This window comes from Kibdelosporangium aridum, assembly GCF_900176515.1.
Classification (GTDB): domain Bacteria; phylum Actinomycetota; class Actinomycetes; order Mycobacteriales; family Pseudonocardiaceae; genus Kibdelosporangium; species Kibdelosporangium aridum.
In genome coordinates this window covers 1025825-1487197 of sequence record NZ_FWXV01000002.1, presented here as the reverse complement: position 1 = coordinate 1487197, position 461373 = coordinate 1025825, and the positions used below count along the sequence as shown (strand labels likewise).

The 461373-nt window shown below is 66.3% G+C and carries 436 protein-coding genes, 5 tRNA genes, 1 pseudogene and 1 riboswitch (1 of these 443 running past the window's edge); of the genes and pseudogenes, 235 read left to right on the top strand and 207 right to left on the bottom strand.

The genetic code is table 11. From position 1 onward, the window contains the following. Nucleotides 1-719 carry the 5' portion of a glycerophosphodiester phosphodiesterase family protein gene (locus B9C43_RS16575; protein ID WP_235038646.1) on the bottom strand. 10 nt of this gene lie to the left of the window's left edge, so only the first 719 of its 729 coding nucleotides appear in the window; it begins with the start codon at nt 717-719; the stop codon falls past the left edge of the window. A 61-nt stretch (nt 720-780) separates the two neighbouring features. Here B9C43_RS16575 and B9C43_RS16570 point away from each other — a divergent pair, with 61 nt between their 5' ends. The 7 genes from B9C43_RS16570 (at nt 781) to B9C43_RS16540 (ending at nt 8954) form a co-directional block, all read left to right on the top strand. Beyond that, a complete protein-coding gene (locus B9C43_RS16570; protein ID WP_084427342.1) occupies nt 781-1935 on the top strand; it encodes a cytochrome P450 in 1155 nt (384 codons plus the stop codon). A gap of 130 nt (nt 1936-2065) precedes the next feature. Further along, nucleotides 2066-2848: an ABC transporter ATP-binding protein gene (locus B9C43_RS16565; RefSeq protein ID WP_033381213.1), complete on the top strand. Its 783-nt coding sequence runs from the start codon at nt 2066-2068 to the stop codon at nt 2846-2848. Then, nucleotides 2836-3612: an ABC transporter ATP-binding protein gene (locus B9C43_RS16560; RefSeq protein ID WP_084427340.1), complete on the top strand. Its 777-nt coding sequence runs from the start codon at nt 2836-2838 to the stop codon at nt 3610-3612. Before B9C43_RS16565 ends, B9C43_RS16560 begins: the two co-directional genes overlap by 13 nt. Then, nucleotides 3609-5411, top strand: a complete 1803-nt coding sequence (locus B9C43_RS16555; protein WP_033381215.1) for an AMP-dependent synthetase/ligase — start codon at nt 3609-3611, stop codon at nt 5409-5411. Before B9C43_RS16560 ends, B9C43_RS16555 begins: the two co-directional genes overlap by 4 nt. Nucleotides 5412-5682: 271 nt before the next feature. Further along, the gene (locus B9C43_RS16550; protein ID WP_084427338.1) at nt 5683-6579 is read left to right on the top strand and encodes a branched-chain amino acid ABC transporter permease; all 897 of its coding nucleotides are present in this window, start codon (nt 5683-5685) and stop codon (nt 6577-6579) included. Beyond that, nucleotides 6579-7670 carry a branched-chain amino acid ABC transporter permease gene (locus B9C43_RS16545; RefSeq protein WP_084427336.1) on the top strand — a complete coding sequence of 364 codons (1092 nt, stop codon included), beginning with the start codon at nt 6579-6581 and terminating at the stop codon, nt 7668-7670. The genes B9C43_RS16550 and B9C43_RS16545 overlap by 1 nt, the downstream gene beginning before the upstream one ends. Before the next feature lie 12 nt (nt 7671-7682). Next, on the top strand, nt 7683-8954 hold the full coding sequence (locus B9C43_RS16540) for an ABC transporter substrate-binding protein (protein ID WP_033381218.1): 1272 nt from the start codon (nt 7683-7685) through the stop codon (nt 8952-8954). Here the strand turns inward: B9C43_RS16540 and B9C43_RS16535 are convergent. Next, complete coding sequence (locus B9C43_RS16535) at nt 8913-9485, bottom strand: TetR/AcrR family transcriptional regulator (RefSeq protein ID WP_084427334.1); 573 nt, start codon at nt 9483-9485, stop codon at nt 8913-8915. The genes B9C43_RS16540 and B9C43_RS16535 overlap by 42 nt on opposite strands. A gap of 38 nt (nt 9486-9523) precedes the next feature. Here B9C43_RS16535 and B9C43_RS16530 point away from each other — a divergent pair, with 38 nt between their 5' ends. Further along, on the top strand, nt 9524-10699 hold the full coding sequence (locus B9C43_RS16530; RefSeq protein ID WP_143446361.1) for a M14 family metallopeptidase: 1176 nt from the start codon (nt 9524-9526) through the stop codon (nt 10697-10699). Here B9C43_RS16530 and B9C43_RS16525 read toward each other — a convergent pair. From B9C43_RS16525 to B9C43_RS16460, 14 genes are all read right to left on the bottom strand, one after another. Further along, a complete protein-coding gene (locus tag B9C43_RS16525; RefSeq protein WP_143446360.1) occupies nt 10663-12006 on the bottom strand; it encodes a carboxylesterase/lipase family protein in 1344 nt (447 codons plus the stop codon). The two genes, B9C43_RS16530 and B9C43_RS16525, sit on opposite strands and share 37 nt — an antisense overlap. A gap of 51 nt (nt 12007-12057) precedes the next feature. Then, nucleotides 12058-12714 carry a response regulator gene (locus B9C43_RS16520; RefSeq protein ID WP_143446359.1) on the bottom strand — a complete coding sequence of 219 codons (657 nt, stop codon included), beginning with the start codon at nt 12712-12714 and terminating at the stop codon, nt 12058-12060. Beyond that, nucleotides 12714-13685 (bottom strand): sensor histidine kinase, encoded by a 972-nt coding sequence (locus tag B9C43_RS16515; protein WP_084427330.1) that lies wholly within the window; start codon nt 13683-13685, stop codon nt 12714-12716. The genes B9C43_RS16520 and B9C43_RS16515 overlap by 1 nt, the downstream gene beginning before the upstream one ends. 59 nt (nt 13686-13744) lie before the next feature. Then, nucleotides 13745-14659 carry a hypothetical protein gene (locus B9C43_RS16510; protein WP_084427328.1) on the bottom strand — a complete coding sequence of 305 codons (915 nt, stop codon included), beginning with the start codon at nt 14657-14659 and terminating at the stop codon, nt 13745-13747. Continuing rightward, the gene (locus B9C43_RS16505; protein ID WP_033381223.1) at nt 14659-15162 is read right to left on the bottom strand and encodes a SigE family RNA polymerase sigma factor; all 504 of its coding nucleotides are present in this window, start codon (nt 15160-15162) and stop codon (nt 14659-14661) included. The genes B9C43_RS16510 and B9C43_RS16505 overlap by 1 nt, the downstream gene beginning before the upstream one ends. Before the next feature lie 35 nt (nt 15163-15197). Then, nucleotides 15198-16130, bottom strand: coding sequence for a DUF4328 domain-containing protein (locus B9C43_RS16500; protein ID WP_084427326.1), 933 nt, complete (start codon nt 16128-16130; stop codon nt 15198-15200). Between the two features lie 2 nt (nt 16131-16132). Continuing rightward, complete coding sequence (locus tag B9C43_RS16495) at nt 16133-16459, bottom strand: rhodanese-like domain-containing protein (protein ID WP_084427324.1); 327 nt, start codon at nt 16457-16459, stop codon at nt 16133-16135. 42 nt (nt 16460-16501) lie between these two features. Then, nucleotides 16502-18100, bottom strand: a complete 1599-nt coding sequence (locus B9C43_RS16490) for a solute symporter family protein (protein WP_084427322.1) — start codon at nt 18098-18100, stop codon at nt 16502-16504. Then, complete coding sequence (locus B9C43_RS16485; protein WP_033381238.1) at nt 18097-18417, bottom strand: DUF485 domain-containing protein; 321 nt, start codon at nt 18415-18417, stop codon at nt 18097-18099. The genes B9C43_RS16490 and B9C43_RS16485 overlap by 4 nt, the downstream gene beginning before the upstream one ends. 313 nt (nt 18418-18730) lie before the next feature. Then, the gene (locus B9C43_RS16480) at nt 18731-20476 is read right to left on the bottom strand and encodes a sodium/solute symporter (protein ID WP_084428239.1); all 1746 of its coding nucleotides are present in this window, start codon (nt 20474-20476) and stop codon (nt 18731-18733) included. Between the two features lie 79 nt (nt 20477-20555). Then, nucleotides 20556-20987 (bottom strand): hypothetical protein, encoded by a 432-nt coding sequence (locus tag B9C43_RS16475; RefSeq protein WP_235038645.1) that lies wholly within the window; start codon nt 20985-20987, stop codon nt 20556-20558. A gap of 268 nt (nt 20988-21255) precedes the next feature. Beyond that, a complete protein-coding gene (locus tag B9C43_RS16470) occupies nt 21256-22110 on the bottom strand; it encodes a LytR/AlgR family response regulator transcription factor (RefSeq protein ID WP_033381240.1) in 855 nt (284 codons plus the stop codon). Nucleotides 22111-22189: 79 nt separating this feature from the next. Next, nucleotides 22190-23065 carry a S49 family peptidase gene (locus B9C43_RS16465; RefSeq protein WP_033381241.1) on the bottom strand — a complete coding sequence of 292 codons (876 nt, stop codon included), beginning with the start codon at nt 23063-23065 and terminating at the stop codon, nt 22190-22192. A 10-nt stretch (nt 23066-23075) separates the two neighbouring features. Continuing rightward, nucleotides 23076-24362: a histidine kinase gene (locus tag B9C43_RS16460; RefSeq protein ID WP_051795558.1), complete on the bottom strand. Its 1287-nt coding sequence runs from the start codon at nt 24360-24362 to the stop codon at nt 23076-23078. Between the two features lie 91 nt (nt 24363-24453). Here B9C43_RS16460 and B9C43_RS16455 point away from each other — a divergent pair, with 91 nt between their 5' ends. The 3 genes from B9C43_RS16455 to B9C43_RS16445 are packed head-to-tail and all read left to right on the top strand — an operon-like array spanning nt 24454 to nt 27183. Continuing rightward, nucleotides 24454-25188 carry a (Fe-S)-binding protein gene (locus B9C43_RS16455; RefSeq protein WP_235038644.1) on the top strand — a complete coding sequence of 245 codons (735 nt, stop codon included), beginning with the start codon at nt 24454-24456 and terminating at the stop codon, nt 25186-25188. Next, a complete protein-coding gene (locus tag B9C43_RS16450; protein WP_084427316.1) occupies nt 25170-26597 on the top strand; it encodes a LutB/LldF family L-lactate oxidation iron-sulfur protein in 1428 nt (475 codons plus the stop codon). The genes B9C43_RS16455 and B9C43_RS16450 overlap by 19 nt, the downstream gene beginning before the upstream one ends. Then, nucleotides 26590-27183, top strand: a complete 594-nt coding sequence (locus tag B9C43_RS16445) for a LutC/YkgG family protein (RefSeq protein WP_084427314.1) — start codon at nt 26590-26592, stop codon at nt 27181-27183. The genes B9C43_RS16450 and B9C43_RS16445 overlap by 8 nt, the downstream gene beginning before the upstream one ends. Nucleotides 27184-27195: 12 nt before the next feature. On the opposite strand, the gene B9C43_RS55595 is transcribed toward B9C43_RS16445, so the two are convergent. From B9C43_RS55595 to B9C43_RS16425, 5 genes are all read right to left on the bottom strand, one after another. Next, a complete protein-coding gene (locus tag B9C43_RS55595; protein WP_143446358.1) occupies nt 27196-27465 on the bottom strand; it encodes a hypothetical protein in 270 nt (89 codons plus the stop codon). Between the two features lie 41 nt (nt 27466-27506). Then, the gene (locus B9C43_RS16440; RefSeq protein ID WP_143446357.1) at nt 27507-29027 is read right to left on the bottom strand and encodes a hypothetical protein; all 1521 of its coding nucleotides are present in this window, start codon (nt 29025-29027) and stop codon (nt 27507-27509) included. 364 nt (nt 29028-29391) lie between these two features. After that, a complete protein-coding gene (locus B9C43_RS16435) occupies nt 29392-30255 on the bottom strand; it encodes an Fpg/Nei family DNA glycosylase (protein WP_033381245.1) in 864 nt (287 codons plus the stop codon). Nucleotides 30256-30286: 31 nt separating this feature from the next. Beyond that, nucleotides 30287-30727: a hypothetical protein gene (locus B9C43_RS16430; protein WP_033381246.1), complete on the bottom strand. Its 441-nt coding sequence runs from the start codon at nt 30725-30727 to the stop codon at nt 30287-30289. Nucleotides 30728-30844: 117 nt separating this feature from the next. Further along, complete coding sequence (locus B9C43_RS16425; RefSeq protein WP_084427310.1) at nt 30845-32302, bottom strand: sigma-70 family RNA polymerase sigma factor; 1458 nt, start codon at nt 32300-32302, stop codon at nt 30845-30847. A 262-nt stretch (nt 32303-32564) separates the two neighbouring features. Here B9C43_RS16425 and B9C43_RS16420 point away from each other — a divergent pair. Continuing rightward, nucleotides 32565-32637, top strand: a tRNA-Gly gene (locus B9C43_RS16420). A 95-nt stretch (nt 32638-32732) separates the two neighbouring features. Here B9C43_RS16420 and B9C43_RS56685 read toward each other — a convergent pair. The 3 genes from B9C43_RS56685 to B9C43_RS16405 all read right to left on the bottom strand — a co-directional run bounded on the left by B9C43_RS56685 (nt 32733) and on the right by B9C43_RS16405 (nt 35290). Next, nucleotides 32733-33167 carry a hypothetical protein gene (locus B9C43_RS56685; RefSeq protein ID WP_084427308.1) on the bottom strand — a complete coding sequence of 145 codons (435 nt, stop codon included), beginning with the start codon at nt 33165-33167 and terminating at the stop codon, nt 32733-32735. A gap of 12 nt (nt 33168-33179) precedes the next feature. After that, nucleotides 33180-33449 (bottom strand): YiaA/YiaB family inner membrane protein, encoded by a 270-nt coding sequence (locus tag B9C43_RS16410; protein ID WP_084427306.1) that lies wholly within the window; start codon nt 33447-33449, stop codon nt 33180-33182. A 101-nt stretch (nt 33450-33550) separates the two neighbouring features. Then, nucleotides 33551-35290 (bottom strand): hypothetical protein, encoded by a 1740-nt coding sequence (locus tag B9C43_RS16405; RefSeq protein ID WP_143446355.1) that lies wholly within the window; start codon nt 35288-35290, stop codon nt 33551-33553. A 388-nt stretch (nt 35291-35678) separates the two neighbouring features. Here B9C43_RS16405 and B9C43_RS16400 point away from each other — a divergent pair, with 388 nt between their 5' ends. From B9C43_RS16400 to B9C43_RS16380, 5 genes are all read left to right on the top strand, one after another. After that, nucleotides 35679-36701, top strand: a complete 1023-nt coding sequence (locus B9C43_RS16400; protein WP_084427304.1) for a hypothetical protein — start codon at nt 35679-35681, stop codon at nt 36699-36701. 127 nt (nt 36702-36828) lie between these two features. Further along, nucleotides 36829-38076: a hypothetical protein gene (locus tag B9C43_RS16395; protein WP_084427302.1), complete on the top strand. Its 1248-nt coding sequence runs from the start codon at nt 36829-36831 to the stop codon at nt 38074-38076. Then, the gene (locus tag B9C43_RS16390; RefSeq protein WP_084427300.1) at nt 38069-40858 is read left to right on the top strand and encodes a glycosyltransferase family 4 protein; all 2790 of its coding nucleotides are present in this window, start codon (nt 38069-38071) and stop codon (nt 40856-40858) included. Before B9C43_RS16395 ends, B9C43_RS16390 begins: the two co-directional genes overlap by 8 nt. Further along, nucleotides 40842-41969, top strand: coding sequence for a class I SAM-dependent methyltransferase (locus B9C43_RS16385; RefSeq protein ID WP_084427298.1), 1128 nt, complete (start codon nt 40842-40844; stop codon nt 41967-41969). The genes B9C43_RS16390 and B9C43_RS16385 overlap by 17 nt, the downstream gene beginning before the upstream one ends. Before the next feature lie 27 nt (nt 41970-41996). Then, complete coding sequence (locus B9C43_RS16380; protein ID WP_084427296.1) at nt 41997-43286, top strand: alginate O-acetyltransferase AlgX-related protein; 1290 nt, start codon at nt 41997-41999, stop codon at nt 43284-43286. Nucleotides 43287-43633: 347 nt separating this feature from the next. Here B9C43_RS16380 and B9C43_RS16375 read toward each other — a convergent pair whose 3' ends face one another. Continuing rightward, a complete protein-coding gene (locus tag B9C43_RS16375; RefSeq protein WP_084427294.1) occupies nt 43634-45424 on the bottom strand; it encodes a gamma-glutamyltransferase family protein in 1791 nt (596 codons plus the stop codon). A 33-nt stretch (nt 45425-45457) separates the two neighbouring features. Then, nucleotides 45458-46729 (bottom strand): UDP-glucose dehydrogenase family protein, encoded by a 1272-nt coding sequence (locus B9C43_RS16370; protein WP_235038643.1) that lies wholly within the window; start codon nt 46727-46729, stop codon nt 45458-45460. Nucleotides 46730-46868: 139 nt separating this feature from the next. Here B9C43_RS16370 and B9C43_RS16365 point away from each other — a divergent pair, with 139 nt between their 5' ends. After that, complete coding sequence (locus B9C43_RS16365; RefSeq protein ID WP_033381258.1) at nt 46869-47831, top strand: aldo/keto reductase; 963 nt, start codon at nt 46869-46871, stop codon at nt 47829-47831. Here B9C43_RS16365 and B9C43_RS16360 read toward each other — a convergent pair. After that, the gene (locus B9C43_RS16360; RefSeq protein ID WP_084427292.1) at nt 47778-48635 is read right to left on the bottom strand and encodes a bifunctional 5,10-methylenetetrahydrofolate dehydrogenase/5,10-methenyltetrahydrofolate cyclohydrolase; all 858 of its coding nucleotides are present in this window, start codon (nt 48633-48635) and stop codon (nt 47778-47780) included. The genes B9C43_RS16365 and B9C43_RS16360 overlap by 54 nt on opposite strands. A 20-nt stretch (nt 48636-48655) precedes the next feature. Then, nucleotides 48656-48737, bottom strand: a riboswitch (ZMP/ZTP riboswitch). A 144-nt stretch (nt 48738-48881) separates the two neighbouring features. Between B9C43_RS16360 and B9C43_RS59590 the strand changes: the two genes are divergently transcribed. Next, complete coding sequence (locus B9C43_RS59590) at nt 48882-49016, top strand: hypothetical protein (protein ID WP_268811564.1); 135 nt, start codon at nt 48882-48884, stop codon at nt 49014-49016. A gap of 48 nt (nt 49017-49064) precedes the next feature. After that, nucleotides 49065-49820 carry an SDR family NAD(P)-dependent oxidoreductase gene (locus tag B9C43_RS16355; protein ID WP_084427290.1) on the top strand — a complete coding sequence of 252 codons (756 nt, stop codon included), beginning with the start codon at nt 49065-49067 and terminating at the stop codon, nt 49818-49820. Nucleotides 49821-50030: 210 nt separating this feature from the next. On the opposite strand, the gene B9C43_RS16350 is transcribed toward B9C43_RS16355, so the two are convergent. Genes B9C43_RS16350 through B9C43_RS16340 form a run of 3 tightly spaced genes read right to left on the bottom strand, consistent with a single transcriptional unit; the run spans nt 50031 to nt 52621 of the window. Beyond that, nucleotides 50031-51146, bottom strand: a complete 1116-nt coding sequence (locus tag B9C43_RS16350) for an aromatic ring-hydroxylating oxygenase subunit alpha (protein WP_084427288.1) — start codon at nt 51144-51146, stop codon at nt 50031-50033. A 15-nt stretch (nt 51147-51161) separates the two neighbouring features. After that, nucleotides 51162-52304 (bottom strand): NAD(P)/FAD-dependent oxidoreductase, encoded by a 1143-nt coding sequence (locus B9C43_RS16345; protein WP_084427286.1) that lies wholly within the window; start codon nt 52302-52304, stop codon nt 51162-51164. Continuing rightward, nucleotides 52304-52621, bottom strand: a complete 318-nt coding sequence (locus B9C43_RS16340) for a bifunctional 3-phenylpropionate/cinnamic acid dioxygenase ferredoxin subunit (protein WP_033381263.1) — start codon at nt 52619-52621, stop codon at nt 52304-52306. The genes B9C43_RS16345 and B9C43_RS16340 overlap by 1 nt, the downstream gene beginning before the upstream one ends. A gap of 121 nt (nt 52622-52742) precedes the next feature. Here B9C43_RS16340 and B9C43_RS16335 point away from each other — a divergent pair, with 121 nt between their 5' ends. Beyond that, the gene (locus tag B9C43_RS16335) at nt 52743-53516 is read left to right on the top strand and encodes an IclR family transcriptional regulator (protein ID WP_084427284.1); all 774 of its coding nucleotides are present in this window, start codon (nt 52743-52745) and stop codon (nt 53514-53516) included. Nucleotides 53517-54176: 660 nt separating this feature from the next. Here B9C43_RS16335 and purU read toward each other — a convergent pair. Then, nucleotides 54177-55022: a formyltetrahydrofolate deformylase gene (gene purU / locus B9C43_RS16330; RefSeq protein ID WP_235038642.1), complete on the bottom strand. Its 846-nt coding sequence runs from the start codon at nt 55020-55022 to the stop codon at nt 54177-54179. A gap of 146 nt (nt 55023-55168) precedes the next feature. On the opposite strand from purU, the gene betA reads away from it, so the two are divergent. The 6 genes from betA to B9C43_RS16300 all read left to right on the top strand — a co-directional run bounded on the left by betA (nt 55169) and on the right by B9C43_RS16300 (nt 61842). After that, nucleotides 55169-56809 (top strand): choline dehydrogenase, encoded by a 1641-nt coding sequence (gene betA, locus B9C43_RS16325; RefSeq protein ID WP_084427280.1) that lies wholly within the window; start codon nt 55169-55171, stop codon nt 56807-56809. Continuing rightward, nucleotides 56806-57582, top strand: a complete 777-nt coding sequence (locus B9C43_RS16320) for an IclR family transcriptional regulator (RefSeq protein ID WP_084427278.1) — start codon at nt 56806-56808, stop codon at nt 57580-57582. The genes betA and B9C43_RS16320 overlap by 4 nt, the downstream gene beginning before the upstream one ends. Before the next feature lie 63 nt (nt 57583-57645). Further along, nucleotides 57646-58701, top strand: a complete 1056-nt coding sequence (locus tag B9C43_RS16315; protein ID WP_084427276.1) for a quaternary amine ABC transporter ATP-binding protein — start codon at nt 57646-57648, stop codon at nt 58699-58701. Nucleotides 58702-58739: 38 nt separating this feature from the next. Then, a complete protein-coding gene (locus B9C43_RS16310) occupies nt 58740-60665 on the top strand; it encodes an ABC transporter permease (protein WP_200825555.1) in 1926 nt (641 codons plus the stop codon). Continuing rightward, nucleotides 60662-61618, top strand: coding sequence for an ABC transporter substrate-binding protein (locus B9C43_RS16305; RefSeq protein WP_033381270.1), 957 nt, complete (start codon nt 60662-60664; stop codon nt 61616-61618). Before B9C43_RS16310 ends, B9C43_RS16305 begins: the two co-directional genes overlap by 4 nt. 35 nt (nt 61619-61653) lie before the next feature. After that, nucleotides 61654-61842, top strand: coding sequence for a hypothetical protein (locus tag B9C43_RS16300; RefSeq protein WP_084427272.1), 189 nt, complete (start codon nt 61654-61656; stop codon nt 61840-61842). On the opposite strand, the gene B9C43_RS16295 is transcribed toward B9C43_RS16300, so the two are convergent. After that, on the bottom strand, nt 61839-62351 hold the full coding sequence (locus B9C43_RS16295) for a PadR family transcriptional regulator (RefSeq protein ID WP_033381272.1): 513 nt from the start codon (nt 62349-62351) through the stop codon (nt 61839-61841). The genes B9C43_RS16300 and B9C43_RS16295 overlap by 4 nt on opposite strands. 83 nt (nt 62352-62434) lie before the next feature. Here B9C43_RS16295 and B9C43_RS16290 point away from each other — a divergent pair, with 83 nt between their 5' ends. The 6 genes from B9C43_RS16290 (at nt 62435) to B9C43_RS16265 (ending at nt 70835) form a co-directional block, all read left to right on the top strand. Next, complete coding sequence (locus B9C43_RS16290; RefSeq protein ID WP_235038641.1) at nt 62435-63724, top strand: carotenoid oxygenase family protein; 1290 nt, start codon at nt 62435-62437, stop codon at nt 63722-63724. Nucleotides 63725-63799: 75 nt separating this feature from the next. Beyond that, nucleotides 63800-66193, top strand: coding sequence for a GcvT family protein (locus B9C43_RS16285; RefSeq protein WP_084427268.1), 2394 nt, complete (start codon nt 63800-63802; stop codon nt 66191-66193). A 2-nt stretch (nt 66194-66195) separates the two neighbouring features. Continuing rightward, nucleotides 66196-67398, top strand: a complete 1203-nt coding sequence (locus B9C43_RS16280) for a sarcosine oxidase subunit beta family protein (RefSeq protein ID WP_033381278.1) — start codon at nt 66196-66198, stop codon at nt 67396-67398. Between the two features lie 8 nt (nt 67399-67406). Continuing rightward, nucleotides 67407-67649: a sarcosine oxidase subunit delta gene (locus tag B9C43_RS16275; protein ID WP_037275655.1), complete on the top strand. Its 243-nt coding sequence runs from the start codon at nt 67407-67409 to the stop codon at nt 67647-67649. Further along, nucleotides 67646-70333 carry a 2Fe-2S iron-sulfur cluster-binding protein gene (locus B9C43_RS16270; RefSeq protein ID WP_084427266.1) on the top strand — a complete coding sequence of 896 codons (2688 nt, stop codon included), beginning with the start codon at nt 67646-67648 and terminating at the stop codon, nt 70331-70333. Before B9C43_RS16275 ends, B9C43_RS16270 begins: the two co-directional genes overlap by 4 nt. After that, nucleotides 70323-70835: a sarcosine oxidase subunit gamma gene (locus B9C43_RS16265; RefSeq protein ID WP_235038640.1), complete on the top strand. Its 513-nt coding sequence runs from the start codon at nt 70323-70325 to the stop codon at nt 70833-70835. The genes B9C43_RS16270 and B9C43_RS16265 overlap by 11 nt, the downstream gene beginning before the upstream one ends. On the opposite strand, the gene B9C43_RS16260 is transcribed toward B9C43_RS16265, so the two are convergent. Next, entirely contained in the window at nt 70802-71629 is an 828-nt protein-coding gene (locus B9C43_RS16260) for a hypothetical protein (protein WP_084427264.1), read from the bottom strand. The two genes, B9C43_RS16265 and B9C43_RS16260, sit on opposite strands and share 34 nt — an antisense overlap. Continuing rightward, a complete protein-coding gene (locus B9C43_RS16255; RefSeq protein ID WP_200825554.1) occupies nt 71626-73263 on the bottom strand; it encodes a TM0106 family RecB-like putative nuclease in 1638 nt (545 codons plus the stop codon). Before B9C43_RS16255 ends, B9C43_RS16260 begins: the two co-directional genes overlap by 4 nt. A 71-nt stretch (nt 73264-73334) precedes the next feature. On the opposite strand from B9C43_RS16255, the gene B9C43_RS16250 reads away from it, so the two are divergent. The 5 genes from B9C43_RS16250 to B9C43_RS16230 all read left to right on the top strand — a co-directional run bounded on the left by B9C43_RS16250 (nt 73335) and on the right by B9C43_RS16230 (nt 76775). Further along, nucleotides 73335-73775: a DUF6474 family protein gene (locus B9C43_RS16250; RefSeq protein ID WP_033381281.1), complete on the top strand. Its 441-nt coding sequence runs from the start codon at nt 73335-73337 to the stop codon at nt 73773-73775. Between the two features lie 63 nt (nt 73776-73838). Then, nucleotides 73839-74378: a hypothetical protein gene (locus tag B9C43_RS16245; protein WP_235038639.1), complete on the top strand. Its 540-nt coding sequence runs from the start codon at nt 73839-73841 to the stop codon at nt 74376-74378. Nucleotides 74379-74425: 47 nt separating this feature from the next. Then, on the top strand, nt 74426-75199 hold the full coding sequence (locus B9C43_RS16240; RefSeq protein WP_084427260.1) for a YcnI family copper-binding membrane protein: 774 nt from the start codon (nt 74426-74428) through the stop codon (nt 75197-75199). Next, complete coding sequence (locus B9C43_RS16235) at nt 75196-75756, top strand: copper resistance CopC family protein (RefSeq protein WP_084427258.1); 561 nt, start codon at nt 75196-75198, stop codon at nt 75754-75756. Before B9C43_RS16240 ends, B9C43_RS16235 begins: the two co-directional genes overlap by 4 nt. Beyond that, on the top strand, nt 75756-76775 hold the full coding sequence (locus B9C43_RS16230) for a copper resistance D family protein (RefSeq protein ID WP_084427256.1): 1020 nt from the start codon (nt 75756-75758) through the stop codon (nt 76773-76775). The genes B9C43_RS16235 and B9C43_RS16230 overlap by 1 nt, the downstream gene beginning before the upstream one ends. Nucleotides 76776-76862: 87 nt before the next feature. Here the strand turns inward: B9C43_RS16230 and B9C43_RS16225 are convergent, their stop codons facing one another. The 3 genes from B9C43_RS16225 to B9C43_RS16215 all read right to left on the bottom strand — a co-directional run bounded on the left by B9C43_RS16225 (nt 76863) and on the right by B9C43_RS16215 (nt 79546). After that, nucleotides 76863-77168, bottom strand: coding sequence for a hypothetical protein (locus B9C43_RS16225; RefSeq protein WP_235038709.1), 306 nt, complete (start codon nt 77166-77168; stop codon nt 76863-76865). Between the two features lie 133 nt (nt 77169-77301). Next, entirely contained in the window at nt 77302-78201 is a 900-nt protein-coding gene (locus B9C43_RS16220) for an aminoglycoside phosphotransferase family protein (protein WP_084427254.1), read from the bottom strand. A 28-nt stretch (nt 78202-78229) separates the two neighbouring features. After that, the gene (locus tag B9C43_RS16215) at nt 78230-79546 is read right to left on the bottom strand and encodes a helix-turn-helix domain-containing protein (RefSeq protein ID WP_084428233.1); all 1317 of its coding nucleotides are present in this window, start codon (nt 79544-79546) and stop codon (nt 78230-78232) included. 278 nt (nt 79547-79824) lie between these two features. On the opposite strand from B9C43_RS16215, the gene B9C43_RS16210 reads away from it, so the two are divergent. Both B9C43_RS16210 and B9C43_RS16205 read left to right on the top strand, forming a co-directional pair. Further along, entirely contained in the window at nt 79825-80124 is a 300-nt protein-coding gene (locus tag B9C43_RS16210) for a hypothetical protein (RefSeq protein WP_033381291.1), read from the top strand. Between the two features lie 13 nt (nt 80125-80137). Next, entirely contained in the window at nt 80138-80482 is a 345-nt protein-coding gene (locus tag B9C43_RS16205; protein WP_084427252.1) for a hypothetical protein, read from the top strand. 141 nt (nt 80483-80623) lie between these two features. On the opposite strand, the gene B9C43_RS16200 is transcribed toward B9C43_RS16205, so the two are convergent. Beyond that, nucleotides 80624-81838, bottom strand: coding sequence for an MFS transporter (locus B9C43_RS16200; protein WP_084427250.1), 1215 nt, complete (start codon nt 81836-81838; stop codon nt 80624-80626). Next, on the bottom strand, nt 81835-83130 hold the full coding sequence (locus B9C43_RS16195) for a GH1 family beta-glucosidase (protein ID WP_084428231.1): 1296 nt from the start codon (nt 83128-83130) through the stop codon (nt 81835-81837). The genes B9C43_RS16200 and B9C43_RS16195 overlap by 4 nt, the downstream gene beginning before the upstream one ends. Before the next feature lie 112 nt (nt 83131-83242). Between B9C43_RS16195 and B9C43_RS16190 the strand changes: the two genes are divergently transcribed. Then, nucleotides 83243-83863: a TetR/AcrR family transcriptional regulator gene (locus tag B9C43_RS16190; RefSeq protein WP_033381294.1), complete on the top strand. Its 621-nt coding sequence runs from the start codon at nt 83243-83245 to the stop codon at nt 83861-83863. A 459-nt stretch (nt 83864-84322) separates the two neighbouring features. Here B9C43_RS16190 and B9C43_RS16185 read toward each other — a convergent pair whose 3' ends face one another. Continuing rightward, on the bottom strand, nt 84323-85525 hold the full coding sequence (locus tag B9C43_RS16185) for an amino acid deaminase/aldolase (RefSeq protein WP_084427248.1): 1203 nt from the start codon (nt 85523-85525) through the stop codon (nt 84323-84325). An 88-nt stretch (nt 85526-85613) separates the two neighbouring features. On the opposite strand from B9C43_RS16185, the gene B9C43_RS16180 reads away from it, so the two are divergent. Further along, nucleotides 85614-86951 (top strand): D-arabinono-1,4-lactone oxidase, encoded by a 1338-nt coding sequence (locus B9C43_RS16180; RefSeq protein ID WP_084427246.1) that lies wholly within the window; start codon nt 85614-85616, stop codon nt 86949-86951. On the opposite strand, the gene B9C43_RS16175 is transcribed toward B9C43_RS16180, so the two are convergent. The 3 genes from B9C43_RS16175 to B9C43_RS16165 form a co-directional block, all read right to left on the bottom strand. Beyond that, the gene (locus B9C43_RS16175; protein WP_084427244.1) at nt 86921-87592 is read right to left on the bottom strand and encodes an NAD(P)H-binding protein; all 672 of its coding nucleotides are present in this window, start codon (nt 87590-87592) and stop codon (nt 86921-86923) included. The genes B9C43_RS16180 and B9C43_RS16175 overlap by 31 nt on opposite strands. A 24-nt stretch (nt 87593-87616) precedes the next feature. Further along, a complete protein-coding gene (locus B9C43_RS16170; protein ID WP_084427242.1) occupies nt 87617-88222 on the bottom strand; it encodes a hypothetical protein in 606 nt (201 codons plus the stop codon). A gap of 884 nt (nt 88223-89106) precedes the next feature. Next, a tRNA-Leu gene (locus tag B9C43_RS16165) sits at nt 89107-89189 on the bottom strand. 126 nt (nt 89190-89315) lie between these two features. Between B9C43_RS16165 and B9C43_RS16160 the strand changes: the two genes are divergently transcribed. The 8 genes from B9C43_RS16160 to B9C43_RS16125 all read left to right on the top strand — a co-directional run bounded on the left by B9C43_RS16160 (nt 89316) and on the right by B9C43_RS16125 (nt 100452). Then, complete coding sequence (locus B9C43_RS16160) at nt 89316-90530, top strand: DUF3662 and FHA domain-containing protein (RefSeq protein ID WP_033380099.1); 1215 nt, start codon at nt 89316-89318, stop codon at nt 90528-90530. 82 nt (nt 90531-90612) lie between these two features. Then, nucleotides 90613-91071: an FHA domain-containing protein FhaB/FipA gene (locus B9C43_RS16155; protein ID WP_033380100.1), complete on the top strand. Its 459-nt coding sequence runs from the start codon at nt 90613-90615 to the stop codon at nt 91069-91071. Then, the gene (locus B9C43_RS16150) at nt 91068-92477 is read left to right on the top strand and encodes a PP2C family protein-serine/threonine phosphatase (RefSeq protein WP_033380101.1); all 1410 of its coding nucleotides are present in this window, start codon (nt 91068-91070) and stop codon (nt 92475-92477) included. Before B9C43_RS16155 ends, B9C43_RS16150 begins: the two co-directional genes overlap by 4 nt. Then, entirely contained in the window at nt 92477-93964 is a 1488-nt protein-coding gene (locus B9C43_RS16145; protein ID WP_033380102.1) for an FtsW/RodA/SpoVE family cell cycle protein, read from the top strand. Before B9C43_RS16150 ends, B9C43_RS16145 begins: the two co-directional genes overlap by 1 nt. After that, on the top strand, nt 93961-95445 hold the full coding sequence (locus B9C43_RS16140; protein ID WP_084427240.1) for a peptidoglycan D,D-transpeptidase FtsI family protein: 1485 nt from the start codon (nt 93961-93963) through the stop codon (nt 95443-95445). Before B9C43_RS16145 ends, B9C43_RS16140 begins: the two co-directional genes overlap by 4 nt. A gap of 2 nt (nt 95446-95447) precedes the next feature. Beyond that, nucleotides 95448-96890: a serine/threonine-protein kinase gene (locus tag B9C43_RS16135; protein ID WP_084427238.1), complete on the top strand. Its 1443-nt coding sequence runs from the start codon at nt 95448-95450 to the stop codon at nt 96888-96890. Between the two features lie 73 nt (nt 96891-96963). Beyond that, entirely contained in the window at nt 96964-98943 is a 1980-nt protein-coding gene (pknB, locus tag B9C43_RS16130) for a Stk1 family PASTA domain-containing Ser/Thr kinase (RefSeq protein ID WP_033380105.1), read from the top strand. Between the two features lie 153 nt (nt 98944-99096). Further along, nucleotides 99097-100452: a PP2C family protein-serine/threonine phosphatase gene (locus B9C43_RS16125; protein ID WP_084427236.1), complete on the top strand. Its 1356-nt coding sequence runs from the start codon at nt 99097-99099 to the stop codon at nt 100450-100452. On the opposite strand, the gene B9C43_RS16120 is transcribed toward B9C43_RS16125, so the two are convergent. Then, a complete protein-coding gene (locus B9C43_RS16120) occupies nt 100449-101090 on the bottom strand; it encodes an aminodeoxychorismate/anthranilate synthase component II (RefSeq protein WP_084427234.1) in 642 nt (213 codons plus the stop codon). The genes B9C43_RS16125 and B9C43_RS16120 overlap by 4 nt on opposite strands. 90 nt (nt 101091-101180) lie before the next feature. Between B9C43_RS16120 and B9C43_RS16115 the strand changes: the two genes are divergently transcribed. Then, entirely contained in the window at nt 101181-101864 is a 684-nt protein-coding gene (locus B9C43_RS16115) for an HAD family hydrolase (protein WP_235038638.1), read from the top strand. A gap of 24 nt (nt 101865-101888) precedes the next feature. On the opposite strand, the gene B9C43_RS57535 is transcribed toward B9C43_RS16115, so the two are convergent. After that, nucleotides 101889-102047 (bottom strand): hypothetical protein, encoded by a 159-nt coding sequence (locus tag B9C43_RS57535; protein WP_200825553.1) that lies wholly within the window; start codon nt 102045-102047, stop codon nt 101889-101891. Next, nucleotides 102047-102919: a class E sortase gene (locus tag B9C43_RS16110; protein ID WP_235038637.1), complete on the bottom strand. Its 873-nt coding sequence runs from the start codon at nt 102917-102919 to the stop codon at nt 102047-102049. The genes B9C43_RS57535 and B9C43_RS16110 overlap by 1 nt, the downstream gene beginning before the upstream one ends. A gap of 117 nt (nt 102920-103036) precedes the next feature. Here B9C43_RS16110 and crgA point away from each other — a divergent pair, with 117 nt between their 5' ends. Continuing rightward, nucleotides 103037-103306 carry a cell division protein CrgA gene (gene crgA, locus B9C43_RS16105; RefSeq protein WP_033380107.1) on the top strand — a complete coding sequence of 90 codons (270 nt, stop codon included), beginning with the start codon at nt 103037-103039 and terminating at the stop codon, nt 103304-103306. A 127-nt stretch (nt 103307-103433) separates the two neighbouring features. Next, nucleotides 103434-103844, top strand: coding sequence for a PH domain-containing protein (locus tag B9C43_RS16100; protein WP_033380108.1), 411 nt, complete (start codon nt 103434-103436; stop codon nt 103842-103844). Here the strand turns inward: B9C43_RS16100 and B9C43_RS16095 are convergent. Both B9C43_RS16095 and B9C43_RS16090 read right to left on the bottom strand, forming a co-directional pair. Then, entirely contained in the window at nt 103833-104765 is a 933-nt protein-coding gene (locus tag B9C43_RS16095) for a rhomboid family intramembrane serine protease (RefSeq protein WP_084427230.1), read from the bottom strand. The genes B9C43_RS16100 and B9C43_RS16095 overlap by 12 nt on opposite strands. Then, a complete protein-coding gene (locus B9C43_RS16090; RefSeq protein WP_084427228.1) occupies nt 104758-105309 on the bottom strand; it encodes a peptidylprolyl isomerase in 552 nt (183 codons plus the stop codon). Before B9C43_RS16090 ends, B9C43_RS16095 begins: the two co-directional genes overlap by 8 nt. A gap of 103 nt (nt 105310-105412) precedes the next feature. Between B9C43_RS16090 and B9C43_RS16085 the strand changes: the two genes are divergently transcribed. After that, nucleotides 105413-105838, top strand: a complete 426-nt coding sequence (locus tag B9C43_RS16085; RefSeq protein ID WP_143446353.1) for a hypothetical protein — start codon at nt 105413-105415, stop codon at nt 105836-105838. 377 nt (nt 105839-106215) lie between these two features. Here the strand turns inward: B9C43_RS16085 and B9C43_RS16080 are convergent, their stop codons facing one another. Further along, on the bottom strand, nt 106216-106755 hold the full coding sequence (locus B9C43_RS16080; protein ID WP_084427226.1) for a DUF2020 domain-containing protein: 540 nt from the start codon (nt 106753-106755) through the stop codon (nt 106216-106218). A 119-nt stretch (nt 106756-106874) separates the two neighbouring features. Here B9C43_RS16080 and B9C43_RS16075 point away from each other — a divergent pair, with 119 nt between their 5' ends. Further along, entirely contained in the window at nt 106875-107288 is a 414-nt protein-coding gene (locus B9C43_RS16075; RefSeq protein ID WP_033380112.1) for a DoxX family protein, read from the top strand. A gap of 35 nt (nt 107289-107323) precedes the next feature. Here B9C43_RS16075 and B9C43_RS16070 read toward each other — a convergent pair whose 3' ends face one another. From B9C43_RS16070 to B9C43_RS16060, 3 genes are read right to left on the bottom strand one after another with little or no spacing between them, the layout of a single operon-like run. Further along, on the bottom strand, nt 107324-108013 hold the full coding sequence (locus tag B9C43_RS16070; protein WP_033380113.1) for a FadR/GntR family transcriptional regulator: 690 nt from the start codon (nt 108011-108013) through the stop codon (nt 107324-107326). Beyond that, nucleotides 108010-108690, bottom strand: a complete 681-nt coding sequence (locus tag B9C43_RS16065; RefSeq protein WP_235038636.1) for an IspD/TarI family cytidylyltransferase — start codon at nt 108688-108690, stop codon at nt 108010-108012. Before B9C43_RS16065 ends, B9C43_RS16070 begins: the two co-directional genes overlap by 4 nt. A 23-nt stretch (nt 108691-108713) precedes the next feature. Further along, complete coding sequence (locus B9C43_RS16060; RefSeq protein WP_084427222.1) at nt 108714-109559, bottom strand: LysR family transcriptional regulator; 846 nt, start codon at nt 109557-109559, stop codon at nt 108714-108716. Nucleotides 109560-109627: 68 nt separating this feature from the next. Here B9C43_RS16060 and B9C43_RS16055 point away from each other — a divergent pair, with 68 nt between their 5' ends. Next, entirely contained in the window at nt 109628-110194 is a 567-nt protein-coding gene (locus tag B9C43_RS16055) for a hypothetical protein (protein WP_200825552.1), read from the top strand. Here B9C43_RS16055 and B9C43_RS16050 read toward each other — a convergent pair. Together B9C43_RS16050 and B9C43_RS16045 are read right to left on the bottom strand one after the other, a co-directional pair. Beyond that, a complete protein-coding gene (locus B9C43_RS16050; protein WP_084427218.1) occupies nt 110109-110633 on the bottom strand; it encodes an RNA 2'-phosphotransferase in 525 nt (174 codons plus the stop codon). The two genes, B9C43_RS16055 and B9C43_RS16050, sit on opposite strands and share 86 nt — an antisense overlap. Beyond that, on the bottom strand, nt 110630-111292 hold the full coding sequence (locus tag B9C43_RS16045) for a lysophospholipid acyltransferase family protein (protein ID WP_235038635.1): 663 nt from the start codon (nt 111290-111292) through the stop codon (nt 110630-110632). Before B9C43_RS16045 ends, B9C43_RS16050 begins: the two co-directional genes overlap by 4 nt. A 299-nt stretch (nt 111293-111591) precedes the next feature. Between B9C43_RS16045 and B9C43_RS16040 the strand changes: the two genes are divergently transcribed. Next, nucleotides 111592-113832 carry an N-6 DNA methylase gene (locus tag B9C43_RS16040; protein WP_084427216.1) on the top strand — a complete coding sequence of 747 codons (2241 nt, stop codon included), beginning with the start codon at nt 111592-111594 and terminating at the stop codon, nt 113830-113832. Nucleotides 113833-113863: 31 nt separating this feature from the next. Next, nucleotides 113864-114052, top strand: coding sequence for a hypothetical protein (locus B9C43_RS16035; RefSeq protein WP_084427214.1), 189 nt, complete (start codon nt 113864-113866; stop codon nt 114050-114052). 240 nt (nt 114053-114292) lie between these two features. Here B9C43_RS16035 and B9C43_RS16030 read toward each other — a convergent pair. The 11 genes from B9C43_RS16030 to dnaA all read right to left on the bottom strand — a co-directional run bounded on the left by B9C43_RS16030 (nt 114293) and on the right by dnaA (nt 127841). Next, nucleotides 114293-114365, bottom strand: a tRNA-Ala gene (locus B9C43_RS16030). Between the two features lie 57 nt (nt 114366-114422). Further along, complete coding sequence (locus B9C43_RS57530) at nt 114423-114560, bottom strand: DLW-39 family protein (RefSeq protein ID WP_185845660.1); 138 nt, start codon at nt 114558-114560, stop codon at nt 114423-114425. Nucleotides 114561-114748: 188 nt separating this feature from the next. Continuing rightward, a tRNA-Ile gene (locus B9C43_RS16025) sits at nt 114749-114822 on the bottom strand. A 62-nt stretch (nt 114823-114884) separates the two neighbouring features. After that, the gene (locus tag B9C43_RS16020) at nt 114885-115646 is read right to left on the bottom strand and encodes a DUF3566 domain-containing protein (RefSeq protein WP_084428220.1); all 762 of its coding nucleotides are present in this window, start codon (nt 115644-115646) and stop codon (nt 114885-114887) included. A gap of 198 nt (nt 115647-115844) precedes the next feature. Then, the gene (gene gyrA, locus B9C43_RS16015; RefSeq protein WP_084427212.1) at nt 115845-118397 is read right to left on the bottom strand and encodes a DNA gyrase subunit A; all 2553 of its coding nucleotides are present in this window, start codon (nt 118395-118397) and stop codon (nt 115845-115847) included. Between the two features lie 46 nt (nt 118398-118443). Then, on the bottom strand, nt 118444-120423 hold the full coding sequence (gene gyrB / locus B9C43_RS16010; RefSeq protein WP_033380118.1) for a DNA topoisomerase (ATP-hydrolyzing) subunit B: 1980 nt from the start codon (nt 120421-120423) through the stop codon (nt 118444-118446). Nucleotides 120424-120600: 177 nt separating this feature from the next. Next, the gene (locus tag B9C43_RS16005; RefSeq protein ID WP_407657095.1) at nt 120601-121194 is read right to left on the bottom strand and encodes a DciA family protein; all 594 of its coding nucleotides are present in this window, start codon (nt 121192-121194) and stop codon (nt 120601-120603) included. Nucleotides 121195-121276: 82 nt separating this feature from the next. Continuing rightward, entirely contained in the window at nt 121277-122437 is a 1161-nt protein-coding gene (gene recF / locus B9C43_RS16000; RefSeq protein ID WP_084427208.1) for a DNA replication/repair protein RecF, read from the bottom strand. Next, complete coding sequence (gnd, locus tag B9C43_RS15995) at nt 122438-123352, bottom strand: phosphogluconate dehydrogenase (NAD(+)-dependent, decarboxylating) (RefSeq protein WP_084427206.1); 915 nt, start codon at nt 123350-123352, stop codon at nt 122438-122440. Nucleotides 123353-123368: 16 nt separating this feature from the next. Then, on the bottom strand, nt 123369-124505 hold the full coding sequence (gene dnaN, locus B9C43_RS15990) for a DNA polymerase III subunit beta (protein WP_033380121.1): 1137 nt from the start codon (nt 124503-124505) through the stop codon (nt 123369-123371). Between the two features lie 1794 nt (nt 124506-126299). Further along, nucleotides 126300-127841 (bottom strand): chromosomal replication initiator protein DnaA, encoded by a 1542-nt coding sequence (gene dnaA, locus B9C43_RS15985; protein WP_033380123.1) that lies wholly within the window; start codon nt 127839-127841, stop codon nt 126300-126302. Nucleotides 127842-128320: 479 nt separating this feature from the next. Between dnaA and rpmH the strand changes: the two genes are divergently transcribed. The 8 genes from rpmH to B9C43_RS15945 all read left to right on the top strand — a co-directional run bounded on the left by rpmH (nt 128321) and on the right by B9C43_RS15945 (nt 133682). Then, complete coding sequence (gene rpmH / locus B9C43_RS15980) at nt 128321-128464, top strand: 50S ribosomal protein L34 (protein WP_033380124.1); 144 nt, start codon at nt 128321-128323, stop codon at nt 128462-128464. Nucleotides 128465-128480: 16 nt separating this feature from the next. Further along, entirely contained in the window at nt 128481-128858 is a 378-nt protein-coding gene (gene rnpA / locus B9C43_RS15975) for a ribonuclease P protein component (RefSeq protein WP_033380125.1), read from the top strand. Beyond that, nucleotides 128855-129175: a membrane protein insertion efficiency factor YidD gene (gene yidD / locus B9C43_RS15970; RefSeq protein WP_084427204.1), complete on the top strand. Its 321-nt coding sequence runs from the start codon at nt 128855-128857 to the stop codon at nt 129173-129175. The genes rnpA and yidD overlap by 4 nt, the downstream gene beginning before the upstream one ends. Before the next feature lie 4 nt (nt 129176-129179). Next, on the top strand, nt 129180-130280 hold the full coding sequence (yidC, locus tag B9C43_RS15965) for a membrane protein insertase YidC (protein WP_033380126.1): 1101 nt from the start codon (nt 129180-129182) through the stop codon (nt 130278-130280). Nucleotides 130281-130309: 29 nt separating this feature from the next. Beyond that, nucleotides 130310-130867, top strand: coding sequence for a Jag family protein (locus tag B9C43_RS15960; protein ID WP_084427202.1), 558 nt, complete (start codon nt 130310-130312; stop codon nt 130865-130867). 201 nt (nt 130868-131068) lie between these two features. Next, entirely contained in the window at nt 131069-131728 is a 660-nt protein-coding gene (gene rsmG, locus B9C43_RS15955) for a 16S rRNA (guanine(527)-N(7))-methyltransferase RsmG (protein WP_084427199.1), read from the top strand. 62 nt (nt 131729-131790) lie between these two features. Then, nucleotides 131791-132693: a ParA family protein gene (locus tag B9C43_RS15950; protein ID WP_033380140.1), complete on the top strand. Its 903-nt coding sequence runs from the start codon at nt 131791-131793 to the stop codon at nt 132691-132693. Continuing rightward, nucleotides 132690-133682 carry a ParB/RepB/Spo0J family partition protein gene (locus B9C43_RS15945; RefSeq protein WP_084427197.1) on the top strand — a complete coding sequence of 331 codons (993 nt, stop codon included), beginning with the start codon at nt 132690-132692 and terminating at the stop codon, nt 133680-133682. Before B9C43_RS15950 ends, B9C43_RS15945 begins: the two co-directional genes overlap by 4 nt. 105 nt (nt 133683-133787) lie before the next feature. Here the strand turns inward: B9C43_RS15945 and B9C43_RS15940 are convergent, their stop codons facing one another. Beyond that, entirely contained in the window at nt 133788-134735 is a 948-nt protein-coding gene (locus B9C43_RS15940) for a D-alanine--D-alanine ligase family protein (RefSeq protein WP_084427195.1), read from the bottom strand. A gap of 7 nt (nt 134736-134742) precedes the next feature. Beyond that, nucleotides 134743-136038, bottom strand: a complete 1296-nt coding sequence (locus tag B9C43_RS15935; RefSeq protein WP_235038634.1) for an aminotransferase-like domain-containing protein — start codon at nt 136036-136038, stop codon at nt 134743-134745. 190 nt (nt 136039-136228) lie between these two features. Here B9C43_RS15935 and B9C43_RS15930 point away from each other — a divergent pair, with 190 nt between their 5' ends. After that, nucleotides 136229-136858, top strand: a complete 630-nt coding sequence (locus tag B9C43_RS15930; protein WP_033380131.1) for a GNAT family N-acetyltransferase — start codon at nt 136229-136231, stop codon at nt 136856-136858. A gap of 12 nt (nt 136859-136870) precedes the next feature. On the opposite strand, the gene B9C43_RS15925 is transcribed toward B9C43_RS15930, so the two are convergent. The 9 genes from B9C43_RS15925 to B9C43_RS15885 form a co-directional block, all read right to left on the bottom strand. Continuing rightward, nucleotides 136871-138013, bottom strand: coding sequence for an N-acetylmuramoyl-L-alanine amidase (locus B9C43_RS15925; RefSeq protein ID WP_084427191.1), 1143 nt, complete (start codon nt 138011-138013; stop codon nt 136871-136873). Between the two features lie 222 nt (nt 138014-138235). Next, nucleotides 138236-138565: a thioredoxin gene (gene trxA, locus B9C43_RS15920; RefSeq protein ID WP_033380142.1), complete on the bottom strand. Its 330-nt coding sequence runs from the start codon at nt 138563-138565 to the stop codon at nt 138236-138238. A 14-nt stretch (nt 138566-138579) separates the two neighbouring features. Next, nucleotides 138580-139578: a thioredoxin-disulfide reductase gene (gene trxB, locus B9C43_RS15915; protein WP_033380143.1), complete on the bottom strand. Its 999-nt coding sequence runs from the start codon at nt 139576-139578 to the stop codon at nt 138580-138582. A 107-nt stretch (nt 139579-139685) separates the two neighbouring features. Then, nucleotides 139686-140438 (bottom strand): anti-sigma factor, encoded by a 753-nt coding sequence (locus B9C43_RS15910; RefSeq protein WP_033380144.1) that lies wholly within the window; start codon nt 140436-140438, stop codon nt 139686-139688. After that, nucleotides 140435-141061, bottom strand: a complete 627-nt coding sequence (sigM, locus tag B9C43_RS15905) for an RNA polymerase sigma factor SigM (protein WP_033380145.1) — start codon at nt 141059-141061, stop codon at nt 140435-140437. The genes B9C43_RS15910 and sigM overlap by 4 nt, the downstream gene beginning before the upstream one ends. A gap of 35 nt (nt 141062-141096) precedes the next feature. Next, on the bottom strand, nt 141097-142704 hold the full coding sequence (locus B9C43_RS15900; protein WP_084427187.1) for a protein kinase family protein: 1608 nt from the start codon (nt 142702-142704) through the stop codon (nt 141097-141099). 94 nt (nt 142705-142798) lie between these two features. Continuing rightward, nucleotides 142799-144364, bottom strand: coding sequence for a murein biosynthesis integral membrane protein MurJ (gene murJ, locus B9C43_RS15895; protein WP_143446351.1), 1566 nt, complete (start codon nt 144362-144364; stop codon nt 142799-142801). 149 nt (nt 144365-144513) lie between these two features. Further along, nucleotides 144514-146694 (bottom strand): DUF6049 family protein, encoded by a 2181-nt coding sequence (locus B9C43_RS15890; protein WP_084427183.1) that lies wholly within the window; start codon nt 146692-146694, stop codon nt 144514-144516. Continuing rightward, complete coding sequence (locus B9C43_RS15885) at nt 146691-147254, bottom strand: NUDIX hydrolase (protein WP_033380152.1); 564 nt, start codon at nt 147252-147254, stop codon at nt 146691-146693. Before B9C43_RS15885 ends, B9C43_RS15890 begins: the two co-directional genes overlap by 4 nt. Nucleotides 147255-147309: 55 nt before the next feature. Here B9C43_RS15885 and B9C43_RS15880 point away from each other — a divergent pair, with 55 nt between their 5' ends. Next, nucleotides 147310-148809: a CCA tRNA nucleotidyltransferase gene (locus B9C43_RS15880; RefSeq protein ID WP_084428216.1), complete on the top strand. Its 1500-nt coding sequence runs from the start codon at nt 147310-147312 to the stop codon at nt 148807-148809. Here the strand turns inward: B9C43_RS15880 and B9C43_RS15875 are convergent. Then, nucleotides 148720-150021: an MFS transporter gene (locus tag B9C43_RS15875; protein WP_235038633.1), complete on the bottom strand. Its 1302-nt coding sequence runs from the start codon at nt 150019-150021 to the stop codon at nt 148720-148722. The genes B9C43_RS15880 and B9C43_RS15875 overlap by 90 nt on opposite strands. Nucleotides 150022-150470: 449 nt before the next feature. Between B9C43_RS15875 and B9C43_RS15870 the strand changes: the two genes are divergently transcribed. Next, nucleotides 150471-151055 (top strand): YqgE/AlgH family protein, encoded by a 585-nt coding sequence (locus B9C43_RS15870; protein WP_033380155.1) that lies wholly within the window; start codon nt 150471-150473, stop codon nt 151053-151055. Here B9C43_RS15870 and B9C43_RS15865 read toward each other — a convergent pair. Continuing rightward, nucleotides 151052-151465, bottom strand: a complete 414-nt coding sequence (locus B9C43_RS15865) for an SdpI family protein (RefSeq protein ID WP_084428214.1) — start codon at nt 151463-151465, stop codon at nt 151052-151054. The genes B9C43_RS15870 and B9C43_RS15865 overlap by 4 nt on opposite strands. A 69-nt stretch (nt 151466-151534) precedes the next feature. On the opposite strand from B9C43_RS15865, the gene B9C43_RS15860 reads away from it, so the two are divergent. Then, a complete protein-coding gene (locus tag B9C43_RS15860; RefSeq protein ID WP_084427181.1) occupies nt 151535-152623 on the top strand; it encodes an esterase-like activity of phytase family protein in 1089 nt (362 codons plus the stop codon). Nucleotides 152624-152760: 137 nt separating this feature from the next. Continuing rightward, nucleotides 152761-155586 carry a leucine--tRNA ligase gene (leuS, locus tag B9C43_RS15855; protein ID WP_084427179.1) on the top strand — a complete coding sequence of 942 codons (2826 nt, stop codon included), beginning with the start codon at nt 152761-152763 and terminating at the stop codon, nt 155584-155586. Between the two features lies 1 nt (nt 155587). Here the strand turns inward: leuS and B9C43_RS15850 are convergent, their stop codons facing one another. Both B9C43_RS15850 and B9C43_RS15845 read right to left on the bottom strand, forming a co-directional pair. Next, nucleotides 155588-158713 carry a hypothetical protein gene (locus B9C43_RS15850; protein ID WP_143446349.1) on the bottom strand — a complete coding sequence of 1042 codons (3126 nt, stop codon included), beginning with the start codon at nt 158711-158713 and terminating at the stop codon, nt 155588-155590. Nucleotides 158714-158724: 11 nt separating this feature from the next. Continuing rightward, nucleotides 158725-159444, bottom strand: coding sequence for a TetR/AcrR family transcriptional regulator (locus tag B9C43_RS15845; RefSeq protein ID WP_033380161.1), 720 nt, complete (start codon nt 159442-159444; stop codon nt 158725-158727). Nucleotides 159445-159497: 53 nt separating this feature from the next. Between B9C43_RS15845 and B9C43_RS15840 the strand changes: the two genes are divergently transcribed. From B9C43_RS15840 to ptsP, 3 genes are all read left to right on the top strand, one after another. After that, entirely contained in the window at nt 159498-161726 is a 2229-nt protein-coding gene (locus tag B9C43_RS15840) for an MMPL family transporter (protein WP_235038632.1), read from the top strand. A gap of 393 nt (nt 161727-162119) precedes the next feature. Further along, complete coding sequence (locus B9C43_RS15835) at nt 162120-162995, top strand: ribokinase (protein WP_235038631.1); 876 nt, start codon at nt 162120-162122, stop codon at nt 162993-162995. Nucleotides 162996-163005: 10 nt separating this feature from the next. After that, on the top strand, nt 163006-164634 hold the full coding sequence (gene ptsP, locus B9C43_RS15830) for a phosphoenolpyruvate--protein phosphotransferase (protein WP_084427175.1): 1629 nt from the start codon (nt 163006-163008) through the stop codon (nt 164632-164634). On the opposite strand, the gene B9C43_RS15825 is transcribed toward ptsP, so the two are convergent. The 4 genes from B9C43_RS15825 to B9C43_RS15810 are packed head-to-tail and all read right to left on the bottom strand — an operon-like array spanning nt 164631 to nt 168203. Then, entirely contained in the window at nt 164631-165236 is a 606-nt protein-coding gene (locus B9C43_RS15825; protein ID WP_084427173.1) for a DUF1707 SHOCT-like domain-containing protein, read from the bottom strand. The genes ptsP and B9C43_RS15825 overlap by 4 nt on opposite strands. A 15-nt stretch (nt 165237-165251) precedes the next feature. Beyond that, a complete protein-coding gene (locus B9C43_RS15820; RefSeq protein ID WP_084427171.1) occupies nt 165252-165908 on the bottom strand; it encodes a response regulator in 657 nt (218 codons plus the stop codon). Next, nucleotides 165905-167059, bottom strand: coding sequence for a MacS family sensor histidine kinase (gene macS / locus B9C43_RS15815; RefSeq protein WP_327222583.1), 1155 nt, complete (start codon nt 167057-167059; stop codon nt 165905-165907). Before macS ends, B9C43_RS15820 begins: the two co-directional genes overlap by 4 nt. Further along, a complete protein-coding gene (locus B9C43_RS15810) occupies nt 167046-168203 on the bottom strand; it encodes an AI-2E family transporter (protein ID WP_235038630.1) in 1158 nt (385 codons plus the stop codon). The genes macS and B9C43_RS15810 overlap by 14 nt, the downstream gene beginning before the upstream one ends. Before the next feature lie 72 nt (nt 168204-168275). On the opposite strand from B9C43_RS15810, the gene B9C43_RS15805 reads away from it, so the two are divergent. The 4 genes from B9C43_RS15805 to B9C43_RS15790 all read left to right on the top strand — a co-directional run bounded on the left by B9C43_RS15805 (nt 168276) and on the right by B9C43_RS15790 (nt 176034). Beyond that, a complete protein-coding gene (locus tag B9C43_RS15805) occupies nt 168276-170366 on the top strand; it encodes a translocation/assembly module TamB domain-containing protein (protein WP_084427167.1) in 2091 nt (696 codons plus the stop codon). A gap of 181 nt (nt 170367-170547) precedes the next feature. Then, nucleotides 170548-171288, top strand: coding sequence for a hypothetical protein (locus tag B9C43_RS15800; RefSeq protein WP_084427165.1), 741 nt, complete (start codon nt 170548-170550; stop codon nt 171286-171288). 167 nt (nt 171289-171455) lie between these two features. Beyond that, the gene (locus B9C43_RS15795) at nt 171456-175154 is read left to right on the top strand and encodes a beta strand repeat-containing protein (protein ID WP_084427163.1); all 3699 of its coding nucleotides are present in this window, start codon (nt 171456-171458) and stop codon (nt 175152-175154) included. A gap of 79 nt (nt 175155-175233) precedes the next feature. Next, on the top strand, nt 175234-176034 hold the full coding sequence (locus B9C43_RS15790; RefSeq protein WP_084427161.1) for a hypothetical protein: 801 nt from the start codon (nt 175234-175236) through the stop codon (nt 176032-176034). Nucleotides 176035-176105: 71 nt separating this feature from the next. Here B9C43_RS15790 and B9C43_RS15785 read toward each other — a convergent pair whose 3' ends face one another. The 3 genes from B9C43_RS15785 to B9C43_RS15775 all read right to left on the bottom strand — a co-directional run bounded on the left by B9C43_RS15785 (nt 176106) and on the right by B9C43_RS15775 (nt 177761). Continuing rightward, on the bottom strand, nt 176106-176495 hold the full coding sequence (locus B9C43_RS15785; RefSeq protein WP_084427160.1) for a nucleotidyl cyclase domain-containing protein: 390 nt from the start codon (nt 176493-176495) through the stop codon (nt 176106-176108). A 63-nt stretch (nt 176496-176558) separates the two neighbouring features. Next, complete coding sequence (locus B9C43_RS15780; RefSeq protein WP_084428206.1) at nt 176559-177338, bottom strand: dioxygenase family protein; 780 nt, start codon at nt 177336-177338, stop codon at nt 176559-176561. Between the two features lie 36 nt (nt 177339-177374). Then, a complete protein-coding gene (locus tag B9C43_RS15775) occupies nt 177375-177761 on the bottom strand; it encodes a MarR family winged helix-turn-helix transcriptional regulator (protein ID WP_084427158.1) in 387 nt (128 codons plus the stop codon). Nucleotides 177762-177804: 43 nt separating this feature from the next. Here B9C43_RS15775 and B9C43_RS15770 point away from each other — a divergent pair, with 43 nt between their 5' ends. From B9C43_RS15770 to B9C43_RS15750, 5 genes are read left to right on the top strand one after another with little or no spacing between them, the layout of a single operon-like run. After that, nucleotides 177805-178239, top strand: a complete 435-nt coding sequence (locus B9C43_RS15770; protein WP_084427156.1) for a MarR family winged helix-turn-helix transcriptional regulator — start codon at nt 177805-177807, stop codon at nt 178237-178239. 30 nt (nt 178240-178269) lie between these two features. Beyond that, nucleotides 178270-178605, top strand: coding sequence for an ArsR/SmtB family transcription factor (locus B9C43_RS15765; RefSeq protein ID WP_084427154.1), 336 nt, complete (start codon nt 178270-178272; stop codon nt 178603-178605). After that, on the top strand, nt 178598-179029 hold the full coding sequence (locus B9C43_RS15760; protein WP_084427153.1) for an SRPBCC family protein: 432 nt from the start codon (nt 178598-178600) through the stop codon (nt 179027-179029). Before B9C43_RS15765 ends, B9C43_RS15760 begins: the two co-directional genes overlap by 8 nt. Beyond that, nucleotides 179026-179739 (top strand): DUF899 domain-containing protein, encoded by a 714-nt coding sequence (locus tag B9C43_RS15755; protein WP_033380178.1) that lies wholly within the window; start codon nt 179026-179028, stop codon nt 179737-179739. Before B9C43_RS15760 ends, B9C43_RS15755 begins: the two co-directional genes overlap by 4 nt. Before the next feature lie 37 nt (nt 179740-179776). Further along, nucleotides 179777-180592, top strand: coding sequence for a class I SAM-dependent methyltransferase (locus tag B9C43_RS15750; protein WP_084427151.1), 816 nt, complete (start codon nt 179777-179779; stop codon nt 180590-180592). Here the strand turns inward: B9C43_RS15750 and B9C43_RS15745 are convergent. Further along, nucleotides 180582-181766 (bottom strand): MFS transporter, encoded by a 1185-nt coding sequence (locus B9C43_RS15745; protein ID WP_084427149.1) that lies wholly within the window; start codon nt 181764-181766, stop codon nt 180582-180584. The genes B9C43_RS15750 and B9C43_RS15745 overlap by 11 nt on opposite strands. 116 nt (nt 181767-181882) lie before the next feature. On the opposite strand from B9C43_RS15745, the gene B9C43_RS15740 reads away from it, so the two are divergent. Further along, the gene (locus B9C43_RS15740; RefSeq protein ID WP_084427147.1) at nt 181883-182356 is read left to right on the top strand and encodes a hypothetical protein; all 474 of its coding nucleotides are present in this window, start codon (nt 181883-181885) and stop codon (nt 182354-182356) included. 32 nt (nt 182357-182388) lie between these two features. On the opposite strand, the gene B9C43_RS15735 is transcribed toward B9C43_RS15740, so the two are convergent. After that, the gene (locus tag B9C43_RS15735; RefSeq protein WP_084427145.1) at nt 182389-182904 is read right to left on the bottom strand and encodes a VOC family protein; all 516 of its coding nucleotides are present in this window, start codon (nt 182902-182904) and stop codon (nt 182389-182391) included. Nucleotides 182905-182988: 84 nt separating this feature from the next. Between B9C43_RS15735 and B9C43_RS15730 the strand changes: the two genes are divergently transcribed. After that, a complete protein-coding gene (locus B9C43_RS15730; protein WP_084427143.1) occupies nt 182989-183948 on the top strand; it encodes a helix-turn-helix transcriptional regulator in 960 nt (319 codons plus the stop codon). Between the two features lie 75 nt (nt 183949-184023). Then, the gene (locus tag B9C43_RS15725) at nt 184024-184587 is read left to right on the top strand and encodes a dihydrofolate reductase family protein (RefSeq protein WP_084427141.1); all 564 of its coding nucleotides are present in this window, start codon (nt 184024-184026) and stop codon (nt 184585-184587) included. A gap of 33 nt (nt 184588-184620) precedes the next feature. Here B9C43_RS15725 and dnaB read toward each other — a convergent pair whose 3' ends face one another. The 6 genes from dnaB to B9C43_RS15695 all read right to left on the bottom strand — a co-directional run bounded on the left by dnaB (nt 184621) and on the right by B9C43_RS15695 (nt 189099). After that, a complete protein-coding gene (dnaB, locus tag B9C43_RS15720) occupies nt 184621-186003 on the bottom strand; it encodes a replicative DNA helicase (protein WP_084427139.1) in 1383 nt (460 codons plus the stop codon). 411 nt (nt 186004-186414) lie between these two features. After that, entirely contained in the window at nt 186415-186870 is a 456-nt protein-coding gene (gene rplI, locus B9C43_RS15715; RefSeq protein ID WP_033380197.1) for a 50S ribosomal protein L9, read from the bottom strand. Nucleotides 186871-186886: 16 nt separating this feature from the next. Continuing rightward, the gene (gene rpsR, locus B9C43_RS15710) at nt 186887-187129 is read right to left on the bottom strand and encodes a 30S ribosomal protein S18 (protein WP_033380198.1); all 243 of its coding nucleotides are present in this window, start codon (nt 187127-187129) and stop codon (nt 186887-186889) included. 27 nt (nt 187130-187156) lie between these two features. Next, entirely contained in the window at nt 187157-187678 is a 522-nt protein-coding gene (locus tag B9C43_RS15705) for a single-stranded DNA-binding protein (protein ID WP_033380199.1), read from the bottom strand. A gap of 29 nt (nt 187679-187707) precedes the next feature. After that, nucleotides 187708-188016: a 30S ribosomal protein S6 gene (gene rpsF, locus B9C43_RS15700; protein ID WP_084428204.1), complete on the bottom strand. Its 309-nt coding sequence runs from the start codon at nt 188014-188016 to the stop codon at nt 187708-187710. A gap of 81 nt (nt 188017-188097) precedes the next feature. Next, a complete protein-coding gene (locus B9C43_RS15695) occupies nt 188098-189099 on the bottom strand; it encodes a hypothetical protein (protein ID WP_235038629.1) in 1002 nt (333 codons plus the stop codon). Between the two features lie 200 nt (nt 189100-189299). Here B9C43_RS15695 and B9C43_RS15690 point away from each other — a divergent pair, with 200 nt between their 5' ends. From B9C43_RS15690 to B9C43_RS15680, 3 genes are read left to right on the top strand one after another with little or no spacing between them, the layout of a single operon-like run. Further along, the gene (locus B9C43_RS15690; protein WP_033380204.1) at nt 189300-190070 is read left to right on the top strand and encodes a deoxyribonuclease IV; all 771 of its coding nucleotides are present in this window, start codon (nt 189300-189302) and stop codon (nt 190068-190070) included. Nucleotides 190071-190115: 45 nt separating this feature from the next. Further along, nucleotides 190116-191540, top strand: coding sequence for a glycosyltransferase family 87 protein (locus B9C43_RS15685; protein WP_407657094.1), 1425 nt, complete (start codon nt 190116-190118; stop codon nt 191538-191540). Between the two features lie 57 nt (nt 191541-191597). Continuing rightward, nucleotides 191598-192797 (top strand): SGNH/GDSL hydrolase family protein, encoded by a 1200-nt coding sequence (locus B9C43_RS15680; protein WP_084427137.1) that lies wholly within the window; start codon nt 191598-191600, stop codon nt 192795-192797. On the opposite strand, the gene B9C43_RS15675 is transcribed toward B9C43_RS15680, so the two are convergent. The 3 genes from B9C43_RS15675 to B9C43_RS15665 all read right to left on the bottom strand — a co-directional run bounded on the left by B9C43_RS15675 (nt 192757) and on the right by B9C43_RS15665 (nt 197505). Next, nucleotides 192757-194283, bottom strand: a complete 1527-nt coding sequence (locus B9C43_RS15675; protein ID WP_033380205.1) for a glycosyltransferase family 87 protein — start codon at nt 194281-194283, stop codon at nt 192757-192759. The two genes, B9C43_RS15680 and B9C43_RS15675, sit on opposite strands and share 41 nt — an antisense overlap. A 38-nt stretch (nt 194284-194321) precedes the next feature. Beyond that, nucleotides 194322-197027 (bottom strand): transglycosylase domain-containing protein, encoded by a 2706-nt coding sequence (locus tag B9C43_RS15670; protein ID WP_084427135.1) that lies wholly within the window; start codon nt 197025-197027, stop codon nt 194322-194324. A gap of 73 nt (nt 197028-197100) precedes the next feature. Continuing rightward, a complete protein-coding gene (locus B9C43_RS15665) occupies nt 197101-197505 on the bottom strand; it encodes a DUF5318 domain-containing protein (protein WP_160096531.1) in 405 nt (134 codons plus the stop codon). 191 nt (nt 197506-197696) lie between these two features. Between B9C43_RS15665 and B9C43_RS15660 the strand changes: the two genes are divergently transcribed. Then, entirely contained in the window at nt 197697-198239 is a 543-nt protein-coding gene (locus tag B9C43_RS15660; RefSeq protein WP_033380211.1) for a PadR family transcriptional regulator, read from the top strand. Nucleotides 198240-198305: 66 nt separating this feature from the next. After that, entirely contained in the window at nt 198306-199388 is a 1083-nt protein-coding gene (locus B9C43_RS15655; protein ID WP_033380206.1) for an inositol-3-phosphate synthase, read from the top strand. 43 nt (nt 199389-199431) lie between these two features. Here the strand turns inward: B9C43_RS15655 and B9C43_RS15650 are convergent, their stop codons facing one another. The 4 genes from B9C43_RS15650 to B9C43_RS15635 form a co-directional block, all read right to left on the bottom strand. Further along, nucleotides 199432-201471 (bottom strand): PhoX family protein, encoded by a 2040-nt coding sequence (locus B9C43_RS15650; RefSeq protein ID WP_084427133.1) that lies wholly within the window; start codon nt 201469-201471, stop codon nt 199432-199434. Nucleotides 201472-201634: 163 nt separating this feature from the next. After that, nucleotides 201635-203668, bottom strand: a complete 2034-nt coding sequence (locus B9C43_RS15645; RefSeq protein ID WP_084427131.1) for a PhoX family protein — start codon at nt 203666-203668, stop codon at nt 201635-201637. A 94-nt stretch (nt 203669-203762) separates the two neighbouring features. Further along, entirely contained in the window at nt 203763-204548 is a 786-nt protein-coding gene (locus B9C43_RS15640) for a hypothetical protein (RefSeq protein ID WP_084427129.1), read from the bottom strand. Then, nucleotides 204548-205021 (bottom strand): RNA polymerase sigma factor, encoded by a 474-nt coding sequence (locus tag B9C43_RS15635; RefSeq protein WP_235038628.1) that lies wholly within the window; start codon nt 205019-205021, stop codon nt 204548-204550. The genes B9C43_RS15640 and B9C43_RS15635 overlap by 1 nt, the downstream gene beginning before the upstream one ends. A 145-nt stretch (nt 205022-205166) precedes the next feature. On the opposite strand from B9C43_RS15635, the gene B9C43_RS15630 reads away from it, so the two are divergent. The 3 genes from B9C43_RS15630 to B9C43_RS15620 are packed head-to-tail and all read left to right on the top strand — an operon-like array spanning nt 205167 to nt 207477. After that, entirely contained in the window at nt 205167-206057 is an 891-nt protein-coding gene (locus B9C43_RS15630) for a DNA-processing protein DprA (protein WP_200825550.1), read from the top strand. Beyond that, nucleotides 206054-206800 carry a ComF family protein gene (locus B9C43_RS15625; protein ID WP_051894774.1) on the top strand — a complete coding sequence of 249 codons (747 nt, stop codon included), beginning with the start codon at nt 206054-206056 and terminating at the stop codon, nt 206798-206800. Before B9C43_RS15630 ends, B9C43_RS15625 begins: the two co-directional genes overlap by 4 nt. A gap of 17 nt (nt 206801-206817) precedes the next feature. Further along, nucleotides 206818-207477, top strand: a complete 660-nt coding sequence (locus B9C43_RS15620; RefSeq protein WP_084427123.1) for an SDR family oxidoreductase — start codon at nt 206818-206820, stop codon at nt 207475-207477. Here B9C43_RS15620 and B9C43_RS15615 read toward each other — a convergent pair. The 6 genes from B9C43_RS15615 to B9C43_RS15590 all read right to left on the bottom strand — a co-directional run bounded on the left by B9C43_RS15615 (nt 207449) and on the right by B9C43_RS15590 (nt 213075). Beyond that, the gene (locus B9C43_RS15615) at nt 207449-208759 is read right to left on the bottom strand and encodes an amidohydrolase family protein (protein WP_084428199.1); all 1311 of its coding nucleotides are present in this window, start codon (nt 208757-208759) and stop codon (nt 207449-207451) included. The two genes, B9C43_RS15620 and B9C43_RS15615, sit on opposite strands and share 29 nt — an antisense overlap. Before the next feature lie 10 nt (nt 208760-208769). Continuing rightward, nucleotides 208770-209717, bottom strand: coding sequence for a nitric oxide synthase oxygenase (locus tag B9C43_RS15610; protein WP_051894775.1), 948 nt, complete (start codon nt 209715-209717; stop codon nt 208770-208772). A 32-nt stretch (nt 209718-209749) separates the two neighbouring features. Then, complete coding sequence (gene trmB / locus B9C43_RS15605) at nt 209750-210427, bottom strand: tRNA (guanosine(46)-N7)-methyltransferase TrmB (protein ID WP_235038703.1); 678 nt, start codon at nt 210425-210427, stop codon at nt 209750-209752. Between the two features lie 67 nt (nt 210428-210494). Continuing rightward, on the bottom strand, nt 210495-211046 hold the full coding sequence (locus B9C43_RS15600) for a hypothetical protein (RefSeq protein ID WP_084427117.1): 552 nt from the start codon (nt 211044-211046) through the stop codon (nt 210495-210497). A 335-nt stretch (nt 211047-211381) separates the two neighbouring features. After that, complete coding sequence (locus B9C43_RS15595; RefSeq protein ID WP_084427115.1) at nt 211382-212140, bottom strand: ABC transporter permease; 759 nt, start codon at nt 212138-212140, stop codon at nt 211382-211384. Continuing rightward, the gene (locus tag B9C43_RS15590; protein ID WP_033380224.1) at nt 212137-213075 is read right to left on the bottom strand and encodes an ABC transporter ATP-binding protein; all 939 of its coding nucleotides are present in this window, start codon (nt 213073-213075) and stop codon (nt 212137-212139) included. The genes B9C43_RS15595 and B9C43_RS15590 overlap by 4 nt, the downstream gene beginning before the upstream one ends. Nucleotides 213076-213291: 216 nt before the next feature. Here B9C43_RS15590 and B9C43_RS15585 point away from each other — a divergent pair, with 216 nt between their 5' ends. Further along, nucleotides 213292-213831: a TetR/AcrR family transcriptional regulator gene (locus tag B9C43_RS15585; protein WP_084427113.1), complete on the top strand. Its 540-nt coding sequence runs from the start codon at nt 213292-213294 to the stop codon at nt 213829-213831. After that, nucleotides 213824-214714 carry an SDR family oxidoreductase gene (locus tag B9C43_RS15580; RefSeq protein WP_084427111.1) on the top strand — a complete coding sequence of 297 codons (891 nt, stop codon included), beginning with the start codon at nt 213824-213826 and terminating at the stop codon, nt 214712-214714. Before B9C43_RS15585 ends, B9C43_RS15580 begins: the two co-directional genes overlap by 8 nt. 194 nt (nt 214715-214908) lie before the next feature. Here the strand turns inward: B9C43_RS15580 and B9C43_RS15575 are convergent, their stop codons facing one another. From B9C43_RS15575 to B9C43_RS15565, 3 genes are all read right to left on the bottom strand, one after another. Beyond that, nucleotides 214909-215565, bottom strand: a complete 657-nt coding sequence (locus tag B9C43_RS15575) for a response regulator (RefSeq protein WP_033380226.1) — start codon at nt 215563-215565, stop codon at nt 214909-214911. A 5-nt stretch (nt 215566-215570) separates the two neighbouring features. After that, on the bottom strand, nt 215571-216737 hold the full coding sequence (locus B9C43_RS15570) for a sensor histidine kinase (RefSeq protein ID WP_084428197.1): 1167 nt from the start codon (nt 216735-216737) through the stop codon (nt 215571-215573). Between the two features lie 94 nt (nt 216738-216831). Continuing rightward, nucleotides 216832-217284, bottom strand: coding sequence for a hypothetical protein (locus B9C43_RS15565; RefSeq protein ID WP_084427109.1), 453 nt, complete (start codon nt 217282-217284; stop codon nt 216832-216834). A 59-nt stretch (nt 217285-217343) separates the two neighbouring features. Between B9C43_RS15565 and B9C43_RS15560 the strand changes: the two genes are divergently transcribed. From B9C43_RS15560 to B9C43_RS15545, 4 genes are all read left to right on the top strand, one after another. Further along, nucleotides 217344-218903 carry a dynamin family protein gene (locus tag B9C43_RS15560; RefSeq protein WP_200825598.1) on the top strand — a complete coding sequence of 520 codons (1560 nt, stop codon included), beginning with the start codon at nt 217344-217346 and terminating at the stop codon, nt 218901-218903. 102 nt (nt 218904-219005) lie between these two features. Continuing rightward, the gene (grpE, locus tag B9C43_RS15555; protein WP_084428195.1) at nt 219006-219356 is read left to right on the top strand and encodes a nucleotide exchange factor GrpE; all 351 of its coding nucleotides are present in this window, start codon (nt 219006-219008) and stop codon (nt 219354-219356) included. Next, a complete protein-coding gene (locus B9C43_RS15550) occupies nt 219353-221212 on the top strand; it encodes a dynamin family protein (protein WP_084427105.1) in 1860 nt (619 codons plus the stop codon). The genes grpE (B9C43_RS15555) and B9C43_RS15550 overlap by 4 nt, the downstream gene beginning before the upstream one ends. A 1388-nt stretch (nt 221213-222600) precedes the next feature. Next, nucleotides 222601-223833, top strand: coding sequence for an NsdA family TPR-like regulatory protein (locus B9C43_RS15545; RefSeq protein ID WP_143446347.1), 1233 nt, complete (start codon nt 222601-222603; stop codon nt 223831-223833). A gap of 27 nt (nt 223834-223860) precedes the next feature. On the opposite strand, the gene B9C43_RS15540 is transcribed toward B9C43_RS15545, so the two are convergent. The 3 genes from B9C43_RS15540 to B9C43_RS15530 form a co-directional block, all read right to left on the bottom strand. Beyond that, entirely contained in the window at nt 223861-225675 is a 1815-nt protein-coding gene (locus tag B9C43_RS15540) for a phosphoenolpyruvate carboxykinase (GTP) (protein ID WP_084427101.1), read from the bottom strand. A gap of 503 nt (nt 225676-226178) precedes the next feature. Then, nucleotides 226179-226883, bottom strand: a complete 705-nt coding sequence (locus tag B9C43_RS15535) for a DUF6802 family protein (RefSeq protein WP_051898000.1) — start codon at nt 226881-226883, stop codon at nt 226179-226181. Nucleotides 226884-227265: 382 nt separating this feature from the next. Further along, nucleotides 227266-228108, bottom strand: coding sequence for a septum formation family protein (locus B9C43_RS15530; RefSeq protein WP_084427099.1), 843 nt, complete (start codon nt 228106-228108; stop codon nt 227266-227268). A gap of 175 nt (nt 228109-228283) precedes the next feature. Here B9C43_RS15530 and B9C43_RS15525 point away from each other — a divergent pair, with 175 nt between their 5' ends. Both B9C43_RS15525 and mctP read left to right on the top strand, forming a co-directional pair. Further along, nucleotides 228284-228559, top strand: coding sequence for a DUF3311 domain-containing protein (locus B9C43_RS15525; RefSeq protein WP_033393563.1), 276 nt, complete (start codon nt 228284-228286; stop codon nt 228557-228559). After that, nucleotides 228556-230199 (top strand): monocarboxylate uptake permease MctP, encoded by a 1644-nt coding sequence (mctP, locus tag B9C43_RS15520; protein ID WP_033393562.1) that lies wholly within the window; start codon nt 228556-228558, stop codon nt 230197-230199. The genes B9C43_RS15525 and mctP overlap by 4 nt, the downstream gene beginning before the upstream one ends. 53 nt (nt 230200-230252) lie before the next feature. Here the strand turns inward: mctP and B9C43_RS15515 are convergent, their stop codons facing one another. The 6 genes from B9C43_RS15515 to B9C43_RS15495 all read right to left on the bottom strand — a co-directional run bounded on the left by B9C43_RS15515 (nt 230253) and on the right by B9C43_RS15495 (nt 235959). Further along, nucleotides 230253-230657 (bottom strand): DUF3558 domain-containing protein, encoded by a 405-nt coding sequence (locus tag B9C43_RS15515; RefSeq protein WP_143446346.1) that lies wholly within the window; start codon nt 230655-230657, stop codon nt 230253-230255. A gap of 226 nt (nt 230658-230883) precedes the next feature. Continuing rightward, nucleotides 230884-231807, bottom strand: a complete 924-nt coding sequence (locus B9C43_RS15510) for a bifunctional helix-turn-helix transcriptional regulator/GNAT family N-acetyltransferase (protein ID WP_235038627.1) — start codon at nt 231805-231807, stop codon at nt 230884-230886. 52 nt (nt 231808-231859) lie between these two features. Next, on the bottom strand, nt 231860-232756 hold the full coding sequence (locus B9C43_RS15505) for an ROK family protein (RefSeq protein ID WP_084427095.1): 897 nt from the start codon (nt 232754-232756) through the stop codon (nt 231860-231862). Between the two features lie 276 nt (nt 232757-233032). Continuing rightward, nucleotides 233033-233176 (bottom strand): hypothetical protein, encoded by a 144-nt coding sequence (locus tag B9C43_RS57525; RefSeq protein ID WP_185845663.1) that lies wholly within the window; start codon nt 233174-233176, stop codon nt 233033-233035. A gap of 187 nt (nt 233177-233363) precedes the next feature. Then, nucleotides 233364-234557: an ATP-binding protein gene (locus tag B9C43_RS15500; protein WP_033393559.1), complete on the bottom strand. Its 1194-nt coding sequence runs from the start codon at nt 234555-234557 to the stop codon at nt 233364-233366. A gap of 121 nt (nt 234558-234678) precedes the next feature. Then, nucleotides 234679-235959, bottom strand: coding sequence for an acetyl-CoA C-acetyltransferase (locus tag B9C43_RS15495; protein WP_084427093.1), 1281 nt, complete (start codon nt 235957-235959; stop codon nt 234679-234681). 78 nt (nt 235960-236037) lie between these two features. On the opposite strand from B9C43_RS15495, the gene B9C43_RS15490 reads away from it, so the two are divergent. Together B9C43_RS15490 and B9C43_RS15485 are read left to right on the top strand one after the other, a co-directional pair. Continuing rightward, nucleotides 236038-237348 (top strand): 3-oxoacyl-ACP reductase, encoded by a 1311-nt coding sequence (locus B9C43_RS15490; protein WP_084427091.1) that lies wholly within the window; start codon nt 236038-236040, stop codon nt 237346-237348. A 7-nt stretch (nt 237349-237355) separates the two neighbouring features. Further along, nucleotides 237356-238192, top strand: coding sequence for a MaoC/PaaZ C-terminal domain-containing protein (locus tag B9C43_RS15485; protein WP_084428191.1), 837 nt, complete (start codon nt 237356-237358; stop codon nt 238190-238192). A 751-nt stretch (nt 238193-238943) separates the two neighbouring features. Here the strand turns inward: B9C43_RS15485 and B9C43_RS15480 are convergent. Next, entirely contained in the window at nt 238944-239591 is a 648-nt protein-coding gene (locus B9C43_RS15480; protein ID WP_084427089.1) for a TetR/AcrR family transcriptional regulator, read from the bottom strand. 85 nt (nt 239592-239676) lie between these two features. Here B9C43_RS15480 and B9C43_RS15475 point away from each other — a divergent pair, with 85 nt between their 5' ends. Together B9C43_RS15475 and B9C43_RS15470 are read left to right on the top strand one after the other, a co-directional pair. Then, a complete protein-coding gene (locus B9C43_RS15475; RefSeq protein ID WP_084427087.1) occupies nt 239677-240318 on the top strand; it encodes an SCP2 sterol-binding domain-containing protein in 642 nt (213 codons plus the stop codon). Further along, nucleotides 240315-240884 (top strand): SCP2 sterol-binding domain-containing protein, encoded by a 570-nt coding sequence (locus B9C43_RS15470; protein WP_235038625.1) that lies wholly within the window; start codon nt 240315-240317, stop codon nt 240882-240884. Before B9C43_RS15475 ends, B9C43_RS15470 begins: the two co-directional genes overlap by 4 nt. On the opposite strand, the gene pdxR is transcribed toward B9C43_RS15470, so the two are convergent. Then, a complete protein-coding gene (pdxR, locus tag B9C43_RS15465) occupies nt 240841-242199 on the bottom strand; it encodes a MocR-like pyridoxine biosynthesis transcription factor PdxR (RefSeq protein ID WP_235038624.1) in 1359 nt (452 codons plus the stop codon). The genes B9C43_RS15470 and pdxR overlap by 44 nt on opposite strands. A 45-nt stretch (nt 242200-242244) precedes the next feature. Here pdxR and B9C43_RS15460 point away from each other — a divergent pair, with 45 nt between their 5' ends. Then, nucleotides 242245-243198 (top strand): aldo/keto reductase, encoded by a 954-nt coding sequence (locus tag B9C43_RS15460; protein ID WP_033382389.1) that lies wholly within the window; start codon nt 242245-242247, stop codon nt 243196-243198. Here B9C43_RS15460 and B9C43_RS15455 read toward each other — a convergent pair. Then, on the bottom strand, nt 243192-243926 hold the full coding sequence (locus B9C43_RS15455) for an AraC family transcriptional regulator (RefSeq protein ID WP_084427085.1): 735 nt from the start codon (nt 243924-243926) through the stop codon (nt 243192-243194). The two genes, B9C43_RS15460 and B9C43_RS15455, sit on opposite strands and share 7 nt — an antisense overlap. 52 nt (nt 243927-243978) lie before the next feature. Here B9C43_RS15455 and B9C43_RS15450 point away from each other — a divergent pair, with 52 nt between their 5' ends. Next, nucleotides 243979-244551 carry a TIGR03086 family metal-binding protein gene (locus tag B9C43_RS15450; RefSeq protein WP_084427083.1) on the top strand — a complete coding sequence of 191 codons (573 nt, stop codon included), beginning with the start codon at nt 243979-243981 and terminating at the stop codon, nt 244549-244551. Here B9C43_RS15450 and B9C43_RS15445 read toward each other — a convergent pair. From B9C43_RS15445 to pdhA, 3 genes are read right to left on the bottom strand one after another with little or no spacing between them, the layout of a single operon-like run. Next, nucleotides 244548-245870: a dihydrolipoamide acetyltransferase family protein gene (locus B9C43_RS15445; RefSeq protein WP_084427081.1), complete on the bottom strand. Its 1323-nt coding sequence runs from the start codon at nt 245868-245870 to the stop codon at nt 244548-244550. The two genes, B9C43_RS15450 and B9C43_RS15445, sit on opposite strands and share 4 nt — an antisense overlap. A 3-nt stretch (nt 245871-245873) precedes the next feature. Continuing rightward, nucleotides 245874-246893, bottom strand: coding sequence for an alpha-ketoacid dehydrogenase subunit beta (locus B9C43_RS15440; protein WP_033382387.1), 1020 nt, complete (start codon nt 246891-246893; stop codon nt 245874-245876). A 1-nt stretch (nt 246894) separates the two neighbouring features. Further along, nucleotides 246895-248103 (bottom strand): pyruvate dehydrogenase (acetyl-transferring) E1 component subunit alpha, encoded by a 1209-nt coding sequence (gene pdhA / locus B9C43_RS15435; protein ID WP_084427079.1) that lies wholly within the window; start codon nt 248101-248103, stop codon nt 246895-246897. Between the two features lie 363 nt (nt 248104-248466). Here pdhA and B9C43_RS15430 point away from each other — a divergent pair, with 363 nt between their 5' ends. Further along, nucleotides 248467-249885: a M20/M25/M40 family metallo-hydrolase gene (locus B9C43_RS15430; RefSeq protein WP_084427077.1), complete on the top strand. Its 1419-nt coding sequence runs from the start codon at nt 248467-248469 to the stop codon at nt 249883-249885. Here the strand turns inward: B9C43_RS15430 and B9C43_RS15425 are convergent. The 3 genes from B9C43_RS15425 to B9C43_RS15415 form a co-directional block, all read right to left on the bottom strand. Beyond that, on the bottom strand, nt 249847-250527 hold the full coding sequence (locus B9C43_RS15425) for an endonuclease V (protein WP_327222582.1): 681 nt from the start codon (nt 250525-250527) through the stop codon (nt 249847-249849). The two genes, B9C43_RS15430 and B9C43_RS15425, sit on opposite strands and share 39 nt — an antisense overlap. After that, nucleotides 250505-250693, bottom strand: coding sequence for a hypothetical protein (locus tag B9C43_RS15420; RefSeq protein ID WP_084427074.1), 189 nt, complete (start codon nt 250691-250693; stop codon nt 250505-250507). The genes B9C43_RS15425 and B9C43_RS15420 overlap by 23 nt, the downstream gene beginning before the upstream one ends. Before the next feature lie 168 nt (nt 250694-250861). Beyond that, nucleotides 250862-251959, bottom strand: coding sequence for an ADP-ribosylglycohydrolase family protein (locus tag B9C43_RS15415; RefSeq protein ID WP_235038623.1), 1098 nt, complete (start codon nt 251957-251959; stop codon nt 250862-250864). Nucleotides 251960-252104: 145 nt separating this feature from the next. On the opposite strand from B9C43_RS15415, the gene B9C43_RS15410 reads away from it, so the two are divergent. From B9C43_RS15410 to B9C43_RS15385, 6 genes are read left to right on the top strand one after another with little or no spacing between them, the layout of a single operon-like run. Continuing rightward, nucleotides 252105-253037 carry an ABC transporter substrate-binding protein gene (locus B9C43_RS15410; protein WP_235038622.1) on the top strand — a complete coding sequence of 311 codons (933 nt, stop codon included), beginning with the start codon at nt 252105-252107 and terminating at the stop codon, nt 253035-253037. A 13-nt stretch (nt 253038-253050) separates the two neighbouring features. Continuing rightward, the gene (locus B9C43_RS15405; RefSeq protein ID WP_033382372.1) at nt 253051-253965 is read left to right on the top strand and encodes an amino acid ABC transporter permease; all 915 of its coding nucleotides are present in this window, start codon (nt 253051-253053) and stop codon (nt 253963-253965) included. A 5-nt stretch (nt 253966-253970) separates the two neighbouring features. After that, a complete protein-coding gene (locus B9C43_RS15400) occupies nt 253971-254732 on the top strand; it encodes an amino acid ABC transporter ATP-binding protein (protein ID WP_084428183.1) in 762 nt (253 codons plus the stop codon). Between the two features lie 12 nt (nt 254733-254744). Continuing rightward, entirely contained in the window at nt 254745-256919 is a 2175-nt protein-coding gene (locus tag B9C43_RS15395) for a translocation/assembly module TamB domain-containing protein (RefSeq protein ID WP_084427072.1), read from the top strand. A 10-nt stretch (nt 256920-256929) separates the two neighbouring features. Next, nucleotides 256930-257388, top strand: coding sequence for an SRPBCC family protein (locus B9C43_RS15390; RefSeq protein ID WP_033382371.1), 459 nt, complete (start codon nt 256930-256932; stop codon nt 257386-257388). Further along, nucleotides 257385-257762 (top strand): PIN domain-containing protein, encoded by a 378-nt coding sequence (locus tag B9C43_RS15385; RefSeq protein ID WP_084427070.1) that lies wholly within the window; start codon nt 257385-257387, stop codon nt 257760-257762. The genes B9C43_RS15390 and B9C43_RS15385 overlap by 4 nt, the downstream gene beginning before the upstream one ends. Here B9C43_RS15385 and B9C43_RS15380 read toward each other — a convergent pair. Continuing rightward, nucleotides 257724-258437: an SCO4402 family protein gene (locus B9C43_RS15380; RefSeq protein ID WP_084427068.1), complete on the bottom strand. Its 714-nt coding sequence runs from the start codon at nt 258435-258437 to the stop codon at nt 257724-257726. The two genes, B9C43_RS15385 and B9C43_RS15380, sit on opposite strands and share 39 nt — an antisense overlap. 154 nt (nt 258438-258591) lie before the next feature. On the opposite strand from B9C43_RS15380, the gene B9C43_RS15375 reads away from it, so the two are divergent. The 3 genes from B9C43_RS15375 to B9C43_RS15365 all read left to right on the top strand — a co-directional run bounded on the left by B9C43_RS15375 (nt 258592) and on the right by B9C43_RS15365 (nt 262671). Next, nucleotides 258592-260391 (top strand): NHL domain-containing thioredoxin family protein, encoded by a 1800-nt coding sequence (locus tag B9C43_RS15375; protein ID WP_084428181.1) that lies wholly within the window; start codon nt 258592-258594, stop codon nt 260389-260391. An 80-nt stretch (nt 260392-260471) separates the two neighbouring features. Continuing rightward, complete coding sequence (locus B9C43_RS15370; RefSeq protein ID WP_051793916.1) at nt 260472-260765, top strand: GroES family chaperonin; 294 nt, start codon at nt 260472-260474, stop codon at nt 260763-260765. A 19-nt stretch (nt 260766-260784) separates the two neighbouring features. Further along, a complete protein-coding gene (locus B9C43_RS15365) occupies nt 260785-262671 on the top strand; it encodes a VanW family protein (RefSeq protein ID WP_084427066.1) in 1887 nt (628 codons plus the stop codon). 993 nt (nt 262672-263664) lie between these two features. Here B9C43_RS15365 and B9C43_RS15360 read toward each other — a convergent pair. Together B9C43_RS15360 and B9C43_RS15355 are read right to left on the bottom strand one after the other, a co-directional pair. Further along, a complete protein-coding gene (locus tag B9C43_RS15360) occupies nt 263665-265497 on the bottom strand; it encodes an acyl-CoA dehydrogenase (RefSeq protein ID WP_084427064.1) in 1833 nt (610 codons plus the stop codon). Nucleotides 265498-265632: 135 nt separating this feature from the next. Then, on the bottom strand, nt 265633-266373 hold the full coding sequence (locus B9C43_RS15355; protein ID WP_143446343.1) for a response regulator transcription factor: 741 nt from the start codon (nt 266371-266373) through the stop codon (nt 265633-265635). 196 nt (nt 266374-266569) lie between these two features. Between B9C43_RS15355 and B9C43_RS15350 the strand changes: the two genes are divergently transcribed. The 8 genes from B9C43_RS15350 to B9C43_RS15315 all read left to right on the top strand — a co-directional run bounded on the left by B9C43_RS15350 (nt 266570) and on the right by B9C43_RS15315 (nt 273954). After that, nucleotides 266570-266851: a DUF6191 domain-containing protein gene (locus B9C43_RS15350; RefSeq protein WP_380145255.1), complete on the top strand. Its 282-nt coding sequence runs from the start codon at nt 266570-266572 to the stop codon at nt 266849-266851. Nucleotides 266852-266901: 50 nt separating this feature from the next. After that, complete coding sequence (locus B9C43_RS15345; RefSeq protein WP_033382366.1) at nt 266902-267771, top strand: TIGR03619 family F420-dependent LLM class oxidoreductase; 870 nt, start codon at nt 266902-266904, stop codon at nt 267769-267771. A 10-nt stretch (nt 267772-267781) separates the two neighbouring features. After that, nucleotides 267782-268234 (top strand): nuclear transport factor 2 family protein, encoded by a 453-nt coding sequence (locus B9C43_RS15340; RefSeq protein ID WP_033382363.1) that lies wholly within the window; start codon nt 267782-267784, stop codon nt 268232-268234. Between the two features lie 109 nt (nt 268235-268343). Then, entirely contained in the window at nt 268344-269849 is a 1506-nt protein-coding gene (locus tag B9C43_RS15335) for a sodium:solute symporter family protein (protein ID WP_084427062.1), read from the top strand. A 175-nt stretch (nt 269850-270024) separates the two neighbouring features. After that, the gene (locus B9C43_RS58470) at nt 270025-270282 is read left to right on the top strand and encodes a DUF1707 SHOCT-like domain-containing protein (RefSeq protein ID WP_380145252.1); all 258 of its coding nucleotides are present in this window, start codon (nt 270025-270027) and stop codon (nt 270280-270282) included. Between the two features lie 178 nt (nt 270283-270460). Next, nucleotides 270461-271720, top strand: a complete 1260-nt coding sequence (locus B9C43_RS15325) for an MFS transporter (protein ID WP_084427060.1) — start codon at nt 270461-270463, stop codon at nt 271718-271720. 215 nt (nt 271721-271935) lie between these two features. Beyond that, complete coding sequence (locus B9C43_RS15320; protein ID WP_084427058.1) at nt 271936-273249, top strand: GGDEF domain-containing protein; 1314 nt, start codon at nt 271936-271938, stop codon at nt 273247-273249. A gap of 207 nt (nt 273250-273456) precedes the next feature. Continuing rightward, nucleotides 273457-273954, top strand: coding sequence for a phosphoribosyltransferase family protein (locus B9C43_RS15315; RefSeq protein ID WP_235038621.1), 498 nt, complete (start codon nt 273457-273459; stop codon nt 273952-273954). Here the strand turns inward: B9C43_RS15315 and B9C43_RS15310 are convergent. Then, nucleotides 273951-276149, bottom strand: a complete 2199-nt coding sequence (locus B9C43_RS15310) for a DUF7507 domain-containing protein (RefSeq protein ID WP_084427056.1) — start codon at nt 276147-276149, stop codon at nt 273951-273953. The two genes, B9C43_RS15315 and B9C43_RS15310, sit on opposite strands and share 4 nt — an antisense overlap. A gap of 53 nt (nt 276150-276202) precedes the next feature. Then, nucleotides 276203-276796, bottom strand: a complete 594-nt coding sequence (dcd, locus tag B9C43_RS15305; protein WP_033382358.1) for a dCTP deaminase — start codon at nt 276794-276796, stop codon at nt 276203-276205. Nucleotides 276797-276852: 56 nt separating this feature from the next. Between dcd and B9C43_RS15300 the strand changes: the two genes are divergently transcribed. Then, nucleotides 276853-276926, top strand: a tRNA-Gly gene (locus B9C43_RS15300). A gap of 141 nt (nt 276927-277067) precedes the next feature. On the opposite strand, the gene B9C43_RS15295 is transcribed toward B9C43_RS15300, so the two are convergent. Genes B9C43_RS15295 through B9C43_RS15275 form a run of 5 tightly spaced genes read right to left on the bottom strand, consistent with a single transcriptional unit; the run spans nt 277068 to nt 282290 of the window. Beyond that, the gene (locus B9C43_RS15295; RefSeq protein ID WP_033382351.1) at nt 277068-277757 is read right to left on the bottom strand and encodes an alpha/beta fold hydrolase; all 690 of its coding nucleotides are present in this window, start codon (nt 277755-277757) and stop codon (nt 277068-277070) included. 10 nt (nt 277758-277767) lie between these two features. After that, complete coding sequence (locus B9C43_RS15290; RefSeq protein WP_084427054.1) at nt 277768-278406, bottom strand: SRPBCC family protein; 639 nt, start codon at nt 278404-278406, stop codon at nt 277768-277770. Beyond that, nucleotides 278406-279203, bottom strand: coding sequence for an SDR family oxidoreductase (locus tag B9C43_RS15285; RefSeq protein ID WP_033382350.1), 798 nt, complete (start codon nt 279201-279203; stop codon nt 278406-278408). The genes B9C43_RS15290 and B9C43_RS15285 overlap by 1 nt, the downstream gene beginning before the upstream one ends. Before the next feature lie 10 nt (nt 279204-279213). After that, nucleotides 279214-281628 (bottom strand): AMP-binding protein, encoded by a 2415-nt coding sequence (locus B9C43_RS15280; RefSeq protein ID WP_084427052.1) that lies wholly within the window; start codon nt 281626-281628, stop codon nt 279214-279216. Further along, entirely contained in the window at nt 281625-282290 is a 666-nt protein-coding gene (locus B9C43_RS15275) for an enoyl-CoA hydratase/isomerase family protein (RefSeq protein ID WP_084427050.1), read from the bottom strand. The genes B9C43_RS15280 and B9C43_RS15275 overlap by 4 nt, the downstream gene beginning before the upstream one ends. Nucleotides 282291-282329: 39 nt before the next feature. On the opposite strand from B9C43_RS15275, the gene B9C43_RS15270 reads away from it, so the two are divergent. The 5 genes and pseudogenes from B9C43_RS15270 to B9C43_RS15250 all read left to right on the top strand — a co-directional run bounded on the left by B9C43_RS15270 (nt 282330) and on the right by B9C43_RS15250 (nt 288829). Continuing rightward, complete coding sequence (locus B9C43_RS15270; RefSeq protein WP_084427048.1) at nt 282330-283163, top strand: FAD binding domain-containing protein; 834 nt, start codon at nt 282330-282332, stop codon at nt 283161-283163. Next, a pseudogene (locus tag B9C43_RS15265) lies at nt 283160-285274 on the top strand (xanthine dehydrogenase family protein molybdopterin-binding subunit); the annotation flags it as partial. The gene B9C43_RS15270 and the pseudogene B9C43_RS15265, both read left to right, overlap by 4 nt. A 194-nt stretch (nt 285275-285468) precedes the next feature. Then, nucleotides 285469-285948 carry a (2Fe-2S)-binding protein gene (locus B9C43_RS15260; protein ID WP_084427044.1) on the top strand — a complete coding sequence of 160 codons (480 nt, stop codon included), beginning with the start codon at nt 285469-285471 and terminating at the stop codon, nt 285946-285948. Continuing rightward, complete coding sequence (locus tag B9C43_RS15255; protein ID WP_084427042.1) at nt 285945-288197, top strand: xanthine dehydrogenase family protein molybdopterin-binding subunit; 2253 nt, start codon at nt 285945-285947, stop codon at nt 288195-288197. Before B9C43_RS15260 ends, B9C43_RS15255 begins: the two co-directional genes overlap by 4 nt. Beyond that, a complete protein-coding gene (locus B9C43_RS15250) occupies nt 288194-288829 on the top strand; it encodes a GntR family transcriptional regulator (protein ID WP_033382344.1) in 636 nt (211 codons plus the stop codon). Before B9C43_RS15255 ends, B9C43_RS15250 begins: the two co-directional genes overlap by 4 nt. On the opposite strand, the gene B9C43_RS15245 is transcribed toward B9C43_RS15250, so the two are convergent. Further along, nucleotides 288804-290156 carry an MFS transporter gene (locus tag B9C43_RS15245; protein ID WP_084427040.1) on the bottom strand — a complete coding sequence of 451 codons (1353 nt, stop codon included), beginning with the start codon at nt 290154-290156 and terminating at the stop codon, nt 288804-288806. The two genes, B9C43_RS15250 and B9C43_RS15245, sit on opposite strands and share 26 nt — an antisense overlap. A gap of 133 nt (nt 290157-290289) precedes the next feature. Here B9C43_RS15245 and B9C43_RS15240 point away from each other — a divergent pair, with 133 nt between their 5' ends. Then, nucleotides 290290-291162 carry an alpha/beta fold hydrolase gene (locus B9C43_RS15240; RefSeq protein WP_033382343.1) on the top strand — a complete coding sequence of 291 codons (873 nt, stop codon included), beginning with the start codon at nt 290290-290292 and terminating at the stop codon, nt 291160-291162. On the opposite strand, the gene B9C43_RS15235 is transcribed toward B9C43_RS15240, so the two are convergent. The 3 genes from B9C43_RS15235 to B9C43_RS15225 all read right to left on the bottom strand — a co-directional run bounded on the left by B9C43_RS15235 (nt 291139) and on the right by B9C43_RS15225 (nt 295198). Further along, on the bottom strand, nt 291139-292143 hold the full coding sequence (locus B9C43_RS15235; protein WP_084427038.1) for a cation diffusion facilitator family transporter: 1005 nt from the start codon (nt 292141-292143) through the stop codon (nt 291139-291141). The two genes, B9C43_RS15240 and B9C43_RS15235, sit on opposite strands and share 24 nt — an antisense overlap. A 137-nt stretch (nt 292144-292280) precedes the next feature. Further along, nucleotides 292281-293021: a class I SAM-dependent methyltransferase gene (locus B9C43_RS15230; protein ID WP_084427036.1), complete on the bottom strand. Its 741-nt coding sequence runs from the start codon at nt 293019-293021 to the stop codon at nt 292281-292283. Then, nucleotides 293021-295198: a (Fe-S)-binding protein gene (locus tag B9C43_RS15225; RefSeq protein ID WP_084427034.1), complete on the bottom strand. Its 2178-nt coding sequence runs from the start codon at nt 295196-295198 to the stop codon at nt 293021-293023. The genes B9C43_RS15230 and B9C43_RS15225 overlap by 1 nt, the downstream gene beginning before the upstream one ends. 104 nt (nt 295199-295302) lie before the next feature. On the opposite strand from B9C43_RS15225, the gene B9C43_RS15220 reads away from it, so the two are divergent. The 10 genes from B9C43_RS15220 to B9C43_RS15175 all read left to right on the top strand — a co-directional run bounded on the left by B9C43_RS15220 (nt 295303) and on the right by B9C43_RS15175 (nt 305930). After that, on the top strand, nt 295303-295629 hold the full coding sequence (locus B9C43_RS15220; protein WP_033382339.1) for a DMT family transporter: 327 nt from the start codon (nt 295303-295305) through the stop codon (nt 295627-295629). Continuing rightward, nucleotides 295626-296192, top strand: coding sequence for a TetR/AcrR family transcriptional regulator (locus tag B9C43_RS15215; protein WP_033382338.1), 567 nt, complete (start codon nt 295626-295628; stop codon nt 296190-296192). Before B9C43_RS15220 ends, B9C43_RS15215 begins: the two co-directional genes overlap by 4 nt. A gap of 61 nt (nt 296193-296253) precedes the next feature. Continuing rightward, nucleotides 296254-297369 carry a serine hydrolase domain-containing protein gene (locus B9C43_RS15210; protein WP_084427032.1) on the top strand — a complete coding sequence of 372 codons (1116 nt, stop codon included), beginning with the start codon at nt 296254-296256 and terminating at the stop codon, nt 297367-297369. Between the two features lie 30 nt (nt 297370-297399). After that, nucleotides 297400-298137 carry an HAD family hydrolase gene (locus B9C43_RS15205; protein WP_033382336.1) on the top strand — a complete coding sequence of 246 codons (738 nt, stop codon included), beginning with the start codon at nt 297400-297402 and terminating at the stop codon, nt 298135-298137. Continuing rightward, nucleotides 298124-300472 carry a glycoside hydrolase family 65 protein gene (locus B9C43_RS15200; RefSeq protein ID WP_084427029.1) on the top strand — a complete coding sequence of 783 codons (2349 nt, stop codon included), beginning with the start codon at nt 298124-298126 and terminating at the stop codon, nt 300470-300472. The genes B9C43_RS15205 and B9C43_RS15200 overlap by 14 nt, the downstream gene beginning before the upstream one ends. A gap of 250 nt (nt 300473-300722) precedes the next feature. Beyond that, nucleotides 300723-301565 carry a DUF4097 family beta strand repeat-containing protein gene (locus tag B9C43_RS15195; protein ID WP_084427027.1) on the top strand — a complete coding sequence of 281 codons (843 nt, stop codon included), beginning with the start codon at nt 300723-300725 and terminating at the stop codon, nt 301563-301565. Nucleotides 301566-301716: 151 nt separating this feature from the next. Then, nucleotides 301717-303570 (top strand): molecular chaperone DnaK, encoded by a 1854-nt coding sequence (dnaK, locus tag B9C43_RS15190; protein ID WP_084427025.1) that lies wholly within the window; start codon nt 301717-301719, stop codon nt 303568-303570. After that, complete coding sequence (gene grpE, locus B9C43_RS15185) at nt 303567-304283, top strand: nucleotide exchange factor GrpE (RefSeq protein ID WP_051895222.1); 717 nt, start codon at nt 303567-303569, stop codon at nt 304281-304283. The genes dnaK and grpE (B9C43_RS15185) overlap by 4 nt, the downstream gene beginning before the upstream one ends. 24 nt (nt 304284-304307) lie before the next feature. Then, nucleotides 304308-305477, top strand: coding sequence for a molecular chaperone DnaJ (gene dnaJ, locus B9C43_RS15180; RefSeq protein ID WP_033382331.1), 1170 nt, complete (start codon nt 304308-304310; stop codon nt 305475-305477). Further along, nucleotides 305478-305930, top strand: a complete 453-nt coding sequence (locus tag B9C43_RS15175; protein ID WP_037259734.1) for a heat shock protein transcriptional repressor HspR — start codon at nt 305478-305480, stop codon at nt 305928-305930. A 149-nt stretch (nt 305931-306079) separates the two neighbouring features. On the opposite strand, the gene B9C43_RS15170 is transcribed toward B9C43_RS15175, so the two are convergent. Then, nucleotides 306080-307183 (bottom strand): FAD-binding oxidoreductase, encoded by a 1104-nt coding sequence (locus B9C43_RS15170; RefSeq protein WP_084428171.1) that lies wholly within the window; start codon nt 307181-307183, stop codon nt 306080-306082. A gap of 331 nt (nt 307184-307514) precedes the next feature. On the opposite strand from B9C43_RS15170, the gene B9C43_RS15165 reads away from it, so the two are divergent. The 12 genes from B9C43_RS15165 (at nt 307515) to B9C43_RS15110 (ending at nt 318415) form a co-directional block, all read left to right on the top strand. Next, a complete protein-coding gene (locus B9C43_RS15165) occupies nt 307515-308288 on the top strand; it encodes a pyridoxamine 5'-phosphate oxidase family protein (RefSeq protein WP_084427023.1) in 774 nt (257 codons plus the stop codon). A gap of 151 nt (nt 308289-308439) precedes the next feature. Continuing rightward, entirely contained in the window at nt 308440-308907 is a 468-nt protein-coding gene (locus tag B9C43_RS15160; protein ID WP_033382321.1) for a MarR family winged helix-turn-helix transcriptional regulator, read from the top strand. A gap of 42 nt (nt 308908-308949) precedes the next feature. Continuing rightward, nucleotides 308950-309396 (top strand): MarR family winged helix-turn-helix transcriptional regulator, encoded by a 447-nt coding sequence (locus tag B9C43_RS15155; protein ID WP_084427021.1) that lies wholly within the window; start codon nt 308950-308952, stop codon nt 309394-309396. Nucleotides 309397-309637: 241 nt separating this feature from the next. After that, on the top strand, nt 309638-312223 hold the full coding sequence (gene clpB / locus B9C43_RS15150) for an ATP-dependent chaperone ClpB (RefSeq protein WP_084427019.1): 2586 nt from the start codon (nt 309638-309640) through the stop codon (nt 312221-312223). A gap of 154 nt (nt 312224-312377) precedes the next feature. Continuing rightward, nucleotides 312378-313073: a type III secretion system chaperone family protein gene (locus B9C43_RS15145; RefSeq protein ID WP_051895221.1), complete on the top strand. Its 696-nt coding sequence runs from the start codon at nt 312378-312380 to the stop codon at nt 313071-313073. 9 nt (nt 313074-313082) lie between these two features. Then, nucleotides 313083-313859 carry an SDR family NAD(P)-dependent oxidoreductase gene (locus B9C43_RS15140; RefSeq protein ID WP_033382318.1) on the top strand — a complete coding sequence of 259 codons (777 nt, stop codon included), beginning with the start codon at nt 313083-313085 and terminating at the stop codon, nt 313857-313859. A 13-nt stretch (nt 313860-313872) separates the two neighbouring features. Then, complete coding sequence (locus B9C43_RS15135; RefSeq protein ID WP_033382317.1) at nt 313873-314676, top strand: LURP-one-related family protein; 804 nt, start codon at nt 313873-313875, stop codon at nt 314674-314676. A 136-nt stretch (nt 314677-314812) separates the two neighbouring features. Then, nucleotides 314813-315364, top strand: coding sequence for an orotate phosphoribosyltransferase (gene pyrE, locus B9C43_RS15130; protein WP_084427016.1), 552 nt, complete (start codon nt 314813-314815; stop codon nt 315362-315364). A gap of 113 nt (nt 315365-315477) precedes the next feature. Continuing rightward, nucleotides 315478-315849 carry a DUF2784 domain-containing protein gene (locus B9C43_RS15125; RefSeq protein ID WP_033382316.1) on the top strand — a complete coding sequence of 124 codons (372 nt, stop codon included), beginning with the start codon at nt 315478-315480 and terminating at the stop codon, nt 315847-315849. Then, on the top strand, nt 315846-316487 hold the full coding sequence (locus tag B9C43_RS15120; RefSeq protein ID WP_200825596.1) for a TrmH family RNA methyltransferase: 642 nt from the start codon (nt 315846-315848) through the stop codon (nt 316485-316487). Before B9C43_RS15125 ends, B9C43_RS15120 begins: the two co-directional genes overlap by 4 nt. Nucleotides 316488-316564: 77 nt before the next feature. Further along, nucleotides 316565-317677: a glycoside hydrolase family 76 protein gene (locus B9C43_RS15115; RefSeq protein WP_033382314.1), complete on the top strand. Its 1113-nt coding sequence runs from the start codon at nt 316565-316567 to the stop codon at nt 317675-317677. Between the two features lie 9 nt (nt 317678-317686). Then, nucleotides 317687-318415 (top strand): SDR family oxidoreductase, encoded by a 729-nt coding sequence (locus B9C43_RS15110; protein WP_033382313.1) that lies wholly within the window; start codon nt 317687-317689, stop codon nt 318413-318415. Between the two features lie 264 nt (nt 318416-318679). On the opposite strand, the gene B9C43_RS15105 is transcribed toward B9C43_RS15110, so the two are convergent. The 3 genes from B9C43_RS15105 to B9C43_RS15095 form a co-directional block, all read right to left on the bottom strand. After that, nucleotides 318680-318949 carry a hypothetical protein gene (locus tag B9C43_RS15105; protein ID WP_084427014.1) on the bottom strand — a complete coding sequence of 90 codons (270 nt, stop codon included), beginning with the start codon at nt 318947-318949 and terminating at the stop codon, nt 318680-318682. A 27-nt stretch (nt 318950-318976) separates the two neighbouring features. Beyond that, the gene (locus tag B9C43_RS56680; RefSeq protein WP_160096527.1) at nt 318977-319312 is read right to left on the bottom strand and encodes a protein kinase domain-containing protein; all 336 of its coding nucleotides are present in this window, start codon (nt 319310-319312) and stop codon (nt 318977-318979) included. Between the two features lie 479 nt (nt 319313-319791). Next, entirely contained in the window at nt 319792-320784 is a 993-nt protein-coding gene (locus B9C43_RS15095; RefSeq protein ID WP_033382305.1) for a LacI family DNA-binding transcriptional regulator, read from the bottom strand. Between the two features lie 116 nt (nt 320785-320900). On the opposite strand from B9C43_RS15095, the gene B9C43_RS15090 reads away from it, so the two are divergent. The 6 genes from B9C43_RS15090 to B9C43_RS15065 all read left to right on the top strand — a co-directional run bounded on the left by B9C43_RS15090 (nt 320901) and on the right by B9C43_RS15065 (nt 325619). Next, nucleotides 320901-321905, top strand: coding sequence for a substrate-binding domain-containing protein (locus B9C43_RS15090; protein ID WP_084427008.1), 1005 nt, complete (start codon nt 320901-320903; stop codon nt 321903-321905). Nucleotides 321906-321909: 4 nt separating this feature from the next. After that, complete coding sequence (locus B9C43_RS15085) at nt 321910-322881, top strand: ABC transporter permease (protein WP_084427006.1); 972 nt, start codon at nt 321910-321912, stop codon at nt 322879-322881. After that, nucleotides 322878-323681 carry an ATP-binding cassette domain-containing protein gene (locus B9C43_RS15080; RefSeq protein ID WP_033382302.1) on the top strand — a complete coding sequence of 268 codons (804 nt, stop codon included), beginning with the start codon at nt 322878-322880 and terminating at the stop codon, nt 323679-323681. The genes B9C43_RS15085 and B9C43_RS15080 overlap by 4 nt, the downstream gene beginning before the upstream one ends. Beyond that, nucleotides 323681-324484, top strand: coding sequence for a PfkB family carbohydrate kinase (locus B9C43_RS15075; RefSeq protein WP_084428167.1), 804 nt, complete (start codon nt 323681-323683; stop codon nt 324482-324484). The genes B9C43_RS15080 and B9C43_RS15075 overlap by 1 nt, the downstream gene beginning before the upstream one ends. Beyond that, on the top strand, nt 324471-325079 hold the full coding sequence (locus B9C43_RS15070; RefSeq protein WP_084427004.1) for a nucleoside/nucleotide kinase family protein: 609 nt from the start codon (nt 324471-324473) through the stop codon (nt 325077-325079). Before B9C43_RS15075 ends, B9C43_RS15070 begins: the two co-directional genes overlap by 14 nt. A 132-nt stretch (nt 325080-325211) precedes the next feature. Further along, entirely contained in the window at nt 325212-325619 is a 408-nt protein-coding gene (locus B9C43_RS15065; protein ID WP_033382300.1) for a VOC family protein, read from the top strand. Between the two features lie 160 nt (nt 325620-325779). Here B9C43_RS15065 and B9C43_RS15060 read toward each other — a convergent pair whose 3' ends face one another. The 3 genes from B9C43_RS15060 to B9C43_RS15050 all read right to left on the bottom strand — a co-directional run bounded on the left by B9C43_RS15060 (nt 325780) and on the right by B9C43_RS15050 (nt 328349). Beyond that, the gene (locus B9C43_RS15060; protein ID WP_084428165.1) at nt 325780-326370 is read right to left on the bottom strand and encodes a DedA family protein; all 591 of its coding nucleotides are present in this window, start codon (nt 326368-326370) and stop codon (nt 325780-325782) included. A gap of 70 nt (nt 326371-326440) precedes the next feature. Continuing rightward, nucleotides 326441-327358 carry an alpha/beta hydrolase gene (locus tag B9C43_RS15055; protein ID WP_084427002.1) on the bottom strand — a complete coding sequence of 306 codons (918 nt, stop codon included), beginning with the start codon at nt 327356-327358 and terminating at the stop codon, nt 326441-326443. 46 nt (nt 327359-327404) lie between these two features. Next, complete coding sequence (locus tag B9C43_RS15050; RefSeq protein WP_084427000.1) at nt 327405-328349, bottom strand: alpha/beta hydrolase; 945 nt, start codon at nt 328347-328349, stop codon at nt 327405-327407. A 131-nt stretch (nt 328350-328480) separates the two neighbouring features. Between B9C43_RS15050 and B9C43_RS15045 the strand changes: the two genes are divergently transcribed. Then, nucleotides 328481-329854 carry an FAD-binding oxidoreductase gene (locus B9C43_RS15045; protein WP_235038619.1) on the top strand — a complete coding sequence of 458 codons (1374 nt, stop codon included), beginning with the start codon at nt 328481-328483 and terminating at the stop codon, nt 329852-329854. Here the strand turns inward: B9C43_RS15045 and B9C43_RS15040 are convergent. The 4 genes from B9C43_RS15040 to B9C43_RS15025 all read right to left on the bottom strand — a co-directional run bounded on the left by B9C43_RS15040 (nt 329851) and on the right by B9C43_RS15025 (nt 332685). Further along, entirely contained in the window at nt 329851-330528 is a 678-nt protein-coding gene (locus B9C43_RS15040; protein WP_084428162.1) for a VTT domain-containing protein, read from the bottom strand. The two genes, B9C43_RS15045 and B9C43_RS15040, sit on opposite strands and share 4 nt — an antisense overlap. Nucleotides 330529-330568: 40 nt before the next feature. Then, entirely contained in the window at nt 330569-330844 is a 276-nt protein-coding gene (locus tag B9C43_RS15035; protein WP_143446342.1) for a hypothetical protein, read from the bottom strand. A 10-nt stretch (nt 330845-330854) separates the two neighbouring features. Continuing rightward, complete coding sequence (nagA, locus tag B9C43_RS15030; protein ID WP_143446341.1) at nt 330855-331997, bottom strand: N-acetylglucosamine-6-phosphate deacetylase; 1143 nt, start codon at nt 331995-331997, stop codon at nt 330855-330857. A 103-nt stretch (nt 331998-332100) separates the two neighbouring features. After that, nucleotides 332101-332685 carry a SigE family RNA polymerase sigma factor gene (locus B9C43_RS15025; RefSeq protein ID WP_033382293.1) on the bottom strand — a complete coding sequence of 195 codons (585 nt, stop codon included), beginning with the start codon at nt 332683-332685 and terminating at the stop codon, nt 332101-332103. A gap of 142 nt (nt 332686-332827) precedes the next feature. Between B9C43_RS15025 and B9C43_RS15020 the strand changes: the two genes are divergently transcribed. Then, nucleotides 332828-333112: a YciI family protein gene (locus B9C43_RS15020; protein ID WP_033382290.1), complete on the top strand. Its 285-nt coding sequence runs from the start codon at nt 332828-332830 to the stop codon at nt 333110-333112. Nucleotides 333113-333144: 32 nt separating this feature from the next. Here B9C43_RS15020 and B9C43_RS15015 read toward each other — a convergent pair whose 3' ends face one another. The 3 genes from B9C43_RS15015 to B9C43_RS15005 form a co-directional block, all read right to left on the bottom strand. After that, nucleotides 333145-333627, bottom strand: coding sequence for a pyridoxamine 5'-phosphate oxidase family protein (locus tag B9C43_RS15015; protein ID WP_084426996.1), 483 nt, complete (start codon nt 333625-333627; stop codon nt 333145-333147). A gap of 9 nt (nt 333628-333636) precedes the next feature. Next, nucleotides 333637-334533: an SDR family oxidoreductase gene (locus tag B9C43_RS15010; protein ID WP_143446340.1), complete on the bottom strand. Its 897-nt coding sequence runs from the start codon at nt 334531-334533 to the stop codon at nt 333637-333639. A gap of 69 nt (nt 334534-334602) precedes the next feature. Further along, nucleotides 334603-335541: an aldo/keto reductase gene (locus B9C43_RS15005; RefSeq protein WP_084426993.1), complete on the bottom strand. Its 939-nt coding sequence runs from the start codon at nt 335539-335541 to the stop codon at nt 334603-334605. A 57-nt stretch (nt 335542-335598) separates the two neighbouring features. On the opposite strand from B9C43_RS15005, the gene B9C43_RS15000 reads away from it, so the two are divergent. Then, complete coding sequence (locus B9C43_RS15000) at nt 335599-336426, top strand: LLM class F420-dependent oxidoreductase (protein WP_084426990.1); 828 nt, start codon at nt 335599-335601, stop codon at nt 336424-336426. Here B9C43_RS15000 and B9C43_RS14995 read toward each other — a convergent pair. Both B9C43_RS14995 and B9C43_RS14990 read right to left on the bottom strand, forming a co-directional pair. Beyond that, nucleotides 336418-337428: a nitric oxide synthase oxygenase gene (locus B9C43_RS14995; RefSeq protein ID WP_235038618.1), complete on the bottom strand. Its 1011-nt coding sequence runs from the start codon at nt 337426-337428 to the stop codon at nt 336418-336420. The genes B9C43_RS15000 and B9C43_RS14995 overlap by 9 nt on opposite strands. 133 nt (nt 337429-337561) lie before the next feature. Continuing rightward, complete coding sequence (locus B9C43_RS14990; protein ID WP_084426988.1) at nt 337562-337846, bottom strand: DUF427 domain-containing protein; 285 nt, start codon at nt 337844-337846, stop codon at nt 337562-337564. 65 nt (nt 337847-337911) lie between these two features. Between B9C43_RS14990 and fbaA the strand changes: the two genes are divergently transcribed. Beyond that, the gene (fbaA, locus tag B9C43_RS14985) at nt 337912-338946 is read left to right on the top strand and encodes a class II fructose-bisphosphate aldolase (protein ID WP_084426986.1); all 1035 of its coding nucleotides are present in this window, start codon (nt 337912-337914) and stop codon (nt 338944-338946) included. A gap of 564 nt (nt 338947-339510) precedes the next feature. Next, on the top strand, nt 339511-339909 hold the full coding sequence (locus B9C43_RS14980) for a DUF3151 domain-containing protein (RefSeq protein WP_033382277.1): 399 nt from the start codon (nt 339511-339513) through the stop codon (nt 339907-339909). On the opposite strand, the gene B9C43_RS14975 is transcribed toward B9C43_RS14980, so the two are convergent. Both B9C43_RS14975 and B9C43_RS14970 read right to left on the bottom strand, forming a co-directional pair. Further along, a complete protein-coding gene (locus tag B9C43_RS14975) occupies nt 339906-340532 on the bottom strand; it encodes an HNH endonuclease family protein (RefSeq protein ID WP_033382276.1) in 627 nt (208 codons plus the stop codon). The two genes, B9C43_RS14980 and B9C43_RS14975, sit on opposite strands and share 4 nt — an antisense overlap. Nucleotides 340533-340683: 151 nt before the next feature. Then, nucleotides 340684-341364, bottom strand: a complete 681-nt coding sequence (locus B9C43_RS14970) for a hypothetical protein (RefSeq protein WP_084426984.1) — start codon at nt 341362-341364, stop codon at nt 340684-340686. A gap of 66 nt (nt 341365-341430) precedes the next feature. On the opposite strand from B9C43_RS14970, the gene B9C43_RS14965 reads away from it, so the two are divergent. Next, nucleotides 341431-342720, top strand: coding sequence for an adenylosuccinate synthase (locus tag B9C43_RS14965; RefSeq protein WP_033382274.1), 1290 nt, complete (start codon nt 341431-341433; stop codon nt 342718-342720). Between the two features lie 38 nt (nt 342721-342758). On the opposite strand, the gene B9C43_RS14960 is transcribed toward B9C43_RS14965, so the two are convergent. Then, nucleotides 342759-344312 (bottom strand): Na+/H+ antiporter, encoded by a 1554-nt coding sequence (locus tag B9C43_RS14960; RefSeq protein WP_235038616.1) that lies wholly within the window; start codon nt 344310-344312, stop codon nt 342759-342761. A gap of 49 nt (nt 344313-344361) precedes the next feature. On the opposite strand from B9C43_RS14960, the gene B9C43_RS14955 reads away from it, so the two are divergent. Both B9C43_RS14955 and B9C43_RS14950 read left to right on the top strand, forming a co-directional pair. Beyond that, nucleotides 344362-344622, top strand: coding sequence for a UBP-type zinc finger domain-containing protein (locus B9C43_RS14955; RefSeq protein WP_033382273.1), 261 nt, complete (start codon nt 344362-344364; stop codon nt 344620-344622). Nucleotides 344623-344709: 87 nt separating this feature from the next. Next, complete coding sequence (locus B9C43_RS14950; RefSeq protein WP_143446339.1) at nt 344710-345717, top strand: hypothetical protein; 1008 nt, start codon at nt 344710-344712, stop codon at nt 345715-345717. Nucleotides 345718-345764: 47 nt separating this feature from the next. Here B9C43_RS14950 and B9C43_RS14945 read toward each other — a convergent pair whose 3' ends face one another. Further along, on the bottom strand, nt 345765-346865 hold the full coding sequence (locus tag B9C43_RS14945) for a glycerophosphodiester phosphodiesterase (RefSeq protein WP_084426978.1): 1101 nt from the start codon (nt 346863-346865) through the stop codon (nt 345765-345767). Nucleotides 346866-346984: 119 nt separating this feature from the next. On the opposite strand from B9C43_RS14945, the gene B9C43_RS14940 reads away from it, so the two are divergent. The 12 genes from B9C43_RS14940 to B9C43_RS14885 all read left to right on the top strand — a co-directional run bounded on the left by B9C43_RS14940 (nt 346985) and on the right by B9C43_RS14885 (nt 359303). After that, nucleotides 346985-349021: a TRAP transporter permease gene (locus B9C43_RS14940; RefSeq protein ID WP_084428158.1), complete on the top strand. Its 2037-nt coding sequence runs from the start codon at nt 346985-346987 to the stop codon at nt 349019-349021. Continuing rightward, the gene (locus tag B9C43_RS14935; RefSeq protein WP_084426976.1) at nt 349014-350000 is read left to right on the top strand and encodes a TAXI family TRAP transporter solute-binding subunit; all 987 of its coding nucleotides are present in this window, start codon (nt 349014-349016) and stop codon (nt 349998-350000) included. Before B9C43_RS14940 ends, B9C43_RS14935 begins: the two co-directional genes overlap by 8 nt. A 29-nt stretch (nt 350001-350029) precedes the next feature. Then, the gene (purD, locus tag B9C43_RS14930; protein ID WP_084426974.1) at nt 350030-351292 is read left to right on the top strand and encodes a phosphoribosylamine--glycine ligase; all 1263 of its coding nucleotides are present in this window, start codon (nt 350030-350032) and stop codon (nt 351290-351292) included. Between the two features lie 111 nt (nt 351293-351403). Beyond that, a complete protein-coding gene (locus B9C43_RS14925; protein ID WP_084426972.1) occupies nt 351404-351799 on the top strand; it encodes a hypothetical protein in 396 nt (131 codons plus the stop codon). Then, complete coding sequence (locus B9C43_RS14920; RefSeq protein ID WP_084426970.1) at nt 351744-352400, top strand: DUF3558 domain-containing protein; 657 nt, start codon at nt 351744-351746, stop codon at nt 352398-352400. The genes B9C43_RS14925 and B9C43_RS14920 overlap by 56 nt, the downstream gene beginning before the upstream one ends. Nucleotides 352401-352409: 9 nt before the next feature. Next, a complete protein-coding gene (locus B9C43_RS14915) occupies nt 352410-353627 on the top strand; it encodes a hypothetical protein (protein ID WP_033382269.1) in 1218 nt (405 codons plus the stop codon). Next, nucleotides 353624-354382 carry an ESX secretion-associated protein EspG gene (locus tag B9C43_RS14910; protein WP_235038614.1) on the top strand — a complete coding sequence of 253 codons (759 nt, stop codon included), beginning with the start codon at nt 353624-353626 and terminating at the stop codon, nt 354380-354382. The genes B9C43_RS14915 and B9C43_RS14910 overlap by 4 nt, the downstream gene beginning before the upstream one ends. Before the next feature lie 71 nt (nt 354383-354453). Further along, the gene (locus tag B9C43_RS14905; protein ID WP_033382267.1) at nt 354454-354750 is read left to right on the top strand and encodes a hypothetical protein; all 297 of its coding nucleotides are present in this window, start codon (nt 354454-354456) and stop codon (nt 354748-354750) included. 19 nt (nt 354751-354769) lie between these two features. After that, complete coding sequence (locus tag B9C43_RS14900; RefSeq protein WP_084426968.1) at nt 354770-355930, top strand: transglycosylase SLT domain-containing protein; 1161 nt, start codon at nt 354770-354772, stop codon at nt 355928-355930. A 270-nt stretch (nt 355931-356200) separates the two neighbouring features. After that, nucleotides 356201-357856 carry an alpha/beta fold hydrolase gene (locus B9C43_RS14895; RefSeq protein WP_235038613.1) on the top strand — a complete coding sequence of 552 codons (1656 nt, stop codon included), beginning with the start codon at nt 356201-356203 and terminating at the stop codon, nt 357854-357856. Nucleotides 357857-357878: 22 nt separating this feature from the next. Continuing rightward, entirely contained in the window at nt 357879-359027 is a 1149-nt protein-coding gene (locus tag B9C43_RS14890; protein WP_084426964.1) for an aminotransferase class I/II-fold pyridoxal phosphate-dependent enzyme, read from the top strand. Nucleotides 359028-359114: 87 nt separating this feature from the next. Continuing rightward, on the top strand, nt 359115-359303 hold the full coding sequence (locus B9C43_RS14885; protein ID WP_051895212.1) for a hypothetical protein: 189 nt from the start codon (nt 359115-359117) through the stop codon (nt 359301-359303). Nucleotides 359304-359307: 4 nt separating this feature from the next. Here the strand turns inward: B9C43_RS14885 and B9C43_RS14880 are convergent, their stop codons facing one another. After that, nucleotides 359308-359892 carry an HAD-IA family hydrolase gene (locus B9C43_RS14880; RefSeq protein WP_084426962.1) on the bottom strand — a complete coding sequence of 195 codons (585 nt, stop codon included), beginning with the start codon at nt 359890-359892 and terminating at the stop codon, nt 359308-359310. 2 nt (nt 359893-359894) lie between these two features. Beyond that, nucleotides 359895-360896, bottom strand: coding sequence for a threonine aldolase family protein (locus B9C43_RS14875; RefSeq protein WP_084428154.1), 1002 nt, complete (start codon nt 360894-360896; stop codon nt 359895-359897). A gap of 150 nt (nt 360897-361046) precedes the next feature. On the opposite strand from B9C43_RS14875, the gene B9C43_RS14870 reads away from it, so the two are divergent. From B9C43_RS14870 to B9C43_RS14840, 7 genes are all read left to right on the top strand, one after another. After that, nucleotides 361047-361565 carry a SigE family RNA polymerase sigma factor gene (locus tag B9C43_RS14870; RefSeq protein ID WP_033382263.1) on the top strand — a complete coding sequence of 173 codons (519 nt, stop codon included), beginning with the start codon at nt 361047-361049 and terminating at the stop codon, nt 361563-361565. 14 nt (nt 361566-361579) lie between these two features. After that, nucleotides 361580-362338, top strand: a complete 759-nt coding sequence (locus B9C43_RS57520) for a hypothetical protein (RefSeq protein ID WP_084426960.1) — start codon at nt 361580-361582, stop codon at nt 362336-362338. Between the two features lie 117 nt (nt 362339-362455). After that, a complete protein-coding gene (locus tag B9C43_RS14860) occupies nt 362456-363040 on the top strand; it encodes a TetR/AcrR family transcriptional regulator (protein ID WP_084426958.1) in 585 nt (194 codons plus the stop codon). A gap of 57 nt (nt 363041-363097) precedes the next feature. Continuing rightward, nucleotides 363098-363637, top strand: a complete 540-nt coding sequence (locus tag B9C43_RS14855) for an RNA polymerase sigma factor (protein ID WP_084426956.1) — start codon at nt 363098-363100, stop codon at nt 363635-363637. Continuing rightward, complete coding sequence (locus B9C43_RS14850; RefSeq protein ID WP_033382259.1) at nt 363634-364389, top strand: hypothetical protein; 756 nt, start codon at nt 363634-363636, stop codon at nt 364387-364389. Before B9C43_RS14855 ends, B9C43_RS14850 begins: the two co-directional genes overlap by 4 nt. 5 nt (nt 364390-364394) lie before the next feature. Beyond that, nucleotides 364395-365837 carry an adenylosuccinate lyase gene (purB, locus tag B9C43_RS14845; protein ID WP_084426952.1) on the top strand — a complete coding sequence of 481 codons (1443 nt, stop codon included), beginning with the start codon at nt 364395-364397 and terminating at the stop codon, nt 365835-365837. 17 nt (nt 365838-365854) lie between these two features. Next, nucleotides 365855-366667 (top strand): MOSC domain-containing protein, encoded by an 813-nt coding sequence (locus B9C43_RS14840; RefSeq protein ID WP_084426950.1) that lies wholly within the window; start codon nt 365855-365857, stop codon nt 366665-366667. A gap of 314 nt (nt 366668-366981) precedes the next feature. Here the strand turns inward: B9C43_RS14840 and B9C43_RS14835 are convergent, their stop codons facing one another. Next, nucleotides 366982-368253, bottom strand: coding sequence for a M14 family metallopeptidase (locus B9C43_RS14835; RefSeq protein ID WP_084426948.1), 1272 nt, complete (start codon nt 368251-368253; stop codon nt 366982-366984). A gap of 155 nt (nt 368254-368408) precedes the next feature. Here B9C43_RS14835 and B9C43_RS14830 point away from each other — a divergent pair, with 155 nt between their 5' ends. Next, a complete protein-coding gene (locus B9C43_RS14830; RefSeq protein ID WP_160096523.1) occupies nt 368409-369191 on the top strand; it encodes an ATP-binding cassette domain-containing protein in 783 nt (260 codons plus the stop codon). Further along, entirely contained in the window at nt 369188-369826 is a 639-nt protein-coding gene (locus B9C43_RS14825) for a hypothetical protein (protein ID WP_084426944.1), read from the top strand. Before B9C43_RS14830 ends, B9C43_RS14825 begins: the two co-directional genes overlap by 4 nt. Here the strand turns inward: B9C43_RS14825 and B9C43_RS14820 are convergent. Genes B9C43_RS14820 through B9C43_RS14810 form a run of 3 tightly spaced genes read right to left on the bottom strand, consistent with a single transcriptional unit; the run spans nt 369823 to nt 373882 of the window. Next, nucleotides 369823-370632, bottom strand: a complete 810-nt coding sequence (locus B9C43_RS14820; RefSeq protein ID WP_084426942.1) for an SAM hydrolase/SAM-dependent halogenase family protein — start codon at nt 370630-370632, stop codon at nt 369823-369825. The genes B9C43_RS14825 and B9C43_RS14820 overlap by 4 nt on opposite strands. 29 nt (nt 370633-370661) lie before the next feature. After that, complete coding sequence (locus tag B9C43_RS14815) at nt 370662-372416, bottom strand: ABC transporter ATP-binding protein (protein ID WP_084426941.1); 1755 nt, start codon at nt 372414-372416, stop codon at nt 370662-370664. Then, nucleotides 372413-373882 carry an ABC transporter ATP-binding protein gene (locus tag B9C43_RS14810; protein WP_235038612.1) on the bottom strand — a complete coding sequence of 490 codons (1470 nt, stop codon included), beginning with the start codon at nt 373880-373882 and terminating at the stop codon, nt 372413-372415. The genes B9C43_RS14815 and B9C43_RS14810 overlap by 4 nt, the downstream gene beginning before the upstream one ends. Nucleotides 373883-374054: 172 nt before the next feature. Between B9C43_RS14810 and B9C43_RS14805 the strand changes: the two genes are divergently transcribed. Together B9C43_RS14805 and B9C43_RS14800 are read left to right on the top strand one after the other, a co-directional pair. After that, nucleotides 374055-374930: a phosphoribosylaminoimidazolesuccinocarboxamide synthase gene (locus B9C43_RS14805; protein WP_084428152.1), complete on the top strand. Its 876-nt coding sequence runs from the start codon at nt 374055-374057 to the stop codon at nt 374928-374930. Between the two features lie 173 nt (nt 374931-375103). After that, the gene (locus B9C43_RS14800) at nt 375104-375838 is read left to right on the top strand and encodes a DUF2334 domain-containing protein (RefSeq protein WP_084426937.1); all 735 of its coding nucleotides are present in this window, start codon (nt 375104-375106) and stop codon (nt 375836-375838) included. On the opposite strand, the gene B9C43_RS14795 is transcribed toward B9C43_RS14800, so the two are convergent. Then, nucleotides 375760-376395, bottom strand: a complete 636-nt coding sequence (locus B9C43_RS14795) for an MBL fold metallo-hydrolase (protein ID WP_084426935.1) — start codon at nt 376393-376395, stop codon at nt 375760-375762. The two genes, B9C43_RS14800 and B9C43_RS14795, sit on opposite strands and share 79 nt — an antisense overlap. A 12-nt stretch (nt 376396-376407) precedes the next feature. Beyond that, on the bottom strand, nt 376408-377373 hold the full coding sequence (locus tag B9C43_RS14790) for a DUF5937 family protein (RefSeq protein ID WP_033382245.1): 966 nt from the start codon (nt 377371-377373) through the stop codon (nt 376408-376410). A gap of 67 nt (nt 377374-377440) precedes the next feature. Here B9C43_RS14790 and B9C43_RS14785 point away from each other — a divergent pair, with 67 nt between their 5' ends. From B9C43_RS14785 to B9C43_RS14775, 3 genes are read left to right on the top strand one after another with little or no spacing between them, the layout of a single operon-like run. Further along, nucleotides 377441-378580 carry an MFS transporter gene (locus B9C43_RS14785; RefSeq protein WP_160096521.1) on the top strand — a complete coding sequence of 380 codons (1140 nt, stop codon included), beginning with the start codon at nt 377441-377443 and terminating at the stop codon, nt 378578-378580. A gap of 3 nt (nt 378581-378583) precedes the next feature. Further along, on the top strand, nt 378584-380071 hold the full coding sequence (locus B9C43_RS14780) for an aldehyde dehydrogenase family protein (protein ID WP_033382243.1): 1488 nt from the start codon (nt 378584-378586) through the stop codon (nt 380069-380071). Between the two features lie 57 nt (nt 380072-380128). Beyond that, nucleotides 380129-381343, top strand: coding sequence for a WD40 repeat domain-containing protein (locus B9C43_RS14775; protein ID WP_200825548.1), 1215 nt, complete (start codon nt 380129-380131; stop codon nt 381341-381343). Between the two features lie 38 nt (nt 381344-381381). On the opposite strand, the gene purL is transcribed toward B9C43_RS14775, so the two are convergent. From purL to purS, 3 genes are read right to left on the bottom strand one after another with little or no spacing between them, the layout of a single operon-like run. Further along, on the bottom strand, nt 381382-383667 hold the full coding sequence (purL, locus tag B9C43_RS14770; RefSeq protein ID WP_084426931.1) for a phosphoribosylformylglycinamidine synthase subunit PurL: 2286 nt from the start codon (nt 383665-383667) through the stop codon (nt 381382-381384). Beyond that, complete coding sequence (gene purQ / locus B9C43_RS14765; RefSeq protein WP_033382241.1) at nt 383664-384365, bottom strand: phosphoribosylformylglycinamidine synthase subunit PurQ; 702 nt, start codon at nt 384363-384365, stop codon at nt 383664-383666. The genes purL and purQ overlap by 4 nt, the downstream gene beginning before the upstream one ends. Next, a complete protein-coding gene (purS, locus tag B9C43_RS14760; RefSeq protein WP_033382250.1) occupies nt 384362-384601 on the bottom strand; it encodes a phosphoribosylformylglycinamidine synthase subunit PurS in 240 nt (79 codons plus the stop codon). Before purS ends, purQ begins: the two co-directional genes overlap by 4 nt. Nucleotides 384602-384731: 130 nt before the next feature. Here purS and B9C43_RS14755 point away from each other — a divergent pair, with 130 nt between their 5' ends. Both B9C43_RS14755 and B9C43_RS14750 read left to right on the top strand, forming a co-directional pair. Next, the gene (locus tag B9C43_RS14755; protein WP_084426928.1) at nt 384732-385697 is read left to right on the top strand and encodes an NAD-dependent epimerase/dehydratase family protein; all 966 of its coding nucleotides are present in this window, start codon (nt 384732-384734) and stop codon (nt 385695-385697) included. Between the two features lie 17 nt (nt 385698-385714). Continuing rightward, on the top strand, nt 385715-387283 hold the full coding sequence (locus B9C43_RS14750; RefSeq protein WP_084426925.1) for a GMC family oxidoreductase: 1569 nt from the start codon (nt 385715-385717) through the stop codon (nt 387281-387283). A gap of 117 nt (nt 387284-387400) precedes the next feature. Here B9C43_RS14750 and B9C43_RS14745 read toward each other — a convergent pair whose 3' ends face one another. Beyond that, nucleotides 387401-388555, bottom strand: a complete 1155-nt coding sequence (locus B9C43_RS14745; RefSeq protein WP_084426922.1) for a pentapeptide repeat-containing protein — start codon at nt 388553-388555, stop codon at nt 387401-387403. A gap of 55 nt (nt 388556-388610) precedes the next feature. Then, entirely contained in the window at nt 388611-389471 is an 861-nt protein-coding gene (locus B9C43_RS14740; protein ID WP_084426919.1) for an aldo/keto reductase, read from the bottom strand. Nucleotides 389472-389580: 109 nt separating this feature from the next. On the opposite strand from B9C43_RS14740, the gene B9C43_RS14735 reads away from it, so the two are divergent. Then, entirely contained in the window at nt 389581-390450 is an 870-nt protein-coding gene (locus B9C43_RS14735) for a LysR family transcriptional regulator (RefSeq protein ID WP_033382229.1), read from the top strand. Here B9C43_RS14735 and B9C43_RS14730 read toward each other — a convergent pair. Beyond that, nucleotides 390447-391277 (bottom strand): lysozyme, encoded by an 831-nt coding sequence (locus tag B9C43_RS14730; protein ID WP_033382228.1) that lies wholly within the window; start codon nt 391275-391277, stop codon nt 390447-390449. The two genes, B9C43_RS14735 and B9C43_RS14730, sit on opposite strands and share 4 nt — an antisense overlap. Nucleotides 391278-391501: 224 nt before the next feature. Here B9C43_RS14730 and B9C43_RS14725 point away from each other — a divergent pair, with 224 nt between their 5' ends. Next, on the top strand, nt 391502-393646 hold the full coding sequence (locus B9C43_RS14725) for a putative bifunctional diguanylate cyclase/phosphodiesterase (protein WP_084428148.1): 2145 nt from the start codon (nt 391502-391504) through the stop codon (nt 393644-393646). A 10-nt stretch (nt 393647-393656) separates the two neighbouring features. Here the strand turns inward: B9C43_RS14725 and B9C43_RS14720 are convergent, their stop codons facing one another. After that, nucleotides 393657-394196, bottom strand: coding sequence for a type VII secretion system-associated protein (locus B9C43_RS14720; protein ID WP_051895207.1), 540 nt, complete (start codon nt 394194-394196; stop codon nt 393657-393659). A gap of 62 nt (nt 394197-394258) precedes the next feature. Here B9C43_RS14720 and B9C43_RS14715 point away from each other — a divergent pair, with 62 nt between their 5' ends. The 7 genes from B9C43_RS14715 to purM all read left to right on the top strand — a co-directional run bounded on the left by B9C43_RS14715 (nt 394259) and on the right by purM (nt 400623). Continuing rightward, nucleotides 394259-394870 (top strand): DUF3558 family protein, encoded by a 612-nt coding sequence (locus B9C43_RS14715; protein ID WP_084426916.1) that lies wholly within the window; start codon nt 394259-394261, stop codon nt 394868-394870. A 177-nt stretch (nt 394871-395047) separates the two neighbouring features. Beyond that, a complete protein-coding gene (locus B9C43_RS14710) occupies nt 395048-395368 on the top strand; it encodes a hypothetical protein (protein WP_033382225.1) in 321 nt (106 codons plus the stop codon). Nucleotides 395369-395382: 14 nt separating this feature from the next. Continuing rightward, nucleotides 395383-396705, top strand: coding sequence for a PPE domain-containing protein (locus B9C43_RS59585; RefSeq protein WP_160096519.1), 1323 nt, complete (start codon nt 395383-395385; stop codon nt 396703-396705). Nucleotides 396706-396722: 17 nt separating this feature from the next. Next, nucleotides 396723-397508, top strand: a complete 786-nt coding sequence (locus tag B9C43_RS14700) for an ESX secretion-associated protein EspG (protein WP_235038611.1) — start codon at nt 396723-396725, stop codon at nt 397506-397508. Between the two features lie 53 nt (nt 397509-397561). Then, nucleotides 397562-397891, top strand: coding sequence for a sterol carrier family protein (locus B9C43_RS14695; RefSeq protein ID WP_084428146.1), 330 nt, complete (start codon nt 397562-397564; stop codon nt 397889-397891). Nucleotides 397892-398017: 126 nt separating this feature from the next. Continuing rightward, entirely contained in the window at nt 398018-399541 is a 1524-nt protein-coding gene (gene purF, locus B9C43_RS14690; protein ID WP_084426913.1) for an amidophosphoribosyltransferase, read from the top strand. A 35-nt stretch (nt 399542-399576) separates the two neighbouring features. Next, nucleotides 399577-400623 carry a phosphoribosylformylglycinamidine cyclo-ligase gene (gene purM / locus B9C43_RS14685; protein WP_051895205.1) on the top strand — a complete coding sequence of 349 codons (1047 nt, stop codon included), beginning with the start codon at nt 399577-399579 and terminating at the stop codon, nt 400621-400623. A 9-nt stretch (nt 400624-400632) separates the two neighbouring features. Here purM and B9C43_RS14680 read toward each other — a convergent pair whose 3' ends face one another. Beyond that, nucleotides 400633-402138: a serine protease gene (locus tag B9C43_RS14680; RefSeq protein WP_084426910.1), complete on the bottom strand. Its 1506-nt coding sequence runs from the start codon at nt 402136-402138 to the stop codon at nt 400633-400635. 109 nt (nt 402139-402247) lie between these two features. Here B9C43_RS14680 and arfB point away from each other — a divergent pair, with 109 nt between their 5' ends. Next, the gene (gene arfB, locus B9C43_RS14675; protein ID WP_084426908.1) at nt 402248-402676 is read left to right on the top strand and encodes an alternative ribosome rescue aminoacyl-tRNA hydrolase ArfB; all 429 of its coding nucleotides are present in this window, start codon (nt 402248-402250) and stop codon (nt 402674-402676) included. On the opposite strand, the gene B9C43_RS14670 is transcribed toward arfB, so the two are convergent. Next, a complete protein-coding gene (locus B9C43_RS14670; protein ID WP_084426905.1) occupies nt 402666-403691 on the bottom strand; it encodes a pyridoxal-phosphate dependent enzyme in 1026 nt (341 codons plus the stop codon). The two genes, arfB and B9C43_RS14670, sit on opposite strands and share 11 nt — an antisense overlap. A 95-nt stretch (nt 403692-403786) precedes the next feature. Between B9C43_RS14670 and B9C43_RS14665 the strand changes: the two genes are divergently transcribed. Further along, nucleotides 403787-404431 carry a GntR family transcriptional regulator gene (locus tag B9C43_RS14665; protein WP_143446338.1) on the top strand — a complete coding sequence of 215 codons (645 nt, stop codon included), beginning with the start codon at nt 403787-403789 and terminating at the stop codon, nt 404429-404431. A 207-nt stretch (nt 404432-404638) separates the two neighbouring features. Here B9C43_RS14665 and B9C43_RS14660 read toward each other — a convergent pair whose 3' ends face one another. Further along, nucleotides 404639-405310: a response regulator gene (locus tag B9C43_RS14660; protein WP_033382218.1), complete on the bottom strand. Its 672-nt coding sequence runs from the start codon at nt 405308-405310 to the stop codon at nt 404639-404641. Then, entirely contained in the window at nt 405307-406899 is a 1593-nt protein-coding gene (locus tag B9C43_RS14655; protein ID WP_084426899.1) for a sensor histidine kinase, read from the bottom strand. Before B9C43_RS14655 ends, B9C43_RS14660 begins: the two co-directional genes overlap by 4 nt. A 144-nt stretch (nt 406900-407043) precedes the next feature. On the opposite strand from B9C43_RS14655, the gene B9C43_RS14650 reads away from it, so the two are divergent. From B9C43_RS14650 to B9C43_RS14635, 4 genes are read left to right on the top strand one after another with little or no spacing between them, the layout of a single operon-like run. Further along, nucleotides 407044-408012, top strand: a complete 969-nt coding sequence (locus tag B9C43_RS14650; RefSeq protein WP_084428144.1) for a Bug family tripartite tricarboxylate transporter substrate binding protein — start codon at nt 407044-407046, stop codon at nt 408010-408012. Beyond that, nucleotides 408009-408506 (top strand): tripartite tricarboxylate transporter TctB family protein, encoded by a 498-nt coding sequence (locus B9C43_RS14645; protein WP_084426896.1) that lies wholly within the window; start codon nt 408009-408011, stop codon nt 408504-408506. The genes B9C43_RS14650 and B9C43_RS14645 overlap by 4 nt, the downstream gene beginning before the upstream one ends. Continuing rightward, nucleotides 408506-410023, top strand: coding sequence for a tripartite tricarboxylate transporter permease (locus tag B9C43_RS14640; protein ID WP_033382214.1), 1518 nt, complete (start codon nt 408506-408508; stop codon nt 410021-410023). The genes B9C43_RS14645 and B9C43_RS14640 overlap by 1 nt, the downstream gene beginning before the upstream one ends. Nucleotides 410024-410040: 17 nt before the next feature. Further along, nucleotides 410041-410910: a Vgb family protein gene (locus B9C43_RS14635; protein WP_084426893.1), complete on the top strand. Its 870-nt coding sequence runs from the start codon at nt 410041-410043 to the stop codon at nt 410908-410910. Between the two features lie 3 nt (nt 410911-410913). Here the strand turns inward: B9C43_RS14635 and B9C43_RS14630 are convergent, their stop codons facing one another. Beyond that, nucleotides 410914-411672 (bottom strand): GntR family transcriptional regulator, encoded by a 759-nt coding sequence (locus B9C43_RS14630; RefSeq protein WP_084428142.1) that lies wholly within the window; start codon nt 411670-411672, stop codon nt 410914-410916. A 585-nt stretch (nt 411673-412257) separates the two neighbouring features. Between B9C43_RS14630 and B9C43_RS14625 the strand changes: the two genes are divergently transcribed. Then, the gene (locus tag B9C43_RS14625) at nt 412258-412524 is read left to right on the top strand and encodes a hypothetical protein (protein WP_084426890.1); all 267 of its coding nucleotides are present in this window, start codon (nt 412258-412260) and stop codon (nt 412522-412524) included. Here the strand turns inward: B9C43_RS14625 and B9C43_RS14620 are convergent. Next, nucleotides 412507-414066, bottom strand: a complete 1560-nt coding sequence (locus B9C43_RS14620) for an alpha/beta hydrolase (protein ID WP_327222511.1) — start codon at nt 414064-414066, stop codon at nt 412507-412509. The two genes, B9C43_RS14625 and B9C43_RS14620, sit on opposite strands and share 18 nt — an antisense overlap. 140 nt (nt 414067-414206) lie before the next feature. On the opposite strand from B9C43_RS14620, the gene B9C43_RS14615 reads away from it, so the two are divergent. Continuing rightward, nucleotides 414207-414929 carry a helix-turn-helix domain-containing protein gene (locus B9C43_RS14615; protein ID WP_084426884.1) on the top strand — a complete coding sequence of 241 codons (723 nt, stop codon included), beginning with the start codon at nt 414207-414209 and terminating at the stop codon, nt 414927-414929. Here the strand turns inward: B9C43_RS14615 and B9C43_RS14610 are convergent. Together B9C43_RS14610 and B9C43_RS14605 are read right to left on the bottom strand one after the other, a co-directional pair. After that, entirely contained in the window at nt 414920-416410 is a 1491-nt protein-coding gene (locus tag B9C43_RS14610) for a CoA-acylating methylmalonate-semialdehyde dehydrogenase (RefSeq protein ID WP_084426881.1), read from the bottom strand. The two genes, B9C43_RS14615 and B9C43_RS14610, sit on opposite strands and share 10 nt — an antisense overlap. 1 nt (nt 416411) lies before the next feature. Beyond that, nucleotides 416412-417404 carry a LacI family DNA-binding transcriptional regulator gene (locus B9C43_RS14605; protein WP_033382209.1) on the bottom strand — a complete coding sequence of 331 codons (993 nt, stop codon included), beginning with the start codon at nt 417402-417404 and terminating at the stop codon, nt 416412-416414. A 133-nt stretch (nt 417405-417537) separates the two neighbouring features. Here B9C43_RS14605 and B9C43_RS14600 point away from each other — a divergent pair, with 133 nt between their 5' ends. From B9C43_RS14600 to iolD, 9 genes are all read left to right on the top strand, one after another. After that, entirely contained in the window at nt 417538-418524 is a 987-nt protein-coding gene (locus B9C43_RS14600; RefSeq protein WP_033382208.1) for a Gfo/Idh/MocA family protein, read from the top strand. 53 nt (nt 418525-418577) lie between these two features. Continuing rightward, nucleotides 418578-419381: a sugar phosphate isomerase/epimerase family protein gene (locus tag B9C43_RS14595; RefSeq protein ID WP_084428139.1), complete on the top strand. Its 804-nt coding sequence runs from the start codon at nt 418578-418580 to the stop codon at nt 419379-419381. 28 nt (nt 419382-419409) lie between these two features. Then, nucleotides 419410-420420 carry a sugar ABC transporter substrate-binding protein gene (locus B9C43_RS14590; RefSeq protein ID WP_033382206.1) on the top strand — a complete coding sequence of 337 codons (1011 nt, stop codon included), beginning with the start codon at nt 419410-419412 and terminating at the stop codon, nt 420418-420420. A gap of 325 nt (nt 420421-420745) precedes the next feature. Continuing rightward, nucleotides 420746-421789 (top strand): ABC transporter permease, encoded by a 1044-nt coding sequence (locus tag B9C43_RS14585; RefSeq protein ID WP_084426879.1) that lies wholly within the window; start codon nt 420746-420748, stop codon nt 421787-421789. Beyond that, entirely contained in the window at nt 421786-422565 is a 780-nt protein-coding gene (locus B9C43_RS14580; RefSeq protein WP_084426876.1) for an ATP-binding cassette domain-containing protein, read from the top strand. The genes B9C43_RS14585 and B9C43_RS14580 overlap by 4 nt, the downstream gene beginning before the upstream one ends. Further along, nucleotides 422562-423500 carry a 5-dehydro-2-deoxygluconokinase gene (gene iolC, locus B9C43_RS14575; RefSeq protein ID WP_084426873.1) on the top strand — a complete coding sequence of 313 codons (939 nt, stop codon included), beginning with the start codon at nt 422562-422564 and terminating at the stop codon, nt 423498-423500. Before B9C43_RS14580 ends, iolC begins: the two co-directional genes overlap by 4 nt. Before the next feature lie 109 nt (nt 423501-423609). Next, a complete protein-coding gene (locus tag B9C43_RS14570) occupies nt 423610-424386 on the top strand; it encodes a Cgl0159 family (beta/alpha)8-fold protein (protein WP_235038608.1) in 777 nt (258 codons plus the stop codon). Then, nucleotides 424383-425273, top strand: a complete 891-nt coding sequence (iolB, locus tag B9C43_RS14565; protein WP_084426867.1) for a 5-deoxy-glucuronate isomerase — start codon at nt 424383-424385, stop codon at nt 425271-425273. Before B9C43_RS14570 ends, iolB begins: the two co-directional genes overlap by 4 nt. Continuing rightward, nucleotides 425270-427117: a 3D-(3,5/4)-trihydroxycyclohexane-1,2-dione acylhydrolase (decyclizing) gene (gene iolD / locus B9C43_RS14560; protein WP_084426864.1), complete on the top strand. Its 1848-nt coding sequence runs from the start codon at nt 425270-425272 to the stop codon at nt 427115-427117. The genes iolB and iolD overlap by 4 nt, the downstream gene beginning before the upstream one ends. Before the next feature lie 135 nt (nt 427118-427252). On the opposite strand, the gene B9C43_RS14555 is transcribed toward iolD, so the two are convergent. Continuing rightward, complete coding sequence (locus tag B9C43_RS14555; protein ID WP_084426861.1) at nt 427253-427675, bottom strand: MarR family winged helix-turn-helix transcriptional regulator; 423 nt, start codon at nt 427673-427675, stop codon at nt 427253-427255. A gap of 102 nt (nt 427676-427777) precedes the next feature. Here B9C43_RS14555 and B9C43_RS14550 point away from each other — a divergent pair, with 102 nt between their 5' ends. Then, nucleotides 427778-428332 carry a flavodoxin family protein gene (locus B9C43_RS14550; protein ID WP_033382195.1) on the top strand — a complete coding sequence of 185 codons (555 nt, stop codon included), beginning with the start codon at nt 427778-427780 and terminating at the stop codon, nt 428330-428332. Nucleotides 428333-428408: 76 nt separating this feature from the next. Here the strand turns inward: B9C43_RS14550 and B9C43_RS14545 are convergent, their stop codons facing one another. Continuing rightward, on the bottom strand, nt 428409-428585 hold the full coding sequence (locus B9C43_RS14545; protein WP_084426858.1) for a DUF3073 domain-containing protein: 177 nt from the start codon (nt 428583-428585) through the stop codon (nt 428409-428411). 194 nt (nt 428586-428779) lie between these two features. On the opposite strand from B9C43_RS14545, the gene B9C43_RS14540 reads away from it, so the two are divergent. Next, nucleotides 428780-429664 carry a DUF8083 family protein gene (locus tag B9C43_RS14540; protein ID WP_033382194.1) on the top strand — a complete coding sequence of 295 codons (885 nt, stop codon included), beginning with the start codon at nt 428780-428782 and terminating at the stop codon, nt 429662-429664. Here B9C43_RS14540 and B9C43_RS14535 read toward each other — a convergent pair whose 3' ends face one another. Together B9C43_RS14535 and B9C43_RS14530 are read right to left on the bottom strand one after the other, a co-directional pair. Next, a complete protein-coding gene (locus tag B9C43_RS14535; protein ID WP_084426855.1) occupies nt 429665-430243 on the bottom strand; it encodes an RsiG family protein in 579 nt (192 codons plus the stop codon). It lies immediately after the preceding gene. A 24-nt stretch (nt 430244-430267) separates the two neighbouring features. Continuing rightward, nucleotides 430268-431125, bottom strand: coding sequence for a beta-keto acid cleavage family enzyme (locus B9C43_RS14530; RefSeq protein ID WP_033382193.1), 858 nt, complete (start codon nt 431123-431125; stop codon nt 430268-430270). Between the two features lie 301 nt (nt 431126-431426). Here B9C43_RS14530 and B9C43_RS14525 point away from each other — a divergent pair, with 301 nt between their 5' ends. Next, nucleotides 431427-434186, top strand: coding sequence for a S8 family serine peptidase (locus B9C43_RS14525; RefSeq protein WP_084426852.1), 2760 nt, complete (start codon nt 431427-431429; stop codon nt 434184-434186). Here B9C43_RS14525 and B9C43_RS14520 read toward each other — a convergent pair. Continuing rightward, nucleotides 434183-434821, bottom strand: a complete 639-nt coding sequence (locus B9C43_RS14520) for a response regulator (RefSeq protein WP_084426849.1) — start codon at nt 434819-434821, stop codon at nt 434183-434185. The two genes, B9C43_RS14525 and B9C43_RS14520, sit on opposite strands and share 4 nt — an antisense overlap. After that, nucleotides 434818-435900 carry a sensor histidine kinase gene (locus B9C43_RS14515; RefSeq protein ID WP_084426846.1) on the bottom strand — a complete coding sequence of 361 codons (1083 nt, stop codon included), beginning with the start codon at nt 435898-435900 and terminating at the stop codon, nt 434818-434820. Before B9C43_RS14515 ends, B9C43_RS14520 begins: the two co-directional genes overlap by 4 nt. A 108-nt stretch (nt 435901-436008) precedes the next feature. Between B9C43_RS14515 and B9C43_RS14510 the strand changes: the two genes are divergently transcribed. Next, complete coding sequence (locus B9C43_RS14510; protein ID WP_235038607.1) at nt 436009-436581, top strand: class I SAM-dependent methyltransferase; 573 nt, start codon at nt 436009-436011, stop codon at nt 436579-436581. Here the strand turns inward: B9C43_RS14510 and ygfZ are convergent. Beyond that, a complete protein-coding gene (gene ygfZ / locus B9C43_RS14505) occupies nt 436578-437645 on the bottom strand; it encodes a CAF17-like 4Fe-4S cluster assembly/insertion protein YgfZ (protein ID WP_407657092.1) in 1068 nt (355 codons plus the stop codon). The two genes, B9C43_RS14510 and ygfZ, sit on opposite strands and share 4 nt — an antisense overlap. After that, the gene (locus B9C43_RS14500; RefSeq protein WP_051895200.1) at nt 437642-438025 is read right to left on the bottom strand and encodes a Fur family transcriptional regulator; all 384 of its coding nucleotides are present in this window, start codon (nt 438023-438025) and stop codon (nt 437642-437644) included. Before B9C43_RS14500 ends, ygfZ begins: the two co-directional genes overlap by 4 nt. Before the next feature lie 90 nt (nt 438026-438115). Here B9C43_RS14500 and B9C43_RS14495 point away from each other — a divergent pair, with 90 nt between their 5' ends. Next, the gene (locus B9C43_RS14495; RefSeq protein ID WP_084426840.1) at nt 438116-438958 is read left to right on the top strand and encodes an aminodeoxychorismate lyase; all 843 of its coding nucleotides are present in this window, start codon (nt 438116-438118) and stop codon (nt 438956-438958) included. A gap of 59 nt (nt 438959-439017) precedes the next feature. Here B9C43_RS14495 and B9C43_RS14490 read toward each other — a convergent pair whose 3' ends face one another. The 9 genes from B9C43_RS14490 to B9C43_RS14450 all read right to left on the bottom strand — a co-directional run bounded on the left by B9C43_RS14490 (nt 439018) and on the right by B9C43_RS14450 (nt 446770). Beyond that, nucleotides 439018-441279 carry a glycosyl hydrolase family 18 protein gene (locus tag B9C43_RS14490; protein ID WP_084426837.1) on the bottom strand — a complete coding sequence of 754 codons (2262 nt, stop codon included), beginning with the start codon at nt 441277-441279 and terminating at the stop codon, nt 439018-439020. Nucleotides 441280-441390: 111 nt separating this feature from the next. Then, a complete protein-coding gene (locus B9C43_RS14485; RefSeq protein WP_084426834.1) occupies nt 441391-442251 on the bottom strand; it encodes a 5-oxoprolinase subunit C family protein in 861 nt (286 codons plus the stop codon). Beyond that, nucleotides 442248-442859 (bottom strand): 5-oxoprolinase subunit B family protein, encoded by a 612-nt coding sequence (locus B9C43_RS14480; protein ID WP_084426831.1) that lies wholly within the window; start codon nt 442857-442859, stop codon nt 442248-442250. The genes B9C43_RS14485 and B9C43_RS14480 overlap by 4 nt, the downstream gene beginning before the upstream one ends. 2 nt (nt 442860-442861) lie before the next feature. Next, a complete protein-coding gene (locus tag B9C43_RS14475) occupies nt 442862-443503 on the bottom strand; it encodes a heme-binding beta-barrel domain-containing protein (RefSeq protein ID WP_033382182.1) in 642 nt (213 codons plus the stop codon). Between the two features lie 201 nt (nt 443504-443704). Continuing rightward, nucleotides 443705-444325 (bottom strand): peptidoglycan-binding domain-containing protein, encoded by a 621-nt coding sequence (locus B9C43_RS14470; protein ID WP_084426828.1) that lies wholly within the window; start codon nt 444323-444325, stop codon nt 443705-443707. Between the two features lie 29 nt (nt 444326-444354). Then, nucleotides 444355-444993 (bottom strand): peptidoglycan-binding domain-containing protein, encoded by a 639-nt coding sequence (locus B9C43_RS14465; RefSeq protein WP_033382181.1) that lies wholly within the window; start codon nt 444991-444993, stop codon nt 444355-444357. A 148-nt stretch (nt 444994-445141) separates the two neighbouring features. Further along, a complete protein-coding gene (locus B9C43_RS14460; RefSeq protein WP_033382180.1) occupies nt 445142-445447 on the bottom strand; it encodes a DUF1416 domain-containing protein in 306 nt (101 codons plus the stop codon). Next, complete coding sequence (locus B9C43_RS14455) at nt 445444-446286, bottom strand: sulfurtransferase (RefSeq protein WP_084426825.1); 843 nt, start codon at nt 446284-446286, stop codon at nt 445444-445446. The genes B9C43_RS14460 and B9C43_RS14455 overlap by 4 nt, the downstream gene beginning before the upstream one ends. Nucleotides 446287-446326: 40 nt before the next feature. Next, nucleotides 446327-446770 (bottom strand): DUF4395 domain-containing protein, encoded by a 444-nt coding sequence (locus B9C43_RS14450; protein ID WP_084426823.1) that lies wholly within the window; start codon nt 446768-446770, stop codon nt 446327-446329. Nucleotides 446771-447027: 257 nt separating this feature from the next. Between B9C43_RS14450 and B9C43_RS14445 the strand changes: the two genes are divergently transcribed. Further along, a complete protein-coding gene (locus B9C43_RS14445; RefSeq protein ID WP_084426820.1) occupies nt 447028-447618 on the top strand; it encodes a hypothetical protein in 591 nt (196 codons plus the stop codon). Here B9C43_RS14445 and B9C43_RS14440 read toward each other — a convergent pair. The 4 genes from B9C43_RS14440 to B9C43_RS14425 form a co-directional block, all read right to left on the bottom strand. Then, nucleotides 447615-452819 (bottom strand): SdrD B-like domain-containing protein, encoded by a 5205-nt coding sequence (locus B9C43_RS14440; RefSeq protein ID WP_084426816.1) that lies wholly within the window; start codon nt 452817-452819, stop codon nt 447615-447617. The two genes, B9C43_RS14445 and B9C43_RS14440, sit on opposite strands and share 4 nt — an antisense overlap. A 310-nt stretch (nt 452820-453129) precedes the next feature. Further along, nucleotides 453130-453543: a TlpA family protein disulfide reductase gene (locus B9C43_RS14435; protein ID WP_033382170.1), complete on the bottom strand. Its 414-nt coding sequence runs from the start codon at nt 453541-453543 to the stop codon at nt 453130-453132. Nucleotides 453544-453550: 7 nt separating this feature from the next. Then, nucleotides 453551-454450: an LmeA family phospholipid-binding protein gene (locus B9C43_RS14430; protein ID WP_051895195.1), complete on the bottom strand. Its 900-nt coding sequence runs from the start codon at nt 454448-454450 to the stop codon at nt 453551-453553. Beyond that, nucleotides 454447-455163 carry an alpha/beta hydrolase family protein gene (locus tag B9C43_RS14425; protein WP_235038700.1) on the bottom strand — a complete coding sequence of 239 codons (717 nt, stop codon included), beginning with the start codon at nt 455161-455163 and terminating at the stop codon, nt 454447-454449. Before B9C43_RS14425 ends, B9C43_RS14430 begins: the two co-directional genes overlap by 4 nt. Before the next feature lie 184 nt (nt 455164-455347). On the opposite strand from B9C43_RS14425, the gene B9C43_RS14420 reads away from it, so the two are divergent. The 6 genes from B9C43_RS14420 to pstB all read left to right on the top strand — a co-directional run bounded on the left by B9C43_RS14420 (nt 455348) and on the right by pstB (nt 461049). Further along, on the top strand, nt 455348-456073 hold the full coding sequence (locus B9C43_RS14420) for a winged helix-turn-helix transcriptional regulator (RefSeq protein WP_084426810.1): 726 nt from the start codon (nt 455348-455350) through the stop codon (nt 456071-456073). A gap of 5 nt (nt 456074-456078) precedes the next feature. After that, nucleotides 456079-456918 carry a mycothiol synthase gene (gene mshD / locus B9C43_RS14415; protein ID WP_268811563.1) on the top strand — a complete coding sequence of 280 codons (840 nt, stop codon included), beginning with the start codon at nt 456079-456081 and terminating at the stop codon, nt 456916-456918. Nucleotides 456919-457124: 206 nt separating this feature from the next. Beyond that, the gene (gene pstS, locus B9C43_RS14410; protein ID WP_084426804.1) at nt 457125-458249 is read left to right on the top strand and encodes a phosphate ABC transporter substrate-binding protein PstS; all 1125 of its coding nucleotides are present in this window, start codon (nt 457125-457127) and stop codon (nt 458247-458249) included. A 25-nt stretch (nt 458250-458274) separates the two neighbouring features. Further along, nucleotides 458275-459360, top strand: a complete 1086-nt coding sequence (pstC, locus tag B9C43_RS14405; protein WP_084426801.1) for a phosphate ABC transporter permease subunit PstC — start codon at nt 458275-458277, stop codon at nt 459358-459360. Further along, nucleotides 459357-460265 (top strand): phosphate ABC transporter permease PstA, encoded by a 909-nt coding sequence (gene pstA, locus B9C43_RS14400; RefSeq protein ID WP_033382163.1) that lies wholly within the window; start codon nt 459357-459359, stop codon nt 460263-460265. The genes pstC and pstA overlap by 4 nt, the downstream gene beginning before the upstream one ends. 7 nt (nt 460266-460272) lie before the next feature. Continuing rightward, on the top strand, nt 460273-461049 hold the full coding sequence (pstB, locus tag B9C43_RS14395) for a phosphate ABC transporter ATP-binding protein PstB (RefSeq protein WP_033382162.1): 777 nt from the start codon (nt 460273-460275) through the stop codon (nt 461047-461049). Nucleotides 461050-461373: the final 324 nt, after the last annotated feature.

The following is a 461373-nucleotide window of genomic DNA, read 5'->3' as shown; positions in this document are numbered from 1 at the left end:
GGTTCGGACTCCGGGACGGTACCGCGCAGAACTTCCAAGGTCGCGGCGGGCTTGTTGGTCGCGATGAACCGCACGCCCAACTCCCGGCAAAGCCTGACGTCCGCCGACTCGTCCACCGTCCAGCAGTACACCGGCCGCCCCGCACGGTCGATGAACCCGGGATCGGCTCGTAACCGCTCGATCGACGGTCCCACGTAATCGCCGATCCGAGGCACCATGCGGGTCCCGATGAGCATCACGGTCGGCAGTTGCGGCGCGTGCCGCTGGACTCGGCGGATCGCCTGCGCGGAGAACGACATCACCACGACCGGTGACTCGTCCTTGCTGGCCGGTCTGGCCAGGCCGTGTCTGGCCAGCAGCGCGACCAGCTTGGCTTCGACGAGCCCGCCGTAGCGGACCGGGTGCTTGGTCTCGACGAACAGCCGCACGCCGGGTGGACGCATCTCCAGCAACGTGTCCAGCCGCAGGACACCAGGTTGCGAGTCACCCCAGCTCAGCTCGTCGAGCTGGGCGATGGTCATGGTGCTCACGACGCCACGGCCTGACGACGTCCGGTCGACGCGGCGGTCGTGCACGCAGACGAGCTCGCCGTCCTTGGTCAGCCGGACGTCGCATTCCAACCCCGTGGCCTGCTGTTGCAGTGCGAGTTCGTACGCGGCGAGCGTGTGCTCGGCCAGGTCAGCGGAGGCACCACGGTGTGCGACGACTTCTGGCAACACGCCGTGATCGTCGCACGGGTGACCTAGCAACCGTGTGAACTGCGGACATACGGTTGCTGACATGCCGTTTGACCCTCGGGACCCCGATTTCGTCGCCGACCCGTACCCGACATTCGCAGCCTTGCGTGACCAAGCCCAGGTCCACGTACATCCTGATCTTGGGATGGCGGTCGCGGTGTCGCATGCCGCGAGCTCCGAGGTGCTGCGCAACCGGGGGCTCGGCCGGATCTGGCGGGACGCCACCCCGGTCGAGCAGTTCACGTCGTTCAACCTGTTGCACCGCAACTCCTTGCTGGAGAACGAGCCGCCGACGCACACCAGGTTGCGGCGACTTGTATCGGCCGCATTCGGCCGCGGGCACACCGAACGGCTGCGCCCGTGGGTCGACGAGCTGGCCGGGCACCTGGTCGACGAGCTGAAAGGCGGCGGTGACCTGCTGGAGCAGCTGGCCGCGCCGCTGCCGGTCGAGGTGATCGCCGAGCTGCTCGGGGTGCCCAAGGCCGACCGGCCGAAGCTGGTTCCGTGGTCGAACGCGATCGTGAAGATGTACGAGTACGGCCTGCCTGAGGAGTCCCGGCGCAAAGCCGAGGAGGCCGCGAGCGAGTTCGTGGCCTACTTGCGAGAACTCGCCAAGGACCCGGCGCCGGAAAGCCTGATCAACGACCTGGTCGCGGCGCATGACGGCGAGAAGCTGGACCAGGACGAGCTGGTCGCGACGGCCGTGCTGTTCCTGATGGCGGGCCACGAGGCGACCGTGAACGTGATCGGCAACGGTGTGGTCGCGCTGATGCGCAACCGGGCTCAATGGCAGCGGCTGATTGACGATCCTTCGTTGCTGCCAACGGCCGTGGAGGAGCTCATCCGTTACGACGCGCCGCTGCAGATGTTCGAGCGCACCGCGACCGAGGAAGTCTCGATCGCAGGTCACACCCTCGAACCCGGCGAGAAAATCGCCGCCCTGCTTGGCGCCGCCGCCCGTGACCCGCAGGTTTTCGACCAGCCGGACACGCTGGACATCGCCCGCAACCCCAACCCGCACCTGGGTTTCGGCGCCGGGATCCACTACTGCGTCGGCGCGCCGCTCGCCCGCGTGGAGATCATGGCCGCGCTGAAAGCGTTGACGACGCGGATGCCGGATCTTCAGCTCGACGGCGAGCCGGAACGCCGTCCGGAGTTCGTGATCAGGGGATTGCGCACGCTCCCCGTGATCGGTTAGCTACCTACCGATGCGTCAGGTTACGGTTCGGCCTGGCGCTTGCTCGGCCGAGAGACACGGAGCTACCTTCCGATATGTCGTGATCTAGATCACTACGCCCGGTTTGCACCGTCGCACAGGAAGGGCGCGGATGCTGTCGGTCAGCAACCTGGAAGTTGTCTACGACGACGTTGTACTGGTCCTTCGTGGTCTGAGCCTCGACGTCCCCGCCGGGTCGATCGTGGCGGTTCTCGGCGCGAACGGCGCGGGCAAGACGACGTTGCTCCGCGCGGTCACCGGCCTGCTCGGACCGCACCGAGGCAAGATCACCAAGGGCACAGTCCGGCTGGACGGCGACGACATCACCGGCGCCGACCCGGCGAAGATCGTCCGCAAGGGCATCGCGCAGGTACTCGAAGGCCGCCGGGTGTTCGCCGAGATCACGGTGGACGAGAACCTCCGGGCCGGTGCGTACACGCGGCGATCGCGTACCGAGGTCAAGGAGTCGTACGCCCGAGTACTGGACCTGTTCCCGGTATTGGCCAATCGCCGGAAATCCATCGCCGGGTACCTCTCCGGCGGCGAACAGCAGATGCTCGCGATCGGCCGTGCCCTGATGGCCTCACCACGGTTGCTCCTGCTGGACGAACCCTCGTTGGGTTTGGCGCCCCGGCTGGTCGAGCAGGTGCGGGACATCATCGTGCAGATCAACCAGCAGGGCACGAGCGTGCTGCTGATCGAGCAGAACGCGGTGATGGCGCTGGCGATCGCGAACTCCGGCTACGTGCTGGAGAGCGGCAAGGTCGTCAAGGACGGGCCGGCCGCTGACCTGCTTGCTGACGAGGACATCCGCGAGTTCTACCTGGGGTCGGGCGAGCGACGGTCGTTCGCCGACATCAAGAGCTACCGCAGGAGGAAGCGTTGGAGCGCCTGACTCCCTTGCTCGAAGTACGGGACCTGGTGTTGCGGTTCGGCGGGGTGACCGCGCTGGACGGGGTGAGCTTCGACGTCGGCGCGGGTGAGCTCTACGCGATCATCGGGCCGAACGGCGCGGGAAAGACGTCGATCTTCAACTGCCTCAACGGTGTCTACCGGCCGCAGCAGGGCACGATCACGCTCGACGGGACGCCGCTGACCGGCAAGTCGCCTGCCGCGATCGCCTCGCTCGGGGTGGCGCGGACGTTTCAGAACCTGGGGCTGTTCGAGCACCTGAGCCTGATCGACAACCTGATGCTGGGCCGTCATCACCTGATGAAGACCGGGATGCTGTCCGGGATGCTCTGGTGGGGGCGGGCCAAACGCGAGGAAGTGGCGCACCGCGAGGCCGTCGAGTCGATCATCGAACTGCTTGAGCTTGAGTCGTACCGCCGGATGCCTGCCGGGCTTTTGCCTTATGGCGTGGCGAAACGCGCCGAGCTGGGCCGTGCGCTGGCGATGGAGCCGACGCTGCTGTTGCTGGACGAGCCGGTGGCGGGCATGAACCTCGAAGAGACCGAGGACATGGCGCGGTACCTGACCGAGGTACGCAGGCAGCTGCCGTTGACGATGATCCTGGTCGAGCACGACATGCGGCTGGTGATGGACCTGGCGACGCAAGTGCTCGCGTTGGATTTCGGCGTGGTGATCGCGTCCGGCTCGCCCGCGCAGGTGCAGGAGGATCCGCAGGTCATCGAGGCATACCTGGGTGGTGCGGCATGAGTACGACCCTGCAACAGTCCAATGTCGACATATCAACTCTGCCTGCCCGCCTGTTGGAGCTGGCTTCGACGCATCCCAAGGATGTCGCCTTACGGCACAAGCATTGGGGTCGGTGGCGTGAAACCACGTGGGCCGAGTACGCCGACCAAGTCGCGCGGACTGCCGCCGGTCTGCGCTCGCTGGGTGTCGGCCCCGGTTCGCGAGTGGCGATCCACTCGGAGAACCGGCCCGAGTGGGTGATCGCAGACCTTGCCATTCAAGGACTTGGTGCGGTGACCGTCGGGGTCTACCCGACTTCGCCGGCTTCGGAGATCTCGTACCTGCTGGAGCACGCTTCGGTCTCGGTGCTGATCACCGAAGACGAGGAACAGCTCGACAAAGTGCTGTCGGTGCACGCGGATCTGCCCGCGTTGCAACACATCGTGGTGATCGATCCGCGCGGTGTGCGGCACGACAAGATTTTGACGTTCGCCGACCTCCTGGCCGCCGAGGACTCGTCGGAAGCGTTTGCGTCGTCAGTCGCCTCGCTGGATCCGTCGTCACCCGCGATCCTCGTCTACACATCGGGAACGACCGGCCCGCCCAAAGGCGCTCTGATCTCGCACGCCAACCTGGTCGCCTCGGCTCGTACATTCGTCCCCGCGCTCGGTGCGGGCATGCGCGACGAGGTGCTGAGTTACCTGCCGTTGTGCCACGTCGCCGAGCGGCTGATCTCGGTGATCGACGCGGTGTGGTCCGGGTCGACGGTGAACTTCGGCGAGGGCGGCGACGCGTTCCCCCAGGACCTTCGGGACGTCCAGCCGACGGTTTTCCTTGGCGTGCCCCGGGTCTGGGAAAAGCTGATGGCCGGGGTCGAGATCAGGATGAGCGACGCGTCCTGGCTCAAGCGAGCGATCTACCGGGCTTGCCTGAAGCAGGGCCAACGGATCGCCCCGCGCCGGATGACCGGCCGCACAGGGCTCGGCGACAAACTAGTGCTTGGTTTGTGCGAGCTGCTGGTGTTCCGCGCGTTGCGTTCCAAACTCGGCATGTCCCGCGTGCGCGTGCCGCTGTCCGGCGCCGCGCCGATCGCACCCCAGGTACTGGAGTTCCTGTGGGCAATCGGAATTCCGGTTCTCGAGGGATACGGGCAGACCGAGAACACCGCGATCTGCACACTCACGATGCCCGGCGATGTCCGCCTGGGCACCGTCGGCCGCGCACTGCCTGGCGTTGAGCTGAAAATCGCCTCCGACGGCGAGATCCTGACCCGATCGTCCGGTGTTTTCCAGGGGTACCTCAACGATCCCGCAGCGACTGCGGCAACGGTGGACACCGACGGCTGGCTGCACACCGGAGACGTCGGGGAGCTGTCCGACGACGGATTCCTGACGATCACCGACCGCAAGAAGGACATCATCATCACCGCGGGCGGCAAGAACGTCTCACCGTCGGAAATCGAGAACCTGCTCAAGGTCTCGCCGTTCATCCGCGAAGCCGTGGTGATCGGCGACCGCCGCAAGTACCTGACCGCACTGATCGGCATCGAACTCGACACCGTCGGAAACTGGGCGACGCGCCGGGACCTGGCTTACACGACGTACGCCGACCTGTCGGACAAACCCGAGGTGTACGCGCTGATCCGAAACGTCGTGAGCGCGGCCAACAAAGAACTCTCGCAGGTCGAACAGGTGAAACGGTTCGTGCTGATCGGCAAGGAACTCGACCACGAGGACGGTGAGTTGACCGCGACGCAGAAGGTCAAACGCAAGGCGATCGAACGCCGGTTCCAGACGGAGATCGAGGCGATGTACCAATGATCGCCGTCAGCCCAGTCGTTGGCGGACCCCGCGGAGATCGAACCCCGAACCCGCGGATGAAAAGTCCACTGCTCCGCCAACCCCGGCCCGAGCAACGCTCCCCCGAGCAGCCCTCGCCAGAGCAGCCCCCGCCCGTCCCGGGGGGCGTCCCCGATTCCATTCTATCGGGGGTCAGGCCTGGTAGAAGGGTTACCGGTCGGTTGTGGACAACTGGATTTGCGAACGGTCCTTTCGCGCGGGACAACGTGGGCGTGACCTGGGCGGTGGGGCGATGACTGCCTTTCTCCAGAACTGCTTCGCGGGGTTGGCGCTGGGATCCACCTATGCCTTGGTGGCGCTTGGCTTCGTGGTCATCTTCAAGTCGACCGGGGTGATCAACTTCGCCCAGGGCGGGTTGCTCGCGCTCGGGGCGTATCTCGGGTACACGTTCTCCAACAACCTTCTGCTCGCGTTCGGGATCGCGATCCTGCTGGCGTGCCTGGCCGCGGCCCTGGTCGGAGCGGGGTTCGAAAGAATCGTGCTGCGCAGGATGGTCGGGCAGCCGCCGTTCGCGGTCATCATGATCACGATCGGCCTGCTCTTCATTCTCGAGCCGATGATCACCGCCATCTGGGGGTTCGACAACCTGCAGGTGCGCAATCCGTGGAACATCAACACCGTTGAGGTCGGCGGGCTGGTGTTCGGGGTGAAGGACCTGTGGACGATCGGGCTCACCGCGGTCGTCGTCGTCGGGTTCTTCGTCTTCTTCAAGTACTCGCCGCTCGGTCTGGCGATGCGGGTGACCGCGTTCGACCCGGAAGCCGCGTTGGCCCAAGGCATCAGCGCGAAGAAGGTGTACGCCGTCTCATGGGCGATCGCTGCTGCGCTGGCCGCGTTGGCGGGCATCGCGATGGCGGCGGGGCCGGGCGGGTTGAGTCCCTCGATCGGGTTCATCGCGTTGGCCGCGTTCCCCGCGATGATCGTCGGCGGGATGGACTCGCCCGCGGGTGCTGTGCTCGGTGGGTTGGTGATCGGGCTCGCCGAGGCGTTGACCCGTGGTTATCAGGACCAGCTGTTCTCGTGGGCCGGGGACAACGTGTCGATCATCGTTCCCTACCTGCTGATGATCGTGATTCTGCTGATCCGGCCGTATGGGTTGCTCGGGACGAAGGACGTGAGGCGAGTCTGATGGCCAAGCCACACCGCAATCTCGTCCGCGACTATCGCCAGGACCTGCGCTTGTTCGGGTCACCGTTGGCCAAGACCGGCCTGGCCGCGATGCTCGTCGCCCTCGTCATGCTGCCGATGGTGATCCAGGACGACTTCTGGCTCAGCGTCCTGGTCTACGTCGGCATCACGGCCGTCGGCGCGATCGGGCTCAACCTGCTGACCGGCTACTGTGGACAGATCTCGCTCGGTCACGCGTTCTTCATCGGCGCGGGTGCTTACGTCACCGGCTGGGCGGGCAGTGAACTCCCGCTTTTCCTCTGGCTTCCGGTCGCCGCTTTGGCCGGTGGTCTGCTCGGTGCGGTGATCGGGCCGTTCGCGCTGCGCCTGCGCGGGCATTACCTCGCGATTGTCACGCTCGGGCTGGTCTTCCTCGGGGAACACTTGTGGCGCAACTGGAGAGGCCTGACCGGTGGCAATTCCGGCACGTCGGTCAACGCGCAGGTGAACCTCGGGCCGATCGACTTCAACCGGATCGAACTCGCCGGTGAGGTGTATTCCCGCAATCAGGGGTATTTCTGGCTGGTGTGGGCCCTGGTCGCGATCGTCGCACTGCTGATCAAGAACCTGGTCCGGACGAGGCCGGGCCGCGCGCTGCAAGCGGTACGCGACCGGGACCAGGCCGCCGAGGTCATCGGCGTACGGGCGGGCCGGTACAAGATCGGGGCGTTCGTGGTCTCCAGCGCGATCGCGTCGGTCGCCGGTGCGTTGTTCGGGTCATATCAACAATTCGTCAGCCCGGACGAGTGGAATCTGTTGTTGTCCATCCAGTACATCGCGATCGTCATCGTCGGCGGGCTCGGCACGGTGTTCGGTTCGATTCTCGGCGCCATCTTCGTCGGCGCGCTGCCGGCGTTGATCGACCGGTTCGGCGACGCCATTCCCGGCGTGCAGACCAGCGTCGGCGGCGAGGGGTTCATCAGCGTGTTCGCGTTGAACCAGGCCATTTTCGGTGTGCTGATAGTGCTTTTCCTCGTTCTCGAACCACGGGGTCTCGCAGGCATCTGGTTACGGATCAAGGCTTACTTCAAGTCTTGGCCATTCTCGTATTAGGAGGCCGTCACCATGCATCGACGCATCACACTGGCGTTGGCCGCCGCCATGCTTGTCGTGGCAGGCTGCGGAGGCGCCGGGGATCAGGGTGGCGGTGGCTCCGGTGGCACCGCCGGAGCGCCCCCGTCGACCACTGGATTCGACGGAACCACCATCAAACTCGGTGTGCTTTCCCCGCTTTCCGGCCCGGTCGCGGTGATCGGGCTGCCGCTGACCGCGGGCAACAAGATCTGGTTCGACGCGCTGAACCAGCGCGGCGGCGTGGCAGGCAAGTACAAAGTGGAGCTTGTGCAGGAGGACACCCAGTACAAGTCGGACGTGACGGTCCAGCAGTACAACAAGGTGAAGGGCAACGTGGTCGCGTTCACCCAGATCCTCGGCACCGCACCGACTTTGGCGGTGTTGCCGCAGCTGAAGACGGACAAGGTGGTGGCCGCGCCCGCGTCGCTGGACGCACTGTGGGTGCGTGAATCGAACCTGCTGCCGGTCGGCGGGCCGTACCAGATCCAGGTGATCAACGCCATCGACTACTACATGACCGAGGGCGGCGGCACCAAGGACTCCAAGATCTGCAACATGATCCAGGACGACGTGTTCGGCGAGGCCGGGCACCAAGGCCTGCAGTACGCCGCCGAGAAGTACGGCTTCACCATCGCCAACACACAGCGGTACAAGACCGGTACGGAGAACTTCACCGGCCAGATCCAGGCGTTGTCCGGTGCGGGCTGCCAGATGGTGTTCCTGACCGCCACCCCGACCGACGCGGGCAGGATCTGGGGCGCGTCCGCACAAGCACGGTTCACGCCGCGCTGGTACGCCCAGTCCCCCGCCTACGCGGCAGCGCTGTCGAAGTCACCGATCACGCCGTACCTGCAGCAGACCACGATCATCGTGGCCGAGGGCACGGAGTGGGGCGACGAGAAAGTCGCGGGCATGAAGGACCTGGTGGCCCGGACCACGCAGTTCGGCCCCGGCCAGCAGCCGGACTACTACCTCGCGTTCGGCTACAACCAAGGCCGCGCGATGACCGCTGTCCTGGAGAAGGCGGTCGAGCTGGGCAACCTGTCGCGCGACGGGATCCTGAACGCGATGAACCAGCTCGGCAAGGTGTCCTTCGACGGCCTGACCGACGACTACCAGTACGGACCGGCCGAAACCCGCAACCCGCCGCGGTCGAGCACGCTGTTCGCGGTCGACCCGTCGAAGCCGTTCGGCCTGAAGACCGTGAAGTACAACGTCTCGTCAGAGGCCGCCAGGACCTACGAGTTCAAGAAGACCAGCTAGCGACGCACACGCGGTGGTGACCAGCGCGACGTCGACCTCGGCGTCGCGCAGCAACCACTGCTGCAGCAATCCACGCGCGAGCGCGGTGGCCGACATGGCCACGCGCTCGGCGTCTGCTGTGCCGCCGAGTGCTTCGGCAAGTGCGGCGATGATCGGATCGGCGTCCAGTCGTTCCGCGAACACCGGATCATGCAGCATCAGCGGCGCGAGCTCCAGCTCGAACCGGAACAACCTCCGTGCGTCCGATGTGGACCCGATGGCCGCCATGGCCGCGCCGTAGCTGGACAGCACGGCGGCCGGGGTGTCGCCGGTCAGGTCAAGCGCTTGCTCTGATCTGCAGTGCTCGACAGCCGCCAAGAACAGCTCCCGTTTGCCGCCGAACGCGGAGTAGACGGCCCCGGTCGTGAGATTGGCCTTGGCCGCGATCGCTTCGACGGTCGCGGCCCGATACCCCTGTGCGGCGATCAAGTCGATCGCGGCAGCGATCAGCGCGCGGCGGTTGCGCTCCTGTGTCTCGGCTCTGCTCGGCACATTGAAATAATAGCATTATCCGGATAACGTCATTATCTGTGACGTATGTTTTCCCAGGTCCAGACGAGGTGGCCGCCCAACTGGCGAGGTACGGCGACGTACGCGAGGTCGGGACGTCCAGGCTCGGCGAACCGATCACGATGGTCAGCGTCGGCAACGGACCCCGCAATGCCCTGGTCTTCGCCGGTCCGCATCCCAACGAGCCGATCGGCTTCCTGACCGTGCCGCGTTTGGCGGAGGTCGTACGAGACAACGACTTCGGCTACACATGGCACCTCATCGGCTGCGTCGACCCGGATGGCGCGCGGCTGAACGAAAGCTGGTACGCCGGACCGCTGGACCGCGAGCGCTACCTGCGCGGGTTCTACCGGCCCCCGGCACACGAACAGGTCGAGTGGACGTTCCCGGACGGCCTGCCGGAGACCCGTGCACTCAGCAGCGTGATCGACGAAATCCGCCCGGACCTGCTGTGCTCACTGCACAACGCCGAACTCGGCGGCGTTTTCTACTACCTGAGCGAGGACCGGCCCGGCCTAGCCGACACGTTGGCGAACCTGCCGACCGGAATTCCCTTGCACACAGGCGAAGCCGAATTACCGGGCACCCGGCGGATCCGGCCGGGCGTGTTCCTCTTCCCCAGCCTTGAAGCGGTGAACACGGCCATGCCGGGGATGTCCAGCGTGCACTACGCGAGCCGATACGGAACGTTCAGCCTGGTCATCGAGGTGCCGATGTGGTCGGACGAACGCAGCACGGACACCTCGGGCTGTGGTGAGCAACGCGCGGATGTACTCGCCAGAGTGGCACGCATGATCGAGGACATCGAGCGGATGCCGGATCTGCCCATCGCCGAGTTCGTGGTCCAGGATTCGCCGTTCCTGAGGGCGTACGCGGATCTGCGGCCGGGCGCGGCGAGGTTCGCGAGCGCCTTGCGAGCTCACCGGCCGCAAGGCGAAGCGACCGTCGCGGAACGGTTCGGGCATCAGGAAACCGCGCACATGCTGCGGCTTCGCGCGTGCACGACCGCGCTGCGGATCCTCGACGGCGAACTCGGCGTTGGCAACCACCGAGCCGCCGTCCGAAGTGCGCGGAAAGCCTACGCCGAGTTGTTCGAGTCGTGGATGGCTGAGGAAGGCTCTGTGGCCCAACCGATCCAGCCAGATCTGTTGGTCAACGCTCAGCTCGGCGCGATACTCAGTGCCGCGAAGTCGTAGTCGTTCCACGCGGCGCGCTGGGCTTCCTCTGGCGCGATCGCGACGCGGGACGGGGTGTCCCAGACCTTCGTCAGCCGTGGCCAGTACTGCGGCCAGCCTGGGTTTCCGGTGCGGGCGAAGGAAGTCCAGGCGCGCTGCATCTCTGTCGACATGGCCTTGGCTGCTCCTGGGTTCGTGTCGTAGGCCTGTTGTCCACCGGGGACACCGGTGAAACTCATGCTGCCGAATACGAAAGGCAGCTCCGCGGTGTGCACCGCCGGGCCCCAGTCGAATTGGTACACGTACGCCCGGCCCCATCGGAGTTGGGCTTCGGCCATCCGTGTCGCGGGTACGCGCATTGTCTGGTCGGTCAGCATGGCCAATGCCACATTCGGCTCATCACGGTACGGCCGCGCGACTTGGTCGAGGTTGAGTTCACGCGGGAAGAACGCGCGGTATTGGTCCAGTGTGAGTTGCAGGATGGCCGGGTCGAACTGGGCGAAGTACTTCATCTCGTCCCGGTTCGTGCCGATCAGGATGTCGATGCCACGCGCGTTGCCCGCTTTGATCGCGTCGACCACCGGCCGTTTCACCAGCGTACCGTCGACATACGGTCCGAAGTAGACGGCTCCGGCCAGCGGGTTGCCACCGACCAGTCTTTCCTGCAGCTGCAGGACTTCCAGTGTGGTCTTCCCGGACAGGTCGACCTGGGGTGAAGCGCTAGCATGCACCATGTAACCCGATCCGCTCTGCAGGATCACCCGCCGGAAGAGCCGTTGTGGATTGCCGGTGGCGAGCATGGCACTGATCGCGAACGCCCCTTCGGACTCCCCGAACGCGGTGACGTTCCGTGGATCGCCACCGAACGATTCGATGTGCCTCTGCACCCATTCCAGCGCGGCCATCTGGTCACGCAGGAAGAGGTTTCCCGCGCCCAACAGGCCGAGACGGTAGTTCACCGTCACGACGACCGTTCCATTTCGGGCGAGACGGGTCCCGTCGTAACGGGGTTCGTTCGCGGTGCCGAACCTGGCGGCGCCGCCGTGGAAGAACACCATCACCGGGTGCTTGCCGGTCCGCGGTGCCCAGACGTTCAGCTGGAGGCAGTCTTCGTCCAGGTACACGGGCTGGTCGTCGGGATACTCCTCGGAAATGGTGTCCCGGAACTGCGGGCAGACTTTCACAGGGCCCGGGGTGAGGTTGTCCACGAGCTGTGGTGGTTGCTGCCGGGCAGCGGTGGCGTACTGGATTCCGCGATGGACACTGATCGGCTCCTGTGCTGCCGGAACCGGGCCGAGCGCCAGCGCGACCGCGAGCAGAATCTTCATTGGCACAGCTTCGGGAAACGCACGCGAAAACGGATCGCCGACGAGAATGAATCAGCCGTGGCCCGCGATGACCAGACCGGACTCGTAGGCGAACACGACCGCTTGCGCCCGGTCCCGCAGGCCGAGCTTGCTCAACAGGTTGCTGACGTGTGTCTTCACCGTGTGCTCGCTGACGTGCAACGCGGTCGCGATCTCCACATTGGACAGGCCGCGGGCCAGCTGGTGCAAGGTGTCCCGCTCACGATCGGTCAGCTCTTCGAGCCGCTTGCTCAAGGCGGGAACCGCGTGACCGCGTTGGGCGAGGTCAGCGATGAGACGCCGGGTCACGCTCGGTGCCAGCAAAGCGTCACCGGCGGCGACCACGCGAATCGCGTTGACCAGCTCATCGCGGCGGATGTCCTTGAGCAGGAACCCACTCGCGCCCGCAGCCAGCGCCGCGTACACGTACTCGTCCACGTCGAACATGGTCAGGACGATGACTCTGGCATCGGTCTTGGCGCAGATCTTGGCAGTGGCCGCGACTCCGTCCACCGAAGGCATCCGGATGTCCATCAGCACGATGTCCGGCTTGAGTTCACTGGCGAGCACGATCGCCTCGGCACCGTCCGCGGCTTCGCCAACGACCTCCATGTCCTCTTGCGCGTTGAGGATCATGGTGAAGCCGCCGCGGAACAGGTCCTGGTCGTCGACCACGAGGACGCGCAGCATCAGATCGGCAGTGTCGCGTGCACGGCGAAGCCCACTCCGCCTGGTCCTGGCCCGGTTCTGAGCGTTCCGCCGCACGCCGCGACGCGCTCCCGCATGCCCAGCAACCCGAAGCCTGGCTTTCCGGTTGAGCCACGGCCGTCGTCGACCACTTCAACCCCCAATGTCCGTTCCTGCCAACGCAACCGGACCATGACTCGGGATGCCGAGGCGTGCCGCATGGCGTTGGTCAGCGACTCCTGCACGATCCGGTACGCCGTTATGTCTACTTCGGACGATACCGGCCGCGGCTCGCCGACCACTTCGAGCGACGCGATCCCGGTTATCAGGTCCGGCACTTCAGCCACGCCAGGCGACCGCAACGCGTGCACGACCTCGCGGAGCTGTGCCACCGCGCCCCTGCCGGTCGACGCGATCGCCTCGAAGGCCCCGACCGCCTTGTCCGGATCGGACCTGACGACCAGCGGTCCGGCTTCGGCCTGTACCACCATCATGCCGACAGAGTGCGTGATGACGTCGTGCATCTCGCGCGCGATCCGGGTCCGTTCCCGCGCCGCTGCCTCCGCGGCCTGCGCGCGCCGGGCTCGAGTGTTCGTACCCAGCGCATATGCGGCAACGTAGGCCACGGCCAAGTAGCGGAATGTGTTCAGGTCGTCGTCGCCCGGAATGACCAGCGAAACGGTCACGCCAACCGCCGCGACCACGACACAGACCAGCCGCCAGAACGGTGAGCTCGACGCGGCGATCACGTAGATCGCGACCAACGGACCAGCTGGAATCAACGGCGCCACGAAGAACGCGGCAAGCACAGTCGTCGTGAGGCCGACGATCAGCCCAACCAGCAACGGTTTCCGGAAGACCCAGTAGACCGGCACGGACGCCAGCACGGCGAGCACGATCGCTTCCCAGCCAGCCGTAAGCGCGACCGGCACAACGGTCGCCACCACGACAGCAAACGTCAGAGCCAGGCGCACGCTCGCCAGTATGTCGCCGACGAATGAGGGACGCCTCGGTCGTGAGGACTAGACCGGCCTCATTCGATCAACGCTTCGCCGATCTCGGACAACTGGTACTCGGTCAACGGCAGGGTTTTACGCCCCGGCCCTACCTTGATCTTCACGCCGGTGTCTGTTGAGACGTCCTTGTCGCCCCAGCTCTGTACGTGGATCCGGTAGGTCGAGTGGTCGGGCAGGTAGACCGACAACGCCTGCGTCACGTCTGCGTACGCGTGTGTCCGCTCGTCGTAGATCGGCCGGATCGGGTAGATCTGCGCGATCGAACCATCCGGTGTGACGATCCGCTTCGGCGGCAGGCAGTTGTTCTCGTTGAACGCCTCCGCGTTGGCCGTGATCAGCGGCTCGACCGGGGATTGCTCCGGCCAGACCCGGATGCTGCCCGTCCCTTGATCATCGGTGATGTCCACCAGGTACTCAGGACTGTTGGCGGCGTTGGACCTGATCCTGAGCTCGCCGATCCGGGCGGGCGCGGCCACCGACCGCAACGTGTCCATCAGCCGGCCCCGCATGGCGTCAGGCATCGCCATCGGCACGGGATCCGGATCACCGGGCATCGTGGTCGGGCTGCAGCGCGGCAACCCGGTCTTCGGCACATCGGGCAGCGGCGGCGCGTCCGCCTTGGGCGTCCAGGTCGAGATGGGTGACTCGGCAGGCATGTCCGCCCGGCTCCAGCCCGCGGGCTGGTGCAGCACAGTCGGTATCTCACTGGTCTGGGCGGGTTCGTTCACGTGTGCGCTTTTGCCGCCGAAGGTCATCGCCACCGCGCCGACACCGGCGACGACTGCCACCGCGGCCGCGATCGACCCTGCTTGGCGGAACCGTCGCCGCCGCAGGCCACGCGGCACGATGTCCGACAACTCGGTTCTCGCTGTGGGCGCGGGCCCGTTGATCTCCTCTCGCAGCGCCTCGCGCAGCTGCTGTTCGTCCCACATCATGCACACCTCGAAGCTGCCGTGACCTGCTCGTACGCCTCACGCAGCGTTTTCAGGCCGCGAGCGGTCTGGCTTTTGACCGTGCCCGTCGAGCAGCGCAGCGCCTCGGCCACCTGCTCGATCGAGAGGTCCTGGACAATCCGCAGCACGAGTACCGCCCGTTGTTTCGGCGGCACCTTCTGCAATGCGGCAATGAGACTTGGCCGGTACTCAGCCGCGTGGTAGTTGTCGACAGTGAGCTGTTCCGGGAGATCCGCGACCAGCTGCTCACGCTTGCGGCCACGGCGCCGGGTATCCAGGAACAACCGGGTCAGCACGGTTCGCAAGTACGCGTCCGGGTTGGAGTGGACCACCCGTGGCCAGTGCGAATACAGCCGCACGAAGCCGTGCTGCGCGAGTTCCTCGGCCTCGACCCAGTCGGCGCACAACGCGTAGGCGGTGCGCCTGGCGTAATCGAAGCGCGCCGAGAAATACTCAGCGAACTCCTTGTCGAATCGTGCCACGGGTACCTAACGCCAATGCAAAACGGCGGGTTGCATCACCGTGACGAGCCGAAGGCACGGGTTGCCCGTAGCGGGGGCGCCGGGGCGTCGCTCACCTTGACCACGCGCATCGGCCGCAGCGTCGCCGTGTCGATGGGTGCGAGCAGCTTCACGAGCCGACGGATCAGCAGGATCGTGAGTACGGCCAACGCGGCACCCAACAGGTCCGTGAGCGCGGCCAGCCAGACGCCGTCGGCGTGGGCTTGGACGCTGTCACGGAATCGCCAGGCAATCGTGATCGCCATCAGCAGGCCGTTGGCGATCCAGGTGCCCCACCACCACTTGACCAGCTTGCCCGGCTTCGGGCGGTCCTTCGCCTCGCCGCGTTGAGCGGCGTGCTCGAGCTCGGCGAACACCGAACCGGCGACCGCGAGGTTGATGCCGGGGATCAGCATTCCCCAGAAGAACTGCTTGTCCGTACGGGCCGGTTGGTAGCCCGACACCTCGGTCGCGGCCAGCCTGGCCACGTACAACCACCAGATCGTCAGTCCGACCGAGATCGCGCCGACGGCCAGCGCCAGTATCGCTCCTGTGTAGACGAACGTGTCCGAAACGGACACGACGCCGCTGCTCAGCGCGCCGAAGCGGCTTTGCAGCAACAACACGTACCGCCAGAACTCGGCAGCAGCCGCGATCACGGCCAAGCCGGTGAGCAGCCACAGCATCGCGACCGCGTGCTTGGCGATGGACCGGACACGGTCGACCGCGGCAGGCGTCTCCGGGCGCGCACCAGGCACCGACGTCGGCCAACGCCACGCCAGGCTGGGAAATCCCCATCTCGGTGGCGTGGGATACGCGGGCGGCCCCGTGTACGGGCGCCTCCGCTGCCGGTAGCCGCCCGGGCCGCGCTGGTATGCCCCGGGTGGCGCGGTCGCCACCCAGCGGACTGGCTGCGGCGCGGGCGGTCGGCCCTGGTAGTACGGGTGCACGCTCAGATGACCTGCGGTTCGGCCTGCGACTCGCTGACCATCTTCTTGCCCGCGGCCTGCCACGACTGCATCCCGCCGTCGATGTTGGTGGCGTCCCACCCGTTGCCGTTCAGGTACGCGGTGACGCGCGCGGACCGGCCGCCGCTGCGGCAGATCACGTACACATCCTTGTCGCCCGGCAGGTCACCGAGCCGCTCGACCAGCTCACCCATCGGGATGTGCAGCGCTTCCGGGGCGTGACCGGCGTCCCATTCGTCCTGCTCACGCACGTCGAGCAGGGTCACGTCGGCCGGCACGTCTTGCACCGTCACGGACGGCACGTTGGGCATAGTCACGCCCCGAATGCTGCCACGATCGGCGTGGGCCCGCCGTTAATGCTGGGTGGCCTTTTCGGCACCCACGCCGGTGAGGGCTCGGACCTCCATCTCGGCGTACTTGGCGTCGTTGCGTTCCTTGGACAGCACCGTGCCCAGCCAGCCGAGGAAGAACGAGACCGGGATGGACACGATTCCGGGGTTGGCCAGCGGGAACAGGTCGAAGTCGGCGTCCGGGAACATCGCCGAGGAGTTGCCGGACACGGCTGGCGAGAACACGATCAGCAGGATGCACACGGCCAGGCCGCCGTAGATGCTCCACAGCGCGCCCGAGGTGTTGAACCGCTTCCAGAACAGCGAGTACAGGATCGTCGGCAGGTTGGCGGACGCGGCGACCGCGAACGCCAGCGCGACGAGGAACGCGATGTTCTGGCCGTTGGCCACGATGCCGCCGACGATCGCCACGGCACCGATCACCAGAGCGGTGATCCGGGCGACACGGACCTCCTGGTCCTTGTCGTCCACCTCGCCTTTCTTGATCACGTTGGCGTACACGTCGTGCGCGAACGACGCCGACGCCGTGATCGTCAACCCGGCGACCACCGCCAGGATCGTCGCGAACGCCACGGCCGCGATGAACCCGAGCAGCACCGGTCCGCCCAGTACTTGGGCGAGCAGCGGCGCGGCCGAGTTGGCCTTGCCGGGCGCCGCGTTGATCGCCTCCGGCCCGACCAGCGCGCCCGCGCCGTAGCCGAGGACCAGGGTGAACAGGTAGAAGATGCCGATCAGCCAGATCGCCCACACCACGGACCGACGGGCCTCTTTCGCTGTCGGCACGGTGTAGAACCGCATCAGGATGTGCGGCAGGCCTGCCGTTCCGAGCACCAGGGCAAGGGCGAGCGAGACGAAGTCGAGCTGCGTCAGGCCGGTCTTGCCGTACTGCTTGCCCGGGTCGAGGACGGCCGCGCCGCCCTTGTCCACGGCACCGCCGAGCATGGCCGACAGGTTGAAGCCGAACCTGGCCAGCACCCACACCGTGATGCCCGCCGCGCCGACGATCAGCAATGCGGCCTTGATGATCTGCACCCACGTGGTGCCCTTCATACCGCCGACCAGCACGTACACGATCATGATCACGCCGACGACCGCGATCACGGCTGCCTGGCCGACCGGGTTGTTGATGCCGAGCAGCAACGCCACCAGGCCACCGGCCCCGGCCATCTGCGCCAGCAGGTAGAAGAAGCTCACCGCCAGCGTGGACACGGCAGCCGCGGCGCGAACCGGGCGCTGGCGCATCCGGAACGCCAGCACGTCGCCCATCGTGTATTTGCCGGTATTCCGGAGAAGCTCGGCGACCAGCAGCAAAGCCACCAGCCAGGCGACCAGGAAGCCAATCGAATAAAGGAATCCGTCGTATCCGTTCAGCGCGATCGCGCCGGCGATACCGAGGAACGACGCGGCCGACAGGTAGTCGCCGGAAATGGCGATTCCGTTCTGCGGCCCGGTGAACGCGCGGCCGGCGGCGTAGTAGTCGGCCGCGGTACGGGTGTTCTTGCTCGCCCGGAACACCACGACCAAAGTGATCACCACGAACGCGGCGAAGATCGAAATGTTCAGCGCCGGGCTTGAGCCCTCGACGGCTTGGGCGAGCGTCACTTGTCCGCTCCCTCGATCTCCTCACGGATCTTCTCGGCCTGCGGATCGAGATGCCGGTTGGCGTACCGCACATACAGCATGGTGATCACGAAGGTCGACACGAACTGCAGAATCCCCATCACCAACGCCACGTTGATGTTGCCGAACAGACGCATTGACATGAAGCCGTGCGCGTAGTCGGCGAGCAGCACGTACACCAGGTACCAGACCAGGAAAAGCCCGGTCATCGGGAAAATGAAGCGGCGCAGGCGGCGCCGCAGTTCCGCGAAATCCGCGGAATCTTGAACTTCACGCCACTTCGCCGCGTCCGGCGGCAGCTCTTCGGTCCCTGTTCGCTCTCCTGCGCTCACTTGACCCTCCCGCTATGCCACTGATGGTTCGGGCACTGGTCGGACGTTAGGTACAAGCTGACCTTCCCGTAAGACGCCGATCGGGCGCTGTCGCTCAGCCTGTTCGGCGATGCGGTGAACGGTCATTATCGTCCGGCAAGGTGCCGCCACACTCCTTTCATGATCGCTATCGCACAAAAGAAGGAATATGGCTTACCCACATCGGGGGACGGCTAAACCGTCAGTAGAAGTATTCGGCACGGAAAGGACACAATTCCATCAACCCAGTGCTGCGCCGGGTTCACCGACGGTGACGACCGTCAGCCAATCGGGCCCGTTCCTCGGCGGTACCGAAACGGGCCACATCCCGGTCACGGATAAAGCCGAGCGGATCCGGGGCGTGCATTCGCAGCAACGTCCGGCTGGTGTCGGTCGGCTGGCGGCGGTGCGTCGCCTTGCTGACCATGATCACGACGAAGAACGCGATCGGCACGGTGATCAACGCGGGCTGTTTGACGAACGACGGCGCCCAGTCGCCGGTGTACCGGCTGACCACGTCCAACACGATCGCGCCGATCACCAGCCCACCACCGACGATCATCCCGGCACCGGCACCGACCCATGTCAGCTTGCGCCACCAGATCCCGAGCAGCAGCACAGGGCAGAACGTCGAGGCCGCGAGCGCGAACGTGACACCGATGCTCAGCGAGACATCGTTGGGCCGCAACACCAACGCCAGCCCCAGCGGCACGATCCCGGCGATCAGCGCGGCCCACCTGAAGTCACGGACCCGCCCACGCAGCACGTCCGTGGACAGCACACCGGACACGCTCACCACGAGCCCGGACGACGTCGACAGGAACGCCGCGAACGCACCGGCAGCGGTCACCGCGCCCAGAATCTCCCCTGGGATCCCCGGAATGATCTTCGCGGGCAACGCGGTGACAGCGGCGTCGGTCCGCCCGGTGACCAGCAACTCCGGCACGTAGATCCGCGACAACGCCCCCATCAGCAGCGGGAACATGTAGAACAACGCGAGCAACAACATCACGTGCAAGGTCGTCCGACGCGCGGCCTTGCCGTCCGGGTTGGTGTAGAAGCGCACGAGGACGTGCGGAAGCCCCATCGTGCCAAGGAATGTCGCGAAGATCAGCGAATACGTGGTGAACAGATCACCGGCACCACCGGACGACGGCGTCATCCAGCTCGCGTTGTCCGCAGGCGCCCCAGCGACAACCGGAACGGCGGTGCCCGCGTTGAACCGCAAGGTCGTGCCCGCGTCGACGGTCACCTCGCCGACTTCCGGCCGCCAGAACGCTTCGCCGGACGCGGGCGCGCCGTTCACCACACCGTCGGCCCACAGCCACACCGGTTCCTTGACCTGCAAGCGAACCGGAGTCTCCACCCGAACGGTGGTCATCTCGGTGAACGTCGGCGGCGTCGGCGCGGTCAACGGGGTCTCGGTCGTCCCGGCACCACCCCGCCCGATGAAGATCGCGCAGAGGATGAAAGCCGGCGCGGCGATGGCGAAAAGCTTGAGCCAGTACTGGAAAGCCTGGACGACGGTGATGGCCCGCATGCCGCCGCCGAACACGTTCACCACGACAACGACAACAACGAGGACCATGCCGACCCACTGCGGCACAGGCATGATGCGCGACATGACGAGACCGGCGGCCTGCAACTGCGGCAGCAGATAAAGAATCCCAATGAAGATCACGAAGAACGTCGCCAGCTTGCGCAGTCCGGCCGACCCGAGCCGCGCCTCGACGAAGTCCGGCAGCGTGTACGCACCCGATCGCCTGAGTGGTGCGGCGACGAACAACATCAACGCCAAATAACCGGCAGTGAACCCGATCGGGTACCAAAGCGCGTCGACCCCGTCCTTGAGGATCAAACCGGCGACGCCAAGGAAGGACGCGGCGGAAAGGTACTCGCCGGAAACCGCGGCGGCATTGCGGCGGGAGCGGACCGTGCGCCGGGCGACGAGGAAGTCCTGAGTCGTGCTGGCGGCCCGTGAGCTCCGGAAACCGACATAGAAGGTCATCACCGCGACCAGAGCGATGCCGGACACGGCCCACAGGTTCAGCTCAACGGCCGTGCCACCCACTTGCCAACCCTTCGGGCTACTTCTCGACCATGTCGACGAAGTCGCGTTCGTGCCGTTCGGCCAGCACGTTGTACCAGTATCCGATACCGAAGAGGACAGGGAAGGGGGCGACCCCCAACAACAGCCACGGCAACCGCACCCCGGCCACCGTGACATCGGAAATCGCAGGTACGAAGTAGAACAACACCGGCAGACTGCACAGCAGGACGACCGCGAGCAACGCAAGCCGGACGGCTGTACGGAATTGGATGCGGATGAAGCCGCGGACGAGTTCTTCGCCGTAGCTCGTTTGCTCTTCGAGCTCGACGACCGTGCGGAGAACCGTGACCGGCGCACGGGAGTCCGCGAGGACCACTCGTTTGCGGCGAGGTGGCGGGCCTGCTGCGCCGTTTTCTTGGGGATCCTTCGGGGATCTGCCGGGTCCGGTGCCAGCCGAGTGCCTGCTCACGCCAGCCCCCCAGCTGCGCAAGATTGACCGAAGACAAGAGCGCGGCACAATTCGAAGGTCAGGGCGCGATTTTGTTTGGGGCCCCTGCGCCGCAAAGGACAGGGAAAGCGGGCAGGCCTGCGGCCCTGCCCCGCCGACAAGCTTATTTGCGGCGCCACCCCAAACAAAATCGCGCTATGGAAGCCAAGCGGTGCCGCGCGGCCGCTGTCCTCGACGTCAGCGCGCCTCAGCGAAGAGCAAAGGCGCGCCTTGACCATCGCAGCCATCGTCAGCTACCGAAACCCGCGCGCGGAGACCGAACCAGCTTGTCCTTCAACTCCCTGGTGTGCCTGCGGCTCACCGGAAGCTCCTTCTCCTCGGAGCCAATCACGACCGTGTACCCGGAAGCTCCCATCCGTAGCTCGGTGATCAGGTTCAACGGCACCAGATAAGACCGGTGGATCCGCACGAACCCGACCTTCCCCCAGCGCTCTTCCAACTGCGCCAACGGAATTCGAACCAGGTGCGACCCGTCCGACGTGTAGAGCCGGGCGTAGTCACCCTGAGCTTCAACCCACCGCACCGAATTGCGGGCGACCAGCTTCGTGGTTCCCGCCAATTCGACCGGGATCACCTCGTCGTCCCTGTTCTCCGGCACCGTGACCCCACCGGGAGTGGCGCCGGGAGCGGGCAGGTTGTTCAGCCGCAGCTTCGCGATGACCCGGTCAACCGCTTTGTCCACGCGAGCTTGGTCGTTCAGCGGCTTCAGCAGGTAGTCCACCGCGCCGAGTTCGAAGGCGTCCACCGCCTCGTCGCCACCCACTCCGGTGACGAACACCAGGCACGGCGCCGGGTTGAACTCGGAGAGCACGCGGCCCATCTCGATGCCGGTCAGGCCGGGCATGTTCAGGTCGCAGAACACCGCGTCGACCGCGGGCATCCCGGCCTTGCGGCGGGTGACCAGCTCGTCGTCGTTGCCGCTGAGCACGCGCAGTGCCTCGGCGGCGTCGAAGGCCGTCAGAATCTTGCGAACGTGCCGGTTGTTCTCCAGCCGCTCGGTGATCATCTCTATGCCGGCCTTCTCGTCGTCCACGCAGAGCACGACGAGTCCGGCTGCGCTCTCGTTAGTCACGGTGGGGTGCATCTTGCCTATCGCACCACCCTGATGTCCATGTTCATCCCTACCGCCACCCTGCCGAGTGAAGTTTTGTCCAGGACCAGGATCACAGACCGAATCGCGACCAGGTAGCTCGTTGCTCGATCGCTTCGATCGCGGCACCAAGCAATCCGGTGCTCAGTGATGAAACCCCGGCGCCGCCACCAACCCCGAGCCTGGCCAGCAACGGCCGTCGCGGTTCGGCGATCGTGACGTCAGCGTCGGGGTACCGCTCCGAGATCACGCCACGCAACGAGCCCAACCCGTCGACCAGGCCACGCTCGACCGCTCCGGCACCGGTCCACACTTCGCCGGAGAACACGTCGTCGTGGTCCTTGCTCAACCGCTCGCCGCGCCGCTCGCTGACCCAGTCGACGAACTGCTGGTGCAACTGGCCCTGCAGGCCGAGCAGCCATTCGACGTCCTCGGGCTTTTCGTCCTGGAACGGGTCCAGCCGCATCTTGTTGGTGCCCGCGGTGTGTACCCGCCGCTCGACACCGACTCGTTCCAGCAGGCCGGGCAGACCGAACCCGGCACTGATCACGCCGATCGAACCGACCAGCGAGGTCCGGTGCGCGAAGATCTCGTCGGCCGCGCACGCCAGCCAGTACCCGCCGGACGCGGCCACGTCCTCGCAGAACGCGATCACCGGCACGTTCTTCTTGGCCGCCGCGAGCTGCCTGATCCGCTCGGCCACCAGCGCCGACTGGGTCGGCGCGCCGCCTGGCGAGTTGATCTGCAAGGCGACAGCGACCAGCCGGTCGTGGTCGAACGCCCTGGTCAAGGCGGATTCGACCGAGTTGAGGTTGATCGACCCACGGCCGAGTGGCGACGGGGTCGGCGTGATCACACCGTGCAGTTTGATCACGGCGACAACGGGTTTACGGTCGATCCGGTCGCCCAACCCGGGCAACCGGGACACCAGCTTCTCGGTCACGCTCATGACGAAAACTCTACGGACTCGGCGCGTGACCGTTGCCGGACGGCGAACCAGGCCCGGGAACCGGGGCGTAGTCGTCGTCCGAATCCGGGTGTGAGTAGTCCGGCAGCGCCGGCCGGACACCGGGGAACGACTTCGGCACGCGCAGGATGACCTTCATCCCCGCGCCCGGTGCCGTTTCCACCATCAGCGCGTACTCGTCGCCGAAGACCGAACGCATGCGCTGGTTGATGTTCCCGATGCCGACGTGCGAGCCGGTCTTGTGGGCGTCACGCAGATCGGCGAACAGCCGGTCGGCGTCCATCCCGACTCCGTCGTCCTCGACGCTGATCAGCGCCTCGGCGCCGTTGTCCTGTGCGATCACGGTGACCGTGCCGCCGCCGGGTTTACGGGCGATGCCGTGCCGGACCGCGTTCTCCACCAACGGTTGCAGCACGAGGAACGGCACCACCACCGACAGCACTTCCGGTGCGATCTTCAGCCGGACGTTGAGCCGGTTGCCGTACCGCGCGCTCTCGATGGTCAGGTACCGGTCGATGTTGCGAAGTTCCTCCGAAAGTGTCGTGAAGAACCCCGATGCGCGGAACGAGTACCTGGTGAAGTCCGCGAAGTCCTGTACGAGGTCGCGGGCCTGCTCCGGGTCGGTGCGGATCAGCGAGGAGATCGTGTTCAGCGCGTTGTAGACGAAGTGCGGCGAGATCTGCGCCCGCAGCGCTCGTGCCTCCGCCTGCGCCAGCTGCTGCTTGGCCTCGTCGAGTTTGGCCAGCTCGAGCTGGATGCAGACGAACTTGGCCACCTCGTCGGCCATCCGCATCAGCCGCCCGGAGTTCATCCCGCCGACGACGATCAGCGCGCCTTCGACCGTGCCTTCGACGATCAGCGGCACGATGACCGCCGTGCGCATCGGGCAACTGCCGCGCCGACTGCACGGCAGGCTCTCGTGCTGTACGTGCTCACGCTGGCCGCGGGAGACCGCCGTGACGATGTGGTCGGCCAGGTCCCGGTAGTGGTGATTGGCCTGGCCATCCCACGAAAGCAGGGAACCGTTGGCGTCGCTCAGCCCGACCGCGACGCATTTGAGCAGCTCGACCAGGTGCTTGGCGGTCTGGTCGGCGGAGGCCTCGGTCAGCCCGCCACGAAGCTCGGGGGCGGCTTTGGACAGCCGCTGAATCGCGTCCAGCTGCGCCTCATCGACCGACGTGCTCACCCGTCGGGTCCGGCACAGGAAGACGAAGAGGCCGAGCACCGCCAGCGTCGCGATGACGCCGAGGACGACTCGCTCGGTCAGGAACTGGACCACTTGTCAATGCTCTGGCACTCGGTAGGCACAGGCAAGCTCTGGGTCCGAGATTAGTAGACATCCGATGAATCCTTCAGGCAGGGTGTGCGGTGTGCCGACCGAGCAAGCAACCAGACGAGTCGCCCTGTTCGCGACCTGTCTGACCGACACGTTCTTCCCGGACACCGCGCGTGCGGTGGTCCGGCTGCTGGAGCGTCTCGGCTGTTCAGTGGAGTTTCCCGAGGCCCAGACGTGCTGCGGGCAGATGCATTTCAACACCGGCTACCGCGCCAAGGCCGCTCCACTGGCACGCAACGTCGCAACGGTGTTCGCGGGCTATGACGCGGTCGTCGTGCCGTCCGGGTCTTGCGCGGGCATGGTCCGGCACGTCTACCCAGACCTGAATGTGCAACCCGCACCGACCTACGAGCTGTCCGAGTTCCTGATCGACGTGCTCGGTGTCGAGGATGTCGGCGCATATTTCCCGCATCGGGTGACGTACCACCCGACGTGCCACTCACTGCGGATGCTCGGTGTCGGCGACAAGCCGCTGCGCCTGTTGCGCGCGGTCAAAGGTCTTGACCTGATCGAACTGCCTGCGGCCGAGTCGTGTTGCGGGTTCGGTGGGACGTTCGCGCTGAAGAACGCCGACGTGTCGTCAGCGATGCTCGCGGACAAGATGTCGTGTGTGCTGGACACGGGCGCCGAGGTGGTTTCGGCAGGCGACAACTCGTGCCTGATGCACATCGGCGGCGGGCTGTCCCGGCTGCAGGCCGGTGTGTATCCGGTGCATTTGGCGGAGATCCTGGCGAGCACGGAGGAGGAGCCATGGGCCGCAACCCGGTGACGTGGCTGGGCAGCCCCGCGTTCCCCACGGCCGCTCGCACGGCGTTGGCTGATGACCAGTTGCGTAGGAACCTCAAGCACGCCACGGGTTTGATCAGGAACAAGCGTGCGGGCGTGGTCGCGGAGCTGCCGGACTGGGAGCAGCTGCGGCTGTCCGGTGAGGCGATCAAGGACGACGTGCTCGCTCATTTGGACACGTATCTGCTGCAGTTCGAGGAGTCGGTCAAGGCTCGCGGCGGAGTCGTGCACTGGGCCGCGGACGCGGCCGAGGCCAACGAGATCGTGGTGCGGCTGGCGCGCGAAGCAGGCGCGGACGAGGTCGTGAAGATCAAGTCCATGGCCACCATGGAGATCGGTCTGAACGAGGCGCTGGAGGCCGACGGGATCACGCCGATCGAGACGGACCTGGCCGAGCTGATCGTGCAACTGGGCAACGACCGGCCGTCGCACATCCTGGTGCCCGCGATCCACAAGAACCGCACGGAGATCCGGGACATCTTCAAGGCGACGATGCCCGACACCGCCGACCTGACCGACGAACCGGTCGAGCTGGCCGCCGCGGCACGGGCGTTCCTGCGCCGGAAGTTCTTGTCCGCCAAGGTCGCGGTGTCCGGCGCGAACTTCGGAGTGGCCGAGACGGGTTCGGTGGTGATCGTGGAGTCCGAGGGCAACGGGCGGATGTGCCTGACGCTGCCGGACACCCTGATCAGCGTGATGGGGATCGAAAAGCTCGTGCCGACATGGCAGGACCTGGAGGTCTTCCTGCAGTTGCTGCCCCGGTCGTCGACCGCGGAGCGGATGAACCCGTACACCTCGATCTGGTCAGGCGTGACGCCCGGCGACGGTCCGCAGAACTTCCACCTGGTCCTCGTGGACAACGGCCGGACCGACACCCTGGCGTCCACAGTGGGCCGTCAGGCCTTGCGGTGCATCCGGTGTTCGGCGTGCTTGAACGTCTGCCCGGTGTACGAGCGGACCGGTGGCCAGGCGTACGGCTCGGTCTACCCCGGCCCGATCGGCGCGATCCTCGCTCCGCAGCTCGGCGGCGACATGCACGACAAGCACGCGGCGTCGCTGCCTTACGCGTCCTCACTGTGCGGCGCGTGCTTCGAGGTCTGCCCAGTCCGGATCGACATCCCCTCGGTTTTGGTACACCTGCGCTCGGAGGCCGTCGCGGCGAAGTCGTCTTTCAGCCCAGAAGCGATCGGGATGGCCGCGATGGCCTGGGTGATGGCCGGACCACGCCGATTCCATGTGGCCCAACGCCTTGCCACCGCGGGACGGTTGCTGGCCCGCGGCGGGAAGATCCGCAAACTGCCGTTCTCCGGTTCGAAGTGGACAGACAGCAGAGACCTGCCCGCACCCGCGAAGGAGTCGTTCAGTGCCTGGTGGAAGCGGACCCGTGGCTGACTCCCGGGACGTGGTCCTCGGCCGGATCCGGGCCGCACTGGGTTCACAACGCCCGGCGGTCCAGGTCCCCCGCGAGTATCAGCGGACGCGCTCTTTTCCTTCGGTGCCCGACCTTTTCGCCGAGCGAGTGGCCGACTACCAGGCGATCGTGCACCGCGTCGAAGACCCCCTGCCAATGATCCGCTCAGCATTGGCGGGCAAGCGCATCGCGGTGCCGTCGGACGTGCCCGCGTCGTGGCTCGTGCCCGAGGTGACTTGGTTGCACGAACCGCTGTCCAACGCGGACTTGGACTCGTGTGACGGAGTCCTGACCGGCTGCGCGGTCGGAATCGCCGAAACAGGGACAATCGTGCTTGACGGCGGCGTCGCCCAAGGCCGCCGCGCGCTCACCTTGCTCCCCGACTACCACCTCGTTGTCGTGCGCGCGGACCAGGTCGCGGGCACCGTGCCCGAGGCCTTGGCGCGCCTCGAACCCACACGCCCGTTGACTTTCGTCAGCGGGCCGTCCGCGACCAGCGACATCGAGCTGGACCGGGTCGAAGGCGTCCACGGCCCTCGCACCCTCGAAGTCCTGTTCGTGTCCTGACCGGCTTGCCTTCTATTCGTTTTGGCTGAGTGTGCGATATCGCCGAGTCGCGTCTTTGATCGCGTTTTCACTTGACCAGTCAGAAGGTTCATCACCCACAGCTTCGGCCACGTGCCGGAAGCTCACCAAGTCGTCCGCGAGATCCATGTCGACATCGTCGACAAATTGGCCGCCAGCCACCGCTTCCGACGAAGGCGTCGCCCAGCGGGAATGGGCAGAATGCCCTTCACGCGCTGCACCGGCATCGCGTTTTCTGGCGCGCCACGGAGATATCACTGCCATAATGTACTCCCCACTAGATTTTCTGTAAACTCAACCGCTCGTCAATTGGACACCGCCTGCGGGGTCTCCACCTGCCGGTCGGCGAGGACGTAGTAGCTCACCGACCTGCCGATCCACAGATACGTGGTCCACAGGCAGTTCATGAACGAACCGAACACCAAGATCTGCCACGCGGTGTCCCGGACACCGAACAAGTTGACCGCGTCCTGCCGGAACTGCCACATCCCCGATACCTGTGCCATATACAAGACGCTCGACGCGAGCGAGGCACCGACGGTGAACATCGATGACAATCGAGAGCTCAGCGTTCCGTCCAGCAGTTGCTGGCCAGCCGAATCAAGACCGATCCACGCGGAAATCGCCGCTGGGATCGTCAAGACCAGGACGGGAAACGCATTGGCGACAGCGACCTGGTCGGCACCAAGAAGTACGGCCGCCGAAAACATGAGCAACAGGTTGGCGAACGCGGCAACGCTGGCTTTTGCAATGGTGCCTGGCGGTATCTCGAAGAAACGGGCAGTCAGCCGCAAGTTCGCACCCGCGTCGGGCGGGACCGAACGGAAGTAACCATGCGCATAAGCCTGACCCAGTCGTCTTCTGAATCTGAAGTATGCGCTCTCGCCGATGGTTTCTCGCACCTCTGGAACATCTTGAAATCCCAGGTAGGTTCCCTCAGGACCGAACACGAGGATGTGGTAGCTCTGCGCAAAGGATGCGTTGTTCAGCGTCAGATCGAGTTCGATCGGCTTGGTACCGACCGCACGACCGACCTGGTCGCGCAAGTATCTCAGCTTGTTCTGCCCATACGGGACAGCCTTCAGCTGCGGAATGACCAGCCGCTCGTACTTGATGATCGCCCGCGTCTGCGAATTTTCGGGTCGCGGCACCACGGCCACGATCGGGTAATGGCGCGCGAGTGCTTTGACCAACTCGGCGACAGCCCACAGGTGACGCGGTTCGTCAGCGTGCTCGGCGAGTGCTTTGATCCGGTCGAGACAGTCCTGCGGATCCTTGAGTTCCTTCCCTCGTTGCGCGATCAGCTCGACCGCATCCTCTTCGATCGCTTGCACGAGTGGCGCCACCGATTCGTCGATCACTGCGGAGATGAACGAAAAGTGCAGCGCGTGAGCCACAAGAATGAGGTACTCAGAATAGTTCAGCAGGTGCGCGGGAGCGCCGTTGCCGAGCGTGACCTTGAGGTCGTCCTGCAGCTCTCCCTTCCGCACGATCATGACCGGAACGAAGAAGCTCTTTTCCTCGCTCTCGACTGCCACCGGTATTGCGATCGTCCGCTCCACATTTTCGCGAAGAGCTCGCTTGATCGGCCGAATCTCCTCCACCAGTCGTGCACAGAACCTCGTCGGTTTCGCAATGGATTCCCGAAATATGAACACTTGAGTAGGTGTCCGACAACTCGCCGTGCGACCGGCGCTGCGCAGAAGATCGCCCGGCAGCGGGCCGTAGCCGTCGTCAATGGCGGGGTGACGCGATTTGACCGCGACTATGAATGCTCGATGAAAATGAATGAGAAGGAGCACGGGTGTCGCCCCAGCCGAGGCCATAAAGGCACCAGCAACAGGCCAGCTCCAGCCGTGTACATTCGAGACAGCTGCAAGAACAACCATTGTGGCAACACAGGACACCAACAAGACGGCGTATGGGAATCGAGGTCTGCCTGCTCCGCGCAATGGACTCATCTCCTCCGGCCGCCTGGTCATTTCTGTATCTACGGTCGGGTGAAGTGCCAGACGTGTTACCGGCAATAGTTTCCAATGTCACGGTACTCACGGTCAGTTCATGCCGAGAACCCGTAAAAATAGGGTTTTGGCATGTCAAAGTGACTGTTCAGCGGGGAGCAGCCGCTCCTGCCAGGCGTCATTACAGCCAGTTGTGTCGTTATCTAGCACTGGACTGAACGGGTGAAGATCACTTGAGGAGTTTGGACATCCGGCGGTCGGCCAGTGGTTTGCCGTTGGTCTGGCAGGTTGGGCAGTACTGGAAGGACTTGTCGGCGAACGAGACCTCGCGGATCGTGTCGCCGCAGACCGGGCACGGCAGGCCGGTGCGGGCGTGCACGCGTAGGCCGGAGCGTTTCTCGCCCTTGAGGCGGGCTGCGGACTGGCCGACGGAGCGGTCCACCGCGTCCTTCAGGACCGACTGCATGGCCTCGTGCAGGCGGGCCAGTGAGCCTTCGGACAGCTTGCCTGCGGTCGCATAGGGCGACAGTTTGGCGGTGTGCAGGATCTCGTCTGAGTAGGCGTTGCCGATGCCGGACAGCAGGCGTTGGTCGGTGATCGCGTTCTTGAGGCGTTCGGTGCGGCCGGACAGCAAGTGGGTCAGGTCGTCGAGGGACAGGGACAGCGCGTCCGGGCCGAGTGTCTGGATCTGTGGGATCTGCTGGACGTCGGTCACGATCCACACCGCGAGGCCCTTTTTCGTGCCTGCCTCGGTCAGGTCGAAGCCTGGTCCTTCACCGGGTGGGCCGAGGTGCACGCGGAGGGCCAGCGGGCCCTTGCCTGGTTTGGGTGGGGCCGCGCTCAGGGTGTCCGCCCAGCGCAGCCAGCCTGCGCGGGCTAGGTGGACGACGAGATGCAGTCCGTCGCAGTCCATGTCGAGGTACTTGCCATAGCGGCCCGCGCCGGTGACGGTACGGCCGTGCAGCTCGGTCCATGGCGGGGTCGCCGTCTTGAGGACCTGCAATGAGGCCACGTCGACCCGGTGGACGGTGCGGCCTACCGCGAACTCACGCAGGTGATGTGCGAGCGCCTCGACCTCAGGTAGTTCTGGCACACCGACAGTCTCACCCGGCGGCGCGGCTGTGTCACTCCACCGGATGCAATGGGCCGTCGAAGCTGGGCATCGTGTCGCGCTGGATGTCCCTGGCCACCTTGGCGACCTCGGAGCGGACCGTGAACATCCCGCGCACGGTGCCGACCCACTTCTCGACAGGCGCCTCCGGCGTGCCGTCGCCGGTTTCGGCGACCAGCTTCCACGGGCGGCGCAGCGCCCAGCGGGCCGGGAAGAACAGGAAGATCATCAGCAGCGCCAGCACGACCCACGCGGGCACGACGACGTCCTCCGGCATCCGGAACACCCAGACCAGGCCGAGGATGATCACGAGGAACATCATCACGATGCCGGGGCCGTGCCCACCGCTGACGTCGTGCTCGAAGTCTTCGGCCGTCGCGGGCCTACGACCCCACTCCAGCTCGCCACGCACGGTCCACATGCGGCCATCTGCACCACGTACCAGGCGCGTCATGCTCGTCGCCTCCTGCTCGACACGTCTGTATAGGCGCCGATCCACATTCTGCGGTCGCGCACGGGTTCAACGGTACCGTGTCGCGACTAGGCCCAGCGGGTGAAAGTCGATCGTCACTCAGCGCGTCGGCTTGTCAGTGGTCTCCAGCGTCGCCGGTTCCGGCGAGTCACTGGGTGGCGACGTGGTCTGCACGGTCGGCTTCGTGCTGCTCGTACTCGGTTTGGTGGTCTGCGAAGTCGGCTTGGTCGTCGTCTCCGTCTCGGAGGCGATCGTCTTGTCCGTGGTCTCCGGTGGCGGTGGCGGGCAGGTCTCCGGCGGGCCGATCATCACGCTGGAGCCCCCGGTCTCCGACTCGCTGCCGATGTCCCGCGGTTCACCGGTCGAACCGTCCGGGCGCAACACCATCTCGGTCTCGTGGTGGACGACAGTCTCGGGGGCCTGCTGTTGCTGTTGGTTCCCGATCGGGACTGCTTGCGTACGCCTGGAGTCCGGCAGCCGATCCGCCGCCGCGGGTGACTGGCCACGTCCTTGCGTCGACCCGAGCGAGGACGACAGCGCCCCGGTCGCCACACCCATCTCCGGCAACGGGGACTCGGTGATCACCAGCTCGGACGGCCCCTGCCCGGTGAAGTCCAGCGCGGCGAGGATCGTGCTGTCCGCGCCAGGAACCACGTTCATGCCGAGCACACCGGCCGCAAGGACCGACGAGCCCGCCAAGGTCAGCTTGGCGCCCGTGGACGCGACGAGGCCCTTGAGCGTGGCCCAGAACCCGGTCTTGTGCGCCACCAGCCCGCCGAGCGCTATCGGGGCGGCCATCATGCCCGCGTAGGACCGCAGGCCCGCGCAGACGTCCTGCAGCTCGTCGTGTGTCGACTGACACGACGAACAGCTGACCAAATGGGCACGCACGCGGCGCCGCTCGGCGCCCTTGATCGTCCCGGCGGTGTAGGCGCCGAGCTTCTCCAGTACCGACCGGCAGCCGGTCGATCCGTGGTGTGTGGACAGATGCGCCTGGAGGTACGCGGCACGCAGGCCACGGCGGGCCCGGCGGGCGAGCGCGGCGGTGGCGTTGGGGCTCAGGCCGAAGTTGTCCGCGACCACCGCCGGCCGCTCGCCTTCGACCTCGACCTTCCACAGCACGCTGCGCCAGCGCTCGGGCAGGCTGGTGAACGCCCGCGTGATCAGGTTGCGTTCGTGCGCCTGGCCGGACGTGTCCGGGTTCTCACCCGCACGGTGCGACAGCACCTCGTCGGACACCGGCACGTCCCGGCGCCGCTCGCTCCACTCCCACGCCACTCGCCGGGTGACGATCAGCAGGTAGGAACGGACGTTGTCGACAGGGCCCGCGCCGCGACGAATCGCTTGCAGCACCCGGAAGAACGCTTCCGCAGTGAGGTCCTCGGCGTCCGCGCGATCGGCCGCGAGACTCCGCGCCAACCGCCTCACGGCATCCGCATGCCGGGAGAACAGCTCGCCGAAGGCGGCGTCTTCCCCGGCGCGCAGAGCGGCGAGCAAATCGCGATCGTGGAACGATTCCTCGCCAGCATCGAGGGCAGGGTTGCCCGTTGCGGTCATCCGGCTAGGTACCTCCCTCCGGATACACGCGAACGTTGAACAACATGCCACATCCGGGCGTCGCCGAGTGTGGGTAGTGTGAAGACTCTTGGTGACATCCGACCATGGATGTGAGCCAGATAACCTGATCAGCTGGGCCGATCGGCGCACTGAATCGCTCATGTGTGCTGCGAATGAACTACACCCGCACGGGGGAGGTCATCCCTCCGAAAATCGCGTGGAGCGCATCAGGTAAGCTGTCGTCAGCTCCTCAGAGAGCCAAGCGGATGTAGCGCAGCTGGTAGCGCATCACCTTGCCAAGGTGAGGGTCGCGGGTTCGAGTCCCGTCATCCGCTCAACGTACAAAACATCCCGATTACGGCCTGAGTCCCCAGGACCAGGCCGTTTGTCGTATCCGGGCCGGGCAGCCGGCGCGTCCGGTCTTGGTCAATTAGTCCACTTCGCTTGACCCGATCGGGTTAACCCGATAGGTGTAACGCGTGCTCGATAGAAGAGGCGCGCCGTTACGGATGGCCGTGGGGGCGTTCCTAGGAGCTGCCGCCGCGGCCTTGTTCGCCGTCGGTGTCACGAGTGGCCGCACAGACAAACCAGTGCCTGTGCGGCTGGAACACGTGGCCACGAACGGGACGACCTCGTCCGCGCCGCCCACTGCGAGCGCGACACAGGTTTCCGAAGAGACCTCCGTGAGCTCCGAATCGAGTTCCTCTTCCTCGTCGTCCGGCTCATCGTCCGCATCCGAGTCGAGTTCGAAGACCACCACGACGCCGCCGAAGACCGTCACCACGACCAAAGAAGTGACGAAGACCACCACCACGACGACCACCACGCCACCGAAGCCGCCGACCACGACGACGACCCGGTGCACGACGCTGATCTGCTAGGTCGTCTTGAACGGGTCGTGCTCGGTGATCAGCTTGTCGAGTCTGGCCTGGTCGACCCGTTTGCTCACCGAGCTGTCCTCCTGCTTGTCCCTGATGCACTTGGCCAGGGTGAACGCCGACGTGACGGTGTAGAGCAGGCCTAAACTCAGAAACCCGCGAACCCAGGGATCGACTGGCAGCATGAGGATCCCGACGGTCACCGCGACGAGCGCGATGGCGAACGAAGCGACGGCCTGCGCGAAGAATGCTGGTGTGTTCCTTGGCATAGCCGAAGGGTCCGCCGAGTAGGGCCGTGCTGTCTTGAGTACATCTACTCAGCACCCCGCATTCGAGATGCTGTCGTTAGAAATCAGCTGCCCACAGGCAATCAACGCAGCGTGAAGACCACGATGTCGCGCGTCTCGGTCTTGGTCAGCGGCAGTCCGTCGACCGGCCGGATCAGCGACCGGGCGTACGGCGTCTTCTGCACCAGCGACTTGACCACGATGACCTTGCGGACGTTGTGCTTCTCCAGCGCTTCGACGCTGCGGCTGCTCGGGAAGGCCTTGGTCGCCGCGGTCAGCTCGGTCCAGTTCTTCGGGTAGTTGCCGGTGTTGCCGTTGGCCAGGATCGGGAAGTCCTTGGTGGACCACAGCATCGGGATCGAGTCGCCAGTCAGGTCCATCGGCAGGACGACGATCGGCCCAGGGCCCTCGAACTCCTGCTGCAGGCCCTCGGGCATGGCAGGCGGATGCGCGTAGGGGAAGACCGGCACGGCCTCGGCCAACGCGCCGACGGCGGGCAAGATCATGATCAGCGCGACGAAGCGCTGCTTGTGCTTACGTGCCAACGACTGCGCCATCTTGGTCACCGCACCGGCCGCGAGCAGCAACAGGAACAGCGTCGTCCAGAGGATCAACCGGCCCGGTGTCCGCAAGGCGTCCCAGCCCGGCAGGAACTTCCACAGCAGCAGGTAGGTGAAGGTGCCGTGGAAGAAGCTCGTGCCCAGCGCGAGGATCGCACTGACCACCACACCGCTGGCGAGAACCAGCCGGACCTTGCGCGGCCATGCACTGGATGCAAGTCCGATCGCCGCGAACACGAGCAGCACCAGCCCGGGGAAGATCCACTTCTCCCACGGCGCCGGTTCCATGTCCCACGTCCACGCGGTGAACCCGGTGTCGCTCCACAGCCACGAGAAGTGCGATGTGGTGATGAGTCCTTGCGGTGGCGGGGAATACGTCTGCAGCTCGCCCAACGTCCGCTTGAACTGGTACAGCTCGACGACACGCAAGTACGGCAACGTCATCAGCAGCGTGACCGTCAGGAACGCCGCGGCGCCAACGCCGTCAGCGATCCAGAGGCGTCGGCTGATCTGCTTGCGCTTGCGCAGCATCACCACGAGAAGCGCTACGCCGATCACGCCGAGGACGTAGATGAACGGCAGCCCGGTGGCGAAGCCGATGGTGACCTGCCACGCCGCGATCAGCCATCCGGCCACGGCCCAGCCAGGCCTGGCCAGTTCCGGCCGGAAGCCGTGCCGCAGCGAGAAACCGTGGCCGCGCGCCAGCGCGAACAACGCCAGCGCGATTCCGCCTGTCGAAAGGAGGTTGAGGTGGTGGACGTGGGCCAGCCGCCATGGCGCCCACGCGAAGACCACCGCACCGAGCGCCGCCGCGTGCCAGGTGCCGCCGAGTTGGCGTACCAGCATGTATCCGCCGACGAACGCCAATGTGGCCGCGAAGATGAAGGCCAGGTTGTAGCGCAGGATCGCGTCCGCCGGACCGCTGCCGCCGATCAGGCTGAACGGCAGATAGCCCAGCAGTGAGTCGGTGAACGCGAAGTTGTTCTCCGTGCCGCCGAAGATGTTGCCGGTCCAGAAATCCCCGCCGTTGAACAGGAAGTGCCGCTGCCAGGCCAGTTCCCACGCCTGCAGCAACGGGTCGCCGAGGTCGAACAGCACAGTGGACCGCAGGTCGATCACGATCCGCCAGTAGAAACCCAGCGTCACGAGCAGCCCGGTGATCCCGACCAAGGCGGGTTCTCGCCACCGAGTGGCCCGCGACACGCCTTGCCGCGCAGGTCTTTGCGGCGCAGCGAGCCGAGGGACGGCCGTTTCTGTGATCAACTGTCCCCCTGGAACAACCGGACTGTGCGGGCCGCGCCGTTGAGCAGCGAACACCCAGCGCGACAATACTTGACGGCCCCCGCTCGACCGACCATCGCGACCCTGTGCGAATGCAAAATGTCCAGTCCACTTGGCGCGTAAGTCCGACCGTTGACATCTCGATAAGCCCATTCGGGCGACCGCCCTGCACTGTCCGTTGTACAACAGTGGCAAGATTCGCCTATCACGGTGAACCGCACGGCGACTGGAGAGGATCCACCACCGTCCTTCCCGGCAGGGTGCTGACCTTGCCGATATGTACATCCGTCCCGGCTTTGCCCCCACGGCTGGCGGCTGGGAGCGAGAATCGGACTTGGCATCCGCTCTACCGGGATGAAGGGGCTGTCACATGGGTTGGCAGGACGAGCTGCAAAGCTTGGACGAGCAGCTGTCCGCGGGCCAGATTCGCGCCGAGGAATACCGCAAAAGGCGTGATGAACTGCTCGCGGCGGCATCGAGTGGCGCGGTCAGCCTGCGGCGCGTGCAACGGCAGAAGTCACCGTCGGTCGCCAAACCGTCGATCGCCAACGCGTTCAACGGCGACACCAAACCGGACACGAGCAAAACCGCGGACGTGACCCAGCAGGTCCCTCCGGTCGCGTGGACCACGGCAAGGCCCGCCGGTCCGGCACAACAGCAGCAACACCCACAGCAGCCACCGGCCGCCATGCAGCCGCCGCAAGGGCAGGGCCCGCCGCCGATGTCTGCCCCGATGATCGGTTCCGAGGTCTTCGGCACACCACCCACGGGCCCGACGAAGAAGTCGCGGGTGCCGAAGTTCGTCATCGCCGTCGTGGTTCTCGCGTTGGTCGCCGCCGGGACGTGGTGGTTCGCGTTCCGTGGCACCAACGACAGCCCGCAGATCGCCGTGCCACCGCCGGCCGCGACGAGCAGTGAGCTGTCCATCGACAAGATTCCCAACCCCACGGACTCGCCGCTGTCCACCTCGGGTGTGCTCACGGTGGACCAGGCGCAGACCAACAACATCATCCGGCCGGACGAGGCCGCCTACCTCAGTGCGACCGATCTGCAGAAGATCTACTTCCGCAACATCGTGATCGGCAACCTGAGCTACCAGCTCTTCGCGTTCCAGACCCAGACCGACACCGGCGGGGCCCGGATCGTGTCCGGCGCGCTGGAGCGGGGCAAGCGGGCGAGCATGGTCCCGGCTTCGATGGAAGGCCTGCCGCCCAAGGTGACGCTGACCAAGATCCTCAACGACGGCGCGGCGATCTACGAAGCGGTGTACCCGATCGAACGCGGCGCGGTGCGGCTGGTCGTGCTGCAGGTCGGGCCGAACAACGAACGGCAGCTGGTCAGCTCGATGAAGCGCATGGTCGACATGACCACCATGTCCATCAAACCGAAATAACCAGCACTGATAACAAGGCACTGATAACACAGTGGTATCCAGCGTGTCTCCACCGGACGACAGCGACGTCGGGCGGGAAGAGAGCATGCGCAACAATGAGACCCGTTGAACGATTCTGGAGGGTCGGATGTCCTGGCAGGAAGACCTCAGGCAGCTTGATCAGGCGCTTGCGGAGGGGCGGATCCACGCCGACGACTACCGCAAACGCAGGGACCAGCTGCTCGCGACGGCGACTGGTGCGACGACGCCACCTGCGGTCTCCGAGCCGACCAGCAACCCGTTCCAGGCTCAGCAGCCGAACAGCGGGCCATTCCCGGCTCAGCAGCCGACTAGCGGACCGTTCCCTGCCCAGCAGCCACCGCAGCAGCCCCAGCCGCCGCAGGCCGCACAGCCGCCGCAGCAGCCCGAGGCCACGCAGGTCCAGCAGCCGAGCAGCGGTCCGTTCCCGCAGGCGTTCCGCTGGGAGCCGACCAACGACTCGACCCAGGTCGTCGGCCAGCAGCCGGGCGGCAACCCGGATGTGACGCAGGTCGTCAGCGCGCAGTCCGGCGGTGAGGCCGAGCGCACCCAGGTCGTCCGGCCGGTGCAGCCACCCGGCATGCCGCCCCAGGCGCCTTGGCAGTCCACGCCGCCGAACCCCAGCCAGGGTTCGCCGTGGGGCGTCGAGGACCAGCCGATGCCGTCGCTGCAGCCGACGTGGCTGGCCCAAGGGCCCGAGGTCTTCGCCGAGGACACCAAGAAGAAGGGCGGCAAGACCGCCAAGATCCTCGTCGCCGTGGTGCTGGTGATCGGCCTTGCCGTCGGTGGGTATTTCATCTTCTTCACCGGCAGCTCCAACAACGAGCCCGGTGCCACCGCGCCGCCGCCCACCCCCACGCAGCCGCCGACCACGACGCCGAAGCCGCGGGACAACCTGTCCATCACGGACCTGCCGGGCAAGGCCGGGGACTACGGCCAGGTGAAGACCTTCGCGGACGCCCAGCAGGTGAAGTTCCTCACTGCCGACGAGATCCGCATCCTGACCGACGCGGGCGCGGGCAAGGCCCGGCTGGCCGTCTCCGACACGCCGGAGGGCCTGAACCCGACGATCTTCACCACCGAGACGACGTCGGCCGAGACCGCGGCCACGGCCAGGGACAAGCTCGGTGAGCAGCAGCTGATCTACGGCATGACCGCGCTGGAGAACCAGCCGACCGGCGTGCTCGCCGCCAAGATCGACAAGACCGACAAGACCCCCGCGGTGATCCGTGCGCACTACGCGCACAAGGGCACTCTGGTGCGTATCCAGGTCACCGGCAACGATCTGGTCACGGTGACGGAGCTGTACAACGACCTGCTCGCCGAGCAGCTGAAGATCCTCGCGGCGAATGGCTGACGCACTCGGCGCCATCGCGTGCACGATCGTCGCGCGCAACTACCTGCCGTTCGCGCGCGTCCTGGCGAAGTCGTACCTGGAACACCACCCGGGACACGAGTTCGTGGTCGTCGTGACCGATGGCGTGCCCGAGGGTGAGACCGGGGACGGCTATCAACTGGCCGGCCCGGAACTGTTGGACGTCAGCGAGGTCGACTACCTGCGGATGGCGACCTCGTACACGGTCGCCGAGCTGGCCAGCGCGGTGAAACCGTTGCTGTTGCGCCGGTTGCTCACCCGTGCCGACGTTGCCGTCTACCTGCACCCGGACATCCAGGTCTTCGCGCCGATGCCCGAAGTGGTCACGCTCGCGGCGAACAACGACATCGTGCTCACACCGCGGTTTCTCAGCCCGCTTCCGCGTGACGGCAAGCAACCCGACGAGGCGGCCATCCTCGGCGAGGGCACGTTCGACCTCGGTTTCCTCGCGGTCAGCAAGGCAGCCAAGGGTTTCCTGGACTTCTGGGCCGAGCGGCTGCGCCAGGACGCGATCATCGACACCGCCGAGCAGATGTTCGCCGACCAGCGCTGGGCCGACCAGGTCCCGGCCCTGTTCAAGCACACCGTGCTGCGGGACCCGGGGTTCAACGTCGCGTACTGGAATCTGCACGAGCGTCCGCTGACGCGCGGTGCGGACGGAGCGCTGCTCGCGGGTGAGACTCCTGTGCGGTTCTTCCACTTCAGCGGCTACCGCCCGGAGGACCCGTGGTTGTTGAGCCGGCACTGCACGGTCAAGCCACGGATCCGGCTCTCCGAGCACCCCGAGGTCGCGCGACTGTGCACGGACTACCGGGAAGCGTTGCTGGCCAACGGTTACCGTGAGCCGTTGAAGTCGGTCCGCTACGGCTTCGACACCTTGCCGGACGGCACCAAGCTGACCAAGTCGCTGCGCCGGATGTTCCGCGCCGCCTGGAAGGAAGCCGAGGAGCCGGACGCCGCAGAGATGCGGTTCAAGCGAGCGGTCACCGAAATCCCGCCGCATCCTTTCGGCGACGACGGCGGCGTCAGCTTCCAGCGCTGGCTCGCCACACCGAGTTCACCGCCGGAGGAAGCGGCCGGGATGAACCGGTTGGTGATGGCGGTCTGGGCGAACCGTGGCGACCTGCAGCGTGCGTTCCCGTGGCCGTGTGGAACGGACGCTCCGGCGTTCCGCCAGTGGTGCCGGACGTACGGCGTGCAGGAGAAGATGGTTCCGAAGTGGGCGCTGCCCAAGGAACCTCGCGCATTGCGTGCCCCGGTCGACGAGTTCGGCGTGAACATCGCCGGTTACCTGACCGCGGAGCTGGGTCTCGGCGAGATGGGCCGGATCATCAGCAAGATGGTCGAGCAGGCAGGCGTCCCGCTGGTGTCGGTGGTCGAGGAGCATTCGCTGGCCTGCAGCACCGCGCTGGACCTGCCGCCGACGGCGGGCAGGCCCCGGTTCCCGGTCACCATCATGGCGGTCAACGCCGATCAGACCGAACTGCTGATGGCCAGCTACCCGGAGGTCGGCCACGAGCGCTACCGGATCGGGCTGTGGGCGTGGGAGCTCGAAGATTTCCCGGCGTGGCAGCACATCGGCTACGAGTTCGTCGACGAGATCTGGACGGTCAGCGAGTTCTGCGCCAAGGCGTTCGCCAAGCACACCTCGGTGCCGGTGAAGGTGATCCCGGTGCCGGTCCTGGATCCTGGCCTGCGACCGCGCCCGCCGCGGGACCCCGGCAAGCCGGTCCAGTTCTTCTTCGCGTTCGACTACAACAGCACCGGTCAGCGCAAGAACCCTTGGGGCGTGGTCAAAGCCTTCAAGAAGGCGTTCGAAGGCCGTGACGACGTCAAGCTGGTGATCAAGGCGACCAACGGCCAGCTGCACGCGAAAGCCGTCGAGCGCCTGTTGCACGAGATCGGCCAAGATCCACGGATCGAGCTCGTCGAGCGGTACCTGAGCGTCGCGGAGCTCAACAAGCTTTACGCGGACAGCGATTGCTACGTGTCGTTGCACCGCAGCGAAGGCTTCGGCCTGACCGTCGCCGAGGCGATGATGCGCGGAATGGCCGTCATCTCAACGGATTACTCCAGCACCACGGAGTTCTTCAACGAAGAGGTCGGCTGGCCGATCCCGTACAAGATGGTCGAAGTCGGTCCGGGTTGGCCGCCGTACCAGGAACACGCGCGCTGGGCCGATCCCGACCTCGACGCCGCCGCTGCGGCCATGCGAGAGGTGGCCGACAACCCGGCGGAGGCCGAGCGCCGTGGCCGGGCCGCGCGGGAGTACGTGCTGCGTAACCGGACGCCGGAGGCCGCTGCTTCCTGGGTCCGGACTCAGCTGCAGGACGCCTACCGGAACTGGCGAGACGGAAAGTCCGACAGGCCGACGCAATCCCTGGCCGTGACCGATCCCGTGTTGCGCCCGTTGGCTGATGCGCGGGAAGCGGTGCGGTGGCGCGCGGAAACCAATGCACCGTCACGCCTTCCGCTCGCGCCCGCGATGCGACGCATGGTCCTTCGCCTGATCGACCACTACGACGTGCATCAGCGCAAGGTGATGGGCGCGGTGACCGACGGCGTGCAGACCGCGCTCGACCGGCTCAACCGTCGGTTCGTGGACACGACCGATGCCCAGAACATGCGGATCGACCTGTTGGAAACCCAGGTCTCCGACCGCATCGAGCAGCTGACCGAGCAGCTCGGCAAGGTGGAACGGATGCTGGACGAACGCCTCGCCGACCCGGCCCGGAGGGAGTCCGCCGATGAGCAAGGATCTTGACCGGGTCCGGGACCAGTGGGAGACGCTGGCCAAATCCGACCCGTTCTGGGCGGTGCTCACCGAAACCGAGTACCACGACGGCCAGGCCAGGAAGGACTTCTTCGACAGCGGCCGCACCGACGTGCGCCGGCTGTTGGAAGTTCTGGACCGGCACGGCAAGTCGTACGGGGACGTCGCGGTCGACTTCGGCTGTGGTGTCGGCCGGTTGACCTACGCCCTGGCCGAGCAATGCAAGCACGTCACGGGCGTTGACGTGTCGCGCTCGATGATCGAACAAGCGCAGGCCGGCAACCCGTTCCCCGACCGGGTCGCGTTCGTCCACAACGAGGCGGCCACGCTGCCGTTCGACGACGACTCGGTCGACCTGGTGATCAGCGTGATCACGTTGCAGCACATCAGGCCCGCGCTGTCGCTGCGCTACCTGCTGGAGATGGCCCGGATCACCAAGCCGGGCGGGCACCTGGTGTTCCAGCTGCCCAGCCACGTCCCAGCCACCCGCCCGATGCCGCCGTCGCTCAGCAAAGCGCAGCTGCACGTGCTGGAGGCGCCGACCTCGCTCGAAGTCGGTGAGAGTGGCTATGTCCGGGTCGGCGTGAAGAACATCAGCCACGGCGAATGGCTGCCCGGCCAGTTGCTCAACGCGGGCAACCACTGGCGTCTGCACGGCGCGATGTTCGTGCAGGACGACGGCCGCGAGCCTGTCCGATGCCCGTTGCGGCCAGGTGAGTCGACCGAGGTGCTGATCCGGGTCATGGCTCCGAGCGAACCGGGTTCGTACGAACTGGAAGTCGACCTCGTCCAGGAAACCGTGGCGTGGTGGGCCGAACGGGACAGCGCGACAGCGCGCGTACCGGTCGAGGTGCGTGCCAAGGCTCCGGTCACCGCCGCTCCCGTCGACGAGGCACCCGCGGCGCCGGTCGTCGCCAAGACGACGGGTGACGAGCTCGAGATGAACGGCGTGCGCAAGGACCTGGTGTACGCGCTGTTCGAGCAGATCGGCTGCACCGTGCTGGAGGCCACGCCGGACGAACGCGCAGGTGGGCATTGGCTGAGTTACGTTTACGCGATCGAGGTCGGCGAATACCGGATAGACATCAATCACGGTATATGACTGACTGACTCGGGCTAGGGTGAGCTCATGGCGCAATCGACGCTGCCTCCCGTGCACGAGGCGTGGCTGCCCCGTGAGCACAGCCTCTACCGGCCGAGGCACGGTGTCCGGCAGCTGACGGCGATCATTTGCGCAGTCGTGTTCTTCGCCATGCCGTTGATTTCGTTGACATTCGGAATGCGTCCGACGGAATTGGAGAACCACCGGCTGGCGTCATTTCCGAATCCGGGTGACGGCTGGTCGTTCTTCACGAATTTCAACGGCTGGTCGAACGACCACCTGCCGTTCCGCCGGGAAGCGATCGACGCGGTGAACGGCATCAGCCGCGGCCTGTTCGGCGAACCGCCGAACCTCGGCCGCAGCCCCCAGCAGTCCGGCCCGGTGGCCGTGGTGCCCGGCCCGCAGGGCGACAAGCGCCAGATCAACCCGGGCGTGACGATCCCGTTGGCGATCGAGGGCAAGAACGGCTGGATGTACTACGGCGACGACGTGGTCAGCCGGTGCAACCAGGCACGCGACCTGAAGTCCACAATGGACCAGATCCGTCGGTTGCGGGAAGGCGTCGAAGCGTCCGGCCGCAAGTTCGTGATGGTGGTGGCACCGGACAAGACCACGATCGTGCCGGAGAACCTGCCGAACTCCTACGCGGGCAAAGACTGCATGCAGAAGGTGAACAGCGAACTCTGGCCGCTGCTCACCGCCGAAAAAGGCGTGGTCGACCTGCGCGGCGAACTACACGCCCGCGGCCAGCAACTCGGCAAGCCGGTCTACCCGCCGCTGGACGGCCACTGGTGGGACGAAGGCGGACTGGTGCTCGCCCGCAGGCTGGCCGAGGCGATCCACCCGACGATCACCCGGAAATGGGTGACCCAGCCGGTGCAGGAGTACTCGATCCCGGCCGACACCCCGCCGCTGATCGGGCTTTCCGGAACCAACAAGGGTTTCATGTACTCGCTGAAGCCGGACGGGGAACGCGACCAGACCCGCAACCTCTCGCCGGACTTCAACACGCCGGTGCAGGTGGGACACGCGACGGGGCAAGGCACAGTGACCGAGTCGGTCGGGATGCTCAGCGACTCGTTCACCATCCGGGCTTTGCGTTACCTGGCGGCTTCCTTCGGCGACTTGACCGTGCTGCACTATGGCAAAACTCCTGATGACAACGGTCGAGCCGCTGGCGAAATGCTCGCTCAGAACGAGGTCGTCGCCGTCGAGGTCGTCGAGCGCACGATCGCTTCGGGCAACAACCAGCTGCTACAGCCCGCGGTGGTCGACGGCATCGTGCGGGTCTTGAAGGACAACCCGATCCGCAAGTAGCCGCTGACCAGGCGAGACATCGCATCCACGCAGAACTGTCAGACCCCCGGTGTAGCGTTGAAATTAGGGGTTCCCTCATGGGAATTGGTGTTGCGGTTGAGGCTGGACGGTTCAAGTAAAGGCAGCCGGACAGCTGCGTCACCCGATCGGGCACTGCTTGCGCGTGTCGGCGCGGTGTTACCCGGGTCACACACTCAACCGGCGGAGCCTCGTAGGCGTCCAAGGAACGTAACCATCACCGACGGAGGCCTCATGTGGGTTCATGTCGTGCTCGTGGCTTTAGTCACGGCGTTCTTCCTGGGCCGGTTGGCGCACGTCCTGCTCAAGCGACCTGGTAAGAACCAGAACTAGCGGCCTACCGCGTAACCCTGCATTCCCCGCGGGTTCGCGGCCGCACGGAGCATGCCGTCCGCGGGATCACGAGAGACCGCTGACATCCGGCCGAGCGTCCACGGGCCGGCGTCGGTGACGAGGTGGCCGCGCTCACGCAGTTCGGTAATCGCGGCATCACCAATCCGTGACTCCACGACCAGTTCGCCTGGTTGCCAATACCGCGGGAAGAACGAACTCGGGAACGCCCCGGAATGCCAGGTCGGTGCGTCGATGGCTTCCTGCATGTTCAGTCCGGCGCCGATGTGGGCGAGCCAGAAGCACAGCTGCCATTGGTCTTGTTGATCCCCGCCGGGTGTGCCGAACGCGAGCTGCGGCACGCCGTCACGCAATGCCATCGACGGTGACAGGGTGATCCGTGGACGCCTGCCTGGCCGTAGTGAGCTGGCGAAGTGGTGTTCCAGGGTGAACATCTGGGCTCGGGTGCCGAGGCAGAAGCCCAGCGACGGGATCGTCGGCGAGGACTGCAGCCATCCGCCGGACGGGGTCGCCGAGATCATGTTCCCGACCGCGTCAACGACATCGATGTGCACTGTGTCGCCGCGGACGACTCCGCTGTTGCCCACGGTCGGCTCGCCCAAGGCTCCGGAGATCTCTTCAGCGGGCACGAAATAAGGCACCGCGAAGGCCGGCAGCCTTGGCGGTTGGCCGTTGGGTGAGCCCGGACGCAGTTCGAACGAGGCGTGTTCGGTCACGAGTGCGCGCCGGTTGACGGCGTACTCCTCGGACAGCAGTGCTGCCAACGGGACGTCAGGGTCGTCGCCGTACCAGGCTTCCCGGTCGGCGAATGCCAGTTTGGCGCACTCGATCGCGATGTGGATGGTCTCCGCCGTCGGCACACCGTCTATATAGGACAGCCGGTCTTTGAACCCGTCCAATAAACGCAGTTGTTGCGCCAGAACGGGTCCTTGGGTCCAGGCGCCGCATTTGACCAGCGTCCATGAGCCGATGTCCACTGTGAGCGCGTCCTCGAAGGACGCTTGCCACGTCGCCATGTCCTGGCCGGTCAGCACGCCCGCGTGGGGGCGGCCGGAGTCGTCGAGGAAAGCGTCGCGCGCGAAGGAATCGATCTCCGCGGCGACGAAGCCTTGATACCAGGCCCGACGTGCCGCCTCGATCTGGGCCTCCCGATCGGAACCGGCGTTTTCGGCTTCGGCGAGCAGGCGTTCAAACGTGTCGGCGAGTGCAGGGTTGCGGAATCGTGAGCCTGCCGCGGGCGAGCGGCCATCGGGCAGCCAGAGCGATGCCGAGCTGGGCCAATGTTCCTTGAACAACTCGGCGACCGCGTCGATGGTGTCCGGGATTCTTGGCACGATCGGAAAACCGTCACGGGCGTAGCCGATCGCCCGATCCAGCACATCGCGCAAACGTTTGGTTCCGTAGTCACGCAACAGGATCAGCCAGCCGTCCCAAGCGCCGGGCACCGTCGCGGCCAGCAAACCGCTGCCGGGAACGAGCTCCAGGCCGAGGTCACGGTAGTGCTCGATGGTCGCGCCAGCCGGTGCGACGCCTTGTCCACACAACACTCGCGGCTGTGACTGCCCTGCGGCTTGGAACACCGCGGGCACTTCACCGCCAGGGCCGTTGAGATGCGGTTCGACGACCTGCAGCACGAACCCGGCTGCCACGGCGGCGTCGAACGCGTTGCCGCCGTCCTCAAGGATCGCCATCCCCGCCGCCGAGGCCAGCCAGTGGGTGGAGGCCACCATCCCGTGGGTACCGGCCAGTTCGGGGCGAGTGGTGAACATAGCTAACTATCTAAGCGACCGGGTTCCATCGTTTCAACAGCGACGGCCGATGGCCTTCCAGCGCAGGCCGGCCCGGGCGAGGTCGTCGCCGTCGAGCAGATCGCGGGTGTCCACGACCGTGAAACCGTCCATGAGCTCGGCGACCTTGGTCCAGTCCAATGTGCGGAATTCCGGCCATTCGGTCAGCACGACCACCGCGATCGCGCCCTTGACCGCCTCGTAAGGATCATCGACCAGCCGCATACCCGGCAATTCGCCCGTAATGGCCGGATCGTGCGCGGTGATCTCCGCGCCTTCGGCCACGAGCGCGTTCGCGATCCCGATCGCGGGTGAATCACGCAGGTCGTTCGTGCCCGCCTTGAACGCAAGGCCCAGCAAGCCGATCCGGGCGCCGCGGACGGTCCCGTCGCAGGCCTGCCTGATCCGGTCGATCACGTCTTCCTGCTGGCGCACGTTCTGCTCGATCGCCGAGCGCAACAACGCGAAGTCCAGTCCGGCCTGCTCGGCCACGTGCAGCAACGCGTTGGTGTCCTTGGGCAGGCACGATCCACCCCAGCCGGGCCCGGGCTTGAGGAAAGACCGGCCGATTCGCGGGTCAAGCCCCATGCCCTCGGTGACCTCGCGGACATCTGCGCCGACCCGGTCACAGAGCTGCGCGATCGCGTTGACATAGGACAGTTTCACCGCGAGAAAACAGTTCGCCGCGTACTTGACCATCTCCGCGCTGGCCGCGTCGAGGACGAGCGTCGGCGCCTGCAGTGCCGCATAGAGATCGCCAACCCGTTGTGCCGCTTCGCGATCCGCCGAACCAACGACGATCCGGTCCGGGTGCAGGAAGTCGTCGACCGCGCTGCCTTCCCGCAGGAACTCGGGATTGGCCACGATCGGCACGTTCACCATGTGTCGCAAGCGATCCGCGGTTCCGACCGGGACTGTCGACTTGGTCGCCACCGCACAGCCGGATGGCAACATGTCGCCGACCTCGGCGAGCACGGACTCGACGGCACGCAGATCAGCGGAGCCGTCAGCACCCATCGGCGTCGGAACACACAGGAACAACACTTCGGTCTCGGGCGAAACGGCATTCGTGGCGCCGACCACGAACTCGAGGTTCCCAGCCGTGAGACCCCGGTTGACCAGCTCGTCCAGGCCTGGCTCGAGGATGTCCACGTGGCCACGCCCTAACCGGTCGACCTTGTTGGCGTCGATGTCCGCGCAGACAACGTGATGTCCCAGCGCGGCCAGGCAAGCCCCAGTGGTGAGGCCGACATAACCGGTGCCGACCACTGCGATCTTTCGCTGCAACCGAACCACCCCATCCTGTTACTGGGGACGGTCGCAGCCGGAGTTGACCTACGTTGAAACTTCAGCTGGCGAGCTCGAATACTCCATGCGACGTACGCGGCTGGAACTCTTGGCTCGCTCCGACATAGGGTCCCGCTGCATGGAGCACCGACATCTCGGTGAGTCCGGGCTGGTGGTCAGTGCCGTCGGACTCGGTTGCAACAACCTCGGCAGGCCAGGCACAGCCGCGGAGTCCCTCGCCGGATCCAGGGCCGTCGTCAGCGCCGCGCTCGACGCCGGAATCACGTTCTTCGACGTCGCCGACGTCTACGGCGCGCCGCGCGGCCGCAGTGAGGAGCTGCTCGGCCAGGCGCTGTCCGGGCGACGGGACCACGCCGTCATCGCGACCAAGTTCGGCGTCGACATGCAGGGCGGCAACGGCCCTGACTTCGGCGCCCGCGGCTCGCGGCGGTACGTCCGGCGTGCGGTCGAGTCGTCGCTGCGCCGCCTCGGCACCGACTGGATCGACCTGTACCAGCTGCACCGGGCGGACCCGAAGACGCCGATCGGCGAGACCCTCGGCGTGCTGTCCGAGCTGATCACCGAGGGCAAGATCCGCTACGCCGGCGTCTGCAACCTGGCTGGCTGGCAGATCGCCGACGCGGCGTGGACGGCGAAGATGCAGCACGTGGCTCAGCCGATCGCCGCGCAGAACCACTACTCGCTGCTGGAGCGTGAGGCCGAGCGGGACGTCAACCCGGCCGCCCGGCGGTTCGGGCTCGGCGTGCTGCCGTACTTCCCGCTGGCCAACGGCCTGCTCACGGGCAAGTACCAGCGCGACACCGAACCACCGCCGGGCACCCGGCTGGCCGGCAGGCGCAAGCTGCTCGCCGACGCGCCGTGGGACCGGATCGAGCGACTGCAAGCGTTTGCCGACGAGCGCGGCATCTCGCTGACCACGCTCGCGATCTCCTGGCTGACCGCGCAGAACCCGGTGTCGTCGGTGATCGCGGGCGCGACCACGCCCGAGCAGGTCGTCGAGAACGCCGCGGCGGTCAAGTGGCGGCCGTCAGCCGACGACCTCGCTTACATCGACGAGATCTGCCCGCCGGGTCGCCGCTGACACGGTCTGTTCGAGCAGCAGGGCGATGGTCATCGGGCCGACGCCGCCGGGCACCGGCGTGATCAGGCTCGCGGAGTCGGCCAGTTGCTCGAAGTCCACGTCACCGACGTTGCCCTCGTTGTAACCGGCGTCGATCACCACGGCGCCGGGCTTGATGGCGGTGATGAACTTCGGCTTGCCGACCGCGGCCACCACGATGTCCGCGGTCCGCACGATCTGGTCGAGGTTCTCGGTCTTGGAGTGGCAGATCGTCACCGTCGCGTCCTTCGCGAGCATGAGCATCGCCACGGGCTTGCCCAGAATCGGGCTACGGCCGACCACGACAGCGTGCTTGCCCTTCAGGTCGACCTCGTAAGCCTCCAGCAGCCGCATGATGCCGCCAGGCGTGGCCGAGGCGAACCCAGGCTCACTGAAGGCCATGGCCGCGAACGAGTGCATGGTAACGCCGTCAACGTCCTTGCTCGGCGCGATCGCCTCGAACGCCGCGCGCTCGTCGATGTGCTTGGGCACCGGGTGCTGCAGCAGGATCCCGTCGACCCCGGGGTCCTCGGAGAGCTTGGTGATCTCGGCGACCAGCTGCTCGGTCGTGGTCTGCTCAGGCAGGTGCACGAACCGGGACTCGATCCCGGCCTTGGCACTGCGGTTGCGCTTCATCTTCACGTAGGTGACCGACGCGGGGTCCTCGCCGACGAGGACGGCGGCCAGACAGGGCTTACGCCCAGTGCGCTGCTCGAATTCGCTGGCCCGTTTGGTGGTCTGCTCGGTGATCTCACGGGCGACATCGGTGCCGGACATCAAGGCCATACCGCGACTCCTTGTGGTGAGGAAATCGCCCAGGCGCGCGGCAAGCTCGGTGGGGCCGCTCCCCGGTGGTACTCCACCTCAACGCCAGTCACGACCCGGGCTTCATGGTAATCGGTGGTCCGACCCCTCAGGGGCGTGTCAGACCTAAGTCGTAGCTTTGGGTGATCTGCGCCGTCCCTCGGAAGGACATGAAGACCGCACTCATGGCCGACGCGCCCGTGGCCTGCGAAGACGACCATGGAACGCATGTTGGAGGTATTGGCCATCGTGCTCGGGTTCGTGGTGCTGGCCGTGCTCGCAGCGGTGCCGTTGGTGCTCCTGCTGCACGCGACAGACCACAGGCAACCCGTTAAGGACGTCACACCGCACGACCACTCCTGACCGTGACGGATAGCCTCTCTCCCGTCCAGAGCCCAAAGGAGAGCAGGCATGCAGGTCAGCGGTATCGCGGCGGTTGTCACTGGCGGTGCGTCGGGTCTTGGCGGGGCGACCGCGGGGGCGCTGGCGAAGCAAGGCGCCAAGGTGTTCGCACTCGACTTGCCCGGCGCGATCGAGAAGGCGCCCGCGGTTGACGGGGTGACGTACGTCGCGGCCGACGTCACCAGCCCTTCGGAGGTCCAAGCCGCAGTCGACCAGGCAGCGGGCGAGGCACCGCTGCGAGTGGCGGTGAACTGCGCGGGTGTGGGTACAGCCGGACGGATCCTGTCCAAGAAGGGCGTCCACGACCTGGACGTGTACCGCAGGATCATCGAGATCAACCTGATCGGCACCTTCAACGTGCTGCGGCTGGCCGCCGAGGCGATCGCGAAGACCGATGCGGACGAGAACGGCCAACGTGGCGTCATCATCAACACCGCCTCGATCGCTGCGTTCGACGGACAGATCGGCCAGGCCGCGTACTCGTCGTCCAAGGGCGGCGTGGTCGGCCTGACCTTGCCCGCCGCTCGTGATCTCGCCACCTCGGGTATCCGCGTGATGACCATCGCGCCGGGCATCGTCGACACCCCGATGCTGGCCGGGGTGAGCGACGAGTTCCGGGCCGCGCTGAGCGAAGGCGTCCCGTTCCCCAAGCGCCTGGCGGCGCCCGCCGAGTACGCCAAGCTGGCCTTGGCGATCATCGACCACGACTACTTGAACGGCGAGGTCATCCGCATGGACGGCGCCCTGCGGATGGCGCCTCGGTAAAGCCTTTCGCAAGGGCCCCTCGCTAAGACCGCTGAGGCCTTTCGCGAGCCCGTTCGCTGAGGCCCTTCGCGAAACCCTTCGCTGAGGTCCGCTGAGGTCCCTCGCCAGGACCCCAGCCAAGAGCCCCTCGCCAAGGCTCCAAAGGCGACAAACCCCACCACCAGGGGCGCCCTTGATTTCACGTTATCGAAGGGGTCTGACAGTTCTGGCCTAGGCGAGCTTGGCTGTCAGCCATTCGTGGAAGGCGGCGATGTGGTGTTCGCTGGGCACCAACACGCCGCCTCTCGCGTAAGCCCTCGATGACATCGCGGGCTGACACCTCTCACACGCGTCGAAGTCCTGCTGGTTGACGCGGTGGAACAGCTCGACCGAGCGGGACACGTCCTTGCCGCTGGCCACGACTTCCTTGGTGTACAGCCAATCGCAGACCACCACCGTCCGGTCCGCGGACATCGGGAACATCCGGTGGAAGATCACGTGGTCGGGCACCAGGTTGATGAACACCTGCGGGTTGACCGTGATCGCGTAGTACTTGCGATCTTCCTCCGCACCGACACCGCCGATCTTGTCGAAGCCTTCGCTTCCGTCGACCGTGAACCCTTGGGCTTCCTCGGCGAATGCCGCGCCGTGGCCGACGTAGTACTGCGCCGCGTAGCCGTCGGCGAACTCCGGCAGGACTTCCGTGAGTTCCGGGTGGATCGTCGCGCAGTGGTAGCACTCCATGAAGTTCTCGATGATCAGCTTCCAGTTCGCCTTGACGTCGTAGACGATCCGGCGGCCGACGTCCAGCGTGTCGACTTCCCAGTGGCTGATCATCTCGGTGTCGCCGAGGCGGTCACGGGCCGCACCGATCACCGTGTCCTCAAAGGACGGTGGCGAGTCCGTGAGGCACACCCACGCGTAACCAAGCCATTCCCGCAGGTGCACGGGGATCAGGCCGTACTCGACGCGGTCGATGTCCGGCATCTTGGTCAGGTTCGGTGCCGCAATGAGCTTTCCGTCGAGACCGTATGTCCAGGCGTGGTAAGGGCATTGCAGTGAACGCTTGGTCTCTCCCGCGGCCTCCACGCACAGCTTGGCGCCGCGATGCCTGCAGACATTGAGGAACGCGCGCAGCTGACCGTCGCGGCCACGCACGACAAGGATGCTTTCCCGGCCGACGGAGACGGTCTCGAACTTGCCCGGTGTGGCGATGTCGGCGCAACGAGCCACCGCGAACCACATCGACTCGAAGATCCGCTCCTGTTCCACCCGGAAGATCGACGGGTCGGTGTAGTAGTGGCCGGGCAGCGTGGCCAGCAGGCTCGGCGGCAGGCTGAGGGTCAACTCAACACCCCTTCTTCAAGAGAGCTCACGGCGCCACCGGCCGAAAACACGCGGCTGGTCGACGGCGAGCACGGCAACGGGCCGCGAGTCGCGGCGGTAGACAGCGGCGAACGCCCCTTCCAGGGAACCTTCGACAACCTCGACTTCGTCACCGTCACGACGGTGACCGGCGAACTGCAGCCGTGCGCCGTACTGGTCGGACCAGAAGTACGGGACTGAGAACCGCGCGGCGTGCACGCTCGCGCGGCCGAGCAGGCTCGCGGCGGCGATCTTGGGCTGCTGCAAGGCGTTCGTCCAGTGTTCCAAGCGGATCACCGCGCCCGCATGGTCGTTGAACGACGACGCGCAGTCCCCGACCGCGACCACCTGCGGGATGTCCGTGCTGCAGCGTGCGTCTGTGACCACGCCGCCGTTGATGGTCAGTCCGGATCCGGCCAGCCATTCGACGTTCGGGGTCGCGCCGATGCCGACGACCACGATGTCCGCCGGGATTTCCCGGCCGTCGGCCAGCCGGACCGCGTGCACACGTGACGTACCGACCAACTCGGACACTGGCACGCCCGTGATGAGCGTGACGCCGTTGCGGGCGTGCAGTCCCGCGCAGGCTAGGCCCATCTCCGCGCCGAGCGGCCCGAGCATCGGTGTTGGCAGAGTTTCGATGACCGTGACTTCCAGGCCCAGTTGACGTGCGGTCGACGCGACTTCGGCACCAATGAAGCCCGCACCTATCACGACCAACGAACCGCCCTGCCGCAATTCCTCCCGCAGAGCCAGGGCGTCCTCGAGGGTTCTGAGCGTGTGCACACCGGCCGGGCCTGGCATTTCCCGGGCACGTGCACCCGTTGCCAAGACAACGCCGTCGGTCACGATCCGCTCGCCCGTGTCGAGGACGACCGCGCGCTCCGAAGGATCCAAAGCAGTCGCCCGTACGCCGAGACGCCAGTCGAGGTCCAGGAGCTTGTCGTCCGGCGTCATCAGCGAGATCTCGTCGACAGATGCCGCTCCGGCCAGGAAGTCCTTGGACAGCGGCGGCCGGTCGTACGGCTCGTGCGACTCGTCGCCGAGCACGATGATGCGGCCCGCGAATTCCTGTGCTCGCAACGCACGCGCGGCGGAAAGGCCAGCGAGCGAGGCGCCGACCACGGTGATCGTGCGCATCAGGTAACTGCCGGGACCGGGGCGGCTATTACGTAGACGTGACCGTCCTGGATCACCACCTGATGAGTGCGTACTGGAACTTTGGCAGGCGGGCCGGTCGGCTGGCCGGTCCGAAGGTCGAAACACGACGCGTGCAACGGGCACTCGATCAGACAGCCTTCGAGCCAGCCATCGGCCAGCGAGGCGTCTTGGTGTGTGCACGTGTCGTCGATTGCGTACAGCTTGCCGTCCACGTTGAACACGGAGATCGGGGGTTCTCCGTCAAGCCGGACCGCCTCGCCAGGACGGATGTCGTCCAGCGCGCAGACTGGAATCATGCTCAGCCTCCGTTGTGCGATACACAACAAGTCGTGCGATAAGCAACAGAGTGAGGCTTGGTTCTCGGCCCGTCAAGGGTTCAACCAGGGGAAGTACGTGACTCGTGAGTAGAGTTGCGACATGGGGAACGAAAAGCCCGCAACAGTCCAGGTGCAGTCCGTGGACCGTGCGCTGGCGATCCTGGACATCTTGGCCGTCCGGGGGGAGGCCGGGGTCACCGAGATCGCGGCCGAACTCGACGTGCACAAGTCCACGGCGTTCCGGCTGATCGGCGCGTTGGAACAGCGCCGGCTGGTCGAACAGGTGGCCGAGCGCGGCAAGTACCGCCTCGGATTCGGGATCGTCCGGCTCGCCGGCGCCACCACCGCAAGACTCGACCTGCCAAGAGAAAGCCAACCAGTCTGCGAGAGACTCGCCACCGAACTCGACGAGACAGTCAACGTCGCGGTGCTGGACTCCGGACAAGCCACCAACATCACCCAGGTCTACGGCACCGCCGCCGTGACCACCAGGAACTGGATCGGGCAAAGAACCCCGCTGCACGCGACATCGAGCGGCAAAGTCCTGCTCGCATGGGCCACAGAGGACCAACTGACCTCGGCGATGGACACATTGGAGCGCTACACACCGGCCACGATCACCAGCCGCTCGAAGCTGATGTCCGAACTGGACATGATCCGCGAACGCGGCTGGAGCAGCACCAACGAGGAACTGGAGATCGGCCTGAACGCGATCGCCGCCCCGATCAGAGGCGGCAGCGGCGACGTGATCGCCGCGGTCAGCGTGTCCGGCCCGGCCTACCGGCTCACCGTCGAGTCATTCCCAGCAGTGGCCGAAAAGCTGTGCGTCGGCGCCGCCGAGATCAGTTCCCGCGTGGGCTACTTCGGCGAATGACCGACCGAGTGGACCGTTCCGTACGAACGGTCCACTCGCGAATCCGGTTGTCCACAACCGCCCAGTAACCCCCTTGACCAGGCCTTATCCCCGGTAGACTGGCCTGGGGTCGTCCCCCCGGGAGTGGTGGGGGATGTCCTTTTGTGGGGGTTGGGGTTTGTCAAAAGTGGTCGGTGCCGCATGAACCGGAACTGTGATTTGCCCCGGGTGTGAAGGGGTTTCCTGGTGCCGCAGCACGAGTTTGCTCTTCCAATGTGGCTGCACAGGGATGACCTTCCGGCGCGGCAGCTCTTCGGCGCGGCAGCACAGGGTGGCTCTTTCGGTGAGGCAGTTGTCCTGTGCGGGCAGCACAGGGGTGGGCTTCGTGGGTGTTCCCTCCGGTATGGCCTGGGCTTGTCCAACCACGGGGTGTCAGGAGGTCGGCCTACGCGACCCAGCCCCGAGCGGAAGCGATACCGACCTCTTGACGCCCCGTGGTTCCGTCAGGCAGGCCGTACCGGAGGGGACACACGCGCCCAACCAACGGGGAAATTCGAGCTGAAAGCCCCCTCCCTCTGGGTGGCCTCCCTGCAATTCCTTTTCAAGGGCCCGGACAACAGCACCACCGAGACACCCAGCCGACCGCGTTCCACTGCGTGCGGCCTCACCTCTGCTGTTCGGCTACTTGAACACCACGGTGCGGTGGCCGTTGAGCAGGACGCGCCGTTCGACGTGCCATTGAACAGCGCGGGACAGGGCGAGACATTCCGCGTCCCGGCCGATCACGGCGAGCTGGGTTGCGTCGTGGGTGTGGTCGACGCGGATGACTTCCTGCTCGATGATCGGGCCTTCGTCCAGGTCGGCCGTGACGTAGTGCGCTGTGGCGCCGACGACCTTCACGCCACGCTCGAAGGCCTGGTGATACGGCTTGGCGCCCTTGAAACTGGGTAGGAACGAGTGGTGGATGTTGATCACCCGGCCTTCCAGTTTCTGGCACAGGTCGTCCGAGAGGACCTGCATGTAGCGGGCCAGCACGGTCAGTTCTATGTCGTTGCGCTCGATCAGGTCGAGCAGGTGGGCCTCGGCTTCGGCCTTGGTTTCCCGGGTGACCGGGACGTGCTCGAACGGGATTCCGTAGGTCTGGGCCAGCGGCTCGAAGTCTCGGTGGTTCGACACGATCAGCGGGATGTCGATCTTCAGTTGGCCGGTCTGCCAGCGGTAGAGCAGGTCGTTCAAACAGTGCCCGAACTTGGAGACCATGATCAGCGCGCGGGGTCGTTCGTCGACCGCGTGGATCTGCCATTCCATGCCGTAGACCGTGGCTGTCTTGGCGAACGAGGCGCGCAGCGTCGCCAGGTCGACGGGTTCTCGACGAGCGGCGAAGTGCACGCGCATGTAGAACCGTTCCGAGTCGAACTGCCGGTTGTCCACGATGTCGCAGCCGTGTTCCACCAGGAACCCGGAGACGGCGTGCACGATCCCGAGTTGTTCCGGGCAGGTGAGGGTCAGCACGAACTCATCGCTCACGGCGACCTCCTGTTGCGCACTACGAGACATGAGACGTAGTTCGCAACAGTGTCGCCATCGGTTGGCGTTGGAGTCAACCCCGACTAGCCTGCTTATGCTTCGCATTACGAACGGCGTTGGGTATTACGCAACACAAGGAGGGTGCGATGAGCTACGACTACATCATCGTCGGCGGCGGTTCGGCCGGCTGTGCACTGGCCAACAGACTGTCCGCGGACCCCTCCACGAAGGTCCTGGTCCTCGAGGCGGGCAGGCCGGACTGGATCTGGGACATCTTCATCCACATGCCGGCCGCGCTGACCATGGTCATCGGCAACCGGTTCTACGACTGGAAGTACCACTCCGAGCCCGAGCCGTTCATGGGCGGCCGCCGGGTTTCCCACGGCCGTGGCAAAGTCCTCGGCGGCTCGAGCAGCATCAACGGCATGATCTTCCAGCGCGGCAACCCGCTGGACCTGGAGCGCTGGGCGGCCGATCCGGGTATGAAGGACTGGGGCTACGCGCATTGCCTGCCGTACTTCAAGAAGATGGAGAACTGCCTGGCAGGCGGGGACGCGTGGCGCGGTGACGACGGCCCGCTGATCCTGGAACGCGGCCCGGCCACCAATCCCCTGTTCGGCGCGTTCTTCGAGGCCGTGCAGCAGGCGGGCTACCCGATCACCAAGGACGTCAACGGTTTCCAGCAAGAAGGCTTCGCCAGGTTCGACCGGAACATCAACAAAGGACGCCGCTGGTCCGCGGCCCGCGCGTACCTGCATCCCGTTTTGGACCGTCCAAACCTGACGCTCAAGTGCTACACGCACGTCAACAAGGTGCTGTTCGACGGAAAGCGCGCTACCGGTGTGGAAATCAGCCGGTTCGGCCGGACGAAAACCGTGCGCGGCAAGGAAATCATCCTCTGCGGCGGCGCGATCAACACGCCTCAGCTGCTGCAGCTGTCCGGCATCGGGAATGCCAAAGAACTTCAGGCACTGGGCATCGACGTGGTCAACGACCTGCCCGGGGTCGGCGAGAACCTCCAAGACCACCTCGAGGTCTACGTCCAGCACGCCTCGAAGAAGCCCGTGTCGCTCAACCCCGCGTTGAAGTGGCGCAACCGTCCGCTGATCGGCTTGAAGTGGCTCCTGGCCCGCAAAGGCCCGGCATCGACCAACCACTTCGAAGGCGGTGGGTTCGCCCGCAGCAACGAGGACGTCGCCTACCCGAACCTGATGTTCCACTTCCTGCCGCTGGCCGTGCGCTACGACGGCTCGCAGCCGACTGCGGGACACGGCTACCAGGTGCACATCGGGCCGATGTACTCCGACGCCCGCGGCTCGGTGAAGATCAAGTCCACGGACCCGCGTGAGCACCCGGCCCTGCGGTTCAACTACCTCTCGACCGACCAGGACCGGCGGGAATGGGTCGAGTCCATCAGGGTCGCGCGCAAGATCCTCAGCCAGCCCGCGTTCGACGAGTTCAACGCGGGCGAGATCTCCCCAGGGCCGGAGGTGTCCAGCGACGAGGAGATCCTGGCGTGGGTGGCCAAGGACGCGGAGACCGCGTACCACCCGTCGTGCACGGCGAAGATGGGCATCGACGACATGTCCGTTGTGGACCCGTCGAACATGCGGGTGCACGGCGTCGAAGGCCTGAGCGTGGTCGACGCCTCGGTGTTCCCGTACGTCACGAACGGCAACATCTACGCGCCGGTGATGATGGTTGCGGAGAAAGCAAGCGATCTCATCATGGGCAACACCCCATTGCCACCCTCTGAGGCCACCTTCTACCGCCACCACAAGTCATGACCGTGAACGGCGAGAGCGGCAGCACGATCCAGTCCGTCGACCGGGCTTTGACCGTGCTGCAGCTGCTCGCCCGGTACGGCGAACTGGGCGTGACCGAGATCGCGACCAAGCTGAAGGTGCACAAGTCCACGGCGTTTCGCCTGGTCACCACGTTGGAGTCGCACGACTTGGTGGAGCAGCACACCGATCGCGGCAAGTACCGGCTCGGCGTCGGCATTCTCCAGCTCGCCGGTGCCACCACGGCCAAGCTCGACCTGGTACAGCGCGCCAAACCCGTATCGCAGCGGCTGGCGGAGATCGTCGGTGAGACGGTGAACATCACGGTGTTGTCCGGACATGAGGCGCTGTACGTCGACCAGGTCGCCGGTTCGGCGGCGCTGCAGCTACACAACTGGGTCGGCCAGCGGATCCCGTTGCATGCCACGTCCAACGGGAAGGTCTTGCTGGCGACGGTGTCCGGACCTCGGTTCGACGAGCTGACGACCGGACCTCTGAAGCGCTTCACAGATAAGACAGTCACCAGCCGAGAGGCACTCCGCGCCCAGGTCGACGAAGCACGCCGCCGCGGCTACGCGGTGGCCGTCGACGAGCTCGAGGTCGGGCTCACCGCCATCGCCGCACCAATCTGCGGTGCCGACGGAACCGTGGTTGGATCGATCAGTGCTTCAGGCCCCGGATTCCGCATTACCGCAGATCGGATACCGGATGTCGCCGCCAAAGTGGTGGCCGCCGGACGGGACGTGTCCCGCCGTCTGGGATGGCATGGCCACTAGTTAAACCTTTTTGAAACACGGCGCGCTCTTGACTAGGGGGCGGTCGTAGAATGATGGTGTTCCATGCACGGAACTCAGGTGCACGATACGCAACAACCGGTCATCTCCGTCCGGAACCTCTGGAAGGTATTCGGACCCAAGCCCGCCCGGGTCCCCGGCTCCGCGGAGCTGGGTGCGCTGTCCCGGCGCGAACTGATGGACCGCACCGGCTGCACGGCCGCGGTCCGCGACATCGATTTCGACGTCGCCCCCGGCGAGGTCTTCGTGGTGATGGGCCTGTCCGGGTCGGGCAAGTCGACCCTGGTGCGCTGCCTCACCCGGCTGATCGAGCCGACCGCGGGCGAAGTGATCTTCGAGGGCGAGGACATCCTCGCGGCTGACCCCAAGCGGCTCAGAGACCTGCGGCGCAACAAGTTCTCCATGGTGTTCCAGCACTTCGGCCTGCTGCCGCACCGGTGCGTCGTGGACAACGTGGCGTACGGCCTTGAGATCCGTGGCGTGCCGAAGGCCGAACGGACCAAGCGCGCCAACGAAGTCATCGAACTCGTCGGCCTCGGCGGGTACGAACAGTCGTATCCCGATCAGCTCTCCGGCGGCATGCAGCAACGCGTCGGGCTGGCCCGTGCCCTGGCAGGCGATCCGGACGTGCTGCTGTTCGACGAACCGTTCTCCGCGCTCGACCCGCTGATCAGGCGGGACATGCAGAGCGAGGTGATCAGGCTGCACCGCGAGGTCGGCAAGACGATGGTGTTCATCACCCACGACCTGTCCGAGGCGCTGAAGCTCGGCGACCGCATCCTGATCATGCGCGACGGCGCGCTCGTGCAGATCGGCACCGGTGACGAACTCGTTGCCGCGCCTGCCGATGACTACGTGCGCGACTTCGTACGGGACGTGCCGCGGTCGCACGTGCTGACGCTGAAGTGGATCATGCGTCAGCCGCGCGACGACGATCAGCTCGACGGGCCCGAACTAGGCCCGGACGTTGTCGTCCGGGAGGCCACGCGCAGTGTGCTGGCCGCGGAGAAGCCGGTGAAGGTCGTCAAGGACGGTGAACTGCTCGGCATCGTCGGCGACGAGGAGATCTTGTCGGTCATCGCGGGAGGAAGTGACTCCTGATGGTGGCGACTTCACGGGTCTCACCGACGCTGCCGAGGGTGAACATAGTCGCCCGTAGCCGCGGCAGGATCGTGCTGGGCATCCTCGCGGTGTGGCTTGTGCTGTGGGTGTTCCTGCGCGGAATGCACACGCTGGCGCTCGGCGGCGCCCAGCTCACAACGGTGCACCACTGGTTCAACGACCTCAACGACGTGATCGGCGCGAACCGCAACTCCAACCCGATCTTCCTGTACTTCTTCAACTACATCCGGCTGTTCATCGACGAGTTCGTCGTGTTCATCCAGTCGATCATCGCCCAGCCCTCCTTCGGCAGGCCGTTGCCGCTGATCGGCTGGCTCGGTGTGGTCGCACTGGTCGGCTTCGTGTCGTACGCGGTCGCCAACATCCGTGTCGCCCTGCTGGCCGCGGCCGGGTTCTTCTTCCTTGGCCTGCAAGGGTTGTGGCGGGAGAGCATGGACACGCTGGCGCTCACGCTGGCCGCCGTGATCATCTCGCTGGCGATCGGCATCCCGCTGGGCATCTGGGCGGGCCTGTCCGACCGGTTCAACCGGATCATCACGCCGGTGCTGGACTTCATGCAGATCATGCCGTCGTTCGTGTACCTGGCGCCGTTGACGCTGTTCTTCCTGATCGGACCGGCGTCGGCGACGATCGCGACGCTGATCTACGCGGCACCACCGGTGATCCGGCTGACCGCGCACGGGATCAGATCGGCTCCGCACGACACGGTCGAAGCGAGTGAATCGCTCGGTTCGACGAAAACCCAGACACTGACCAAGGTTCTGCTGCCCGCGGCCAAGCGCACCATCGTGCTCGGCGTGAACCAGACGATCATGGCGGCGCTGGCGATGGTCACCATCGCAGCCCTGATCGACGCGCCCGGTCTCGGCAAGACGGTCATCAAGGCGTTGCAGACACTGGATGTCGGCACCGCGTTCAACGCCGGTCTGGCGATCGTGGTGATGGCCATCGTGCTCGACCGGGTCACCACGGCGGCAGCCTCACGAGGACGCGACCGTCCAAACAGGATCGCGCTGCTGGTGGGCGGTGCGCTGACGGTCTTCGCGATCTGGCTGTCGTACACCTACATCTGGGCGGCGGAGTTCGATTCCCGGCTGGACATCGGCAGCACGATCGTGCTGTGGGCCAGTGAGGTGACCGACTGGATCCAGTCGAACTTCGCGCCGATCACCAACGGCATCAAGGACGTCTTCACCTGGGTGCTGATCGATCCGCTGCAGGCCGTGCTCGTCGACTCGCCGTGGTGGCTGGTCGCGTTGGCGCTCGTGGCGATCTCTGTGGTGATCGGCAGTGTGCGGGCGGCGATCGTGTCCGCGGTGTGCTTGGGACTGCTTGTCGCGACCGGGTTGTGGTCCGACGGCATGACCACGTTGGCTTCACTGCTTGTTGCCACAGTGTTCACAATGGTCATCGGGCTCGTGGTCGGTGTCTGGATGGGCCGCTCACAGCGGGCCGACCGGGTGATCCGGCCGGTGCTCGACGCGGCGCAGACCATGCCGCACTTCGTATATCTGGTGCCGTTCCTGGCTTTGTTCTCGGCAAGCAGGTTCACCGCGATCGCCGCGGCGGTCGTGTACGCGGTACCGGTCGCCGTGAAGATCGTCGCGGACGGCATCCGCGGCGTGTCGGCGACCACAGTGGAGGCAGCGGTAGCGTCCGGGTCCAGCAATTGGCAGACGATCACCAAGGTGCAGCTGCCGATGTCGGTCCGGGCGGTGACGCTGGCCACCAACCAGGGGTTGATCTACGTGCTTTCGATGGTCGTCGTCGGTGGCTTGGTGGGTGCGGGAGCACTCGGCTACGACGTCGTCGCGGGGTTCTCACAGGGCCAGCTCTACGGCAAGGGGCTCGCGGCCGGCATCGCCATTCTGCTGCTCGGGGTGATGCTCGACCGTCTGACGCAGGCGGCGGCCAACCGCACGCAACGAGGAGGTTCACGGTGAAGAGGACTCTGGCGGTTTTCGCCGTCGCCGGACTGGCATTGGCCGGCTGCAGTGGCGCGAAGGTCGGTGAGAACCCCGGCGGAGGAGGCGGATCACAGGCTTCCTGCGGCGAGTTCAAGATCGCGATCAACCCATGGGTCGGCTACGAGGCCAACGCGGCGGTGATCGCGTACGTGGCGGAGAAGAACCTCGGCTGCCGGGTGACCAAGAAGGACCTGAAGGAAGAAGTCGCCTGGCAGGGCTTCGGCACCGGCGAAGTGGACGCGGTTGTCGAGAACTGGGGCCACGACGACCTGCGCAAGAAGTACATCGACGAGCAGAAGATCGGTGTCTCGGCGGGCTCGACCGGTGTGAAGGGCCAGATCGGCTGGTACATCCCGCCGTGGCTGGCCAAGGAGAAGCCGGAACTGCTGGACTGGAACAACCTGAACAAGAACGCGGACATGTTCAAGACGTCCGAGTCCGGCGGTCAGGGCCAGTTGCTCGACGGCGACCCGTCCTTCGTGACCAACGACGAGGCCCTGGTGAAAAACCTCGGCCTGAACTTCAAGGTGGTCTACGGCGGCAGCGAGACCGCGCTGATCCAGGCGTTCCGGCAGGCGGAGGAGCGCAAGACGCCGCTGATCGGCTACTTCTACTCGCCGCAGTGGCTGTTCTCGGAGATCAAGCTGGAGAAGGTGAAGCTGCCCCCGTACACACCGGGATGCGACGCGGTGCCGGAGAAGATCGCCTGCGACTACCCGGACTACGACCTGGACAAGATCGTCAGCAAGAAGTTCGCCGACGCCAACGGACCCGCGTACCAGCTGGTGAAGAACTTCAAGTGGACCAACGACGACCAGAACCTCGTGGCCCGCTGGATCGCCGTGGACAAGATGACGCCGGACGCCGCGGCCAAGAAGTGGGTCGAGGCCAACCAGGACAAGGTCAAAGCCTGGCTGCCCGCCACCTGATTCCGTCGCAGTGAGGGCCACCCTAGGGGCGTCTGATGTCCCTAGGGTGGCCTTCACGGCAACCAGTCGGCTGGGAGGACGGCGTCGGCCGCCTCTTTGGGCATGCCGTCCGGCCATGTCACGTTGACCTGCGCATACGTAGTCCGGCGATGGTCGGGCTGGGCATCGACGCCCGCAACAAGCAGAAGGCCGAGCTCGACAAGGCCAAGGGCGCCAAGAACTAGATCTGCTTCTCGGCCCAGTCCGCCCAGTCGCGGTAGGTCGCGCTGGCGCGCAGCCCGTACTCCAGGACGATCCGGCCTGAGGTGTTCTCCGGGCACGGCTCTTCCTCGGCGACAAGTTCTGCGAGCTTGCTGAGTTCCTCGTGCTGCTGGGCCGCCAAGTCGGCTTGGTGGCGCAAGAAGGCGACCGCCTTGTCCGGTTCGACCAGGTGCAGGAAGAATGCGCGCAACAACAACCCGTTGCGGCGTAGGGGTTCTGGTTCGACTTCGGTCATCCAGTGCAGGAGCGCCGCTCGTCCGTCTTCCGTGATCGCGTATTCCTTGCGGCCGCGCGGTCCTTCTGCGGCGACTTCGACGAGGCCTTCGTCCGCCATCTTGGTGAGCTCGCCGTAGAGCTGGCTCTGCGTCGCCGACCACACGTAGCCGAGTGACGACTCGAACCGTTTCATCAGGTCGTAGCCGCTGGCCGGGCCGGAGGTGAGCAGGCCGAGCACGGCGTGGCGAAGGCTCATGCCGCCGATTTTGACATTCCAGCATTGACATGTCGAATTCTGACCTTCTAGTTTTGACATGTCACTACTGGAAGGAGATCGATGTGCCCGCATACCTGGAAGGCCTGCTCGCACCGGTGGCCGACGAGATCGAGACCATTGACCTGCCGGTGACCGGCGAACTGCCCGCCGAGCTGGCCGGGCGGTACTTCCGCAACGGCCCGAACCCGTTGCCCGGGCAGGATCCTGGGCATTGGTTCGCGGGCGACGGGATGATCCACGGCGTCCGGATCCAGGACGGGCGCGCGGAGTGGTACCGCAACCGCTGGGTGAAGACCACGAAACTGGCAGGCGCCCAGTTCCTCACCGAGACAGGGCTGGACCGGGCGGCCGTCACCGCCAACACCAACGTGATCCGGCACGCGGGCAAGGTCTTCGCCCTGGTGGAGTCCGGTTTCCCGTACGAGATGACACCCGAACTGGACACCGTCGGACCGTGCGACTTCGGCGGCAGGCTGACCACCGCGATGACCGCGCACCCCAAAGAGGACCCGGTCACCGGCGACCTGCACTTCTTCGGCTACGGCTTCATGCCGCCCTACCTGACCTACCACCGCCTGGACCGCACCGGCGAGCTGGTGGAAAGCCGGGAGATCACCGTGCCGGGGCCGACGATGATGCACGACTTCTCCATCACCGAGAACCACGTGATCTGGCTGGACCTGCCTGTGGTGTTCGAGTTCGAACGCGTCGGCAAAGGCATGCCGTACGTGTGGAGCGACAGCTATGGCGCCCGCATCGGCGTGATGCCGAAGGGCGGTGAGGTCCAGTGGTTCGACGTGGACCCGTGCTACGTGTTCCACGTCGGCAACGCCTACGAGGACCAAGGCCGCATCGTGCTGGACGCGGTCCGCTACTCCCGAGACAAGTTCGCCGGACTGTGGGACGAGATCAGCGGCGTGACCAATCCCGCGGAGGCCGCCGTCGGGTCCGGCCTGTACCGCTGGATCCTCGACCCGGCGACAGGCAAGGTCGTCGAGGAACTGCGGGACGACCGGGACATCGAGTTCCCGTCGTTCAACGAGGAGCAGCTCGGCCGGCCGAGCAAGTTCCTGTACACGGTCACCGACAACGCGATCGTCAAGTACGACACCGACAGCGGCCGCAGCGAGGTCAACGAACTGGGCAAAAATCCCGGTGAGGCGGAGTTCGTCAGCAAGCAGGACGCGAAAACCGAGGACGACGGCTGGCTGATGTCGATCGTCACCGAGCACGACGGCAGCGGCTCCGAACTTCTCTTCCTCGACGCGAAAACTCTCGACTTCGCGGCGTCGATCAAGCTCCCTCGTCGCGTTCCCGCAGGCTTCCACGGGAACTGGCTGCCGGACGCTTGACACACCCACTCCCCAAGAGCCACGCTTGTTGCGCAAGCTGCATGGTGTTGCGGATAGTGCGCACAGGAGGCTGGTGTGGCTGGACCGAAGGTCGTGATCATCGGGGCCGGAGTGGTAGGTGCCGCCCTCGCCGACGAGCTGACCACCAAAGGCTGGACCGACGTCACGGTCGTCGATCAGGGCCCGCTGCCCACGCCCGGCGGTTCGTCGTCGCACGCGCCCGGCCTGGTGTTCCAGGCCAACGGGTCCAAGACGATGACCGAGCTGGCCAGCTACACCGTGCAGAAGCTGGTCGAGCTGGACTGCTTCCTGCAGGTCGGCGGCCTCGAAGTGGCGCTGACGCCCGAGCGTGAGCAGGAGCTGCACCGCAGGCACGGTTGGCTGACGTCATGGGGCGTCGAGGGCACGGTCCTCGACGCCGACGAAACGAGGAAGCTGTACCCGTTGCTGCGCGAGGACACCGTGCGCGCGGGCCTGCACGTGCCGACCGACGGCCTGGCCAAGGCGGTCAAGGCCGTCGAGGTGCAGCTCAAGCGAGCCTCGGAACGAGGCGCGAAGCTGTTGGAGCGCCACGAGGTCCTGGACATCCAGACCGAAGGTGATCGCGTCATCGGCGTGGTCACGGACAAGGGCGAGCTGCCTGCGGACATCGTGGTCTGCTGCGCCGGGATCTGGGGTCCGAAGGTCGCCGGCCTGGTCGGCATGACGTTGCCGCTGGTCCCGCTCGCCCACCAGCTGGCGTGGACCGGCCAGGTCCCGGCGATCGCGGGCCAGCAGGCCGAGGCGGTCCGGCCGATCCTGCGCCACCAGGACGCGGACCTGTACTACCGCGACCGCCACGACACGATCGGCATCGGCTTCTACGGCCACCAGCCGATGCCGGTCGACGTGCACGACATCCTCAGCGTCGACAAGGCCGAGGTCATGCCGTCGGTGCTGCCGTTCACCGAGCAGGACTTCGAAGAGGCCTGGTACGAGACGCGCTGGCTGCTGCCGTCCACCAAGGACGCCAAGATCGAGGAAGGCATCAACGGCCTCTTCTCGTTCACCGTCGACGACATGCCGTTGCTCGGCGAGTCCCCCACGGTCAGCGGGTTCTGGGTCGCCGAGGCGGTCTGGGTCACGCACTCGGCAGGCGTGGCCAACGCGATGGCCGAGTGGCTCGTCGACGGCTACTGCAAGTCCTACGACCTGCACGAATGCGACGTGAACAGGTTCGAGAAGCACCACTTGGCACCCGACTACATCAAGGCCCGTGGCTGCCAGAACTTCGTCGAGGTCTACGACATCAAGCACCCGCTGCAGCCGATGGAGGCGCCGCGGCCACTGCGCACGAGCCCGTTCTACCAGCGGCAGAAGGAACTCGGCGCGTACTTCCTCGAAGCCAACGGCTGGGAGCGGCCGCAGTGGTACGAGGTGAATCTGGATCAGTTGCAGGACCGTCAGGTGCACCAGCCCAACGCATGGGCCGCCGAATACTGGTCGCCCATCGCGGCCGTCGAAGCACAGATCACCCGTGAGCGCGTCGCCCTCTATGACATGACAGCCCTGAAGCGGCTGATGGTCGAAGGCCGTGGTGCGGCGGACTTCCTGCAGCGGATGACCACGGGCGATGTGAACAAGTCCGTCGGTTCGGTGACGTACTGCCTGCTGCTGGACATCGACGGCGGCATCCGCAGTGACGTCACCGTGGCGCGACTGGCCAAGGACCAGTTCCAGGTGGGCGCCAACGGAAACCTGGACCTGGACTGGTTCACCCGGCACCTGCCCGACGACGTGTCGGTCCGTGACATCACCGCGAGTACGTGCTGCCTCGGCGTGTGGGGCCCGCAAGCGCGTGACCTCGTACAACCGTTGACCGACATCGATCTGACCGCGTTGAAGTACTTCCGCGGCAAGCAGGGCTACATCGGCAACGTCCCGGTCACCGCACTGCGACTGTCCTATGTGGGTGAACTGGGCTGGGAGCTGTACACCACGGCTGACATGGGCCTGAAGCTGTGGGACACGCTGTGGGCGGCCGGTGAGCAGTACGGCCTGATCGCGGGTGGCCGGGCAGCGTTCAACAGCCTGCGCCTGGAGAAGGGCTACCGGTCGTTCGGCACAGACATGACCTACGAGCACGATCCGTTCGAGGCAGGTCTTGGGTTCGCGGTGAAGATGTCCAAGGATTTCATCGGCAAGGCCGCCCTCAAGCCGGGTGAGCCGAAGCGCAAGCTCACGTGCCTGACGCTGGACGACACTGTGATGGGCAAGGAACCGGTGTTCGACGGCGACACCTGCGTCGGTTACGTGACCAGCGCGGCCTACGGCCACACGATCGGCAAAGGCATCGCGTACGCCTGGTTGCCCGCTGAGCTGACCGCCCCGGGCCAGACCGTCCATATTGGATATTTCGATCGCCGGATCGAGGCGACCGTCGCCGAAGAGCCGCTGTTCGACCCCAAGATGACCCGGTTGAGGGGATAGCGATGGAGCACCCCGACTGGCTCTGGCGTACCCCCGAGCCGAAGAAGTCCTATGACGTCATCATCGTCGGCGCGGGCGGACACGGCCTGGCCACTGCTTACTACCTCGCGCGCAACCACGGCATCACGAACGTGGCCGTGCTGGAGAAGGGCTGGCTGGCCGGCGGGAACATGGCCCGCAACACCACGATCATCCGGTCCAACTACCTCTGGGACGAAAGCGCCGCGATCTACGAGCACGCCCTGAAACTCTGGGAAGGCCTGCAGGAGGACCTGGAGTACGACTTCCTGTTCAGCCAGCGCGGCGTGCTCAACCTCGCGCACACGCTGCAGGACATCCGCGAGGGCACGCGGCGTGTCAATGCCAACCGCCTCAACGGGATCGACGGCGAATGGCTCACGCCGGAGGAGGTCGCCAAGGTCTGCCCGATCGTCAACATCTCGCCGGACGTGCGCTATCCCGTACTCGGCGGGACATGGCAGCCGCGCGCCGGGATCGCCAAGCACGACTATGTGGCCTGGGCTTTCGCGCGTAAGGCCGACCGGTACGGCGTCGACCTCATCCAAGGCTGCGAGGTCACCGGCTTCATCACCGACGGCAACCGCGTCACCGGTGTGGAAACGAATCGCGGCCCGATCCACGCGGGGCGGATCGGGCTCGCGGCCGCCGGGCACACCAGCGTGCTCGCCTCGACCCTCGGCATTCGCCTGCCGCTGCAAAGCCATCCGTTGCAAGCGCTTGTTTCAGAGCTGCTCGAACCCGTGCACCCGACCGTGGTCATGTCGAACCACGTGCACGTCTACGTCAGCCAGGCGCACAAGGGTGAGCTGGTCATGGGCGCGGGCATCGACTCGTACAACTCCTATGGCCAACGCGGTTCGGTGCACGTGATCGAACAACAGATGGCCGCGGCCTTGGAGCTGTTCCCGATCTTCGCGCGGGCGCACCTGATCCGGACGTGGGGCGGGATCGTGGACGTCACGCCGGACGCGTCACCGATCATCGGCCGCACACCGGTGGAGAACCTGTTCGTCAACTGCGGCTGGGGAACCGGCGGGTTCAAGGCGACGCCGGGTGTGGGTTGGGTGTTCGCGCACACGTTGGCGCACGGCGAGCCGCACACGTTGAACGAGCCGTTCACCCTGGAGCGCTTCACCACGGGTGCCCTGATCGACGAACACGGCGCCGCGGCCGTCGCACACTGAGGAGAGGCATGCTGCTGATCAGTTGTCCCTGGTGCGGCGAGCGCGAGGAGACCGAGTTCCACTACGGCGGCCAGGCGTTCGTGGCCTACCCCGCCGATCCCGAGTCGCTGTCGGACGAAGAATGGGCGCAGTACGTGTTCTTCCGTGACAACCCCAAGGGCGACTTCGCCGAGCGGTGGGTGCACACCGCCGGGTGCCGCCGCTGGTTCAACACCGTCCGCAACACCGTGACCAGCGAGTTCCAGTCATGAGGCTCGCTGAGGGCGGCGAGATCGACCGCACGAAACCGCTGCGCTTCGTTGTCGACGACGTCTCATACGAAGGCTTCGAGGGCGACACGCTGGCGTCCGCCATGCTCGCCAACGGCGTTATGCAGGTCGCGCCTTCGCTGTACAAGCAGCGCCCGCGCGGCATTTTCTCCGCCGGAGTTGAGGAGCCGAACGCTCTCGTCCAGGTCGGCTCCGAACCTTCGCTCCAGGCGACAACCGTCAAACTCACCGACGGCCTGGTAGCACGCACACTGTCCGGGATCGGCCGTCTCGTCCCGGATCCCGAGGAACCCAGATACGACAAGCGTTTCACGCACACCGACGTCCTGGTGATCGGCGCGGGCCCGGCGGGACGCACGGCCGCGAAGACTGCCGCATCGGGTGGTGCCCGCGTGATCCTCGCGGGAATGTCGTACCCCTCCGGTAACGTGAAATTCAGGGGTTCCCCCCAGGGAATTGTTGGTGCGGAAGAGGCTGCGGAGCTGCGGGTCCTGCACGGGGCCACGGCTTTCGGGTACTACGACAGCAATTATGTGCTCGTCGCGCAGGGCCAGACGCTGTGGCACATCCGGGCGCGGCGGGTGATCCTGGCGACCGGCGCGCATGAGCAGCCGATCGTCTTCGAGAACAACGACCGGCCAGGGATCATGCTCGCTGGCGCGGTCCGCAAGTACATCACCAAGTACGCGGTCCTGCCCGGCCGCAAAGTTGTTGTCTTCACGACGAACGACAGCGCGTATGGAACAGTGGCCGCGCTCGTCCAAGCTGGGGCTGAGGTGACGGTCGTCGACTCACGCCCGAGCCCTCCGGACCTCGCGCCGAAGAGTGTCGAGGTGATCAGTGGCGTGATCACGAACACCGAAGGCGAACCCAGGATCACCGCTGTGTCCACAAGGGACCGTCGCATCGAGTGTGATCTGCTTGCGGTGTCCGGTGGTTGGCAGCCCGCGGTGCACTTGTTCAGCCAGTCGCGCGGCACCTTGAAGTGGACCGGTCAAGCGTTTGTTCCGGACACCCCAGCGCAGCAGAACCGAGTCGTCGGAGCTGCGAACGGGACCTTCGACACGAGAGCGGCGTTGATCGAAGCGGCCGAAGCGGGAGTCGAAGCCGCGGCCGCCGTCGGTTATCCCGTCGAGCCGCCGCCTCTTCCTGCGGTGCAGTCCCGTGAGATCACGCCGGAACAACCCGTCTGGCTGGTACCGGGTGATCCGCAGAACCAGTTCGTTGACCTGCAACGGGATGCGACGGTCGCGGACATCCAGCGCGCGGTCGGTGCCGGGATGCGGTCGCCCGAGCACGTCAAGCGGTACACGACCATCGGCACGGGCGCTGACCAGGGCCGTACGTCGAACATCCCGGCGCTGGGCGTCATCGCTGAGGCACTCGGCACAACGCCCGGCGAACTTGGCACCACCACATTCCGGGCGCCGAACGTGCCTGTGTCGTTCGCGCTGATGGCCGGACGTGATCGAGGCAAGCTGCACGATCCGATTCGGACAACGCCGATCCACGAATGGCATGTCAAGCAAGGGGCGGAGTTCGAGAACGTCGGCCAGTGGAAGCGGCCGTGGTTCTACCCGAAGCCCGGCGAGGACATGGAAACCGCTGTGCTGCGTGAATGCCGTGCGGCCAGGACCGGCGTCGGCATGCAGGACGCGAGCACCCTCGGCAAGATCGAAGTGGTCGGCACGGACGCGGGCGAGTTCCTGAACCGCATGTACACCAACGCTTTCAAGAAGCTGGCGGTCGGCTCGGCGCGGTACGGGATCATGTGCAAGGCCGACGGCATGGTCTTCGACGACGGCGTGACCATGCGCCTGGCCGAAGACCGCTACTACGTCACAACCACGACCGGTGGCGCGGCGAACGTGCTCGACTGGTTCGAGGAGTGGTCACAGACCGAATGGCCGGAGCTCGACGTCCGCTTCACTTCGGTGACCGAGCAGTGGTCCACGATCGCGGTCGTCGGTCCACAGTCCCGCGCGGTGGTCGGCCTGGTCGCGCCGGAGCTGGACGTGTCCAATGAGGCCTTCCCGTTCATGACGTTCCGGGAAACCACGCTGGTGAACGGTATCCCGGCGCGGATCGCCCGGATCTCGTTCTCCGGCGAACTCGCCTACGAGGTGAACGTGTCCGGCTGGTACGGCCTCGCCGCGTGGGAAGCGATCTATGAGGAAGGCAAGCCGTACGGCATCACCCCATACGGCACGGAAACCATGCACGTGCTGCGGGCGGAGAAGGGCTTCCCGATCGTCGGCCAGGACACCGACGGCACGGTAACCCCGCATGACCTGGGCATGTCGTGGATCGTGTCCAAGCAGAAGCACTTCGTGGGCAAGCGCTCGCTCAGTCGGCCGGACACCGCCCGGTCCGACCGCAAGCACCTGGTCGGTCTGCTGCCCATCGACCCGACAGAGCTGCTGCCCGAAGGCGCGCAGATGGTCACCCCGGATGCCGACCTCACCCCGCCAGTCCCGATGGAAGGACACGTGACCTCGAGTTACCGCAGTGCGGTGCTGGAGCGCACGTTCGCCCTGGCGTTGATCCGCAACGGCCGCAACCGGATCGGTGAGACGCTGCTGGCGCCGCTCGGCGACCGGGTGATCGCCGCGACCGTGACCGAGCCGGTGTTCTACGACAAGGAAGGTGCCCGCCGTGACGGTTGAGTCGCTCCGCCGTAGCCCCTTGGCGGATTACCCGGGCATCACCGAGATCCCGTTCCTGACCATGGTCAACGTCCGGGCCATGCCGACCAGTGACGCGGCCGCCCGGATCTCCGAACGGCTCGGCGGTCCGCTGCCCGTGGTGCCGAACTCCGTGGTGGAGGCGGGTTCCCGGGACATCCTGTGGCTGGGCCCGGACGAGTGGCTGGTCGTCGGCCCGGACGGCGACACCGAACTCCTCGGCCTGCTCCAAGAACCGTCGGCGTCCGTTGTGGACGTGTCGGCGAACCGGACGACCATCGAAGTGCGCAGCCGTGATTTGTTGGAACACGGCTGCACGCTGGACCTTCACCCCCGAGCGTTCCACGCTGGCCGGTGCGCGCAGACCACGATCGCCCGAACCCAGGTGATCCTCTGGCAGACCTCGGACGAGCCGGTCTATCGCTTGCTCGTTCGGGGCTCGTTCGCGACCTACCTGGCCGACTGGTTGTCCGACGGCAGCTGAACGATCGGCAACACCTCGTCGATCGGCAACTGCCTGATCCGGTACCGGGTCCACTGCCAGAAGATGTTCAGCACGAGGATGCCGAACGCGGGGCCCAACAGGATCGGGCCGACGCCGAGAAAAGGCAGCATGAGCGCGACTGTGAACCCGACAATGCCCCCGAGGGCCACCGCGATGAGCAGTGCCGAGTTGTACCGGCGCTTCCACTCGATCACCTTGTTGCGCCCGGCGCGCCACCCGTCGAAATGACCGGCGTCGACCGCGCGCACCACGGTGGCCACGTCGCCCTTCCCGAGCTCGTCGAGCAATTGCTCGGGCGGCAACCGGTGTTCGTACTGCTGCACGCGTGGCCGGACCGTCGCTTCGTCGACGCCCATTGCCTCCGCGATCCGCTTGGCTGCTCGCGCCTGCTTGTCCGGTGCTTGCCTTGACGGCAGTACCGCGTTCAACAGGGCCATCGAGGCCTTGCGCGCCCGGCCGTAGTCAGCGAGTTGCGCCATCACGTTCATCGCTGCTTTGTCGTCGCCCCAGCTCCAGCCGAACGCCACCGCGGCGACCGGAAGGATCAGCATGGCTTGGTCGTCCCACGCGAACACCACAGCTGCCTTGTGGGTCTTGCGCGTCACCTTGTAGCCCCATTGCGTGGCCACCGAGAGACTCATCTGATCCCGTGGCACGACCACAGTCCCCGACTCGACTTCGACGAGCACGGAACGCATCCCGTACCGATGCAGCACGGCCCGCACCTCGTGGATCGGCGCGGCGCACCAGATGAGCAGTCGAGCGTTGATCACAGGTCACCCACGTAGGGGATCTCGTAGACCTTTTCCGAGGACATCCAGTGCCGCAGGGTCATCGTGGCGCGCACATCGTCCTCGTTGTAGATGTACAGGCGTTCCCGTTGGTCTGGTTTCGGCTCGTCGCCGTCCATCCCGACGGCGTCGCGGTACCAGCGCATCGAGTTCTCGCCGCTGGCCTCCGGGTCGCGCCAGCTGAAGCCTGCGGCAGGCGCGATGATCTTCAGGCCTTTGCCCTGCGCGCACAGGAACTGCTCCTGGACGCTGCGGAACAGGTCGAACCACGCGTCCGAGTCGATGAACTCCTGCACCTGGTGTTCGGTCGGGATACCTGGCCTGCCCTTGAACCTGCGGGCGGACGCGAGCAGCCATCGGTTCTCGGCGAGTTCGTTGTAGCAGTAGGCACGGAAGGTCAGGCCGCGTGCGCGGGCCCGCAGCCGCACGCCCATCAGCCATTCCCAGAACTCCGCGAACGAACGTGCCTCGTCCTTGGTCGGCAACGGCTCCCAGGTGGCGAACGCGCGATACCCCTGGCGCTCGCCGACATCGGCACCGCTGAGCAGCGCGCCCCACATGTACGCGCCTGCGTCGCCGAAGCTCTCCATGTCCACGTCGACCTCGACGTCGGCCCGTGGCACCGTCACCTCGGCCACGCGGCGGACCATCGTGAGGTCACGCAGCCACGCCTTGGCCAACGCGATGGCGTCGTCCGATGGCAGCCCGACCAGTTGCAAGTCCGTCCCGAGCGGGACCTCCGCCAGTTCGTCGACGGTCTGTACGCCCGCGGCCCGCAGTGTTATCGCGTCCTCGCCGCGTGCCACGAGGCTGACGTCCCGCTTCTCCATCAAGGTGACTTCACAGATCGGCCACCACGGGCAGCTCCGGCACTCCAGGATGCGCGACGGCCGCGCCAGCGGTTGTCCCCCATTGGCTGCTGCGGCGGCGACGGCGAGACGGTCGGAGAACCGGTTGTCGTACTCCGACAACGCCGTCCGACCGCCTGGCCATGTTGGCGCTTCTAGGTCATGCCACGCCACGACGTCCGCGTCCAGGCCGATCACACCGCCGACCGCGCGCCCGGACGCCGCGTAGCCAGCGGCCTGCAGCATCCGCCATGCGTGGGCGAGCCGCATTTGGTCACGCGGTTGCGGGCGGATCTTGCGCAACGGGTCCACGCGGCTGCCGTTCGGCATCGGCTCGCCCAATGGTGAGGTACGGGCGCCTTGGCCGGGGTCAGTCACCTTGTGCCGGACGACCAGCACCGGTACGTAGCCTTTGTCGGTCTTGACCAGCAAGTCGATCGAGCCCCGCCGACCGCCGAGGGGATCACGCGGCAGCTGCGCGGCCCAGATGAACCGGGCGCCTGCGGTCAGCATGGCCAGCGTTGCCTGCTCACGGTCGGTTCCACGCAGGTCAGGACCGGCGGGGATCTCCATCCAGTCCGGGCCGACCAGCCGCGCCACCCGGTCGGCGACCGCGCGGCGATGTGCCGTCGCGTCCGCTTTTCTCTGCTGGCCGGTGGGGTCGGGGGCGGCTCTCGGGGCGTCCCGCATGGCCGGGTCGTGCTCCAAGTGCACCCGCCGCCGGCAACGGTTGACCACACCAGCGTCGAGCAGCACCGAATCCGTCACAGTGAGCACTCTAGGCGAGGCCACTCGCAGCCGAGATGCTGCTGTTGCCGCCCGCCAGTAGGTTGAGGGCCATGAGCGCGACGAAGCGAACGCCACGGATAAATCCGCGCAGCGCGAAAAACGCAGTCGCCGTCGCCAAGGTCATCGGCCCGGCGATCGCGCCCATTCTGATTCCGTTCGCCGTGAAAGCCGCGGCCACGCTCCGCAACCTCAAGGACAACCGCCGGGCTCACAAACTCGGGGTTCCCATCACTGACCTCGCGAAATACACCGGCAGGGGTGCGGTGCTGCACGCCAGGATCGCCGGGCTGTCCGAGGTGCTGCAGGAGCTTGCAGACCGCGGCAAGGACGAGCACTTCGTCACGGAGACGTCCGACACGCTGGCCAAACTCACCTCAGCCGTGCGTGCCGCGGAACGCATGCCCCCCGCGAAGCGCAGGACCGTGCACAAGGCGGTCGCCGTCGAGTTGGACCAGATGGAGCAGCGACTCCTGCACAAGTTGGGCATCTGAGACGTCTCGGTTCATTAATCCGGCCGTCTCATTCAGCGCGACTCGTTGGCTACGCTCCACCGTGTGAGAAAGCGACCGGTCACCGCGCGCAGCGCGATGCGTGGCTGGACGCTGGCCGTGAGCTCGGGTGCGCTGGCCATCGCCGCGCACGGCATGGCAGGCGGCGCGACGCCGGATGCCGCCCTCGCTGTCCTGCTGACCATGATCGTCGCGTGGGCAGGCACAGCTGTCGCCAGCCGCTTCGATGGGCCGTTGTCGGTGCTCACAGCCCTCGGAATGGCCCAGGGAGCGATGCACCTGGTCCTCAACTACGCGGTGCCCTCGCACATCGGCCACCACCAGCTCTTCGACCCGATGGTGATGCTCGCGACGCACGCGGGCGCGACCTTGGTGACCGCGCTGCTGCTGGCCAAGGCGGACGCAGCCGTCGGCTTGATCGGCTCGGCGATGCGGCTGCTGCTCGACCTGATCGAGCCGCCGAAGTTCCCCGCGGTCGCCAGCGCGACATATGCGCTGCCGGAATCGCCGGAGCGGATCGATCACATCCGTGCCGTGCTGCTGCGCCGCGTGCACACCAGACGCGGTCCGCCTGCCTGCTCCTGAAACCAGATCTCCCCACTCACCCCTGCACCTTCAGGAGCACTTTCACCATGTCTACAAATCGATTTTTGGCGCGCGGTTTTGCCGTGGCGATCGCCGCCGGAGCCCTCGTTCTCGCTGGTGGCGGCGTCGCCAGCGCCCACGTGACGGCCAACGTCACCGAGCCGCCCAAGAAGGGCGGCTACTCCAAGATCACCTTCCGGGTGCCGAACGAGGACAACACCCAGGGCACGATCAAGCTCACGCTGGTGTTCCCCAAGGACACCCCGCTGACCGGCGCCCGGCCCAAACCGGTCCCCGGCTGGACGTCCGAGGTCAAGAAGGTCGCACTGGACAAGCCGGTCAAGGGCGGTCACGGCGCCGAGGTCAAGGAAGCGATCGACACGATCACCTGGACCGCGCAGCCGGGCACCCGGATCAACCCCGGCGAGTTCCAGGAGTTCGACATCTCCGCCGGTCCGTTGCCGGACGTCGACCAGCTGGTCATCCCCGCGATCCAGACGTACGACGGCGCCAAGGGCGACGTGAAGTGGGACGCCCCGCCGACCCCGGGCAGCGAGCCCGAGCACCCGGCCCCGGTCGTCAAGCTCGTCTCAGCCGCTGCGGGCGAGGACGCACACGGCAGTGCGGGCAGCCAGGCCGCGGTGAAGCCCGCTGCCTCGGACACGCACAACGAGGCCGCGGCGGCCGGGACTGACAACACCGCGCGCTGGCTCGGTGGCATCGGCCTTGTCGTCGGAGCACTCGGCCTCGGCCTGGGTATCGGCGCCACGCTGCGCGCGAAGCGGGTGACCGCCACCGCTCGTGGAGGCGAGAAGGCATGAGGCGGTTCGTAGCCGCGACGTTGTTGGCCGGCCTGGCGTTCGTCGGGCTGGCCACTCCGGCCCTCGCGCACAACTCGTTGGTGGACTCCAACCCCAAGGACAAAGTGGCCTTGGAGTCGGGCCCGCAGACCATCACGCTCACGTTCGACCAGCCGGTCCAGGGCGGCGAGGGGATCAACACGATCTCCGTGCTCGACCCGCAGAACAACCACTGGGAAGCGGCTCCGCCGCAGGTGGACAGCACCCAGGTGACTGCGCCGGTGCGGCCGCTCGGCCCGAGTGGCGTCTACCGCATCGCGTGGCGGGTGCTGTCGGCTGACGGTCACCCCGTGCAGGGCGAACTGTCGTTCACGGTCAACAAAGCGGGCGACGGCACGCCTTTGCCCGCGGAAGAACTTGCCAAGTTCAAGAACGGCGCGGGTACTGCCGCGCCGGGTGCGACCGACGAGGGCGGCGGCGGAATCCCCACCTGGGTGTGGATCGTCGGTGCCGTGATCGTGCTCGGCGTCGGCATCGTGTTCGCACTTCGTATGGGCGGCAAGGAAGACGACGCCTGATGAGCTCGACCCGGGCCACCGGTTCGCCTCGGTTCGCCCTGGTCGGTGCGCTGGTCTCGGCCGCGATCGTCGGTGTCCTCATTGGACTCACGATCACCGCGACCACCGCACTGCCAGGATTGCCCGAGGCGGATGCGGTGGTCCGGTACGGCATCCCGGTCGTCCGGGTGCTGCTGGACATGGCCGCGGTCGTCACCGTCGGGCTTTCCCTGCTGCCCCTGCTGATCGGCTTCGACCGCCCGAAACTCGCCGAGGCTGTACTGGCCGGCACGCGCCGCGTGACTGTCGCAAGTGCGCTCACGTGGGCGATCACCGCGTTGGTCGCGCTCGTATTGCAAACCGCCGAGCTACGACTGTCGCAATCGGTCACTCTCACCGCGATCTGGGACTACGTCCGGACGGTCGGCGCGGGCAAGGCGCTTGTCGCGGTGTTCCTGTTCGCGATGCTGTGCGCCTTTCTCGCGGCTTGGACCGTCCGCAAAGGCGAGTCCGTACCCGCTGAGCTCCGCGCGGCCGCTGCGTTGTTCACGCTCTTGCCGCTGCCCGTGACCGGTCACGCCACCGACTGGTCGTGGCACGACATCACGATGGTCTCGATGGAACTGCACGTGCTCGCCGCGGTCACGTGGACCGGCGGGCTGGGCGCAGTCGTGGTCCTGTTGGCCGCGAATCGCACGCTGCTGGCACACGCATTGCCGCGATTCTCCAAACTGGCCACCACGTGCATTGTGATCTCGGCAGTCACCGGACTGTTCAACGGAATCGCGGAATTGGTCCTCACCCCCGGCAGCTCGCTGTGGCGTGACCTCTTTGGAACGGGCTATGGCGTACTCGTTCTGCTCAAGATCACCTGCGTTGTCCTGCTAGGACTGCTCGGCGCGAACATCCGGTGGCGACTGCTGCCGGGCATCTTGCGGCACAAGCGGACCGCGTTGGTCTCGTGGGCCACGGCTGAACTGACGATCATGGGCCTGGCCTTCGGCTTCGCCGTCGTGCTCACCCGCGCGCCAGTGGCGTGATCATCCGCCGTTCGTCGCAAGTGGAAGATTATGTGGCGGCCGTCACGTCCGCCGAAAAAGCCCGCGAAAATCCGAAGAGTCGAGCGGTCAGTCCTGTTCGGTGAACTGCGCAGGTTCGTGCGGTCGGCGGAGCTCGGAAAGCCGCTGCATGGTCGCCGCGCCACGCTTCTCGAGTTCCTTGCGGTTGATCCAGCCGGCCGCGAAGTGCCGGTAGCTCTGCGCCAGCATCACGAGTTCGGCTAGGTAGTCCGCAGCCCGGCGACGACTGTCCTCAGGCAACCGGGAGACCAGAGCGAGCTGAGCTTCCACCACTTCGTCCAGCACTTGGGCGGACCGCAGCGCGCGCTTGACGCGCCGACCATCACCGACTGTCCTGCTCAGCAGCCCCAACACCGTGATCAATCACCTCTTGGTGAGCGAAACTCGACGAGAACTTGAACACAGAGTAGCCGATACCCCGGTTGGGGCAACGGCGGCCATCTGTCGAGAAAGGATTCGCTCAGCGAGGCCCCGGCGTTACCGCCATTCAGGTGTATCGGGCCCACCGTGCGCGGGTGTCCCCACGCCGGAAATCACCGAGACGGCGCATCAACTCCGGCCGGACCTCGGGGTTGCTGCGCACACTCGGCAGCACACTGGTGATCAGCTTCAGCTCTCTGACCTCGCGCAACACCCGGAAGCCGCTCCATCGGGTGACGTCGAAACCGTAGGCCCGGACAATCTCACGGTACGTACGCGCCGGCTCGCCGAAGCGGCCGACTCCCACCGCGACAGGTGTCAGATCCCACTCCGGCGGACCGAGCGAAGTGGAATCGAAGTCACACAACACCGGCCCGTCCGGCGACGGGATCAAGTTGCCCAGATGCGCGTCCCCGTGCAGAACCGCGGGCGGCAGTTCGAAGTTCAGACCGGAGAGCTCTTCGGACAGCCGCTCGCACGTGTCCAGCAGGAACTGGTGGTCGTCGTCGCTGATGTCCTCGGCGTCGTCGATCCGCTTGAGCACGTCGTCGAGGGGATCCCACGCGGGCAGGTCGAACGGCGGCGGCGCGAGGTTGTGGATCCGCTTCAGCAGTTCGCCCAGGTCCCGGCCACGAGGCTGGCGGCCGCCGTCCGGCACGACATCCCAAACCGTCGCCAGGTGTTCACCGGCTCGTACCGGTTGGGTGACACCGGCCAGCAGCCGAACGGACGGAATCTCGTGCTCGGCGAACCACGCGGCGACCCTGACGACCTTCTCGACCCGATGCCGCAGCGCGTGTGACCCGACGATACGGACCACCGCGGTATCGCCGACCAGGCGATACACCGCGTTGTTGGTGAATCTGAGCAGGGTGGCGCCCGTGGCCTCCAAGCCGATCTGGTCGCAGATCAGCGTCAACGCGGCGGCGAGGCTGTCACGGCTGAACCGTCCCTCGGATGTGACCATGGAACCGGTTCGCAGTGGCTCGGCCTGCTCACGCGTCCGCGTCGAAGTACTTGTTGAGCGCGTCGGAGAGTTCACGGGCTTGGCTGTTGTTGCGGCGCTTGTCCGCCTCCTGCTTCAGCGGCCGCATGCGGTCCTTCGCACGGCCCGAAGTGAGGTTCTCGGCCAGTTCGACCGCGGACCGACCGACCTTGGCGCCGTGGTCGATGTCGCCCTCGATCAGGTGATTGGTGGCAAGCGCACTGAGGTTGAAGGTCTTACTGCGGGCCATGTCGTCGCCGTAGGCGTCGATCGCCCGCTGCAATGCCGGGATCGCGTACTTCGTGTGCTTGGTGTCGACCTCTTGGGCGAGCACCGTGTGCACAGTGCCGATCATCGCGTGCACGTCGGTCTCGGTGAAGAACTTCACCCAGGTCTCGGCGCCGTCGAGGTCGGCACGGGCGAACTCGTCCCGCGTCCGGCCGAGCAGCTTCATCGTCTGCTCCCGCTGGCCCATCATCGCGTAGGCCCACGCCTCGTTCGCGCAGAGCACGGCCACCGCCAACTCCGAACCGGAGTTCTGCGCCGCGATCTGACCGAGCGAGAAGATCTTGAGCGCGTCGTTCGGCGCGCCGTTGTGCAAGTAGACCCGGCCCATCCGGTAGAGGATGTTGGCCACCAGCGGCTCGCTGCGGCCCTCTTTTGCCAGCTCAAGGCCCTTGCCGAAGTGGTTGCGGGCGGAGTCGAGCAGTCCGATGTCGAACGACGTCCATCCCGCAAGGTTGTGCAGGTCGGCCAGTGCGACGTGCAGGCGTTGCTTGACCACGTCGGTCGCTGATGCCCCCAGCATCTGCTGACCCCACGACAACTGCGCGATCACCGCGTCGCGGCAGGAACCACCGCCGTACTGGTAGTCCAACGAGCGCAACGCCCTGGTAGCGGCCTCAACCTGGCGCACATCCGTCATGCCGATCCGCCCGGGTGCCGGAGTCTGGATCGGGTTCGAGACCCACGGCCCGGAGTCCGCGCCGAACACGTTCGCGCCCATCGTGACGGCCGCGGCGTGCGCGAGGAACTTCCGACGCTTCACCGACTCTGCCTCCTCGGGGGTCTGGTCGTCGACCGTGGCGACGACGCGGACCCGTGTCTCCTCGTCATATGCGAGGCCCATGTAACCCCTTGGAACGCCCAGGCCTTGGGCGATCCTCGCGAGCACGTCATAGGCCATGACCTGGCGACCTTTGAGGATCTCCGATACCTCGGACTGCGACTGGCCGGTCTGCGCGGCGATCTGCCGCTGCGAGATGCCGTGCTTTCGCAGCAGCCGGTAGACCTGACTGATCTCCCTCGCGGCAAGCGCTGCCCGCATGTCCGGCTTCTCCCAGACGTCGGCGGTTACCACAGCACCTTGTGACCCGGTGGAGTTCACTCGCGCCCCCTTGCAGTCCGTTGGGCGTCAACCGCAGAGTAAACACATTGCGGCAGGGCCGAGAAGTAGTGATCGGTCAGGCTGATCGGTCGGGCCGAAGTCCGCTGACCGCTTATCGTGAAACCTTGCCCGATCAGCTCACCATCACCCCGTTCGAGTTTGCCACGTACCAATCTAGTTTCTGGTAAGCATTCGAGCACGGAGGGAAACTTCTGATCGTGGACCTGGTCGGCTCGACGGTGACACGCCCCGCCCCCGCGCCCTCACCTGCACCGCAGGGAGAGTCGCAGGACACCCCTGGCCTCAGAGATCTGACCGGCTCTTTCTCCGGCCGTCAGGTATGGCACATCAGCTGCGGAGACGTCATCAACCGCGATCGCTGTCTCACCGTGCTGGTCAACGACCAGAACAAGGTGGTGCTCGTCGGACCTCCCGGCGAGACCGCGGTCCTGTCATCCGGCCAGCTCGGCCAGTTGCGGGACGCCCTACGAGAAGCCGCCGAGCAGGCGGAAAGGTGACGGTGACGCTCCCGTGGACGAGATACTCGGCCAGGTTTTGCGCAATGCGGTGTGGGAACGCCTTGACATGCTCTCCGAGCTGGCAACCCGCGCAGACGCCCCGTCCCTGCTGTCCGTGGCCCGATCGGAGCTGCCCCGCCTGACCGAAGGCTGGCGCGCGATGCTCTCGGCCCACGAGCCCGATGAGCGAGGCAACTGCCCTACCTGTTCGTCACGGTGGCGCCAGCAGAAGGCGCCGTGCTCGGTCTGGCGTGCGGCCTACGAGCACCTGGTAGCCGGCGGTCTCGCTCCAGCAGGAGGCAGGCACGTCCGCAGGGCTACCGCCAATCCGCGCCGTGTGGTGGCCGGCGCCCGATAGACCGGCGGTCCGGTTCGTCCGTCCCCCCGAGCGAGGCGAGCCGGACCGTCATCCAAGGCCCCGCAGGCCGGCGTTCTAGCACTCCCCCTCCCCCCGACAGCGTCGGCCTGCGGCTCCCAATTTTTGTCGGTCCACATTTCGCTAGATCGCGGATTTGATTCGGGTCAGCAGGAATCCGGCGATCACGGTGGCGAGTGCGGAAGCTCCGAACAGGCCCGCGTAACCAAGACCGGCCAAGATTCCCGGGGCGACGAGCGGCGCGAAAACCTGCGGCAGCGAATTGGCGATGTTCACGACACCAAGATCTTTGGCGCGGTCGGCGGCGGCAGGCAGCAATTGGGTGAGCAGCGCGAGCGCGACCGCCCAATAGATTCCGAACCCCGCGCCCAGCAGCGGCCCGGCGATCAATGACGCGATCCACGTCGGCCAAATCACCAGAACGAGTGCCGCGGCAGCCATGAACGCCGCTGCTACCAGTACGTACGGCTTGCGACGGCCGGACGTGTCGGAGAGCTTGCCTGCCACGAGCGCGCCGATGACCAACGCGATCCCGTAGCCAGCCATCAAGATCAGCAGCGAGCCTTCCGGGTCTTCGCGCTTGACCGCGTCCTTGAGGAAGAACAACAGGTAGAACGTGCCAAGCGCGTTGCCGAGGTTGACCATGAAGTGGCAGCCCCACATCCACGCGAACGCCGGGTGCTCGCGCGGCGAGATCCACAGGTCCAGCTTCGTCTTGCGGACCAGTTCCTTCGGCAGCACGGTATCCGGCGTGAACAGCACGAACACGACGCCGCCAAGCAGCACCACGACGGCACACGCGAGATAACCGGCGACCAGCCCGGTGACGATGGACGTGACCAGAACAGCACCGAGCACAGTGCCGAACATCTGGCTGATCCCGACGAATCCACCCGTTTGCGCACGCTGGTCGACGGGGACGCGGTCAGGAATCGCGGAGATGAGGGTGGCCAGCATGGCGTTCAGCCCGACCTGGACAAGGCACCAGCCGAGCACCATCACCACGACATTGCCCGCCAGAGCGAGGACCACGAGCCCCACCGCGCCGACGACCGCGCCACTGATGGTCCACGGATGGCGACGGCCGAACCGTGACGTGGTCCGGTCGGACAGCAGCCCGGCCAACGGGTTCACCACAAGCGCGACCAGGCCACCGGCCCCGGTGACGATGCCGAAGACCAGTTCCTTGTTGGCGGCGTCGAGCAGCTCGGCCTGCTGCGGCAGCAGTACCTGGATCGGTGCGTAGATCGCCAGCCACAACCCGAGGTTGGCCAGGAACAGCAGGGTGATCCAGCCTGCGCGAACCCGTTGGACGGGCTCGGATAAGGCGGTGGTCAACGAGCGCCTCCGATCACGCCGCGGTACCAGTGGAACGAGTCCTTCGGGGTCCGCGAAAGGGTGTCGTAGTCGATGTGGACCAGGCCGAAGCGCGGCTGGTACCCCTTCGACCACTCGAAGTTGTCCAGCAACGACCACACGAAGTAGCCGCGCACGTCGACCCCTTCGGAGATCGCTTTCTCCAGTGCCGCGAGGTGTTCGGTGTGGTAGTCGATGCGTTGCCGGTCGTGCACGCCGTCGAAGCTGCAGCCGCTTTCGGTGATGTAGACCGGCGGCAAGGCGTCGGCGTAGCGGCTCTTGAGAGTGGTGAGGAACTCCCGGAGACCATCGGGGACAACCGGGGAATCGTTGGTGGTCAACGGATATCCCTCGACCGGCCGAAGCTCGAACGGCAGCGGGTTGCCCTCGCCGGGCTTCGCGACACCCTGGGGTTCGTAGTAGTTGACGCCGTAGAAGTCCAGCGGGGCAGCGATTTTCGGCAAATCATCGGCGTAATCACTTGGCAGGTAAGGAATTACCTCATCAGGGTACTTCCCGGTGAGGACCGGGTCCGAGTACATCCAGTTGATCACGGCACCGAGGTGTCTTGCGGCGGTCAGGTCGCCTTCGTCCTGACTGGCCGGCCAAATCGGACTGTGGTTGTTCGCCGTGCCAACGTTTTTCGCCCCCGCGGCCCGGAGTGCGGTGACCGCGAGACCATGCGCGAGGTTCTGGTAGTGCGCCGCGGGCAAGGCGTCGAAGAGCAGAGCCTTGCCGGGTGCGTACTCGCCCAGTGCGTAACCGAAGAGGGTCTCCACCATCGGTTCGTTGAGCGGAATCCACATCTCCACCCGGTCGCCGAGGCGCTCGCCGACGATCTGCGCGTACTCCGCGAACCGCTCAGCGGTGTCCCTGACGAGCCAGCCACCGTTGTCTTCCAACGGTTGTGGCGTGTCCCAGTGGTACAAAGTGGTCACCGGCGCGATGCCGGCCTCGCACAGCGCGTCGACGAGGTTGTCGTAGAAGTCGAGCCCCTCGACGTTGACCTCGCCATGACCGGTCGGCTGAATCCGTGGCCACGCAACCGAGAACCGGTACGCCTTGACGCCGAGCTCGACCATCAACGCGACATCCTCGGGGAAGCGGTTGTAGTGGTCACACGCGATGTCGGCATTGTCCCCATTGTGGATTTTGCCCGGTGTCGCGCAGAAGGTGTCCCACACCGAGACGCCGCGCCCACCCTCGCGCGTCGCACCCTCGATCTGGAAAGCCGACGTGGACACACCCCACACGAAGTCGTCCGGAAACGCCATCGCCACCCCTTCTCCGGCCGAATGTGAAATTCGTTCGGATACTAGATGCGATGTCACTCACACGCCAGCAGCGAATTCACGGCAAGATAGGTGCTGAGCAGAGGAGACACTTGTGGCGAGTCCGACCCCACTGAGGCGTAAGCCGGTACAGCAACGCAGCACGAAGCGTGTCGAGCAGATGCTCGAGGCCTGCGCGGCACTCATCGAAGAGGTCGGCTACGACGGAGTCACGACAACCCTGATCGCCGAGCGCGCGGGCGTCGCCGTCGGCTCGCTGTACCAGTTCTTCCCGGACAAACGAGCGGTCGTCCGCGAACTGACCCGCCGCAACCTCGAGCACTTCCTGAAAGTAGTCGGCGAACGCTTCGAAACGACCTATGTGGACCACTGGTGGGACGCGGTGGACCTGGCGATCGACATCTACGTCGACATGCACAGAACGATCCCGGGCTTCAGCAAGCTGCACTTCGGTGACGTGGTCGACCTCGAACTGCTGGACGACGGCGAAGGCAAACACAACAACGAAGTGGTCTCCGAGCGGCTCACCGAGATCGTGGCGTCCAAAGCCGGCCTGCCCGCCGAAGACCTGATCCTGCCGATCACCATCGCCGTCGAAGCCACCGACGGCATCCACAAACTCGCCTTCCGCCGAGACCCCAGCGGCGACCAGACAATCATCGACGAAGGCAAATACCTGCTCAGGCAGTACCTGTCGAGCAAGGTCGGCAAGTAGCAGCGCCACTCTCGGCCACACGAACGGTCCGTTCGCAAATCTGGTTGTCCACAACCGCCCAGTAACCCCTTTGACCAGGCCTTATCCCCGGTAGACTGGCCTGGGGTCGTCCCCCCGGGAGTGGTGGGGGATGTCCTTTTCTGGGGGTTGGGGGTTGTCAAAAAAGTCGGTCGGTGCAGGGCGGACCTCAGTTGGGGCTTTCTAGGTGAAGGTGATCCTTCGGTGTCTCAGCTGCAGGGTGGCGCCTCCGGTGCCGCAGCTTCCCTGCACGGGGTGGCTTTCTGGTGCGGCAAGTTCCCGGGTGCGGTAGCGCAGGGGTGGGCTTCGTGGGTGTTCCCTCCGGGACACCTGCGCCCAGACAACGAGGGGAAAATGCAAGCCCCTCCCTCTGGGTGGCCTCCCTGCCATTCAAGAGCCCGAAACAAACCTTCACGCAGACCCAGTCACAGGAAGCCAGATTCAGCCGAAGTTGACGGCTTCCCCCCGATAGGTCGGGACCGTTCGTTCGACGCGGTCACCTCGAACCAAGTGGTACTCCTGGAAGCGCTCGGCCAGCTCACCCGCCTTGGAGTGCCGCATCCACACGCGGTCGCCGAGTTTCAAGGTGTCCGCCGCCGCGCCAACAACGGGAGTTTGGACCTCGCCCGCCCCTTCCGTACCCAGCAGCTTCAACCCCTGCGGCAAGTAAGGCTGTGGTAGACGGTCCGGGGTTCCGGTTCCCGAAGCGACATAACCGCCAGCGAACAGCGTCGCGATACGGGGTGCAGGTCGGCGTACAACCGACAACGCGTAGAACGCGGCGGGTCGTGGGCTGAACCCTCGGTAGCTGTCGAAGAGCCACGGGCCGATCAGGCCTGAGCCTGCCGCCAGCTCTGTCACCGACGGGTCCGCTGAGGTCAGTTCGAGGCTTCCGGTGCCCCCGCCGTTCACGAATTCGAGGTCTGTCACGCCGCGGATCGCGGCGATCGCGGCGCTTCGGCGCTTGATCAGTTCTGGGCCGGAGCGGCGTTGCATCCAGGCGATGACCGCGCCTTTCACCGGGTTTCCCGGTGGGTTGTCGCCGAGGCCGGCGATTTGGCCTTCGTAGGACATCACGCCGACCAGGGAAAAGCCTGGGCGACGAACGATTTCCTCGGCCAGCCGCACCGCTTGCCGCGAGGTGCGGACCGGGGAACGGCGGGTGCCGACATACACGCCTGGCAATGGGCGCCATGCCGCGTCGAATTCCAGGCAGATCCGAATCTTGGGATGATCCACGCCAAGGGCTGCGTCGATCAGGTCCAGGTGCGCGGCCGAGTCGGCGATCACCGAGATGACCCGGGCCGCTTCCGGGTCGGCGGCGAGGTCACGGAGTGCGGCATGGTCCGTTGTCGGATAGGCGACCAGGATGTCTGTGTCCGCCAGCGGCGTATCACGCCATTTGCGGGTCAGCCACAGCGCTTCGCGCAGCGAGTACGCCATCACGCCTTGGTAGCCGGGCATGCCGAGGGCGCGTTCGAGCAGGTAGGCGCAGCGGATCGACTTGCTGGCCACCCGGATCGGCCGGCCGTGGGCGCGGCGCACGAGCTCTTTCGCGTTGGCGTCGAACGCGTCCAGGTCCACCACGGCGAAGGGCGGATCGAGTCCCTTGGTGGCGGTGTCCAAGTCGGCCTGCTGGGTCACGTCACCACAGTACGTCGATTTCGGTTGAAATGTGAATAGGATTCACTTACGGTGTGTCGAACATCCTGCCGCGGAAGGCCTTGCGTCTATGACTGCTCTGAAGACCAGCGCTGACGGTCAGATCCGGTGGACGAACTGGGCGCGCACCGAGATCGCCGCCCCGGCCACGTTGTCCAGGCCTGCCAGCGTCGAGCAGATCAGTGAGGCCATCAGCACAGCCCGAGCCAAGAAGCTGCCGGTCAAGGCGCTCGGCACGGGCCACTCCTTCACCGCCATCGCCGCAGCACACGCGAGCGCGGCCATCGACCTGTCCGGGTGGACCGGGGTCGAGTCGGCCGACATCGAGTCCGGCCTGGTCACTGTTCGCGCCGGGACCACGATCAAGCAGCTCAACGCCGCACTGGACCGGCTCGGCCTCGCCATGATCAACCTTGGCGACATCGACGCCCAGACCATTTCCGGTGCGATCTCGACCGGGACGCACGGCACCGGCGCGAAACTCGGCGGCATCGCGACCCAGGTCGCCGCGTTGCAGCTTGTGTTGGCCGACGGTTCTGTTGTCGCCTGTTCGGCTGACGAGCGGCCGGAGTTGTTCGACGCGGCACGTGTCGGCCTTGGCGCGCTTGGCGTGATCAGCACGGTGACCTTGCGCTGCGAGCGCTCTTTCTGTTTGCAGGCCGACGAACGACCGGTGCCGCTTGAGGAAGTGATCGAGCAGCTCGACGAGCTGATCACGGGGCACGACCACATGGAGTTCTACTGGTTCCCCTACGGTCGCAAGGCTTTAGTGAAGCGTAACGACCGCCTACCGCTCGACGCGGCAGTACGACCGCTCAGCCGACCGCGGCAGTTCTTCGAGTACACCCTCATGGAAAACGTCGTGTTCGAGGCGGTGTGCCGGATCGGCCGAGCGGTGCCGAAGTTGGTCGAACCGTTGAATCGGCTGTCGTCCACCGCGTTGTCGCCGCGGGCTTACAGCGACTGGTCGCACCGGGTCTTCGTGACCACGCGCAATGTGCGGTTCGTCGAGTCGGAGTACGCGGTGCCCAGGGAGTCCCTGATCGACGTGCTCAACGAGCTGCGGGCGATGGTCTCGACCTTGAAGGATCCGGTGATGCTGCCGGTCGAGATCCGGGTGGCGGCCGCCGACGACATCTGGATGTCCACGGCGTACCAACGGGATTCCGCGTACTTCGCGATCCACCAGTACCCGGGCATGCGGTATCGGGAGTACTTCGACGCCTTCGAGAAGATCGTCGCGCAGGTCGGCGGGCGTCCGCACTGGGGCAAGATGCACAGCTTGGACGCCGCCGCGCTGCGGGAGCTCTACCCCAGGTTCGAGGATTTCCGCCGCGTGCGCGCCGAGGTCGACCCGGATCGGGTGTTCCGCAACGCCTATTTGGAGCGCGTGCTCGATTTGACCTGATTGATCGCGATGTCGATCGGGGTTGGCCCCTTGGCCAGCTCCAGGGTTAGCCCGATGGTGTCGTTGTCGTCGAGCAGTCCGACCAGGACAGCCGCGACTTCCTCGCGCGGCACTTTGCCTGGCGGAATGTGGAAATCGATGTTGACCAGGCCGGTTGCCGGTTCGTCAGTCAGGTGCGCCGGGCGCAGGATGGTCCAGTCGAGGTCACGCGACCGCAGGTCTGCTTCCGCGGCGGCTTTCGCCTTGAGGTAGATGCGGAAGGTCTCGTCGACCGACGGGTCGTCGGCGCGGTCCAGTCCATACGAGCTGATCTGGATGAACCGCCGGACTCCGGCGATCTCGGCGGCTTGGGCGAACAGGACCGCTGCGGCGCGGTCGACGGTGTCCTTTCGCTCGACTCCGCTGCCGGGCCCGGCTCCTGCCGCGAAAACCGCGGCATCCGCGCCGTCAAGCACCTTGGCCACTTCGTCGGCGGTTGCCTGCTCCAGATCGAGCACAACCGGTTCGGCGCCTACTTCGCGCAGGTCGTCCGCCTGCGCGGGATTGCGGATCAAGCCGACCGGTTCGTCGCCACGGGTCGAGAGAAAACGTTCGAGGTAAAGAGCGATCTTGCCGTGTCCACCGGCGATGACAACTCGCATGCGGACCAGCGTAGGCCGGTTCGGTCAGGCCGACAGAACTCGCTCGTAGGCGACTTCGTTGACCCAGCGGGACACCGCGTCGATGCCCGCGGTGACCTTGTCGTTGCGGCCAGGCAGGTCCAGCTCGACGCCGTTGTCCGGGTCGGCGCTGACCACGGCGACGCCGTAGTTACGGGCGCGCGGCAAGCAGTTCGCCAGGTAGTCGTGCGTCAGGACGACCGACGAGGGAACGACCATCGCGGTGTCGCCGTAGCGAGCGAACGGCGCCAGCGCGGCAAGACCGGTCCGCCAGTGCCGCGAAACCGCCAGCACACCGACGATCCGCACGGCGGCCGCGGGCACCTGGCCCGCGAACTCCGGCCAGACCCACGTGGAGACGGTGGCGCGGTCGGTGACCGGTGCCTGGCCGAGGCAGATGCGCTCGGCGTGCGCGTCGGGCAGGAGTTCAGCGACAAGCGAAACCCGACGGCCGAGCAGCGTCATCGGGGGGAGCGCCACACCCGGCCAGCCGAGCTGGGCGACGGCCGCGGACGCGAGCTCGTCATCTGGAGCGGGAAGCTCGACGGCGGACGGAATGGGCAGTGAAGCCGCGTCCTGAGTCACTGCCATGCGCCCTGGAATGCCGGTCACGAAGCCCCGCCTCCTTCGACTCGACCGTGTCCCTGGTGGTCACGGGCCGAACTGGTACATGGAATTTGGTACCAGCTGCGCCAGCCCCACGGATCTCCATTCCGCTCTTCGGCGACCAACGGCGCCGAGCGGTCGGTGACCGGTCGGTGAGCCGCCAGCCGACTTCAGCCGGGCGATGCGGCCGTCCGGGTGAGACAAAGACGGGCGGTCCCCCACCACAAGCACACGCAGTAAAAGTGACCCCCGCCACAATTGAGTGAATTACAAGCCTGTAATTCCCTGTCCCAAAGGGTCTAATTTCGCGCCAAACATCACATGCTCCCGGCGAGCCGCCTTGCAAATCCACGTTGTCCCGCGCCAATGCCTTCGCTCAACCGTGCGAGTCAAGGCAGCGGAAAGACAAAAGACGTCCCAAGGAAGCCACCACAGGAAAGAACCCTCGCATTAGGGCGAAGGAACCACCGGCAAATCCAGTTGTCCACAACCCCCAACAACCCTATTGACCAGCCACAATGCCCGATAGACTGGCCAGGGGTCGTCCCCCCGGGAGTGGTGGGGGATGCCTTGGGGTGGGGATGTTGGGGGCCGCAGAAGGCTCTGCGGTAGGGCTGACCTGGGGAGGCGCCCGCCAGCGCGGCAAGCAACCATCCGCGGTACGCGAAGCGCAAACCGCTGACGAAGACCCGTCCAGCCCTGGAGGCCCAAGGCCCGTGGAGAGGTCTGCGGAAACCCGCAAAACACCTGGTGCAAGCGCAAAGCAACAGCGCTGGAAAGCAAGAAACCCCGAACCGTGGGGGGTTTGGGGGGCTCGGCCCCCCAATATTATGACGAGACGCCCTCTGCGAAGTTGCGAAGCAACGAGCAGAGAGCGTCGAGGCGTCTCGTGGGCGAGGAGGGAGTTGAACCCTCACGTCCTTTCGGACACACGGACCTGAACCGTGCGCGTCTGCCATTCCGCCACTCGCCCTGAAGTGACCGCGGAAGCGTAGCACGGCGTTTGGGGTCAGTTTGCAGGGGGTTGGAACATCCCGGTGTCTCTTGGGCCGCGCCCGGATACGATCGGGGAAGGAGCGTACGTGTGGAGGGATGATCCGTGGGCCTCGTGCAGCGCTTCGAGCGCCGGCTCGAAGGCATCGTGGGTAATACCTTCGCGCGTGTGTTCGGTGGCAACGTCGTGCCACAGGAGGTCGCGCAGGCGCTTCAGCGAGAGAGTGAGGACAACATCCGTGAGTTGGCCGGCGGCAGGCTGCTGGCTCCCAACCACTACGTCGTGCAGTTGGGACAGGCGGACCACGATCGGCTCGCAGTGGATGAGGAACGCATCATCACGCTGCTCACGGACGTCATCTCGGAGAATCTCGCGGAGCACGGGTGGGACACCTATGGTGACGTCGTAGTCTCCCTGGAGCGCTCCGACGCGCTGCACACCGGACAGTTCCGAACACGCTCGTCCGTCGACCCTGACGTAAGCCGACGGCCGGCATCACCTCGCAACGCAGGAGACCGATCCATGAGCCAGCCTCCCGGCTACGGCCAACCGCCTGAGGGTGACCCGTACGGCCAGCAAGGCCAGTACGGATACGGCCAAGGTCAATACGGCAACGATCAGAACTACGGCCAGCCCCCGCAGCAGCAAGGTGGCTACGACCAGGGTTACGGCCAGCAGCAGGGTTACGGCCAGCAGGGCTATGACCAGGGTTACGGCCAGCAGCAAGGTGGTTACGACCAGGGCTATGGCCAGCAGCAGGGTTACGGCCAGCCCGGCGGCTACGACCAGGGCTACGGCCAGCCTCCGCAGCAAGGCGGCGGGTATGACCAGGGTTACGGCCAGCAGGGCGGCTACGGCCAGCCCGGTGGCTATGACCAGGGTTATGGCCAGCAGCCCGGCGGCTACCCGCAGCAGGGTGGCTACGGCCAGCAGCCCGGCGGCTACGGCCAGCCCGATCCATACGGTCAGCAAGGCGACCCGTATGGCCAGCAGGGATATGCGCCGCCTGCCGTCCAGACCGGTCCGCGTCAGCTGTCGGCGAGCCTGCAGCTTGATGACGGTTCGAACCGCACGTACTCCCTGAAGCAGGGCGGAAACGTGGTCGGCCGTGGTCAGGACGCGGACTTCCGGCTGCCCGACACCGGTGTTTCCCGTCGTCACCTCGAGATCACGTGGGATGGCCAGAGTGCCACACTCGCAGACCTCGGTTCGACGAACGGCACCACGGTGAACGGCACTCCGGTGCAGACGTGGCAGCTGGCTGACGGCGACGTCATCCGCATCGGTCACTCGTCCCTAGTGTTCCGCACCCAGGGCTGACGTTCAGTCGTTCGCAGGGCTTGAATACAGTCTCTGTATTCAAGCGGTGTCGGCTGCGATTTTCAGGGAGCGGTCACAACAGGTGCCAGAGCTGGTGATGCAGTTGACCAGAGCAGGGTTTCTCGTCCTGCTCTGGTTGTTCGTGGTTGCCGCGCTGAGGATTGTGCGCTCAGATCTGTACGCGGCGTCCGGGTTGAAGGTCGGGATCCCCGGGTTCCGCCGGGACAAGTCCGGCAAGGGTCGGGGCAAGGCGCCGCGGCAGCTCGTGGTGACCCACGGTGCACTCGCGGGTACGCGGATCTCGTTGGACGGACGGCCGATCATGATCGGGCGCGCCGATGATTCCACGCTTGTGCTGGACGACGACTACGCGTCCACGCGGCATGCGCGGATCTCGCTGCGCGGGACCGACTGGTATGTCGAGGATCTGGGGTCGACGAACGGCACGTACCTGGATCGCGCGAAGGTGACGGCGCCCATGCGGGTGCCGCTGGGGGTTCCTATCCGCATCGGCAAGACGGTGATTGAGCTGCGCTCATGACCCTTGTCCTCCGTTACGCGGCTCGCAGCGACCGGGGCCTGGTGCGTTCGAACAACCAGGACTCCGTGTACGCGGGACCGCGCCTGCTCGCGCTTGCGGACGGGCTTGGGGGACACGCCGCCGGTGAGGTGGCGAGCAAGGTGGTTGTCGGCGCGTTGGCGCCGTTGGATGACGACACGCCTGGTGAGGACCTGCTCGGCCCGTTGCGCGACGCCACTGTCGCGGGCAACAACGCGATTTCCGAGCTGGTGACGAGCGATCCCGAACTGGACGGGATGGGCACCACGCTGACGGCGATGTTGTTCGCAGGCAACCGAATCGGCTTGGTGCACGTTGGGGACTCACGCGCGTACATGCGCCGCGGCGAGGTGTTCTCGCAGATCACGCACGATGACACGTTCGTGCAGTCGTTGATCGACGAGGGCCGGATCACCGCGGAGGAGGCGTCGAGCCATCCACAGCGATCGTTGTTGTTGCGTGCTTTGACCGGCCATGACGTCGAGCCGAGTCTGACGGTTCGCGAGGCACGGGCCGGCGACCGGTATCTGCTGTGCTCCGACGGGCTTTCCTCGGTTGTGAGCTTCGAGACGCTTTCCGAGGCGATCCAGATCGAGGATCCGCAGGCTTGCGCGGACCGCATGATCGAGTTGGCGTTGAAGGGCGGCGGCCCGGACAACGTGACGGTGATCATCGCCGACGTGGTGGACGTGGACTACGGCGACGACGATCCGATCGTCGGTGGCGCCGCTGGTGACGGCCGCGAGGACCCGCCTCCGCCGGACTCGTCCGCGTCGCGTGCCGCGGCGATGACCGCGGCGGCGCAGCCACGCCCGGAGCCGCGCAAGATCGACCAGCCCGAGCCTGAGGATCCGAAAGCCAAGGGCCGCAAGCGGTTGAAGATCGCCGCGCTGTCCCTTGTGGTGCTGGTGCTGCTGGTCGCGGGCGCGTTCACGATCCGGTACATCGTGCTGCGCAACTACTACGTTGGTGAAGGAACCGGCGCCTACAAGGGCGAGATCGCGATCTTCCAAGGTGTTCCCGGCAGCGTGCTGGGTATCCCGTTGCAGCGTGAGGTGCAGGGTTCCTGCGACCCGGCGCTGGACAAATGCAACAAGCGGTACGTCGATCAACTCGACGAAGCCGGCAAGGCGACCGTGCTCGGCGGTAGCAACACTTATGGCAGCCTGAATGAAGCGCGTGAGTTCATAAACCGGCTGCGGACCGAGAACGTCCTCGATCCGTGTCCCGATGTGATCGCACAGCAGCAACAACGACAGAACCAGTCGGCGACGTCCACGCCGCCGACGGACCCGGCGAACCCTGAGGTGGCACCGAGCGTGCCGACTTCGGCGCCGCGTCCCGGTGTGGACTGCCGGCCCGAGCACAACGAGGGTGGCGGCGGCTAATGGCGCAACCGGTTCCCGTCGGGGCGGGTCCGGCGACGGCGACCGGGCAGGGCAACAACAGCAACCCCGCGATGCAGCCTGTGGCTCCGACGCGGCGGAGCACAGAGTTGTGGATGCTCGCCTTCGCCGCCGCACTCGTCACCGGCGCGCTGACGTTGGTCTCGATCAACCAGAAGCAACAGCTGACCATCCAGATCCTCTGGTACGGCCTGGCGTTCATGGCGGCGTTCGCGATCACGCACGTCGCGGTGCGCAAGTGGGCGCCGTACGCGGATCCGCTGATCCTGCCGTGTGTGGCGCTGCTGCACGGGTTCGGCCTGGTGATGATCTACCGGATCGACCTGGCCAAGGCAGAGCAAGCGCTTGCCAGAGCTCGGGAGTACACCGCGTCCGCGCCGAAACAGGTGCTGTGGACGGCGATCTCCCTGGTGCTGTTCCTCGCCGTGCTGTTCATCGTGCGCAACCACCGCGTACTGGCCAAATACGGCTACACCGCCGGTCTTGTCGGCCTGTTCGCGCTGGCGCTGCCCGCGCTGCTGCCCGCCAGCATCTCGGAGGCCAACGGCGCCAAGGTGTGGCTGAAGCTCGGCATCTTCTCCATCCAGCCAGGTGAGTTCGCGAAGATCCTGCTGATGGTGTTCTTCGCGTCGTTCCTGGTGTCCAAACGCGACTTGTTCATGGTGGCAGGCCGCCGGTTCCTCGGTCTGGAGCTGCCACGGGCGCGTGACCTCGGCCCGATCCTGGTCGCGTGGGGCGTCGCGATCGGCGTCCTGGTCTTCGAGAAGGACCTCGGCACCTCGCTGCTGATCTTCGGCATCGTCCTCGCGATGCTCTACGTGGCAACGGAACGCGCCGCGTGGGTGATCATCGGCCTCGCCCTGTTCATCGGTGGCGCGCTGATCGCGTTCTCGCTGTTCACGCACGTCCAGCAGCGTGTGGCGAACTGGCTGACGCCGATGAACAACGAGGTGTACGAGCGGCTCGGCGGCAGCTACCAGATCGCGCAGGGCCTCTTCGGCCTCGGCACCGGCGGGATGGCCGGCACGGGTCTTGGCGCCGGACGGCCGGACATCGTGCCCGAGGCGAGCACCGACTTCATCACCGCGGCGATCGGCGAGGAGCTCGGCTTCATCGGCCTGGCCGCGCTGCTGATGGTGTACATGATCCTGGCCATGCGCGGGCTGCGTAGCGCGGTTGCCGTACGCGACAGCTTCGGCAAACTGCTGGGTGGCGGTCTTTCGTTCGCCATCGTCATGCAGCTCTTCGTCGTGGTCGGCGGCGTGACCGCGCTGATCCCGATGACCGGTATCACCGCACCTTTCCTGTCGTACGGCGGTTCTTCACTGCTGGCGAACTACATCCTCATAGCCTTGCTGTTGCGGATATCCGACGCCGCTCGGCGGCCACAGACCGGTTCGCGCCCGCGGCCGGTTCAGCAGGCACCAATCGCGGAGGCCAGCACGGTGATGGTGGAGCGGCCGTCATGAACACACCTCTTCGCCGGGTCGGTCTGACCATGCTCGTGATGGTCGTGTTGTTGCTGGCCAACATCACGTACATCCAGATGGTCAAGGCCGATGACTACCGGGCCGATTCGCGCAACCAGCGGGTGCTGTTCGACGAGTACTCCCGTGAGCGCGGCAAGATCATCTCCAGCGACAACAAGCTGGTCGCGACGGTCACACCGACCAATGACCGGCTGCGCTTCCTGCGCCAGTACCCGCTCGGCGCGGCGTTCGCGCCGATCACCGGGTACTACTCGGTCCGGTACGGCTCGCGTGCGCTGGAGCGGTCGGAGAAGGAGATCCTGGACGGGTCGGATGACCGGCTGTTCGTGCGCAGGCTCTCGGACCTGATCACCGGTCGCGACCCGCGCGGCGGCAACATCCAGACCACCGTCGACTCACGCATCCAGCAGGCCGCGTACGACGCGATGATCTCGGCAGGCTACACCGGTTCGGTCGTCGCGATCCGGCCGCAGACGGGCGAGATCCTCGCGATGGTCTCCACACCGTCCTACGACCCGAACCCGCTGTCGTCACACAACGGCGACGAGCAGGAGAAGGCGTGGACCAGCTACCGGGACGACAAAGCTAAGCCGCTGACCAACCGGGCGATCCAGGAGACCTACCAGCCTGGTTCGACCTTCAAGCTCGTCGTCACGGCGGCCGCGCTGGAAGACGGCATGACCAAGGACGAGCAGCTCACCGCAGCGCCCAGCGTCAAGCTGCCGGGGACGCGCGACGCCACCCTGGAGAACTTCGCAGGCAGTCACTGCGGCCCTGGTGACGCTCCGACGGCCACACTGGAGCTCGCGCTGTCGGTGTCGTGCAACACCGCGTTCGCTGAACTGGCAGGCAAACTCGGTGCGGACAAGCTGCGTGAGCAGGCCACCAAGTTCGGCATCGGACAGCCCGACCTGCAGATCCCGATGGGCGTCGCGGAGTCCAACATCGGCCCGTTGCCGGACGCGGCCTCGCTCTACCAGACCGGCATCGGCCAGCGTGACGTCCGGCTGACCCCGTTGCAGGACGCCATGATCGTCTCGGCGATCGCCAACGGCGGCACGCTGATGCGCCCACAGCTCGTGCAGAAAGTGCTGGCACCGGATCTCTCGGAGATGGGGAAGTTCCACGCCGACGAGCTCGGCAGGGCGATGTCGACGTCCAACGCGGCCGTGTTGCGCGACATGATGAAGAAGTCCGAGGACAACACCAGGGGCAACGGCAAGGTCAACGGCCTGACCATCGCGTCGAAGACCGGAACCGCCGAGCACGGCACCGATCCGAAAAACACCCCGCCGCACGCTTGGTACGCCGCTTTCGCACCGGCGGACAACCCACAGATCGCTGTCGCCGTCCTTGTTGAGAACGGTGGAAACCGCGGGCTCGCGGCAACCGGTAGCAGCGTGGCGGCTTCGGTCGGCCGGGCCACCATCAACGCGATGCCGGGAATCGGAGGTAGGTGAGCATGCTGACGTCGGGGCAGCTGCTTGCCGACCGGTATCGGTTGGTGCGGCGCATCGCCGTCGGCGGCATGGGTGAGGTGTGGGAGGCCGCCGACACTCGGCTGGACCGTGCCGTCGCTGTGAAGGTGCTCAAGCCGGAACTCTGTGGCGACGCGGAGTTCCTGCACCGGTTCCGCACCGAGGCGCGGACGATGTCCTCGCTCAACCATCCCGGAATCGCCTCCGTGCACGACTACGGCGAGACAGCCGCGACACCGGACGGCCCGCAGGACACCGCGTACCTGGTGATGGAACTGGTCGAGGGCGAGCCGCTGGCGTCGATCCTGGCCAGGGAGGGCCGGATCAACGCGGACCGCACGCTCGACATCCTCGAGCAGGCGGGTAACGCTTTGCAGGCCGCGCACGCTGGCGGTTACGTGCACAGGGACGTCAAGCCGGGCAACATCATGATCACGCCGGTCGGCGTGGTGAAGCTGACCGACTTCGGCATCGCCAAGGCCGCCGACGCGGCGCCGGTGACCAGGTCGGGCATGGTGATGGGAACGGCCCACTACATCGCGCCGGAGCAGGCACTCGGCCACGACGCCGAGCCTGCCAGCGACGTGTACTCACTGGCCGTGGTCGGTTACGAGTGCCTGATGGGGCACCGGCCGTTCCTGTCGGAGAACGCGGTCACGGTGGCGATGATGCACATCCGCGACATCCCGCCGCCGCTGCCACCGGATGTTCCGCCTGGCGCCAGGGCGGTCATCGAGGCCACACTCGTCAAGGACCCGCGCCAGCGCTACAGCAACGGTGGCGAGTTCGCCGCGGCGGTCGCCGCGGTCCGTGCCGGTCGTCCGCTCCCAACACCGTCGGGAATGGCGTTGGCGGCCGCGCACCCAGTGACACCTCATGGCACACATCCCGGGACACATCCGGGCATCGTGCCCGCCGGCATGCCCCAGCCGATGGTGCACGGCACTGGTTCGTTCCCGTTGCCACCCCGCCGGCCGCGTCGCGGCAGCCGGGCATGGTTGTGGACTTTGCTCGCGTTGCTGCTGGTAGCGCTGGCTGTGCTGGCTGTGTGGGCGGTCCCGAGGCTGACCGGGTCCAGCTCCCGCTCACCTGGCTCGCCCAATCCGGTCGGCGGCACCGCCACGCAGGCGACCCCCGGGGTCAGTTTCCCGGCGGACGGACCGGCATATGGTGAGCCCAACGGACAGGGCCGGCCGCCCGTGGTTCTGGTGAAAGCCGGGGAACTGCTCGGCCACCCCGCCTCGGAAGTAGTCGAGCGGTTACGGGAGGCTGGTCTCCAACCGGATGTTCGATCGCTACGGTTGTCAGGCGAACCGTCGCACGACCTGCGGACGTGCTACGTGACAAGCGTGCAGCCGATCGGACAGGTGGACCAGGGGTCGAAGGTGACTGTTGAATGCGACCCTGACAGACAGCCACCTGGTTGAAAACGGCCTGGCGGACCAGCAAGAGCGGGCATGATGGGACCGAGAAGTTGACTAGGAGCGGGACTACGCAGCGATGACGACACCGCGACTGCTCTCCAATCGCTATGAGCTGGGCGAGACGCTCGGCTATGGCGGCATGTCCGAGGTTCACAAGGGCCGTGACGTTCGGCTCGGTCGTGACGTCGCGGTGAAGGTGCTGCGTGCCGACCTGGCAAGGGACCCGCAGTTCCAGGAACGTTTCCGGCGCGAGGCCCAGAACGCGGCCGCGCTCAACCACCCCGCGATCGTCGCCGTCTACGACACCGGCGAGACGCGCACCGAGTACGGCCCGCTGCCGTACATCGTGATGGAGTACGTCGACGGACGGACCCTGCGCGACATCGTCAAGACCGAAGGCCCGCTTCCCGGTCAGCGCGCCATGGAGATCATGGCGGACGTCTGCGCGGCACTGGACTTCTCCCACCGGCACGGCATCGTGCACCGGGACGTCAAACCAGCCAACGTCATGATCACCAAGACCGGCGCGGTCAAGGTGATGGACTTCGGTATCGCCCGCGCGGTGCACGACGGCCAGGCGGCCGTCACGCAGACCGCCGCGGTGATCGGCACCGCGCAGTACCTTTCGCCCGAGCAGGCCCGTGGTGAGGCCGTCGACGCGCGAAGTGACGTTTACGCAACGGGTTGCGTGCTGTTCGAGTTGCTGACCGGCGAGCCGCCGTTCACCGGTGACTCCCCTGTCGCCGTTGCCTACCAGCACGTTCGGGAAGACCCGCGCAAGCCGTCGCAGCTCAACTCCCGGGTCAGCCCGCAACTGGACGCGATCGTGCTGAAGGCGATGGCCAAAGGTGCGGCCAACCGCTACCAGTCGGCCGCGGAGATGCGGATGGACATCGTCCGCGTGCTGTCCGGGCAGCGCCCGTCCGCGCCGATGGTGATGACCGACGACGACCGCACCGCGATGCTGGGCCAGCAGACCCGGGTCAACGACGTCCCGCGCGGCAGACATCGGCCGGATTCGATGGCCGACGACTACGACGACTACGACGCGTCGGAAGAAGAGCGGAAACGGAAGCGCCGCAAGGCATGGATGACCGCACTGATCACCTTGCTGGTGGTCGCGGTGATCGTGCTCGGCATCTGGCTGACGACGAAACTGTTGTCCGGCAACAACTCCGGTGCGGAGTTCGTCGATCTGCCCTCGGTGAAGGGGGCGCAGGAGAACCTCGCCCGCAACCAGCTGGAGCAGGCGGGCTTCAAGGTCACCATCGCTGGCGTCAAATGTGAGCCGCCTGGCCCCGGCCAGGCGGCTCCGTGCCAACCGGAGGACGTCGGCACGGTCATCCAGCAGGACCCGGCGCCCGGCAAGGTCGAGGCCGGCAAGACGGTCACGCTGACCATCGGCCGCAGCGCGAGCTCGGTGCAGGTGCCGGACGTGCGTGGCAAGACCAAGGAAGACGCCACGAGAGCGCTGCAGCAGGCCGGTCTGCAAGCCTCGCCGGACGAGACCACAGAGGACACCACCGACTCGAAGCTGATCGGCAAGGTCTCCAGCACCCAGCCGCCGATCGGCGTCGAGGTGCCCAAGGGCTCGACGGTCAAGCTCGTCGTCGGCAAGCAGCCGGCCCAGGTGGACGTGCCGGACGTGGTCAACCAGGACTTCGAGGCCGCCAAGACCAACCTGGAGAACGAGGGCTTCAAGGTCACCCGCAGCGATGTGGACTCCGACAAGCCCAAGGGCATCGTGGTCGCGATGAGCCCGAAGAAGGCACGGCCGGGCGCCACGATCACCCTGCAGGTCTCCAAGGGCCCGACGGAGGACCCGAACCAGATCCAGATGCCCAACCTGGTCGGCAAGAACGAGAACGCCGCCCGCCAGGAACTGCGCAACCTTGGCTGGGAAGGTGACTTCAGAGTCGACCCTGACGACACCAACGACGTGTCCAAGCTTGGCCAGGTCGCGGAGCAGGACATATCGCCTGGGACGAAGATCGCCAAGAACCAGACCGTCAACGTGAGAGTGTTCAGAGACTTCAAACCGGGTAGCACACCCTGACGCCTTGCGGTGTGTGATCCATGGTTTTGTATGTTGTTGCCCCGAGATCTGGCCTGGCGGTACCTGGGCGCCGCAATGCCCGGAAAGGCGGAATGCAATGGTTGGGCGACTTCGCACAGCACTAGCCGGCTTCATTGAGAGTCCACGCTGGCCATGACCCTTGCGCTGAAGTACGCGGCACGTAGCGACCGAGGGTTACACCGGTCCAACAACGAGGACTCGGTGTACGCCGGGCCGCACCTGCTCGCCATCGCGGACGGGATGGGCGGGCACGCCGCGGGAGAGGTTGCCAGCAAGGTGGTCATCGCCGCGCTTGCGCCTCTCGACGAGGACGTCCCCGGCGACGATCTGCTCGGCAAGTTGCACGAGGCAGTTGTCTCGGGCAACGACACGATCGCGGAACTGGTCGATCAGGACCCCGACCTTGAAGGCATGGGGACCACGCTGACCGCGATCCTGTTCGGCGGCGGCAGACTCGGCCTGGTCAACATCGGGGACTCCCGTACCTACCTGTTGCGCGACGGGCAGTTCAACCAGATCACCCGGGACGACAGCTTCGTGCAGTCGCTGCTGGACGAAGGCCGGATCACGCCCGAGGAAGCGCTCACACACCCGCAGCGCTCGCTGGTGCTGCGCGCGTTGGTCGGTCACGAGGTGATCGAGCCGACCCTGCAGGTCAGGGAGACCAGGGCGGGCGACCGGTACCTGCTGTGCTCCGACGGGCTGTCGGACGTGGTCGGCTTCGAGAAGCTGGCCGAGACAATGCAGATCGCCGACAGGCAGGCCTGCGCGGACAAGATGATCGAGCTCGCGTTGCAGGGCGGCGGCCCGGACAACGTGACTGTGATCGTCGCGGACGTGGTTGAAGAGGAACCGCAACCCCAGGCCACGCAAGCGTTCGAGTCTTCGAACAACCACATGCACCCGGTCGGCCCGACGACGTCACCGCCGCGGCCGCCGGTCCAGATGCCGCCCCAGCAACCACCGCCGCATCAAGCCACGATGCAGCAACCGCCGCAGCAACCGCAGAAGAAGAAAAAACGCGGCCGCAAGATCGCGATCATCGTCGCGGTGTCGGTCATCTTCCTCGCGTTGATCGGGGCGGGCATCCGGTACCTCGCGTACACCAACTACTACGTGGGTGTCAGCGACGGCGGGGAGATCGCGATCTTCCAAGGCGTCCGCGGCACGGTGCTCGGCGTCGGACTGCACCGCAAGGTCGAAGGCTCGTGCGCACCCGCGGCAGGCCCGGACTGCCGTCCACTTCGGATCGAAGACCTCGGTGCGACCAACACGACACGGGCCAACGAGGGCTTCCCGGTCAACGACCTCGAAGCGGCACGGCGGACGATCAACACGTGGCGCAGCGAGGACCAGCAGCCGGAGCCGCAGCAGCCGGTGAACTGCCCGACGCCACTGCCAGGGTCGTCCGCGACCAGCACGCCCACCGACGTGCCGTCGTTGCCAGGCGAGACGCCGCCGGGCAGCAGCACTCAGCCGAGCTGCTAGCGGACCGCAGCAGCCTCGGTGAGCGTGCGCATCCCGCGCTCGAGCTCGGCCACCTTGTGCTCGGGCACCGGGTGGCCGCAACCGGCAAGCCAGTTCGCCAGCATCCGGTGACCGCCGTCGGTGAGCACCGACTCGGGGTGGAACTGCACGCCTTCGATCGGCAGTTCGCGGTGCCGCATGCCCATCACGATGCCGCTCTCGGTCTTGCCGGTGACCTCGAACTCGGCCGGGATCGTCTCGGGCAGCACGGTGAGCGAGTGGTAGCGCGTCGCGGTGAACGGATCCGGCAGCCCGGCGAGGACGCCGGCGCCGTCGTGGTGCACCTGGCTGGTCTTGCCGTGCAGCAACTCCGGCGCCCGGTCGACAGTGGCGCCCCACGCGACGCCGATGGCCTGGTGGCCAAGGCAGACGCCCAGTACCGGGGTCTTCCGGTCGGCGGCCTGCTTGATCAGCTCGATGCTCCGGCCCGCCCGCTCGGGCGTGCCAGGACCAGGACTGACCAGAACGCCGTCGAACCCGTCGAGCTGGAGATCAGCGGAGTCGTTGCGCAGCACGACGCACTCCGCACCCAGCTGGGCCAGGTACTGGACCAGGTTGTAGACGAAACTGTCGTAGTTGTCGACCACCAGCACGCGCATGCCACCATGCTATTCGGCCACGGCCACTGCATTTCGGCTGACTCGAAAAAAGTGGTGCGGCCGTACCACTCTGCCCGTAGGCTGCCCGGTGTGAAGCGAGTGCTGATCTTCGACGCGGACGACACCCTGTGGGAGAACAACGTCCTGTTCGAGCGGGTGATCGACGACTTCCTCGACTGGCTTGCCCACCCGACGATGGACAAGGCCCAACTGCGACCGATCCTCGACGACATCGAGCGAGCCAACATCGTCACGGTCGGCTACGGCAGCAAAGCCCTGCTGCACAACCTCCGGGACACGTTCTCGCACCTCTACGAACGCGAAGTGTCCGCCGAGGAGAGCAGGCAGATCGAGGAGCTGGCAGTCACCCTGATCGACCACCGCGTCGAGCTGATCGAAGGCGTCCCGGACACCCTCACCGAGCTCAGCAGCCGCCACGACCTGCTGATGCTCACCAAGGGCGACACCGACGAGCAGCAGCGCAAGATCGACCACTCCGGTCTGGCGCACCACTTCCAAAGCATCCACATCGTCGCCGAGAAGGACCTGGACACCTATCGGCGGCTGGCCAAGGAGCTGACCCTGGACGTCGGCAACACGTGGATGATCGGCAACTCACCGAAGTCGGACATCCTGTCGTCGAGGGCAGCGGGCATGAACGCCGTCTTCATCCCGAACGTGCACACCTGGGTGCTCGAAGAGGACGAACTCGATCCGAGCGATCAGGGCGTACTGCACCTGGAGAGGTTCACCGACCTCCTCAAACACTTCTGACGCGTCGCCCCGGTAGCACTCAGGTCATTCCTCGGTCGTCACGTTGTTGAACCAGAGCTTTGGCTCCAGCCACGGGAAGACCACGAACAGCAGGAGTGCGATCACACCGAGGATCAGGATCGTGGCGATCGTGATTCTGACCGCCAGCGGGCCGGGGATCTTGCGCCAGATCCAGCCGTACATCAGTCGTTCTCCGAAAGGGCGGGGGGCAGCTCGTTGGGTGCGGCCGGGTTCTTCGCTGCCTGGTCGGTCAGCACGAGGTGCACGATGAGCCGCTGTGCGTCCGAGAACTTCGGGTGGCACGTGGTGAGGGTCATCAGTGCGGCGCCCGGTTTTGTGCCGGGAGCGGCGTACGGAACGGGCGAAATGACCCCGCCCTGCGACGGCTTGACGATTTCCCGGCCGGAGACCTTGGCGTAGTCGGCGCCGAGCTTGTTCACGCGCTCACAGCGTGGGCTCTTGTTCTTCACCGAGTCCCAGTTTTTCGCCTCGCTGTCCAGCGGGAGCATCCGGTAGGTGAACCAGCTGGTGGAGGTCTCGATCACCACCGCGTCGCACGACTGCAGCAGGTCCAGGTCGTTGAACGGGGCGCCCTTGCCGACGCGGTGGCCCGCGACGGAGAAGTTGCCGTGCTCGCCCGGCAGCGCGGTGCCCTTGTAGTGGCCCGGTCCGCTCTCCAGGGTCTTGTCGTTGGTGCCTTCGAGCACTGTGAAGTGAAAATCCGGTCCGAACTTCGGGATGTAGAGCTTGGCGAAGCCCTTGCCGTCCTCCAGCTCGAACTTGTTGGTCCGCTCGCCGCCTTCGACGACGTCCGCGCCGGGGTGCTGCCACTGGTCGTCCAGCGCCGCGGTGGCTTCACGCTGCTTGCCCGCGGAGAAAAGATCCGTGATGTAGAGCTCGTAGACCACGAAGAGCAGCACGATCATGCCCGCGGTGATCAGCAGTTCGCCGATGTTCCGGACTACATTCCGGGCCCGGTCACCGCTCTGCGGCGGCCCGTCCTGCAGGTCGCCGTACAAGCGCCCAGAGTCGTAGTCACCCTCGTGAGTTCCCACTCGTACTCCCCTGGTGGTTCGCGAGCCTTTTCGACTACGTTAACGTGTTCCCACGGCGGCAGTTGCGGACCTCCGCTTGCCGCCGTATACGCACGCATAACGCCAGGCGAGGACACGATGCCCAAGTCCAAGGTTCGCAAGAAGAGCGTCTACACGGCGCCCGCCAGCGATCGCCGTACCCCGGTGAAGGTGCGTGGGGGCGGCCCTTCGCATCCGCTGTACATCGCGGTGATGCTCGGTGTCATGGTGATCGGCCTTGCTTGGCTGGTGGTCAACTACATCGCCGGGCAGGACATCCCGTTCATGTCCGACCTGGGGAACTGGAACTTCGCGATCGGCTTCGCGCTGATGATCGGCGGCCTGCTGATGACCATGCGGTGGCGCTGAAAACCTGCTGTTCACTCGGTCGCGGGACGCTGGACTACACCCGTTCAGCCCAGCGTCACTGAACCACAAGGATGTAACTCATCCCCAGTGTGGACAACTCTTGTGGATAAGTAGGACGCATCGTCACGTGACGTCACCAAAGGCCCGTCTTGTCTGGTCAACGCCACCGCTCCTGGTCGCTGTCGGCTGGGTGGCGACGGCCGGTGCAGCGACGTGGGCGCTCCTCAACGACGACACCGCGGGACGTGTCCTCGTCGGCCTGGCCGCGCTGGTCGCGGCATTGCTGGCGTTGCACGGCACGCTCGCGCGGCCGCGTCTGGCAGCCGACAGCAACGGACTTGTTCTGCGGCGATTCGCCAGCAGGAGGCAGTGGACGTGGGCTGAGGTCAACGTCCGGCTGGTGCGCACGCGCAGGCTCGGCCGCGAGGTGAGCACGCTTGAGCTCGACGCCGAGGACGACCTGGTCGTCCTCGGCTGGCTCGATCTCGGCGTCGCCCCTGAAGACGTCGCCGACGCGCTGCGCGAACTACGTACTTGATACCTGCCGGTAGCAGCTGACCTGCGAGTTCTCGTGGACGCACGTCGCGGGCCGGTCGAACCCGCTGTCCCGGACGAAAACCAGTCCGACCAGGACGACGAGCACCGCGAGCAGGGTCGCGACCTGCACTTTCGTCCGGATCTTGGCCGGTGGGTAGAGCAACCCCAGGGCGACCACGGCGCCGGTGATCAGTCCGCCGATGTGGCCGAAGATCGAGATGTTGGCGATCGTGAACGTGAAGACCAGGTTCAGCGCGATGATGCCCAGTGCGGGCGCGATCGGCAGTTTCAGCCGGAACACCGCGACCGCGAGCGCGCCCATCAGGCCGAAGATCGCGCCTGACGCGCCGGCCGTGTACCCGTAGTCGACGATCACCCTGCCCGTGCTCGTGCGGGAGGCCGTCTCGGGGTCGAACAAGAACACCATGACACTGCCGCCGAGCAAGGACACCAGGTAGAGCGCGAGGAACCGGACCCGTCCGAACAACATCTCCAGGTCACGGCCCACGATGTACAGCGACACCATGTTCACGACCAGGTGGATCACGCCGTAGTGCAGGAAGCCGTTGGTGATCAGCCGCCACCACTCACCGCCCGCGACCGCGGGCGGGTAGAGCACACCGAGTTCGAACGGATACGAGAACTGGTTGTTGCTGATGCTCTGTGCCTGCACGGCGGTCAGCACGAAGATCGCCACGTTCAGCACGAGCAAGATCGGCATCACGATCGGCTTCGTGTTCAGCTCCGCACCGGCGACAGTCACTGCGCGTCGCTGCGTACGCCTGCCCTCGTTCACGCAGTCGACGCACTGGTAGCCGACAGACGCTTCCCGCAGGCACTCAGGGCATGACGGCCGTTCACACCGGACGCAGCGCAGCCCCGTCGGCCGGTCCGGGTGCCGCACGCAGACTTCGTCAGCCACGCTCGATGACCACTCGGTTGATCACCACGTCCTCGACCGGCCGGTCCTGACCGGCGGTTTTGACGCGGGAGATGGCGTCGACGACGTTGCGCGACTCCTGGTCGGTGACCTCGCCGAAGATCGTGTGCTTGAAGTTCAGGTGTGGCGCCGGCTTGACCGTGATGAAGAACTGGGAGCCGTTGGTGTTCGGCCGGTTGATGTTGGCCATGGCCAGCAGGTACGGCTTGTTGAACTGCAGTTCCGCAGTGAATTCATCCGGCACGGTGAAGCCGGGACCGCCACGGCCGGTACCGGTCGGGTCGCCGCCTTGGATCATGAAGCCGTCGATGATCCGGTGGAAGATCGACCCGTCGTAGTAAGGGCCGGACGTGCCGCCCTGTGCGTTCTGCGGCGAATACTCCTTCGTGCCCTCGGCGAGCCCGACGAAGCTCTTCACGGTTTTCGGGGCGTAATCAGGGAAAAGGGCGATCCGGATGTCACCGAGCGTGGTCTGCAGGGTGGCCGTCACCTTGATCCCGACGAGTGATTCGTTGCTGTCTGCCACGCCCTCAATCGTGCCATCCAGAGCGAGAACGGTTCGGAAGGGGCAGGATGGGGAACCTGTCTATTAACTAATGACCCGCGACCCTATGGCGAGGTGAAGGCACATGACTCGGACCCCAGAGGCGGTGGACAAGGCCGTCGACGCGGTCCGCCGGGCGGAGCACAAGCTGGTCGAAAGCGCAGGAGATGTGGCGACCAAGACCCGCCGAACCCGCCGCAAGCTGGCACGCAAGGCCAAGGCCACCCGCAAGGACCTGGTGAAAAGCGCCAAGAAGGCCAAGGAGACGGCCCAGCAGCTGGCAGGCGCGGAACCCAAGCGCCGTCGCCGCTGGCCGTGGATGATCGCCCTGATCGTGGCGGCCGCCGGAACCCTGGCGGCAGTGGCCAAGGCCAAGGCGAGCTCGCAGGAGCAGGAAGAGGCGGTCACGCCGGAACCCCGCTCCGAGGACGAAAAGCCTGCCGAGACATCAAGGCAGCAGGACAACGGCCGCCCGCAACCAGCCAAATCAACCACGCAAACGAAGAAATAGCCGCCGGCAAACCCCTGTTCGCCCAACCTCGAAATTGGTGAACGGGGGTTTCGCCATGCGATTTCCACACGAACCGGCCCCGGCCGTGGTTCGTGAAAACGCTCGCGAGCGCAGCCAGGCCTTCTCTTGACGATTGGGCTTCGCAGGTTCCACCCGCGCCGCTCCTACTCAACCCCGAGTAACCAAGCGCGAACCCGCCCCAAACAGCCCCCGCCCATCCCGGGGGGCGACCCCGAGTCCATTCTATCGGGGATAAGGGCTGGTCAAAGGGTTACTGGGTGGTTGTGGACAAGGAGATTCACGAACGGGCCGTTGGTTCGAAGTTAACTCCGGTGCGTCACAGATTGGGTGAGGGCTGACTTTGTGGTGACGCTGAGTCAGAGGCCGAGGGTCGCGATGGCTTTTTCGGTGACGCGGCGGGCTTTGATCGACTGGGCTTGGTTCGTCGTAACGATCACGGCCGTGCCTTCCTTGGCCACCGCGTAGACCGAGCCCTTGTCCCCGCCCTTCGAACCGCCCTTCCAGCCCGCTGGCGAGCTCGCCGGGTTTGACGAGTCGATGGGGGCGGCTTCGTCCACGAGTGCCTTCGCGTTCTTCGCGGTGCCGACGTAGACCCGGACGGTGAGCTGGACGTTGCCGTCGGCTCGGTAGAAGAAGCACGCGGGGTGCGGTTTGTCCGCGGAGATGCGGACCTTGGTGGCGCGCTGCCCGTTGGCCTCTGCGACGAAGGCGCTTTCCAGGTACGGGCATGGGCCGTCGGCCACGGGTTCCGGGGCAGGCGGTGGGCCTTCCGGTTGGGTGGTCGTCGGCGTTGTCCGCGTCGGCTGGGTGTTCTGCGGCGTGGGATCGGCGTCGGGGCTGGTCGAGCAGCCAGCCAGGCAGCACGCCAGCAACAGGGCTGAAGTCAGTCGCCTCATAGGTCCGCCAGTCAACCAGAGTCCTTCCGAGTGATCTCCCGGCACCTCGTTGAACCTTCTACAGCCACGCGGCGTAACTCCGTGCGCACCTTGCAATCCTGCATACGTAAGGGGTATGGATGGACGCCATCCTGAGGCGCAGGGAGGACCTGCTCTCAATTTTTCGGATCGTGGTCGGGTTGTTGTTCGTCAGCCACGGCGCCGCCAAGTTGTTCGGCGTGCTGGGTGGACGGACCGTCCAATTCGGGGCGTGGCCATCGTTTTACGCCGCCGTGATCGAACTCGTCGCCGGTGGAGCCGTGCTGCTCGGGATCGGAACCCGGGTGGCCGCGGTGATCTGCTCCGGTGAGATGGCCTATGCGTACTTCGTCAGTCATCAGTCGAAGGCGTTGTGGCCGATCGAGAACGGCGGTGAACTCGCCGCGATCTACAGCTGGACGTTCCTGCTCATCGCGTTCTTCGGACCGGGGACTTGGACGTTGTCCCGGTTGTGGAACAAGCGGAAGCAGACCGCGGAACCCGTGGCCGGCTGAGCGAGCACCCTGGGTCCTGGCAGCGTCGCCGGGACTCAGGGTTTGAGCAGACGGTCCAATTCGGCCGCGGAGTCGAGCACGATGCACCGCGAAACTCGTTCCGCCTCAGCGGCATCGCCTTGGGAGATGGCTTCGGCCTCCAGGCCGTGCCAGTCCAGCGCCGTCGTTTGCAGGTTCGGCGGCATCAGTTGCAGCTCGGCTCTGCCGTGCAACACCTCCGCGGTCACTTCGCCGACGTGGACGAACAAATCGTTGCCGGAGGCGACAAAGACTTGGCGGTGGAACGCGACATCGGCTTCGACGAACGCGGGTGTGTCGCCGGCGATAGCGTGCTTGCGCATCTCGTCCGCGAGCCGCAGCACTTCGCCGCGTTGTTCGTCGGATGCGTTGGTAGCGGCCAAACCCGCGGCCACCGGTTCGACAGCGGCGCGCAATTGGGACAGTTGACGGAGCAGTTCGGCTCGGTCGGAACCCGCCAGTCGCCAACGGATCAGTTGCGGGTCGAAGAGGTTCCACTCGGCGACCGGTAACACGATGAGCCCGATCTTTGGCCTGCTACGAACCATCTTCAGCGCTTCGAGCACCCGAACCGCTTCTCTGCCAACAGTTCGGGAGACGCCGTACTTCGTGGTCAGCTCGTCGAGCCGGAGCACCGTACCCGGCGGGTAGCGGCCGGAGGTCAGCGCGAGGCCGAGCGAGTCCAGCAGGTGTGCGTGCAGTGTCACCGGGACTCCAGGATCCGTTCGGCGACAACGAGGTCGTGGCCGAACGTGATCTTGAGGTTCCGCTGTTCACCGGGTACCCAGTGCACCTCGATGTCGGTGAACTGCTCGATACACGATGCCGTGTCCGTGCCCACGAACCCCTCCTCAGCCGCCCGCTCGTAGGCAGCGAGCAGGGGCGCCGCCAGAAAACCTTGTGGTGTCTGGACCGCGACCAACTCGTCGGTGATCGGGGTGACGTGCTCGCCGGTTGCCAGTGCCAGATCCTCGCTCACCATGCCAGGAATCGCGCCGCCATACTTTCTCGCAGCTTGCAGCACAGCCGCAACAAGTTCCGGACTGACCAACGGACGGGCGCCGTCATGGATGAGCACGGCGTCGATCTCGCCGGCTTTGATCCGGCCGGCGAGGTGCCTGAGTGCGGCGAGTTCCGAGCCCTGCCGGGTGTCGCCCCCGGAGACCACGTCGACATCCATGCCGGCGACGACCTTTTCGACGTGGTCGACGTCCTGCGGCCGGGTCACCAGCACAAGCGGCCCGATGTCCGGGTGACTGGCGAACGCTTCGAGCGACCACGCCAGCACGGGTCGGCCGGCGATCGGCAGATACACCTTGTTGATGTTCCGGCCGACACGTGTGCCGGAACCGCCAGCCAAGACCACTCCGGCCGCCTGAGTCATGCCCACGATCATCTCGCGTTGTTTCACGTTGAACCAAGCGACTGGCGGATCTGGGCAAGCAGCTGCGCCACTCGCCGGTCGGCGGGCGCACCCGGTCGGTGGATCGCGTAGTACGGCACCGGGGGCAAGTCGGCGATCGGTACTTTCGCCAGCTCGGTCCGTACGCATCCGTTGACGACGGCGGCGCCGACCCCCAACTCGACGAAGTGCACCATCAGCGGCCACCCGCCCGCCTCGACCGCGACCTCCCACTCAATGTCCGCGACTGACCGCAGACGTTCGAGCGTCACTCTCAACGGCTGTGACGGCAACGGCAGAACCATCCGCATCCCCGCGAGGTCGCTCAGACGGATCTGCTCGCGTTGCGCGAGCGGATGATTGTGCGGCACGACCAGTACCTGGTCGTACGTCGCGAGCTTGACGGTCTCCAGGTCGTCGGGCAGTTCGTCCAGTACCGAGATGCCTAGTTGCGCACGTCCGTCGCGGACCAACGCCAACGTCTGCGCTCGCGACGCGGTGAACAGGCGCAGCCGCTCGGACTCGCGGGCGATCACGTCGCCCAGGAGGTAGAGGTACGCGCCTTGCCCCGCAGCGAGTGTGACTCTGCGGCGCTCACCAGCCAATTCGCTGAGAAACTGGTCGAGCTGATCCGCTCGTTCTCGGGCGAACCGCGCCAGCGCCTCGCCTTCGGCCGTCAGCACCAGCCGTTTGCCGTGACGCACGTACAGCGGTCGACCGACGGCTTCGGCGAGTTTGCGCACCTTGACGTGCAGTGCTGGCTGCGAGATGTGCAGCTCACGCGCGGCGGCGGTGAAGTTCAGCCGCTCGGCGAACACCAGGAACGCCGGGAGCGACTCACCCGGGAACATAACTTGAAACTATAGTCACGCGGACTTCGCTAGTTCAGATTGAGCTCACGATGCCGCACGCTGATCACATGAGAAAGGAGTTACGACTCGGCGTGGACTTCGGCCGAGTGATCAACGACGGAGCGTCGCACCCAGGCGGCGACGACACGGTGTTCCTCAGCGGCACCTTCGAAGACGCGATGCGTACCCCCGCCATGCCCGGTGCGTTCGAGACGCTCGCCCGGCTGACCGAGCTGTTCGACGGCAAGGTCTGGATTGTCTCCAAGGCGGGCGAACGGATCGAGAACCGGACAAGGCAATGGTTGGACTACAACGGTTTCTGGACCGCGACCGGGATTTCCCCTGCCAATGCGCGGTTCTGCCGCAAACGTCCGGAGAAAGCCGTGCACTGCAAGCGGCTTGGCATCACGCACTTCATCGACGACCGGCAGGACGTGTTGCGGCACCTGCGGGACACCGTCGAGCACCTCTACCTGTTCGGGCGACAGCGCTCACAACCGCCCGAGTGGGTCGTTCCCACACTGACCTGGGCGGACGTGGAAACCGCTGTCACTGAAGGAATCTCGGCGGAACCTCGGCAACGAGCCACACGCCGTTCGCGGAAAGCCGGAACTCGTACCCTTCGGCGTGCATAGCTCCTGCTTGCACGACAAGGACAACCGGCTTTCCCTTTCTGGAGCCGACACGTTTCGCAGTGTCCACGTCGGACGAGAGGTGAACGTCGTGGCGCGCCATCGGTTTGAGCCCTTCGGCCCGGATGCGTTCGACGTTCGCCGCTCCGGTCCCGTGATACAGGATCTCCGGTGGTTCGGCGGGAACGAGTCCGAGATCGACGGTGACCGAGTGTCCCTGGTTCGCCCGAATCCTGTTGCCCACCAATGTGAAACGCTGCTTGTCGTTGCTCGCGACGACAAGCTCCAACTCGTCACGCGTAATCACGACACCGTGCCGCGCACACGCCGCGAGCAGGTCGTCGACGTCGACCCAGCCGCCTTCGTCCAATGTGAGCCCGATGTCGGCGGGCCGATGCCGCAGGTGCCGCGACAGGAACTTCGACACCCGGACAACGTTCACGCGCGCAGTTCCTTCAGCAACTCCCGCACGCGGTCCATGATGACGTCGGTGACTTCACGCAGCAGTTCACCGTCGACCTCGCGGCCCCGGTAGTCGCTCAGGTCCATCGGCGCACCGATGACCATGTTCACCGGCTTGCGCGGAAACGGCCGGAACCGCCTGCGCCTGCTGTCGAAGATCTCCCGCGTTCCCCACCGCGCAGCCGGAATCACCGGAACATCATTGGCCAGCGCCAACCTCGCGACCCCGGTCCTGTTGTCCAGCGGCCACCCGTCCGGATCCTGCGTCAACGTGCCCTCGGGGTAGATCACCACAACCCGGCCCGCCTTAAGCGCATCGTGCGCCCCACGCAAACTGTCCCCAGCCTTGGCCGTACCGCGAAAAACCGGAATCTGCCCGGCGCCATCGAGCACCCGGCTGAGGAACGGGATGTTCCACAACGTGTGCTTGGTGAAGAACCGCGGCACACGGCCCTGTTCATGCACAAAGATCGCATCGATGATCGGATCGATGTACGAAGGATGGTTCAGCACGAGCAGCGCGCCACCCTGCTGCGGCAGGTGCTCGGCACCCCCGATGGTCCGCCGGCTCAACGCCCACGTGAACGGATAAAACACCGAGGCGAACAGCCCCACCCAGAACCCACCGCGCTCCCGCACACCAGCGACGATACCTGGCACTTGGTCAACAGCAATGCGTCAACAGAACCCCTGCGGCAGGCTCAACACCCTTCGGCAGTTAACTGGTCAACTTGGGCCCGCCTTCGCATCACTAGTACAGCAAGCGGATAACGTGCAGAAATATGGCGTCTTCGACAACAACTCGACCATCTTGAGGCTCTTCAGGACACGTCATCGCTTGTGAGCATTGGTATGCGCGATTGCTCGCGGGTACTGCACGCCTCTAGCGTGGCCGCATAGCTGAGCTTGTCGACCACGGAGGGGGAACGGTGACTCGTATGCACCCAGACGCACTGGTGGCCCGCGTCCACATAGCCAGAACATTGAACGTATCTCGTGCCGCGGTAACCAAATGGACCCAAGAGCCAACTTTTCCAAGGCCGCTCCTGACCACCGATGGGGAGCTCTACCGCTGGCGCGAGGTACTCGCCTGGCTCGGCCAACGCGAGATAGCCACGCGGAACCGCAACCCGGACGAGCCGCCAGGAACGACCTATGCAGACCGGGCCGCAAGTAATGAGGCAGATCAAGACCCGTCCGTCTCAGCACCAGCAGCGTTGGTCGCATCCAGCAAAGTCGACCCCACGCGCCGCGTCGACGACCTCCGTGGATCGCTTTCCACACTCGTGCGCGGAGAAGCCGCGCCAGTCGACTACGTCAAGTTGGTGATGTGCACGGTCGTGCTGCAATCACAGTCGTCTGCCCGCTGGCAGGCTGTTCGGCAGTACGCCCCAGCGAACAAGAACCCGGCAGAAGCCCAGCGACTGATTTCCCGCATCGGGCGAGCGACCGACGAAATACTCAGGGAGTTGGGGCAGACACCCGGAATCGCCGCCGAAGTCGCAAGGTTGCGACCTCGATCGTTCGAAGACGTCCAAGAGTTCCTGCGGCGCACGGATTGCTTGCCGCCAACTGTGTTCCCACTCCTGCTCGACTGGTACGGACGCGAGCTTCCAAAGCAGACAGTCCACACTCCCGAATCGGTCACGCGTCTGCTGACTCAGTTGGCCTTGCAGAATCACCGGGCCGCCTCGATAACCGTCGACGACCCGTTCGCTCGTAGCGGCGAAATGCTTACGGCTGCGGCACAAGTCGTGAATCACAAGACAACGACCGTCCGCGGCGCGGGCGCTGATACAAGCTCATTGCTCGTGGCCAGCATGTCGCTGGTCTCGATGGGCGTCTACGCGGATCTGTGCACGGATGAGCATTCTCGGCCTGCCAAGGCCGACGTGGTGCTGACCAACCCACCGTTCAACTCCAGGAACGCCAGGTTCACCTCACGCGCAGACAGTGAGTGGATCCTCGGACCACCACCGAAGGGCAACGACAACTTCGGCTGGGTGCAAATCTGCCTTGAAGCACTGAAGCCACACGGCGTGGCAGCGATCGTGTTGCCCTACAACGTTACCCAGTCGGCCAATCCCATCGAAAAGGCGCTCCGGCACACCTTGGTCGAACAAGGTCATCTGGAGTGTGTCATCGCTTTGCCACCGCGGTTGTTCGCGAACACTCCCATACCGGTGTGCGTATGGATCCTTCGATTGAACGCCAAAGCTGATGGCGTGCTGTTCATTGACGCAAGCAAGACGGGTCAGCGGACTGGTCGAGGCAGATGCACGCTCACCGACGACGACCTGCGATTGATCACGAGCACCTACCTGTCGTGGCGAGCAGGCCGGGCACCGGAAGTGAGTGACCTCAGTGCCTGGATCGCGAAAGAGGACATCCACGCCAAAGGCGACGTGCTCTATCCCGGGCGATACGTCAAGAACAACGTGGCCAAGCCAGAAGACCTTCAGACCGCACGCGGGCGTCTGGACGAACAGTCGGGCAAGACGTACTCGGCTGATAAGCGAGTCCGCGAGGTACTGAAGGCGTACGACCGAACGCCGCCCCAGGATCTTGAGTGGAAGCGGTTGTTGCTCTCCGAGGTGTGTGACATCCAGACCGGCCCTTCTCCTCGGCCATTCTCGGATGCCATGCGTGAGCCGACGGTCGGCGCCGTAAGAGTCGTCGTCCCGAAGCATCTTCGCGACCACATTCTGGTTACGCCGGACGAGTTCATGGGCGAGAAGGAAGCCGCGCGATTCGCGAAATACAAGATCGCTGCAGGAGACGTTCTCACGATACGGACCGGCTCCATCGGACCAATCGTGCTCGTGCGTGAAGGACAATCCGGTTGGCTGATGAACCCAGCGCTGATCCGGCTTCGTCCGAAGGACACGAGTCGGAACGTGCTCGACCCCGGCTATCTGGTTGCGTACCTGCGGATGCTCGCGATCCAGGAGCTGCTGCGCGAGATCGGTGTGGCGACGGCGGTGCCGACGATGAGCAGCGAATCTCTCCGCCACCTGCCGGTGGCCTTGCCGTCATTGGCTGAACAACGCCGCATCAGTTCAACCCTCAAAGCCTTCGACGAACAGATCGCGGAACACCGACAACTCGTCGAAGCCGCAGCGATGACCCGAACAGCTCTCGCCGAACGGCTGCTCACCGGCGCGGCCGACAACCTCTGACTTCCTGCGCACCCCTTGAAAGGAACTTCCGTTGAACACCCGAGTCGCCGTGTGGCTCTTGGTGGCAGTCCTGTTCTCCCTGGTCATCGCCCTCTCGGCTGCACTGTTGAAGACCAAGGAAGGTGCCACAACCCCAAAAACGATCAGCTCATCAGCCATTGCCTTCGCCGGAACCATGACGCTGTGCATGACAGTCTTCGGAGTAACAGGCCTGATGTAGCTCCGAATGACGTGCCCTACACGAGACCAAAGTGCAAGAACCCTCAACAAGCAAAACCCCAGGCCACAAGCCTGGGGAGAAAGAAGCACCTAAACCGCGCTGGTCCCCACCCAACGCACCCAGCGCTGGTTCAGAAGGAGCAAGCACCGTGGGGGTTTGGGGGCTCGGCCCCCAAAAATTATGACGAGCCGACCCGGCGAAAGTTGCGAAGCAACTGAGCAGGGGTCGCCTAGAGGCGAGTGGAGACGAGGGGAATCGAACCCCTAACCCCTGCCTTGCAAAGGCAGTGCTCTGCCAATTGAGCTACGTCCCCGGGTGGGGCACCTTGACGGTGGCCCGTGGTGTGCGGGCCACCGGCTGAGGTTGGGTCTTACTTGGCGGCGCCGTTGTTGCCCGCGGGGGCGGTGGCCTCGCGCCACAGGTCGGCCTCGGCCTTCGCGGAACGGCTGCGGCGGACCACCAGGAAGATGGCGCCAGCGATAGCCACCAGTCCGAGAAGCTTCTTCACGTCAGGCCTCCTTCAGGCACATGCTTTGTTCCCCAAACGCATCCCCAACACTACGCGACCCACGCCGTGGGCGGGGGCGCGCAGCGCCTGCATTTCCCTGGGGGGCATGGGGGGCTGGGCCCCCCAAAATTATGACGATCGATGAAGGTTCGCAGCTCCGCTGCGAACACACGTCACCCAATCGATCGTGGGCCCAGGAGGACTTGAACCTCCGACCTCTTCGTTATCAGCGAAGCGCTCTAACCGCCTGAGCTATGGGCCCTTGGGAACGTCGAGAAGATTACCGCATGCCTTCCCGCGCCCCAAAACCGGTATCCCCTTTTGCTACTCCCGCTCCGCCAGGGTGACCTCGAGGCCACCGGCGAGGTCGGCGGACACGTTGTAGACGAAGGCTGCGACCGTGGCCAACGCGCTGAACAAGACGATGTTCACCGCGCCGATGATCGCCGCGACGCCGAAGACTCTGCCCGCGCTGATCAGGGGTTCCGCTGTGGCGTTGGCGTTGGCCTGGAACAGCTCGTTGGCGGTGCCGTTGACCTTGTCCCAGACGCCCATGCCGTCCAGCACGGCGTACAGCACACCGACTGCCACGAGCCATACGAAGAACAGCGCCACCCCGAGGACCAGGGACAGTTTCAGCACCGACCACGGGTCGAAGCGCTTGATCTGCAGGTTCGCCCGGCGTGGGCCACGGCCCGGACGACGCAGTGCACTGGGCGGAGCCGTGCCAGCGCGCTGGGCAGCACCCGCCATACCCGGCACCGCGCTGTTCGCTGTGCCGAGATTCACAGTTGTCCTGGCCGGAGCGCCGATCGCCGGCTGTGGCCCGGTCTGGTGCAGGCCGACCGGCGGGTATTCGCCGAGCGCCCGTGGTGCCGCCGTGCCGGTCACGACCGGCCGGGCGATGTTCACGGTCTGCTCGTCGACCAGCCGGGGCTTCGTGGCCTCTTCCGAAGGCGTTTCCGCTGGTGGCTCGGGTTCCGGCGCCGCTTCTGGCTCCGGATCCGCGTACTGGGCGTCACTGGTGACGCGCTGCCACGGGGGCGGCGCGCCGTTCGTGTCGTCCTCAGCCACCACCGGCTTGATGGCCTGGGTCTTCTCACCCTGCCCGTTGGACTGCGCCTCCGGCTGCTCGGCCGGCTCTGAACGGTCCGCGGTGGACACCGGGGACGTCTGGTTGACGTCCGCCTCCTGCGTCTTGTCCGTTCCTCGACCGTCCTGGGTCTCGGGGGGTGTCACGAGCTGATCCTCGTCTCCTCGTCGGCGGTGTCCCGCGAGCTCGATCTATTCTGCGGGCTGTTCCGTTGACGCGCCGGATGGGTCTGTGGTTGTCTCCTCGGCCGATTCGTCGCCGTTGGCCTCGGCATCACCGTTGGACGTGTCTTCGGCGCTGCGGGCGATCGCCACCAACAGGGTGCCCTCGCCGATGTTCATCAGCCGGACGCCCTTGGTCTGCCGTCCCGCCTTGCGGACCTGGCCGGCGGAGGTGCGGATCACCCCACCGGCCGACGTGATGGCGTAGATCTCATCTTGTGCTTCGACGATGAGAGCTCCTACCAGCCTGCCACGCCTGCTGTCGTGCTGAATGGTCAACACACCCTTGCCGCCGCGGCCCTGCACCGAGTAGTCCTCGATCGGCGTGCGTTTGGCGTACCCGCCGTCCGTCGCGACCAGCACGAATGTGCCTTCCCTCACAACACCGAGGGTCAGCAGTTCGTCACCGGAGTTGAACCGCATACCAAGCACACCGGACGTTGCCCGGCCCATCGGCCGCAGCGCCTCGTCGGAGGCGTGGAACCGGATCGACTGGCCACCGGCGGACACGAGCAGGAGGTCGTCTTCCGCGGAGCAGAGCACCGCACCGACCAGCTCGTCCCCTTCACGCAGGTTGATGCCGATCAGGCCGCCGCTGCGGTTGGAGTCGAAGTCGGACAACCGGCTCTTCTTGACCAGACCGTCCTTGGTCGCGAGCACCAGGTACGGCGCGACTTGGTAGTCCTTGATCTGGATGACCTGGGCGATGTGCTCCTCCGGCTGGAACGCCAGGAGGTTCGCCACGTGCTGGCCTCGCGCGTTGCGGCTGGCCTCGGGCAGCTCGTACGCCTTCGCCCGGTAGACCCGGCCCTTGTTGGTGAAGAACAGGATCCAGTCGTGCGTGGAGCACACGAAGAAGTGCGCCACGATGTCGTCCTGCTTCAGGCCCGCGCCCATCACGCCCTTGCCGCCGCGCTTCTGCGCGCGGTACAGGTCGGTCTTGGTGCGCTTCGCGTAGCCGGTCCGGGTGATCGTGACCACCACGTCCTCGACCGCGATCAGGTCCTCGACCGAGACGTCGCCGTCGAACGGGATGATCCGGGTACGCCGGTCGTCGCCGTACTTGTTGACGATCTCCATCAGCTCGTCGCGCACGATCGCGCGCTGACGCTCCGGCTTGTCCAGGATGTCCTGCAGATCGGCGATGTAGCGCTCGATCTCGGCCAGCTCGTCGATGATCTTCTGGCGTTCCATCGCGGACAGCCTGCGCAGCTGCAGGTCCAGGATGGCGGTCGCCTGGATCTCGTCGATGTCCAGCAACTCGATCAAGCCGTTGCGGGCCTCTTCGGTCGACTGCGACCGCCGGATCAGGGCGATCACCTCGTCGAGCATGTCCAGCGCCTTGACGTAACCGCGCAGGATGTGGGCCCGCTCCTCGGCCTTGCGCAGGCGGAAGCGGGTACGCCGGACGATGACCTCGACCTGGTGCTTGACGTAGTGCCGGACGATCTGGTCCAGCCGCAGCGTGCGCGGCACGCCGTCGACCAGCGCCAGCATGTTCACGCCGAAGTTGTGCTGCAGCTGGGTGTGCTTGTACAGGTTGTTCAGCACGACCTTGGCGACCGCGTCCCGCTTGAGCGTGATCACGATCCGCATGCCGGAGCGCTTGTTGGACTCGTCCGCGATCTCCGAGATACCGGCGATCTTGCCGTCGCGCACCAGCGCGGCCATGTTCTCGATCAGGTTGTCCGGGTTGACCTGATACGGAAGTTCAGTGACGACAAGAATCGTGCGGCCCTTGGCGTCCTCTTCGACCTCGACGACGGCACGCATCCGGACCGAGCCGCGGCCGGTGCGGTAGGCGTCCTCGATCCCGGCGGTGCCGAGGATCTGGCCGTACGTCGGGAAGTCCGGTCCCTTGATCCGCGTCATCAACGCGGCCAAGGTCTCGTCCTCCGAGGCGTCCCAGTTCTCCAGCGCCCACACGACACCGTCGGCGACTTCGCGGAGGTTGTGCGGCGGGATGTTGGTCGCCATCCCGACGGCGATGCCGGAGCTGCCGTTGATCAGCAGGTTCGGCACACGTGACGGCAGGACAACCGGTTCCTGGGTCCGGCCGTCGTAGTTGTCGCGGAAGTCGACGGTGTCTTCCTCGATGTCGGCCAGCATGTGCATGGCCAACGGGGTGAGCCGCGCTTCGGTGTACCGCATGGCCGCGGCGGGGTCGTTACCCGGCGAGCCGAAGTTGCCCTGGCCGTCGATCAGCGGGTACCGCATCGACCATCCCTGGGCCAGGCGGACCAGGGTGTCGTAGATGGCCGAGTCACCGTGCGGGTGGTAGTTACCCATCACGTCGCCGACCACGCGTGAGCACTTCACGTACCCGCGATCAGGCCGGAAGCCGGAGTCGTACATCGAGTACAGGACGCGGACGTGCACCGGCTTGAGGCCGTCACGCACATCTGGCAACGCCCGGCCGACGATGACGCTCATCGCGTAATCGATGTAGGAACGCTGCATCTCGTGCTGGATGTCAACCGGCTCGGTGCGGTCGCCCTCCGGCGGCAGAGTCGTCTCGGTCACGGTTCTTCTTTCGTGTGGCTACCCGGAAAAGTCTTGTGTGGACGGATCAGACGTCGAGGAAGCGAACGTCCTTGGCGTTGCGCGTGATGAAGGAGCGCCGGGCCTCGACGTCCTCGCCCATCAGCACGCTGAACAGCTCGTCGGCTGTGGCCGCGTCGTCCAGGGTGACCTGCATCAGCGTCCGGTTCGCAGGGTCCATTGTGGTCTCCCACAGCTCGTCCGAGTTCATCTCGCCGAGACCCTTGTACCGCTGGATGTTGTCGTCCTTGCCCAGCTTCTTGCCCGCGGCCAGGCCCTGCTCGATCAGACCGTCGCGTTCGCGGTCGGAGTACGCGAACTCCGGCTCCACACCGCGCTGCCACTTGATCTTGTAGAGCGGTGGCTGCGCGAGGTACACGTGACCGGCTTCGACCAGCGGCCGCATGAACCGGAACAGCAGTGTCAGCAACAGGGTCCGGATGTGCTGACCGTCCACATCGGCGTCGGCCATCAGCACGATCTTGTGGTACCGCAGCTTCGACAGGTCGAACTCGTCGTGGATACCGGTGCCGAGCGCGGTGATCAGGCTCTGCACTTCGGTGTTCTTCAGAACCCGGTCGATCCTGGCCTTCTCGACGTTGATGATCTTGCCCCGGATCGGCAGGATCGCCTGGAAACGCGAATCGCGGCCTTCCTTGGCCGAGCCACCCGCGGAGTCACCCTCCACGATGTACAGCTCGCACTCTTCGGGGTTGGTGGAGCGGCAGTCCTTCAACTTGCCGGGCAGGCCGCCGATGTCCAGCGCGCCCTTGCGGCGGACGAGCTCCTTGGCCTTGCGGGCCGCGATCCGGGCCTGCGCCGAGGACACCGCCTTGGTGACGATCGTCTTCGCTTCGGCCGGGTTGGCCTCGAACCAGTGCTGCAGGTGCTCGTTGCTGGTGGTCTGGACGAAGGTCTTCGCCTCGGTGTTGCCCAGCTTCTGCTTGGTCTGGCCTTCGAACTGCGGCTCGGCCAGCTTGATCGACACGATCGCGGCGAGTCCTTCGCGGACGTCCTCACCGGTGAGGTTGGTGTCCTTCTCCTTGAGCAGCTTCTTGTCGCGCGCGTAGACGTTGACCACCCGGGTCAGCGCGGCACGGAAGCCTTCCTCGTGCGTGCCGCCCTCAGGCGTGTTGATCGTGTTGGCGAAGGTGTAGACCGACTCGGAGTAGCCGGTGTTCCACTGCATCGCGATCTCGACTTCCAGGCCCGTGCCCTTGGCCTCGAAGGCGATGACCGACTTGTGCACGGCCTCGCGCGCGTGGTTGATGTGCTTGACGAAGTCCTCGAGACCGCCCGGGTAGTGGTAGGTCCGCTCCTTGATGCGGGCGGCCTGACCCTCGGCGTCCTCGGCGGCCTCCTCCTCGGAGACGCGCTCGTCGCGCAGGACGATCGTCAGTCCCTTGTTCAGGAACGCCATCTCCTGCAGGCGGCGGGCGACGGTCTCGGCGTTGAAGGTGACCGTCTCGAAGATCTGGGGGTCCGGCCAGAACGTGATCGACGTTCCCGTGGTCTCCGTGGCCTCGCCCTGCGCGACCGGAGCGACCGGCTCGGAATCGCGGTAGCTCTGCGTCCACACATAGCCGTCGCGCTGAACGACAACTTCCAGGCGCGTCGACAGCGCGTTCACCACGGAGATACCGACACCGTGCAGACCGCCGGACACTGCATAACTGTCACTGTCGAACTTGCCGCCGGCATGCAGCACGGTCATAACGACCTCGAGCGCGGACCGCTTCTCTTCCGGCTGCTCGGCGACGGGAATGCCACGGCCATCGTCGACGACACGCACTCCACCGTCCGCGAGCAGGGTGACCTCGACCTTGGTCGCGTGCCCAGCCATCGCCTCGTCGACGGAGTTGTCCACGACCTCCCAGATCAGGTGGTGCAGGCCGCGCTCGCCGGTCGAGCCGATGTACATACCCGGTCGGAGCCGCACGGCTTCCAGACCCTTGAGCACGGAGATGGACTCGGCGCCGTAACTCTTACCGTTCTCATTGGCTGCCACGGGCGTGGGTTCTCCTCGTCTCGCCGAGGCCTGGATGGGCCTGCTTCTGATCCCCTCTACATCTTACTGGTCGAGCTCGCCAGAACCGCCCTTAGGACACCTCTAGATTGCTCACAGACGTCATACCGTGAACTTCGGCGAGTGGCACCGGCCGAAAGACAGGTTCAGACGCTCAGGTTAGCCGTAAGTGTCGCGTGGCCCACGCCCGGCCACGTGCCTCGGGCCGTACCGCCAGCTCGGTGCCGCCGGACCGTGCACTTTGAGCCGTTTGACCACGCCATTGCCCACGCCTTTGGCGATCTTCGCCAGCAGTTGGCGTTGCAGCAACCGCAACTGTGTCGCCCATGCGGTTGATGACGCCTGCACGGTCAGCTCGCCATCGCGCAACGAGAGCGGCTTGGCGTGCTCGGCGATCTCCGCACCGACGATCGCTGTCCAGCGGCCGAACACCTCGCCGTTCGCCAGTTGGTCGCCCCACCCGCGTTCAGCTGCGATTTTACCCAAAAGAGCGCCGAATTTCTGCGGATCGCGACTGTCCGCACCCGCCCCTGACCAGCGACGACGCTTGCGGGACCCGGAGTGCGGCGCCAGCCGCTTGCCCTTCTGTTCCTTACGACGGGCGCCCGCGGCATCCTTGGCGGCCTGGAGGGCGGCACGGGCGAGGTCCGAGCCGCGGAGCTCACCATCACCCTGGGTCGCGCCATCCCCCGATTGGGGGGTCTTGTTGGGCGAAATGTCCGAGTTAGGCCCCTTCGAACCGCTCCCGGTCACCGTGTTATCCACACTATCCACAGAGTTGTCCCCAGTTGTGGGACGGGTCACACCACTGGGGGTGATCTTCGGTAGCTGATCGTCATCCCGCACGACGCACCTCCCCGTCCGCGACCGAGAACCGTGTCCCGGCCAATTCGCTGGGCACATCTTCCGCTACCGCGGCCGTGATCAGGACCTGTTCGGCCGCTGCGGCCACTTCGGCGAGTCGCGTCCGGCGGCGCCGGTCCAGTTCGGCGAAGACATCGTCCAACACCAGGACCGGTTCGGTTCCCTCGGCCCGCAGCAGCTCGTACGCGGCCAACCGCAGAGCCAGGGCGTACGACCATGACTCGCCGTGACTCGCGTATCCCTTCGCCGGCGCCTCCCCCAAGATCAGTTCGAGCTCGTCCCGGTGCGGGCCGACCAGGCTGACGCCACGGTCCAGTTCCTGTGACCGGTTCGCCGCCATGGCCGCGAGCAGGGCGTCCGCGACTATCTCCGGATCAGCGCGGTCACCACCCGAGACGCCGTAGCTCGGTTCAAGGCTCTCGGCGATCGACGACTTGTACGAAATGGACGCGGGCCGACCGCTGTCACTGCCCGCAACCCCGGCGTACGCGGCTAACACGTGCGGCGCGAGATCCGCAACGAGATCAAGCCTCGCGGCAAGAAGTTGCCCGCCGTGCGTCGCAAGGTGCCCGTCCCACACGTCGAGAGTCGCGATGTCGCCTTTGGCCCCGGCACGACGCGCGGCACCGGCGGTTTTGAGCAACGCGTTCCGTTGCCGCAACACCCTTTCGTAGTCCGACCGGACACCGGCGTACCTCGGCGCGCGCAGCACAAGGAGGTCGTCGAGGAAACGACGGCGCTCACCGGGATCGCCGCGCACCAACGCCAGGTCCTCCGGCGCGAACAGCACAGTGCGCAGGATCCCGAGCACGTCACGTGGCCGAGGCACCGGACCGCGATTCACCCGGGCACGATTCGCTTTGCCCGCCGTGATTTCCAGTTCGATCGTGAGCTCGCGGCCTTCGTTGACCACCGCTGTGCGCACGATCGCGCGCTGGGCACCGTGCCGGATCATCGGCGCGTCGGTCGCCACCCGGTGTGAACCGAGTGTCGCGGTGTACCCGATGGCTTCGACCAAGTTGGTCTTACCTTGGCCGTTCGCGCCGATGAGCACGCACGGCCCAGGTTCGAAAGTCAGATCGGCGTGCTCCCACGACCGGAAGTCGACGACCTGCAACTGCCGGACGTACACCTAGGCCTGCGTGCTGCCGGATCCCGAACTCGGACCGGCTTTCTGCACGGCGTGTCCACCGAACTGCGCACGCAACGAGGCAACCGCCCGCATCGCGGGCGAATCCGCTTGCCGCGAAGCGAATCGAGCGAACAGCGCGGCGGAGATGACCGGCGCGGGCACGGCTTTGTCGATCGCTTCGGCCACGGTCCACCGGCCTTCGCCGGAGTCCTCGACGTAACCGCGCAGGTCGTCCAGCTCGGGGTCGGAGTCGAGCGCGCGCACCAACAAGTCGAGCAACCACGACCGCACAACGGTTCCACGCTGCCACGCCTTGATCACCGCGGGCACGTTCTCGACGATCTTGGCGGTGTCGAGCAGTTCGAAGCCTTCGGCGTACGCCTGCATCAGTCCGTACTCGATGCCGTTGTGCACCATCTTGGCGTAGTGCCCGGCGCCGATCGGACCGGCGTGCGCGAAGCCCTCCTCGCGCGGGCCTTCCGGCCGGAGCGTGTCGAAGATCGGCAGCATCCGGTCAACGTCCTCTTCGGATCCGCCGACCATCAGGCCGTAGCCGTTCTCCAGACCCCAAACACCGCCGGAGACGCCGACATCCAGGTAGTGGATGCCGCGCTCGGCGAGCTTGGCGGCGTTGCGCTGGTCCTCGGTGTACTTCGAGTTGCCACCGTCGATCACCAGATCGCCTTCGGCCAGCAGCGAACCGAGTTCCTCGATGGTCTGCCTTGTCGGCTCCCCGGCCGGGACCATCACCCAGACCGCACGCGGCGCTTCGAGTTTGCCGACCAGGTCAGTCAGCGACTCGGCGTCGGTGACGTCCGGGTTGCGGTCGTAGCCGACCACCTCGTGGCCACCCTTGCGCAAGCGTTCGCGCATGTTGAAACCCATTCGGCCGAGGCCGACGAGCCCGAGCTGCACGGTGTTCTCCCCTTGATCAGCCCGGCAGGCGCACGGGCATAAGCAGGTACAGGTACCCAGCGACAACTTCACCGTTCTCGTCGACCGGCTTGATCAGCGCGGGCCGGTTCGGCGTGGTGAACGACAGTTCGGCGCGGTCGGTGTGCAACGCGCCAAGACCATCCTGCAGGTATCCCGGGTTGAACGCGATGGTGACCGGCTCGCCGTCGAACTGCACGGGCAGCTCTTCCTCGGCGCTGCCTTCGTCGTCGCCACCGGCCGACAGCTTCAGCCCGCCGCCGGTGAACTCGAGCCGCACCTGGGTGCCGCGCTCGGCCACCAGCGAAACACGCTTGATCGCCTCGACGAGCGGGGCGACCTCGATGATCGCGTTCGACGTCTGCTCGCTCGGCAGCAACTGGCGGTAGCGCGGGAACTCCGCATCGAGCAACCGGGTCGTCGTCCTGCGGCCGGTGCCCGACAAACCGAGCAGACCGTCGCTTGAGGACAGTGCCAGCTCGACCGTCTTGCCCGCGGTGCCAAGGGACTTGGCCGCGTCGGCGAGCGTACGCGCGGGCACGAGCACCGCCGCGTCCTCGACATCGCCGGACGGCTTCCACGTGAACTCGCGCATCGCCAACCGGAAACGGTCGGTGGCAACGAGAGTCAGGGTCTCGCCGTTGATCTCGACGCGAACGCCGGTCAGCATCGGCAGCGTGTCGTCACGGCCGGCCGCGATCGCCACCTGGGCAACGGCCTGACCGAACACCTCGCCGGCGAGCTCACCGGCATGCGGCGGCATCGGCGGCAGCTGCGGGTAATCCTCGACCGGCATGGTCGGCAGGCTGAACCGCGCACTGCCACAAGTGATCGAGACACGCGCGCCGTCGACCGCGATCTCCACCGGCTGGTTCGGCAGTGCCTTCGTGATGTCGGCGAGCAGTCGCCCGGAGACCAGAGTGCGGCCGCCGTCGGCGATCGTCGCGGGGACACCGACCGTGGCCGACACCTCGTAGTCGAAACCGGAGATGGTCAGCGCTTCGCCTTCGGCTTCCGGCGTACCGGCGTCCAGCAGGACACCGCCGAGGACTGGAACTGGTGGCCTGGACGGGAGGCTGCGCGCGACCCAGGCGACGGCGTCGGCGAGACCGTCGCGCTCGACGCGGATCTTCATGGAGGTCCTTTCAGACTCGACCTGTTGATCCCCGGAGTGACTCACCTCGAGGTGCAGAGGCTCCAACCGTAGAGCGTGCCGGGCGGTCTCGTCATCCGGGGCTTGGCCCGACGGCTTTTGTCGGCAGCCAGTTGTCCTCAGCCATCCACGCCCCCTGTTTTTGTTCTGTTGATTCTTTGAAGAGAACAAAGCAGTGACAGATATAGGGGCTGTGGGTTGTGTGGATGCACGGCGTCCGCGCTGGTCCAGCGCCGCGTCGGACTGTGGAAGACCACGGGACGTGATCGGTGGATAGACCCGATCGGCGGTGTACAACTCCCGACCGGCTCAGATCCGTCCACATGATGTGGGAGTTGTCCACAAGCTCATCCCCAGATGTGGGTCGATCTGTGCCCAGGCGCTGTGAATGGCGAGAAGTGACGCGAATCGCCCCCTTGGGTGATACCGGAGGGCCTCCGGACATGTTTTTGGGGCTGTGGACAACTCTCCACAGCCCCAAAAACATCGGAAGACGGCCCACTTGGACCGCCCGCCCGCGCGCCGTCGATGATCGACTCCGCGAGCCGCTGACGTGCGCCGACACGCTCGGCCCGACGAAGCCCGCCCGGACAATGACCCATCCGGTGAAGCAGCCGGGTGAACTTCGAGCGAACGGACCCGTTCGCACGGACTCCTCGACGTTTTCCCTGCTCAGACCCCATTTCCCCGACTACACTTGAAGCCGGGGAGCCCCCGCCCCCTTGGGATGGGTGGGGGCTGTCTTGGGTCTGATTCGGCTTTGATGATCTTGCCCCAGACTGTGGATGGTGTTGTGGTTGGGGCAGGTGAATGGCGGTTTTTAAAGGATCCACACCTGTGGATAACCGCTGGTGATAGTTCGACGAGCCGACGGCGGGAAGTTGTCGCGTCGGCGGCCGAAGTTTTCTGCCGAGGTGGGCCGGTTGGGCTGGGTGTCTGCCGAGAAACCTGCGCGGCGGGCGGGTTGAGGGCACTGTCTTGGGGGCGGTCGGACGAGGTTTCTGGCTGAGCTCGGGGCTCGGCCGTGGAGGTCCGGCAGAAAGGATCGACGGCCCGCGGGTGCTCTCGGTGGCCGGGTTGTGCCGGACGCAAGCGATTGGCCGTGTCGCCTCGGCGCGGGGAGTTTTCTGTGGCGGCCATGGGCTGCGCCGAGCGAGTCGGCAGAAAGATTCGGATCGTCCGGCTGCTCACCGCCTTTGGCGCGGACGCGAGCACAGGGGGCCAGTGAGCTCAACAGCCGAGCGCGCATGAACAAGTCGACCGGGTGCTCGGCGGCGAGGTGGGCCGAGGTGTCTTGGATCTCGGGCGGCTGAGGATCGACCCCGCCGTGTGGCGTCGCGAAGTTTCTCTGGACTGTCTGGGCTGAGCCGGGTGGGTCTGGCAGAAACCTCTCCGGCGTGCCGCGGGTCTAGCCGACCGAGTGATCAAGAACCGGCGAGTGCCGTCCGATTGAGATCTTGCGGCGACTGGTGATCAGTCCGTCGGGCGGCAAACGCTTGGCGTCGGTGGCGGAGTTGCGCAGTCCTGGCGGATGGGCGCCAAGAGCCTCCCAGCGGCGTTGGAGACCGGCGCCGGGGTGAGGGCATGCGGGCGCGACGGCCGTCCCGGACTTTTCTGGGTGGGTGGTTGGGCTCAGGGGTGCCCCCAGAAAACTCCGCGATTCGCGATGAGGGCTGGACCGATCACACCAGGGCGGTCGAGTTGCGAGTGTCGGACGCCACGGCGGCAGATATGCGAAACGGGCAGGCGCGAGGCCTGCCCGTCTGGTCGTTCAGCTCAGCCGCGGGCGCGCTGCTTGATCCGCGAGGTGAGTTCCTGGACCTGGTCGTAGGTCCGGCGACGCTCAGCCATCTCCTTGCGGATCTTCTTCTCCGCGTGCATCACTGTCGTGTGGTCGCGGCCGCCGAAGGTCTGGCCGATCTTCGGCAGCGAGAGGTCCGTCAGCTCGCGGCACAGGTACATCGAGATCTGGCGAGACTGCGCCAACGCCTTCGTCTTCCCCGGTCCGCAGAGGTCTTCGATCGTCACGCCGAAGAACTCCGCCGTCACCGCCATGATCGTGGAAGCGCTGATCTCCGGGACCTGCGAGTCCGGGATCAGGTCTCGCAGCACGATCTCCGCAAGACCCAGGTCGACCGGTTGGCGGTTCAGGGACGCGAACGCGGTCACGCGAATCAGTGCGCCCTCGAGCTCGCGGATGTTGTGCTCGATCCGCGCCGCGATGAACTCCAGCACCTCGGCGGGCACGTTCAGCCGGTCCTGGGCGGCCTTCTTCCGCAGAATCGCGATCCGGGTCTCGAGTTCGGGCGGCTGGATGTCGGTGATCAGGCCCCACTCGAACCGCGTGCGCAACCGGTCTTCCAGGGTTTCCAGGCGCTTGGGCGGCCGGTCGCTTGAGACCACGATCTGCTTGTTCGCGTTGTGCAGCGTGTTGAAGGTGTGGAAGAACTCCTCCTGCGTACCTTCCTTGCCTTCCAGGAACTGGATGTCGTCGACCAGCAGGATGTCGATGTCCCGGTACCTGCGCTGGAAGGCGACTTTCCGGTCGTCACGCAGCGAGTTGATGAAGTCGTTGGTGAATTCCTCGGTCGAAACGTACCGCACGCGCATGCCGGGGAAGAGCCGCTGTGCGTAGTGCCCCACGGCGTGCAGCAGGTGGGTTTTGCCCAGTCCCGACTCTCCCCAGATAAAGAGTGGGTTGTACGCACGGGCCGGCGCTTCGGCGACGGCGACCGCGGCGGCGTGGGCGAAGCGGTTGGATGCACCGATCACGAACGTGTCGAACGTGTACTTCTCGTTCAGCCGGGTCTTGGACGTCTGCGGCTGCGCGGGCGCGGTGAACGGCTGGCCGACGGCGGCGGGCTGCTTGCCGTTGAAGGTCGGCCAGACCTCCCTGGCCGTGGCGAGCGCCTCACCTTCCTCATCGACTTCATCACTGTCGGAGGAGTCGGCGGGGATCTCCATCTCGGGCACCGGGACCGCGGTGGCGAGCGGTGCGCTCACGCCGACCGGTTCGACCGGGGCCGCGGTTGGCGCGACCGCTGGTGTGGGTGAGCCGACAGTGTCCACTTTCACAGCGAGGGAAATGGTCCGGCCGAGCCTGCGGGACAGCGCGTCGGTGATCGGCTCGCGCAGTGCGCGCTCGATTGCTTCCTTGGCGAAATCGCTCGGCGCTGCCAGCAGCGCGGTTCCGTCAAGCAGGCCGATCGGCCTAGTCACCCGCATCCACGCCTGTTGCTGGCGTGACAGGATCCCGGCAGACAGCTCACGGACGACCTGTTCCCATACGAGACCAAAGTTGATCTGGTGCTCGGACACCTGGCGGGCTCCCCTCCCCTCGTACTTACTTGTGAATAGCGGGCGAGCCGCTGCCCGAGGTCACCCGAACCCGAGGGCATCCACAGGGTTGTCCACAACTGTGCACGAAGATACGGCGTACCGCAGCGAAGCCCGTATCGGTTCAACGTACCGAGTGGCGGGACGTGACACGGCGGGGCTCCCACTCCCCGTGTGACAAACCAAGAGCCGCACGCTAACAAGCGCCGCCCGCGCCCACAAGACGTGCCTGTTGCCAAGGTCGCCCAACGGCGGCGTGTCGCGTCGGCGAGCCGGAAGACCGACCCGGATTTGGCCGGTGAGGACGGGGTGCGTACCCTCGAAAGGTCTCCCGCTAGCGTCGGGTGTGTTCTGCGTGCCCATTCACGCCGTTCGAACCACCACGTCGCACGCCGGTCCACCGAGGGCCAACCTCCAGCTGGGGACACGCGACCTCAAGACAAGATCGGGAGAACGAAGCCGTGAGCAAGGGCAAGCGCACCTTCCAGCCGAACAACCGCCGTCGTGCCAAGACCCACGGGTTCCGGCTGCGCATGCGTACCCGTGCGGGGCGGGCGATCCTGTCGGCTCGTCGCCGCAAGGGCCGCTCCGAACTGTCGGCCTGACAGGCGGCACGGCACCGTGCTGCCCGCAACCGCCCGGCTCACGCGTAGCGGCGACTTCGCCCATGTGACCCGGCACGGTCGGCGCGCTGGGCGACCCCGGCTCGTCGTGCACGCGGTGCAGAGCATGGAGCCGACAACTGAGACCTCGCTGACCCGGACGGGCTCGCCCGTCCGGGTTGGCTTCGTTGTAAGCAAGGCAGTGGGCAACTCGGTGGTCCGCCACCGGGTCACCCGCAGGCTGCGCCATCTGGTGGCCGACCGGCTCGGAACTCTCGCTCCCGGCAGCTCGTTGGTCGTGCGGGCGCTTCCGCCGGCCGCCCGAGCGTCGAGCGCGGATCTCGCTCAGGATTTCGATGCGGCTGTCCGGCGGCTCAAGCTGGCGGTGGAACAGTGACTGATTCTCATGAGAGCCCGGACGGTGCACCACGCCGTACCGGTCCCGTGGCATGGGTTCTGCTGCTGCCGATCCACGTGTACCGCAAGGTGATCTCGCCGCTGTTGCCACCCACCTGCCGCTACTACCCCAGCTGCAGTTCTTACGCCGTGGATGCCCTGAAGACCCATGGCGCCATCAAGGGGTTAGCGCTTGCCGTGTGGCGGTTACTGCGTTGCAACCCTTGGAGCTCGGGGGGAATCGACCCCGTGCCACCCCGTCGCCCCCGGCGCAAGGCGTCCGGGACCCCGGCTCACCACAGTTCCGCCGAGGAGTAGCTCCGTGCTCGATTTCATCAACTACCCGGTGTCCTTCATCCTCTGGTGTTGGCACAAGGTCTTCGGTGCCGTCTTCGGCCCGACCAGTGGCGTCGCCTGGTTGCTGGGAATCGTCTTCCTGACGTTCACCGTCCGCGCGATCCTGATCAAGCCGTTCGTCAAGCAGGTCCGCTCGATGCGGAAGATGCAGGAGTTCGCTCCTGAGATCAAGAAGCTGCAGCAGAAGTACAAGAACGACCGGCAGAAGCTCGCGCAGGAGATGCAGAAGCTGCAGTCGCAGCACGGTGTCAATCCGCTGGGCAGCTGCCTGCCGATGCTGCTGCAGATCCCGGTCTTCTTCGGTCTGAACAACGTGCTGCGCGGCTTCGTGCCGAACGCGACCGGCAACTACTACTTCGGTGCGGACGAGGTCGAGTCGTACCTGCACGCGAACCTGTTCGGCGCTCGCCTGTCGAACTACATCGCGCAGGCAAGCAACGAGATGACGAGCCTCGGCGGCAACCTCCAGTCCGTCATCATCGTGTCGGCGCCGCTGATGGTGATCGCGTCGATCGCCACCCACTTCACCGCCAAGCACAACGTGGCTCGGCAGAACCCGGCGACCGCCACTGCTCAGACCGGCATCATGAACAAGATCACCCTTTGGGTGTTCCCGCTCGGCGTGCTCGTGTTCGGTGCCTTCTTCCCGATCGGTCTGCTCATCTACTGGTTGAGCAACAACATCTGGACCCTCGGCCAGCAGTGGCTGATCTACAAGAAGATCGACCGCGAGGAAGAAGAGCAGAAGGCTCAGGCGCAGGAGAAGCGCAGCAACAGCAACCTCGCCCCGAAGGTCGGTCAGAAGCCGACCCAGCCGAAGAAGCGCCCGACGCCGGCCAAGCCGGTCGCCGCTTCCGACGAGGCCTCCACTGAGGAGAGCACCGACTCGTCGTCGGACAAGAAGCCAGTCAAGAAGTGGCCGGCCAAGCAGCCGTCGGTGAAGCCCGGGAACAACCAGGCGAAGAAGCCTGCTTCGGGCAACAACACCAACAGTGGCGGCACCAAAGTTCCCGGTCTGACGCCAGACCGATCCCGTAGCAAGAAGTCAGGCCGGAAGCGTCCGTGACGCTAACCGAGGCCTGGAGAGGAGAGACCGTGACGGCAGCCGACACCGACCTCGGGGCCGAGGGCGGGCAGGTCGATAACGACGCCGCCGAGGAGAAGCCAGGGCGGTCCGGTCCGACCGGTGAGGAGTTGCTTGTCCAGGAGGGCGACATCGCCGGGGACTACCTGGAGCGCCTTTTGGACCTGCTCGACTTCGACGGCGACATCGACCTCGATGTCGAAGCCGGCCGCGCCATCGTCAGCATCGATGGTGGGGACGATCTGGAGAAGCTGGTCGGCCCGCGCGGCAACGCCCTCGAGGCGCTGCAGGAGTTGACCCGGCTCGCGGTCCAGCAGGAGACCGGCGTGCGTAGCCGGTTGATGTTGGACATCGCCGGCTGGCGGGCCGAGCGCCGGGAGGAGCTCCGCGATCTTGGCAAGGCGAGTGCGGAGAAGGTGCTCGGCACGGGCGAGAAGGTTCGCCTTCAGCCGATGACGCCATTCGAGCGCAAGGTCGTCCACGACGCGGTGGCGGAGATCGAGGGCGTGCACAGCGAGAGCGAAGGCGAGGATCCCCGTCGACGCGTGGTGATTTTCCCGAAGCCCTAGCCACTTTTGAGTGAGTTTGGACGCGGTCCGTCGAAAAGACGGGCCGCGTTCTTTTTTTGTGCGTGTGATGTGAGATCCTGATCCGGGTCCCCACGCGACACGTGTTTCACGTGAAACTGCCATTCGGATGCGGTGAGTCGGTGGGGCGAGGGTTGCCGATCGGCGACAATCGAGCTGGCGTGGTTTCACGTGGAACATCGGATGGAGCTCATGACCGACGTGGTGTCCCAGGCGTTCGGTGCCGGTTCGGACCGAGCGACTCGGTTCGCCGAACTGCTCACGGTGCACGGCGTCGAGCGAGGGTTGATCGGTCCACGTGAAGTCGACCGGCTATGGGAACGGCATCTGTTGAACTCGGTGGCGATGGCGGAGTGCGTGCCGGAGGGCGCGTCCGTGGTCGACGTCGGATCGGGCGCCGGCTTCCCGGGCATCCCCCTGGCGATCGCACGACCGGATCTGGACGTCGTGCTGCTGGAGCCGATGGCGCGTCGGGTGGTGTGGCTGGAAGAGGTCGCGGCCAAGCTCGATCTGAACATCACGGTGGTTCGTGGCCGCGCCGAGGAGAAGGACGTTCGGCGACAGCTCGCCAACCGGGACGTCGTCACCGCGCGGGCAGTGGCGCCGATGGGCAAGCTGGCCGGGTGGTGTCTCCCCCTGCTGCGGACCGGCGGTCGGCTCGTCGCGCTGAAGGGATCGAGCGCCGCCGAGGAGATCGAACGGGATCGGGCCGAGATCGCTCGTGCGGGCGGCGTCGACCCCGAGGTACGGACATGTGGTGGTGGGTTCCTCGCCGAACCTGCGACCGTTGTTGTGGTGCGGCGCGCTGAACCGGCTGCCGGGCGCAACCGCAAGCGGCGATAAGGAAGGATCGGACCGAGCATGTTCCACGTGAAACTTGAGACGGTGCCGTGGGCGCCGAGGAGGTGCAGCCACCCGTGAGTCATCCCACGCCGACCGGCGAGGTCAACTGGACACCGATCGCCGAAGAGGCTGAACGGGCTGCCAAACTGCTGCACCCCGACAAGCAGTTCCCGAAGCCCTCGCACCGCCGCGTCTTCACCATCGCCAACCAGAAGGGTGGCGTCGGCAAGACGACCAGCGCGGTGAACCTCGCCGCGGGTCTGGCGATGCATGGGCTGAAGGTGCTTGTCATCGACCTCGACCCGCAGGGCAACGCCAGCACGGCGCTCGGCGTCGACCGTCGCTCCGGCACGCCGTCCATCTACGAGGTGCTGCTCGGTGAGGTGTCGCTGAAGGACGCGTCTCAGGTCAGCGACCAGTCGCCGAACCTGTGGTGTGTGCCGGCGACCATAGATCTCGCCGGTGCCGAGATCGAACTGGTCGAGATGCACGGCCGCGAGTCCCGGCTCAAGGCGGCGCTGACTGACGAGGCGTTCGACGAGCTCGGTCCGGACTACGTCTTCATCGACTGCCCGCCGTCGCTCGGCCTGCTCACGGTGAACGCGATGGTCGCGGCGCAGGAAGTGCTCATCCCGATCCAGTGCGAGTACTACGCGCTGGAAGGTCTGAGCCAGCTGCTGAAGAACATCGACTTGGTGCAGAAGCACCTCAACCCGGACCTGGACCTGTCCACGATCCTGCTCACGATGTACGACGGCCGGACCAAGCTCGCCGACCAGGTGAGTGCGGAGGTCCGCCAGCACTTCGGTGACGTGGTCCTGCAGACGGTCATCCCCCGGAACGTGAAGGTGTCCGAGGCGCCGAGCTTCGGCCAGACGGTGCTCGCGTACGACCCGGGTTCACGTGGCGCGATGAGCTACCTGGACGCGTCCCGCGAACTCGCAGAACGAGGTGCGGCGGAATGAGCAAGCCGGAAGCGGCCCCTCCGGCACGCAAGGGCGGTCTCGGTCGTGGTCTGGCCGCCCTGATCCCCAGCGGTCCCGAAGCCGACGCGGCCGGCCCTGCCGTTCCCAGGCGTCCCGTCCCGGCTCGTGGCGTGCCCGCGCCTGTGCCGGGCGGTGAGGTCGCCGGTGCGGTGTACCGCGAGATCCCCACCTCCGCGATCAAGCCCAACCCGAAGCAGCCGCGCCAGGTCTTCGATGAGGAAGCGCTGGCAGAGCTCGAGCACTCGATCCGTGAGTTCGGGTTGATGCAGCCGATCGTGGTGCGCGATCTCGGCAGCGGTTCCTACGAACTGGTGATGGGTGAACGGCGGCTGCGGGCCTCGCAGCAGGCCGAGCTGGAGAAGATCCCGGCGATCGTCCGGCAGACCGCCGACGACGCGATGCTGCGGGACGCCCTGCTGGAGAACATCCACCGGGTGCAGCTCAACCCGCTCGAAGAAGCTGCGGCGTACCAACAGCTGCTCGACGAGTTCGAGGTGACGCACGAGGAACTGGCGTCGCGGATCGGGCGGAGCCGCCCGGTCATCACGAACACCATCCGGTTGCTGAAGCTCCCCCTCCCCGTGCAGCGCCGGGTCGCGGCTGGCATCTTGTCCGCCGGCCACGCTCGTGCACTGCTCGGTCTGGAAGACCCGGAGCGGCAGGAAGCGCTCGCGGCGCAGATCGTCAAGGAGGGCATGTCGGTTCGGGCGACCGAGGAAGCGGTGACCCTCGCGAAGCACGATCAGCCGGCGAAGCCGAAGGCGGCGCCGCGCAAGCCGATGCACGCTCCCGGGCTTCAGGATCTGGCCGAGCGCCTCTCCGACAAGTTCGACACCCGCGTGAAGGTCGAATTGGGGCAGCGGAAGGGCCGGATCGTGGTCGAGTTCGGGTCCGTTGACGATCTTGAGCGGATCGTTGACATCATCAACCAAAATGGGACAAAAGGGATACGGCAAGAGGACGTATAACCACCCCAGGTCATTACGTCACGGTGACGATCCCGGTTTGTCCGTTTTGATGTGCCCATAAGAAAGCCCCGGCGATGGCCGGGGCTCTTACTTGTTTCACGTGAATCAACCGCGGTCGATGGCCCTGTCGATCAACTCGGCGTAGATCTGACCGAGCGAACGACCGGCCGCCTCGGTCGCCATCGGCAGCAGCGAGGTCTCGGTCAGTCCGGGCGACACGTTCACTTCAAGGAAGTAGATCGACTCGTCTTCGGCGATCACCGCGTCGGTCCGCGAGACGTCGCGCAGCCCGAGCAGCGTGTGCGCGGACACCGCCATGTCGGCCACCCGGCTCGCCACGTCCGGCGACACACGCGCCGGGGTGAAGAAGTTGGTCAGGCCAGCGGTGTATCGAGCCGTGTAGTCGTAGACGCCGTTCTCCGGTTCGATCTCAACCGCGGGCAGGGCGACCGGTCCGTCCGGAGTGTCGATCACGGTCACGGCGACTTCGATGCCGGTGATGTACTCCTCGGCGAGCACGGTCTCGCCGTACGCCAAGCAGTTGACCATCGCGGCCGGAAGCTCGGACGCGTCACGCACGACCTGAGCACCGAGCGCCGAGCCACCTTGATCCGGCTTGAGCATCAGCGGCAGCCCGAGCCGAGCCACCATCGCGTCGAGGACGGCCTGGGCACCAAGCTCACGGAAAGTGCTGTGCGACAGCACGACCCAGTCCGGCGTCAGCAGACCAGAGCGGGACAGTTCGGCTTTGGCGGTCGGCTTGTCCCAGGCGCGTCGGCACGCGTGCGAGTCGGTGCCGACGAACGGCTGGCCGAGCATTTCCAGCACGGTCTGGATCGACCCGTTCTCGCCTTCGCCGCCGTGCAAAGCGATCACGACCGCGTCCGGCTTCTGGGTACTGAGTCTGGTCAGCAGCGCCCCGTCGGTGTCCCACTCGTCGACGGTCAAGCCGACCGTGCGCAGGGCGTTCGACAGTCGCCGCCCCGACCGCAGTGAAACGTCACGCTCGTGGGTAAGCCCACCGGACAGGACGGCAACCGTTCGATCTGACACGCCCGGATTATGCCGTGTCAGGGCTCGGAGTCTGCGCTCCGGAGGTGACACGCCGCGCCGCCGGCCCGAAGGTGCGGTACAGCTCCAGCTCTTGCTCCAGCACGACGGCCAGCCGCCGGACGCCCTCACGGATCCGCTCCGGCGTCGGGTAGCAGAACGACAGGCGCATCTGCCGCGTGCCGAACCGGTCCGCGTAGAACCCCGTCCCGGGCACGTACGCCACCCGGGCGGTGACCGCGCGCGGCTGCATTGCTTTGGTGTCAATGCCTTCCGGCACCGTCATCCAGACGAAGAAGCCGCCGTCCGGCTTGGTCCACGTGCAGCCCGCGGGCATGTGCTGGTCGAGGCCGGTCAGCAGCGCGTCCCGGCGCTCGCGGTACATCGTCTGGAACGACTTGATCTGGCCCTGCCAGTCGTGCGTGGCCAGATAGCGCGACACGATCAGCTGGCTGAGCATCGGCGGCGACAACACAGCCGCTTCCGCTGCCAGGACAAGCTTTTCCCGCACCGCGTGCGGTGCGAGCGCCCAGCCGACCCGCAGGCCGGAGGCGAACGTCTTGGAGAACGACCCGAGGTAGATCACGTTGTCCGGGTCCGTCGACCGCAGCGCCGGGTACGTCTGGCCGTCGAAACCCAACAGTCCGTACGGGTTGTCCTCGATCACCAGAACACCGGCCTTGCGGCAGATCTCGAGGATCTCGGCGCGCCGGGACACCGCCAGCGTGACGCCACCGGGGTTGTGGAAATTCGGGATGGTGTAAAGGAACTTGACCCGTTGACCGGCTGCGGCCGCGGCGGCCAGCGCCTGCCTCAGCGCCTCAGGGACAAGGCCGTCGTCGTCCATCTCCACGTGCACGACGTTCGCCTGGTAGGAGGCGAACGTGCCCAAAGCACCGACATACGAGGGGCCCTCGGCGATCACCACGTCACCGGGGTCGCAGAAGATCCGGGTGACCAGGTCCAGCGCCATCTGGGAGCCGACGGTGACCACGAGGTCGTCCGGATGTGCGGTGATCCCCTCAAGGGCCATCACATCGCAGATCTGCTCACGAAGCGGCTGATAGCCGTGCGCCGAGCCGTACTGCAGGGCGACCAAGCCCTCGGCGGTGATCAAGCCCGAGACCTCGCTCGCGATCGAGTCAAGCGGCAGTGCCGCGAGGTTGGGCATTCCTCCTGCCAGCGAGACCACCTCTGGCCGGCTGGCGACTGCGAACAGCGCTCGTACTTCCGATGCCATCATCCCGGTCGCTCGAGCCGCGTACCGCTTGAGGTGCGGGTCGTGGTTCTGGCCGGTCGAGGGCATCGGATGTTTATTGCCCTCTGGTTCCTCCGAGTGCATGCGCCACCTCGTTCGTCAGTCAAGCGAGTGTAACTCTGGCCTCTATCAGGTCGTTGTCCTTCCCGCACTTGTCACATCGCCCTATCCTGGACGCCGGGCCTGTGGTTACCGCATGCCCTCTTATCGGGTTCCTTCACTCCTGCGGGGAGGTTGGGTGTCGCGACGTGTCGTCGGCATCACGCTGGACAACCTGGAGCACCTCCCCAAGCACTCACGGGGCTGCGTGTTCTGGGAGTTGGCACCGCACCTGAAGGAGCAGGCCGAAGCGTTCGGGGAGACCGAGCTGGAGAAGGAGGCCTGGGTCTCCAACATGCTCCTGGAATGGGGCTCATGTGGCCGCCTGGTCTACTCGGACAAGCTCCCGGTGGGATTCGTCCTCTATGCCCCGCCCAACGCCGTACCGCGCTCGCTGGCCTTCCCTACGTCCCCGATCAGTCCGGACGCGGTGATGCTGACCGGCTTCTACGTCCTGCCGGAGTTCCGCGGTGGCGGGCTTGGCCGGATGCTCGTCCAGGCGGTGGCCAAGGACCTCACTCGCCGTGGTGTGAAGGCGATCGAGTCCTTCGGCGATGCCAAGCCGGACGATGAAGAGCAGTGCTGTGTCGTGCCCGCGGATTTCCTTGCCTGCGTCGGGTTCAAGACCGTCCGGCCGCACGCCCGGTGGCCGCGGCTGCGCCTGGAACTGCGCAGCGCGATCACCTGGAAGGAAGACGTGGAGGCAGCGCTGGAGCGGCTGCTGGGCACGGTCTCTGTGACCACCGCCAGCCCGGTCTACCAGCGCTGAAACCTCGGGAAATCAGCTCTTCGCGAGCTCGTGCCGCATCAGGTCGGCGAACGTGAACGTGCCGGTCGGCTGGTCGTTCTCGCCCAGCAGGTAAAGCCGCTTGACCGACACCAGGATGCCCTCGGCGACCAGGTCGCGGAACGCCGGATCGGCCAGCCTCGCGCGGTCGCCGGGGTTGCTCAGGTAGCCCAGCTCCAGCCGGACCGCGGGGCAGCGGGTGAGCCGCAGGGAATCCCACGTCTTGGCGTGCGTCCCGCAGTTGAGCATGCCGGTGCGGGCGGTCAGTTCCCGCTGGATGAACCCGGCCAGCGCCTCACCAAGGGTGGACGTGCCTTTGCCCGCGGTGCCGAAGTAGAAGGTCGCCAGGCCGGAGGCGCGCGGCGAGGCGTTGCGGTCGTTGTGCAGCGAGATGAAGACGTCGCTGCCCGCCTCGTTGGCGAAGTGCGCGCGCTGGGCCTCGGTGGGGCACTGGTCCGGCCCGCGGGACAGGATGGCTTCCATCCCGGTGGCCACCATCCGGCCTTCCAGGCGACGAGCCAGGTCCCACATCAGGTCGGCTTCCCTGATGCCGTCGACGGTCACACCGGGGTCGGTGCCGCCGTGGCCCGGGTCGATGACGATGCGCTTGCCACGGAGCCGTGGACCGGCCTTACGGACCTGCTCCTGCTCACGCAGCAGCACCGGACGGCCGCCGCTGGCGCGCGGCGATAGGCGGTTGAAGGCGCTGACGGTCTCGGCGCCACACATGCCATCGACGGTCAGGCCGTAGTCGCGCTGGAACTCGCGCAGCGCGCGCTCGGTCTGCGGGCCGAAGACGCCGTTCGGGCGACCGGCGTTGTACCCCAGCTGCAGCAGGCGTTCCTGCAGCTCCAGGACGTCGTCGCCACTCACGGGCGCGGAGACCAGGTAGGCCAGTGGGCGGCCGCCGAGACGGTAGGTCGCGTCACGCAGGGCCTGGTAGGTGGCCTGCCCGACGATCCCGTCCGTGATCAAGCCTCGCTGCTGCTGGAAAGCGCGCACGGCGTGTTCGACGGCGAGGTCGTACACCGACGGGTCGCCCGTGCCGTTGGCCGTGGGCAGCAGGCCCAGGCTGGCGAGCGTGGCCCGCACTTCGGCTACAGCCGGTCCGGCGTCACCGGGGCGGAGTTCCCGCATGCACCCCTCACTCAGGTCAGAATTCGAAAAACCGACGTTCTCAGGTTGTGTCGCAGGCTATTGTGCCCTGCCTGCCGTGCGGTCCCGCTTAGGGTCACGTCCCGCGTCCGGTCCATCACGGCATCACCCGATCAAGTGTGATGCATGACACGACCCGGGAATCATCGCCACACAAGGTGTAGACGTTTCAGTCCCGGGTCGGGTTTGCCTGTTGTTCGATTGTCAGGCGACGTAGTCGGCCAGGTCGTTCAGCAGCGCGGCCTTGGGCTTCGCGCCGACGATCTGCTTGACCGGGCGGCCACCCTGGAAAACGATCATCGTGGGCACGGACATGATCTGGTAGTCCCGCGCCACCTCAGGGTTGGCGTCGATGTCCAGCTTGGCCACGGTGATCTTCTCGGCGTGCTCCGAGGCGATCTCCTCGAGCACCGGGGCGACCATCCGGCACGGCCCGCACCAGGTGGCCCAGAAGTCGACCAGCACCGGCTTGTCGCTCTGCAGGACGTCCTCGGTGAATGACTTGTCGGTGACGACGACAGTGTTGGCACTCACGGTTTCTCCTAGTGTCAGGTGTTGGTCGGGGCGTAACCGCCGCCGACGAGTTCGGGGGCCTGGTGGGCATGCGATTCGCCGTGCTCGGCGAGCCAGCGTTCCGCGTCGATCGCCGACGCGCATCCCGAGCCTGCCGCGGTGATGGCCTGCCGGTACGTGCGGTCGACCAGGTCGCCCGCGGCGAAGACACCGTCCAGGTTCGTGTAGGTGCTCTGGCCCTTCACCTGCACGTACCCTTCAGCGTCGACGTCGACCTGGCCGGCGACGAGCTGGCTGCGTGGGTCGTGACCGATCGCCATGAAGACACCGGTCACGGCGACGTCCTCGGTGCTACCCGTCTGAGTGTCCCTCAACCGGGCGCCGGAAACCTTGCCGTCGGTGCCGAGAACCTCGATCACCTCGGCGTTGAGCCGCCACTTGATCTTCTCGTTGGCGCGGGCGCGCTCGAGCATGATCTTCGAGGCACGGAACTCCTCGCGGCGGTGCACGATGGTCACCGAGTCGGCGAACTTGGTCAGGAACAGCGCCTCTTCCATGGCGGAGTCGCCACCGCCGACCACGATGATGTCGTGGCCACGGAAGAAAAAGCCGTCACACGTCGCACACGCCGACACACCACGGCCGAGCAGCTCCTGCTCACCCGGAACGTGCAGGTAGCGCGGTGCCGCGCCCATCGCCAGGATGACGGCCTTGGCCGCATACCGGACACCGTTCACGGTGACGTACTTGACCGGGCCCTCCAGCTCCACAGCCTCGACGTCCTCGGTCCTCAGCTCGGCGCCGAACCGCTCGGCCTGCTCGCGCATCTGCGCCATCAGATCGGGGCCCATGATGCCGTCCCGGAAGCCGGGGTAGTTCTCGACCTCCGTGGTGGTCATCAGCGCACCACCGAACTGTGAGCCTTCGAAGACCAGCGGAGACAGCTGCGCGCGCGCCGCGTACACCGCGGCCGTGTATCCCGCCGGGCCGGACCCGACGATGATCAGGTTGCGGACCTCGTCTTGCGCCGCCATCTGCCCTCCGTGAATTTCCCGCCAGTGACATCTAGGTCAACCGATCGTAGGTGCTGGTTGTTCCACACCATCCGGGTGACCGGCAGCACTGACGGGAAACGGGGCTTCTAGCGCACGCCTGGCTTGTCCACGATCTTCGACGGGTTGCCCGGGCCGCAGTCCTGACCGACCGTGACCAGCCGGAACGTGCCTGGCGGCGTCGAGGCGAGAACGAACAGCGTGCCTTGCTTGCCGTCGACTGTGACCTGCTTGACGCCGAGCGGTTCCACGTTCGGTGAGATGCCGATGGCCTGGAAGCAGCCGGCGAGCTTCTCCTTGTCGGAGAACGGGCCGTAGTCGGTGCCGCCCTTGGCGGCCTGCAACTGCTCCGGGCCGATCGACTCGGACGGGAAGTTCAGCGGTCCTTGCGCGACCGGCGGTGCGCTGGGATCGCTTGTACCGCCGGGCAATGCCGCGAACGTGATGCCGACCGCCGCCGCGGCGGCGGCGAAGATCCCGATCCCGATGCCCAGCCTTTGGTTACGCCGTTTCCGTGCCGCGTCAAGGCTGACAACCGGTGCCGCGGGTGGAGGTGTTGCCGTTTGGGTGGCTTGGGCGCGTGCCTGTGACTCCGCGGCGATCGCGGCGTCCAGTCGTGCCGCGAAGTTCGCGGGCATGGGCGGAGCCGGGACGTTCGCGAACTCACGCAGGTCCGCTTGCGTGGCTTCCAGCGCGGCCAGGATCTCCCGAGCCTCGGGGTCGGCGTTGACCTGCGGCCACAACTGCTCGGCCTGCTGAGGGTCCAGCGCACCCGCCTGGAGATCGGCGAGCAGGTCGACCGACCACGGCGGCCCGCCGCTCCCCCGTCCGATGCTCGTCATGTCCCCTCCCGCTGACGCCGTGGACGCCCCTCGCGCTTTTCGCTTGCTTCACCTGGGACGTTCGCATCAGCAATCGGGTTCCGCAGATGCCCGAGAACTTTGGCGAGCTTGGCTCGGCCCCTGGCGCAGCGGCTTTTCACGGTGCCTTCGGCGATGCCGAGCATCTTGGCCGTCTCGGCCACCGAATACCCCTCGACATCGACGAGCACGATGGGCACGCGCTGCTCCTCGGACAGCTCAGCCAGAGCGTTCTTCACCACCAGGCTGGTCTCGCGATCGGACATGGCATCACCAGGAGTGACCGGCTCACCAGGCCCGGTCTCCGGCAGTGGGACAGTCGGGCGCGCTTGTCGGCGCCGGACTCGGTCCAGGCACGCGTTCACCACGATCCGATGCAGCCATGTCGTCACCTGTGATTCGGCACGAAACGAGCCGGCGCTGCGGAAAGCCGAGATGAAGGCTTCCTGCAGGGCGTCGGCGGCCTCTTCCGGATCGCGCAGGGTACGCATCGCCACAGCCCACATCCGGTCTCTGTGGCGGCGAACGATCTCGGCGAACGCGTGTGGATCCCCGGCGGCATGGGACGCGATCAGCGCTGCGTCCGAGCTTGCTGCGGCGGTCACCCGGGCAGCTTAGTCATGTCCAGCGTGGTGGCCGTTTACTGGGCCAGTTGGAACTCGACCTCGCGGATCTGACTGACGTTCTGGTCTTCGTCCACGCCGAGCTTGGTGATCCAGACCATCACGTTCTGGGTCGGTTCGGCCGCCGACAGCGCGATCTCGGTCTTGCCGTTGGTCAACGTCGCGGTGCCGATCACCTTGGTGTCCTCGAACTTCGCGGTCGCCGACGCGGCCGACCGGATCTCCACGACCGTGCCTTCACTGGGCGAGTCGATGATCACCTGGGCCAGCTTGGCCGGCTCCTTGAACGTCGACATGATGCCGATGCCCGGCTTGGCCGTGGGGAACGGTTGCTTGTACCGGACGGTCGACCACACCGTGCCCGGCTTGCCGTCGTTGACCCGGCCGACCGTGCGGGCGTTGTCCTTGTCTCCCTTGACCGAATAGACCACGACCCTGGTCGGCTTGACCGGACCGGCGGGCTTCGGCGCGGGTGGCGGGTTGGCCTGCGGCTGGTTGCCGTTGCCGCCGCTGGCGGGCGGCGGGCTTGCCACCACGGTCTGCTGGACGGCGGCGGGCACCGGGTCGCTACCGAAGAAGCTGATCAGCTGCATGCCAACCCACGCGAGCACACCCACCGTGGCCACGGTCAACGCCGTCACACCGATGGCCAGCTTGCGGCGCCGGTCGTCATCCCTGGGCGGACGCTTGTTGGTCGTCCAGATCGTGTCCTGGTCGGCCAGCCGGTCCCCGCCGGGCAGCACCGGGTTGAGCAACTCGGTCTGCTGCTCGATCAGCTCGGCGCGCTGAGCGATCCCTTCGAGCACCGTCAGCAGTGCGGAGCTGGTCCGGATGCCGCCGAGGGACGTGTCCGCGATGCTGCGCACGGCCAGGTCGGCCAGGTCGTCCGGGACGTCCTGGCGGAGCACGGCAGGCGATACGGGTGCGCCGTTGCGTTCGCGCGGTGCGACCGGGATGGTCGGCGGACCGCCTGGCAGCGCCCAACGGCCGGTCAGCAGCAAGTAGAGGATCGCGCCGAGGCCTTTGACGTCGTCCTGCAAGGTGGCCTGCGGCAGCGGACCGGGGAAGGCGAGCCGCAGCGAGCCGTCCGGGCCGACACGGACGCGCTGCGGGTGATCGACACCGAGCACCAGGCCGGTGTGGTGCGCCTGTTCCACGGCGATGGCCAGTGGTTCGACCAGACGAGCCGCGGTCCCGGCAGGCAGCGGGTGTTCGGCGATCAGGTCGACGAGGTCCGTGCCCTGCGCGAAATCCGCGACGACGACACCGAGCACGCCTTCACTCGGGTCGATGCCGCCGCCGACACCGAGCACGTCGAGCACACGGGAGACCGTCGGGCTGGTGAATCGGGCGGCGTGGGCAGCACGCTCCAACGTCCGACGGGCGGCAACGGTCGCATCCCGGTTGGTCGGGTCACCGACCAGCACAGTGAGAGCGACATCCCGACGCAGTTGGCCGTCTCTGGCACGCCACAGGTGGGCGTTGCCGCGTAGATCGACTCCGAACGGAGCCAGCAGACGATAGCGACCATCACCGATGACCCCGCCCGGAAGCAGGTCACCACCTGTCGCGCGAACGCCTCGGACGGTCGCGTCGTTGGTGTAGTCGGTCCTCCTGGTCGTCACCGCACTCTCCCGTCTGACGCGCCATCTATCCGCGCGCAACGGATACCTCGTAGCGAGCCTACGGGAAACCCGCGAGCCATGACGGTCGCCCAGCTCAGCGGCGACGAATCAGTCGGGTGATTTTCGCGGTGGCCGGCTTGAGCTCGTCGACCTTGAGCGCGACGAGCACACCGAACGACACCACCCCGGCGACTGTCCCCTGGATGAACAGGGACAACAACGCCCTGGCCGTGGCTGCTTCCGGGAGCAGCCCGCCGAGCAGCTTGGCCACCCCGAGCCCGGCGGCGACCCCAAGCCCGCCTGCGAAGACCGAGAAGAGCGTCACCCCGACGACCCGCTTGGTCCTCAGGTGCCCCAGCCGAAGCCAGAGCCACACCTGTCCGAGCACCGCACCGACGACGAAACTCAGCGAGTTGATCATCATCACACCGAGGACCACGTGCTCCGGCGCCAGCACCGCCTCGCACATGTACAGCAGCGGCACCTTCACCGCGGTCATCACGACCATGATCAACGTCGGGGTCCGGGCGTCCTTCATCGCGTAGAACACCCGCAGCTGCAGCATGACCAACGCATACGGCAGCAAGCCGAACGCGGACACCGCGAGCGACTCACCGAGTCTCGTCGCTTGAGCGGTGTCGCTCGCGCCGTGCGAGAACAGCACGATGCCGATGGACGTCCCGGTGACAGTCAGGACGGCCGAAATGGGCACGAGGATCACGGCCGACAGGCGGCTGGCGTACGACAGATCGGTGATCAGCTTGCGGTCGTCACCATCCGCGGCAGCACGGCTCAACCGAGGCATGATCGCCGTCAGCAGTGAGACACCGATGACGCCGTACGGCAACTGCAGCAGCAGCCACGCGTAGCTGTAGATGGCCGCACCACCGGGAGCGCCCGCGGTCAGTACGCGGGTGCTGATGACGTAGCCGATCTGGCTGATCGCGACGTAACCGAGGATCCACAGCGCCAGCCCGCCGAACTCCTTGAGCCGCGAGTCGAAGCCCCAGTTCCACCGGAACTTGAAGCCGACCCGGCGAAGCGCCGGCACCAACATGAACGACTGGACCACGATGCCCAGCGTCACGCCGATCCCCAGGACCAGCAGCTTCACGTCGCCCATCCGGACCGGGTCGAGCGAGATCTCGCCAGGCACGATCGCGTAGATCCCGATGGTCACCATCACCACGAGGTTGTTGACCACCGGCGCCCACGCCGTCGGCCCGAACACGTGCTTGGCGTTCAGGATCGCGGTGAGCAGCGCGAACAGGCCGTAGAAGAAGATCTCCGGCAGCAGCAGGTACGCGAAAGCCGTCACCAGCTCGGTGTTGGCCTGGCCGGTCGAGTTGTCGACGAGCACGCTGGTCAGGAACGGTGCGGCGGCGGTCGCGATGATCGTGCCCACCGCGAGCAGCGTCATGCCGACGGTCAGCAGACGCTGCGTGTAGGCCAACCCCCCGTCCGGATCGTCCTGCGCGCGCACCAGCAGCGGCACGACCACGCTGGCCAGCACGCCACCGAGCAGCATCTCGAAGACGATGTTGGGCAGCGTGTTGGCCACCGTGAACGAGTCGTTGACCGCGCCGAGCCCCACCGCGACGGCGAGCATGAGCTTCCACAGGAAACCGGTGATCCGGCTGACCAGGGTGGCCAACGCCATCGATCCGACGGCACGCCCGAACGACCCCCGAGGCTGCTGAGGCTGTGCGGCCTTCGGTGGTGCCTGCTGTGACACCTTCTGGGCCGGGGGTCTCGGGGGTTGCTGTCGTCTGCCGCCGCCAGCGGGGGGCACGGGTGTCCTCGCTCTGGTCAAGCCGGTGTGGGCTCCTGGTTCTTCTTCTGCTTGATGCGACGGTAGACGCGCCGGGCGGCAAGCAGTACCAGCATGCCACCGGCGATGCTGGTGACCGCCACGGTGATCGTGCCGTAGGACCCCGACGAGATCTCAATTCTGGAGACGGTGCCCAGCGGGGTGCCACCCGGTGTGGTGACCCACACGTCCGCGGTGAACTTCCCCGCGCGCAGCAATTCGGCCGGGACGAGGTCGGTGAACGTGCTGCGGGCGGCGATCGGCCGCTCGGTCACCGTGCCGGGCCGCAGGCCCGCGCTCTCCGGGATGATCAGCTTGACCCGCACGGTCACCGGGAGGTTGTTGCCGATCCGGATCGGGATCGGGCTGTTGGACGAGGCCAGCGTGATGGGCGGGCCGGGCGGGCTGACGGTGACCTGCGAACGCAGCGCGTCGAGCTCGCCGACGGCGATGGCAGTGGCCTGGGTGCCGCCGGTGACGTTGCCCCGCCACGAGCTGGAGCTGGCTCGCAGCAGGCTGTTGCGGATCGGGAAGATCAGCGTCTCCGGGTTCACCGGGCGGGTGTCGTCCGGCAGCATCGCGCCGAGCAGGTCCCGCTGGATGCTGTTGGCCTTGGCGATCTGGTCGAGCACCGAGGAAGGCAGCTCGGCGGCGACGTCCTGCTCGGGGTAGTCAAGGCCGGTGGCCGAGCCGTTCGGCGTGCCGGTCAGGTCTTCGAGCGGGAGCGGGTTGGCCAGCCTGTCGGTGAACATCCGGCCGATCGACTGCAGGTAGACGGTCAGCTCGCTGGCCGGTGCGGTCCACCGGCGCGGCGGCGCGACCAGCACGGACTGCCCGGACTGAGTGGCCCGGAACAGCAGCGTCGCCAGGCCGTTCTGCACCGAGACCGGTCCGGCCTCCGCGGCGACCGGACCGGCCAGCGAGGACGAGGTCAGCTCGTCGATCGGGACCACCCGGTCGGATTGGCCGACGGCGTACGGCGCGGGGCCGTTGACGCCCTTGAGCCGCGCCGGATTGGCCAGCACGGTCGTCGGCGTGGCCCCGGCGATGTCGCTCAGCGCACGCTGGTCGATCGTGCCGTCGACCGGCCAGATCACCCCGGGCAGTGGCTTCGTCGGCTGCAGGATGTTGCCTACCGTGGCGAGACTCTGGTTCACGGCCGTCTTGGCCAGATCCGCTGCGCCCGTGCGGGACAGCGCGGACACGTCAGCATCGGCGTACGGCAGCGCGATCACGCACTGCCCGGCAGCCAAGGACCGAAGCGTGACGAGCCAACGCTGCGCGAAGGCGTTGCCCTTGCCGGGCGTGGTCGATCCGTTCGGGCCCTGCACCTGGTAGCCGTTGGCCATCGCCTGCACGGTTTCCAGCAGGTCACCGTCGACCGCGAAGCAGATCGACGACATCAGCGAGGAATTCGACCTGGTGGCGGCCTCGACCGCGTTCAGCATCCCGTAGAGCCTGCCGCCGATCTGCAGCGATGACGCCAGGTCGTCGTCGCCAAGGACCAGCTGTTGCTCACCGGAGGCCTGCCGGACCACCCGAGGGTGATCGTCAGCCAACGGCCACAACAGGGTGATCTTCGCCGGTGCCTGCGGCGTCGAGCTGCCCCGGCCCGGCAAGGACAGCACCGGCAGCAGCACGTTCAGGCCGGCCAGCCGTTCCGCGCCGCCGTACTCCGGCCTGCCGTTGACGTTGATCAGCACCGGGTAGACGCCCGGCTGGTCCAGCCTGAGCTGGTCGAGCGAGTACGTGGCGGTGAAGGTGGCGCTGGCACCCTGCTCGAGCGACTTGGTGACCAGCGTGAACGGCGGCTTGGCGATCTCCGCGTTCGGTGGCTGGGTCATCGCGGCCCGCAGCTTGCCCTCGTCGGTCAGTGCCTCGCCGCGCTGTAACCGGACCTCGACCTGGTCGATCCGCCGGTCACCGACGTTGGTGACGCGGCCCTTGATCGTGACCGTCGGGGTGTCCGACCGGATCACCCGCGGATCGAGCTGATCGATGTCCAGCTTGAGCCGGGACGGGGTGTTGGCCGGTTGCGTGCGGGCCATCCCGATCGGCGCGATCAGCGGCTCAGGACCGGGCTGGGCGGCGGCGGTCAGCGGCGCTGATCCGGCCAGCAGGACACCCGCCGCGAGGGCGGCGGAAAGCTTGTGACGGGTTGCATGACGCAGCCCACTCATTGGTTTCGACCCTTCGGCGCATCGAGGCCATCCGAGAACGACACTTCACCCTCGAGCGGTGTCGTTGTTGACTCGGAGAGTAGTTGCACCGCCTTGCGCACCAACCGGCGCTCGTCCGCATACGCCAGCCGATCGTCAAGATCATCAAGCGCGACCCACGCCACCTCGGTCACTTCGGTGTCCTCATCGGACAGCTCGCCGGACAGGGCGTGCAGCAGGTAGTGGTGCACGGTTTTGTGCACCCGCCGGTTCTCCGCCACGAACCAGTAGTCGATCGAGCCAAGGGAGCGGACGACCTCGCCGGTGATGCCGGTCTCTTCCTTGACCTCACGCACCGCGGTCTGTTCCGGCGTCTCGCCGTCCTCGATGTGTCCCTTGGGCAGTGACCAGAGCAGCCGTCCCCTGCGGTCCAGTCTGCCGATGACCACTGCCTTGGCTCTGTCCTCGTCGATCACCAGGCCGCCGGCGGAGGTCTCGTCGACCGTCGTCAGCCGTCTGCCCCGGCGCCTGCCGCGGCGCCCGGACCGGGTGCCGTTGGGACGTCCGGATGACGGGGACATGAACTCGATCGTAATCGTCTCGCCACGTCAACTAGCCTGATTCGCCGTGTCGACGATGCTTGCCAAGCAGAATGCGGTAGTGGAACTCATGCGCATCTCCCCGGTCGCGGAAGAGCTGTCCGCCTTGTTCGCCAAGGCAGGTCACAGCCTTTTCCTTGTCGGCGGGAGCGTGCGGGACGCGCTGCTGGGCGAATTGGGCAAAGACCTGGACTTCACCACCGACGCCCGCCCGGAGCAGGTCATGCGCCTGGTGTCGGGCTGGGCGGACGCGGTCTGGGACATCGGCATCGCCTTCGGCACGGTCGGGGCCACCAAGGACGGACTGACGTGTGAGATCACCACGTTCCGGGCCGACCAGTACGACGGTGTGTCGCGTAACCCCGAGGTGCGGTTCGGTGACTCGATCGAGGACGACCTCAAGCGGCGGGACTTCACCGTCAACGCGATGGCCGTGAACTTGGCCACCAAGCAGTTCGTCGACCCGTACGACGGCATGGCGGCGCTGGAGGCCAAGGTCCTGGACACCCCGGCGACGCCGGAGGAGTCGTTCGGCGACGACCCGCTGCGGATGATGCGGGCCGCTCGGTTCACCAGCCAGCTCGGGTTCACCGCCGCGCCACGCGTGGTCGATGCGATGCAACGGATGGCCGGCCAGATCGAGCGGATCACCGCGGAGCGCGTCCAGGTCGAGCTGTCCAAACTGCTGTGTGGCGTCGAGCCGCGGCGGGGCGTGGAGCTGATGGTGGACAGCGGGCTGGCCGACTACGTGCTGCCCGAGGTGCCCGCGATGCGGCTGGAGATCGACGAGCACCACCAGCACAAGGACGTCTACCAGCACTCGCTGGTGGTCCTCGAGCAGGCGATCGACCTCGAGGAGGACGGCAGCGAGCCGGACCTGGTCCTGCGGCTGGCCGCGCTGCTGCACGACATCGGCAAGCCGGACACCCGCAGGTACATCCCCGGCGGTGGCGTGAGCTTCCACCACCACGAGGTGGTCGGCGCCAAGATGGTCCGCAAGCGCTTGCGGGCGCTGCGGTACTCGAAGGAGATCATCGAGAGCGTCGCCAAGCTCGTGTTCCTGCACCTGCGGTTCCACGGCTACGGCAAGGGCGAGTGGACCGACTCGGCGGTGCGCCGGTACGTCACCGACGCCGGTGACCTGCTCGAGCGGCTGAACAAGCTGGTCCGCGCGGACTGCACGACCCGCAACCGCCGCAAGGCGCAGGCGCTGCAGCGCTCGTACGACGACCTGGAGGCACGGATCGCCCGGATCGCGGCCGACGAGGACCTCGCCAGGGTCCGGCCGGACCTGGACGGCAACGAGATCATGCGGATCCTCGGCCTCAAGCCGGGCCCGATGGTCGGCAAGGCCTGGAAGTTCCTCAAGGACCTGCGCCTCGACCGGGGCCCGCTCGACCACGACGAGGCCGTGGCCGAGCTGCGGCGCTGGGCTGCTGAGCAGGGGCTAGACGACGTGAGCAGCGTGGTCCCGGCGGCTGGCGAAGACGTAGCCGACCACGCCGAGCAGGTAGAAGACGATCGTCGCGACGATTAGGCCGTGGGAGTGGCCGTTGGCGGGGATGACCGCCGCGGCCACCGCGATCGCCGCCACCTGGGTGACGTTGAAGAACATGTCGTAGAGCGAGAACACCCGGCCACGGGACTCGTCGCCGATGTCGGCCTGGATCACCGCGTCGACGCAGAGCTTGATCACCTGGCCCGCGCCGAACATCAGGAACGCGGCGCCGAGCATGGTCGGCAGCGTCATCGGCAGGCCGAGCCCGGCCATCGCGGCGGCGACGAGCAGCAACGCGCCGATGACCGTCGGGTGCCTGCCGAACCGGTCGACCAGCTTCGGCGTGACCAGCCCGGCGATGAAGATGCCGACCCCGGCGAACGCGGCGATCTCACCGAGTCCGGTCAGCCCGGCCTTGAGCCAGCCGAAGTCGGTGAAGTAGTAGCGCATCAGCAGTACAGCCATGAGCAGCGCGATGCTCTGGGAGATCCGGTGCGCGAACAACGCGACGAACCCAGCGACCACGCGAGGCGCCTGCCAGGCCGCTCTGGCGCCGTCGAAAAGGCCGCGCGCGACGGCCATGAACGTTCCGGCGGGTTCGTCCACTTGGTCCGGTCCGAGCTTGCCGCGCTCGAACTTCACCGCGAACAGGACCGCGAGCACGGTGCCGACGATCGCGAACGACGTGGTGATGCCGGAGCCGTAGTCGTCCTCACCGAAGACCTTGCGCAAGGCGATCGCGCACCCACCGCCGAACACGGCCACGATCGAGCCGAGGGTTACGGCGATCGAGTTGGCTTGCACCAGATTTCGTTCGGGCACCACGTGCGGGAGAGCTGCGGAAAGACCTGAGCCCATGAACCGGGTGACCCCAAGAACCATCAGGGACATCAGGAACAACAGCCCACTCGGCGCCCCAGCGAGCAACCCGATCGTCGCGGCCAGGATCAGCCCCGCACGCAGCAGACTGGCCACCACGAGCACCCGCCTGCGATCCCACCGGTCCAGCAACGCACCCGCGAAGGGACCCACGATCGAGTACGGCAGCAGCAGCGCCGTGAAACCGGTCGCGATGGTCAGCGGATCCGCACCACGCTCCGGGTTGAAGATCACCGCCCCGGCCAGCCCGGTCTGGAACAGGCCGTCCGCCCACTGCGATGAGAAGCGCAGGTAGAGCAGTCGACGGAACTCACGCAGTGCCAGCAACTGCCGCGTAGGCACTTTCCTCTTGTCGTCGACCACCACTGTCACGAGCGTCCAGCCTACGCAAAACAGGAAACCGACAGCCAACATCGAATACTCGGCCACATGAACCCACCGCAGCCCCAGCCAGCAGGCCGGTGGCTGGTGAAAGCGAAAAGCGCCCAGCGCTGGGTCAGAAGGAGCCCGCACCGTGGGGGTTTGGGGGGCTCGGCCCCCCAAAATGATGCCGAGCGACCCGGCGAGCTGTAGCGAAGCACAGCGAGCAGGGTCGCCCAGAGCGAGGGGGTCGACGCGCCCGGTCGCCTCTCGGCGATAGGCGCGACATGGCTCCTGCGTTACCGGTATTCCATGAAGGCTTTTGTGGTTGAGCCCGGGGGACACGTTGACGCGCCGACCTAGCTACTAACGTTACCGGGTGCCGCTGTTGTTCCGGCGGATCATCCCGCGTTTTTTACAACCCGCCCGGGTCTCATGAGGTCCCCGGGGCTGATGGGATCATGTGCGTTGTGCGACCCGACGCTGACGTAGAGCCAGGAACGCTGCTCGTGGCGGCGCCCACCCTGCTCGACGAGAACTTCCGCCGGACGGTGGTCTACGTGATAGACCACCGTCGCAGCGAGGGCACCCTCGGCGTCGTACTGAACCGTCCGAGCGACGTACCGGTGCATGACGTCTTACCCGCCTGGGGTGATCACGTCAGCGAGCCGCAGTCGCTGTTCGTCGGCGGGCCGGTCGAGCAGAAGACCGCGCTGTGCTTGGCCGCGTTGCGCACGGGTGAGGACGCGTCCAGCCTCAAGGGCGTGATCAGCGTCCGTGGCCCGGTGGCGCTTGTGGACCTGGACGCCGATCCGGACACGCTCGCGTCGAAAGTCAAGGGACTGCGGGTGTTCGCCGGTTACGCGGGCTGGGACGTCGATCAGCTCGGCGGTGAGATCGAACGCGGCGACTGGATCGTGGTTCCCGCACTGCCGAACGACGTGCTGGCTTCGCCCACACAGGACTTGTGGGGCCGGGTGCTTCGCCGTCAGGGCATGCCGATCGCGCTGCTGGCAACGCATCCCGGCGACGTCCGGACGAACTAGCCCTTCAGCTTGGCGACGCCGCAGTTGCCGCATGCACAACCGGCGCATCCGGGTGGCAGTTCCGGCTCGGGCTCCGGGACCGCCAGTGCGGCCTTGTGACCGAGCAGGCCACCGGCGGAGGCGATCACCAGCATCCCGCCGAGGCTGAGCACAACCGCGACGATGCCACCGGTCTGCATGACCAGGAGCAGGACTCCGCCGAGGACACCGATCACGCCGGCGACCACGAACGGCAGACCGGCCACTTTGTTCGCCACCCGGAAGGTGTCGGCGTCACGCATCGCCGCCGCGGTACGCACGCCCGCGACCCTGTTGAGCGGCAGCCGCTCGCGGAAACCCAGCAGGCCCGTCACGGTGACGGCAAGGCCGACCACGGTGAGTGCGATTGCGCCGACCACGGATGCAAACATCACGTCCGCGATGTTAGGTGTCAGGTGCATTCAACCCAACGGACACCCTCATCGGATGTGCTTCACGCCATGTCTGTGCGTTTCATCGCGGCGGCCACCGCCGCAGTCATCACCACGGGTCTGCTGGCAGCACCGGCGTCGGCTTCGCAGCGGGTGCGCCTGCTCGGCGAGACGGTCGTGCCGAACGCCTTGATCTTCCAAGGCACCACGGTCGGCGGGCTGTCCGGCATCGACCGTGATCCGAAAACCGGTGAGTACGTCCTGATCAGCGACGACCGGTCGAGTCTGAACCCGGCGCGGTTCTACACCGCGCGCATCGACGTGCAGGCCAAGGGGCTGGGTGTCGAGTTCACCGGCACGTACCCGTTCCTGCAGAAAGACGGGACCGCTTACCCGACGAACGCGGTCGACCCGGAGGAGATCCGGGTGGACCCGTGGACCGGGCGCTACACCTGGTCGCAGGAAGGCGGCGTGGCGCCGTTCTCCCTCGACCCGTTCATCCAGAACGCCACCCGGACCGGAAAGTTCGCGGGTGACGTGCTGTTGCCGAAGAACCTGCACGTCACCGCGACCACCGGGCCGCGGCCGAACCTCGCTCTCGAAGGACTGACCTACGCGGCCGGTGGCGCGTTGATCATCAGCTCGGTGGAGAGCGCGCTCAAGGAGGACGGGCCGATCCCGACTCCGGACACGGGCGCGTTGTCGCGGATCACCGTGCAGACGCGGACCGGTCACGTCATCGCGCAGTACGCCTACCCAGTGGAGCCGATCTTCACCCGGCCGGTGCCGCCGACCGCGTCGGCCGACAACGGGATCTCCTCGATCGTCGCCGCCGACCCGCTCGACCCGACGCGGGTGCTGGTCGTGGAGCGGTCCTTCGCGACCGGCGTCGGCAACAGGATCCGGATCTTCGAGGCGTCCACACTTGGCGCGTCCAACGTCAACGGCAAGGGCCTGGCCGGTGCCAAGCCGATGCGCAAGAAGCTGCTCGTCGACCTGGCCGACGTCGGGCTGAGCAGGGTGGACAACATCGAGGGCATCACGTGGGGCCCGTCGCTCGGACGCGGGGAGCGCTCGTTGATCTTGATCAGCGACAACAACTTCTCCGCGTCGCAGGTCACTCAGATAGTCGCTTTGGCGGTCCGCTATCCTCGGTGACATGGGCACGGCCCGCCGACTTCTTCGCTGGCCGCGCTGACCTACAGGAATCTGGTTGGCGCGGCGACCCCTCATGTCCGAACCGGGCTGGGGGGTTTCGCGTTGTTCAGGGCCGAAATTCCAGGGAAGGACTGGCGATGAGCGAAAGCGCTGAGGCTGTACCGGCGCACCGCTACACGGCCGCGCTGGCCGGCGAGATCGAGCGGAAGTGGCAGCAGTACTGGCAGGAGCACGGCTCCTACGAGGCGCCCAACCCGGTCGGCCCGCTCGCTGGCGACGTCCCTGACGACAAGATGTTCGTCCAGGACATGTTCCCGTACCCGTCCGGCGCGGGCCTGCACGTCGGGCACCCGCTGGGCTTCATCGGCACGGACGTCTTCGCCCGTTATCACCGGATGCAGGGCCGCAACGTGCTGCACACGATGGGGTTCGACGCGTTCGGCCTGCCCGCCGAGCAGTACGCGATCCGCACCGGGCAGCACCCGCGCAAGACCACTGAGGACAACATCAACACCTACCTGCGGCAGATCCGCAGGCTGGGCCTGGGCCACGACGAGCGGCGGCGGATCGCCACGATCGACCCCGGCTACTACAAGTGGACACAGTGGATCTTCCTGCAGATCTACAACTCCTGGTACGACGAGAAGGCGGGCAAGGCCCGGCCGATCGACGAGCTGATCACCGAGTTCGCGCAGGACAAGCGCCGGACTCCGGACGGCCGCAACTGGTGCGAGCTGACCGTCGCCGAGCAGCAGAAGATCATCAACTCCTACCGGCTGGTGTACCTGTCGGACGCGCCGGTGAACTGGGTGCCCGGGCTGGGCACGGTGATCTCCAACGAGGAAGTCACCGCGGACGGCCGGTCCGAGCGCGGCAACTTCCCGGTGTTCCGCCGAAACCTGCGCCAGTGGATGATGCGGATCACCGCGTACGCCGACCGGCTGATCGACGACCTGGACCGGCTGGACTGGCCGGACAAGATCAAGTCCATGCAGCGCAACTGGATCGGCCGCTCGCACGGCGCGCAGGTCAAGTTCGCGGTGGACGGCGGTGAGATCGAGGTCTTCACCACCCGGCCGGACACGCTGTTCGGTGCCACGTACATGGTTCTGGCGCCGGAGCACCCGCTGGTCGACACGATCGCCTCGGCCGCGTGGCCGTCCGATGTGGACAGCAGGTGGACCGGCGGCGCCGCGACGCCCGCGGAGGCCATTGCGGCGTACCGGCGTGCCGCGTCGATGAAGTCCGAACTGGACCGCCAGGAGAACAAGGACAAGACCGGTGTGTTCACCGGTGCGTACGCGACCAACCCGGTCAACGGCGCGAAGATCCCGGTGTTCATCGCCGACTACGTGCTGATGGGCTACGGCACCGGCGCGATCATGGCCGTGCCGGGCCAGGACGCGCGCGACTGGGACTTCGCCACGGAGTTCGGCCTGCCGATCATCCGGACCGTACAGCCGAGCGAGGGCTTCGACGGCGACGCGTACACCGGTGAGGGCCCGGCGATCAATTCGGGCTTCTTGGACGGCATGGCCATCGACGAGGCCAAGAAGACGATCATCGCCTGGCTGGAGGAGCACGGCCACGGCCGCGGCACCATCCAGTACAAGCTGCGCGACTGGCTGTTCTCCCGTCAGCGCTACTGGGGCGAGCCGTTCCCGATCGTGTACGACGAGGACGGTCTGCCGCACGCGGTGCCGGAGAGCATGCTGCCGATCGAGCTGCCTGAGGTCGACGACTACTCCCCGACCACGTTCGACCCGGAGGACGCGGACACCGAGCCGTCGCCGCCGCTGTCGCGCGCGACCGACTGGGTGCACGTCGAGCTGGACCTGGGCGACGGCAAGAAGACCTACCGCCGCGACACCAACACGATGCCCAACTGGGCCGGTTCGTGCTGGTACCAGCTGCGGTACGTCGACCCGACGAACGACGAGCGGTTCGTCGACCCGCAGAACGAGCAGTACTGGTTGGGCCCGCGGCCGGAGAAGTTCGGCGCGAACGACCCGGGCGGTGTGGACCTGTACATCGGTGGCGTCGAGCACGCGGTGCTGCATCTGCTGTACTCGCGGTTCTGGCAGAAGGTGCTGTTCGACCTGGGCCACGTCACCTCGCCCGAGCCGTACCGCAAGCTGTTCAACCAGGGCTACATCCAGGCGTACGCCTACCTGGACTCGCGTGGCCAGTACGTGCCCGCCGCCGAGGTCGTTGAGAAGGACGGCAAGTTCTTCTACCAGGACCAGGAGGTCACCCAGACCTACGGCAAGATGGGCAAGACCGAGCAGAACGTGGTCACGCCGGACGAGATGTGCGAGACCTACGGCGCGGACACGTTCCGGCTGTACGAGATGTCGATGGGCCCGATGGAGGTCTCCCGTCCGTGGGCGACCAAGGACGTCGTCGGTGCGCACCGGTTCCTGCAGCGGCTGTGGCGCAACGTCGTCGACGAGGTCTCGGGTGAACTGCGGGTCACCGAGGACGAGCCGACCGAGGCTGACCTGCGCGCACTGAACAAGGCGATCGCGGGTGTCCGTGAGGACTACCAGGAGATGCGGTTCAACACCGCGGGCGCCAAGCTGATCGAGCTGAACAACCACATCACCAAGACGTACAGCTCGGCCGCGGGCACCCCGCGTGCCCTGGTCGAACCGCTGGTGCTGATGCTGGCCCCGCTGGCGCCGCACGTGGCGGAGGAGCTGTGGGCGCGGCTGGGCAAGGACTCGCTGATCCACGGCCCGTTCCCGGTCGCGGATGAGAAATACCTGGTCCAGGACACGATCGAGTACCCGGTTCAGGTCAACGGCAAGGTCCGCTCGCGGGTGACCGTGGCCGCGGACGCGAGCCAGGACGACGTGAAGGCCGCCGCCCTGGCCGACGAGAAGATCGTCGCGCTGACCGAGGGCAACGAGCCCCGCAAGGTGATCGTGGTCCCTGGCCGTCTGGTGAACGTGGTCCTCTGAGTTATTCGGACGCCGTCATGATCTGCATGGCGGCGTCCCGCACGTCGGCGTCCGAGTGCTGGCGCAGCTCTCGTAGCAGTGCACGCCAGCCCTCGGGCCAGCCGAAATGCGGTCCGCCGACGGCAAGGACCCGCAGCGCCAGGTGCCCGCTCTGAACGGCACGGGCGGCGGCCAGCATCGAGTCGGCGTGCCAATGGTGCGGCCACGGCCGCCAAGCCACAGTGCTTGCCAACAGCGGTCGGCCTGCGACCAGGTTGTCGACCGCACGTAGGTCGACGGTCACTGCGGCTGAGTCCGACTGGATGGTCGCGAGCCGCAGCCGGACCAGATCCCGCCGGATCTCTTCGAGATCACCGAATTCTTCGATCAGCGTGCCGGCGTAGGTGTGCATGACCTGTCGCCAGGTGGACATCTGGACCAGCCCGTCGAAGATCGCGCGGATTCGCTGCAGCGCTGGCCGGTCTCGGCCGGCTTCGGCGTCGTGGGTTGTGTCCTGGGCCAGCGTCCGGAGAACGGCCAGCACAGCGCCGCCGACTTCGGGCAGGTTCATTTTGTAGACAAGGCTGTTGACCGCGTTGCGCCAGGACGCACGCTCGTTGAGGTCCGTGATCGCGTTGCTCAACACCGCAAGCGCCTCGGGATACACCGTCAGCCAGTTGCCCAGGCTCGACAACGCATCCCCGCGCAACCGGTCATCGGTGCCCAGCGCGACTTCGTGGATCAGCGCGGCAATGCCTGCCTGATGCCGGGAGGCAACCACATACGGCTGGACTCGGAGCGTCTGCATGGCTACCTCGCGTGGCCCGGTTATGGCCGCGCGCAACAGTTCCCACGCTCTCGGGTCGTCCAACCAGGACAATGCCTGGAACGCGATCGCGGCACGGACATCGCGGTGCTGGTTGTCCACATGCCACGCCTGGTGCAACAGCCCGATCGCATTCGGCAAGCGGAAGTCACTGATCAGCCGAACGAGTTCTTTGCGAACGGTGACCGGACCGCTTTGCACGGCAAGGGAATCAGCGAGTTTGCTCGGCGCGATCCGGCGGGCGCATCCCCTGATCGTGTACATCGCGGTCAGCTCGGCCTGGCCACGCGCGCCGGAGAACGCACGCTCCTTCAACAGCCGTAACGCTTCCACCGGGTCTTCGTGGAACGGCAGCACGGCGAGTGCCGCTTGGGCGATCAGCTCGTCCTCTGCGGAGAGGTAGCGCACAGCATTGTGGCCACGGACTGTTCCCAATGTGCGGATCGCGGACGCGCGGACTTCTCGTGCGTGGTCCGAGTCCGCCACAGCCTCCAGCAGCTGCGCGTAGCGGTCGCGTTGCCTGGGCAGCCAGCGGTGAGTTTGCCGCATTCCCAACGGGACCCGCTGGACGTCGCCGGGTGCGAAGCGGCCTTGTGGCGGCTCACCGAACACCACGTCGAGCAGATCGATTCTTGTCGACTGGACAACGGCCATGACCTGCGGCAGGAAGACCGCACTCGGTTCGATCTGGAGGATCCGCGCGGTTCGCTCGCTGCGAGTGCGTGGATCCGCCAGCAGGTACCGGATCGCGGACCTGGCGTCGTCATCGTCGCCTTCGGTGATCGCTGCCCACAATGGTTCGAGCAGGTCAGGCATGTGCCATGCGCGGCGGCCAAGTGATGCGATCAGGATCAGAGCCGGGTAGTAGATCGTCCAGCCCGCGTGTTCGTTGATGACCGGTGCGAGGGCACGGTAGATCTCATGTTCCTGGCCGCGCCGCAGTGTCAGGTCGAGTCTGGGCAGTGCGGTCCACCCGTCCCGCTTCCACAGCGCCTCGACGATTCCCAGCGCGACCTGGGAATCGTTGTGCGCCACCAGCCTGAAGCACAACCGGAGCAACGCGTCGGTCGAGCCTGTCGAAAGGTCCCGGGCGTTGAAGGCGTCTGTGGCGATCTGACTCAGCTCACGTGCCTCGCCGAAGGCACGAGGGCTTGCCGCGGCCAACGCCCGGAAGGCGCCGAGGCGCACTGGATCCTGGTCGCGTTTGAGCCGGTCAGCCAGCCATGGAAGCAGTTCTGCGAGGCGGAAGTCCTTGGCGGCACACGCGATCAACAGCTTGTATCCCAGCTGCCGGTCCGTCGCCTCACCGGCGTAGGTCAGCTTCGTCAGCGTCTCGCGGGCTTCGTCGTACGGCAGGAACTGCGCGAGCAGGATCGCTTTGGTCTCTTCGCCCTTGGCCAACGCGATGGCACGCATGCGACGGGCTTCGTCTGCGCGCCGCCTGCGAGGCAAAGCGCGCATGGTTTGCAAGCCGATGTCCGCGTGGCTCATGTCTTTGTCGGCGTTGACCGCGTCCCAGAACGCTTCTCGGCGTGACGGTGGCATCGCACGCAGCACCGGAAGCACGTCCTGACGGCCGAGCCACACCAACTCGGGCGGGTTGGCTTCGACTAACGCGCGATAAGCGGTCCTGCTGAGCCGGTAGGTGCGGTCGCGCAGTTGGTTGATGAAACGGCCGGCGTCGACCTGCGCCAGATACCCCGATCTGGCCTGGGAGAACGGCATGTGGACGGACGGCCCGTACCGCTCGATCAGGTCGAGCACCGCTGCGGGGTCGTGCGGGATCAGTTCGTCGATCGCGTACAGATGGCGTGCCCACCAGGCGTCGCGGTCCGCCTTTGGCAGTTCGGCCCGAGCCTTGTCCAGCATCAAGTCCGGGTATCGCTTGGCGATCGCGCTCATCGATACGGCGTGCTCGAGCTTCGGCAGCCACTCCGCCACGACTGGACGGCTGCAGACCGGCAGCAACCTCGCCGCTTCGGCCGCGCCCCACACTTCGTGGACGGACGGCAGGACAGCGTCGGCCAGCGTGGTCATCCGCTTGGTCCTGGTCCGGCGGAACAACACACGCCGGACGTCCATCGGCAGGTCAGGCAGTGCCTCGGCGACCACCTGCGGATCAAGCCGGGGCAGGCTGGACGAGGCCGCGACCCGTCTCTGCTCCTGCACGACTCCGGACGTCAGGCCTCGGTGCAGCGTCGGCAGGTGGTTGACCACCTCGGCCATGTCGAGCGCCAGGTCGGGGTCCTCGTCCCACACCGCGGCCAAGTCGGCGTGCGGGGCGCGTTCGGTGATCTCCTTGCGGCGTTCGGCATACGACATGCCGACATTCTTCATTCGATGGTCAGGCCCGCGTCCGCGACCAGGTCGGCCAGCATGATCTCGAAGAAGTTCTCGGTGTTGGTGATCAACATCGGGAAGTGCCCGAACACCTCCAGCGCGACCTGGCCGTACAGCCGCACCCAGAACTGCAGGATCATGTACGCGGTCCCGATGCTGAGGATGTCGTCCGGGACGGTCACGCCCGAATGCGCGATCGTGGACAGCAGGTCCGCGCGGAAGGCCTCCAGATCCGCCCGCATGGGCAGCGGCACGGCGTCGTCCGGCGGCGGGCTGAGCTGTTTGGTGATCAGCACCTTGCCCGCGACCGACAGGAAGATCCGGCCGAACGGGTCGGCGGACATGGCGTCCTTGTTGCTCTGCGGGGTCGCGAAGACCATCGAGAACTCCCGCGGGTGGGCCAGCGCCCAACGCCGGAAGCCACGGCAGATGGTCATCACCTGCAGCACGGTGTCGTGCTCGGGCACTTCGGCCAGGTCGGCGGTGAGGTCGTCGGCGAGATCGGCGCAGATGTCCATCCGGACGTGGTGCACCAGGTCCTCGCGCGAGGAGTAGTAGCGGTAGAGCGCCGGTGCGGTGATCCCGAGCTGCCGGGCGATCGCGCGCAGCGTGACCGCCTCCGGTCCCTCGTTGATCAGCAGGGTGCGTGCCTGCTGGCGGATCTCGCGATCCGTTGCTGCCCGGGCACGCTCGCGCCGTGTGGGCTCGCTCATGCTTGACTCCATCGTCTTGTAAACACCGTTAACCGCCCGTACCCTGACCCTCAGTGACAGTGAACGGTGTTTACCGAGTTTCTGACCCGTTCACGCCGACCGTAGTCAACGACTGCCGTCGTGCACCACCGAAACGGGAGGACGAGTACGTGTTCAACAGGTGGGGAATGGTGGCATATCGCCGCCGGTGGACGGTGCTCATCGCGGTACTTGTCCTCGCAGTCCTCGGTGGACTCTGGGGTTTGGGTGTTTTCGACCGCATGAAACAAGGCGGGTACTACAACGAATCCAGTCAGTCCGCCGAGGCGGGCCGGATCGCCGAGCAGGCCCTTGGCCAGCGGGAAAGCGATGTCGTTGTGGTTTACGACGCCGGTGAAGGCAAGAGCGTCGACGATCCGTCCTTGGCTACCCGAGTCATCGACAAGCTCAACACGTTGCCCGCCGACGCCGTCAAACAACGCGTTTCATACTGGGAAACGAAGAATCCCGCGCTTGCCGACGCCGGAAAACGATACGGCCTTGTGACCATCACCCTCACAGGCAACGACGAGAGCGCGCGGCTGGCGAATTTCGAACGCGTCAAGGACAAGCTGGCCATCGACGGACTGCGGGAACAAGTCGCGGGCAACACCGCGATGGAACACACCATCGGTGAGCGGTCGAAGTCCGACCTGACCATGGCCGAAGCCATTTCCCTCCCGGTCGTGCTCGCGTTGCTGCTGCTGATCTTCGGAAGCGTGGTCGCCGCGCTGTTGCCGGTTCTCGTCGGTGGACTGGCGATTCTCGGATCGTTGGGTGTGCTGAACGCGCTGTCGTACGCCGTCGACGTCAACAACTTCGCCGTCAACGTGGCCACTCTGCTGGGCCTTGGCCTGGCCATTGACTACGGCTTGTTCGCTGTCGGGCGGTTCCGCGAAGAACTCGCCGAAGGCCGCAGTACGGCCGAAGCCGTCCGCCGGACAGTGGCCACCGCGGGCCGGACCATCGCGTTCTCGGCGACACTGCTGGTGATCGCCTTGGCCGGACTGCTGGTGTTCCCGCTCGACTTCCTGAAGTCCATGGCGTACGGCGGAATGTCCGCGGTCGCGATCGCGGCGCTGATCTCGCTGACCTTGTTGCCCGCGATGCTCGGCATCCTCGGGCCGAAGGTGGACAAGCTGTCTCTGCCGTGGCGGCGCGACAAAGCGGCCAGCGAGCCGCGCGGGCTCGCTCGCCTTGGCCGGGCGGTGATGAAGCGGCCAGTCGTGTTCGCGTTGCCGATCCTGGCTGTCCTGCTGGTGATGGCACTGCCGTTCGCGAAGGTCAGCTTCGGCGCGGTGACCGAGAAGCAGCTGCCCGCCGACGATCCGACCAGGCAGGCCATCGAGACCATCAACCAGAACTTCCCCGCGGTCGGCAGCAACAACGCGGAGATTGTCGTGCGTGGGCCCGCCAACGTGGACCAGTTTGTCTCGCAGGTGAACGAAGTCCCTGGCGTGGAACAAGCCACGGTCGCAGGCGGCCGCGACGGCGTCACGTTGATCCACGCCCAGCTGGCGGGCGAACCCGTCGGCGACGCCGCACGCGGTGCTGTGGAAGGTTTGCGCGCGCTGGCACCGCCGGGCGGTTCACAGGTATTGGTCGGTGGTCTGACCGCCGAGGTGATGGACGCGAACGAGTCCATTGTGGATAACGCGCCGCTGATGATCGGGATCCTGGTGGTCGCCACGTTGATCCTGATGTTCCTCGCCTTCGGGTCGGTTTTGTTGCCCCTCAAGGCAGTCCTGATGAGCGCGTTGAGCCTGTCGGCGACCTACGGCGTGCTGGCCTTCGTGTTCCAGTTCGGACACGGTGCCTCGCTGCTCGGCGTCACCCCGGAACCATTGCAGGCCGGGATGTTCGTGCTGATCGGCGCGGTCGTGTTCGGACTGTCCACGGATTACGAGACGTTCCTGCTGTCCAGGATGGTCGAGGCCCGGCACGCCGGGATGAGCACAGCGGACTCCATCCAGACCGGACTTGTCCGCACCGGCCGGATGATCAGCGCGGCCGCGCTTCTGCTGATCGTGGTCACCGGCGCATTCGCGCTGTCCGAGCTTTCGATGATGCGGTTTGTCGGCGTGGGAATGATTGTCGCTCTCATTCTTGACGCGACGGTCGTACGAATGACGCTGGTCCCGGCCATCATGCGGCTGCTTGGCGACGCGGTGTGGTGGGCGCCGCAGCCTCTCCGTCGGCTTCAGCAGAAAGCCGGGGTTGGCGAAGTTGATATACCAAAGGAGAAAGAGTTGGAGAGGGTTTGAGGGATATATGTGCTGTCGGTGCCGGTTCGCCCTGGATCGGCACTGCGGGGCTACACGACCGACACCGTCCATGAATTTATGTGCTGTCGGTGCCGGTTCGCCCTGGATCGGCACTGCGGGGCTACACGACCGACACCGTCCACGAATTTATGTGCTGTCGGTGCCGGTCGCTCGGGGGGCTACACGACCGACACCGACAGCACAGAAGTTCAGTACGCCTTTCGGCGAACTGAACCCCAACGCCGCGATGATGGTCGCAGCGCGGGTCTTACCTGTACCCGACGGGTATACACGACTGTCACTCACATTGTGGCATCAACCATCAACAGAGAGCCGCAATCGTTAACAGATGCGCACGAGAAGTCAACGACGGTGCATGGTTAGGTGACGCCCGTGGGTGTTGATCTCGGACTTGATCTTATCGTGGTGGGATCGGCCAATGCCGACCTGGTAGTTGCCGTGGAACGGCGGCCTGGTCCAGGGGAAACCGTGCTCGGTTCGGACACGTCCGTACTGCCGGGCGGCAAAGGCGCCAACACCGCCGTCGCCGCGGCCAAGCTCGGTGCGAAGGTGGCTTTGCTCGGCGCGGTCGGCCGTGACGGGTACGGCGAGTTGTTGCTGGAATCGTTGGGCTCGGCTGGTGTGGACACTTCCTTGGTCCGCCGCAGTGATCGGCCGACTGGTGTCGCGTACATCTTCGTGACTCCGGATGGCGAGAACTCCATCCTCGTTTCGCCGGGCGCCAACTCCGCACTCACCGAACAGGACGTTGAACTCGCCGACGCGCGTGTGCTCGTGGCGTCGTTGGAAGTCCCGCTGGCGACTGTGGAACACGCTGTCGCGGTGGCCGTGGAACGCGGAATTCGACCGGTTGTCAACATCTCGCCAATGGCCCAGTTGTCCGCGGAAACGCTTGCGGCGTTGGACCCGGTCGTGGTCAACGAGCACGAAGCCGCTCAACTCATGGGCGATGAAGGCGACCTACGCGGGCTGCTGGATCTTGGACCGCGTTCAGCCGTCGTCACGTTGGGTGCCCGCGGCGCACTCGTGATCGAGGCGGACGGCACCCAGCAAGTCGAATCACCCAAGGTGGACGCGGTGGACACGACCGGGGCGGGCGACGCTTTCACCGGCGCACTCGCGGCCGAACTCGCCAGGGGCAAGGATCTGGTCACCGCGGCGCAACTCGCTGTCAAGGTGGCCGCCATCTCAGTCACCCGCAAGGGTGCGCAGCCTTCGTATCCCACAGCGGACGAAGTTGGCGGGTAATCTCCGGGCCATGCTCAGTGGCGTCGGCGTAAGTCCTGGTCGGGCCGCGGGCCCGGTAGTCGTGGTGGCGCAGCCAGCGGGAGAACCACCCGCGGGCCCACCTCCTGCGGACCCCGCGGCGGAGGCGCAGCGGATCGGACCGGCCGCGCAGCGGATCGCGGCCGATCTGAACGCGCGTGCGAAAGCGGCATCCGGTGAGGCGAAACAACTCCTGGAGACCACGGCGATGATGGCCGCGGACCCCTCGCTGGTCACGCAGGCCGAACAACTCGTCACCACCAAACAACTGCCTGCTGCTCGTGCGGTCTACGAAGCCGCGGCCAGTTTCGCCGACGCGTTGCGGGCGGCGGGCGGATACATGGCCGAGCGTGTCCGTGACATCGAGGACGTGCGTGATCGCGTGGTCGCCGACCTGCTCGGCATCGCCGCGCCCGGTGTGCCCGAGTTGACCGAGCCGAGTGTGCTTGTCGCGCAAGACCTCGCGCCGGCGGACACCGCCGGGCTCGATCCGGCGAAGGTGCTGGCGCTGGTCACCGAGGAGGGCGGGCCGACGAGCCACACCGCGATTCTGGCGAGGGCGTTGGGAATTCCCGCGGTCGTCGCGGTTCGTGGTGTGCTGGCGGCGAAACCCGCGCAGCTCATCGTGGACGGTGCCACCGGCTCGGTCGAGATTCCGAGCAGCCCGATCACGCCGTTCGCCGCGGAAGTCGCCGCCGCTGACGAGTGGAACGGCGTGGGCACGACTTCCGATGGCTTGCGGGTCAAGGTGTTGGCGAACGTCGGCGCGCCCAAGGACGCGAAAGCCGCCGTGGAAGCCGGTGCCGAGGGCGTCGGTCTGTTCCGGACAGAGTTCTCATATCTGGACGCAACCGACGAACCGACCGTCGAAGAACAGCAGTCCGCGTACGCCGCGGTGCTGGCACCGTTTCACGGGAAACCGATCATCGTCCGGACGCTCGACGCCGGCGCGGACAAACCACTCGCCTTCCTCGCACCCGACCCCGAGCCCAACCCGGCTCTCGGTGTGCGCGGCATCCGTGTCTCCCGTGAACGGGTCGACGTGCTCGACCGTCAGCTTGCTGCGATCGTTGGCGCTGCCCAGGAAACGGGTGCCGATGTCTCGGTGATGGCGCCGATGGTCGCCACTGTCGAGGAAGCCGCGTGGTTCGCCGATCGCGCGCACGCCGCGGGCATCAAGCGAGCAGGCGTGATGATCGAGGTCCCGGCCGCTGCGCTGGTCGCCGACGAGATCTTCGGTGTCGTGGAGTTCGTCAGCATCGGCACCAACGATCTCGCGCAGTACACCCTTGCGGCGGACCGTCAACTCGGCGCGGTCGCGACGCTCAACGACCCCTGGCAACCCGCGTTGCTCCGGCTGATCGGCATGATCGGCCAAGCAGCGATCCGGGCGGGCAAGCCAGCGGGCGTGTGCGGTGAGGCAGCCGCGGACCCGAACCTCGCGGGTGTTCTCGTCGGACTCGGCATCAGCAGTCTGTCCATGAACGCCAGCGCGATCCGCAAAGTCGGCGCCGCGTTGGCCAAACACACCGAGGACTACTTCCGTCAGGTCGCCAGGGCAGCGCTCGTGTCACACACGCCCGCCGACGCGCGGGCGACCGTGCACGCGATGCTGTCCTAGTACTCGGCGACGCGATCGATCTTCAACGGGAAGCGCACCATCACCGACCCGAGCCGCAGTGCCACGGGTCGCGTGATGGTCAGCGTGCCGCCGCGCACCTTCCCGCTCAGCACGAACTGCGGCCCCGGCTGCGGCCCTGGCCGCACTTTGTTGAGGTAGCGGCAGTTCATCACCTGCAGCGCGGTCGCGTCCAACGCCGATTCGGACGGCAGCTTCAACCGCACGTGCGCCGCCCGGACGTCGAACTCGATCTTGACCAGCTGGTACGGGATCCGTGCGACGGCGAAGTCCAGTTCGCACCAGCTCTGGTCGCATCTGAGCACCAGCTCGTTGGGCACGTCCCACCGGCCGCGCCTGCGCATCTTCGACAGCACACTGCGCAGTTCGAGCCGCTGGTCCGGCACGGTCTCCGTGTTGACCAACCCGGGAATGTCGATCAGCACCGCGTTCAGCTCCGAGCGCGTGATGGCGGCCAGCGCGGTCTCGGTGCGAGTGGTGAATTCTTCAAGCGAGATCAGAGCGTTCGCCAGTGCCTTGTGCAGCAGTCCCACGACGTGCTCACGTTCGCTGTCGGACACCCTCAGGTCGCGTGGGTCAGTCACGCGAAAACCCTACTGTCACTCGGCGTCCAGTCCGTGCTCAATCGCGTAACGAGCAAGCTCCACCCGGTTGTGCAGCTGCAGTTTGCGCAACGTGGACTGGACGTGGTTCTCCACGGTCCGGTGCGACAGGACCAACCGGTCGGCGATCTGCCGCGCGGTCATGCCCTTGGCCACCAGCCGGAGCACCTCGGTCTCCCGGTCGGTGAGCTTCGGCGCGGCCTCGGCTTCCGCCGGCGCGGCCGCCATCCTGCGGTACTCGCCGAGCACGAGCCCGGCCAGCCCGGCGGTGAACACGGCGTCGCCGTGCGCGGTCCGGTTGACCGCGTCCACGAGTTCCTCGGCCGACGCGGACTTCACGATGTAGCCCGAGGCACCGGCCTTCACCGCCTCGAGCACGTCACTGTGCGCACCGCTCGCCGACAGCACGAGCACCCGGGTATCCGGCAGGTCCCGCACGATCTTGCGGGTCGCGTCCACCCCGGACTCCTCACCCAGCTGCAGGTCCATCAGCACGACATCGGGCGCGACCGTCTTGGCGATCCGGACCGCGGCACCCGCGTCACCGGCCGTCGCCCGTACGTCGAAGCCGCGTTCGGTCAGGTCACGGGCCACTCCGTCGCGCCACATCGGGTGGTCGTCGACGACCATGACCGAGATCGTTGCCGTGGTCATCGCGCACCTCCCACTTTGTGCCGCCCCTTCTTATCCGGTTCCCGAGGGATCCGGATCTCCCATTCGGTACCCGCCCCTGGCGCGGTCTCCAGGGTGATCGTGCCACCCAGGTCGGCGACACGCCCACGAATGGACCGGGCCACTCCCATTCGGCCGTCGGATGCCGCCTGGTCCAGCCGTCCGGCCTGAATTCCGGCACCGTCGTCCCGCACGCTGATCACCACCTCGTCACCGAGGTCTTCCAGCAGGACCCAAGCGTTAGCGCCATCGCCTGCGTGCTTGACCACGTTCAACAACGCCTCGGAGACCAACGAGGTCAGCTCGGTGACGATCGACTCAGGCAGTTGCACCGGCGTACCTGGCACCGAGACCTGCACGGTCCCAGTTGCCATGACCTGCAGACGGGGTCCGAGATCGGCCGTGCCGTCCGCGGTCGACTCCGGTGGTGCGGCGGCGACCAAAGATCGCAGCGCGACCTCCTGCTCACCGGCGAGCCTGGCCAGCTCAGCGGCTTCACCACCGAGTTCGTTGCCACGCTTGCGAACCCGCGCGAGCACCTGCAGGACGCTGTCGTGGATGCTTCGGGCGAGCCGTTCACGCTCGGCGGTCGCGGCCTCAGCACGTGCCGCCTGAGCCATACGTTCTTGCGCACGTCGTGCAGTGACTGACGCCAACCCAACGACAAACCCGCTGCCCATCAGTAAGACAGCGTCCCTGGTCACGTCCGTTGTCAGCGCCCCACGCGAAAAGCCCGTGGCGATTGCGACGGCAATGCCCGCGAGCACACCGGCAGTCCGGCCGTTCAACACCGCTGCCGCGATCGGCGGTTCGCTCGCCCACACGGTCGTGATCAGGGGCGCGATCTCGTCCATCTGCTGCGGCGACAAGATCCACACCGAGGTGTACATCAGCGCGCACGTGACCGCGACGTCCGTCCACACGACCGCCACCCGGCGGCCGAACTTCAGCAGGTAGGCGGTGACCGTGAACGCGGTCCACACCGCGATCAGGCCGAGCACCACCCAGCCCAGCGTCGGCCGTTGGTACTGGTCGTGGTGCACGATCACAGCCGCGACCGCGAAGCCGAACGTCACCAGCCGCAGGATGGCGACGCTCGACCAGAGCGGCGTCGTCGCGTCACTCTTTTGCACGGAACCCTGGCCTTGATCCGGCGTCGTCCAGCACATCGACCTCGTCGGCGTCGGTGTTCCGGTCCCGGGTGCTCAGCAACGACCGGATGCCCGCGTTGAGCACTGCCAGCAACGGAACCGCCAGCAGGGCACCGGGGATGCCGGCCGCGACCAACCCCACGGTGATCGCCAGAACCACGGCCAACGGGTGCAGCCGGACCGCGCGGCCCAGCAACCACGGCTGCAGGATGTGACTCTCGAGCTGCATCACCGCGATCACGATCGCCAGCACGATCAACGCCGCCACGAAACCGTTCGCCACCAACGCGACCAGCACTGCGACCGCGCCCGCGATGACGGCACCGATGATCGGGATGAAGGCACCGAGGAAGACCAATGCGGACAACGGAACCGCGAGCGGCACACCCACGATCGCCAGCCCGATGCCGATCCCGACCGCGTCGACCACCGCGACGGCCGCGGTCGCTCGCACGTAGCTGACCAGGGAGGAGAAGCTGCGCCGACCGGCCACGTCCACCCGCTCGCGCACGTTCGACGGCACGCCGCGGACAAGGAAGGTCCAGATCCCCTCGCCGTCGTAGAGGAAGAAGATCAGGATGAACAGGGTCAGGATGAACCCGGCGAGCACCTCGCCGATGCTGACCGCCGTGGTCAGCGCACCGGACGTGATCGCGGCCTGGTTGGTCTTGATCGTCTCGATGATGTTGCTGATGAACTCCCTGATCTGCTCGTCGCGCAGGTGCAACGGGCCTTGCTGCAGCCAGTTCTCGATCGTGTCGAGCGACTGGCCGACCTGCCGCTGCAGGTCGGGAAGGCCGGTCGAGAACTCCGAGATCACGAACGTCAGCAGGCCACCGATCACACCGAGCCCGCCGACCAGGACGATCGCGGCGGACAACCCTTTCGGCACCCGCCACTCGACCAGCTTGTCGACCGCGGGCGCCATCAGCGCCGCGAGCAGCAAAGCGATGCCCACCGGCACCAGTACAGTCGCGAAGTACCCGCCTACCAACATGATCCCGTAGAGGGCCAGTGCGACGACCGCCAGCCGCCATGCCAATGCGGCGGCGACCCGCAGGCCGCGCGGCACCACATTCGTCACTTCCAGCGGGGCTAGGGGCCGTTTCGTCGGCTCGCTTGTCACGCGCGTCACGTTATCGGTACCCACAGACAAAATGGGCCGTCCGCGCAGGGGTCTGCGCGAAAGAATCCGGGGGTGTCCCGCTATCAGCTCACTGATCCAGAGCAACAGCTCGTCGAGGCGTTCCGGGCAGGCGACCGGATCGATCTCGGTGGCCAACCGGTCCGTGGCCAGGTGCTGGCCGAGCTGCTCGACGGCAGCGAGTCGCCCAGCCTGATCCGGCTGTCCGGGGCGCACATCACCGAGTACTTCAGCCTGCAGGGAAAGCACGTCCGGCAGGTGATCGACCTGCGGGACTGCGTCTTCGAGCACCGGCTCGACCTGCGGATGGCGCGGCTGGTCGGGTTACGCATGCACGCGTGCCGGATGCCCGGCGTGATCGGCCGCAACCTGCGGGTCGAGAGCGACCTGATCCTCGAACCACGCTTCACGTGCGACGGCGCGCTGGACCTGACCGACGCCAGCATCGACGGATCGCTGCGGATGTCCGGCGCGGTGCTGCACGGCCCGTTCCTCGGCGCACGACTCCGGATTTCCGGATCACTGCAGGCCGTGGTGTTGCGCACGAACGGCGAGATGCGGCTGTCCGGTGCCAAGGTCGGGGGAAACCTGCAGCTCACCGGCGCGTGCCTGACCAACACCGACGGTATCGCGCTCGACGGCAGTGGCATGACGGTCGAGGGCCTGCTGCTGGCCGACGCCCGTGGCGGCAGGTTCCGCTCCTCGGGGCGTGTCCTGTTGCGAGGCGCGCACATCAGCGCCGACATGAAGTTCACCGGCGCCGAGCTGACCGCACCGAAGGGCAGGCCGCCGCTGGACGCCGACCGCATCCGGGTCGAAGGCAATGTCTCCTTGGACAACGGCTTCACCGCCGGCGGCCCGGTCCGGTTCGCGGACGCCCGGATCGGTGGCTACCTGAAACTCTCCGGCGCCACGTTGGGCAGCGCGGAAGACGGTCCCGACCCGTACCGCGCTCCGTACGCCTTGTTCGCCGACGGCATCGAGCTGGGCGGCGACCTCAACGCCCGGTCCGGTGAGATCGCCGGTGCGCCGAAGGAGAAACCACTCGTCGCGTACGGCCAGGTCCGGTTCCCCGGCGCCAAGATCGACGGCAGCGCCAGCCTGTCCGGTGCACAGCTGCACTGTGCCGGCCGGGACGCGTTGTTCGCCGACCGGCTGAGCGTCGGGGAGACCCTGTTCCTGGAAGGTGTGCGGGCCACCGGGTGCATCCGGTTGCAGGACGCCAAGATCGGTGCCTCGCTGAACGTCACCGGATCCACGTTCACCGAGCCGCGCCGACGCGCCGACGGAAGCCGTAAGCCCTCGCTGGATCTGCAGTTCGCGTCCATCGGTCACAACCTGTTGTGCAGCAGGAACGTTGTCGCGTCCGGTGGCGTCAGTGCGCGGCTCGCGGATATCCGGCACACCGTGCATCTCTCGCATGCGGCCATAGGAGACGGTCAACCAGGCGGTGTCGCATTTGACGGCTATGGCATGACCGCGCACCACCTCTTCATGCACTTCGACCCCGATGAGCCACCGCAGGGTGAGGTGCGGCTTGGCAATGCCCGTGTCCGCAAGTTGTCCGACGGTCCTGGCTTGTGGGCGGCCGCCGGAGGCGTGGACGTCGACGACTTCGTGTACGAGTCCATTGAGAACAACGGGAACACGACGGTCAAGGACCGGCTCGCGTGGTTGCGGCAGGTGCAGCCGGACTTCGCGCCTGGACCCTACGACCACCTGGTGACCGTGTACCGCGACGCGGGTGAGGAGGAGCTCGCCGAGCAAGTGCTGATGGAGAAGCAGCGCAGGCGGCACTCGGAACTCACGTGGCCCGGCCGGGCCTGGGGTGTCCTGCAGGACAAGACGGTCGGCTTCGGTTACCGGCCTTGGCTGGCCGTGGTGTGGATCGCGGTGTTCTGGCTCGCCGGCGCGGTGTGGTTCAGCTTCACCGATCTGTCCAAATTGGACAAGGACCAGAATCCGGTGTGGAGCCCGGCGCTGCTGTCGCTGGATCTGTTGCTGCCCATCATCGATCTGGGCCAGGACAAGATGTGGCGGATGGACGGACCGTCCGAATGGGTCTCCGGAATCCTCATCGCCGCAGGTTGGGTGCTTGCCACAACCGTTGCCGCAGGGGCAACCCGGCTACTGAAGCGAACTTGAGCAGGTTCACACGATCGGGCGGACTGGTCGTGTCGAGCGTGCGCCACGCGGGTCACGTTTGGCAGTCTTGCGGTCGCACCCCGGACGTGATCCATCCGATACCGGGTTGCGCTCACCATTCGCCAGACCGGAAGACAGGCATCCAACCGTGGACAAGGCAAGGACTGAGAGGGCCGCTCGAGTGCGGCGCATCCTCTCGCGTGCCGCCGTCCTCGTCGGTGGTGCCGCCGCGGTCTGGCTGCTTTCCACGGCGACCGCGTCGGCCGAGACGTCCGGACAGGACGCCCTCAAGCCAGTCGTAGACGCCTTCACCGCGGCGGCACCGGTCGAACCGGATGCCAACCACGTCAAGGAATTCGTTGACGCGGTCCTGCCCGAGCCGACCGAACCGCCAGCTGGACTGGACGAGGTCGGCCGTCAGGTGCAGAACACGGTCGAGAAGGTCGCGGAGCACCTGAGCCTGCCCGCGCCCGGTACCGACCTCGGCTCCGGCTCGACGCCGGCCAAGGCCCGTCTGCTGACCTTCGGTGAAGGCGACACGTCGCCCGTGATCAACCCCGTTGCCGCCACCCCCCAGCTCGCTCCGGTCGCCTCCGCCGTGCCGCAGCGAGTGGCGGCGCACGACGTGCGTCGTGCATCCGTTGCCGAGTCGCCCCGGCATGCCCCGCCGGTCGGCGACACGGCACCGGAACTCCCCGCCCTCCCCCACCTTCCGCTGCCGATGCCGTTGCCTGGACCTGTCGCGCCCACTGGCGCCTGCAGCTCCTGCGGCAACGGTGGATCGAACGACGACTTCGGTGTCGCGGCGGCGCACGGCTGGCCGTTCTCGGGTTCCGAGTTCGCCACCTCCAAGGCGCTGCGCCTGATCTCGCAGCACGTTTCCCCGGCTGCTGGTGAGCAGCCCGGCGTCACCCCTGACTGACTAGCGCACGCGCGGCCCTCGACAGCGCCCGTGTGCCTGTTCGTGTGTCCGGCCGCGCGTTCCACCCCCAAAGACCCGGGTGGTCGCTATGCCCTGACGCCTTCTGACGTCCGACCACCCGTCCCCCAAACCCTTGCCACAGAACAAGGAAAAGGAGAGACACCCCGATGCAAACCTGGGCGCGGCGTGGTCTTCAGACCGCGCTGATCACCGGTGGTTTGCTGATGCTCGGTACAGGCATCGCTTCTGCCAATGAGAACGTCAACCCGGATCGGCCGGCTTCGCCGCTCGACCCGCAGGTGAAGATCCCAGTACGGGTGCAGGACAACGCGATCGGCACCCCGTACGGACAGAAAGACCTCCCGACCGTGAACCGCGACGTTGTCGTGAGCACGGGTTCGGTGACGAAGGGCCTGCCGGTCGCCAAGGCCGCGCCCGTTGTCGACAAGGCGAAGGCCGCCGCAGGCAAACTGCCTGGCGCCGAGCGGTTCACGCCGAAGGCTGCCGAAGCGTTTCACGGCAACGTGGCCACCTCGCACATCATCATGCCGGTCGAGTTCAAGGGCAACGCGTTCGCCGCTGGCGGTGACGCCCACGTGAACTCCACCTCCAGCCAGAACGACACCCACTTCAGTCCGGTGTGGACTGACGGCTCGGACAGCGTTCTGGCCGGGAACGTGGTCAACCTCGACTGGGCGATGCCCGTCCGGGTGAGCGGCAACGCCGTTGCCTTCTTCGGTAAGGCGACCACGCACTTCGTGTCCGAGAACACCACCATCTCCGGTGGCAACATCGTCACCAACGGCGCCAACAGTGTGCTGGGTGGCAATGTCGTTTCTCAGCAGTACGCCACGCCAGTCGGTGTGACCGCGAACGCGTTGGCAGTCGGCGGCATCGCCAAGGCCGTCACCGAAATGGACGACGAAGCGCACGCCCCGGGCACCATCAAGACCAACGGTGACAACGCCGTGGTCGGTGGCACCGGCATTGGCGTGCCGGTCGCGCTTCCCGTTGGCGTGCACGGCAACGCGGCCTCGGCTGGCGGCAAGAGCTGGGTCGACGAGAAGAACACCATTGCCGCGACCGCTGGTCAGGCACTGAGCAAGAACGCGGTCGACTACATCGCGACCAGCGGCAAGGAGTCGGTGCTGTCCGGCACTGTCGCCGAGCCCGCGATCGCCGGGACCGCCGACGTCACGTGCAACGCCGGAACCCTGTTGGGTACCGCGGACTGCCTCGGCGACACCGACACCGTCACCTTGGCCGGCGGCTCGACCAGCACCAACGGCGACAAGTCCGCCGGTGGCGGCACCGCGCTGACCCCGTCGGTCGCGTCGCCGATCCAGGTCTTCGCCAACTCGATCGCCGGTGGCGGACTGACCAAGGTCCACCACAGCAACAGCGACGTGTCGAAGGCCGGTGGCAACACCGTCACCAGCGGCAAGGACGCCGTGCTGGCCGGAACCATCGCCGACCCCGCGGTCGCCGGTCCGGTCGAGGTGTTCGGCAACGCCATTGCCGCACTCGGCATCGCCAAGGTCGACTCGCTCAACGACTCCCTGACCAAGGCTGGTGGGCACGCCTCGTCCAACGCGGACAACAGCGTCGCCTCCGGCACCGTGGGCAGCGCCGCCGTGGCACTGCCTGCCGAGGTGTTCGGTCTCGCGGCCGCAGCCGGCGGCCAGGCCGAGGCACTCGTCGGTGAGCACAAGGTCTCCACTGCCGGTGGCGACTCGGTTGTGCACGGCGACAACTCGGTGCTCGGCGCCAGCGCTGTGCGTCCGTCGGTCGGCGGGCCCGCGCAGGTCATCGGCAACACCGCGGCCGTCCTCGGCCGTGGCAACGCCGACGTCTGCAACGACGTGATCACCAAGGCCGGTGGCTACACCGGCACGACGGGCAACGACAGCGCGGGTGGCGGCAACGCCGTGACCCCGACTGCCGGCCTGCCCGGCGAGGTGTTCAGCAACAACGCCAACCTCGGCGGCCTGACCAACAGCAAGGTCGACGAGAACAAGGTCACCACCGTCGGTGGCCCGACCAACACCAATGACGACGCCGGTGTGCTGGCGTCGAACGCAGCGGTCGCCGACCTGGCCGGCCCGGTGCAGGTGTTCGGCAACTCCGCCGCCGCGGGCGGCATCTCCAAGGCCACCGCGATCAAGCAGACCACGGTCAAGGCCGGTGGCCCGGTCATCGCCAAGGGCACCGGCGGCGCCGGGTCCGGCAACGTCGCAGCCGTTCCGGTGGCCCTGCCCTCGCAGGTCTTCGGCTCGGCCGCGGGCGTGCTGGGCAAGGCGACCGCGTGGGTCGAGGGTGACACCTCGTCCACCGCGGGCGGCGACATCACCACCGACGGCAAGGCCGGCACGATCAACGGCAACGTGGCCTCCGTGCCAGGTGCCGGTGTCGCCCAGGTCTTCGGTGACGCGGCTGGCATCGCTTCGCTGGTGAACGGCTCCGCCGACAACACCACCGACGCGAGCTCCGGCGGCGACGTCCTGACCAACGGCAACGACGGCTCGATCTCGGGCAACGTGGCCTCGGTCCAACCGCTGCCGATCGCGCAGGTCTTCGGCAACGCGGCCGCGTTGGCTGGCGTGGTGAACGGCACGGGCAACAACGACACCATGGTGACCAACGGCGGTGACATCACCACCAGCGGCGACCGTGGTTCGATCTCCGGCAACCTGGCCGACGTGCCGGTCGCCGCGATCGCACAGGTCTTCGGCAACGCGGCCTCTGCCGGCGGAACCGCCGTCGGCGTGGGGCCGAACGAGACCACCGCCGTCACCGGTGGCGACGACACCACCTCCGGCAAGGGCGGCAACCTGTCCGGCAACCTGGCGACCGTGCCAGCTGCCGGCATCGCTCAGGTCTTCGGCAACGCGGCTTCGGTCGTGGGTAACGCCGTGGGCTACGCGCAGAACGACACCACCGTCCTGGCTGGTGGCGACGGTGAGACCAGCGGCGAGTTCGGCTCGCTGTCGGGCAACCTGTTCGCCGTTCCAGTCGCGGCGGTCGCGCAGGTGTTCGGCAACGCCGCGTCCGTTGGCGGACACGCCATCGGCATCGCGGAGAACAACACCACCGCGCTCGTGGGTGGTGAGTACACCACCGAAGGCCCGATGCACACGCTGTCCGGCATCCAGAAGGTCGTGCCGCTCGGTGCTGTCGTTCAGGTCTTCGACATCCCGATCCCGGTGGTGGCGCACGCCATCGCGCAGGGCACGAACAACACCTTGGTCAAGGTCGATGACACCGCGCCGATCATCGACCTGCCCATCGGTGGTGGCGGCGGCTTGGCCGCGCACAAGCTGCCGCGGCTGCCCAAGCGGGGCGTGTTCCCGCACCAGCAGTCCCGTGCCGACCTGCCGGTCGAAACCCCGGGGATGTCCGATGTGGACGTCGCTGGGCTGCCGAACGGCGCTGCGTTGCCGAACATCAACTTCGTCCCGAACCTGGGTGGCACCAACGTCAACGGCGTCGAGCTGCCCTCCATCCAGGACGTGACCAGCGGCAAGGTGCTGTCCAACGACGTCACCCAGACGTTGCCGGCACTGAAGGCCACCGAGCTGCTGCCGGTGCAGCCTTCGCTGCCGATCGGCCAGACCCGCTCGGACCTGCCGGTCGAAACCCCTGGAATGTCCGATGTGGACGTCGCAGGACTGCCGAACGGCCTGGCGGCCCCTGGCATCAACGTGGTCCCGAACCTGGGCGGCACCAACGTCAACGGCGTTGAGGCCCCGTCGGTTCAGGACGTCACCAGCGGCAAGGTGCTGTCCAACGACATCACCCAGACGCTGCCGGTGATGAACGCGGCCAAGTTGCTGCCGGTCCAGCCGTCGCTGCCGAAGCTGCAGTGACCTTCGTGGCCGGGGCTCACCCGAGTCCCGGCCACCCCCGATCCCTTCATCCTCACCCGTTTTCTACAAGGAGATTTTCGTGCGTAAGACCATCCGTCGCGGCGTCCTCGTCACCGCGACCGCAGCCTGTGCTCTCGGTTTCGGTCTGTTCCAGGCGTCCGCGACGGTGCCCACCGTTCCCGAGCTCCCGCTGTCCGGCCTGGGCGCGCTGACCAACGTTGGCCAGGGCTTCGGCGAGGGCCTCGCCGTCACGCCGACCATGCCGACCCTCCCCACGCTGCCCGGCGAGCAGCGCAGCGACCTGCCCACCGGTGACCTGGCCAGCTTCGGCGAGCTGACCGAGCTGGTCGCCATGCAGGACCTGACCCAGGGCCTGACCGACCTGGACGGCTTCTCGGAGTTCGCCGAGCTGCCCGAGGCCGAGGGCCTCGTGCCGACCGACGGCCTGCCCACCGAGGACCTGGGCGCGCCGAGCGACCTGCCGATCGGCCTCGACCCGTCGGCACTGCCTGCCGTGCCGCAGCTGCCGACCGAGACCAACGAGATCCTGGACGCGCCGGTCGTGGACGTGCCCGACACCGAGCGGCTGCCGCTGGTCGCGCAGGTCGACCACAACGGCATCGCCCAGAAGCTGGTTCCGAACACCGACGGTGTGGACGTGCAGGGCGTGCCCGCCCCGGAGGTGCCCAACCTGTCCACCGCACCGGACGCCGTGAAGCTGCCCGCCACCTCGCCGCAGACCCCGGGCATGCAGAGCGTGGGCCTGCCCCAGCAGCTGCCCGTCGTGTCCGGCGTCGACCTGCCCGAGGCCCCGAGCATCCACGACGTCACCGGCGACGTGGACCTGCCCGCGGAGCTGCCCGAGCTGCCGGCGGTCTGATCATCTGATCTGATCAGTCGGTTCCCTGAGCGGGCTCGAGAGCAACGAAGCTCTCGGGCCCGTTCTGCTGTTCAGATCAAGCTAGCTTCGGCACGGAACAGGACTTCGTGTACGCGAGCGGTGCCATCGCTTGTGTACCAACCGGTTCTGGCGGTGGTGACGGTCCGGACCCGTTCGACGATCGGCCGGGCGTCACCGTTGGGGTGTTCGGCCACGATCGCGACGAGATCGGGTTCGTATCTGGCCACCGTGTGGTCCTCGCGCATGGTTTCGCGCAACAGCACGGCGGTCTCGGCGTCCCCGGGGACGAGCACGAGGCTTACCAAGGTGCCGTGGGTTTTGACGCGGGTGAGGGCGAGGCCAAGGCGGTCGATCAGCAGTTCGCGGCCGGGCAGCCCGGTCCGGGGATCAAGCAAGCCCTTGCCGCGCAACACTCCGTGGGTGAGTTCCGGCGCGAGCACGTCCCCGAGTCTCCATTGTCTAAGTAGGACACTCAAGGACCCTGGCCGGTGAGTCTGATTTGCTCAGTCGAATTGCAGCGACCGCTTCGCCAGGCCGTACCAGTAGCCGTCGATCACGGTGTCGGCGTGCTCGTTGGTGTCGATGCTCGCGCCGAGCGACACGAACAACGGCGCGAAGTGCTCGGTCCTCGGGTGGGCGAGCCGGGCCGCGGGGGCCTTGTGGCTGAAGTCCAGCAACGCGTCGAAGTCCCGCTCGGTCAGTACTTCTTTGCCCCACTCGTCGAACTCGCTCGACCACTGCGGCGGGGTGATGTCGGTACCCGCGGACATGTTCAGGCCACTGAGGTTGTGGGTGAAGAAACCGCTGCCGATGATCAGCACGCCTTCGTCCCGCAGCGGGGCGAGTTTCCGGCCAAGTTCGAGCAGGCCGGTCGGGTCGAGGGTCGGCATCGAGATCTGCAGAACCGGGATGTTCGCGTCCGGGTACATCTCGACCAATGGCACGTACGCGCCGTGATCCAGCCCGCGCAACGGCTCGTCGGCCACCGGGGTCTGCGGCGACTGGACGAGTTTGCGGACCTTCGCGGCGAGTTCCGGAGCACCCGGTGCGGCGTACTTGACCTGGTAATAGCGTTCGGGGAAGCCCCAGAAGTCGTAGACCAGCGGCTGCGTCGTGGTCGCGCCGATGGTCAGCGGCGCCTCTTCCCAGTGCGCCGACACAACCAGGATCGCGGTCGGCTGCGGTACGTCACGCGACCACGTCGCCAGCTGCCGAGTCCAGAGCGGGTCGTCGGCGAGCGGCGGCGCGCCGTGACTGAGGTACAGCACAGGCATGGTGCTCATCAGCATCTCCTGGTTGTTTAAATTTCAACAACTAGGCTACACCAGGGCGGCCGCGTTTGTCGCTACTCGCTCCAGCAGGTTCATCAGGGTGGCGTACTCGTCGGCCGAGATGCCGTCGACGACCTTCGCGCGGAACTCGTGCACGCGTTCTGACACTCGCTTATGTGCCTCATGTCCGGTGGTCGTCAGCTCGGACTCGCCGGTGACCCAGCCACGCGCGACCAGATCTTCGGCTTGCTGTCGGAAGTCGTCGCCGAACGGCCGCAGCGCGCTGTTGATCTCCGTCATCGTGTGCAGCTTGCTCGCGATGGTGTTGAGCACTTGCCAGTGCCTGCGGCTCAGTCCTTCGGCTTCAAGTAACCGTTCGAAGCCGGCCTCCAGCAGTTCGTGGATGTGGATCAGCCAGTAGCCCAGGGGTTTCATCGAGTCTCCATGCAATAAGACATATACTTGTAAAATAACATGCATGAACCCTGTGATCGCGGTCGAACGAGCGATGGTGGCGATCCGGCGCCGGCAGACCCGGCGGGCGTTGGCCCAGCACATGCCCATCGATCCCGCGGTGTTCGGCGTGCTCGACGCGGTCGACGAGCGTGGATCTGTTTCAGTGACCGAATTGGCCCCGGCGCTCGGTGTGGATCAACCCAGGGCGAGCAGGCTGGTCGCGCGAGCCGTGGACGAGGGGCTTCTTGTCCGCCAAGCGGATCAACGCGACGGCAGGCGTGCCCTGGTCGCGCTCACTTCGAAGGGCCAGCGGCAGGTCGATGCCGCTCATCAGGCGCGTCAACGCATCTTCGCCGAGGCCATGGCGGACTGGTCGGCGGAGGAACGGTCGACTTTCGCCCGGTTGCTCACGTCCTTCGTCGAGCGTCTTGACAGCGGGGATATGGTGAACCAGTAGGTTAATTAACCAGATGGTTTAGCAGGTGTCATGGTCGATCAGCTGAGCAGCACTTTCGCGGCGTTGGCCGACCCGACGCGCCGGGCGATCCTGGCCCGGCTGGCCAAGGGCGAAGCCACGGTGACCGAGCTGGCCGAGCCGTTCACGATGAGCCTGCCCGCGGTGTCCAAGCACCTGAAAGTGCTGGAGAAAGCGGGGTTGATCATGCGAGGCCGGTCCGCGCAGTGGCGGCCGTGCCGGCTGGACGCCGAGCCGCTGAAAGCCGTCGCCGACTGGGTGGGCGACTACAAGCAGTTCTGGGAGAGCAGCTTCGACCGGATGGACACCCTGCTCAAGGACCTTCAGAAAGGGCAGGTCGATGGCTGATCTGACGATCACGCGGGTCTTCGACGCGCCACGGGAATTGGTGTTCGAACTGTGGACGCGGCCTGAGCACATGGCGGGCTGGTATGGCCCGATCGGGTTGACTACACCGCTGTCGAGCATCTCGATGGACGTGCGGCCCGGCGGCACCTGGCGCGCCACGATGGTCAACGACGCCGACGGCACCGAGTACCCACAAGGCGGCACGTACCAGGAAGTCGTTGCGCCAGAACGGCTTGTGTTCACGTGGGGCGAGCCAGACGACCCGGCGCGGCAAGCGCTCGTGACAGTCATGCTGGCCGAGGCCGGTGGCAAGACCACGATGACGTTCCTGATCACCAATCTGCCCGACGACCTGCGCGAGAGCGTCAACGAAGGCTGGACCAGTGCTTTCGAAAGCCTGGCGAACTACTTGGAGACGAAATGACCATGCCGCCGATCGTCAGCCGCGACGAGTGGCTGACCGCCCGCAAAGCTTTACTGGCCAAGGAAAAGGAATTCACCAAGGCCCGGGACGCGTTGAGCGCGCAGCGCCGCCGCCTGCCGATGGCGGAGGTCACCAAGGACTACGTCTTCGAGGGCGCCACTGGCGACGTCAGCCTGCTCGACCTGTTCGAAGGACGGCGGCAGTTGCTCGTGTACCACTTCATGTGGCGCTTCGACGAGGGCCAGGGCTGCCCGAGCTGCTCGTACGTGATCGACAACCTCGGCCACCTCTCACATCTGCACGCCCGGGACACGTCGTTCGCGGTCGTGACGCGCGGGCCGTTCGGCGAGACCGACGCGTTCCGCAAGCGGATGGGCTGGGACGTGCCGTGGTTCTCCTCGCACGGCAGCGACTTCAACTACGACTTCGACGTGTCGCTCGACCCGGCCGTCAAGCCGCCGGTCTACAACTACCAACCGTTCGATGTGGACCAGCCAGGCGAAGGCCCCGGCCTGAGCGCCTTCCTCCGCGACGAATCACGCGTGTTCCACACGTACTCGACCTATGCGCGCGGCTTGGACGTGCTGCTCGGCACGTATCACTACCTCGACTTCACCGCGTTCGGACGTCAGGAAGCGCACGAAGATTCGCCCGAAGGGTGGCCCCAGTCGGAGAGCATGGCGTGGCTGCGTCACCACGACAAATACTGAGTTGTGACGGGCGGTTGCCGACGTCATCCTGGCGGGCATGGACTCGCTGGCCGTCAACAAAGCTCATTGGGACGAACGGGCACCCGCGCACGCCGCGTCACCGGACTACGGCTTCGACCGCTTCATCAGCGACCCGGAGTTCCTGAGCGCGGTCGTGCGGTTCGACCAACCGCGCCTCGGGCCGATATCGGGTCTCCGAGGTGTCCATCTGCAGTGCCACATCGGCACGGACACCTTGTCGCTGGCCCGGTTGGGTGCGGAGATGACCGGCTTGGACTTCTCCCCGGCGGCACTGGCTGAGGCTCGACGGCTCGCTGCCGAGGCAGGCGCGGAGATTCCCTTCCACGAAGCCGATGTGTACGACGCCGTGGACGTGCTCGGCGCGGAGTCCTTCGACCTGGTGTACACGGGCGTCGGCGCATTGTGTTGGCTGCCTTCGGTTTCCCGCTGGGCGCAGGTGGTCACGTCGCTACTTCGCCCAGGCGGCCGCCTTTTCATCCGCGAGGGCCACCCGATGCTGTGGGGCCTCGACGAGGACGCTTCACCGCCGTACCCGCGTTACCCGTACTTCGAGCACGCCGAGCCGTTGGTGTTCTCCGGTGAGGAGACGTACGTCGCCACAGACACGAAGCTTTCGCAAAAGTCACACAGCTGGAACCACAGCATCGGCGAAATCATCACCGCCCTGCTGCACAACGGCCTGCGCCTGACCCAGTTCGTCGAACACGACAGTGTTCCGTGGTGCGCCATCCCCGGACAGATGACGCGGGATCCGGCGACCGAGGAATGGCGTCTCACCGAGGAACCTTCTCGGATCGCCTGCACTTACACGTTGCAGGCGGTCAAGGAGTAGGCAACCGCGCATGCCGGAACTTGGAGACCGTGATCGCGACGGCTTGCACTCCCAGACCGGCGATGGCCACCCAGAACGCCGCTCGCAGGCTGATCACGTCCGCGATCAGTCCGCCGACCGGCGCGCCGACGACGATCATGCCCCGGTTGACCGACCGCATTGTGGCGTTCATCCGGCCCTGCAAGCGAGCCGGCGTAATGGTCTGCCGGTAACTCATCTCGACCGGGCTGTCCAGACCGATCGAGAACCCGAACACGAACTGCGCGGCACACAACAGAACCACGCCGGTCGTCGCATTGGTGGCGAACGGAATCGCCAAGTACCCGATGGGTGTCAGCCAACGCCCCACGATGATGGCCGGCCCAGCCCCGAACCGCATTTCGGCCTTTGTGGACAGTGAAGCGCCGAGCAGCCCGCCAACCCCGCCAAGGGCGAAGGTGATTCCGAGAACGAGCTCACCGAGTCCCAGGGTGCGCAGTACCAGCAAGGGAAAGAGCGTGACCACCATGCCGTTGAACAGGAACCAGATGTGCGACGTGATCGCGAGCGGTGCCAGCGTCTCGTGCCGGTAGACCCACCGCAGCCCTTCCCGAACTTGAGGTTTGTGCGGTGTGCGGCGTTCCGGAGTCTTGAGCGTGGCCAGCAGCAAGCCGGAAACCAGATAGGAGATCGCGTCGAGCAGGAAGGCCAGCGGCGCACCGAGCACCTTGACCAACCAGCCGGCGAACGCCTGCCCAGCAGTCTGGGCAACCGCGTTGGTCTGCTCCAACCGGGCATTGGCCCAGGTCAGCCGCTGCGCAGGGACGAGGCTGGGCAGAAAAGACTGGTGGGCGGCGTCGTAGACCAGCGACAACGCCCCGAACACGAAAACAATCCCGATCAACACCGGAATGTTCAGCAGATCGATCGCATGGAGCAACGGCACCAACGCCAGCAACAACGCACGCACCAAATCCGCACTGACCAAGAGCGGTAACCGTTGCCAACGATCCACCAGCACGCCCGCGATCAACCCGAACAGCAGATACGGCAGCCACCGGGCAGCTTGTACCAACCCCACCTCAGGCTCGGACGCCTGCAACGTCACGATCGCCAATGACGGCAACGCCACCGTCGTCACATAACTGCCTACCAGCGAAACCGTGTCAGCAGCCCAGAACTTGCCGAACCCCACGTGGAGCCCTCCCTGAGATCACCCTACCTACCAGGCAAGGGCGAAGAACCTGCCTCGTTCGGTACCCAGTCACTCAGCCCGGGAGGGCTCCCTGGTCACTGATCTAAGGTCGACCGGTGGCCTGGAAAAAGCGACAACAACGTGCGGCATTCGAGAACCTCATGGCCGTACTGGAAGAGCGCACGGCCGAGCTGATCCTGGCCTACGTTGCCGGGAAGTGGGATGCCGTCCTGGGCATGGCCAGTGTTCTCGAGGAGAGTCTGAAGCCTGTCGCCACCGAGCCGCGTATGGAGATATGCCTCTACCACGTGGAGTCGATCCAGTTGCGGGTCGCCTTGAAGCGCGAGGACATCGACCTTGTCCGGGTGGTGGCACGCAAGAGCAACAATCTCGAGGTGTCCAGGAAAGCCTTCGACGCCTTGCAGAAACTGGAAATCGGGCCCGGTCTGGCAAACTGGCGAGGGCTCGAGTACGAGCTCGAAACGGTGAGCAACGCCGAGGGCCAGATCATGCGGATGCGGAACCCGGACCCTCGGCTGATCGGCACCAAGTTCTTCCCGAACCTCTACGTACCTGATCAAGACGCGTAATCCGGGTCAGGCTCCCGGACCGCGGGTCGAAGCTATGGCGTGATCACGGCGCTCGCGCGTCCCTGGGTACGGCCGCTGAGTTCGGCGTCGAGGGTCTCCTGGGCGAACCGCATCTGCTCTTGGTACTCGGGCTGGTCCAGTCTGCGCATACCTTCTTCCGGTGCAACGGTTTCGACGTTGGCGGTGATCCACCAGATGTTGCCGAAGGGGTCGCGGACACGGCCGCCGCGCTGACCGAAGGCGTTGTCGGACAATGCGGTCACTTCACGAGCGCCGGCCTGTAGAGCGGCGGTGAACGCGACATCGGCGTCGGGCACGAACACGCGGAGCAGCGACGGCATGTCGGGCCAGTCGTCGTGTTGGTCGAACGCGAGAACAACCGTGTCACCGACCCGGATTTCGGCGTGCCCGATGCTCCCGTCCGCGAGAGGCACTCGCCCCAGTTCGACGCCATCGAAGGCGGCCGTGATGAAGTCCAGCAGTGCTCCGGTGTCCTTGGTGACGATCCATGGGGCGACCGTTGTGTAGCCGTCTGGGGTGGTGTTCATCGTGTGTCCTTTCCGCGTTGGTGTCTTCAAGGTAGGGGTCGACTAGGACAGGTCTTGTCCTAGTCGAAATGTAAAATCAGTGCTGTGACCGACACCACTGCACGCCTGCTGTCCCTGCTGTCGTTGTTGCAGACGCCACGGCTGTGGCCGGGCAGCGAACTCGCCGAGCGTCTGGGCGTGAGTGGCCGGACCGTGCGTCGCGATATCGACCGGCTGCGTGAGATCGGGTATCCGGTCGAGGCATCCGCTGGTGGACTGGGTGGCTATCGGCTGACCGCCGGGTCCGCGATGCCCCCGCTGCTGCTCGACGACGAGGAGGCGGTGGCGATCGCGGTCGGCCTGGGCACGGTCGCCGGGCAAGCGGTCCGTGGCGTGGACGAGGCGGCGGTACGCGCGGCGGCCAAGCTCGCCCAGGTTCTGCCGGTGAAGCTGCGCCGCCAGGTTTCGACGCTGACAGCCGGCACCCAGCCGTTCGCCTTGTCCCCGGCGGCGGGCGTGGTGTCCTCCGACAGCCTGGTCACCATCGCCGCGGCGAGTGCGAATCACGAACGTATGCGGTTCCGGTACCGAGGCCACGACGGCACTGAAACCGCGCGCCACGTGGAGCCAGTGCGGCTGGTCGCGAGCGGACGCCGGTGGTATCTGGTGGCGTTCGACCTGGACCGCGACGACTGGCGCACGTTCCGGGTGGATCGGACGACCGACCTGCGTGCCACCGGCGCCCGCGCCCAACACCGTTCCCCTCCGGCAGGAGGCGTGGAGAAGTTCCTGCGTACTCAGGTAATGGGCATGGCGCCTACGTTTCGCGCCGACGTGACACTGCACGCATCACGCCAGGCGATCGCCGCCCGTCTAGGTGATCGTCTCGGCGATGGAACGCTCACCGGCGACGACGATTCATGCCGCTGGTACTCGCATGCCGACACCGTGGAATGGCTCGCCACGCAACTTCTCCTGCTGGACACCGATTTCCAGGTCCACGGTCCACCGCAGCTACAGGCCCACCTCGACACACTGGCTGTCCGGATCACTCGTTCACGCTGATCAGTCGTGCACCGATTAGTTTCCCGCGCCGTGCCGGTCTGTACGCCGGAGACCGACTCACGAAAGGCTGACGCCATGCGGAAACTGATCTACGGCATGAACCTGACCCTGGACGGCTACATAGCCGCGCCCGGTGACGACATCAGCTGGAGCGGACCGAGCGACGAGCTGTTCCAGTGGTGGTCCGACCAGATGCGAGCGAGCGAACTGTCGCTGTACGGACGCAAGCTGTGGGAGACGATGAGCTCCTACTGGCCGACCGGCGACCAACAGCCCAACGCCACCCCAGCGGAGATCGAGTTCGCCCGCCTCTGGCGGGACAGGCCGAAGGTGGTGTTCTCCTCGACGATCGACAAAGTCGACTGGAACACCCGCCTGGTCACCGGCGACGCGGTCGCCGAGATCACCCGCCTGAAGGCCGAAGACGCCGGCCCAATGGAGATCGGCGGCGCAACGCTCGCCGGCGCAGCCATGCGCGCCGGCCTGATCGACGAATACATGCTGGTCACCGTGCCAGTCCTGGTAGGCGGCGGCACCCCGTTCTTCACCGCCCTGGACAGCTGGGTGAACCTGACCCTGGTGGAGACGCGGACATTTCCCGGCGGCGCGGTCCTCACCAGGTACGAGACGAAGCGCTGAGCTGGCTCGACCTCGACGTGCCCGCGCCGAGGCTCAGGCTTGGGCGAGGTCGGCGAACTTGGAGTAGTGCAGCTGGTGGGCGACGGTGATGGTCGCGGTCGGGCCGGCACGGTGCTTGGCGATGATCAGGTCGGCCTCGCCGGCGCGCGGGTCGTCCCGTTCCCATGCGTCGGGGCGGTGGATCAGCACGACCATGTCGGCGTCCTGTTCCAGTGAGCCGGACTCACGGAGGTCGGCGAGCATCGGTCGCTTGTCGGTTCGCTGTTCGGGACCACGGTTCAGCTGGCTCATCGCGACAACTGGCACTTCGAGTTCCTTGGCCAGCAGCTTCAGCGACCGGGAGAATTCCGAGACTTCCTGCTGACGGCTCTCAACGCGCTTACCTGAGGTCATCAGCTGCATATAGTCCAGCACGATCAGCTTCAGGTCGTTGCGCTGCTTGAGCCTTCGCGCCTTCGCCCGGATCTCCATCATCGTCATGTTCGGCGAATCGTCGATGAACAGCGGCGCTTCGGAGATCTCACTCATCCGCCGCGCCAACCGCGTCCAGTCGTCGTCGGTCATCCGCCCACCACGCATGTCGGCGAGCCGGATCTTCGCCTCGGCCGACAACATACGCATGACGATCTCGGTCTTGCTCATTTCCAGCGAGAAGATGACGCTCGACATCCCGTGCTTGATCGAGCACGACCTCGCCCAGTCCAATCCCAGCGTCGACTTGCCCACACCGGGACGGGCCGCGACGATGATCATTTGGCCGGGGTGCAGGCCGTTGGTGAGTTCGTCGAAGTCGGCGAAGCCGGTGGGGACGCCGAGCGATGAGCCGCCGCGGGAGGCGATGGCGTCGATCTCGTCCATGGTGGGCTGCAGCAGCTCTTCGAGGGCGACGTAGTCCTCGGTCGTGCGGCGTTCGGTGACTTCGTAGATCGCCGACTGGGCGCGGTCGACGATCTCGTTGACGTCGCTGCCGTCTTGGCCGGCGTAACCGAGTTGGACGATCCGCGTGCCTGCTTCGACGAGCCGGCGCAGGACTGCTTTCTCCGCCACGATTTCGGCGTAGTAGCCGGCGTTCGCCGCCGTCGGCACGGTGGCGATGAGCGTGTGCAGGTAGGGGGCGCCGCCGATGCGGCGCAGTTCGCCGCGGCGTTCCATCTCCGCGGCGACCGTGATGGGGTCGGCGGGTTCACCGCGGCTGTAGAGGTCGAGGATGCAGTCGTAGACGCTCTGGTGCGCGGGACGGTAGAAGTCGCCCGGCCGCAGGACTTCGACCACGTCGGCGATCGCGTCCTTGGACAACATCATCCCGCCGAGCACGGACTGCTCGGCCGCCTGGTCCTGCGGCGGCTGCCTGTCGAACGACGGGTTGCCACCGCCGTTCTCCGCCGGTGCCGTTCCCCGGTCATCCGTGAGCGCCACCGTGCAGCCCCTCCTCGCTCATATGTTCGAACTTACACCCCGAGCAGCGCTGATGGAGGCAACGTCTTCGGGGTGTCGCGATGCACGCTAGAGGTCCACTCCGACACTCGCCAAACCGCGCTGGGGAGGGCTCTGTGGACAACCTGTGGATGGATGACCGCAGCTGACCACAGACTCGGATGGCCCTGTGGGCAAGCTGGGGACAACTACCGGTATAAGAATCAAACGCCCAGGTCAGACCCTGTGCACGAGGTGTGGAAGAACTTGTTGAAACTGCCTCGGCGTGTCGCGTGAAAACCGGCCATCGGCGTGTCGCGAAGCCCGATTCACCCCATCGTGGCCCTCAACCTGTGGATAGACGAACCACCCTCCCGACAGCGGTCAGGAGGGTGGTTCGACGAGTGATCTACGTCAGCTCGCGGCGGTGACTTCGAGCCGCACCGACACGTTCACATCCGGGTGCAACCGGACGCTGGCGGTGTGCTTGCCGACGTTCTTGATGTGCCCGGCGAGTTCGACGGTCCGCTTGTCGAGCTGCGGGCCACCGGCGGCCTTGATCGCCGAGACGATGTCGGCCGTGGTGACCGAACCGAACAGCTTGCCGGAACCGGCCGCGGCCTTCGCCCGCAGCGGGATCGCGCCGAGACCCTCGAGGGTCGCCTTGATCTCCTTGGCGTGGTCGAGGTCGCGCACCCGGCGAGCGTCCTGCGCCCGGCGGATGGTGCGGACGTTCTTCTCCGCACCCTTGGTGGCCAGGATCGCCAGGCCACGCGGCAGCAGGTAGTTACGGCCGTAGCCGTCCTTGACCTCGACGATGTCGCCGGGGCCGCCCAGACCGCTCACATCGGTGGTGAGAATCAGCTTCATCTCCAACTCCCTCCGATCAGCGCGCGGTCGACGTGTACGGGAGCAGCGCCATCTCGCGTGCGTTCTTCACGGCGATGGCGATGTCACGCTGGTGCTGGCTGCAGTTGCCGGTCACCCGACGAGCGCGGATCTTGCCGCGGTCGGAGATGAACTTGCGCAGCAGCGCGGTGTCCTTGTAGTCGATCAACGTGTCCACGGCGTCCTTCTTGCAGAACGCGCAGACCTTCTTCTTCGGCTTGCGAATGGGTGGCTTTGCCACGGGAAGTACTCCTGAGAGATCTGGGGGTTAGAAAGGCGGTTCGTCGGAGAAGCCGCCGCCACCGCCACCGGCCGGGGGCGCGGAGCCCCACGGGTCGTCGGCAGGAACGGTCTGACGGTTTCCACCGCCGCCGCCACCGCTGTTGCCGCCACCGCCACCGAAACCGCCGCCGCCGCCTTCACCACGGCTGACGCGGTTCACCTTCGCGGTGGCGTACCGCAGCGAGGGACCGATCTCGTCGACTTCGAGCTCGATCACGGTGCGCTTCTCACCCTCGCGGGTGTCATAAGACCGCTGCTTGAGCCGGCCGGTCACGATGACCCGTGCACCACGGGTCAGGGACTCGGCCACGTTCTCGGCTGCCTGGCGCCAGATGCTGCACCGCATGAACAGCGCCTCGCCGTCCTTCCACTCGCCGCTCTGGCGGTCGAAGGTGCGCGGGGTCGAAGCCACCGTGAAGCTGGCAACGGCCGCACCGGACGAGGTGAACCGCAGTTCCGGGTCGGCGGTCAGGTTGCCGACCACCGTGATGATCGTGTCGCCTGCCATATCGGCTCCCTAGCTGAGGGTGTTTGAGATCAGGCCCTTGCGGCCGGACGCTTGTCGACGCGGCGCAGCACCTTGGTGCGCAGGATCGACTCGGACAGGGAAAGCTGGCGGTCCAGCTCCTTCACCGCGTCGGGCTCGGCGTTCACGTCGAGCACCGCGTAGATGCCCTCGGCGTGCTTGTTGATCTCGAACGAGAGCCGGCGCTTGCCCCAGACCTCGACCTTCTCAACCGAACCGCCGGAGTTGCGGATCACGTTGAGGAAGTTCTCCAGCGACGGCTGCACGTTGCGCTCGTCGGTGCTGGGATCGAGGATGATCATTACCTCGTAATGACGCATGAAGACCACTCACCTCCTGTGGACTCGCGGCCATGGTCTCTCCATGGCAGGAGGGTCTACGGCCAAAAAGAGTACAGGAGGTCAGACAGCGGCTTTCCGCAGCACCCAGGTTCGGACCAAAGCCGCGGTCACACCGGACAAAGCCAGCACCGCGAGCAGCACTGAGATGTCGATGGCGCTGCGCCCGCGCGAGCCGCCGATCGCCTCGGCGTGGCCCGCGGCCTGGACGCCGTCGTTGGGCGGGTTGTCCACACCGAGGATCCCGAACTGCGGGCTGTAGCCGGGAACGCCGGAGCCGTACCGGACGGCGGGCGACGGCGCGTAGAGCCCAGCCTGCGCGAACGGGATCATGCTGTAGTCGGTCATCGGCGACCGGCCGGTCAGGTAACTACCGAACCCATACCCGGAGAGCGTCGGGCCGTTGGGCACCCCGCCGATCACCGGCAGCGTCGGCGGAGTCATCGGTGTGCCACCGCTGCCGGGAGTTCCGCCGGGGCCGCCGCCTGTCGGAGGCTTGCCGGTCTGACCGCCGCTACCCGGCGTTCCCGGCTTCGAGCCGCCGCCGGGCATGATCGAGCGTGCGGTCTCGTTGGCCTTGTCGGCCAGCGCGGCGGTGTTGTCCTGGGCCTGAGCCGCTGCCGTGTTCGCGACCTGCACGGTCACGCCGCACATCCCGGCGAGAGCGTTCTGCACGCCCTTGGCCACCCCGCCGATGATCGGGCCGAGCAGCGGAATCTTGTTCAGCTGAGCGATCACCGCGTTGGCGATCTGCCCGCCGGTGATGAACCCGCCACCGGTGGGGATCGAGCCGATCGGGATCGGCGGCAGGGCGGCGAACGCCGACCGCATCCCAGGCGTGATCACATTCAGCGGGTCAAGCGCCCTGACGACGTTGACCACAGGCTCGAGGACCGCACCCGGTTTGAGTTGCACCGGAGTACCCGGCTCGCCCTGAACGGTGGCCGCGCAGCTGCCGATCACGACAGGAGTCGCCGCGGCCGCGGTGCTCCCACCGAGCAGGCTGCTCGTCAACACGACGATGACCACGGCGAACGCAGCGGCCAGTCGTCTGGCGAGTCGCATATCCCAGCCCTCCGTCATACCGGCGAGTAGCCTCTACGGATTCCAACGACAGTACTGGCCGTTGGTGACGCCGACCACCGTGAATCACCCAGTCGTCGGCATTTCACCGGGCCGGACTCTTCCACCAGGTGGAGTAGCCCTCCCCCGGCCGACCCACCACCGGGACGTTTGCTATTGAACGGCGACTACGCTCGCTGGCCATGCGCATAGGTGCCCATGTCCGCGACGACGACCCGCTCGCCGCCGCGCGAGAGCGTGGCGCCGAGGTGGTGCAGTTCTTCCTGGCTGACCCCCAGTCGTGGAAGAAGCCGCCCGAGCACCCGCACGCTGAGGCGCTGCGGGCGACTGACCTTGACGTCTTCGTCCACTCGCCCTACCCGGTGAACATCGCGTCGATGAACAACCGGATCCGGATCCCGTCGCGCAAGACCGTGACGCAGCACGCCGAGGGCGCCGCCGCGATCGGTGCGAAGGGCCTGATCGTGCACGGCGGGCACGTGACCAAGGGCGAGGACCCGGCGGCCGGTATCGAGAACTGGAAGAAGTTCTTCGAGCGGCAGGCCAAGGACGGCGGCTTCCCGCTGCCGATCCTGATCGAGAACACCGCGGGCGGCGACAACGCCATGGCCCGCCGGTTCGACATGCTGGCCAGGCTGTGGGACGCCGTCGGTGAGTTCGACGCAGGCTTCTGCCTCGACACGTGTCACGCCTTCGCCGCTGGTGAGGAGCTGGTCGGCATCGTCGACCGGGTCAAGGCGATCACCGGCCGCATCGATCTTGTGCACTTGAACAACTCGCGGGACGAGTTCGGTTCGTCACGTGATCGGCATGCGAACATCAGTACTGGCACCATCGAACCGGAGGTGCTCGCGGCGGTCGTCGCCGCGGCAGGTGCCCCGGTCGTGGTCGAGACACCGTCCGACGGCCAGGCGGAGGACATCGCGTTCCTGCGCCAGGCGCTTGGTGGGTGACCAAGGGTGCGTCCGGGTCAGGTGTCCGAGGAGGCGGAGAGGTCGGTGGGCCGGCAGGAGGCCAGTGAGCCTGCGTCCCACGAGTCGCGGTCCGGCAACGTCGTACGGTTCGGCCGGTTCGCACTGGCACTGATGGTGTTCCTGTGCGGTGTGACCTTGCTGCTCGGGTTCGCCAACAAGGACAGGTGCACCGGTCCGCAGTTCGACCAGTGGGGCCGCAGCGAACCGAACTTCACCCAGCGCGCCCGCGATGACGCTTGTTACTCCGACATCCAGTACCTGTGGATGGGCCGGGACATCGACCGGCACGTCTTTCCCTATATCCACGGCGGGATCAACGCCAAGGGCGAACTGACCGGCGGCACGGTCGAATACCCGGTGCTGACCGGTGTGGTGATCTGGCTGGGCGCGCTGTTCGCCGACACCGACGCCGGGTTCCTGCTCGGCTCGGCCATCCTGATGGCGCCGTTCGGCCTGGTCACCGCCTGGATGCTGGGCAAGCTCTCCCGGTGGCGTGCGCTTCTGTGGAGCATCGGCCCGCCGCTTGTGCTGTACGCCTTCCACAACTGGGATCTGCCGGTTGTGCTGTGCGCGGTCGCGGCCGTGTACGTGATGCATCGCGGCTGGGGTAAGGCCGGTGCCAACCGGCCGTTGATGGAACGGGCCACGTTCGCGGCGATCCTGCTTGGCCTCGGCTTCACCTTCAAGCTCTATCCGGCGATCTTCGTGCTGCCGTTGATGCTGTACGTGCTGACCGGCGGCCGCTCCGGCCAGGAACTGCCGCCGGACAGGCAGTACGACGTCAAGGGCATGTTCAAGATCGCCGGGGTGGCGCTGCTGACCGCGGTCCTGGTGAACCTGCCGTTCGCGCTGGCCGGGTTCGAGGGCTGGCGGGCGTCGTTCACGTTCCAGGGCCTGCGGCAGGCCGACATCACCACGAACTCGTTCTGGTTCTGGGGTTTCCGGCCGGAGTCGGATCCGAAGAACGTCGAGTTCCAGGACATGGTCACGCTGTGGTCGCCGATCCTGGTGCTCGCCTCGTTCGCGCTGGCGCTCTACCTGGGCTGGCGGCGCTACAAGCGCGAGGGCACATATCCGTGGATCGCGGTGTCCGCCGCGATGTTGTGCGGGTTCCTGTTGCTGCACAAGGTCCACTCGCCGCAGTACACGCTATGGCTGGTGCCGATGTTCGTGCTGCTGCGCGTGCACCTCGGCTGGGCGATCGCGTACTACATCGCGGACTTCGCGATGGGCGTCGGGATCTTCAAGTGGTACCACGCGATCGACGTCAACAAGGCGACCACGATCTACGACGGGTTCACCGCCCAGGCGGTGATGATCGGCGTGTGGGGCCGGGCAGCGCTGCTGGTCGGTTTGTTCATCGCGTTCCTGAACGCGAGATCCACGGTGGATGACCCGGTTCCGGACGACTTCCTGCCCGGCGTGCCGAAGCCGGCCACGCTCAGTTAGCCAAAATCAGCCGTTCGGCGGTGGCACCTGGATCAGCCGAGCCAGCAAGTTGATCTGATGAGACGACTGCTGGCTGTGGGCATGGCGGCTGCCGCGACGATCGGCCTGGTGGCGACGTCCAGCGGCGCCCAAACTCCGGGCGGGTGGGTCGGCACGTGGGCGGCGTCGCCCGCGTCGGGTGTGCCCAACACCGAGAACGGCTATCCGAACTTCTCCATCCGCAACGTGGTGCACACCAGTGTCGGCGGCGGCACTGTCCGAGTGCGACTGTCCAATACGTTCGGTACGAAACCCTTGCAGTTAGGGCAAGTCACGGTCGCTGTCGCGGCCGAGCCGAACAGTCCGCGGGCCGTGCCGGGCACGGTGCGGACGTTGAAGTTCGGCGGTTCGCAGACGATCACCGTGCCGCCCGGCGCCGAAGTGCTGACCGACGCGGCCGTCCTGCGCGTGCCTGAGGACTCGGATCTGCTTGTCACGACATACGTTCCGACGCCGTCCGGCCCGGTCACGTACCACCCGGCCGCGCTGCAGACCTCGTTCTTCAACCGCACAGGCAACTTCACGACCGACGAGTCGGGTACGCCCTACAACGAGCGCACGAACGTCTGGCATTACGTCAGCGGCGTGGATGTCCAAGGCTCGACCGCGACCGCCTCGGTGGTCACGCTCGGCGACTCGATCACCGATGGCGTCGGCTCGACCGCGGGGGCCAACCGCCGCTGGCCGGACGTGCTCGCCGACCGGCTCAAGGCCAGCAAGCGCAGGCTCGGCGTGCTCAACGCGGGCATCAGCGGCAACCGGTTGCTGCTGGACGGAACCGACTTCGGCCGCAACGCACTGGCCAGGCTGGATGAGGACGTGCTGAGCCTCGGCGGGGTACGCACGCTGATCGTGCTGGAAGGCATCAACGACATCCAGCAGACGCCGCACCAGACCGATCCCGAGCAGATCATCAACGCCTACAAGCAGATCATCGCGCAGGCCAAGGCCAGGGGGATCCGGGTCATCGGCGGCACGATCACCCCGTTCAAGGGCTGGCGTGTCTGGAACGAGACGTTGGAAGCCACGCGTCAAGCGGTGAACACGTTCATCCGCACCGGCGGCGCCTTCGACGGCGTGATCGACTTCGACGCCGCGATCCGGGACACCCAGGATCCGCTGCGGATGAAGCCGGAGTTCGACACCGGCGACCACCTGCACCCGAATGACGCGGGACTCAGGGCGATGGGTGAAGCCGTGCCGCTCGCCTTGCTTTGAGCCGGAACTTGTCGTCGGCCCCGTCGAGCACACCGCCGGCGGGGTCGTCGTCACCGAACTTCCGCACCAGGTCGCGCTCGGGGTGGTAGATCTCGTAGACCACAACGGCGCACACAGCGATCACCACGAGGTCGCGCACGACAACCGCGCCGAGGAACCACTCGACCGGCAGGCCTTTGTGGTCGACGCCGAGGTAGTACATCATCCGCGGCACCCAGATCAGCGCGTCCACGGCCATCCACGCCAACAGGATCTTCCAGCGGGGCAAGGCGAGTACGGCCAGCGGCACGAGCCACAGCGAGTACTGCGGACTCCACACCTTGTTGATCAGCAGGAACGACGCCACGAGCAGAAAACCGAGCTGCGCCAACCGTGGACGGGTGGGTGCGGACAACGCCATCCACCCGACCGCCGCGCACGCGATCAGGAACAGGATCGCGGTCACGGTGTTCAACACGGCCGGCGTTTCCCACGGGCCCAATGGCCCGTCGAAGCCGAGCCAGCCCGAGAACCCGGAGATCACGTTGTAGATCGAGTCGGTGTCCGCGGCGCGTGCGGTGTTGCGCCGGAAGAACTCCCACCAACCTTCGGGGTACTGCCAGGCGATTGGCGCGTTCACCGCAAGCCATGTCGCCAACGCCGCGACGGTGGTCCGTTGCCACTCGCGTAGTTTCCCGGTTCTCAGGCACAGCACGAACAACGCGCCGAGCAAGAACAACGGATAGAACTTGGCCGCACCGCCAAAACCGATCAACACACCAGCCAACACCGGCTTACGCCGTGCCCACGCCAGCATCCCGGCCGCGGCCGCCGCGGTTGCCAGTGCGTCGAAGTTGGTGAACGCGTGCACCAGGACCAGCGGTGAAGCCGCGACGAGGATCGCGTCCCATGGCCGTCGGCGCGCGGTCCGCATGGTCGCCCATACCGTGATCAGCCACGCCAGGGCGAGCCAGAAGGCGGTGATGTTGAAGTAGACCGCGACCGGCAACGCGCTCAGCAGGCCGAGGTCGAGCCAGCCTGCGGCCAGTTTCGCGTTGATCCATTGGAACAACCCGGTGACCACCGGGTACTCCATGTACCGGGTCTGCTGGGTCGGCTTGCCCTCGTCGTCGATCCAGCTCGTCTTGTACGGGAACGTGTCCGGCTTGTCGAGCTGCTCGGCGGTGTAGAGCGGGACGACATCGGAGTAGCACATCGCGATGTACGGCCGCGCGGTCCGCCAGTCCAGCTCGAACTGGCCCTGGTCGTTGGTGTACTGCTGGATGCAGGCCGCCTTGCCGAACCAGCTCACGGTCAGCGCGAGCACGCCGATCAGCAAGGCGATCCGCAGCGGTGTCCAGAACCACTGCCGACCCACCTGCGCGTGCCGCCCGAGCGGACCGCCTATCGTGCCTGCCGCACTCTTGGCCAGTGGTCCGGTCCGGGTGGGAGCGACTCGCTCGGTCGGATCGAGCGAGTCGGTGTCACCTGTTTCGTCGGACTGCACGCGCGAGATGCTACGTGGGTTGGATCATTCGGTGTGGGCTAGCCGGTGGGTTGCCCGAAATCGTCGTTGTCGCCGCCGCCACCGCCGCCGCCCTGGCCGGGAGGGTCAACCCGGCCGGTGGGGAAGATGCCGGTGTTCGTCTTGGTCGACTTCGGCGGGCTGCTTGGTTCGCCCGACTGCGAGTTGTTGCTCGACGACGAAGGCGTTGACGACGGCGTGCTCGACGACGACTGGTTGTTGTTCTTGTTCTCGTCGCTGTTGCGCGTCTGGGTCACGGCCTGGTCAGGGGACAAACCGATGGGCACGTACTTGGGGAAGTTCTTCTTCTCCTTGCCCTTCAGGTACAGGTCCATGAACTTCTTCCAGATATCGCCTGGCAGACCGCTACCGAAGATCACCTTGTTCTGCTTGTTCCGCAGTGCCGAGTTGTCGTCGGAGCCGACCCACACCGCCGCGGAGATCTGCGGGGTGTAGCCGACCATCCACGCCGCACAGTTGTCGCTCTTGTTGGTCTTCGCCGTGTCGGCGCAACCGTGGGTACCGGTCTTGCCGGCGCACTGACGGCCCTCGATGCACTTCAGCGCACCGCCGCGGGTCGAGTTGACCACCGGGATCAGCGACTCGGTCACGTTCCTGGCGATCTTCGCGTTCAGCGCGGGGTCGGTCTTGCTGAACGCGGGCTGCGGTTTGCCCAGCGACTCGTCGCCGTCGAAGATGAGCTCGTCGCCGTTGTTCGGGTTGGTCACCTTGGCCACGATGTGCGGCGTCCGCTTGGTGCCGTTGGCGGCGAACGTCGCGTAGGCGCCTGCCATGTCGATCGGCCGGGCCACGTACTTACCACCGCCGATGGAGATGTTCAGGTCCGGGTTCTGCTCGAGCGGCATGCCCTTCTGGCCGACGTTCTGCGGGATGCCCGCCTCGATCGCGGCCGTTGCCACCGCCTTCAAGCCGGTCTCGTTGTACGCGATGTCGGCGAACACGGTGTTGATCGACAACTCCATGGCCTTGGCCACCGAGCACCGCTCACCGCAGTCGTCGTTGCCCTCGGAGTTGTTGATCGTGATCCCGCCGAACTTCCGGCCGGACGTGCCGTCGAACGTCTCACCGAGGCCCTTGCCCTTGTGCAGCAGGGCGACCAGGTCGAACGGCTTGAACGACGAACCAGGGTTCTGCCAGGAGCGTGCGAAGTCGATGCCGTTCTTGGCTTCGTTGAACCCGTAGTAGGCGACGATCCGGCCCGTGTTCGGATCCACGGCCACGAGCGCCTTCCGGAGGTTCTCCGGCTGGCCTTTCATGACCGCCTCAGACGCTTCCTTCGCCGCCTCCTGGGCTGCCGGATCGATGGTGAGCTCGACCTTGTAGCCGTTCCTGTTGATCTCTTCTTCGGAGATGCCCGCGTTTTCCAGTTCGCGCTTGGCCTGCGCCCAGATGAACTGCTTGTCCGCGGTCATCCCCGGGTTGGCCGCTGTCTCGTCGGCCATCGGCGGGAACGTCGCGCTCGCTCGCTTGGCCGGGTCCATCCACTTGTTCTCGACCAGCTTGTTCATCACGTAGTTCCAGCGCTGCTCGACCCATTCCGGGTCGCCGCCCGCGCGGCCAGGCTGCTGGATCACACCGGCGAGCGTCGCCGCCTCGATGTCCGTGATCTGGTCAAGAGGCTTGTCGTAGTAGGCCTTCGCCGCCGCGACGATGCCGTACGCACCCTTGCCGAAGTAGATGGTGTTCAGGTACCCGGCGATGATGTCTTCTTTGTCCGTCGTGTTGGACAACTTGTACGCGGTGACGAGCTCGAGAGCCTTACGGGTGAGGGTCTTGTCCTCGTTGCCGGTGGCCTTCTTGACGTACTGCTGGGTGATGGTCGAACCACCACCGCCGCCACCGGTCAGGTTGTTCCAGACCGCACGCATGATCGACGTGATGTCGAAGCCCTCGTTGGTCTCGAAGGTGGCGTCCTCGGCCGCGTACACCGCCCGGCGCACCTGGACCGGGATATCAGCGGCCTTCACCAGGGTGCGGCGCCCTTTCGGCGCGACGGTCGCGAAGTTGTCACCGTTGGCGTACTTGATCTCGACGGTCTTGTCGAGCTGGTCGGCCAGCCGCTCCGGGTTGGGCACGTCGACGATCTGGTACGCGACGAAGAACGCGACCAGCGGGCCGATCAACATCAATGCGACGAAGACATAACTGACCCGGCGGACCCGCTTCCAGATCTTCTTCCGCCGCAGACGGCGCGCCTCATCGTCACCGAGGACCGGCTCGTCATACTGGCTGTCCGGATCGTCGTAGTCGTACCCGTCATCGAACTCGCGGTGGGTGAGCAGCTCAGGCTCGGGCGTGGTACGAGTACGCCCGCTTGCGCCGTGCAACGGGTTGACGACATCGGTCGGCTGATCGGCCGGAGTGCTTTGCGGAACCCGTACAGTCTGCTGGCCGGCTGGGCCCATCGGCGGGCGGGCACCCGGCGGCACCGGCTGACCTGGCCGTGGACCACCTGGTGGTCTGCCGGGCGGCCGGGGCGGTCCGCCTCGTGCGGCCGAAGCGTTCATCGGTGGTCGCGGTGGAGCCTGGCGCTCAGGGGGCGCTTCCGTCGGCCACTGGGGCTGCTGCGGCGCGGGTGCGTCATCGTCGTCGAAGGACGGCTGCCAGAACCCAGTGCTCTCCTGGGACTGTTCCTGGCGACGCCCACGCCTGCCGGCGTCCGGGTCGTCACCCGTGGGCCATTGCGGGTCTCTGTGGTCGTTCACGAATGATGGGCCTTCCAGACGTCCGCGAGCTTGCGGAGCAGTTTGTGACGAAACAAGTGCGTTTGCAACCGCCTCACTCCGCCACGGTCCTCCTGCGTGGCTTGCCGGAACGCAGACCACGCGTTCCCAAGACGTATGACTGCACTAGGTGGTTCCATGAACATGTGCGGCAAACTTCTACCGCATACACGGTGAACTCCTCGTAGAGGTTCGCCAGTTTGGCAAGTTCTTCGGGAGTACGCGCGGATCCGGACGCGTGCTTGAGCTCGTCTCCGTAGATCCACGACACCAGCGTGAGCGGTTCCTTGCGGCACACCGGACATTGCACATCCGTCGGCTGACCGTGGAACTTCGCAGCTCGGAGCAGGTATGGGCTGGCGTCGCAGACCTCCATGGTGCCGACCCGGCCGGAATAGACCTCGGCCAGCAGCGCACGGCGCTGCAGCGCATAGTCCACGACCTGACGTTGGGTCCGCACATCGGACAGACTACGTGCCTCGTGCTGAGGACCGTTGCGCCGTTCAGCGCAGCAGGCCAATGTCAGGCCTTCGACCTGCGGATCAAGGTGGAGGTGTCGATTGCCACAGGCTCATGTCGTTGAATCTGCGCCCGATGTATCGCGACGATATAATCAGTCGGTAGGTCACCGTGCCAGGAGAGGAGGTCTCGGTGCTTGAGTTCGCCATCCTCGGGCTCCTGCACGAGGCCTCGATGCACGGCTACGAGCTGCGCAAACGCCTCTTCGACCTGCTCGGCACCCTGCGTGCCTTCTCCTACGGATCGCTGTACCCGACTTTGCGCCGGTTGCAACGCGCCGGCTGGATCGTCGAGGAAGATCCGGACGAGAACCGCACGTGGGGCCGTCGCGCGAAGCGTGTCTACAAGCTGACCGCGGACGGCAAGGAACGGTTCGCCGAACTGCTGGCCGACGCCGGTCCCCAGACTTGGGACGACGAGGGGTTCGGCGTCCACATGGCGTTCTTCTCCCGGACACCCGCCGAAGTCAGGATGCGGATCCTGGAAGGCCGCCGCAGGCGGGTCGAGGAACGCAGGGAAGGCCAGCGCTCCGCGCTTGCGCGGATGGGCGAACAGATCGACCGGTACACCCGCGAGCTGCATCGGATGGGATTGGAAAGCAGCGAACGCGAGGTCCGGTGGCTCAACGAGCTGATCGCCGAGGAGCAGCGCGAGCAGGACGGCGGCGCGCTGTGAGACGGCGCAAACACCAGTGACGGCAGCTGAAGGCGCCGTCAGCGGAAAAGGATAAGGAGAACCGGCATGGGCCAAAGCGTGAAAGTGGCCATCGTCGGCGTCGGCAACTGCGCGGCTTCGCTGGTGCAGGGCGTCCACTACTACCGCGACGCCGATCCCGCCACCCGCGTGCCCGGCCTGATGCACGTGCGGTTCGGCGAGTACCACGTCGGTGACGTCCAGTTCGTCGCGGCGTTCGACGTGGACGCCAAGAAGGTCGGGCGTGACCTGTCCGAAGCCATCGTGGCCAGCGAGAACAACACCATCAAGATCTGCGACGTGCCCCCGCTCGGGGTGACCGTGCAGCGCGGCCACACGCTCGACGGGCTGGGCGAGTACTACCGCGAGATCATCACCGAGGCCGACGAGGACCCGGTCGACGTGGTGAAGGTGCTGCGCGAATCCGGCGCCGACGTACTCGTGTCCTATCTCCCGGTCGGATCCGAGGACGCCGACAAGTTCTACGCCCAGTGCGCGATCGACGCGGGTGTCGCGTTCGTCAACGCACTGCCGGTGTTCATCGCCTCCGACCCCGAGTGGGCCGAGAAGTTCCGTGCCGCGGGCGTGCCGATCGTCGGCGACGACATCAAGTCGCAGGTCGGCGCGACCATCACGCACCGGGTGATGGCGAAGCTGTTCGAAGACCGCGGTGTCGAGCTGCTGCGGACCTACCAGCTGAACTTCGGCGGAAACATGGACTTCATGAACATGCTGGAGCGCAAGCGCCTGCAGTCCAAGAAGATCTCCAAGACCCAGTCGGTCACGTCGCAGATCCCGCACGAGATGGAGAAGGCCGACGTGCACATCGGCCCGTCCGACCACGTGCCGTGGCTGGACGACCGCAAGTGGGCCTACGTGCGGCTGGAGGGCCGGTCTTTCGGCGACACCCCGCTGAACCTCGAGTACAAGCTCGAGGTCTGGGACTCGCCCAACTCGGCGGGTGTGATCATCGACGCCATCCGGGCCGCCAAGATCGCCAAGGACCGCGGCATCGGCGGGCCGATCAACTCGGCCTCGTCCTACTTCATGAAGTCCCCGCCCGTGCAGTACTCGGACTCCGAGGCCTACGACGCGGTCGAGGCGTTCATCCGCGGCGACGTGGAGCGCTGACAACGAAAGGCCCCCTCGGCTTCGAGGGGGCCTTCCGGTTACGTCAGTCGCAGATGTTGCCGCGGCGCGGCCAGATCGCGGCCACGGACGGCCGGGGCTGGCTGGTGCCGCCGTCCGGCCAGTGCGACAACGGGTTGTCGGCGCTGGCGTTGGTCAGCTCACCCGGGTGCTGGACCGACACGAGGACGAAGTTGTCCTCGATGACCGGGCCGCAGGTCTCCGCGCCCTTGGGCACGGTCAGGAACTGCTTGACCCGGCCCCGGTAGCGACCCTCGGTCGGCACGGCGAACAGGCCGTCGTTGGACTTCAGGGCGTTGCCGTCGGTGGAGATCCACAGGTTGCCCTTGCGGTCGAACGCGACGTTGTCCGGGCACGAGATCGGGCTGACCTGGGTCTTGTCGTAGCCGCCGAAGTAGGTGTCCGGAGACGCCGGGTCACCGCAGACCAGGAACAACTTCCACGAGAACTTCGTGGCAGTGGCGTCGTTGTTGCGCTCTTCCCACTCCAGCACGTGGCCGTGCTTGTTGTTGATCCGCGGGTTGATCTCGGTCGGGCCTTCCTTGCCCGCCGCGACACCACGGTCGGTGTTGTTGGTCAGGGCGGCGTAGACGCGGCCGGTCTTCGGGTTCGGCTCGATGTCCTCGGGGCGGTCCATCTTGGTGGCGCCCACCTTGTCAGCGGCCAGGCGCGTGAAGACGTAGACCTCCTCGGCGGTGAAGCCGTCCACAAAGGACTTGTCGCCGCTGGCCAGCGGGATCCACTCGCCGGTGCCGTCGAACTCGCCGTCGGACGGCAGCTTGCCGGTGCCGTCGATCTCCGCAGCCGGGCTGTCACCGGTGAACTTGGCGACGTACAGCGTGCCCTCGGACAGCAGCTTCTTGTTCTCCTCGCGCACCCGCTGGCTGTTGCCGTGCTTCATGCGGTTCTTCGAGACGAACTTGTAGATGTAGTCGAAGCGCTCGTCGTCACCCATGTACACGACGACACGGCCGTCACGTGCGACGCGGACGTTGGCGCCCTCGTGCTTGAAGCGGCCGAGCGCGGTGTGCTTCACCGGCGTCGAGTTCGGGTCGTTCGGGTCGATCTCGACGATGTAGCCGAACCGGTTGAACTCGTTGGGCTCCTTGGCGAAGTCGAAGCGCTTGTCGAACCGCTCCCACTTGCGTGTCGTCGACGCGCCGAGCTTGCCGTAGCGGGTTACGCGCGGGTCGGTCGACGCGGTGCCGCTGTTGGCGAAGTAGCCGTCGAAGTTCTCCTCGCCGGACAGGTACGTGCCCCACGGCGTGACGCCGCCAGCGCAGTTGCCGAACGTGCCGAAGACCTTGCGGCCGGTCTTGTCGACCGAGGTCTGCAGGTATTTGCTGCCCGCGGCCGGACCGGAGAACGCGAACTCGGTGGTGACGGTGATCCGGCGGTTGTAGTGCCGGTCCAGCTTGGCGACCAGCTTGCCGGACCAGAAGTCCTTCTCGACCACGACGACCGAGAAGCCGTGCGCCGCCCAACCGATCTTGACCTGCTCCTCGGTCGGGTTATCGGCCTTGTAGCCGGAGAACATGAAGGTCTCGGATGTGTACTCGTGGTTCGAGCCCATCAACCAGCGGTTCCAGCCCAGCGGGACCAGGCCGCAGAAGTCGTTGTTGTAGCCGAACTGCTTGGCCTGCGCGGCCGCGGTCTGCTTGTCGAAGTCGAACTTCGGCGCGCCGGGCAGCACCGCGTCGCCCCAGCGGATCACGATCGACTGGTCGTAGCCCTCCGGCGTGACGATCCGGTCCTCGGTGTTCGGCGCGACCGGGTCGAAGTTCAGCCCGTCGCGGCGGTCTGGCCGGCCACGGCCCTGGACTTCGGCGTCTTGCGCGGGCGCGGCGGCTGCCGTGCCACCGAGCGCGGTCATACCGGCGCCTGCCGCGGCGAGCACTGCGCCAGCCTTGAGCATGCCGCGGCGACGGACGACATCGCGGACGACGTCGCCGAAGTACTCGTTGTCGGAGGTGTTGGGTGCCTCATGGAAGCAGGCGTTGTTACAGCGGTACTGGCAGGTGATCGCCTGCCGCCCGTGGTGGTCTTGAGTGAGCAAAGGCAGCATGCGGCCAGGCTCGGGGCGTGATGACACGCGAGGCCTCCCGTACGAGGGTCAGTCCGGAACGGCTGAAACGTAAGCGCGATAAGGGTTGTTCAGCCGACATCCAGGTGAACGCGAGGCGAACAGCTGACGCCATCGCACGGGAGAATCGCCTGGTTACCTGGCGTTATGAGCCGATCTTCATCGGCCCGTGCCGTCCAGGCTTCCACACCGCGACGACCGATGGCCGTGGCTGGCTGTCACCACCGTCCGGCCAGTGCGACGCGGGCTTCTCCGCGCTGGCGCCGTCGACCTCGCCGGGGTGCTGCACGCAGACCGTGATCAGCCGCTCCTGCACGATCGGACCGCAGGTCTCCGCGCCCCTCGGCACGGTGAGGAACAGCTTGAGGTTGCCGCGTTCCGGACCGTCGACGGGCACGCCGTACAGGCCGTCGTTGATGCCCAGCGCGTTGGCCGAGTCGGTGGAGATCCAGAGGTTGCCGTACTGGTCGAAGGCGACGTTGTCCGGGCTGGAGATCGGGCTGACCTGATCCTTCGGGAAGCCCGCGAAGTACGTGTTCGGGTCGTTCGGATCACCGCACACCAGGAACAGCCACCACGTGAACCGCAGCGACAACGGGTCGTGCTCGGTCAGCTCAAGGACTTGACCGTGCTTGTTGTTGTTGCGCGGGTTCGGCTCGGTCGCGCTTTCCTTGCCCGGCGTGACACCACGTTCGACGTTGTTGGACAACGCCACGTAGACCTTGCCGGTCTTCGGGCTGGCCTCGACGTCCTCCGGACGGTCCATTTTGGTCGCACCGACCTTGTCCGCGGCCAGCCGCGTGAAAACGTAGACCTCCTCGGCGGTCATGCCGGGCACGAACGAGCGATTGCCGCTGGCCAGCGGAATCCACTCGCCGCTGCCGTCAAACCTCTTGTCGGACGGCAACTTCCCGGTGCCGTCGATCTCGCTGGGCGGGCTGTCACCGGTGAACCTGGCTACGTACAACGTGCCTTCGTCGAGCAAGGTCATGTTGTAGCGACGCGCGGTGCGGCTGTTGCCCTTGCGCATCTTGTTCTTGGACACGAACTTGTACAGGTACTCGAAGCGCTCGTCGTCACCGGAGTACGCGACCACGCGCCCATCGCGCGCGACGCGGATGTTGGCGCACTCGTGCTTGAAACGGCCGAGCGCGGTGTGCTTGACCGGCATCGACTCCGGGTCGTGCGGGTCGAGCTCGATGACGTAGCCGAACCTGTTGACCTCGTTCGGCTCCTGCACCATGTCGAACCGCTTGTCGAAGCGTTCCCATTTGCGGCTGGTCGCGCCGCTCGTGATGCCGTAGCGCGCGGCCCGCGACTTGACCGGCTCGGCGGTCTGACCGGCGTTGGCCCAGTACTGGTTGAAGTTCTCCTCGCCGGACAGGATCGTGCCCCACGGGGTCACGCCGCCCGCGCAGTTGTTGAGCGTGCCCAGCGCGACCGTGCCGGTCGGGTCGACCGATGTCTTGAGCAGGTCGCTGCCCGCGGCCGGGCCCGTGATCTTGAACGGTGTGGTCATCGTGATCCGCCGGTTCTGGCGCCCGATCACCGGCTTGAGCCTGCCCGAACCACGGACCTGCTCGACCTCGACGACCGACAGGCCGTGCGCCGCCCAGCCGATCTTGACCTGCTCCTCGGTCGGGTTGTCCGTCTTGTAGCCCTTGAACATGAACGTCTCGGACGTGTACTCGTGGTTGGTGACCAGCAGCTGGTTGCCGCCGTGGGTGGGCAGCAGCGCGGCGAAGTCGCAGTTGTATCCGAACTGCTTGGCTTGACCAGCCGCGGTCTGCTTGTCGAAGTTGAACTTCGGCGCGCCGGGCAGCACCGGGTCACCCCAGCGGATCACCACGGCCTGTTCGTAGCCCTTGGGCACGACCACGGCGTCCAGGGTGTTGGGTTGGACCCGCTCGAAGTTCAGGCCAGGGGTGCCTCTGCCGCGTTGTTCATCCGCCACGGCCGCCCCGCCGACACCGACCACACCGCTCGCGGCGAACGTGACCACAGCGCCCGCTTTGAGCGCTTTCCGCCGGTTGATCACGCTCGTGACGATGTCACCGAGGTACTCGTTCGCAGACGGGTTCGGCGCCTCGTGCGAGCAGGCGTTGCCGCAGCGGTACTCACAGGTCACCGCCGCCCGACGAGAAGGGTTGAGCAGGGGCAAAGGGATGCGTGGTGGCATCGTGAGCTCCTCCAGTCCGCTCGGAGGAGATCGACACTAAGCCCGTTCACGGTGAATAGGAACGACCGAACGTCGCCTTGTGTTCGCTATCGGTTCATTCGCCGTTCATCAGCGTCTTGTGGTCGCTGTCGAACACCGAGAACTGCTTGGGCGGGATGGTGGTGCCCATGTAGGCGACGAACAGCACGATGTCCTTGCCGGCGGCCTTGGTCTGCGTGTTGACGTAGCCGCCCTCGCGCCGGAGGAACATCATGCTGTCCGCGGGCTGGCTCATGGCATAGAGCCAGAGGCCCTTGCTGGTGGTACTCGGGACCTGCCAGCGGCCCCACTCGTACCTGCCCACTTTCGGCACGGTGAGCGGCATGCATTCTGGATCGCCGTACGCGGCCTGCTTCGGTCCGTTGATGACCGGGTTGTCCTCCGGAACCCTCGCCACGCACATCTGCCGGTAGTTCCGGTCCAGCTGCACGGTGTACGCGTACGTGAGCGTCGCTATCTTCCCGCCGGCCGCGAACACGGTGTCGATGTTCATCGGCTCGGTCAGCAGGATTTCCCCTTTGAGCGGGATGTACTCGGGCTTGTACCGCACCTCCGCGCTCGGCGGCAGCAGCTTTGTCGACTCCGGCGGGTTGGCCACCCACGGCAACGACCCAGCGGGCTCGACCGGCGCGTTGATCTGCTGGTTGATGATCACGACCGGGATCGCGATCAGCGCCACCACCGCCGCAGCCACGGCCGCCATAACAGCCGGCCGACGTCGATCTCGACGACTTTTCAGAGCCAGCCGACGCTGCTGTTCCTCCCACGCGCCGTGGCTCGGCGGCACCTCCTCGGCCATCTCGGTGAGTGCCGAGCGCAGCCGGTGCTCCAGCTCGTCCATCACCACTCCTCCAGGTGCTTGCGCAAGTTCGTCATCGCGTGTGACGTGGTCGCCTTGACCGTGCCGACCGCGACACCGAGCGTCTCGGCGATCGCGGCCTGGTCAAGGTCCAGCCAATAGCGCAACACCAGAACTTCTCGTTGTCTGCGGGAGAGCTTGCCCAGCGCCTCCCTGATCCGACTGTGTTCCTGCCGTGCCAGCGCATGGGACTCCGCCGACAACTCGTCGAGCATCACATCCGGCGGCGTCCTTCGCACAACGCGCAGGTGCCTGAGCCGCGACCGGCTCAGATTCACCACCATCGCCCGCAAGTACGGCAACGCCTTGCTGTCGTCGTACAACGTGTGCCAGCGATCATGCAGCCGAACGAACGCTTCCTGCGCGATGTTCTCCGGGTCATCGGCACCAAGCAGGTACGCGAGCCGCTTCATAGCCTCGAAGGACTCGTCGAACAGTGCCGAGAACGCCGCCATCGCGTCCATTCTGGACGGACCGGCGTCCGAGCCGGCAGCAACCGCTCTCACGTGTCGTTCACGCCTGAAACCACCAGTAGGTTTATCCGCGACACGAAAAATCATCAGCGAGCCGACCGAACGGCTGTTCGATAGGATGTGGCCCGTGGTCGATCGTCGCGAGCAAGCAGCGCTCCTGGTGGCGCTGCGCAGCAGCGAACTCTCCTGGCCGCAGATCGCCCGCAGGGTCGAAGAAGCGGGCTCGACCAGCACGATCCTGGAGGAGCTGACCAGCCCGTCGGCACCCACACTCGATCATCAGCCACTCGACCTCGACACCGCCGTCACCGCGATGTGCGAGGAGATCGAGCAGTGGTCTGCCGAGGGCATGGGACTGGTCACCCTGCTTGATGAGAGCTATCCCACACAGCTGCTGATGGTCCACCAGCGACCACCATTCCTGACCTATCGCGGTCTGCCCGATCCATCCGAGATAAACGCGGTCGCTGTCGTCGGCAGCCGGGCAGCGAGTCCAGCTGGTCTCGAGCGAGCCCGAAGCGTTGCGACGCTGCTTTGCAACCATGGCACGACTGTGGTCAGTGGATTGGCCGCGGGCATCGACACCGCCGCACATCGGGCCGCGCTGGATGCCGGTTCACGCACGGTCGCTGTGGTCGGAACCGGTCTGCGGCACTGTTATCCAGCTGAGAATCGTGAGCTCCAGAGCCAGATCGCGCGGACAGGTGCGGTTTTCTCGCAGTTCTGGCCGGACGCGGGACCTGCGAAACACCAGTTTCCGATGCGCAACGGCGTGATGAGTGGCATGACCATCGCGACCGTGATCGTTGAGGCCGGTGAACACAGTGGAGCGCGAACGCAGGCGCGTCTGGCGCTCGAGCACGGCAGGCACGTCTTCCTGATGCGCGAGGTCATGGCGAACGAGTGGGCTCGCGCGATCGCCGACCGCCCGAACACCACGGTCCTCGAAGGGCCGGACCACTTGATCAAAGTGCTCGACGACCTGCTGGCCGAGGTGCCCGACCTGATCGACGTATGAGCCGTTTCTCGCGGACGCTGGAGAGCTACCGCAACGTCCTGGTCGCCGTTCCGTCAGCTGGGCAGGACGTATGCAAGGCGTGCTGGCGCGATACCGCCGGGTATGCGTATTGCTGGCGATGCAACGAGCACCTTCAGGGCCACGCGGACCTTCTCGCGGACGTGGTGGTTCCGATCGCGCTCGCCGAGCAGTCCAAGCAGTTCGCGTACGAGCTGCGGCAGTACAAGGATGGCCGGGAACAGATCAGCCGACCGCTGCGTATCCGGCTGACAGCCGTGCTGGCCGAGTTCTTGCGGCTGCACGAAACGTGTCTCGCGCAAGCGATTGGCATCGCGGAGTTCGACCAGGTCACCTACGTCCCCAGCACCAGCGGCAGAGAGGTTCACCCGCTGGCGAAGATGCTCAGCCATGCCATCCTGCAGACCAAACCCCGGTTTGCGCAGGTATTGGAGCCGAACGCGAAGGTACCTGCCGACCGAGTCGTGCGCCCGGACCGTTTCACAGCGACATCGGCTGGGCGGAACGTGCTCGTGGTCGATGACACCTGGACAACCGGCGCACGTTTGCAGTCAGCGAGTGTCGTGCTGAAGACCGCCGGGGCGGCCAAGGTCGCGGGCCTGGTACTCGGTCGCTGGTTCGACGACGACTTTCCACCCGCCAGGCGGTATCTCCAGCGTGCCAAGGCGGAACCGTTTGACTGGCAGCGGTGTTGTCTCGGCCGGTCCGGACTTGGCGTGTGCTGATCTCTTAGGGTCGGGTTGTGAAGACAGCTTTGGTGACGGGTGCGTCCAGTGGCATCGGGGCGGCGATTGCGCAGGTCCTGGCCTCGACGCACGAGGTGTGGCTGGGTGGCCGCAAGATCCCGGAAGGCCTGCCGGGCCGGCCGTGGCCGGTGGACTTGCGGGACCTGGACGCGCTCGAAGAGAAGACGGCCGACATCCCGGAGCTCGATGTGCTCGTGCACAGTGCGGGCGTGGTGCAACTCGGGTCGCTCAGCCAGACCTCGGTGCAGACGTGGCGGGACACGTTCGAGCTCAACGTCATCGCGGTCGCCGAACTGACCAGGATCCTGTTGCCCAGGCTCAGGGCCCGGAACGGGCACGTCATCCTGATCAATTCCGGGGCTGGCCTGCGGGTGAACCCGAACTGGGGGTCCTACGGCGCGAGCAAGTACGCGCTCAGGGCGTACGCCGACGCACTGAGGGCTGAGGAACCGGACATCAGGGTCACATCGGTCTTCCCCGGTCGGACGGACACCCAGATGCAGCGTGGGGTGCGGGCCGCTGAACAGGGTGACTACGAGCCGGAGAAGTACCTCAAGCCCGACACGGTCGCACAGGCTGTCCTGAACGCCATCACCATGCCTGCGGACGCGCACCCCACCGAGGTGGTCATCCGCCCGAGAGGAGCCGTTGGGTGACGGCTCCGGCCTTCGCCTGTGCCTCGAAGCGGTCGACCCGAGTCGGTTCGCCGGCGCGCACGACCTGGTCGCCCGCGACCCAGACGTCCTGGACCTGACGCGCACCGGCTGCCCAGACCACATTGGACAGTAGTTGCGCGTCGGGGACGTCCACGCCCGCCGAGAACGCCGGGGCGTCGGTCGAGATGTGCACGATGTCGGCCCAGCGGCCTTCTTCCAGCGCGCCGATGTCGTCCCGGCCGATCGCGGCCGCGCCCATCCGGGTCGCCATCAACAAGACATCCGGTGCGATCAGCGATGAAGCGTCCATAGTGGACAAGCGGCTGAGCATCGCGGCCAGCCGGACCTCTTCCCACAGGTCCAGGTCGTCGTTGCTGGCCGGCCCGTCCGTGCCGATGCCGACGGTCACGCCCGCCTCGCGCAGGTCACGCACCCGCGCGATGCCGGACGCCAGCTTGGCGTTCGACCCTGGGCAGTGCGCGACCGCCACACCGTGCCGGGCGAAGATCGAGATGTCCTCGTCGGACAGGTGCACGCAGTGCGCCGCGATCACTCGTCCGCCGTAGAAACCCAGTGATTCCAGCAACTTCGGCACGGATCCATGAGAGGACCGCTGCGCTGCGTCCTCCAAAGCGGCTTCTGCCACGTGGATGTGCATCAGCGCGTCACGTTCGTGCGCGGCCGCCGCGACCTCGGTCAGGACCTCGGGCGTCAGCGTGTACGCCGAGTGCGGACCGTATCCGATCTCGATGCGGTCACCCGGCCCGAACCGCAGACCCTCGGTGTCGATCAACTTGCTGACGTCGTCGAGCAGCGAGCGCCACGTGAAGCCGGGTGCCTCGATGATCCCGCCGGTCAGCACGGCACGCCCACCGGTCTGCAGCACCGCGTCGGCCAGTTCGTCCAGGTGGAAGTACATCTCCACACTCGTGGTCACGCCCGCGCGCAACATCTCGACCGAACCGAGCAGCATCCCGGCGCGCATGTCCGCCGCGCTCAGCTGTGCCTCGGCAGGCCAGATGACCTCCTGTAGCCAGCGCAGCAACGGCAGGTCGCCGCCCATTCCGCGCAGCACGGTCATCGGGGTGTGCGCGTGCGTGTTGACCAAACCCGGCAGCAGGACCCCTGAGACGTCGGTGATCGGCTCATCACCGGGCGCGTCGGCGAGCGGACCGACATACCCGATGCGGCCGTCGTCCTCGATGTCCACAACGGCATCCCGCAGCACCGAACAGTCCGGGTCGCAGGGCAGCACAATCGGAGCACGCAAACGCTGTCGCATGCGGTGCACGCTATCCCAGGAAACTGGGTGTGTACCTGCCTGGTTCACGCCGCGTTGGCCGTGCTCCGCGTGGTGCGATGGTCACTCCGGCAGCGCGGAACGAGTGCAGCACGGCCCGGTCTAGCTCCAGCGAGGCACGTTCTCGCCACAGCGATTCGTCGCTCGACGTGTCCAGTCCGAGGTGTTCCGCGATCACGCGGCCAAACCCGTAGGCCCCGTCGGCGCCCAACGCGTCCGCGCCGATTGCCGAGGACGTGTAGATCCCGTTGAACACCACCGGATACTCGATGCCGCCGATCGACAGCCGCTGCGAACGCGCACCCACCGCATGCCAACGGAGTCCGAGATCGACGAACCAGCCCAACTCCGGGTGTTCCAGCGGAACCTCACGCACGACGTCCCGAGGCAGGCCGAACAGCCGGACGCCCTGTTCCTCGTCCTGGACCACCAGAGGCAACAGATCGAAGGCACTGCGCGCGGTCGGCGGCCGCCAGCCCATCTTGCGGACTGTCTCGGTGAACGCCACATGCCTGCGGTCACCGAGAACCTGGCCGTGTTGCGCGTAACCCGCGTAGCGCACCAGGTGTTCGTTGACCAACCGCGAACTGTCCGGCGCGAAGATCGTCACCGTTGGACGGACCCGGCCTTTGCCTGCCGCGAGCCGCAGGTGTTGTACGCACCCGGCCGCGACCTCCGTCGAGGTTCGCGCTGTACGCAGGTCGCGCACCAACAGGCCGCGCCACGGAACTCCGTCGGTGTAGACACCGCTGTCCCGCAGCGCGATCCGTGCGCCGTATGCCAATTCCGCACGAGTGTGTTCGTACGTTCCGGTTTCCGCGATCTGGGCGCGGACCTTGCCGAGCCTTGCCTGCACGTGCCCGGCACGCGGGCGGGCACCGTGATACCGGTGCAGGAACTCCTCGGCGGCGACAAGCTCAGTGGATAACAGGGCAGTCACGCACTGCTTATCGGCCGAATGTCCTAACCGGCTCAACTACCTGGTCGGGTAAAGCCGTCGGCGACCGAACTACGCAGGGTGGGCTTTTCGAAGATGAGATCCCGGATTTCCCGGCCTTCGGTATGCGCCCGCGACTCGAACTTGGTCACCGGACGCCATTCCGGCCGAGGCGCCCACCCTGAGTACACATTGCGCAACGCGGGCTCCGCGGAGCACACCTGCAACATGTGCTCGGCGTAGTGCTCCCAGTCGGTCGCCATGTGGAACCGGCCGCCTGGCGCGAGCCGTGCAGCCACCAAGGAGACGAACTCCGGCTGGACGATTCGTCGCTTGTGGTGTCGTTTCTTGGGCCAAGGGTCCGGAAAGTACAGCCGGACCTCAGACAACGAGTTCGCCGCGATGTGGTCGGTGAGCAGGATGACCGCGTCACCACGCAGCAGTCGCAGGTTGGTCAGCTCGAGCTCGGCCGCGCGCATCATCAGCTGCGCCAAGCCAGCTTGGTACACCTCGACGGCCAGGTAGTTCACGTCTGGTGCGGCGGCGGCCAGTTTGGACGTGGTCTCGCCCATGCCCGAACCGATCTCCAGTACGACGGGCGCGGACCGGCCGAACCACGCGTCGGTGTCCAACGGACCGGCCGGCAGGTCGGGAACCTCCAGGCCGAGCTGCGGCCAATAGCGATCCCATGCCCGTTCCTGGCCGACCGTCATCCGCCCGCCGCGCTGGACGTAGCTGACGACCGTGCGCCTGTGTAGCTGTTGTTCCACGTCAGAAAAGCTAGAACACGCTCTCCCACCGGGCGAGGTTGGACCGCAGGTCGCCCATTCCGTTCACCGCGAGCGGGGTCGGTTTGCCGGTGGTGAGGTGCACCGGATAGATGTCCAGCCAGCCGCTGTGCCGGTCGGTGAGCACCAGAGTGGTCGGCACCGCGGGCCCGGACACGCGGCGTTCGGACGGCATGTATTCCCAATAACCGCAGTCGCCGTCGCTGCTCCACGGCACGAAAACCCAGCCAGGACGGGCATCGAGCAATTTGCCGACCCGGTCCTCCAGCAGGAAACCTTCCGCCCGTGAGGTCAATGTGCCTGCTGTCAACGCCTTCAGCCACCATGGGGCGGGCAGTTCAGGGTCGACTTCGGACGCTGAGCGGTACAGCGCCAGTACTTGGTCTTCTGGTGCACGATGTACCCACGCGCGCCGGGTCTCGGCTGGTTTCGTCGCGGCCGCAATGGACGCCAGCGCGGTGTGCGGCTCGATGGCCTGTGACCATTCGAGCTCGATCATTGGTTCGACTCGTAGTGCGCGGCGCCCCATGCCGTTGTTCGGCATGGCCGGCTCCGGCGGTTCCGTAGGTGCGCTTACATCCGCGACCGTCAACGTCCACCTCCGATGGTTCGTGACGGAGTCAATGTCGATCTGAGCGCTAGTCGAACATCGTTGTCCGTGACAAGTGCGACGCCTCACAGCCTCTTAACGTGGTCTTAACCGGGCCGCATGCGCTAGATCGCTTCGTTACATACTTGCAAGCCCGACCTGTGATCGCAACCGTGGGTGATCAGACCAACAAAGAAACCCGGGCCACCCCCCGACAGGTGACCCGGGCTCTCATTCCCCCGGTATCCGCTGGCGGGTCCCCCGACAGACCCGCCAGATGGTTCTTTCGTTCAGGCGTCCCGCTTCTTCGCCGTCACGATCGCGATGATCAGCATGACGACCGAGAAACCGGCGAAGTAGGCCAGCGCTCCCCACGGTGTGAGCGTGCTCGTCGACTGTCCTGGCCCCTCGAAGGCGATGGCCACGTCCGGGTTGCCGGTCAGGAACCGGTTGGCGACGTTGAACGGCAGCCACTGGTGGATGTCGCCGCCGACCCGCGGGATCAGCTGGACCAGGTTCTCGGCCACGAGCGAGTACGCCAGCAGCACCGACACCGCGCCGGCGGTGTGCCGGATCAGGATGCCGACGGAGACCGCGACGACCGCGGCGAAGAACGTGACCAGACCGGTTCCCGCGATCTGCCGCCAGTCGGCCTCGCTGTTCAGCGCGAGGTTGGCGTCCGGCTGCAACAGCATGGCGACACCCAGCGAACCGAACGCCGCGATCAGGCCGAGCACACCGGAGACCACTGCCACCACGGTCGTCTTGGCCAGCAAGGCGGACGTGCGGCTCGGCACCGCCTGGAAGGTGGTCTTGATCGTGTTGAAGCGGTACTCGGTGGTCACCGACAGCGTGGCGAGCACCAGGATGACGGCGAGCGCGAAGGTGAACCCGAACTGGGTGACCGGCACCGCGACGCTGCTCGCGTTCTCGGCCGAGCCGCTGATCAGCGCGGCGAACCCAACCATCAGTCCAAGCGCCAGCGCCATGCACCACCACGGTGAGCGGGTGGAGAAGAGCTTGATTCGTTCGACGGCGAGCAGGGTCATCGGTTCACATCCACCAGTTGGTCAACGGTCTGGGCAAGGTCGGTGTGGTACTCGACGGAGTCGCCGGTCAGCTGCATGAACGCCTCTTCCAGCGAGCCGCGCTGCGGGCTGAGCTCGTGCAGCACGACCTGGTTGGCCGCGGCCATCTCGCCGATCTGCGCGGCGTCCAAACCGGACACGATCAGCGCGTCGGCGTCGTCGCGCAGGTGGGCGTTGGTGCCGGCCAGCACGTCCCGCAGCTTGCTCACCTGCGGGCTGCGCACCTTGACGGTGTTCTCCGTCGCGGCGTGGATGAAGTCCTCAGTGGAGCTCTGCGCGATCAGCTTTCCGCGCCCGATCACGATGAGTTCCTGCGCGGTCAGCGACATCTCCGACAGCAGGTGGCTGGAGACCAGTACGGTCCGGCCCTCCTCGGCCAGCCGGTGCATGAACTTGCGGATCCAGAGGATGCCCTCCGGGTCCAGGCCGTTCACCGGCTCGTCGAACAGCAGGACCTCCGGGTCACCGAGCAGCGCCCCCGCGATGCCCAGCCGCTGCGACATACCGAGGGAGAACCCGCCCGCGCGCTTCTTGGCGACCGCGGTCAGGCCGACCAGCTCGAGCACCTCGTCCACCCGGCGGACCGGGATCTTGTTGGACACGGCCATCCAGCGCAGGTGCGCGTGGGCCGAGCGGTTCGGGTGCACCCACTTGGCGTCCAGCAGCGCGCCGATCTTGCGCAGCGGGTGGTGCAGCTCCCGGTAGTGCTTGCCGTCGATCAAGGCCACACCCGAGGTCGGGTTGTCCAGTCCGAGCATCATCCGCATGGTGGTGGACTTGCCCGCCCCGTTCGGGCCGAGGAAGCCGGTGACCCGGCCAGGCTGAACGGTGAACGACAGATCGTTGACCGCGAGGGTCTTCCCATACCGCTTGGTGAGGCCCCGTGCCTCGATCATGATCGCTCCTAGATGTCTGGGTTCCCGCCTCGATGTGACCATCGTGTTCGCCCCGGGTGTCCGACCGCGTCGTCCCGTGGTGCCAACTCGGGGTCAACTCGCAGTCGTAGCGTGGCGGACGTTGTGTCAACCCGCGATCCGTGATCTCCCCGAGCTCACCCTGAGATGAGGGGCTCAGGGTCGACACCAGTTAATGAATTGTGCTTCACTAATTGCGTGGCGAGACCGCGAACCATCACCGACGAGCGCCTGCTGAACGCACTGGGCGCGGTCATCACGACCCGCGGACCAGGCTTCACGGTCGCTGACGTGGCGGCGGAAGCCGGCGTCTCGGTGGGGACGGTGTCGCAACGCTTCGGCTCGAAACACGGCCTGCTGGTCGCACTGAGCCGAGCGGCCGTCGGGCAGGTCCGTGACCGGGTCAGATCCGCGGGGAACGCGCTCGAGGCGATCCTCGGGGTCTTCGGCGCGCTGGACGACGCGTCAACCGCGGCGAACAACCTGGGTCAACTCGCGATCGACCTCGCCGACCCCGAGCTACGAGAGCTGCATGGCGAGTTCTTCGCGGCGTTCGAAGCGGAACTCGCACCCCTCGCCCGTGCCGTGCCCGGTGCCCCGCCCCACGCGGCCCGGATCCTCGTCTCACTGGCGAACGGCGCAGCGATCGCCTGGTCAGTACGGCCAACGGGCAGTCTGCTCGACCGGCTCACCGAAGACATCACAGCGGTACTGAAGGGATGGCAAAGCAATGGCTGAACTGGTCGCCGTGGTCGCGGGAGCGACCAGGGGCTGCGGTCGGGGAATCGCCGTCGAACTCGGCGCGATCGGCGCGACGGTCTACGTGACCGGTCGCACGACGCGGTCGTCGGCGAGCCCGATGAACCGCCCGGAGACCATTGAGGACACTGCGGAGCTGGTGACCAAGGCGGGAGGCAAGGGAATCGCGGTCCGCTGTGACTTCTCGGTGGCCGCGGATGTCGAGGCGCTCGCGTCCCGACTCGACCGGCTGGACGTCCTGGTGAACGACGTCTGGGGCGGAGACCCGTTCGTCGAGCACGGAACCCCGTTCTGGGAGTCCGATTTGGACAAAGCGCTCGCGGTGCACCGCAACGGAATCGAAACGCACCTGATCGCCCTGCACAAGTTGCTGCCGCTGATGGTCCGGCAAGGCTCCGGCCTGGTCATCGAAGTCACCGACGGCGACGACGAGACGTACCACGGCGTCGCCCTGCCCTATTACCTGGTCAAATCCGGTATCCGCCGAACAGCCCAGGCCATGGGCGCGCAGCTTCGCGAGCACGGCGTCACGGCGTTGGCGCTGACTCCCGGCTTCATCCGGTCCGAGGCGATGCTCGAAGGCATGGGCGTGACCGAGGAGAACTGGCGGGACGCGACCGCCCAGGACATCCACTTCTCAATGGCCGAGTCCCCGCACTACATCGGCCGCGCGGTGGCCGCGCTGGCGACGGACCCGAACGTCGCGCGCTGGGCGGGTAAGTCGTTGTCATCCTGGAGTCTGATGCGGGAGTACGACTTCAAGGACCTCGACGGCACCCAACCGGACTGGGGCCGCTGGTACGACGACATCTTCGGCAAGGGCCTCGACCCACACGCCGTCGACCCGGCCGACTACCGCTGACCGCCGCGTACGACCTGTTGGTCGGCGGCTTGCTGGTCGCGATCGTTGGCGGGCTGATCTGACCAACACCGAGCCACCTTCGGCCCAGGCCATCGGGTCCGGTCATCGGGCCATGCGCCATCGCGACAGCAATTCCCGAAGGGGGACCCCCTTGATCTCACGTTACCGCAGGGGGCCGACAAGATCGCGAAAAACTAGGCCTCACCTGGGCGGACGAGGCCGGTCTCGTACGCCAGTACGACCGCCTGCACTCGGTCACGCAGCTCAAGCTTCGCCAGCACCCGGCCGACGTGCGTCTTCACGGTCGCCTCGGACAGGAACAGCTTCCGGGCGATCTCGGTGTTGGAAAGTCCTTGGGCCATCAGCACAAGGACCTCACGCTCCCGATCGGTCAAAGCGTCGAGCACCGAAGCGTCCCGCAACTGACCACCGGAAGCACCCAGGAACCGGTCGAGCAGACGACGGGTCACGCTCGGCGAAACCACGGCATCCCCGCTGGCCACCGACCGCAGAGCCGCGACCAGGTGATCCGGCGGGGTGTCCTTGAGCATGAAGCCGCTGGCGCCGTTTCGCAGTGCCGTCAGCGCGTATTCGTCCAGGTCGAAGGTCGTCATCACGAGCACCTTCGCCGTCCCGGCCTCGGTGATCTGCTTGGTCGCCTCGACGCCGTCGAGCACCGGCATCCGGACGTCCATCAGCACCACGTCCGGGCGTAGCGAGGCCGCCAGTTTCACGGCCGCGTCGCCGTCGCCTGCCTCGCCGACGATCTCCATGTCGGGCTGTGCACCGAGCACCATGCGGAAGCCGACGCGCATCAGCTCCTGGTCGTCGACCAGTACCACTCTGATCATGTTCCCTATGTTCCTTGAATGGGCAGTACCGCGTGGACGTGCCAGCCGCCGCCCGGCCGGGGCCCGGCCTGCAGTGTCCCGCCGAAGACGTTCGCTCGTTCCCGCATTCCGATCAGGCCATTGCCCCCGGAGATCGACACCAGTTCGTGCGGGGTGCCGAAGCCGTCGTCGGTGATGTCCAACTCGATGTTCTCGCCGATCCGTGCGACCCGCACGACCGCGGACGCCCCGGCGCCCGCGTGTTTCAACGTGTTCGTCAGCGCTTCCTGCACGATCCGGTAGATGCCCAGGCCGATACCGGCAGGCAGGCTGTCCAGTTCGCCCTTGAGCTTCAGCCGCACCGGCAGGCCGACCAGACGGACCCGCTCGGCCAGGTCGTTCAGTGAGTTCGTGCCGGGCTGCGGGGTGCGTTCGTCGGTGTTCTCCTCGGCCCGCAGCACACCGAGCAACCGGCGCAGCTCGGTCAACGCCTCCCGCCCGGTCGACGAGATCGTCTTGATCGCCCGTTCGGCCAGTTCGGGGTTGGTGTTGACGGCGTATTGAGCACCATCGGCCTGTACGACCATGACGCTCACCGCGTGCGCCACCACGTCGTGCAGTTCGCGCGCGATACGGGCACGTTCCTCGGCGACGGCGATCTTCGCTTGGTGGTCGCGCTCGGTCTCCAACAGCCGCAGCCGTTGCTCCACCTCGTTCTGATACGCGCGGCGGGCGCCGACGAATTCACCGAGCGTCCAGCAGAACGCCAGCAGCACCATCACGGCCACGCCCGCGATCCACCACAGGTCGTCCATCCGGGGCCGGATCAGCCAGACCGTCCAGAGCACGGTTCCGCCGGTCACCCATGCGCCGTAGATCAACGCCTGACGACGGCCCACGTAGACGACCATCGTGTAGAGCGCGATCCCGATCGCCATGTCGGAAGGCCTGAGCGGCTCCGACATCTTGTCCAGCACGTCGATCAACAGCTGGATGTACCCGGCGAAGAGGATCGTGTAGCAGGCCATGACCGGACGGCGCCTGCGCATCACGACCGGCGCGATCAGCCCGACGTCCACCAGGGCGTGCAACCACCACGGCTGATCGCCGGGCCCGGTGATCACCTGGGGAATCTCGAAGAGCACCAGGAACAAGGCCAGCAGCGAGTCGCCGAACGTCGGATGCGCGCGCATCCACAGGCTCAGCCGTCGCACCCCTGCAGCCTAAGCGTGCGGCAGCCTCCGGCGCGTCGAGCCGGAGGCTGACTCGCCTCGCCCTGGAGGCTGATTAGGGCGAGAGGTACGGCGGAGGCGGGTTGGTGGTGGTGGTCGGCGCGCTGTCGATGCTCGGCTCCGGCGTCTGCTCATGCCGGAGTGGTGGCTGCTGGGGATGCGCCAGTTCCTCGGCCAGTTGCTCCTGCACCTGGCTTTCCTTGATCCGCGCGAGGATCGCCATGGTGACGCCGTGCGCCGCCGCCAGCAGCAGCAACACGATGCCGAGCCGCAGGATGACACCCTCGGTCTGGTTGTCGCCGACATCGACGGTCGAGATCAGCATCAGCAGACCGAGCACCACGAGGTGGAACAGCACGGTGACCAGGCGCGCCATGGACGTGCCCGCACCGGAATCGCCATGAGAACGCTCGAGATACCGCCGCCCGCTCCGGTAGATGATCTGCCCGTCGATGGCCACGAGGATGACACCGACCACGAGGAAGGCGATGTAGCTGTTCGTGTCCATGCAGGGTGGTTACCCCCGATTGACGGGTTTGCAACCGTGCCCTGCCAGGACATGGCACGATTCGACGAGTGACGACGGCGACCGATCAGCAGCAGCACCTGGCCGGCCCGTTGTCGGCTGCGGTCGCGCAGCTGTGCGTCCGGTTGCAGCCGCAGGTCTCGGCCCGTACCGCGGCCGGCTTCCGGGAAGTGCTGCGCCGGTTGTCCGCACCGCTGCAGGTCGCGGTGGCCGGCCGGATCAAGTCCGGCAAGTCGACGCTGGTCAACGCCCTGATCGGGCGCCGGGTGGCACCGACCGACGTCGGCGAGTGCACCCGGCTGGTGACCAGGTTCCAGTACGGCACGGTCGACCGCGTCGAAGTGATCTTCACCGACGGCCGCAAACAGGTGCTGCCCTTCGACGCGAACGGGATGATCCCGGCCACCCTCGACGTGGACTTCGACCAGGTCTCGCACATCGAGGCGTACCTGACGAACGCGGTCCTGCGCGAGCTGACCGTGATCGACACGCCCGGCCTTGGCTCGCTGGACGCCGCGTCGGTGGCGCGGACCGAACAACTGCTTGGCGCGGCCAAACCCGACGAGGAAGAGTCCAACGACCTCGACGACACTTCACGCAACGCCGTGGCAGGCGCCGAAGCCGTGCTCTACGTCGTGACGCAGGGCGTGCGCGCTGATGACCAGCAAGCGCTCGCGGCGTTCACGGCGGCGACGGCCAGCCGGGAAGCCGGTCCGGTGAACGCGATCGCGGTGCTGAACAAGGCGGACACGATCGCACCGGAGTCGGTCACCGGCGCGGATGGCGACGTGTGGAAGGCCGCGTCGCTGCTCGCCGAGAAACAAGCCGTCACGCTCAAGCCGCGCGTCGCGGACGTACTGCCGGTGATCGGGCTGCTCGCGGAGACCGCGGAGTCCGGCGGGTTCACCCAGGCCGACGCCGACGCGTTGAAGCAGCTCGCCCAGCTCGACGACGTGACCTGGGAAATGATGCTGGTCTCGGCGGACATCTTCACCACGTGGGACTGCGACGTGCCCAGCGGCACCCGGCTGCGCCTGCTGGAAAAGCTCGACCTCTACGGCATTGCCCAAGCCGTCGAAGCACTGCGCGCAGAGCCTGAGCTGACCGCGGGTGCGTTGCGGCGCAAGCTCTTGGACGCGTCTGGCCTCGCGACAGTCCGTGCACGGCTGGACGCCGTGTTCCGCGCCAGGGCGGACGGCATCAAAGCCGCTGCGGCGCTGGCGTCTGTGACCGCGCTGGCTCAGGCGTCCGGTGACCTGGGCGAACGGCAAAAAGTGCACGACGCCATCGAAGTCCTGCTGGCCAAGCCTGAGGCGCACGCGCTGCGCCTGCTCGAAGCGCTCACGCTGGTCACATCCGGTGCCGTCGCGATGCCGGAGGACCTGGCCGAGGAGGTGCTGCGCGTCGGCGGCAGTGCGGACGTCGGCGAGCAACTCGGCATGAAGGGGCGTCCGCAGCACGAGTTGGTCGCGTACGCGCTGGAGCGCGCGGGCTGGTGGCGTTCGTTCGCCTCGTTCGGTGCGACACCGGCGCAAAGTCGCGTGGCGCATGTCGTGCACCGGGCCTATTTCCTCATCTGGCAACAACTTCGCGGCAACTAAGGGTAATTTCGGCGCGACAGGCGTCCTCATCTCGCAGACAGGGTGATCTCGTTGGCTTCCCTTTTCCGGCGCACCAAGGCCGACGACGAGACCGACCCGACGATCGAGGTCAGCGCCGAGGTGATCGCGGGCATCGACCAGAGCGAGACGCTCAAGCAGGCGCTGGCCGAGCGGGACTCGCTCGTCCAGCTCTGCCTGTACGCCCTCGACCGCGCCCGCAGCCCGGGGGTGGTTGAGCGGATCGAGGAGGGGCTCGCGGGTATCGGCGTCGCCGCGATCCGGCCGGACGGTGATCTGTTCGACCCGGCGCGGCACGAGGCAGGCGGTACCGTGCCGACTCAGGACTTGACGATGGACGGCGTGGTTGCGGAGACAGAAGTGGTGGGATTCGCTGATCGCGGGCGCTTGCTGCGGGCGCCGATCGTGACCGTGTACAAGGCCCGGCAACCGTGACGGCGCCCGCTCCCAGCCTGCCCAAGCAGGTCGCCCAGCACCGCGAGCAGATGTTGAAGCTGCTGCGTGAGATCTCGCCGGAGTCCGCCTCGTGGGTCGAGGAGCTACGCGCCCGTCGGCGGCGCCAGCCGACCGTGGTCACCGTGGGCGAGACCAACCGCGGCAAGAGCTCGCTGGTCAACGCCCTGCTTGACCGCCCCGGCCTGTCCCCTGTGGACGCTGACGTGGCGACGGCGACGTACCTGATCTTCGGGCACGCGCCGGAATGGGAAGCGCGGGCGTGCTATCCCGGGCATCTCGCGCCGATCCAGGTCGATCTCGGGCAGTTGGTGAACTGGGTGTCCGCCGCGCACGACCTGCCGGAAGGGCACCTGCCACCGCGGTACGTCGAGGTCGACGGCCCGGTCGAGCTGCTCAGCAAGATCTCCATTGTGGACACCCCCGGCGTCGGCGGGCTGGACTCGGTGCACGGCGAACTGGCGTTGGAAGCCGCGGCCAGCGCGACCGCGCTGCTGTTCGTGATCGACGCGTCCGCGCCGTTCACCGTGGGCGAGCTGAACTTCCTGCGCAACGTCGGCGACCGCGTGGAAACCGTGCTGTTCGCTCTGTCCAAGGTGGACCAATACCGGGGCTGGCGGCAGGTACTCGAGGCGAACCAGGGCCTGCTGCGTGACCACGCACCCCGGTTCGCCGACTCGGTGTTCCACCCGGTGTCGGCGCGGATGTACGAGATGGCGCAGAAAGCGCCGAACCAGCAAGCCGCGGACATGCTCAAGGAGAAGTCCGGCCTCGCTGGGCTGTCGGAAGCCTTGCAGGAGTTGGTGATCGGCAAGGCCGCGATGCTCGCCGAAGCCAACACGATGCGTGCGCTGACGACCTCGCTGGACGAGGTCAAGGTCCAACTGACGGCCGAGTCCCGCGCGCTGACCACCGGCGCAGAGGAAGCAAAAGCCTTGCGGGCACGCAAGGAAGAGCTGACCGCACAACGCAAATCAGCCGCCCGCGGCTGGCAGGTGAAGCTGCGCGGCGAAATCCAACGCACCCGCGTCGAGAACACCCACGAAGTCAGCCGCGAAATGCGCGACATGCAGACGTGGTTCCGCCAAGCGATCGACACGGCGGACCGCGACGCCCTCGCAGCACTGCCCAACCAGGTCGACGCGGCGCTGCAACTGGTATCCCGGCGAATCAGCATGTCGGTGGGCGCCAGACTGAACAAGATCGGCGAAACCGTGCTGATCGGCCTGTTCTCCCCGGACGAACTGGTGATGCTCCAGGCCCAGTACGCCCGCGCAGGCCAACCACCCGTCGTACTGCGTACCCCGGAGAAACGTCCCGGCACTTCCGAGGACAAGCTGATGGTGATGATGGGCATCTCCGGCGGCGTGGGCCTGGGCAAACTCGCCACCCTGCCACTCGGGTTGTTCGGCGCGGCGGCCGCCGGAACCCTCGGCGTGATCGTGGCCCCGGTGACGATCGTGCTCGGCCTCGGCGCCGGCTGGTGGATCTCCAGAACCCGCCGTCACGCCCAGGACAAGCAACACATGAAGACGTGGCTGACCGACGCGATCGCCGACGCCCGTTCCACGCTCGACCAGATGGTCGCCGACCAGCTGATCCAAGCCGAACAGGAACTGTCGCTCGCCCTGGACGACGCCCTCGGCCGCCGGATCGCCTCGATCGAGCAAGAACTCCGCGAAGTCGACAAGGCCATGCGGCTCGACGCGACCGAGCGCTCGAAGCGCCTGCAGGCGGTGAACCAGCAGCTAGCCAAGGTCGAATCCGGCAGCGAGACGGCCAAAGCCCTGCTCGCCCGCATCCGGTCCGCCAAGGTCAAGCCCGCTCAGCAGCCCTGACCCGTGCCGAACGAGGCGTCCGTTCGCAAATCTGGTTGTCCACCGGTTTTCCCTTTGACCTGCCGGAGCAATTCCGTGGTCAGAGCGGTCATCGAGGACAGTGGGTTGACGCTGGACTGGTTGGGCCTTTGGCTGGCGCGGTATCCAGGTCAGCCTGGGCTGTTGGAGGCCGGGTCGCAGTCGACCTGAACGCGCCGTTTGCCCTGGTAAGGGTCGCGATAGCGGGCGTTGGAGGCGAATGTGATGTGGTCGATTCGTTGCGGGCGGTGCACGCGATCGAGCGCTCGAAGCGCGTGCAGGCAGTTCGCTGACGATCAGCCCGGCCGCCGGGTCCTTCGCGACCCGGCCGAGGCGGCACGACTGCAGCGGAACGATCCGCGGCAGCGGGTTACCAGGCTTTGCCACGTCATACACCGAAATCCACCGATCAGCGCCGTCATGCTCGGCGCGTAAAACCTGACGCATCCGCTGTGAACCAGCAGCTGGCCCAGGTCGAATCCAGTGGCGAGGCGGCCAAAGCCCTGTTCGCCCGCATCCGATCCGCCAAGGTCAAACCCGCTCAAACCCGACCCGTGCCGAACGAACGGTCCCTTCGCAAATCTAGCTGTCCACAACCCGCTAGTAACCCTTTGACCTGCCCATATCCCCGGTAGACTGGCCAGGGGTCGTCCCCCCGGGAGTGGTGGGGGATGTCCTTTTCTGGGGGTTGTGGGTTTGTCGAGGTCGGGCGTGTTGGCCAGGTCATGACTGTGAAGCGGCGGCTGGGTGTTTCCGTGAAGCTCCGGTTCCGGGCTTCTGAAAAGAATTGCAGGGAGGCCACCCAGAGGGAGAGGGCTTTCAGCTCGAATTTCCCCCTCGTTGTCTGGGCGCGGGCGTCCCCTCCGGTACGGCCTGCCTGACGGAACCACGGTGCGTCAAGAGGTCGGTATCGCTTTCGCTGTGTGCTGGGTTGCGTCGGCCGACCTCCTGACACCCCGTGGTTGGCAAAGCCCAGGCCATACCGGAGGGAACACCCCCGAAGCCCACCCCTGTGCTGCCGCACAAGGCAAAGTCTCCTTTCACACCAGGTAGTTGCCCTGCAGCGGCCGCCTTTGACAGGCCCTGCCGGGATGGTCGGCAGACGGCGAATGGTGTTGGTGGCTGAGGATCCGGTCCGCTGCCCCCGACACAACGGACCGGATCGCCCCTTCCCCCTCGCCAAGAAGCTTGGCATCCGCCCAGCCCGGGCAGGAGGGATGCGACGGGGGAGGATTCGCGAGCCGTGAGGGGGAGATCTCCCTGAGAGTCTTGACAGCTTCTCGGCCATCTGGTTGACATCCCCCGCACGGTCCATCACGCTGGGCGACGAGTTGGTGAGTGGGTGCCACCGTCGACGGGGGAGCTTGATCGTGGCGACACCGAATACAAGGCTGCGCGAGTTGCGGGAGCGCACGCCCTCGCAGCAGCACCCGGGCGATGCTCTTTCCCGGCAGGAGCTGGCCGAACTGGTCAACGCCTACCTGTGGAAAGTCCATGGGCAGCGGGTCGAGATCGATGCCGGGTACATCGGCAAGCTTGAACGTGGCGTCATCGCGTGGCCCGGCGCGCTCTACCGGGAGGCGCTTCGTTCGATACTCGACGTAACCACGGACGTCCAACTTGGCTTGCGCAACACTCGTCGCGCCGCAGTGCCGATTCGCCCTGACCATGGGTTGTCGCCGGAGTCGGTGCCTGCCAAGGTCGACCGGCGCCATATCCGCGAGGTTGCTGGGGCCGCGCGGTTCTTCAGCGATTGGGATCACGTGCATGGCGGTTGGTCGATGCTTGAAGCTGCGCTGTCGCAGGCTCGGTGGGCACGGCAGTTGCTGGTAGCCGACTGCCCTGCCGCGTTGCGTGCCCCGCTGCATCAGGCGGTTGCCGATCTCGTTGGCACGTGTGGGTTCAAGCTGTTCGACACCGGGGCGTATCAGGAGGCGAACCGGTATTTTCGCGTCGCGCTCGTGTGTGCCGACGAGGTGGGTGACTGGCATCGTCGGGCGCGGATTCTCGCTCGGATGGTTCGCCTTGCGCTCGACGCGGGTCAATCCGACCGTGCTCTCACACTTGCTGAGCAAGCGCTTGTTCGTGCGGATCGGCTGGTTCCGGTTCGGCAGGCCATGTTGCATGCCGCGCATGCCAAGGCATTGGCCGCACGACGGCGCCGCCAGGAGGCACTTCGGGCGATCGGTGCGGCGGACGAGGCGTTCTCCCGCGCGTCCGCGGACGACATTGCTCCACTATGGACAGATCGCTACACCGGCGCGCATCACGCCGGGGAAACCGCCGAAGCGCTGGCGATGCTGCAGGGTGGTGCTGATGTCGACGCGAGATTTGCCGTGGCGCGCAAGGACTTCGGCAAGCAATACCCGCGCGCCAGGGTGCTGGCTGAACTGAAGTTCGCGTCCTTGGCGCTTGCCACGGACGACCCGGCGAAGGCTGCCGATGTCGCTGGAGTCGCGCTGGACACCGCCGAGCAGATGCGTTCCACCCGAGTTGACGACCTCTTGCGCGCGCTGGGTGCGCAGGCCGCTCGGCACCCCAGCCGCGAGGCCCGTGAACTGGGGATGCGGATCAACGCGGGCATGGAAAAGGCCCCGGGGTGAGCCGTCCCCGGGGCCTTTTGCGCCTGGCTACGCTGACAGGCGCTGCTTGAGGGCTTCCAGCTCGTCACGCAGTGACGTCGGGAGCTTCTCGCCCATCTTGTCGAACCACTCCTCGATCAGCGGGATCTCGGCGAGCCACTCCTCGCGGTCCACCTTGAGCACCGCCTCGAGGTCCGCACGCGACGCGTCGAGGCCTTCGGTGTCGATGTCGTCCAACGTGGGCACGTAACCGATCGGGGTCTCCTGCGCGGCGGCCTTGCCTTCGATCCGCTCGATCGCCCACTTCAGCACGCGCGAGTTCTCGCCGAAGCCCGGCCACAGGAACTGGTTCTCCGGCCCGCGGCGGAACCAGTTCACGTAGAAGATCTTCGGCAGCTTGTTCGCGTCCGCGCGCTTGCCGGTGGCGATCCAGTGCGCGAAGTAGTCGGCGGCGTTGTAGCCGATGAACGGCAGCATCGCCATCGGGTCGCGCCGCACGACGCCGACCTTGCCCTTGGCGGCAGCGGTCGTCTCGCTCGACAGGGTGGCGCCCATGAAGGTGCCGTGGTTCCAGTCACGCGACTCGGTCACCAACGGGATGGTGTCCTTGCGGCGGCCACCGAAGAAGATCGCCGAGATCGGCACGCCCTTCGGGTCGTCCCACTCCGGCGCCAGGATCGGGCACTGCGCCATCGGCGTGCAGTACCGCGAGTTCGGGTGGCTGGACGGCTCGTCCGAGTCCGGCGTCCAGTCCTGCTTCTTCCACGAGGTGAGGTGCGCGGGCGGCTCGCCCATGCCCTCCCACCAGATGTCGCCGTTGTCGGTCAGCGCCACGTTGGTGAAGACCGTGTTGCCGCGCTCGATGGTGCGCATCGCGTTCGGGTTGGTGTGCCAGTCCGTGCCCGGGGCCACGCCGAAGAAACCGGCCTCCGGGTTGACCGCGTACAGACGACCGTCCTCACCGAACCGCATCCACGCGATGTCGTCGCCGAGCGTCTCGACCTTCCAGCCGGGGATCGTCGGCTCGAGCATGGCCAGGTTGGTCTTGCCGCACGCACTGGGGAACGCCGCGGCGATGTAGTAGACCTTGTTCTCCGGCGAGATCAGCTTGAGGATCAGCATGTGCTCGGCCAGCCAGCCCTCGTCGCGGCCGATCACCGAGGCGATCCGCAGCGAGTAGCACTTCTTGCCCAGCAACGCGTTTCCGCCGTAGCCAGAGCCGTAGCTCCAGATCTCGCGGGTCTCCGGGAAGTGGCTGATGTACTTCGTCTCGTTCGCCGGCCACGCGACGTCCTGCTGGCCCTCGTCGAGAGGCGCGCCAACGGAGTGCAAGCAGGGCACGAAGTCGGCGTCCTCACCGAACTTGGCCAACGCCTTCGAACCCATGCGCGTCATCACTCGCATGGACACGACGACGTACTCCGAGTCGGTGATCTCGACACCCAGCATGGGCTTCTCCGCCTCGAGCGGACCCATGCAGAACGGGATCACGTACATCGTGCGACCACGCATGCAGCCCCGGTAGAGCTCAGTCATGGTGGCCTTCATCTCGGCCGGGTCCGTCCAGTTGTTGGTCGGGCCCGCGTCATCAGGGTCGACCGAACAGATGAACGTCCGCTCCTCGACCCTGGCGACGTCGCCAGGATCCGAAGCGGCCCAGAACGAGTTGGGTTTTTGCTTCAGCGGGGTGAATGTGCCTGCGTCGACCAGTTTCTTGGTGAGCCGGTCCCACTCCTCGTCCGAACCGTCCGCCCACACCACGCGATCCGGCGTGGTCAGCTCAGCGACCTCATGCACCCACTCGAGAAGCCGTTGGTGCGTCGTCGGTGCGGAATCCAGACCTGGAATGGCCAGTGCGGTCATGTCGCCTCGTCTCCTGACTGGGGGATCACAAAGCCCGCGACGGACGCCGTTGTCTAGCTCGCGGGGACTTCGACGTCCTCACCAATGGCTACGCCCACCCACCTGAGCAGATGGGCGTGCCGTGAAAAGGGATGAAGCGAGGTTAACCAGGTGGACGCCGGTTAAACGACAGCTGGCGTGTGGGTTGCCTCACCGGACCGATAAGGGGATCGATTCAGCACTCGAATGCGCACGTGTGCTTTCCCACATAACCAGTGCTCCGCAGGAAATCTTTCTCCTCAGCGCCGATTTCCTGATCGGTTCAGCAAATCGGTTCAGACTCCGGCAGTAGGTTTAGCCACGATCCGTCATCCTTTCGCCGGGCTATGGCAAAAGCATTGTGGCGGCACCGGTTTGTCCGGTTTCCTTGCGCCGCAACGGTTTCAGTCGTTGAACGCCGGTCGGCCGGAAATGCGTGAGCGGCCCGCTCGTACGTAATACGAACGGGCCGCTCTGGCTTTGGGTCAGCTGCGCTGGCTGTCCGGAACGTAGTTGCCTTGCGAGTCAAGGTGTCCCTTCTCGACCTCGGCCCACTCGTCTTCGCCGGTGTGCTGCGAGATGGTCACGCTGCCGTCGGATTCGATCACCGTCATCTGGTCGGCCTCGCCGTCCCCGTCGGCGTCGGTGAACGCATAGACGTCGCCATCCTCGGATTGCACGACTGCCGTGTCGTTCTTGCCGTCGTGGTTCATGTCCACTGTGGCCGCTCCGGCGCTCATGTCCTCGGCCTCGTCCGGAACGTCCACAGTGATGTCCCCGGCCGCCGACGCGGGCGCCCCCGCGCCCCCGGACGACGATTCCTGGCCGGTGGCTTCGCCGGTCTTCGGGTCGACCGGCACCCACTCGCCGCTGGCTTCGTCGTACCGCGCGGCGCCGACGACGTTGCCCGCCTCGTCCAGCTGCACCGCGACGTCGGCGTCGCCGTCCTTGTCGGAGTCGGTGAACGCGACCTGGCCACCGTCGTCGGTGGTCACGATGGCGGTGTCGTTGGTGCCGTCTTTGTTGAGGTCGAACTCGGTGTCGAGCTCGTACTGCTCACCGTCGACGGTCACGGTCATCTCGTCGCCGTGACCGCTGTTGGTGTTGTCCTGGTCGGCGTCTTCGTACACCGCTCCCCCTCGGGTGAAGTAGGTCTCGTATCGCGGGTTGGACTCACGATAGGCCTCCATGGTTCCCGAAGCGGGTTGTCCACATCCGGTGAGGCCTGTGTGAACAATGTGACGATTGGTGCATAGGCCTGGAGCTGGCTATCCACGAAGTTGTCCACATCCTGTGGATAGAACTGTGCACAGCCTGGGGACGAGACCGCATCGAGACCGTCTCGAAACTCAGTTGTCCACAACCACCCGAAACGAGGACCCTGTTCCACGCGTCATTAAGAGACGAGGAACACACACAGGAGAGGTGGTGTCACAGATGATCGTCGCCGGACTGGCAATGATGGTGCTGGCACTGGCCGCCCTGTTGATGGTTGTTTTGACGTCGACAGACCCCGACCAGGAGCCCGCGAACAACAATGAGCCCGTCGCGCCCACGCGCGATGGGCTCCACCTAGCTGGGCAGGGTTATCGGTCCTAGGTTGCGCAGCCGGACACGGACCGGGCGCGACGCCTCGACGTAACAAACGAGGTTGGTGTAGCCGCGGGCCCAAGACTCCGCATTCGGCAGTCGCCACGCGGCCGAAATCTCTTTGTTGTCACCGTTGATGTACTTCGCGACCAACGCGGGGCACTTCTCGGCGGCGGTCTTGTTCATCGCCTCGGTGCTCGGCATCGGCGATCCGGGTTTACCGAGGCTGATCACGCCGGGAAGCGCCTCGCCCAGGTGCGGGCCGTCGCACGGACCGCGGCGCACCCGCGCCTCACGGGACGGCGAGGACACCGAACACGTCTGAAAGCGGTAAATGTCGTTGCTCAGCAGCGCGCCTTCGAGAGAACCCGTGCGGTGCAAGGGTTTCTCGTCGGCACCGACTTCGGCCACTGTGCACAGCAGCCACCGTTCGCCCTTGGCCCACTGCTGCTCGTTCGGCCACAACGGCATGGCCACCAGATTGGTGGCGTCCATGTCCTGCCCGCCGAGGTACTCGGCGAGCTTCTCGCGGCACGGCGGCATCGTCAGCGTGGCGGCGGTCGCCTCGTCCGGCATCGACGTCGCCGTGAGCTTGCCGGTGCTGACCACCTCGGCGTCGTGCGGTTCACCGCAGTCGACGACGATCGCGTTGCTGGTGTCCAGGCACTGTCCAGGCTTCGGCGGGTCGGCGCCGTACATGTTCGGGGGCACGGTGACGCGGCCTGTTGTGGTGGAGGTCGGCGCTGGTTCCGGGGAAGCGGCCGGGTCACAGGCGGCGATGCCGAGCAGGGCTGCGCATACGGCCAGCCCCCAAGCGATCCGCATGACGTGACCGTACCGGCCAGGATGCGTTCTGTGACCGCGCGAAGTCACGATTCGGATACTCCCGCCGGTTGGCTGGTTCCGGCCGTGATCTCCCACCGGGAATCTAATGCATCTGGTGCCTACTGACGTCTACGATCCGGCGAACGTACTGGCCTGACATGGAGTGAGGACATCGATGTCTGAGTCACCTGGCAAGACCGGGTACGGCCTGCGGTGGAACAACTGGAACCTGCTGCTGCTGGTTCCGCTGGTCATGCTGATCACGCCGTTGATCAACTTCGATGGCCCGCATCTGTTCGGCATGCCGTTCTTCTACTGGTCGCAGTTCGCCTTCGTGATCGTCGGCGTGCTGTGCGTCTGGATCGTCTACGTCAAGACGAAGGACGAACCGGTGAGCCACAAGCCCGACCGGCTGAGCGTTGACGACCTCGACGAAGGGGACGCCAAGTGAGCAACCTGCAATGGACCGAGATCGTCATCTTCGCGTTCCTCTTCCTTGTCGTCACCGTCCTGGGGTTCGTCGCCGCGCGCTGGCAGGCCGGCAGCACGCTGGACCACCTTGACGAATGGGGCCTCGGCGGCCGGAAGTTCGGCTCGTGGATCACGTGGTTCCTGGTCGGCGGCGACCTTTACACCGCTTACACGTTCGTCGCGGTGCCCGCGCTGGTGTTCGGCGCAGGCGCGATGGGCTTCTTCGCGTTGCCGTACACGGTGATCCTGTATCCGATCGTGTTCCTGCCGCTGCTGCGGATGTGGTCGGTGTCCCGCGTGCACGGTTACGTCACACCCGCGGACTACGTGCGTGGCCGCTACGGCTCGCGCACGCTGGCGCTGCTGGTCGCGGTCACCGGCATCGTCGCGACGATGCCGTACATCGCGTTGCAGCTGGTCGGTCTGGAAGCGGTGCTGCGCACCATGGGCTTCAACGGCTCCGGGTTCCTCGGGCACCTGCCGCTGCTGATCGCGTTCATCGTGCTGGCGGTCTACACCTACCAGTCCGGTCTGCGGGCGCCTGCGCTGATCGCGTTCGTCAAGGACATCCTGATCTACATCGTGATCCTGGTCGCGGTGTTCTACTTGCCGTCGAAGCTCGGCGGCTGGGAGACGATCTTCAACACCGCCGAGGCGAAGTTCAACGCCACCCCGAGTCCCACGGACGGTGTCCTGCTCAGCCCGGCCAACCAGCTGCAGTACGCGACGCTGGCGCTCGGATCGGCGCTCGCGCTGTTCCTCTACCCGCACTCGCTGACCGGTGCGTTGGCATCGCGCGGACGCAACGTGATCAAGCGCAACATGGTCGCGTTGCCCGCGTACTCGCTGCTGCTCGGTCTGTTGGCACTGCTCGGTTTTGTGGCCATCCAGGCGGCGTCCAAGCCGATCACCAACCAGGCGACCGGGCGGCCGGACAGCAACACGATCGTGCCCGTGCTGTTCGACCAGCAGTTCCCGGCGTGGTTCACCGGTATCGCGTTCGCCGCGATCGGTATCGGCGCGCTGGTGCCCGCCGCGATCATGTCGATCGCCGCGGCGAACCTGTGGACTCGCAACGTCTACAAGGAGTACATCCGCAAGGACGCCAATCCGAAGCAGGAGGCCAAGCAGGCCAAGCTCGCCTCGCTGATCGTGAAGTTCGGCGCGGTGCTGTTCATCCTGTTCATCGACCCGCAGTTCTCCATCGACCTGCAGCTGATCGGTGGCGTGATCATCCTGCAGACGCTGCCCGCGGTGGCGATCTCGCTCTACACCAGGTGGTTCCACCGGTGGGCGCTGGTCGCGGGCTGGGTCGTCGGCATGGTGGCCGGTTTCGCGATGCTCTACGAGATCCCGAACCCGGCTGCGGGCAAGGCGCACTTCGGTGGCTCGGCGTTGTCGCTCGGCCAGTTGAGCATCTTCGGCTGGCACCCGTTCGCTGGCGTGAGCACCCAGATCTACGTCGGGTTCGTCGCGCTGATCGTCAACCTGGTCATCGCGATCGTGGTGACCTGGATCCTGCGGGCTCGCAACGTGCACAACGGCACCGACCAGACGCAGGATGCCGACTACCACGCGGACGAGGGTGACCCTCGGCTGAAGGAAGTCGCCGTTCACTGACGGAACCGAGCGCCGGCCGGTCTGTCCATTATGGATGGATCGGCCGGTGTGTCTTACGGGCTGGTGCTCTGCAATGCCGCGATCGCCTTCGCGGCGAAATCACGCGCCGGTTTGCAGGGCGCGAGTTTCGGGTCGGCGGCCTGCTGGCGGTAGACGATCAGCAGGACCTGCTCCGGCGCCACGTCGAGCGCGACCCGGCAGGAGGCGATGCCGTCGCTACCGGCACCGATCAATTGGATCGCCGGGAACTTGTCGATACCGAGCCATCTCACCGTGTCGCCGTCGACGGCGTCGGAGTAGCGACGTAAACCGCCGTCGACCCGGGGGAAGATTAGGATTTCCGCCGTACCGTTCTCGGTCATCAGGTGACAGCCCGCGGCGGTCCGGTCAGCTTTCAGCGCGGCACACACGTCCCTGTTCTGCAAAGGGATGTCGGTTGGTCGCTCGAGCGGCGACATCGGTAAGTCCCAGTGATCGTTGACCGCGCCGCAGCCAGTGAGCAACCCAGTGGCAAGCACGACCGAACCGATACCGGTGCAGGCGCGACCAGGCACGCCGGGCCTCCTCGGAGAAGATGAATTTCCCAGGTGACCACCAAACCACTGATCGGCTGGTTCGTCGATGCTGCGTTCGTGTGTGATTTGTTCGACTGGTTGGCGCTAATTGCGTTGCGCTCAATTTCGACTACTGGTCGTAAAGGTCCTTGCGCCAGGTTTCCGCCCGCTGACCTGGGGCGAAGGCGTCGTGATGCTCGGATGCGACCATCGTGAAACCACGCTGTTGGTATATCCGGCGGGCCGCGGTCAACACGTTCACTGTCCACAGTTCAATTGTTCGGTAGCCGATCGAAGTCGCGAACCGGAGGCACTCGTCGACCAATCGGCCGCCGACACCCATACCGCGGGCACTTGGTTCAACCAGAAGTAACCGAAGCTTCGCGGTTGTGTTGTCCTTGCGAGTGCAGAACACGCTACCGACTCGTTCGCCATTGATTTCCGCAATCCAACCGGCTTCTTGCGCGGGATCGTGGTTCTCCGCGTAGTCGGCGATGATCCGCGCGACAAGCGCTTCGTACGCGCTGCCCCACTGATACTCCTGTGCGTAGAGCGCGCCATTGCGCTCGACGACCCAGCCGAGATCACCCGGCCCCGGCGGCCGCAGAACGATCGTGTTGTCCTGGCGGGACCTCCCGAGCCGTTGGCGGATCGTGTCCATAGCCGCCACGAGTTTTCGTTGGTCCTCTTCACCAAGCGGGGCAAGCAACTCGCGCACCTGGGTGTCAGACCGTTCATTGAGCATCTTCATCGTCGTGCGGCCCGACTCGGTCAGGCCAGCCACTTGACGCCGGGCGTCGGACGCTGACTTGCCCCGGCTGACCAGACCGTCGCTCTCGAACCGTGCCAGCAGTCGGGACAGGTATCCGGCGTCCAGGCCGAGATCCCGGCGTAAGGCGGTGACCTCGGTGTTGTCTCGTTGACTCAGTTCGAAGAGCACGCGCGACTCGGTCAGCGAGTACGGCGTATCCATCAGTCCTTCAGCCAGTACGCCGAGGACCTGGGTGTAGAAGCGGTTGAACTGCCTGACTGACTGGATACGAGCGTCGGACACCAAGTTGACCACCTCAAAGAATCCTTTGACTGAGTCAAAGGTATCGTGATGGTCAAGCCCCGATGATCAGCGCGGCCGCACCCACGAGGCCCGCATGACTGCCTAGCTGGGCGGGAACCACGCGCAACGTGTCGACGTAAGACAGCCTCGAGTAGTCGGCCAACGCCTGGCGCACCGGATCCAAGAGCAGGTCACCGGCCTGGGCGATGCCGCCGCCGATCACCGCGAGGTCCAAGTCGCACAACGCGGCGGCCGCGGCGATCCCCATGCCGACGGCTCGCCCGGCCCGCTCGAACGCGGCCAAGGCGATGTCATCACCGGCCAGAGCCGAGGCCGCGAGATGCGCGGCGTCACCGTGGTCGGGCGCGCGCCATCCTTGCTGCCGGGCCCATCGCACCAGGTGCGGACCGCCTGCGACGGTCTCCACGCACCCACGGCCGCCACAGGTGCACGGCATCCCGTCGGGTTCGACAACGATGTGGCCGATATGACCGGCGTTTCCGGTGCGTCCCCCATAGGGCTTGCCCTGCAGCACGAGCCCGCCGCCGACACCGGTCGAGACGACCAGGCCGACGAGGAAGTCAGCACCTTTCCCCGCACCTGTCCAGTGTTCGCCGAGCGCCATGCACACGCCGTCGCCCGCGAGGTGCACCGGAACGTCGAAGGCTTGGTGCAGCCGAGCGGCCAGCGGAAAGTCGTCCCAGCACGGCACGTTGATCGGGTTGACTGTGCCTTCGGCTGAGTTCACCGGGCCGGCGCATGCCACGCCAATGCCGTTGATCGTCCGGCCATCGAGCGCTTCCGCCGAAACATCGAGCACGGCCTGCCAAGCGTGCGTCGGATCGTGCACCGGAGTCGGCCGGGTCGCGTGGGCAAGGACCTCACCGTGATCGTCGACGACGCCTGCAGCGATCTTGGTCCCGCCGATGTCCAGCGCAAGCACCGTCATACCCACGAGGGACACCCTAACGAGGGATGTTTGGCCCGTCGGCGACCTCGCTCGCCCGCTTCGCCAGCGGGGGCGCCCAGCCTGCCCGGATAGTGGAAGACCCCGGGATGCTGCCAGGTCGGGGGTCCGCCAGCATCTCGGGGTCACTGGGAACATCGCCGGTCTGGACCAAGTCGTTACCGACTTTCCGGATGTGTTCCACGTCACTCTTTCGAGCGAACTTTTCTACCTTTTGGTTGATGGCCGATCACGCTCTGTGGGTGTCGACCCGCGAAGTCAGCGGAGGTTGCCCTGCTGCTGCGCGATCATGATCAGTTCGTGGCGCATCGCCGGCGTGGCCGCGTGGTCGATGGCCCGGTTGACCGCCCGCCGGGTACGAGCCTCGGCGCGGCGGGCACGAATCTTGGCGGTGATGTTCACAGGTACTGCACCCCTCGGGTTGTGTCTCGGTTGGTCTGTACCTATTATGCGCGCCCACGCGCGATGATGCACCCGATTATCCGGTGACATGAGGCACACGCCGATGATTCGTCGGTCAAAGTGGGTATCTCGCCGGACATGTCCTCCTATCTAGCTGTCTACCTGTAGTTCTAGATCCCGTTAGACATCACTCGTCACGGCCGAGCAGGAACCGGCCGAAGTGCGGGACGGTGAAGGCGATCCGACCGCGTTCGGCGGAGTACACCAAGCCCTTCTTGATCAAGCTGTCCCGTGCGGGCGACAGCGACGACGGCTTGCGTCCCAGGAAAACGGCGATATCTGCGGTGCTTGTGCCCTCGTCGCGGCCCTCGGTCAGTTCGGCCATCGCCCGCAGGTATTCCCGCTCGGCAGGCGTCGCGCGTTCGTAGCGTGAGCCGAAGAAGCCAACCGCCAGCTCGGCTTCGGCCTCCGGAGCGGCCACCTTCACGTCCTCTTCGGTGATCGGATCGCTCGGCGCGGCGTCCCACGCGGCCTTGCCGTAGGCCTGGATGAAGTACGGATAACCGCCGGACGCCTCGAACAACGCGGTCAACGCGTCGGACGTGATGTCGGCTTCCTCGCGGGTGACCGGCGCGAGGATCGCCTGGTGGGCGTCCTCCTTGTCCAGCCGGTCGATCCGGACGTAGCGGAACAGCCTCTCGGAGTACGACTTGCTGGCCGACAACACCGCGGGCAAGTGCGGCAGTCCGGCGCCGACGACCACCAACGGCGCCTGGTTCTGGGACAACTCGTGGCAGGCCGCGCACATCGCCGACACGTCGTCCGGCAACAGGTCCTGCATCTCGTCGATCAGCAGCGCGACGCCGGTGCCGACGTCCTGAGCCAGTTCGGCGACGTCGGTGAACAACTCCACCAGGTCGATCTCGATGTCCCCGGAGTCCGCACGGCCGTTCGCCGCAGGCACGTCGATGCCCGGTTGCCAGCGGTCACGCAGCTTGGCGTCCGAAGGTGCGGCCCGCAGCGCGAACGCTTTGAGCACGCCGAGCACGTATTCGACGCGATCCGGCGCACGATGCCGTACGGCAAGATCCCGCACCGCGCGGTGCAATGCCGCGGACAGCGGTCGTCGCAGGTCAGCGTCCGGCCGGGCTTCGACTTTGCCCGCGCCCCAGCCACGTTTCACCGCCATCGAGCGCAGTTCGCCGAGCAACACGGTCTTGCCGACGCCACGCAGGCCGGTCAGCACCAGGCTGCGTTCCGGGCGCCCGCGAGCGACCCGTTCCAGCACGACCTCGAATGCGGCGAGTTCCTTGTCCCGACCGGCCAGCTCAGGTGGGCGCTGCCCCGCGCCAGGGGCGAACGGGTTGCGTACCGGGTCCATCATCGGAAGGTATCGGCCTGTCTAGCGTCCATCCGATATTCCCGGATACATCCGTACGGCGTGTCGTCCATCAAGGCGTCTACGGCAATCTAGCTTTAGTTCTAGAAAGCCGTAGACGACGTTACTTCTCCAGGATGGCGACCACGCCTTGCCCGCCCGCGGCGCAGATCGAGATGAGCCCACGACCCGACCCGCGTTCGTGCAGCAGCTTGGCCAGAGTTGCGACAATCCGGCCGCCGGTCGCGGCGAACGGGTGCCCAGCCGCCAGGGAGGAGCCGTTGACGTTGAGCTTGCTCCGGTCGATCGCGCCGGGCGGCTCGTCCAACCCGAGCCGTTCCTTGGCGAACGCCGGGTCTTCCCAGGCCTTGAGCGTTGCGAGCACCTGTGACGCGAACGCCTCGTGGATCTCGTAGAAGTCGAAGTCCTGCAACGAAATCCCGGCACGGGCCAGCATCCGCGGCACCGCATACGCCGGAGCCATCAGCAGACCTTCGCCGCCGTGCACGTAGTCGACGGCCGCGGTCTCCGAGAAAGTCAGATACGCCAACACAGGCAGCCGATGCGCCTTCGCCCACTGGTCGTTGGCGAGAAGAACAGTGGAAGCGCCGTCGGTCAACGGAGTCGAGTTGCCCGCGGTCATCGTTCCCTCTGCGCCGCCGAAGGTCGGCTTCAGCTTCGCGAGCTTCTCGACTGACGAATCCGGGCGCAGATTCTGATCGCGCTGTAGCCCCAAATAAGGCGTCACGAGATCGTCGAAGAACCCACGCTCATAGGCAGCGGCCAGATTGCGGTGGCTCGCGGCGGCGAGTTCGTCCTGGTCGGCGCGCTCGATTCCCCACTCTTTCGCGGTGATCGCCGCGTGCTCACCCATCGACAGGCCGGTGCGCGGCTCGGCGTTGCGGGGGATGTCCGGGACGATGTGGATCGGCCGCAGCTTGGCCAGCAGCCTCAGCCGTCCGCCGATGCTCTTGGTCCGATTGAGCTGCAGCAGGATCGCGCGCAGGTCCTCGTGCACGCCGATCGGTGCGTCGCTGGTGGTGTCCACGCCGCCCGCGATGCCCGCGTCGATCTGGCCGAGCGCGATCTTGTTCGCCACCTGGATGATCGCCTGCAGCCCGGTGCCGCACGCCTGCTGGATGTCGTACGCCGGGGTCTCCGGGGAAAGCCTGCTGCCCAGTACGGATTCCCGCGCGAGGTTGAAGTCGCGGCTGTGCTTGAGCACCGCGCCCGCGGCGACTTCGCCGAGCCGCTCGTCCTGCAGCGCGAAGCGGCTGACCAAGCCGTCCAGTGCCGCGGTGAACATGTCCTGGTTCGACGCGGTGGCGTACGGGCCGTTCGACCGGGCGAACGGGATCCGGTTTCCGCCAATGATCGCGACCCGCTTCAAGCCTCGTGGCGCCATGTGGCCCTCCCGAATCGGTGGTACTGGCCATCCTAACCTACTCGCAAGTAGTATTACCGCGAGTAGGGAGGCGCGACGATGACCGATGGCTACCAGCGATTCGCCCGAACCGGTCCGGGAAAGTTCCTGGTCAAGCGGCTCGGGCTGCCCAACCCGGTGCCCTTGCGACGTTACCGGCCAGACCAGCCCGCACTACCCGGTCCGGCCGTTGTCGGTGCGGCCAAAGGTGGTCGTCTGGAGGAACAAATCCGCAGGATTCTCGGCAGCTCGGGGATTGAGGTCGTCGACACGGCCGAGCGGCCCGGCGCACTGGTCTTCGACGCGACCGGAATCGACAGCGTGGACCGGCTGCGCGAGCTCTACGACTTCTTCCACCCCCGGATCCGGACCATCGCCGCGTGCGGCCGGGTTGTCGTACTCGGCACCACCCCGGACGGCTCCAAAGAGTCGATCCCGCAGCGCGCGCTCGAAGGCTTCACGCGTTCGGTGGGCAAAGAGCTGAAGCGTGGTGCCACGGCGCAACTCGTCTACACGTCCGGGGACGCCGACATCGAGTCGACCCTGCGGTTCCTGCTCTCCGCGAAGTCCGCTTACGTCGACGCCCAAGTCATCCGGATCGGCGACGGCACGGTCACGCGACCGGAGAACTGGCTGACCCCGTTGGCAGGCAAGGTCGCCCTGGTCACTGGTGCTTCCCGAGGCATCGGCGCGTCAATCGGCGACGTGCTCGCCCGGGACGGCGCCCACGTCGTCGCACTGGACATCCCCGCACAAGGCGAGGAGCTGTCCGCGGTGGCCAACCGGATCGGCGGTTCGGCATTGCAGCTCGACATCACCGCCCCCGAGGCACCGGCACAGCTCGTCGACTACTTCCGCGCCCGGCACGGCGGCGTGGACATCGTGGTGCACAACGCCGGAATCACCCGCGACAAGACACTGGCCAAGATGACCGAAGCCCAATGGGACGCGGTGTTGTCGGTGAACCTGGCAGCTCAACTGCGAATCAACGACGCCCTGCTTGACGGAACTCTGCGCACCGACGGACGGATCGTCGGCGTCTCGTCGATCGGCGGAATCGCGGGCAACGTAGGCCAAACCAACTACGGCACCAGCAAAGCCGGAGTGATCGGCATGGTCAACGCATACGCGCCCTTGCTCGCCGCCCAAGGCGGAACGATCAACGCGGTCGCCCCCGGCTTTATCGAAACCCAGATGACGGCGGCAATGCCGCTGACGATCCGTGAAGCAGGACGACGAATGAACAGCATGTCCCAAGGCGGCCTGCCCATCGACGTCGCCGAAACCATTGCGTGGTACGCGAACCCCGCGTCCGGCGGCGTGAACGGAAACGTGGTCCGGGTCTGCGGCCAAAGCCTGCTGGGAGCCTGACGTGCCGATCACCCACACCCACGAGCTGGACTCAACCCCGAACCTGACGGTGTTGTTCGGCAAAGCAGTCCTCACCGGCTTCACCCGAAACGGCTCGACCCTGCCGTCCACTGTGTACAGCCGCTCGCCGCTCGCAATAGACCCAGGCCACTTGTCGGCGTACACGAAGGTATGCGGTTTCCGACTGACGGATCAGCTGCCCATCACATACCCGCATATCCTCGGCTTCCCATTGCAAGTGAAGCTGATGACCGACAACGACTTCCCATTCCCCCTAGTCGGTTCGGTGCACATCGCCAACCGCATCACCCAACTCCGCCCCCTGTACACAACCGATGCATTGCAATTGCAGGTACACGTCGAAAACCTCCGCGACCACCCCAAGGGCCACCAGTTCGACATGATCACCTCGGTATCGGTAGACGACACCCTCGCCTGGCACAGCACGAGCACTTACCTACGCCGCACAGGTTCCGGCGGTTCGTCCGGTGCATCCGAGGTGGTTGTTCGGCAACCTCGCGCGATATGGCGCGTACCCGATGACATCGGCCGCCGGTACGCGGACGTATCGGGCGACCGCAATCCGATCCACCTGCACCCGCTGACCGCCAAACTTTTCGGCTTCCCGCGCGCAATCGCCCACGGCATGTGGACCAAGGCCCGATGCCTGGCAGCGTTTGAAGGCCGCCTGCCGGAGGCTTACACGGTCGACGTGAAGTTCAAGCTGCCCGTGCTGTTGCCGGCGAAGGTCGGCTTCGCCACCAACCGCGCAGAAGGAACCTGGACCTTCGACCTGTTCGACGCCCGCACCGGCAAACCACACCTGACCGGCGAAATCACCTGACCGACGCCGCGCGAACGGCCCGTTCGCAAATCCAGTTGTCCACAACCACCCAGAAACTCCCTTGACCAGCCATATCCTCGATAGACTGGCCAGGGGACGCCCCCCGGGAGTGGTGGGGGATGTCCTTTTGTGGGGTGGGGGTTGGGGGTCGTCAAAAGTTGGTCGGTGCAGTGTGGACCGCTGTTGGGGCTTTTCCTGATGTGAAGGTGCTCCTTCGGTGCCTGAGCGCAGGTCGCTCTTTCGGCGCGGCTGCGCGGGGTGGCTTTTCTGGTGCGGGCAGCTTCCCGGTGCGGCAGCACAGGGTGGCTCTTCTGGTGTGGCGGTGCAGGGGTGGCTGTTGTCTTCGGGTGCGGTAGCACAGGGGTGGGCTTCGTGGGTGTTCCCTCCGGTATGGCCTGGGCTTTGCCAACCACGGGGTGTCAGGAGGTCGGCCTACGCGACCCAGCCCCGTGCGGAAGCGATACCGACCTCTTGACGCCCCGTGGTTCCGTCAGGCAGGCCGTACCGGAGGGAACACACACGCCCACCAAACACACGGGGGAATTCGAGCTGAAAGCCCCCTCCCTCTGGGTGGCCTCCCTGCCATTCTTTTCAAGAGCCCGAAACAAAAGCATCACGGAGCCACCCACACGGTCCAGGGCAAACCGAACACAAGCCGGAACCTCGAGACGAACCCCTGCCGTGACAGAGGGAAAGTCCGGCAGCGAGCGGTAGCCGCATCAACCGCGCGAGACCTGCCTGCGCTGGCCTGTCAGTGTTCCGAGGGCGTCCAGACCTCGCCCTCGACCAGGTCTCCGAAGCCCATCCAGACCAAATTCATCAGCCACGAAGCCACCGTCCGTGTGGGCACGGCGGGATGGTCGAGCCACCAGTCCGCGAGCGACTCCCCGGCGCCGACCAAAGCAGCGGCCATCGCCTCGGTGCTCTTCTGCGCGTGCTCGTCGACGCCTTTCTTGGTCGCGGCTCCTACCAGGAGCGCGTCCACCAGGGTGATAGCCCTCGACCGCATGGCGAGGACTTCCTCGCTGAACGGTCCGCCCTGCGAGATGACCTGCCGGTGCAGCACGCGCCAACTCTGCTTGTTCGCCCCCACGAACTCGAAGAACGACCGCAGGCCCATCCACAGTTGCATGTCGGGCGCCAGGTCCACGTCGACTCCGCCTGCGATGGCTTCCATCAGCAGGCCGGCTTCGCGGCGGATGCATGCCGCGAACAGGTCTTCTTTGGAGCCCAGGTATGCGTAGATCATCGGCTTCGAGACGCCTGCGACCTCGCTCACCTCGTCCATCGATGCTTCGTGGTAGCCGTGCTCGGAGAACACGCGGACGGCTGCGTCCAGGATCTGTCGTTCCCGGACTTCCCGTGGGAGCCGCTTGACTCGCTTGTCCTCCACGCTCACTGCATCCACCCCTCGACGTGTTTGAGATTGCCATCGTAACTACCCGACCGTATTCTTACTCGCGAGTAGGTAAGAGGAGGAGCTCATGCCCGACCTCAGCGTCGAGGCCATCAGCCGGCTCAGCCCGGGTGAGCTGGTCACGCTGATCGACTCGCTCGACCCCACCACCGAGGGCCTCGCCGACGTCGACATCGACGCGATCGCCCGCAACATCGACCCGGCCATGCTCACCGGCGACGAGTTCGTCCGGCTGATCAGCGGGTTGCAGCGGCTCTCCAGCGTCAGCATCGACCTCGCCAAGATGGGGCCGCGGACTTTCGCCAAGCTCATCGCCGGTGCGTCCAAAGAACAGCTCGAGGAGGTGCTCGCCCGTCCTGAACTGCGCAATCTCATCCTCGGCGAGATCTTCCGGCGGATGACCACGCACCTGAGGCAGGACAAGGCGAAGGATGTCGAGGCCGTTGTGCACTGGCGGTTCTCCGGCGGCACGGGTGAGGGCGGCTATGACCGCTACGAGACCGTCATCTCCAACGGCACGTGCACGATGAGCCGGGAGATGACCAAGGAAAGCCGGGTCACCATCACCATGCCGCCGCAGGAGTTCCTCCGGCTGATCACGTCGAACGCCTCGGCCCCCGTCCTGTTCATGATGGGCAAGCTCAAGCTGCGCGGCGACCTGCCGTTCGCCGCGGGCATGCTGCACATGTTCGATCTGCCGAAGCCTTGAAGCACTGGAACCGCCTGCCGGACACCAGCGTGTTCGACGAGTTCGCGCGAGCGATCGACCTCGAGAAGCTCGACGAGGACCAGTTCGTCCAGCTGATCGAGACAATGGACATGCTCGGCAACGCCGGCACAGGCATCGAGCTGTCCAAGTTGAGCACGAGCACGTTCGTCTGGATCATCGAACGGGCTTCGTCAGCACAACTCGACGCTTTGATGGCGCACGACAATCTCCGAACGGTCGTGCTGAGCGAGATCTTCGCCCGGATGGCCAGGCATCTCCGCGAAAACGCGCCGGATGCCGTGGTGCACTGGCGTTTCACCGGTGGTTGCGAGACAGGCGGCTACGACCGGTACCAGACCGTCATCGAGAAAGGCCGGTGTACGTCAGGGATCGTGCAGGACCGCGACCCGCGTGCGACGGTCACGATCACGCCGTCCGATTTCCTGAAGGTCGCGACCGGCAACGCGTCCGCGCCGCTGCTGTTCATCCGTGGCCGGGTGAAGGTCAAAGGCGACATTCCTTTCATCGCGAACTTCCCGAGCCACTTCGACCTATCGAGTCCTTGAGCACTGCGACCGCTTCGGACACCGAACTGTCTGCCAGGTTGCCGTAGCCAAGCACCAGCGCGGGATCGCCTGGCCTGGACCGGTACGCGTCGAGGCTGACGAGCTTCAAGCCCTGCACAGCCGCCCGATGAACGACCTCGTCGGCTGGAGAATCCAAGTGCAGCAACAGATGTAGCCCAGCCGCGGCACCCGAGACGTCAAGCGGGCCCAACGCGTCCAGCAATGCGTCGCGGCGTGTGCGGTACCGCAGCCGAGCCGCACGCAGGTACCGGTGATACCAGCCTTTCTCGATGAAAGTGGCCAGCGCCAACTGGTCGATCACCGGCGGTGCCGCCATCGGCACGGTCCACTGTGGAGGAACAACGCACCAGCCGATGCCGAGCGCTGGGCTCAACGTCTTGCTGACCGAACCGAGCAGCACGACTCGCCGTGGATCCATGCCTTGCACGGTTCCAATGGGCTTACGGTCGTAGCGGAACTCGGCGTCGTAGTCGTCTTCCAGAATCAGGCCGTCGACATCGCGGGCCCACGACAGCAACGCGGCACGCCTCTCCGGCGTGAGCACGACCCCCGACGGGAACTGGTGCGCGGGCGTGACGATGACCGCGCGCACGCCATCAGGAATCTGGTCCACGCACAGGCCATTCGAGTCCACCGGCACCGGGACGACCTCGAGCCCAGCGTCCTCAGCCGCTCGCCACACCCGAGTCCACCCCGGTTCCTCCACAGCGACCTGCGTGATGCCTGCCGCGTGCAGCGCCCGGCCGACCAATGTGACGCCGTGGCACACACCGGAGCAAATCAACACGTCATCCGTGACCGCGCCCCGGGTCCGGCGCAGATACTCAGCCAGAACCGTTCGCAACCGCGGATGTCCGCCCTCGATTGGCACGCCCAGATCGGTGTGCGGTGCTGTGGACAACGCGTCACGAACCGCGTCGGCCCACCGCCTTCGCGGGAAATTGCGCAGGTCCGGCAGGCCAGGGGCGAGGTCGTATCGCGGTGGTGCGGGCTCCTGCCGTCGTGGCACGGGCTTCCAGATCTCGTCCGCCCAGCAGTGCACGCGGGTGGCTGACCCGGTCCTGGTCTCGAGATAGCCCTCGGCGACCAATTGCGCGTACGCCTGTGTGACGACCCATCGTGAGCACTGCAGATCTCCGGCCAGTTTGCGGCTCGGCGGCAGCGTCGCGCCCTTCTTCAGCACGCCCTCACGGATCGCGGTGCGCAGCGCGCGGGCGAGTTGCTCGTGCTGTGCGCCGGGGCCGGACATGTCCAGCAGGACGTCCCACCCCAAATTGGTCTGCGATCTGCTCACAGAAGTGGACTGTAGTACCGGACCGATCGCTCATAGGCTCGAAATATGAAGAGAGTCCAACTCGGTGAACACACGGTCAGCCAGGTCTCGCTCGGCTGCATGTTGATGGGGACGCTCACCGACCAGCCTACTTCGGCGCGCATCCTCGACGCCTACCTCGACGCTGGCGGGGACTTCCTGGACACGGCCGACTGCTACGCGTGGTGGACCGGCCCGCAGGCCCGGGGCGGGGAGAGTGAGGCAGCGCTCGGCGAGTTGCTGAAAGGCAAGCGGGACAAGGTTTTCCTCGCGACGAAGGTGTCCGCGGCAATCACGGATCTCGACGCCGCGCGTAAGGCGCCCAGCGCTGAGCCGTACTACGAGGGCGCGAGTGCCGAGGTGATCAGGCGCGGTATTGACGGAAGCCTGAAGAGGCTGCAGACCGATCACGTTGACCTGTACTACATCCACGTTGACGACATGACGACTCCACTGGAGGAGACGCTCCAGACACTCGACGAGATCGTGCGGGCGGGCAAAGTCCGGTACATCGGCTGGAGCAACGTCTGGACATGGCGGCTTGAGCAGATGCGGGCGTTGTGCCGGGAGAACGGCTGGACCGTGCCCATCGTTGTGCAGCAACAGTATTCGTACCTGAAGCCGCGTACTGGCGCGCGCAATGTCGCCGGTCCGGAAATGATCGAGTGGTTGCGGCACAACCCTGATGTCACGTTGGCCGCGTACTCGCCCATCCTTTCCGGCGTCTACGAAGGACGCACCGACAAAGAAGGGATGTACAAGCAGTACGACGGCCCTGAGACCGAAACGCGGTTGGCGACCGTCGCAAAAATCGCGCAGGAGCTGGGCGTGACCAGGAGCCAGGTCGTGTTGGCGTGGCTGCAGCAGCAATCACAGGTCGTACCCATCATCGGGCCGCGCACGTGGGAGCACTACGAGGCCTACGCACCCGCGTTCGACCTCGAGCTCGCGCCGGAGCACCTGGCACTGCTCGATCAGTAGCGTTCCGCGTATCGCGTCGGGGTCTCCCCGAACATCCTGGTGAAATCCCTGGTGAAGTGGGCTTGGTCGGCGTAACCGAGGTCGGCGGCCAGACAAGCCCAGTCGATCTTGGAGCCGGCGGCCATCTGCTCGGTCACCTCGTGCAGCCGGTAACGGCGGATCACCCACTTCGGCCCGACCCCGACGTGCTCGGCGAACAACCGCTGCAACTGCCGCACGGTCGTGTCGAACTCCTTGGCCAGCACGTCGACCCGGACGATTTCGGGCGCCGTCGTGATCCGTTCGACGACCTGCGCGGCCAGCTCTGCCTTGGGATCCGGCTCAGGCAGGTTGGCCCGCAGGAAGTCCTCGACTTCGGCAACCGCGTAGCGAACGGGCATCCCGGTGAAGACCTCCGCCGCCGGGATGACCCGGTCGGTGATCGTCGAGACCGCTCGGCCAAGGAACGGCCGGAACATCCCCGGCCGGAAGGCGACGCCGAACACGCTTTTACGGCCGTCGAGCACTTGGAACACGTGCCCGCTCGACACGCCGTTGAGGTTCGCCGAGTCTGTGTGAAACGTCAGGTGCACGTTCGGATACGGCACGATCAGCTGGCGGTAGGGCTCCTCGTAATCCCACTCGACCATCCAGTACCGGGCGACATAAGGCGCCAGATCGGGCGCGGGCTCGGTGAACGTGTGGCTCTGGAACTTCTGCCACGCCAGCTCACGCGGGTCCCTGCTCATCTGTCGCCTTTGTTCAATACACCGCCGCGCCGTCCACTTTACGGTGATGCGCATGTCTCCAGACCAGCTCTTCCCCTACGCCACCGGACCCGTGATCGACGTCGTCAACGGGATCAAGCCGGACCAGCTCGGCGAGCAGACGCCGTGCAGCGATTTCGACGTCAGCCGGCTGCTCAACCACCTGCTGTACTGGGGTCCGTCCCTGGAAGGCGCCGCGCGCAAGGAGACCGTGCCGCCGCCGGTCACTCCGGAGTCCGAAGTGGACATCCCGGACGACTGGCAGCCGAAGCTGGTCGCGCAGCTGGCGAAGCTCACCGAGTCCTGGAGCGACCCGGCCGCGTGGGAAGGCACCACGCACATGGGTGGCCCGACTGAATTGCCTGCCGCGATGGTCGGCGGCATGGTCACCGGCGAGATCGTCGTCCACGGGTCGGACTTGGCCCGGGCGACCGGACAGTCGATCGAGTTCAGCGAAGACCTGCTGGCCTACGTGCACAAGGAAGTCGAGTCCGGCGCGGAATGGGGCCGCGACATGGGCGTCTACGGGCCGGAAGTGCCCGTACCCGCAGACGCCCCGCTGCTGGACCGGATCCTCGGCCTCACCGGCCGGGACCCGAACAGCTAATACGTGATCGCGATGCTCGGATCAGCGAGCAGTGCACCGACGTCCGCGAGGAACTCGGAGCCTTGCTGACCGTCGATCACACGGTGGTCGAAACTCAGCGACAGCTGGCAGATCTTGCGCGGCACGATCTGCCCCTCGACCACCCACGGCATGTCGCGGATGGTGCCGAGTGCCAGGATCGCCGACTCACCCGGGTTGATGATCGGCGTGCCGGTGTCCACTCCGAACACACCGATGTTGGTGATGGTGAACGTCCCGTTCGCCATCTCCGCCGGGGTCGTCTTGCCGTCACGGGCCTTGACCGTCAACGCCTCCAACGCCTCGGCCAGCTCACGCAGTGACAGCTGGTCGGCGTCGTGGATCTTGGGCACGACCAGGCCACGCGGGGTGGCGGCGGCGATACCCAAGTGCACATAGGACTTGTAGACGATCTCGTCGCCGTCCCACACCGCGTTGATGTCCGGTGTCCGCTTCATCGCCAGCAGCACTGCCTTGGCGGCGAAGGTCAACGGCGTCAGCTTCACGTCCCGGAACTGCGGGTGGTTCTTCAGCTTCGCCCGCAGTTCCATCATCGGCGTGACGTCGACGGTCATGAACTCCGTGACATGCGGAGCCGTGAACGCGCTGTCCACCATGGCTTTCGCGGTCGCCTTGCGGACACCGCGCACCGGGACACGGCGTTCCCGTTCGCCCGAGGAGACCACCGCGGCGGCGGGCTCCGGCGTGGCCGCGCGCTGGACGTCGTCCCGCGTGATGACCTGGCCTTCGACCGCCAGGGCGCGCAGGTCGACGCCGAGTTCCTTGGCCAGTTTGCGTACCGGCGGCTTGGCCAGCGGCACGTAGCCACCGGCAGGCGCGGCCGCGGCGACCGGCTCGGCAACGGCCGGAGCCGCAACCGGCTCGGGCTGCGAGGCAGCCACCGGCGCGGGTGCGGAACCCTTGCGGGCACGGCGTTTCGCCGAACCGGTCTTCGGGCCGTAGCCGACCAGGCTCTGGATCCGGCCGTCCGCGCTTTCCTCGCCGATCTTGGTCCCCCCGGACCCGTTGTCCGAAGAGGGCTTCTCGGGACCGTCCGGGTCGATGTCGAAGACGATGATCGGCGTGCCGACCGCGACCGTCTCACCCGGCTGGGCCAGCAGTTCGGTGACCACGCCTTCGTAGGGCGCGGGCAGCTCGACGGCGGCCTTGGACGTCTCGATCTCCACGAAGATGTCGTTGACCTTGACCTTCGAACCCGGCTGCACGTGCCAAGTCAGGATCTCCGCCTCGACAAGGCCTTCACCGACGTCAGGAAGGGGGAAGTGCTTGTAGTCAGGCACGGCTCACCACGCCAGCGATCGGTCGACGGCGTCGAGCACGCGGTCAAGGTCGGGGAGGTACTCCTCCTCCACCTTGGACGGCGGGTACGGCGTGTCGAACCCGGTCACCTTGAGCACGGGGGCTTCCAGCGAGTAGAAGCACTCGCGCTGCACACGGTCGGCGATCTCGGACGCGATCGACACCTCGCCCGGCGCCTCGCTGACCACGACGAGGTGTCCGGTGCGGCGCACCGACTCGAACACCGGGTCCAGGTCGAGCGGCGACAACGTGCGCAGGTCGATGACCTCGAGCTCGTGCCCGTCCTCCGCGGCCGCGTTCGCCGCGTCCAGGCAGGTCTTCACCATCGGGCCATAAGCCGCGAGGGTCGCGGTCGAACCCTGGCGGACCACCCGCGAACGCCACAACGGGTACGGCGTCGCGTCGAAGTCGATCTCGGCTTTCTCGTGGTAGCGCCGCTTCGGCTCGAAGAACAGCACCGGGTCGTCGGAATCGATGGCCTGCTGGATCATCCAGTAGGCGTCGACCGGGTTCGAGCAGGAAACGACCTTCACCCCGGGCAGGTGCGCGAACAGCGACTCCGGCGACTCGGAGTGGTGCTCGACCGCACCGACACCGCCACCGAACGGAACCCGGATCACCAGCGGCACCTTGAGCATGCCCTGCGTGCGGTAGTGCAGCTTGGCGACCTGGCTGTTGATCTGGTCGAACGCCGGGAAGATGAAGCCTTCGAACTGGATCTCGCACACCGGCCGGAAGCCGCGTACGGCCAGGCCGACCGCGGTGCCGACGATGCCCGACTCGGCCAGCGGGGTGTCCAGCACCCGATGCTCACCGAAATCCTTCTGCAGGCCGTCGGTGATCCGGTAGACGCCGCCCATCTTGCCGACGTCCTCGCCCATCACGATCACCTTGGGGTCGCGCTCCATCGCGGCGCGCAGGCCCATGTTGATGGCCTTGCCCATGGTCAGTTTCGTGGGTGCCGCGGCAGCGGCCGTCTTCGGATCCATCACTGGTGCCGCCATTTCAGTGCGCACCCCCCTCGAAACCGGCCAGGTACTCCAGGTATTCGTCGCGTTCCCGTTCCAGCAGCGGGTTTCCGCCCGCGTAGACCTTGGAGAAGATCCGCTCGGCAGGCGGGTCCGGCATGTTGAAGCAGTACGTCCGCAGCTCGGAGGCCAACTGGTCGGCTTCGAGCTGCACCTCGTCGAAGAACTCCGGCTCGGCCATGCCGCTGCGGACCAGGTGCACCCGGACCCGCTCGATCGGGTCCTTCAGCTTCCACGCCTCGAGCTCGTCCGACAGGCGGTAGCGCGTCGGGTCGTCGGACGTGGTGTGTGCGTCCATCCGGTAGGTGAACGCCTCGATCAGCACCGGGCCGTTGCCCGACCGGCACTCCTCCAGCGCCCAGCGGGACACCGCGAGACACGCCAGCACGTCGTTGCCGTCAACCCGGATGCCGGGGAAGCCGTAACCGCGGGCGCGCTGGTACAGCGGGAGCCGGCTCTGCCGCTCGGTCGGCTCGGAGATGGCCCACTGGTTGTTCTGGCAGTAGAAGACGACCGGAGCGTCGTACACCGCGGCCCACACGAAGCCTTCGTGCACGTCACCCTGGCTGGTCGCGCCGTCGCCGAAGAAGACCATGGTGGCCTCGGCGTCCGGCTCGTTGCCGACCTTGCCCTCGAACTTCTGGCCCATCGCGTACCCGGTCGCGTTCACGACCTGGTTGCCGATCACGATCGTGTACGGGTGGAAGCGGTGCTCGACTGGATCCCACTCGGAGTGCTGCGTCCCGCGGAAGGTCGCCAGGATCTGTTCGGGCTTCACGCCACGGCACCACGCGACGCCGTGCTCGCGGTAGCTGGGGAAGACCATGTCCTGCGGCTTCAACGCGCGGCCCGCGCCGATCTGCGCGGCTTCCTGGCCGAGCAACGGAACCCAGATGCCGAGCTGGCCCTGCCGCTGCAGCGCGTTGCCCTCACGGTCGGCGCGGCGGACGAGGACCATGTCGCGGTACAGACCGCGCAGCTCTTCGGCACCGATGTCGGCGACGAACTTGTCGAACTCGGGGTTGGCTACTCGCTCACCCTCTGGCGTCAGGAGCTCGACGAGCTCCGCGCCACCTTCGTTAGTCGCACGCAAACCCGCGATCACCTGTTCTGGGGTCGGCTTCGCCGCGGTGGCGGCTGGACCGCCTCCGGGCTCCGGGTGCGTCCACTGTTCTGGGGACGACATGCGGCTTTTCTCCTCGTGTTCGAGGCCACGGCATCGCTTGTGACGGCGCCTGGCGGCCACTCCGGTCGCGCACCGCCACCTCGGGTTGGAAGGCGGACAGCGGCGGTCGGCATTGACGGGCTGTCGATATCCATCCTGGCATGCCGTCGCCTGATCTGGTGAGTCAGCCGCGCGTAGTTATCCATGTCGAAATGGTCCTGAACAGGCAAAATGGTAGGAACACCGAAGGTCGGGGTGCCTAGCGAGCACATCGGTCGCGCACGCCAGAGCACCTTCGGCGCGGTGACGAGGTCTCGCTCAGCGGACAAACGCCGGGGTCGAATGTGATCTGGACCACGCCGAGAGTCGTGACAGGATCGAGGGGTGGAGCACAACACCCTGAACTCGACCGTCGGCAGGCTCTGGGACGAGGAGATCCTCCCCAGCCTGTCGGAGCTGGTCACGATCCCCGCGCTGTCGCCCGTCTTCGACCCCGAATGGGCAGCCAACGGACATCTGGACGACGCGGTCGCGCACGTCAGCAAGTGGATCACCGCCCGCAACCTGCCAGGCGCGACCGTCGAGACAGTGCGGCTGGATGGCCTGACGCCAGTGGTGATGGTGGACATCCCAGCCACGCCAGGCGCCGAGGACGCAGGCACAGTCGTGCTTTACGGACACTTGGACAAGCAGCCGCCTGTCGGCGGTTGGGCCGAGGGCCTTGGACCGTGGACCCCGGTCCTCCGCGACGGCCGGCTCTACGGACGTGGCGCGGCGGACGACGGTTACTCCGGTTACGCAGCCACGGCTGCGATCGAGGCTCTCAAGGCCGCAGGCGGTTCACACGCTCGGTGCGTGATCCTGCTGGAGACGTGCGAGGAGTCCGGCAGCCCTGACCTCGCGGCGTACCTGACGCACCTGCGCGACCGCCTCGGCGACGTGACCCTGGTGGTTTGCCTGGACTCCGGCGGCAACGACTACTCCCGGCTGTGGCTCACGACTTCGTTGCGCGGCTTGGTGTCGGTGGACGTGACCGTGCGCGTGCTCGACGCCGGCGTGCACTCGGGGCTGGCGAGCGGGATCGTGCCGAGTTCGTTCCGGGTGCTGCGGGCCCTGCTCGACCGGATCGAGGACTCGACGACCGGCGAGATCCTGCTGCCCGAGCTGAACGTGGAAATCCCCGCGCACCGCAGGGAAGAAGCCAGGACAAGCGCGCAAGCCGCGGCAGGGACGGTCGGGACCGCGTTCCCGATGGCCTCGGGCGTGCGCCAGGTGTCGGACCAGGACCTCGAGCTGGTGCTCAACAGCAGCTGGCGCCCGACGCTCTCGGTGATCGGCGCCTCCGGCCTGCCCGAACCACTCGACGCGGGCAACGTGCTGCGGCCGTACACAACGCTGTCGCTGAGCTTCCGCCTGCCACCGACCGCGGACTCGGCAGCAGCCCTTGCCGCGGTGAAGAAGGCCCTGACCACAGACGTCCCCTATGGCGCACAGGTCGAACTGGGCCGACCGGACCTGGCCGACGGCTGGGACGCCCCGGAAACCGCACCCTGGCTGCAGGCCACGCTGGACGACGTGAGCAAGACGGTGTTCGACGCCCCATGGGGAACGGTCGGACTCGGCGGCTCGATCCCGTTCATGGGCCTGCTGGCAGAGACCTACCCGCAAGCCCAATTCGTGGTCACCGGCGCACTCGGCGCGGACAGCAATGCCCACGTCCCCAACGAGTGGCTGCACCTCGCCCAAGCCACACGCGTGACAACGTCAGTCGCGCACATCCTGAACGCCCACGCGACCCGCTAGCACCTCACGCCCCAGATGATCGGCTGCCCTCGTGGTCTCGGGCAGCCGATACCTCGGGCTGAGCTTCAGAACCAGCCCGGTCGCGGTATCCAGGTCGATCCGGTGTCCAATGGAGACGAACACGGGTTTGACGTCGTCCTGGGTTCGCAGCGCCCGGCCGACGATTTCACCGTTGTCCACCAAGGGTTTCCAATCACCCCTGGTCGGTCCAGGTGGCTCGTATCGGCCTAGCGCCTGCTTCCCCACCCCGATCGACGGCAAGCCCGTGACGACACCGATATGACAAGCCAGCCCGAACCTGCGCGGATGCGCCAACCCTTGGCCGTCACAGACCAGGATGTCCGGCGTGGTACTGAGTTTGTCCAATGCGGGAAGCAGCGCAGGCAGCTCCCGGAACCCGAACAACCCTGGCACGTAAGGGAAGTCGGCGACGGCCTCATGGACCGCACTGTCCACAATCGCGAGAGTAGCTATGTCGACACAGACCGCCGCGGCCACGAGCCTGTCCGAGCCCGGCTCGTACGCGACGTCCAATCCGGCCGCGATCTTCGGCGCAAACCCTTCCGGTGCATTCGGTTCGACCAGATGTGCCAGCTCCAGCTGCAGCTGGACGGCTTCGTCAACCGCTGGTGTGTGATCCACGCTCAGGCCACTCGCCGCTCGCGCTGAAGCGCCCGGCGATTCCCCATGTTGCCTTGCGGAACGCGCGATCCTCGGAGCCGTCGTCCGGCGTGTACCGGTTCGAGTCCTTGGTGACCGTCAGCGTGCGGGTGAAGTTCTCGAAGTCGTCGCCGAACGAGTACTTCACGGTTTCGGTGTCGGAATGTTGTCCTCCCAGTTGGACGTGGTGTTGGCGTGCTGGTGCGCCTCGCGGTAAGTGACTCGGGCTCCGGCTCGGGGAACCGCTGCCGAAAACTGGACACCACCGCGTCGACCGTCTGGGTGTCCTCGCCGACGGTCGACTGCATTATTTCAGTCACCAGTCCGGGTAGCGCGTGTACCAAGCGGGATCGCGCAACGGCTTCGGCCCGAACTCGACGACCGCGTCCAGGCTGAGGCGTTCGATCACCTCGCGCAGCTCCAGCTCGGCGAGCCACGACGGCGGGATCGCGTCGATCCCCCATGCGGCGCCGAGGATGTTGCCGCAGATCGCGCCGGTCGAATCGCTGTCACCGGAGTGGTTGACCGACATCAGCAGGCCTTCGGTCATGTCGTCGGCACAAAGCGCCGCGCACACGGCGATCGCGAGCGCCTCCTCGCCGACCCAGCCGCCGCCCAGTTCGGCCGCGATGGTCTCCGGGTCAGGCTTGTACTGCGACAGCTCGACCGCTTTGTCCAAAATGTCCAGCTGCTCCTGGTGGTCGTCCCAGCGCATCAGGTGTTCCCGTGCGACGGCGATCGCGTCGGGTAACGGTGTGCCTTCGAGCAGTTCGCTGACGATCACCGCGTGTACACCCGCTGACAGAAATCCCGTGGGGTGGCCGTGTGTCAGCGCCGCGCTGTTCACCGCGATGGTGAAGATCTCGGCGGGGTCGTCGGACCAGAACGCCACCGGCGCGGCCCGCATCACGCCGCCGCAGCCCTTCGAGTCGTTGATCGGGTTCTCCGGCGTGCTGGGTTTGCCGGAAGTTGCGAATGTGCGCAGCGAGGCCATGCACGTGCCACCCGGCGCCCTGCGGTGGAACAGGCCGCGATTGGTGATCAGCCAACCGTCCGGCTCGGGCGAGCGCTGCGCGAACACGCCGCCCCACCGCTCCCACGGTTGCCCCTGCGTCAGGTACCACCGTTGGTAGGCGTGCTGCAGCACCATCGTGATGTCGACATCGGTGCCCCTGCGCGTGCCCGCGTGTGCCCGGATCAGGCCTTCCAGGGTGAACAGCGTCATCTGGGTGTCGTCGGTGATCTTGCCCCGGCCGCCGTACTCGGTGGCGTAGTCCCGCAGGCCGTCCTGGCCGAAGCGGTGCCGGATGTCGTCGATGGAGTTGAACTCGATCGGCGAACCGAGCGCGTCGCCCACCGCTCCGGCGAGCATCGATCCGAGCACTTTCGATGGCGGCAACGAGCGTCGGGTCACTGGACGAATCGTAGGCGACGCACCGATCCGGCAAAGTGAATTCGCCAATCAGCTGCGTGGTGACCAGGTCGTAACGGGTGCTTGCTGGGAACGAGCGCTAACAAGTGGCAGTATGCGGGCACTTGACCAAGAGAAGGAGTGACCTGTGGCGCTACGGACCAGGCACAAGTTGCTCGCCCTGTTGCCCACGCTGGCCATGGCGACACTGGCGGCCGCGTGTGGAACCGTGCAAGACAACCCCAGCGGTGGCGGTGGCGGGGCGCCCGGCAACACGACGGCGGCGGCGATCCCGACGCCGACCAAGGACGACGCGCTCGCGGCCATGGTGCCTGCGGACATCAAAGCCGACGGCAAGATCGTCGTGGGACAGGACCAGAGCTACCCGCCGAACGAGTTCGTGGAGAACGGCCAGGTCGTCGGGATGGACGTGGACCTGGGCAAGGCGATCGGCCAGAAGCTCGGCCTCGAGTTCACGTACGAGAACTCGGCGTTCGACGGAATCATCCCCGGCCTGCAGGCCAACCGGTACGAGGCTGCGATGTCCTCGTTCACGATCAACGCGGAGCGGCTGCAGCAGGTCGACATGGTGTCCTACTTCAGCGCGGGCACCTCGGGGGCCGTGCTCAAGGGCAACCCTGACAAGCTGACGCTCGACACCCTGTGCGGCAAGAACGTCGCCGTCCAGAAGGGCACGGTCCAGGTCGAGGACCTGGAGGCCCGGACGGCCAAGTGCACACAGGCCGGCCAGCCCGCCATCAACGTCCAGCAGTTCCAGAACCAGACCGACGCGAACCTGGCGCTGACCTCGAAGCGTGTCGCGGCGATGCTGGCCGACTCGCCGGTCATCGACTACGCGATCAAGGTGACCAACAACCAGCTCGAGCAGGTCGGGCAGGTCTACGACACCGCGCCTTACGGTCTCATCGTGCCCAAGGGCAAGGGTGACTTCGCCAAGGCGGTCCAGGGTGCGATCCAGGCACTGATCGACGACGGGACGTACAAGAAGATCCTGGAGAAGTGGGGCGTCCAGCAGGGCGCGGTCACCAAGGCAGAGGTGAACCCCGCACCCGCGGGCTGAGCTGGAGACTCACTTGTCATCCTCAACCGAAGAACGCCGCCCGGAACCGCTCAAAGCGGTTCCGGTGCGGCACGTCGGCCGCTGGATCGGCGGCGCGATCGTGCTGTTGCTCGCCGCGCTGGCGGTCCGCAGCCTGATCGTCAACCCGAACTTCCAGTGGCAGCTGGTCGGGCCCTACCTGTTCGACACGCGGATCATCGAGGGCCTGCTCACCACCCTCTGGCTGACCGTCGCGTCGATGGCCATCGGCATCGTCGGCGGGGTCATCCTCGCGGTGATGCGGCTGTCGGCCAACCCGGTGCTCTCCGGTGCCGCCGGTATCTACGTCTGGTTGTTCCGCGGTACCCCGCTGATCACCCAGTTGATCTTCTGGGCCAACCTCGGCGCGCTGTTCCCGACCTTCGGGCTGGGCATTCCGTTCGGACCCGAGTTCGTCACGTTCAACACCACCCAGGTGATCTCCATCCAGGTGGCGGCACTGCTCGGTCTGGGGCTCAACGAGGCCGCGTACATGGCCGAGATCGTCCGCGCGGGTATCTCCTCTGTGGACGACGGGCAGACCGAGGCAGCGGGTGCGCTTGGCATGACCAGGGGCAAGACGCTGCGCCGGATCGTGCTGCCGCAGGCCATGCGCGTGATCATCCCGCCGACCGGCAACCAGTTGATCTCGATGCTGAAGACCACCTCGCTGGTGGTGGTGATCGGGTACACCGAGCTCACGGTCGTGGCCCAGCAGATCTACGCGCAGAACTACCGCGTCATCCCGCTGCTGGTCGTCACCGCCATCTGGTACCTCGTGTGCACCAGCGTGCTGTCGGTGTTCCAGGGCTTCATCGAGCGGAAGTACAGCCAGTCCACGATCCAGACGCCCGGCTGGGTCAGCCGGATGTTCGGGTTCCGGCTCGGCCGCCGGAAGGAGCAACCGTGAACCCGATGGTGAAGGCCGAAGGCGTCTGCAAGCGGTTCGGCAGCCTCGAAGTGCTCAAGGGCATCGATCTGGAGGTCCAGCCCGGTGAGGTGATGTGCATCATCGGGCCGTCCGGATCGGGCAAGTCGACGTTCCTGCGCTGCATCAACCACTTGGAGAAGGTGGACGCGGGCAGGCTGTCGGTGGACGGCGATCTGGTCGGCTACGAGCAGCGTGGCGACAAGCTCTACGAGCTGAGGGAAAACGAGGTCGCCCAGAAACGCCAGGAGATCGGCATGGTCTTCCAGCGGTTCAACCTGTTCCCGCACATGACCGCGCTCGAGAACGTGATCGAGGCACCGGTGCAGGTCAAGGGCGAGAGCAAGGCATCGGCCCGTGAGCGTGGGGTTGCCTTGCTGCACCAGGTCGGCCTCGGCGACAAGACGACGAGCTACCCGCGTCAGCTCTCCGGCGGCCAGCAGCAGCGGGTCGCGATCGCCAGGGCGCTGGCGATGCAACCCAAGCTGATGCTGTTCGACGAGCCGACCTCCGCTCTGGACCCGGAGCTGGTCGGCGAGGTGCTCAGTGTGATGCGTCAGCTCGCCAAGGACGGCATGACCATGGTGGTGGTCACGCACGAGATGGAGTTCGCTCGTGAGGTCGCCGACTCCGTGGTGTTCATGGACGGCGGTGTGGTCGTCGAGTCCGGCCCGCCGGAGGACGTGATCCGGTCGCCGAAACACGAGCGCACGAAGGCCTTCCTTGCTCGAGTGCTGAAGAAGGACTGACGGACTTTGTCGGTGAACCGTGGTGGCTCCTCCCCCGAGGAGCCGCCACTCGACGTGTCCGACCCACATCCCGGCAAATGGGCGCACATGGCCGCCGGGGACGTGGTCCGCAGGGTGATCGAGCCGGACGGCGCCGGCCTGCGCTGGCGCCGCAGGCCGGCCAGCCCGCCGGTGATCGTGGTCGAGGACAAGTTCCTGACCGGCACGTTGAACCTGCGGGCACTGGAGTTCCCCTACGTACTCGAGTTCCACCGGTGCCGGTTCGAACAGGCGCCGGACCTGCGTCAGGCCAAACTGGCTGGCCTGGAGTTCCTGGACTGCTGGTTGCCCGGCCTGCAGGCCAAGAACATGCGCTGCGACAACGATCTGGTGCTCGCGTCGACCACAGTGGACGGTTCGATCGATTTCGTCGACACCCAGATCGAGGGGTCGCTGAACCTGACCGGCAGCAAGATCGGCAACCGCACCGGGCGTGCCTTGAACGCCGACCGGCTGGTACTCGCCGGTGCCTTGCTGGCCAACAACGTGCTCGCACGCGGTGAGATCCGGATGCCGGGGCTGCGCGCGGGCGGCAATGTGAACTTCTCCGGCGCGGTCTTGGACAACCCGGAAGGGTACGCGCTCAACGGCTATGGTCTCCAAGTCGGCGGAAACCTGTTGTGCGGCATCGATGTCACGACCGGAGCGCGCTTTTCCTCGACCGGCTGGCTGTTCCTGCCCGCGACCCGCGTGGAGAGCGACTTCTCGTTGCGTGGCGCGGAATTGAACCACGGTCACACCACTGGGGTGGAGATCACCGGTGATCCGGGGTTCGACGTGACCGCGACGCTGATCGCCGACCGGCTCAGGGTGGAGGGAAACCTCGAACTGGACCGTGGCCTGCGGTCCAACGGCACAATGCGGATCGTCAACGGAGTGATCGGCGGGTCTTTGCGACTGTCCAGTGCGGACATCGACGTGTCCGACGAGCAGGAACCGCCGTGGCCGCACCGGGCCTTGCACCTCGACGGCACGCAGATCAGCGGCGACTTCGACGCGCGGTCGATCAGGCTGGCCGGTCAGGCACGCATGGTCGACGTGACGATCAGCGGCAACCTGCTGCTTGACGGCGCGAACCTGCGTAACCCCGAATCGGACGTGATCCTCGGCAGGCGGTTCAGCGTCGGCGGCAACCTGGACGGCCGATTCGTCGAGGCTGCGGGCTGTCTTTCCTTGCAGGGCGCCAAAATCGGCGCGAACATGGACCTGCGTGGCACCCGGCTGATCGAGCCGGGCAAGAACATGCGGACCGGTGATGTGGCACCGTCGGTGGACATCCGTGCCGCGACCATCGGCCGCGACTTGATTCTGGCCGCGGGGCACCGTCCATTCGCGGCCCATGGCGGCGTCCGGATGCACCGCGCGGAGATCGGCCGTGAGGCCAATTTCGACGGTGCGATCCTCGGCTCCGGCCTCGGCGGGACAGCGTTGAACGCCCACGGCATGGTCGCCCAGGAACTCGTACTGACCGTCGGGCAGGCACCCCGTGGCCGCGTCACCCTGCGGCACGCGCGCTGCGCATCGTTGGCGGACAACGAGAAGTTCTGGGACGGCACCGGCCGGATCGACCTGGAGGACTTCCGGTACGAGGCGCTGGCCGTACCCATCGACCTGAAGGACGACAAGAAGGTCCGCACCCGATTACGGTGGCTGCGCAACTCGATGCAAGGCCACTACAGCCCGGGCCCGTACGACCAACTCGCGGCCGTGTTCCGGGCGACCGGAAACGAAGAACACGCGCACACAGTGCTGATCGAGAAGCACAAATGGCGTTATGTCGCACTGGCAGAAGGTATGCGGGTGTTGTGGCCAGGCGTCCGGTTCTGGAGCTGGCTGCAACGGTCGATGGTCGGCTACGGCTACCGGCCGACCCGCGCATTGGTCTGGTTGTTGGTGTGCCTGGTCCTTGGCAGTGTCTGGTTCGGACTTCGGGGCGAGCCGAACGAGATCAACTCGGACGACACGTTGATCTGGAACCCGGTGCTCTACACCTTGGACCTGCTCGTGCCGATCATCGATTTCGGCAACAAGAATCGCTGGCAGGCGCCGGGAGCCTCACAATGGGTGGCGACCGGGCTGATCGCGACCGGCTGGATATTGGCGACCACCGCAGCGGCAGGCCTGACCCGGATGCTCAGACGCAACTAGGGGTGCTTTCGTGGAACCCACCGCGACCGGCCAGATCACAGTGGACGCCACGCCGGAGACGGTCTACCAGTTGATCAGCGACCCGGCATCACTGGCCGGAATAGCCGAGGAGACGGTGGACTGCAAACTGCTGGACGGCGCGGCGTCGGCGACCGTCGGAACACGCTTCCGCGGCGTGAACCGCCGAGGCTTCCGCCGCTGGTCAACGGTGTCCACAGTGACCGACGCCGCACCAGGGCGCCAGTTCGCCTTCAACGTGGCCTCCCTCGGCATCCCAGTGGCCCGCTGGGACTACTCGATCACCCCCAGCGAAACCGGCTGCGTAGTCACCGAAAGCACATGGGACCGCCGCCCACGCTGGTTCCTCGGCCTGGCCTACCTGGCAACAGGAGTATCCGACCGAGCAACGGTGAACAAGGAGAACATCGCCCGTACCCTGCAGCGCCTCAAGGAGAAAGCCGAGGCATGACAACCCCGCTACTGATCATCGACGCGGCCAATGTGGTCGGCTCAGTCCCCGACGGCTGGTGGCGCGATCGCTTCGGGGCGACTGAGCGCCTCCGCGACAAACTGGCCTCCCTGCCATCTTCTGGCGTAGCCGGCATCGAACCACCCGTGGACGTAGTGATGGTCGTCGAAGGCAAGGCCCGCGGTGTGGAGTCATCGGACACGATCCGCGTCGTCGCCGCCCCCAAATCGGGCGACGGCGATGACGCTATCGTCGACCTCGTCCGCACCGAAGGCACGGACAGGAGTTGCTACGTCGTCACCGCTGACCGCGGCCTGAAAGCCCGCGTCATCGAACTAGGCGCATCCGTCCTCGGCCCCAGCACCGTCCGCTGACGGCGGCTGAGCCAGCAGGTCTGCCGCGGCCCGCGCGGCCGAGGCGATCTGCGGCCAATCCGGGTGCTCGAGGTAGCCGATGTCGTTCTTCGCGCCGACCGCCCGCACCAGGTCGAGAAGGCTTCGGATGGCGTCGGCCTCGGCCTCGTCGCGCAGCAAGTGACCAATGGCGGACGTCGGGTCGCTGAGTACGTCGTCGCGCAGCATCCACTCGAACCAGCTGGTCAGGATCCAGTCGACGACCCTGGGCCCGGTGGTCTCACTGATGACGGTGAGCCGCTCGACGAGTTCGATCCGACGAGCCTGGTGCTGGACGCCGCCCTGGGCGTCGCTGATCCGATTCCAGTACTGGGAGATCCGCTCGGCTTCCTCCTTGACCGGCCAGGCGCTGCCGAGTTCCCGCAGCACCGCCGGGCTGTAGACGCCCTGGACCCGGAAGTTGGTCAGATGCCTGCGCTCGACGACCATCCGGACCAGGCGACGACCACCGCGGTGGCGGCCGAGGACTTCGATCCTGTCGCCGCCGTACCCCCAGAACGGGGACACCAGCCACAGTTTGGTGCCGGGCGAGAAGTGCTTCAGGCCGGTCCGCACGTCCTGCCCGCCACGGCCGTGCGAGGTCAGGGCTGCCACGTTGGCGACCACACACCAACGCAGTTCGTCCGTTTCCTCCATGCGTGTCAGTATTCCGACGCCGCCGGTGCAGCGTCGTCCGGTTTTCCTCCCGTCCGAGGACTAGCAGACCCAACGCGGTGTGGGCACAGGAACAGCCGTGACCAGGGCGGTGTTCACTGTAGGTGTGACCTCTTCGATCAAGCGGAAGGCTCGGGTGCGTGCGCCTGAGCTCGTCGGCCGCGGCTGGCTGAACACCGGCGACAAGGACGTCAAGCTCGCCGACGTGCGCGGCAAGATCGTGCTGCTGGACTTCTGGACGTTCTGCTGCATCAACTGCCTACACGTGCTGGACGAGCTGCGGCCGTTGGAAGACGAGTTCGCCGACGTCCTGGTGACGATCGGGGTGCACTCGCCGAAGTTCGTGCACGAGGCCGACCCGGACGCGCTGGAAGCCGCGGTCGACCGCTACGAGGTCCACCACCCGGTGCTCGACGACCCTGAGCTCACGACCTGGCAGAACTACGCGGTCAAAGCCTGGCCGACGCTCGTGCTCATCGACCCCGAGGGCTATGTCGTGCACGTGGCGGCGGGTGAGGGCCACGCGGAAGCACTCGATCGGGTGATTCGTGAGCTGGTCAAGGAACACGACGCCAAAGGCACGCTGCACCGCGGCGACGGGCCCTACACCCCGCCGGAGCGGCAGCACACCGAGCTGCGGTTCCCGTCGAAGGTTGTTGTTACGCCACAAGGGACTCTGCTCGTCGCGGACGCCGCCAACCACAGCGTCGCCGAGCTTGAAGCCGATGGCGAGACGCTGATCCGGCGGATCGGGACCGGCCAAAGAGGACGGACCGACGGCGCGGCGCCCGAATTCGCCGAGCCGTCCGGGATTGCTTTGCTGCCAAGCGAAATCGCCGAGCAGACCGGCTATCACGCGGTCGTCGCCGACACCGTCAATCACCTTCTGCGTGGGTTGAACCTCGACACCGGCGAGGTCACCACCATCGCGGGCACGGGTGAGCAGTGGCGCAACGGCCCCACCGACGGACCCGCCACCGAGATCGACCTCTCCAGCCCGTGGGACGTCGCCTGGTGGGACGGCAAGGTCATCATCGCGATGGCGGGCAACCACACGCTCAGCGCGTTCGACCCGATCACGCACACTGTCTCCCGATACGCCGGAACGACTGTCGAGGGCTTGAACGACGGCCCGGCGAGCGAGGCGTTCTTCGCGCAGACTTCCGGCCTCGCCGCGACCGAGGACCGCTTGTGGCTCGTCGACTCAGAAACGTCCGCACTGCGGTGGATCGACAACGACCACGTCGTGCACACCGCGATCGGCAAGGGCCTGTTCGACTTCGGCCACCGCGACGGCGACAGTGACCAGGCGCTGTTGCAGCATCCGCTTGGTGTCACGGTTCTCGGCGACGGCAGCGTGGCGATCGCGGACACGTACAACGGGGCAATTCGGCGGTACGACCCGGAAACCGGACAGGTGTCGACCCTCGCCGACGGCATCAAAGAGCCGTCCGGTGCCGCGATCGTCGACGGCAAGCTCGTGGTCGTCGCCTCGGCCGCGCACCGGCTCGAATGGCCCGTCTCACCCGGCGACAACGAGCAGCTGGTCGCGGGCAAGGCGCACCAGGTCAAGCGGCCGCCGACGATCCTGGCGCCCGGCGAGGTCGAACTGACTGTCGTCTTCCAGCCACCGCCGGGACAGAAACTTGACGAACGATACGGCCCGTCGACCCGGCTGGAGATCACGTCGTCACCGCCGGAACTGCTGGTCGAAGGCGCGGGAACGACGACAACACTCACTCGGCGGCTTGTATTGGCCACGGATGTCGACATGGGTGTGCTGCATGTCGTCGCACAGGCCGCGAGCTGCGATGACGATCCCTCGATCGAGCACCCCGCATGCCGTCTGACCAGGCAAGACTGGGGCGTGCCCATCCGGATGGATGAGGGTGGCCTGCGGCGTTTGCCGCTGATGTTGGGCGGAATGGACGACTGATAAGGTGCCGTGCGCTTATCAGGCCCATCGGGCGGACAAGTACGATTCGCCTTGTGTCCGAACTCAAACTCGAGATCCAGATGCTGCACGACCGCGTGCTCGTGCGGATCTCGCCCGAGGATGGGGAACGGCGAAGCACAGGCGGCATCGTCATCCCGGCAACCGCGCAGATGGCGCGCAGGCTGGCGTGGGGTGACGTTCTGGGGGTCGGCAACAGCGTCCGGCAGGTCAAAGTCGGCGACCGGGTGTTGTTCAACCCCGAGGACCAGCTCGAAGTCGAGGTGCAGGCGCAGACCTACCTGGTCATGCGTGAGCGCGACGTACACGCCATCGCCAGCGAACGCACCGAACACGGAACCGGGCTGTACCTGTAGTCCCGCGGAGGATTGAGCCTTGCCGGAACAGCACAACTGGCCGGAGTCGCACAGCGAGCAGACGGACGTTTTACCAGCCGTCCACACCTCGCCGTCGACGCCTGCCGTTGACCCGACGGTCGTGCACAACATCCCCCCGTTCCAGGCCACGTCCGCGTACGACGAGCCGACGGTTCGGTGGGGCGACCAGCAGCCGGCAGCGGCTGAGCAACCGGCCGACCGCAAGAAGAAGAACTTGCGGAAACCCGCGCTCGTGGCGGGCGCGGTCCTCGGTGTGCTCGGTGTGCTCTACCTGACGGACCTGTTGTCCAGCCAGGGCGACGTCCCGCGTGGTGTCACGGTCGCGGGTGTCGAAGTCGGCGGGCTCACGCGCGCGGCGGCGGAGAAGAAGCTCCGCGAGGAGATCGAGCCGCGGCTCAACCAGCCGATCCAGCTCAAGGCCGGCGACTACACGACCGAACTGGAGCCGTCGAAGGCCGGGCTGACCCCGGACTGGGCCAAGACGCTGGACGCCGCGGGCGAACAGCCGATCAACCCGATCACCCGGCTCACGTCGTTCTTCAACAACCGCGAGGTCGGCTTCACGACCCAGACCGACCAGCAGGCGCTGGCCACCGCGGTTGAAGAAGTCCGCAGCAAAGTCGACCAGGACACCGTCGAAGGCAGCATCAAGTTCGACGGCGCCACTCCGTCGGTCGTGGAAGCCAAGCAGGGCCGCAAGCTCGACACCAAGGGCGCGTCCGACCAGATCGTCGCGGAATGGGTCAACGGGCGGGCGATCCAGCTGCCGGTCGCGCTGACCGAGGTGAAGGTCTCTCGCGAGGCCGTGCAGGCCGCGTTCGAGAACGCCAAGATCGCCACGTCCAAGCCGTTCGTGCTGAAGGGCGAAGGCAAGGACGCGACCCTGAACCCGACCCAGATCGCTGCGGCGCTGCGCTTCGAGCCAGTGGACAACAACCTGGTCGCGAAGGTCGACAACGCCAAGGTCGTCGAGGCTGCCGATCCCCAGCTGAAGTCCACGCAGAAGGAAGGCAAGGACGCCACCATCGTCTTCGAAGGTGGCAGGCCGACCGTGCACCCGTCGGAGGACGGCAAGACGATCAACTGGGACCCGAGCCTCGTACCGTTCGCGGAAGCCGTGCAGAAGCAGGACGCGCGTGAGCTGAAGCTGCAGTACACGACGAAGCCCGCGAAGGTGACCACCGAGCAGGCCAACGCGTTGGGGATCAAGGAGGTCATCGGCGAATTCACCACCGGTGGCTTCGCCGCGGACTCCGGCGTGAACATCCGGACGGTGGCCCAGAAAGTCAACGGCGCGATCGTCAAACCAGGCGACACGTTCAGCCTCAACGGTTTCACCGGCCCCCGCGGCACCGCACAGGGCTACGTCGAAGCAGGCGTGATCAAGGACGGCGCCCCAGGCCGCGAGGTCGGCGGCGGCATCTCCCAGTTCGCGACGACGCTCTACAACGCGTCGTACTTCGCGGGCCTGAAGGACGCGGGCCACAAGGAACACAGCTACTACATCAGCCGCTACCCGAAGGCTCGTGAAGCGACGGTGTTCCAGGACCACGCAGGCCACAGCGTGATCGACCTGAAGTTCACCAACGACGCCCAGACCGGCATCGCGATCCAGACGGCGTGGTCACCAGGCTCGATCACGGTGCGGATCTGGGGAACGAAGCGCTACAACATCGAGTCGATCACCGGCGCCGAAACCAACCCAACCCCACCGGCGGAAAAGCCAGGCCCGGCGCAGAACTGCAAACCCAGCAACGGCGCACACGGCTTCACCGTGACCGACACAAGAGTCTTCAAAGACCTCAACGGCCGCGAAATCCGCCGCGAGAACCGCACGATGAAGTACAACCCCCAACCCAAGATCACCTGCCCACCACCAGCGTGATCAACGGTTCGATGAAAACAGCCACCCCGCGGGGTGGCTGTTTTCATTCCAAGCCCCTGTTGACCGTCCTGACCGTACAAATGGACCGTTCGCAAATCTGGTTGTCCACAACCAACGAGTAACCCCTTTGACCAGGCATTATCCCCGGTAGACTGGCCTGGGGTCGTCCCCCCGGGAGTGGTGGGGGATGTCCTTTTCTGGGGGTTGGGGTTGTCAAAGTCGCTGGTGCAGCGCGGACCGCAATTGGGCCTTTTCGTGGTGTGAAGGTGATTGTCTCGGCGCGGCAGCACGAGGGTGGCTCCACCCGGTGCGACCGGCTTCCTTGTGCGGTAGCACAGGGGTGGGCTTCGGGGGTGTTCCCTCCGGTATGGCCTGGGCTTTGCCAACCACGGGGTGTCAGGAGGTCGGCCGACGCAACCCAGCACACAGCGAAAGCGATACCGACCTCTTGACGCACCGTGGTTCCGTCAGGCAGGCCGTACCGGAGGGGACGCCCGCGCTCAGACAACGAGGGGGAAATTCGAGCTGAAAGCCCTCTCCCTCTGGGTGGCCTCCCTGCCATTCTTTTCAGAAGCCCGGAACCCGAGCTGTACGCCTGAGTGAAAGCCGCCTGCACAAGCCGCCGCCTGGATCCCAGCTGAACCTTGAAATCTAGGTGCTGAAAGACGCAGCAAGGAGGCCACCAAGAGGAGAGGGGCGCCCTCCCTTCCTCCCGTCCGGCCTGCCCGATGGGAACCATGGGTGTCAAGGGGCCCGTTTGGCTTTCGTCCGGGGCTGGTTGTCGTGGGCGGACCCCTTGACACCCATGGTTTGCGAAGCACAGGCCAGACGGGAGGAAGGGAGCACGAAGCACCAGCCCGCGCTAACGCGCCATAAAGGACGGCGGCGATCCGTATAGCCATCGCTGTGGTTGCTTCTCGTAGGCGGATCACCGCCGAAGCTATGTCCCTGCAGCGCCCTTTTCCTCGCCGCGGGAGCGGGGGCTTATAGGGGTCAGAACGCCGCTTCAGGCAACTCCATCAGGGAGTTGTCGGCTGCTTCGACGATCTTGCGGCTGGCCGAGAGTTCGGGCAGGACGTTGCGGGCGAAGAATGACGCCACGGCGACCTTGCCTTCGTAGAAGGCCTTGTCCTTCGCGGACACCTCACCGGACAGTGCCTTGAGTGCCACCTCCGCCTGGCGCAGCAACAGCCAGCCGATCAGCAGGTCGCCTGTGGACAGCAACAGCCTGACCGTGTGCTGGCCGACCTTGTTGATGTTCTGCGGGTCTTCCTGCGAGGAGGTCAGGAAGCCGATCAGCGCGCCGATGATGCCCTGCACGTCCTCGAGTGCCTGCTTCAGCAGCGCTCGCTCTTCCTTCAGGCGGCCGTTTCCGCCTTCGGCCGACAGGAATTCGTTGATCTGGCCCGCGATTGCCGCCAGCGCCTGGCCCTTGTCCCTGACGATCTTGCGGAAGAAGAAGTCCAGCGACTGGATCGCCGTCGTTCCTTCGTACAGCGAGTCGATCTTCGCGTCCCTGATGTACTGCTCGATCGGGTAGTCCTGCAGGAAGCCCGAGCCGCCGAGGATCTGCAGCGACTGGGTCAGCTGCTCGTATGCCCGCTCCGAACCCACGCCCTTCACGATCGGCAGCAGCAGGTCGTTCACGCGTTCGTTCAGGTCCGTGTCCTCGCCGAGCGAGATCCGGTCCTGGAAGGTCGCCGTGTACAGGTAGACCGCGCGCAGACCCTCCGCGTACGCCTTCTGCATCATCAGGCTGCGGCGCACTTCGGGGTGGTTGGTGATGGTCACGCGAGGCGCCGCCTTGTTGAGCATGTTCGGCAGGTCCGCGCCCTGCACGCGCTCCTTGGCGTAGTCCAGCGCGTTCAGGTATCCCGTCGACAGGGTCGCGATCGCCTTCGTGCCGACCATCATCCGGGCGTACTCGATCACCTGGAACATCTGCGCGATGCCGTTGTGCACGTCGCCGAGCAGCCAGCCCACCGCCGGGGTGCCGTGCTGGCCGAAGGTCAGCTCACACGTGGCCGAGGCGTTCAGGCCCATCTTGTGCTCGACGTTGGTCACGAAGGCGCCGTTGCGCTCGCCCAGTTCGCCCGTCTGCGAGTCGAAGTGGAACTTGGGTACCAGGAACAGGCTCAGGCCCTTGGTACCCGGCCTGGTCTCGATTCCGGGCCCCTCCGGCCGCGCGAGCACCAGGTGCATGATGTTCTCGGTCATGTCCTGGTCGGCCGACGTGATGAAGCGCTTCACGCCGTCCAGGTGCCAGCTGCCGTCCTCCTGCAGCACGGCCTTGGTCCGCGCCGCGCCGACGTCGGAGCCGGCGTCGGGCTCGGTCAGCACCATGGTGGCGCCCCAGCCGCGCTCGATCATGATCTCGGCCCAGTGCTTCTGCTCGTCGTTGCCGTTGCGGTGCACGACCTCGGCGAAGTTGGGGCCTGCCATGTACATGAAGATCGCCGGGTTCGAGCCGAGGATCAGCTCGGCCGCCGCCCAGGTCACCGACGGCGGGATGCCAAGGCCGCCGAGCTCGTTGCTCAGGCCGATCCGGTACCACTCGCCGTCCCACACCGCCTGGTAGGACTTCTTGAAGCTCTCGGGGAGCGTCACCGAGAAGGTCTTGGGGTCGTACGTGGTGCCCTTGCGGTCACCCTCGACGAAAGACTCCGCCAGCGGGCCGGTGGCCAGCTTGTTCAGCTCCGACAGCACGCCACGCGCGGTCTCCTCGTCCGCTTCGGCGAACAGGCCGGTGCCGAGCCGCTCCTGGACGTTGAACACCTCGAAGAGGTTGAACTCCAGGTCGCGAACGTTGCTCTTGTAGTGGGCCATTGGGTCGCTCCCCTGTGTGTCTGCGTTTCCGGGGCAGGCTTGTGCTACTCGCCGGTAACAACAGGATATTACTTGCCGGTAACCTGGGCAAGCCAATCCCGCCGATGTGGTGAAGGAAACCCTGGTGATCCGGGATCAGTAGGGGTGGTCTTCCTGGTTCACCGTGAGCACACCGGACCGGAACGCGACCGCCACGGCGTGCGTGCGGTCCCGTGCGGACAGCTTGCGCAGGATGCTCTTCACATGAGTGCGGACGGTCTCCACAGATACGTACAGCACCTTGGCGATCGCCTGGTTCTCCAAGCCGTCCGCGATCAGCTGCAGCACCTGGTACTCACGCCGGGACAGCGGCTGCTGGCCCTGGTTGGCCGGGATCGGCCCGCCGCCCTTGCTCTTGGCTGAGCCGAGCGCGGGCGCCAGCGTGGGATCGATGTACCGGCGCTCGGCATGCACTCGCTGAATCGCCTGGATCAGTTGCGGCGGCTCACTGCGCCGGGAAATCACGCCGTGCACGCCTGCCGCGATCGCGCCCGCGATGTACTGCGTGTTGCGCTGCGTCTCGCGGATCATCAGCAGCACGCCGAGATCAGGGTCGTTGCCGATCAGCATCCGGGACAGGTGCCAGCGCGGGTCCAGCCCGGAGTCGATGATCACCGCGTGCGGCCGGAAGCGTTCACACAGCTGCAGCGCGGCGTGCGGACTGCCCGCGGCGCCGACCCACCGCAGTCCACGGGTCCGCATCACAAGTGCGGACAGCCCTTCGCGGACGAGCGGAACCGAGTCGACCAAGGCGATCCCCAGTCCGCCTTCTGTCGACCGCCCGGTGACAACCGCTCCTGTCGGCCGCACCTGGCGGTGGTCGATGTTGTTCGCCATCCACGCCTCCACGCCGGGTCACTCGTCCGATAGTGCGACGTCAGGACACCTGACTCGTGACGTTGTCGGCGTCTGTGACCGCCGGTAACACAAAAACTCACCCCCACGGGTGATAACAGATGTCCGTTTCCCGACCTGTGGACCGGAACAGTCCCGCCCGTCGGGGCGTTGGTCAGGCATGGAGATGATGTGGGGCGTGTCACTCCCCGCGCTCGCCGTGTTGCTCATCGGCCTCGCGATCCTGGAGTTGGTCTGGCGCCGGATCCGGCGCTCACGCAAGTCCGGCGCGCCCTTCTCGGGAGTGGCCTTCGACGAGTTCACGGCGTTCCTCCAGGGCAGCAAGCGGGTCGAGCTCGAGCAGCGCGTGACGCATTCCCTGATGCGCGAGGAGGAGCAGGACGGAGCACCACCCCACCTTGTAGATCTCGACCGTGGCGTGGTCTTCCTCAATCGCCCAGACGGTGACAGCAAGAACTAGAACACGTTACAGTTGTCCTTCCTGGCAGTGCGGGGAAGGACGGCATGCTGATGAAGTTCACGGTCGCCATCGCGTTGAGTCCGCTCGATCAGCTGACCGAGCTCGCGCGTACCGCACAGGAGTGCGGATACTCGGCGATTGCCTTGCCAGACTCGATTTTCTACCCGGAGAAGGTCGCAGCGGACTATCCATACACACCGGACGGTTCGCGGTTCTGGAACGCCGAGACGCCGTGGGTCGACCCGATGGTCGCGGCCGCGGCGATGGGTGCCGTCACCGATGAGATCAGGTTCTACACACAAGTACTCAAACTCGGGCCGCGCAACCCGCTGCTGCTCGCTCGCCAGGTCCAGTCCGTCGCCTGTCTGACCAACAACCGGTTCGGTCTTGGTGTCGGCATCGGCTGGACGCCCGAGGAGTTCGAGTGGTGCGGCGCGCCGTTCGAGAACCGCGGCGCGCGGGTCGACGAGTCGATCGAGGTGCTCAAGCTGGTGCTCGGCGGTGGCATGGTCGAGTACCACGGCCGGTTCTTCGACTTCGACAAGCTGCAGATGAGCCCGGCCCCCACCGAGCGGGTGCCGATCTACGTCGGCGGGCACACCGAGCGCGGTCTGCGCCGGGCGGCGAGGGTCGGCGACGGCTGGAGCTCGGCGATGATCAAGTTCGACGACCTCAAGGCCACCATCGAGCGCCTCGCCCAGTTGCGCGCCGAGTACGAGCGGGCCGATGAGCCCTTCGAGATCCAGTCCGTGTGCATCGACCGGTTCGGTGTGGACGGATACCGCCAGCAGGCGGATATCGGTGTCACAGACGTGCTCGTGGCGCCGTGGGTGTTCTACGGCGTCGGGATGGACGGCGATCTGGCCGCCAAGAAGGACGGCATGAAGCGCTTCGCCGACGAGATCATGCACAAGATCTGAAAGGACAGCCATGACCGCCGTGAGTTGGCAGGCGACCGAGACCGAGCACCCAGCCCGTGACGCCTCGCGCAAGTCGATGAGCGCGGTGAGCCGGGGCGCGAAGGAGGAATGGGTGGCCCTGTTCGCGCCCGACGCCGTGATCGAGGACCCGGTCGGCAAGTCACCGATCGACCCGACCGGGCTCGGGCACCACGGGCACGAGGCGATCCGGGCGTTCTGGGACAAAACAGTCGCCACGGTCGAGCGGTTCGAGTTCGACGTCGTGGACTCGTTCGCCGGTGGGAACGAGGTCGCGAACATCGGCACGATCCACGTGTATCTGCCCGGTGACATGCGGATGGACACCCAGGGGGTGTTCGTCTACCGGGTCGGCGACGACGGGTTGATCGTGTCGTTGCGGGCGTTCTGGGAGATGGACCGGGCACTGGGAACGCTGCGCAAAGCTAACGGTTCATCTACATGAAACCGAATCACGAATGTGACTCAGTTGTGGCCTAGACCTTCCCCATCGCTGTCACGCATCCGTAAGACGTACGTCACAAGCCGCGCGCTTGGTCGACGTTGGAGGTGCGATGGGCACACTGGACTGGGCAGTCGTTGTCGGATACTTCTTCGTGATGGTGGCTATCGGCGTCTGGTCGAAGAGCCGGGTCGCCAACACGGCTGACTTCTTCACCGCAGGCGGCAAGATGCCGTGGTGGTTGTCCGGAATCTCCCACCACATGTCCGGCTACAGCGCCGTCATGTTCGTGGCGTTCGCCGGCGAGGCCTACCGATACGGCCTCACGGTCTACGTCTGGTGGGCGCTGACCATCGGTGTCGGTGTCGGCATCGGTGCCTGGCTGTTCGCACCGCGCTGGAACCGGTTGCGATCCAAGTACAACGTGCGCTCGCCACTGGAGTACCTGGCGAAGCGCTACAACGTGCCCACCCAGCAGGTGCTCGCATGGTCGGGCTCGCTGCTCAAGGTGGTCGACATCGCGGCCAAGTGGGCGGCCGTGGCCGTGCTGCTGCGCGGTTTCGCCGGTGTCCCGATCACCTGGGGCATCATCCTGATCGGCGCCGTGACCATGGTCTACTCGGTGATCGGTGGCCTGTGGGCGGACGCGCTCACCGACTTCGGCCAGTTCATCATCCAGGCCGTGGCCGGCTTCGCGATGTTCGGCGCGGTGATCGCCCACTTCGGCGGCATCTCGTGGATCTGGGAGATGTGGGGCGACCTGCCCCCGCAGAACAGCCAGCCGCTGGCCGGGCCGTACACGATCACGTTCTTCCTGGCGCTCTTCCTGATCAAGACGCTGGAGTACAACGGCGGCATGTGGAACCTGGCGCAGCGCTACATGGCCGCGCCGGACGGTTCCGCCGCACGCCGCTCGGCCGCGCTGTCCAGCGTGCTGTGGCTGGTCTGGCCGCTCGTGCTGTTCCTGCCCATGTGGGCGGCGCCGCTGATCGTGCCGAACCTGAAGAACGGCGACGACGCGTACGTCGCGATGGGCATCCAGATGCTGCCCGCCGGGCTGATCGGTCTGGTGCTCGCCGGGTTCTTCTCGCACACGATGGCGATGGTGTCCTCGGACGCCAACGTGATCTCCGCGGTGATCACCCGCGACATGCTGCCGAGGATCTGGAAGGGCGCGTCGCGGATGGCCGAGGCGGCCAAGCTCCAATTGGCCCGGATCACCACGTTCCTGTTCATCGCGGCCAGCATGCTGATCGCGATCAGTACCAGCGGTACCGGCGTGGTGATCAAGATCGTGGTCGACGTGGTCGCGGCGACAGTCGGCGTGATCGGTATCCCGCTGATGCTCGGCCTGCTGCCCTGGTTCCGCCGCTCCGGCCCGCGTGCCGCGTTGTCGGCGGTGCTGCTCGGCCTTGGTGTCTGGGCGGTGCTGTTCATCTCGCAGAAGAGCGGCGTGACGGTGTCCAAGGAGGCGCTGGTCGCCTACCCGATTCTCGTCTCGACGGTCGTCTACGTCCTCGGTGGACTGTTCTTCCCTGAGCGCACCGAGCAGCGGGACGAACTGATCGACACGCTCGAATCGGACGATCCGGCACCCGCGGTGGCGAGCACCAAGTAAAAGCAGTTGCCAACCGGATTGGCAACGACGGCTGTGGGCGGGGAGTCGACTTCCCGCCCACAGTGCTGTACTGACCCGGATGGACCAGTCGCCCGGCGTGCGAATGGTCCAAAGTGGATCGGGTGCGTCCGGTGCAACGTTTCGCCTGCTAAGACATTTCGCTACCGTGCAACCCGTGGCTGAAGAGGGAGCGAAACTGGGGCAGCCGCCTCACCCGATCGACCCACGCGAGCTGCGAGTGTCCGACGCCGAGCGCGAACACGTGGCAGGCCTGCTGAACAAGGCGCTGGCCAGGGGCCTGATCGACCTCGACGGCTTCGCCGAGCGGTTGGGTGCCGCGCTGGCGGCGAAGACCAGAGCCGAACTGAACACCGTTGTCATTGACTTACCCGGAGTCGTCGTCCGGAACGCGCCGAACGGCCGTGGCGATTGACCGGTACGACATGGAACCGTGAGCCGGTCGCCCGAGTCACTCATGATGAGGCGCCGGAAACGGCAACAAGGAGACACGCCGCTCTCGACGTCTGACGCTTTGTGATTGACTCGTGACGGCAAGCATCTAAGGTCCCGTCAGTCTGGATATCAGCGGGGCGCATATAAGGGGTCAGTGAGTGACGGAGGCACCAGGGCGAGCGACGTTCCGAGACGTCTTCGCCGTACCGGAGTTCCGGGCGCTGTGGTTCGCCGAGATCTTTTCCATGTTCGGCGACCAGATGGCGCGCGTCGCGCTGTCCGTCCTCGTCTTCAAGCAGACCGGCTCCGCCACGCTCACCGGGTTGACCTACGCGCTGACGTTCGCACCGTCGCTGCTCGGCGGGATCCTGCTCAGCAGCCTTGCCGACCGCTTCCCGCGGCGGAACGTGATGATCGCCGCCGACCTGATCCGATGCGTGCTGATCCTGCTGGTCGCGCTGCCCGGCGTGCCGTTCTGGATCATGTGCGTGCTCGTCGCCTCGGCCACCTTGCTCAACCCGTTGTTCAAGGCGTCCCAGCTGGCGATGCTGCCGGACATCCTCAAGGGCGACCGGTACATCACCGGCATGGCGATCCGCAACATCACCACGCAGTCGGCCCAGTTGGCCGGGTTCGCCGGTGGCGGTCTGCTGATCTCGCAGATCGACCCGAGGGTCGCGCTGGTGATCGACGCGGCGACGTTCGTGCTGTCCGCTGTGGTCCTGCGGATCGGCGTGCACTACCGGCCTGCCGCGGCGGCCAAGAACCAGCGGCCGTCGTTCCTCGGGTCCATCAGCCAGGGCAGCAAGCTGGTCTTCGCCGACCGGGGACTGCGTACCCTGCTGCTGATCACGTGGATGATCGGGCTGATCCCGGCTTACGACGGCATCGCGGCGCCCTACGCGGACGTGGTCGGGGGTGGCGCGATCGCCACCGGATTGATCTTCGCGAGTGACCCTTTGGGCAGCGTTTTGGGCGCTTTCATCTTCACCAGATGGGTACCGCCCGCACTGAAACCACGACTGCCCGCGGTGTTGGCCCTGGCATCGGCGGTGCCGTTGCTGTTGTGCTTCCTGCAACCAGGGCTGATCGCGTCACTGGTGTTGTTCGTGGTGTCAGGAGGGTTGAGTACCGTGGCGTTGATGCAGGCCACGGCTTCGTTGTCGCTTGGTGTGCCGGACAGGAGCCGGGCGCAGGCGATGGGTCTGTCGAACACCGGGTTGACCACCGTCATGGGTGTGAGCCCGTTGCTCGCAGGCGTACTGGCGGATCTGACGACGCCGCAGACCACGGTGGCGTTCTTCGGGGCCGCCGGGGTGCTCGTCACCATCCCGCTGGTGATCTCATGGCGTCGCAGTATCACCCGGGATCCGGGACGCTGGATTCACAGTGACACCACACCCACCAACAGCGGCTGATGTTCCGGTGGGTGTGGTGGTCGAGAGCGGCAGGAGGGGTCCTGACGCGGAGACATCACTGTTCCTTGGTGCTGGCCATTGGGTCTCACCTTTCCTGTGGTGTCCAGAAGAAAATACACACCTATGGCCCTTGTCGTCAGCCTGCTATCCGGTGGAAACTGTCCGTAAACGGGTAGTTCGCCTAGCGCGACAACGAGGGGTATTTTGGGGGACTGATGAAGGCTACGGAAGAACCGGCGAGGCGACAATGGGTGCCCGTCCGTGACTGGGCGTTGTGGAAACGACCACGACGCTGGATCACTTATACCCTCACCACCGAAGCAATCACCCTTGCCCTGACGATCTGGGCTGCTCTCTACTTTTCGGTCACTGACCAGCAGATTGGCACCTATGCTCTGCTCGCCGGACTGGGGGTCCTGCAGGCGGAGATCAGCCGGAAGATCGAGCGTGCCCGCCGCTCACTGAATGTTACGCCGCACATCAGTATGACGTCGGTCTGGATGCTGCCCGGCATCCTGCTGCTGCCGCCCCAACTGATCGCGCTGCTGAGCTTCACGCTGTACATGCACCTGGGCATCCGCACCTGGTTCGGCCTGCGGAACGTGGATCCGCACCGGACTGCGACCAACGCCACAACAGTCATCCTGACCTGTTTCATCGCCAACTTGGTCACCCACGCGCTGTTCGGCGCGGACCCGATGAACGCGACGCCTGGGGTGGCCGCGGGTGCGGTCTGCGTCGCCGGCGCGATGTACTTCCTGGTCAACACGGCTATCACCGGTGGTGGTCTGTACCTGGCCGCGCCGGAGAAGGCCAGCGTCAAGCGGATCGTCGGTACCTGGGACGACAACCTGCTGGACCTCGCCACGCTGTGCCTGGGCGGGATGATGGTCATGGCGATCATCAACCAGCCGCTGATGGGCCTGGTGATGTTCGTGCCGATGTTCGTGATGCAGCGCTCTGTGCTGGCCAAACAGCTGGAGGAGCTGGCGTCGACCGACCAGAAGACCGGCCTGCTCAACGCCACCGCCTGGCACCACCGCGGCAACCAGGAGCTGTCCAGGGCCAGCCGCACCGGCGGCGAGTTCAGCGTGATGATGATCGACCTGGACTACTTCAAGAAGATCAACGACACGTACGGCCACCTGGCCGGCGACGACATGCTGATCGCCCTTGCTGACCTGCTGAAACGCGAGACACGGGCGCATGACCTGGTCGGCCGGTTCGGTGGTGAGGAGTTCGTCGTCCTGCTGGCGGGTGCTTCCGAGCTGGAAGCGGTGGTCGCCGCCGAACGGCTGCGCATGCTCATCACCGAGCTCGTGGTGCACAGCAACACCAACGACGGCGAAGCGGTAGTGATCTCCGACCGCTCCGCGTCCATTGGTGTCGCCGCATATCCCGAGGCAGGTCAGACCCTCGACGAGGTCCTCGCCTCGGCGGACGCGGCAGTGTACGTAGCCAAAGAAAGCGGCCGAAATCGGGTCGTCGGTGTGGCCACGCGAGATACCGTCGCCGCCACTCCCGGTTAACGAGAACCCAGAATTACTTACACAAAGTAACCGCCGTCGCATTCCGTGCACGGCGGTTACTTTTTGTCCGCTCCCTTTAGCGGGTGATTGACAACCCGGGTGGAATGGCTGCCGGTTTGTTGTGAATTGCAAACCGAGACGTCGACAGGAATTAACGCCCAAAGAAAACAGAGTGATTGTGACCGCAGGCGCGGGCAAGATCTGATCGTGCTCTCTCAGTTTCGTTGGATCGACGGCCATGCCGACGTCTGGAGTGTCTTCCGTGATCCCGCCGCACTAAGCGAGATCGTCGCGGCTTTGGCCAAGCCGTTCCGTGGTTCCGGCGTGACGACGGTCGCCGGCATCGAGTCCCGGGGCTTCTTGCTCGGCGGCGCGGTCGCGGTGGCCATGGGCGTCGGCTTCACCGCCATCAGGAAGCAAGGGGCCATCTTTCCCGGCCCGAAGGTCCGGCGCGTGACTTCCGCGGACTACCGGGGCAATGAGACCGAGTTGCTGATGCAGCGGGCATCGCTCGCGCCCGGCGATCGCGTCCTGTTGGTCGACGACTGGATCGAGACCGGCAGCCAGGCCGCGGCCGCCCAGTCGATGATCGCCGAGTGCGGCGCGATGCTCGTGGGCGTCGCGGTCGTCATCGACGGCCTGCCCGATGACCGCCGCGCCCTGCTGCCGCCCGTACACGGGCTCGTGCGGCAGGACGCCCTCTAGAGCTGCACGTCCACGAAAGCGACCCCTATTCCGGTCACTGGCGGCCCGACGGGCGGCTTGCCAGTCACTGTGGCCAGGTTGGTCACGTCGTCCGTAGGGGCCGTCATCGTGCAGGTGTAATCGGCCTTGTCCTTCAGCTCGCCGATCGTGCGGGCGCAGTCCGGTGCGATGGCGTCTGTAACCGCGACATCGGCCAGCGGAACGTCGCCTGTGTTGCGGACGCTCACCGAGAACGTGACGGTGTCCCCTGGTTTGTACGGGCCGGCCGTGGTCAGCACGATCGAGATGCCCGGGTGAATGACCGTGTAGGCCGCGTCGTCGGTGGCAGTGACCGAGCGCTGGGTGATGTCGACGCCCGTCACGGTCGCTTTGGTCGTCGTGCCAACCGATCCAGCGACCTGCGTGCAGGTGTAGGTCTGCACGGCGCCTGCGAGGAGCTCGCCGACCTCCTTGGTGCAGTGCGGAATGTCATCGACGACCCCGACTTTGGCCAGCGGGGTGTCGCCGGTGTTCATGACGGTGATGGTGAACGTGACGGTGTCGCCTTGCCGCACCACACCTGGCGCCACGTCCTTGGTGATTCGCACGTTCGGCCGGATGACCTTGACCGCGGCTTCGGCTGTCGCGGTGACCCGCTTGCCGAGGCGGTCGGACGCGGCGGCTTCCGCGACGTTCACGTCGTCCGGCACGGGTGCTGTCGCCGTGCACGTGAATGTTGCTGGGGCGGAGAGCTTTCTGGCGCAGTCCGGCGTCTTGGCGTCGACGACTTCGATGTCGGTCAACGGGGTGTCACCCGCGTTGTCGACCTTGATGGTGAACGTGACCGGGTCGCCGACGCGGTATGCCGGTTTGTCCGCCTGTTTGGTGATCTTCACGGCCGGGTTCAGCACCTCGACGGGGACCGAAGCACCGCCGTCGACGTCACCGATCGACGTGCTGCCAGTGACTTTCACGGTGTGTTTGAAGTCGTCCTGCGGGGCCGTGACCTGGCATGTCACCGACTGGGACTGGCCAGGGTCGAGCGCGGCGATAGTCCCGCACCCTGCCTTGACGTCCTTGACGGGCACGGCGCCCGAGTTCGTGACGGTGATCGTGAACGTGACCTGATCACCTGGGTGCACCGCGGGTTTGTCCGCGGTCACGGCCACCTGCAACTCCGGCACCGCGACGGACATGGCCACGCTCTGCACGAGATAGCTGTCACCCGTCGTGGCGAAGCCCAAGTCCAGTGTTGTCGCACCGACCGGGATCGGCGCGGTGAAGGCCCGTGCGTCGACGCTGAAGTTGTTCAGGCTGCCGTTGGCTTGCGAGACAAAGAAATTCGAGCCCTTCGCGGTGTTGTCCACCAGGAACTGGTCACCGCCGATGCCCCAGTCGCCCTCGTACGCGGTCAACCCGAGCCGTACCTCCGGTGTCGCGGCCCGGAAACCGTTGACCTGCAACGTGGTCGTCGGCTCACCGGTGTTCTGGCGGACGTGCCCGTCGAACACGAACACCTGCCGCTTCGGCGCACCCGGCTCGCTGTACACGAGCGTCAGCGACCAGCCGCCCGCGCACCCGAAACCCTTGGGGGTCCACACGTTCGCGACCGTCACGGGTGTCGTCTCGGCGGTGAACGCCGCGGTCACATCGGCCGAAGCCGAGTAGAGCTGGCTCGATCCGCGATATGTGCCTGGCGGGTCGACCCGGAACGTCGTTGGGGTGACGTCCTTTGTCGTGGACCCGACGGTCAGCCGGATGGGCTGGCTCGGCGTGCCGCCCGGCAGGATCGCGGGCGTCTCCGACTCCCGCGCCTGACACATCTTCACGGTCGAATCGGCGAACACGCCGGTGTTGCCGCCCCAGCTGAGCCGGGCGTACTCGACCTTCGCGCCCCGGGGCAACTCGGGGCTGGCACTGCTGGAGTTGAACGTGCCCGGGTCGCTGTCCACGTCCGAGTACTGCATGAAGAAGTTGTCGTTCACCCGGTCGTTGCCCCGGTCGGCCGCCTCGGCGCAAGCCTGCGGCGTGTTGCCCGTGCCGGTGACCGGTGCGTTGTCGGCATCGGTCGGGCAGCGCAGAGAACCGTTGCCAACGCTAAGAAAATCGCCGTCGAGGATCCTCGTGTACGCCTGCAAGAACGGCTGTTCCTCGGCGGCGCGTGCGCCTGCGGTCAAGCCTGCCAACAACATCAGCCCGACCAACACAAGGCGCATACCAGCCGAGTTTGTCAGCGAACGCCGCTGCGGACATCCGTTCCGCCGCTACTTCACCCGCTTGTGTCGCGGCTGGTGTCGACCCGGTGAAAGTTGAGGTACGCCCTTGACGGCGTCGGTCCCCGCTGCCCCTGGTAGCGCGACCCGGCCTTCTGCGAGCCGTACGGGTGCTCAGCGGCGCTGGACAGCCGGAAGAGGCAGAGCTGCCCGATCTTCATGCCCGGCCACAAGGTGATCGGCAGGTTCGCGACGTTCGACAGCTCAAGGGTGATGTGCCCGGAGAACCCCGGGTCGATGAACCCGGCGGTCGAGTGCGTGAGCAACCCGAGGCGGCCGAGCGAGGACTTGCCCTCCAACCGGCCGGCGAGGTCGTCCGGCAGCGTCACGAACTCGAAGGTCGACCCCAGCACGAACTCGCCCGGGTGCAGCACGAACGGGTCGTCCCCCTGCTGCTCGACCAGGGACGTCAGCTCGTCCTGCTGCAGCGCGGGATCGATGTGCGTGTACTTGGTGTTGTCGAACACCCGGAAGAACCGGTCGAGACGCACGTCGATGCTCGAGGGCTGAAGCATCGCCGGGTCGTAGGGCTCAAGGCCCAGCCGTCCCGAATCGAGCTCCTTGGACAGATCACGATCACTCAGCAGCACGCCCACACCCTAGCTGCGCCCGGCAGCTGATGTTGTGTATGCTCGGTCAGGCGTTCGCGGATGTAGTTCAATGGTAGAACATCAGCTTCCCAAGCTGAATACGCGGGTTCGATTCCCGTCATCCGCTCCATAAAGGTTTTAGCAGGTCAGAAGGGGTGCTTCCCGATCACGGGAGGCACCCCTTCCGGCTGTAAACGATCTCTCCGAGCTGTTCGGTCGCGGCCGGAGCGTCAGCGACGCGGCGCCGTAGTCAACCAATTTCCGGCAGGGTTCAGCGGTGGCTTGAACCCACCACTGCGGCGACGTCCATGACGTGCCGGGCGAAGAGCTTTGGGTGGGTCATGGGCAGGTAGTGGCCGGTGCCTGGGATCACGATCAACCGGCCGTTCTGTGCTGCGGCAAGGAACTTGCGCTCATGTATGCGCAGGTGGTCGTGGCCGCCGTTGATGAACCACGTCGGCCCGGGGTAGCTCGACATCGCGGAGAGCGGGTCGAACGCGCGTAGAGCCGCCACGACGGAGGGCATCGCGGACGTGGCGAAGGGGCCGGTTGTTGCGAACTTGGCCACGTCGGGCGGCAGCACGGAGTTCAGGATGCGGCGGGTCAGGCCGTCGCCGCCGTCGGGAAGGCTGGTGAGGACCTTGTGCATGACCAGGAATGGTGCTGTGGCGGCGCGACTAGGGATCGCCGTCGCGCCCGCAACGATGAGGCCTGCCACGCGCGAGGGGCGCGCGGCGGCGGTGGCCATCGAGACGTAACCGCCCAGCGAGTGGCCGACGACCAACGCCCTGCCGCCCAAGGCGTCGATCGCATCCGAAACGACAGACACTGCCGCCGCCATGGTGAACGTGTCGCCGAGGCGCTTGCCGTGCCCGGGCAAGTCGACGGCCAGGCCGAAGTCGAAAGTGGCCCAGGCACCCGCGTTCGCGCGGATGCCGTGAACCAGGACGATCGGGACCATACCGCCGACGCTACTCGTGGCGGATGATCACCTCGATCACGCGAGGTTGCCGCTTGAGGAACAGTCCGGCGAGCAGACCAAGGGCCACGCCAGCCGCGACGGGGGCGACGCGCTTCAGCAGCGGCTGCAGAACCAGCGCCGCGCCGTCCATCGCCTCAGGCTCGGCGACGGCAGCGGCAGCAGCAGCCGGAGCCGGGGAACCGTTGGTGGCGAAGGAGTTCTCCACGTTCTTGGCGAACTGGTCGATCAGTCGCTGCGACACCTCGCCGATCACGCCCCGGCCGAACTGGGCCACCTTGCCGCGGATCATCAGGTCCGTCTCGATCGACACCTTCGAGCCGGAGCCGTCGGGCACGACGCGAGCCGTCACGTGCGCGTCGGCGTTGCCCTGGCCGTGCTGTTCGCGGCCGGAGGCCTTCAGCACCGCGGTCCGGGAGGCCTCGTCCACCGACAGGAACTTCACTGTGCCGGTGTAGGAAACCCCGAGCGGTCCGACTTTCACCTTCACTTCGCCGGCGTACGTCGAGTCGTCCACACGTCCGGTCAGTCTGCTGCCAGGCATGCACCCGGACACCCGCTCGACGTCCAGCAAGGTCGAGAAGACCTTCGCCGGGTCCTGAGCGATGTGGACTTCGTTGGTCAGCTTCATCAGATGTCCATCAATGCCTTACGTTGCCCGCCGTCGACGGGGATGTGAGCGCCGTTGATGAAGCTAGCCTTCGGCGACGCCAGGAACGCGACCAGTGCCGCGACCTCGTCGGGCTCACAGATCCGGCCGAACGGGATCGAGCTGGTGGCCAGCTCGTGCGCACGGGCCTGGTCGACCTTCTTGTCCCGCGCGAACGCCTTTTCCAAGGTGTCCCAACGGTCTGTGTTCACCGGGCCCGGGTTGACCGTGTTCACGCGGACACCGTAGCGGCCGTACTGCTCGGCGATGGACGACGCGAAGTTGATGTCGGCGGCGTTGGCGACGCCCGCGGTCAGCTCCCAGTAGCTTGGCTTGAGGCCGTCGTTGCCGACGACGAGCACGATGGAACCCGAGCCGCGCTCCTTCATGTGCGGGATGACCGCGCGCACTGACCGCACGTAGCCCATGAACTTCAGGTTCAGGCTGGACATCCACTGCTCTTCGGTCAGCTCCTCGAGCAGGCCGCCCGGCGAGCTTCCGGCGCACGTGACCAGCGTGTCGATCCGGCCGAAGCGTTCCAAAGTGGCTGCGACGCAGCGCTCGACGTCCTCGGACTTGCTCATGTCGCCCGCCATCGGCACGACTGTCCGGCCGCTCGCGGCGGCGATCTCCTTCGCGGTCACCTCAAGGGATTCCGCCGTCCGCGCGGTGATCACCACGTCCGCCCCCTCGGCGGCGAGGTGTTCGGCGACCGCCCGGCCGATGCCCTTGCTGGCTCCGGTCACGAAGGCGACTTTGTCCGTCAGCTGCAGGTCCATGAACCACTCCTCACCTCGGGCGTGATATTTGGTATACCAGATCTGCTCGGGCGGAAGCGAGGGTCAATCCGGCCGGTGTCCCCTCGATCATGGTCCCGAGCTGGCACAACGTTGCCTCCGAACCCCGTGCGCCGACCAGTTGGGCGCCGACGGGCAGGCCGTCGGCAAGTCCCGCAGGCACCGACAAAGCGGGCAAACCGGTGATCGAGGCCAATGCGGTGAAGCGGAAGTATTTGTTCTCCAACCCATCGGTACCCAACGGCGCCGCGGGCAATGGCGTGACGGGCAACAAGATTGCGTCCAACTCAGTTGGGAACGTCCAAGGCGGGAACTCCACAACCGGCGACGACGGCTCCAGCACCTCGACCAGGTGCGGCGACAGCGAATCGCGACTGGACCAGTAGAGCGAGCGTGCCTCCGACTGCATCAGCGAGGACGCGGCGAACCGGGCGTCCGGAATCTCCACCTCGGTGAAGGAAACGTCCGGCAGAGCGGCCATCGTGGCCTCAAGCACGGATCGCACCTCGTGAGAGCAGAACCGAAGGCTGTAGCCGACCCGGAACGACGACGGCACAGGCCCGGCGACGCCGCCCATGGCTGTGAACATCCACAGGCAGTCCGCTGCGGTCAACGAGATCGGGCCGACCGTGTCCAGTGAAGGCGCCAACGGCTTGATGCCGTCCATCGGCAGCACGCCGTAAGTCGGTCGCAGCCCAGCGACACCGCACAGGCCTGCGGGAATGCGGATCGATCCGCCGGTGTCGGTGCCGAGTGCGTACCTCACGGCACCCACGGCGACAGCGACAGCGGACCCGCCACTGGACCCGCCCGCGTGCCGCGAAGGATCCCAGGGGTTCACGCACCCGGGCGTCATCACCGAATACGCCAGTTCCGGCATCGTCGTCCGGCCCATCTCGAAGCAGCCAGCCTCGACAAGACGCTGCCAGACCGTGGCCTCCGGGCCGATGTTGTCCTTGACCGCGACCGGGATCCCGGTCTCAGCACCGGAAACCGAGACGAACGCGCCAAGGTCCACAGCCCGTCGAACGGGAGAAGCCAAGCGTTTGCGGTCGATCTTGCCCATGTGGTTGCGCGGCAACGACTGCACCTCGAAGAACTGCTTCGGCACCTTGTACGGCGCCAGCAGCGACCGGGCGTGTGTGGCGAGATCAGCGGGTTCGCGGGTGACGACCCAAGCGGTCACTTGCTCGCCCCACTGCGGATCGGGCAACCCGGCGACGGCCGCCTCCACCACCGCGGGATGCTCCTCAAGCGCGAGCTCGACTTCCCGCGGGTACACGTTCATCCCGCCGGTGATGACGAGTTCCTTGCTGCGGCCCTTGATCACCAGATGCCCGTCGACGATCGCACCGAGATCCCCGGTCTTGAACCAGCCGTCCGGCGTGAACGGATCCTCGGCATCGCCCCAATATCCGGAGAACACCTGGGGCCCGCGTAACTGGATCTCCTCCTGCTCCAGCCGGACATGCACGCCAGGCAACGGAATTCCGACCGTGTCACCGCGTGGTGAATCAAGCGGATTGGACGTGTCCAGCCCGGATTCTGTTGTGCCGTAACGAACCAACGGCACTCGCGGCAGCTGCGCCGCCAACGCGGAGCTCAGCGGAGCGGAACCGCAGATACACAAGCGCAAGCCGGAGAACGCGTCTGGCGAGGACACCAGCCGCGAGTAGATCGTCGGCACAGCCATCAACACCGACGCCGTGCGCATCGAGGTGACAAGCGAGTCCGAGAACTTCGAGAAGATCCGCGCGGACGACCCGGCGAACAGCGTCGCGTGCACACCGCTGAGCCCGTGCTGGTGGAACAACGGCAATGCATGCGTCAGGACGTCGTCGGACGACCACCGCCACGCGGCCATCGCGGACCGGATCGAGGTCAGGATGTTCCGATGAGTCAGCGGAACGCCCTTCGGCTTACCAGTCGTCCCGGAGGTGTAGGCGAGCAACGCCACGTCGTCGGGTGCGCCGACCGGTTCGATGGGATCTCCCACCGGGACATCGAAATCCGAGAGCGTCAACGAAGCGCCCGAGTCGGCGACCAGATGTAACAGCTCAGCGGACGTGTACGCCGGGTTGGCGAGCACGACGATCATGCCCGCGCGTAACGCCCCCAAGTAGCACCGCACAAACCCCACCGACGAGGGCCCGACGAGCACTATCCGTGTCCCAGGCGAGTAGCGCGCGGCGAACCAGCCCGCAGCCGAGGCGGCCGCAGCGTCCAACTCCCCATGCGTGATCGAGACACCGTCGATCTCCAACGCGAGTTTCGCCGGGTAGCGGGTGGCGCTGGCCTGAGCGAGCAGGGGAATCGTCGAAGCGCCAAGCGATTGCACGTAAGCGAGCGGATCGGACACGTCAGGAAGGTGGACCCGCCACGACTCCTCGCTCCACGCGATACTCATACCGCCCCCGACCAGTTCGAACTGTTGCCCGTCCGTTCCGCGTCCAGCCGTTCCAGCAGGCCTTCCATCGCAGTGACTGCCTTGATCCGCGCGACCGCGTCGCTGACGAGACTGGCGATGTGCGCGACGGCCTGCTCGGCCGCCGCCCACGGATCGTCGGCGAGCGTGGTGAACCCCAGTCGATGCGCCTCTTCAGCATCCAGCCATCGGGAAGTCAGCAGCAAGTCCATCGCCGCACTTCGCCCGATCAACGCCGGCAGGATCCACGCGCCGACGGCCAGCCCATGCCCGGGTCCCACCCACCGGAACCGGGCGCCGGAGGAGGAAATTCGCAGGTCAGCGGCTGACGCGAGCTGTGCTCCGCCGCCGACGGCCGCTCCGGAGGCCACGGCGATCACCGGACCGGGGCGCGTGATCATCACCGCGTAGCACTGGTAGAGCAGATCGGACAGGCGCGTGCGTTCGGCGTCGGAGACTCGCAGGTCGGCGCCTGCGGAGAAGATCGTCGGGTCGGTGCTGCCGAGGAGAACCGGGACGGACGGCTCGGCTGACAGCGCGTCGAGCAGCGCGGTCACCGTCGCTTCGTCCATTGCATTGCGCTGCTCGGGTCGGTTCAGTTTGAGTCGCAAGAAGTCGTCAGATCTTTCTTGGACCAGGCACATGCTGAAATATGGTATACCAAGTCTGTCGGAGGGAGTTCCGTGAAGCCAGCGGCGTTCACCTATCACCGTGCGTACGACGTGAACGACACGATCGCGCAACTGGCCGAGCTCGGGCCGGATGCGAAGATCCTGGCCGGCGGGCAGAGCCTGGTCGCGATGATGAACTTCCGGCTCGCCCGGCCGAGCGCGCTGGTGGACATCACCCGCATCGCCGGTCTCGACTACCTGGAACGCGACGCCAAAGGATTGCGAATCGGCGCGCTGACCAGGCATCGGACCGTCGAGACGGCCAAGATCGACGGCTTCGAGGTGCTGTCGAAAGCCGCCAGGTGGATCGGCCACTACCCCATCCGCTGCCGTGGCACGTTCGGCGGCAGCATCGCGCACGGCGACTCCACAGCCGAGTGGTGCATCCTCGCGGTTCTGCTCGAGGCGCAGATCGTGCTGCAGGGACCACGTGGGAGACGTGAAGTCCCGGCGAACGAGTTCTTCCACGGCTTCTTCATGACCGCGACCGAGCCGGACGAGATGATCGTCGAGGTCCGCTTCCCCAAACCGGCGCCGCACGCGGCGTTGACCGAGTTCTCCCAACGACAAGGTGACTTCGCGGTCGTGGCCGCGAGTGCGCGGCTGGATCTCGCCGAGAAGGAGATCCTGACCTCCCGGATCGTGCTCGGCGGAGTCGGCCAGCAGCCATACGTGGTCGACGTGAACTTGGCGGGCCAACCCGTGAACGAGGAAACCTGGCGTGCGGCTGGAGAATCCGCCGCGGCACAGGTCGATCCGCCGTCAGACGGGCACGGCAGCAGCGCATACCGCAAGAAGCTCACGGCGACTCTGGTCGCGCGTGCGTTGGCTGAGGCCGCGGCATGACGGCATGGGTAGGGGCCAGGGTTCCCCGCAAGGAAGATCGCCGGATGTTGTTAGGGCGCGGTCGTTTCGTCGCCGACATGGTCCGCACCGACACTCTGCACGCGAGTTTCGTCCGCAGCCCCCATGCCTCCGCGACGATCAAGTCGATCGGCACCGCCGCGGCCAAAAAGGTCGACGGTGTGGTGGAAGTGTTGACGGGCAAGGATCTCGGCGATCCGTACCTGCAGTCCGTGTTGGAACGTGACGAGTTCAAGCCGACCAAGATGCCGATCCTGGCCACGGATCGCGTCCGGTTCGTGAGCGAACCGGTGGCCGTCGTGATCGCCGAAGATGCCTACGCGGCCGAAGACGGCGTGGAAGCGGTCGAAGTCGAGTGGGAGACCGGGCCGGCCGTGATGGACATCCGGGCGGCGCTCGCTGCTGAGTCGGAAGTCCACAGTGGAACGGGCAACTGCCTCGTCGACCTGGTCATGTTCGACGACCCGCGGCTCGACGCGATCTTCGGCGAAGCCCCGCTGACCATCGAGGCGACCTTCACCAGCGCCCGGGTTTCCGCGCTACCGATGGAAGGCCGCGTGACCATGGCCGAGTGGGACGACCGCGACGGCCAGGTCATCGTGCACACGTCGACCCAGGTGCCGCATCAGACCAGGTCCGGAATCGCGCAGGCGTTGGGTGTCCCCGAACGGGCTGTCCGGGTGATCGCCCCGGACGTCGGCGGCGGCTTCGGCCAGAAATGCGTGGTCAGCCGGGAGGAAGTGGTCCTCGCGGCGGCCGCGATGCGGTTGAACCGCCCGGTGATCTGGATCGAGGATCGCCAGGAGAACCTGACCGCGTCGGTGCACGGCCACGAGCAGGAGTACGAGGTCACGGCCGCGTTCGACCACGACGGCCGGATCCTCGGCCTGGCCGCGGACATTCGCTGCGATATCGGCGCGTACTCGGTCTATCCGTTCACGTGCGCGGTCGAACCGTTGATGGCGGCGACCGAATTGCCCGGAATCTACAAGGTTCCGGCGTATCGGTCCCGCGGTCGTGGATTCGCCACGAACAAAGCGCCGACCGCGCCTTATCGGGGTGTGTCCAGGCCGCAGATCGTGCTGGTGATGGAACGGTTGATGGAGAAGGCGGCGGCAAGACTCGGTATCGACCCGGTGGAGATCCGGCGGCGCAACATGATCCTGCCCGGCGAGTTCCCGTACACCGGGGTCAACCGGATCACCTACGACGAGGGCAGTTACCTCGAATCGCTCGACCAGACCGAGAAGCGAATCACCGAGGCCGGCTGGTATGCCGAGCGAGACCGGTTGCGGGAGCAAGGACTTTACGCCGGAATCGGCTTCTCGTGTTTTTCCGAGCGAACCGCGTACGGCACACCGACGATGTCGCAGCGGCGAATGCGCATGACGCCCGGATACGACACCGCACATGTGCGAATGGACCCGTCGGGTGAGGTCATCGTGACCACGGGGACATCCGGTCATGGGCAGGGCCACGAAACGACGTTCGCCCAAATCGTCGCCGACCAACTGGGGATTCATCCGGACCAAGTCCGGCTCCGGCAGGGCGATACCGATCTGACCTCCTACGGCTGGGGCACATTCGGCAGCCGGTCGATCGTGATCGGCGGTGGCGCGGCCCGCAAAGCAGCGGACACAGTGGCCGGTCAGCTCAAGAAGGTGGCCGCCCACCTGTTGGAGGTCGGCGAGGACGACGTCGAGTTGGCCGAGGGCAAAGCCGGTGTCCGCGGCGTGCCGGATGTTTCACTGCCGATCAGCGAACTGGCCAGGGTAGTGCATTTCCAAACCCACAAGCTGCCCGAGGAATGCCGTTATGGGCTGGAGGCGCGGGAAAGCTCCGATCCGCCGGGAACGTTCTCCAATGCGTGCCACGCCGTCCTCGTTTCAGTAGACCCAGGAACCGGCGAAATCCGTGCGCGGAAGTTCATGGTCGTGGAAGACTGTGGCGTCATCATCAATCCGTTGGTGGTGGACGGCCAAGTGCGCGGCGGTGTCGCGCAGGGGATCGCGGCCGCGCTCTACGAACGGATCACCTTCGACCAAGAAGGACAACCGACCAGCACGACGTTGATGGACTATCTGGTGCCGACCGCGAACGAGATCTGCCCGATCGAGATTCACCACCTGGAAACGCCATCGCAGTTCAGCGAGAACGGTTCCAAAGGGATGGGCGAGGGCGGCACAATCGGCGCGCCCGCCGCGGTGCTCAACGCGATCAACGACGCGCTGAGCCACCTCGGCGTCCAGTTCGACCACATTCCCGTTCTGCCGGAGGACGTGTTGGCATGAAGGACATCCACCTGATCGCCTTGACGGTCAACGGGAAAGCGCACGAGATCGTGGTCGAATCGCGGCGAACGCTGGCTGACGTGCTGCGACACGATCTTGGCTACACCGGTACGCACATCGGCTGCGAACACGGAATCTGCGGTGCCTGCACGGTTTTGCTCGATGGCCAGCCGGTCCGTGCTTGTCTGATCTTCGGCGTGCAGGCCGACGGCTGTGACGTCCGGACAGTCGAAGGCCTCGCGGACGGTGAGGAACTGTCCGACCTGCAAAAAGCGTTCAGCCGCTGCCATGGGCTGCAGTGTGGTTTCTGCACACCGGGATTCCTGATGCTGTCCGAGGCATACCTGTCCGAACAAGACGGTGTGCCGGACGAGTCCGAGGTCCGCGAGGTGATGGCGGCCAACATCTGCCGTTGCACCGGCTACCAGGGCATTGTCAAGGCTGTGCGGCAAGTCGCCGAGGAGCGCGCGGGATGACTTCCATCGGCGAGCGCGTCCCGCGCAAGGAGGATCCACGGCTGCTGCGCGGTCTTGGTCGCTTCGGCGATGACCAGGACCGTCCGGGCCAGTTGTGGCTCCGCGTGGTGCGTTCGCCGGTGGCGCACGGCCGTCTGGTTTCGATCAGCCGACCGAATGGTGCTCAGGTCGTCACGGCCGAGGATCTCCCACCAGGATTGCGAATTCCGGTCCGGCTGAAGGTCCAGGACATCGACCTCAGCGACCACCTCCAGCCCGTGCTCGCCGCTGAGGAAGTCCGTTACGTCGGCGAACCCGTCGCCGTGGTCTTGGCCGACGACCCGTACGAAGCCGAAGACCTGGCCGAACTCGTCCAGGTGGAGATCGACGAACTACCGGTCACAGTGGACACCGCGGCCGGCGTGCGGGCCGCGGAGTTCGAGCTGGGATACGGCGACGTCGAAGCCGCGTTCGGCAAAGCCGACCACGTCGTGCAGATCGAGTTCGACGTCGGCAGGCACAGCGCGGTCCCGTTGGAGCCACGTGCGTTGCTGGCCGATGTGGATCCCTCGACCGGCGCGTTGCAGATCTTCGGAATGACCAAGGTTCCGGTGTTCAACCGGGACGTGCTGGCCACGATGATCGGCATCGACGAGAACCTGGTCCACGTACACGCGATGGACGCGGGCGGCGGTTTCGGCGTGCGTGGCGAGTTCTACCCCGAGGACTTCCTGGTGCCGTGGCTGGCGTGGAAGCTGCGCCGCCCGGTCAAGTGGGTCGAGGACCGCGCCGAGCACCTGGTCGCGGTGAACCATTCCCGGCAACAGCAGCACGTCATAGCAGCGGCCTTCGACAACGAAGGAACGTTGCTCGGCCTCAAGGACGACGTGCTGCACGACAACGGCGCGTACGCCCGGACACATGGGATCATCGTGCCGGAGCTGACCTTGGCGATGTTGCCTGGTCCGTACCGTGTTCCGGCCTTCCACGGCCGGATCCGCGTGATGTTGACGAACAAGACCCCTTGCGGCACATACCGTGCGCCCGGCCGGTTTGAGGGAACCGCGGTCCGTGAGCAACTGCTCGACGTCGCCGCCGACCGGATCGGCATCGACCGGGTGGAGCTGCGTCGCAAGAACCTGCTGACCGCGGACGAACTCCCGCACACCAGGGCGATGAGCACGCTCGGCACGGATGTCGTCCTCGATTCCGGCGACTACCTGGGACTGCTGGACAAGGCGATGGTCGAAGCCGACCGTCTCGGCTATCTGTCCCAGCTGGAATCGCTGAAGGCACAAGGCCGCAAAGTCGGCCTCGGGGTCGCGATGTTCCTGGAGAAGAGCGGCCTGGGCCCGCAGGAGACCGCCGACGTCACGATCGGGACCTCCGGCGATGTGCGGGTGTACTCCGGTGGAACCTCGCTCGGCCAAGGCATCGAGACGATCCTCGCGCAGGTCACCGCGGACGCGTTGACCGTTGATCCGGCCGTGGTCACCGTGATCAACGGCGACACGGTGTTGCAGCCGTTCGGCGGCGGGTCATGGGCTTCCCGATCCACGGTCGTCGGTGGTAGCGCGGTGCACCGGGCGGCGTTGGCGGTACGGGAACGTGCGATCCGGATGGCGTCCCGCATGCTCGAGGTGTCCGAGGAAGACCTGGAGGTCAGCGCGGGCACGATCGGCGTGAAAGGTGCACCCGGTTCGAGCGTCTCGTACGCCGATGTTGCGAAAGCCTGCCGCCCGGGTAGTCCGTACCTGCAGCCGGACGAACCTGCCGGGCTCAGTGCGCGGCGCAGGTTCGAAGTCGAACACATGACTTACCCGTACGGTGTGCACGTCACGCTGGTGGACGTGGACACCGGCACCGGCCGGGTGAAGGTGCTGCGCTACCTGGTCGCCTACGAAGTCGGGCGCGCGATCAACCCGACTTTGGTCGAAGGTCAGCTACTCGGTGGTGTCGCGCAGGGGGTCGGGGGCGCTTTGCTGGAGGAGTTCCGGTATGACGAGGCCGGACAACCACAGGCGGTGACGTTCATGGACTACCTGATGCCGACGGCGGCCGAACTGCCGCAGATCGACATCCTGGTGGCACAGGACGCACCCGCACCGGGCAATCCCCTTGGGGTGAAGGGGGCCGGTGAGGGAGGACTGACCGCGGCAGGCGGAGCCATCGCGGGGGCGATCAGGGACGCGTTGGGCCTCACCGGTCCGGTGGGGCGCTTGCCGATGACCGCGGAGCGGGTGCGTGGTCTGGACAAGGAGGGGAAATGACGGAGTCGACACAACAACAACCGGCGCTGAACTACGTCAGCAAGACTGACATGGTGGTCGCGCTGATCCGTGAGCTGATCATCACCGGCGAGCTGGCCGCCGGAAAGCAGCTGCGGCAGCGGGACTTGGCCGCGCGGTTCCACGTCAGCCAGACGCCGGTGCGTGAGGCGATGCGCAGACTGGAGTCCGAGGGCCTGGTGATCGGCGACGCGCACCGCGGGTTCACGGTTGTCGAAGCCGACTCCGGGTCGACCGAGGAGAACTTCCAGATCCGTGCGGCTTTGGAGTCCCTTGGGGCGGCGTTGGCCGCGCCCAAGATCGACGAGGCCGGGATCGCCAAGCTGACGGATCTGAACGAGCGGATGCGCGAACTCGCCGAGGATGATCCGACGTACCCCGAGTTGAACCGCGAGTTCCACTTCACGCTTTACGAGTACTCGCACAGCCCGCTTTTACTGTCCCTGATGCGTTTGCTCTGGCAGGCCCTGCACGGCGGCCCCCGCGTCGCCCGCAGTCACGCCGAGTCCATCAGCCAGCACGAGCTGATCATCGACGCGCTGCGCCGGGGCGACGCGGAAGCCGCACGCAAGGCGACCTACGAGCACATCATGGGAGCAGCACCTCTCGATTGACCTGGTCGAGCTCGCGGTCCTTCGTCTCCGGTGCGGCAACGGCCATCCACAGCGATGCCAGCGCCAGCAGCACCCCGATCACCAGGAAGGTCATCGGCAGACCGAGGTACGGCCAGAGCAGCGACCCGAAGATCAACGGGACGAACCCGGCGCCGATCCGGCTGATCGTCGACGCCCAGCCGAATCCACTCGCCCGCAGCCGCGTCGGGTAGAGCTCGGAGACGTACGCGTACAGCGCCGGGATCGTCAGCTCGATGACGAACCCGAACACCCCGATCCAGAACTTGGCCGCACCGGGAATGTCCAGCTGGATGGCGAAAACCACCATGGCGAGCGCGGAAACCGGCCCGGACAACCCGATCACCCACTTGCGACCGACCACATCGACCAGCCACGCGGACACGAGCACGCCCACGATGCCGACGGCCGTCATCAACGTGGTCACCATGAATGCCGCGTAGTTGCCGTACCCCTGAGCTCGCAGAATCGACGGCAACCACGTCAAAGCGCCGTAGTACAACAGGAAAACCGTGAGGAACAACGCCCATGAGGCCGAGGTGATCTTCGCGCTGTAGCGCCACAGATCCCTGAACTGCTGGACCATGCTCATCGCGGAAAGCCGCGGCATCCGTTCTGGCGGCGGAAGTTCCCACGGTCCGACCTTCGCACCGGTTTTGGCGATCAAGCCGTCGATGACAGCCCTGGCTTCCTTGTCCTTCCCGCGCCGCACCAAGTACATCGGCGACTCGGGTACGGAAAGCCTGACCCAGAACAAAAGCAGCGCGGGCAGCACCATCACGAGCAGCATCGCCCGCCAGTTCGGTTGCAGCGCAGTGGAAACGACACCGCACAGGGTCGCGCCGATCGGCCACCACACGTCCATCGCGGTGAGTACGCGGCCACGAACCTTCGCCGGGGTGAACTCGCCGACCAGTGCGTAGTCCACCGGGATGCATCCGCCAAGCCCAAGCCCCGCAAGGAAACGGAACACACAGAAGGTCACGAAGTCCGGCGCCAGCGCGCCGGCGACGGAGAATACGGAGAACGTCAGCAAAGTGAGGCTGAAGGCCCGTTTCCGGCCGATGGTGTCGGCGATCCCGCCCCACGCGAACGCGCCGATCGCCATCCCGATCAGGTTCGCGGTGCCCACCCAGGCGCCCTCTGCCTTGGTCAGGCCCCACTCGTCGGAGACGAGCGGGATCAGGAACCCGTTCAACGTGACGTCCCACGCGTCGAACATGAACCCGAGCCCACCGACTAAGAAGATCGTGCCTTGAGCTCGCCAACGCCATGGCAGCTCCTGAACGACCTGGTCATCCGTGCGCATCAGTGCCTCCTCGGGGAACGGAGGAGTCTGGTATACCAAGTGATATACCATATTTCAAGAGGTGGATCCTGGGGTGGCGATCGACAAGGCTGGTATGCCAAGTGGGTATGCCAAGAACTGGCGAGGAGGGCTCGTGCCGACGATCCAGACTGATGACGGGGTGAACCTGCACGTCGAGGAGACCGGGACCGGCTTCCCGCTGCTCTTCATCCACGAGTTCGCGGGTGACCACCGCAGCTGGGAACCGCAGGTGCGGTACTTCTCCAACACCCACCGCTGCATCACGTACTCGGCTCGCGGCTACCCACCCTCGGACGTGCCGCAGGACCCTGGCGCGTACTCGATGCAGCGTGCGGTCCAGGATGCGATCGCGGTGCTCGACGGCCTGGAAATCAAGAAAGCCCACGTGGTTGGCCTGTCGATGGGCGGCTTCACCGCTCTGCACTTGACTCTCAAGCATCCGGACCGAGTGGTCTCGGCGGTGGTCGCGGGCGCGGGCTACGGCGCACACCCCGAGAAGCAGGAAGGGTTCCGCGCCGAGAGCCACGCGACTGCGGACTCGTTCGAACACAAAGGGGCCGCTGAGGTCGCCAAGACGTACGCCGTTGGTCCGGCACGGGTGCAGTTCCAGAACAAGAACCCGCGTGGCTGGGCCGAATTCGCCGAAGCCTTGGCGGGACACGACTCACTCGGCTCCGCGTTGACCATGCGAGGCGTACAGGCCTCGCGACCTTCGCTCTACGCGATGAAAGACGACTTGGCGAAGATCCGAACACCGGTGCTGATCGTCGTCGGTGACGAGGACGAAGGCTGTCTCGAACCCGACTTGATGCTCAAGCGGACCATTCCGACATCCGGATTGGCCGTGCTCCCGCAAACCGGTCACACGGCCAACCTCGAAGAGCCGGATCTGTTCAACTCCACTGTGGACAGGTTCATCAGTGCGGTGGACCGGGGCGCCTGGCGGACACGCGATCCGCGGTCACTGACCGGCGCCACCATGTAGCTCGCGGCCGTACCGCGCGAGCACTCGGGCACGCAGCTCAGGATCGTTGCGGGGCACGGGTTCCAGGAAGATCTCGGTCAGTTCCGGGAACTCGGCCCGCAACTCCGCCTCGATCCGCACGCACGCACGTTCCAGGTCCGCCGCGCCCAGCGAGTCGTCGAAGTCAAGCCGGGCGCACAGCAACACGCTGTCCGTACCCGTGGTCATCGTCAGTAGGTCGACGACCGCTTCGACCTCCGGTATCGCACGCAACCGCTTGCCCACAGCGAAAACCAGGACGGGGTCGGCTTGGCGGCCGATCAACAAACCCCGGTTGGTACGGCTCAACAGGTACGCCACCGCCGCGAGCAACAAACCAATGAGCACCGACGCGATGCCGTCCGCCAGCTGTGAGCCGGTGATCTGGTGCAATCCGATGCCCGCGAACGCGATGAACAGACCAATCAACGCGGCGGAGTCTTCGAACAACACCGTCTTGCTCGTCGGGTCGTCGCTGTGGCGCAGGTATTCGAACAGAGTCCGGTTCTGCTCCTTGGCTTCCCGGCGAGTCTGGCGTACCGCCTGCGTCCACGACACCATCTCCAGCGCGAACGCGATGGCCAGCACGATGTAGGCGATGATCGGCGATTCCTGCTCGACAGTGGGGCCGAAGATCGCTTCGAAGCCTTCGTAGAACGAGAACACCGCGCCGGACACGAAGATCGACACGGCCGCGAGCAGCGACCAGAAGTAGCGTTCTTTGCCGTAACCGAAGGGATGCCTGCGGTCGGCCGGTCGCGCGGACGTGCGCAACGCGGTCAACAACAGCGCCTCGGTGAACGTGTCCGCCACCGAGTGTGCCGCCTCGGCGAGCATCGCGGCCGAGCCGGTGATCAGCCCGGCGACCGCCTTCATCACCGCGATCGCCAGGTTGACCAGCAGTGCCAGGACGACGGTGAGCGTGCTCTCGCCGCCCGGTTTGTCCTCTTTGGTCTCGGTCACAGCTCTGCCGCGCCGATCGCGCGGTGGAGGGTCGGGTACGCCAGGATCATGCCCTCCAGTGTGGCGGCCGGGACCTGCGCGTGCACGGCCACAACCAGTGCACCCACGGACGTCCGAAGTGGAGACAGGAAATTGCCTTAGCCACGGGACAAACCGGACACCTGCTTGGTGGCGAGAACCTGCATGAACATTGGGAACCGGCGCCACCGGTCCCAGCCGGCTGCCGGCGAGTCGTCGTGCGGCATGGGTTCCCTGATCGTCTCGATCAGCAGTCCTGCCTTGTACAAAGCCTCGCAGTACGTGGTGATCGACCGGTGCCAGCCGCTGAAGTGCATCGAGATGCCGTCCCTCGTGGCCACCGCGCTGAACGGCTGAGTCCGCAGATACGAGCCGTCGATGACGAACGGCGCCTCGGGGTCGTCCCGGTCGAACCCGATCGAGTCGGCGACCGGGTGCACCATCGTGATGGCCAGCCTTCCGCCTGGCTTGATCACCCGGGCGAACTCGCGCAAAGCGCCGTCGAGGTCGTCGACGTCCATCAACATGTTGTAGGAAACCAGCAGATCCACTGAGGCATCGGGAAAAGGCAGGTCCTTGGCCTCTCCGGCGACGTACTTGCCGTCCGGGTGCGCCTCCTGCGCCGCCTTGCGCAGGCTGCCCGACGGCTCGACGCCAGTCACGTCATAGCCACGTTCGGCCAGGTCCCGGGAGAGGCGGCCTTCGCCGCACCCGACGTCGACGGTGACCCCGCCGGGCGCGGGTATCAGATCGAAGAACCTCTCCCGGTAATGCCAATAGGCATCGAACCCTGGCTTGCGTGCCCACTCGATCCAGTTGGCTGCCTGCGATTCCCAGTGCTGAGTGTCAGAAGTAGTCACTAGCTGACTGTAGGAACCTCGTCATCTGATTTCTCCGGCTGCGGAAGACCGCGTTTCACGGCTGTCAGCAAGAGCTGCGAAACGTCCACGACCTCGACGTTCTGGTTCGCGATGCCGTCGCTCTTGCGCTGGGTCAAGCCGTCGTTGAGCATCACGCGGCAGAACGGGCAACCCGTGGCGATCTTCGTCGGCGCGGTGCCGAGGGCCTCGTCCACCCGCTCGACGTTGATCCGCTTGCCGATCCGCTCTTCCATCCACATGCGAGCACCACCGGCACCACAGCACATCGAGCGGTCGGCGTGCCGCGGCATCTCCCGCATCGACACACCGGAGGACTCGATCAGCTCACGCGGAGCCTCGTAAACCTTGTTGTGACGGCCCAAGTAGCACGGGTCGTGGTACGTGACGTCCTCGGCGACCGGCGCGACCGGCACCAGCTTGCGCTCGCGCACCAGGCGGTTCAGCAGCTGCGTGTGGTGCATGACCTCGACGGTCAAGCCGAGTTCCGGATACTCGTTGCCGATGGTGTTGAAGCAGTGCGCACACGTCGCGACGATCTTGCGGACCTTGCGGTCCTCGAACACCCCGTTGAGGACTTCGACGTTCTGCTGGGCGAGCATCTGGAACAGGAACTCGTTGCCCGCGCGGCGCGCCGGGTCACCCGTGCATGCCTCCTCCGAGCCGAGGACCACGTACTTCACGCCCGCGATGTGCAGCAGTTCAGCGACCGCCCGCGTGGTCTTCTTCGCCTTGTCCTCGAACGCACCCGCGCAACCGACCCAGAACAGGTACTCGAAGTCCTGGGTGCCGTCGTACACCGGGACCTCGAAGTCCAGCTCCTTCGTCCACTCCAGGCGGTCCTTGGCGTTCTGGCCCCACGGGTTGCCCTTGTTCTCCAGGTTCTTGAACATCCCGTTCAGCTCGGCCGGGAAGTTCGACTCGATCAGCACCTGGTAGCGGCGCATGTCGACGATGTGGTCGACGTGCTCGATGTCCACCGGGCACTGCTCGACACAGGCACCGCAGGTCGTGCACGACCACAGCGCGTCCGGGTCGATGATGTCGCCGACCAGTGCCTTCTCCGACTCGGCCAACGCGAGCACGTCGATGCCCGCGTGCGAGTCCAGGCCGATCTCGTCGCCTGCCATGTCCCGCTTGCCACCGGCCAGCAGGTAGGGCGCCTTGGCGTAGGCGTGGTCACGCAGCTGCGTGATGACCATCTTGGGGGACAACGGTTTCTCGGTGTTCCACGCCGGGCACTGCGACTGGCACCGGCCGCACTCGGTGCACGTGGTGAAGTCCAGCCAGCCCTTCCACGAGAAGTCCTCGATCTTGCCCGCGCCGAAGACGTCCTTCTCCGGATCGGCTTCCTCGAAGTCCAGCGGCTTGCCGCCGCTCATCATCGGCTTGAGCGCACCGAGGGCCGTGCCTTCGTCGCGCTTGAAGTAGATGTTGAAGAACGCGGTGAACCGGTGCCACGCCACACCCATCGTGGTGTTCAGCGAGATCACGATCAGCCAGACCATCGCGGAGAAGATCTTCATCGCGGCGAAGATCGACACCAGCGCGGGCTCGGCGGGCAGTACCGAGCCGATCAGCTTGGTCACCGGCGCGGACCAGGTCGGCACGTCGAAGTAGCCCGCGGCGTACTTGGCGGCCCGGATGCCCATCACACCAAGGCCTTCGACCAGCACGATCGCCTCGACGAAGTACGCGCGGCCCATCCGCGAGCCGGTGAACCGGGACTTGCGGCCCTTGAAGCGCGGGTGGTTGCTCAGCCGGATGTAGATCAGGCCGAGGATGCCGAGGACCGTGGTCAGCCCCAGCAGCTCGACGAACAGGTTGTACGGCCCCCAGTGGCCGATCACCGGCAGGTCCCACGCGGGCACGAACACCTCGCCGTACGCGGCGACGACGCTCAGGATCAGCCCGCCGAACCCGGCCATCACGAACCAGTGCAGCACACCGACGTGGCTCCACTTGAGCATCCGGGTGTGCCCGAGGACCTCTTTGAGCATCACGCGGATACGACGGCCGAAGGGGCCGTTGCGCGTCGAGTCCGGCTGTCCCAGCCGGATCGTGGCGAGCATGCGCCGCACAGTCATGGTCGTCATGACGACCGCGACCGCGGTCAGCACGACGCAGAGGATGCCGAGGATCAGCCCCAAGCCTGTCATGGCGGTGACGGTATCCAGGGTTACTCGCCAGTAACTAGTCGCACGTGATCTGGATCGCTCAAATTGCCTTGGTATTGGGACCATCGTCCCGTTAGTTTGGTCGTGTGCCTCCTTACCTGCTATTAGCGATCGCCATCGTCGGTGAAGTCGCCGCGACGACCGCGCTCAAGCTGTCCGAGAACTTCTCCAAGCTGGTGCCGTCGATCGTGGTCGTGGCCGGCTACGTGGTCGCGTTCGGCGTGCTCGGCAAACTGCTGAAAGACGGGTTCCCGGTTGGGGTCGCGTACGCGATCTGGGCCGCCGCAGGCATCGCCGCGGTCGCGGCCATCGGGGCGGTGTTCTTCGCCGAACCGGTCAACTGGACGATGGCCGGTGGCCTGCTGCTGGTCATCGGCGGCGTCGTGATGCTCGAACTCGGGAGGGCGCACTGATCACACAACCGGACGGTAGGAAAGCCCGGGGGGATCGCCGCAGGCAGGAGCTGATCGAGGCGACTCTCCGGGTGATCGAACGCGACGGTGTGGCCGGCGTGACGCACCGGACCGTCGCCAAGGAGGCCGGGGTACCGACGACCTCGACGACGTACCACTTCTCCAGCCTCGAAGACCTGCTCACGGCCACGCTCACCCAGTGCGCGAGCGGTTTCAGCACGGCTGTGCGTGACTTGGTCGAGCGAGCCAGGATCAGGGGAAGCCAGGGCGCACGCGAGGTCGCCGAGATGATCGTCGAGGCGCTCGGCCCGGAGCGCGGCCGCACCATGGCCGAGTACGAGCTCTACCTCTACGCCGCACGCAACCCCGCCCTCCGCCCGGCCGCCCGGCTCTGGCTGGACGTGCTGACAAGCCTTGTGCAGCACGACGACGAGGTCGCGTTCCGGGCGTTCCTGGCCGGGATGGACGGTCTGTTGATGCAAGGCCTGATCGACGACGAGCTGCCCACCGTCGCCGAGCTGGAACCGGTGATCGCATACCTGATGCGACCCTCAAAACCCTGATCTTGATCAGCCAGGGCTCTGCCCTGATGGCTTACGGGCGGTCAGCCGAAAGGCTTACGGCATGCGAAAAACCGTTGTCGCACTCGCCACTGCCGCCGCTGTCACGCTGACCGCGATGCCCGCGCAAGCCACCACCCTGCCACCGCTGAAAGAGGACTTGCTGAAAGCGTCGATCTCGGGCTTACCGAACCCCGAGACAACGGGCGCGCTGGTCCGGATCACCGGACGGGCCGGGGAGTTCAGCGGCGTGTCCGGAGTCGCCAACCTGGAGACCAACGCCCCGGTCAACCCACGCGGCAGCTTCCGGATCGGCAGTACCACCAAGGTCTTCACCGCCGTCTTGGTGCTCCAACTGGCCCAGGAACGCCGGATCGACCTCGATGCACCCGTGCAGCGGTACCTGCCGGGCGTGCTGCCCGCGAACTATCCGCCGATCCCGGTCTACACGTTGCTGGATCACACCTCCGGCCTGCCGCACATCGACATCCCGCAACTGGCCGACCCGCAGTGGGTCGTCGACCACCGGTTCGACAGCTGGACTCCGGCGGAGGTTCTCGCCACCGCGACGAAACACCCGCACGAGTTCACCCCCGCGACAGCGCAGAAGTACAGCAACACCAGCTACATCGTGGCCGGGATGCTCGTCGAGAAGATCACCGGCCAGTCCTACCGGCGTGCCTTGCGCGAGCGGATCACCGACCCACTCGGCCTTTGCCACACCTACGAACCCGGCAACGACCCGCACCTGCCGAACCCCGCCGCACGCGGCTACATCACAGTCCAGGGCAAGCTCGTCGACGTGACCGAGATGAACCAGTCGATCCCGTGGGCAGCGGGCGGGATGATCTCCACGGCATCGGAGCTCGACATGTTCATAACCGCGTTGTTCCGTGGCCGCCTGCTTGGCCCGGCGATGATGGACCGGCTGTTCAAGGTGCCCGCCGTCGAGACGGTGAACAACGGCGGACCGGCCATGTACAGCCAGGGCTTGCAGACGATCACGCTCAACGGCGTGACCATGTGGGGCAAGACAGGCAGCCGGTACGGCTACTCCAGCGGCGTGTTCGCCACCCGTGACCTGGCCCGCAGGGCGGCGTACTCGGTCAACGTGACCACGAAGTCAACCGAGGGCCAGCCGCAGATCGTGCTGAAAATCGCCGACGCCGCCACCCGGTGAGATCTCGCCGCGAACGGTAGTTTCGTTCTTGTGATAGGACTGCCGGATTCGATCAAGGCCCTGCTGTTCGATCTCGACGGAGTGCTCACGGGCACCGCTGAGCTGCACAAGCAGGCGTGGAAGCGCACGTTCGACGCCTTCCTCGCCGGTCGGGAAGGACAGCTGCCCTTCACCGAACAGGACTATCTGGACTACGTCGATGGCAGGCCGCGCGCCGACGGGGTACGCACGTTCCTCGCGTCGCGCGGCATTCAGCTGCCGGAGGGCGGCCCGGACGACCCGCCGAGCGCCGAGACGGTCAACGGGGTCGGCAACCGGAAGAACGAGCTGCTGCTGTCGATCATCCAGAACGAAGGTGTGCGGCCGTATCCCGGTTCCCGCCGCTACGTGGAGGCCGCTCGGGACGCCGGGCTGAAGATCGGTGTGGTGACGTCGTCGGCCAACGGCGCCGCTGTGCTGGAGGCGGCCGACCTGAGCCAGTTCGTCGAGGCGAGGGTCGACGGGGTGACGATCGTGTCCCAAGGGCTGCGCGGCAAGCCGGCGCCGGACTCCTTTCTGGCCGGTGCCAAGGCTTTGGGCGTCCTGCCGGCTGAGGCCGCGGTCTTCGAGGACGCGCTCTCAGGTGTACAAGCTGGGCGAGATGGGAAGTTTGGGTTTGTTGTCGGAGTTGATCGCGCGAACCAGGCGGACGCCTTGCGCGCGCACGGCGCCGACATCGTCGTGACGGACCTCGCCCAACTGCTGGAGGCGCGTGATGGACAAGCCTAGCTACGAGATCTCGCCGTGGCAGTTGCGCTGGCGTGGCCTTGACCTGGATGCGTTGCGCCGCACGGAATCCACTTTCGCGCTGGCCAACGGCCACATCGGACTGCGCGGCACGTTCGAGGAAGGCGAGCCGCGCGGCCTGCCCGGCACGTACCTCAACGGCTTCTACGAGCAGCGACGGCTGCCGTACGCCGAGGCAGGCTACGGCTTCCCGGAGGACGGGCAGACGGTCGTCAACGTGACCGACGGCAAGATCATCCGGCTGCTGGTCGAGGACGAACCGCTCGACATGCGCTACGGCCGAGCCCTGGAGCACGAGCGTGTCCTGGACTTCCGGTCCGGCACGCTGCGGCGGCGCACCGTATGGGAGTCGCCGACCGGTCGGCGGGTGCGGATCACCTCGGAGCGCCTGGTGTCGTTCACCCAGCGCGCGATCGCCGCGATCAACTACTCCGTCGAGCCGCTGGACGACAAGATCCAACTGGTGGTGCAGTCCGACCTGCTGGCCAACGAGCCCGTGGTGTCCCGCACCGCCGATCCCCGGGTCGCCGCGGCGTTGGACAAGCCGTTGATCAGCGACCACGCGTCGGCTCGGGGCTATCGGGCGGTGCTCGCCCACCACACCCGGGCGTCCGACCTGCGCATGGCCGCGGCCATGGACCACGAACTGCACCTCGACGAGGACAACATCCGCACGGAGATCAAGGCCGAAGACGATCTCGCGCGCCTGACCGTCGCAGCCGACGTGCCCAAGGGCAGCAAGCTGACGCTCACCAAATACCTGGCGTACGGCTGGTCCAGCAAACGCTCGTCACCCGCGTTGCGTTCACAAGTCGACGCGGCATTGGTCGGCGCACTGCAGACCGGCTGGGACGGCCTGCTCGCCGAACAAAGGTCCTTTTTGGACGAATTCTGGGACACCGCGGACATCGAGATCGAAGGCGACGCCGAACTGCAGCAGGCGGTCCGGTTCGCGCTGTTCCACGTCCTGCAGGCCGGGGCCCGCGGTGAGACCAGGGCGATCCCGGCGAAGGGCCTGACCGGTCCAGGATATGACGGCCACGCCTTCTGGGACACGGAATCCTTTGTCCTGCCGGTGCTGACGTACACCATCCCGGACGCGGCCCGCGACGCACTGCGCTGGCGTTACTCCACTTTGGACAAAGCGCGGGCCAGGGCGAGAACCCTGTGCCAGGAAGGCGCCGCGTTCCCATGGCGCTCGATCAACGGCGAGGAATGCTCCGGCTACTGGCCTGCGGGCACGGCGGCGTTCCACATCAATGCCGACATCGCCGACGCGGTCATGCGCTACCTGTACGCGACACAAGACAAGCCGTTCGAGTCCGAATGCGCGGTGGAGTTGCTCGTTGAGACCGCCCGGCTGTGGATGAGCATCGGCCACCACGACACACATGGCCGCTTCCGCATCGACGGCGTCACCGGGCCCGACGAGTACACGGCCGTCGTGGACAACAACGTCTACACAAACCTGATGGCACGCCGTAATTTGCGCGCCGCAGCGGCTGTCGCCGAGGCCAACCCGTCCCTCGCACACGACCTGGGCGTCGACACCGAGGAAGCATCCCGCTGGCGTGACGCGGCCGACGACATGGTTGTGTTGTACGACAAGGAACTCAAGGTCCACCCGCAGTCGGAGTGCTTCACCGACCACGCCCGCTGGGACTTCCACACCACCCCGGCGGAGAACTATCCGCTGCTGCTGAACTACCCGTACTTCGACTTGTACCGCAAGCAGGTCGTCAAGCAGGCCGACCTGGTGCTTGCTTTGCACCTGTGCGGCGATGAGTTCACCCCCGAGGAAAAAGCCCGCAACTTCGCGTACTACGAAGCACTGACCGTCCGGGACTCGTCGTTGTCGGCGTGCACCCAGGCCGTCATGGCCGCAGAGGTCGGACACCTCGAACTGGCCTACGACTACTTCGCCGAAGCCGCGCTGACAGACCTGCACGACCTGCACGACAACGTCCAAAACGGACTCCACATCGCCTCCCTCGCCGGCGCGTGGATGGCCGCCGTCGCAGGCTTCGGCGGAATGCGTGACCACCACGGCAAGCTCACGTTCGCACCACGCCTGCCACCGGAACTGACCAAGATCGCCTTCCGGATGACGTTCCGCGGCAGCAAGATCGGCGTGGAGATCCGCCCGGAACGCGCGGCCTACCGGCTGTACTCGGGCGAACCACTGGACCTGTCGCACCACGGCGACCCGTTCACCCTGGGCACCGAACCGGTGATCCTGCCGATCCCCGGACCACCCGACCACCCCACACCCCAGCAGCCGCACGGCCGAGCCCCCACCCGCCGCCGCCCGCGCTGAAACCGGCGTGTCCTGCTTTCCGGCACTATGAAACTCCCCCGCAAGGCTGATCCGAACGGGGGTAGGGCTAGCACCAAGGTCTGAACGGAAGGCAACTCCAGCGCGCCGAACTGCCCTGACGCGTAACTTCCTTGCTGACGATCCACTCAGGGTCGGCTACCCGGGTCGGCTCGGGGTGGTCCCGGATGCCGGGGCCGGGCCGGCTCAATAGTTTTGGACCGTCGTCGAAGAAGCGGATGGGGAGCGGAAGATGGACTTGTCTCGTCGTGTTGTGCTGGGGGTCTGCGCGATCGGCGTGGGGACGCTTCTGCTGTCCGGCTGCGAGGGATTCCGGGTCTCGTCGAACACTTTCAGCGACTCGACGGACCTCACGCAGAAAGTCGCCACGGTCCGGATCGACAACGGTTCGGGGGCCGTGCGGATCCGGGCCGGGGCGACGCCGTCCGTGCGGCGCACTGTGTACTACCGAGATAACAACCAGCCTGGGCAGACCCATCGGGTCGAGGGGGACACGCTGGTGCTGGAGAACTGCAAGCAGCGCAACTGCTCGATCGACTACGAGGTCACGTTGCCTGCCGCGGCCAAGATCATGGGTGAGGTCGGGTCGGGCGAGATCGACGTCGCGGGCATGGCCGAGGTGGGGGTGCGGTCCGGGTCAGGGGACATCCGGGTCCGGGACATCTCCGGACCGGTCGCCGTCAACGTCGGCTCGGGACGGGTCGAGCTGATCGGCCTCGCCCAGTCCGCCGTTGTCGACGCGAGCTCCGGGGACGTCACGCTCAGCGACGTCAAGGGGGACGTCACCATCCTGTCGCGGTCCGGCGAGGTCAACGCCAGCGGGATCGGCGGGAAGGCGGCGGTGGAGAGCTCGTCCGGTGACGTCCGGGTCGACATGGCCACTGCCCAGAGCGTCAAGGTGACCGCGAGCAGCGGCCGGATCAACGTGACCGTGCCGCGCGGCCAGATGTACAAGGCGGACGTCACCACCAGCAGCGGCGAGAAGCTGGTCAACATCGACACCAGCCCGCAGTCGCCGTACGTGCTTGACCTGGACGCGAGCAGCGGCGACATCCACGTCGACTACCGCGTCTGATCTTTCGGGGAACAAACCCCGCACCCCGCTCGTTGGCCTGTCAGGAAGGTTGAGCGGCATCCGCTCAAGTCTGATTTGACCGGCGATGACTCCTGGTAGCAGACTTGAGCCACATACGCTCAAGGCGAAGAAACACTACCGGGAGGATTCCATGGCGCGAGCGGTCGGCATCGACCTGGGGACGACCAACTCCGTCGTCGCCGTTCTCGAAGGCGGTGAGCCGACGGTCATCGCCAACTCCGAGGGTTCGCGGACGACCCCGTCCATCGTCGCCTTCGCCAAGAACGGCGAGGTGCTCGTCGGCCAGCCGGCGAAGAACCAGGCGGTCACCAACGTGGACCGCACCATCCGCTCGGTCAAGCGGCACATCGGCTCCGACTGGAAGACCGATGAGATCGACGGCAAGCGCTACACCGCGCAGGAGATCTCCGCGCGTGTGCTGATGAAGCTCAAGCGCGACGCCGAGTCCTACCTTGGCGAGCAGATCACCGACGCCGTCATCACCGTCCCCGCCTACTTCGAGGACGCCCAGCGGCAGGCCACCAAGGAAGCCGGCCAGATCGCCGGCCTCAACGTGCTGCGGATCGTGAACGAGCCGACGGCGGCCGCCCTGGCCTACGGCCTGGACAAGGGCGAGAAAGAGCAGACCATCCTGGTCTTCGACCTCGGTGGCGGTACTTTCGACGTCTCCCTGCTGGAGATCGGCGACGGTGTCGTCGAGGTCCGCGCGACCAGCGGTGACAACCACCTCGGTGGTGACGACTGGGACCAGCGCATCGTCGACTGGCTGGTGGACAAGTTCAAGCAGTCCAGCGGCATCGACCTGACCAAGGACAAGATGGCGCTGCAGCGCATCCGCGAGGCCGCTGAGAAGGCGAAGATCGAGCTGTCCAGCTCGACCAGCGCCAACATCAACCTGCCGTACATCACCGTGGACGCGGACAAGAACCCGCTGTTCCTCGACGAGACCCTGACCCGCGCGGAGTTCCAGCGGATCACCTCCGACCTGCTGGACCGCACCCGTGCGCCGTTCCACAACGTGATCAAGGACGCCAGCATCAACCTCGGCGACATCGACCACGTCGTGCTCGTCGGTGGCTCGACCCGGATGCCCGCGGTGACCGAGCTGGTCAAGGAGCTCACCGGCGGCAAGGAGCCCAACAAGGGCGTCAACCCGGACGAGGTCGTGGCGGTCGGTGCCGCGCTGCAGGCCGGTGTGCTCAAGGGTGAGGTCAAGGACGTCCTGCTGCTGGACGTGACCCCGCTGTCGCTGGGCATCGAGACCAAGGGTGGCGTGTTCACCAAGCTCATCGAGCGCAACACCACCATCCCGACCAAGCGCTCAGAGATCTTTTCCACCGCGGACGACAACCAGACCACGGTCGGCATCCAGGTCTTCCAGGGCGAGCGTGAGTTCGCCGTGCACAACAAGAAGCTGGGCACGTTCGACCTGACCGGTCTGCCCCCGGCTCCGCGTGGCGTCCCGCAGATCGAGGTCACCTTCGACATCGACGCGAACGGCATCGTGCACGTCTCCGCGAAGGACCTGGGCACCGGCAAGGAGCAGTCGATGACCATCACGGGCGGCTCGGCGCTGCCCAAGGAGGACATCGACCGGATGGTCAAGGACGCCGAGGCACACGCCGAGGAGGACAAGCGCCGCCGCGAGGAGGCCGAGACCCGCAACCAGGCCGAGACGCTGGTCTACCAGACCGAGAAGTTCTTGAAGGACAACGAGGACAAGGTCCCGGCCGACGCCAAGGACAAGGTCAACGCGGCCATCGCGGAGGCCAACGAGGCGCTCAAGGGCGAGGACACGGCCAAGATCAAGGCCGCGGTCGAGAAGCTGTCGCAGGAGTCGCAGGCGATGGGCGCGGCGATGTACGCGTCCGCCAACGCGGCAGGCGGCGGTGAAGGTGCTCAGGCCGGCGGTGCCGGTACGGGTACCCCGCCGAAGGACGACGTTGTTGACGCCGAGATCGTCGACGAGGACGAGAAGAAGTGACCGATCAGGGACCGCACGACAACAACAACTCGGCTGAGGAGCCAAGGGTGGTAGTGCGCGACCGACGCCGGATCGACCCGGAGACCGGTCAGGTCAAGACCGTCACCGAGGAGGTGCCCGTCGACGAGGCGGGCGCCCCCGAGGGCGGCAAGCACGCGGCCACCGATGACGGTGGTGCCGTGCCCGAGGTCGAAGCGGAAATCGTCAGCGAGGAGGTCTCGCTGAAGACCCAGTTGGAAGAGCGCACCAAGGACCTGCAGCGACTGCAGGCTGAGTACGCCAACTACCGCAAGCGCGTGGACCGCGACCGCGAGAGCGTGATCACCGGTGCCAAGGCCTCGGTGGTCAACGAACTGCTCGCGGTCCTCGACGACCTCGAGCGGGCGGCCGCACACGGCGACCTGACCGGCGCCTTCAAGGCTGTGGCGGACAAGCTGACCGCCACCTTGCAGCGCGTCGGGCTGGAGCCGTTCGGCCACGAGAACGAGCCGTTCGACCCGTCCGTGCACGAGGCCGTGCAGCACGACACGTCCCCCGACGTGCAAGGCCCGACCGTGACCGCGGTGTTGCGCCGCGGCTACAAGATCGGTGACCGGACGCTGCGCCCCGCGCTGGTGGCCGTGACCGACCACGAACCCGGTGCACCGGCTCAGGCCCAGGAATGGGTCGAACCGTCCGAAGGACAGCCTGATGGTTCGGCGGACCGGAACTAAAGAACAGAAGGGAGGGGACGTCCGGTGAGCGCGAGGGACTGGATCGACAAGGACTTCTACCGTGAGCTGGGCGTCTCGTCCAGCGCGACGGACGCGGACATCAAGAAGGCCTACCGCAAGCTGGCCAGGGAGTTGCACCCGGACGCCAACCCGGGCAACACCGAGGCAGAGACGCGGTTCAAGGCGGTGTCCGAGGCGTACGGCGTGATCGGTGACCCCGAGAAGCGTAAGCAGTACGACGAGGCTCGCCGGCTGTTCGGCGGCGGGCTGCGCGGGTTCGGCAGTGGCGGCGCGGGCGGCGGCTTCGATGTCAGCGACATCTTCGGCGGCGCCAACGCACAAGGCGCCGGCGGCAGCTTCAGCGGCCTCGGTGACATCCTCGGCGGCCTGTTCGGCAGGCGCGGCCAGGGATCGACCGCGGGCAGACCCCGGCGCGGTGCGGACGTGGACACCGAGATCCGGATCGACTTCCTGGAAGCGATCCGCGGTGCGACTGTCCCCTTGCGACTGTCCAGCCCGTCCACATGTGGCACGTGTGGCGGCAACGGTGCCCGGCCGGGCACCCACCCCCGCACCTGTCCGACGTGTAACGGCGCGGGCCTGATCACGCGCAGCCAAGGCGCTTTCGCATTCAGCGAGCCGTGCCGCGACTGCCGTGGCACCGGCCGGATCGTCGACGACCCGTGCCCCGAGTGCGGCGGCGACGGCGTGAGCACCAAGAGCCGCACGTTGACTGTTCGTATTCCGCCGGGCGTGGAGGACGACCAGAAGATCAGACTGGCCGAACAGGGCGAACCCGGCCAGAACGGCGGGCACGCCGGTGACCTGTACGTGCGCGTGCACGTCACCCCGCACGCCGTGTTCGGCCGCTCAGGCAACGACGTGACCATCACCGTGCCGGTCACGTTCCAGGAGTTGGCACTCGGCACCACGCTGACCGTGCCCACACTGGACGGCAAGGTGTCGTTGCGCGTGGCCCCGGGTACAGCCAATGGCAGGGTGTTCCGTGTCCGTGGCAAGGGCGTCGTCAAACGTGACGGTGTCGCGGGCGACTTGCTGGTCACCGTGCAGGTGGCGGTGCCGAACAAACTCTCCGACGAGGCCAAGGCCGCGATGGAGGAGTACGCGAAGGCGACTTCGGACCAAGACCCCCGGCCGGAGTTGACGGCGATGCTGAAGCAGAGGAGCGAGTAGATGATGCCCTCGTTTCCCAGCGGTGTCCCCTTCCCGGCGAACGCGGACGAGGACACCCCGATCTTCGTGATCTCGGTGGCCGCACAGCTGTCCGGCCTGCACGCGCAGACCCTGCGCAGCTACGACCGCCTGGGCCTGGTCTCACCCGGCCGGACCTCAGGCGGCGGGCGCAGGTACTCGATGCGTGACATCGCGGTGCTCCGCGAGGTTCAGCGTCTGTCCCAGGAGGAAGGCGTGAACCTCGCGGGCATCAAGCGGATCATCCACCTGGAGAACCAGGTGACCGCATTGCAGGCCCGCGTCGAAGAACTCACGCACGAACTGGCCGCCGCGTACGCGGCAGCCGAGCAAGCCGCCGCAGCTGTGCACAAGTCCTATCGGCACGAACTCGTGCCGGTACACAAGCCGAAAACCGCTCTGGTGGTCTGGAAGCCCCAGCCTCGCCGCGGCTGATCATTCCCAGCCTTGGCCTCACTCGCGAGGTTCAAGGCTGGTCGCATGTCTGCGGCCGAACCGGCGGCCGAGGAACGATCCGGCCGTGAGCCCGCCCGGCGACCGAGCGGGAATCGCCGCACCCCAGGGCATGTGAACCCGTCGGTGACCTAGTCCAGTGTGAACGGGTCGTACGTGATGTGGTCCAGCGGCGTGCCCGCGACGAGCATTCGCGACACCGTCGACCTGATCATCCCGGGTGATCCGCTGACCAGGACGTCCCGGTCGGCCCAGGCGCCATAGCGGGTGACGACGTCGGCAAGTGTCCCGTGTTCCACCCCAGTGGCGTCCGGTTCGGACTCCAGAACGGGCACGACTGTCAGCCACGGGTTGGTGGCGGCCAGGCGCTGCAGGTTCTGCAGGTCGTACAGATCGGACAAAACGCGTCCACCGTAGAACAGGTGCACGCGCGGGTTCTCGCCCCACTGGCTCAGCTCGTCGATGATCGCCCGCATGGGAGCGAGACCTGTCCCGCCGGCGACCATGACTAAGTCCCTGGTGTTCTCCCTGTCCACGCTCATCCGGCCGAGTGGCGGGCCGATCCGCCAGGTCTCGCCGATCTGCGTGTGCCCGACGATCGCCCGGCTGACCCAGCCGCCGTCGACCGTCCGGATGTGGAAGTCGATCGTCCCGTCCTCGCGTGGCGCGTTGGCCGGGGAGAGGTAGCGCCACAGCCTGGGGCGGTGCGGGGTCTCCACGCTCACGTACTGCCCGGGCTGGTACGGCATCGGGTGGTCCGTTTGGACGGTCACCACGGCGAGGTCGTAGCCGATGCGGTGGTGGGCGACGACGGTCGCGGGCCACCACGCGGGCCCGTCGTCGGTGTTGGCCGAGTCGAGCATCGCGCGGGCCATGATCGTGTAGGCCTCGGCCCAGGCGCGCTCGATCTCGTCGGTCCACGACTTGCCGGAGAACTTCTTCACCGCCGCGATCAACGCCGTGCCGACCGCCTCGTAGTGGGCGCTGATCACACCGAACTTGCGGTGGTCGCGGCCGAGCTGGCGGAGGAACGGGTTGAGGTCGTCCGGCCGGTCGACCAGCTGGACGATGTGCACGAGCGCGCGCAGCAGGCGCGAGCGCTGGACCTCCATGTTGGCGGGGAACATCTCGCGCGCGTTCGGTGACAGGCTGAACAGCATCCCGTAGAAGAACTTCGCCACCTCGTCGGCTTTGGGCTCGACGACGGCGAAGCTCTCCCGGATCAGCCGCACCATCGCGGCCGCGCCGGACGCGGCGTCCGCCGACCGCATCGTGGCGGGACTGGCGGGCTTCGGGGTCTGGGGTATCGGGCTCACTACGGCGTTTGCGGTCATGGTCGGGGCACGGACTCCAACCTCTGGCTCAGACGTCTTGATGGGCGTCACGGTCTACTCATGCATCCATCCCCCGACAGGGTTGGACAGTAACCCGATTCTCGTGAGATGTCCGCCTTGATGCCACCTTCGTGTACTTGTGCGTGACGGAAAGTTCTCCGTATTCCCTCTTCCGGTGGACAACCGATGGCCGAGCTGGGCGCTCGTCCCTTGATATGAAACTGTTACGCGCGTGCCTTCCGCAACCCCGACCCCCACCGGCACCGCCGAGGCGCACCTGCTGGACCTCGAACTGGCGGAGCCACCACCCCGGTCACGGCCGAATCTCGCGGTCGTGAGCACCGACATCGCCGATCCGCTCGCTGATCATGAGTCTGATCACTTGCCTGGTTCGCGTGGTGAACATCTCCTCCAGTGTGCGTTCGGCAGCCGCGACCGTGCCAAGAAGTTCTACGACAACCAGATGCTCGACCACCTCAACGAGGCGATGATCGAGTTCATCGGCCGGATGGAGATGGCCTTCATCGCCAGCGCGGACGCCAAGGGCGAGTGTGACTCGTCGTTCCGCGCGGGTCCGCCAGGCTTCCTGCAGGTGCTCGACGCCAAGCACATCGCCTACCCGGAGTACCGGGGCAACGGCGTGCACGCCAGTCTCGGCAACATCAGTGAGAACCCGCACCTGGCGATCCTGATGGTCGACTTCGTCCGCGACCTGATCGGCCTGCACGTCAACGGCAGGGCCAGGGTGGTCGAGGACGCCGACATGCGCGTCCGCCACCCGGACATCCCCGCCGAGTACGACCGTGGCCGCACCCCCGAGCGCTGGGTCGTCGTCGAGGTGGAAGAGGCCTACATCCACTGCCGCAAGCACATCCCGCACCTGCAGCCGGTCGAGCGGACCCGTGACTGGGGCACCGACGACGCCAAGCGCAAGGGCGGCGACTACTTCGCAGCGAAGGCCACGCCGAAGCCATGGCAGCAGGTGGTGCACACTTCCGGGCAGTGAACAGCACGCAGTGTCGAATTGTCCTCGCTTCGCTCGGACGGGCTTGGCCGCCGAAAGCCGGCCATTTCCACCTCGCCCCACGCAGCCGGCGCCGCGAAGCAGTTGGGTGCTGTGATCGCCGGGGCGGCGCCGGGCGTGTTGCGAGGCGTAAATGACCGGCGCGGCCAAGCCACCAGATGAGCCAGCTGGTGACCGGGAGTCCGCGACGCGCGCACTGGAGCGCGAGCTGTCTGTGCTGTTCGGACGGGCCCGCAGCATCTCGTTGAGCCTGGCCGCCCGGGTCCACCCGGAGCTGGACGCGGCCTGCTACGCGCTGCTTTTGCACCTCGGTGACATCGGGCCGGTGCGCGCGGCCGACGTGGTCGAGCGCACCGGCTTGGACAAGTCGACAATAAGTCGCCAGATCGCCCGGCTCGAAGAGCTGGAGCTGGTCGAGCGCGTCGCCGACCCACACGATGGCCGCGCTCGCCTGGTCCAACTCACCGACGGCGGCACCGAGCGTCTCGCCACCGTCCGCAACGACCGCCGCGCCCGGTTGCACGCGATCTTGGACCGCTGGCCGACCGACGAGATCACAACCTTCTCCGCCCTGCTGGGCAAGCTGAATCAGGACCTCTAGCCGCTATAGTTGTATTAGGCAACCAATGGTGGAGGTTCGGCGATGAAGCCCACTCCCGAGGACTACATCGGCTTGATCCGGCAGGTCCGGTCGTTGATGGAGGTCCAGCACGCCACCACCATGCGCAGCTGGGAAGAGACCAGGGTGCAGCCTGGCGCGGGCAAGCTGCTCGCCGAACTGGCCTACCGGGGCGAATCTCGGGTCTCCGATCTCGCCGAACTGCGTTTCGTCGACGCGTCCGTGGTCAGCAGGCAGGCCGCTCAGCTTGAGAAGCTCGGCCTGATCGAGCGCCGCCGTGCACCTGAGGACCGCCGCGCCGCCTTGCTGAGCGTGACGCCGGAGGGCGAGAAGGTCCTCGAACAGTGGCGTCAGCGCCAGGTGGACGCCATGGCCGAGGCGCTGAGCGACTGGGACGCCGACGAGGTCACAGCCGCCACCGAGCACCTGGAGCGGATCAACGCCGCCTTGCGGAGCCGGCTGTCGAGCTGAGGGTCACCCAGGTCGAAACCGGTTACACCCGGACGGCCGCTTGATCATTTCGTCATCTCGGCGGGCTGTGGATAGCGACCTGCGGTTTGTGGACAACTGGGCACTTCGTGTGGACAACCGCGTTGGTACATGTGAGTGAAACTGGGTTGAGCGGAACAGGCTCAACTTTTCTGACGTTAAGCATTACGACAGCTTCTGCGGGAAGCTGGCACAAGGGCATCAACGCGTACTGAGGTGAGGGATGGACGCATTCAACCCGACCACGAAGACCCAGCAGGCGGTCTCCGCCGCGGTTCAGGCGGCCACGGTCGCCGGGAACCCGGACGTCTCGCCGGCGCACCTGCTCGCTGCCCTGCTCGCGCAGGGTGACGGGCTGACGGCGCCGCTGCTGACGGCGGTCGGGGCGGATCCTGCGGTGATCGGCAAGGAACTGGAGAAGATCGTCGCGAGTCTGCCGTCGGCTACCGGCGCGACCGTGTCGACGCCGAACCTGAACGGCCAGGCAGCCCGGTCGCTGAGCCAGGCGCAGAAGCTCGCGACCGAGATGGGCGACGAATACGTCTCCACCGAGCACGTCCTGTACGGCCTTGCCTACGAGCGTGGCCCGGTCGGTGAGCTGCTGCGCAGGCACGGTGCGACCCCCGAAGCCCTCAAGGACGCGTTCACCAAGGTTCGCGGCTCCGCCCGGGTGACCAGCCCAGACCCCGAGGGCACCTACCAGGCGCTGGAGAAGTACGGCGTCGACCTCACCGACCGGGCGCGCAAGGGCGAGCTCGACCCGGTGATCGGCCGCGACGCCGAGATCCGCCGCGTTGTGCAGGTGCTTTCCCGTCGTACCAAGAACAACCCGGTGCTGATCGGTGAGCCCGGTGTCGGCAAGACCGCCATCGTGGAAGGCCTCGCTCAGCGCATCATCGCCGGTGACGTGCCGGAATCCTTGCGTGGCAAGCGAGTCGTCGCTCTGGACCTCGGCTCGATGGTGGCCGGTGCGAAGTTCCGCGGTGAGTTCGAGGAGCGGCTCAAGGCCGTGCTCAAGGAGATCACCGACTCCGCAGGCCAGGTGGTCACGTTCATCGACGAGCTGCACACCATCGTCGGCGCGGGCGCGACCGGTGAGGGCGCGATGGACGCCGGCAACATGATCAAGCCGATGCTGGCCCGTGGCGAGCTGCGCATGGTCGGTGCCACCACGTTGGACGAGTACCGCGAGCACATCGAGAAGGACCCCGCGCTGGAGCGCCGGTTCCAGCAGGTGCTCGTCGGCGAGCCGACTGTCGAGGACACCATCGGCATCCTGCGTGGCCTCAAGGAGCGCTACGAGGTGCACCACGGTGTCCGGATCACCGACGCCGCTCTGGTGTCCGCGGCGGCCCTCTCCGACCGCTACATCACCGCCCGGTTCCTGCCGGACAAGGCGATCGACCTGATCGACGAGGCCGCGTCCCGGCTGCGGATGGAGATCGACTCCCGGCCGGTCGAGATCGACGAGGTCGAACGGGCCGTGCGGCGCCTGGAGATCGAGGAGATGGCGCTGGCCAAGGAGGAGGACCCGGCGTCCAAGCAGCGGCTTTCGGCGTTGCGTGCCGAACTGGCCGAGAAGCGTGAGGCCCTGTCCGCGCTGACCGCGAGGTGGCAGAACGAGAAGGGCTCGATCGAGAAGACCCGTGAGCTGAAGGAACAGCTGGAGAACCTGCGTGGCGAGTCGGAGCGTGCCGAGCGCGACGGCGACCTCGGCAGGGCCGCTGAGCTGCGCTACGGCCGGATTCCCGCGCTGGAGAAGGAGCTCGAGGCAGCCACGGAGTCGACCAAGACCGAGACCGTGATGCTCAAGGAAGAGGTCGGCCCGGACGACGTCGCCGAGGTCGTGTCCGCGTGGACCGGCATCCCGGCGGGCCGGATGCTCGAAGGCGAGACCGCGAAGCTGCTGCGGATGGAGGACGAGCTCAGCAGGCGGGTCGTCGGCCAGGCCGAGGCCGTGCGCGTGGTGTCCGACGCGGTCCGCCGCTCGCGTGCCGGAGTCGCGGACCCGGACCGGCCGACTGGGTCGTTCCTGTTCCTTGGCCCGACCGGGGTCGGCAAGACCGAGCTGGCCAAGGCGCTGGCGGAGTTCCTGTTCGACGACGAGCGGGCAATGATCCGCATCGACATGAGCGAGTACGCCGAGAAGCACTCGGTGGCGCGGCTCGTCGGTGCCCCGCCCGGCTACGTCGGTTACGACCAGGGCGGCCAGCTGACCGAGTCAGTGCGGCGGCGCCCATACAGCGTCGTGCTGCTCGACGAGGTCGAGAAGGCTCACCCGGACGTGTTCGACGTGCTGCTGCAGGTGCTCGACGACGGCAGGCTGACCGACGGCCAAGGCCGCACGGTCGACTTCCGCAACACGATCCTGGTGATGACCTCCAACCTGGGCTCGCAAGCGATTGCGGACGGGACGTTGACCGAGCAGCAGCGCAAGGACGCGGTGCTGTCGGTGGTGCAACGGCACTTCAAGCCGGAGTTCCTCAACCGGCTGGACGACGTCGTGGTCTTCCACCAGCTGGCGACCGAGGAACTGACCTCGATCGTGGACATCCAGATCGACCGGCTGAGCCGCAGGCTGTCCCAGCGCAGGCTGACCCTCGACGTCACCCCGTCGGCTCGTGATTGGTTGGCCCTCAACGGGTTCGACCCGGTCTACGGCGCACGCCCGTTGCGGCGCCTGGTCTCCTCGGCGATCGGCGACCAGCTGGCGAAGAAGCTGCTGGCCGGCGAGATCACCGACGGAAACAAGGTCAATGTGGACGTGACGGACGATTCGACGGGCCTGGTGGTGACCCGGGCCGCGTAAGCCGTGTCCACCGTTCCGACACACCGTGTCGCACTTCGCGGCACGGTGTGTCGGCCTTTGTGGCACCGGGAAACGCACGTTCCGGTTCGGCCGCGGTGGACACGCGTCGGCTGCCAAATGATCCTCACTCCCGATGTCCGCTAGTCTCTGACTGGTGGGCATCCCCGCGTGGATCTGGTTCGCCGTGGCCGCACTCGCGGCTCTCGGTGGCGCCGCCCTGCTCGCTCGCGACCGTGCCGTTCGGACTTCGCGCAACCGGGAACGCCGCCGTTGGGCCGCATTACGCGGCTGGCAGTTCACCGAGACGGACAACGTCCTGCCGACCCAATGGGAAGGCGGTGCGCTGGCGTACTACGGCGGCGGCATCGCCCGTGACGTGGTGGCCGGTTCGACCTTCACCGCGGACGGCAGGCGCCGGGTCTACGTCTTCGACCTCGACAACGGCGGCCGCGTCAGCGCGGTGATCGCGGCGGTGCAATGCCGCCGCAAGCACGAGGTCGTGGTGGAGCTGTGGCTGCCGAGTGTTCCGTTCGAGCAGGAGCACATGCCCGAACTGCTCGGCCCGGTCGGCCAGCGCTACGCGTTCGTCTCGGATCTGGCCAAGGCCAGGGCCCTGATCACGCCGGACCTGGTTGACGCCTCCGAGGAAGTGGGCCCGGACGTGATGGTCGCGTGGGTCGAGGACGGCTGGGTCCTCGCCGCGGCGCCCGTCAACGCCAACCCGTCACGGTTGGAGCGTCTGCTGCGTAGCCTCGGTGAAGTCGCGGACGTGGTCGACCCGTTCGAGGACGATGAACAATCTTCAGGTGATGGCACCGCCCAACTCCCGCCGGGACGCCACGGCCAGTAGCTTGGCCGCATGCCAACTGCTCTAGTCACCGGCGCCACCGCCGGTATCGGCAACGCTTTCGTCCACCGGCTGGCCAAGGACGGCCACAACGTCGTTCTCGTGGCCCGCACCGAACCGCGCCTGCACGAGGTTGCCGCGCAGATCAAGGCGAAGTACGGCGTCGAAACCGAGGTCCTGCCCGCCGATCTGTCCAAGCAGGATGGACGGCTCGCCGTCGAGCAGCGGCTCAGCTCCGGTACTGGCGACCCGGTCGACATCCTCGTGAACAACGCCGGGTTCGGCACCCGCGGCCGGTTCGAGGACGTGTCGGTCGACTGGATGCAAGGCCAGTTGGACGTGAACGTGACCAGCGTGCTCCGGCTGACCAGGGCGGCGATCCCCGGCATGCTCGAACGCGGCCGTGGCGCGGTCATCAACGTCTCCAGCATCGCGGGCTTCTTCCCCGCCACCGGTCCCACGTACGGCGCGACCAAGTCCTACGTGACGGCGTTCTCCGAAGGCATCGGAATGGCCTTGAAGGGCACCGGAGTACGCGTGATGGCGTTGATCCCCGGGTTCACCCGGACGGAGTTCCACGACCGCGCGGGCGACGAGAAGCAGACGTTCCCGAACTTCATGTGGCTGTCCGCGGAGCAAGTGGTCAACGAGTGCATGACGGACCTTGCGCACGGGCGTGTCCGGTCGATCCCTGGATGGCAGTACAAGGTGCTGGTCGGCGTGACCCGGTTGCTGCCGCACGGTGTGCTGCGCAAGCTTGAAGCCGGTCTCGGCCGGGGCCGTACGTGAAAGGACAACGAAAATGAGCCAACCGCCTGGCTGGTACCCCGAACGCCCCGGATCCCCGGTGCTGCGGTGGTGGGACGGTACACAGTGGACGAACCACACCCAGCAGAAGACGGACGCGAGTGTGTTCGAGCTGGAGCTGGGCGGGCAGCAAGACCCGTCACGGGTGCAACAGCAGGTCCAGCAGCAAGCAGGCGTCGGACCGGTGCACGGCGGCGGCGGGACGCTGTTCACCGAGCCGGTTCTGGTGGTCAACCAGAAGGTCAAGCTGATCGAGATGGCCAACGAGTACACCGTCTTCGATCAGCACGGCAGACAGCTGGGCACGGTGGTGCAGGTCGGCCAGAGCGCGTTGAAGAAGGCGGTCCGGTTCTTCGCCAGCGTCGACCAGTTCATGACGCACCGGCTGGAGGTGCGTGACCTGACCGGCCAGCCGCTGCTGGTGCTGACCAGGCCGCGGAAGGTCTTCAAGTCCCGGATCGTCGTCGAGTACCCCAACGGTCAGCCGATCGGCGAGATCGTGCAGGAGAACATGGTCGGGAAGATCAACTTCGGCTTCGTGGTCAACGGCCAGCAGATCGGTGGGATCCGCGCGGAGAACTGGCGAGCGTGGAACTTCATGGTGCACGACCACACCGGCCAGGAGATCGCCCGGATCACCAAGACCTGGGAGGGCTTCGCCAAGACGATGTTCACCACGGCGGACAACTACGTGGTGCAGATCCACCGTCAGCTGCAGAACCCGCTCGCGAGCCTGGTGGTGGCGGCGGGCCTGGCGATCGACACGGCACTGAAGCAGGACGACCGGGGCTTCGGCTGAGCCGATTTCCCTTGCGCCACAACACGACCATCACCTGTCTATAGTGGACTGTTCTGGTGTGCTGGTCGGTGGGAGTGGCGAACGTCTTATGCGTCCGCCACTACGAATCCTCGATCGTGTTTTAGGGTGAGGCCTTGTGCTCGTTGACCAGAACGCCAAGTCCGAACTCGCCAGGCTCATCACCGAGCTGGCTGTTGTCCGCGGTCGTGTGACTCTCTCGTCCGGCAAGGAGGCCGACTACTACGTCGACCTGCGCCGGGCGACGCTGCAGCACGCGGCCGCACCCCTGATCGGCAAGCTGCTGCGCCAGCTCACCGCCGACTGGGACTACGTGGCCGCGGGCGGTCTGACGCTCGGTGCCGACCCGGTGGCGTGCGCGATGATGCACGCGGCCGCGGCGCAGGGGGACGTGCTCGACGCGTTCGTGGTCCGCAAGGCCGCCAAGGAACACGGGATGCAGCGGCGGATCGAGGGCATCGAGGTCGCCGGCCAGCGGGTGCTCGCGGTCGAGGACACCTCGACGACCGGCAGCAGCGTCCTGACCGCTGTCGAGGCCCTGCGGGAGGCCGGTGCGGAGGTCGTCGGCGTGGTCACGGTCGTCGACCGGGCGACCGGGGCGAAGGAAGCCATCGAAGCGGCCGGCCTGAAGTACCGCTACCTGCTGGGACTGGACGACCTCGGGCTGTAGCCGCCAGTGGGGCTGCTACCTGCGGCAGCCCCACCACCTGCGAAGACAGTTGCCTTTCCCGCTCCCACAAGGCCAGACTGGAAACAGGGACTTGGCAGGGGCGGTGAGGTCGAGTGGCTGCGTTCTTGGCCGATGTAACTGTTGTGGTGCACTTCGCGTCACTGCTCTACATCGGGTTGGGCGGGTTTCTGGCCTGGTGGTGGCCGAAATCCATCTTCGTCCACGTCTTCTTCGCGGCTTGGGGCGTCGCGGTCAACGTCATCCCCGGCCTGCCGTGCCCGCTGACCGCGCTCGAGGACTACTTCCGACATCAGCAGGGCCTCGGGTCGTTGCCGGGCGGCTTCAACGAGTACTACATCTACGACGATTTGATCCCGCGTAACCTGTTGCCGGTGGTAGCAGTGCTAGCGGTGGTGGTTCTCGTCATTTCCTACGTCGGTGCGTACGTTCGGTGGCGCCACAGCAGGACCCGAGTGGCGGCGTGACCGGGCCGACGGAGTGGGTGTTCGGCGATCCGGTGGGCGTCGGCCCGTGGGAAGGGCCCTGGCCGGACGACCCCAAGTACGACCCTGAGCTGCTGGCCGAGGGCGACAAGCGCAACGTGGTCGACGCGTACCGCTACTGGCGGCGCGAGGCCGTCATCGCGGACCTCGACACCAAGCGCCACGACTTCCATGTCGCGATCGAGAACTTGCAGCACGACCACAACATCGGCACGGTCGTCCGGACCGCGAACGCGTTTCTGGCCAAGGCCGTGCACATCGTGGGCCGACGGCGGTGGAACCGCAGGGGCGCGATGGTCACTGACCGGTACCAGCACATCCTGCATCACCCGGACGTGGGTTCCTTGGCCGAGTTCGCGAAAGCCGAGGATCTGGCGCTGGTCGCGGTCGACAACACGCCGGGCGCGCAGCGTTTGGAGACTGTCAAGCTTCCGAGGCACTGCGTCCTTCTTTTCGGTCAAGAAGGCCCTGGCCTCTCCGAACAGGCACGCGACGCGGCAACCACGACGGTGTCAATCGCCCAGTTCGGTTCGACGAGGTCGATCAACGCGGGCGTGGCCGCGGGCGTGGTGATGCACTCATGGATCCGTGACCACGCGGACCTGGGATCCGCCTGGTGACTGATTAATTACCCCAAGTGGGGCACGTACCACGCTGAGGGGTATCACCGGACCGATCCAGACACCACCATGGCGATATGGCCAGAGAGCTCGTCGCCACCGCCCGCTTGTGGGCGGCGCGCGCCGCGGTGTCGGAGTTGGGTGTGCACGCCAGGCACCTGCGCCGGCTATGGGCGCGTCCTGGCACGTTGCTCGGTGTTGACGGGTGGCCACCCACTCGGGGCGAGCGGCTGTTCGGAAGGTGGAACTACTTCGCGCAGGCGCATCTGATCGACTGCTTGGTCGACGCGCAGGAACGCAACCCGACGGCGACCCGCGCGACCTCGATCGCACGGATCGTGCGCAGCGTGCGGCTGCGGCACGGTCGTCGTTGGGTGACGGAGGATTACGGCGACGCGGCCTGGCTCGGCCTGGCGTTGCTGCGGGCGTCGCAGTACACGCCGGTGAAGGTCGCGGTCAACGACATCATCCGGAACCTGCGCGGCGCGTGGACCGACCACGCAGGTGGCGGGTTGTGGTCGCGGGCGGACGAGAACCTCAAGAGCGTGCGGGTGAACGGCCCGGCGACGATCCTGCTGGCGCGGTGTGGCGACCGGGTCGACCTGCAACGCGCCCGGGCGATCGCCGAGTGGATGGAGGACACGCTGCTCGACGAGGTCACCGGGCTGGTCTGGGTGGGCCTGCACGTGAACCTCGACGGCGAGATCCGCGAGACCATCAAGGAGGCGTACACCTATATCCAGGGCGTCTACCTCGGTGTTTGCCTGGAGTTGGCGGTCGGCGACCCGGTATGGGCCGAACGGGCCGAGCGCACGATCATCGCGGTGTCCGAGCACCTGGCGAACAACGGCGTGCTACGCGGGCACGGCGGCGGTGACGGCGGCATCTACACCGGGATCCTGGCGCGCTACTTGGCGTTGGCCGCGCTCAGACTGCCCGCGCTGACAGGCGCGTCGGCAACGGGTATGGCCGCGAGCCATGTGGCGGAACGCCTTGTCCTGACGAGTGCGGCGGCCGCGTGGCGCAACCGCGCGGTGGCAAGGGGCGGCCCGCTCTACGGTCCAGATTGGACAATCCCGTCCCGGGTGCCCCGGTCACCACGGCACAGGATTCCCGAGCGTGAGCTGGCGTCGCAGCTGGGTGGCTGGATGATCCTCGAAGCGGCGGCTTTGCTGGAGCGTTCGCATTAGTGTGGTCGCATGGGCGTTGTGATCGTGACGGGTGGCAGCCGGGGTATCGGTGCGGCGATCTGCCGTGCGGTGGCCAAAGCCGGGCATCAGGTCGTCGTGAACTACGTCGGCAACGCCGCAGCCGCCGAAGCGGTCGTGAAGGAGACCGGCGGCATCGCGGTCAAGGCGAACGTGTCCGACGAAGCCGATGTGCGGCGCCTGTTCGACACGGCCGCCGAACTGGGTCCAGTGACCGGCCTGGTGTGCAACGCGGCCATCACCGGCAACAAGATCGCGCGTTTGGACGAGCATGAGGTCCGGACTGTGCGAGAGGTTCTCGACGTCAACGTGGTCGGCACGTTCCTGTGCGACCGGGAAGCTGTCCGCCGGATGTCCACCAAGCACGGTGGAAATGGTGGCGTGATCGTCAACATCTCTTCCACGGCAGCGCATCGCGGCTCGCCGGGCGAGTGGGTTCATTACGCGGCAAGCAAAGCCGCGGTCGAGACCTTGACCAAAGGCCTCGCACTCGAGGTCGCCAACGAAGGTGTCCGGGTCAACTGCGTCGCACCCGGACTGGTCGAGACCGAGTTGCACGAGGCCGCGGGCGCGCCCGACCGCGTGGCCAGGACCGCGCCGCTGATCCCGATGAAGCGCGCCGGTCAGCCCGACGAGATCGCGGACGGCGTGATGTGGCTGCTGTCCGACGCGTCCTCGTTCGTGACCGGTTCGGTGGTCACCATCAGCGGCGGCCGGTAGCGCCTGCAGTTCTTGTGTGACAGGCCGACGAGGTTCGCCTGTACCACGATTGAGCGGATGTCTCGCGGCCAGCCTGGTGACGGCCTCGTCGAGCTGGCGGGTGAGGAACCGGCGCGCGGCAATCACCAAAACCAGGACGAGCACCGCGATGGCCGCCGCCAACAGGACGTACAGCAGCGTCATGGTGCGATTCCTAGTATTCGCCTGGCCCGACAGTTCGGCGCGCACACAGTTCGAGCGCGGTGCCCGCGGCCGGTCGCCGGTTCATCGAACGCTCATAGGGCGTCTCGGCGAACGTGCTTCGGCGGAGAGCTCCTTCAGCCCGTCGACCGGCCATCCCGGGTTGGCCTGGAACAACTCGGTCAAGGCGACCGGCCGGACGCCGCCGAGCATCCGCACGAACTCGGTGTACGCGTCGAGCCGCAGATCTCCGTGTGCGGTGAGCATTCCTGCCCAGCCCGCTTCCGGCGTCAGCGGCGGCTGGCCGGAGATCATCGCGTACAACATCGCGCCGGTCGCGCGGATGTCGCACAACGGTGAACGCCAGCGAGGGGCTTTCCGTCATCTGCTCAGGCGGGCATACCAGAGGGTGTAGCCATGCGTGCCGTCGATGGAGATCCGGTCGCTGAAGTTGGCCAGTCCCCAGTCGACGATCCGGGCCTTGCCGGTGTCGTCGAGGGCGATGTTGGACGGCTTGATGTCGAAATGCACCAGCCACCGCTGCTGGTAGGTGAAGGCGTCTCGCCACCCTTGGAGCACCTGGTCGGTGATGGCCAGCGCCGCACCGAGAGTGAGCTGCGGAGCGTCCGCGTCCATCTTCTGCTGCAGGGTTCCGTTGGCGTAGAAGGGAGTCACCACGAACCAGTCGAAGTTCGGGTCGTACCCGCCGTGGATCACCGGGGTGACGTAGGGACTTGATCTCCGCGCCGTGCGGTAGCGACTCGACTTCGCGTCTGCCGTTCCAGTCCCGCCTTTCTCGGCAGGTCGACCCGCTTGAGCGCGACCGTCTTCACGGGTGCGGGCTCGAAGACGTCCTGTGCGAGATAAGGAATCCGCCAAGCCAAAGCGAAGTCGGCCCATCCCGATTGTTCTGATCGGTGTCGCGGTCGTCATGTATTTGTCGGCCAACCGTGGCAAAGCAACGGAAGGGCAGGTGAGAAGTGCCATCAGCCCGGTCGACGACAGGGACCTGCTGGACAGACATCTGGCCAGGCGACCGACTCGGATCGCAGTCTGGGGCGCTACTTGATCGTGGCGGCGTTTCGCGTTCTGGTCATGGCGATGATGGGCGTGAGTGCGCCGTGGATCGCGGTGGCTGGAGTGGGCGCCGCGTGGGTCACGGCTCTGCTTCGCCGCCAGTCATTGCCCAGCGACAACTAAAGACAGCCGCAGGAATTGCGGTGCATCAATACGGGTTGCAGTCGCGCGGTTTGCGGCGGCCGGGACGGATCAGCGATCCGGTTGAGCAGCATCCGGACCGCGGTTTTCCCGATTTCCGCGATCGGCTGGGCCATTGTGGTGATCGGCGGGTCGAGCAAATCGGCCCATTCCACGTCGTCATAACCGACGACCGCGAGTTCCCGGCCGATCTTCAAATCCCGCCTGCGGGCTTCGTGCAGGACGCCGGACAACATCACGTTGTTGCCCGCGACCACAGCGGTCGGCGGATTGGCTAAGTCGAGCAACCGGCCCAACGCCGCCGCCGCGGGTGCGGCGGCCGACTCGCCGGACTGGACAAGGTTTTCGTCCCAGCTCAGGCCGGATCGGCCGAGCCCGAGGCGGTAGCCGAGCACCCGCTCGGACGTGGTGGCCAGGCCTTCCGCACCGCTGACGATGCCGATCCGCTTGTGGCCGAGTTCTGCCAGGTGCTGCACCAGCGCGGACGTGGAGTGCACGTTCTCCGGGCCGACCTGGTCGAAGTCCTGGCCGACGGTCAGCCGGTCGACCAGCACCATCGGGATACCCAGCTGCTTGAGCTCCGGCAGGACGGTCGCGGCCGCACGCGGGGACGGCGTCAGGATCAGCCCGTCGACGCGGCGAGATCGCAGCGTGCGGACCGCGGACTGCTCGCTCGCCTGCTCGTCATGGGTGTCGGTGAGCACGAGCGTGTAGCCCGCTTTGGTGGTTTCGTGCTCGATCGCCTGGATCAGTTCGGCGAAGTACGGGTTGGCCACGAGTGAGATGGCCACACCCAACGATCGGGTGCCACCGGTCACCAACGATCGGGCGATGGCGTCGCCGGTGTAACCGGTGCGTTCGATCGCGTCGAGGACCCTGAACTTGGTCTCCGGTGCGACCGCACGCGTGGAATTGACCACGTGCGACACCGTGGTGATGGAGACGCCCGCCATCTGGGCGACATCCTTCATGGTGACCAAGCTTGTCTCCCTGTAGCAAAAGCACGCCAAGCGTTTGCGCAAACGGTTGCGACAGGCTAAGTGAATCATTAACTTCCCCGCAACCAGGCACGCCTAGGAGGGAAGTCATGGGACGACGTGGTCTCGCCATCATCGCCGCCGGTCTGCTCGCGTTCGCTGTAAGTGGTTGTACCAGCCAGAAGACCGGCACTGGTGGCCAACCCGCCGATGGCGGCAAGATCAAGGTCGGTCTCGTGACCAAGACCGACTCCAACCCCTACTTCGTCGCGCTGCGCGACTCGGCCAAGGCCGAAGCCGACCGCTCCGGCGCCGAATTGATCGCGCTGGCAGGCAAGTTCGACGGGGACAACGAGGGACAGGTCGCCGCGATCGAGAACCTGGTGCAGCAGGGCGCCAAGACGATCATGATCACGCCGAGCAACTCGACCGGCATCCTCGGTGCCATCAAGAACGCCCGTGACCGCGGCGTTCTGGTGATCGCGCTGGACACCGAGACGGACCCGAAGGACGCTGTGGACGCGACGTTCGCCAGTGACAACACCGAGGCCGGGCGCATGCAGGGCACGTATGTGAAGGCCGCGCTGGCGGGCAAGGCGCCAAAGTTGATCATGATGGACGGCACGCCCGGTTCGACCGTCAGCGAGCAGCGCCACAACGGGTTCCTCGAGGGTATGGGGCTCAAGAACGGCGACCCGGCGATCCTCGGTGTCGAGGCGACCAACGGCGAGCAGAACAAGGCCCAGACCGCGACGGAGAACCTCCTGCAGCGCGACACGTCAGTCAATACCGTCTACACGCTCAATGAACCCGCGGCACGCGGTGCTTACGTGGCCTTGCAGGCAAAGGGAATCGTGGGGCAGGTCGTGATCGGCTCGATTGACGGCTCGTGCCAGGGTGTCACCGACGTCAAGGACGGCAAAGTCGTCGCAACGGTCATGCAGTTCCCGAAGAAAATGGCGGCACAGGGAGTTCAGGCCGCTGTGGAATTCGGCAAGACCGGCAAGAAGCCGGCCGGATTCGTGAACACCGGCGTCACCGTGATCACCGACAAGCCGGTTGCCGGAATCCAGAGCCAGGACACCGCATGGGGCTTGCAGAACTGCTGGGGCTGAACCGATGACGACAATTAAGGAGCGCAGTGAGTTCATTCTGCGCACGCCGGCGATCGGCCCGGCGATCGCATTGGTCGTGGCGGTGGTGGTCTTTTCCGTCACCACCGACACGTTCCTCAACGTGGACAACCTCTCGCTGGTCGTCCAGCAGTCACTGGTGATCGGCACGCTCGCCCTCGGTCAGACCTTGGTCATCCTGACCAGCGGGATCGACCTGGCCAACGCGGCGATCGCGGTGTTCGCGACGTTGCTGATGGCCAAGATGACGCTGCAGTCCGGCATGCCCGGAATCGTCGCACTACTGGTCGGAATCGTTGTGGCTGCCGCGATCGGCGCGGTGACCGGCGGCATCGTGACCGGGTTCCGGTTGCCGCCGTTCATCGTCACCCTCGGCATGCTGACCATCGTGACCGCGATCAGCCGGATCTACGCCTCCGGCCAGAGCTTTCCGGTCACCGACGACACGCTCGGCTTCCTCGGCCAGAAGCAGTACCTGTTCGGCCAGATCGAAGTCACCTTCGGCATGGTCCTGATGCTGGTGATGTACATCGGCTTCTGGTACGCGCTGACCCGGACCGGATGGGGCAAGCACGTCTACGCGGTCGGCAACGACCCGGAAGCCGCGCGGCTGTCGGGCATCCACGTCCGCCGCAGCCTGCTCGGCGTCTACATCATCGCCGGTGTGATCTACGGAATCGCGGCCTGGCAAGCACTTGGCCGCGTGCCCAACGCCGACCCGAACGCCTTCCAGCTCGGCAACCTCGACTCGATCACCGCGGTCGTCATCGGTGGCACGAGCCTCTTCGGCGGGCGCGGCAGCGTGATCGGAACGCTCATCGGCGCGCTGATCGTGGCGGTGCTGCGCAGCGGCCTGACGCAGGCGGGGATCGACAACCTGTACCAGGACGTGGCCACGGGTGTGCTCGTGATCGCCGCGGTCGCGGTGGACCGGTTCTCCCGAGGGAGGCAGCGATGACCCCGGTACTGGAAGCGAAAGGCCTGGTCAAGCGGTACGGCCGGGTGACGGCGATGGACGGCGCCGACTTCGACCTGCAGCCGGGCGAGGTGCTCGCGGTGGTCGGCGACAACGGCGCGGGCAAGTCCACGCTGATCAAGGCCTTGTCCGGGGCGGTGATCCCGGACGAGGGTGAGATCTACGTCAACGGCGAACTCGTGCACTTCCACGGCCCGCTGGACGCCCGTAAACACGGCATCGAGACCGTCTACCAGGATCTGGCGCTCGCGCAGGCACAGGACATCGCCACGAACCTGTTCCTCGGCAGGGAAAAACGGCGTCCCGGATTCCTGGGCGCGGTGTTCCGGTTGCTGGATTCCAAAGGCATGCGGGACGAGGCACGCAGTGTGCTCGACGACCTCGGTATCAACATCAAATCCATGACTCAGCCCGTGGAAACGTTGTCGGGTGGGCAAAGGCAGGCGGTCGCGGTCGCCAGAGCGGCCGCGTTCGGGACCCGGGTCGTGATCATGGACGAGCCGACAGCCGCACTCGGTGTCGCGGAATCCGCCAAGGTGCTCGAGCTGATCGGCCGGATTCGTGACCGTGGCCTGCCTGTGGTGCTGATCAGCCACAACATGCCGCACGTCTTCGAGATCGCCGACCGCGTCCACGTGCACCGGCTGGGCAAACGGGTCGCGGTGGTCTCGCCGGAGACGCACTCGATGAACGAGGTCGTCGGCCTGCTCACCGGTGCGTTGCGGATGGCCGAGGACGGCTCGATCCAGGAAGTCGGCGTGACCACAGGGCTGGGTCGTTGATCCTCGCGGTCGGCCTGTGCACGGTGGATCTCGTTCAACGGGTGGATGTCCTGCCGGTGCCGGGCCAGAAGGTGCAGTCCGGCTCGGTCGAATTGGTGGCAGGCGGACCGGCGGCGAACGCGGCGATCACCATTGCCGCGCTTGGCGCCTCGGTCCGTCTGGTGACCGCGCTGGGCTCGCATCCCTTGGCGGACTTGGCAAAGCGCGATCTTGCGCAGTACGGCGTCGAAGTCGTCGACGTGCTGCCCGATCGCGTCGAGCCGCCTACCGTGAGCGCGGTTTCCGTTCGTAACAGCGATGGCGAACGAACAGTGGTCTCGCACAACGCTTCCGGCATAACGGTGTCCGCGGACATCGACCTGTCTGATGTGGACACTGTATTGCTCGACGGGCACCACCCCGCGCTCGCGCTCAAAGCAGCCCGCGCCGACGTCCCGGTGGTTCTGGACGCGGGCAGCCGTAAACCAGTGTTCGGCGAACTGCTGCCGATGGTCGACGTGTGCGCATGCTCGTCGGCGTTCCAGGATCCCGTCGACTGCCCGGTGGTGACGCGGACGCACGACGCGGATCCGGTGCAGTGGTTCGTCGGATCCGACCGTGGGGAAATCCCTGTGCCGCAAGTGGAAGCCAAGGACACGTCGGGCGCGGGAGACGTCTGGCACGGCGCGTTGGCGCTGGGCGTGGCACGGCTGCGCCGAGTTCCGGAAGCTGCCGATATGCCGGATTTGATCCGATATGCCAACCGCATCGCCGGTGTGCGGGTACAGCACGAAGGAGCGAGCTGGCGCGATGAACTTCGCTGAACTGGTGGACCGGGCACGCGGGCTGGCCGCTGGCGGCCGGGCGATGCTCGGCATCTGCGGCGCACCCGGCGCCGGCAAGTCCACGCTGGCCTGCCAACTCGTCGAAGCCCTTGGTGACCAGGCTGTTTACGTCGGCATGGACGGCTTCCACCTCGCGCAGGTGGAGCTGGCCCGGCTGGGTCGCGCGGAACGCAAGGGCGCACTGGACACTTTCGACGGTCCCGGATATGTCAATCTCTTGCAACGATTGAGGAATCAGTCCGACGAGATCGTTTACGCGCCGGAGTTCCGCAGGGAGATCGAAGAACCGGTCGCGTGCGCGGTGCCTGTGTTCCCGGACACACGGCTGGTCGTCACCGAGGGCAACTACCTGCTCGTACCGGACAGGCCGTGGGGCGCGGTCCGTGAACTGCTCGACGAGGTCTGGTTTTTGCGGCCTGACGAGGAAGAACGCCACCGGAGGTTGATCGCGAGGCACGAGGCGTTCGGCCGCAGCTCGGCCGAGGCCCGTGACCGAGCGTTGGGCTCCGATGAACGCAACGCAACCGTGATCAACGCTACGGCGGATCGCGCCGATCTCGTGCTACGCGGGTAGCGGGCGCATCTCGCGCTGTGGAAAGTCCTATAACAGCGTGCTCACGACGCCGGATTAGTAGACATTCGTGCGGCACTATGGCGGGGCGGCCTTCCCCCGATCTTTAGTGGCCGCACGAAAGGACGGACCGAAATGCCCACGTTGAGCGGCGTGCATCACATCGCGCTGACCGTGACCGACGTGGATCGCAGCGTCCCCTGGTACGAGCGGGTCCTCGGGTTCAGCGTGGTCGGAACCCAGGAAGAGGACGCGCTCGGCGTGCGCAAGGTGTTCTTGCGCGGCCCAGGTGACGGCTTCGCGCTCACCTTGATTCAGCACCCGTACGCCGCGGGCAGCGTCTTCGACGAGAAGAAGCCAGGTCTGGATCACCTGTCGTTCTCGGTGCCGGACGAAGCCTGCCTGACCGAGTGGACCGACCGGCTCGAGGAGCACGGCGTGATGTTCTCGCCGATCACCGCGGAGCAGAGCGCGGGCAAGTCCGTGATCGCCTTGCGTGATCCGGACGGCATCCAGTTGGTGCTCTGGGCAGAGAAGCCTTAGGTCGTGTTTCGAATGTCCCGGTCGATGAGAGCCGGGATCGGGGCGGTTCCTGGCGTCGCCGCGAGGACGCCGCGAATACTGGTTGTCTTTGGGCGTTCTCGCGGTGGCGTCAGGGGCCGCATCCGGCCCGGCTATCGCGATCGGGCATTTGAAACACGACCTAGACGAGCTCGGCGGGTTTGCGCATCTCCTGGCGGTAGCGCCAGACGCCCCACACGGTCCCCACGATGAAGAACCCGACGCCAACGACGACGGCGGTAGTGACCACCCATGGGTACTGCTCGAGCAGGCCTGCGCCGTAGAAGCCGAGCAGTACCAGGGTCGGTACCCACAGCACAGCGCCGATAGTGGTGGCGAACATGTAGCGGCGCGAGTCCATCGCCGCGGCACCCGCGATCATCGGCGCGAGCGTCCGGATCCACGGGATCCAGCGGGCCAGCACGATCGCCCAGAAGCCACGGCGGTCAAGGAAATCACGGGCCTTGGCCAGCTTTTCGACGGTGAGCACCCGGCCACCGAGCCGCCCGGTCAGCGACGTCCCCGCCTTGCGCCCGATGTAATAGCCGAGCTGGTTGCCGACAACGGCGATGACAGTCGCGGCAATGGAAAGCGCCCATACTTCGGCGTCGTGCGAGCCGTGCTGGGCCAGTACGAGTCCGGCCGTGAAGAGCAGCGAGTCGCCCGGCAGGAACAGGCCGAGGATGAAGGCGCATTCGATGAAGACGAAGCTGAGCACAATCAGCCAGACCATCAGCGGACCGTTCTCCGCCAGCCAGCCAATCACGTTCACCCGATGCAGAGTACGGGAGAGATCCCTGTGCTCAAACGGAAACGAAATCGGCTATGTAACGAATTGCTTGCCTGCCCTCGGGAACGAGATTGGAGAACAACGGGAACGCGTGCACCTGGCCCGGCCACTCCTGCAGCTCACAGCGGATTTCCGCGGCACGGAAGGATTCCGCGAACTGCCGTGCGTCATCGAGCAGGCACTCCGTGTCGCCGGCCTGGATGAGCGTGGGCGGCCACCCGGTTTTGTCCGATTTGAGCACTGCGAGCCGCTCGGCCCGCACGTCCCGGTCGCCGAGATAAGCCCGTCGGCACCGCTTGAGGGCCTCTGGCGGCACGAACGGGTCGCGCCGGACCACATCCCTCGCCGTGGCCAGTTCGGCGCTCAGATCGAGCCACGGCGAGAGGAAAACGGCGTGACTCGGCATCGGCAGGCGCTGCCGTTTCAGGTCACCCAGCAGGCAAGCGGCCAGATGCCCACCCGCCGAGTCACCGGAGAGCACGATCCTGTGCGCCGGTATGCCCCGGTCGAGCAGCCTGCGGTAGACGATCAAGCAGTCGTCGGCCGCGGCCGGATACGGATGCTCAGGCGCACGCCGATAGCTCGGCAGAAACACCGGTCGTCCGGTCCGGCGGGACATCACCAGCGCGAAACTCCGGTGTGAGCGCGGCGAGCCGAACGTGAACCCACCGCCGTGCAGGTGCAGCACGATCCCGTTGGACACACCCGCGCCTTTGGCTTGCACCCACGCGCCGCGTACGTGACCGTACTGCGCGGTCCACGTCCGCGTCCCCCGAGGCAGCCGCTGCAACCCAGCGCTGTCAGCGAACTGGCGAAGCGCCCGCAGCTGGATGCCACGCATAGGTGACCGATCCGCCGCAGACCTCACCCTCGTGGCGAAGAACCGCTCCAGCCGCACGCTCTGAGCACTCGCTGTAACCGGCATGTCCATAGGGCGATTGTTGGAAGCGGGTCAGCCATACGCAAGTCGGCTTTTCTTATGCGGCAACAATCTCGCTGGAGACCTCGCGGACGAACTCGCCGATGTGGCGCAGTGCGGCGTTCGCCTCGGGCAGCCATGGTGCGAACCAGTGGAAGACGTGCACCTGACCTGGCCATACCTGAAGATCGCAGTAACCGCCCGCGCGCCGCAGTGACTCGGCCATCCGTTCGGAGTCGCCGAGCAGGCATTCGGTCCCGCCGACCTGGATCAGCACCGGTGGCCAGCCACGCTTGCGCACCTTCAGCACGTCCAGCCTGCGGTGCGACAGCAGGTTTTCCCCGGCGTACGCCAGGCCGCACCAGACCGCGTAATCCGGCGGCACGAAGGGATCCCGCAACGCCAGATCCCTCGACGCGAGCTCCGCTCCTGTCAGGTCGAGGAAGGGCGACAGCATGATCGCGGCCGACGGCATGGGGAGCTTGTCCTGGGCGATGTCCGCCAGCAGGCACGCCGTGAGGTGCCCGCCCGCCGAGTCTCCGCCGACCACGATCTGCGAAGGCTGGTATCCCTCGCTCAACAGCCAGCGGTACGCCGTGAGCGCGTCCTCGGCTGCGGCAGGAAAGGGATGTTCGGGCGCCAATCGGTAGTCCAGCAACAAAATCGGCAGTCCGGTCGACGCCGAGATCCGGGCCGCGAGCTGCCGGTGCGTGCGTGGCGAGCCGCAGACGAACCCGCCGCCGTGCAGGTACAGCAAAATCCCGGTGGACTCCTGGGCTTCCTTCGCTGTGACAAGCAGACCGGGCACGCCGCCCGGGGTGACGGGCTTGATCTTCGTGCCGCGGGGCAGGGGCGTCCGGCCGATCGCGTCGAAGGCATCGCGCACGATTCGCAACGGGGTTGTTCCCGGCCGGACCACACCGCCGAGCACACGCAGGCTCCGCAACATCAGCAGCGCCAGCAGACGACTCGCCACACTGGGGGTAGGTGGTGGCTCAAGCATGCGAATCGCCTCCCCGACGTCTCGTCGACCTTGACGTGACAACCATCACTGTAGATCAGGAAAGCGCTAGTTCGCTGCCCTCCGAAAGACTTGTTAGGGGTATCCCCAGCCAAGGCGTTACCGTAAACATCGTGACTCTGGCAGAGCGGCTGGCAGCGGAGTTGGGCGCGGATGCTGTGATCGTCGACCCCGACGTGACCAGCAGTTATCGGCACGACATGATGCCGCTGGCGCCTTACGGCTCGCCGCAGGCGGTCGTCCTGCCATCGAACACCGCCCAGGTTCAGGCAGTGGTCCGGATCTGTGCGGAACTAGGGGTGCCAATCGTGCCGCGCGGGGCCGGGAGCGGGCTTTCCGGTGCGGCCAACGCCATCGACGGCTGCGTGATGCTCGTGACCTCCCGGATGAAGGAAATCCTGGAGATCGACGCGGACAACCGGCTGGCCGTGGTCCAGCCTGGCGTGGTCAACCTGGACTTCCGCAACGCGGTGGAGAAGCACGGTTTGTTCTATCCGCCGGACCCGTCCAGTTACGACTGGTGCACGATCGGCGGCAACATCTCCACCAACGCGGGCGGCTTGTGCTGCGTCAAGTACGGCGTCACGACGGATTCGGTGCTGGGGCTGGAAGTCGTGCTCGCCGACGGCGAAGTCCTGAAGACCGGCCGCCGGACCGTCAAAGGCGTCGCGGGCTACGACCTGACGAAGCTCTTCATCGGCAGCGAAGGCACGCTTGGCGTCGTCACGGAGATCACGGTCGCCCTACGGCCCTTGCCGCAAGCGCCGGGAACCACGATCGCGTCCTTCTCCACGATCGAGGCCGCGGGTGACGCGGTGACCCGGATCGTGCGGGAAGGCCTTGTGCCGTCGCTGATGGAGATCATGGACGCTTCGTCGATCTCGGCCGCCGAGGAGTACCTGAAGACGGAACTGGGCACGGGCAAGGGATGTGCCGCGTTGCTGCTCTGCCAGTCGGACGCGGGCGGCGAAGCCGCGCGGCACGAACTCGAAGTGATCGAACAGGTTTGCCGCAGTGCGGGTGCGGATCTTGCCTACACGACCCATGATCCGGCCGAGGGGCAGATGCTTTTGCAGGCGCGGCGGGTGGTTCTGACCGCGCTGGAGGTCTACGGCACCTGGTTGACCGACGACCTGTGCGTGCCACGCACCCGGATCGCCGAGCTGCTGACCGGCTGCGAGCGGATCAGTCAGGAATGCGGGCTGCGGATCGCGGTCGTCGGCCACGCGGGCGACGGCAACATGCACCCGACGATCGTCTACGACGCCAGTTCGGAGGACGAGTTCGCCCGCGCCCGCAAGGCTTTCGACGACATCCTGGAAGTCGTGCTGTCGCTCGGCGGCACGATCACCGGCGAGCACGGCGTCGGCAGGATCAAGCAGGACTGGCTGCAGCGAGAGATCGGCCCGGTGGGCATCCGCGTCCACCGGGCCATCAAGAACGCCCTCGATCCGGAGAACCTGTTCAACCCGGGATCGATGTTCTAGCCGTCAACCCGGGGGATCACCTGGGTCTGCGCCGCCGCCGCGGCGGCCGCGTGCTTCTTCTCCTTGCGCGCCTTGATCACCTCGATGATGATCGGCACGACCGAGAGCAGCACGATCAGGATGATCATCGCTTCGATGTTGTTGCGGACGAACTCGATCTGGCCGAGGAAGAAGCCGAGCACGGTCAGCCCGGCCGCCCACAGCACGCCGCCCATCGCCGAGTACGTGAAGAACTTCTTCTGGTCCATCTTGCCCACACCCGCGATCGCGGTGATGAACGTCCGGACAATCGGGACGAACCGGGCAAGCACGATGGCGCGCGGGCCGTACTTGTCGAAGAACTCGTGCGTCTTGGTGACGTACTCCTGCTTGAACAAGCGGGAATCCGGCTTGTTGAACAGCTTCGGGCCGACCCAGCGGCCGATCCAGTAGCCGGTCGCGTTACCGACGAACGCGCACACCGACAGCAGCACACACAGCAGCCACAGCGGCTCGGTGATGATGCCCTTGGCGTTGAACAGCCCGGCCACGAACAGCAACGAGTCGCCGGGCAGGAAGAAACCCACCAGCAGCCCGCATTCGGCGAAGATGACCAGGCAGAGGCCGACGAGCATGAACCCGCCGAGCCCGGTGAGCAGCCCCTCGGCGCTCAGCCAGCTAGGCAGGAACGACATGGTGTTGGTGGTCACGGCCGAACACGGTACCCGGGAAACCTCAGAGCACGGTGAGCAGTCCCACCACAGCACCGCAGGCGAGGCCGAAAACGACCGCGAGCAACAGGATCGCCCAGCCGCCGAGCCGCTGCCGTGGCAGCTCCTCGGGCTCGTACGGTTCCTCGGCCAAGGCCTGGGTCTGCACGCGGGCGGCCAGCCCGAGATCCTCGCCGGACAGCAACCCGTAGCCAGGGGTCGCCGGCGGACCGCTCACCTGGACGGCCTGCGCCCGCAACGCCTCGGAGAGCAGCTGCTCTGGATCTTTGTCCTTGGCCACCCGCGCCACGCTACTTGACCCATTCCCCACGGGCCATCACACCGGTGGGTCGCAGACCGGCGTCCAGCAGGACGAAGTCGGCGGCCAGCCCGGCGGTCAGCGATCCGGTCTCCTCGGCCAGCCCGAGCAGCGCGGCAGGCCTGGTCGAGCAGGCCGTCACCGCCTCGCGGATGGTCAGCCCGCAGCCCTGCACGAGGTTGCGGAAGGCCGCGTCCATGGTCAGTGTGCTGCCCGCCAGCGAACCGCCTCCGGCGATCCGCGGGACGCCGTCGATCACCGTGACCTCAAGCCCGCCGACGTCGTACACGCCGTCGCCGACTCCTGCCGCCGCGATCGCGTCCGTGATCAGCACAGTCCTGGCCGGGCCCGCGTGCCGGGCGGCCAGCCGCACGACAGTCGGGTGGACGTGCACCAGGTCCACGATCAGTTCGACCGTGATCCGCGGGTCGTCCAGCAGTGCGCCGATCGGTCCGGGTTCGCGGTGGTGCAGCGGCCGCATCCCGTTGAACAGGTGCGTGGCCACGGTCGCGCCGGCGTCGATCGCCGGGAGGACCGCCGCTTCGGTCGCGTCAGTGTGCCCGATGGCCGCGATCACGCCGTTGTCCACCAGCGTGCGGACCGCTTTGACGGCTCCTTCGAGCTCAGGAGCGACGGTGATCATGCTGATCGCGCCGTCGCCCGCGGCGAGCAGCTTGCGGATCGACGACTGGTCGGGCGGGACGAGAATCGCCGGGTCGTGCGCGCCGCAGCGGGCCGCGGACAGGAACGGCCCTTCCAGGTGGATGCCGGCGAGCAGGCCCTCCTGGACCATCTCAGCCAGTGCCGCGACCTGGTTGACCAGCTCGGGAACCGGCCGCGAAACCAAAGAAGCCAGCATGGTCGTTGTGCCATGCCGGCGATGGGCCTCGACCGCGGTTCCCACGCGTAAGGGATCGGTGTCGGTGAACGCCTCGCCCCCGCCGCCGTGACAGTGGATGTCGACGAAACCGGGCACGACCCATGCGCCGGCCACATCCGTCACAGGGGCGCCGGACTGCTCTGGGTAACCCGGACCGAGCGCGGCGATCGTGCCGTTCTCGACTTCCAGCCACCCGGGATCGAGGACACCGTCGGGCGTCACGACCTTGCCCCCAGAGATCACCAGATGACTCATGCTGACGATGATGGGTCATAGACCCGTGATTGGTCTATACCAACACGCGAGTGTCACTCGCCCGCACGAGTACGAATGACCTGGGTACAGGCGCAGAACCAGGTCAGGCGGGACCCGCCATGATTTTCTGCAACGCGTCCAGCGCACGGGAGGCGGTGGACTTCACCGTGCCCTTCGAAATGCCGGCGGCGTCGGCGATCTCGGCTTCGGACAAACCGCCGTAATACCGCAGAACGAGCACCTCACGCTGGCGTGGCGGCAGCTGCGAAAGCGCCTGCACGACGGCCTGGTGCTCGGCCGTGAGCATCGCGAGGCTCTCCGCGGAACGCGCGTTCACCGCGTGCGGCGGCGTGTAGTCACGGGCGGTCTTGCGGCGACGCAACACACTGCGGGACCCGTTCACCACCGCGGTTCGCAAGTAGCCGACCGCAGCCGCTCCGTCACGCAGATTGGACCAATGCCGGTGCAGCCCGGTGAAGGCCTCCTGTACGACGTCCTCGGCCGTCGCGGGCTCGTCGACCAGCAGCAGAGCGAGCCGGACAAGCCGCATCCGGTGCATTCGGTACAGGTCTTCCAGCGTCAGCCGGGCCGGTGTCTCGGCGATCGAGCCGCCGCCGTCGAGCGCGCGAAGGCGGGTGAGCGTGGTCTCCACGCTGCGTTCCGCGTTCTGCTCCGGGCCTGGCCACATCGGAGCGCCGCCCTGGAGGTGTTGCGACGGCTGGTTGCCGCCGAAGTTGTCGCCGTGACCTGTCACGACGTTGAGCGTATCGGTCGGGCGCCTAGTCCACAGCGTCTGATCAAGCAGAACATTCAGGGCTAAAGTGCGGCCCATGGCTTGGTACACCGCTGATGTCACCTACACCACCGACCGGGACAAGCTCGCCGCCGTGCGCCCGGCACACCGCGACTACCTGCGTGAACTCGTGGATCAAGGCGTTGTCGTTGCCGCCGGGCCGTGGGCCGACGACCTCGGCGGGTTCGTGGTCTACCAGGTCGAGGACCGGGCCCAGCTGGACAAGGTGCTGGCCGAGGACCCGTACACGACTGAAGGCGTCGCGGCGAAGCGGGACGTCCGGGAGTGGGACATCAGGATGGGTGCCTGGCTTCCCCAATGAATCGGCCCAGTAAATCGGCCCAGTAGATCGGCTCAGTAGGTGCCGCCCAGTTTCCGGTGATCCCAGCTGACCACTTTGGTCGGCCGGAACACCAGGCCGACGCGCTTCTGCGCCTGCAGGCGGACGAACTGCGCGGCGGCGGTCACAACCTCATCGGGAACCACCTCGTCGTTGCCGTTGGACATCTTGCCGAGCAGGTCGGTGCCGATCCGGACGATCTGCTCGGTGTCCTCGACGATCTCGACATCGCACTCCATCGACACGCCCTGCAGTTCCTCGTAGGCCACGCCGGTCTCCACCAGGACCGTGGCCTCGGGAAGACGGCGGAGGTTCGCCACTTTCTGCGAGGTGCCGTAGGTCCACGTGGCGATGCCGTCACCATCCGGGATGTAGAAGACCGGGACCAGGTGCGGGCGGCCTTTCGGGCCGATCGTGGCGACGTTGGCCACCCTGCCCGCGGCGAGGTACGCGCGCACCTCGCCGGGCGTCATCTTGATCTGCGCGCGACGGGACATGCTCTTGATCTAAGCCCTTTTCTGGGCGGCGTCCAGATCCGCCCGCGCGCCAGGGCCGACAATGCTGGCCTCCTGGCTGCCCCGCTTGGCGATGTCCTCGACCGCGGCCTTGTCCGCCGCCGGGATCAGGCTCCTGGTCGACAGTTCGACCAGGCGCGGGAGCAGGGCCCGGATCAGCTTGATCGCGCCGACCCAGCCAGGCACGTGGATCGCACGGGACCGCTTGGCGATGCCTTCGCTGATCAGGTCGACCGCCACCGACAGCGGGTACGTCTTGCCCGCGAGGCCCGGTGCGCTCGCCCGCATCGCACCGAAGACCGGGTGCTTGTCGGCACTGTTGACCATGTCCGTGGCGATCCAGGTCGGGTGCGCCACGCCGACGTCCATGCCGAGGTGTTTGACCTCCGCGCGCAGGCTGTTGGCGAACGCCTCGACACCGGCCTTCGCCGCGCTGTACGCCGCGTTGCCGGGAATGTGCATGATCGCCGCGGCCGACGAGACCAGCAGCGCGTAGCCACGCCGGTCGATCAGGTGCGGCAGGCAGACACGGGTCGTGCGCCAGACGCCGAGCAGGTCGACCTCGATCACCCGCTCGAACGCGGCCCGGTCGATCGACCGGGCGAAACCGGTCGCCGCGATACCCGCGTTGGCCACCAGGACGTCGATCCCGCCGAAGTGCGCCACCACCTCGTCGACGGTCTTCTCCAAGGCGTCCCAGCTGGTCACGTCCGCTTCCCAGAACGCGGCGTCCGGGCCGCAGTCCGCGGCGACCCGCTTGAGCTCGTCGGGCTCCAAGCCGACCAACGCGACCTTGGCGCCCTGCTGGGCAAGGCGCTTGGCCACACCCGCGCCGATGCCGCGGGCGGCCCCAGTGATCAGGACGACTTTGCCTCGAACGGTGCGCACTGGGGGCCTCCTCACCTCGGTCCGACGACCTGACCGTACAGTAACCTACTCTTGGTAAGCTACTGGTAGTCAGGAAGAGGCTTCGGTCAGCTTCGCCAGCTCATCGGGGCTGAGTTCGAGCGTCACGGACTGGATCAGCGCAGGCAACTGCTCGGGCTTACGGGCGCTCGCGATCGGTGCGACGACATTCGGCTGCTGCCGCAGCCACGCCAACGCCACGCTGGCCACCGGCACGTCGTGCGCGGCCGAGATGTCGTCCAACACGGCGAGCACCCGCTGGCCGCGCTCGTCGTAGTAGGCCGACGCGGAACTCGCGCGGTGGCTGTCGCCGCCGTCGCCTTCCCTGCCGCGGTACTTGCCCGTGAGGAATCCTCGCGCCAGGCCGTAATACGGGAACACGGCCAGGTTCTCTTTGGCCGCGATCGGCGCGTACTCGGACTCGTAGTCCTTGCGGTCCATCAGGTTGTACTTCGGCTGCAACGCCACATACCGGGCCAAACCGTCCCTATCGGACGCTGCCAGCGACTGCGTGATCCGTTCACCGCTCAGGTTCGACGCGCCGACGTACCGGACTTTGCCTTCTCGCACCAGATCCGTGAACGCACCAAGGGTTTCCTCGACCGGGATCTCCGGCTGGTCGAAGTGCGCCCAGTACAGGTCGATCCGGTCGGTCCCCAGCCGGTTGAGCGACGCCTCGGCCGCGGCCTTGACCGTTTTCGCGGACAAGCCCTTGAGCTCCGGGAGCGCACCGACCTTCGTGGCGATCACGATGTCGTCGCGGTTGCCCCGCTGTGACAGCCACTGGCCGATGATCGTCTCGGACTCGCCACCCACGTTGCCCGGCGCCCAGACGGAATAGCTGTCCGCGGTGTCGATGAAGTTCCCGCCGGCCTCGGCGTAGCGGTCCATGATCTCGAACGAGGCCGCTTTGTCCGCTGTGTAACCGAAAATGTTCGTGCCAAGGTTGAGCGGATAGACATCGAGCTCGGTTCCGGGAATGTTCGCCATCCTTCGAACGTATCTCTTCGTTGAGGGGGATCGCAGCGCGTATCGGAGGACTGGGACATGGATCTTGGCAAGGTCGGCATCTGGAGCGGGGCGCCCCTGTGGGCGGACCAGCCCGAACTGGCCCGCGAACTCGAGGAGCTCGGGTTCGGCGCGCTCTGGCTGGGTGCCTCGCCCGCAGGCGACCTGCGGATCGCGGAGGCGGTGCTGGACTCGACGAGCACGCTGAAGGTCGCGACCGGGATCGTGAACGTCTGGGCGACCGAGGCTGCGGAGGTCGCCCAGTCCTACAAGCGCGTCGAGGCCAAGCACCCCGGCCGGTTCCTGCTCGGTGTCGGCGCGGGCCACAAGCTTTTCGACACCCAGTACGAGAAGCCGTACACCAAGCTCGTGTCCTATTTGGACGAGCTGGACGCCGCCGGTGTGCCCGCCTCCGGTCGTGCGCTGGCTGCGTTGGGGCCCAAGGTGTTGACGCTCTCAGCCGAGCGCACCGCGGGCGCACACCCGTACTTCGTCCCGGTCGAGCACACCAGGCAGGCGCGCAAGACACTTGGCGACGGGCCGCTTCTCGCACCCGAGATCGCGGTCGTGCTCGAATCGGACCGTGCGGTCGCGGACCAGATCATCCGCAAGTACACGAGCCTCTACCTGCAGCTCACCAACTACACCAACAACTTGCTGCGCCTGGGGTTCACCGAGGAGGACTTCGCCGACGGCGGCAGCGACCGGCTGATCGGCGCGTTGATCCCGCAGGGCGTCGACAACATCGTCGCCACGGTCGCTCAGCACCACGAGGCGGGCGCGGACCACGTCAACATCCAGGTCCTCACGGCTGACGGTGGCCTTGACGCGGAAGCATTCCGCACCTTGGGCAACGCCCTAACGTGATTTGTGCGGCCGGAACGCGGGCCGGTCGCCGCGGTTGCGCCGTGAGCGCAGCCATGCGAGCCGGTGCTGAGTTTCGGCGTAGTGGTCGGTGATCGTGACCCGGGCGGTGTCGAACGAATGCAGCACCGCCCGGTTCAACTCCAGCGTCGCGCGATCACGCCACAGTGTCCGGTCGGTCGACGTGTCCAGGCCGAGCTGGATGGCGACCGGCTGGAGCATGGCGTACGCGGACTCGTCGGCCAGGCTTCGCGTGCCGATGTCGGTCCCGACGAACCAGGTGTTGAAGGGCGCCGCCGGATAGTCGATCCCGCCGATCCGCAGGCGCATGTTCGTGATCACGGGCACGGCAGGCCAGCGCAGTCCTAAGTCCGCGAACCACGGCAGGTCCGGGTGAGTCAGCGGGACCTCGTAGACGACCTCGCGCGGGATCTTGAACAGCTGAGGGTCCTGCAGGCCCGTGCTGACGACCAGGGGCAGGTGGTCGAACGCGGTCCGCACGGCGGGCGGCTGCCAGCCCAAGGCCTCGATGGACTCGGTGAAGTCGGCGTTGCGCGCGTCGCCCATGTCCGGATATCCGGCGTAGCTGACCAACTGGGCGTTCCAGATCCGCGGCCCGGGCGCGTCGGGGCGGTCCGGCGCGAACACCGTGACGAGTGGCTGGATCTTGCCGCCGTTCGTGGCCAGCCTGAGGTGCTCGAAGCACTGGGCCGCGACGGCCGAAGCCTTGTGGATGCCGCGCAGGTCGCGGACTTTCAGCCGGCGCCATGGCAGGCCGCTGGTGCACCAGCCGCTGTCCCGCAGCGCGACCCGGGCGCCGTAGCAAAGCTCCTGATGGGTGTGCCGGTAGGTGCCGGTCTCCGCGATCTCCGCGCGCACCTCGGCCAGCCGGTGGCGCACAGCGCCCGCCTCGGGATGTGCGTCGTGGAACATCCGCAGGAAGTCCTCCGCCGCGGCGAAGGAGACCGGACCGCCGGTGATCGTTTCGTTATACAGGGCGGTCACGGGCCAGAAATCTACGTCCTGGGCCGGCTCTCCCGACACTGCCAGACGGGTCAGACGCCCTGGTCAGCCGATCGAGCGACCTAGACACCCTCAGTGACTCGCTCGGCAGTGCGGGAGATCGACTTGAGTCAGCCTAAGGGGTGACGTCGACGCCCTTCCAGAACGCGACGTGGTCCTTGATCTGCGCCGCGGCCTCGAACGGCTCGGTGTAGTACCACGCGGCGTCCGGGTTCTCCTGGCCGTCGACCGACAACGTGTAGTAGCTGGCGGTGCCCTTCCAATGGCAGACCGACGTGGTCTCGGAAGGCTTGAGGTACTGCTGATTCACTGAATCGATCGGGAAGTAGTGGTTCCCCTCCACGACCACAGTGTTGTCACTCTCCGCTATGACAGTTCCATTCCACCGTGCTATCGCCATGCAGCCAGTTAACGCCTCGTAGGATTCGGCTGCAAAGGCATCCCAGCCCGAGGAGGACCAGACCGATGCCCATCGCGACACCCGAGGTCTATGCGGAGATGCTGGATCGGGCGAAGCAGAACGAGTTCGCTTACCCGGCCATCAACGTGACGTCCTCGGAGACCCTCAACGCCGCACTGCGTGGTTTCGCCGAGGCGCAGAGCGACGGCATAATCCAGGTGTCCACCGGTGGCGCCGAGTTCGCATCCGGCACCAAGGTGAAGGACATGGTCACCGGCGCGGTCGCACTGGCCGAGTTCGCCCACGTGGTCGCGGCCAAGTACCCGGTGAACATCGCACTGCACACCGACCACTGCCCGAAGGACAAGCTGGACGGCTTCGTCCGCCCGCTGATCGAGATCAGCAAGGAGCGGGTGGCCAAGGGCCAGAACCCGCTGTTCCAGTCGCACATGTGGGACGGCTCGGCGGTGCCGATCGACGAGAACCTGAAGATCGCGGCGGAACTGCTGACCCAGACGGTCGAAGCCAACATCATCCTCGAGGTCGAGATCGGCGTGGTCGGCGGCGAAGAGGACGGCGTAGCCAACGAGATCAACGACAAGCTGTACACCTCGGAAGAGGACTACATCAAAACGATCGACGCCCTCGGCGCCGGCGAACGCGGCCGCTACCTGCTCGCCGCAACCTTCGGAAACGTCCACGGCGTGTACAAGCCAGGCAACGTGAAGCTGCGTCCCGAGGTACTCAAGCGCGGCCAGGAAGTCGCAGCCCAGAAGCTGGGCCGCCCGGCGGACGCGAAGCCGTTCGAGCTGGTCTTCCACGGCGGATCGGGCTCGGAACTCTCGGAGATCCACGAGGCCCTGTCCTACGGCGTGGTGAAGATGAACATCGACACCGACACCCAGTACGCCTTCACCCGCCCGATCGCGGAGCACATGTTCAAGAACTACGACGGCGTGCTCAAGATCGACGGCGAGGTCGGCAACAAGAAGACCTACGACCCGCGCAGCTACATCAAGAAGGCCGAGGTCGCCATGGCCGACCGGATCATCGAGGCCTGCCAGCACCTGAAGTCCGCCGGCCGCATGATCGCCGGCTGAACACCAGCACCACGAATGAAGCCCGCGCCGTCCCGGTGCGGGCTTCTTCTGTGGAAGGGCACCGCACCGGCTACACAAAGGGGCGCGGCACCAAGCGAAGGTATGGGCGCGATTTGCTTTTGGGGCCCAACAAGGCGTGCCCCAAAAGCACAGTGAAGGCGCGCCCGGAGCACGAAGAGGCGCGCCAAAAGTGGTAGTCGGCGCGATTTTGTGTGGAGTGGCGCCGCAAATAAGCTTGTCGGCGGGGCAGGGCCGCAGGTCCTGCCCGCTTTCCCTGCCTTTTGCGGCGCAGAGGCTCCACACCAAATCGCGCCGACCAGTCACAGGAGCGCGCCGAGGTGACCACAGCGCGCGCCGCAGTGGGCCAAGCGCGCCGAAGCAACCCAAGAGCCCCCACCACAACCACCCGATCGATCGGGTGAACCCCGTTGCCCAGAAAGCCCACCCACCACCACGCTCCTCGGCGTGATGCCGAAACGCGTAGTAGCCGTCGTGGTCCTCGCTTGTCTCGCACTCGCCACCCTTGGCGCGATAGCGAGTGTGCTGAGCTGATTGGATGGGGTCATGCAGAACAACCTGCTTGGCCCAGAACCGACGTTGCTGCCCGAGCGTGCCGAGCAGCAAGCAGCCATCGAGTCAGGGAAAGACCCCGCCGAGGTCGCCGCGCAGTGGCCGGACTTCAGTGAAGCCTGGGCTGTTCTCGCGGAGCAGGCTCTCGGCAAGGGCGAGCACGTCGCGGCGTACGCCTACGCCCGCACCGGCTACCACCGTGGCCTGGATCAGTTGCGGCGCAACGGCTGGAAGGGCTTCGGCCCGGTCCCGTGGAGCCACCGGCCGAACCAGGGTTTCCTGCGGGCGTTGGCAGCCTTGGGCAAGGCCGCCAACGCCATCGGTGAGACCGAGGAGTACGACCGGGTCAAGAAGTTCCTCGAGGACTCCGACCCGGCCGCGCCCGGGATCTAGCAGCTGTTGAGCATCGAGCTCAACGCGGACTTCTCCGCGGAGTTCACCCTCAGTCCCCACTTGTACTTCGAGCCGATCCACATGCGCGCGTACGTGCAGTGGTAGGACGTGAGCGGTGGCTTCCACGTGGCGGGCGTCTGGTCACCTTTGGCTTGGTTGACGTTGTCGGTCACCGCGATCAGCTGCGGGCCGGACAGGTCGTTGGCGAACTGCTGACGCTTCGACGTCGTCCACGAGTTCGCGCCGGTCTTCCACGCGTTGGAGAGCGGGATGATGTGGTCGATGTCGACGTCCGACGCGACCGACCATGTGGCGCCGTCGTACGGGCTGTACCAACGGCCCGATGTGGCGGCGCACGACGAGTCGACGACGACGTTCGTGCCGTCCCGCTTCAGTACCTGCTCTCTGGTGTTGCAGGCGCCGGAAACGGTGGACCAGTGCGGAAAGAGGTCGCGGCTGTAGCCGGTCGACGGTCCGTCGGCAGCCACTGTCAAGCTGTTCAACTGCGTCCGGGCAGTGGTTGCACTGGGAATGCCTGGCGGTGTCGCCGACGCCACCACGACCATTCCGAGGAGCAGGGCGACGACGAGCAGCAGGGTCCGTAAGGCATTTTTGGCGATCATGTCACCTCCGTGTCTCAGGTCACTCGACCGTGAACTACAGAGATGTCGTGATCAATACCTTTGGGTGACACCCGTACTACTGATGCCGTAACTCAGACTCGGTCACCTGCACGATCATGGTGCGGGACCCAATGATTGCCGTCTTTCCCAGTTAGACCACGCCGCGGGCCACTCGCAGGTCCGAGGTGTGCCGGTACCAGGTCCAGCGTTGCGTCTGCCGTGGATGCGTGACGCCGTCCTTGATCGGGGTCACGGGCAGGCTGCCGAGTTGGAACGCACGGCCCCGGAACTCGCTGACGCGCTTGCCGAGCAAGCCTCGGCGGATCACGCGAACCACGAGGCCATTGCGGCCGGTCGGGTCGGGCGTGACCTCGATCCCACTGACGCCACCGCGCAGCGCGGTCGTGTCGTCGCAGTAGCCGACGCCGCGGGTCGGCCCGATCTTGCCAAGTCCGACGAGCACGCCTCCGGCGTCGTCGCGCAGCAGCGGGATGGGGTCGACATCGCCGCGCAGCGCGACTTCCAGTGCCTTGCCGGTGTCCGACGGCAGGTTCCACAGGTCCGCGACCGGCGAGTCGCCGACTGGCACGAACCCGACAGTGACCGAATCGACGAGTTCTTTGCGCAACATTCTCAGCACGACCGCGGCGAGGTCCGCGTCGGTGCCCACGACCACCAACCGGCGCTCGGAAAGGCCCGCGAGCAGGGGATCCACGTCCGGGCGCCCGGGTTTCGCCGGTATCGACCGCACCTCGACGTCATCACGCTCGGTCAACGACGTCAACCGACCGTGTTCGGCGGAATCGCCGCAGGCCAGTACGAGTGCACCCACGCTGAGCTCCTGGTCTAATGTTGCTTACCGGCATTTCGCACGCCCGAATCCACCCTGGAGTTTCACATGCCGGCCATCGTGGTCATCGGCGCCCAATGGGGCGACGAAGGTAAAGGCAAGGCAACCGACCTGTTCGGTGACCGCGTCCAGTGGGTCGTCCGCTACCAAGGCGGCAACAACGCAGGGCACACCGTCGTTCTTCCCGACGGGCAGAACTTCGCGCTGCACCTGATCCCCTCCGGAATCCTGAGCCCGAACGTGAACAACGTGATCGGCAACGGGGTCGTGGTGGACCCGGGCGTGCTGCTGGAAGAGCTCTCCGGCCTCGAGGCGCGCGGTGTGGACACCGGCAAGCTGCTGATCTCCGCCGACGCGCACTTGATCATGCCCTACCACGTGGCCATCGATAAGGTCACCGAGCGGTACCTGGGCAAGGCCAAGATCGGCACCACCGGCCGCGGTATCGGCCCGTGCTACCAGGACAAGGTCGCCCGCGTCGGCGTGCGGGTGCAGGACCTGCTGGACGAGAAGATCATGCGGCAGAAGGTCGACGCCGCGCTGGACTTCAAGAACCAGGTGCTGGTGAAGGTCTACAACCACCGCGCGCTGGACCCGAACCAGGTCGTGGACACCGTCCTTGAGCAGGGCAGCAAGTTCCTCAGCCGGATCGCCGACACCCGCCTGCTGCTCAACCAGGCACTCGAGCGTGGCGAGAACGTGCTGCTCGAGGGCTCACAGGGCACCTTGCTGGACGTCGACCACGGCACGTACCCGTTCGTCACGTCCTCGAACCCGACGTCCGGTGGCGCCAGCGCGGGCTCGGGCATCGGCCCGACCCGGATCACGACCGTGATCGGCATCCTGAAGGCGTACACCACTCGCGTCGGCTCCGGGCCGTTCCCGACCGAGCTGACCGACGAGATGGGCGAGAACCTGCGCAAGCAGGGCGGCGAATTCGGTGTCACCACAGGACGTTCGCGCCGCACCGGCTGGTTCGACGCGGTCATCGCGCGTTACGCGCAGCGGGTCAACGGCATCACCGACTACTTCCTGACCAAGTTGGACGTACTGTCCGGTTTGGACACCGTGCCGATCTGTGTCGGGTACGAAGTGGACGGTCGGCGGATCGACGACATGCCGATGACGCAGACCGACGTGCACCACGCCATCCCGGTGTACGAGGAGATGCCGGGCTGGTGGGAGAACATCAGCGACTGCAGGCAGTTCGAGGAACTTCCGGCGAACGCGCGGGCCTATGTCGAGCGGTTGGAAGAGTTGTCGGGCGCCCGGGTCTCCGCGATCGGCGTCGGCCCCGGCCGTGACCAGACGATCGTCCGCCACGAGATGGTGCGCTGACAAGGCAGGCCAACCATCCGGGCGCGGCCGGAGCTGGCCTACTCGTCCCGGGAGAGGCGAGCCTCCTCCAGGTCCAGCTCCCGCAACACCCGCCGGAGGACTTCGTCGTCGATCTCGCGTGCGTCACGAGCGGCGACGAAGACCTCCCGCTCGGCCTCCAGCATCACCCGGCGCAGCCTGCGGTGCGCCGCGGCGGGGCTCTCGGTCTCTTGGCGGCCAAGCCTTTCCCACGCCGCGTTGCCGCGCATCTCGGCGATGTTGCGCAGTCGGTCCACGATGTACTCGGGGGCCGCTTGCTGCGCGATCGCTTCGTCCAATCGGGTCACCGACACCTCGGCGGCGCGGTGCTGGACCTGCGCCTCGGCTAGGTTGTCGCTCTGCTGCTCATCGCCGCGGACGCCGAGCTTCTTGATCAGCATCGGCAATGTCAGGCCCTGCAACAACAGTGTGCCGACAGTGATCACGAACGCGCAGAACAAGACCATGTCCCGGCCGGGCATCGACGGCGGGATGGCCGCCGCGGCGGCCAGTGACACCACGCCCCGCATTCCGGCCCACGAGACCACGACCACGCCGCGCCAACCGGGATCCGGTTCTCGTGCCCGGACCTTCTTGGACAGGAATCTCGGCAGGTACGTGGCAGGGAACACCCAGACGAACCGGATGACGATGGTGACCACCAAGAGGATCGCCGCGGTCATCCCGACGTGCATGGTGATCTGCGACGTGATCACCGACGGCAGTTGCAAGCCGATCAGCGCGAACACCAGCGATTCGAGCAGCACGTCCGCCGACCGCCATACCGCGGTCTCCTGCAGCCGGGTCGCGTAGCCCGCACGTGGCGAGTTGTGGCCGAGGTACAGGCCTGCGACGACCACCGCCAGCACACCCGACACGTGCACAGACTCGGCCAGCAGGTACGTCCCGAACGGGACAAGCATGCCCAGGGCACTTTCCAGAACCCCGTCGCCGATCCGCATTCGGACCCAGTGCACGACGACACCGAGGACGTACCCGATCACGATTCCGCCGAGTGCGCTGACCAGGAACGCGACCACGCTGTTGCCGAACGAGACGGCCGCCGTACCGGTGGCCGCGGCGACCGCGACACGGAACGCCGTCAGCGCGCTCGCGTCGTTCGCCAGGCTCTCGCCCGCCAGGATCGTCATGGTCCTGCGCGGCAACCCCAACCTGCGTCCAATGGAGACGGCCGCAACGGCGTCTGGCGGCGCCACCACAGCCCCGAGGACGAACGCGGCGGCCAGGGACAGCCCGGGGATGAGCCAGTGGGCCACGAAGCCGACAACGGCCATCGTGGCGAGCACCAAGCCGACCGACAGCAGGCCGATCGGCTTCAGGTTCGCCTTGATGTTCAAGTACGAGCTGTCCAGCGCGGCCGAGTACAACAGCGGCGGCAGCACAAGCAGCAGGATCAGGTCGGGATCCAGCTCGAACGCCGGGACACCGGGGATGAACGACACCGCGAGGCCGACCGCGACCAGGAGCAACGGCGCCGACCATGACAGCCGTCGCGCCAGCGTGGCGACCGCAAGCGAACCCACCAGCAGCAGGAGCAGGTCAGTTCCGTGCAAGTTCTCACCCCCGGGTGTCATTTCGGTCCGTCCAGCGTTGAATCTCACCATGACTTGTACGCACGTTGCCGAACTGCCGCCCGAACCAGCGGTCGACTGTGTCTCCGGCTGCGCCGAATGCGTCGAGCTGGGCGAGACCGGCTGGGTCCACCTGCGCAAATGCCTGGTCTGCGGGCACATCGCCTGCTGTGATTCCAGCCCGTACCGGCACGCCACCGGCCACTTCCACAAGAGCGGCCACCCGATCATGCGCTCGTACGAACCCGGCGAGTCGTGGCGCTGGTGCTACGTGGACAACAAGCTCGTCTGATATCGGATCGGTCACGACGACAACGCGCTGGGATCTCGTCCGCGTGCTCTCGAATGAACCAGGTCGGGGAGGACTGAGGGGGTTCGATTGAGAGTCGTATCAACCATGCTCGCCATCGCCGCGCTGACGGCTTCGGTCGGTGCCATTGCGGTGCCCACCGCAGCGGCGCAGTCACCGCAATGGCAAGTACATCTGTTGCCGTTGCCGGACGGACATCCTGACGCCACCGGATACGTGACCGGTACCGACGGACGAGGCACCTATTCGGGGACGCTGGCCATCGGTGACCGCGTCGAGGTCGTGAAGTGGACCCGGGACACCGTGACAGTCGTCGGTGCGCCGGCAGGCACGGAATTTCCCAGCGTCTCCGACCACAACCGGGCCGGGACGATCGTCGGAGCCGCGCATGACCGCGAGACCGGGAGTTTGGTCCCGTTCGTGCTGAACGGGACAGCGTTCCGCTTGCTGCCGACTCCGGCCGGTCACTCCGGCAGTTCTGCTGAAGCCATCAACGACCGAGGTGACGTGCTCGGGGCGGCGACAGGTCCCGACGGGCAAAGCAAGACCGTGCTCTGGCGGGCCGACAGCCTTGAGCACCCCGAGTTGCTAGATGTGCCCGGGTGGGGCACGGACATCGACGAAGACGGGACGATCTTACTGAACACCATGGACGGGCCACCGCGGTTGTTCCGGAACGGAAAGCTCGTCGATCTGGTTGTGCCTGCAGGGTATAGATACCCGCACGCGAGCGAGATCAAGAACGGCGTCGTGGTCGGGTCGATCGCGTCCACGACCCGACCTGGTGCTGGCGGTTTCCTGTGGCGGACGCCTGACAACCCGCAACCACTGCAGGGCAGTGACACCGCCAGCCACATGAACAAGTTCGGTCTGATCGTCGGCCGCGAACCCATCCCGTTGTCGCCGCACGGGCCGCTCGCGGTGTGGTGGGGGACTCACTTCGCTGGACGCCTGCCCATGCCTGCCGACCACAAAGGCGCTGCCGGGGCAGTGGGAGACGACGGCGCCATCGTCGGTTGGGTCTCCACGCACCCACTCGATGAGGGCGGCCGTCCGGCGGTGTGGCGCTTGTTCTAGGCAGCACAAAGTGGGGGCGTGGGCTCGTGCCCGCGCCCCCACTTTTGTCAGCGCTTGGCCTTGCGGGCTTCGACCGCCGTGTCCGGGTTGTCCGTGAACACGCCGTCGACGCCGGTCGCGAAGAACTTCTCGAACTCGCCGAACGCGTTGCCGTACTCCGCCGCGACCGCCGACGAGCGGAAGTCGGCAGGCAGGAAGTTGTTCTCGTTGCGGAAGGTGTACGGCACGACCTTCAGTCCGGCCTTGTGGGCGTCGCCGACCAGGGACGTCGGCGTCTTCAGGAAGCCAGCCGGGTCGCGCGGGATGATCTGGGACTTCTCCGGGCCGAGCCAGTCGGCGTACTTGGCCACATCGCGCAGGCCCGAAGGGCTGACGATGTCGGCGTAGGTGCGCTTGTCGCCCTTGACGATGAAGTCGTACGGCGCACCCGTGGCGCTGGTCAGCTGCACCAGCGGGACCCTGAGCTCACGGTTGAGCGCGATCAGGTTGCTGACCTCGAAGGACTGCACGACGACCTTTGCCTGCGGCTTGTTCAGGCCGTTGCGGTCCAGGATACGGACCAGTGCGGGCTCCAGCGGCTTGCCGATCGACTGGAAGTACGTCGGGTGCTTGGTCTCCGGCGCGATGCCGATGTCCCGCTTCAACTCCCACGACAGGCGCTTGCTCAGGTCGATGACCTCCTGGAGGGTCGGCACGTCGAAGCGCTTGTTGTAGATCGTGTTGCGCTGGCGCAGCTCGGGGATGCGCTCGACCGCCCGCAGGGTCTTCAGCTCCGCCAGGGTGAAGTCCTCAGTGAACCAGCCGGTCAGCGGCGAGCCGTCGATGGTCTTGGTGGCCTTGCGGCCGGCGAACTCCGGCCGCAAGGCCACGTCCGTCGTCCCGCTGATCTCGTTCTCGTGCCGGGCCACCAGCACGCCGTCCTTGGTCGACACCAGGTCCGGCTCGACGTAGTCCGCGCCCATCCGGGCGGCCAGTTCGTACGAGGCCAGTGTGTGCTCAGGGCGGTAGCCCGAGGCGCCGCGGTGGCCGAAGACCAACGGCTTGGCCTGCTCACCCCCACCGCGCGAGTCCTGGTCCGCGGTCGCCGAACCCACCAGGGCGACCAGGGCGAACCCCGACAACGCCAGTGCGGCGAGTCGTTTACCCATCACGTGCCTCCTTGCTGAAACGAAGTGCGTGGACGCTACCTCCGATTCCTGCACGATCGGCCACATGCGGATGAACGTTGAGCGCACGACTGTCCTAAGGCATTGCAAAGATCGGTGTGATGCCGACCACCGCACCAGGTAGCGTTCGCCGCGTGACGACCGCAGAGCAGCGCAACGTCGATGAGATCGTCGGCGCGCACGATGAGGAGCGCCCGGCGCGCAGGCTGTCCCCGCGCTGGGAACGGGCGCTGTGGATCATCGGCGCGGGTGTCGCGTTGTTGGTGCTCAAGCAGGTCTTCCTGCCCTTCGACCAGGGCAACCAGTACTACCTGGTGATCTTCCTCGCAGTCACCCTGCCGCTGGTCTTCCTGTCGTACCGGCCCAAGGGACGCACTGGCGGGGACAAGGACGATCCCGGCGTGATCGACTGGGTACTGTCCGCGATCACCCTGGTGGTCGCGTTGTACCCGTTGCTCACCGGGTTCGACGACTTCCTCGACCGGCAAGGCCAGTTGTCCACAGTGGACGTCATCGCCGGTGCGGTCCTGCTGTTGCTGATCCTGGAGGCCACCCGGCGGACCACCGGCCTGGTCCTGCCGATCATCTGCCTCGTCTTCCTCGCGTACGCCTACTACGGCGGGTTCCTGCCGCAGAGCTGGGCGATCTCGCACGCGGGGATGAACTTCGACGAGATCATCAGCGCGCTGTACGACCCCAGCAACGGGTTCTACGGCACCCCGCTCGACGTCGCGGCCACGTACATCGTGCTGTTCACGATCTACGGCGCCGTGCTCGCCAACTCGGGCGCGGGGACCTTCTTCGTCGACTTCAGTTTCGCGCTGTTCCGCAAGTCCAGGACCGCGCCCGGCCGGACAACCGCGTTGTCCGGGTTCCTGCTCGGCACGGTCTCCGGTTCGGGCACCGCGACCACTGTCACGCTCGGCGCGATCACGTGGCCGATCCTGAAGAAAGCCGGATATCCCAAGGAGAATGCGGGCGGCCTGCTCGCCGCGTCCGGTATCGGCGCGATCCTGTCGCCGCCGACGCTCGGTGCCGCCGCGTTCATCATCGCCGAGTACCTCGAGACGTCGTACCTGACGGTTCTCCTCTGGGCGATCGTGCCGACTTTGCTCTACTACCTCGGCATCGTGTTCGCCGTGGAGGCCGACGCCCGCCGCTTCGGTGCGCACTCGGTCGACGTCGACACGCCCAAAGCTTGGGCCGTCCTGGCCAAAGGCGGGTATCACTTCGCCTCGCTGGCGATCATCGTGGTGTTCCTGGCGTTGGACATCCCGCCGTTCTCCGCGGTGGTCTACGCATCCGGCGTCGCGGCCTTGTTCTCGTTGGCCACCAAGCTTTTCGCTGAGGACAAGCGGGCAGCCGTCATCGCGTGGCTGAAGGAACTCGTCGACTCGTTGTCGGAGGGCGTACGTGGTGCCCTGCCGGTGATCGCGGTGTGCGCCGCGGCAGGCGTGATCACGTCGACGATCACCAAGACCGGACTCGGTCAGGTGCTCGCGGACGCGTTGGTGAAGGCCGCGAACTCGTTGTCCGACAACCCAACCGTCGTACTCGCGTTCACGGTTGTGTTCTGCGCCTTGGCAGTGTGCGTTCTCGGCCTCGCGGTTCCGGTCACCGCTTCGTTCATCATCTCGTGGGTGGTGATCGGCCCCGCGTTGATCACGTTGGGCGTGGAGCCTGCCGAGACCGCGATGTTCATCTTCTACTACGCGGTGCTTTCCGAGGTCACGCCACCGACCGCGCTCGCCGCCGTCGCCGCTTCGGCCATCACCGGCGGTGCCGTGATCAAGACCATGTGGCAGACGTGGAAGTACACGCTGCCCGCTTTCCTTGTGCCGCTTGCGTTCGTGCTCACCGAAAACGGATCCGCGTTGCTGCTGCAGCGCCCGTTCCTCGATGTCGTCTGGGTGACGGCCGTTTCGGCGCTCGGTGTCGCGGTGCTCGCCGTCGTCACGACCGGTTGGCTGATCGGTCCGGCGAAGATGCCGGTGCGGATCCTGTGCGTGCCTGCGGCGTTGTTGTTGCTGTACCTCCAGCCACTTTCCATCGCGATCGGCGCCGGATTCGCCGTAGCCGCCGTCGTCGTACACATGCTGTTGCGGCAAAAGGACAAAGAGGAGATCAACAGTGCGTAGGACACTCATTGGCGTACTGGGACTCGCGCTGGTGGCCACCGGCTGCGGCGGCAAGCGGGAGGACGCGCCCACGGCTCAACAACCCGCCGGCGGCAACGCCGCCTGCGAGGCGGCGGACGGCCGCGTCACCATTGCCACCGGCAACGTCGGCGGCGTCTACTACGTGCTCGGCGGCGGCCTTGCCCAGGTGATCAGCAACAACTCCAAGCTCAAGGCGACCGCGGCGGACACCGGCGCGTCCGTGCAGAACATCCAGCAGCTCGGCGACAAGACCTACGACATCGCGTTCTCCCTGGCCGACACCGCGGCCGACGCGGTGCAGGGCAAGTCCGCGTTCGAGGGCAAGCCGCAGAAGGTCCAGGCACTGTCCCGGATCTACTCGAACTACACGCAGGTCGTCGTCCGCACCGACAGCGGCATCAACAGCGTCGCGGACTTCCGTGGCAAGCGGATCTCCACCGGTTCGCCGAAGTCCGGCACCGAGGTGATCGCCAACCGGCTGCTGCAGGCCGCCGGTCTGAAGGACGCCGACCTGGCGCCGCAGCGGCTCGCGTTGCGCCAGACCGTGGACGGCATGAAGGAAGGCAAGATCGACGGGCTGGTCTGGTCCGGCGGGCTGCCGACGCCCGAGATCACCGACCTGACCACGTCCATGGGCGACAAGGTGAAGTTCATCGACATCACCCCGCAGCTGAGCGCGCTCAAGCAGCTCAACCCGGTGTACGACCAGGGCACCATCCCGGCCGCCACCTACAAGCTGCCCGCGGACGTGCCGACCATCGTCGTGCCGAACCTGCTTCTGGTCCGTGACGACTTCCCGGCCGCCAACGCGTGCGCGATCACCAAGCTGATCTTCGACAAGAAGGCGGATCTGGAGAAGACGCACCCGTCGGCCAAGGACATCACCAAGGAAACGGCCGTCAAGACCGATCCAGTACCACTCCACCCGGGTGCGAAGCAGGCCCTCGGCGTGAGCTGAACGGACCACGGCACCTATCCTCATCAGTCGTGCGAGTTCTGGTCATCGGGTCTGGGGCCCGAGAACATGCCCTGGTACTTGGCCTGTCACGGGACCCGAAGGTCACCGCGCTGGCCTGCGCGCCGGGCAATGCCGGCATAGCCGCGGTCGCCGAGCAGTACGGCGTCGAGGTCTCCGACTCCGCTGAGGTCGCGGCGCTCGCGACCAAGTGGAAGGCCGACCTCGTCGTCATCGGCCCCGAGGTCCCGTTGGTGGCCGGCGTCGCCGACGCGGTCCGTGCGGCGGGCATCGCCTGCTTCGGCCCGTCGGCGCAGGCGGCGCGGATCGAGGGCTCGAAGGCGTTCGCCAAGGAGATCATGGCGGCCGCCGGTGTCCCGACCGCACACAGCGAGGTCGTGGACAACCCGGCACGGCTGGACGCTGCCCTGCAGCGCTTCGGCCCGACATGGGTGGTCAAGGACGACGGCCTCGCGGCAGGCAAGGGTGTCGTGGTGACGACGGACTACGACAAGGCCCGCGCGCACGCGATGACGTTGCTCGACGGCGGGCACCCGGTCCTGCTGGAGTCCTTCCTGTCAGGCCCGGAAGTGTCCCTGTTCTGCCTGGTCGACGACCGGACAGTGGTGCCGCTGCTGCCCGCGCAGGACTTCAAGCGCGTCGGCGACGGCGACAGCGGACCCAACACCGGCGGCATGGGCGCGTACTCGCCGCTGCCGTGGGCCGCGGACGACCTGGTGCCCACCATCGTGGACAAGATCGTCCAGCCGGTGGTCGACGAGATGGCGAACCGGGGCGTGCCCTTCTCCGGGCTGCTCTACGCGGGCCTGGCGATCACCCCGAACGGCCCGTCGGTGATCGAGTTCAACTGCCGGTTCGGCGACCCGGAGACCCAGGCCGTGCTGACCCTGCTGCGCACCCCGCTCGGCGAACTGCTCAACGCGGTGGCCACCGGCACCCTCGCCGCCCAGCCTCCGCTGGAGTGGGAAGACGGCTCGGCGGTGACCGTGGTCGTGGCGGCCGAGGGCTACCCAGGCAGGCCACGGACCGGTGACGTGATCGCAGGCAGCGAAGCCGAGGGCGTCCTGCACGCGGGCACCCGCCGTCGTGACGACGGTGCGGTCGTGTCCACAGGCGGCCGTGTGCTCTCGGTCGTGGGGACAGGCGATGACCTGGAGGCGGCGCGCCAGGATGCGTACCGTCGGGTCGAGAACCTGCACCTCGCCGGGTCGCATCACCGGACGGATATCGCCCTGCGTGCGTCCCGTGGCGAGGTCGCGGTACCGGCTAGCTGATTCGGTGGAACCGGACGCCAGGTTTCTCCGTCAAACTTCAGGTAGCGGTCTACCAGCGTTGGTAGCGTACGAAGCGAGACCGGACGACTACGGAACGTACGGGGGTACGGGATGAACGAGACGACCGGCTCATTGTCATGGGCAGATGTCCTTGCCGCGGTTCCGGAAGCCGCGCCGACCAGCACGGCGACGATGAAGGTCAACCACGACAACGTGCTGGCCGCGGCGAAGATCATCCAAACCCAGATCGACGCGCTCAACGGCAGCATCCGGGAGCACGGACCGGCCTTGTTCGTCGAAGCGTCCGCCGACGACCCGGTCAGCCGCGACGCCGCGGAGGCCTGGAATCACCGGCTGGCCGGTGCCGACGACTCCTACCTGGCCCGCATTCAGGCCTATCAGGAAAGCCTGCTGAAACTGATCGTCCAGCTGAAGGAAAGTGCCAAGACCTATGGCTTCAGCGAACAGGACATCGAGGCCAGCTTCGGCGGGGTTGTCGTTGATTAGGTTCGCGCTGCTGGCCGCGGTCGTTGGCCTCGCGCTGGCCGGGTGCACCGAGACGGCGCCCGGTCAGGCGGTTCCGCCTGCTCAGACCCCGCCAGCTGGCACGGCACCCGGCGGCGGCGCACCCCCAACGGTGGCTATTCCGCCGCGCCCCCGGGACATCAGCCTCGATGGCGTGGATCCGTGCAAGCTGCTCAGCAAGGCTCAACTCGAGCAGATCAAGGTCTCCCGGCAGAAGAACGACGTGCAGTCCGAGGAGACCTTCAAAAACTCCCAGGTCTGCGCGATGGGTGGGGCGGACGGGCAAGTCTTCTTCGACTACGAGATCTGGCTGATCACCACCGAGGGCATCGACCTGTGGCTGACCGGCAAGCGGAATGTCGACGCGAAGCTGGTTTCCGTCGATGGATTCCCTGCAGCGAGCTACAAACTCCGCGGCACCACCACCTTCACTTGCGACACCTCTGTCGGGGTCGCCGACAAGCAGCAATTGATGGTGAAGTTCCGGCCGACCAGCAGAGGTGTTTTCACCCAGGACCAGATGTGTCAGAAGAGCGAAGAGGCCGCGACGCTTGCCATGCAAACCCTCAAGACCCTGAAGTGAGGAATTCTCATGTCCGGACCTGATATCGGTGACTACCGATTCGCCGGTTACAGCAACGAGGAACTCGCCAGCATGGTCGACCAGATCCGGCAGGGTCGTGGTTCGGAGAGCATGAACCGCGCGGTGGACGCGCTTACGGCGATCGCCAACAGCCTCAAGCAGACCGACGACACCCTCCGCGCCGAGCTGGCCAAGATCGGGGTCGAGTGGACCGGTGCGTCCAGTGAGGACGCCCAGGTCGTGATGACCGACTCCGCCCAGTACGGCGGCGCGGCCACCGGCACCATCACCAGCTCCGCAGGCGCCGTCTGCAACCAGGGCGACGACTACTCACGCACTCGCAACTGCGCGCCCGAGTCGAGCGCGCTGCGTGGCGCCAAGGACTACAACCTCGCCGACAAGCTGCTGCTGCACACCACGGACCACTCCAAGGAAGTCCAGCGCACGCAGGCGGCGCGGGCCCAGGCCGTCGACACCATGAACAACTACGCCAACGCCAGCCGGAACAACCTTTCCGGGTACCAGTCCTTGCCGGTTCCGCCCAACATGAGCCTGGACGCCGCACCGCCGCCGAGGCCTGGTGTCGGGACCAGCATCTCCAGCGCCGGCGGCGGCCGTTCGGCCTTCGCGACCGGCGGGTCTTCGATCACCGGCGGGCCGGGTGGCGGTCCTGGCGTGCCGGTCGGATCCTTCGACGCCTCGCCGAACAACCCCATCGGCGGCGGTGGCCAGCCTGGGCCGAACCCGGGCGTGCCGGGGCAGCCGGGCAAGACCGTCGGTATCGGCCCGGTGCCCGGGCTCGGTGGCGGTGGCCAGTTCCCGCCTGGAACGCCGCCGACTCCGCCGATGCGTCCGTACTACGAGGGCATGACCGCGGCGGTCGCTGGCATGGCCGGTGGCGCGGGTGGTGGTGCGGCTGTGGGCGCGGCCGCTGACAAGGACCGTTTGGCTCGCGGCGGACGGCCTGGTGCGGCGTTGCCGCCGGGTGGTTCGCGGGGCGCGTCCGCGCTGGGTGCTGCGCCGCCGGGCGAGGCCGCCGCGCGGGCAGCCGAGCGCGTGGGGTCGACGAGCAAGCCAGGCGCATCGATGATGCAGCCGGCCGCGGGTACCGCCCAGAGCGAAGAGGACGAGGAGCACGTGCGCAAGTACGGCATCGAAGCCGAGGACGTGTTCGCCGACGGCCGCATGGTCATGCCGTCGGTCCTGGGCGAAGACGACGACGAGTGAGCCTGGTTCTCTCCGCGCTGGAGTTCGACGTCATCTGGGAGAGCGAGCGGCTGCCCGAGCGGCATGTCGCGTTCGACGTGCCCAGTCCCGGCAAGACCCACACCGAGCGGGCCGAGCTGGTCCGCAAGACCTGGAAGGCGCTCGAGGCGCGCGGCTTGGCCCAGTCCGGCCGGGCCGTGCCCGAACTGGTGGACAGGCTTGAGATCCTGGCGCACCCGCACGTCAGCTTCGACGTGTGGGTGTGGGCCGGACGCGAGGTGAAAGCGTTTGCGGCGCAGGCGGGCCGGGAGGCTCAGCTGGCTGTGGTCGACGAAGGCAAGGTCTGGCTGATCCCGGCAAGGGACAGCGCGCTGGCCGAGTCGGCGGTGTCGGTGGCCGGGGAGGTGATCGCGGGCACCGGCCGTTCGGTGAGCCTGCCCAACGACCTCGTGGCCACCGCGGACGAGGAGTCACGGGGCGACACCCGGAAGTTCATCACCAACCTCGAAGCCAAAGGGATCCCGTTGGCCGAGGCGCAGACGTTGACGTCAATGCTCGCCGGAATCTCCACGCGGGGGCAGTTCGGTGCCGAACGACGGCACCGGGATCAGCGAATTGTCCGCGCTGAACGGGTTGTCGCATTTCATGACACTCCGCAAGGCCGTTACCTCGACTTGGTGAAGCCCAGCCCGGACGGGCGCACATGGCTCACCGTCTCGCCCGCGGACAACCATCGGCTTGCCACGTTTGTGTGGGAATTGCTCGAAGAGATCTGAATTCGCTCTATCGTTGGCGGAACCGAGCAGGGGTGCTCCGGCGTCACATGTGTGGGGCGAAGGGTGGGGACGTGGCCGACTACAACCTTGAGGCGATCAACAACTGCATGACGACCGTGCAGAACTTCAAGCCGAAGTTCGGTCAGATCGCGGACTCCTTCTCAGGTGTGTCGAGTGATCCGGGAGCGTACGGCGAGCTGCCCAGTTCCGGCGCGGTGTCCAGTGCGGTCGACGCGGTGAACAAGCTGATGCTCGGCGAGTTCGAGAAGGCCGAGCAGTTGCTCGACGGGGTCGCGCGAGCGTTGGACGCGGTGGTCCAGAGCGTGCAGAACGTCGAACAGCACACCGCGAAGACGTATTCGGTTTGATCTGGGGAGGGCCTGAGCCGTGAGTGCAGCGGAGGCGGTGGCGAATTACCCGGGCGGCGATGCCGTTCTCGCGGCCGCACGCAAAGTCGAGAAAGCCAACAGCGGCGCGATCACCGCCGCAGCCAAGCGACTGACACAAGCGGGTACGAATGTCGGCGAACACGGCACAGGTGTCGCCAATTCGGTCAAATCGCTCGACTCGGCGTGGCAGGGAGCGTCAGCCGACCAGTTCGTGGCCTATATGGACCGATTCGCCAAAGCGGGCACGGCGAGCGGTGAAGCACTCGGCAAAGCCGGTGCCGCACTGGGCAAAGTGGCGCAGGCGATCGACGACGCCAAGCATTTCGTGGCCAACCGGTGCGAGCAGGTGCTCGCCGAGATCAAACGGTTCGCGCAGCAGAGTCCCGACGCCGACCAGGCCGAGATCGACGCCGCGATCAGGCCGCTGACCGCGGCGGCGGCGACGGACATCGAGAACAAGCTCAAGGAAACCGACGCGCAGCTGAAGGCCGCGGCCGGCGAGATCCAAGCCGCCGCGAACCCAGGCGCCCGCTTCTCCGACATCCCCGAGCCCGGCAGCCAGCCGTACGTCCCGGGCCCCGGCAAGACAATCGACTGGAAGCCCGAGGAAGCGGCCAAGGACCAGGGCACGAAACCAGCCGACGCGGAAACCAAACCAACCCCTCAGCCGGTGAGCAACACCAGCGGCGGCGGATCCGGCGGCGGCAGTGGCAGTGGCGGTGGCGGAGGAGGCTTTGGTGGCGGCGGAGGTGGCGGTGGCGGCATGGGCTCGAGCGGTGGCCCGCCCGCAGGCCCGCCACCAGGCAACGTCCAGGACTGGATCAAACAGGCACTGGAAGTACTGCGTGCCAACGGAGTCAACGTCAGCGAGGCGGACATCCCGAAGATCTGGGCGATCATCCAGCACGAGTCGAGCGGAAATCCCAACGCCATCAACAACTGGGATTCCAACGCTGCCAAGGGAACGCCGTCCAAAGGGCTGATGCAGTGCATCGACCCGACCTTCAACAGCTACAAACTGCCGGGCCACAACGACATCTGGAACCCGGTCGACAACATCTGCGCGGGCGTGAACTACGCGATCTCCCGCTACGGATCACTGGACAACGTTCCCGGTATCAAGGCAATGGCCAGCGGCGGCGCCTACCGCGGCTATTGATCAATCACCGCACTGTCCACTTGCGACAGTGCGGTGACGGGAAAGTGTTGCGGTGTCATAAACTTGCCATGACGCCGCGAAGTGTCCATTGATTGTGAATCGACGTGGGCTTTTTCGCCGTCCACGTGCGAAAACCCTTGAATTGAAGGGCTTTCACTCAGATCTGGCGCCTGGTGCGGTGAACGGCACCCCCCGAAAGTCTGATGTGCCGGCATTTTTCGGCTCCTAGGTTCGGCCGCGTTGGTTTGGCACGTGGACGAGAGGGAGCCGATGACTGTGCGAACAAGAAAACGGTTGGCCCGCACCGGGATGACCGTGATCGCGATCGCTGCCGCGCTCGCCGGGATGACGCCGGCGGCGACGGCGGCTCAACCCGGTGGGGTTCCTGCCGGGCTGGAGGAGTTCTACAGCCAGAAACCGCAATGGGCGCCGTGTGCCGATGAAGGGCAACTCGCGGCCTTGCAGTGCGCGACTCTGGTCGTGCCGTTGAACTATCGGCAGCCCGGCGGCGAGCGCATTTCCGTGACGATCAGCAAAATGCCCGCGAAGGATCCGGCCAAGCGCCAGGGTGTGCTGCTGGTCAACCCGGGCGGACCTGGTGCGTCCGGCCTCGGGCTGCCGCTTGCGTTCCCCGACCGGCCGATCGCGCAGGTCTACGACCTGATCGGGTTCGACCCACGCGGAGTCGGCCGGTCCACGCCGCTGCGGTGCGAAGTCAGCCCCGAAGTGCTCAACATGTCCACTCGGCCGACCGACGGCGAGCTCGCTCAGTGGACCGCGCAGGCCCGCAGCGACGAGGCGGACTGCGAGCGGGCCGCGGGTGGACTCAGGCCCTATGTCAACACTCCGAACACCGCGCGGGACATGGATGTCATCCGTGGTGTGCTGGACGAGAAGAAGATCAACTATCTGGGGTACTCCTACGGGACGTACCTCGGCGCGGTGTTCGGCTCGTTGTTCCCCGCCAGCCTGAACCGCAACGTGCTCGACTCGTCGGTGCACCCCGAGTGGCTCTGGCGCGAGCAGTTCAGGCAGCAGTCGATGGCGATCCGCGCCAACGTCGACGAGTTCTACAAGTGGCTGGGTGAACGCGACTCCGTGTACGGGCTGGGCAAGTCCCAGGCCGAGGTCTTCGCGACCACCGAGGCACTCGCCGCGAAGCTGGCCACCAAACCGGTCACCCACCCGCAAGTCGAGGGCGAGGTGGACCGGAACGCCTACGACATCATCGTCGGCAACTACGCCCGCTGGCGTGCGATCTGGGCCGACCTTGGCCAAGTGATCAAGGAGATCAAGGCCACGTCCGACGGAACGCTCGCCGCTGGCTCCGCCAAGGTCGCTGACACGGTCAAGGCGGCGATGCTGTTGCGGGAGTTCGCCATCGCGCAGACCCGCAGCGGCGTGTTCGACACCGTCACCTGCGAGGCCGACTGGCCACGTGACCTGTCGCTCTACTACAACGACATGAAGGTGTTCCGGGACAAGTACCCGTTTGGCTTGGGTGTCCTGCGCGCGGCCCCGACCACGTGCACCTTCCGCAGCTTCACCCCGACCGACCAGATCACTGACCTCAAGCGGGCCGGCTACCAGACCGGCTTGGTGATCCAGGCCGACAGCGACCCGCAGACCCAGTACGACGGGGGCCCGGCGATGGCCGCCAAGTTGAACGATCAGCTGATCTCCGTTGTCGATGAGGGCTCGCACGGTCTGTACGGCGCCAACGACTGCGTTTCCCAGATCGTCGACCAGTACCTGGTCGGCGGTGTGCTGCCCGGTACCCGCACGACCTGCCCGGGTGAACCACGCCCGGACGTTCCCGCCGACAACGCGGGAACGGATGCCCAGCGGCCGGCAGCGTCCACGAACCTCACGGCAACCGTCGAGCGGTTCATCGCTGAGAAGAAGCGCACCAACCACATCATTTAGGGCACGACATTAGTCTGGCGGCATGGTCCACAGCCCGCTGACGGTCGCCGCTCGTGCCCTTGTACCGCCGTTCTACGTCATGGACGTGCTCGAGGCCGCCAACGCCCGCCAACGCGCCAAAGGCGACGTGGTGTCGTTGGCGGCCGGGCAGCCGTCCGCCTCGGCGGCCGCGCCGGTGCTCGAAGCCGCCGAGAAAGCCTTGCACGGCAACAAACTCGGCTACACCGAGCAACTGGGCATTCCGGAGCTCAGGGAAGCCATCGCCGCGCACTACGACCGGATGTACTCGCTTGAGGTCTCACCGCAGGACGTGGTCGTCACGACCGGATCGTCGGGCGGGTTCCTGCTGTCGTTCCTGTCCGCGTTCGACGCCGGCGACCGGGTCGCGCTGGCGAGGCCGGGTTATCCGGCGTACCGCAACATCTTGAAGGCGCTGGGGTGTGAGGTCGTCGAAATCGACACCTTCCAGCCGACCGTCGAGCTACTGGACGATCTCGGGCCGCTCAAGGGCGTGGTGATCGCCAGCCCGGCGAACCCGACCGGGACGATCGTCGCCGGGCCCGAGCTCGCCGCGATCGCCGGGTGGTGCGCCGAACGGGGCGTGCAGCTGATCAGCGACGAGATCTACCACGGCATCGACTACGGCCTGAAGCCCGCGTCAGCCTGGCAGTACAGCCGGGAAGCGGTGGTGGTGAACTCGTTCTCCAAGTACTTCGCGATGACCGGGTGGCGGCTGGGCTGGTTGCTCGTGCCGCAGCGGTTGCACCGGGCGGTGGAGTGCCTGATCGGCAACTTCAACATCTGCGCGCCCGCGATCGCCCAGCACGCCGCCGTGGCCGCGTTCACCGACGAGTCGTACCAGGAGCTGGATGGGCACGTACGGAAATACCGGATGAACCGGGACACTTTGCTCGACGGCCTGAAACGGCTCAAGATCGACCGCTTGGCGCCTGCCGACGGCGCGTTCTACGTCTACGCCGACATCGAGCACCTCACGCACGACGCGATGAGCTGGTGCCAGCGGTTGCTGGCGGACACCGGCCTGGCGATCGTGCCGGGCATCGACTTCGACCCCGAGCACGGCTCGAAGTTCATCCGGCTCAGCTTCGCGGGCGCGCACCACGAGATCGAGGAGGCGCTGCGCAGGCTAGGCGGGTGGGTGAACCCCTGAACTGGGATATCGGGGTGATTCCCGATGGGCGGGGCGGGCGATCGCTGGTTGACTGGGAACCACGGGTGAGCGCGGATCGTTCACTTCATGACCCCGAAACGGCGGAGGCTCGACATGTTGGTGAAGATCATCGGCGCGATCGTCCTGATCTGGCTGGCGTTCATGGTCCTTGGCTGGATCCTGTCGGCCTTCAAGTGGGTGCTGATCATTGCCGCGGTGGCGACCGTGGGAGCACTTGCCTACGGTGCGATCAAGCGCTCCCAGATCCGTTCATAACCGGCTACAAGACTTCGACGGCGGCCAGGTACTCGCGTGCCTTGGCCGCCGAAACCCATAGCTGGGCGTCGATCCCGGCCGCCGCCGCGCCGTCGATGTTGACCTGACGGTCGTCGAAGAAAACGCAGTCCTGCGGCTGCGCACCGAGGCGCTCGAGCAACGTCGCCCACATCTCCGGGTCCGGCTTGGCGATCTTCAAGTCACCGGAGAAGATCAGGTGCGCGAACTGCGTGCTCCACGCTTCGACCTCGACCAGCCTGCCGAACGCCGACGGCGCGTTGGACAGCAGCGCCAGCCCGTGCCCCGCGGCCTTGATGTCCGCGATCAGGTCCAAAGTGGACTGCTCGACGGTCAGCCAGCCGGTGGTGTCGATCTTCGTCAGCTGCGCCGAAGTCGGTTCGTCCAAAGCCTTTCCGGCGACCGCCGACCAGTAGTCGATGTCCGGCATGCCGCGGTCGTATGCCTCGCGGTGTGCCCAGTACGTGGTTTCGAACGCCGTCGGGTCCGCCCCCAGTATCTCGGCGAGCTCAGCCAACGCTGCGGTCCGCTTGCTGATGACCTCGCCGTAGTCGAACACGATCCAGCGCACATTCACTCCTTTTCCAGTCGGCGCAACACTTCGGTGATGTCGTCAGCGGAAACGTCCCGGTGTGCCACGAACCGGACGTGACCGGGCAGCGGATAGCCAAGCACACCGGCCTGCCTGAGCTGGGCCAGCGCGAGATCCACATCCGGCACGCCTGCCACCACGATGTTGGTCTGCGGCTCGGCGGCATCCCAGCCGAGCTCGGTGAGGCCGGCGGCGAGCGCACGGGCGTTGGCGTGGTCCTGGGCCAGCGAATCGATGTTCTCCAGCGCGACCAGCCCGGCCGCGGCCAGCACACCGCCCTGACGCACGCCACCACCCAGCATCTTGCGAACCCGGCGGGCTTCCGTGACGAACGCGGCAGATCCGGCGACCATCGAACCGACCGGAGCACCCAGGCCCTTGCTGAGGCAGACCTGCACAGTGTCCGCGCCGACAGTCAACGCGGCCGGTGGAATGCCTAGCGCGACGGACGCGTTCCAAATCCGAGCACCATCCAAGTGGACGGTGAGGCCTGCCTCTTTGGCAACGGCGACCAGACGCGCGTACTCATCCGGCGGAGTCACGGTCCCGCCTGCCGCGTTGTGCGTGTTCTCCAGGCACAGCAAGGTCGTCTTCAGATTGAAGTACGGCTGCGGCCCGCCGATCGCGCTGCGCAACGTCTCGGGCGTGGGGCGTCCAGGGCCGCCGTCCCACGGCAACGGGTCGGGCATGCCCTCTGCCAGCCAGGCCCCGGCGCCCAGTTCACTGGAGATGACGTGTGACGCGGCCGGGGCGAGAAACCGGTCACCGCGCTTGACGTGCAGCATCAGCGCGATCACGTTGCCCATCGAGCCACTCGGCACCCACAGCGCCGCCTCGACCCCGAGCAACTCGGCGACGGTCTCCTCCAGCTTGGCCATCGTCGGGTCGTGGTCGAGAACGTCGTCACCGACCTCGGCGGCGGCCATCGCGGCTCGCATCCGATCGTCCGGTTTGGTGACAGTGTCCGAGCGGAGGTCGATCATCGATGCTGACACGAATTGATCCCACCAATCTTGCGGCCCCGGAGGCAACCCGATCCGGGGTGTGGCGTAGAACTCATCCACGGACCATGCAACCGTGTAGGCGGCCCGGTCCGTCCTTTAGCCGGAAGACGACGAGCGGAGAGAGTCCGCGTGGATCAGCGCGACGAGCAGGAGTTCGCGGAGTACTTCGAGGCTCGGCGAGACGCCGTGCGTCGAACCGCGTATCTGCTGTGCGGAGACTGGCACCGTGCGGACGACCTGGCTCAGACCGCGTTCGTCGCGTTGCACCGGCGGTGGCGCAAAGTGCGTGACCGTGGCGCATTGGACGCCTACGTCCGCCGGACGGTGGTGCGCGCGATGATCGACGAGTCGCGACGGCCATGGCGGCGGGAGCGGTTCGTCGAACAGCTGCCTGAGCCGACGCCGACCGACGGCGAGGTCGGTGACACGGTCGCGACCAGGTCGGCTCTGCTCGACGGGCTGAAACAGGTGCCGCCACGGCAACGTGCGGTGCTTGTCCTGAGGTTCTTGGAGGGCCTGGACGTCGCGGCGACCGCCGAGACGCTCAAGTGCTCCGAGGGCACAGTGAAGAGCCAGACCGCGCGCGGGCTCGCCGCCCTGCGCGAGGCACTGGGTGACTCGCTGGACGACCTGCGACCGGCATCGTGAGGAGGTGGATGTAGGTGGACGAGAAGAAGCTGAGTGAGCTGTTCAACGACGCGGTGCGGGACGTCCCACCCGCCACCTTCGGCACGGGCGAGGTCCGGCAGGCATCACACCGAGCGACCGTGAAGCGGCGTAACACTGTCGTGGCAGCGTCGGCCCTGGCATTTGTGCTGGTAGCGGGCGGAGCTGTAACCACCGTCGCCCTTTCGGGTGGAATCTCGGACACAACAGCGGCGAATGCCCCCGTTGCCACAGGCGGTGGACCCCAAAACGGTGGCAGTATGGAGGAACGCAGAGAGGGAGACGGCGCGACCGTTTTGCAGGAAGCGCCCGAATCCCAGCAGGACAACCGGTCAAAAGGGTCTAAGCAGGGAGATCCTCCGACCGGTAATGCCGGCGCAGCCGGCAGCACCCCGAGTGGGTGCCAGGCGGACCAGGGGCTCGCTGCTGCCCTCGCGGGCGAGCTCCTGGCCGCCCCCACCAAATCCGACGTCGCGGTGCCGTTCGGCTGCCCGCCGGGTTCCCGGGGCTGGGCGTACAAGGTCACCGAAGGCACCAGAGTCGGCACGATCTCGATCGTCTTGGCGCCACCTGGCGCCACGAGCATCGCCCCCCTCGGCAGCGAGGTCTACGGCCACGCGAACGCCGAAAGCCCAGCCCGAAGCGGCGGCACACTGCACATCGTCAGCCAGCCGGACCCCACGGTTCAGCCAGCGGAAGCGCCGTTCATCGACGACCTGCCCCGCATCGCCGCCGCCATCGCACCGCGGTACTAGCCCAGAACCGCACGAACGGTCCCGGAATTCCGGCCCGACCAGCACAAACCTGCCCAGCCGGAGCGGCGGGGGCTGGATGAGGACGGTGGCGGATGTCGCCACTACGCTTGGCTGACCATGACTGCCGCGAGTACGCCCAAAGGTGAACGCAGGCGCCATGCCCTTGTCGAGGCGGCGGCGCAGCTGCTTGCCGAGGGCGGGTTCGATGCCATTCGCCACCGTGCCGTTGCCGAGCGGGCCGGGCTGCCGTTGGCGTCGACCACGTATTACTTCGACTCGCTGGACGAGTTGATCACCGCGGCCGTGATGCACCGGGGTGAGGTCGAGTTCGCCCGCGGCTGGGCCCAGCTGGAACAGACACCGCCGAACGCGGGCTTCGATGCCCTGGTCGAGCTTGTTCTCGACCAGTTGCTGGGTGACGAGCCGGAGTCCGGCGACGCTGAGGCTGTGCTGTTGCGTTACGAGCGGCTGGTGGCGACTGGGCGCAGGCCGTATTTGAAGCCGGTGATGGGCAGTGATGCCGTCAAGCTGCGGGAATTGCTGTCCGCGATCTTCACCAAGTGCGGGATGCCGGTCGACACGGCTCGGATCGAGCAGGTGATCGCCCTGGTCGACGGCGCCGTGCTGAACGCGATCATCGAGATCCACGCCGACCCGCGGGCCCGCGCCCGGCAGATCCTGCGGGCGGCCCTCGCCGAGTGATGCAACCTTCGTAGCCGGCCGCGCGTGAGGTAGGTCGGGAATGCGAAGGGAGCCACAGTGCGCAAACCCGACGAGGAGAGCTTTCGCGCCTTCGCCGGCAAACACGCCGCGGGGCTGCGGCGCTGTGCCTACTTGTTCTGCGGGGACTGGCATCTGGCTGAGGACCTCACGCAGAACACGCTGATCAAGATCTACCGGGCGTGGGCCAAGGTGCAGAAGCAGGACAGTCTGCAGAACTACTCCCGCCGCGTGCTGTTGAACACCTGGCTGGACGAGAAGCGCAAGCCGTGGCGACGTAGCGAACTACGCGTCGACAGGGTGCCGGACGTCGCTGACATCCATGCGGATCCCGAGGCCAACCAGAACCGTTCGTGGGCCAAGGACATGACGCACCGTGGGTTGTTGGAGCTGCCGCCACGGCAGCGGGCCGCGCTGGTCCTGCGTTACTTCGATGACTTGTCGGTCGCGGAGACGGCCGTGGTGCTCGGGTGTTCGGAAGGCACCGTGAAAAGCCAGACCGCTCGTGGCCTGGCGACCCTGCGGGAAGTGGTGGAGAACCTGACGGCGGGCAGGCCGGCTAGGAGGGTCGTGTCTTGAGTGAGCAGGAATTGCGTGACGGCTTGAAGCTGGCTGTCGCCGATGAGCCCCCGATGACCTTTGACCTCGATGAACTCGTTGACACGGCCGAACGGATCGTGCGACGTCGCCGTGCCCTCATCGCGGTTGGCGTGAGTACGGCCGCGGTCGCTGTCGCCGCTGTCACGGTGCCTGTTGTCCTGGGCATCGGTGGTGCACCGCAGGAGCTACCCCAAGCCGCGCCCCCGACGGCCATGACAACCACCACTCCGCCGAAGGCCAGCCTGACGGTCACGCAGCTCAGGCAGCGCGGCGAAGAGCTCGGAGCGCATCTGCGAGCCCAGCTCCCGCTGGTGGTCCCGGCCGCCAAGGACATCACTCCCCGGCCGTTCGGCGGTGAGGCGGAAGGACACTTCTGGGACGGCCAGACCTACCTGGAAGGCACCGTGCTGTTCAAGCTCGGTGACGTGCAGACCGCCATCGCGGTGCAGGTCAACGCCGAACCGCAGGTGGAGCCATGCCCAAGCTGCCGGGAACTGCCGCAGCAGGACGGCAGCAAAGTGGTGATCCGGTCCGAGACCGGGCCGACCGGCAACGATCCCCAGATGAAGATCACCTCGGCCATTCACTACCGCAAGGACGGCTCGGCCACCCGGGTCTCGACCTACAACTACGACCCGGTCAACGGTCCGAGCGGCAACTACCAGCCGGCGGTCGCGCTGACCGACGAGCAGCTGGTGCGCCTGGCCACTGATCCCGCTCTGCACCTGTAGGTGGCATACCCTTTGTCACCGTGAAGCCGCGTATCCCGAACGTCCTCGCCAACCGTTACGCCTCGGTCGAGCTGGCCCAGCTGTGGTCGCCCGAGCACAAGGTCGTCCTTGAGCGTGAGCTGTGGCTCGCGGTCCTCAAAGCACAGGCTGAGCTGGGCGTGCAGGTGCCGGACGGCGTGGTCGCGGACTACGAGCGGGTGATCGACCAGGTCGACCTGGCGTCGATCGCCGAGCGCGAGCGGGTCACGCGGCACGACGTGAAGGCACGGATCGAGGAGTTCAACGCGCTCGCCGGGCACGAGCACGTGCACAAGGGCATGACCTCGCGCGATCTGACCGAGAACGTCGAGCAACTGCAGATCAAGCGCTCGCTTGAACTGATCGCGGCAAGGACGTTGGCCGTGCTCTCGCGGCTGGCGCGGCTCGCGACCGAGCACACTGACTTGGTGATGGCGGGACGCTCGCACAACGTCGCGGCGCAGGCGACCACGCTGGGCAAGAGGTTCGCCACCGCGGCCGACGAGTTGCTGGTGGCGTTCGAGCGGTTGGACAACCTGATCGGCCGCTATCCGTTGCGGGGCGTCAAGGGCCCGGTCGGCACCGCGCAGGACATGCTGGACCTGTTGGGCGGCAACGAGTCCACTTTGGACGAGCTGGAGCGGAAGGTCGCCGCGCACTTGGGTTTCGAGCGGGTTTTCACCAGCGTCGGGCAGGTCTACCCGCGCTCGCTCGACTTCGACGTCGTGTCCACTTTGGTGCAGCTGGCCGCCGCGCCGGGCAGTGTGGCCAAGACGATCCGGTTGATGGCCGGGCACGAGCTGGTCACCGAGGGCTTCAAACCCGGCCAGGTCGGCTCGTCGGCCATGCCGCACAAGATGAACACGCGTTCCTGCGAGCGGGTCAACGGCTTCGCTGTGATCCTGCGCGGCTACCTCTCCATGGTCGGCGAGCTGTCCGGCGACCAGTGGAACGAAGGCGACGTCTCGTGTTCCGTCGTGCGCCGCGTTGCCCTGCCGGACGCGTTCTTCGCCCTGGACGGCCTGATCCAGACGTTCCTGACGGTGCTTGACGAGTTCGGCGCGTACCCGGCGGTGATCGCCCGTGAACTCGACCGGTACTTGCCTTTCCTTGCCACGACAAAGGTTCTGATGGCCTCGGTGCAGGCGGGCGTCGGCCGGGAGACCGCGCACGAGGCGATCAAGGAGAACGCCGTCGCGGTCGCGCTCGCCATGCGTGAGCAGGGCCAGGCCGAGAACGACCTGCTCGACCGGCTGGCCGCCGACGACCGGATCCCACTCGACCGCGCACAGCTCGACGCACTGCTGGCCGACCGCCTGTCGTTCACCGGCGTTGCCGACAACCAGGTCCGCGCGGTTGTGAAGCGTGTCTCAGAAGTGCTCGAGGACTACCCGGAAGCCGCTGGTTACGCGCCTGCGCCCATTCTCTGACACGTTAGGTTGGTGCCATGGGCGCACGCGTGGTGGAACTTGTCCGGTACGTCGTCAAAGGCTGTGCTGGTGAATCACTCGACAGCGCGGCTGTCGGCCCGATGGGCCTGGCCGACGACCGGTCGTTCATGGTCGTCGACAAGAACAACAAGTTCATCACCCAGCGCACCCGCTCCGAGATGGCCGTGGTGCGGCCGACGCTCGGCGACGGCACCCTCAAACTGTCCGCCCCCGGGATCGAGGACTTCGAGTTCGACATCGCCTTCGACGGCGAACAGCTCGAAGTCCTGCTGCACAAGTGGACCGGCAAAGCGGTCGACCAAGGGACCGGACCGGCCGAGTGGTTCTCGCAGTTCATGGGCGAGCAGTGTCGGCTCGTCCGGATCCCGCCCGGCCACGAGCGGCACTCCAACGGCCAGACCGGCGGTCAGGTCGGATTCGCCGACGCCGACGCGTTGCACGTGATCGGACGGTCCTCGCTTGATCACCTCAACGGCCTGATCCTGGAGAAAGGCGGCGACACGCTGCCGATGAACAGATTCCGGCCCAACGTCGTGGTCACCGGTTGGGAAGAGCCGTACACCGAAGACCGCGTGCGCGCGATGACCCTCGGCGCGATCGAGGCCAGCTGGGAGAAGAAGGCGGTCCGGTGCGTGGTCCCGACGGTGGACCAGGCGACCGGGCAGAAGGCCGGGCACGAGCCGACCAAGACACTGGCCGGCTACCGCCGGGAAGAGGAAGGCGGGGTCTCCTTCGGCGCCAAGTTCGCCGTCGTCACCTCGGGCCAACTCGCCGTCGGAGACCCCGTGAAGGTCACAGCCTGGGCCTAGCGCCGTGTCCACCTTTCCAACACCGCGTGTCCACCATTCCGGCACCGTGAGATGCACTTTGCGGCACAGTGAGTTCCCTTGTGGGGTTCCGTTTCTGGCCGTTCCAGCGGTGTCGGGTTGGGTGAATTACCGCGTGTCCGCCTTTGCGGCACGCGTGAGTCCTCCATCCGACTCGCCACCAGCCGCGCTGGTAGCCGCTGTACGCCGCGGATGGAGCGACTCACGCGCCGCAAAGGCAGACACGCGCGTCGCCGGTTCGCACCCTGCTCACGCGGGCCTCGCTGCGGCTCGGCCCGCGTTCACGGGTGCATGTCCTAGCAGGTTCCGCCGATCACGCGCGGCACACAGTCGCTGTAGCTCAGGAACAGCGCGACCGCGCGGTCGTTGCGCGACGTCTCACGGACGATGACCTCGTCAGGCGGGTAGAAGCCGCCGCCGCCGGAGCGTGGGTACATCTCGAAGGTGTAGCTCCAGATCTTGTGCACGCCCCACATCCAGTCACCGATCGAGCCGTCGGTGATGTAGAGGTCGCTGGACTGCTGCGGCGTGTAGTTGTTCGTCTGGGCCATCTGCTGGCCGAGGGTGCGGAACGCGCGTTCCTGGTTGGCGTCCAGGCCGGGCGCGGTGTTGTTGAACGTGTAGCCGTAGGGCCACAGGATCAACTCCGAGTAGGTGTGCCAGTCGATATGGGTCTTGATCTGCTGCACACCGCCGACCACGCGGGATTGCACGAAGTCACGCAGTCGCTGGGTCTCTGGCGCCGAGAACGCCGACGGGCCACGGTAGGTCTCGCTGCCGGTCGATCCGCTCGAACCGCCACAGCAGCCCCAGTTGTAGCCCCAGTTGCGGTTCAGGTCGGTACCCACGTTGGACGAACCGGAGTTCGGCTGCCGGTTCTTGCGCCATGACCGGTACGAGCCGGTGGCGATGTCGTACTCGGAACCGTCCGGGTTGACGCTGGTGACGATCCAGATCTCCCGGCCGTTCACCATGTTGGTGATCGCGGTGTCCGAGCCGTAGCCGTCGGTGTAGCGGTTGGCGATGCGCAGGCACATCTCCGGCGTCAGGTGTTCACGGGCGTGCTGCTGGCACGTGAACAGCACCTCGGGCTCGGCTTCGTCGCTGGCCACGTTGTCGCTGATCTTCAGCAGCCACAGGTCCTTGTTGCCCTGGTAGCTCTTGCCGATGCTGGTCAGCCGGGCGATCTGCGGGTGGTCCGCGGCGATCTTCTGCAGCTCGGCTGTCTGTTCGGCGTAGTTGTGGTACATCGAGTCGGCAGGCGGGAAGTCAAGCGTCGTCGCTTGCGCGGTCAGCTGGTAACCGGCGTTCCGCAACGCCTTGGCCTGGGAAGCGGTGGCCGCAAAGATGAGCGTGCCGTGCTCGGTGCCGTGGATGTCCACGCCGAACCGGCTGATCGCAGTGCGAGAGGCAGGGGTGGTGTTCTCGACCGTGTAGATCGCAGACGCCTGGCTGTCGGCAGTGGCAGCCGTGCTCTGGTCGGGCTGTGCCGATGCCGTGACGGGCAGGGGCAGCAGCATGGCAGCGCCAAGCGCCGCCGCGGCCAACAGACCGCGACGAGACTTCATGGGCCCTCCCTTGTGAAGTTGTGTGCAGGGTGTCTCGTAGCGTGGGTCGGCTCACCGAACGTGCGCAAGACGTGTCCGGACGAATACCCACTTACGGCCGAAACCGAGAAGCCCTTTGGCGGCGAATCGATCGTCGGTTTCGGCAATATGGGAACGTGACCGTCGTTCAAGGTGTCCGCAAGCGCTACTCCCGCACCGGGCCGTGGGTGCTCGACGGCGTCGACCTGACCGTCGACCCCGGCGTTGTCACCGTCATCGTCGCAGGTAACGGCATCGGCAAGTCCACATTGCTGCGGCTCGTGGCCGGTGCGTCAGTGCCGACCGGCGGCCGGATCACCGGCAGGCCGGACACGGTCGGTTACGTCCCCGAGCGCGCACCGGCGGCGATCCGGATGACTGCTCGGCAGTACCTCGGCCACATCGGCCGGATGCGCGGCCTGCCGCCCGGGCAAACCCAGGCCCGCGTCGACGAACTGGCTGAACGGCTGTCCTTGGTGCCCGGCCCGGACGTGCCGATCGCGTCGTTGTCCAAGGGCAACGGCCAGAAAGTCGCTGTTATGCAAGCGTTCTTGAAACCACCTGAGCTGCTTGTGGTCGACGAACCGGCGACCGGTCTCGACGCTCCCGCCCGTGCCGAGCTGGCCGCGATGATGTCGGAGGCCGAACAGGACGGTGCCCGGATCTTGTTGAGCGCACACGAAAGCGCGGTGCCCAACGGCAAGCTGTACCGGTTGCTCAACGGCAAGCTCGTGCCGGAAGCCTTGCGGGGCATGCGAATCGCATTGCGACCGACCCGTCCCGGCCTGTCTTCCGCGGGGCTGGCGGCCGAAATCCTTCTGGAGGAACCGGGCCGGGTCGTCGTCCGGACCGATGACGCGGACACGCTTTTGCTGAAAGCCTTGGCGGATGGGTGGTCCCTGATCGAGGCGGTGTCATGAACCCGCTGGTCCGTTACCTGGTCGCCGACGTGATGCGTGGGCAGCGCTGGGCCGCGCCCATGTTGGCGTATCTGGCCATCCTCCTGATCATCGGGCCGCCGACCGGGCCGGTGCTGCCGACGTACGCGATGGCGTCCGCGGCGCTCGTGCCGATCGGCATGTGGATCACCGTCGTGGTCATGCACAACGAAGAGCCGATGCAGGCGGCGATCACGATGTCGATCAACCGCGGCTTCACCAGGGTCTGGCTGGCCAAGCTCAGCGCCGCACTGGTGTGCACGGGCGTGCTCGGATTGGCGGCGCTCATCTGGCTCACGGTCACATCCACGCAGTTCGCACAGGTCGGCGTGGGTGCGATGGACTTCGGGATGACCGTGCTCGCCGGAGTCGCGTTCGGCACGGTGATCAGCCGCCCGGTGATGCCGAAGCTCGGCTGGACCATGGTGGTGGGTGTCGGGATCTGCTTCGCGCAGCTGTTCGTCCGGCAGGCACCGCCGGTGAACGCCCTGATCGACCTCTACGCGAAGGACACGCCGGGCGCGACCGGCATGGTGGTGCTCATCGCGGCCGAGACCGTGGTGCTGTCCGCGCTGGTCGTGGGCCTGGCGCACCGAGTGGCCAGTACCCGTGTCTAGCGCCTGATCTCGGCGATCGGGTTGCGCTGGCCGACCATCAGCAGCGAGGACGCGAAGCCCTGGTTGACCGCGATCGCGACGTGCCCGGCGGAGTCGACGTACACCAGCGCCTCACCGGGCTCGACGTCGTCGAACGTCCGGCCGATCGTCGCGTCGATGGTGTGCATCCCGATCTGGACGTGCACCGACGCGCCCGGCAACAACAGGCCGGTCGCGATGATGTCGCGGACCTGCGCGGCCAGCTGGATGTTGCCGAAGTGGTCGACCGACAGCACTTCGGACTGCAGCCGCTGGCTGCCGACGACGACTTTCGGCTCGGGCAGCTGGACCAGCGTGGCCGGGTCGATCTCCGGCCCGAAATCGGCCGGTTCCACACCGAGCGTCAGATACGCGGCAGCAGGCGCGAAGATGTCCCGCCCGTGGAAGGTGTGGGAGACCGTGGGCAGGCGGTACTCCTCGGACGCCAGTTCGTAGACACCTTGGATCCCGCCGAGCGCGCCCGCGGCAGGCACCAGCAGCCCGTTGTCCGGGCCGACGAGGACGCCTTCTTCCGTGACCACGAGGATCCCGAGGCGAGCCGTGCCCACGCCGGGATCGACAACGGCGATATGAACCGCGGGCGGCAGGTACGGCACGACCTGGGCGAGGATGGTCGCGCCGCGCCGCACATCCTGGGGCGGCACGGCATGCGACACATCTATGACCTGGGCTTTCGGTGCTTTCTGGGCAATGACGCCTCGGCAGGCGGCCACAAAGCCGTCAGCCAGCCCATAGTCGGTGGTGAGCGAAACCCAGTCGAAGGCCATGCGCATTAATACCGTGTTCGGATGATCACTTAACGCACGGCCCGCCGACTTTCCCCGGACAAACTCGCGACAAGCCCCGCATACGAACCCTTCGCGGCCATCAACTCGTCGTGGTTGCCCAGCTCGACGATCCGACCGTCCTCCATCACGGCGATCCGGTCGGCATCCCGTGCTGTGGTCAGTCTATGCGCGATAGCGATAACTGTCCTGCCAGCGAGCACCGCGCCAAGCGACCGCTCCAGGTGCCGGGACGCCGACGAGTCCAGAAGGGACGTCGCCTCGTCCAGGATCAGCGTGTGCGGGTCGGCGATCACCAAGCGTGCCAAAGCGATCTGCTGGACCATCGCCGGTGTAACGGCCTCACCGCCCGAACCGACCACGGTGTCCAGGCCTTCCGGCAACGACTTGGCCCATTCGGCCGCGTCCACTGTGCGCAGTGCGTCCCACAGCTCGTCATCGGACGCCTCGCGCGGCAGTGTCAGGTTCTCCCGGAGGGTTCCCGTGAACACGTGCTGTTCCTGCGTCACCAGAACGACTTCCTGACGACGCCTGGCCAACGGCAACGAGCTGACCTCGACGCCACCGATCGTCACCGACCCGGAGTCGGGCGCGTTCACCCCGGCGAGCAAACGGCCGAGCGTTGACTTGCCCGCACCAGACGGGCCGACGATGACCAGCCGCTCACCCTCCACAATGTCCAGATCGATGCCGTGCAGCACCTCGCGGCCCGGGCTGTAGGCGAATTTCGCGCCCCGGATCGAGATGTTCGTCCCGTCCGGCACGGCCGACTCGTCTCCTGGGTCCGGCTTGATCTGTTGCACACCAAGGATTCGCCGCAGTGCCGCGTTCCCGACTTGCAGTTCGTCCATCCAGGTCAAGGCTTCGCTCAACGGCTCGGCGATCGCCCTGGCGTACAGCACCACCGCGGTGATCTCGCCGATCCCGGCCAGCCCGTTGGCGTAGGCGATGCCACCGATCAGCAGAATCGCCGCGATGGGCAGGATGTACGCGATGCTCAACGCCCCGAGGAATATGGTCCACAGCAGGGTGGTGTACCACTCGGTGTCGACCGCCTTGCGCAGTTTCCTGTCGTTGCGGTCGATCCGCCTTTGCCGTAGCCGCAACGCCTCGACCGTACGGCCGCCGTCGGCGGTCTCGTGCGTGACTGAGTGCAGCTCCGCCCAGTCGGCCAACGCCTCCTGGTACTTCGGCATCACCTTCGGCCGGTACCACCGGGTCGCCAAGACCAGCACCGGAACCGCGACCAGCATGCCCAGCGCCACCAAGGGCGACGTGATGAGCATCGCGATCGCGGTCAGCACCACGGTCACTGTCGCGATCGCGATCTCCGGCGCGGCCTGCCGTAGCCCTTCGTCGAGCTTGTCGACGTCGGACGTGGCGCGGCTGAGCAGGTCACCCGTGCCCGCGGACTCCACCGTGGACAAGGGAAGCTGGACCACGTGCCCGACCATGCCCTCACGGGCCTCGGCCAGCAGCCGCTCACCGAAGATCGCCGCACGCAACCGGGCCTGCCGCTGCAACAACGCGTGGATCACCAGGACAGCGACGAACACCAACGCGGTCAGGTCCACCCGCAGCGTGCTGGTTCCCTGGACGACGGCATCGACCAGGTTGCCCAGCAGTTGCGGGCCGACCAGGCCGATCACGGTGGCCGCGCCGAAGAACGACATCATCCCGAGGAACTCGCGCCGGTTGGCCACCGCGATGGCCCACACCCACGCGCGAACATCCTTCTTCTCCGCCAAGGGAAGTGTTGTGTTCATGCCGTGTACACCCTGTCCGCCACTCCGGTCCACAACGGACTCTGGCTGAATACCACCGTGGTACGGCCTTGCCGCAGCTCGGCCACCCGCTGCGCGATGCGCGCCTCGGTGTGCGCGTCAACGGCTGACGTCGGCTCGTCGAGGACGAGCACGTCCGCGTCGAAACTCAACGCACGGGCCAGCAACATCCGCTGGCGCTGACCACCGGACAGCGTCCGGCCTCGTTCAGCCAGGTACTCGTCAGTGCCGTGTTCCAGCCCGTCCACGACATCCATCGCGTCCGCAGCCCACAACGCCGTCCGCAGGTCGACCGTCTTGCCCATGTCGACCTCGTCGGCGAGCTTGCCGGAGAACAGCACGTCCTGGTTGTGCGCGACCAGAACCCGGTCCCGGATCTCCTCGATGTCGGCTTCCCGCAGGGGGATGTCGCCCGCGAGCACCTCCGCGTCGGTGTAGCGGCCGAGCCGGTCCGCGAACGCCACCGGTTCGGTCGTGTTGACCACGGTCAACTGACCGGCCGGGAACGTCAGCCCGGACTTCTCGTCGTGCAACCCGAAAGACCCTTGCGGCAACGGTTTCGGCTTCTCCGGTGATGTCACCGAGGGTTCCATCGCCAGGATCGCGCACGCCCGCTTGGCCGCCACGATCGCTTCGCTGTAGTGGTGCGCTGCCTCCGTGGCGGTCCCCATTGGGATCACCAGGAACGCTGACACACCGTAGAAAGCGATCAGTTCGCCGACCGTGATCGTGCCGTCCAGGGCGAGCCGCGCGCCGAGCCACAGCACCAGCACGGTGACCAGACCGGGCAGGAACACCTCGATACCGGACAGCCACGAGTCGATCTTCGCGGCCTCCACACCGGCTTTCCGGACCCGTTGGCTGGTCTGGCCGAACCGTTCGGTGAACTTCCGCTCACCACCGATTCCACGCAGGATCCGCAGGCCGGACACGATGTCCGCGGCCATCGACGTCGCCGCGCCGACCTCGTCACGGTGCTTCTCGGTCCGTGCCCGCAATGGTTTGAGCAACGGCACGAAACCAAGCGTTGCCAACGGAACGCCGACCAGCACGATCAAACCGAGAATCGGTGTCGAGGACAGCAATATGACCGCGACCACGATGAACGCGACCAGACCGCCTGCCAGCCGCGAGAACACGCCCATCAGGCCGCCGATGCTGTAGATGTCCGAAGAACCGATCGCGACGATCTCGCCAGTCTTGATCTTCTTCGGCAGCGCGGCACCGACGTGCGTGGCGTGGCGCACCACGACTCGCTGCACCAGGCTCGCGCTGTCAAGCCACGCCCGGTCACCGGCCCGGTTGGTCTTCAGATCGCTGATCGCGAGGACGAGACCCAGCGCCAGGATCAGTCCGCACCAGGTGAGCAACGTACCCGTGTCACGCGCAGCGATGCCTTCGTCGATCGCTTCGCCGATGGCCAACGGCACCAGCGCCAGTGGAACCATCCACAGCGAACCCCAGAACATGCCCGACAGGACCGGCCGTCGTGTCGAGCGGATCAACCACCACAGGAATCGCTGTGGCGATCGCTTGTCGTCAGATGTGAGTCAATACTCATGCATGACCGGCAAGCTACCTTCCCGCGTGTGACCGGCGCTACGCATTTAAGCTGTGCTTGTGCCTTCGCTGACTGAGTATCCGCAGGTCGCAGCCGGGAAGATCCGCGAGCTGTACGCAGTGGACGACGATCACCTGCTGCTCGTCGCCTCGGACAAGATCTCCGCGTACGACTACGTGCTGCCGACGACGATCCCCGACAAGGCGCGGGTTCTCACGGCGATGAGCGTGTTCTGGTTCGACTTGCTCGACGTGCCGAACCACCTCGTGGCGTGGGACGACCCGCGCATCCCCGATGAGGTGCGCGGCCGGGCGCTGCTCGTGCGCAGGCTGAAGATGCTGCCGGTCGAATGCGTGGCCCGTGGCTACCTCACCGGTTCCGGCTTGATCGACTACCAGCAGACCGGTGTGGTCAGCGGTGTGTCGCTGCCGTCAGGCCTGGTCGAGGCGTCGAAGCTGCCGGAGGCGATCTTCACGCCATCCACGAAGGCTGAGGTCGGCCTGCATGACGAAGCCATCGACTTCGACGCGGTCCGTGCGCTCGTCGGCGACGAGCTGGCCGCCAAGCTGCGGGACCTCACGGTGGCGACGTATTCGAAGGCCGCGGAGCACGCCTTGACGAAGGGCATGATCCTGGCGGACACCAAGTTCGAATTCGGCCTCGACGAGTCAGGTGCGGTCGTTCTCGGCGACGAGGTACTGACGCCGGATTCGTCCCGTTTCTGGGCGGTCGACGTTTACCAGGAAGGCAAGGTGCAGCCTTCGTTCGACAAGCAGATCGTCCGCAACTGGCTGACCTCGGCCGAGTCGGGCTGGGACCGGCACTCCGGCGAAGCCCCACCTGAGCTGCCTGAGCACGTGGTCGAAGCCACCCGATCCCGCTACATCGAGGCCTACGAGATCATCAGCGGGAAGTCCTTTTCAGACTGGCCCTGAGCCGCCAAATCCCGCCATCAGGGGAGCCCTTGATTTCACGTTACTGAAGGGGTCTGACACATCCAGGCCGTGAGGACCCGCATTGAGTCACTCGGACGTGATTTCACCGCATTAGTGCCGACTCGTTACCCAACTGTCGAGCGCTCGCCAATCTTGTGTGGCGTCATGGTGGTGTGTCCGCGCGTCTGGTGGTCTCCCTGTCCGGAATCGGGATCCGGACCCTGCACCGCTGCGCCGAACTGGCTGGAGAGCTGGACCTTCGGGGGGTCTCGCTCTCGCTGTTGTTCGCGCCGCGGCTGGCAGGGGCAGGTCAGCACCCAGTGGTTGTGGATTGGGTGCGGCAGCGGCGCGCCCTAGGTGACGCGCTGCTGCTGCACGGCTTCGACCTCACCGCCGCGCCCCGCCGCCGGGCCGAGTTCGGTTCGCTGCCCGCACACGAGGCCGGCCTGCGGATCACCGCCGCCCGCCGGTTGATGGGCAGGCTCGACCTCGAAGTGGACAGCTTCGCCCCGCCGCAGTGGGCGGTGTCCCCGGGGACGTTGACGGCGTTGCGGCGTAATGACTTCACGCTCTGCGCGGATGCGAACAAGATCTACGACCTGCGGACCGACACCGTCCACAAGGGACGAGTGCATGCCCTGTCGGCCAGCGAGCGCGTGGAGACGTGGTCCTGCTTCGCCTTGGTGCTCAGCGTTGCCAGGGCCGCTCGGCGTGGCGGCCTTGTCCGGCTTTCCGTCGACGCCGCCGACCTGGCGAAGGCCGGGCCGCGCAGGGCGGTCCTCGACGCGATCGACATCGCCACCCACCACGGCGCACAGCCGTCGACCTATCAGACCGCGGTGGCCTCGCCCGGTGTGAGCACGCGGACCTCGGTCTCCTTGGGGCCCAAGTCGATGAACCTGGAGTAGTACATCTGCGGCACGCTCACCACGGCCTCGTGGATCGGGATCGCCACTCGAGCCTTCATGACCCGCAGGAAGTCCACGGCCTCGGACAGCTTCTGCCACGGCGCGGCGGTGGGCATGCCGAGCACGTCGATGCTCTGCTCGGGGCGGAAGAACGAGTCACCCGGGTGGTAGAAGGCGCCGTCGTCGAGGACGTAGCCGATGTTCGGCGGCACAGGGACCTCGGGATGGATGATCGCGTGGTTGCCGCCGACCGCGCTCACCTGCGTGGTACCGATCTTGAAGCGCTCGCCCGGCTTCACGGTCCGCGCGGTCAGCCCGGCCTTGACGACGTCCTGCGCGGACGCGGAATCCACGATCAGCTGTGCCTTGGGGTTGGCCTTCATCAGCTCGGCCAGCCGCGGCACGTCGAGGTGGTCCGGATGCTGGTGGGTGATCAGGATCGCGTCAAGGTGCCGGACCTCTTCGAACCCCTTGGAGAACGTGCCTGGGTCGAACAACAGCCGCTCCGACGCGGTCCCGGCCAGCACACACGAATGTCCGAAATGGACGAATTGCATCCGCTGTTCCTCTCAGCTCGCACTGGCGACCAGTTCGTCGCCCAGCGCACTACGCCTGTAATGGACACTACGCCCGGACCGCCGTGCGCTCAGCAGACCGGCCGCGGCGAGCGCCTTGACGTGCTCGGAGATCGTGCTAGGCGCGACGCCCAACCGCTGCGCCAGCGTCGTGGTGCTCGCGGGGTCGGCCAGTGCACGCAGCACACGCGCCTTCGTACGACCGACGACTCCGGCAAGCGGATCGCTGTCCAGGGCGGGCACGTCCTCCCACAGAGTTGCCACGCCCCGCGCGGGATACACCACCGACGGCTGCCACGGCGGTGTCATCATCACGCCAATTCCGCCCGCGAACGAGCTCGGCACCAGCAACAGGCCCCGGTCGTCCAGGTCGAGCCGGGCGCTGTTGAACGTCGGCATCAGGATCCGGCCGCCCTCGATCATCACGCCGGGATGCAGGCCGGTCAGCACCTTCGCGATGCCGCCGGAGCCGAACTGGCGGGTCCGGTAGTGCACGTCGGTGTCCAGCACATCTTTGATCCGTGGCCAGAGCGGCCGGATCAGCACGTCCCAGCACCTGCCCAGCTGCTCGGCCAGCAGGTCGCGGGTCTTGTCCGGATCGACGAGCAGCTCGGCGAGCTCGCTCTCGTCCCGGCCGGCCGCGGACATCGTGACTTCGAGGCTGACCTGCTCGGCAGGGGTCCGGGTGACGGCTTCCAGCTGGTCCTCCACCGCAGTCCACGCGTCCGTGGGCGGCGGGCTGAGGAAGTCGGGGAAGTAGCGGTCCCCCTTCACCAGCGCCACCAGTTCGGGCACGTCAAGGCAGGTCAGCGTGGGCCGGTTGGCGACCGCCCAGCGCGCGTGCACCGGCGAGCGGCCCGGCCGGGTGAGCAGCCTGATCGCGTTGAGCACTTCCTCGAGCGGGGAGATCGCCAGCCGCACCCGGTGGGCGCCGACCTCGCCGAGCTGGATCTCGATCACCGGCTGTCCTTTCGGAAATAGCCGAATCAGTATCGCGGGGATGCGTGCCGGATGCAGCGTGGCACGCGTGAGTTACGTGCGTTGGTCCATCGCTGCCCAGTTCCTGCGCCTGCCCGCGATGATGGCGCCGTTGGCCTTCGCCTTGCTGGCCACCGAAGTGACGGGATCGTATCGGCTGGGCGGCCTGATGATGGCCGTGTTCATCGGTGCGGAGATCGTCGCGGCCGGGCCTGTTGGTCGTGCCCTTGACCGTTTCGGGGTGGCTCGTGGGTTGCGTGTGCTGCTTCTTGTTTCGGCCTTGTTCTTGTGCGGCTTGGCATTGGTCGCTTCCTCGCCCGTGCTGACGGTCGTTTTCGTTGTCCTGACCGGGTTCGCGGCGGGCGGGCTGTCCGGCGGGATCCGTGCGTTGCTGCCGAAGTCCGTCTCTGCCGGATTCCTGGAACGCGCTGTCGCGATCGATGCCGTGGTCATCGAGATCGTCGTGGTGACCGGGCCACTGATCGTTGCTTTGCTTACCCCGCTTGGAGTTGTCGCTCCCGTACTGGGGATGGCCGGTGCTTACGTGCTTGCGGTCCTGTTCGTGCCGACAGTCGCGGTCGCCCCGCGCACCCGTGGCGAACGGCCGAAACTCGGGTCGATCATGACCTGGCTGTTGAGTTCGTTCGGCTTCGGCGTGCTGATCAGCACGATCGAGGTCTCCTCGCTGCCGTTCGCGCAGCGGCTCGGCGGCGGTGCGGAGTTCGCGGTGGTGTTCATGGCCGTCCTGATCGCCGCGAGCATGGCAGGCGCGGGCTTGTACGCGTGGCTCGGACCTCGCCTCCAGATCGATCGTCGAATTCGCGCGGCCTTGTTCCTGGTTGTCATGGCCGTTGGCGGCGTGCTTGCCGCGTTCGGTGTCTCGTGGCCGCTGCTGATCGCCGGGCTGGTGACTGTCGGTATCTGTACCGGGCCGCTGAACACCACGATCTCGATGCACCTTCAGCTGACGCTGCCGGAGTCCCGCAAGGCCGAAGGCTTCAGCCTGGTCTTCACCGCGCAGGCAGGCGGGTTCGCGCTTGGGTCACTGTGCGTGGCCCTTTTGCCCGTGAGCGTCGCACCCGTTGTCGGCTCGGCGGTGGCGTTGATCGCGGCATTCAGTGTGATCAGTGCCCATCGCGGTGCGCCTTACCGTCGAGTAACCTCGGCGGTAGCCAACCAGGAGGCGTAGGCAATGACGACCGTGGAGCACAAAGTCGAGACGTTCGACTCATTGAACCCGGCCACCGACGAGGTCGTCGGGACATATCCGGTGCATACCGAGAAGGATGTGGCCGACGCTGTCGCGAGGGCGCGCAACGCGTCCGCCTGGTGGCAGTCGCTCGGGTTCGCCGGCCGCGCGGAACGCCTGCAGCGCTGGAAGGGCATCGTCACCCGCCGCGGCGCGCAGCTGGCCGAGGTGATCCACCAGGAGACCGGCAAGCCGCACTCGGACGCGATGATCGAGGTCGTCCTGGCCGTCGACCACACCGACTGGGTGGCCAAGAACGCACGCAAGGTCCTCGGCCCCAAGCGCCGCCCGGCCGGCCTGCTGATGGCCAACCAAGCCGCGTCGGTCGAGTACCAGCCGCTCGGCGTGATCGGCGTGATCGGCCCGTGGAACTATCCGCTGTTCACCCCGATGGGCTCGATCGTCTACGCACTGGCCGCGGGCAACGCGGTGATCTTCAAGCCGAGCGAGTACACCCCGGGCGTGGGCAAGTGGCTGGTGGACAGCTTCGCCGAGGCAGTACCCGAGCACCCGGTCTTCCAGCTCGTCACCGGCTTCGGCGCGACGGGCGCGGCACTGTGCCGCGCGGGCGTCGACAAGATCGGCTTTACGGGCTCGGCGGCAACCGGCCGCAAGATCATGGCCGCCTGCGCGGAAACGCTGACCCCGGTGCTGATCGAAGCAGGCGGCAAGGACGCACTGCTGGTCGACGAGGACGCCGACATCGAAGCGGCAGCCGACGCGGCGGTCTGGGGCGGAATGTCCAACGCGGGCCAGACATGCGTTGGCGTGGAACGGGTCTACGTGCACGAGAAGGTCTACGACTCCTTCGTCGCCGCGACCGTCGAGAAGGCCAAATCCGTACGCGCGGGCTACGACGCCGACGCCAAGATCGGCCCGATCACGATGCCCGCACAGCTGGACATCATCCGCAAGCACATCGCCGACGCCATCGCCCGCGGCGGCAAAGCCCTCGTGGGCGGCGTGGACGCGGTCGGCGACCGCTTCGTCCAGCCCACAGTGCTTGTCGACGTCCCAGAGGACTCGGTGGCAGTCCGCGACGAGACCTTCGGCCCGACCTTGACCATCGCCAAGGTCAAGGACATGGACGAAGCGCTGGTGAAAGCCAACGACTCCCGCTACGGCCTGGGCTCGACGGTCTTCGCCAAGCGCAGGGGCATGGAACTGGCCCGTCGCCTGCGCTCGGGCATGACAGCGGTGAACTCCATCATCAGCTTCGCCGGAATCCCGTCGCTGCCGTTCGGCGGCGTCGGCGACTCAGGCTTCGGCCGCATCCACGGCGCGGACGGCCTGAAGGAATTCACCCGCGCCAAAGCCATTGCCCGCCAAAGGTTCCGTCCCCCGATCAACCTGACGACCTTCGCCCGCACGGAAAAGGCGGACGCTGCCGTCGCCAAGCTCATCACCCTGCTGCACGGCAAGCGCAAGTAGGTTCTGCTGGAAGCGAAGCCGGTGCCATCCGCACCGGCTTCGTTCTATGGTCTGCGAGTGACAGTCGAGACCTTGGCACGAACACGAGCCGGATCGGTCACGCAGCTGGTGTGCCATCCGCGTCTTCCGCTGGTCGCAGGCCTGGACGCCGAACGACCAGCTGTGCACATCTGGGACTGCGGGGAACTGCGTGAACTCGGGACCGTTGGTGCCGACTCGACCGTCTACACAGACGAAGAGGAGGACTACGGCCGGGATCGAGTCCTGCGTAGTCCCGCCGTGGCATGGCATCCGGAAGATGCCCAGCTTGTGGTGACCGGCGAACACGACGTGGTCCAGTGGACCCCTGCTGGTCTCACCGAGCTGGACGAAGTTCCACCCATTGCCGCGTATCGCTATCGCTGTCTGGCGTTCAGCCCGGACGGTCAGCGACTGTGGGCGTATCCCTCATCGTCAGGCGACGAGTACAGCGCATGGGAAGGTTCAGATGTCCTCGACCTCGCATCAGGATCCGTTGGTGCAGGCCCACGTTGGGACACGGGTGTCGCGGTGCACCCGGCTGGCGGACTGTACGCCACACTGTGCAGCGACCAAGGCGCCACGTTGTGCGTCTTCGCCCGGCCTGATCAGACAAGGCTTCGGCGCGCGCTGATCCTGGACGCCGACGGCTACGGACCGCCGATGTTCAGCGCGGACGGCCGCTATCTGGCGATTCGCGGGAACGCTTACGAGAACTCGCTGGAGGTCTTCGAGTTCCCTTCGCTGCACAGGGTTCTGGCGACGGTCCTTGGCGAACCCAACCCCGGCTATCCGTACCCGGACGAGTGGCTTGACCAAAAGAACGCCTGGTCACGACACAACATCGCATTCGGAGCCACGCTCTGGCTCGGAACGCCGAACGGGACTCTCATCGAAGTGGACATCGACAACCAACAGGCGGTCGAGCACGACATACTCGCCGGGTCCCCAGTGAAAGCACTGTGCGCCACGCCGACAGGCGAGCTCGTCGTGGCCACCGGTGCAGGCGAGCTCGTGCTCTTGGCCACTGGCTCCGCACCGACGCAGACCGCGGACGCGGAGCTGGTGCGTGCCTTCCTGGACTCCACCTCAGATGTCCCTGATGACGGCGACCTGGAGGACAACCTCGACGTCACCGACGGCACCCGGAGCTGGACGCCGGATGACCGGGCAGCAGTGACGACCGCGACCGACACCGACCCGCCTTGGCTGCAACTCACCGCAGCCATCAACAACGCCCGCCGCCAGGCATGAAGAAGGGCCCGGTCGCCCGGGCCCTTCTTCGCGGTGAATCAGTGGAACAGCGCGGGCAGCGTGCCCTGCCAGGCGTTGCTCAGCTCCTCCAGCGAGAACGTCGCGACGTCCTGGATCTCCAGTGCCTTCGACTCCGGGTCGACGACGCCGAGCTTGCGCCACGGCATCGAGCGGGCGGTGAGCATGTCGGTGAACCGGAGTTCCTCGGTCCGCGGCACGGCCACGATCACCCGGCCGGTCGACTCGGAGAACAGCTGAACGAACGGATCCTGGTCCTCGGCAAGGAAAATCCGGGCACCCGTCTGCCCGATCAAGCAGGCCTCGACGATCGCCTGGGCGAGACCGCCCTCGGACAAGTCGTGAGCCGCGGAGATCATGCCGTCACGGGAACCGGCCCGCAGGATGTCCGCGAGCAGCATCTCGTGCTTCAGGTCGACCCGCGGCGGCAGACCGCTCAGCGACCCGTGCACGACGTGCGCCCATTCCGAGCCGCCGAACTCGTCAGCCGTGTTGCCCAGCAGCAGCAACGTTTCGCCGGCCTCGGCGCCGATGCCGGTGGGAATGCGCCGCCGGACGTCGTCGATCACGCCGAGCACGCCGACGACCGGCGTCGGCAGGATCGCGGTCGTCCCTGTCTGGTTGTAGAAGCTGACGTTTCCGCCGGTCACCGGGATGCCGAGCTCGACGCAGCCGTCCGCGAGACCGCGCACGGCCTGCTCGAACTGCCACATCACGCCGGGGTCCTCGGGCGAGCCGAAGTTGAGGCAGTTCGTCACCGCGACCGGGGTCGCGCCGCTGACCGCCACGTTCCGGTACGCCTCAGCCAACGCCAGTTGCGCGCCCGTGTACGGGTCGAGCTTGCAGTAACGGCCATTGCAGTCAACGGAAAGCGCGACACCGCGGCCGGATTCCTCGTCGATCCGGATCATCCCGGAGTCCGCCGGCTGCGAGAGCACCGTGCCGCCACGGACGTACCGGTCGTACTGGTCGGTGACCCAGTTGCGGGACGACAGGTTGTGCGAACCCACCATGCGCAGAACCAGGTCGCGCAGGTCCGAAGTGGACGGACGGGCCAGGTCGATCGGCTGCTGCAAGGAGTCCTGCTCAACCGGGCGCTGAACAGGCCGGTTGTACACCGGGCCCTCGTGGGCGACCGTGCGCGGCGGGACGTCGACGACGACCTCGTCGTGCCACGTGATCACCAGCCTGCCGGTGTCGGTGACCTCACCGATCTCGGTCGCGGTCACGTCCCACTTGGCGCAGACCTTCATGAAGGCGTCCACATCGGACGGCTTGACGACCGCGCACATCCGCTCCTGCGATTCGCTCGACAGGATCTCCGCCGGGGTCATTCCCTTGGCACGCAGGGGAACGCGGTCCAAGTTCACGTGCATGCCGCCGTCACCCGCGCTGGCGAGCTCAGAAGTCGCGCACGACAACCCAGCACCGCCGAGGTCCTGGATGCCGACGACGATTCCCTCACGGAACAGCTCAAGGCAGCACTCGATCAGCACCTTCTCCGTGAACGGGTCGCCGACCTGCACCGACGGCAGCTTCTTGCGCCCTGCCGTGGTTTCGTCGCCAGAGAAGGTGTCCGACGCCAGCACCGACACGCCGCCGATACCGTCAAGGCCGGTCCGCGCGCCGAACAGGATGATCTTGTTTCCCGTTCCGGACGCGTGCGCCAGGTGCAGGTCCTCGACGCGCATCGCGCCCACGCACAGGGCGTTGACCAGCGGGTTGCCCAGGTAGGTCGAGTCGAATACGACCTCGCCGCCGATGTTCGGCAGACCGAGGCAGTTGCCGTAACCGCCGACACCGGCCACCACGCCTGGCAGCACCCGGCGGGTGTCCGGGGCGTCAGCCGGGCCGAAGCGCAGCGAGTCCATCACGGCCAGCGGCCGCGCGCCCATCGCCATGATGTCGCGGACGATACCGCCGACGCCGGTCGCGGCACCCTGGTATGGCTCCACATAGGACGGATGGTTGTGGCTCTCCACCTTGAAGGTGACCGCCCAGCCGTCGCCGATGTCGACAACGCCCGCGTTCTCGCCGATCCCGGCGAGCATCTTCGAGCGCATCTGCTCGGTGGTGGTCTTGCCGAAGTAGGACAGGTGCACCTTGGAGGACTTGTAGGAGCAGTGCTCGCTCCACATCACCGAGTACATCGCCAGTTCGGCGTCGGTGGGCCTGCGGCCGAGGATCTCCCGGATCCGCTGGTACTCGTCGTCCTTCAGGCCCAGCTCCCGGTACGGCTGGGCGAGCTCAGGGGTGGACTCCGCGTGCTTGACAGTGTCTGTGTTGACTGCGTTGTTGGCTGTCATGCCTTCACCAGTGCGTCGATGGCGGAAAAGAACATCCCGAGGCCGTCGTCCGACGGTCCGGTCAGCGCGTCGATGGCGTGCTCGGGGTGCGGCATCAGGCCGACCACCCGGCCACGCGCGTCGGTGATCCCGGCGATGTTGTTCAGCGACCCGTTCGGGTTGTCGCCGACGTACCGGAACACCACGCGGCCTTCGCCTTCGAGCTCCGCCAAGGTGTTCGGCTCGGCGACGTAACCGCCTTCGCCCGATTTCAGCGGGATCAGGATCTCCGCGCCCTTGTCGTAGCGCGTGCTCCAGGCCGTCGAGGTGTTCTCCACCTTCAGCCACTGGTCACGGCAGACGAAGTGCAGTTCGTGGTTGCGCACGAGCGCGCCGGGCAGCAGCCCGGCCTCGCACAGGATCTGGAAACCGTTGCAGATCCCCAAGATCGGCATTCCCTTGCCCGCCGCTTCGATCACCGGGCCCATCACCGGGGCGAACCGGGCGATCGCGCCGCAGCGCAGGTAGTCGCCGTACGAGAAGCCGCCGGGCACGATCACCGCGTCCACGCCACGCAGGTCAGCGTCGGCGTGCCAGAGCGAAACGGCCTCGGCGCCCGCGTACTTCACCGCGCGGGCCGCGTCCTGGTCGTCGAGAGTGCCGGGGAACGTGATGACGCCGATCTTCGGAGCTGATGATCCGCTCGCAAGCTCGCTCATGCGTCGATCCTCCGGACGGTGAAGTCCTCGATCACGGTGTTGGCGAGCAGATCAGCGGCGATCTTGGTGAGCGTCTCGTCGTCGACCGAGTCGTCCACCTCCAGCTCGAAGCGCTTGCCTTGGCGCACCTCGGTGACGCCTTGGAATCCGAGACGGGGCAAGGCCTTGGCCACCGCCTGTCCCTGTGGGTCGAGAATCTCCGGCTTGGGCATTACGTCGACGACGACACGAGCCACGGTCGTTGCTCCCATTATCAAAGCCATCACAGCGGGTCACGGTGGACGGGAGAAGAGTACCTGACCTGGGGGTTTCGCTCTGCGCGAGCACGCTCGCCAAGCGAGCGCCGTCACAGCCAGGATCAGTGACATGCGACTTCTCGTACTGGGTGGGACGGTCTTCCTCGGCAAGGCGATCGCGGCCGAGGCCGTCACGCGTGGGCACGACGTGACCTGCGCGGCAAGGGGTAGCACGAACGAGGCGCCGGCCCCGTTGATCAAGCTGGACCGGGACGATCCGGACGGGCTCGCGCCACTGCGCGGCGAGCGGTTCGACGCCGTGGTGGACGTGGCGAAAATCTCCTATCCGCACGTCCGCAGGGCGGTCGAGCAGATCGAATCGGCGCACTGGACTTTCGTCTCGTCGATCAGCGTCTACACCGAGTTCCGGACCGGCCGGACCGATGACCCGACCTTCGAACCCCTGCTCGAACAGGGCACCGCCGCGACCATGGACGACTACGGCGCCATCAAGGTGGCCAGCGAGAACGCCGTCAAAGACGTCCACGGTGACAGCGCATTCATCGTCCGCGCCGGGTTGATCACCGGACGCGGCGACCTAAGCGATCGTTTCGGCTACTGGCCCGCGCGGCTGTCAGGCACCGGGCAGGCCGTGGCGCCCGATGTACCGGATCAGGCCACGCACCACATCGACGTGGAAGACCTGGCGAAGTGGATCATCGATGGTGCCGAGCAGCGGATCGGTGGCACGTTCAACGCCAGCGGACTGCCGATCCCGTTCGGCGAACTGCTGTCCCGCGTGAAAGCGGCCGTCGGCGGACAGGCGGAGATCGTGCCGGTCGCCGAGCAGAGGCTGCACGAGCTCGAGGTCAACGCGTGGGCCGGGCCGCGGTCACTGCCGCTGTGGGTGCCGGACGGGCACATCGTCGGCGCGAATTGGGACATACGACCCGCGATCGACGCGGGACTGACGTTCCGGTCGCTGGAGGAAGCCGCGCTGAACGCGTTCGAGTACGAACGCGAGCTCGGTTTGGCGCGTTCTCGTCGTGCCGGGCTCACCCTGGTGGAGGAAGCTGAGATCCTCGACCGTCGTTGAATGGCAGGATCTCAAGAATGCGCGAGACTTTCGACTACATCGTGGTAGGCGCCGGTAGCGCGGGATGTGTGGTCGCGAACCGGCTGACCGAGGACCCGGGCGTCCGGGTGCTGCTGCTGGAAGCGGGCGGCGAGGACAACGCCGACGAGATCCACATCCCGGCTGCGTTCGCGAACCTGTTCAAGACGAAGTGGGACTGGAACTACGAAACGGTCGAACAGAAACACATGGGCGGCCGCACCGCGTACTGGCCGCGGATGAAAGCGCTCGGCGGGTGCTCGTCGATGAACGCGATGATCTACATCCGCGGCAACCACGTCGACTACGACACCTGGCGCGACTCGCATGGCGCGACAGGCTGGGGTTGGGACGACGTGCTGCCGTACTTCGTCCGCGCGGAGCGCAACATGCGTTTGAGCGGTCCGTTGCACGGCACCGAAGGCCCGTTGTTCGTCGAAGACCGCCGCTACACACATGAGCTGTCCGAGGCGTGGGTCCAGGCCGCAGTCGCGTGGGGCCTCAAACCGACCGACGACTTCAACGGCGCCAGCCAGGAAGGCGCCGGCCAGTACCAGGTGACCTGCCACAACGGCCGCCGTTGGTCGACCGCGGACGCATACCTCCGCCCGGCTTTGCTCCGTGACAACTTGACGGTCCGGACGAACGCGCTGGCCACCAAGGTCATCATCGACTCCGGCCGTGCCGTCGGAATGGAGTACCTGCACGAAGGCACGGCCAGGACCACGTACGTCGACGGTGAAGTCGTGCTGTCCGGCGGCGCGGTCAACTCGCCGCAACTGTTGATGCTGTCCGGCATCGGTCCGGCCGAACACCTGCGGGAAATGGGCATCGACGTGCTCGTCGGCCTGAACGAGGTCGGTGAGAACCTGCACGACCACCCGGCAGCCGGAATCATCTACACGACCCAGAAGACGACAGACCTGGTCGACTACGCCAACCCCCGCCGCCTGGTGCAATGGCAGCTGACCGGCCGCGGCCCAATGGCGTCGAATGTCGGCGAGGCAGGCGGATTCCTGCCGACCTCCGAAAGCCTGCCCGCGCCGGACATGCAGTTCGTGGTCGCGCCAACCTTGTTCTACGACAACGGAATGCACGAACCCACCGCACGCGGGTTCACCGCCGCCGCAGTGCATGTCGCACCCAAGAGCCGAGGACGCTTGCGGTTGCGGTCGAACAACCCACAATGGCGCCCGGAGATCGACCCGGCCTACTACGCCGATCCCTCGGACATGGACGTGATGGTCGCCGGAATGCGGATGCAGCAGGAAATCTGCGCCCGCCCTGCCATGGCCCGCTACCTCGACCGCACGTTCAAGCCGGAATCACTCGACATCACCGACGCGGAACTGGCCGACCACATCCGCGAGATCACGCAGACCCTGTACCACCCGGTGGGTACGTGCTCGATCGGCACGGTCGTCGACCCTTCGCTGAAGGTCAACGGTGTTGAGGGGCTTCGAGTCGCGGATGCTTCCGTGATGCCGATGGTTCCGCGCGGAAACACCAACGCCCCGACGATCATGGTGGGTGAAAAGGCCGCGGACCTGATCAAGAACAGCGAATGACTCGAACCCTGTGGACAACCGGGCGCCGTGGATCTTCGCGGCGCCCGGATTGTCAGTGGTGCCAAGTAGGCTGGTGATCGGGGGCCGGAGGCCGCGCTCCCGCCAAGTCCGCCTGAGTCAGGTGCGGACCAGGCCGGTGTCGTCGACGATCCAGCCCTGTGGCAGCTCGTTCTTCATCTCCAACGACACCGTCATGCCGTGGGTGTCCGCTGTCGTGGTCGCTGCGGACGACATGTCCAGGCCGCCGTTGAAAGCGCTGTGGTTGAGGTCGATCGGTTGCGCGAACTTGCTGCCCCGCAACACGACTTTGCCGTCGAACGTCGCGTGCGCCAGTTTGGTCACACCGTCGAATTTGGACTGTTTGAGGTCGACCAGTTGGTCCGCCTCGAAGTTGGTGAACCACGCCCGCTTGTGGAACGTTGTGCCCGGCGCGATGAACTTGCCCCAGCTGTGCGCCGAGGTGAACCAGGCGTCGCCGTAGATCTCCATGTTGCCGAAGGCGTTGGCTTCGTACAGGTTCACCGACCGGGCCGTGAGCTGGCCGACGACGCGCTCGGAGATGTCGAAGTACTCCAGGGTCGCGCCGGTCAGGTCCAGGTCGTACGTGGGTGCGCGGCCGTCGCCGCTCTCCGGCAGCAGTTCACCGATCAGCCGCTGTGCGGTCAACCGGACCTGGCGTTCGCGGTCGGCCTCCACCGATTCCTCGACTTCGGAGGCGCCGCGCAGCCGGGCGTAGTGCGCGTGGTCGAACGGCCTGCGCAAGTACGCGCACATCACGTCAAGCACTGTCTGCGTGTACTCCGGGCGGCTACGGGCAAGCCCGGCCAGTGCGTGCATCGCGCCGACCCTGACCTGGTCGGCGTCGTTGCCCAGCAGTTCGATGGACCTGGCGAAGCGCTCGTCGGTGGAACGTTCGCGGTCGTGCTGCATCCGCTGGCTTTCCATCTGCTGGCGCGCCTGCTCGATGGTGTGCCGCTGGGTTTCCAGGTCGTGCCTGCGGCGTTCGACGTCCTGGCGGTCTTCGTCGATCTTGTGACGGCGGTCGGCGAGCCACAACGCGTACAGGCCGACGATCGCGGCGGCTGCGAGGCCGCCGGTTCTCAGCGCGTCACTGAGCGTCGAGCCGCCGTCGAGCATCACCCAGCCCGCGACGGTGAACAGCAGACCGACGGCACCGATGATCGTGCCGGTGAGTGCGCGGGCCTGCTGCGCGAACAACACCCCGCTGCCGATCATGAGCAGCACGCCGACAATCACCAGGGCCAAATTCATCCGCACATTTTGGTGCGCATCCAGCCCCGCCGATAGGGCCGGATGCAGCAGTCCGTCACGACTTGTCGAGCGCCTCGATTTCTTCCGCGGTCAGCACAAGATCCACTGCGGCGGCCGAATCCTGGATGCTGGCCGGACGCGACGAACCCGGGATCGGGATGACCACCGGCGACTTGGCGAGCATCCACGCGAGACACACCCGCTGTGGGCTGACGTCACGGGCCGTTCCGATCTCGGCGAACGCGCCGAACCGCGCCCCCAGGGCGCCGGCCTTGCTGATGCCGCCGAGCGGGCTCCACGGCAGGAACGCGATGCCCAGCTCGTCGCACAGCTCCAGCTCCGGCTCGCTTGACCGGAACGCAGGCGAGAACTGGTTCTGCACGGCAGCCAGCCTGCCGCCGAGGATCTCGTTGGCCTGCTTGATCTCCTCGGGGTTGAAGTTCGATACGCCCGCGTACCGGATCTTGCCTTCGTCCAGCAGGTCACGCACGGCACTGACCGATTCGGCGATCGGCGTCTTCGGGTCTGGCCGGTGGAACTGGTAGAGCCCGATCGCCTCGACGCCGAGCCGCTTCAGTGACGCCTCGCACGCCTGCTTGATGTAGGCCGCCGTGCCGTTGAGTCCCCAGCCGCCGTCCGGCAGGCGCGTGTGGCCGCCCTTGGTGGCGATCAGCACGTCGGAGGTGTCGCCGCTGTACGAGGCCACAGCGTTGGCGATCAGCGTCTCGTTGTGCCCGAAGTCGGCGGCGCTGAGGCTGTACGCGTCCGCTGTGTCGATGAAGTTGATGCCCGCGTCCAGCGCAGCGTGGATGGTGTCGACGGCACGCTGCTCGTCCGGCCGTCCCTCGATCGACAACGGCATTCCGCCGAGGCCGATGGCGCTGACCTGGGTTTCGCCGATCCGACGAGTCCGCATGGGGGATCTCTCCGTTCTCTGCTCGCTGATGTACTCCCAGCCTGCGCCCACTGTATTAATCTGTCCAACAGAGAAAACTGATGCCATTCAGCACCACGGGTGATTAATCATGGAACTCCGGCAGCTCGAATACTTCGTCGCCGTCGCCGAAGAATCTCATTTCACCCGCGCGGCCAAGCGGATGCACGTGGCGCAGTCCGGGCTCTCCTCGGCGATCCGTTCCCTTGAGCGGGAGCTGGGGGCCTCACTGTTCATCAGAAGTACACGGCAAGTCGAACTTACGCCCGCGGGGCGTGCCCTGCTCGTCGAAGCGCGCCGGGCGCTGAGCGCGACCGACGCGGCTCGTGACGCGGTCGCGGCGGTGCAGGGCTTGATCCGCGGCAACTTGGCTGTCGGCTCGCTGCAGTGCGTGCACGTGGTCAACGTGCCACACGTTCTCGCCCGGTTTCACGCCGCGCACCCCGGCGTGGAGATCCAGTTGCGGCAGGGCGGTTCCCGGCACCTGATCGACCAGGTCAAGGCGGGCCGGTTGGACATTGCCTTGGTAGCAAGGCCATTGCGGCCGACGGACGACGTGCTGATCCGCCCTTTGGCGAGCGAACCCCTTGTCCTGGCGTGCGGTTTGGAGCATCCGCTCGCCAACCGGACCGAGGTGTCACTGGCCGACCTGTCCAGAGAACCGTTTGTGGATTTCCAACCAGATTGGGGTTCACGCGATCTTGTCGATTCGGTGGTCGGCGACCGGCGGATCGCGTTCGAGGTCAACGACGTGCATTCGCTGCTCGACCTGGTGACCTTCGGGCTCGGCGTGGCACTGGTGCCGCAGTCCTTTTCGGTCAAGACCGACAAGGCGCAGTTCGTCGGCCTCGCCGAAGCTGTGCCCGCGTGGGAGACCGTCGTGGTCACGTCCGAGACGCCCAGCGCCGCGGCGACCGCGTTGCTGGACACGGTCGCCGCGGCTCGTAGCGGTCGCTGTTAACCGTTCGCCAGAGCCTGCAAACGGTCGTAAGCGCCGTTGAAGTAGTTCTGGTCGATCGGGGTGGATGTGTACTGCCAGAACGTCCAGACGCGCCACGCGTACGGCAGGGCGCCGACCGTGGACGAGTACCTGGCCACCCACAGGGGGTTGGTGGACGAGAAGTCACCATCGACGCACTGCGACCACCAGCTGGTGCTCGTGTAGATCACCGGCCAGCGGCTGGTGCGTGCGTGGTACTGGTCGCTGAAGCTCTTGATCCACGCGGTCATGCTCGGTTTGGACAGTCCGTAACACGTTGCGCCGTAAGGGTTGTATTCCATGTCCAGCGCGCCGGGCAGCGTCTTGCCGTCTCGCGACCAGCCGCCGCCGTGATCGACGAAGTAGTTGGCCTGCGCGGCGCCACTCGACGCGTTCGGGATCGCGAAGTGGTACGCGCCGCGGATCATGCCGATGTTGTAGGAACCGTTGTACTGCTGGGCGAAATACGGGTTGCGGTAGTTCAGGTTCTCGGTCGCCTTGACGAAGGCGAACCGCTTGCCCTGGCCCCACCAGTGGGCCCAGTCCACATTGCCTTGCCAGCCGCTGACGTCGATGCCGTGCACGACGGCCTGGATGTCGACGTCGTGCGGCACCAGCACCATCGGCTCGCTGCCTTCGTGCTTGGCGATCTGCGAGCCCATCGGATGGTCGTTCTCCGCGATGTACCGATCGGTCGGGTCAACGGGAACCGGCGCGGCGCCAGCAGGTAAGGCGCCGATCAGCAGAACAGAGGCGGACACCACTGCGGTCAGCAGGCGGCGGCCCCTTGGGATTGCAGGGATCTTCATGGGGATGCCCTTTCCTTGCCCTCGCAGACGGCTAACTGAAAGTAGCCGCCTGAGTCAGGATTGTGAGCCCATAACTACCCACTTGTCACGCTTTGGTGTGAAAGAATCACTAGGGTTAACCAACTTGACAGTTGCGGGGCTGAGTACCTTGCTGTTCAAAGCCGGTAAGGTTGCGCTCGGCCGGCCAGTTGGATCGATCGCGCGAGTGCCGAAGGGTGTGGACGGTGGAGAGCCCGAGCTGGCCCGCGGCCGAGGGGTCAGGCGGGTGTGAACGGTTCGCCCGGCGCTGGGCCGCGGCCGTCCGGAACACCAGTTATGTCGCGCTGGAGACCGAGGAGATCGTCGAGCGGCTGACCGAGTTCGCCAAAGTTCTCGCCGACGCCGCGTGCTCCGACACCTACGTCCAGGAGCCCGTCGAGTGGATCGGCGTCGAGCTGGTGCGGATGCGCTTCATCGAGACCGAGTCGCTCGCCGCGTCCATTCGGGTGATTGGTGAAGGGCTGCCAGCGCTTGCCGGTTCGGCCGAACGGGCGATGGAGCGGCTCCCGAAAATTCTTGCTTCACTTGTGACCGGCTTCAACGAGGCGACAAGTGAACGCATTCTTGAAGATCAGCAATCGGATTCGGTCCGCTCCGCGGTGCTGGACGCCCGCCGTGGCGCACACGCAGCGTTGCGAGCGAGCGAGGCCCGGTTCCAGGCCGTCTTCCACGAAGCCGCGGTCGGGATCGGCATCTGCGACATGCGCGGCAACATCATCGACGCCAACCGGGCGATGTCCGACCTGCTCGGTGTCCCGCTCACCGAGCTGCGCACGATGAACATCGAGGAGTTCTTCGAAAAGGACATGCCGATCGAGCTCCGCAAGGAGTACGACGAGGCGATGGCGGGCGAGCGCGACAACTACCAAGTCGAGCGCCGGTTCCGCCGGCGTGACGGGGTCACGTTGCGCACCAACGTGAAAGTCTCGGTGGTCCGCGACGAAGCCGGCCGGCCGCAGTACCTCGTCGGGATGATCGAGGACATCACCGAGCGGCACACGTTGCAGCGCAGGCTGCGGCACGAGGCAACGCACGACCCGTTGACCGGTCTGCCCAACCGCGCGCTGTTCCAGGAGCGTCTCAACGAAGTCTTCGCCGCGGGCGGCGAAACCCGCGTCGGCCTGTGCTACCTGGACGTCGACGGCTTCAAAGTGATCAACGACAGTCTCGGCCACGACGTCGGCGACCAGCTGCTGGTCGCGGTCGGTACCCGGCTGGGCGTGCTCGTCGACGGTCCTGACCGGATGGTCGCGCGGATGGGCGGCGACGAATTCGTTGTCCTGGTTCAGGATTGTGCGTCCATCAAGGACCTCACGCTGCTGGCCGAGAAGATACTGGCCGCCTTGCGTGAACCGGTCCGGATCGGCGGGCACGACCTGACCGTGTCGGCGAGCATCGGGATTGTCGAGCGCCCGTGCGAGGGCACGACGCCAGCGGACACCATGCGGGACGCGGATGTCACGCTGTACTGGGCAAAGTCCGACGGCAAAGATCAGTACGCGTGCTTCGACCCTGAGCGCAACGCCCATGAGGTCGCCCGCTTCACGTTGTCCGCGCGGATGCCTGCCGCGCTGGAGCGCGAAGAGTTCTATGTGGACTACCAGCCGATCGTCCGGCTGCCCGACGGCGAACTGCACGGCGTGGAAGCGCTGGTGCGCTGGCGTCACCCGGAGTTCGGCCCGCTCGGCCCGGACCGGTTCATCGGGCTGGCCGAGGAGACCGGCCTGATCGTCCCCTTGGGACGCTGGGTGTTGCGGACCGCGTGCATCCAGGCGAAGGAATGGTGGGACCGCTTCGGCGACGACGCGCCGTACGTCAGTGTCAACCTGGCGGTCCGGCAATGCCGGGATCCTGGCCTGGTCGACGACATCCGCAAGATCCTCGCCGAGACCGGACTGCCCGCGCACCGCGTGCAGCTCGAGCTCACTGAGAGCGCGATCATGGGCGCGACCGGCGAGCCGCTTGAGATGCTGCGCACGCTGGTCGACCTCGGCCTGACGATCGCGATCGACGACTTCGGCACGGGGTATTCGAACCTGGCGTATCTGCGGGTTCTGCCGGTGCGCACGCTCAAGATCGCCGGGTCGTTCCTCGAAGGCCTGCGTGACCCGGGCAACGCCAGCCTGGTCGACACCCAGATCGTGCGGACCCTGGTATCCCTCGCGCACCTGCTCGGCCTGACCGTGACGGCCGAAGGCGTCGAGACGACCGAGCAGGCCGACCGGTTGCGCCGGATCGGCGCGGACTGCGCACAGGGCTGGCTCTACGCCAAGTCCGGCCCGCCGTCGGAGATCGAGCGCTGGCTCACCGCGGCCAGGTCGAACTCCTGATCAGCCGGCATCAGTCGACGAGGTGCTCGGCCGGGACGATCGCGCTGATCGGGCCGATCGGGTTGACCAGCAGCGGGAAGCCGTCCAGCAGCGGCGCGATGTCCCGCCCGGTGACCAGCCGCCACCCCGGCCACGCCGACGGAACGTGCTCCTCGGACGTGCACACCGGCACGTAGACCCGGCCCTGGTCGTCGGGGAACCCGAGGACGTCGTACTCCTGGGCGGACCGCGCGTAGAGCAGCAAGGTCGCGTCCCGCAGCACCGGTGCCAAGTCCGCAGCCTCCCGATGTCCGGTCCGGATGAGCTGCAACAGCTCGTCGACGGGGCCGGCGGGAGCGGGCATCCGCAGCGCCTGGGGCGACGGACGGTACCGGTCGTTGGGCTGGAAGTCGTCCTCGATCTCGCCGTCGGCGTCGACCGGGTAGGCGCCGACAACACCCCACGGCGGCACGTCTGCTTCGGACTCGAACAGTGGATCGATCACATACAGCCACGTGTTCGGGTTACTCTTCGCGCTCGCCCGCATCTCGGGCGTGATGTCCGGCGGCATTCGTGGATCGTAGGCGCGGTTCCGATCACGCAGCGGAGTGGGGTTCGGTAACGTCCTGCCCCATGGGGAGCTTCAGGGTGGGGGTTCTGGCGCTTGTGCTGGCCGTGGCAGCGTGTTCGAGTGCCGAACAGGGTACGCCGATCGCACAGCAGGGAAATGACGACCGCACGTCGACGACCAAGCCGACCAGCAAGACGCAAACCCCTTCGACCACGACTTCGACAAAGCCGGCGCGGCCGCGAACCATCGATCTGAAACAGTTCGACCCGTGCAAGATCATTGAAAAAGTCGCGCCTGAGCTCGGTTTGCCCGCGGAGAAGCTCACCGCGGAGGCGGCGCAGGGCTTCGCGCCCGGATCGGTCAGGTGCGCGCAGATCCGCAACCGGGGCATTGGGAGCGACTTCGGGGTGTTGCACGCGATGAGTCGCAGCGTTCAGGAGCACGCGACCAGTTACCTGGTCACCACCCCGATCACCCTCGAGGGATTCCCGGCGTTGGTGATGGAGGGCAACTACGTCAACGACTGCTACGTCGGCGTCGACGTGGCCGACGACCAGACCCTCGTCATTTCATGGACCATCTACTTGGAAAACGGCAAACCCGCGATGAGCGATGTGTGCGCCGGCACCAAGAAGGCCGCTGCCGCCGCGATGAAGCTGGTTGCCGCGGCATGATCATCGGTCACATATTCACTGCACAAAGTTGTGAGGTTGTGGGAACCACTCCCGGACCAGATGCATCAGAGCTAAAGTCATCGCAAACGCACAGGCAGATCAGGGAGACGCGCCGTGTTGATTGATGGTGGGGGGTCGTCGGCACCGAGCCCCGCAGGATCGGGATCGCCACAGACAATGAGGGTCAACCCGGCCGCTATTCCGGGTGCCCGCGATGCGTTCCACGAAGCCGCACGTCAGATCAAGGACCTTGTCAAGAAGCTCTCCGAACTGCCGACGCCCAACTGGGCGGGTGACCCGGTCAGCAAGATCACCGCGGTGCGGTTCGACGCGGGTGACGGCTCGACTGGTCGGCGGGCGGCGATGGAGACGCTCGCCAAGTACGCGAACGAGCTGCAGAACTCCGGTGACGCTCTGCAAGCGGCGCACGACCACTACGTGCGCGTCGAGGGTGTCAACGCCGAGCGGTGGCGCGGCAAGGGCTTCGAGGACGTCTGAGGGGGGTTATGACGATGACGAGTGACATCAGGTGGAATGGCCTTGACCATCCGGCCATCTACAACATGATCAACGCAGGCGCGGGCCCGAACGCCTCGGACACTCCAGCGGACTTCTGGAAGATGCTGTCCGAGGGTTTGAAGGAAATCAGCGACACGCTGCACAAGAAGCTGGGCGACCTGGACGTCCACTGGCAGGGTCTGTCGGCTGACCAGGCGCTCGCCGGGATGACTCCGCTCAAGGAATGGGCAGGAAAGGCCCAGGGCGGCTCGAACGTGATGCAGACGTCCTTCGAGCTGCAGGGCAACTACGTCGGTGACGCCCGCAACGAGGTGCCGCCGCCCAAGCAGGTGACCACGCCGGCGCCGTCCGGGTGGGCGATCGCAGGCGCCGTCGGTGCCGCGATGGTCGGCAACGCCGGTCCGGCTGCCGCGGTCGCCGCGCAGTCCGCCGACCACGAGGCGCAGGAGCGCGCCCAGGACGAGGCAGCGCGCCAGGCCGTGCAGGCGATGCAGAAGTACGAGAAGAGCAGCGACTGGAACGCTGACACCCTCGGCCAGTTCGAGGACCCGCCGAAACTCGTCGTCGAGACGCCGCCGCCCGACCCGTCGTTGCACCAGGGCTCGGTCGACAGCCGCGGCATGTACAACACCACCGGCGTGCACCACAACCAGTCGACGTCGACCAGCTCGGTGCACCACACGCCGATCGGTTCGCAGACCTCGCCGCAGCCGAACGTGACGCCGCACCAGTCGTTCACGCCGCCGCAGACGACGAACCCGAACCAGTTCACGCCGCCGCAGAACTACCCGACGCCGCCGCAGAACAACCCGGGTCTGCCGCCGACGCCGCCCAAGCCACCGATCCAGCCGCCGTTCCCGCCGGGTACCGGCCCCAACGGACCGTGGGGCACTGGCCCGTTCCCGCCGGGCACGGGTCCGTTCTCCGGTCAGGGTGGCCAGAACCCCAACCTGCGTCCCGGCATCCCCGGTGGCGGCGGCACGGGTGGCCCGAACTCGGGCGGTCGCGGTGGCCTCGGCAACCCGAACGCCGGCTTCGGGCAGAACTCGTCGATGATGGACGAGACCCGGCAGGGCCGTCCCGGCATGGGCGGTAACCCGATGCTGCAGGAAGGCGGTGCCCGCACCGGCCCCGGCGGCAACATGGGCCAGGGTGGCCGTGGTGGCCCCGGTGGCATGGCGCCGGGTGGCCGCGCGGAGGGCGAAGAGGACACCGAGCACGAGACGCCGGACTACCTGATGGAGACCGACGACATCTTCGGTGACGAGCGCATGATCGCGCCATCCGTGATCGGCGAGAAGCCCGAACAGCAGTGATAGATCTGGGCGCACCCGTGCAACCCAGGCCGATCACCATTTCGGCACTCGAGTTCGACGTCCTGTGGGAGCACCTCGGCTACGAGGACATGCCACTGGCCGTCAAGGTGCCCTCACCGGGCGCGACGTGGACCGAGCGCAAGCAGTTGGTCGACCAGGCCTGGGCCGCGCTGGAACAGCGCGGCCTTGGCCGGTCGGTCGAGCTCGACCCGGGGATCGAACGCGCGCTGGGCATCCTGTCCCGGCCCGACCGTGAGATCGACGGCCGGACGTGGCTCGGTCGGAGTGTCCGTTTCCTCGCCGCCTCGCGCGAGGGGGAGGCGGTGCTCGCGATCCTGGCGGACAACTTCCTGACGCTCCACAGCGTGCCCGCGCAGTCGTTGGCGAGCGTGGCGACTGGAGTGCTGTCCCCGGTACCCGCAGGCCCCGGCCAGTCGGTGAACATCCGCGCCGAGGACTTCGAGGTCGCCGCGAACAGCGCGGGCGGCACGCAGCAAGGCTTCGAGCAGGCTCTGCGCAACCGTGGGATCAGGGAAGACGACGTCCAGACGCTGTCGACCATGATCAAGGACGTGGTGGCGACCGGGAACTTCGGCGCCGCCGCGCGGGACAAGTGGGGCAAGCGGCACCGCGCCGAGCGCGTCGTCGCCTTCTTCGACACCGAGGACGGCCGGTACGTGCAGGTCCGCAAGCCGTCGGCGGACGGCGGGTGGACCACGATCTCCCCGACGGACAACCGGCGCCTGACCCACCAGGTCGAGCTGCTGCTCGGCGAAGTGGTCCGCGAAGCTGAGAGCAGGTAGTGCCCCGAAAGCCCGTCGACCCGCACGAACTTCGTGCCGCGATCGCCGAAGTGATGCCCTGGCTCACCGGCGAGACAGACGAAACGCCCGCACGGCCAGTCCTCGCGACTGCCGTGCGGGCCAGTCTTCGCACTCTTGAGCAAATAGCCCCGGGGCATACGGTCGAAGTCAGGGTGCCGCCGTTCGCGGCGATCCAGTGCATCCCCGGGCCACGGCACACCCGCGGCACGCCGCCGAACGTGATCGAGATGGATCCGCGGACCTGGCTCGAACTCGCGACCGGCCTGCTCGCGTGGCCGGACGCCGTCGCGGCCGCCCGCGTTTCGGCCTCCGGAACACGCGCCGACATCGGGGAACTCCTGCCAGTCGTGCGCAACGTCTGACGTAGGCCATAAGGGCGGTAACGCGGTCTCGATAGTGGGGCGCACCACAGCCGGTTGGTCCGTACGGGTGGTAGAGCCATCTACACTGGAGATCAGCCTGCATTCCGTCCCCAGGGAGCGCTTCGCGTGGTCACCGACCAGTCAGCCCCCCAAGCCGGCACCATCGACTCAGAACCCCGCGAGGAATGCGGGGTCTTCGGAGTCTGGGCGCCCGGCGAGGAAGTCGCCAAGCTTACGTACTACGGGCTGTACGCGTTGCAGCACCGTGGGCAGGAAGCAGCCGGTATCTCGGTGGCGGACGGCCAACAGGTCGTCGTGTTCAAGGATCTCGGCCTGGTCAGCCAGGTGTTCGACGAGCAGGTGCTGCACTCGCTGAGGGGACATGTCGCAGTCGGCCACTGCCGCTACTCCACGACCGGGTCGGGCACGTGGGAGAACGCCCAGCCGACCTTCCGCACCACCGCCAGCGGCAAAGGCCTGTCGCTGGGCCACAACGGCAACCTGGTGAACACCGCCGAGCTGCTTGAGCGCTCCGAACAGGCGGGCATCACCACCAAGAACGGCGCGACCACCGACTCGGACCTGATCTGCGGGCTGCTGGCGGCAGCCGCGTCGGACACGAGCCTCGAGCTGGCCGCGATGGAACTGCTGCCGACCCTGCGTGGCGCGTTCTGTCTGGTTTGGTCGGACGAGTCCACCTTGTACGCGGCACGCGACCCGCACGGCGTGCACCCGCTCGTACTCGGCCGCCTTGAACGCGGCTGGGTTGTCGCGAGCGAGACCGCCGCGCTGGACATCGTCGGCGCGTCGTTCGTACGTGAGGTCGAGCCCGGTGAACTGCTGGCGATCGACGAGGGCGGCCTGCGGTCGTCGCGCTTCGCCGTACCGGAGCCGAAGGGCTGCGTTTTCGAGTACGTCTACCTGGCCAGGCCGGACACCACGATCGCAGGCCGCGGTGTGCACGCGACGCGCGTGGAGATCGGCCGCAGGCTCGCCACCGAGCACCCGGCCGAAGCCGACCTGGTGATCCCGGTGCCGGAGTCCGGCACGCCCGCGGCGATCGGCTACGCGCAGGCGTCCGGCATCCCGTACGGCCAGGGCCTGGTCAAGAACGCTTACGTCGGGCGGACCTTCATCCAGCCGTCGCAGACCATCCGGCAGCTGGGCATCCGGCTCAAGCTCAACCCCTTGCGGGACGTCATCCGCGGCAAGCGCCTTGTCGTCGTGGACGACTCGATCGTGCGCGGCAACACCCAGCGCGCCCTGGTCCGGATGCTGCGCGAGGCCGGAGCGCTCGAGGTGCACGTCCGGATCGCGTCTCCGCCGGTGAAATGGCCGTGTTTCTACGGAATCGACTTCGCCTCACGGGCCGAGCTGATCGCCAACGGCCTCGACTTCGACGGTGTGCGCAGGTCGGTTGGCGCGGACTCACTCGGCTACATCTCGCTGGAGAGCATGGTCGCCGCGACCGAGCAGCCACGCAGCAGGCTATGCATGGCGTGCTTTGACGGGCACTACCCGATCACGCTGCCCGGTGAGGCGTTGATCGGTAAGCATCTGCTGGAGAGCGTGGAAAAAGGTGTCGCGGGGCCGGCCACACCTGTCTTGGTCAACGGGTACGGTGCCGAGGACGCGTTGCAGCGTCCCTGAGGCCGTAACCACACGACAAGGATGACCGCTCGGTGATGACACCGCACGACCATGGCTCGACCAAGACCGCTGCGGAGCACATCCAGAAGCTCAAGCCGTGGGCGGAAAAGGCGTCCCGGCCGGAGGTGCTGTCCGTGCTCGGCGGGTTCGCCGGGCTGTTCAAGCTGAAGCTCGACCGCTGGAACGAGCCGGTGCTCGCGTCGGCGACCGAGGGTGTCGGTACGAAGATCGCGGTCGCGCAGGCGATGGACGTGCACGACACGATCGGCATCGACCTCGTCGCGATGGTGGTCGACGACCTCGTGGTGTGCGGTGCGGAACCGTTGTTCCTGGAGAACTACATCGCCACCGGCAGGATCAACCCGGACAAGATCGCCGCGTTGGTCAAGGGAATCTCCGACGGCTGCGCCAAAGCGGGCTGTGCGCTGCTCGGCGGCGAAACGGCTGAGCGGCCCGGCCTGATGCCGGAGGAGGACTACGACGTCTCGGCGACTGGCGTCGGTGTCGTCGAAGCGGACAACATCCTTGGCGCGGAACGGGTTCGCCCCGGTGACGTGGTGATCGGGCTTGCCTCGTCCGGCCTGCACTCCAACGGCTACTCGTTGGCCCGCAAGGTGCTGCTGGAGATCGCCAGGATGCCGCTGGAGGGCCACGTCGAGGAGTTCGGGCGCACCCTTGGTGAGGAACTGCTTGAGCCGACCAAGATCTACGCCAAGGACTGTCTGGCTTTGGCCGCGGAGACCGATGTCCGGACGTTCGCGCACATCACCGGCGGCGGCTTGGTGGCCAACCTCGCGCGGGTGATCCCCCAAGGCCTGACCGCGGTTCTCGACCGCGGCGGATGGACGCCCGCGCCGGTGTTCGGCGTGATCGGCCGCCGTGGCCGGGTCGAACGCGACGAACTGGAGCGCACCTTCAACATGGGCATCGGCATGGTCGCCGTGCTCAGTCCCGAGGACATCGACCGCGCGCTGGCGATCCTCACCGCGCGGCACGTGGATGCGTGGGTGATCGGCGAGGTGGAAGTCGCCGACGCCGGTAGCCAGCGTGCGATCCTCCGCGGCGACCACCCACGCTTCTGATATGTCCTATTAGGACTTAAGGGTGCAGCCCGGCTTGGTCAGCTCCAGCGTGGAACCGGTGAAGCAGGCCGGGATCATGTCGATCTGCTGGCCGTAGCGACGTCCGGCCGTGCTGGTCTCGTTGCCGTCCGCGTCGACCTCGCAAGGGTTGTTCGCCGTGCACTGCTCGCCTTTCTCGTTGGACGTGTTGTGCACGCCGACGACCGTGTTGCCGTCCGGGGCGATCAATGGGGATCCCGAAGCGCCATGGCCAGGGCCGCAGTCGTCCGTCTGCTCGTAGCGGATCGAGTTGTCCAGCAGGTAGCCGTCTTCCTTCAAGTGCGGCACGACGGCTTCGGCCGTGCAGTTCTCCGGCAGAACGCTCTTGAGCACGGTGACCTTGGCACCCGCTTTGACCGGGTTCGTGGTGAGGTCGAAGACTTTCGCGCCTTCGGTGGCCAGCTGTCCGTACGTCTTGTCCAAGCGGTACAGCGCGATGTCGGTGCCGGTCATGGTCGCGTAGACGAGCCGGTTCGCCTTGGCTGTCGTCTTGTCGTAGCCCTCGCTGTCGGCGATGGGCACTTCGCGGTCGGCATGTTGGTCCACCATCGCCGCTCCGGGCGCGGGCCGGTCACCCTCAACGCAGTGGCCGTTGGTCAACATCAGCGCGGGGTCCTCGGGCTTGGCGTCCGGCATGCGGACAACGGACCCCATGCAGTTGCCGAGGTTTACGGATCCTTCGAGGGATGGCCGCACGTCGTCCGGTGGGACGTTGGTTCCGTTGATGATCCCGTTGATCCAGTCGAGGTGCTTGGAGGCGTCGGTGAACAACGCCTGACGGGACTCGCTGTGGCCGGTCAACGTACCGGCGATCACCCATTCGTCGCCTTCGCGGACCAACGCGGGACCACCCGAGTCGGTGTTGCCCACATCGGCCTTGTCGGGGCTGCTAAGGCATATCTCAGCGTCCGGTATGCCGGGCGGACATGTCGAGAGCGGCTGGACCACGAAGTCGGCTTCGTGCAACCGGCCGGGGTAACACGGCGGCTTGCCGTCTTCGCACATGTTGCCCCAGCCTACGAAGCGCACGGCGGTGCCGTCCGGGGGCGTGCTCGAGGCGATCCGGATGGGTTTGGCCTGCACCGGGGTGGCCAAGTGCAGCAGCGCGTGGTCCCTTCCGAAGTAGCTCTCGCGTTCGGTGGCCAGCCGGTAGAACTTGTCGACGTCGACGAGTTCACCGCCGGACTTCGTGTTCAGCGAACCGATCCGGACCTTCCACCCGCGCGGAGTGCCGTTTTTCGCGAGGGTAGGGACGCGGGCACAGTGGCTCGCGGTCAACACCCATTGCGGCGCAACGACAGTCACGCCACAACCGTGACTGTTCGAACCAGGGGCTCCTGGAGCCTGCAATGAGCCCAGGAACGCATAGGGCTCGGTTGACTCCCTCCCGTTGATGATGGCGTTCGCGGGGGTGGCGATCGCTGCGGCTGCGGCGAGCGCCAACGTCGTTACTAGAAGTGGGGACCTGATGGACATGGGCCCTACCGTGGCCTGACTGTGTTCACGGACAGCGATCGTTGTGTCACTGTTTTGCTACAGGGGTTAACCATTCGCATTCGTCGTGATCGCGCGGCACACTTGAGTCATGGCTGAGAACTTGTTCGTGACGGGTGCGCTGGTGATCCCAGCGGCCGAGTTGCGCGAACGCTTCTCTCGGTCGTCCGGGCCAGGTGGGCAAGGCGTGAACACCACGGACAGCCGAGTGGAGCTGTCGTTCGACGTGGCCGGTTCACCGTCCATTCCGGACACATTGCGCCCGCGCATCCTCGACCGGCTGTCGACGCGGCTCGTCGACGGGGTCGTCACGGTCGCCGCGAGCGAATTCCGTGCGCAGCTCGCGAATCGGCAGGCGGCGCGCGACCGGCTGGCAGCGTTGCTGCGTAGCGCTTCCGAACCGCCACCGCCCAAGCGGCGCCCGACTCGGCCGAGCCGGGCCGCGAAAGAGCGGCGGCTCACCGAGAAGCGCCGCCGCGGCGAGACGAAGCGCTCCCGCCGGTCGAGTTTCAGCGACTGATCCCGTGCACGCCTTCCGTGCTGATCAGGACGACGATTGAGTCTTTGGTGAGGTGCTCCCGAAAGGCTCGGACGCCCGCGAGACTCGCGGCGCCGCACTCACCCGCGACGATGTCCTTGTCGGCCAGGTCACGCATGGCCTCGTCGGTCTCTTCGTCGGTGACTGTGACCGCCGCGTCCACGCCGTTCTTCAGGTAGGGCCAGGCGTGGGTGTCGACGTCGCCCGCGTTCAGACCGGCCATCTTCGACGGGTGCGGCCCAGGCACGTTGACGGGTTCGCCTGCCTGCAACGACTTCAGCAGGCAGGCTGCCGAGTCTGGCTCCACGGTCAGGATCTTGGGGCGGGCTCCGTCACTTCGGTAGTGCTGTACGACCGCTGAGGCGAACGCGCCCGCGCCGACCGGGACGACGACCAGGTCCGGTGCTTCGGTGAGTTGTTCGTCGATCTCGTGCAGGATCGTTCGATAGCCCTGGGTTGCCCAGATCGGCGTCATCGAGTCGCCGACGTCCGCGGCCAGCAGAGCTTTCGGGTTTTCGCTCGCTCGTTGGGTCGCTCGTTCGACCGCTTGCTGGTAGTCGCCGTCAACGACGTCCACCTTCGCGCCTTCGCCGCGGATCGCTTCGATCCTCGCCGGGGCTGTGCCCGCCGGGATGAAGATGTGGGCTTTGAGGTTCAGCAGCTTGGCCATGTACGCGACCGCTCGGCCGTGGTTGCCCGCCGTCGCGCTGACCAGCGTGGTCTCCGGGTCGACCTTGAGGTCCTTGAGGCTTGTCGTGCCGCCGAGGCCTTTGAAGATCGCCCAGGCCGCGCCGAGGATCTTGAACGACGGCAGCCCGGCTCTCAGGTGCTCGTCCTTCACCAGCAGTCGGCGCACTCCGAGCTCTTTGGCCAGGTCAGGGACTTCGATCAACGGGGTGGGTGCGAACCCGGGCAGTTCGCGGTGCACCGCCCTGGGGTCCCCGTCGGAGGTGGCTGCCGGTGCTGTCCAGGAGCGTGCCGAAGGGTTGAGGTACATGCCCTGCACTCTACATTCTGAATTCAGAATTCAAAGCACAAAGTACAGCGCTCAGAGTTCAGTACTCTGTGTTCAGCATGTAGTACTCTGTGTTCATGGCGATTACCAAGCGCCCCTTGCGCGAGCAGATCCGCGACGAAGTCCTGGCCAGGCTGGTCCGCGGCGACTACCCCGTCGGCGAGCGCATCAACGAGGGCCAACTCGCCGACGACCTGGGCGTCAGCCGGACACCGCTGAGAGAAGCCCTCGCCGGCCTCGCCCAGGAAGGCGTGCTCGAACTACGCCCCAACCGCGGCTTCTGGCTCTCCCCGCTCACAGTCGACGAGGTCAAAGAGACCTACCCGATCATCGGGGCCCTGGAAGTCGCCGCACTCCGCACCTGCGCCATCGACGAGCTGGTCGCCAGCGTGCCAAAGCTGAACGAACTAGCCCAGCGCATGCTCGACGTCGACCCGATCCAAGCAGGCGCGATCGACGACCAATGGCACGACGAACTGCTGAAGTCATGTCCGAACAAGCGCCTGCTGCAACTGATCAAAGCCCAGAAGACGGTCGTCCACCGCTACGAGTTCGCCTACTTCACCAGCCGCAAACGCATCATGCGCGCCGAAACCGAGCACCGGATGATCGCCAAAGCCATCCTCGAACGCGACATGGACAGAGCAGCAGGCGAACTGATCGGCAACTGGACCGTCGACCCCGGAGTCCTCCGCGAGATCTTCGACCAAGGCGTGAGCTGACTGCCTCTGAACCGCGACGATTCGAATGGCGGCGGTGCTGAACTCCGCGCACGCACCTTCGAAGCCATCGCCGTCGACCGTGCGTCAAGCCTGCCTGGGGCCCAAGACCTGCACCAACGCAAAACTGTCAGACCCCTCCGGTAGCGTGAAAATCAGGGGGACCCCCTCGGGAATTGTTGTTGCGATGGAGTGCGTCCGAAGGTGGGTTCAGGTGTTGAGCCACTTGTAGCGGCGCTCTGGCCTTCCGGTTCCGCCGTACCGCAGTGTCACCTCGGACTTGCCCGTCTCGGTGAAGTGCTCGAGGTACCGGCGAGCAGAAACCCGCGACAACTCGGTCAACTGAGCGCATTCCGTGGCGGACAAGCCTTCCGGGTGCGCCCGCATCACGCGTTCCACCAGTTCGGCGGTCTGCTCGGTGAGCCCCTTGGGCAGGCTCGTCGCCCCGCGCGGACGTGCCCCGAAAACCTGGTCGACGTCGGCCTGCCCGGCCACCGCGAGCCGGTCGAGCTTCTCGTGCAGAGTCGCGAAATGCCGCAACTGGTCGAACAAAGCCGAGTACGAGAAGGGCTTGATCAGGTAGTGCAGCACGCCACCCCGCATCGCGCGACGAACAGTCTCCACGTCGTTCGCCGCACTGATCACGATCACGTCGGTATCTCCCTGCGATGACCGGAGTTCTTGCAGCACCGCAAGTCCGTCCATGTCCGGCAGGTAGATGTCGAGCAAAACCAGGTCCGGCTTGAGTTCTCGCGCGGCCTGCAGGGCGTCAGCGCCTGTGTGCGCGACGCCGACGACCGAGAACCCCGGCGTCCGGGATACGTATCCACTGTGGACCTTCGCGACCATGAAGTCGTCGTCGACCACCAGCACCGTCTTCATCGCGGCACCAGCGCGGTGAACACCGCGCCCCCTTCGTTGTGCACGTCGATCCATCCTTGCCTGCGGATGCAGGTTTGCCGCGCCAACGCCAGCCCGAGCCCGCGTTTGCCGCCTTCCTCAGCCGCCTTTGTGGTGAATCCGTTCCGGAACACTTCACGGGCGATCTCCGGTGCCACGCCCGGCCCGGAGTCGCGCACCACCACCCGGATCGCGTCGTCGAGCTCGCTGATGTCCACCTCGATCCACCCGTCCCGTACTCCGCCGAGTGCGTCGACGGCGTTGTCCACCAGGTTTCCCAGTACCGTCACCAGGTCTGCGGACAGCGCCGGGTCTACTTCGGACAACCTGCTGCCGGGGGACAGTCGCAGGCCGACGCTGTGCTCCGCTGCCACGCTCGCCTTCGCGATCAGCAACGCGGCTACTGCCGCGTCGTGGATACGAGCGCTCACCTCGGCGTGCCATTGCTGCTGAGTGTGGGACACCGTTGTGATGAATCGCCGGACTTCGTCGTACTCGCCGAGTTCGATCAGGCCGGAGATCGTGTGCAGGCGGTTGGAGAACTCGTGCGCCTGGGCGCGCAGGGTGTCCGTCGTGTTCTGGGTCGCGGCGAGTTCGTTCTGCAGTGCGACCATCTCGGTACGGTCCCGCATCGTCACCACCGACCCGATTGACTGGTCGTGCAGGGTGATCGGCATCCGGTTCATCGTCAGCACCCGGCCTTTGCGCAGCACGATCTGGTCCGCCCCGGCCGCGCGCCCGGTCAGCACGTCCGTCATCCGCTCATTGAAGTCCAAATCAGACACCGACTTGCCGACACTGTCGTCCGGAATGGACAAAAGCGTCCGTGCGTGGTCGTTGACCAGCACGATCCGGTCGTTGCGGTCGAGGCCGACCACACCTTCCTTGATCCCGTGCAGCATCGCTTCACGCTGCTCGACCAGCGAGGTGATCTCGGCCGGTTCGAGCCCGAGTGTCTGCTTCTTCACCCGTTGCGCCAGCAGGAGCGAGCCGGTCACACCGAGCACAGTGGCCAGTCCGAGCAACACGAGCGCGTTCGTCGGAGACTCCACCACGCCGGCGAAGAGACCCTGTGTCTCTATGCCGACCGCGACGATGCCGATCAGCTTGGCCTTGTTGCCCAGCACAGGCACGTGGGCGACAAGGGTGTCGCCGATGACGCCGACCCACGACCGGCCCGTCGGGATCGTGCTGTCGCCGACGTCCAGCTTGGAGCCGTTGCGGCCAGGGATTGTCGAGGTCACCACGGTCAGATCCGGCAACGCGAAGGTGACCTCGTCCGCGCCGGACAGGCTGCGCGTGATCTCAGCGAAGCCCGGGAGCGCCGGGTAGCGCAGCGGATCAGCCAAGGCGCCGGGGATGGCCTCACCACCGCGTGAGTCATCCGTGCCGCGGACGGTCGGTGTGGCGGCGAGGTTCTCGGCGGCCAGCAGCATCCGGCGGCCCTCGACGTCCATGAAGGTCTCGTTCGACTGAATCGCCGAGAAGGCCGCGACGGCGGTGAGCAGGGCGAGCACGATCACCACCTGCCAGGCCAGCAGCTGGCGGGCCAGCGAGCCCTTGACACCCATGCGCACCTCCTCGTGACCACAAGTACCTAAACCTTCGATACGCGCCTAAGCGCGACATCACGGTAAACCGCGTGCAACATAAGTCAACGCTGTCGTCGAAGTCACAGAGAGGTGAGGTGTCGCGACGTGCGAGCGAAGACATGGCTGGCCATCCTCGGTGCGATCGCCGCCGTGCTGTTGGTTCCCCCGCTGCTGAGCTCCGGCAGCGACGAGGACGTTGGTGACCAGGTTCGCGGTCTGCGAGTGCTGGTGCCCAACGCGCCAGGCGGTGGTTACGACATCACGGCGCGACACGCGGTCAAGGCGATCGAGGAAGCGGATCTGTCCAGGCGGATCGAGGTGTTCAACCTGCCGGGCGCGGGTGGCACGGTCGGCCTTGGCCGGATCGTGAACGAACGCGGCAACGGCAAGCTCGTGATGTCCATGGGACTTGGCGTGGTCGGCGCGGTGTACACGAACAAGTCGCCGTCGTCCCTGGCGGACACCACGCCGATCGCGAAGTTGATCGAGGAACCCGACATCGTCGTGGTCAGCAAGGACTCGCCGTACCAGAACATCGGCCAGCTGCTGGAGGCGTGGAAGGCCAACCCCGGCCAGGTCCCGGTCGGTGGCGGTTCACGGGCGGGCGGTCCTGACCACCTGGCGCCGATGCTGATGGCCAAGGCGGCCGGGCTGGACCCGCGCAAGGTGAACTACGTGCCGTTCGACGGTGGCGGCGAGCTGTTGGCCTCCGTGCTCGGCGGCAAGATCGCCTTCGGCGTGTCCGGCATCGGCGAGTACCGCGACCAGATCCAGGCCGGCGAGCTCAGGGTGCTCGCGGTGACCAGCCGCAACCGGCTGAACGGGGTGAACGCGCCGACCCTGACGGAGTCCGGTGTGGACGTTGTGTTCACCAACTGGCGCGGCATCGTCGCGCCGCCGGGGATCAGCACGGGCGAGCGGACGCGGCTGGTGAACCTGTTCACCAAGCTCAACGCGTCACCGCAGTGGCAGAAGGTGCTCACCGACAACGGCTGGACCTCGGCGTTCCAGTCGGGTGAGGACTTCGGCAAGTTCCTGGCCGCCGAGAACGACCGGGTCGCCTCGACGCTGAAGGAGCTGGGGCTGGTATGACCACAATGGAGCGTCTGAAGGAGCGGTCCGAGCTCGGCATCAGTGTCCTGCTCGCGGCGCTGGGCGTGCTCGTGCTGGTCGACGCGATCAGCCTGCCTGCGGTCCCGACCGAACGGGGCATCGGGCCGGACGTGGTGCCGATGGTGGTCGGTGCCGCGTTGCTCGTGGTGGCCGCGTTGCTGGCCAGGGACGTGTTGCGGGGTGGCAAGGGGGAAGCAGAGGGCGGCGAGGACATCGATCTGAGCGCGCCCGGTGACTGGCGGACAGTGTTGTTGCTGGCCGCGGCTTTTCTGGCGAACGTCGTACTGATCGGGCTGGTCGGTTTCCCGATCTCCGGAACGGTCTTGTTCTGGGGTGCGGCGTATGCGTTGGGCAGCCGTAACTTCGTGCGTGACCCGCTCGTCGCGGCCGGGCTCTCGCTCGTCACCTACTTTGTGTTCAACGACCTGCTCGGGGTTTCCCTGCCGGGCGGGCCGCTGATGGGAGTGCTGTGATGGGTTCCTTCGCCTCTCTGATGGACGGTTTCGGTACCGCGTTAACACCGGTTAACCTGATGTACGCCGTGATCGGTGTGCTGCTCGGTACGACGATCGGCGTGCTGCCAGGCATCGGTGCCGCGATGGCAGTGGCGTTGCTGCTGCCGATCACGTACGGACTCGACCCGACCGGGGCGTTCATCATGTTCGCCGGTATCTACTACGGCAGCATGTTCGGTGGCTCGACGACTTCGATCCTGTTGAACACCCCGGGCGAGACCGCGTCGGTGGTCACGGCGATCGAAGGCAATCCGATGGCCAAACGCGGCCGTGGCTCGCAAGCCCTTGCCACGGCAGCGGTCGGGCACTTCGTCGGCGGCCTGATCGGCACGCTTCTGTTGGTACTGCTCGCTCCCGCGGTCGCCAAGCTGGCGGTGGGCATCGGTGCCCCGGACTTCTTCGCGATCATGTTGCTGGCGTTCATCTCGGTCACGTCGGTGCTCGGCAAGTCGCGGATCCGCGGGTTCGCGTCACTGCTGATCGGCCTGGCAATCGGGTTGATCGGCCTTGACGAGATGACCGGCCAGCAGCGCCTGACGTTCGGCTCGTTGCACCTGTCCGACGGCATCGACGTCGTGGTGGTCGCGGTCGCGCTGTTCGCGGTCGGTGAGTCGCTGTGGGTCGCCGCGCACCTGCGGCGCATCCAGGCTGAGCCGATCCCGGTCGGCCGCCCGTGGATGGGCCGTGACGACGTCCGGCGATCGTGGAGGCCGTGGCTGCGTGGGCCGTTCATCGGGTTCCCGTTCGGTGCGATCCCCGCCGGTGGCGCGGAAATCCCGACGTTCCTGTCGTACGTGACCGAGCGCAGGCTGTCCAAGCACAAGGATCAGTTCGGCAAGGGCGCCATCGAAGGCGTCGCGGGTCCCGAGGCAACGGCGTCGGCGTCCGCGTCGGGCACGCTGACGTCAATGCTGACCCTGGGTCTGCCGACCACGGCGACTGCGGCCGTGATGCTCGCGGCGTTCCAGCAATACGGCATCCAGCCGGGCCCGCTGTTGTTCGAGCGGGAGTCCGGCCTGGTGTGGGCGCTGATCGCGAGTCTGTTCATCGCGCTGGTGCTGCTGCTCGTGCTCAACCTGCCGCTGGCGCCGGTGTGGGCCAAGCTGCTGCGCATTCCGCGGCCGTACCTCTACGCGGGCATTCTGTTCTTCGCCAGTGTGGGCGCGTACGCGGTCAGCGGTGACGTGGTCGACCTGATCGTTCTGTTCGTCATCGGTCTGCTTGGCCTGGCCATGCGCCGATACGGCCTGCCGGTGCTCCCCGCGGTGATCGGTGTGATCCTCGGCCCGGCCGCCGAACAGCAGCTACGCCGGGCGCTGCAGATCAGCGACGGCTCGATCAGCGGCCTGGTGAACACCCCGATGTCGGTGATCATCTACGTGGTGATCGTGGGGATCCTCGTCTGGCCACTGATCCGCAGGATGACCCGCCGCCCGGCTGCGCCGACTCCGGAGCGCGAGAAGATCGACGCCTAGGGCCGTATGGTCAGAGCATGATCGAGGAGTTCGAGGTGTCCGGGCCGGACACAGGTCCATACGGGATCGTGTCCGGCCCGGACGGTGCGTTGTGGTTCACCCAGGTCCATGCGGCCAAAATCGGCAGGTTCGCGGCTGGCGAGGTGCGTGAGTTCGAGCTCGCGCCGGACACTGATCCGACCGTGATCACGGTCGGCCCGGACGGCGCACTGTGGTTCACGGAGTACAAGGGCCACAAGATCGGTCGGATCACGGTCGATGGCTCCTTGACCGAGTTCGAACTTCCCACCACAGACGCTCAGCCGTACGGAATCGCCGCCGGTGCGGACGGCGCGTTGTGGTTCACCGAGATCAACCTCGACCGAATCGGCCGAATCACCCCGGACGGCGAGATCACCGAGTTCCCGCTGCCGGTCGCGGGCGCGTTCCCCAGCCACATCACCGCAGGCCCGGACAACGGCCTGTGGTTCGCCCTCAACCAGGCCAACGCCATCGGCCGCATCGACATCGGCGGCGACGTGACAATCCATCCACTGCCAACCGAAGCCGCAGCCCCAGTCGGCATAACCGACGGCGGAGACGGCGGCCTCTGGTTCGTGGAAATCATGGCAGGCCAAGTAGGACGAATAGCGGTGGACGGCCACGTCGACGAATTCCCGTTGCCCAACAAAGAATGCCGCCCGCACGCGATCGTCGCGGACGACCGCGGAAACCTGTGGTTCACCGAGTGGGGCGCGAACAAGATCGGCCGAATCACCTTGGCAGGCAAGATCGACGAGTACGACCTGCCCACCCCGAACTCCGAGCCACACGGCATCACCATCGGCCCGGACGGCGCGGCCTGGGCCGCGTTGGAGAACGGAAAACTCGCCCGCATCAGCGAATAAAGATCAGTCCGCGGCCAACTGGTAGTGCAGTTCGTACCGGTTCGCGTCGAGCACGATGTCGTTGACCTCGACAGGGCGGTCAGCCGTGTTCGCGACACGGGTCACGGCCATGACTGGACTGCCCTCAGGAAGCTGCAACAGAGACTGTTCTTCAACTGTCGGCATCCTGGCCGACACGAACACATCGAAGTGGTGGAGGACGTGGCCGGAATCCTCGAGTCTGGCGTACACGCCGCCGGGTCCGGTGTCGACGTCCTCGATCACCGTGCCCTGAGTGAGATCGCGTGGCAGCCGGGAAACCGCGAGTTGCACGGCCACATCGTCGGCCCGCATCACACGATCGCGAACAAGCACCTCTGCACCAGGCGTGATGTTCAGCAGGTCCGCTATGCGCTCGTCGGCCGCCTCGACCCGCACCTGGACCGAGACGTTTGGCACGAAATCACCGGCTGCGGCGTCGCCCATGAACGCGCCTTTGTTCTCGGCGCGGGCTGATCGCGACAGACGCGTTCTTGCAAGGCGAGTAACGAGGTTGTGGGAACGGACAAACACACCTCGCCCGTGTTGTGCCACAACCAGACCGCTGTTTCGCAGCAGCTTGACGGCTTCACGGATGGTCGGCCGTGACGCGTCGTAGGTCTCGACGAGGTCGCGTTCGGACGGAAGTGGCGAACCGGGGGCAAGCCGGCCTGACTCGATCTGGCTGCGCAAATCATCAGCGATCTGCCGATAGGCAGGCACACCGCTCGTTCGGTCAACCACGGTCAGCACCTCCTGCCCTCGCTGGTCAGACATCGCGATGTTCCGCGCAAGACTACCGACCGTCACCCCTTCAGGGAGTGTCGGCCGACTGGCATTGACCAGTTGTGTGAAGCGACCCTACAGTTCACTCATCAACACGTCTTTACCAGTTGACAACGTTCAGTGAAGTGGGTCCCCGCCGCGATGTCTGCGGCAGGGACCAGCAAGCGACGGTCCATTTGGCCAAACGGGAGATCGTGCTCGTGTCATCGTCAGGCGAAATCGTGCGGCTCTGCTCCGTGCGGCACTGACCGATGCCGAGCGCGCGCACGAGCAGGAATGACCACGATCGGGGGCATCTCATGGCGCACGTTCTGGCCGCAGTCCTGAGAGCCGCCATGGTCGAACGCTTGGCAGGCCTGACCACCACCGACTTCGGGAACCTGACCTCTGCTGTGCGCGAAATCCTTGAGCTGCACCAACCTGACTGCAAAGGCCGGTGCCGCGAATGCACCGGATGGCCCCGTAACCGCAAGTTCCCTTGCCGTGTCTGGCTTATCGCCCATCGTCACCTACTGATCCCGCCACCCAACCAGGAGGTTCGCCATGTCCGACATTGACGCAACGGTTGCTGCGCAGGCACCCCGCCTGTTCGCCACCGTCGTGACAGAACAGGGCGGGGATACCCAAATCATCGGCTGGGGCATGGAGTTCGACGACAGCGCCTACATGGTCACCGCCGACGGCCGGAACCAGTATTTCCTTGCTGAGGCGGAGAACGCGCTGATGTACGTCCGATGTGGACCGGAGATCACGCCCGACATCGTCTGGGTCGCGCCCTCCGGTCCATCGTGCTCAGAATGTGCGCGGTAGCCGGTCGAGGGTTTCGGCGCGCCGTTGCTGGGCTTCGCGGTCGAGTGTCAGGCCGGAGGTCTGGGACGCTGGGCAGAATGTGTCCGTTGCCGCCAGTTTGCCGTCGGCCAGGTAGGTCGTGGCGATGTTCAGTGCGCATGGATTGTCGTTGAAGACATAAACCCCGTGGCCACTGTCATCGACGCTGACCAGCCGGGACCGCTGGCCGAATTTCTCGTCGAGCATCACTCCGCCCCGGTGCGGTGTCGCTGGGTCGCGCAGGTTCTGCAGGATCAGGACGTTGCCCGGGCCTTTGTCGGTGATCTTCACTGGTGGCTCGGCTGGCTCGTGTCGCCAGTAGGCACAGGGCATGATGTTGGCGGGGGCCGCGCCGTACAGCGGGTGCCTCTTGCGATCCTCGGCGACGCCGCGCTGGTAGGTCTGGACGTCTTCGGGCCAGTCAGTGTCGTTGCAGGTCACCGCGAGGAACACCGACCAGGCGTTGTCGTACGGCGACAGTCCCTGTGCGGCGCCCGTACCGACGGAGTCGGAGTCGGAGCTGAGCAATGCCTGCCATTGCTGTGCGATTACCGCGTAGGACGACTCGCGGTAGAGACTTCCGAAGGTGCCCAGACGGAAGAGGGTGCCGTCGACTTCGCCCACTGGGTTCTTGTCGAGTCGCTCGGCAAGCTCGAAGTAGGTTTTCCGGACCTCCGCAGGTGTGCGACCCAGGCCGTATGCGGCGTGCCGCGCCGCTGCCCATTTGGCGAAGTCCGGGAACGTTTGTTCCATGCCGAGACCGAACCTGCGCATTCCGGCGCGGTCGAGGAAGGTGTCGCCGAGGTTGCTGTCGAGCACTATCCGGTCGGATCGGTCTGGGAACATCGAGGCGTACGCGGCACCCAGCGCCGTGCCGTAGGAATATCCGAGATAACTGGCTTTGTCCTCGCCGAGCGCGGCGCGGATCCTGTCGAGGTCACGCGCCATGTTCGCGGTCGACAAGTGGCGCAGCCGTCCGTCGTGGTCGTTCTCCGCACATTGCTTGGCGACCGCCTCGGCGATCTTGGCCTGTTCGGTGACCGCCGCGTCGTCGACCGGGTACGGCGGGATGTTGCCGAAGTAGTCCTGGTCGGTGGTGAAGCCGCAGCTCACCGGGGATGAGTGCCCGATGCCACGGGTGTCCATGCCGATCAGGTCGTAGCTGTCCGAGACACTGCTGGGCAGGCCAAGGGTGACGAGGTCCGCGGGCAACGACAACCCGGACGCGCCCGGACCACCTGGGTTGAGCAACAACACGCCGCGCCGCTTGCTCGGATTCGGGCTCGCCAACCGGGACACCATGATTGTGATCTCGGCGCCATCTTGATCGGTGTAATCCAAAGGCACAGCAACGGAAGCGCACTGCAACGGCGTCGCTCCGGCCTTGACGTCCTCGGGGCACATGCCCCACTTCAGCTGATCAGCGGGGTGCTTGCCCCGATCTTCGGCCACGGCCGGTGCCGCGGCCACCACACTGGCAAGGCCGAGCACCATCGCCATGGCCAGTCCACGCCTTCGATCCACGTCCGTCCTCCCCGACGTTGGTCTTGCTGACCCCCGGATTCGATCCCGTGCCCTTGGGGCACAGTCAAGTGCCGAACTGCGCTTGACTGTGCCCCTGGGGCACAGTGTCGAATGCCGGCAGCACTCGGGAGGCGAATCGGATGGCGTGGAGTACGCGCGAGCTGGCTGACCTCGCCGGTACGACGCTGAAGACTGTCCGCTACTACCACAGGATCGGGCTGCTGGACGAACCGGAAAGAGCGGCGAACGGGTACAAGCGGTACCAGATCAACCACCTGATCCGGCTACTGCGGATCCGCCGCCTCGTCGACTTGGGCGTGCCGCTGTCCGACATCGCCACGATGGAGGAGTCGGACGAGCACGCCGAACAGACGCTGCGCACCCTCGATGCCGAACTGGCGGCGAGTATCGAACGCCAGCAACGGATGCGGGACGAACTGGCGGTGATCCTCCGGCATCGCAACCTCGTCGACCTGCCGCCAGGGTTCGACAAGACCGCCGCCGATCTGTCCGAAGCGGATCGATCGCTCCTGCTGCTCTACTCCCGGGTTTTCAGCCCTTCGGCGATGGCGGCGGTGCGAGAACTGGTGACGATTCCGCGGACACCGCTCGACAAGCAGTTCGAATCCCTGCCCGCGGATGCCAGTGAGGACAGCCGGCAACAGCTCGCCGAACGCCTCGTCCCCGAGATCCGTGCGCAGTACAAGCATCACCCGTCGCTGAAGAACGCGGCGGTGCAGACCCCGCACGGAGAGTCGGTCGTCGTCCAAGGGCTGGTCGAGTTGTACAACCCCGCCCAGCTCGATGTCCTGCGGCGCGTCAACGCACTGCTCAAGGCGAACCCTGAATCACCTCAGCCGTGAGTGGGGAAGCCGAGGTCGATGCCGGACTGCCGGGGCCAGCGTGAAGTGATGGCCTTGGCGCGCGTGTAGAACTTCACGCCCTCAGCCCCGTGCACGTGTGTGTCGCCGAACAGCGAGTCCTTCCAGCCGCCGAACGAGTAGTAAGCCATCGGCACCGGAATCGGGACGTTGATCCCGATCATGCCGACGTGCACCCGGCGCTGGTACTCCCGAGCAGCTAACCCGTCCCCGGTGTAAATGGCTGTGCCGTTGCCGTAAGGGTTGGCGTTGACCAACTCCACGGCCGCGTCGAACGTTGGCACGCGCACCACGCACAACACCGGGCCGAAGATCTCGTCTCGATAAATCGACATTTCCGGGGTGACGTTGTCGAACAGCGTTGGCGCCAGCCAGAAGCCGTCCGCGAAACCATCCGGGGCGAAGCCACGGCCGTCCACCACAAGAGAAGCGCCCTCGGAAACACCAGCGTCCACATAGGAGGCGACGCGATCCCGGTGCACACCGGTCACCAGCGGGCCCATCTGCGAGGAAGCATCCGTCCCCGGCCCAGTGACCAATGAACCGGTCCGGGAGGCAATGGCGGAAACCAAAGAGTCAGCGATGTCCCCGACCGCCACGACAACCGAGATGGCCATGCAGCGTTCACCAGCACTGCCGTAGCCGGCCGAGACGGCAGCGTCGGCGGCGACGTCCACGTCGGCGTCCGGCAAGACCACCATGTGGTTCTTGGCCCCGCCCAAAGCCTGGACCCGCTTGCCATTGGCTGTCCCACGGGAATACACGTGTTTCGCGATGGGAGTCGAGCCGACGAACGACACCCCGGCGATGTCCGGGTGGTCCAGCAAAGCGTTCACGGCGGTCGCGTCGCCCTGCAGGACGTTGAGGACACCGGCGGGCAAACCGGCCTCGGTGAACAGCTCGGCCAACCGGACCGCGGTCGACGGGTCACGCTCGGAAGGCTTCAGCACAAAGGTGTTCCCGGCCGCGATCGCCAGCGGGAACATCCACATCGGCACCATCGCGGGGAAGTTGAACGGCGTGATCCCGGCGACCACACCCAACGGCTCCCGGACCGAGTAAGCATCGACACCACGCGAGACCTGCTCGGAGTGCTCACCCTTCAACAGGTGCGGGATGCCACACGCGAACTCCACGACCTCAAGCCCCCGCTGCACCTCGCCCGCCGCGTCGGACAAGACCTTGCCGTGCTCGGAGGTGATCAGCTCCGCTAGTTCGTCGCGGTGCGCGTGGACCAGCTCCCGGAACGCGAACATGATCCGGCTACGCGTCGACAACGACGACTCGGCCCAGTCGTGGGCAGCCTTCACCGAAGACGCCACCGCGAGGTCCACATCGGACTGCGAAGCCAATACCACCTTGTGGGCGAGCGAACCGGTGGAAGGCTCGAACACATCGCCGGTGGCGGCCGAGGCGCCGGTGGTCCGGGCGCCGTCGATGTAATGCGGGACAACCGAAGTCATTTCAGCTCCTGGCTTGGGTGGTCGAGCGGACGACGAGTGAGGGGTGCAACAGCTTCTTCACCGGCTCGGTCCGCTCGCCGCGGACCCGTTGCACCAGCGCCTCGCCCGCGAGCCGGCCGATCTCGTGGCGTGGTTGGTCGATCGTGGTCAATGAGACGTGCCGTAGGCCGGCCAGCGACGTGTTGTCGTAACCGACGATCGACATGTCCTGTGGGACACGCAGTCCGGCCTCTTCCAATGCGGAGATCGCGCCCACCGCGTTGAAATCGTTGGCGGCGACCAACGCTGTCGGCAACGGGCCTTGTTCAAGCAGTTGGCGGACGGCCTTTGCCCCGGCGATGTCCGTGTATTCGCTGGGGATCACGCGTGGTGTCAGGCCGTGGCGTTGCATGGCGGTGATGTAGCCGCGCCGACGTTGTGGCGCCTGCGAACCGACACCGCCGTCGAGGTGGGCGATCTCGGTGTGGCCCAACGACACCAAATGGTCAACCGCCAGGCCAGAACCGGCTTCACCGTCATCGTTCACCGTGTCTAAAGTCGACAGACGAGACGACCGCGCCACCAACACAGTGGGCGCCTGGGAAGCAGCCTCGGCCAGAGTGTTCGGTGGCACGACCGGGCCGAGCAGGGCAAGCCCGGCGGGACGGAACGCCAGCAGGCCGTTCACAGCGCGCTTTTCGCGTGCCGGACTCCGGCCGCCGGTGTTGATGATCAGCTCGAAGCCCTCGGCCTGTGCCACCTCGTCAATACCGTCGACGACCTCGGCGAAGAACGCGTTGTGCAGGTCGGACACCATCACGCCGAGCACTGTCGACGTGCGGCTGGCCAGGGAACGGGCCATCGCGTGCGGTGAGTAACCGAGTTGCTCGGCGGCGTCGAGCACGGCCTTGCGGCGCTGCTCGCTGACTTTCGGCGAACCGTTCATCACCAGCGAGACCAGCGCGCGGGACACGCCGGCCACACGGGCCACGTCCTCCATGGTCGGCCGGGTCAAAGGCCCCTCCGGGGGTAACGAGCGGGCAACATGCCCTTGACATGACCTGGCACACGTTACAGCATTGGAGCGCTCCAACAAATAGAGCGCTCTAACGAAGACGGGCCTTGACCTGCGGATCCATTGGAGAAGCATGCGTATCGGAGTAGCCGGTGTCGGGCGGATCGGCACGATGCACGCCGGCAACCTGGCCTCGCTCGACGCCGTCGACGAGGTCGTCCTGTTCGACCCGGTCCCCGGCCGGGCGGCGCAGGTCGCCGAAAGCATCGGTGCGAAAGCGGTTGACGACCTGGACGCGCTGCTCGACGCCAGCGACGGCGTGCTGATCGCGACTCCGACCACGACCCACCCGGAGACCATCCGCCGGGCCCTCGCCGCGAACACGCCCGCGCTGTGTGAGAAGCCGATCGCGAGCGACTACGACGAAATGGTCGCGCTGGTCGACGACATCGAGGCCTCGGGCGTCGAAGTGCTCGTCGGGTTCCAGCGCCGCTTCGACCCGGCCGTCGCCGAGCTCTACCGGCGTATCCGCGCAGGTGAAGTCGGCAAGCTATACCTGGTCCGAGCCACCGGCAACGACGCGGAGCCGCCCGACTTCGGCTACCTGCCCGCATCCGGCGGGATCTTCCGTGACCTGCTGATCCACGACCTCGACGCGGTGCCGTGGCTGGTCGGCGAGCCGGTCGTGGAGGTGTACGCATCCGGGTCCGTTCTGGTCGACCAGGCTTTCGCGGACGCTGACGACGTCGACAACGCCGTGGTCACGCTCAAGTTCGCGGGTGGCGCCCACGCCGTGCTCGTCGGCGGGCGGCACGACCCGTTGGGCTACGACCACCGCATCGAAGTGTTGGGCAGCAAGGACTCTCTGGCAGTCGGTGTGGACTCGCGTACTCCGCTGACCTCGCTTGAACCAGACGGCTCGAAGGTGGGCCCGGACGCGTATCCCGGCTTCGCGGAACGGTTCCACCGCGCGTACCTCAACGAGATGGCCGTATTCGTGGACGTTGTCGCGGGCAAGGCGCAGAACCCGTCGCCTGCGAGGGACAGCCTGACCAGTCTGCGTCTCGCGTTGGCCTGTGACAAGTCGCGTCGGTCCGGAACTGTGGAGGTGGTCGCGTGAAGCTCGCTGGAGCGCCGATCTCTTGGGGCGTCTGCGAAGTCCCCGGCTGGGGCATGATGCTCGACCGCGACACGGTGCTGAGCGAGATGGCCGACCTCGGCCTGACCGCGACCGAACTCGGCCCGCCGGAGTACCTGCCGACGGACCCGACAAAGCTCCGCGCGCTGCTGAGCACGTACAACCTGACTTTGGTCGGCGGTTTTCTGGCGGTCCCGCTGCACGACGAATCGAGCGTCGCCGAGGCCGAGCGCACCGCGAAACTCCTGGCAGCGTGCGGTGCTGAGGTTCTGGTCCTGGCCGCGGCGACAGGTCTCGACGGCTACGACGACCGGCCCCCGCTCACCGACGAGCAGTGGAACACGCTGATCAGCACAGCGGCGAAGATCCGGGACATCGCGGCCGAACAAGACCTGCAGACCGTGCTGCATCCGCATGTGGGCACGCATGTCGAGACCGAGGCCGAGGTCGAGAGGTTCATCCGGGACTCAGATCTGCCGCTGTGCCTCGACACCGGGCACCTGATGATCGGCGGTACCGACCCGGTCGCGCTCGCGGAGCGTTACCCGCAGCGGATCGGGCACCTGCATCTCAAAGACGTCCGGGCCGACCTGGCGGACAAGGTCCGCGCGGGCGAGCTCGGCTACACCGAAGCGGTCGGGCAGGGCATGTACGTGCCGCTCGGGCAGGGGGATGTGGACATCGAAGCGGTCGTTCGCTTTGTCCACCAGGCGGGTTACGACGGCTGGTACGTCCTGGAACAGGACACCGCCCTCAGCGAGCAGAGTCCTGTCGACACACCCAAACTGGACACCGCTGGCAGCCTGCGGTACCTCAACCAGATAATCGGCGGCCTTTAGAGAAAGTCCCGCCCAGCGAGGAGAGACGATGACGTCCGATCGCTTCGTGAAGTTCAAGTTCGCGGCCAAGATCGCTAGTGTGGCCGCCGGAGCGTTGGTATTGGCCGCGTGCAGCGGTCCGCAAGGTGACCAGCCCAGCAACGCCGGTGGTGGCACCGCGCCGACTCCAGGTGGCGGCAGCGGAAGCCTGCGGGTCGCCGTCGTCACGCACGGCAGCGCGGGTGACGCCTTCTGGAACGTGGTGAAGAACGGTGCCGAGGCCGCAGGCAGGCAACTCGGCGCGCAGGTGGACTACAAGTCCGACGGTGACCCAGGCGCGCAGGCCAAGCTGATCGACAACGCGGTCGCGCAGAAGGTCGACGGCCTGGTGGTGTCGATGGCCAACCCGGATGCGTTGCGCACGTCGATCGAGAACGCGGTGAAAGCCGGGATCCCAGTGGTCACGATCAACTCCGGCGAGTCGAAGAGCACCGAGTTCGGTGCGATCACGCACGTCGGTCAGAGCGAGACGATCGCGGGTGAGGGCGCGGGCAAGCGCCTGAAGGACGCGGGCAAGACCAAGATGCTGTGCGTCATCCACGAGGCAGGCAACATCGGCCAGAACCAGCGGTGTGACGGCGCCAAGAGCACGTTCGGCAACGTCACCACGCTGCAGGTGGACATCAACAACCCGACCGACGCGCAGTCCCGGATCAAGGGCGCGGTGCAAGCCGACCCGTCGGTCGACGCGGTGCTCGCACTGAACTCGCAGGTCGCGGCCGGTGCCGTGACGGCGATCAAGGGCGCGAGCTCCAAGGCACAGGTGGCCACGTTCGACCTGAACACCGACGTGGTCAACGCGATCAAATCCGGCGACATCCTCTTCGCGGTCGACCAGCAGCAGTACGAGCAGGGCTACCTGCCAATCGTGTTCCTCAAGCTATACAAGGAGAACGCCAACACCGTCGGCGGCGGCCGTCCCGTGCTGACCGGCCCCGGCTTCGTTGACAAGTCCAACGTGGACACGATCGCGCCGTTCACCGAGAAGGGAACGCGGTGACGGTCGCGATGCGGACACGACCAGACCGGCGGGTGGCAGAGGCCGCTCGCCGGGCACGGCGCGATCAAGGTGCCAGCACTGCCACGCAGTCAGTCCCGCGCCAAAGTATCCGCCGCCAAGGCGTCCCTCACCACAACATCCCCCACCACAACATCCCCCACCAAGGCATCCCCCACCACTCCCGGGGGGACTGCCCTGCGCCAGTCTATCGGGCATTTGGGCTGGTCAAGGGGGTTACTCACGGGTTGTGGACAACTGGATTTGTGAACGGACCGTTGGCTCGGTGGCGGTGTGGGACGGTCACTGGGAAAGGGGTCGGTGACCGATGAGTGTCGCGGTGCAAGCGCAGCCCGATGAGCGCCTGGTCAAGCCCCGGCTTTGGGACCGGCTCGTGGTCCGGCCGGAGATCGGGGCTCTGCTCGGGGCTCTGCTCGTCTTCGTCTTCTTCTCGGTGGTCACCGGCCAGTTCCTCAGCCCGCTCGGCGTCGCGAACTGGCTGGATGACGCCTCGACGTTGGGCATCATGGCGGTCGCGGTCGCGATGCTGATGATCGGCGGGGAGTTCGACCTCTCCGCCGGTGTGATGACCGCGTCGACCGCGTTGGTCACCGCGATCTTCGCGACCCAGGTCGGGTTGAACGTGTGGTTCGCGCTCATCCTGTCGTTGATCTTCGCGCTCGCTGTCGGGGCGATCAACGGCTGGCTGGTGATGCGGACCGGGTTGCCGAGCTTCATCGTGACCCTCGGTACTTTCCTTGCCCTGCAAGGGTTGAACCTCGGTGTCACGCGCCTGATCACCGGAACCGTTCAGGTTTCCGGAATGCGGTCCACCGACGGCTACGAGACCGCCGGAATGCTGTTCGCGTCCACCATCAACATCGGTGGCACGGACTTCCAGGTCTCCATCCTCTGGTGGGTGGTGTTCGCGGGGGTCGCCGCGTGGGTCCTGGTTCGCACGAGGTTCGGCAACTGGACGTTCGCGGTCGGCGGCTCATCCCTCAGCTCCCGCGCTGTCGGTGTCCCGGTCGTCCGTACGAAGATCATGCTGTTCATGACGACCGCGTTCGCCGCGTGGATCGTCGGGTCGATCAACATCCTGCGCAACGCCAGCGTGCAGGCCAACCAGGGTATCGGCCTGGAGTTCCAGTACATCATCGCCGCGGTGATCGGTGGCTGCCTGCTGACCGGCGGCTTCGGCTCCGCGGTCGGTGCGGCGATCGGTGCGCTCATTTTCGGCATGGCACGGCAGGGAATCGTCTACGCGCAGTGGAACAGCGACTGGTTCATGCTGTTCCTCGGCATCATGCTGCTGGCCGCCGTGTTGGTGAACAACACCTTCCGGCGCAGGGCGGAGAGGGTGCGTCGATGAGTCCACTCATTGAAGTCCGGGACGTCGGCAAGACCTACGGCAGTGTCATCGCGTTGGCCGATGTGTCCACTGTGGTCAATGCTGGTGAGGTCACGTGTGTCCTCGGCGACAACGGTGCCGGCAAGTCCACGCTGATCAAGATCCTGGCCGGGGTGCACCAGCACGACAAAGGCCAGTTCCTGGTCGAGGGCGAGGAAGTCCGGTTCTCCTCGCCGAGGGAATCGTTGGACCGCGGCATCGCGACCGTGTACCAGGACTTGGCCGTGGTTCCGTTGATGAGCGTGTGGCGGAACTTCTACCTCGGTTCCGAGCCGACGGTGGGCTGGGGTCCGTTCCGGCGGCTCGACCGTAAGAAAGGCCGCGACACCACCAAGACCGCATTGGCCGAGATGGGCATCGACCTGCGTGACGTCGAGCAGCCTGTGGGCACGTTGTCCGGTGGTGAACGGCAATGCGTGGCGATCGCGCGCGCCGTCCACTTTGGAGCAAAGGTGCTCATCCTTGACGAGCCGACGGCCGCGCTGGGCGTCAAGCAGGCCGGGGTCGTGCTCAGGTACGTCGCTCAAGCCCGTGACCGCGGGCTCGGGGTAGTGCTGATCACGCACAACCCGCACCACGCCTATCCGGTCGGCGACCGGTTCCTGCTGCTCAAGCGCGGCCGGAGCCTCGGGTCGTTCGACAAGGGCGACATCACCATTTCCGAGCTCACCCGGCAGATGGCCGGCGGGGCCGAAATCGAGGCCCTTGAGCACGAACTCAGGGCGGTACAGAAATGACACTGGAGGCTCTGACGATTGGCCGGGTCGGGGTGGACCTCTACCCCGAGCAGAGCGGGGTTCCGCTGGCCAAGGTGCAGACCTTCGCCAAGTCGCTCGGCGGCACCGCGACCAACGTCGCGGTCGCCGCCGCGCGGCTCGGCCGCAAGACCGCGGTACTGACCAAGGTGGGTCCGGACGGGTTCGGCGACTACGTCCGCGATGCGTTGACAGAGTTCGGAGTTTCGCCGTCGTACGTCGGTACATCGCCGGATCTGCTGACTCCCGTGGTGTTCTGTGCGCTGGACCCGCCCGAGGACCCACCGCTGCTGTTCTACCGCTTGCCGACCGCGCCCGACCTCACCCTCACGGCCGAGGACGTGCCGTGGGACGTCGTGCCGGAAGTCCCAGTGCTGTGGGTGACCGGAACGGGCGTGAGCACCGAACCGGCCCGCGGCACCCAGCGCAAGATCCTGGAGACGAGGGGCCGCCGGGAGCACACCGTGCTGGACATGGACTACCGGCCGATGTTCTGGTCCGATGTGGACGCTGCACGGGAGCAGATCTCGTGGATGCTCGACCACGTCACGGTCGCGGTCGGCAACCGGACCGAGGCCGAGGTCGCGGTCGGCACGGCGGACCCGGACGAGGCCGCGCGGCGGATCCTCGACCGGGGCGTCTCGCTGGTGATGATCAAGAAGGGTGCGGACGGCGTGCTGGTGGCGACCCAGGACGGGTCGTGGACCGTGCCGCCGCATCCGATCCAGGTCGTCTGCGGGCTCGGTGCGGGTGACGCGTTCGGCGGCGCCCTGATCCACGGCCTGCTCTCGGACTGGGAGCCCGTGAGAATCGCCGAGTACGCCAACGTCGCGGGCGCCATCGTCGCAGGTCGGCTGGCCTGCGCGGACGCGATGCCGGTCCAGACCGAGATTGAGGAGCGCCTGAGTGGTCAGTGACAGAGAGTGGGCAGATCTCCTGCACACCCGTGCGACTGATCCACAGGCTGTGCATAAGCTGTATACAACTCGTGCGCGGCGTGCATCTTTGTTGACAGAGAGCGGCACGATGTTCCTCGTCGCGGCCGACCACACGGCTCGCGGTGCGATGGGTATCCCTGGTGACCCGAATGCCATGGTCAACCGCCGCTCGCTGCTGGAACGCCTGCTCATCGCACTGGAGAACCCCGCGGTCGACGGCGTGCTCGGCACCCCGGACGTCGTCGAGGAACTCCTGCTGCTCGGCGCGTTGCAGAACAAGATCGTCATCGGCTCGATGAATCGGGGCGGCCTGGCCGGGGCTGACTGGGAGATCGACGACCGGTTCACCGCGTACAGCGCGTCCGCCATCGCTGACCTGGGCCTGGACGGCGGCAAGATGCTGCTGCGGATCGTCGACAACGACGCCGGGACTGTCCCGACCCTTCAGGCCTGTGCCGACGCGGTCACTGCGCTGGCGGCGAAAGGCCTGATGGCGATGGTCGAGCCGCTGCCGTATCGCCGGGTCGGCGACAAGCTCCAGCTGCTCAAGGACGGCCCATCACTGGCCAGGGCGACGACCGTGGCGTCCTCGCTGGGTGAGACCTCGGCGTACACCTGGCTGAAGCTGCCCGCGCCGGAAGACCCCGACTTCGTGCTGGATGCCACGACTCTCCCGACCGTCGTGCTGGGCGGTGTTCCTGGTCCGAGCGTCGAGGAGGACATCGCTTCCTGGGGAAGGTCGTTGCGGCATCCGGTTGTGCGCGGCCTGGTTGTGGGCCGTGCGCTGCTGTACCCGCCTGATGGTGACGTCGCTGGTGCTGTCGAAGCCGCTGCCAAAGTCCTGCGCGAAGGAGTGAAGGCATGAGTCTGCACCGTCCACAGGGGACTCTGTCCGACGATCGCGATCCGATCCGGCTGACCCCGGAGGCCGCGGGCTGGACGTACACCGGGCTGCGCGTGATCAGGATTCCGCGTGGTGCCACGAGAACCGTGTCCACTGGCGAGTTCGAGGCCTTCATCCTGCCGCTGGCAGGCGGCCTCACGGTCGAAGTGGACGATGTGAAGTTCGAGCTGCGAGGCCGGGAATCGGTCTTCACCCGAGTCACCGACTTCGCTTACGTACCACGAGATGCCTATGTCACTTTGTCGACAAAGGACGGTGCTGAGGTCGCGTTGCCCATGGCGCGCTGCACGAAACGGCTCGCGCCCAAGTACGGCCCGGCCGAGGACGTCCCGGTCGAAGTCCGTGGCTCGGGCAATGCGACCAGGCAGGTCACGAACTTCGGGGTGCCGGGAGTCTGGGACCACGCGGAGAAGCTCAACGCGTGCGAGCTGATCACCCCGGACGGCAACTGGTCCTCGTACCCGCCGCACAAGCACGACGAAGCCAGCGAGTGCGAAGTGGTCAACGAGGAGATCTACTACTTCCGGATCGCCGACAAGGACGGGATCACGCCGTCCCGCGAAGGGTTCGGCTTCCACAAGACCTACACCGCCGACGGTGAGATCGACGAGGATGTGACCGTCCGCGACGGTGATGTTTTCCTTATCCCGCGCGGATATCACGGTCCATGCGTGGCCGCGCCGGGTTACCCGATGTACTACCTCAACGTCCTCGCCGGGCCTGCGGACGACAGGTCGATGGCCTTCTGTGACGACCCCGCCCATACGTGGGTGCGGCAGTCCTGGGAGAAGCAGGTCGACGACCCGCGCTGCCCGGTGACCTCGGCCGAAGGGAGGGTCCAGTCATGAGGTTGACCACCGCACAGGCCCTGGTCCGTTGGCTTGTGGCACAACGGACCGAGCTGCTCGACGGCACCGAAGCCCCGCTGTTCCCGGCGGTCTACGCGATCTTCGGGCACGGCAACGTGCTCAGCCTCGGCACCGCTTTGGAGGAGTACCGCGACCAGATCCCGGTGTGGCGTGGGCATACCGAACAAGGCATGGCGCTCGCGGCTGTCGGCTACGCGAAAGCCACGCACCGCCGCCAAGTTGGCGTCGCCACGTCGTCGATTGGGCCCGGCGCGTTGAACATGGTCACGGCCGCCGGTGTCGCGAACGCCAACAGGCTGCCATTGCTTTTGCTCCCAGGGGATACGTTCGCCAACCGCGCCCCCGACCCTGTGCTGCAACAGATCGAACCGTTCGGTGACGCGACGGTCAGCGTGAACGACGCTTTCCGGCCGCTCAGCCGCTACTTCGACCGGATCACCCGCCCCGAGCAGCTGATCGCGACCCTGCCTCAGGTCGCCCGCGTGCTGACCGATCCGGGCGAGTGCGGGCCGGTGACTTTGGCGCTGCCGCAAGACGTTCAGGCCGAGGCGTTCGATTTCCCCGAGTCGCTGTTCGAGCCGGTCGTGCACCACGTGCTGCGGCCGCGTCCGGACCGGCGTTCGCTGGGCCGGGCGGCCGAGGTGATCCGGGCCGCCGAGAAGCCGCTGCTCGTGCTGGGCGGTGGCGTCCGGTACTCGGGTGCCGCGCAGACCGCGATCGAGTTCGCCGAACGGCACAACGTACCCATCGTCGAGACGACGGCCGGCCGGACGCTCGTGCGGCATTCACACCCGTTGCACGCGGGTCCGTTGGGCATCACGGGGTCAGCGTCAGCCAACGCGCTGGCGGCTGAAGCGGATGTCGTGATCGCCGTCGGAACGCGTCTCCAGGACTTCACGACGGCCTCGTGGTCCGTCTTTTCGCCTGATGTCAAGCTTGTAACGATTAACGCGGCCCGCTTCGACGCGGTCAAACACGGGGCCGTCGCGGTGGTCTCCGACGCACGGGAAGGCCTCGAAGAGCTCCCGCTCATCGACTGGAACGCGCCGCAGGAGTGGTCCTCGCGAGCATCGGCCGAGCTGGCGAAGTGGGACTCGCACATCACGCAACTGCGCTCCGCCGGCGGCTCGTTGCCGACGTATGCCGAGGTCGTCGGGGTTGTGAACGACCTCTCCGGCCCGGACGACTACGTGATGACGGCGTCGGGCGGGCTGCCCGGCGAGCTGATCGGCGGCTGGCGCGCGACCGGTGAGTCGACAATGGACGTGGAGTATGGCTTCTCGTGCATGGGTTACGAGCTCGCAGGAGCCTGGGGCGCGGCGATGGCGCGTCCGACTGGGATCGTGACCACGCTCCTCGGCGACGGCTCGTACCTGATGTTGAACTCGGAGCTCTTCTCGGCGGCCTTCGCAGGGCACGGGTTCGTCGCGGTCGTGTGCGATAACGATGGATATGCCGTCATTGACCGACTTCAGCGCGGCCAAGGTGGTGCGGGGTTCAACAACATGTACTCCGACGTCCGCAGCCGCCTGCCCGAGCCACCCCGCGTGGACTTCGCGACCCACGCTGCGGGTCTGGGCTGTGCGGTGCTCGTGGCGGATTCTGTCGCCGATCTCCGCGCGGCATATACAAAGGCACGGGAACACGCGCAGTCCGGCGTGCCCGCGGTGGTCGTGATCAAGACCCACCCGAGTGCATGGACCGAATCCGGCGCCTGGTGGGAAGTGGGCGTCCCGCAGGTCTCGCACCGCTCGGAAATAGCGGCCGCCCGCGAAGAGCTGGACGAGGCGAAAACACACCAGCTGAGGTACCTGCACCCCTAACCCGCGTGTCCACCATTCCGGCACCCCGAAACACACTTTCCGGCACGGTGAAATTCCCCTCGCCCCGTGTCCGAGGGGAATTTCATGGTGCTGGAATGGTGGACACGCCGTGTCGGAATGGTGGACACGCGCGGGCTAGCCCAGGGACTTGAATGCCCTGACCGCTTCTTTGAGGCCGGGATCCGCTTCCGCTTTCTCCAGGGCTGACTTGAGCGTCTCCTGGTAGGTCGGGGTGGCGTCGTCGAGGGATTTCCGGCCCGTCTCCGTCAGCATTGTGTAGATGCCTCTGCGGTCGTCCTCGCAGATGTCCCGCTCGCTCAGGCCGGCGGATTCCAGCCGGGCGACGAGGCGGCTGACCGAGCTCTGGTTCAGCTCAAGCGCCTCGGCCAGCTCCTGAATGCGCATCGAGTTGTTCTTCCCAGTGGCCCTCGAGAGATGATCGAGCGCCCGGTACTCCGACAGGCCGAGGCCGTGCCTGCGCTGCAGCACTCTGCCCAGCTCGCCCTCGATCCGGGCATGCAGGGCGACCAGCCGGCCCCACGCTTCCTCGCGGTTCATGCCCCACTCCCTGCCCGAAGCTCCTTGACTTGAGCTTACATGCAGTGACAGTCTCTGTATGTACATGCATGTAAATCCGCGACAAGATCAGGGGGCACGGAAGTGCGCAAGTACTTGTTCGTCCTGGGTAGCTCACGGCCGGGCGGCAACACCGAGGTGCTCGCCCGCAAAGCGGCCGAGTACCTGCCAGAGGGCGTCGACCAACGCTGGATATGGCTGGAGGACACGCCGCTTGATCCCTTTGTGGACACCCGGCAGCTGGGCGGGGTTCACCCCGAGCCGCACGGCAACGAGCGGCTCCTGCTGGATGCCACGCTGGAAGCGACCGACATAGTCATCGCGTCGCCGCTGTACTGGTACAGCGTGTCCGCAACGACCAAGCGCTACCTCGACTACTGGAGCGGTTGGCTGCACATGCCGGACGTGCCGTTCAAGATCCGCATGCGCGAGAAGACCCTGTGGGGCGTCTCGACCGCGGAGGAGTACGACAAGTCCGACTCGCTCGTCGGCTCGCTGTACAAGTCAGCGGAGTACCTGGGAATGGGGTGGGGTGGCGTGTTGCTCGGCCACGGTCACCATCCAGGTGAAGTGCTGAACGACGCTCTCGCGATGAAAGCTGCGGAGAGCTTCTTTCAGAGTTCCTACGTCACCACGTAAGAGGACCTAGAGATCTCCGGCATACAGACACCAGGGCAGGCCACAACAGCTAGCCCTGGTGTCTGTATGCCGAGATTCAGCGACGGTAGTCGTCGTAACCGTCGTCGTAGTCGTCGCTACGGTCCTCGTCCTGGTGGTCGTTGGACTGGCCCGACAGCTCTCGTTGCAGAGCCTCGAAGTCCGTGTCCCGAGTGCTGTACTTGAGCTCTCGGGCCACCTTCGTCTGCTTGGCCTTCGCCCGGCCGCGCCCCATGGCTCGACCCCCTCGCACAGGGATGGGGCGGCCGGGGGAAACGGCGGCCCCACTCATCTCGACAACTGATTCCTGACAACTACCGTACCGTGCCGATGGGGTTGGACGCGACGCGGCACCATGTGCCGGAGATGACAGATCAGCCTCGATCGGCCGATCGCCCGGTTCCGGGCGACCCATGACAGCATGAAGTAGTGCCTCGTCCGTTCGTCGCCTACCTTCGGGTGTACGAACCGTTGTCGGCTTTTGACACTGAGTTGTCAAATCGGCTACGGAACGTAGTAGAAACCGGTCCCCTGGGGCGTTCGGCTGTTGGCGAACGCGAGCGGGAAATGTGGTTCAGGTCACAACTTTCCGTGCCGGTGCGATTGCTCCCGGGCGAGTCGGCCGACGGCAGCCCATCCCCGCGCACATTCAAGGACGTCCTGGTTCTCGATCCGCGGGATGTGCCGGGCGCGGACCCGCAGATCGGCCCGCTGGTCTGTCCACTCGACGTGATGCCCCGCTCAGCGGCGGCTCTTGTCGGGTTTCTGGCCACTGCCCATCCCGCACTGCGGGACGCGGCGATCACGGCCTCAATGGACAGCGTGCGGGCCAGGGCGGCCGCAGTGCTGTCACAGCAACCCTCTGGCGCCGTGCACGCCGTATCGACGACGTGGACCGTCCCGTTGCCGTGGTTTGTCATGTTCGAACCGGAGCGGCGCAGGCTTCGGCTGGAGACTCGGGAATCACCCAACCGGGAGAGTTCATGGCGCGCGACGATGGCCGACGCGCAAGCCAGGGTGTCCCGCGCGTACGAACTGGCGGCGAGCACCTTCGGCGAGCGGGGACCGGCCAAAGTTCTCGAGGACACGGCCGGCTGGCTGGAGCACTTTGACGGTAATTCTGCCGTCGAGCTGGATTACGGCGGACTCGTACAGTTGCTGGACGACACGCAGTTGCAGAGCGATTCCTCGTGCGAGGACGTCAACGCGATCGTGGACGCGCTGGAATCCGGCGACGCGGAAACCGTCGCCGAACGGTTCGAACACCTCCGCGAATTCTGGGGTGAACTCGCGATCCGGGAGCGGTTCAACTAGCTAGTCGAGGTTGCCGTGCTCGTCGCGCTCCCGCTCGGCCGCCAGCAGCTCGTCCACCGACGCCTTGCCCTCGCGGTACCGCTTGGCGATCTCCGCGTTGAGCAGGTCCATCACCACCTGGACCTGACGGCGCCGCTGCGAGACAGAGGCCTCTTCCTTGGCGTACGTCTGCAGCGCCAGTTCGAGCCGCTCGTCGGGCAGCGAACCGACGTCGGACAGGTCCGCGTCGGACACCAGCGCCTCGACGTGCCTGCGGTGTGCCTCGGCTCGTGAGGGCTCCAGGGTCTGGTAGCGACCCATGCCCATCGCCGGACCGACAGCGTTGTCAGCCAGGATCGTCGCCAGTTGTTCGACGACCGAGGCAGAACCGCCCTCGGTGCGCCGTTTCTGTTCGGCTCGCACGATGTCGATCCGACCGTGCAACAGCCTGCGCAGGTAGGAAAGATCCGTCTCTTCCTGCGCGGCATCGTCTCGCCGTGCCCGGACCTCGGCCAAGCCGAGCCGGTCAAGGCCCTCGATGTAGTCCGGGTCGAGCACGCGGTCGATGCGTCGGCGCCCACCAGGTCGGACTTCGATCACGGAATCATCCTCCGGCAACCACGCCTAGACCGCCACATCGGCCAGCCCCTTTTCACCCTTGACCCCCAGCAATTCACGGACTTGAACGGACGCCAACGGCGGCCGCTGCGCGATTCGGGCCAGACCGGCCGCCCTCGCAACTAGTTGCGCGTTGTCCTTGACCCGCTCGCCTCGCGCGTACGAGATGGTGTCCTCCATCCCGACCCGCAGATGACCACCCGCGGACAACGAAGCCAGCATCACCGGCAGGGTGCTCCGGCCGATGCCCGTTGCCGAAAACGTCGCGCCATCCGGAATGAGCCGCATCGCCGACACCAGCGTCTCGGCGTCCCCCGGCATTCCGCCAGGCACCCCCATCACCAGATCCACATGGACGTGACCACCCGCGGGTGGCCCGTATTCGTCCAGCAATCTGTGCAGTGAGGCGAGCTGGCCGATGTCGAAGATCTCGTACTCGGGGACGATCCCGCGTTCCTGCATTCCCTTGTGCAGCTCGACGATGAACTCCCACCGGTTGAGGAAAACGTCATCGCCGAAGTTGACCGTCCCCATGGTGCACGACGCCGAATCCGGCATGGCGTCGAGAACCCGCAGCCGGTCCGATTCCGGATCGGTCACCGCGCCGCCGGTGGAAAGCTGGACGATCAGGTTCGTCTGTTCGCGCAACGCTGCCACAGTGTCTTTCAGACGACCGAGGTCCAGCGTCGGTTTAGCGTCGTCGTCCCGGATGTGCACGTGGATCATGGCCGCGCCCACGCGTTCACAGTCCTGTGCGGTGCTCACCAGCTCCGCGAGGGTGACCGGCAGGTTCGGCACATTGCTCTTGGCGTGCTCGGCCCCGGTCGGCGCCACCGTGATGATCGTGCCTGTCGACTGGGACATGGCGTGATAGTGACACAGCGCCGGGGCGTGTGTCGTCGGGGACCGGTCCCAGAACCCGATTGTTGCAATCGTTCGCCGATGGCCGACAGACATGGTTGAGCATCGAAATACACGCTGCTGCGGCTGCGAGAAATTCTCCGGACGAACGGCGGGGTCCATTGGGTCCATCGCCCTACCGAAGGGGTGAGCCGTTCGGCCGATCTACGTTCACTTCCGCGAAGACTTTGGCCGTTTTCGCTGGTCAGGGCCGCATAGTTCCCGCTCACACCCTGTCTGACTCGTGGTTGAAAGCAGGACTTTCATGGGCGTAGGAAAATCCGGCCGCGCGGTGGTGGCCACCGCTGCCTTACTCGGCGCGGCGTTGAGCGTGCCCGTGGCGCACGCCGCCCCGTCGGGACCCCCGATCCGGCTGATCACCGGCGACTTCTACCCGCAACCCAGCAAGGCCGCGCCTTCGGTGCCCGGCCTGGACGCCAAGGCGGTCGGCGACAACGACGCGACCAGCTACCTCGTCCAGTTCACTGGACCGGTTCGGGCGCAGTGGGTTGGGTCACTTCAGGCCGCCGGCGCCCAGATAGTGGAATACCTGCCCGACTTCGCCTTCAAAGTCCGGATGACCCCTGCGCAGGCCCGCGCGGCCGAGAAGCTGGCCGAGGTGCGGTGGGTTGGCAGGTTCCAGCCCGCCTGGAAGGTTGACAAGGCCGCCAAGCGCAAGATCGACAGCGGCAAACCGGGCGTCTACAAGGTCAAGGCGACGAACCTGACGCAGGCCAAGAGCAGGACCGAGCAGACCGGGGCGGTGGTGACCAAGGCGGCGGACAGCACGCTGCTGGTGGCCGCCGAGCCGAGCCAGGTCACCAAGATCGCCGGGCTCGACGAGGTCTCGTGGGTTGAGGAATTCCGGATTCCCATCAAGCACAACGAGTCCGCGGCAGGCGTGATCATGCGCGGCAACGTCGCGAGCACGCGTGGCTACGACGGCTCGACCCAGACTGTCGCGGTCGCCGACACAGGCCTCGGCGGCGGCACGAAGACAACCGCGCACGCCGACGTCCCGCAGGAGCGGATCACCGCGATCCGTGACTGGGCCTCGACCTCCGCGGCGGGTTGCTACACCGCCAGGCCGGACGGTGCGAAGGACGTCGACAGCGGCCACGGCACGCACACGGCGGTGTCCGTCGTGAGTGGTGGTGACGCCAACGGTCTGGGCAAAGCCGCCGCGTACAAGGCAAAGCTCGTGTTCCAGGCGGTCGAGGACTACATCGACATGACCGGCGCGTGCGCGGCCCAGTACCCCGACGGCTACTACCTGCTCGGTCTGCCCGACGACCTGACTTCCCTGTTCCAGCAGGCATACGACGACGGCGCGCGGATCCACTCCAACTCGTGGGGATCGTCCGACGCGGGCGCGTACACCGACAACGCGCGGCAGGCGGACGCGTTCGCCAACTCCCACAAGGACATGCTCATCACGTTCTCCGCGGGCAACGACGGTGCGGACGCCAACTCCGACGGTGTGGTCGACAGTGACTCGATGGGCTCGCCCGCGACCGGCAAGAACGTGCTCTCGGTCGGTGCTTCGGAGAACAAGCGGTCAAGCTGGACCTGTGACCCGGCCTTGACGTATGTCGCGACTGGCAAGGAAACCCCGACCGTCGGCGGCAAGTCCTGCAAGGATCTCGGTGGTACGCAACCGCTTCCGACGTGGGGCGCCTGGTGGCCGGACAACTACCCGGCCGAGCCGCTGAAGTCTGACGTGCAGGCGGGCAACGACCAGCAGATGGCGGTGTTCTCCAGCCGTGGCCCGACCGACGACGGCCGGATCAAGCCGGACGTGGTGGCACCGGGCAGCTGGATCGTCTCGGGCTACTCGGACATGTACCAGCAGCAGTACGACTCGGCCGCCAACCCGCAGAACGGCGCGTGGCAGCACGACGGCTACGGCTACCCGGTGAACTCGAAGTACAAGTACTTCTCCGGAACCTCGATGTCCAACCCGCTCGCCGCGGGTGGTGCCGCGGTGATCCGCGACTTCTACAAGAAGAAGTACACCTTGGACGCGTCGTCCGCGCTGGTCAAGGCGACGATGATCAACAGCGCCGACGACTTGCTCGACGAGAACAACGACGGTGCCGACGACAACGACTTCCCGGTGCCGAACGTGCACGAGGGCTGGGGCCGGGTGAACCTGGACCGCGCCACCGACGCTGCGGCGAAGTACGTTGAGGGCACTGGCCTTTCGACCAACGGCGTGACGGAGTACAGCTACAACGTGGCCGCTGGCCAGCCGTTGAAGGTCTCGTTGGCGTACACCGACAAGGAAGCCTCCACGACCGCCGCGGTCAGCCTGGTCAACGATCTGGACCTGGAAGTCGTCGCGCCGAACGGGACTGTGTACCGCGGCAACGTGTTCTCCGGTGGGTGGACGCAGACCGGTGGCAGTGCGGACCGGCGTAACAACGTCGAGAACGTGTACGTCCAGAACCCGGCCGCGGGGACCTGGAAGGTGCGCGTGAAGGGCTACAACGTGCCGCAGGGGCCGCAGACCTACGCTTTGGTCGCGCGGGCTTCGTTCGGCACCACCGACCCGGACCCGGGCCCTGGCCAGCAACTGCTTGCCAACCCTGGCTTCGAGTCGGGTGCCACGGGCTGGACCGGTACGACGGCTGCGATCACCAACAGCACCGCACGGCCCGCGCACGGCGGCTCGTACTACGCCGCTCTGGGCGGAAACGGTTCCACCTCAACGGAAAGCCTGTACCAGCAGATCGCCGTTCCTGCCACGGGAACGCCTTCGGTCTCGTACTGGGTGCGGATCGACACAGCAGAGACCACCACCCGCACCCAGTACGACAAACTCCAGCTGCAGGTGCTGAACTCGTCAGGGACCGTGCTGGCCACATTGGGCACATTGTCCAACCTGGACAAGAACAGTTCCTACGTGCAGAAGACGTTCGACCTTTCTGCCTACCGCGGACAGACGATCCGCGTACGCTGGCAGGCCAGTGAGGACTCGTCGCTGCAGACCACGTTCGCCGTCGACGACACTTCGGTTTCCTAGGCGGCGACGAGCCCAAGGCGGACAGCGAGGACGGCGAGCCGGACCCGGTTGTCACATCCGGTCTTCGTCATCATGTTCGCCACATGGGTCTTCACCGTGGTGACACCTACGTGCAAGCGCTCGCCGATCTCGGCGTTGGACATCCCGGCGCCGAGCAAGGCGAGCACTTCACGTTCCCTGCCCGTCAGATCAGGGGGTTGCAGGCCCGGCTGGTTGGCCGTCATCGCGCGGTCGACCAGCCGCCGCAACACCGCCGGGCTGAACGGGCTCTCGCCGGACGCGGCCTTGCGGATCCCGTCGAGCAGTTCCGGTGGCGCGATGTCCTTGGCCAGGAACCCGCAAGCACCCGCGGTCAGCGCCGGGTAGACGTGATCGTCGTCGTCGAACGTGGTGAGCACGAGGACATTGGTGGACGGCCGGATGTCGAGAATTCTCTTGGTCGCTGTGATCCCGTCCATGCCGGGCATGCGCAAGTCCATCAGGACCACGTCCGGCACATGCTGTTCGGCCAGTGTGACGGCTTCCCGGCCGTTCCCGGCTTCACCGACGACCACGACGTCCTCTGTGGACTCGCAGAGCATCCGCAGACCAGCTCGAACAAGCACTTGGTCGTCCACCAGCAGTACACGGATCATGCGGGCAACCAAGCGTGCACTCGCCAGCCCGTTCCGACCGGGCCGGTCACCAGCTTCCCGCCGACCAGTTCCACCCGCTCGCGCATCCCGATCAGGCCGTGGCCCGGCTCTGCGGCGTGCGGCGGGTTCGGCGCGTCGTCCCTGAGCAGCACGTCGACCGCGTGGTCCTCCCGAGTGATCCGCAGCGAGACTTTTGCTTGCGGGCCAGCGTGTTTGAGTACGTTGGTCAGTCCTTCCTGGACGACTCGGAGCACCGCGAGGCGGACGACGGCATCCACGTCGCCGACCTTCGGGTCGATCTCGGCCCGTACCTCGGGACCGGCGGCCGCGACCCGTTCCACGGCCGCGTCCAGCGAGTTCAGCAGGTCCGTGGCCTCCAGCGGCTCGCTCGAGCGCAGCACGCTGACCAGCGTCTTCAGGTCGGTCATCGCCGCTGTCCCGGACTTGTGCACCTCGTCGAGGATCTCGGCGACCTTCGGATCGGTCTTCAGCACGTGCCGCGCGACGCCGATCCGCAGGACCATCGAGGCGACGTGGTGCGCGACCAGGTCGTGCAGCTCACGCGCGATGGCCGTGCGTTCCTCGGCCCGCGCGGCCTGGGCCTCGGAAGCCGACAGTTCCTTGGCCTGCCAGGCGACCTCCTGAACCGACCGCAGGTGCATGCCCAGCAGGACCGGCAAGGACGTGGTGACGATCGCGGCGAAGAGCTCCGAGGCGAGGCCGCCCTGAATGGTGTGGCGGGAGATGCTCGCCGCCAACACGGCCGCCGCCCCGACCCACATCTGCCAGCCGCCGCGGCGCCAGGACAGCTCGCCGAGCGCGAACAGGCTCGCCATCGTCGCCACACCCTGGCCGAGCTCGGCCGAGGAGAACCCGGCGACCAGGACGGACTGCAGGAGGGTGGCGGGCAGCGGCCAGCGTCCCTGGATGCTGATCAGGGCGAGCGAACAGAGGGCCGCGGTCCAGTCGTCCGGCTTCGGTGACAACTCACCGTGCAGGAGCAGCACGTAGCCGAAGCCCAGCACCAGCGGCACGATGCGGATCGGCAGGATCCACCGGCCGAGCAGTTCACGTCGCACGCTGCAGACCGTACGGCCGCAAGGCTGAGAATCGCTTCCTCCCCAGGTAGGAGGCGGTCCGGCTGCTCGGCCGAGGTTTTGCTGCTTGATCGAGCCGACCGTGGCGGCATGACCTCGGAGTTCCAGACTTTCTTCGCCGCCGCGATGCGCAGGCCCGGCGTGATCGGCGCCGTCGCGCCCAGCTCACCGGGCCTTGCCGACCTGCTCGCGGCCATCACACCCACCACCGGCTCACCGGCGGTCGTCGAGCTGGGCCCAGGCACGGGCTCGGTCACGGCGGCGATCCAGCGCCGACTGCCCGTGACCGGCCGGCACATCGCCGTCGAGATCGACCAGGCGATGATCGAGTTCCTCGAGGCCGCGCATCCCGGTGTCGACGTGGTCCACGGCGACGCCGCGAACCTCACCGACCTTGGCGTGAAGGCGGACGCGGTGGTCAGCGGCCTGCCGTGGTCACTGTTCCAGCCCGAACGCCAGCGGCGGATCCTCGACCAGGTGGCGGCCATCCTCACGCCCGACGGCGCCTTCACCACGTTCGCCTACCGGCACGCGGGCGCCATGGCCGGAGCCCGCAGCTTTCACCGGCTGCTGCACGCGGTGTTCGACGAGGTGATCGTCAGCCACACCATCTGGCGCAACATGCCGCCGGCCAGGATCTACGTGTGCCGAAGGCCGCTCTAGCCGTGCAGACGTTTGACGGCTTCGCGGCCAAGGCCGGGCGTGTCGGCCGGGATTGAGTCCGGATCGATCGACGCCGCCACACCACCCACGGCGAGTTCGGTCTCCGGGCCGATAGACCGCTTGACCAACGCCAACGCGATCGGACCGAGCTCATGGTGCTGCACGACCGTGCCAACCCGGCCGACGGTCCGCTCGCCTGCGTTCACCGGGTCACCGGTCTCCGGCAGCGAGTCCGCGGAGCCGTCCAGGTGCAGCAGCAACATCCGGCGCGGCGGACGGCCGATGTTGTGCACTTTGGACACCGTCTCCTGGCCGCGGTAGCAGCCCTTGGCCACGTGCGCGGCCGACGGAACCCAGTTCACCTCGTGCGGGATCGTCCTCTCGTCGGTGTCCACACCCAGCCGGGGCCGCAGTGCCTCGACGCGGAGGGCTTCGTAACCCCAGCTGCCCATCGGACGCGCGCCCGCTTCCGTGAGCTTCGACCACCAGGTGGTCAACTCGTCACGGGGGACGAGCAAGTCGAACGTGTTGCCCGGCATCCGGCGGACCACGCCGTCGACGCCGTAGGTGTCCGTCGGCGTGTTCAGGCCCACGGCTTCGAGCGTCTGGCTGGCGTCGGGGCCGAGCAACGACAGCAGAGCGATCTCCGCGGTCGCGTCCCGGGGCTCGACTTTGGACCAGAACTTCATCGCCACGAGGTAGTCGAGCAGCGTCTGCTGGTCGCCACGGGCACCGGTGGCCTTCGCACCGGCCTCGGTGTCCATCCACACCGTGCCGTCCCGGTGCGCGAGCACCATGTGCGCTTCCACGCGGCCCTGGCTGTCCAGCACGAGCGCCTCGGTACCGGTGTTCTCCGGCAGGTCGCTGACGTGCTGCGAGATCATCAGGTGCAGCCAGCTCAGCCGCTCCTCACCGGGCACCGCGATGATCTCCCGGTTCGAGCGGTCGACCACGGCCACCGTGCGTGCCGCTGCCCGTTGCTCACCGAAAGGGTCGCCGTAATGCCAGGCGATGCCCTGGTCCGGGTTGTCCTCGGGCGGCGGCACGGCTCCCGGCAGCGTCACTTGCTCTCCCCATTGATGCAGTTCCGGCATGTGCCGGACAACGCGACATGACTGGCATCAAGACTGAACCCGTACTCGTCGCGCAGTGTTCCCGCGAGGTCGTCGAGCAGCTCGTTCGGCACTTCCTGCACTTCGCTGCACTGGTGGCAGACCAGGTGCACGTGCTCGTGGTCGCGCGCCGAGTACGTCGGCGCGCCGTGGCCGATGTGTGCGTGCCGCACCAACCCGAGCTGTTCCAGCAGGTCAAGCGTCCGATAGATGGTCGTGATGTTGACCGTCGGGGTCGTCTGCTGGACCCGTTTGCACACCTGTTCCGGTGTGGAGTGCTCCAACGCCATGACCGCGTCGAGCACGAGTTGACGCTGCGGCGTCATCCGCATGCCGCGTTCATGCAGCGTGGACTTGAGCGCCGCCCGTTCTTTACGAGTCGTCTCCACGTACCCAATATATGCGGGAGTACGTTGAGCCTCATGCCAGTACTTGCGCTTCTCGACGGAACCATCGCCGACCCGACCCAGCCGCTGATCCGCGTCGACGACCTAGGCCTGATGCGTGGCGACGGAATCTTCGAGACCGTGCTGGTAGTGGACGGAAAACCCCGTGAGCTGGGTCCGCACTTCGACCGGCTGGTCCGCTCGGCGGCGATGCTCGACATGCCCGAGCCCTCCCGCGCGGACTTCGACCGCGCGACCCAGGCCGTGCTCGACAACTGGACCGGCGGCTCGGAGATCGCACTCAAATGGGTGTACACCCGAGGCATAGAGGGTGGTGACGGCACACCGACCGGCTTCGCCCTCGGCCTGGAGATCAGCGAGACCGTGCAGCGCCAGCGCGCCACCGGCATCGCGGCCATCACCCTCGACCGAGGCTTCGACTCCGACGTCGCCCAACGCGCACCCTGGCTGCTGCTCGGCGCGAAGACGCTGTCCTACGCCGTGAACATGGCCGCCCTGCGTGAGGCCGCCCGCCGCGGCGCCGAGGAGGTCATCTTCACGACCCCGGACGGCTTTGTCCTCGAAGGCCCGACCTCGACCCTGATCGCCGTGTACGGAAAGACGCTCCGGACACCGCCTGCGACCATCGGCATCCTCCCCGGAACCACCCAGGCCGCGCTGTTCCGTGCCGCGGAACGCGAGGGCTGGTCGGTGAAGACCGAGCCGGTCCGCGTCTCGGAACTGGCAGAGGCGGACGGCCTCTTCTTCGCCTCCAGCGTCCGCAAGATCACCCGCCTGCACACCCTGGACGGAACCGCACTGCCCGACAGCACGGCCGTGCACAGCGAGCTGACGCGGCTTTACGACTCGGAGTACTGAGCAAACGATCGTGAGTGGTTTTGCCGGTTCCAACCGGCAAAACCACTCACGAGCCTTGATCAGCGCAGGCCGGTGTCGACCGCGTTCATCAGCAGGCCTGGGTCGCCGGACATCTCCCACGCCATCGCGCCGAGAAGTCCGCGTTGTTTGATCCACGCGGTCTTGCGTTGGATGGACCAAACATCATCGAACGTCCACCATTGGCTGCCGGTGTAACAAGATGTCGCCACCGCGGCTTCGTCGTGGTACACCGTGCACCCCGGAACGCTCGCGACCAAGTTTCCGTAACCCCGAGTTCCGGCTTCCTCAGGGAATTGCCCTGGCGCCGCGCCGTTCGCGCTTTGCCATTCGCCGTTCTTGCCGCCGTTGGCGACGCCTTGCCAGCCGCGGCCGTAGAAAGCGAGGCCGAGCGTCAGCTTGCGCGGGTTCACGCCTGCGTTGGTGTACGCGTTGATTGCGGCTTCGGCGCTGAACTTGAACGGGTATGGGTCGTCCGCGTCGGCGTACAGGTTGCCCTGGTGACCGGTGCGGTTGGGCTCCCATGAGTTGTCGCTGCCGGAGCCGTGGAAGTCGTAGCCCTGCACGTTGGCTACGTCGAGGTACTGGAAGATCTTGCTGACGTCCCAACCGGCTTGCACCTTGGCTGGGTCGGCCGGGGTGAAGGCTTGCAGTTCGTAGCGCTTGCCTGTGGTCGCGCCATAGGCGTCCATCTGCGCGCGGAACTCAGCCAATAGTGCTGTCAGGTTGTTCTTGTCGTTGGGGCTCCAGTGGTTGCCGGGGTGACCGTCCGGGCTGCCTGGCCATTCCCAGTCGATGTCGATGCCGTCGAAGATCCCGGCTGCCGTGCCTGGGCCGCCTGCGCCGCCGTACGGCTTGATGTTGCCCTTGAGCCAAGTGTCGACACAGGATGCGACGAACTTCTTGCGCGAGGCCTCCGTTGCTGCGACGTCCGAGAAGTACTTCGAATACGTCCAGCCGCCGAGCGACACCAGGATCTTCAGGTTCGGGTAGAGCTTCTTGAGTTTCTTGAGCTGGTTGAAGTTGCCGCGCAACGTCTCCCAGCCGGTGTCGGCGACACCGTCGACGGACTGTGCCGCGGCGAACGGACGGCTGTAGTCGGCCTCGGCGTCGCCCGCGCCGTCACCTTGGTTGGGGTCCTGCGGGTTGGACGATGTGCCCTTGGTGACGCCGGACAGGCACGTCAGGTTGACCGGGTCGATGTTCTGGAACGCGTACAGCAGGTGTGTCAGTTTGCCTGCCGCGCCTGAGGTGTGCAGGTTGCGGACGAAGTACTGCCTGCCGTAGATGCCCCACTGGACGAAGTAGGCGACCTTCGCGTAACCCGCCACGATGTCCGATGTGGACACTTGAACGGCAGCGCTCGCGGCTGAAGCGTTGTCGTAGCCGTCGCGGGCGCGAACCGTGAATGTGTACCTTGTGGACGGTGCGAGACCGGTCACCCTGGCGGTGGTGCCGGTCACGGTCATCGCCAGCGTCACGCCGTTGTAGACGTCATACGCCACAACGCCGGTGTTGTCGGTGGAGGCGTTCCATGCCAACGAAACGCTGCCGGAATCGGTACCGGTTGACCGGAAGTTGCCGGGCAGGGATGGTGCCTGGGTGTCGTCGCTCGGGTTGTTCGTGCGAACGGTCACAGGAGTGCTGGCAGGGGACTTGGTTCCCTTACGGTCCAACGCCACGACTGTGAAGCTGTAGTCGGTGTTCGGGGTGAGTCCGCTGATCGAAGCGGTCGTGGTCGTCGGGGACGCAACGAGAGTGGTGCCGCGATACACCTCGTAGCCGACGACTGGGAGCGATCCCGCAGTGGAAGCGTTCCACTCCAACGTGATGGTCCTGGTTGTCTTCACTGTCGCGCGTACGTTGGTCGGCGCGCCAGGAGGTGTGTCCGCTGAGCCGTCACAGTTGCCGTCGTCGATCCGGCAGCTTGTGGGGGTTGTCGCCGTGCTGAAGCGGACGGTCGGGTTGTAGGGATACGTGGAACGGCCGGGCGCCAGCGAATTGATGTAGTACGCCGGTGTGACGGTCACGGAGGTGCCGTTTTGCGACACGGTTGCGTTCTCACCTGTGCTCGCGGTGACGCCCGCGGGCACTTCGAAGGTGATCGCCCATCCGGTCACGGTGGTGGTGCCCGCGTTGGTGACGGTGTACGTGCCTACGTTGCCGGACAAGGAGAACGCCGCTCTCAGGCTTCCGGCCGCGTGTGCTGGTGCGCTTAGCGAGACTGTGCCCGCGATCGCCAGCAGGGCCGCGGCGAGGGCCGTGATCAAGCGGGTTGTGGTGGAGCGAGGTTTTTGTGACATGGCAGGGTTCCTCACGCCGTGCAAATCCACACAGTGGTCTAGACCAGAGTGCGGCGCTGTGACCCGGCGCACAACGGGCCGCCTCAGTTGTTCTGCATGCTGAAACGCGTACTACGCCGTTGGGCGGAAGCGGATTCGAACACCTGGCCGTGCCTGTGCCAGCAAAGGCAGGCTGGTCGCGGCCGCGACACCGATCACCGGATAGCCGCCGGTGGTCGGGTGGTCGGCAAGGAAGATCACGGGCAAACCGTTGGGCGGCACCTGGATCGCGCCCGTCACCAGGCCCTCGCTGGGCAGTTCCACGTCCCGGAAAGCGGCGTCGCGCCGCAGGGCCGTGCCGATCAGACGCAGTCCGACGCGGTTGCTCTCCGGGGAGACCTTCCACTGGCCGGCCGCGATCTGGCCGCTCGGCTCGGTGAACCAGTCGTCACGCGGTCCGAGCAGGACCGGGATGGTCAAGTCGTCCGCCGGTCGGCTGGGTGCGATCTCGTCCACTCCGACAGGCAGGCCGGGCGTGCCGAGCGGCAGCACGTCCCCCTTTTTCAACGCGTCGGGACCGATTCCGGACAGCACATCGGTCGCTCGTGACCCCAGCTCGGCAGGCACCTCGATGCCCCCGGAAACGCCGACATAGCAGCGCAAACCGCCGTCGGGAGTGCCGATTGTGAGCTCGTCACCGGCGGACAGGTGCACTGGATTGTGTGAACCGGCCGCATGGCCGGACACCGAGAGTCCCACCGGCGGGCCAGTGACCGCGATCGTGCACGACGCCTCGGCGCGCACCGACAATCCACCGAGCAGACACTCGATCCCCGCGGCCGATTCCGCATTGCCCACGAGCCGGTTCGCCAGCCGCAGCGAAGGCTGGTCCAAAGCACCCGATGGCGGCACGCCCAGATGTGCGTTCCCCGGTCTGCCAAGGTCTTGGACCAACGCCAGCGGCCCGGTGCCGAGTACGGTCAGCGCCCTCATCGGATGGCCTCGAACCGCACGAGATCCCCAGGCGCAAGCAAAGCAGGGGGCTCACGGCGTGAGTCGAACAACGTCACGTCGGTACGGCCGATCAACCGCCAGCCACCAGGCGACGCGGTCGGGTACACGGCGCTGAACTCGCCCGCGATCGCCACCGAACCAGGCTCGACGCGTTTACGCGGGTTGTCCAACCTGGGTTGCTGCAAAGCCTCGGGAAGCCCCACCAGGTAGCCGAACCCAGGCGCGAACCCGGAGAACGCCACCTTGTACTCCGCGCCGGTGTGCAGCTCTATGACTCCGGCGACGTCCGTACCTGCCGTCGACGCGACGAGCTCGAGGTCGGGACCGTCGTAATGCACCGGGATCACGACCTCACGCGGCTCGGTCGCCGCGCGTTTGGTCAGGTCAATGGTGTCGAGCAACGGCCGTAGCCGTGCCAAGCCTGCGGACCCTGGCTCGAAAGCCGCCAGAACGGTCCTGGCGGCGGGAACCAGTTCGACGAGCCCGGGAAGCTCCGCATCGGCCAACGCGGACCGCACGGCGTCGACCTCGTCCAGTGAATCCACTTCGACGAGCATCGCGTCCGCGCCGCACCGCCTTAAGCGCATGCTCAGCCGACGACGCGTGTCAGATAAGCCGAAGTGTGCGGCTGGAGGTCCTGGCCGACCATCGCGCGCTCCTCGACGTACGCGAGGTCACCGTTGTTGACCAGGCCGTACAGTCGCTTGGCGCCGTTGACTTCCTTGGCCGACGCGGTCCGCACGACCGCGTCCGTGGTCAGCTCCCAGGAGGTCTGGGTCCGCGGCTTGCCGTAGAAGATCTCGACGATTCCGGTGGCGTGCGCCAGAAGCAGTTCGACCGTGTCGTCGGCCTGCACGCGCCACCAGCCGACTTCCCGAGCCGCCGGACGGATCACCTTGCCGTCGTCGTCCAGCAGCCAGGCGCGGGCCTCGTAGGACAGGAACGGCCTGCCGTCGTGGGCGAACGTGATCTGCTGGCCGAACTTGTGAGTTTGATCCAATGTGGGATAGACGACTTCGCCCTCGCCACGCCAGACGCCGACCAGTGGCAGCAGCGCCAGCAGGGCGTCGTTGAGATTCGGCCCTTCCCGCAGGTTCGCGGTGTCCCCGGGAATCGGCAGGTCGTCGAACTGGGGCAGGTTGCGGTGGCGGGTCAGCTTCGCCCGCTCCGCCGCGGCCTGCACGGCCGCGTCGCCACTACCCGGCACCGTCTCGCTGTTGTCCGTGCTCATCAGCGCTTGTCGCTGTACAGCCGATAGACGACATAGCCGGCGAACCACAAGGTCGCCACGGCCATGATGACCAGCAGCGAGGTGAAAATCAGCTCCACGGCACTGAGGATAACCGCCGGGTGCGCCCGGCCCGCGACAGCCCGAGGAGGGAGGACACCCCACCAGCGTCCTCCCTCCTCCTTCTCCCCCTATTCAGGGTGGTCAGCAGCCCCACCCGCCACTGGCGGAGACCACCAGGTACAGCGCGTTCCACGTCTTGGGACCGACGATGCCGCTGTCCTTGATCCCGGCGCGGCGCTGGAAGTCCTGCACCATCGCGACCATCTGGCCTTCGTACGTCCCCCAGTCCGTCACCTGGTACGGGTGGACCCGCATCAAGGCGTTGTAGAGCTGGCCCAGCTTGTCCTGGTCGGTCTCACCCGGGTTGATGCCGAAGCTCGGCGGGGTGATCGCGCCGTTGCCGGTCAGCGACGGCGGCAACTTGCCGACCAGTGCGTGCCAGGTCTTCGAACCGACGATCCCGCTCGGGTTGATTCCGTTCTTGCGCTGGAAATCCTGCACCGCGGTGAGCGTGTTGCCCGCGTAATCGCCGGTGCCGTTGAGGTAGGTGTAGCCCTCGTTGCGCAGCGACAGCTGCAACGCCAGAACGTTCTGCCCGGTGTCGCCGGGATTCACTTGCGGCAAGCTCGACGCGAGCCGGTCGGACCGCTCCTGCTCTTCGCCACACGCCATTGCCGGGCTGGCGGCGATGATTCCTGTGGTGACGGCCATCCCCCCGGAAAAGACCGCGACCGCGAGTGCTTTGATCAAGAAAGTACGCATTATTTTCCCCTCCCCGATTTATTGCTGGGTCAGCAGGTCCAACCGCCGCTGACCGAGACCGCGTGGATCAACGCGGCCCACGTCTTCGGGCCGACAATTCCGCTCGCCTTGATGCCTGCCCGCTTCTGGAAGTCCTTCACGAGTGCCTGGGTGTCCGGGCCGTAGGTGTCGAAGCCCGGGTCGTTGATGCCCTTCTGCGGCAACGACGAGTACGGGTGGATCCGCTCGAGCACGCCCCGCAGCGTGGCCAGTTTGTCCAGGTTGCGCTCGCCGGGCATGATGCTGAAGGTCGGTGCGCTGACGAACTTGCCAGTCAGGCTGTGCTGTTTGTGGCCGACAAGCGCGTTCCACGTCTTGGCGCCGACGATGCCGCTCGCCTTGATTCCGTGCTTGCGCTGGAAATCCTGCACTGCGGCCAGTGTTCTGACGGAGTAAACGCCGGTTCCCTGAAGGTCGTACCCTTCCTTGCGCAAGGCGAGTTGCAGGGCGACAACGTTGGGTCCCTGGTCGCGGAAATTGATCTGTGGCAAGCTCGCTGCGAAGCTGTACGACTTTTCCGGGTCATTGCCGCAGGCCATTGCCCCGCTCGCTCCGGCAATTCCGGAAGCCGTCGCGATTCCGGCGGTCAGCATCGCCAAAACGGCAGCACGAAGCACAAACTTCTTCATTGGATTTCTCCCCCAGCGGGTGGTGATTTTGTGGGCTGTTGTCGCCCTTATGTCTATAAAGACGGCCACGCCATGGGGAGGTTGCACAAGCGGGAACAAAAAACCCGGATAGCCCGTTCGGGCTACCCGGGTTTCGGTGCTGGGTAGGTCAGGCGACGGCTACGGCCACCTCGTGGACACCAGGACCGTCCGCCTGGATGGACGCCTCGCCGTTGCCCGTGCGGTGCAGGGCACGCACCGTCCACGAGCCGGGCGCGGCGTAGAACCGGAACTCGCCGTTGGGCGAGGAGACGACCTCGCCGGTGAAGTCCCCGTTGCCGTCGAGCAGGCGCACGAACGCCCCGCCGACTGGGGCCTCACCGGACAGGACCCGTCCAGAAAGGACGGTCTGCCCGCCTGCGTCGGCGATCGGCGCCGACTGGTCGGGTGCTCCGCAGCTGCTGCTCACATTCACTCCTTGCCAGTGCCGGTTTCAACCGGGACGCCGACCAGCGACCCGTACTCGGTCCATGAACCGTCGTAGTTCTTGACGTCCTCGTAGCCGAGGAGCTCGTGCAGCGCGAACCACGTGTGCGACGAGCGCTCGCCGATGCGGCAGTACGCGATGGTCGCCTTGGACTCGTCGATGCCGGCTTCCTTGTAGATCTCGCGAAGCTCGTCGTCGGACTTGAAGGTGCCGTCCTCGTTCGCGGCCTTGGCCCACGGCACGTTGATCGCGCTCGGCACGTGGCCGGGACGCTGCGCGGACTCCTGCGGCAGGTGCGCGGGGGCGAGCAGCTTGCCGCTGAACTCGTCCGGCGACCGCACGTCGACGAGGTTCTTGGTGTTGATCGCCTCGACGACCTCGTCACGGAACGCCCGCAGCTTGAGGTTCTGCTCCTGCGCGGTGTACGTGGTCTCGTCGCGCTTGACCACGTCCTGCGACAGCGGACGGCCGTCGAGCTCCCACTTCTTACGGCCGCCGTCGAGCAGCTTGACCGTGTCGTGGCCGTAGAGCTTGAAGTACCAGTACGCGTACGCGGCGAACCAGTTGTTGTTGCCGCCGTACAGGATCACCAGGTCGTCGTTGGCGACACCCTTGGCGGACAACAGCTTCTCGAAGCCGGCCCGGTCGACGAAGTCGCGGCGGACCGGGTCCTGCAGCTCGTTCTTCCAGTCGATCTTGATGGCACCCGGGATGTGCCCGGTCTCGTATGCGCTGGTGTCCTCGTCGACCTCGACGAAAACCACCCCCGGCGTCTCGAGGTTGTCCTCGGCCCACTGGGCCGACACCAGCACGTTTTCGCGGCTCATCGAGCGCCTCTCGCTTTCTTTCCAGGGAATTGGTGGTGGATCAGGCCGGTGTCTGCCGGCCGACGGACGGGGTGAGCCTGCGCAGCAGCAGGTAGGTCTCGCAGCCGAGGCAGAAGCCGAAAGCCGCGTTGAGGAAAGCCGCGGCCAGCGCGAACGCCGTCGCGACCAGGCCGAGCGTGGTGGCGCCGAGTGCGAACGCGACCGTGCCGACGGCAGCGAACGCGAACCCGACGCCCTGCGCGAACCGCAACGGCGCAGCGTCTTCACGCTCGTCGGTCGGCGCGAGGCGCGGCGCGACGAAGTAGCGGTAGATCAACGAATATGGTGCGTGCTTCAACCCGACGAACGCGCCGATGGCGAAGACGACAGCCTGGACGGCCAGCAGTGGCCACCACTGCGTGGCGAGCACCACGGCCAAGACGACGGTCGTGATCCAGGCAGCGAGCCTGGGACCACGGGGATCAACGGGTGGGCCTGCGGACATCGTGTCCTCCTGACCTGGGGACAAGCGTGGGGGTGCGCCGCATCAGGGCGCGCGGGATCGCCTGGTCAGAGGGTTGCTGGACAGAGGCTGGAGTCCACGCGGCAGTAATCCACCGCGCGGCGCCTGGTCAGCAACGTATACACGGTCGCGAGAGTACCTGGATCTCACATTTCAGAGCACCGCTGTCCACCCACTGGGAAACACGATCGAGTGAGGATCCCCGTGTCGAGGTCAGCGCGTGATTACCCTGCCGGATCGTGAAGCGGCTGGTCATCATGGGGTGTCTGGTTCTGGTGGCCTGCGGTGCCGGTCCACGGGCGTTGTCGTCGGAGGAGACGGTCCGCCTCGCCAACGTCCGGGTCAGCAACCACGCGGTCCGGTTCGCGTCGATGGATGCCCGGGTGCCGACGGCCGCCGGTGTGCTTCGGCTGGTCGGCCGGATGGATTTCGTGTCCCGGATCGGCTCGGCCGCGCTGTCCACCGAGGGCCGCATGGATACTGCGGCTGGTGGGGAGTTGCAGTGGAGCCCGGAGTTGCTCGCTGTCCGGCAAGGTCCCGACTGGCAGTACCGGCCGTTGCAGAAAGGCGCCGAACTGGACACCGTGCTGGTGCTCTTGACCAGCATCAGTGCCGAGCGTCCCGACGAAGTCCCGGACTCCGCTCGTTGGCTGCGGTCGGACTCGGCCGGTGGTGTGGCTGTGGATGTGTTCGACACGGGCTCGCTGACTTACTGGGTGGACAGCGCCGGGCGGCTGATGCGGCTGGACGCCAAGATCGGCGACCAGACCGCGACGGTCAGCTTCCAACCCGGCGCTGCACCCTTCGAAACCCTCCCTGACCTGCGCTAGGCCTTGCGACGGCGGTAGAGGAGCAACAGCAGGCCGATCGCAAGGACACCGACTCCGCCGGTGACCAGCCAGCCGATCGACGCACCGGTGTGGGCCAGTGCCTTGGGCGGCAGCAGCCCGATGTCCGCCGTCAGCACCTCGCGTTTCGACGAGCCGACGTGCACCGGTTTGCTGCAGCCGCTGGTCGTGTCCACATCGGAGTCCCGGGTGTCTTCGCCTGCGTCACGGGTGGCGATGCTGTGGCCCTTCAGCTCCGACCGCGGCAGGCAGACGACGTAGTTGCCGTCCGACAGTCCGTCGAACAGGTACCGGCCGTTCTTGTCGGTCACGGTCTTCGCGACCTCCTGGCCGTCTTCCAGCAGCACCAGGGTCACGTTCGCTGCCCCGGCCTCGGCGGGGTCCTGGAGTCCGTCGCGGGACTTGTCAATCCACACGAAGTCGCCGATCCGGTTGCGTGGCGATACGAGACCCGCGTTCAGCGACAAGTCTTCCCATTTGCCTGCGTACAACCGAGTCGGCGCCGTGCACCAGGTCGACGGATCGATGGCTACGGCCTGGTACTCGCCGAACCGCGCGAAGCACGCGACATACCGTCCGTCTGGCAGGCCTTCGACCAGGTAGCGGCCGTCAGGACCGGTGACGACCTTGTGCGAGCCCACGGTCACCTCGACTCCGGCGACTCCGCCTTCGCCCGCGTCGGGAATGCCGTTGCCGTTCGTGTCGTACCAGACCAGGCCGCCCAGCTGGTTCGGCAGACGCAGCCCAGCGTCCAGGGACATCACTGACCTGTTGCCTGGGCCGAGGGTGACAGTTTCGGCGCAACCATCGGCCTGTGTGTAGAGATAGTTATCTGGCAACGCGAAGCAGACGCGATATGAACCGTCCGGCAAGTCGTTGAACAGATATTTGCCCGCAGCGTCCGTGACAGTTTTCAGGGAACCGGCGTACACCGTGATGCCCGGCAGCCCGGACTCATCGGCGTCCAGCGAGCCGTTGCGGTTCGAGTCCAGCCAGACCAGGTCACCGATCTGGTTCGGCGGAGCGACCAACCCGGCGTCGACACTCAGGAACTCCCGTTTGCCGACGCCGAGAACCACATCGGCGGCACAAGCAGCCGTGAAGTCCTGATGCGCCCCGAAGCACACCTGGTGTGTCCCGTCCGGCAGGTCGCTGAACAGGTACTTGCCCGAAGCGTCGGTCACGGTAGTCAACGACCCGGCCTTGACCGTGACACCCGGTGCGGGGAGTTCGCCCTGATCCGCAGCGCCATTGCGGTTGCGGTCCAGCCACAAGAACCCGCCGATCCGGTTGACCGGCGACATCAGGCCCGCGTCAACGGTCAGGTCCTCGCGGTTGCTAGGCCCGAGCGTCACGGCAGGAGCGCACTTCGACGAAGGATCCGCGTTGGAGTCCTTGTCCGCCGAGCCCGCGAACGGCTTCGTCAGCTGCAGGTCGTCCTTCAAGACGAAACACACGGCATGCTTGCCATCCCCGAGCTCCGGGAACTGGTACTCGCCATTGGCGCCGGTCACCGTCGTGAGATTGCCTGTGGTGACGGTGATTCCGGGCATTCCTGGTTCGCCTGATTCGTAGAGCCCGTTGCGGTTGGTGTCCCGCCACACCAGGTCACCGACCTTGTTGGGCGCGGACAGCAGCCCGACGTCCACCGTGAGCACCGACCGGTTGCCCGGGCCGACCGAGACTTCCGGCGCGCAACCGGTCGAGTCGACACCGGCACCGAGCTTGAAACCGTTGACAGCGAAGCAAACCCGGTACTTGCCGTCGGGTACGTCCGACAACAGGTACTTGCCGTCGGCGCCCGTGGTGGTTTGCAAAGTGCCGGCGGTGACCGTCACACCCGGCACGCCGGGTTCACCGGAATCGAAGCGACCGTTGCGGTTGAGGTCCGACCAGACGAAGTCACCGATCCGGTTCACCGGCGAGGAAAGCCCGGCGTCGACCGTGAGCACGGACCGGCTTCCCGGTCCGAGCCGGACAGGCGATGTGCACCCGGAAGCCGGATCGGCGTCCGAGTCCAGCCCGTCGTCGCCCGCGTTGGGCTTGGTCATCTGCAGGTCGCCTGGCGCGGTGAAGCACACCGTGTGGTCGCCCTCCGGCAAGCCTGTGAACAGGTATTTCCCGTCAGGCCCGGTCGTGGTCTTCATCGTGCCGACGGTCACCGTCACGCCCGCGACTCCGGGTTCGCCCGTGTCGAACAGGCCGTTGCGGTTGGCATCGGACCAGACGAAGTCACCGATCGACTGCGGCGGTGCCGAGAACCCAGCGTCCACCGACAGCACCGACCTCGTGCCTGGGCCGACGGAAACCTCTGGGGCGCAACCGGTCTTCGGGTCAGCGTCGGAGTTCTTGCTGTCATCACCGGTGTTCGGCGTGACGAAGTCGAAGTCCGCGTGTTTGCCGAAGCACACCGCGTACTTCCCGTCCGGCATGCCTTCGAACATGTACCTGCCGTCCGCGGCGGTGAACACCTTCTGCGTACCCAAGGTCACCTGGACTCCGGCGAGACCGGGCTCGCCGGGATCCTGACGGCCGTCGCGGTTGAGGTCCGACCAGACGAAGTCACCGATCCGGTTGACCGGCGGCACCAGGCCCGCGTCGACCGCGAAGTTCTCCGCGTTCCCGGCGTCCAGTGTGATCAGTTGGGCGCATCCGGTCGCCATGTCGACGTCGGAGTCCAACGCGTCGTCGCCCTGGTTGGCCTTGGTCGGCTGGAAGTCCAGGAACGCCGCGGGCAGGTTCTTCAGGTCGAAACAGACCGTGTGCTTGCCGTCCGGCAGCTTGTCGAAGACGTACTTGCCGTCCAGCCCCGTCACGGTCGTCAGCGACCCGACCGTCACAGTCACGCCGGGAACCGGCGGTTCGTCGGCGTCGAACAGGCCGTTGCGGTTCGTGTCCGACCACACCAGGTCACCGACCTTGTTCGGCGGCCGGACGCCGAAGTCGATCGTCAGATCCTCGCGTTTGGCCGGGCCGACCGTGACCGGCGGCGCACACCCGGAGCCGGGGTCCGCGTCCGAGTCGGTGCTGTCCGAGCCCTGGTTGGCGATGGTCGGCAGGTATCCGGCCGGCCAGCCCGTGAAGCAGACCTGGTAGGTCCCGTCGGGCAGCCCACCGAGGACGTACTTGCCGTCTTGGCCGGTCACGGCCTTGAACGAGCCCGCGGTGACCGTGACACCCGGGACGCCGGGTTCTCCGGAGTCGAAGACGCCGTTGCGGTTGTTGTCCATCCAGACCATGTCGCCCAAGGTGCTGGTCGGTGCGATCACCCCGGCGTCGATCGTGGTGTCCACCGATCCCGCGCTGCCCGTGGTGACCGTGGCCAGACCAGACGCCGGGTCCACATTGGAGTCTGCGCTCTTGTTCGCCCCGGCCTGTTTCACCGTCCACTTCAACGACGAACCCGGTGGTGCGCCTGGCAATCCGGTCGTCACGGCACCCGTGAAGTCGAATTTCACGTTGTAACAGGTGTCCGGGAGTACGCCCGCGCTGAACGCGTACTCGCCCTTGCTGTTGGTGGTCTGCGCAGGCAACGCGGCGCCGCCGGCGCACGGAGTCGCGGTGACCTTCACGCCCTGCAGTGGTGGTTCGGTACCGTCCTGGACGCCGTCCTTGTCGGCGTCGAACCAGACCCGGCTGCCGAGCTGAAGCGGCGCGAGATCACACAATGCCTCCAGGTCGGCGAGGCTGTTCGCCTTGCCCCAGCCTTCCTGGTCGGCGATCTGGAAGGTGCCGCCCACGGCTCCCGCCGCCCGGTCCACCCACGAGGCCCCGCCCAGTGTCGTCGCGGGCATCTTGGCCGATCCGGGCACCATGGCCAATGCGCCCATCCCGGTCTTGGTGTCCTTGAACGTGTTCGCGCATTCCTGCTTGCAGACGCGATCCAGTGTTCCCGCGACGACGGCGTTGTACGCGTTGTTGCCGTTCGGTGCCGGGGTCTGGTGCCCGAGCTGGTCGCCGAACCGGTCACGCAACGCCAACACCATGTCGCCGTTGCTTTCCACGGCCATGTTGGTCAGGAACGGCTGTGCGTAAGCGACATCGGCGCCTGTAGCGGTGATTTGCTTGAGGCCCCAACGATCGAGCCACGCGTGCCAGCCCGTGCCCAGTGCCTTGGTCAGCGCCGGAGCCCCGAAAGTACCCTTCTGGAACGGCAGCACCAGGGCCTTGAGGTCTTGCCCGGCGCAGACACCGCCGACGTACAGCACACCGTCGTGCGCGGCGAGAGCGCTCGGCCGCCAGTCAGCCGCGTTCGCGCAGCCGGTGGCCGGGATGTCATACGCGCCAACAGGAGCAGACGCGGTTGGGACCGTCGCATCGAAGACGTAGAGTTTCTTGTCGGCCAGATTCACGGTGTAGAGGGCGGTGCCGTCCTCGGACATCTCCAGGTCACCCAGGCTTTCCTTGCCTGGTACCGAAAAGAACGACCCGTCATGGCTGTCGGAGTGCTGGGTGCTGCCCGCGTTCGGGACCGTGGCGAACTGTGAAGTCACGCCTGCGGGCGTCGTCACGTAGATCGCGCCCGGCCCACCGGGGCCGTAGGGCGCGAGGCGCTTGGCGAACGCGCCACTGAACAAACGCTTGTCCTGCTTGCGATACGCGAGGCCGAAGACCGAGCCGGTGTCGCCTTGTTTGGCGATCGCGGTCGGCGCGGGTGCGTTTCCGCGTGCGGTGAACGGGAAGGTCATCAGCGAGCGGGCCGCCGGGTCGTTCCCGGTCTTGGCGATGTTCCGCTGGCATGCGGTGGCCAGGGTCGGGTTGGCCTGGCAGTACCCGGCCGGGTTCCACACGCCCATCGTGATCGACGGGTTCGGCCCGCTGACGAACTCGGTGAGGCCGGACAGGCCGTTGCCGGTGGGCGCGGGCCGCAGGTGCGGCATGGTCGAGGGGATCGAAGCGTCGACGCGGTAGCCGCCGCCGGTCACCGGACCGAGGTCGACCTTGACCACGCCGTCGGGGCCGGTCGTGCCGGTCGCCGTGCCACCAGCCGGGTCGGTCACGGTCACGGGGATGCCCGGGACGCCGACCTCGAGCGCGGGATCGTACGAGCCGTTCCCGTTGACGTCTCGCACCAAGCGGACGGTCAACGTGCCATCCGACGGGCTGGCCGTGGCGGTCGTGGGGACGGCCAGTCCGGCGAGGACGAGCGAACCGGCCGCGACCAGTCCGGCGACTCTGCTCACAACAGCTCCTTTTCCTGCGACATCAAGGGAAAGTTAACTGTTGATCTTGCTCGGCATAACGCCGCGGTGAGCGGGGTTCACGCACTGTGCCGGTTCCCTGAAGGCGCGGTCCCTCCAAAGTGGAGCGATGTCCGCGAATCTTCCGGACAGTGATGGCCGCCGCGGGCCAGCGGCGGGAAAGCGGTACCGGAAGTGGCTAAACCGCCCGTTCAGGGTTCGTCACGAGCTTGTGCGTGTCGCGGCGGCTCATGTCCACAGTGGGCCGCCCCTCCATGTAAAACCGGCGCCGCTCTGTGGTCGCCTTCCTGGCTCAGCTCAGGTGCGGGCGCAGAGCGTCGAGCAACGTGTCCCGTTTGGGCACGCCACCCACCCGCATCAGCTCCACGCCCTTGGAGTCCACCGCCAGCGTCGTCGGTGTGGAGAGAACGCCGAGCGAGGTCGCGACCTCTGGGTGGTTCGTCACATCGAAGTCCACGTGCTGCAGGCCGTCGGTCTTGTCGGCCAGATCGGACAGCAGGATCCGGGTGTGACGGCACGGCGCGCAGAACGTCGTCGAGATCTGCAGCAAGGTGACACGGCTGCTCGGATCGACCAGTTTGTGCAGCTCAGTGGGTAGCTGGGACATCTTCGCGGTCCGTACTCGGCCTTGGGAGCGGCGCCAGGCGAGACCGGCGACGCTCGCCAGGGCGAGCGTGCCGACCAACACCCAGATGCCGGTTGTCATCCCACTGTCATCCCACGAAGCCTCGAAGTTTCACGTTGGACGCTTTCCCCTTCAACGATAGCGAGCCTGGGTCGACCTGCACGGCCGTCGGCGTGATCGCCACCGGGAGCTTGCCGGGGTCGAGGCTCACCGCGAACAGCGACAGGAACTGCTGCTGGATGCTCGGGGCGATCAGGTTGTCGCCGATCGAGTTGGCCAGCGTGACCCGCTTCGGGGTGACCTGGATCTTCGACTCGACCAGGCTGACGATCCCGTAGATGACCAGGTCGGTCTTCTGGCCTGCGAAGTCGACCGTCGCGCCGACCCGCACACCTGCCGTGGTGTCCTCGGTCTCCAGCTTCAAGGCTTCCTGGTCGGCCTTGTCGTCGATCTCGTCCTCGCCGGGAGTGGCGTTCACGCGCAGCTCGCTCACCGGCGCGATGGTCACGTTGGTGATGTCGCTGGTCCGCACGCGCAGCGAGTTGGACTGCAGAGCCCGGTTGAAGTCCGCTTCCTTCACCCGCAGCTGGCCTTCGATCTCCCTGACCGAGATCGTGTCCGTCCGCCCGGCCAGCAGGTCCGACAGTGGCGCCTGCACACCCCGCATCTCCGCGTGGACCTCGACGTCCTTGAGGATGTCCTTGATCGGCACGCCGCGGGCGTCGACCGTGATGTGGTCGTACTCACCGCCGATGGCCTGGGTCAGGAACGGGAAGCCGCGCACGGTCACCGCCGGGTCGTCGGACAGCCCGAACGCCGCCTTCGCGCGCTTGGAGACCTGGTACTCGGCCACCGCGGCCGCGCCGAAGTCCACGCCGACCAGCAGGGCGGCCAGGATCACAAGGGTGATGACCAGCGGACGCGTCTTCGATCGCTTCGGCTTCTTGGGCCTCGGGGGGTTGGCCGTTGCGTTCGGCACCGTTGTCATGCCACCACCTGTGTCGATGTTCGCTCTTCAGACGTCTTCGTGCACGTCTCGTTCAGCCAGGTCGCGATCCGGTCTACCAGACCGGGGTGCATGCCTGTTTCGGCGTGTCCCATGCCCGGCTCAAGCCACAGCCGCGCAGTCGCATCATCCGCCGCGCGATGCAGGGCCAATGCGTGCTCGGCTGGGAAGTAATGATCCCGGTCGCCGTGCACGAGCAGCAGCGGGGTCGGAGCGATCCGGTGGACCACCTCGATCGGGCTCGCCGGGACACTCGGCCACGGCCTGCCCAACCGCACACCAAGGATAGGCGCCAGCAGTCTGGCGTGTGGCGCTTCCAGCAACCAGTGCACCCGGCGCATCGCCGGGGTCTGCCGGATGTACCACCGTGACGGCGCACTCACCGAAACGACCGCTGCGGGCGGCTCGTCCAAATCCTGGGACGCGTACAACATGGCGACCGCGCCGCCCATGGAGAATCCGACCAGCGCGACCTTCGAATATCCGCGGTCGTGCGCCAGCCGGACGGCCGCGTCCAAGTCGTGGACTTCTTCCGGTCCAACTGAGGTTTTTCCGCAAGACCTTCCGTGGCCACGGAAACTGAGCGCAACGACGGCGTAATGCCTGTTCAGGCGCTCGGCGATGCGGCGGAAGAACGGCCTGTCAACGTGGCCGGTAAACCCGTGAGCCGGAACAATTGCCAGGTCAGAGGGCATTTCACTGGGTGCGAACAGGCCGCGCAGCATTACTCCATCAGCGGTGACTTGCCCCACGTATGTGAACCGCGTGTTACGAACAGGGGATTTTCCGGCCACGATCGCTATTCTCCTGGATAACCACGTGAAACCCGCGCGAGGCGGTGCTCACGTGCGCCGTGATCAACCACAGTGAGGAGTAGGCATGAGCCTCGACCTGCTGCTGCTGACCGCGGACCCAGCGCCGGGTTCGGTCCTTCCTTCCTTGATGCTGCTGCCGCACAACGTGCGGACCCAGCAGCCGGAGGTGACCGCGCTGCTGGACGCGGGCTCCCGTGACGCGGTGCTCGTCGACGCTCGGACCGACCTCGCGGGTGCCAAGAGCCTCTGCCGCCTGCTGGCCAGCGGCGGCGACTCCGGCCCGGTGATCGCGATCGTGAGCGAAGGCGGCCTGGTGGCCGTCAACTCGGACTGGCGGGTCGACGAGATCCTGCTGCCGACCGCGGGCCCGGCCGAGGTGGACGCCCGGCTGCGGCTGCTGACCTCGCGTGGCCCGGCAGGCCAGAGCGGCGGCGACGGCGCGATCCGGCTCGGTGAGCTGGTCATCGACGAGGCCACGTACATGGCGCGGCTGCGCGGCCGCCCGCTCGACCTCACCTACAAGGAGTTCGAGCTGCTCAAGTACCTCGCCCAGCACGCTGGCCGGGTCTTCACCCGTGCGCAGCTGCTGCAGGAGGTCTGGGGTTACGACTTCTTCGGTGGCACCAGGACGGTCGACGTCCACGTCCGGCGGTTGCGCGCGAAGCTCGGTATCGAGCACGAGCAGATGATCGGCACCGTCCGCAACGTCGGCTACAAGTTCGTCCAGCCGCCCAAAGGAGCCACCGCTGCGCCGGTCAAGGAATCAATGAGCCTTGACGTGGTTCAGTAATAAATGTGACTGAACTCGTCTGGCGCACGTCCCTGTCCGAGCTGGAAGCAGCCCAAGTCCGTGAGCTGCTGGCGTCCGACGAGGCCCATATCGACATGCCGTCCGGCGGTGAGCACCTGCTCGCCGTCCAGGATGGCGTGGTCGGGTACGCCAACCTCGACACCGCGGGCGACCAGCTGGGCAACCAGGTCGCCGAGCTGGTCGTGCACCCGGGCTTCCGCAGGCAGGGCATTGGTGAGCAGCTGCTGACGGCTGTCGCCGAGCGGGCCCAGCCGGTACGGATCTGGTCGCATCGTGATCATCCCGGGGCGGCGAGGCTGGCCGGGAAACACGGCTTCGAGCGGGTCCGTGCGTTGCATCGGATGGGAATGGACTTCGGTCCCGACGAGTTCGCTGAGCCTCGGCTGCCTGAAGGTGTGCGGTTGCGCACGTTCGTGCCCGGTCAGGACGAGGAGGCCATGGTCGCGGTGAACGCGCGGGCTTTCTCGTGGCATCCGGAACAGGGCGGGCTGACGGTCCAGGACGTCCGGGACACCGAGCAAGAAGGCTGGTTCGACCCGGCCGGGTTCTTCCTCGCGGTGGACGCCGCCGACAGGGTCCTGGGCTTCCACTGGACGAAGGTGCACCCGGACTCCACGGGTGAGGTGTACGTCGTCGGGGTCGATCCGGACGCTCAGGGCGGAGGCCTCGGCAAGGCGCTGACCCTGGCCGGACTGCGTCATCTCCGCGGACTCGGATTGCCCCGAGTCATCCTGTATGTGGAGAGCGACAACGCTCCGGCGATCGCGGTTTACGCGAAGCTAGGCTTCCGTCTGCTTGATGTCGGTGTGCAGTACGCACGGTAGTCGCACGTTCAATCACTCAGCGCAAACCTCCAGGTCGCGGCAAGGTCACGGGCCCGTTCCAAAGGGGTAGCCATGCTCACAATGGGTGCCTTGTTCACCTGTTGTTCACCTCTACAGGGCCATCCGTTCGGCCTAGCTGCTTAGCGTCCGGTTTGAGCGGCGAGCTCGTCGCGAATCGGACGACAAATCCTCGACTGGAGGACCTGGTGAAGATCAAGCGGCATGGCGCCCTGATCAGCCTCATGGCGGCCGGCGCTCTTGCGCTCACCGCGTGCGGCTCGGACCAAAACACCCCGCAGGGCGGCGGAAACACCGGCGCTGCCGCTCCGACCGGAACCGCGCAGGTCGACTGCGGCGGTAAGAAGAACCTCGTCGCCGAAGGCTCCACCGCCCAGAAGGGCGCGATGGACGTGTTCAGCCAGGAGTACCAGGCCGCGTGTTCGGGCCAGCAGCTGGCCTACACGGCCTCTGGCTCCGGCGCGGGCGTGAAGCAGTTCACCGCCAAGGTCAGCGACATCGGTGGCTCGGACTCCCCGCTGAAGGAAGGCAAGGAGGCCGACGACGCGGCTGCTCGCTGTGGCGGCAACCCGGCGTGGAACCTGCCGCTGGTCTTCGGCCCGGTCGCGGTGGCGTACAAGTTGGACGGTGCGGACAGCGTCACGCTGACCCCGGACGTGATCGCCAAGATCTTCAGCGGCCAGATCAAGACCTGGGACGACGCCGCGATCACCACGGCCAACGGCGGCAAGGCGCTGCCCGCCAAGCCGATCATCGTGATCTCCCGTGCTGAGGAGTCCGGCACCACGGACAACTTCCAGCAGTACCTCGCCGCCGCGGCGCCGAGCTCGTGGACCAAGGGCGCGGGCAAGAAGTTCGTCGGTGGCGTCGGCCAGGGCGCGCAGGGTTCGTCCGGTATGGCCGATTCGCTGGCCGCTGCCGACGGCACCATCGGCTACGTCGAGTGGTCCTTCGCGCAGGACAAGAAGCTGAGCATGGCCAAGATCGACAGCGGTGCCGGTGCGGTCGAGCTGACCGCCGAGAGCGCGGCGGCCGCCATCAAGGAAGCCAAGACCAAGGGCTCCGGCAACGACCTCGTGCTCGACCTGAAGGCGCTGTACGCCAGCAAGGCAGCGGGTTCCTACCCGCTCATGCTCGCCACCTACGAGATCGTCTGCTCGAAGGGCTACGACGCGGACACCGCGAAGGCCGTGAAGGCGTTCCTGACCGTCGCCGCCACGAGTGCACAGTCCAAGTTGGGCGATGCCGGTTACGTGCCGCTTCCCCAGGAGTTCCAGGACAAGTTGCTGACCGCGATCAAGGCTATCGCCTGACGAGGTAAGGGCTGGCACACTCGCCATGAGTGAGATCCGAGACAGGTCTCCACGCCCCGTCGCCGCCGGTGAACCCGGCGCGCGGCGGGGCGCCTCGGCGACCGAGACACCTGCGGAGGCACCGATTTCGGTGAGCCCTCAAACCCCACCACCACCGTCGGCGACCGAGCCGCCCAAGACGGTGACCCGACCGGGCGACCGCATCTTCAGCGGCCTCGCCAAAGGGTCGGGCATCCTGATCGTCGTCCTGATCGTGGCGATCGGGGCCTTCCTGCTGGCCCAGGCGATCCCGTCGCTCGTGGCCAACAAGGCCAGCTTCCTGTTCAGCAGACAGTGGGTCGCGGGCGATCCGGACAATCTGGCGTTCGGTGTGCTGGACCTGCTGCTGGTGACGATATTCAGCTCGATCTTCGCGCTGCTCATCGCGATGCCGATCTCACTGGGTATCGCCCTGTTCCTGACCCAGTACGCGCCGCGCCGGCTGGCGCGGCCGTTCGCGTACGTCATCGATCTGCTGGCGGCGGTGCCGTCGATCATCTATGGCCTGTGGGGCGCGATCGTGCTCGCGCCGTTCCTCGAGCCGTTCACCGGCTGGCTCAACAGCGTCTTCGGCTGGGTGTTCCTGTTCGAAACCGGAAACGTCAACCGCTCGATCGGTCAGACGATCTTCACGGCGAGCATCGTGCTCGCGGTGATGCTGCTGCCGATCATCACGGCGATCACCCGCGAGGTGTTCGAACGCACGCCGACGATGCACATCGAAGGCGCGCTCGCACTCGGTGCGACCCGCTGGGAAGTCATCCGCACGACGGTGCTTCCCTTCGGCAAGGCCGGTTACATCAGCGCGTCGATGCTCGGCCTCGGCCGTGCACTCGGTGAGACCATCGCGGTGATGATCATCCTGGCGCCGGCGACGAGCAGCAACTTCGGCTGGAGCCTGTTCGACGGTGGCGACACGATCGCGTCGAAGATCGCTCGCGCAGCCGCCGAGTTCAACGACCCGCGCAGTGCCGGTGCGTACATCGCCGCCGGTCTGGTGCTGTTCCTGTTGACGTTCATAGTCAACGCGATCGCACGGTCGTTCATCGTCGGGAAGAAGGAGTACGAGTGACCACCACCGATCTCCAACGCCCGGCGACCGCGCCAGCGTTCCAGCAGATCAGTTCGGGCCGCAAGGCCAAGAACCTGACGGCGACGGTCCTGGTCGGCGCGGCCTTCGTGATCGCGGTCGCACCACTGGTCTGGCTGCTGTGGACAGTCCTGGAGAAGGGCTTCGTCCACATCCTGAACGCCGACTGGTGGCAGAAGTCGATGGCAGGCCTGACTTCCAGGCAGCCCGGCGGCGGTGTCTACCACGCGATCTACGGAACCCTGATCCAGGGATTGATCTGCGCGGTCATCGCCGTGCCGATCGCCATCATGGTCGCGATCTACCTCGTCGAGTACGGCCGCAACGGCCGGCTCGCCAAGGCGATCACGTTCACAGTGGACATCCTGTCCGGTGTTCCGTCCATTGTGGCGGCGCTGTTCATCTACGCACTCTGGGTCACCACGTTCGGTCTGCCTCGCAGTGGCTTCGCGGTGTCACTGGCGTTGGTGATGCTGATGATCCCGGTGGTCGTGCGGACAACGGAGGAACTGCTCAAGATCGTGCCGGACGAGCTGCGCGAGGCGTCCTACGCACTGGGCATTCCGAAGTGGAAGACGATCGCGAAGATCGTGGTGCCGACGGCGTTGTCCGGCATCATCACCGGCATCATGCTCGCGGTCGCCCGTGTGATGGGTGAGACCGCGCCGGTGCTGATCCTGGTGGGCTACGCGCAGTTCATCAACTACGACCCGTTCGGCGGCAACATGGCGTCGCTGCCCTTGTTCATGAACACCGAACGGCTGAGCATCAACGACATCGGCGAGGCCAGGGTGTGGGGCGCGGCGGTGACCCTGATCTTGATCATCACCGTGATCAACCTGCTGGCAACCGTGATCTCGCGGTTGACCGCCGTGAAGACGAAGTGAGGCGGCCATGGCCAAGCGCATAGACGTCAAAGACCTGAACCTGTTCTACGGCAAGTTCCACGCCGTCGACAGGGTGACCCTCTCCGTGCCGCCCCGCAACGTGACAGCGTTCATCGGGCCGTCCGGTTGCGGCAAGTCGACCGTGCTCCGCTCGCTGAACCGCATGCACGAGGTGATCCCCGGCGCCCGCGCCGAAGGTGAAGTCCTGCTGGACGGCGAGGACATCTACGCGTCCGCAGTGGACCCGGTGTCGGTCCGCCGGACGATCGGAATGGTCTTCCAGCGCCCGAACCCGTTCCCCACGATGTCCATCCGGGACAACGTGGTCGCGGGCCTGAAGCTGGCAGGCATGCGGGACAAGAAGAAGCTCGACGAGGTGGCCGAGCGCGCGTTGCGCGGAGCGAACCTCTGGGCCGAGGTGAAAGACCGGCTGAACAAGCCGGGCGGCGGCCTCTCCGGCGGTCAGCAGCAGCGTCTCTGCATCGCCCGCGCCATCGCGGTCCAGCCGGACGTGCTGCTGATGGACGAGCCGTGCTCGGCGCTGGACCCGATCTCGACGCTGGCGATCGAAGACCTGATCACCGAGCTGAAGAAGGACTACACGATCGTCATCGTCACCCACAACATGCAGCAGGCCGCGCGGGTGAGCGACCAGACGGCGTTCTTCAACCTCCTCGGCGTCGGCCAGCCCGGCAGGCTGATCGAGATCGACGACACCGAGAAGATCTTCTCCAACCCCAGCGAGAAAGCAACTGAGGACTACATCTCCGGCCGCTTCGGCTGAGTCCCGGCGTGGGGGGAATGCGGGCCGCCAGGGGCAACCCTGGCGGCCCGTTGTTTATGAGTAGATCAGTTGGGCGCTTCTGTCTTGTCGTAATTGGAATCCGCTACGCCCGATTGGCGGTACCGTTCACGACACGAACTTGCGGCACAAGTCCGGCTATTCACAGCGGTATGAATCGTGGTCGCGAATTCGGATCATGTGGGACGAAGCGTGCACAGTGAACACGAATCAAAGATGATCTTGTGCTCGGGGTGGGTGCAAAGGTTGTGCCGCAAGGAATCGTTGTAGTCCGCAGTGGATGCTGCCGACCTGCGTTTCCGGTGT

Coding starts and splice junctions, on each gene's coding strand:
- B9C43_RS16425 (WP_084427310.1), bottom strand. CDS start 32,302: ATGACCGCAACGGGCAACCCTGCCCTCGATGCTGGCGAGGAATCGTTC.
- B9C43_RS14955 (WP_033382273.1), top strand. CDS start 344,362: ATGACTTGTACGCACGTTGCCGAACTGCCGCCCGAACCAGCGGTCGAC.
- B9C43_RS16525 (WP_143446360.1), bottom strand. CDS start 12,006: ATGAAGATTCTGCTCGCGGTCGCGCTGGCGCTCGGCCCGGTTCCGGCA.
- B9C43_RS15080 (WP_033382302.1), top strand. CDS start 322,878: ATGACCCCGGTACTGGAAGCGAAAGGCCTGGTCAAGCGGTACGGCCGG.
- B9C43_RS16510 (WP_084427328.1), bottom strand. CDS start 14,659: ATGTGGGACGAACAGCAGCTGCGCGAGGCGCTGCGAGAGGAGATCAAC.
- B9C43_RS15735 (WP_084427145.1), bottom strand. CDS start 182,904: ATGAACACCACCCCAGACGGCTACACAACGGTCGCCCCATGGATCGTC.
- B9C43_RS15000 (WP_084426990.1), top strand. CDS start 335,599: ATGGATCTTGGCAAGGTCGGCATCTGGAGCGGGGCGCCCCTGTGGGCG.
- B9C43_RS15280 (WP_084427052.1), bottom strand. CDS start 281,628: ATGAGTATCGCGTGGAGCGAGGAGTCGTGGCGGGTCCACCTTCCTGAC.
- B9C43_RS16275 (WP_037275655.1), top strand. CDS start 67,407: ATGCTGCTGATCAGTTGTCCCTGGTGCGGCGAGCGCGAGGAGACCGAG.
- B9C43_RS16315 (WP_084427276.1), top strand. CDS start 57,646: ATGCACGGAACTCAGGTGCACGATACGCAACAACCGGTCATCTCCGTC.
- B9C43_RS16235 (WP_084427258.1), top strand. CDS start 75,196: ATGAGGCGGTTCGTAGCCGCGACGTTGTTGGCCGGCCTGGCGTTCGTC.
- B9C43_RS15015 (WP_084426996.1), bottom strand. CDS start 333,627: ATGTCCCGTCGCGCGCAGATCAAGATGACGCCCGGCGAGGTGCGCGCG.
- B9C43_RS14980 (WP_033382277.1), top strand. CDS start 339,511: ATGCAGAACAACCTGCTTGGCCCAGAACCGACGTTGCTGCCCGAGCGT.
- B9C43_RS14480 (WP_084426831.1), bottom strand. CDS start 442,859: ATGCGCTTAAGGCGGTGCGGCGCGGACGCGATGCTCGTCGAAGTGGAT.
- B9C43_RS15750 (WP_084427151.1), top strand. CDS start 179,777: ATGGACTCGCTGGCCGTCAACAAAGCTCATTGGGACGAACGGGCACCC.
- B9C43_RS16360 (WP_084427292.1), bottom strand. CDS start 48,635: ATGGCCTTGATGTCCGGCACCGATGTCGCCCGTGAGATCACCGAGCAG.
- B9C43_RS15135 (WP_033382317.1), top strand. CDS start 313,873: ATGAGCCAACCGCCTGGCTGGTACCCCGAACGCCCCGGATCCCCGGTG.
- B9C43_RS14450 (WP_084426823.1), bottom strand. CDS start 446,770: ATGTCCGCAGGCCCACCCGTTGATCCCCGTGGTCCCAGGCTCGCTGCC.
- B9C43_RS15705 (WP_033380199.1), bottom strand. CDS start 187,678: ATGGCAGGCGACACGATCATCACGGTGGTCGGCAACCTGACCGCCGAC.
- B9C43_RS16220 (WP_084427254.1), bottom strand. CDS start 78,201: ATGGTCACATCCGAGGGACGGTTCAGCCGTGACAGCCTCGCCGCCGCG.
- B9C43_RS15320 (WP_084427058.1), top strand. CDS start 271,936: ATGAAGGCTACGGAAGAACCGGCGAGGCGACAATGGGTGCCCGTCCGT.
- B9C43_RS15175 (WP_037259734.1), top strand. CDS start 305,478: ATGATGCCCTCGTTTCCCAGCGGTGTCCCCTTCCCGGCGAACGCGGAC.
- B9C43_RS15645 (WP_084427131.1), bottom strand. CDS start 203,668: ATGCCACCACGCATCCCTTTGCCCCTGCTCAACCCTTCTCGTCGGGCG.
- B9C43_RS15095 (WP_033382305.1), bottom strand. CDS start 320,784: ATGAAGGATGTCGCCCAGATGGCGGGCGTCTCCATCACCACGGTGTCG.
- pstB (WP_033382162.1), top strand. CDS start 460,273: ATGGCCAAGCGCATAGACGTCAAAGACCTGAACCTGTTCTACGGCAAG.
- B9C43_RS14555 (WP_084426861.1), bottom strand. CDS start 427,675: ATGAACCGCGAGGAAGCGTGGGGCCGGCTGGTCGCCCTGCATGCCCGG.
- betA (WP_084427280.1), top strand. CDS start 55,169: ATGAGCTACGACTACATCATCGTCGGCGGCGGTTCGGCCGGCTGTGCA.
- B9C43_RS14615 (WP_084426884.1), top strand. CDS start 414,207: ATGGCGTGGAGTACGCGCGAGCTGGCTGACCTCGCCGGTACGACGCTG.
- B9C43_RS14430 (WP_051895195.1), bottom strand. CDS start 454,450: ATGACAACGGTGCCGAACGCAACGGCCAACCCCCCGAGGCCCAAGAAG.
- B9C43_RS16195 (WP_084428231.1), bottom strand. CDS start 83,130: ATGGCGTTTCCGGACGACTTCGTGTGGGGTGTGTCCACGTCGGCTTTC.
- B9C43_RS15690 (WP_033380204.1), top strand. CDS start 189,300: ATGCGCATAGGTGCCCATGTCCGCGACGACGACCCGCTCGCCGCCGCG.
- B9C43_RS57535 (WP_200825553.1), bottom strand. CDS start 102,047: ATGTACGGCTGGATCTGGCGCAAGATCCCCGGCCCGCTGGCGGTCAGA.
- B9C43_RS15795 (WP_084427163.1), top strand. CDS start 171,456: ATGCAAACCTGGGCGCGGCGTGGTCTTCAGACCGCGCTGATCACCGGT.
- B9C43_RS15115 (WP_033382314.1), top strand. CDS start 316,565: ATGGCCAGAGAGCTCGTCGCCACCGCCCGCTTGTGGGCGGCGCGCGCC.
- leuS (WP_084427179.1), top strand. CDS start 152,761: ATGAGCGAAAGCGCTGAGGCTGTACCGGCGCACCGCTACACGGCCGCG.
- ptsP (WP_084427175.1), top strand. CDS start 163,006: ATGCTCAGTGGCGTCGGCGTAAGTCCTGGTCGGGCCGCGGGCCCGGTA.
- B9C43_RS15210 (WP_084427032.1), top strand. CDS start 296,254: ATGCGAAAAACCGTTGTCGCACTCGCCACTGCCGCCGCTGTCACGCTG.
- B9C43_RS14580 (WP_084426876.1), top strand. CDS start 421,786: ATGAGTCCACTCATTGAAGTCCGGGACGTCGGCAAGACCTACGGCAGT.
- B9C43_RS16480 (WP_084428239.1), bottom strand. CDS start 20,476: ATGACCTTCTATGTCGGTTTCCGGAGCTCACGGGCCGCCAGCACGACT.
- B9C43_RS14545 (WP_084426858.1), bottom strand. CDS start 428,585: ATGGGGCGCGGCCGGGCGAAGGCCAAGCAGACGAAGGTGGCCCGAGAG.
- B9C43_RS16120 (WP_084427234.1), bottom strand. CDS start 101,090: ATGCGCGTGCTGGTGGTCGACAACTACGACAGTTTCGTCTACAACCTG.
- B9C43_RS15570 (WP_084428197.1), bottom strand. CDS start 216,737: ATGCGCGCGCATCCGACGTTCGGCGACTCGCTGCTGGCCTTGTTCCTG.
- B9C43_RS14435 (WP_033382170.1), bottom strand. CDS start 453,543: ATGACAACCGGCATCTGGGTGTTGGTCGGCACGCTCGCCCTGGCGAGC.
- B9C43_RS16075 (WP_033380112.1), top strand. CDS start 106,875: ATGGACGCCATCCTGAGGCGCAGGGAGGACCTGCTCTCAATTTTTCGG.
- B9C43_RS15640 (WP_084427129.1), bottom strand. CDS start 204,548: ATGGACGAGCTGGAGCACCGGCTGCGCTCGGCACTCACCGAGATGGCC.
- B9C43_RS16375 (WP_084427294.1), bottom strand. CDS start 45,424: ATGTTCACCACTCGCCCCGAACTGGCCGGTACCCACGGGATGGTGGCC.
- B9C43_RS16385 (WP_084427298.1), top strand. CDS start 40,842: ATGAGCAAGGATCTTGACCGGGTCCGGGACCAGTGGGAGACGCTGGCC.
- B9C43_RS15770 (WP_084427156.1), top strand. CDS start 177,805: ATGAACCCTGTGATCGCGGTCGAACGAGCGATGGTGGCGATCCGGCGC.
- B9C43_RS14975 (WP_033382276.1), bottom strand. CDS start 340,532: ATGATCGCCAAAAATGCCTTACGGACCCTGCTGCTCGTCGTCGCCCTG.
- B9C43_RS15600 (WP_084427117.1), bottom strand. CDS start 211,046: ATGCCGAACAACGGCATGGGGCGCCGCGCACTACGAGTCGAACCAATG.
- B9C43_RS15295 (WP_033382351.1), bottom strand. CDS start 277,757: ATGGTCCCGATCGTCCTGGTTCACGGCATCCGCGCGAACGCGGGTGCC.
- B9C43_RS16335 (WP_084427284.1), top strand. CDS start 52,743: ATGGGGAACGAAAAGCCCGCAACAGTCCAGGTGCAGTCCGTGGACCGT.
- B9C43_RS16145 (WP_033380102.1), top strand. CDS start 92,477: ATGGCGCAACCGGTTCCCGTCGGGGCGGGTCCGGCGACGGCGACCGGG.
- B9C43_RS15860 (WP_084427181.1), top strand. CDS start 151,535: ATGTCTGTGCGTTTCATCGCGGCGGCCACCGCCGCAGTCATCACCACG.
- B9C43_RS59590 (WP_268811564.1), top strand. CDS start 48,882: ATGTTGGAGGTATTGGCCATCGTGCTCGGGTTCGTGGTGCTGGCCGTG.
- B9C43_RS15290 (WP_084427054.1), bottom strand. CDS start 278,406: ATGAAGCTGACCAACGAAGTCCACATCGCTCAGGACCCGGCGAAGGTC.
- rplI (WP_033380197.1), bottom strand. CDS start 186,870: ATGAAGCTGATTCTCACCACCGATGTGAGCGGTCTGGGCGGCCCCGGC.
- B9C43_RS15865 (WP_084428214.1), bottom strand. CDS start 151,465: ATGTTTGCATCCGTGGTCGGCGCAATCGCACTCACCGTGGTCGGCCTT.
- iolB (WP_084426867.1), top strand. CDS start 424,383: ATGAGTCTGCACCGTCCACAGGGGACTCTGTCCGACGATCGCGATCCG.
- B9C43_RS15225 (WP_084427034.1), bottom strand. CDS start 295,198: ATGACAGGCTTGGGGCTGATCCTCGGCATCCTCTGCGTCGTGCTGACC.
- B9C43_RS14510 (WP_235038607.1), top strand. CDS start 436,009: ATGACCTCGGAGTTCCAGACTTTCTTCGCCGCCGCGATGCGCAGGCCC.
- B9C43_RS15020 (WP_033382290.1), top strand. CDS start 332,828: ATGGCTTGGTACACCGCTGATGTCACCTACACCACCGACCGGGACAAG.
- B9C43_RS15285 (WP_033382350.1), bottom strand. CDS start 279,203: ATGGACCTGCAGCTGACGGACAAAGTCGCCTTCGTGACCGGAGCCAGC.
- B9C43_RS15680 (WP_084427137.1), top strand. CDS start 191,598: ATGAGACGACTGCTGGCTGTGGGCATGGCGGCTGCCGCGACGATCGGC.
- B9C43_RS15155 (WP_084427021.1), top strand. CDS start 308,950: ATGAAGCCCACTCCCGAGGACTACATCGGCTTGATCCGGCAGGTCCGG.
- B9C43_RS14645 (WP_084426896.1), top strand. CDS start 408,009: ATGACCACAATGGAGCGTCTGAAGGAGCGGTCCGAGCTCGGCATCAGT.
- B9C43_RS16540 (WP_033381218.1), top strand. CDS start 7,683: ATGCATCGACGCATCACACTGGCGTTGGCCGCCGCCATGCTTGTCGTG.
- B9C43_RS14475 (WP_033382182.1), bottom strand. CDS start 443,503: ATGAGCACGGACAACAGCGAGACGGTGCCGGGTAGTGGCGACGCGGCC.
- B9C43_RS15530 (WP_084427099.1), bottom strand. CDS start 228,108: ATGCGGATCGCTTGGGGGCTGGCCGTATGCGCAGCCCTGCTCGGCATC.
- B9C43_RS15195 (WP_084427027.1), top strand. CDS start 300,723: ATGGACTTGTCTCGTCGTGTTGTGCTGGGGGTCTGCGCGATCGGCGTG.
- B9C43_RS15870 (WP_033380155.1), top strand. CDS start 150,471: ATGTGCGTTGTGCGACCCGACGCTGACGTAGAGCCAGGAACGCTGCTC.
- B9C43_RS16295 (WP_033381272.1), bottom strand. CDS start 62,351: ATGAGCCTTCGCCACGCCGTGCTCGGCCTGCTCACCTCCGGCCCGGCC.
- B9C43_RS16450 (WP_084427316.1), top strand. CDS start 25,170: ATGGGCCGCAACCCGGTGACGTGGCTGGGCAGCCCCGCGTTCCCCACG.
- trxB (WP_033380143.1), bottom strand. CDS start 139,578: ATGGCGGCGCAAGACGAGGTCCGCAACCTGATCATCGTCGGGTCCGGC.
- B9C43_RS14455 (WP_084426825.1), bottom strand. CDS start 446,286: ATGAGCCGCGAAAACGTGCTGGTGTCGGCCCAGTGGGCCGAGGACAAC.
- B9C43_RS15260 (WP_084427044.1), top strand. CDS start 285,469: ATGAAGGACATCCACCTGATCGCCTTGACGGTCAACGGGAAAGCGCAC.
- B9C43_RS16080 (WP_084427226.1), bottom strand. CDS start 106,755: ATGAGGCGACTGACTTCAGCCCTGTTGCTGGCGTGCTGCCTGGCTGGC.
- B9C43_RS15160 (WP_033382321.1), top strand. CDS start 308,440: ATGACCGGCGCGGCCAAGCCACCAGATGAGCCAGCTGGTGACCGGGAG.
- B9C43_RS14635 (WP_084426893.1), top strand. CDS start 410,041: ATGATCGAGGAGTTCGAGGTGTCCGGGCCGGACACAGGTCCATACGGG.
- nagA (WP_143446341.1), bottom strand. CDS start 331,997: ATGAGTCATCTGGTGATCTCTGGGGGCAAGGTCGTGACGCCCGACGGT.
- B9C43_RS15780 (WP_084428206.1), bottom strand. CDS start 177,338: ATGAGCACCATGCCTGTGCTGTACCTCAGTCACGGCGCGCCGCCGCTC.
- B9C43_RS14495 (WP_084426840.1), top strand. CDS start 438,116: ATGCCAGTACTTGCGCTTCTCGACGGAACCATCGCCGACCCGACCCAG.
- B9C43_RS15595 (WP_084427115.1), bottom strand. CDS start 212,140: ATGACCCTGCTCGCCGTCGAACGAATCAAGCTCTTCTCCACCCGCTCA.
- B9C43_RS14570 (WP_235038608.1), top strand. CDS start 423,610: ATGTTCCTCGTCGCGGCCGACCACACGGCTCGCGGTGCGATGGGTATC.
- fbaA (WP_084426986.1), top strand. CDS start 337,912: ATGCCCATCGCGACACCCGAGGTCTATGCGGAGATGCTGGATCGGGCG.
- B9C43_RS15335 (WP_084427062.1), top strand. CDS start 268,344: ATGGGCACACTGGACTGGGCAGTCGTTGTCGGATACTTCTTCGTGATG.
- B9C43_RS15590 (WP_033380224.1), bottom strand. CDS start 213,075: ATGATCGAGGCACGGGGCCTCACCAAGCGGTATGGGAAGACCCTCGCG.
- B9C43_RS16570 (WP_084427342.1), top strand. CDS start 781: ATGCCGTTTGACCCTCGGGACCCCGATTTCGTCGCCGACCCGTACCCG.
- B9C43_RS15535 (WP_051898000.1), bottom strand. CDS start 226,883: ATGGAGGCCTATCGTGAGTCCAACCCGCGATACGAGACCTACTTCACC.
- B9C43_RS15070 (WP_084427004.1), top strand. CDS start 324,471: ATGAACTTCGCTGAACTGGTGGACCGGGCACGCGGGCTGGCCGCTGGC.
- pdhA (WP_084427079.1), bottom strand. CDS start 248,103: ATGTCGTCCCCAGAACAGTGGACGCACCCGGAGCCCGGAGGCGGTCCA.
- B9C43_RS16495 (WP_084427324.1), bottom strand. CDS start 16,459: ATGCCCAACGTGCCGTCCGTGACGGTGCAAGACGTGCCGGCCGACGTG.
- murJ (WP_143446351.1), bottom strand. CDS start 144,364: ATGGCGTTGGCCACCCTGGTCAGCCGGATCACCGGTTTCCTGTGGAAG.
- B9C43_RS15455 (WP_084427085.1), bottom strand. CDS start 243,926: ATGAGCAGGGACCCGCGTGAGCTGGCGTGGCAGAAGTTCCAGAGCCAC.
- B9C43_RS15385 (WP_084427070.1), top strand. CDS start 257,385: ATGACAACCCCGCTACTGATCATCGACGCGGCCAATGTGGTCGGCTCA.
- B9C43_RS16230 (WP_084427256.1), top strand. CDS start 75,756: ATGAGCTCGACCCGGGCCACCGGTTCGCCTCGGTTCGCCCTGGTCGGT.
- pknB (WP_033380105.1), top strand. CDS start 96,964: ATGACGACACCGCGACTGCTCTCCAATCGCTATGAGCTGGGCGAGACG.
- B9C43_RS14600 (WP_033382208.1), top strand. CDS start 417,538: ATGCGTATCGGAGTAGCCGGTGTCGGGCGGATCGGCACGATGCACGCC.
- B9C43_RS14520 (WP_084426849.1), bottom strand. CDS start 434,821: ATGATCCGTGTACTGCTGGTGGACGACCAAGTGCTTGTTCGAGCTGGT.
- B9C43_RS15085 (WP_084427006.1), top strand. CDS start 321,910: ATGACGACAATTAAGGAGCGCAGTGAGTTCATTCTGCGCACGCCGGCG.
- B9C43_RS15475 (WP_084427087.1), top strand. CDS start 239,677: ATGCCCGACCTCAGCGTCGAGGCCATCAGCCGGCTCAGCCCGGGTGAG.
- B9C43_RS14715 (WP_084426916.1), top strand. CDS start 394,259: ATGGGGAGCTTCAGGGTGGGGGTTCTGGCGCTTGTGCTGGCCGTGGCA.
- B9C43_RS14925 (WP_084426972.1), top strand. CDS start 351,404: ATGAACGAGACGACCGGCTCATTGTCATGGGCAGATGTCCTTGCCGCG.
- B9C43_RS14875 (WP_084428154.1), bottom strand. CDS start 360,896: ATGATCGACCTCCGCTCGGACACTGTCACCAAACCGGACGATCGGATG.
- B9C43_RS15345 (WP_033382366.1), top strand. CDS start 266,902: ATGAAGTTCACGGTCGCCATCGCGTTGAGTCCGCTCGATCAGCTGACC.
- B9C43_RS14965 (WP_033382274.1), top strand. CDS start 341,431: ATGCCGGCCATCGTGGTCATCGGCGCCCAATGGGGCGACGAAGGTAAA.
- B9C43_RS14640 (WP_033382214.1), top strand. CDS start 408,506: ATGGGTTCCTTCGCCTCTCTGATGGACGGTTTCGGTACCGCGTTAACA.
- B9C43_RS15935 (WP_235038634.1), bottom strand. CDS start 136,038: ATGCCCTCGACCGGCCAGAACCACGACCCGCACCTCAAGCGGTACGCG.
- B9C43_RS16430 (WP_033381246.1), bottom strand. CDS start 30,727: ATGACGCGCCTGGTACGTGGTGCAGATGGCCGCATGTGGACCGTGCGT.
- B9C43_RS16175 (WP_084427244.1), bottom strand. CDS start 87,592: ATGCGAGTTGTCATCGCCGGTGGACACGGCAAGATCGCTCTTTACCTC.
- B9C43_RS15850 (WP_143446349.1), bottom strand. CDS start 158,713: ATGTCGTATGCCGAACGCCGCAAGGAGATCACCGAACGCGCCCCGCAC.
- B9C43_RS55595 (WP_143446358.1), bottom strand. CDS start 27,465: ATGGCAGTGATATCTCCGTGGCGCGCCAGAAAACGCGATGCCGGTGCA.
- B9C43_RS14835 (WP_084426948.1), bottom strand. CDS start 368,253: ATGAAGTCTCGTCGCGGTCTGTTGGCCGCGGCGGCGCTTGGCGCTGCC.
- B9C43_RS14890 (WP_084426964.1), top strand. CDS start 357,879: ATGGTCCACAGCCCGCTGACGGTCGCCGCTCGTGCCCTTGTACCGCCG.
- B9C43_RS14920 (WP_084426970.1), top strand. CDS start 351,744: ATGGCTTCAGCGAACAGGACATCGAGGCCAGCTTCGGCGGGGTTGTCG.
- B9C43_RS15505 (WP_084427095.1), bottom strand. CDS start 232,756: ATGACGGTGCTTGCGCTGGACATCGGCGGGACCAAGATCGCTGCAGGC.
- B9C43_RS16400 (WP_084427304.1), top strand. CDS start 35,679: ATGGGTTGGCAGGACGAGCTGCAAAGCTTGGACGAGCAGCTGTCCGCG.
- B9C43_RS14590 (WP_033382206.1), top strand. CDS start 419,410: ATGACGTCCGATCGCTTCGTGAAGTTCAAGTTCGCGGCCAAGATCGCT.
- B9C43_RS15400 (WP_084428183.1), top strand. CDS start 253,971: ATGGTGAAGGCCGAAGGCGTCTGCAAGCGGTTCGGCAGCCTCGAAGTG.
- B9C43_RS14695 (WP_084428146.1), top strand. CDS start 397,562: ATGCCCTGGCTCACCGGCGAGACAGACGAAACGCCCGCACGGCCAGTC.
- B9C43_RS15025 (WP_033382293.1), bottom strand. CDS start 332,685: ATGTGGCCAGGCCCGGAGCAGAACGCGGAACGCAGCGTGGAGACCACG.
- B9C43_RS16470 (WP_033381240.1), bottom strand. CDS start 22,110: ATGCACCCCACCGTGACTAACGAGAGCGCAGCCGGACTCGTCGTGCTC.
- B9C43_RS14720 (WP_051895207.1), bottom strand. CDS start 394,196: ATGCCGCCGGACATCACGCCCGAGATGCGGGCGAGCGCGAAGAGTAAC.
- B9C43_RS15040 (WP_084428162.1), bottom strand. CDS start 330,528: ATGTCGTTCCTGCCTAGCTGGCTGAGCGCCGAGGGGCTGCTCACCGGG.
- iolD (WP_084426864.1), top strand. CDS start 425,270: ATGAGGTTGACCACCGCACAGGCCCTGGTCCGTTGGCTTGTGGCACAA.
- B9C43_RS16390 (WP_084427300.1), top strand. CDS start 38,069: ATGGCTGACGCACTCGGCGCCATCGCGTGCACGATCGTCGCGCGCAAC.
- B9C43_RS14525 (WP_084426852.1), top strand. CDS start 431,427: ATGGGCGTAGGAAAATCCGGCCGCGCGGTGGTGGCCACCGCTGCCTTA.
- B9C43_RS15005 (WP_084426993.1), bottom strand. CDS start 335,541: ATGGCGAACATTCCCGGAACCGAGCTCGATGTCTATCCGCTCAACCTT.
- B9C43_RS14420 (WP_084426810.1), top strand. CDS start 455,348: ATGAGCCTCGACCTGCTGCTGCTGACCGCGGACCCAGCGCCGGGTTCG.
- B9C43_RS14990 (WP_084426988.1), bottom strand. CDS start 337,846: ATGGCGATAGCACGGTGGAATGGAACTGTCATAGCGGAGAGTGACAAC.
- B9C43_RS15945 (WP_084427197.1), top strand. CDS start 132,690: ATGAGCAAGCCGGAAGCGGCCCCTCCGGCACGCAAGGGCGGTCTCGGT.
- B9C43_RS15360 (WP_084427064.1), bottom strand. CDS start 265,497: ATGGCCCACTACAAGAGCAACGTTCGCGACCTGGAGTTCAACCTCTTC.
- B9C43_RS14895 (WP_235038613.1), top strand. CDS start 356,201: ATGACTGTGCGAACAAGAAAACGGTTGGCCCGCACCGGGATGACCGTG.
- B9C43_RS14625 (WP_084426890.1), top strand. CDS start 412,258: ATGTCCGACATTGACGCAACGGTTGCTGCGCAGGCACCCCGCCTGTTC.
- B9C43_RS15880 (WP_084428216.1), top strand. CDS start 147,310: ATGCTTGCCAAGCAGAATGCGGTAGTGGAACTCATGCGCATCTCCCCG.
- B9C43_RS16125 (WP_084427236.1), top strand. CDS start 99,097: ATGACCCTTGCGCTGAAGTACGCGGCACGTAGCGACCGAGGGTTACAC.
- B9C43_RS15250 (WP_033382344.1), top strand. CDS start 288,194: ATGACGGAGTCGACACAACAACAACCGGCGCTGAACTACGTCAGCAAG.
- B9C43_RS16055 (WP_200825552.1), top strand. CDS start 109,628: ATGAGAAAGGAGTTACGACTCGGCGTGGACTTCGGCCGAGTGATCAAC.
- B9C43_RS16440 (WP_143446357.1), bottom strand. CDS start 29,027: ATGGCCTCGGCTGGGGCGACACCCGTGCTCCTTCTCATTCATTTTCAT.
- B9C43_RS15890 (WP_084427183.1), bottom strand. CDS start 146,694: ATGAGTGGGCTGCGTCATGCAACCCGTCACAAGCTTTCCGCCGCCCTC.
- B9C43_RS15650 (WP_084427133.1), bottom strand. CDS start 201,471: ATGCTGCCTTTGCTCACTCAAGACCACCACGGGCGGCAGGCGATCACC.
- B9C43_RS16040 (WP_084427216.1), top strand. CDS start 111,592: ATGCACCCAGACGCACTGGTGGCCCGCGTCCACATAGCCAGAACATTG.
- B9C43_RS16410 (WP_084427306.1), bottom strand. CDS start 33,449: ATGCCAAGGAACACACCAGCATTCTTCGCGCAGGCCGTCGCTTCGTTC.
- B9C43_RS15245 (WP_084427040.1), bottom strand. CDS start 290,156: ATGCGCACGGATGACCAGGTCGTTCAGGAGCTGCCATGGCGTTGGCGA.
- B9C43_RS15065 (WP_033382300.1), top strand. CDS start 325,212: ATGCCCACGTTGAGCGGCGTGCATCACATCGCGCTGACCGTGACCGAC.
- B9C43_RS15340 (WP_033382363.1), top strand. CDS start 267,782: ATGACCGCCGTGAGTTGGCAGGCGACCGAGACCGAGCACCCAGCCCGT.
- B9C43_RS14810 (WP_235038612.1), bottom strand. CDS start 373,882: ATGGTTCCACTGGCGCTGGTGCCGTTGGCCATCGGCGAAGCGATCGAC.
- B9C43_RS14470 (WP_084426828.1), bottom strand. CDS start 444,325: ATGCGTACTTTCTTGATCAAAGCACTCGCGGTCGCGGTCTTTTCCGGG.
- B9C43_RS14815 (WP_084426941.1), bottom strand. CDS start 372,416: ATGAACACAACACTTCCCTTGGCGGAGAAGAAGGATGTTCGCGCGTGG.
- B9C43_RS15500 (WP_033393559.1), bottom strand. CDS start 234,557: ATGGACCCGGTACGCAACCCGTTCGCCCCTGGCGCGGGGCAGCGCCCA.
- B9C43_RS14750 (WP_084426925.1), top strand. CDS start 385,715: ATGCGCGAGACTTTCGACTACATCGTGGTAGGCGCCGGTAGCGCGGGA.
- B9C43_RS14670 (WP_084426905.1), bottom strand. CDS start 403,691: ATGTACCTCAACCCTTCGGCACGCTCCTGGACAGCACCGGCAGCCACC.
- B9C43_RS14500 (WP_051895200.1), bottom strand. CDS start 438,025: ATGCGGATGACGCCGCAGCGTCAACTCGTGCTCGACGCGGTCATGGCG.
- B9C43_RS14660 (WP_033382218.1), bottom strand. CDS start 405,310: ATGAAGACGGTGCTGGTGGTCGACGACGACTTCATGGTCGCGAAGGTC.
- B9C43_RS16380 (WP_084427296.1), top strand. CDS start 41,997: ATGGCGCAATCGACGCTGCCTCCCGTGCACGAGGCGTGGCTGCCCCGT.
- B9C43_RS15845 (WP_033380161.1), bottom strand. CDS start 159,444: ATGAGCGAGCCCACACGGCGCGAGCGTGCCCGGGCAGCAACGGATCGC.
- B9C43_RS15755 (WP_033380178.1), top strand. CDS start 179,026: ATGACCATGCCGCCGATCGTCAGCCGCGACGAGTGGCTGACCGCCCGC.
- B9C43_RS15565 (WP_084427109.1), bottom strand. CDS start 217,284: ATGGACACGAACAGCTACATCGCCTTCCTCGTGGTCGGTGTCATCCTC.
- B9C43_RS14860 (WP_084426958.1), top strand. CDS start 362,456: ATGACTGCCGCGAGTACGCCCAAAGGTGAACGCAGGCGCCATGCCCTT.
- B9C43_RS14680 (WP_084426910.1), bottom strand. CDS start 402,138: ATGTCCATCAGGTCCCCACTTCTAGTAACGACGTTGGCGCTCGCCGCA.
- B9C43_RS16565 (WP_033381213.1), top strand. CDS start 2,066: ATGCTGTCGGTCAGCAACCTGGAAGTTGTCTACGACGACGTTGTACTG.
- B9C43_RS15055 (WP_084427002.1), bottom strand. CDS start 327,358: ATGGACATGCCGGTTACAGCGAGTGCTCAGAGCGTGCGGCTGGAGCGG.
- B9C43_RS15140 (WP_033382318.1), top strand. CDS start 313,083: ATGCCAACTGCTCTAGTCACCGGCGCCACCGCCGGTATCGGCAACGCT.
- B9C43_RS15490 (WP_084427091.1), top strand. CDS start 236,038: ATGACCGATGGCTACCAGCGATTCGCCCGAACCGGTCCGGGAAAGTTC.
- B9C43_RS16320 (WP_084427278.1), top strand. CDS start 56,806: ATGACCGTGAACGGCGAGAGCGGCAGCACGATCCAGTCCGTCGACCGG.
- B9C43_RS14940 (WP_084428158.1), top strand. CDS start 346,985: ATGCCGACCACCGCACCAGGTAGCGTTCGCCGCGTGACGACCGCAGAG.
- B9C43_RS15060 (WP_084428165.1), bottom strand. CDS start 326,370: ATGGTCTGGCTGATTGTGCTCAGCTTCGTCTTCATCGAATGCGCCTTC.
- B9C43_RS15540 (WP_084427101.1), bottom strand. CDS start 225,675: ATGACCGCACTGGCCATTCCAGGTCTGGATTCCGCACCGACGACGCAC.
- rsmG (WP_084427199.1), top strand. CDS start 131,069: ATGGAGCTCATGACCGACGTGGTGTCCCAGGCGTTCGGTGCCGGTTCG.
- B9C43_RS14735 (WP_033382229.1), top strand. CDS start 389,581: ATGGAACTCCGGCAGCTCGAATACTTCGTCGCCGTCGCCGAAGAATCT.
- B9C43_RS15775 (WP_084427158.1), bottom strand. CDS start 177,761: ATGAAACCCCTGGGCTACTGGCTGATCCACATCCACGAACTGCTGGAG.
- B9C43_RS16345 (WP_084427286.1), bottom strand. CDS start 52,304: ATGCGCACGATCACCGTGGTCGGCGCCTCGCTCGCTGGCCTTTCCGCC.
- B9C43_RS15695 (WP_235038629.1), bottom strand. CDS start 189,099: ATGCGACTCGCCAGACGACTGGCCGCTGCGTTCGCCGTGGTCATCGTC.
- B9C43_RS15275 (WP_084427050.1), bottom strand. CDS start 282,290: ATGTGCCTGGTCCAAGAAAGATCTGACGACTTCTTGCGACTCAAACTG.
- B9C43_RS15370 (WP_051793916.1), top strand. CDS start 260,472: ATGCTGCACGACCGCGTGCTCGTGCGGATCTCGCCCGAGGATGGGGAA.
- B9C43_RS16180 (WP_084427246.1), top strand. CDS start 85,614: ATGACTGCTCTGAAGACCAGCGCTGACGGTCAGATCCGGTGGACGAAC.
- B9C43_RS16365 (WP_033381258.1), top strand. CDS start 46,869: ATGGAGCACCGACATCTCGGTGAGTCCGGGCTGGTGGTCAGTGCCGTC.
- B9C43_RS16240 (WP_084427260.1), top strand. CDS start 74,426: ATGTCTACAAATCGATTTTTGGCGCGCGGTTTTGCCGTGGCGATCGCC.
- B9C43_RS14945 (WP_084426978.1), bottom strand. CDS start 346,865: ATGGGTAAACGACTCGCCGCACTGGCGTTGTCGGGGTTCGCCCTGGTC.
- B9C43_RS15310 (WP_084427056.1), bottom strand. CDS start 276,149: ATGCGCCTTGTGTTGGTCGGGCTGATGTTGTTGGCAGGCTTGACCGCA.
- B9C43_RS14840 (WP_084426950.1), top strand. CDS start 365,855: ATGGGCGCACGCGTGGTGGAACTTGTCCGGTACGTCGTCAAAGGCTGT.
- trmB (WP_235038703.1), bottom strand. CDS start 210,427: ATGACGGTCGGCCAGGAACGGGCATGGGATCGCTATTGGCCGCAGCTC.
- B9C43_RS15635 (WP_235038628.1), bottom strand. CDS start 205,021: ATGGCGGCGTTCTCGGCACTGTTCGACGAGTCCTTCGAGGCTATGAAG.
- B9C43_RS15515 (WP_143446346.1), bottom strand. CDS start 230,657: ATGTCGCCGCTCGAGCGACCAACCGACATCCCTTTGCAGAACAGGGAC.
- B9C43_RS15200 (WP_084427029.1), top strand. CDS start 298,124: ATGGACAAGCCTAGCTACGAGATCTCGCCGTGGCAGTTGCGCTGGCGT.
- B9C43_RS15495 (WP_084427093.1), bottom strand. CDS start 235,959: ATGGCGCCACGAGGCTTGAAGCGGGTCGCGATCATTGGCGGAAACCGG.
- B9C43_RS14655 (WP_084426899.1), bottom strand. CDS start 406,899: ATGGGTGTCAAGGGCTCGCTGGCCCGCCAGCTGCTGGCCTGGCAGGTG.
- B9C43_RS16555 (WP_033381215.1), top strand. CDS start 3,609: ATGAGTACGACCCTGCAACAGTCCAATGTCGACATATCAACTCTGCCT.
- B9C43_RS15575 (WP_033380226.1), bottom strand. CDS start 215,565: ATGATCAGAGTGGTACTGGTCGACGACCAGGAGCTGATGCGCGTCGGC.
- B9C43_RS14595 (WP_084428139.1), top strand. CDS start 418,578: ATGATGCTCGACCGCGACACGGTGCTGAGCGAGATGGCCGACCTCGGC.
- B9C43_RS16085 (WP_143446353.1), top strand. CDS start 105,413: ATGACTCGGACCCCAGAGGCGGTGGACAAGGCCGTCGACGCGGTCCGC.
- B9C43_RS16465 (WP_033381241.1), bottom strand. CDS start 23,065: ATGAGCGTGACCGAGAAGCTGGTGTCCCGGTTGCCCGGGTTGGGCGAC.
- B9C43_RS14490 (WP_084426837.1), bottom strand. CDS start 441,279: ATGTCACAAAAACCTCGCTCCACCACAACCCGCTTGATCACGGCCCTC.
- B9C43_RS14780 (WP_033382243.1), top strand. CDS start 378,584: ATGACGACCGTGGAGCACAAAGTCGAGACGTTCGACTCATTGAACCCG.
- B9C43_RS15625 (WP_051894774.1), top strand. CDS start 206,054: ATGAGCCGTTTCTCGCGGACGCTGGAGAGCTACCGCAACGTCCTGGTC.
- B9C43_RS15440 (WP_033382387.1), bottom strand. CDS start 246,893: ATGGCGGCACCAGTGATGGATCCGAAGACGGCCGCTGCCGCGGCACCC.
- iolC (WP_084426873.1), top strand. CDS start 422,562: ATGACACTGGAGGCTCTGACGATTGGCCGGGTCGGGGTGGACCTCTAC.
- B9C43_RS16250 (WP_033381281.1), top strand. CDS start 73,335: ATGAGCGCGACGAAGCGAACGCCACGGATAAATCCGCGCAGCGCGAAA.
- B9C43_RS15355 (WP_143446343.1), bottom strand. CDS start 266,373: ATGGCGAACAACATCGACCACCGCCAGGTGCGGCCGACAGGAGCGGTT.
- B9C43_RS16270 (WP_084427266.1), top strand. CDS start 67,646: ATGAGGCTCGCTGAGGGCGGCGAGATCGACCGCACGAAACCGCTGCGC.
- B9C43_RS15090 (WP_084427008.1), top strand. CDS start 320,901: ATGGGACGACGTGGTCTCGCCATCATCGCCGCCGGTCTGCTCGCGTTC.
- B9C43_RS14820 (WP_084426942.1), bottom strand. CDS start 370,632: ATGGCCTTCGACTGGGTTTCGCTCACCACCGACTATGGGCTGGCTGAC.
- B9C43_RS16060 (WP_084427222.1), bottom strand. CDS start 109,559: ATGTTCCCGGGTGAGTCGCTCCCGGCGTTCCTGGTGTTCGCCGAGCGG.
- B9C43_RS59585 (WP_160096519.1), top strand. CDS start 395,383: ATGACGAGTGACATCAGGTGGAATGGCCTTGACCATCCGGCCATCTAC.
- B9C43_RS15725 (WP_084427141.1), top strand. CDS start 184,024: ATGCGGAAACTGATCTACGGCATGAACCTGACCCTGGACGGCTACATA.
- B9C43_RS15170 (WP_084428171.1), bottom strand. CDS start 307,183: ATGGTGCGGCTGATCCGGGAGAGCTTCGCCGTCGTCGAGCCCAAAGCC.
- B9C43_RS14795 (WP_084426935.1), bottom strand. CDS start 376,395: ATGCAATTCGTCCATTTCGGACATTCGTGTGTGCTGGCCGGGACCGCG.
- B9C43_RS16280 (WP_033381278.1), top strand. CDS start 66,196: ATGGAGCACCCCGACTGGCTCTGGCGTACCCCCGAGCCGAAGAAGTCC.
- B9C43_RS16520 (WP_143446359.1), bottom strand. CDS start 12,714: ATGCTGCGCGTCCTCGTGGTCGACGACCAGGACCTGTTCCGCGGCGGC.
- B9C43_RS16395 (WP_084427302.1), top strand. CDS start 36,829: ATGTCCTGGCAGGAAGACCTCAGGCAGCTTGATCAGGCGCTTGCGGAG.
- B9C43_RS15110 (WP_033382313.1), top strand. CDS start 317,687: ATGGGCGTTGTGATCGTGACGGGTGGCAGCCGGGGTATCGGTGCGGCG.
- pstC (WP_084426801.1), top strand. CDS start 458,275: ATGAGTGAGATCCGAGACAGGTCTCCACGCCCCGTCGCCGCCGGTGAA.
- B9C43_RS14740 (WP_084426919.1), bottom strand. CDS start 389,471: ATGCGGACTCGTCGGATCGGCGAAACCCAGGTCAGCGCCATCGGCCTC.
- clpB (WP_084427019.1), top strand. CDS start 309,638: ATGGACGCATTCAACCCGACCACGAAGACCCAGCAGGCGGTCTCCGCC.
- B9C43_RS16135 (WP_084427238.1), top strand. CDS start 95,448: ATGCTGACGTCGGGGCAGCTGCTTGCCGACCGGTATCGGTTGGTGCGG.
- B9C43_RS15655 (WP_033380206.1), top strand. CDS start 198,306: ATGGGCCAAAGCGTGAAAGTGGCCATCGTCGGCGTCGGCAACTGCGCG.
- B9C43_RS14745 (WP_084426922.1), bottom strand. CDS start 388,555: ATGAATTTGGCCCTGGTGATTGTCGGCGTGCTGCTCATGATCGGCAGC.
- B9C43_RS15525 (WP_033393563.1), top strand. CDS start 228,284: ATGTCTGAGTCACCTGGCAAGACCGGGTACGGCCTGCGGTGGAACAAC.
- B9C43_RS15450 (WP_084427083.1), top strand. CDS start 243,979: ATGTCTCCAGACCAGCTCTTCCCCTACGCCACCGGACCCGTGATCGAC.
- B9C43_RS14530 (WP_033382193.1), bottom strand. CDS start 431,125: ATGTCCCAGTCGACAGGCACGATCATCACGGTGGCGCCGACCGGGGCC.
- B9C43_RS15760 (WP_084427153.1), top strand. CDS start 178,598: ATGGCTGATCTGACGATCACGCGGGTCTTCGACGCGCCACGGGAATTG.
- B9C43_RS14465 (WP_033382181.1), bottom strand. CDS start 444,993: ATGAAGAAGTTTGTGCTTCGTGCTGCCGTTTTGGCGATGCTGACCGCC.
- B9C43_RS16300 (WP_084427272.1), top strand. CDS start 61,654: ATGTCCCTAGGGTGGCCTTCACGGCAACCAGTCGGCTGGGAGGACGGC.
- B9C43_RS16215 (WP_084428233.1), bottom strand. CDS start 79,546: ATGCGGGCAGCGCTTGCCGCGAGGGAGATCAGTCAGGTCTACCGGCTG.
- dnaK (WP_084427025.1), top strand. CDS start 301,717: ATGGCGCGAGCGGTCGGCATCGACCTGGGGACGACCAACTCCGTCGTC.
- B9C43_RS16550 (WP_084427338.1), top strand. CDS start 5,683: ATGACTGCCTTTCTCCAGAACTGCTTCGCGGGGTTGGCGCTGGGATCC.
- B9C43_RS14585 (WP_084426879.1), top strand. CDS start 420,746: ATGAGTGTCGCGGTGCAAGCGCAGCCCGATGAGCGCCTGGTCAAGCCC.
- dnaN (WP_033380121.1), bottom strand. CDS start 124,505: ATGAAGATCCGCGTCGAGCGCGACGGTCTCGCCGACGCCGTCGCCTGG.
- B9C43_RS16140 (WP_084427240.1), top strand. CDS start 93,961: ATGAACACACCTCTTCGCCGGGTCGGTCTGACCATGCTCGTGATGGTC.
- B9C43_RS16545 (WP_084427336.1), top strand. CDS start 6,579: ATGGCCAAGCCACACCGCAATCTCGTCCGCGACTATCGCCAGGACCTG.
- B9C43_RS15910 (WP_033380144.1), bottom strand. CDS start 140,438: ATGACGAGCATCGGACGGGGGAGCGGCGGGCCGCCGTGGTCGGTCGAC.
- B9C43_RS15255 (WP_084427042.1), top strand. CDS start 285,945: ATGACTTCCATCGGCGAGCGCGTCCCGCGCAAGGAGGATCCACGGCTG.
- B9C43_RS16065 (WP_235038636.1), bottom strand. CDS start 108,690: ATGACTCAGGCGGCCGGAGTGGTCTTGGCTGGCGGTTCCGGCACACGT.
- B9C43_RS15050 (WP_084427000.1), bottom strand. CDS start 328,349: ATGCTTGAGCCACCACCTACCCCCAGTGTGGCGAGTCGTCTGCTGGCG.
- purQ (WP_033382241.1), bottom strand. CDS start 384,365: ATGAGCGAGCTTGCGAGCGGATCATCAGCTCCGAAGATCGGCGTCATC.
- B9C43_RS15885 (WP_033380152.1), bottom strand. CDS start 147,254: ATGTCCCCGTCATCCGGACGTCCCAACGGCACCCGGTCCGGGCGCCGC.
- B9C43_RS16340 (WP_033381263.1), bottom strand. CDS start 52,621: ATGATTCCAGTCTGCGCGCTGGACGACATCCGTCCTGGCGAGGCGGTC.
- B9C43_RS16355 (WP_084427290.1), top strand. CDS start 49,065: ATGCAGGTCAGCGGTATCGCGGCGGTTGTCACTGGCGGTGCGTCGGGT.
- B9C43_RS14485 (WP_084426834.1), bottom strand. CDS start 442,251: ATGAGGGCGCTGACCGTACTCGGCACCGGGCCGCTGGCGTTGGTCCAA.
- purL (WP_084426931.1), bottom strand. CDS start 383,667: ATGACAGCCAACAACGCAGTCAACACAGACACTGTCAAGCACGCGGAG.
- rpsF (WP_084428204.1), bottom strand. CDS start 188,016: ATGCGTCATTACGAGGTAATGATCATCCTCGATCCCAGCACCGACGAG.
- B9C43_RS15925 (WP_084427191.1), bottom strand. CDS start 138,013: ATGCGGGAACTCCGCCCCGGTGACGCCGGACCGGCTGTAGCCGAAGTG.
- B9C43_RS15580 (WP_084427111.1), top strand. CDS start 213,824: ATGGCTGAACTGGTCGCCGTGGTCGCGGGAGCGACCAGGGGCTGCGGT.
- B9C43_RS14885 (WP_051895212.1), top strand. CDS start 359,115: ATGACCCCGAAACGGCGGAGGCTCGACATGTTGGTGAAGATCATCGGC.
- B9C43_RS14610 (WP_084426881.1), bottom strand. CDS start 416,410: ATGACTTCGGTTGTCCCGCATTACATCGACGGCGCCCGGACCACCGGC.
- B9C43_RS14730 (WP_033382228.1), bottom strand. CDS start 391,277: ATGAAGATCCCTGCAATCCCAAGGGGCCGCCGCCTGCTGACCGCAGTG.
- B9C43_RS15765 (WP_084427154.1), top strand. CDS start 178,270: ATGGTCGATCAGCTGAGCAGCACTTTCGCGGCGTTGGCCGACCCGACG.
- B9C43_RS14665 (WP_143446338.1), top strand. CDS start 403,787: ATGGCGATTACCAAGCGCCCCTTGCGCGAGCAGATCCGCGACGAAGTC.
- purM (WP_051895205.1), top strand. CDS start 399,577: ATGACACCGCACGACCATGGCTCGACCAAGACCGCTGCGGAGCACATC.
- B9C43_RS15820 (WP_084427171.1), bottom strand. CDS start 165,908: ATGACCACGGCAACGATCTCGGTCATGGTCGTCGACGACCACCCGATG.
- B9C43_RS14425 (WP_235038700.1), bottom strand. CDS start 455,163: ATGCCCTCTGACCTGGCAATTGTTCCGGCTCACGGGTTTACCGGCCAC.
- B9C43_RS15380 (WP_084427068.1), bottom strand. CDS start 258,437: ATGGAGGAAACGGACGAACTGCGTTGGTGTGTGGTCGCCAACGTGGCA.
- arfB (WP_084426908.1), top strand. CDS start 402,248: ATGGCTGAGAACTTGTTCGTGACGGGTGCGCTGGTGATCCCAGCGGCC.
- B9C43_RS16150 (WP_033380101.1), top strand. CDS start 91,068: ATGACCCTTGTCCTCCGTTACGCGGCTCGCAGCGACCGGGGCCTGGTG.
- B9C43_RS14825 (WP_084426944.1), top strand. CDS start 369,188: ATGAACCCGCTGGTCCGTTACCTGGTCGCCGACGTGATGCGTGGGCAG.
- B9C43_RS14755 (WP_084426928.1), top strand. CDS start 384,732: ATGCGACTTCTCGTACTGGGTGGGACGGTCTTCCTCGGCAAGGCGATC.
- B9C43_RS15615 (WP_084428199.1), bottom strand. CDS start 208,759: ATGCGACAGCGTTTGCGTGCTCCGATTGTGCTGCCCTGCGACCCGGAC.
- B9C43_RS15460 (WP_033382389.1), top strand. CDS start 242,245: ATGAAGAGAGTCCAACTCGGTGAACACACGGTCAGCCAGGTCTCGCTC.
- B9C43_RS14710 (WP_033382225.1), top strand. CDS start 395,048: ATGAGGGTCAACCCGGCCGCTATTCCGGGTGCCCGCGATGCGTTCCAC.
- B9C43_RS14915 (WP_033382269.1), top strand. CDS start 352,410: ATGTCCGGACCTGATATCGGTGACTACCGATTCGCCGGTTACAGCAAC.
- crgA (WP_033380107.1), top strand. CDS start 103,037: ATGCCCAAGTCCAAGGTTCGCAAGAAGAGCGTCTACACGGCGCCCGCC.